General features: G+C 72.0%; 450 protein-coding genes, 5 tRNA genes, 3 other RNA genes, 10 pseudogenes and 2 riboswitches (2 of these 470 cut by a window edge). Of the genes and pseudogenes, 278 read left to right on the top strand and 190 right to left on the bottom strand.

Annotated features, from left to right (window positions below):
• The 3 genes in view from ACN28A_RS11150 to ACN28A_RS11140 are tightly spaced (at most 1 nt apart) and all read left to right on the top strand, a layout consistent with a single transcriptional unit that may run on beyond the window.
• Positions 1–324: the 3' portion of a PadR family transcriptional regulator gene (locus ACN28A_RS11150; RefSeq protein ID WP_421394768.1), read on the top strand. 3 nt of this gene lie to the left of the window's left edge; the window shows 324 of its 327 coding nt (coding positions 4–327); the start codon falls outside the window, past its left edge; its stop codon occupies positions 322–324.
• Positions 321–677 carry a DUF1048 domain-containing protein gene (locus ACN28A_RS11145; RefSeq protein WP_421394767.1) on the top strand — a complete coding sequence of 119 codons (357 nt, stop codon included), beginning with the start codon at positions 321–323 and terminating at the stop codon, positions 675–677. Before ACN28A_RS11150 ends, ACN28A_RS11145 begins: the two co-directional genes overlap by 4 nt.
• A gap of 1 nt (position 678) precedes the next feature.
• Positions 679–984 (top strand): DUF1048 domain-containing protein, encoded by a 306-nt coding sequence (locus ACN28A_RS11140; protein WP_421394765.1) that lies wholly within the window; start codon positions 679–681, stop codon positions 982–984.
• Positions 985–1,077: 93 nt separating this feature from the next.
• Here the strand turns inward: ACN28A_RS11140 and ACN28A_RS11135 are convergent, their stop codons facing one another.
• The 3 genes from ACN28A_RS11135 to ACN28A_RS11125 all read right to left on the bottom strand — a co-directional run bounded on the left by ACN28A_RS11135 (position 1,078) and on the right by ACN28A_RS11125 (position 6,260).
• Complete coding sequence (locus tag ACN28A_RS11135) at positions 1,078–3,903, bottom strand: BTAD domain-containing putative transcriptional regulator (RefSeq protein WP_421394763.1); 2,826 nt, start codon at positions 3,901–3,903, stop codon at positions 1,078–1,080.
• Between the two features lie 609 nt (positions 3,904–4,512).
• A complete protein-coding gene (locus ACN28A_RS11130; protein WP_421394761.1) occupies positions 4,513–5,115 on the bottom strand; it encodes a response regulator transcription factor in 603 nt (200 codons plus the stop codon).
• Positions 5,112–6,260, bottom strand: coding sequence for a sensor histidine kinase (locus ACN28A_RS11125; RefSeq protein WP_421394760.1), 1,149 nt, complete (start codon positions 6,258–6,260; stop codon positions 5,112–5,114). The genes ACN28A_RS11130 and ACN28A_RS11125 overlap by 4 nt, the downstream gene beginning before the upstream one ends.
• A gap of 108 nt (positions 6,261–6,368) precedes the next feature.
• Here ACN28A_RS11125 and ACN28A_RS11120 point away from each other — a divergent pair, with 108 nt between their 5' ends.
• From ACN28A_RS11120 to ACN28A_RS11110, 3 genes are read left to right on the top strand one after another with little or no spacing between them, the layout of a single operon-like run.
• On the top strand, positions 6,369–7,280 hold the full coding sequence (locus ACN28A_RS11120; RefSeq protein ID WP_421394758.1) for an ABC transporter ATP-binding protein: 912 nt from the start codon (positions 6,369–6,371) through the stop codon (positions 7,278–7,280).
• Between the two features lie 24 nt (positions 7,281–7,304).
• Positions 7,305–8,024 carry an ABC transporter permease gene (locus tag ACN28A_RS11115; protein ID WP_421394756.1) on the top strand — a complete coding sequence of 240 codons (720 nt, stop codon included), beginning with the start codon at positions 7,305–7,307 and terminating at the stop codon, positions 8,022–8,024.
• A complete protein-coding gene (locus tag ACN28A_RS11110) occupies positions 8,021–8,704 on the top strand; it encodes a GOLPH3/VPS74 family protein (protein ID WP_421394753.1) in 684 nt (227 codons plus the stop codon). Before ACN28A_RS11115 ends, ACN28A_RS11110 begins: the two co-directional genes overlap by 4 nt.
• Before the next feature lie 152 nt (positions 8,705–8,856).
• On the opposite strand, the gene ACN28A_RS11105 is transcribed toward ACN28A_RS11110, so the two are convergent.
• The gene (locus ACN28A_RS11105) at positions 8,857–10,485 is read right to left on the bottom strand and encodes an Ig-like domain repeat protein (RefSeq protein WP_421394752.1); all 1,629 of its coding nucleotides are present in this window, start codon (positions 10,483–10,485) and stop codon (positions 8,857–8,859) included.
• 366 nt (positions 10,486–10,851) lie between these two features.
• Between ACN28A_RS11105 and ACN28A_RS11100 the strand changes: the two genes are divergently transcribed.
• From ACN28A_RS11100 to ACN28A_RS11080, 5 genes are all read left to right on the top strand, one after another.
• Complete coding sequence (locus ACN28A_RS11100) at positions 10,852–11,355, top strand: RNA polymerase sigma factor (RefSeq protein ID WP_421394749.1); 504 nt, start codon at positions 10,852–10,854, stop codon at positions 11,353–11,355.
• Positions 11,355–12,500: a hypothetical protein gene (locus tag ACN28A_RS11095; RefSeq protein ID WP_421394747.1), complete on the top strand. Its 1,146-nt coding sequence runs from the start codon at positions 11,355–11,357 to the stop codon at positions 12,498–12,500. The genes ACN28A_RS11100 and ACN28A_RS11095 overlap by 1 nt, the downstream gene beginning before the upstream one ends.
• 242 nt (positions 12,501–12,742) lie before the next feature.
• Positions 12,743–13,258, top strand: coding sequence for a DUF2231 domain-containing protein (locus ACN28A_RS11090; RefSeq protein WP_421404296.1), 516 nt, complete (start codon positions 12,743–12,745; stop codon positions 13,256–13,258).
• A gap of 219 nt (positions 13,259–13,477) precedes the next feature.
• Positions 13,478–14,101: an Hsp20/alpha crystallin family protein gene (locus ACN28A_RS11085; RefSeq protein ID WP_421394746.1), complete on the top strand. Its 624-nt coding sequence runs from the start codon at positions 13,478–13,480 to the stop codon at positions 14,099–14,101.
• 11 nt (positions 14,102–14,112) lie between these two features.
• Positions 14,113–15,219: a glycosyltransferase family 9 protein gene (locus tag ACN28A_RS11080; protein ID WP_421394744.1), complete on the top strand. Its 1,107-nt coding sequence runs from the start codon at positions 14,113–14,115 to the stop codon at positions 15,217–15,219.
• Here the strand turns inward: ACN28A_RS11080 and ACN28A_RS11075 are convergent.
• Complete coding sequence (locus ACN28A_RS11075) at positions 15,158–16,060, bottom strand: glycosyltransferase family 2 protein (RefSeq protein ID WP_421404294.1); 903 nt, start codon at positions 16,058–16,060, stop codon at positions 15,158–15,160. The genes ACN28A_RS11080 and ACN28A_RS11075 overlap by 62 nt on opposite strands.
• A 122-nt stretch (positions 16,061–16,182) precedes the next feature.
• Positions 16,183–18,366 carry a D-glycero-beta-D-manno-heptose 1-phosphate adenylyltransferase gene (gene rfaE2 / locus ACN28A_RS11070; RefSeq protein ID WP_421394741.1) on the bottom strand — a complete coding sequence of 728 codons (2,184 nt, stop codon included), beginning with the start codon at positions 18,364–18,366 and terminating at the stop codon, positions 16,183–16,185.
• Positions 18,367–18,551: 185 nt separating this feature from the next.
• Between rfaE2 and ACN28A_RS11065 the strand changes: the two genes are divergently transcribed.
• Positions 18,552–19,100: a type 1 glutamine amidotransferase domain-containing protein gene (locus ACN28A_RS11065; RefSeq protein ID WP_278064690.1), complete on the top strand. Its 549-nt coding sequence runs from the start codon at positions 18,552–18,554 to the stop codon at positions 19,098–19,100.
• Between the two features lie 169 nt (positions 19,101–19,269).
• Positions 19,270–20,898: an MDR family MFS transporter gene (locus tag ACN28A_RS11060; protein ID WP_421394740.1), complete on the top strand. Its 1,629-nt coding sequence runs from the start codon at positions 19,270–19,272 to the stop codon at positions 20,896–20,898.
• A gap of 48 nt (positions 20,899–20,946) precedes the next feature.
• Here ACN28A_RS11060 and ACN28A_RS11055 read toward each other — a convergent pair whose 3' ends face one another.
• Positions 20,947–21,441: an NUDIX domain-containing protein gene (locus ACN28A_RS11055; RefSeq protein ID WP_421394738.1), complete on the bottom strand. Its 495-nt coding sequence runs from the start codon at positions 21,439–21,441 to the stop codon at positions 20,947–20,949.
• 68 nt (positions 21,442–21,509) lie between these two features.
• Here ACN28A_RS11055 and ACN28A_RS11050 point away from each other — a divergent pair, with 68 nt between their 5' ends.
• The 4 genes from ACN28A_RS11050 (at position 21,510) to ACN28A_RS11035 (ending at position 26,298) form a co-directional block, all read left to right on the top strand.
• Positions 21,510–23,138: a long-chain fatty acid--CoA ligase gene (locus tag ACN28A_RS11050; RefSeq protein WP_421404292.1), complete on the top strand. Its 1,629-nt coding sequence runs from the start codon at positions 21,510–21,512 to the stop codon at positions 23,136–23,138.
• A gap of 161 nt (positions 23,139–23,299) precedes the next feature.
• Positions 23,300–24,214, top strand: coding sequence for an NADP-dependent oxidoreductase (locus ACN28A_RS11045; protein ID WP_421394735.1), 915 nt, complete (start codon positions 23,300–23,302; stop codon positions 24,212–24,214).
• A gap of 144 nt (positions 24,215–24,358) precedes the next feature.
• Positions 24,359–24,892, top strand: a complete 534-nt coding sequence (locus ACN28A_RS11040; protein WP_421394732.1) for an RNA polymerase sigma factor — start codon at positions 24,359–24,361, stop codon at positions 24,890–24,892.
• 59 nt (positions 24,893–24,951) lie between these two features.
• Positions 24,952–26,298, top strand: a complete 1,347-nt coding sequence (locus ACN28A_RS11035) for a hypothetical protein (RefSeq protein WP_421394730.1) — start codon at positions 24,952–24,954, stop codon at positions 26,296–26,298.
• Between the two features lie 51 nt (positions 26,299–26,349).
• Here ACN28A_RS11035 and ACN28A_RS11030 read toward each other — a convergent pair whose 3' ends face one another.
• Positions 26,350–27,375 carry an NADPH:quinone reductase gene (locus tag ACN28A_RS11030; protein ID WP_421394727.1) on the bottom strand — a complete coding sequence of 342 codons (1,026 nt, stop codon included), beginning with the start codon at positions 27,373–27,375 and terminating at the stop codon, positions 26,350–26,352.
• Between the two features lie 309 nt (positions 27,376–27,684).
• Here ACN28A_RS11030 and ACN28A_RS11025 point away from each other — a divergent pair, with 309 nt between their 5' ends.
• On the top strand, positions 27,685–29,610 hold the full coding sequence (locus ACN28A_RS11025) for an acyltransferase family protein (protein WP_421394724.1): 1,926 nt from the start codon (positions 27,685–27,687) through the stop codon (positions 29,608–29,610).
• Between the two features lie 81 nt (positions 29,611–29,691).
• Here the strand turns inward: ACN28A_RS11025 and ACN28A_RS11020 are convergent, their stop codons facing one another.
• Together ACN28A_RS11020 and ACN28A_RS11015 are read right to left on the bottom strand one after the other, a co-directional pair.
• On the bottom strand, positions 29,692–30,519 hold the full coding sequence (locus ACN28A_RS11020; protein WP_421394721.1) for an FkbM family methyltransferase: 828 nt from the start codon (positions 30,517–30,519) through the stop codon (positions 29,692–29,694).
• A gap of 611 nt (positions 30,520–31,130) precedes the next feature.
• Entirely contained in the window at positions 31,131–31,970 is an 840-nt protein-coding gene (locus ACN28A_RS11015; protein WP_421394719.1) for an SDR family NAD(P)-dependent oxidoreductase, read from the bottom strand.
• A gap of 77 nt (positions 31,971–32,047) precedes the next feature.
• On the opposite strand from ACN28A_RS11015, the gene ACN28A_RS11010 reads away from it, so the two are divergent.
• The gene (locus ACN28A_RS11010) at positions 32,048–32,497 is read left to right on the top strand and encodes a winged helix-turn-helix transcriptional regulator (protein ID WP_421394716.1); all 450 of its coding nucleotides are present in this window, start codon (positions 32,048–32,050) and stop codon (positions 32,495–32,497) included.
• Between the two features lie 32 nt (positions 32,498–32,529).
• Here the strand turns inward: ACN28A_RS11010 and ACN28A_RS11005 are convergent, their stop codons facing one another.
• The 6 genes and pseudogenes from ACN28A_RS11005 to ACN28A_RS10980 form a co-directional block, all read right to left on the bottom strand.
• The gene (locus ACN28A_RS11005; RefSeq protein ID WP_421404290.1) at positions 32,530–32,901 is read right to left on the bottom strand and encodes an Mth938-like domain-containing protein; all 372 of its coding nucleotides are present in this window, start codon (positions 32,899–32,901) and stop codon (positions 32,530–32,532) included.
• Positions 32,878–33,534: pseudogene (locus ACN28A_RS11000) on the bottom strand (HAD family hydrolase); the annotation flags it as partial. The pseudogene ACN28A_RS11000 and the gene ACN28A_RS11005, both read right to left, overlap by 24 nt.
• A gap of 137 nt (positions 33,535–33,671) precedes the next feature.
• On the bottom strand, positions 33,672–35,648 hold the full coding sequence (locus ACN28A_RS10995) for an FtsX-like permease family protein (protein ID WP_421404288.1): 1,977 nt from the start codon (positions 35,646–35,648) through the stop codon (positions 33,672–33,674).
• On the bottom strand, positions 35,648–36,367 hold the full coding sequence (locus ACN28A_RS10990) for an ABC transporter ATP-binding protein (protein WP_421394713.1): 720 nt from the start codon (positions 36,365–36,367) through the stop codon (positions 35,648–35,650). Before ACN28A_RS10990 ends, ACN28A_RS10995 begins: the two co-directional genes overlap by 1 nt.
• A complete protein-coding gene (locus ACN28A_RS10985; RefSeq protein ID WP_421394711.1) occupies positions 36,364–36,894 on the bottom strand; it encodes an SgcJ/EcaC family oxidoreductase in 531 nt (176 codons plus the stop codon). Before ACN28A_RS10985 ends, ACN28A_RS10990 begins: the two co-directional genes overlap by 4 nt.
• Before the next feature lie 155 nt (positions 36,895–37,049).
• On the bottom strand, positions 37,050–37,547 hold the full coding sequence (locus ACN28A_RS10980; protein ID WP_421394709.1) for a MarR family winged helix-turn-helix transcriptional regulator: 498 nt from the start codon (positions 37,545–37,547) through the stop codon (positions 37,050–37,052).
• Positions 37,548–37,842: 295 nt separating this feature from the next.
• On the opposite strand from ACN28A_RS10980, the gene ACN28A_RS10975 reads away from it, so the two are divergent.
• Positions 37,843–38,754 (top strand): DUF5995 family protein, encoded by a 912-nt coding sequence (locus ACN28A_RS10975; RefSeq protein ID WP_421394707.1) that lies wholly within the window; start codon positions 37,843–37,845, stop codon positions 38,752–38,754.
• 42 nt (positions 38,755–38,796) lie between these two features.
• Here the strand turns inward: ACN28A_RS10975 and ACN28A_RS10970 are convergent, their stop codons facing one another.
• Positions 38,797–39,846, bottom strand: a complete 1,050-nt coding sequence (locus ACN28A_RS10970) for a Ku protein (protein ID WP_421394705.1) — start codon at positions 39,844–39,846, stop codon at positions 38,797–38,799.
• 166 nt (positions 39,847–40,012) lie between these two features.
• On the opposite strand from ACN28A_RS10970, the gene ligD (ACN28A_RS10965) reads away from it, so the two are divergent.
• From ligD (ACN28A_RS10965) to ACN28A_RS10915, 11 genes and pseudogenes are all read left to right on the top strand, one after another.
• Positions 40,013–40,993, top strand: a complete 981-nt coding sequence (ligD, locus tag ACN28A_RS10965; protein WP_421394703.1) for a non-homologous end-joining DNA ligase — start codon at positions 40,013–40,015, stop codon at positions 40,991–40,993.
• Positions 40,983–41,909, top strand: coding sequence for a non-homologous end-joining DNA ligase (ligD, locus tag ACN28A_RS10960; protein ID WP_421394701.1), 927 nt, complete (start codon positions 40,983–40,985; stop codon positions 41,907–41,909). Before ligD (ACN28A_RS10965) ends, ligD (ACN28A_RS10960) begins: the two co-directional genes overlap by 11 nt.
• Before the next feature lie 234 nt (positions 41,910–42,143).
• Positions 42,144–43,282 (top strand): annotated as a pseudogene (locus ACN28A_RS10955) (IS110 family transposase).
• A gap of 87 nt (positions 43,283–43,369) precedes the next feature.
• A complete protein-coding gene (locus ACN28A_RS10950) occupies positions 43,370–43,672 on the top strand; it encodes a type VII secretion target (protein ID WP_421394700.1) in 303 nt (100 codons plus the stop codon).
• 64 nt (positions 43,673–43,736) lie between these two features.
• Positions 43,737–44,492: a WXG100 family type VII secretion target gene (locus tag ACN28A_RS10945; protein WP_421394697.1), complete on the top strand. Its 756-nt coding sequence runs from the start codon at positions 43,737–43,739 to the stop codon at positions 44,490–44,492.
• 13 nt (positions 44,493–44,505) lie between these two features.
• Entirely contained in the window at positions 44,506–44,886 is a 381-nt protein-coding gene (locus ACN28A_RS10940) for a hypothetical protein (protein WP_421394694.1), read from the top strand.
• A 217-nt stretch (positions 44,887–45,103) separates the two neighbouring features.
• Positions 45,104–45,409 (top strand): DUF6355 family natural product biosynthesis protein, encoded by a 306-nt coding sequence (locus ACN28A_RS10935; RefSeq protein ID WP_421394693.1) that lies wholly within the window; start codon positions 45,104–45,106, stop codon positions 45,407–45,409.
• Positions 45,410–45,708: 299 nt separating this feature from the next.
• Positions 45,709–46,635 carry a carbohydrate kinase family protein gene (locus ACN28A_RS10930; protein WP_421394691.1) on the top strand — a complete coding sequence of 309 codons (927 nt, stop codon included), beginning with the start codon at positions 45,709–45,711 and terminating at the stop codon, positions 46,633–46,635.
• A gap of 64 nt (positions 46,636–46,699) precedes the next feature.
• Positions 46,700–46,831, top strand: a complete 132-nt coding sequence (locus ACN28A_RS10925; RefSeq protein WP_421394689.1) for a hypothetical protein — start codon at positions 46,700–46,702, stop codon at positions 46,829–46,831.
• A gap of 46 nt (positions 46,832–46,877) precedes the next feature.
• Entirely contained in the window at positions 46,878–47,291 is a 414-nt protein-coding gene (locus ACN28A_RS10920) for a hypothetical protein (protein WP_421394688.1), read from the top strand.
• 123 nt (positions 47,292–47,414) lie between these two features.
• Positions 47,415–47,831: pseudogene (locus tag ACN28A_RS10915) on the top strand (Uma2 family endonuclease); the annotation flags it as partial.
• Between the two features lie 247 nt (positions 47,832–48,078).
• On the opposite strand, the gene ACN28A_RS10910 reads toward ACN28A_RS10915, so the two are convergent.
• Complete coding sequence (locus ACN28A_RS10910) at positions 48,079–48,486, bottom strand: hypothetical protein (protein WP_421394686.1); 408 nt, start codon at positions 48,484–48,486, stop codon at positions 48,079–48,081.
• 112 nt (positions 48,487–48,598) lie between these two features.
• Complete coding sequence (locus tag ACN28A_RS10905) at positions 48,599–49,828, bottom strand: serine hydrolase domain-containing protein (RefSeq protein WP_421394684.1); 1,230 nt, start codon at positions 49,826–49,828, stop codon at positions 48,599–48,601.
• A 291-nt stretch (positions 49,829–50,119) separates the two neighbouring features.
• Here ACN28A_RS10905 and ACN28A_RS10900 point away from each other — a divergent pair, with 291 nt between their 5' ends.
• Positions 50,120–50,734, top strand: a complete 615-nt coding sequence (locus ACN28A_RS10900; RefSeq protein ID WP_421394681.1) for a TetR/AcrR family transcriptional regulator — start codon at positions 50,120–50,122, stop codon at positions 50,732–50,734.
• Positions 50,735–50,777: 43 nt separating this feature from the next.
• Positions 50,778–50,909 (top strand): annotated as a pseudogene (locus tag ACN28A_RS10895) (DUF397 domain-containing protein); the annotation flags it as partial.
• A 6-nt stretch (positions 50,910–50,915) separates the two neighbouring features.
• Here the strand turns inward: ACN28A_RS10895 and ACN28A_RS10890 are convergent.
• Entirely contained in the window at positions 50,916–52,595 is a 1,680-nt protein-coding gene (locus ACN28A_RS10890; RefSeq protein ID WP_421394680.1) for a DNA repair helicase XPB, read from the bottom strand.
• Between the two features lie 149 nt (positions 52,596–52,744).
• On the opposite strand from ACN28A_RS10890, the gene ACN28A_RS10885 reads away from it, so the two are divergent.
• The gene (locus ACN28A_RS10885) at positions 52,745–53,623 is read left to right on the top strand and encodes a L,D-transpeptidase family protein (protein ID WP_421394677.1); all 879 of its coding nucleotides are present in this window, start codon (positions 52,745–52,747) and stop codon (positions 53,621–53,623) included.
• A 92-nt stretch (positions 53,624–53,715) separates the two neighbouring features.
• Positions 53,716–53,970, top strand: a complete 255-nt coding sequence (locus ACN28A_RS10880; protein ID WP_421394674.1) for a hypothetical protein — start codon at positions 53,716–53,718, stop codon at positions 53,968–53,970.
• Positions 53,971–53,979: 9 nt separating this feature from the next.
• Here ACN28A_RS10880 and ACN28A_RS10875 read toward each other — a convergent pair whose 3' ends face one another.
• On the bottom strand, positions 53,980–56,442 hold the full coding sequence (locus ACN28A_RS10875; RefSeq protein ID WP_421394671.1) for a helicase-associated domain-containing protein: 2,463 nt from the start codon (positions 56,440–56,442) through the stop codon (positions 53,980–53,982).
• Between the two features lie 156 nt (positions 56,443–56,598).
• Here ACN28A_RS10875 and ACN28A_RS10870 point away from each other — a divergent pair, with 156 nt between their 5' ends.
• The gene (locus ACN28A_RS10870) at positions 56,599–57,216 is read left to right on the top strand and encodes an HAD family hydrolase (protein ID WP_421394668.1); all 618 of its coding nucleotides are present in this window, start codon (positions 56,599–56,601) and stop codon (positions 57,214–57,216) included.
• Positions 57,217–57,250: 34 nt separating this feature from the next.
• Positions 57,251–57,637, top strand: a complete 387-nt coding sequence (locus ACN28A_RS10865; protein WP_101368382.1) for a cold-shock protein — start codon at positions 57,251–57,253, stop codon at positions 57,635–57,637.
• Here ACN28A_RS10865 and ACN28A_RS10860 read toward each other — a convergent pair.
• On the bottom strand, positions 57,598–58,428 hold the full coding sequence (locus ACN28A_RS10860) for a 1,4-dihydroxy-6-naphthoate synthase (protein ID WP_421394665.1): 831 nt from the start codon (positions 58,426–58,428) through the stop codon (positions 57,598–57,600). The two genes, ACN28A_RS10865 and ACN28A_RS10860, sit on opposite strands and share 40 nt — an antisense overlap.
• Positions 58,429–59,111: 683 nt before the next feature.
• On the opposite strand from ACN28A_RS10860, the gene ACN28A_RS10855 reads away from it, so the two are divergent.
• Positions 59,112–59,969 (top strand): GNAT family N-acetyltransferase, encoded by an 858-nt coding sequence (locus ACN28A_RS10855; protein WP_421394662.1) that lies wholly within the window; start codon positions 59,112–59,114, stop codon positions 59,967–59,969.
• 60 nt (positions 59,970–60,029) lie between these two features.
• Here the strand turns inward: ACN28A_RS10855 and ACN28A_RS10850 are convergent, their stop codons facing one another.
• Complete coding sequence (locus tag ACN28A_RS10850) at positions 60,030–60,674, bottom strand: futalosine hydrolase (protein WP_421394660.1); 645 nt, start codon at positions 60,672–60,674, stop codon at positions 60,030–60,032.
• Entirely contained in the window at positions 60,674–62,440 is a 1,767-nt protein-coding gene (locus ACN28A_RS10845) for an MFS transporter (protein WP_421394658.1), read from the bottom strand. Before ACN28A_RS10845 ends, ACN28A_RS10850 begins: the two co-directional genes overlap by 1 nt.
• Positions 62,441–62,538: 98 nt before the next feature.
• Here ACN28A_RS10845 and ACN28A_RS10840 point away from each other — a divergent pair, with 98 nt between their 5' ends.
• Entirely contained in the window at positions 62,539–63,378 is an 840-nt protein-coding gene (locus ACN28A_RS10840; RefSeq protein ID WP_421404286.1) for a DUF3027 domain-containing protein, read from the top strand.
• Positions 63,379–63,449: 71 nt separating this feature from the next.
• On the opposite strand, the gene ACN28A_RS10835 is transcribed toward ACN28A_RS10840, so the two are convergent.
• Entirely contained in the window at positions 63,450–63,653 is a 204-nt protein-coding gene (locus ACN28A_RS10835; protein WP_421404284.1) for a DUF2530 domain-containing protein, read from the bottom strand.
• Positions 63,654–63,824: 171 nt separating this feature from the next.
• Between ACN28A_RS10835 and ACN28A_RS10830 the strand changes: the two genes are divergently transcribed.
• From ACN28A_RS10830 to ACN28A_RS10805, 6 genes are all read left to right on the top strand, one after another.
• The gene (locus ACN28A_RS10830; protein ID WP_421404282.1) at positions 63,825–65,285 is read left to right on the top strand and encodes an NCS2 family permease; all 1,461 of its coding nucleotides are present in this window, start codon (positions 63,825–63,827) and stop codon (positions 65,283–65,285) included.
• A 125-nt stretch (positions 65,286–65,410) separates the two neighbouring features.
• Positions 65,411–65,860 carry a MarR family winged helix-turn-helix transcriptional regulator gene (locus ACN28A_RS10825; RefSeq protein ID WP_421394656.1) on the top strand — a complete coding sequence of 150 codons (450 nt, stop codon included), beginning with the start codon at positions 65,411–65,413 and terminating at the stop codon, positions 65,858–65,860.
• 105 nt (positions 65,861–65,965) lie between these two features.
• Complete coding sequence (locus ACN28A_RS10820; RefSeq protein ID WP_421394653.1) at positions 65,966–67,252, top strand: MFS transporter; 1,287 nt, start codon at positions 65,966–65,968, stop codon at positions 67,250–67,252.
• Between the two features lie 245 nt (positions 67,253–67,497).
• Complete coding sequence (locus ACN28A_RS10815; RefSeq protein ID WP_421394652.1) at positions 67,498–68,388, top strand: maleylpyruvate isomerase N-terminal domain-containing protein; 891 nt, start codon at positions 67,498–67,500, stop codon at positions 68,386–68,388.
• A gap of 61 nt (positions 68,389–68,449) precedes the next feature.
• The gene (locus tag ACN28A_RS10810) at positions 68,450–68,959 is read left to right on the top strand and encodes a hypothetical protein (protein ID WP_421394650.1); all 510 of its coding nucleotides are present in this window, start codon (positions 68,450–68,452) and stop codon (positions 68,957–68,959) included.
• 41 nt (positions 68,960–69,000) lie between these two features.
• A complete protein-coding gene (locus ACN28A_RS10805; protein WP_421394648.1) occupies positions 69,001–69,789 on the top strand; it encodes a 2'-5' RNA ligase family protein in 789 nt (262 codons plus the stop codon).
• A gap of 16 nt (positions 69,790–69,805) precedes the next feature.
• On the opposite strand, the gene sepH is transcribed toward ACN28A_RS10805, so the two are convergent.
• The 3 genes from sepH to ACN28A_RS10790 all read right to left on the bottom strand — a co-directional run bounded on the left by sepH (position 69,806) and on the right by ACN28A_RS10790 (position 73,512).
• A complete protein-coding gene (gene sepH / locus ACN28A_RS10800; RefSeq protein ID WP_421394646.1) occupies positions 69,806–70,876 on the bottom strand; it encodes a septation protein SepH in 1,071 nt (356 codons plus the stop codon).
• Positions 70,877–71,066: 190 nt separating this feature from the next.
• Positions 71,067–72,194 carry a phosphoserine transaminase gene (gene serC, locus ACN28A_RS10795; protein WP_421394643.1) on the bottom strand — a complete coding sequence of 376 codons (1,128 nt, stop codon included), beginning with the start codon at positions 72,192–72,194 and terminating at the stop codon, positions 71,067–71,069.
• 211 nt (positions 72,195–72,405) lie between these two features.
• On the bottom strand, positions 72,406–73,512 hold the full coding sequence (locus tag ACN28A_RS10790) for a citrate synthase 2 (protein ID WP_421394641.1): 1,107 nt from the start codon (positions 73,510–73,512) through the stop codon (positions 72,406–72,408).
• Between the two features lie 246 nt (positions 73,513–73,758).
• Between ACN28A_RS10790 and pdxH the strand changes: the two genes are divergently transcribed.
• The 6 genes and pseudogenes from pdxH to ACN28A_RS10760 all read left to right on the top strand — a co-directional run bounded on the left by pdxH (position 73,759) and on the right by ACN28A_RS10760 (position 79,781).
• Positions 73,759–74,412, top strand: a complete 654-nt coding sequence (gene pdxH / locus ACN28A_RS10785; protein WP_421394638.1) for a pyridoxamine 5'-phosphate oxidase — start codon at positions 73,759–73,761, stop codon at positions 74,410–74,412.
• A gap of 287 nt (positions 74,413–74,699) precedes the next feature.
• Positions 74,700–75,914 (top strand): annotated as a pseudogene (locus tag ACN28A_RS10780) (MFS transporter); the annotation flags it as partial.
• A gap of 475 nt (positions 75,915–76,389) precedes the next feature.
• The gene (locus ACN28A_RS10775) at positions 76,390–77,328 is read left to right on the top strand and encodes an aldose 1-epimerase family protein (RefSeq protein ID WP_421394635.1); all 939 of its coding nucleotides are present in this window, start codon (positions 76,390–76,392) and stop codon (positions 77,326–77,328) included.
• Positions 77,329–77,360: 32 nt separating this feature from the next.
• Complete coding sequence (locus tag ACN28A_RS10770) at positions 77,361–77,993, top strand: nitroreductase family protein (protein WP_421394634.1); 633 nt, start codon at positions 77,361–77,363, stop codon at positions 77,991–77,993.
• A gap of 187 nt (positions 77,994–78,180) precedes the next feature.
• Positions 78,181–78,480, top strand: coding sequence for a type II toxin-antitoxin system VapB family antitoxin (locus ACN28A_RS10765; RefSeq protein ID WP_421394632.1), 300 nt, complete (start codon positions 78,181–78,183; stop codon positions 78,478–78,480).
• Positions 78,481–78,590: 110 nt separating this feature from the next.
• Positions 78,591–79,781 (top strand): acyl-CoA dehydrogenase family protein, encoded by a 1,191-nt coding sequence (locus ACN28A_RS10760; protein WP_421394630.1) that lies wholly within the window; start codon positions 78,591–78,593, stop codon positions 79,779–79,781.
• A 50-nt stretch (positions 79,782–79,831) separates the two neighbouring features.
• On the opposite strand, the gene ACN28A_RS10755 is transcribed toward ACN28A_RS10760, so the two are convergent.
• Positions 79,832–80,851, bottom strand: coding sequence for an ABC transporter substrate-binding protein (locus ACN28A_RS10755; protein ID WP_421394628.1), 1,020 nt, complete (start codon positions 80,849–80,851; stop codon positions 79,832–79,834).
• A gap of 240 nt (positions 80,852–81,091) precedes the next feature.
• Between ACN28A_RS10755 and ACN28A_RS10750 the strand changes: the two genes are divergently transcribed.
• The 4 genes and pseudogenes from ACN28A_RS10750 (at position 81,092) to ACN28A_RS10735 (ending at position 84,580) form a co-directional block, all read left to right on the top strand.
• Positions 81,092–82,894 (top strand): glycoside hydrolase family 15 protein, encoded by a 1,803-nt coding sequence (locus tag ACN28A_RS10750; protein WP_421394626.1) that lies wholly within the window; start codon positions 81,092–81,094, stop codon positions 82,892–82,894.
• Positions 82,894–83,673 (top strand): glucose 1-dehydrogenase, encoded by a 780-nt coding sequence (locus tag ACN28A_RS10745; RefSeq protein WP_421394624.1) that lies wholly within the window; start codon positions 82,894–82,896, stop codon positions 83,671–83,673. Before ACN28A_RS10750 ends, ACN28A_RS10745 begins: the two co-directional genes overlap by 1 nt.
• Positions 83,674–83,717: 44 nt before the next feature.
• Positions 83,718–84,083, top strand: a pseudogene (locus ACN28A_RS10740) (DUF1622 domain-containing protein); the annotation flags it as partial.
• 161 nt (positions 84,084–84,244) lie between these two features.
• Entirely contained in the window at positions 84,245–84,580 is a 336-nt protein-coding gene (locus ACN28A_RS10735; RefSeq protein ID WP_421394622.1) for a hypothetical protein, read from the top strand.
• Here ACN28A_RS10735 and ACN28A_RS10730 read toward each other — a convergent pair.
• From ACN28A_RS10730 to ACN28A_RS10710, 5 genes are all read right to left on the bottom strand, one after another.
• The gene (locus ACN28A_RS10730) at positions 84,577–85,737 is read right to left on the bottom strand and encodes an endo-1,4-beta-xylanase (protein WP_421394621.1); all 1,161 of its coding nucleotides are present in this window, start codon (positions 85,735–85,737) and stop codon (positions 84,577–84,579) included. The genes ACN28A_RS10735 and ACN28A_RS10730 overlap by 4 nt on opposite strands.
• Before the next feature lie 206 nt (positions 85,738–85,943).
• Complete coding sequence (locus tag ACN28A_RS10725; RefSeq protein ID WP_421394619.1) at positions 85,944–87,395, bottom strand: extracellular solute-binding protein; 1,452 nt, start codon at positions 87,393–87,395, stop codon at positions 85,944–85,946.
• Positions 87,388–87,891 (bottom strand): RNA polymerase sigma factor, encoded by a 504-nt coding sequence (locus ACN28A_RS10720; RefSeq protein ID WP_421394616.1) that lies wholly within the window; start codon positions 87,889–87,891, stop codon positions 87,388–87,390. The genes ACN28A_RS10725 and ACN28A_RS10720 overlap by 8 nt, the downstream gene beginning before the upstream one ends.
• A 125-nt stretch (positions 87,892–88,016) precedes the next feature.
• Entirely contained in the window at positions 88,017–88,793 is a 777-nt protein-coding gene (locus ACN28A_RS10715; protein WP_421394614.1) for a GntR family transcriptional regulator, read from the bottom strand.
• Positions 88,794–89,623: 830 nt separating this feature from the next.
• Complete coding sequence (locus ACN28A_RS10710) at positions 89,624–90,505, bottom strand: bifunctional 5,10-methylenetetrahydrofolate dehydrogenase/5,10-methenyltetrahydrofolate cyclohydrolase (protein ID WP_421404280.1); 882 nt, start codon at positions 90,503–90,505, stop codon at positions 89,624–89,626.
• Between the two features lie 54 nt (positions 90,506–90,559).
• Positions 90,560–90,647, bottom strand: a riboswitch (ZMP/ZTP riboswitch).
• A 170-nt stretch (positions 90,648–90,817) separates the two neighbouring features.
• On the opposite strand from ACN28A_RS10710, the gene ACN28A_RS10705 reads away from it, so the two are divergent.
• On the top strand, positions 90,818–91,642 hold the full coding sequence (locus ACN28A_RS10705) for a DUF4230 domain-containing protein (protein ID WP_421394613.1): 825 nt from the start codon (positions 90,818–90,820) through the stop codon (positions 91,640–91,642).
• A gap of 84 nt (positions 91,643–91,726) precedes the next feature.
• Here the strand turns inward: ACN28A_RS10705 and ACN28A_RS10700 are convergent, their stop codons facing one another.
• Positions 91,727–91,933, bottom strand: a complete 207-nt coding sequence (locus tag ACN28A_RS10700; protein WP_331205850.1) for a PspC domain-containing protein — start codon at positions 91,931–91,933, stop codon at positions 91,727–91,729.
• A 374-nt stretch (positions 91,934–92,307) separates the two neighbouring features.
• Here ACN28A_RS10700 and ACN28A_RS10695 point away from each other — a divergent pair, with 374 nt between their 5' ends.
• The 5 genes and pseudogenes from ACN28A_RS10695 to ACN28A_RS10675 all read left to right on the top strand — a co-directional run bounded on the left by ACN28A_RS10695 (position 92,308) and on the right by ACN28A_RS10675 (position 100,081).
• The gene (locus ACN28A_RS10695) at positions 92,308–93,678 is read left to right on the top strand and encodes an L-serine ammonia-lyase (RefSeq protein ID WP_421394611.1); all 1,371 of its coding nucleotides are present in this window, start codon (positions 92,308–92,310) and stop codon (positions 93,676–93,678) included.
• Positions 93,679–93,870: 192 nt separating this feature from the next.
• Entirely contained in the window at positions 93,871–94,698 is an 828-nt protein-coding gene (locus ACN28A_RS10690; RefSeq protein WP_421394608.1) for an ABC transporter permease, read from the top strand.
• Between the two features lie 55 nt (positions 94,699–94,753).
• A complete protein-coding gene (locus ACN28A_RS10685; protein WP_421404278.1) occupies positions 94,754–95,488 on the top strand; it encodes an ABC transporter ATP-binding protein in 735 nt (244 codons plus the stop codon).
• A pseudogene (locus tag ACN28A_RS10680) lies at positions 95,488–97,572 on the top strand (DUF5941 domain-containing protein); the annotation flags it as partial. The gene ACN28A_RS10685 and the pseudogene ACN28A_RS10680, both read left to right, overlap by 1 nt.
• 196 nt (positions 97,573–97,768) lie before the next feature.
• Positions 97,769–100,081 carry a bifunctional glycosyltransferase/CDP-glycerol:glycerophosphate glycerophosphotransferase gene (locus ACN28A_RS10675; protein WP_421394607.1) on the top strand — a complete coding sequence of 771 codons (2,313 nt, stop codon included), beginning with the start codon at positions 97,769–97,771 and terminating at the stop codon, positions 100,079–100,081.
• Between the two features lie 120 nt (positions 100,082–100,201).
• Here ACN28A_RS10675 and ACN28A_RS10670 read toward each other — a convergent pair whose 3' ends face one another.
• Positions 100,202–101,854 carry a glycosyltransferase family 2 protein gene (locus tag ACN28A_RS10670; protein ID WP_421394606.1) on the bottom strand — a complete coding sequence of 551 codons (1,653 nt, stop codon included), beginning with the start codon at positions 101,852–101,854 and terminating at the stop codon, positions 100,202–100,204.
• A 187-nt stretch (positions 101,855–102,041) separates the two neighbouring features.
• On the opposite strand from ACN28A_RS10670, the gene ACN28A_RS10665 reads away from it, so the two are divergent.
• The 4 genes from ACN28A_RS10665 (at position 102,042) to ACN28A_RS10650 (ending at position 107,181) form a co-directional block, all read left to right on the top strand.
• A complete protein-coding gene (locus tag ACN28A_RS10665; RefSeq protein ID WP_421394604.1) occupies positions 102,042–104,093 on the top strand; it encodes a hypothetical protein in 2,052 nt (683 codons plus the stop codon).
• Positions 104,094–104,198: 105 nt separating this feature from the next.
• Entirely contained in the window at positions 104,199–105,506 is a 1,308-nt protein-coding gene (locus ACN28A_RS10660) for an ABC transporter ATP-binding protein (protein ID WP_421394603.1), read from the top strand.
• A gap of 68 nt (positions 105,507–105,574) precedes the next feature.
• Positions 105,575–106,663, top strand: coding sequence for a hypothetical protein (locus ACN28A_RS10655; protein ID WP_421394600.1), 1,089 nt, complete (start codon positions 105,575–105,577; stop codon positions 106,661–106,663).
• A gap of 53 nt (positions 106,664–106,716) precedes the next feature.
• Positions 106,717–107,181, top strand: a complete 465-nt coding sequence (locus ACN28A_RS10650) for a DUF4442 domain-containing protein (RefSeq protein ID WP_421394598.1) — start codon at positions 106,717–106,719, stop codon at positions 107,179–107,181.
• Between the two features lie 79 nt (positions 107,182–107,260).
• Here the strand turns inward: ACN28A_RS10650 and ACN28A_RS10645 are convergent, their stop codons facing one another.
• Positions 107,261–109,267, bottom strand: coding sequence for a GTP-binding protein (locus ACN28A_RS10645; RefSeq protein WP_421394595.1), 2,007 nt, complete (start codon positions 109,265–109,267; stop codon positions 107,261–107,263).
• A gap of 344 nt (positions 109,268–109,611) precedes the next feature.
• Here ACN28A_RS10645 and ACN28A_RS10640 point away from each other — a divergent pair, with 344 nt between their 5' ends.
• The 3 genes and pseudogenes from ACN28A_RS10640 to ACN28A_RS10630 all read left to right on the top strand — a co-directional run bounded on the left by ACN28A_RS10640 (position 109,612) and on the right by ACN28A_RS10630 (position 114,580).
• Positions 109,612–111,147 (top strand): multicopper oxidase family protein, encoded by a 1,536-nt coding sequence (locus tag ACN28A_RS10640; protein WP_421394593.1) that lies wholly within the window; start codon positions 109,612–109,614, stop codon positions 111,145–111,147.
• A gap of 138 nt (positions 111,148–111,285) precedes the next feature.
• Positions 111,286–112,026: pseudogene (locus tag ACN28A_RS10635) on the top strand (beta-phosphoglucomutase family hydrolase); the annotation flags it as partial.
• Positions 112,027–112,198: 172 nt separating this feature from the next.
• Positions 112,199–114,580, top strand: coding sequence for a glycoside hydrolase family 65 protein (locus ACN28A_RS10630; RefSeq protein WP_421394592.1), 2,382 nt, complete (start codon positions 112,199–112,201; stop codon positions 114,578–114,580).
• A 21-nt stretch (positions 114,581–114,601) separates the two neighbouring features.
• Here the strand turns inward: ACN28A_RS10630 and ACN28A_RS10625 are convergent, their stop codons facing one another.
• The 4 genes from ACN28A_RS10625 to ACN28A_RS10610 all read right to left on the bottom strand — a co-directional run bounded on the left by ACN28A_RS10625 (position 114,602) and on the right by ACN28A_RS10610 (position 118,299).
• Entirely contained in the window at positions 114,602–115,630 is a 1,029-nt protein-coding gene (locus ACN28A_RS10625) for a coiled-coil domain-containing protein (protein WP_421394590.1), read from the bottom strand.
• A gap of 3 nt (positions 115,631–115,633) precedes the next feature.
• A riboswitch (cyclic di-AMP (ydaO/yuaA leader) is annotated at positions 115,634–115,766 on the bottom strand.
• Between the two features lie 114 nt (positions 115,767–115,880).
• On the bottom strand, positions 115,881–116,870 hold the full coding sequence (locus ACN28A_RS10620) for a DUF5954 family protein (protein WP_421394587.1): 990 nt from the start codon (positions 116,868–116,870) through the stop codon (positions 115,881–115,883).
• A gap of 140 nt (positions 116,871–117,010) precedes the next feature.
• Complete coding sequence (locus tag ACN28A_RS10615) at positions 117,011–117,682, bottom strand: DNA alkylation repair protein (protein ID WP_421394585.1); 672 nt, start codon at positions 117,680–117,682, stop codon at positions 117,011–117,013.
• Between the two features lie 413 nt (positions 117,683–118,095).
• A complete protein-coding gene (locus ACN28A_RS10610; protein ID WP_421394582.1) occupies positions 118,096–118,299 on the bottom strand; it encodes a hypothetical protein in 204 nt (67 codons plus the stop codon).
• Between the two features lie 329 nt (positions 118,300–118,628).
• On the opposite strand from ACN28A_RS10610, the gene ACN28A_RS10605 reads away from it, so the two are divergent.
• Positions 118,629–119,279 (top strand): dienelactone hydrolase family protein, encoded by a 651-nt coding sequence (locus tag ACN28A_RS10605; protein WP_421394580.1) that lies wholly within the window; start codon positions 118,629–118,631, stop codon positions 119,277–119,279.
• An 86-nt stretch (positions 119,280–119,365) separates the two neighbouring features.
• Here the strand turns inward: ACN28A_RS10605 and ACN28A_RS10600 are convergent, their stop codons facing one another.
• From ACN28A_RS10600 to ACN28A_RS10585, 4 genes are all read right to left on the bottom strand, one after another.
• Positions 119,366–120,163: an FAD:protein FMN transferase gene (locus tag ACN28A_RS10600; protein ID WP_421404276.1), complete on the bottom strand. Its 798-nt coding sequence runs from the start codon at positions 120,161–120,163 to the stop codon at positions 119,366–119,368.
• 43 nt (positions 120,164–120,206) lie between these two features.
• A complete protein-coding gene (locus tag ACN28A_RS10595) occupies positions 120,207–120,716 on the bottom strand; it encodes an FMN-binding protein (RefSeq protein WP_421394578.1) in 510 nt (169 codons plus the stop codon).
• 40 nt (positions 120,717–120,756) lie between these two features.
• The gene (locus tag ACN28A_RS10590) at positions 120,757–122,394 is read right to left on the bottom strand and encodes a ferric reductase-like transmembrane domain-containing protein (protein WP_421394576.1); all 1,638 of its coding nucleotides are present in this window, start codon (positions 122,392–122,394) and stop codon (positions 120,757–120,759) included.
• 185 nt (positions 122,395–122,579) lie between these two features.
• Positions 122,580–123,251, bottom strand: a complete 672-nt coding sequence (locus ACN28A_RS10585) for an LppU/SCO3897 family protein (protein ID WP_421394574.1) — start codon at positions 123,249–123,251, stop codon at positions 122,580–122,582.
• 541 nt (positions 123,252–123,792) lie between these two features.
• On the opposite strand from ACN28A_RS10585, the gene ACN28A_RS10580 reads away from it, so the two are divergent.
• The 3 genes from ACN28A_RS10580 (at position 123,793) to ACN28A_RS10570 (ending at position 128,387) form a co-directional block, all read left to right on the top strand.
• Entirely contained in the window at positions 123,793–126,984 is a 3,192-nt protein-coding gene (locus ACN28A_RS10580; RefSeq protein ID WP_421394572.1) for a BTAD domain-containing putative transcriptional regulator, read from the top strand.
• 95 nt (positions 126,985–127,079) lie between these two features.
• Complete coding sequence (locus tag ACN28A_RS10575) at positions 127,080–127,838, top strand: helix-turn-helix transcriptional regulator (RefSeq protein WP_421394569.1); 759 nt, start codon at positions 127,080–127,082, stop codon at positions 127,836–127,838.
• A gap of 93 nt (positions 127,839–127,931) precedes the next feature.
• Positions 127,932–128,387: a nuclear transport factor 2 family protein gene (locus ACN28A_RS10570; protein ID WP_421394567.1), complete on the top strand. Its 456-nt coding sequence runs from the start codon at positions 127,932–127,934 to the stop codon at positions 128,385–128,387.
• A gap of 32 nt (positions 128,388–128,419) precedes the next feature.
• On the opposite strand, the gene ACN28A_RS10565 is transcribed toward ACN28A_RS10570, so the two are convergent.
• Together ACN28A_RS10565 and ACN28A_RS10560 are read right to left on the bottom strand one after the other, a co-directional pair.
• Positions 128,420–128,833 (bottom strand): VOC family protein, encoded by a 414-nt coding sequence (locus ACN28A_RS10565; RefSeq protein ID WP_421394566.1) that lies wholly within the window; start codon positions 128,831–128,833, stop codon positions 128,420–128,422.
• A complete protein-coding gene (locus tag ACN28A_RS10560; RefSeq protein ID WP_421394564.1) occupies positions 128,830–129,711 on the bottom strand; it encodes a helix-turn-helix domain-containing protein in 882 nt (293 codons plus the stop codon). Before ACN28A_RS10560 ends, ACN28A_RS10565 begins: the two co-directional genes overlap by 4 nt.
• Before the next feature lie 119 nt (positions 129,712–129,830).
• Between ACN28A_RS10560 and ACN28A_RS10555 the strand changes: the two genes are divergently transcribed.
• A complete protein-coding gene (locus ACN28A_RS10555) occupies positions 129,831–130,457 on the top strand; it encodes an NADPH-dependent F420 reductase (protein ID WP_421394562.1) in 627 nt (208 codons plus the stop codon).
• A gap of 258 nt (positions 130,458–130,715) precedes the next feature.
• Here the strand turns inward: ACN28A_RS10555 and ACN28A_RS10550 are convergent, their stop codons facing one another.
• From ACN28A_RS10550 to ACN28A_RS10525, 6 genes are all read right to left on the bottom strand, one after another.
• Positions 130,716–131,924: an AI-2E family transporter gene (locus ACN28A_RS10550; RefSeq protein WP_421394561.1), complete on the bottom strand. Its 1,209-nt coding sequence runs from the start codon at positions 131,922–131,924 to the stop codon at positions 130,716–130,718.
• Positions 131,925–132,075: 151 nt separating this feature from the next.
• Complete coding sequence (locus ACN28A_RS10545; RefSeq protein WP_421394560.1) at positions 132,076–132,999, bottom strand: hypothetical protein; 924 nt, start codon at positions 132,997–132,999, stop codon at positions 132,076–132,078.
• A 166-nt stretch (positions 133,000–133,165) separates the two neighbouring features.
• Positions 133,166–133,849 (bottom strand): response regulator, encoded by a 684-nt coding sequence (locus ACN28A_RS10540; RefSeq protein ID WP_421394559.1) that lies wholly within the window; start codon positions 133,847–133,849, stop codon positions 133,166–133,168.
• Positions 133,819–134,973: a hypothetical protein gene (locus ACN28A_RS10535; protein ID WP_421394557.1), complete on the bottom strand. Its 1,155-nt coding sequence runs from the start codon at positions 134,971–134,973 to the stop codon at positions 133,819–133,821. The genes ACN28A_RS10540 and ACN28A_RS10535 overlap by 31 nt, the downstream gene beginning before the upstream one ends.
• Positions 134,963–136,228 carry a sensor histidine kinase gene (locus ACN28A_RS10530; protein ID WP_421394555.1) on the bottom strand — a complete coding sequence of 422 codons (1,266 nt, stop codon included), beginning with the start codon at positions 136,226–136,228 and terminating at the stop codon, positions 134,963–134,965. Before ACN28A_RS10530 ends, ACN28A_RS10535 begins: the two co-directional genes overlap by 11 nt.
• Positions 136,229–136,436: 208 nt before the next feature.
• On the bottom strand, positions 136,437–137,483 hold the full coding sequence (locus ACN28A_RS10525; RefSeq protein ID WP_421394553.1) for an SMP-30/gluconolactonase/LRE family protein: 1,047 nt from the start codon (positions 137,481–137,483) through the stop codon (positions 136,437–136,439).
• Positions 137,484–137,555: 72 nt separating this feature from the next.
• Between ACN28A_RS10525 and ACN28A_RS10520 the strand changes: the two genes are divergently transcribed.
• Both ACN28A_RS10520 and ACN28A_RS10515 read left to right on the top strand, forming a co-directional pair.
• The gene (locus tag ACN28A_RS10520; RefSeq protein ID WP_421394550.1) at positions 137,556–137,798 is read left to right on the top strand and encodes a hypothetical protein; all 243 of its coding nucleotides are present in this window, start codon (positions 137,556–137,558) and stop codon (positions 137,796–137,798) included.
• A gap of 130 nt (positions 137,799–137,928) precedes the next feature.
• Positions 137,929–138,552 carry a DedA family protein gene (locus ACN28A_RS10515; RefSeq protein ID WP_421394548.1) on the top strand — a complete coding sequence of 208 codons (624 nt, stop codon included), beginning with the start codon at positions 137,929–137,931 and terminating at the stop codon, positions 138,550–138,552.
• A gap of 185 nt (positions 138,553–138,737) precedes the next feature.
• On the opposite strand, the gene ACN28A_RS10510 is transcribed toward ACN28A_RS10515, so the two are convergent.
• Both ACN28A_RS10510 and ACN28A_RS10505 read right to left on the bottom strand, forming a co-directional pair.
• Entirely contained in the window at positions 138,738–139,199 is a 462-nt protein-coding gene (locus ACN28A_RS10510; protein ID WP_421394546.1) for a hypothetical protein, read from the bottom strand.
• Positions 139,200–139,384: 185 nt separating this feature from the next.
• Positions 139,385–140,011 (bottom strand): LysE family translocator, encoded by a 627-nt coding sequence (locus ACN28A_RS10505; protein ID WP_278064543.1) that lies wholly within the window; start codon positions 140,009–140,011, stop codon positions 139,385–139,387.
• Between the two features lie 138 nt (positions 140,012–140,149).
• Between ACN28A_RS10505 and ACN28A_RS10500 the strand changes: the two genes are divergently transcribed.
• The gene (locus tag ACN28A_RS10500; RefSeq protein ID WP_421394544.1) at positions 140,150–141,106 is read left to right on the top strand and encodes an aminoglycoside phosphotransferase family protein; all 957 of its coding nucleotides are present in this window, start codon (positions 140,150–140,152) and stop codon (positions 141,104–141,106) included.
• Positions 141,107–141,240: 134 nt separating this feature from the next.
• Here the strand turns inward: ACN28A_RS10500 and ACN28A_RS10495 are convergent, their stop codons facing one another.
• The 3 genes from ACN28A_RS10495 to ACN28A_RS10485 form a co-directional block, all read right to left on the bottom strand.
• A complete protein-coding gene (locus ACN28A_RS10495; protein WP_421394541.1) occupies positions 141,241–142,683 on the bottom strand; it encodes an endo-1,4-beta-xylanase in 1,443 nt (480 codons plus the stop codon).
• A gap of 413 nt (positions 142,684–143,096) precedes the next feature.
• A complete protein-coding gene (locus ACN28A_RS10490) occupies positions 143,097–144,392 on the bottom strand; it encodes an RNA polymerase sigma factor (protein ID WP_421394540.1) in 1,296 nt (431 codons plus the stop codon).
• Positions 144,393–144,432: 40 nt separating this feature from the next.
• Entirely contained in the window at positions 144,433–144,831 is a 399-nt protein-coding gene (locus ACN28A_RS10485; RefSeq protein WP_421394539.1) for a YciI family protein, read from the bottom strand.
• A 201-nt stretch (positions 144,832–145,032) separates the two neighbouring features.
• On the opposite strand from ACN28A_RS10485, the gene ACN28A_RS10480 reads away from it, so the two are divergent.
• The 7 genes from ACN28A_RS10480 (at position 145,033) to ACN28A_RS10450 (ending at position 151,321) form a co-directional block, all read left to right on the top strand.
• Positions 145,033–145,863 (top strand): NAD-dependent epimerase/dehydratase family protein, encoded by an 831-nt coding sequence (locus tag ACN28A_RS10480; RefSeq protein WP_421394536.1) that lies wholly within the window; start codon positions 145,033–145,035, stop codon positions 145,861–145,863.
• Between the two features lie 101 nt (positions 145,864–145,964).
• Complete coding sequence (locus ACN28A_RS10475) at positions 145,965–146,576, top strand: ArsR/SmtB family transcription factor (protein WP_421394535.1); 612 nt, start codon at positions 145,965–145,967, stop codon at positions 146,574–146,576.
• Positions 146,577–146,619: 43 nt separating this feature from the next.
• Positions 146,620–147,393, top strand: a complete 774-nt coding sequence (locus tag ACN28A_RS10470; protein ID WP_421394532.1) for an SRPBCC family protein — start codon at positions 146,620–146,622, stop codon at positions 147,391–147,393.
• Between the two features lie 148 nt (positions 147,394–147,541).
• Positions 147,542–147,748, top strand: a complete 207-nt coding sequence (locus ACN28A_RS10465; protein WP_421394529.1) for a hypothetical protein — start codon at positions 147,542–147,544, stop codon at positions 147,746–147,748.
• Positions 147,745–149,355, top strand: coding sequence for a multicopper oxidase family protein (locus ACN28A_RS10460; protein ID WP_421394528.1), 1,611 nt, complete (start codon positions 147,745–147,747; stop codon positions 149,353–149,355). Before ACN28A_RS10465 ends, ACN28A_RS10460 begins: the two co-directional genes overlap by 4 nt.
• A gap of 6 nt (positions 149,356–149,361) precedes the next feature.
• Complete coding sequence (locus ACN28A_RS10455) at positions 149,362–150,642, top strand: sensor histidine kinase (protein WP_421394526.1); 1,281 nt, start codon at positions 149,362–149,364, stop codon at positions 150,640–150,642.
• Positions 150,643–150,646: 4 nt separating this feature from the next.
• Positions 150,647–151,321 carry a response regulator gene (locus tag ACN28A_RS10450; protein ID WP_421394524.1) on the top strand — a complete coding sequence of 225 codons (675 nt, stop codon included), beginning with the start codon at positions 150,647–150,649 and terminating at the stop codon, positions 151,319–151,321.
• A 40-nt stretch (positions 151,322–151,361) separates the two neighbouring features.
• Here the strand turns inward: ACN28A_RS10450 and ACN28A_RS10445 are convergent, their stop codons facing one another.
• On the bottom strand, positions 151,362–151,802 hold the full coding sequence (locus tag ACN28A_RS10445) for a MerR family transcriptional regulator (protein WP_421394522.1): 441 nt from the start codon (positions 151,800–151,802) through the stop codon (positions 151,362–151,364).
• Between the two features lie 400 nt (positions 151,803–152,202).
• Here ACN28A_RS10445 and ACN28A_RS10440 point away from each other — a divergent pair, with 400 nt between their 5' ends.
• The gene (locus tag ACN28A_RS10440) at positions 152,203–153,000 is read left to right on the top strand and encodes a potassium channel family protein (RefSeq protein WP_421394520.1); all 798 of its coding nucleotides are present in this window, start codon (positions 152,203–152,205) and stop codon (positions 152,998–153,000) included.
• A 610-nt stretch (positions 153,001–153,610) separates the two neighbouring features.
• Here the strand turns inward: ACN28A_RS10440 and ACN28A_RS10435 are convergent.
• From ACN28A_RS10435 to ACN28A_RS10420, 4 genes are all read right to left on the bottom strand, one after another.
• Complete coding sequence (locus ACN28A_RS10435) at positions 153,611–154,924, bottom strand: reverse transcriptase family protein (RefSeq protein ID WP_421394518.1); 1,314 nt, start codon at positions 154,922–154,924, stop codon at positions 153,611–153,613.
• Between the two features lie 344 nt (positions 154,925–155,268).
• The gene (locus ACN28A_RS10430) at positions 155,269–155,940 is read right to left on the bottom strand and encodes a nucleotidyl transferase AbiEii/AbiGii toxin family protein (RefSeq protein WP_421394516.1); all 672 of its coding nucleotides are present in this window, start codon (positions 155,938–155,940) and stop codon (positions 155,269–155,271) included.
• Positions 155,941–155,942: 2 nt separating this feature from the next.
• Positions 155,943–156,509, bottom strand: coding sequence for a hypothetical protein (locus ACN28A_RS10425; RefSeq protein ID WP_421394514.1), 567 nt, complete (start codon positions 156,507–156,509; stop codon positions 155,943–155,945).
• Positions 156,510–156,606: 97 nt separating this feature from the next.
• Positions 156,607–157,929 carry a DEAD/DEAH box helicase gene (locus tag ACN28A_RS10420; RefSeq protein WP_421394513.1) on the bottom strand — a complete coding sequence of 441 codons (1,323 nt, stop codon included), beginning with the start codon at positions 157,927–157,929 and terminating at the stop codon, positions 156,607–156,609.
• Between the two features lie 165 nt (positions 157,930–158,094).
• Between ACN28A_RS10420 and ACN28A_RS10415 the strand changes: the two genes are divergently transcribed.
• The 3 genes from ACN28A_RS10415 to ACN28A_RS10405 all read left to right on the top strand — a co-directional run bounded on the left by ACN28A_RS10415 (position 158,095) and on the right by ACN28A_RS10405 (position 160,461).
• The gene (locus ACN28A_RS10415) at positions 158,095–158,907 is read left to right on the top strand and encodes a hypothetical protein (RefSeq protein ID WP_421394511.1); all 813 of its coding nucleotides are present in this window, start codon (positions 158,095–158,097) and stop codon (positions 158,905–158,907) included.
• Between the two features lie 130 nt (positions 158,908–159,037).
• Positions 159,038–159,619 carry an RNA polymerase sigma factor gene (locus tag ACN28A_RS10410; protein WP_421394510.1) on the top strand — a complete coding sequence of 194 codons (582 nt, stop codon included), beginning with the start codon at positions 159,038–159,040 and terminating at the stop codon, positions 159,617–159,619.
• On the top strand, positions 159,616–160,461 hold the full coding sequence (locus tag ACN28A_RS10405; RefSeq protein ID WP_421394507.1) for a hypothetical protein: 846 nt from the start codon (positions 159,616–159,618) through the stop codon (positions 160,459–160,461). The genes ACN28A_RS10410 and ACN28A_RS10405 overlap by 4 nt, the downstream gene beginning before the upstream one ends.
• Before the next feature lie 40 nt (positions 160,462–160,501).
• On the opposite strand, the gene ACN28A_RS10400 is transcribed toward ACN28A_RS10405, so the two are convergent.
• Entirely contained in the window at positions 160,502–161,062 is a 561-nt protein-coding gene (locus tag ACN28A_RS10400; protein ID WP_421394505.1) for a hypothetical protein, read from the bottom strand.
• Positions 161,063–161,448: 386 nt separating this feature from the next.
• Between ACN28A_RS10400 and ACN28A_RS10395 the strand changes: the two genes are divergently transcribed.
• Positions 161,449–161,524: transfer RNA gene (locus ACN28A_RS10395), tRNA-Arg, on the top strand.
• 532 nt (positions 161,525–162,056) lie between these two features.
• Here ACN28A_RS10395 and ACN28A_RS10390 read toward each other — a convergent pair.
• From ACN28A_RS10390 to ACN28A_RS10375, 4 genes are all read right to left on the bottom strand, one after another.
• Entirely contained in the window at positions 162,057–163,379 is a 1,323-nt protein-coding gene (locus tag ACN28A_RS10390; RefSeq protein ID WP_421394503.1) for an alkaline phosphatase PhoX, read from the bottom strand.
• 483 nt (positions 163,380–163,862) lie between these two features.
• Positions 163,863–164,516 carry a response regulator transcription factor gene (locus tag ACN28A_RS10385; RefSeq protein WP_421394500.1) on the bottom strand — a complete coding sequence of 218 codons (654 nt, stop codon included), beginning with the start codon at positions 164,514–164,516 and terminating at the stop codon, positions 163,863–163,865.
• 2 nt (positions 164,517–164,518) lie between these two features.
• Entirely contained in the window at positions 164,519–165,211 is a 693-nt protein-coding gene (locus ACN28A_RS10380) for a LuxR C-terminal-related transcriptional regulator (protein WP_421394497.1), read from the bottom strand.
• Positions 165,208–165,390, bottom strand: coding sequence for a hypothetical protein (locus ACN28A_RS10375; protein ID WP_421394496.1), 183 nt, complete (start codon positions 165,388–165,390; stop codon positions 165,208–165,210). The genes ACN28A_RS10380 and ACN28A_RS10375 overlap by 4 nt, the downstream gene beginning before the upstream one ends.
• A gap of 112 nt (positions 165,391–165,502) precedes the next feature.
• Here ACN28A_RS10375 and ACN28A_RS10370 point away from each other — a divergent pair, with 112 nt between their 5' ends.
• From ACN28A_RS10370 to ACN28A_RS10345, 6 genes are read left to right on the top strand one after another with little or no spacing between them, the layout of a single operon-like run.
• Positions 165,503–166,168, top strand: coding sequence for a winged helix-turn-helix domain-containing protein (locus tag ACN28A_RS10370; protein WP_421404274.1), 666 nt, complete (start codon positions 165,503–165,505; stop codon positions 166,166–166,168).
• The gene (locus ACN28A_RS10365; protein WP_421394494.1) at positions 166,165–167,412 is read left to right on the top strand and encodes a sensor histidine kinase; all 1,248 of its coding nucleotides are present in this window, start codon (positions 166,165–166,167) and stop codon (positions 167,410–167,412) included. Before ACN28A_RS10370 ends, ACN28A_RS10365 begins: the two co-directional genes overlap by 4 nt.
• Positions 167,413–167,448: 36 nt before the next feature.
• Positions 167,449–169,353 (top strand): fibronectin type III domain-containing protein, encoded by a 1,905-nt coding sequence (locus ACN28A_RS10360; RefSeq protein WP_421394492.1) that lies wholly within the window; start codon positions 167,449–167,451, stop codon positions 169,351–169,353.
• Entirely contained in the window at positions 169,350–170,306 is a 957-nt protein-coding gene (locus ACN28A_RS10355; protein WP_421394491.1) for an AAA family ATPase, read from the top strand. Before ACN28A_RS10360 ends, ACN28A_RS10355 begins: the two co-directional genes overlap by 4 nt.
• Positions 170,307–170,308: 2 nt before the next feature.
• Positions 170,309–171,427 carry a DUF58 domain-containing protein gene (locus ACN28A_RS10350; protein ID WP_421394490.1) on the top strand — a complete coding sequence of 373 codons (1,119 nt, stop codon included), beginning with the start codon at positions 170,309–170,311 and terminating at the stop codon, positions 171,425–171,427.
• Positions 171,424–173,649, top strand: coding sequence for a transglutaminaseTgpA domain-containing protein (locus ACN28A_RS10345; protein WP_421394488.1), 2,226 nt, complete (start codon positions 171,424–171,426; stop codon positions 173,647–173,649). The genes ACN28A_RS10350 and ACN28A_RS10345 overlap by 4 nt, the downstream gene beginning before the upstream one ends.
• Here the strand turns inward: ACN28A_RS10345 and ACN28A_RS10340 are convergent.
• The 4 genes from ACN28A_RS10340 to ACN28A_RS10325 all read right to left on the bottom strand — a co-directional run bounded on the left by ACN28A_RS10340 (position 173,532) and on the right by ACN28A_RS10325 (position 180,233).
• Positions 173,532–175,127: a serine/threonine protein kinase gene (locus tag ACN28A_RS10340; protein ID WP_421394486.1), complete on the bottom strand. Its 1,596-nt coding sequence runs from the start codon at positions 175,125–175,127 to the stop codon at positions 173,532–173,534. The two genes, ACN28A_RS10345 and ACN28A_RS10340, sit on opposite strands and share 118 nt — an antisense overlap.
• A gap of 156 nt (positions 175,128–175,283) precedes the next feature.
• Positions 175,284–177,194, bottom strand: coding sequence for a serine/threonine protein kinase (locus ACN28A_RS10335; protein WP_421394485.1), 1,911 nt, complete (start codon positions 177,192–177,194; stop codon positions 175,284–175,286).
• Between the two features lie 31 nt (positions 177,195–177,225).
• On the bottom strand, positions 177,226–178,905 hold the full coding sequence (locus tag ACN28A_RS10330) for a right-handed parallel beta-helix repeat-containing protein (RefSeq protein WP_421394483.1): 1,680 nt from the start codon (positions 178,903–178,905) through the stop codon (positions 177,226–177,228).
• Entirely contained in the window at positions 178,902–180,233 is a 1,332-nt protein-coding gene (locus ACN28A_RS10325; RefSeq protein ID WP_421394480.1) for a hypothetical protein, read from the bottom strand. The genes ACN28A_RS10330 and ACN28A_RS10325 overlap by 4 nt, the downstream gene beginning before the upstream one ends.
• 184 nt (positions 180,234–180,417) lie before the next feature.
• Here ACN28A_RS10325 and ACN28A_RS10320 point away from each other — a divergent pair, with 184 nt between their 5' ends.
• Positions 180,418–181,197, top strand: coding sequence for a hypothetical protein (locus ACN28A_RS10320; protein WP_421394478.1), 780 nt, complete (start codon positions 180,418–180,420; stop codon positions 181,195–181,197).
• A gap of 86 nt (positions 181,198–181,283) precedes the next feature.
• Here the strand turns inward: ACN28A_RS10320 and ACN28A_RS10315 are convergent, their stop codons facing one another.
• The 4 genes from ACN28A_RS10315 to ACN28A_RS10300 are packed head-to-tail and all read right to left on the bottom strand — an operon-like array spanning position 181,284 to position 191,243.
• Positions 181,284–182,003, bottom strand: coding sequence for a hypothetical protein (locus ACN28A_RS10315; protein WP_421394476.1), 720 nt, complete (start codon positions 182,001–182,003; stop codon positions 181,284–181,286).
• Position 182,004: 1 nt separating this feature from the next.
• The gene (locus ACN28A_RS10310) at positions 182,005–190,524 is read right to left on the bottom strand and encodes a hypothetical protein (protein WP_421394473.1); all 8,520 of its coding nucleotides are present in this window, start codon (positions 190,522–190,524) and stop codon (positions 182,005–182,007) included.
• A 12-nt stretch (positions 190,525–190,536) separates the two neighbouring features.
• The gene (locus ACN28A_RS10305; RefSeq protein WP_421394472.1) at positions 190,537–190,863 is read right to left on the bottom strand and encodes a hypothetical protein; all 327 of its coding nucleotides are present in this window, start codon (positions 190,861–190,863) and stop codon (positions 190,537–190,539) included.
• Positions 190,851–191,243, bottom strand: a complete 393-nt coding sequence (locus ACN28A_RS10300; protein WP_421394471.1) for a YbaB/EbfC family nucleoid-associated protein — start codon at positions 191,241–191,243, stop codon at positions 190,851–190,853. The genes ACN28A_RS10305 and ACN28A_RS10300 overlap by 13 nt, the downstream gene beginning before the upstream one ends.
• Positions 191,244–191,372: 129 nt before the next feature.
• Between ACN28A_RS10300 and mycP the strand changes: the two genes are divergently transcribed.
• A complete protein-coding gene (mycP, locus tag ACN28A_RS10295; RefSeq protein WP_421394469.1) occupies positions 191,373–192,668 on the top strand; it encodes a type VII secretion-associated serine protease mycosin in 1,296 nt (431 codons plus the stop codon).
• Positions 192,669–192,985: 317 nt separating this feature from the next.
• Here mycP and ACN28A_RS10290 read toward each other — a convergent pair whose 3' ends face one another.
• Both ACN28A_RS10290 and ACN28A_RS10285 read right to left on the bottom strand, forming a co-directional pair.
• A complete protein-coding gene (locus ACN28A_RS10290; protein ID WP_421394467.1) occupies positions 192,986–193,273 on the bottom strand; it encodes a hypothetical protein in 288 nt (95 codons plus the stop codon).
• A 61-nt stretch (positions 193,274–193,334) separates the two neighbouring features.
• A complete protein-coding gene (locus ACN28A_RS10285) occupies positions 193,335–193,682 on the bottom strand; it encodes a WXG100 family type VII secretion target (RefSeq protein WP_421394465.1) in 348 nt (115 codons plus the stop codon).
• Between the two features lie 195 nt (positions 193,683–193,877).
• Between ACN28A_RS10285 and eccCa the strand changes: the two genes are divergently transcribed.
• From eccCa to ACN28A_RS10270, 3 genes are all read left to right on the top strand, one after another.
• The gene (gene eccCa, locus ACN28A_RS10280; protein WP_421404272.1) at positions 193,878–197,849 is read left to right on the top strand and encodes a type VII secretion protein EccCa; all 3,972 of its coding nucleotides are present in this window, start codon (positions 193,878–193,880) and stop codon (positions 197,847–197,849) included.
• A 91-nt stretch (positions 197,850–197,940) separates the two neighbouring features.
• Positions 197,941–198,249 (top strand): hypothetical protein, encoded by a 309-nt coding sequence (locus ACN28A_RS10275; protein ID WP_421394462.1) that lies wholly within the window; start codon positions 197,941–197,943, stop codon positions 198,247–198,249.
• Positions 198,250–198,252: 3 nt separating this feature from the next.
• Positions 198,253–199,857: a hypothetical protein gene (locus ACN28A_RS10270; protein ID WP_421394460.1), complete on the top strand. Its 1,605-nt coding sequence runs from the start codon at positions 198,253–198,255 to the stop codon at positions 199,855–199,857.
• A 61-nt stretch (positions 199,858–199,918) separates the two neighbouring features.
• On the opposite strand, the gene eccB is transcribed toward ACN28A_RS10270, so the two are convergent.
• Positions 199,919–201,343: a type VII secretion protein EccB gene (eccB, locus tag ACN28A_RS10265; RefSeq protein ID WP_421394458.1), complete on the bottom strand. Its 1,425-nt coding sequence runs from the start codon at positions 201,341–201,343 to the stop codon at positions 199,919–199,921.
• 1 nt (position 201,344) lies between these two features.
• A complete protein-coding gene (eccD, locus tag ACN28A_RS10260) occupies positions 201,345–202,727 on the bottom strand; it encodes a type VII secretion integral membrane protein EccD (protein ID WP_421394455.1) in 1,383 nt (460 codons plus the stop codon).
• A 360-nt stretch (positions 202,728–203,087) separates the two neighbouring features.
• Here eccD and ACN28A_RS10255 point away from each other — a divergent pair, with 360 nt between their 5' ends.
• Positions 203,088–203,669 (top strand): TetR/AcrR family transcriptional regulator, encoded by a 582-nt coding sequence (locus ACN28A_RS10255; protein ID WP_421394453.1) that lies wholly within the window; start codon positions 203,088–203,090, stop codon positions 203,667–203,669.
• A gap of 55 nt (positions 203,670–203,724) precedes the next feature.
• Positions 203,725–205,290 carry a carboxylesterase/lipase family protein gene (locus tag ACN28A_RS10250; protein WP_421394451.1) on the top strand — a complete coding sequence of 522 codons (1,566 nt, stop codon included), beginning with the start codon at positions 203,725–203,727 and terminating at the stop codon, positions 205,288–205,290.
• Positions 205,291–205,513: 223 nt separating this feature from the next.
• On the opposite strand, the gene ACN28A_RS10245 is transcribed toward ACN28A_RS10250, so the two are convergent.
• Entirely contained in the window at positions 205,514–207,622 is a 2,109-nt protein-coding gene (locus tag ACN28A_RS10245) for a cellulase family glycosylhydrolase (protein WP_421394448.1), read from the bottom strand.
• A 616-nt stretch (positions 207,623–208,238) separates the two neighbouring features.
• Between ACN28A_RS10245 and ACN28A_RS10240 the strand changes: the two genes are divergently transcribed.
• Positions 208,239–209,663 carry a ricin-type beta-trefoil lectin domain protein gene (locus ACN28A_RS10240; RefSeq protein ID WP_421394446.1) on the top strand — a complete coding sequence of 475 codons (1,425 nt, stop codon included), beginning with the start codon at positions 208,239–208,241 and terminating at the stop codon, positions 209,661–209,663.
• A gap of 85 nt (positions 209,664–209,748) precedes the next feature.
• Here ACN28A_RS10240 and ACN28A_RS10235 read toward each other — a convergent pair whose 3' ends face one another.
• Complete coding sequence (locus ACN28A_RS10235) at positions 209,749–210,669, bottom strand: hypothetical protein (protein ID WP_421394444.1); 921 nt, start codon at positions 210,667–210,669, stop codon at positions 209,749–209,751.
• A 19-nt stretch (positions 210,670–210,688) separates the two neighbouring features.
• Positions 210,689–211,486 (bottom strand): MerR family transcriptional regulator, encoded by a 798-nt coding sequence (locus ACN28A_RS10230; RefSeq protein ID WP_421394441.1) that lies wholly within the window; start codon positions 211,484–211,486, stop codon positions 210,689–210,691.
• Positions 211,487–211,765: 279 nt separating this feature from the next.
• Between ACN28A_RS10230 and ACN28A_RS10225 the strand changes: the two genes are divergently transcribed.
• Entirely contained in the window at positions 211,766–212,593 is an 828-nt protein-coding gene (locus tag ACN28A_RS10225) for a DUF72 domain-containing protein (protein WP_421394438.1), read from the top strand.
• Positions 212,594–212,625: 32 nt separating this feature from the next.
• On the opposite strand, the gene ACN28A_RS10220 is transcribed toward ACN28A_RS10225, so the two are convergent.
• Genes ACN28A_RS10220 through ACN28A_RS10205 form a run of 4 tightly spaced genes read right to left on the bottom strand, consistent with a single transcriptional unit; the run spans position 212,626 to position 216,545 of the window.
• On the bottom strand, positions 212,626–214,422 hold the full coding sequence (locus ACN28A_RS10220; RefSeq protein ID WP_421394436.1) for an Hsp70 family protein: 1,797 nt from the start codon (positions 214,420–214,422) through the stop codon (positions 212,626–212,628).
• Between the two features lie 59 nt (positions 214,423–214,481).
• Complete coding sequence (locus ACN28A_RS10215; protein WP_421404270.1) at positions 214,482–215,087, bottom strand: response regulator transcription factor; 606 nt, start codon at positions 215,085–215,087, stop codon at positions 214,482–214,484.
• Between the two features lie 55 nt (positions 215,088–215,142).
• Positions 215,143–216,369 (bottom strand): sensor histidine kinase, encoded by a 1,227-nt coding sequence (locus ACN28A_RS10210; RefSeq protein WP_421394435.1) that lies wholly within the window; start codon positions 216,367–216,369, stop codon positions 215,143–215,145.
• Complete coding sequence (locus ACN28A_RS10205; protein WP_421394433.1) at positions 216,270–216,545, bottom strand: pentapeptide repeat-containing protein; 276 nt, start codon at positions 216,543–216,545, stop codon at positions 216,270–216,272. The genes ACN28A_RS10210 and ACN28A_RS10205 overlap by 100 nt, the downstream gene beginning before the upstream one ends.
• Positions 216,546–216,591: 46 nt before the next feature.
• Here ACN28A_RS10205 and ACN28A_RS10200 point away from each other — a divergent pair, with 46 nt between their 5' ends.
• The 8 genes from ACN28A_RS10200 to ACN28A_RS10165 all read left to right on the top strand — a co-directional run bounded on the left by ACN28A_RS10200 (position 216,592) and on the right by ACN28A_RS10165 (position 228,361).
• Positions 216,592–216,996, top strand: coding sequence for a RidA family protein (locus ACN28A_RS10200; protein ID WP_421394430.1), 405 nt, complete (start codon positions 216,592–216,594; stop codon positions 216,994–216,996).
• 561 nt (positions 216,997–217,557) lie between these two features.
• Positions 217,558–218,916 (top strand): glycoside hydrolase family 5 protein, encoded by a 1,359-nt coding sequence (locus ACN28A_RS10195; RefSeq protein ID WP_421394428.1) that lies wholly within the window; start codon positions 217,558–217,560, stop codon positions 218,914–218,916.
• 4 nt (positions 218,917–218,920) lie between these two features.
• Entirely contained in the window at positions 218,921–221,437 is a 2,517-nt protein-coding gene (locus ACN28A_RS10190; RefSeq protein WP_421394426.1) for a 3-dehydroquinate synthase family protein, read from the top strand.
• The gene (locus tag ACN28A_RS10185) at positions 221,434–223,728 is read left to right on the top strand and encodes an ROK family protein (protein WP_421394424.1); all 2,295 of its coding nucleotides are present in this window, start codon (positions 221,434–221,436) and stop codon (positions 223,726–223,728) included. The genes ACN28A_RS10190 and ACN28A_RS10185 overlap by 4 nt, the downstream gene beginning before the upstream one ends.
• A 67-nt stretch (positions 223,729–223,795) precedes the next feature.
• Positions 223,796–225,325: a hypothetical protein gene (locus tag ACN28A_RS10180; RefSeq protein WP_421394422.1), complete on the top strand. Its 1,530-nt coding sequence runs from the start codon at positions 223,796–223,798 to the stop codon at positions 225,323–225,325.
• Complete coding sequence (locus ACN28A_RS10175; protein WP_421394420.1) at positions 225,322–226,332, top strand: Gfo/Idh/MocA family protein; 1,011 nt, start codon at positions 225,322–225,324, stop codon at positions 226,330–226,332. The genes ACN28A_RS10180 and ACN28A_RS10175 overlap by 4 nt, the downstream gene beginning before the upstream one ends.
• Entirely contained in the window at positions 226,329–227,282 is a 954-nt protein-coding gene (locus ACN28A_RS10170) for a sugar phosphate isomerase/epimerase family protein (protein ID WP_421394418.1), read from the top strand. Before ACN28A_RS10175 ends, ACN28A_RS10170 begins: the two co-directional genes overlap by 4 nt.
• A complete protein-coding gene (locus ACN28A_RS10165; RefSeq protein ID WP_421394416.1) occupies positions 227,279–228,361 on the top strand; it encodes a Gfo/Idh/MocA family protein in 1,083 nt (360 codons plus the stop codon). Before ACN28A_RS10170 ends, ACN28A_RS10165 begins: the two co-directional genes overlap by 4 nt.
• Before the next feature lie 121 nt (positions 228,362–228,482).
• On the opposite strand, the gene ACN28A_RS10160 is transcribed toward ACN28A_RS10165, so the two are convergent.
• Together ACN28A_RS10160 and ACN28A_RS10155 are read right to left on the bottom strand one after the other, a co-directional pair.
• Positions 228,483–229,355, bottom strand: a complete 873-nt coding sequence (locus tag ACN28A_RS10160; protein WP_421394413.1) for a glycosyltransferase family 2 protein — start codon at positions 229,353–229,355, stop codon at positions 228,483–228,485.
• Entirely contained in the window at positions 229,352–230,143 is a 792-nt protein-coding gene (locus tag ACN28A_RS10155) for a DUF6071 family protein (RefSeq protein ID WP_421394411.1), read from the bottom strand. The genes ACN28A_RS10160 and ACN28A_RS10155 overlap by 4 nt, the downstream gene beginning before the upstream one ends.
• A gap of 202 nt (positions 230,144–230,345) precedes the next feature.
• On the opposite strand from ACN28A_RS10155, the gene ACN28A_RS10150 reads away from it, so the two are divergent.
• Positions 230,346–231,452: a winged helix DNA-binding domain-containing protein gene (locus tag ACN28A_RS10150; RefSeq protein ID WP_421394410.1), complete on the top strand. Its 1,107-nt coding sequence runs from the start codon at positions 230,346–230,348 to the stop codon at positions 231,450–231,452.
• Here ACN28A_RS10150 and ACN28A_RS10145 read toward each other — a convergent pair.
• The 3 genes from ACN28A_RS10145 to ACN28A_RS10135 all read right to left on the bottom strand — a co-directional run bounded on the left by ACN28A_RS10145 (position 231,430) and on the right by ACN28A_RS10135 (position 234,786).
• A complete protein-coding gene (locus tag ACN28A_RS10145) occupies positions 231,430–232,761 on the bottom strand; it encodes an MFS transporter (protein ID WP_421394407.1) in 1,332 nt (443 codons plus the stop codon). The genes ACN28A_RS10150 and ACN28A_RS10145 overlap by 23 nt on opposite strands.
• Before the next feature lie 125 nt (positions 232,762–232,886).
• The gene (locus ACN28A_RS10140) at positions 232,887–233,663 is read right to left on the bottom strand and encodes a TetR/AcrR family transcriptional regulator (RefSeq protein ID WP_421394406.1); all 777 of its coding nucleotides are present in this window, start codon (positions 233,661–233,663) and stop codon (positions 232,887–232,889) included.
• 103 nt (positions 233,664–233,766) lie between these two features.
• The gene (locus ACN28A_RS10135) at positions 233,767–234,786 is read right to left on the bottom strand and encodes a DUF5937 family protein (RefSeq protein ID WP_421394405.1); all 1,020 of its coding nucleotides are present in this window, start codon (positions 234,784–234,786) and stop codon (positions 233,767–233,769) included.
• Positions 234,787–234,888: 102 nt separating this feature from the next.
• Here ACN28A_RS10135 and ACN28A_RS10130 point away from each other — a divergent pair, with 102 nt between their 5' ends.
• Positions 234,889–235,470 carry a dihydrofolate reductase family protein gene (locus tag ACN28A_RS10130; protein WP_421394403.1) on the top strand — a complete coding sequence of 194 codons (582 nt, stop codon included), beginning with the start codon at positions 234,889–234,891 and terminating at the stop codon, positions 235,468–235,470.
• Here ACN28A_RS10130 and ACN28A_RS10125 read toward each other — a convergent pair.
• Positions 235,452–235,733, bottom strand: a complete 282-nt coding sequence (locus ACN28A_RS10125; RefSeq protein WP_421394401.1) for a YciI family protein — start codon at positions 235,731–235,733, stop codon at positions 235,452–235,454. The two genes, ACN28A_RS10130 and ACN28A_RS10125, sit on opposite strands and share 19 nt — an antisense overlap.
• Positions 235,734–235,968: 235 nt before the next feature.
• Between ACN28A_RS10125 and ACN28A_RS10120 the strand changes: the two genes are divergently transcribed.
• A complete protein-coding gene (locus ACN28A_RS10120; RefSeq protein ID WP_421394399.1) occupies positions 235,969–236,646 on the top strand; it encodes a Crp/Fnr family transcriptional regulator in 678 nt (225 codons plus the stop codon).
• 88 nt (positions 236,647–236,734) lie between these two features.
• Here ACN28A_RS10120 and ACN28A_RS10115 read toward each other — a convergent pair whose 3' ends face one another.
• From ACN28A_RS10115 to ACN28A_RS10100, 4 genes are all read right to left on the bottom strand, one after another.
• Positions 236,735–237,667 (bottom strand): NADP-dependent oxidoreductase, encoded by a 933-nt coding sequence (locus ACN28A_RS10115; RefSeq protein ID WP_421394397.1) that lies wholly within the window; start codon positions 237,665–237,667, stop codon positions 236,735–236,737.
• Between the two features lie 92 nt (positions 237,668–237,759).
• Positions 237,760–238,482, bottom strand: a complete 723-nt coding sequence (locus ACN28A_RS10110; protein ID WP_421394396.1) for a methyltransferase domain-containing protein — start codon at positions 238,480–238,482, stop codon at positions 237,760–237,762.
• Between the two features lie 68 nt (positions 238,483–238,550).
• Positions 238,551–238,868, bottom strand: coding sequence for a hypothetical protein (locus ACN28A_RS10105; protein ID WP_421394395.1), 318 nt, complete (start codon positions 238,866–238,868; stop codon positions 238,551–238,553).
• Between the two features lie 65 nt (positions 238,869–238,933).
• The gene (locus ACN28A_RS10100; RefSeq protein WP_421394394.1) at positions 238,934–240,571 is read right to left on the bottom strand and encodes an ABC-F family ATP-binding cassette domain-containing protein; all 1,638 of its coding nucleotides are present in this window, start codon (positions 240,569–240,571) and stop codon (positions 238,934–238,936) included.
• Positions 240,572–240,624: 53 nt separating this feature from the next.
• Between ACN28A_RS10100 and ACN28A_RS10095 the strand changes: the two genes are divergently transcribed.
• From ACN28A_RS10095 to ACN28A_RS10085, 3 genes are all read left to right on the top strand, one after another.
• Entirely contained in the window at positions 240,625–241,383 is a 759-nt protein-coding gene (locus ACN28A_RS10095) for an ROK family protein (protein ID WP_421394393.1), read from the top strand.
• Positions 241,384–241,767: 384 nt separating this feature from the next.
• A complete protein-coding gene (locus tag ACN28A_RS10090; RefSeq protein WP_421394391.1) occupies positions 241,768–242,136 on the top strand; it encodes a tetratricopeptide repeat protein in 369 nt (122 codons plus the stop codon).
• Positions 242,133–242,396: a Smr/MutS family protein gene (locus ACN28A_RS10085; RefSeq protein WP_421394389.1), complete on the top strand. Its 264-nt coding sequence runs from the start codon at positions 242,133–242,135 to the stop codon at positions 242,394–242,396. Before ACN28A_RS10090 ends, ACN28A_RS10085 begins: the two co-directional genes overlap by 4 nt.
• A gap of 118 nt (positions 242,397–242,514) precedes the next feature.
• Here the strand turns inward: ACN28A_RS10085 and ACN28A_RS10080 are convergent, their stop codons facing one another.
• Positions 242,515–242,766: a hypothetical protein gene (locus tag ACN28A_RS10080; RefSeq protein WP_421391258.1), complete on the bottom strand. Its 252-nt coding sequence runs from the start codon at positions 242,764–242,766 to the stop codon at positions 242,515–242,517.
• 700 nt (positions 242,767–243,466) lie between these two features.
• Here ACN28A_RS10080 and ACN28A_RS10075 point away from each other — a divergent pair.
• A complete protein-coding gene (locus ACN28A_RS10075) occupies positions 243,467–244,270 on the top strand; it encodes a helix-turn-helix domain-containing protein (protein ID WP_421391257.1) in 804 nt (267 codons plus the stop codon).
• A complete protein-coding gene (locus tag ACN28A_RS10070) occupies positions 244,245–244,427 on the top strand; it encodes a DUF397 domain-containing protein (RefSeq protein WP_421391276.1) in 183 nt (60 codons plus the stop codon). The genes ACN28A_RS10075 and ACN28A_RS10070 overlap by 26 nt, the downstream gene beginning before the upstream one ends.
• A gap of 192 nt (positions 244,428–244,619) precedes the next feature.
• On the opposite strand, the gene ACN28A_RS10065 is transcribed toward ACN28A_RS10070, so the two are convergent.
• From ACN28A_RS10065 to ACN28A_RS09965, 21 genes are all read right to left on the bottom strand, one after another.
• Positions 244,620–244,853: a hypothetical protein gene (locus ACN28A_RS10065; protein WP_421391255.1), complete on the bottom strand. Its 234-nt coding sequence runs from the start codon at positions 244,851–244,853 to the stop codon at positions 244,620–244,622.
• A complete protein-coding gene (locus tag ACN28A_RS10060) occupies positions 244,850–245,374 on the bottom strand; it encodes a hypothetical protein (protein ID WP_421391253.1) in 525 nt (174 codons plus the stop codon). Before ACN28A_RS10060 ends, ACN28A_RS10065 begins: the two co-directional genes overlap by 4 nt.
• Positions 245,371–245,607, bottom strand: coding sequence for a hypothetical protein (locus ACN28A_RS10055; protein ID WP_421391251.1), 237 nt, complete (start codon positions 245,605–245,607; stop codon positions 245,371–245,373). The genes ACN28A_RS10060 and ACN28A_RS10055 overlap by 4 nt, the downstream gene beginning before the upstream one ends.
• A 79-nt stretch (positions 245,608–245,686) precedes the next feature.
• On the bottom strand, positions 245,687–246,427 hold the full coding sequence (locus ACN28A_RS10050) for a hypothetical protein (RefSeq protein ID WP_421391250.1): 741 nt from the start codon (positions 246,425–246,427) through the stop codon (positions 245,687–245,689).
• Between the two features lie 27 nt (positions 246,428–246,454).
• Positions 246,455–247,216: a ribonuclease H-like domain-containing protein gene (locus tag ACN28A_RS10045; RefSeq protein ID WP_421391249.1), complete on the bottom strand. Its 762-nt coding sequence runs from the start codon at positions 247,214–247,216 to the stop codon at positions 246,455–246,457.
• A complete protein-coding gene (locus ACN28A_RS10040) occupies positions 247,213–247,779 on the bottom strand; it encodes a hypothetical protein (protein WP_421391248.1) in 567 nt (188 codons plus the stop codon). The genes ACN28A_RS10045 and ACN28A_RS10040 overlap by 4 nt, the downstream gene beginning before the upstream one ends.
• Positions 247,776–248,300: a hypothetical protein gene (locus ACN28A_RS10035; protein ID WP_421391246.1), complete on the bottom strand. Its 525-nt coding sequence runs from the start codon at positions 248,298–248,300 to the stop codon at positions 247,776–247,778. The genes ACN28A_RS10040 and ACN28A_RS10035 overlap by 4 nt, the downstream gene beginning before the upstream one ends.
• The gene (locus ACN28A_RS10030) at positions 248,297–248,968 is read right to left on the bottom strand and encodes a toprim domain-containing protein (protein ID WP_421391244.1); all 672 of its coding nucleotides are present in this window, start codon (positions 248,966–248,968) and stop codon (positions 248,297–248,299) included. The genes ACN28A_RS10035 and ACN28A_RS10030 overlap by 4 nt, the downstream gene beginning before the upstream one ends.
• Before the next feature lie 2 nt (positions 248,969–248,970).
• On the bottom strand, positions 248,971–249,390 hold the full coding sequence (locus ACN28A_RS10025; RefSeq protein ID WP_421391242.1) for a CHC2 zinc finger domain-containing protein: 420 nt from the start codon (positions 249,388–249,390) through the stop codon (positions 248,971–248,973).
• The gene (locus ACN28A_RS10020) at positions 249,387–249,542 is read right to left on the bottom strand and encodes a hypothetical protein (RefSeq protein ID WP_421391241.1); all 156 of its coding nucleotides are present in this window, start codon (positions 249,540–249,542) and stop codon (positions 249,387–249,389) included. Before ACN28A_RS10020 ends, ACN28A_RS10025 begins: the two co-directional genes overlap by 4 nt.
• A 32-nt stretch (positions 249,543–249,574) precedes the next feature.
• The gene (locus ACN28A_RS10015; protein ID WP_421391240.1) at positions 249,575–250,018 is read right to left on the bottom strand and encodes an endonuclease VII domain-containing protein; all 444 of its coding nucleotides are present in this window, start codon (positions 250,016–250,018) and stop codon (positions 249,575–249,577) included.
• Entirely contained in the window at positions 249,996–250,244 is a 249-nt protein-coding gene (locus ACN28A_RS10010) for a hypothetical protein (RefSeq protein WP_421391239.1), read from the bottom strand. Before ACN28A_RS10010 ends, ACN28A_RS10015 begins: the two co-directional genes overlap by 23 nt.
• Positions 250,244–251,056 carry an AAA family ATPase gene (locus ACN28A_RS10005; RefSeq protein WP_421394387.1) on the bottom strand — a complete coding sequence of 271 codons (813 nt, stop codon included), beginning with the start codon at positions 251,054–251,056 and terminating at the stop codon, positions 250,244–250,246. The genes ACN28A_RS10010 and ACN28A_RS10005 overlap by 1 nt, the downstream gene beginning before the upstream one ends.
• 4 nt (positions 251,057–251,060) lie before the next feature.
• The gene (locus ACN28A_RS10000; RefSeq protein WP_421394384.1) at positions 251,061–251,537 is read right to left on the bottom strand and encodes a hypothetical protein; all 477 of its coding nucleotides are present in this window, start codon (positions 251,535–251,537) and stop codon (positions 251,061–251,063) included.
• Between the two features lie 81 nt (positions 251,538–251,618).
• Positions 251,619–251,792 (bottom strand): hypothetical protein, encoded by a 174-nt coding sequence (locus ACN28A_RS09995; protein WP_421394383.1) that lies wholly within the window; start codon positions 251,790–251,792, stop codon positions 251,619–251,621.
• The gene (locus ACN28A_RS09990) at positions 251,777–251,911 is read right to left on the bottom strand and encodes a hypothetical protein (RefSeq protein WP_421394381.1); all 135 of its coding nucleotides are present in this window, start codon (positions 251,909–251,911) and stop codon (positions 251,777–251,779) included. Before ACN28A_RS09990 ends, ACN28A_RS09995 begins: the two co-directional genes overlap by 16 nt.
• Positions 251,908–252,270, bottom strand: a complete 363-nt coding sequence (locus tag ACN28A_RS09985) for a hypothetical protein (protein WP_421394379.1) — start codon at positions 252,268–252,270, stop codon at positions 251,908–251,910. Before ACN28A_RS09985 ends, ACN28A_RS09990 begins: the two co-directional genes overlap by 4 nt.
• Positions 252,267–252,761 carry a hypothetical protein gene (locus ACN28A_RS09980; RefSeq protein WP_421394377.1) on the bottom strand — a complete coding sequence of 165 codons (495 nt, stop codon included), beginning with the start codon at positions 252,759–252,761 and terminating at the stop codon, positions 252,267–252,269. Before ACN28A_RS09980 ends, ACN28A_RS09985 begins: the two co-directional genes overlap by 4 nt.
• 53 nt (positions 252,762–252,814) lie before the next feature.
• Positions 252,815–253,750 (bottom strand): hypothetical protein, encoded by a 936-nt coding sequence (locus tag ACN28A_RS09975; protein ID WP_421394375.1) that lies wholly within the window; start codon positions 253,748–253,750, stop codon positions 252,815–252,817.
• Between the two features lie 2 nt (positions 253,751–253,752).
• Positions 253,753–254,022: a hypothetical protein gene (locus ACN28A_RS09970; protein WP_421394373.1), complete on the bottom strand. Its 270-nt coding sequence runs from the start codon at positions 254,020–254,022 to the stop codon at positions 253,753–253,755.
• Positions 254,023–254,889: 867 nt separating this feature from the next.
• Positions 254,890–255,327, bottom strand: a complete 438-nt coding sequence (locus ACN28A_RS09965; protein ID WP_421394370.1) for a hypothetical protein — start codon at positions 255,325–255,327, stop codon at positions 254,890–254,892.
• A 50-nt stretch (positions 255,328–255,377) separates the two neighbouring features.
• Between ACN28A_RS09965 and ACN28A_RS09960 the strand changes: the two genes are divergently transcribed.
• Positions 255,378–255,668: a hypothetical protein gene (locus tag ACN28A_RS09960; protein ID WP_421394369.1), complete on the top strand. Its 291-nt coding sequence runs from the start codon at positions 255,378–255,380 to the stop codon at positions 255,666–255,668.
• Positions 255,669–255,753: 85 nt separating this feature from the next.
• Here ACN28A_RS09960 and ACN28A_RS09955 read toward each other — a convergent pair whose 3' ends face one another.
• The 26 genes from ACN28A_RS09955 to ACN28A_RS09830 form a co-directional block, all read right to left on the bottom strand.
• Positions 255,754–255,999: a holin gene (locus ACN28A_RS09955; RefSeq protein ID WP_421394367.1), complete on the bottom strand. Its 246-nt coding sequence runs from the start codon at positions 255,997–255,999 to the stop codon at positions 255,754–255,756.
• The gene (locus tag ACN28A_RS09950; RefSeq protein ID WP_421394365.1) at positions 255,996–256,874 is read right to left on the bottom strand and encodes an N-acetylmuramoyl-L-alanine amidase; all 879 of its coding nucleotides are present in this window, start codon (positions 256,872–256,874) and stop codon (positions 255,996–255,998) included. The genes ACN28A_RS09955 and ACN28A_RS09950 overlap by 4 nt, the downstream gene beginning before the upstream one ends.
• Positions 256,875–256,887: 13 nt before the next feature.
• Positions 256,888–257,199: a DUF2746 domain-containing protein gene (locus ACN28A_RS09945; protein WP_421394363.1), complete on the bottom strand. Its 312-nt coding sequence runs from the start codon at positions 257,197–257,199 to the stop codon at positions 256,888–256,890.
• 5 nt (positions 257,200–257,204) lie between these two features.
• Positions 257,205–258,551: a fibronectin type III domain-containing protein gene (locus tag ACN28A_RS09940; protein ID WP_421394362.1), complete on the bottom strand. Its 1,347-nt coding sequence runs from the start codon at positions 258,549–258,551 to the stop codon at positions 257,205–257,207.
• A gap of 9 nt (positions 258,552–258,560) precedes the next feature.
• Complete coding sequence (locus ACN28A_RS09935) at positions 258,561–259,247, bottom strand: hypothetical protein (RefSeq protein WP_421394360.1); 687 nt, start codon at positions 259,245–259,247, stop codon at positions 258,561–258,563.
• Positions 259,248–259,313: 66 nt separating this feature from the next.
• Positions 259,314–259,709: a hypothetical protein gene (locus ACN28A_RS09930; protein WP_421394358.1), complete on the bottom strand. Its 396-nt coding sequence runs from the start codon at positions 259,707–259,709 to the stop codon at positions 259,314–259,316.
• Between the two features lie 13 nt (positions 259,710–259,722).
• Positions 259,723–261,936 carry a Gp37-like protein gene (locus ACN28A_RS09925; RefSeq protein WP_421394356.1) on the bottom strand — a complete coding sequence of 738 codons (2,214 nt, stop codon included), beginning with the start codon at positions 261,934–261,936 and terminating at the stop codon, positions 259,723–259,725.
• The gene (locus tag ACN28A_RS09920) at positions 261,924–262,784 is read right to left on the bottom strand and encodes a phage distal tail protein (protein WP_421394355.1); all 861 of its coding nucleotides are present in this window, start codon (positions 262,782–262,784) and stop codon (positions 261,924–261,926) included. Before ACN28A_RS09920 ends, ACN28A_RS09925 begins: the two co-directional genes overlap by 13 nt.
• A complete protein-coding gene (locus ACN28A_RS09915; protein WP_421394352.1) occupies positions 262,781–266,023 on the bottom strand; it encodes a hypothetical protein in 3,243 nt (1,080 codons plus the stop codon). The genes ACN28A_RS09920 and ACN28A_RS09915 overlap by 4 nt, the downstream gene beginning before the upstream one ends.
• 3 nt (positions 266,024–266,026) lie before the next feature.
• Positions 266,027–266,335: a hypothetical protein gene (locus ACN28A_RS09910; protein ID WP_421394351.1), complete on the bottom strand. Its 309-nt coding sequence runs from the start codon at positions 266,333–266,335 to the stop codon at positions 266,027–266,029.
• Positions 266,336–266,403: 68 nt separating this feature from the next.
• A complete protein-coding gene (locus ACN28A_RS09905; protein ID WP_421394350.1) occupies positions 266,404–266,745 on the bottom strand; it encodes a phage tail assembly protein in 342 nt (113 codons plus the stop codon).
• A 103-nt stretch (positions 266,746–266,848) separates the two neighbouring features.
• Entirely contained in the window at positions 266,849–267,589 is a 741-nt protein-coding gene (locus ACN28A_RS09900; protein WP_421394348.1) for a hypothetical protein, read from the bottom strand.
• A gap of 14 nt (positions 267,590–267,603) precedes the next feature.
• Positions 267,604–268,104 (bottom strand): hypothetical protein, encoded by a 501-nt coding sequence (locus ACN28A_RS09895; RefSeq protein WP_421394347.1) that lies wholly within the window; start codon positions 268,102–268,104, stop codon positions 267,604–267,606.
• The gene (locus tag ACN28A_RS09890) at positions 268,097–268,576 is read right to left on the bottom strand and encodes a hypothetical protein (RefSeq protein WP_421394344.1); all 480 of its coding nucleotides are present in this window, start codon (positions 268,574–268,576) and stop codon (positions 268,097–268,099) included. The genes ACN28A_RS09895 and ACN28A_RS09890 overlap by 8 nt, the downstream gene beginning before the upstream one ends.
• Positions 268,576–268,920 carry a phage head-tail adapter protein gene (locus tag ACN28A_RS09885; RefSeq protein ID WP_421394343.1) on the bottom strand — a complete coding sequence of 115 codons (345 nt, stop codon included), beginning with the start codon at positions 268,918–268,920 and terminating at the stop codon, positions 268,576–268,578. The genes ACN28A_RS09890 and ACN28A_RS09885 overlap by 1 nt, the downstream gene beginning before the upstream one ends.
• A gap of 4 nt (positions 268,921–268,924) precedes the next feature.
• Entirely contained in the window at positions 268,925–269,398 is a 474-nt protein-coding gene (locus tag ACN28A_RS09880) for a hypothetical protein (protein WP_421394341.1), read from the bottom strand.
• A gap of 63 nt (positions 269,399–269,461) precedes the next feature.
• Complete coding sequence (locus ACN28A_RS09875) at positions 269,462–270,544, bottom strand: hypothetical protein (protein ID WP_421394339.1); 1,083 nt, start codon at positions 270,542–270,544, stop codon at positions 269,462–269,464.
• A 68-nt stretch (positions 270,545–270,612) separates the two neighbouring features.
• On the bottom strand, positions 270,613–271,125 hold the full coding sequence (locus ACN28A_RS09870) for a hypothetical protein (protein ID WP_421394337.1): 513 nt from the start codon (positions 271,123–271,125) through the stop codon (positions 270,613–270,615).
• Positions 271,126–271,128: 3 nt separating this feature from the next.
• Complete coding sequence (locus ACN28A_RS09865; protein WP_421394334.1) at positions 271,129–272,187, bottom strand: hypothetical protein; 1,059 nt, start codon at positions 272,185–272,187, stop codon at positions 271,129–271,131.
• 9 nt (positions 272,188–272,196) lie between these two features.
• Complete coding sequence (locus ACN28A_RS09860; protein WP_421394332.1) at positions 272,197–273,753, bottom strand: phage portal protein; 1,557 nt, start codon at positions 273,751–273,753, stop codon at positions 272,197–272,199.
• A gap of 34 nt (positions 273,754–273,787) precedes the next feature.
• On the bottom strand, positions 273,788–275,449 hold the full coding sequence (locus ACN28A_RS09855) for a terminase (RefSeq protein ID WP_421394330.1): 1,662 nt from the start codon (positions 275,447–275,449) through the stop codon (positions 273,788–273,790).
• Positions 275,450–275,484: 35 nt separating this feature from the next.
• The gene (locus tag ACN28A_RS09850; protein WP_421394327.1) at positions 275,485–275,949 is read right to left on the bottom strand and encodes a hypothetical protein; all 465 of its coding nucleotides are present in this window, start codon (positions 275,947–275,949) and stop codon (positions 275,485–275,487) included.
• A gap of 50 nt (positions 275,950–275,999) precedes the next feature.
• Positions 276,000–276,215 carry a DUF7681 family protein gene (locus tag ACN28A_RS09845; protein ID WP_421394325.1) on the bottom strand — a complete coding sequence of 72 codons (216 nt, stop codon included), beginning with the start codon at positions 276,213–276,215 and terminating at the stop codon, positions 276,000–276,002.
• Positions 276,212–276,376, bottom strand: coding sequence for a hypothetical protein (locus tag ACN28A_RS09840; protein WP_421394323.1), 165 nt, complete (start codon positions 276,374–276,376; stop codon positions 276,212–276,214). The genes ACN28A_RS09845 and ACN28A_RS09840 overlap by 4 nt, the downstream gene beginning before the upstream one ends.
• The gene (locus tag ACN28A_RS09835) at positions 276,373–276,627 is read right to left on the bottom strand and encodes a hypothetical protein (protein WP_421394321.1); all 255 of its coding nucleotides are present in this window, start codon (positions 276,625–276,627) and stop codon (positions 276,373–276,375) included. The genes ACN28A_RS09840 and ACN28A_RS09835 overlap by 4 nt, the downstream gene beginning before the upstream one ends.
• 97 nt (positions 276,628–276,724) lie before the next feature.
• The gene (locus ACN28A_RS09830; RefSeq protein ID WP_421394318.1) at positions 276,725–277,093 is read right to left on the bottom strand and encodes an HNH endonuclease; all 369 of its coding nucleotides are present in this window, start codon (positions 277,091–277,093) and stop codon (positions 276,725–276,727) included.
• A gap of 1,792 nt (positions 277,094–278,885) precedes the next feature.
• On the opposite strand from ACN28A_RS09830, the gene ACN28A_RS09825 reads away from it, so the two are divergent.
• The 42 genes from ACN28A_RS09825 (at position 278,886) to ACN28A_RS09620 (ending at position 295,693) form a co-directional block, all read left to right on the top strand.
• Entirely contained in the window at positions 278,886–279,260 is a 375-nt protein-coding gene (locus ACN28A_RS09825) for a hypothetical protein (RefSeq protein ID WP_421394315.1), read from the top strand.
• 103 nt (positions 279,261–279,363) lie between these two features.
• Complete coding sequence (locus ACN28A_RS09820) at positions 279,364–279,606, top strand: hypothetical protein (protein ID WP_421394313.1); 243 nt, start codon at positions 279,364–279,366, stop codon at positions 279,604–279,606.
• Positions 279,607–279,616: 10 nt separating this feature from the next.
• A complete protein-coding gene (locus ACN28A_RS09815; RefSeq protein WP_421394310.1) occupies positions 279,617–279,790 on the top strand; it encodes a hypothetical protein in 174 nt (57 codons plus the stop codon).
• Between the two features lie 126 nt (positions 279,791–279,916).
• Complete coding sequence (locus tag ACN28A_RS09810; RefSeq protein WP_421394308.1) at positions 279,917–280,306, top strand: hypothetical protein; 390 nt, start codon at positions 279,917–279,919, stop codon at positions 280,304–280,306.
• Between the two features lie 100 nt (positions 280,307–280,406).
• Positions 280,407–280,553, top strand: a complete 147-nt coding sequence (locus ACN28A_RS09805; RefSeq protein WP_421394305.1) for a hypothetical protein — start codon at positions 280,407–280,409, stop codon at positions 280,551–280,553.
• A gap of 20 nt (positions 280,554–280,573) precedes the next feature.
• The gene (locus ACN28A_RS09800; protein WP_421394303.1) at positions 280,574–281,254 is read left to right on the top strand and encodes a hypothetical protein; all 681 of its coding nucleotides are present in this window, start codon (positions 280,574–280,576) and stop codon (positions 281,252–281,254) included.
• A 1-nt stretch (position 281,255) separates the two neighbouring features.
• Positions 281,256–281,330, top strand: an RNA gene (locus ACN28A_RS09795) — hammerhead ribozyme type II.
• Between the two features lie 12 nt (positions 281,331–281,342).
• Complete coding sequence (locus tag ACN28A_RS09790; RefSeq protein ID WP_421394300.1) at positions 281,343–281,702, top strand: hypothetical protein; 360 nt, start codon at positions 281,343–281,345, stop codon at positions 281,700–281,702.
• Positions 281,703–281,794: 92 nt separating this feature from the next.
• A complete protein-coding gene (locus tag ACN28A_RS09785) occupies positions 281,795–282,169 on the top strand; it encodes a hypothetical protein (protein WP_421394298.1) in 375 nt (124 codons plus the stop codon).
• 2 nt (positions 282,170–282,171) lie between these two features.
• Positions 282,172–282,237, top strand: an RNA gene (locus ACN28A_RS09780) — hammerhead ribozyme type II.
• 10 nt (positions 282,238–282,247) lie between these two features.
• The gene (locus tag ACN28A_RS09775) at positions 282,248–282,628 is read left to right on the top strand and encodes a hypothetical protein (protein ID WP_421394296.1); all 381 of its coding nucleotides are present in this window, start codon (positions 282,248–282,250) and stop codon (positions 282,626–282,628) included.
• Between the two features lie 99 nt (positions 282,629–282,727).
• Complete coding sequence (locus ACN28A_RS09770; RefSeq protein WP_421394294.1) at positions 282,728–282,916, top strand: DUF7417 domain-containing protein; 189 nt, start codon at positions 282,728–282,730, stop codon at positions 282,914–282,916.
• 74 nt (positions 282,917–282,990) lie between these two features.
• Positions 282,991–283,344 (top strand): hypothetical protein, encoded by a 354-nt coding sequence (locus ACN28A_RS09765; protein WP_421394292.1) that lies wholly within the window; start codon positions 282,991–282,993, stop codon positions 283,342–283,344.
• A 97-nt stretch (positions 283,345–283,441) separates the two neighbouring features.
• Positions 283,442–283,660 (top strand): hypothetical protein, encoded by a 219-nt coding sequence (locus ACN28A_RS09760; protein ID WP_421394289.1) that lies wholly within the window; start codon positions 283,442–283,444, stop codon positions 283,658–283,660.
• 16 nt (positions 283,661–283,676) lie between these two features.
• A complete protein-coding gene (locus ACN28A_RS09755; RefSeq protein WP_421394286.1) occupies positions 283,677–283,907 on the top strand; it encodes a hypothetical protein in 231 nt (76 codons plus the stop codon).
• 172 nt (positions 283,908–284,079) lie between these two features.
• Positions 284,080–284,247 (top strand): hypothetical protein, encoded by a 168-nt coding sequence (locus tag ACN28A_RS09750; protein ID WP_421394284.1) that lies wholly within the window; start codon positions 284,080–284,082, stop codon positions 284,245–284,247.
• Between the two features lie 2 nt (positions 284,248–284,249).
• Positions 284,250–284,429 (top strand): hypothetical protein, encoded by a 180-nt coding sequence (locus ACN28A_RS09745; protein ID WP_421394282.1) that lies wholly within the window; start codon positions 284,250–284,252, stop codon positions 284,427–284,429.
• Positions 284,430–284,431: 2 nt separating this feature from the next.
• Positions 284,432–285,025 (top strand): hypothetical protein, encoded by a 594-nt coding sequence (locus tag ACN28A_RS09740; protein WP_421394280.1) that lies wholly within the window; start codon positions 284,432–284,434, stop codon positions 285,023–285,025.
• Positions 285,022–285,219, top strand: coding sequence for a hypothetical protein (locus ACN28A_RS09735; RefSeq protein ID WP_421394278.1), 198 nt, complete (start codon positions 285,022–285,024; stop codon positions 285,217–285,219). The genes ACN28A_RS09740 and ACN28A_RS09735 overlap by 4 nt, the downstream gene beginning before the upstream one ends.
• Entirely contained in the window at positions 285,216–285,692 is a 477-nt protein-coding gene (locus ACN28A_RS09730) for a hypothetical protein (protein WP_421394275.1), read from the top strand. The genes ACN28A_RS09735 and ACN28A_RS09730 overlap by 4 nt, the downstream gene beginning before the upstream one ends.
• A gap of 115 nt (positions 285,693–285,807) precedes the next feature.
• On the top strand, positions 285,808–286,050 hold the full coding sequence (locus ACN28A_RS09725; protein WP_421394272.1) for a hypothetical protein: 243 nt from the start codon (positions 285,808–285,810) through the stop codon (positions 286,048–286,050).
• Between the two features lie 485 nt (positions 286,051–286,535).
• Positions 286,536–286,763, top strand: coding sequence for a hypothetical protein (locus ACN28A_RS09720; protein WP_421394269.1), 228 nt, complete (start codon positions 286,536–286,538; stop codon positions 286,761–286,763).
• 21 nt (positions 286,764–286,784) lie between these two features.
• The gene (locus ACN28A_RS09715) at positions 286,785–287,042 is read left to right on the top strand and encodes a hypothetical protein (protein ID WP_421394267.1); all 258 of its coding nucleotides are present in this window, start codon (positions 286,785–286,787) and stop codon (positions 287,040–287,042) included.
• A 150-nt stretch (positions 287,043–287,192) separates the two neighbouring features.
• Positions 287,193–287,486, top strand: a complete 294-nt coding sequence (locus tag ACN28A_RS09710; protein ID WP_421394264.1) for a hypothetical protein — start codon at positions 287,193–287,195, stop codon at positions 287,484–287,486.
• A 28-nt stretch (positions 287,487–287,514) separates the two neighbouring features.
• Positions 287,515–288,024: a DUF2637 domain-containing protein gene (locus tag ACN28A_RS09705; RefSeq protein WP_421394262.1), complete on the top strand. Its 510-nt coding sequence runs from the start codon at positions 287,515–287,517 to the stop codon at positions 288,022–288,024.
• A 92-nt stretch (positions 288,025–288,116) separates the two neighbouring features.
• Positions 288,117–288,542 (top strand): hypothetical protein, encoded by a 426-nt coding sequence (locus tag ACN28A_RS09700; RefSeq protein ID WP_421394259.1) that lies wholly within the window; start codon positions 288,117–288,119, stop codon positions 288,540–288,542.
• 24 nt (positions 288,543–288,566) lie between these two features.
• An RNA gene (locus tag ACN28A_RS09695) (hammerhead ribozyme type II) lies at positions 288,567–288,644 on the top strand.
• Between the two features lie 18 nt (positions 288,645–288,662).
• Complete coding sequence (locus tag ACN28A_RS09690) at positions 288,663–289,088, top strand: hypothetical protein (RefSeq protein ID WP_421394257.1); 426 nt, start codon at positions 288,663–288,665, stop codon at positions 289,086–289,088.
• A 54-nt stretch (positions 289,089–289,142) separates the two neighbouring features.
• Positions 289,143–289,511 (top strand): hypothetical protein, encoded by a 369-nt coding sequence (locus ACN28A_RS09685; RefSeq protein ID WP_421394254.1) that lies wholly within the window; start codon positions 289,143–289,145, stop codon positions 289,509–289,511.
• Positions 289,504–290,121 (top strand): WhiB family transcriptional regulator, encoded by a 618-nt coding sequence (locus tag ACN28A_RS09680; protein WP_421394251.1) that lies wholly within the window; start codon positions 289,504–289,506, stop codon positions 290,119–290,121. Before ACN28A_RS09685 ends, ACN28A_RS09680 begins: the two co-directional genes overlap by 8 nt.
• 14 nt (positions 290,122–290,135) lie before the next feature.
• Entirely contained in the window at positions 290,136–291,410 is a 1,275-nt protein-coding gene (locus tag ACN28A_RS09675; RefSeq protein ID WP_421394248.1) for an RNA ligase family protein, read from the top strand.
• A complete protein-coding gene (locus ACN28A_RS09670) occupies positions 291,410–292,339 on the top strand; it encodes an AAA family ATPase (protein ID WP_421391273.1) in 930 nt (309 codons plus the stop codon). The genes ACN28A_RS09675 and ACN28A_RS09670 overlap by 1 nt, the downstream gene beginning before the upstream one ends.
• 17 nt (positions 292,340–292,356) lie before the next feature.
• A complete protein-coding gene (locus ACN28A_RS09665) occupies positions 292,357–292,767 on the top strand; it encodes a hypothetical protein (RefSeq protein WP_421391272.1) in 411 nt (136 codons plus the stop codon).
• Positions 292,768–292,769: 2 nt separating this feature from the next.
• Entirely contained in the window at positions 292,770–293,243 is a 474-nt protein-coding gene (locus ACN28A_RS09660) for a dATP/dGTP diphosphohydrolase domain-containing protein (RefSeq protein ID WP_421391270.1), read from the top strand.
• Between the two features lie 23 nt (positions 293,244–293,266).
• Complete coding sequence (locus tag ACN28A_RS09655) at positions 293,267–293,524, top strand: hypothetical protein (protein WP_421391269.1); 258 nt, start codon at positions 293,267–293,269, stop codon at positions 293,522–293,524.
• A complete protein-coding gene (locus ACN28A_RS09650; RefSeq protein WP_421391267.1) occupies positions 293,521–293,694 on the top strand; it encodes a hypothetical protein in 174 nt (57 codons plus the stop codon). The genes ACN28A_RS09655 and ACN28A_RS09650 overlap by 4 nt, the downstream gene beginning before the upstream one ends.
• Positions 293,691–294,161, top strand: coding sequence for a hypothetical protein (locus ACN28A_RS09645; protein ID WP_421391265.1), 471 nt, complete (start codon positions 293,691–293,693; stop codon positions 294,159–294,161). Before ACN28A_RS09650 ends, ACN28A_RS09645 begins: the two co-directional genes overlap by 4 nt.
• Positions 294,158–294,637: a hypothetical protein gene (locus tag ACN28A_RS09640; protein ID WP_421391264.1), complete on the top strand. Its 480-nt coding sequence runs from the start codon at positions 294,158–294,160 to the stop codon at positions 294,635–294,637. The genes ACN28A_RS09645 and ACN28A_RS09640 overlap by 4 nt, the downstream gene beginning before the upstream one ends.
• Entirely contained in the window at positions 294,634–294,822 is a 189-nt protein-coding gene (locus ACN28A_RS09635) for a hypothetical protein (protein ID WP_421391263.1), read from the top strand. Before ACN28A_RS09640 ends, ACN28A_RS09635 begins: the two co-directional genes overlap by 4 nt.
• Complete coding sequence (locus tag ACN28A_RS09630) at positions 294,819–295,037, top strand: DUF7455 domain-containing protein (protein WP_421391262.1); 219 nt, start codon at positions 294,819–294,821, stop codon at positions 295,035–295,037. The genes ACN28A_RS09635 and ACN28A_RS09630 overlap by 4 nt, the downstream gene beginning before the upstream one ends.
• A 28-nt stretch (positions 295,038–295,065) precedes the next feature.
• On the top strand, positions 295,066–295,290 hold the full coding sequence (locus ACN28A_RS09625; RefSeq protein WP_421391261.1) for a hypothetical protein: 225 nt from the start codon (positions 295,066–295,068) through the stop codon (positions 295,288–295,290).
• Positions 295,291–295,390: 100 nt separating this feature from the next.
• Positions 295,391–295,693: a hypothetical protein gene (locus ACN28A_RS09620; protein ID WP_421391260.1), complete on the top strand. Its 303-nt coding sequence runs from the start codon at positions 295,391–295,393 to the stop codon at positions 295,691–295,693.
• Between the two features lie 32 nt (positions 295,694–295,725).
• On the opposite strand, the gene ACN28A_RS09615 is transcribed toward ACN28A_RS09620, so the two are convergent.
• Positions 295,726–297,246 (bottom strand): recombinase family protein, encoded by a 1,521-nt coding sequence (locus ACN28A_RS09615; RefSeq protein WP_421391259.1) that lies wholly within the window; start codon positions 297,244–297,246, stop codon positions 295,726–295,728.
• 140 nt (positions 297,247–297,386) lie between these two features.
• A complete protein-coding gene (locus tag ACN28A_RS09610; protein ID WP_421394245.1) occupies positions 297,387–297,674 on the bottom strand; it encodes a hypothetical protein in 288 nt (95 codons plus the stop codon).
• Positions 297,675–298,239: 565 nt separating this feature from the next.
• On the opposite strand from ACN28A_RS09610, the gene ACN28A_RS09605 reads away from it, so the two are divergent.
• Positions 298,240–299,028 (top strand): helix-turn-helix domain-containing protein, encoded by a 789-nt coding sequence (locus ACN28A_RS09605; RefSeq protein WP_421394242.1) that lies wholly within the window; start codon positions 298,240–298,242, stop codon positions 299,026–299,028.
• Positions 299,015–299,203, top strand: coding sequence for a DUF397 domain-containing protein (locus ACN28A_RS09600; RefSeq protein ID WP_421394240.1), 189 nt, complete (start codon positions 299,015–299,017; stop codon positions 299,201–299,203). The genes ACN28A_RS09605 and ACN28A_RS09600 overlap by 14 nt, the downstream gene beginning before the upstream one ends.
• An 81-nt stretch (positions 299,204–299,284) precedes the next feature.
• On the opposite strand, the gene ACN28A_RS09595 is transcribed toward ACN28A_RS09600, so the two are convergent.
• From ACN28A_RS09595 to ACN28A_RS09585, 3 genes are all read right to left on the bottom strand, one after another.
• On the bottom strand, positions 299,285–299,905 hold the full coding sequence (locus ACN28A_RS09595; protein ID WP_421404268.1) for an HNH endonuclease family protein: 621 nt from the start codon (positions 299,903–299,905) through the stop codon (positions 299,285–299,287).
• Positions 299,906–300,125: 220 nt separating this feature from the next.
• Positions 300,126–300,530: a hypothetical protein gene (locus ACN28A_RS09590; protein WP_421394237.1), complete on the bottom strand. Its 405-nt coding sequence runs from the start codon at positions 300,528–300,530 to the stop codon at positions 300,126–300,128.
• A 245-nt stretch (positions 300,531–300,775) separates the two neighbouring features.
• Positions 300,776–301,732, bottom strand: a complete 957-nt coding sequence (locus tag ACN28A_RS09585) for an FAD-dependent oxidoreductase (protein WP_421394235.1) — start codon at positions 301,730–301,732, stop codon at positions 300,776–300,778.
• A 598-nt stretch (positions 301,733–302,330) separates the two neighbouring features.
• Here ACN28A_RS09585 and ACN28A_RS09580 point away from each other — a divergent pair.
• Positions 302,331–304,622, top strand: a complete 2,292-nt coding sequence (locus tag ACN28A_RS09580; RefSeq protein WP_421394233.1) for a glycoside hydrolase family 9 protein — start codon at positions 302,331–302,333, stop codon at positions 304,620–304,622.
• A 222-nt stretch (positions 304,623–304,844) separates the two neighbouring features.
• Here ACN28A_RS09580 and ACN28A_RS09575 read toward each other — a convergent pair whose 3' ends face one another.
• The gene (locus tag ACN28A_RS09575; RefSeq protein WP_421404266.1) at positions 304,845–307,256 is read right to left on the bottom strand and encodes a M28 family peptidase; all 2,412 of its coding nucleotides are present in this window, start codon (positions 307,254–307,256) and stop codon (positions 304,845–304,847) included.
• 113 nt (positions 307,257–307,369) lie between these two features.
• Between ACN28A_RS09575 and ACN28A_RS09570 the strand changes: the two genes are divergently transcribed.
• From ACN28A_RS09570 to ACN28A_RS09535, 8 genes are all read left to right on the top strand, one after another.
• Complete coding sequence (locus ACN28A_RS09570; RefSeq protein WP_421394230.1) at positions 307,370–307,732, top strand: hypothetical protein; 363 nt, start codon at positions 307,370–307,372, stop codon at positions 307,730–307,732.
• A 242-nt stretch (positions 307,733–307,974) separates the two neighbouring features.
• Positions 307,975–309,201, top strand: a complete 1,227-nt coding sequence (locus tag ACN28A_RS09565; RefSeq protein ID WP_421394228.1) for a PP2C family protein-serine/threonine phosphatase — start codon at positions 307,975–307,977, stop codon at positions 309,199–309,201.
• Positions 309,198–311,120, top strand: coding sequence for an ATP-binding protein (locus tag ACN28A_RS09560; protein ID WP_421394226.1), 1,923 nt, complete (start codon positions 309,198–309,200; stop codon positions 311,118–311,120). Before ACN28A_RS09565 ends, ACN28A_RS09560 begins: the two co-directional genes overlap by 4 nt.
• 51 nt (positions 311,121–311,171) lie before the next feature.
• Complete coding sequence (locus tag ACN28A_RS09555) at positions 311,172–311,624, top strand: response regulator (RefSeq protein ID WP_421394224.1); 453 nt, start codon at positions 311,172–311,174, stop codon at positions 311,622–311,624.
• A complete protein-coding gene (locus ACN28A_RS09550; protein WP_421394222.1) occupies positions 311,617–312,438 on the top strand; it encodes an inositol monophosphatase family protein in 822 nt (273 codons plus the stop codon). Before ACN28A_RS09555 ends, ACN28A_RS09550 begins: the two co-directional genes overlap by 8 nt.
• Before the next feature lie 328 nt (positions 312,439–312,766).
• Positions 312,767–313,792, top strand: a complete 1,026-nt coding sequence (locus ACN28A_RS09545) for a coiled-coil domain-containing protein (protein ID WP_421404264.1) — start codon at positions 312,767–312,769, stop codon at positions 313,790–313,792.
• Positions 313,793–313,828: 36 nt separating this feature from the next.
• On the top strand, positions 313,829–315,394 hold the full coding sequence (locus ACN28A_RS09540; protein WP_421394220.1) for a fused MFS/spermidine synthase: 1,566 nt from the start codon (positions 313,829–313,831) through the stop codon (positions 315,392–315,394).
• 126 nt (positions 315,395–315,520) lie between these two features.
• On the top strand, positions 315,521–317,263 hold the full coding sequence (locus ACN28A_RS09535; protein WP_421394217.1) for a protein kinase domain-containing protein: 1,743 nt from the start codon (positions 315,521–315,523) through the stop codon (positions 317,261–317,263).
• Between the two features lie 49 nt (positions 317,264–317,312).
• Here the strand turns inward: ACN28A_RS09535 and ACN28A_RS09530 are convergent, their stop codons facing one another.
• Both ACN28A_RS09530 and ACN28A_RS09525 read right to left on the bottom strand, forming a co-directional pair.
• The gene (locus ACN28A_RS09530) at positions 317,313–317,936 is read right to left on the bottom strand and encodes a hypothetical protein (RefSeq protein WP_421394214.1); all 624 of its coding nucleotides are present in this window, start codon (positions 317,934–317,936) and stop codon (positions 317,313–317,315) included.
• Positions 317,933–318,163 carry a hypothetical protein gene (locus tag ACN28A_RS09525; RefSeq protein ID WP_421394212.1) on the bottom strand — a complete coding sequence of 77 codons (231 nt, stop codon included), beginning with the start codon at positions 318,161–318,163 and terminating at the stop codon, positions 317,933–317,935. Before ACN28A_RS09525 ends, ACN28A_RS09530 begins: the two co-directional genes overlap by 4 nt.
• A 79-nt stretch (positions 318,164–318,242) precedes the next feature.
• On the opposite strand from ACN28A_RS09525, the gene ACN28A_RS09520 reads away from it, so the two are divergent.
• From ACN28A_RS09520 to ACN28A_RS09495, 6 genes are all read left to right on the top strand, one after another.
• Entirely contained in the window at positions 318,243–318,845 is a 603-nt protein-coding gene (locus ACN28A_RS09520; protein ID WP_421394209.1) for a TetR/AcrR family transcriptional regulator, read from the top strand.
• Between the two features lie 144 nt (positions 318,846–318,989).
• Positions 318,990–320,198, top strand: a complete 1,209-nt coding sequence (locus ACN28A_RS09515) for a substrate-binding domain-containing protein (protein WP_421394207.1) — start codon at positions 318,990–318,992, stop codon at positions 320,196–320,198.
• Between the two features lie 3 nt (positions 320,199–320,201).
• Positions 320,202–320,945 (top strand): ABC transporter ATP-binding protein, encoded by a 744-nt coding sequence (locus ACN28A_RS09510; protein WP_421394205.1) that lies wholly within the window; start codon positions 320,202–320,204, stop codon positions 320,943–320,945.
• Positions 320,942–321,766 carry an ABC transporter ATP-binding protein gene (locus tag ACN28A_RS09505; RefSeq protein ID WP_421394202.1) on the top strand — a complete coding sequence of 275 codons (825 nt, stop codon included), beginning with the start codon at positions 320,942–320,944 and terminating at the stop codon, positions 321,764–321,766. The genes ACN28A_RS09510 and ACN28A_RS09505 overlap by 4 nt, the downstream gene beginning before the upstream one ends.
• Complete coding sequence (locus ACN28A_RS09500; protein ID WP_421394200.1) at positions 321,763–322,653, top strand: branched-chain amino acid ABC transporter permease; 891 nt, start codon at positions 321,763–321,765, stop codon at positions 322,651–322,653. Before ACN28A_RS09505 ends, ACN28A_RS09500 begins: the two co-directional genes overlap by 4 nt.
• 23 nt (positions 322,654–322,676) lie before the next feature.
• Positions 322,677–323,840, top strand: a complete 1,164-nt coding sequence (locus tag ACN28A_RS09495) for a branched-chain amino acid ABC transporter permease (RefSeq protein WP_421394197.1) — start codon at positions 322,677–322,679, stop codon at positions 323,838–323,840.
• 44 nt (positions 323,841–323,884) lie between these two features.
• Here ACN28A_RS09495 and ACN28A_RS09490 read toward each other — a convergent pair whose 3' ends face one another.
• Both ACN28A_RS09490 and ACN28A_RS09485 read right to left on the bottom strand, forming a co-directional pair.
• Entirely contained in the window at positions 323,885–324,835 is a 951-nt protein-coding gene (locus ACN28A_RS09490; protein ID WP_421394194.1) for a hypothetical protein, read from the bottom strand.
• A 135-nt stretch (positions 324,836–324,970) separates the two neighbouring features.
• Positions 324,971–326,425, bottom strand: a complete 1,455-nt coding sequence (locus tag ACN28A_RS09485) for a DHA2 family efflux MFS transporter permease subunit (protein ID WP_421394192.1) — start codon at positions 326,423–326,425, stop codon at positions 324,971–324,973.
• A gap of 163 nt (positions 326,426–326,588) precedes the next feature.
• Between ACN28A_RS09485 and ACN28A_RS09480 the strand changes: the two genes are divergently transcribed.
• Positions 326,589–327,152 (top strand): TetR/AcrR family transcriptional regulator, encoded by a 564-nt coding sequence (locus tag ACN28A_RS09480; protein ID WP_421394190.1) that lies wholly within the window; start codon positions 326,589–326,591, stop codon positions 327,150–327,152.
• A gap of 139 nt (positions 327,153–327,291) precedes the next feature.
• Complete coding sequence (locus ACN28A_RS09475; protein WP_421394188.1) at positions 327,292–328,038, top strand: SDR family NAD(P)-dependent oxidoreductase; 747 nt, start codon at positions 327,292–327,294, stop codon at positions 328,036–328,038.
• Between the two features lie 201 nt (positions 328,039–328,239).
• On the opposite strand, the gene ACN28A_RS09470 is transcribed toward ACN28A_RS09475, so the two are convergent.
• Complete coding sequence (locus tag ACN28A_RS09470) at positions 328,240–329,046, bottom strand: hypothetical protein (protein WP_421394186.1); 807 nt, start codon at positions 329,044–329,046, stop codon at positions 328,240–328,242.
• Between the two features lie 186 nt (positions 329,047–329,232).
• On the opposite strand from ACN28A_RS09470, the gene ACN28A_RS09465 reads away from it, so the two are divergent.
• A complete protein-coding gene (locus ACN28A_RS09465) occupies positions 329,233–331,305 on the top strand; it encodes a BTAD domain-containing putative transcriptional regulator (RefSeq protein ID WP_421394184.1) in 2,073 nt (690 codons plus the stop codon).
• Positions 331,306–331,346: 41 nt separating this feature from the next.
• Here ACN28A_RS09465 and ACN28A_RS09460 read toward each other — a convergent pair whose 3' ends face one another.
• A complete protein-coding gene (locus tag ACN28A_RS09460; protein ID WP_421394182.1) occupies positions 331,347–334,097 on the bottom strand; it encodes a hypothetical protein in 2,751 nt (916 codons plus the stop codon).
• Positions 334,098–334,227: 130 nt separating this feature from the next.
• Between ACN28A_RS09460 and ACN28A_RS09455 the strand changes: the two genes are divergently transcribed.
• Positions 334,228–336,537, top strand: coding sequence for a DEAD/DEAH box helicase (locus ACN28A_RS09455; RefSeq protein WP_421394179.1), 2,310 nt, complete (start codon positions 334,228–334,230; stop codon positions 336,535–336,537).
• Between the two features lie 426 nt (positions 336,538–336,963).
• On the opposite strand, the gene ACN28A_RS09450 is transcribed toward ACN28A_RS09455, so the two are convergent.
• On the bottom strand, positions 336,964–337,926 hold the full coding sequence (locus ACN28A_RS09450; protein WP_421394177.1) for an NlpC/P60 family protein: 963 nt from the start codon (positions 337,924–337,926) through the stop codon (positions 336,964–336,966).
• A gap of 175 nt (positions 337,927–338,101) precedes the next feature.
• On the opposite strand from ACN28A_RS09450, the gene ACN28A_RS09445 reads away from it, so the two are divergent.
• Positions 338,102–339,109 carry a hypothetical protein gene (locus ACN28A_RS09445; protein WP_421394175.1) on the top strand — a complete coding sequence of 336 codons (1,008 nt, stop codon included), beginning with the start codon at positions 338,102–338,104 and terminating at the stop codon, positions 339,107–339,109.
• Between the two features lie 98 nt (positions 339,110–339,207).
• Here the strand turns inward: ACN28A_RS09445 and ACN28A_RS09440 are convergent, their stop codons facing one another.
• From ACN28A_RS09440 to ACN28A_RS09430, 3 genes are all read right to left on the bottom strand, one after another.
• Positions 339,208–339,630 (bottom strand): helix-turn-helix domain-containing protein, encoded by a 423-nt coding sequence (locus ACN28A_RS09440; RefSeq protein ID WP_278066374.1) that lies wholly within the window; start codon positions 339,628–339,630, stop codon positions 339,208–339,210.
• A gap of 253 nt (positions 339,631–339,883) precedes the next feature.
• A complete protein-coding gene (locus ACN28A_RS09435; protein ID WP_421394172.1) occupies positions 339,884–341,032 on the bottom strand; it encodes a class I SAM-dependent methyltransferase in 1,149 nt (382 codons plus the stop codon).
• On the bottom strand, positions 341,033–342,721 hold the full coding sequence (locus ACN28A_RS09430; protein ID WP_421394169.1) for a DEAD/DEAH box helicase: 1,689 nt from the start codon (positions 342,719–342,721) through the stop codon (positions 341,033–341,035). It lies immediately after the preceding gene.
• Between the two features lie 451 nt (positions 342,722–343,172).
• Between ACN28A_RS09430 and ACN28A_RS09425 the strand changes: the two genes are divergently transcribed.
• The gene (locus ACN28A_RS09425) at positions 343,173–343,910 is read left to right on the top strand and encodes a ferritin-like fold-containing protein (RefSeq protein ID WP_421394166.1); all 738 of its coding nucleotides are present in this window, start codon (positions 343,173–343,175) and stop codon (positions 343,908–343,910) included.
• A 132-nt stretch (positions 343,911–344,042) separates the two neighbouring features.
• Here ACN28A_RS09425 and ACN28A_RS09420 read toward each other — a convergent pair whose 3' ends face one another.
• Positions 344,043–344,270: a DUF3107 domain-containing protein gene (locus ACN28A_RS09420; RefSeq protein WP_421394163.1), complete on the bottom strand. Its 228-nt coding sequence runs from the start codon at positions 344,268–344,270 to the stop codon at positions 344,043–344,045.
• A gap of 66 nt (positions 344,271–344,336) precedes the next feature.
• Positions 344,337–344,975: a TetR/AcrR family transcriptional regulator gene (locus ACN28A_RS09415; RefSeq protein ID WP_421394161.1), complete on the bottom strand. Its 639-nt coding sequence runs from the start codon at positions 344,973–344,975 to the stop codon at positions 344,337–344,339.
• Between the two features lie 148 nt (positions 344,976–345,123).
• Between ACN28A_RS09415 and ACN28A_RS09410 the strand changes: the two genes are divergently transcribed.
• The 7 genes from ACN28A_RS09410 (at position 345,124) to ACN28A_RS09380 (ending at position 353,930) form a co-directional block, all read left to right on the top strand.
• Positions 345,124–348,252: a hypothetical protein gene (locus tag ACN28A_RS09410; protein ID WP_421394159.1), complete on the top strand. Its 3,129-nt coding sequence runs from the start codon at positions 345,124–345,126 to the stop codon at positions 348,250–348,252.
• Positions 348,253–348,387: 135 nt separating this feature from the next.
• Complete coding sequence (locus ACN28A_RS09405; RefSeq protein ID WP_421394156.1) at positions 348,388–349,353, top strand: alpha/beta fold hydrolase; 966 nt, start codon at positions 348,388–348,390, stop codon at positions 349,351–349,353.
• A 180-nt stretch (positions 349,354–349,533) separates the two neighbouring features.
• On the top strand, positions 349,534–350,319 hold the full coding sequence (locus ACN28A_RS09400) for a DUF3152 domain-containing protein (RefSeq protein WP_421394154.1): 786 nt from the start codon (positions 349,534–349,536) through the stop codon (positions 350,317–350,319).
• 169 nt (positions 350,320–350,488) lie between these two features.
• The gene (gene moeZ, locus ACN28A_RS09395; protein ID WP_421404262.1) at positions 350,489–351,691 is read left to right on the top strand and encodes an adenylyltransferase/sulfurtransferase MoeZ; all 1,203 of its coding nucleotides are present in this window, start codon (positions 350,489–350,491) and stop codon (positions 351,689–351,691) included.
• 174 nt (positions 351,692–351,865) lie between these two features.
• Entirely contained in the window at positions 351,866–352,837 is a 972-nt protein-coding gene (locus ACN28A_RS09390; protein ID WP_421394152.1) for an ABC transporter ATP-binding protein, read from the top strand.
• Complete coding sequence (locus ACN28A_RS09385) at positions 352,834–353,688, top strand: ABC transporter permease (protein WP_421394149.1); 855 nt, start codon at positions 352,834–352,836, stop codon at positions 353,686–353,688. Before ACN28A_RS09390 ends, ACN28A_RS09385 begins: the two co-directional genes overlap by 4 nt.
• Complete coding sequence (locus ACN28A_RS09380; RefSeq protein ID WP_421394147.1) at positions 353,688–353,930, top strand: helix-turn-helix transcriptional regulator; 243 nt, start codon at positions 353,688–353,690, stop codon at positions 353,928–353,930. Before ACN28A_RS09385 ends, ACN28A_RS09380 begins: the two co-directional genes overlap by 1 nt.
• A 44-nt stretch (positions 353,931–353,974) precedes the next feature.
• Here the strand turns inward: ACN28A_RS09380 and proB are convergent, their stop codons facing one another.
• Entirely contained in the window at positions 353,975–355,165 is a 1,191-nt protein-coding gene (proB, locus tag ACN28A_RS09375; protein ID WP_421394144.1) for a glutamate 5-kinase, read from the bottom strand.
• 71 nt (positions 355,166–355,236) lie between these two features.
• Here proB and ACN28A_RS09370 point away from each other — a divergent pair, with 71 nt between their 5' ends.
• Positions 355,237–355,563, top strand: a complete 327-nt coding sequence (locus ACN28A_RS09370) for an MGMT family protein (protein WP_421394141.1) — start codon at positions 355,237–355,239, stop codon at positions 355,561–355,563.
• Positions 355,564–355,601: 38 nt separating this feature from the next.
• Here ACN28A_RS09370 and ACN28A_RS09365 read toward each other — a convergent pair whose 3' ends face one another.
• On the bottom strand, positions 355,602–356,249 hold the full coding sequence (locus ACN28A_RS09365) for a hypothetical protein (RefSeq protein WP_421394139.1): 648 nt from the start codon (positions 356,247–356,249) through the stop codon (positions 355,602–355,604).
• 194 nt (positions 356,250–356,443) lie between these two features.
• On the opposite strand from ACN28A_RS09365, the gene ACN28A_RS09360 reads away from it, so the two are divergent.
• Positions 356,444–357,400, top strand: a complete 957-nt coding sequence (locus ACN28A_RS09360; RefSeq protein ID WP_421404260.1) for a TAXI family TRAP transporter solute-binding subunit — start codon at positions 356,444–356,446, stop codon at positions 357,398–357,400.
• Between the two features lie 42 nt (positions 357,401–357,442).
• Here ACN28A_RS09360 and ACN28A_RS09355 read toward each other — a convergent pair whose 3' ends face one another.
• The 3 genes from ACN28A_RS09355 to ACN28A_RS09345 all read right to left on the bottom strand — a co-directional run bounded on the left by ACN28A_RS09355 (position 357,443) and on the right by ACN28A_RS09345 (position 361,341).
• Positions 357,443–358,819 (bottom strand): sensor histidine kinase, encoded by a 1,377-nt coding sequence (locus ACN28A_RS09355; RefSeq protein ID WP_421394137.1) that lies wholly within the window; start codon positions 358,817–358,819, stop codon positions 357,443–357,445.
• 11 nt (positions 358,820–358,830) lie between these two features.
• A complete protein-coding gene (locus ACN28A_RS09350; protein ID WP_421394135.1) occupies positions 358,831–359,487 on the bottom strand; it encodes a response regulator transcription factor in 657 nt (218 codons plus the stop codon).
• Between the two features lie 933 nt (positions 359,488–360,420).
• Entirely contained in the window at positions 360,421–361,341 is a 921-nt protein-coding gene (locus ACN28A_RS09345; RefSeq protein ID WP_421394134.1) for a hypothetical protein, read from the bottom strand.
• A 441-nt stretch (positions 361,342–361,782) separates the two neighbouring features.
• Here ACN28A_RS09345 and ACN28A_RS09340 point away from each other — a divergent pair, with 441 nt between their 5' ends.
• The 7 genes from ACN28A_RS09340 (at position 361,783) to ACN28A_RS09310 (ending at position 367,978) form a co-directional block, all read left to right on the top strand.
• Positions 361,783–363,174, top strand: coding sequence for an MFS transporter (locus tag ACN28A_RS09340; RefSeq protein ID WP_421394132.1), 1,392 nt, complete (start codon positions 361,783–361,785; stop codon positions 363,172–363,174).
• Positions 363,175–363,592: 418 nt separating this feature from the next.
• Entirely contained in the window at positions 363,593–363,814 is a 222-nt protein-coding gene (locus ACN28A_RS09335) for a winged helix-turn-helix domain-containing protein (protein WP_421394130.1), read from the top strand.
• A gap of 100 nt (positions 363,815–363,914) precedes the next feature.
• Positions 363,915–364,133 carry a winged helix-turn-helix domain-containing protein gene (locus ACN28A_RS09330; RefSeq protein WP_101371566.1) on the top strand — a complete coding sequence of 73 codons (219 nt, stop codon included), beginning with the start codon at positions 363,915–363,917 and terminating at the stop codon, positions 364,131–364,133.
• An 88-nt stretch (positions 364,134–364,221) separates the two neighbouring features.
• Positions 364,222–365,688, top strand: a complete 1,467-nt coding sequence (locus tag ACN28A_RS09325) for a pyridoxal phosphate-dependent decarboxylase family protein (protein ID WP_421394128.1) — start codon at positions 364,222–364,224, stop codon at positions 365,686–365,688.
• Positions 365,689–365,806: 118 nt separating this feature from the next.
• The gene (locus ACN28A_RS09320) at positions 365,807–366,553 is read left to right on the top strand and encodes a lytic polysaccharide monooxygenase (protein ID WP_421394126.1); all 747 of its coding nucleotides are present in this window, start codon (positions 365,807–365,809) and stop codon (positions 366,551–366,553) included.
• A 114-nt stretch (positions 366,554–366,667) separates the two neighbouring features.
• Positions 366,668–367,303 (top strand): DUF305 domain-containing protein, encoded by a 636-nt coding sequence (locus ACN28A_RS09315; protein ID WP_421394125.1) that lies wholly within the window; start codon positions 366,668–366,670, stop codon positions 367,301–367,303.
• Positions 367,304–367,399: 96 nt separating this feature from the next.
• Positions 367,400–367,978: an NADH-quinone oxidoreductase subunit B gene (locus ACN28A_RS09310; RefSeq protein ID WP_278064338.1), complete on the top strand. Its 579-nt coding sequence runs from the start codon at positions 367,400–367,402 to the stop codon at positions 367,976–367,978.
• Positions 367,979–368,233: 255 nt separating this feature from the next.
• On the opposite strand, the gene ACN28A_RS09305 is transcribed toward ACN28A_RS09310, so the two are convergent.
• Together ACN28A_RS09305 and ACN28A_RS09300 are read right to left on the bottom strand one after the other, a co-directional pair.
• Entirely contained in the window at positions 368,234–369,535 is a 1,302-nt protein-coding gene (locus tag ACN28A_RS09305) for a hypothetical protein (protein ID WP_421394123.1), read from the bottom strand.
• A gap of 356 nt (positions 369,536–369,891) precedes the next feature.
• On the bottom strand, positions 369,892–370,938 hold the full coding sequence (locus ACN28A_RS09300; protein WP_421394121.1) for a glucose 1-dehydrogenase: 1,047 nt from the start codon (positions 370,936–370,938) through the stop codon (positions 369,892–369,894).
• Positions 370,939–371,039: 101 nt separating this feature from the next.
• Between ACN28A_RS09300 and ACN28A_RS09295 the strand changes: the two are divergent.
• Both ACN28A_RS09295 and ACN28A_RS09290 read left to right on the top strand, forming a co-directional pair.
• Positions 371,040–371,645 (top strand): annotated as a pseudogene (locus ACN28A_RS09295) (NADH-quinone oxidoreductase subunit C); the annotation flags it as partial.
• A gap of 257 nt (positions 371,646–371,902) precedes the next feature.
• On the top strand, positions 371,903–372,868 hold the full coding sequence (locus ACN28A_RS09290; protein WP_421394119.1) for a complex I subunit 1/NuoH family protein: 966 nt from the start codon (positions 371,903–371,905) through the stop codon (positions 372,866–372,868).
• A gap of 15 nt (positions 372,869–372,883) precedes the next feature.
• Here the strand turns inward: ACN28A_RS09290 and ACN28A_RS09285 are convergent, their stop codons facing one another.
• Together ACN28A_RS09285 and ACN28A_RS09280 are read right to left on the bottom strand one after the other, a co-directional pair.
• Positions 372,884–373,222: a hypothetical protein gene (locus tag ACN28A_RS09285; RefSeq protein ID WP_421394118.1), complete on the bottom strand. Its 339-nt coding sequence runs from the start codon at positions 373,220–373,222 to the stop codon at positions 372,884–372,886.
• A 148-nt stretch (positions 373,223–373,370) separates the two neighbouring features.
• Positions 373,371–373,943, bottom strand: a complete 573-nt coding sequence (locus tag ACN28A_RS09280) for a Uma2 family endonuclease (RefSeq protein ID WP_421394117.1) — start codon at positions 373,941–373,943, stop codon at positions 373,371–373,373.
• A 188-nt stretch (positions 373,944–374,131) separates the two neighbouring features.
• Here ACN28A_RS09280 and ACN28A_RS09275 point away from each other — a divergent pair, with 188 nt between their 5' ends.
• From ACN28A_RS09275 to ACN28A_RS09210, 14 genes are all read left to right on the top strand, one after another.
• Positions 374,132–374,698, top strand: coding sequence for a NuoI/complex I 23 kDa subunit family protein (locus ACN28A_RS09275; RefSeq protein WP_421404258.1), 567 nt, complete (start codon positions 374,132–374,134; stop codon positions 374,696–374,698).
• Positions 374,695–375,198, top strand: coding sequence for an NADH-quinone oxidoreductase subunit J (locus ACN28A_RS09270; RefSeq protein ID WP_421394116.1), 504 nt, complete (start codon positions 374,695–374,697; stop codon positions 375,196–375,198). Before ACN28A_RS09275 ends, ACN28A_RS09270 begins: the two co-directional genes overlap by 4 nt.
• Complete coding sequence (gene nuoK / locus ACN28A_RS09265; protein WP_421394114.1) at positions 375,195–375,671, top strand: NADH-quinone oxidoreductase subunit NuoK; 477 nt, start codon at positions 375,195–375,197, stop codon at positions 375,669–375,671. The genes ACN28A_RS09270 and nuoK overlap by 4 nt, the downstream gene beginning before the upstream one ends.
• A complete protein-coding gene (locus tag ACN28A_RS09260; RefSeq protein ID WP_421394112.1) occupies positions 375,668–377,671 on the top strand; it encodes an NADH-quinone oxidoreductase subunit L in 2,004 nt (667 codons plus the stop codon). Before nuoK ends, ACN28A_RS09260 begins: the two co-directional genes overlap by 4 nt.
• Positions 377,668–379,206 carry a complex I subunit 4 family protein gene (locus tag ACN28A_RS09255; RefSeq protein ID WP_421394111.1) on the top strand — a complete coding sequence of 513 codons (1,539 nt, stop codon included), beginning with the start codon at positions 377,668–377,670 and terminating at the stop codon, positions 379,204–379,206. Before ACN28A_RS09260 ends, ACN28A_RS09255 begins: the two co-directional genes overlap by 4 nt.
• Before the next feature lie 28 nt (positions 379,207–379,234).
• Positions 379,235–380,839: an NADH-quinone oxidoreductase subunit N gene (locus ACN28A_RS09250; protein ID WP_421394109.1), complete on the top strand. Its 1,605-nt coding sequence runs from the start codon at positions 379,235–379,237 to the stop codon at positions 380,837–380,839.
• Between the two features lie 168 nt (positions 380,840–381,007).
• Positions 381,008–381,892 carry a zinc metalloprotease HtpX gene (gene htpX / locus ACN28A_RS09245; protein ID WP_421394107.1) on the top strand — a complete coding sequence of 295 codons (885 nt, stop codon included), beginning with the start codon at positions 381,008–381,010 and terminating at the stop codon, positions 381,890–381,892.
• Between the two features lie 258 nt (positions 381,893–382,150).
• Positions 382,151–383,416 (top strand): MFS transporter, encoded by a 1,266-nt coding sequence (locus tag ACN28A_RS09240; protein ID WP_421394105.1) that lies wholly within the window; start codon positions 382,151–382,153, stop codon positions 383,414–383,416.
• 131 nt (positions 383,417–383,547) lie between these two features.
• Positions 383,548–384,729, top strand: a complete 1,182-nt coding sequence (locus tag ACN28A_RS09235) for a helix-turn-helix domain-containing protein (protein WP_421394103.1) — start codon at positions 383,548–383,550, stop codon at positions 384,727–384,729.
• A 208-nt stretch (positions 384,730–384,937) separates the two neighbouring features.
• On the top strand, positions 384,938–385,114 hold the full coding sequence (locus ACN28A_RS09230) for a hypothetical protein (RefSeq protein ID WP_421394100.1): 177 nt from the start codon (positions 384,938–384,940) through the stop codon (positions 385,112–385,114).
• The gene (locus ACN28A_RS09225) at positions 385,108–385,365 is read left to right on the top strand and encodes a hypothetical protein (RefSeq protein ID WP_421394098.1); all 258 of its coding nucleotides are present in this window, start codon (positions 385,108–385,110) and stop codon (positions 385,363–385,365) included. Before ACN28A_RS09230 ends, ACN28A_RS09225 begins: the two co-directional genes overlap by 7 nt.
• On the top strand, positions 385,362–385,622 hold the full coding sequence (locus ACN28A_RS09220; RefSeq protein WP_421394096.1) for a hypothetical protein: 261 nt from the start codon (positions 385,362–385,364) through the stop codon (positions 385,620–385,622). Before ACN28A_RS09225 ends, ACN28A_RS09220 begins: the two co-directional genes overlap by 4 nt.
• A 293-nt stretch (positions 385,623–385,915) precedes the next feature.
• Complete coding sequence (locus ACN28A_RS09215; RefSeq protein ID WP_421394095.1) at positions 385,916–386,119, top strand: hypothetical protein; 204 nt, start codon at positions 385,916–385,918, stop codon at positions 386,117–386,119.
• Complete coding sequence (locus tag ACN28A_RS09210) at positions 386,109–386,735, top strand: hypothetical protein (protein ID WP_421394094.1); 627 nt, start codon at positions 386,109–386,111, stop codon at positions 386,733–386,735. The genes ACN28A_RS09215 and ACN28A_RS09210 overlap by 11 nt, the downstream gene beginning before the upstream one ends.
• A gap of 79 nt (positions 386,736–386,814) precedes the next feature.
• Here ACN28A_RS09210 and ACN28A_RS09205 read toward each other — a convergent pair whose 3' ends face one another.
• Positions 386,815–387,309, bottom strand: coding sequence for a YajQ family cyclic di-GMP-binding protein (locus tag ACN28A_RS09205; protein ID WP_278064316.1), 495 nt, complete (start codon positions 387,307–387,309; stop codon positions 386,815–386,817).
• Positions 387,310–387,453: 144 nt separating this feature from the next.
• On the opposite strand from ACN28A_RS09205, the gene ACN28A_RS09200 reads away from it, so the two are divergent.
• Positions 387,454–387,537 (top strand) — tRNA-Tyr (locus ACN28A_RS09200).
• Between the two features lie 119 nt (positions 387,538–387,656).
• On the opposite strand, the gene ACN28A_RS09195 is transcribed toward ACN28A_RS09200, so the two are convergent.
• The 11 genes from ACN28A_RS09195 to ACN28A_RS09145 all read right to left on the bottom strand — a co-directional run bounded on the left by ACN28A_RS09195 (position 387,657) and on the right by ACN28A_RS09145 (position 397,023).
• Positions 387,657–389,072 carry a tyrosine-type recombinase/integrase gene (locus ACN28A_RS09195; protein WP_421394092.1) on the bottom strand — a complete coding sequence of 472 codons (1,416 nt, stop codon included), beginning with the start codon at positions 389,070–389,072 and terminating at the stop codon, positions 387,657–387,659.
• A complete protein-coding gene (locus ACN28A_RS09190; RefSeq protein WP_097322800.1) occupies positions 389,069–389,257 on the bottom strand; it encodes a helix-turn-helix transcriptional regulator in 189 nt (62 codons plus the stop codon). Before ACN28A_RS09190 ends, ACN28A_RS09195 begins: the two co-directional genes overlap by 4 nt.
• A 232-nt stretch (positions 389,258–389,489) precedes the next feature.
• On the bottom strand, positions 389,490–390,590 hold the full coding sequence (locus tag ACN28A_RS09185; RefSeq protein ID WP_421394089.1) for an AAA family ATPase: 1,101 nt from the start codon (positions 390,588–390,590) through the stop codon (positions 389,490–389,492).
• Complete coding sequence (locus tag ACN28A_RS09180) at positions 390,587–391,762, bottom strand: bifunctional DNA primase/polymerase (RefSeq protein WP_421394087.1); 1,176 nt, start codon at positions 391,760–391,762, stop codon at positions 390,587–390,589. Before ACN28A_RS09180 ends, ACN28A_RS09185 begins: the two co-directional genes overlap by 4 nt.
• Positions 391,759–392,586, bottom strand: a complete 828-nt coding sequence (locus tag ACN28A_RS09175; RefSeq protein WP_421394085.1) for a phosphoadenosine phosphosulfate reductase — start codon at positions 392,584–392,586, stop codon at positions 391,759–391,761. Before ACN28A_RS09175 ends, ACN28A_RS09180 begins: the two co-directional genes overlap by 4 nt.
• Complete coding sequence (locus tag ACN28A_RS09170) at positions 392,586–392,930, bottom strand: hypothetical protein (protein ID WP_421394084.1); 345 nt, start codon at positions 392,928–392,930, stop codon at positions 392,586–392,588. The genes ACN28A_RS09175 and ACN28A_RS09170 overlap by 1 nt, the downstream gene beginning before the upstream one ends.
• Positions 392,930–393,202, bottom strand: coding sequence for a hypothetical protein (locus ACN28A_RS09165; protein ID WP_421394082.1), 273 nt, complete (start codon positions 393,200–393,202; stop codon positions 392,930–392,932). The genes ACN28A_RS09170 and ACN28A_RS09165 overlap by 1 nt, the downstream gene beginning before the upstream one ends.
• A 135-nt stretch (positions 393,203–393,337) precedes the next feature.
• Positions 393,338–395,470: a cell division protein FtsK gene (locus ACN28A_RS09160; RefSeq protein ID WP_421394080.1), complete on the bottom strand. Its 2,133-nt coding sequence runs from the start codon at positions 395,468–395,470 to the stop codon at positions 393,338–393,340.
• A gap of 17 nt (positions 395,471–395,487) precedes the next feature.
• Positions 395,488–395,931: a DUF3307 domain-containing protein gene (locus ACN28A_RS09155; RefSeq protein ID WP_421394078.1), complete on the bottom strand. Its 444-nt coding sequence runs from the start codon at positions 395,929–395,931 to the stop codon at positions 395,488–395,490.
• 91 nt (positions 395,932–396,022) lie between these two features.
• Entirely contained in the window at positions 396,023–396,778 is a 756-nt protein-coding gene (locus ACN28A_RS09150; RefSeq protein ID WP_421394075.1) for a hypothetical protein, read from the bottom strand.
• Positions 396,778–397,023 carry a DUF6284 family protein gene (locus tag ACN28A_RS09145; protein ID WP_421394074.1) on the bottom strand — a complete coding sequence of 82 codons (246 nt, stop codon included), beginning with the start codon at positions 397,021–397,023 and terminating at the stop codon, positions 396,778–396,780. The genes ACN28A_RS09150 and ACN28A_RS09145 overlap by 1 nt, the downstream gene beginning before the upstream one ends.
• Before the next feature lie 130 nt (positions 397,024–397,153).
• Here ACN28A_RS09145 and ACN28A_RS09140 point away from each other — a divergent pair, with 130 nt between their 5' ends.
• Together ACN28A_RS09140 and ACN28A_RS09135 are read left to right on the top strand one after the other, a co-directional pair.
• Positions 397,154–398,020, top strand: coding sequence for a GntR family transcriptional regulator (locus tag ACN28A_RS09140; protein WP_421394071.1), 867 nt, complete (start codon positions 397,154–397,156; stop codon positions 398,018–398,020).
• A complete protein-coding gene (locus tag ACN28A_RS09135) occupies positions 398,017–398,730 on the top strand; it encodes an HAD family hydrolase (RefSeq protein WP_421394068.1) in 714 nt (237 codons plus the stop codon). Before ACN28A_RS09140 ends, ACN28A_RS09135 begins: the two co-directional genes overlap by 4 nt.
• Positions 398,731–398,784: 54 nt before the next feature.
• On the opposite strand, the gene ACN28A_RS09130 is transcribed toward ACN28A_RS09135, so the two are convergent.
• The 3 genes from ACN28A_RS09130 to ACN28A_RS09120 are packed head-to-tail and all read right to left on the bottom strand — an operon-like array spanning position 398,785 to position 400,229.
• The gene (locus tag ACN28A_RS09130) at positions 398,785–399,309 is read right to left on the bottom strand and encodes a hypothetical protein (RefSeq protein WP_421394065.1); all 525 of its coding nucleotides are present in this window, start codon (positions 399,307–399,309) and stop codon (positions 398,785–398,787) included.
• Positions 399,302–399,748: an HIT family protein gene (locus ACN28A_RS09125; RefSeq protein WP_421394063.1), complete on the bottom strand. Its 447-nt coding sequence runs from the start codon at positions 399,746–399,748 to the stop codon at positions 399,302–399,304. Before ACN28A_RS09125 ends, ACN28A_RS09130 begins: the two co-directional genes overlap by 8 nt.
• Before the next feature lies 1 nt (position 399,749).
• A complete protein-coding gene (locus ACN28A_RS09120) occupies positions 399,750–400,229 on the bottom strand; it encodes a TIR domain-containing protein (RefSeq protein ID WP_421404256.1) in 480 nt (159 codons plus the stop codon).
• A 309-nt stretch (positions 400,230–400,538) separates the two neighbouring features.
• Here ACN28A_RS09120 and ACN28A_RS09115 point away from each other — a divergent pair, with 309 nt between their 5' ends.
• Together ACN28A_RS09115 and ACN28A_RS09110 are read left to right on the top strand one after the other, a co-directional pair.
• Positions 400,539–401,681, top strand: a complete 1,143-nt coding sequence (locus ACN28A_RS09115) for an MrcB family domain-containing protein (protein WP_421394061.1) — start codon at positions 400,539–400,541, stop codon at positions 401,679–401,681.
• A gap of 797 nt (positions 401,682–402,478) precedes the next feature.
• Positions 402,479–403,375, top strand: coding sequence for an alpha/beta hydrolase family esterase (locus tag ACN28A_RS09110; RefSeq protein WP_421394060.1), 897 nt, complete (start codon positions 402,479–402,481; stop codon positions 403,373–403,375).
• A 159-nt stretch (positions 403,376–403,534) separates the two neighbouring features.
• Here the strand turns inward: ACN28A_RS09110 and ACN28A_RS09105 are convergent, their stop codons facing one another.
• Complete coding sequence (locus ACN28A_RS09105; RefSeq protein ID WP_421394057.1) at positions 403,535–404,035, bottom strand: ArsI/CadI family heavy metal resistance metalloenzyme; 501 nt, start codon at positions 404,033–404,035, stop codon at positions 403,535–403,537.
• Positions 404,036–404,226: 191 nt separating this feature from the next.
• Here ACN28A_RS09105 and ACN28A_RS09100 point away from each other — a divergent pair, with 191 nt between their 5' ends.
• The 4 genes from ACN28A_RS09100 to ACN28A_RS09085 all read left to right on the top strand — a co-directional run bounded on the left by ACN28A_RS09100 (position 404,227) and on the right by ACN28A_RS09085 (position 406,914).
• Positions 404,227–404,937: a class I SAM-dependent methyltransferase gene (locus tag ACN28A_RS09100; protein ID WP_421394055.1), complete on the top strand. Its 711-nt coding sequence runs from the start codon at positions 404,227–404,229 to the stop codon at positions 404,935–404,937.
• 215 nt (positions 404,938–405,152) lie between these two features.
• Entirely contained in the window at positions 405,153–406,061 is a 909-nt protein-coding gene (locus ACN28A_RS09095) for a hypothetical protein (protein ID WP_421394054.1), read from the top strand.
• 54 nt (positions 406,062–406,115) lie between these two features.
• Entirely contained in the window at positions 406,116–406,625 is a 510-nt protein-coding gene (locus tag ACN28A_RS09090) for a cadmium resistance transporter (protein WP_421394052.1), read from the top strand.
• Positions 406,626–406,752: 127 nt separating this feature from the next.
• Entirely contained in the window at positions 406,753–406,914 is a 162-nt protein-coding gene (locus ACN28A_RS09085; RefSeq protein WP_421394050.1) for a hypothetical protein, read from the top strand.
• 164 nt (positions 406,915–407,078) lie between these two features.
• Here ACN28A_RS09085 and ACN28A_RS09080 read toward each other — a convergent pair whose 3' ends face one another.
• Together ACN28A_RS09080 and ACN28A_RS09075 are read right to left on the bottom strand one after the other, a co-directional pair.
• Complete coding sequence (locus tag ACN28A_RS09080; RefSeq protein WP_421394048.1) at positions 407,079–407,975, bottom strand: virginiamycin B lyase family protein; 897 nt, start codon at positions 407,973–407,975, stop codon at positions 407,079–407,081.
• Between the two features lie 77 nt (positions 407,976–408,052).
• Entirely contained in the window at positions 408,053–409,765 is a 1,713-nt protein-coding gene (locus ACN28A_RS09075; protein WP_421394045.1) for an ABC-F family ATP-binding cassette domain-containing protein, read from the bottom strand.
• A 305-nt stretch (positions 409,766–410,070) separates the two neighbouring features.
• Between ACN28A_RS09075 and ACN28A_RS09070 the strand changes: the two genes are divergently transcribed.
• The 52 genes and pseudogenes from ACN28A_RS09070 to rpmJ all read left to right on the top strand — a co-directional run.
• On the top strand, positions 410,071–410,643 hold the full coding sequence (locus ACN28A_RS09070) for a TetR/AcrR family transcriptional regulator C-terminal ligand-binding domain-containing protein (RefSeq protein ID WP_421394042.1): 573 nt from the start codon (positions 410,071–410,073) through the stop codon (positions 410,641–410,643).
• 440 nt (positions 410,644–411,083) lie between these two features.
• Positions 411,084–411,239 (top strand): hypothetical protein, encoded by a 156-nt coding sequence (locus tag ACN28A_RS09065; protein ID WP_421394041.1) that lies wholly within the window; start codon positions 411,084–411,086, stop codon positions 411,237–411,239.
• Positions 411,240–411,305: 66 nt separating this feature from the next.
• Positions 411,306–413,837, top strand: a complete 2,532-nt coding sequence (locus tag ACN28A_RS09060; RefSeq protein ID WP_421394039.1) for a putative bifunctional diguanylate cyclase/phosphodiesterase — start codon at positions 411,306–411,308, stop codon at positions 413,835–413,837.
• 117 nt (positions 413,838–413,954) lie between these two features.
• Positions 413,955–414,027, top strand: a tRNA-Thr gene (locus ACN28A_RS09055).
• 25 nt (positions 414,028–414,052) lie between these two features.
• Positions 414,053–414,125 (top strand) — tRNA-Met (locus tag ACN28A_RS09050).
• 135 nt (positions 414,126–414,260) lie between these two features.
• On the top strand, positions 414,261–414,428 hold the full coding sequence (rpmG, locus tag ACN28A_RS09045; RefSeq protein WP_421394036.1) for a 50S ribosomal protein L33: 168 nt from the start codon (positions 414,261–414,263) through the stop codon (positions 414,426–414,428).
• Between the two features lie 231 nt (positions 414,429–414,659).
• Positions 414,660–415,106: an FAS1-like dehydratase domain-containing protein gene (locus ACN28A_RS09040; protein WP_421394034.1), complete on the top strand. Its 447-nt coding sequence runs from the start codon at positions 414,660–414,662 to the stop codon at positions 415,104–415,106.
• A gap of 1 nt (position 415,107) precedes the next feature.
• Positions 415,108–415,500, top strand: coding sequence for a MaoC family dehydratase (locus tag ACN28A_RS09035; RefSeq protein ID WP_421394033.1), 393 nt, complete (start codon positions 415,108–415,110; stop codon positions 415,498–415,500).
• A gap of 139 nt (positions 415,501–415,639) precedes the next feature.
• A tRNA-Trp gene (locus ACN28A_RS09030) sits at positions 415,640–415,712 on the top strand.
• A 274-nt stretch (positions 415,713–415,986) separates the two neighbouring features.
• Positions 415,987–416,373: a preprotein translocase subunit SecE gene (secE, locus tag ACN28A_RS09025; protein WP_421394031.1), complete on the top strand. Its 387-nt coding sequence runs from the start codon at positions 415,987–415,989 to the stop codon at positions 416,371–416,373.
• Positions 416,374–416,413: 40 nt separating this feature from the next.
• Positions 416,414–417,133, top strand: coding sequence for a transcription termination/antitermination protein NusG (gene nusG / locus ACN28A_RS09020; protein ID WP_421404254.1), 720 nt, complete (start codon positions 416,414–416,416; stop codon positions 417,131–417,133).
• 192 nt (positions 417,134–417,325) lie between these two features.
• Positions 417,326–417,757 carry a 50S ribosomal protein L11 gene (gene rplK / locus ACN28A_RS09015; RefSeq protein WP_278064283.1) on the top strand — a complete coding sequence of 144 codons (432 nt, stop codon included), beginning with the start codon at positions 417,326–417,328 and terminating at the stop codon, positions 417,755–417,757.
• 88 nt (positions 417,758–417,845) lie between these two features.
• The gene (rplA, locus tag ACN28A_RS09010; RefSeq protein ID WP_421394029.1) at positions 417,846–418,559 is read left to right on the top strand and encodes a 50S ribosomal protein L1; all 714 of its coding nucleotides are present in this window, start codon (positions 417,846–417,848) and stop codon (positions 418,557–418,559) included.
• A 251-nt stretch (positions 418,560–418,810) separates the two neighbouring features.
• The gene (locus ACN28A_RS09005; RefSeq protein WP_421394027.1) at positions 418,811–419,743 is read left to right on the top strand and encodes an ATP-binding cassette domain-containing protein; all 933 of its coding nucleotides are present in this window, start codon (positions 418,811–418,813) and stop codon (positions 419,741–419,743) included.
• A complete protein-coding gene (locus ACN28A_RS09000) occupies positions 419,740–420,429 on the top strand; it encodes a hypothetical protein (RefSeq protein ID WP_421394025.1) in 690 nt (229 codons plus the stop codon). The genes ACN28A_RS09005 and ACN28A_RS09000 overlap by 4 nt, the downstream gene beginning before the upstream one ends.
• Before the next feature lie 394 nt (positions 420,430–420,823).
• On the top strand, positions 420,824–421,366 hold the full coding sequence (rplJ, locus tag ACN28A_RS08995) for a 50S ribosomal protein L10 (RefSeq protein WP_278064279.1): 543 nt from the start codon (positions 420,824–420,826) through the stop codon (positions 421,364–421,366).
• A gap of 62 nt (positions 421,367–421,428) precedes the next feature.
• Entirely contained in the window at positions 421,429–421,812 is a 384-nt protein-coding gene (rplL, locus tag ACN28A_RS08990; RefSeq protein WP_421394024.1) for a 50S ribosomal protein L7/L12, read from the top strand.
• 668 nt (positions 421,813–422,480) lie between these two features.
• A complete protein-coding gene (locus ACN28A_RS08985) occupies positions 422,481–425,912 on the top strand; it encodes a DNA-directed RNA polymerase subunit beta (protein WP_421394022.1) in 3,432 nt (1,143 codons plus the stop codon).
• A 90-nt stretch (positions 425,913–426,002) separates the two neighbouring features.
• Entirely contained in the window at positions 426,003–429,890 is a 3,888-nt protein-coding gene (locus tag ACN28A_RS08980; protein ID WP_421394019.1) for a DNA-directed RNA polymerase subunit beta', read from the top strand.
• Positions 429,891–429,982: 92 nt separating this feature from the next.
• A complete protein-coding gene (locus tag ACN28A_RS08975; RefSeq protein ID WP_421394018.1) occupies positions 429,983–430,339 on the top strand; it encodes a hypothetical protein in 357 nt (118 codons plus the stop codon).
• Between the two features lie 141 nt (positions 430,340–430,480).
• Positions 430,481–431,434 (top strand): hypothetical protein, encoded by a 954-nt coding sequence (locus ACN28A_RS08970; RefSeq protein WP_421394017.1) that lies wholly within the window; start codon positions 430,481–430,483, stop codon positions 431,432–431,434.
• A 502-nt stretch (positions 431,435–431,936) separates the two neighbouring features.
• Positions 431,937–432,311 (top strand): 30S ribosomal protein S12, encoded by a 375-nt coding sequence (gene rpsL, locus ACN28A_RS08965; protein WP_101368150.1) that lies wholly within the window; start codon positions 431,937–431,939, stop codon positions 432,309–432,311.
• A 1-nt stretch (position 432,312) separates the two neighbouring features.
• The gene (gene rpsG / locus ACN28A_RS08960; RefSeq protein ID WP_101368149.1) at positions 432,313–432,783 is read left to right on the top strand and encodes a 30S ribosomal protein S7; all 471 of its coding nucleotides are present in this window, start codon (positions 432,313–432,315) and stop codon (positions 432,781–432,783) included.
• An 88-nt stretch (positions 432,784–432,871) separates the two neighbouring features.
• Complete coding sequence (fusA, locus tag ACN28A_RS08955; RefSeq protein WP_421394015.1) at positions 432,872–434,968, top strand: elongation factor G; 2,097 nt, start codon at positions 432,872–432,874, stop codon at positions 434,966–434,968.
• 236 nt (positions 434,969–435,204) lie between these two features.
• Positions 435,205–436,398, top strand: coding sequence for an elongation factor Tu (gene tuf / locus ACN28A_RS08950; protein WP_101368147.1), 1,194 nt, complete (start codon positions 435,205–435,207; stop codon positions 436,396–436,398).
• A 349-nt stretch (positions 436,399–436,747) separates the two neighbouring features.
• A complete protein-coding gene (rpsJ, locus tag ACN28A_RS08945) occupies positions 436,748–437,056 on the top strand; it encodes a 30S ribosomal protein S10 (RefSeq protein WP_007073037.1) in 309 nt (102 codons plus the stop codon).
• An 11-nt stretch (positions 437,057–437,067) separates the two neighbouring features.
• Positions 437,068–437,730 carry a 50S ribosomal protein L3 gene (gene rplC, locus ACN28A_RS08940; RefSeq protein WP_421394012.1) on the top strand — a complete coding sequence of 221 codons (663 nt, stop codon included), beginning with the start codon at positions 437,068–437,070 and terminating at the stop codon, positions 437,728–437,730.
• Between the two features lie 52 nt (positions 437,731–437,782).
• A complete protein-coding gene (gene rplD, locus ACN28A_RS08935) occupies positions 437,783–438,436 on the top strand; it encodes a 50S ribosomal protein L4 (RefSeq protein WP_421394010.1) in 654 nt (217 codons plus the stop codon).
• Positions 438,433–438,735 (top strand): 50S ribosomal protein L23, encoded by a 303-nt coding sequence (gene rplW, locus ACN28A_RS08930; RefSeq protein ID WP_421394009.1) that lies wholly within the window; start codon positions 438,433–438,435, stop codon positions 438,733–438,735. Before rplD ends, rplW begins: the two co-directional genes overlap by 4 nt.
• 12 nt (positions 438,736–438,747) lie before the next feature.
• Complete coding sequence (rplB, locus tag ACN28A_RS08925; protein WP_421394008.1) at positions 438,748–439,587, top strand: 50S ribosomal protein L2; 840 nt, start codon at positions 438,748–438,750, stop codon at positions 439,585–439,587.
• Between the two features lie 15 nt (positions 439,588–439,602).
• Positions 439,603–439,884, top strand: coding sequence for a 30S ribosomal protein S19 (gene rpsS, locus ACN28A_RS08920; RefSeq protein WP_101368142.1), 282 nt, complete (start codon positions 439,603–439,605; stop codon positions 439,882–439,884).
• 37 nt (positions 439,885–439,921) lie between these two features.
• A pseudogene (gene rplV, locus ACN28A_RS08915) lies at positions 439,922–440,380 on the top strand (50S ribosomal protein L22); the annotation flags it as partial.
• A gap of 71 nt (positions 440,381–440,451) precedes the next feature.
• On the top strand, positions 440,452–441,330 hold the full coding sequence (rpsC, locus tag ACN28A_RS08910; RefSeq protein WP_421394006.1) for a 30S ribosomal protein S3: 879 nt from the start codon (positions 440,452–440,454) through the stop codon (positions 441,328–441,330).
• Between the two features lie 3 nt (positions 441,331–441,333).
• Positions 441,334–441,759, top strand: coding sequence for a 50S ribosomal protein L16 (rplP, locus tag ACN28A_RS08905; protein ID WP_346258309.1), 426 nt, complete (start codon positions 441,334–441,336; stop codon positions 441,757–441,759).
• The gene (rpmC, locus tag ACN28A_RS08900; RefSeq protein WP_278064266.1) at positions 441,759–441,995 is read left to right on the top strand and encodes a 50S ribosomal protein L29; all 237 of its coding nucleotides are present in this window, start codon (positions 441,759–441,761) and stop codon (positions 441,993–441,995) included. Before rplP ends, rpmC begins: the two co-directional genes overlap by 1 nt.
• Positions 441,992–442,273, top strand: a complete 282-nt coding sequence (rpsQ, locus tag ACN28A_RS08895; protein WP_278064265.1) for a 30S ribosomal protein S17 — start codon at positions 441,992–441,994, stop codon at positions 442,271–442,273. Before rpmC ends, rpsQ begins: the two co-directional genes overlap by 4 nt.
• A 111-nt stretch (positions 442,274–442,384) precedes the next feature.
• The gene (gene rplN / locus ACN28A_RS08890; RefSeq protein ID WP_007073026.1) at positions 442,385–442,753 is read left to right on the top strand and encodes a 50S ribosomal protein L14; all 369 of its coding nucleotides are present in this window, start codon (positions 442,385–442,387) and stop codon (positions 442,751–442,753) included.
• Between the two features lie 3 nt (positions 442,754–442,756).
• Positions 442,757–443,071 (top strand): 50S ribosomal protein L24, encoded by a 315-nt coding sequence (gene rplX, locus ACN28A_RS08885; RefSeq protein WP_278064264.1) that lies wholly within the window; start codon positions 442,757–442,759, stop codon positions 443,069–443,071.
• Positions 443,068–443,637 (top strand): 50S ribosomal protein L5, encoded by a 570-nt coding sequence (gene rplE / locus ACN28A_RS08880; RefSeq protein WP_107260891.1) that lies wholly within the window; start codon positions 443,068–443,070, stop codon positions 443,635–443,637. The genes rplX and rplE overlap by 4 nt, the downstream gene beginning before the upstream one ends.
• Before the next feature lie 8 nt (positions 443,638–443,645).
• Positions 443,646–443,831, top strand: coding sequence for a type Z 30S ribosomal protein S14 (locus ACN28A_RS08875; protein ID WP_007073023.1), 186 nt, complete (start codon positions 443,646–443,648; stop codon positions 443,829–443,831).
• Positions 443,832–443,985: 154 nt separating this feature from the next.
• Entirely contained in the window at positions 443,986–444,393 is a 408-nt protein-coding gene (gene rpsH / locus ACN28A_RS08870) for a 30S ribosomal protein S8 (protein ID WP_018784557.1), read from the top strand.
• 16 nt (positions 444,394–444,409) lie between these two features.
• Positions 444,410–444,952 carry a 50S ribosomal protein L6 gene (gene rplF, locus ACN28A_RS08865; RefSeq protein WP_421394001.1) on the top strand — a complete coding sequence of 181 codons (543 nt, stop codon included), beginning with the start codon at positions 444,410–444,412 and terminating at the stop codon, positions 444,950–444,952.
• 8 nt (positions 444,953–444,960) lie between these two features.
• Positions 444,961–445,338, top strand: a complete 378-nt coding sequence (gene rplR, locus ACN28A_RS08860; protein ID WP_347404872.1) for a 50S ribosomal protein L18 — start codon at positions 444,961–444,963, stop codon at positions 445,336–445,338.
• A 31-nt stretch (positions 445,339–445,369) separates the two neighbouring features.
• Positions 445,370–445,984, top strand: coding sequence for a 30S ribosomal protein S5 (rpsE, locus tag ACN28A_RS08855; RefSeq protein ID WP_101368132.1), 615 nt, complete (start codon positions 445,370–445,372; stop codon positions 445,982–445,984).
• Positions 445,984–446,166: a 50S ribosomal protein L30 gene (gene rpmD, locus ACN28A_RS08850; RefSeq protein WP_013735939.1), complete on the top strand. Its 183-nt coding sequence runs from the start codon at positions 445,984–445,986 to the stop codon at positions 446,164–446,166. Before rpsE ends, rpmD begins: the two co-directional genes overlap by 1 nt.
• Entirely contained in the window at positions 446,166–446,609 is a 444-nt protein-coding gene (rplO, locus tag ACN28A_RS08845; RefSeq protein WP_101368131.1) for a 50S ribosomal protein L15, read from the top strand. Before rpmD ends, rplO begins: the two co-directional genes overlap by 1 nt.
• Before the next feature lie 238 nt (positions 446,610–446,847).
• On the top strand, positions 446,848–448,179 hold the full coding sequence (gene secY / locus ACN28A_RS08840; protein ID WP_421393999.1) for a preprotein translocase subunit SecY: 1,332 nt from the start codon (positions 446,848–446,850) through the stop codon (positions 448,177–448,179).
• Complete coding sequence (locus ACN28A_RS08835; RefSeq protein WP_421393998.1) at positions 448,180–448,833, top strand: adenylate kinase; 654 nt, start codon at positions 448,180–448,182, stop codon at positions 448,831–448,833.
• Between the two features lie 9 nt (positions 448,834–448,842).
• A complete protein-coding gene (gene map / locus ACN28A_RS08830; protein WP_421393996.1) occupies positions 448,843–449,691 on the top strand; it encodes a type I methionyl aminopeptidase in 849 nt (282 codons plus the stop codon).
• A 187-nt stretch (positions 449,692–449,878) separates the two neighbouring features.
• Positions 449,879–450,463, top strand: coding sequence for a DUF1707 SHOCT-like domain-containing protein (locus tag ACN28A_RS08825; RefSeq protein ID WP_421393994.1), 585 nt, complete (start codon positions 449,879–449,881; stop codon positions 450,461–450,463).
• A 215-nt stretch (positions 450,464–450,678) separates the two neighbouring features.
• Complete coding sequence (gene infA / locus ACN28A_RS08820) at positions 450,679–450,900, top strand: translation initiation factor IF-1 (RefSeq protein ID WP_007073013.1); 222 nt, start codon at positions 450,679–450,681, stop codon at positions 450,898–450,900.
• A gap of 127 nt (positions 450,901–451,027) precedes the next feature.
• A protein-coding gene (rpmJ, locus tag ACN28A_RS08815; RefSeq protein WP_012184307.1) for a 50S ribosomal protein L36 crosses the window boundary here: on the top strand, positions 451,028–451,099 show its 5' portion. The gene runs 42 nt beyond the window's last position; the window shows 72 of its 114 coding nt (coding positions 1–72); the start codon lies at positions 451,028–451,030; its stop codon lies off the right edge, out of view.

The raw sequence follows: 451,099 nt of genomic DNA, 5'->3' as shown, positions 1-451,099 counted from the left end.
GAGGATCTGACCGAGATGCTGAAGGGCACGCTCGAGGGGTGCGTGCTCGAGATCATCGGCCGTGAGCAGACCTACGGGTACGCCATCACGCGCCGGTTGAACGAGCTCGGCTTCACCGACGTCATCGACGGCACGGTGTACACCATCCTGCTGCGTCTGGAGCGCAACAGGCTTGTCGAGGTCGTGAAGCGGCCGTCCGAGGTGGGTCCGCCGCGCAAGTTCTACACGCTCAACGACGCCGGGCGCAGGGAGCTCGCGACGTTCTGGACGAAGTGGCAGTACGTCTCCTCGCGGATCGACAAACTCAGGGAGGGCGGGGCATGAGCTTCTGGGAGACCATCACGGGCAGCGATCTGAGCCGGGAGTGGAAGGCGTTCGAGGGCCGGGCGCAGGCGTTGCCGGCCGACTATCAGGCCGCGTGGGGTCAGATCGTGGCCCACCTCTTCCCGTACGGGAGCTTCACGGGCCGCAACCTGACTCCTGTCGCCGACGCCGCTCTCGGGTTGCTCGAGGAGGCCGCGGCCGACGGGCAGCACATCGACGAGGTGCTCGGCGACGACATCGCCGGCTTCTCGACGGCGCTGGCCGGCGGAGCGGGGGCCCGCACCTACCGCGACCGGTGGCGGGAGCAGTTGAACCGGAACGTCGCACGCAAACTGGCCCGGTTGGGAGACTGACATGAGCATCCAGGACATCATCGAGGGCAAGAAGCAGTGGCGGGCGCACGTCGCCCGGGTCAGGGCACTTCCGCCCGACTATCGGATCGTCTACCAGGAGATGCAGCGCTACCTGTTCAAGGTCGGGCCGACCGACCTGCTCGACGATGGTCTGCTTCCTGGACTCGTCGACTTCTTCGAGGAGGGCGTCGCAGCCGGCAAGGGCGTTCTGGAGGTCACCGGCGCCGACGTCGCCGCCTTCTGCGATGACCTGATCAAGGACTCGCGCACCTATGCCGACGTCTACCAGGAGTCCCTGGGGCGATAGCTCCAGCGGCGACCCGGGCGCCCGACCGACCCTGGCCGCGCATTGCCGCCGACTCCAGCCTGCGGACCGCACGCCAACCACCGGGTACCCCGGCTAATCGAGGAGGCGGGGCCGGAGCGCCTCGGCGTCCGGGTGGTCGAGCTCGTCGAGGATCGCCACCGCCTGCGCCCAGGCGTCCCGCGCGTCACGTACCGCGCCGTCGGCGTACCGGGTGTCGCCGAGCTTGGTCAGCACACCCGCCTCGTTGTAGCGGTCGCCCAGTTCGCGGCACAGGGCGAGCGCCCGCAGATAACAGGCCAGCGCGTCGTCGTACTGGCCGAGGTGTTGGTGGGCGTGGCCGAGGCTGTCCCAGCCCGCCGCCTCGCCGTGCCGGTCGCCGATCTCCTGATGCAGCGCGAGCGCCTGTTCGCAGTACGTCACGGCCTCGCGGTGCCGGCCCAGCAGGGAGTGGTGCCAGCCGATCGTGCTCAGCGTGTTGGCCTGGCCGAGGCGGTGGCCGCTGGCCCGGCACAGTTCGAGGGACGCCTGCGCGTGCCGGAGCGCCTCCTCGTACCGGCCGCGGCGTTCCGACACCTGGGCACGGTTGTAGTGCACGCGCGCGCGCCCGGCACCGTCACCGAGCTGGCTGAAGATGTCGAGGGCGTGGCGCAGGTGCGCGTCGGCGTCGTCGTAGCGGGCGAGCTTCTGGTAGACCCGGCCGAGGCTGGTGCATGCCTGGGCCTGGCCGGGCAGGTCGGCGAGTGACCGTGCGGCGGCGAGAGCCGTCTCCTGGCTGCTGGCCTGGTCGGCCCAGTGGCCACGGCGATCCAGAAAGTCGTCGAGGGTCCAGGCGAGTTGCCAGGCGTGCGTGTCGAACCCGGCCCGCGCGGCCAGTCGGATCATCGCCAGCAACGCGGGTCGTTCGGCCGTGAGCCAGCCGAGCGCCGCGTCGTGGTCGGCCGGGACGTCGAGGCTCGTGCCGGTCGCGGGCGGGTCGAGGGCGATCGGGTCGCGTGGCGGGTTGAGTCGCAGCGCGGCTGCCCGGGACGTGTGCAGGTAGTGGTCGAGCAGCCGCCGCAGCGCCGCCCGCCGCTCGTCGTCGGTGTCCTCCTTGTGGGTCAGTTCGATCGCGTACATGTGCAGCAGGTCGTGTGTCGCGTACCGCCCGTGGTTGTGCGCGGTGGCGAGGTTGGCCGTGGTCAGTTCGGCCAGCAGTGGCCGGATCCGGTTGGCGGGCAGCCCGGCGAGGCTGGCGGCGGCGTACGGGCCGACATGCGCGCCGGGGTGCAGGCCCAGCAGTCGGAACAGCCGCGCCGCTTCGGCCCCGAGAAGGTGGTAGGACCAGGAGAAGACCTCGCGTGCGTCGACCGCGCGGTCGTCGCCGGCCAGGGCGTCGAGCCGATCGCGGGCGTCGCCGGTGTGCAGTTCTGCGGCGAGGCTGTCCAGCGACAGATGGGTACTCGTCGCCGCCCGTGCCGCCACCACCGCGAGCGCCAGCGGCAGGTGGGCGCAACCAGCGATGATCATGTCGAGTGGGTGGCGGTCGGCGGTCCGTTGCGCGCCGAGACGCCGGGTGAGCAGCTCGTGGGCCTCCGCATCGCTCATCACGTCCAGCACCAGCGCGTGGGCGCCCTCGGCGGCGACCAGGCTCGGCAGCCGGTTGCGACTGGTCACGATCACGGCGCAGCTCGGCGCCCCGGGCAGCAGCGGGCGTACCTGCTCGGCGTCGCGGGCGTTGTCGAGCAGTACGAGCATCCGGCGGCCGGCCAGCAGACTGCGGAACAGGCCGGTGCGGCCGTCGAGGCTGGCCGGGACCCGGTGCGGCGACACCCCGAGCGCGTCGAGGAAGCCGTGCAGGGCGTCCTCCGGCGAGACCGCGGCGCCGCCCTGGTCGTAACCGCGCAGGTTCAGATAGAGCTGGCCGTCCGGGAAGGCGCCGGACATCCGGTGCGCCCAGTGCACGGCCAGGGCGGACTTGCCGATTCCCGCGATCCCCGAGACGGCGGCGATCCTCACCGCCGTGGGATGGCTGGTCGCGCCGGTCAGCAGCGCGTCGAGGCACGCGATCTCGGTGGCGCGGCCGCTGAAGCCGTACACGTCCGGCGGCAGTTGGGCCGGAACCTCGATCGGCGGCGGTTGGGACGAAACCCTGACCTCGGCCGCCGCCGCAGCGGCCGGTGCCGCGCCGGCCGCCGGCCGCGCCAGCTCACCGCGGAGGATGGCACCCTCCAGTTCGGTGAGTGCCGGCCCCGGATCAAGGCCGTGCTGCTCGGCCAGTGCCGCTCGCAGGCGCCGAAACCGGTCCAGCGCCTCGGCGGTACGCCCAGCGCGCTGCAGCGCTCGCATGAGCAGGCCGCAGAACGCCTCGTGCAGCGGGTACTCGTCCATCATCGGTGCGAGTTCGCTGAGCACCTCGAAGTCGTTGCCGATCGCCAACTCGGCCTCGGCCAGGGTCTCCAGAGTGGCCCGGCGGCGCTCGTGCAGGTGTTCGCGGGCGGCCGGGACGAAGGCGCCCCGGGCATCGCCGAGCGGCTCACCCCGCCACAGCCGCAGGCCGGCCCGTGCGGTGCTGGCCGCGTCGGCGAACCGCCCGCCGGCCAGGTGTCCCTTCGCCTGCGTGAGGTGGCTGGCGAGGAGGGCGGCGTCGAGCTGTCCCGGTTCGACGTGGATGGTGTAGCCGCCGGCGGACCAGGGGATCGCATCCTCGCCACCGGTGTCGCGCAGCTGCGCGCGCAGCGCGTAGACGGCGGAGTGGACCTGCGCTCGCGCCGTCTGCGGTGCGGCCGGGCCCCACAGCGCCTCGGCAGCCGCGTCGGGGCTCACCGTGCGGTTGGCGTTGAGCAGCAACAGGGCGAGTAGCGCCCGCCGCTGCGGGCGGGCCACCACCACCGGCCGCCCGTGCGCGGACACCTCCACCGTGCCCAGGATCGTGTACCGCATTGGTCCCGCCCCCGTGGATCTTGCGATCGCCCGCCCCGGCGCGTGTAGCAAATGTATCGCCGACGTGTAGCTGGTGTAACTGCCGTACCGGAAAAGATCGTTGGTGACGGGGACACCCGCACGATCGGCTTGCGGTGCTGGGTGGACTGTCGGGCCGGCCGTCAAGGCCGCAACCCCGGCGGTGGCCCGTGGTGCGGCTGCACCACCTGGGTCGGTAACTGCTGATGTCATGCTCCGGCGACGGCCAGCCCCCCTGGCCGTCGCCGGTTCACCTGCCGTCGGAGGTCACGTCGTAGCCGTACCTCGTTCCGCCTGCCGGATCAGGTGGGCGGGGTACGGCTCGTGCGCGCCGTGCGGCGGCCGGCAGGTGCCTCGTGCAACTGCCTGGGCGTGGGCACCGAGCCGGTGTCGGAGCGGCATTGTCGTTCGCGACGTCGCGCTTCCCGCCGCCACGGCGGTGGGCGCGGCGGGCACGACGACGGGGGATGCTGCCCCGATCGATCCGGCCGGTGCCGCGTTCAGCGTCGCGGGCGTGTCCCCGCCGTACTGGTGATCGTCATGCCCGACGTCCGGGCAGGCGCGCGGGAACCTGCTGCTGGCACAGCACGACTACAGCCAGTCGTGCTCGCGGGCGTACCGCGCCGCCTCGTGTCGGGTCTGGGTCTGGGTCTTCTGCATGGCGCTGGAAAGGTAGTTGCGTACGGTGCCCTGCGCGAGGTGGAGACGGGTGGCGATCTCGGCGACCGAGTACCCCTCACCGGTCACCCGCAGCACGTCGAGTTCACGGTCGCTGAGCGGGCAGTCGTCCATCACGGCGAGCGCGGAAACCTCCGGGTCGATCCAGCGCCGGCCGTCCCGCAGGGTGGCGATGACCGAGGCGATGTGCGCCGGCTCGGCCGACTTGCTGACGAAGCCCTGTACGCCCAGCTTCAGGGCCCGGCGCAGCACCCCGGGACGGGCGTGCCGGGTCAGCATCAGGACCACCTGCCCGGGTCGTACCCGGCGGATCTCGGTGATCGCGGCCAGGCCGTCGACGTTCGGCATCTCCAGGTCGATGACCAGCACGTCGGGCTGGTGCCGCAGGGTGGCCTCGACGGCGCTCCCGCCGCCGTCCGCCTCGGCGAGGACGGTGATGTCGCCCTCCAGCGGAAGCAGTGCGGCCAGGGCCTTGCGGAGCAGGGCCTCGTCGTCGGCGAGTACCACTGTCGTCATCGGGCCTCCTCTTCCTCGGCGGTCGCGGCCGTCCCGGACCGGGCGAAGGTCGCGGCGGTCCGGAACTCCCCGGCGCGCCGCTCGGCCGTCAGCTCGCCGCCGCCCTCCGTCACCCGCTGCCGCAGGGCGGAGAGTCCTCCCAGTTCGGGGCGGGTGTCGCCGGGTGCCCCGTCGTTGACGATCGCGATGCCGGCGGCGGAGAGTGTTATCCGCACCTGGGTGGCCTGGGCGTGCCGCAGGATGTTCGTGGTCGTCTCCCGCAGCACCAGGCCGAGCAGTTCGCTGAACCCGGAGTCGATCTCGGCACGGCGGGTTATCCGTACCCGGATGCCGGCGGCCTCGAACAGGTTCCGTGCGTTCTCGAGTTCGGCGGAGAGGTTGAGTCGCCGTTGGGCGTACGCGAGTTCCTTGGTCTGGGTGATGGTGTCGCTGACCAGGTCGTGGATCTCGCGAAGCTCCTCGTCGGCGCGTGCGGCGTCGCTGCGGACCAGCCTGCGGGCCAGCGCGAGCTTCAGCTTCACCACGTGCAGGGTGTGGCCCTGGATGTCGTGCAGGTCGCTGGCGAACCGGAAGCGTTCGCGGGTGACGGCCAGTTCCGCCTCGCGCTTTCGGGAGTGGTCCAGCTCCCGGACGATGTCGTAGAACCGCTCGCCCAGCAACGTCAGGACGGTCACCAGCACGGTGACCGCCGTCGGGACGATGACGTAGCTGACCAGGGTCCGGCGTACGTCGTCCTGGTCGATCAGCAGCCGTGCCGCGCCCACCGCGGCGACGAAGCCGAAGAGCCCGGCCGCCGCCAGCCCCCGATGCCGGTGCGGCCGGGTGAGGGCGAAGGAACCGACGGTGCAGATGCCCCAGTACGCGTTCGGGGCGCCGATGAGCAGCGCCCCCGGCGGCCAGACGGCCCCCGCGACGATCACGCAGGGTAGGACGACCCGGGCGAGGTCGTCCGCCGTCCACCGCTCGTAGGTCAGCAGAGCCGCCCCGACAGCCGGGGTCAGGACGACGGCGTGCCACCAGGTGCGGGTGTCGACGACCACCACCACGACCGCCCCGATCACCAGCGGCGGCATCGTCGTCAGGAGGTTGAGCCGGCGCAACCGTCCCTGCGTCGCCTCGGTGATGCGCAGCGATCTTGCTGTCACCAACCCAGTATGCTGCGGCCCCGGACCGGCGGGCAGTGACATCACGTCACATGTAGTCGTGACGTGCCTGCACTGACGATCGGGCCGGACCGCTGCTGTCATTGGGACATGTCCAGCACACCAGTAATCGAAGTCGAAGGACTGAACGTCACGTACGGTGACTTCCGTGCCGTACGGGACCTCTCCTTCCAGGTGCGGCCGGGGGAGCTCTACGCGCTGCTCGGCACGAACGGGGCGGGGAAGACGTCGGCCCTGGAGACCATCGAGGGCCACCGGACGCCGACCTCCGGCACCGTACGCGTCTTCGGGCACAGTCCACGCGACCGACGCCTGGTGCGTCCCCGGATGGGCGTGATGCTCCAGGAGAGCGGATTCTCCCCGGATCTCACGGTCCGGGAGTCGGTCCGCCTGATCGGTCAGCTCACCCGGCGGACCGACGACGTCGACCGGATTCTCGACCTCGTCGACCTGACCGGGAAGGCCAGGACGAGGGTGTCCCAGCTCTCCGGCGGGGAGAAGCGGCGGCTGGACTTCGCCACCGCCATCTACGGTACGCCGGAACTGATCTTCCTGGACGAGCCGACCACCGGCCTGGACGTCCGGTCCCGGGACGCCCTCTGGGCGACGGTCGACCGGCTGCGTGAGAACGGCGCGACGATCGTGCTCACCACGCACTACCTGGAGGAGGCGCAACAGCGCGCCGACCGGATCGGGCTGATGCACGAGGGCACGTTCCACCGGGAGGGGACGGTCTCCGAGCTGACCCGTACCCTGCCGGCGGTCATCCGCTTCACACTGGCCGCACCGGCACCGGCGCTGCCCCTGGCCGCCACCGTCGGCGGCGACGGCAAGGTCGTGGTCGAGACCTTCGGACTACAGAAGGACCTGCACGTCCTGCTCAGCTGGGCGGACGAGTACGCCGTCGAGTTGCAGGACCTCCAGGCCGGGCCGACCCGGCTCGACGACGTCTTCCGGGCCATCGGCAACCGACCCGCCGACACCGCCACCTCGGCAAGCTGACCCGTCCCCGAGAGGAACGACACCGTGTTGTCCATCGCGTCAAGCGAGTTGATCCAGATCTTCCGGAACCGGCTGGTACTGGTCACCAGCCTCATCGTCCCGGTGGCCGTCAGCGTGTTCTTCGTCCGCCAGCACGACACCTTCGCCGCCATCGGCAGCCTCGGCTACATCGCGGGGATCGTGCTGTTCACGGTTGCCGCGTTCGGGCTCTACGCCACCGCCGTCACCACCCTGGCGTCCCGGCGGCAGAACCTCTTCCTGAAGCGGCTGCGCTCCACCGCCGCCGGGGACCGCGAGATCCTCACCGGTCTGCTGCTGCCCGCCACCGGGCTCGCCGTGGTGCAGGTGACCGCGATCCTGACCGCGCTGGCCGTGGTCGCCGACGGGCCGGACAACGTACTCCTGCTGGTGGTGGCGGTTCTCGCGACCCTGGCCATGATGATCGGCCTGGCTCTGGCCACCGCCGGACTCACCAACTCCCCCGAGCACGCCCAGGTGACCACCCTGCCGGTCACCCTCGGCGTGGTCGTCGTGGCCAGCTGGGTGGGCATCAGCGGCACCGAGCAGCTCACCCTGCTCAAGCGGCTGCTGCCCGGCGGCGCCGCCACCGAGCTGACGATGAACGCCTGGAACGGCGGGGTCGCCGTGACCGACTCCCTGCTGCTGCTCGGACCGACACTGGGCTGGGTCGCCGTCGCCGTCCTACTCGCCACCCGACTCTTCCGCTGGGAGCCCCGCCGATGACCGCCAACGCACCCGAACCCGACCCGCCGACCCTGCCCGAAGACCTCCTGCTCCTGCTCTTCCAGCCCAGCTCCGGCACGATCGCGGGCGAGAACACCCTCTTCTACGTCCTCGCCGGCGCCGTACTCGCGGATCTCACCCTTGGACAGCGGGTGGAGACGGCGGGCCGGGGGCGGGTGCAGGTGGTCGAGGGCGCCGCCCCGTCGGACGACCTTCTCCGCCCGGCCTGGGACTACCTCTCCGGCAAGCCCCGGGGCGTGCAGACGCTGCTCGCGGCGGTCGGCCCCGCGCTGCGCCAGCCGGTGCTGGAGCGGCTCGTCCGACGCGGCGACATCGAGCGCGAGGACCGCAGGGTGCTCGGCCTGTTCCGGACGACCGCCCTGCGGGAGGGCGGGAACGGACGCCGGGCCCGCCTCCTCGAAGAGGTCCGGCAGGTACTTGTCGACGGCGCCGAGCCGCCGGCCCGGGTCGCCGCACTCGCGGCACTGCTCTCGGCGAGCGGAACCCTCCCACAGTTCCACCGCGAGATTCCGTGGAAGTCATCCGTGATCGAGCGGGCCAAGGAACTCGAGCAGGGCAACTGGGGGGCTGGCGCCGCCGGCGAAGCCGTGACCCGTACCGTGACGGCGACCGTCGTCAACAGCGTGGTCGTGGCCAGCACCGTCATCCCCCGGAGCTAGCTCCTCGCGAACATCCCGCGAGGCTGGGTCCTCGCGGGGGATGGTGCGGGTGGCGCGGCGAATGCGTCATGGGACGGGCTGTCGTCGCCGGAAGGGCGGGCCGCGGATGGTGGACCGGCCACGGGAGGTCGCCGGCCCACCATGCCGGCCGGCTATCGGACGCGCAGCTGTTGCCGGACCGCCGTGCCGGGCGCGTAGGTCGGGTCACCGGAGTAGGCGACGTGGACCGGGTAGGACCCCACGGACAGTCCGGTGGTCGGCAGCTGAACGACCGCCGCGCCGCCGGTCAACGGAACCGTCCGGGTGGCGCCGCCGAAGGTGACGGCGACCTCACCGGTCGGCTTCGGCGCCTGCCGGTGCGGGGTTCGCGGCCTGACCTCGACCCGCAACGTGAACGTGCCACCACGGACGACCGACGCGGGCGCGGCTTTCGCCCTGACCACGACCCGTGCCGTGCCCGGCGCGGAATCGACCCCCGACCACAGGTGGTCCCGGGCGAAAATCGTGAACAGTTGTCCCGCCGTCATCCCGTCGTGCGCGCCGGGAACCTGAGCCGTCGCGGCAGCGTACCCACGTGCCCTGAAGTTGTCCGCGATGGCGTTCTGGGTGTCGAGGTTGCCCTCGAAGACGCCGTTGCCGAGGAACACGAAGAGGTCGTCGTCCCCGACCGCGTTCGCGATGTCGTCGTAGTCCTGGGCGCTGAGGGACGGATTCCCGGAGAAGTGTCCGTAGAAGGCGAACGTGGTCGGATAGCCCCTGATGACGTGGGCGCCGGTCATCCCGCCGTAGGAGAACCCGGCGTAGGCGCGCCCGGCCCGCTCGGTCGAGACGTTGTAGTTGCTCTCGATGAGCGGAAGGATCGTCTGGACCAGGTTGTCGGCGGCGTTGGTCTGGTTGTAGGAGGCGAAGCCGAGGCTGGTGCCGGTGAAGTGGTTTCCCATCGTGACAACCACCGTCGGTTCGATCTCGCCCTTCGCCGTCATGTTGTCCAGGATGTTCGGCACGTTCGCCGGAACCATGAAGTCGGTCTCGTCACCGAAGATGCCGTGCGCCAGATACGCCACCCTGTAGGGCTCCGCGCGGCCGGGATCGTAACCGGCCGGCAGGTAGACGCCGAGGTGGTGGCCGCTGTCGCCGAGGATCGTGGTGTACGGCACGTACCGGACGGTGCCGCGCCGCGAGGGGTTGGCCACCGGCAGCTCGTACTCCGCGCGCTCCTGCAGCACCGGGTCGTTCTGCTTGCGGGCGTACGGCACGTACACGGCGTCGAGCACGTCGTTGTTCCGGACCCGGAACGAGGACTCGCCGGGGGGTCGGGGGTTCGTCGAGGCGGGATCCCAGATCCGCTTGTTCTCCCAACCCCGGGTCGGGTCCCAGACCCGGTACCAGTAGCTGAGGGCTCCGGCGTGCAGGGGTACGGAGACCGACCAGTATCCCTTCGGATCCCTGGTCATGTCCCGGAGGAACTCGGTACCCCCGGAGTGGTACCGCCCCGTCTGCCACGCTTCCGGCTGGTACCGCGTGCTGCCGGTGTCGACGTCGAGCAGGGTCAGGTCCCCGGCCAGGCGCACCTGGGTGGCACTGGGATTGCGGTAGACGAACCGGACGGTGTATCCGGTCGGTGAACCGCGATCCGCCCTGACGGTCGCCCCCTCCACGATCCGGTGTCCACCTGCCGCCGCGGCGGCCGGTGCGGAGACGACGGCGCCCGCACCGAGTGACATGAACGCGAGCAACGAGATCGCACGCCTGAGCCTGCGTTCTGCGATCGGCATCTTCATCTGCTCCCACTCCTCTGTGGTCCGGCTCTTGGTCCGATCCCGACTCCGTCGTGTTGTGCGCGGGCTGGCCGGGTTCTCCGACCGGTTCGCCCGGTTCTGCCATGTTATGGAGCTGAATCTCTGCTAAATCGAATTAGCAGGCGTAGTGTGGCTGGCTGTGCCCTACGGTGTCAAGGGCGTCCAGGGCGAACGATCGTCGGGTTGCTCCTGGTCACGCCGTTCCGCCAGGATGGCGCGGCACTGTGCCGGGTTCGCCGGGAACATCTCGGGAACCTTCCACGTCGCTCGGGAACCTTCCACGTCGCTCGTTGGTGGAACCTTTCGACGCCTCTCGATGGTGGAAGAGGTGAGGGAGAGGGGCGACTGGTGACGCATGCGACAGCGATTGCCGAGGTGTACGCCGCCAGCTTCCGGCGCCTGACCGTCCAGCTGTATGCCGTCACCGGCGACCTGAACGAGGCACAGGAGGTGGTGCAGGAGGCGTTCGTCCGGGCGCTGAGCGCGCCGGAGAGGTTCGCCGACCTGGAGAACCCGGAGTCGTGGCTGCGCCGGGTGGCGGTGAACCTGGCGCACACCCGGCACCGGCGGCGGCGGACCCTGGACCGGCTGCTGCGCCGGGTCGGGCCACCACCCGTGGTGCCGGACTCCTCGCCCGAGCACGTCGCGCTGATGACCGCGCTCCGCCGGCTGCCGACCGGCCAGCGACACGCCATCGCCCTGCACTACCTGGTGGACCTGCCCGTCGACGAGGTCGCCCGGACCCTCGACGTGTCGGTGGGCACGGTCAAGTCGCGGCTGTCCCGGGGCCGTACCGCCCTGGCCGCCCTCCTCACCGGGCCGGCCGAACTCGCGCGATCCGGGAGCAGGTGATGCAGACGTACCCGTTCGACGTCGTCGAGGTGGGCCGGACCGTTCGCCAACCGCCCCTGGCCGAGCTGGTCGGGCAGGCGGCCCGCCGGGTCCGCCGCCGCCGGGCGCTCCTCTCCGCCGCCGCCGTCGCCATGACGGTGCTGGTCGCGGTGACCGCGGTACCGGTGCTCCGCAGCGTCAACCTGACCGCCGTGCCGGCCGACGACGGCACCCGGGCCGGCGTCCGCACCGCGACCGCCGTGCTCGACCGGGACACCGTGGTCACCGTCCGGTACGGCGAGTGCGCGGCACAGTTCAGCGTCACCACGGACGGCGGCCGGACCTGGTCGCCCTACCGGGGGCCCGTCCCGTGGCAGGACTGCGGCGCCCCGGTCACCACCTCCTACCGGCTGCTCGGTCCCCGGGTGTTCGCCGCCGAGGTGCGGGGTGCCCGGTACCTGACCCGGGACGCCGGGCAGAGCTGGCACCGGGAGGAGGAACGGGTCCGGACCGGCGACAGTGTGCCGCCGCAGGCCCGGGAGCAGCAGGACGTGCCCGGCCAGCTCGTCGACCCGGACACCGGCACGCTGTACCAGCCCGACACGCTCGCCGCACCGGCGGACGCCGCCGGTGCCGGCCTGCTCCGGCGGGCGTCCGACGGCACCCTCTGGGCGCTGTTCCCCGGCACCGCCACCGGCGGGGACGGGGAGCAGGCCGTGCCGCAGGTGGCCCGCAGCGAGGACTCCGGGCGGAACTGGCGGTGGCCCGCCCCGTTCCCGGCCACCGTGGCACACGCGCTGCTGGTGGCCGCCGGGCCGGAGCAGGCGTACGTGGTCGGCGACTGCCCGGACGGGGCGGCCGTCTACCGGACCGACGACGGCGGCGAGGCGTGGTTCGCCACCTACGTGGCCTGGGAGTCGGCGGAGGTCGCCACCGTCAACTCCGGCGGAGACCTGCTGGTCGGCGGCTGGGAGGAGAACGGCAGGTTCGCCGCCTGGGTCAGCCGGGACGGCGGCCGGTCGTTCGCCAAGGGCGAGGCGATCACGGTGCCGGACGGCTCCACGGCCGGGACGGCCGACGGGCGACTCTGGGTGGCCGGCGGCAACGGCTGGGCCGCGACCAGCACCGACGGCCGCTGGCGGGTGACCGAGCCGAGGCGCGACTGACGCCCCGCCCCTGGCGAGCAGCGGGGCGCGCCGAGGCCCCGCACCCCGCCTCCCGGCGGGCAGCGGGGCGCGACCGGGGCCCGGGCGGGCAGCGGGGCGCGACCGACTCCCCGGCGGCCTCCCGGCCGAGTAGCCCGGAAATAGCGGATGAGCTCGGCACGGAGGGTTTGCCGGCGGACAATTCGGGTACCACGCCAGCAGCGCGTGCAGCCGTCTCGACCGGCGCCTGGGAGGCGACGATGATGGAGAGCCGATTCAAGGTGCTCGGGCACCCGGTCCATCCGATGCTTGTGATGTTCCCGATCGCCCTCTTCGTGGCAGCCACGATCTTCGACGTCATCGACGTGGCCGGCGGACCGGCGTTCCTCGGCGAGTTGGCGTACTGGAACATCCTGGTCGGCCTGATCGGCGGCGTACTGGCGGCGGTGGCCGGTGCCGTCGACCTGCTCGCCGTGCCGTCGGGTACCCGGGCCAAGCGGGTCGGGGTGGCGCACGCCGCGACCAACCTCGCCGTACTGCTGCTCTTCGCCGCCGTCTGGGCGGTGCGGCTGGCCGCGGAGACCCGGGCGGCCGGCGGAGCACTTGTCGCGATCGAGGTGGTGGCGGTCGCCGGTGCGGGGCTCGGCGCCTGGCTCGGCGGCGAACTGGTGGACCGGCTCGGCGTCGGGGTGGACCCGGACGCCGGCCTGAACGCGCCGAGTTCGCTGCGCCCCCGGACCACCGCCGCCGCCTCGGCGGACCGGGCCGATCAGGGCTGAACCGCGCGGACGACCGGGCCGATCAGGGCTGAACCGCGCGGACGACCGCACCGACCGCACTGCCCGGCTGCCGGGCGGGCACCGGGCGGTGGGTGGTGCACCGGCGGCCGGGTGGATCCGTTCTGGCCGGCTGCCGGCCGGCACGTGGCGGTGGGCGGCGCACCGGCGCCGGGTGGATCCGGCGGGTGACAGGACGACAGCGGGAGGAGACACGGCGGGATGACCGAGCCAGGACGCGGCGGGGAGCAGGACAGGGGCCGAGGAGACCAGGGCGGGGTTCGCGGTGGCGACCGGGGCGGAGACCGGGGTTGGGACCCGTTCGGCGAGTTGCAGGCGCTTCGCGCGGAACTCGGCCGGCTGGTCGGCTCCGCACTGGTCGGCGGGCGGAGCGGGCAGCCCGACGTCGAACTGAGGCCGAGCGAGGGCGGCTGGACCGTGCTGGCCCGGCTGCCCGGGGTGGCCCCCGAGGAGGTGGCCCTGGAACTCGACGACCGGGAACTCTGCATCCGGGCCCGCTCCGAGGCCGAGGTCAACGCGGATCACGGCATGGCCGGCAGCGGCTCGCAGACCCGCGCCTTCGAGCACCGGGTGCAGCTGCCGGCGCCGGTCGACCCGGACCGGATCGACGCCGTGATGGACCACGGACTGCTCACCGTCGTCCTGCCGAAGACAACCCGGCCGGGCCGGCGGACCATCACCATCGGCAGCCGGAGCTACGACCCGGGCCAGCGCGCCGGGCGTACCGGTGGGGGCCGCCCCGGGGCCGTGGACCCGGCCGCCGACCGGGAACTGCACCGGCCGGACACCGCCGCCGGCACCCCGACGCCCCCGGTCGCGGGCTGAGCGGACGGCGGATGATCGGCAGGGTGCGCGACCTGGTCGACGGCGTCGAGCGGATCGCCGTACTCCGGGCGAACGCGCTCGGCGACTTCATCTTCGCGCTGCCCGCGCTCGACGCGCTGCGGGCCGGCTATCCCGACGCCGAACTGGTGCTGCTCGGGGCACCATGGCACGAGCGCCTGCTGCGGGACCGGCCCGGCCCGGTCGACCGGGTACTCGTTGTGCCGCCCGCACACGGCATCCGGGTGGCCGGGACCGGCGAGGCGGAGCCGTCGGCGGAGTCGATGGCCGGCTTTCTCGACGCGGCCCGCCGGGAGCGTTTCGACCTCGCGCTCCAGATGCACGGCGGCGGCGCCAACTCCAACCCGCTGGTCGCGGCGCTCGGCGCCCGGGTCACCGCCGGGCTGCGCAGCGAGGACGCGCCGCCGCTGGACCGCTGGATCCGGTACGTCTACTACCAGCCGGAGGTGGCCCGCTATCTGGAGGTGGCCGGCCTGGTCGGCGCCGGCCCGACCGGGCTGGTGCCCCGGCTGGTCGCCACCGAGGCGGACCTGGCCGAGGCGCGGGCCGTGCTCGGCGAGCCGGAACGCGCCCGGGTCGCCCTGCACCCCGGCGCCAGCGATCCGCGCCGCCGCTGGCCGCCGGACCGGTTCGCCGAGGTCGCCGACCAGCTGGTCGACGACGGGTACGAGGTGCTGGTGACCGGCACCCCGGAGGAGCGGGAGATCGTCGAGCAGGTGGTGACGGCGGCCCGGCGGCAGGTCCGTCCGCTGGCCGGCGCGCTGTCGCTGGGCGGGCTGATCGGCTGTTACGCCGGCTGTCGGCTGGTGGTCTCCAACGACACCGGGCCGGTGCACGTCGCCGCCGCCCTGGACACCCCGACCGTCGGCATCTTCTGGGTCGGCAACATGATCAACTGTGCGGTGCCGCTGCGCGACCGGCACCGGCCGATCATCTCGTGGACCCTCAACTGCCCGGTCTGCGGCCGGGACTGTAGCCGGGAGCTCTACCCGGCCCGCGGCGGTGGCGGACCCGCCTGCCCGCACCGGGTCTCCTTCGTCACCGACGTGCCGGTGGTGGAGGTGCTGGCGGCGGTGGCCGATCTGACCGGCCAGCGGTGACCTCCCACGCCTCCATGGTCCGCTCGGTGACAGTGGTCGGCGCCTCCAGGTGGTAGGCGCCGCTGGGCAGGATGCCGGCTCCGGCGTACTCGGCCAGTACGGCGAGCTGGGCGGCCACGTCCTCGCCCTGGTGTCCCGGGTCGAGCCGGGGCCAGAAGTCGAACCCGCCCGCCGCGCAGAGCCGGGACCGGTCGTAGAGCACGCAGCCGCCGATCCAGGAGACCTTGTACGCCCGCCACTGCCCGGCCGGCAGCGCCCGGGCCCGCGTCACGTGCAGCAGGTTCGCGGCCGAGTGGATCCGGGCCCGCAGCCACTCCGGCGTCCCGGGGCGCAGCCGCTCCGGCACCGGCCGGCCCGTCCACTCCACGTAGTGCCGGTGCGTCTCCGGGCGGACGTCGTCCAGATAGGACAGTCCGTGCACCGCGTTGCCGACGAAGCCGCAGTCGAGTTCCCGGATCGCGGTCAGCAGCCGGTCGACGGTGCCGGGTTCCAGCCAGACGTCGTCGTCGAGGAAGAGCACGTACCGGGCCGCCGAGGCGTCCAGCAGGTAGGCGCGGTGTTCGGCCAGGCCCCGCCGGGGCAGCCGCCGGGTGAGCAGCACGGGGTGCCCCCGGTGTCGGAGTACCCGGACCATCGCCGCCGCCGCGGGTGCGGCCCAGCCCGGCTTCCCGTCGGACTGGTCGCTGACCACCACGCCGAACGCCGCCGACCCGCTCCGGCCGTCCTCCGGCGCCGGCCCGCCGGCGGTGGCGGGCTCGGCGGGGTACTGGGCGGCCAGCCCGGCCAGGGTGACCGCGAGTTCGGCGGGGCGGTCGCGGGTCGGCACCAGCACGTCGAGCAGCCGGGGGCTACGGAAGTCCGTCGGGCGGCCCGGGTCGAGCGGCCGGGTGACGGTCCTCGGTGCCGCGCCCGTGCCGTCCGGTGTGCCACCCGGGACGTCGGAAGCGTCGTCCGGACCCGCGTTCACGCCCGGTGACTCGCCCCGGCCGCCGAGCCGTCCTCGTCGACGGAGCCGGCGGCCACCGCCTGCCGGCGGTCGCCGTGCGAGCGGATCCGGTCGATCACGGCCGAGGTGGACCTGTCGGGTACGTAACCGAGGGTGCGGACCTGGCCGCCGAGCCGGCGTACCAGGGGTGCCTCGGGGACCATGTCCGGCGGGTAGTCGCCGCCCTTGACGTACACGTCCGGGCGGATCGCCTCGATCAGGGCGACCGGCGAGTCCTCCTCGAAGACCACCACGTGGTCCACACAGGAGAGCGCGGCGAGCACCGCGACCCGGTCCTCGACCGGGTTCACCGGCCGGTCCGCGCCCTTGAGCCGGCGTACGCTGTCGTCGGAGTTGACCGCCACCACCAGCAGGTCGCCGAGCTCGCGTGCCTGGTCGAGATAGCGCACGTGCCCGCGGTGCAGTACGTCGAAACAGCCGTTGGTGAAGACCACCGCGCGCCCCTCGGCCCGGTGTCTCGCGACGAGTTCGAGCAGGGCGTCCCGGTCGAGCACCGTCCGGCCCGGTCCGCCGCCGGCCGGGTTGAGCGCGGCGAGCAGGTCCTCGCGCAGGCAGACACAGGTACCGGTGTCCGAGACGGTGGTGGTCGCGGCGAGCTGGGCCAGCTGGGCCGCGGTCGGCAGCGGCGCTCCGGCGGCCAGTGCCAGCGTCATCGCGGCCAGGTAGGCGTCACCGGCGCCGACGGCGTAGCTCGCCGGCACCGGCGTGGCGTGGCTGCGCCGGGAGTGCCCGTCGGCGCCACCCACCACGGCGCCCTCGGCGTCCAGGGTCACCGCCACCACGTCGGCTCCGGTGCGTTCCCGCAGCTCGGCGAGGCGGGCCTGGGCGACCAGCGCCCGGCTGAGCCCGCCGGCCGCCACCGGCCGACCGGCGGCGGCTCCCGGCGCACCGGCGGCGCTGGACATCTCGTCGCCGGCCACCACGATGTCGTCGCCGGAGACCCCGATCTCGTCACCGGTCACCGTGATGCCGTCACCGCCGGCCGGGCCGCTCTCCCCGCCGCCCGGCGTCGTACCGTCCGGTGCGGCGGAGCCGTCGCCGTCCCGGCCGCCGTCGTCCGCGCCACCGGCGGCGAACGCCGGAGCCGGCCGTCCGGCGCCGCGTGCGGTGTGGGGCGGCCCGGCGGCGCCACCGTCCGCGTCCTTGCCGGTGTCCGGGCGGCCCGCGCCGGCCGTGCCACTGGTGACCAGTTCCCCGCCACCGCTGTCCGGGGCACTGTCGTCGGTCTCCGGGCGGCCCGCGCCGGCCCGGCCGCCGGTGCCCGGGTCGCTGCCCTCGGCGTCCGGGCGCCCCGCGCCGGCCTGGCCGCCGCCCGGGGTCCTGCCGCCGCCGCCCGGGGTCCTGCCGCCGGTGTCCGGGTCGGCCCGGCCGCCGACGGCCACCGTGCTGCCGTCCTCGGCGACGCTGACCCGGGTGCCGGCGACCGCCGCCGTCGGGCTGGCCGGACCGGTGGCCACCACCTCGTCGAGCAGCCGGGTCGCCTCGGCGAAGCTCGGGGTCACCACGGTCGGGGCGAGGCCGCGCCAGTAGGCCAGGTCGTGCGCGTCCAGGGCGACCGTGGCGAACGAGTCGCGGTGCCGGACCAGCCAGCTCCGGACCGCCTCCGGCAGCGCGCCCAGACCGTAGTCGCAGACCACCAGCGTCGGCGGCTGGCCGTCCCGGTCCGCCCGCAGCTCCTCGGTCGCCCTGGCCAGGGCGTTCAACATCCGGTGTACGCCCTCCTCCGGCAGGGTCTCGTCGGCGTCGCCCTCGTCCTCCCGGAGCAGGATCTGGTCGGCGGCGAGCAGCCTGCGCTTCACCGGGGTGGGCCGGCCGGGCTGGCTGATGGTCCGGTCCCACACCCCGGCCCGGTCCAGGCAGTCGTGCAGTTCGTCACCGGCGACGTCCGCGCCGACCGGGGCGACGAGCGCGGCCCGGCCGCCCAGCGCGGTGAGGTTCACCGCGGTGTTCGCGGCACCTCCGGCGGCGGTCAGCCGGCGGCGCAGGGTCAGCACCGGTGCCGGCGCCTCCCGGCAGAGCCGGTCCGACTCGGCGAACCGCCACTCGTCCAGCATGGCGTCGCCGACCACCAGTACGCCCCTGCCGAGCCAGCTCTCCACCACCGAGGCCAACCGGCGCTGTTCCGCTGCGTCTGTCGCCATGTGGCGCGGGTCCCCGGTGCCCGACCGGGCAAACCTGCTTCCGCCGTACCCGCGCGCCGGTGGTGGGGGCGGGTGCGGCGGGTTTGGCCCCTGGCGTACCGGGAACGTGTTTTCCATGCCGACGTGACCGAACAGATCGTCGCGACACATCCCCCTGTGCCCAGCTCTCGGAAAGGAGAACCGACATGACCGCGACGTTGCAGGGCAAGCGCATCGCGTTCCTGGCCACCGACGGGGTCGAGGAGGTCGAGTACACCAAGCCCCGGGAGGCGGTCGAGGCGGCCGGCGGACAGGTCGAGCTGGTCTCCCTGGAAAGCGGCCAGATCCAGGCTTTCCAGCACCTAGACAAGTCCGGCCGGTACGACGTCGACACGACGGTGGCCGACGCGGACCCGACGGCCTACGACGGGTTGGTACTGCCCGGCGGGGTGGCCAACCCGGACGCGCTGCGGGCCGACCCGGACGCGGTCCGGTTCGTCCGGGCGTTCTTCGACGCCGGCAAGCCGGTCGGGGCGATCTGCCACGCGCCGTGGACGATGATCGATGCCGACGTGGTGAAGGGACGTACCCTCACCTCCTGGCCGAGCCTGCGCACCGACCTGTCGAACGCCGGCGCGAACTGGGTCGACGAGGAGTGCCACGTCGACAACGGCCTGGTCACCAGCCGCAAGCCGGACGACCTGCCGGCGTTCTGCGCCAAGCTCGTGGAGGAACTCGCCGAGGGCCGGCACTGACCCTCCGGCGCCTGGGAAGAACCAGCCGTACGGTTGCCCGCCGGGCCCCGTCGACCGCTCGTGCGGATCGGCGGGGCCCGGCGGCGCGGACCGCCCGGACGTGCGGCGGGCGCGGACAGCCCGGTACGGGCGGTAGGCATTTTCCGGGCCAACGGGGGGAGAAGGCACTATGACCACCGCCGACGGGGCGCGCCCGTCCCTGACCCACCGGCAGATCCTGCTCCTGATGAGCGGCCTGATGACCGGCATGCTGCTGGCCGCCCTGGACCAGACGATCGTCGGTACGGCGCTGCCGACCATCGTCGGCGAGCTGGGCGGGATCAACCACTACTCCTGGGTGGTCACCGCGTACCTGCTGGCCTCCACCGCCTCCACCCCGCTGTACGGCAAGATGGCCGACCTGTACGGCCGGCGGCCCGTCTTCCTCTTCGCCATCGGGGCGTTCCTGGTCGGCTCGCTGGCCGCCGGCTTCGCCCAGGACATGACTCAGCTCATCGTCACCCGGGGCGTGCAGGGGCTCGGCGCGGGCGGCCTGATGACGCTCGCCTTCACCATCATCTCCGACGTCGTGTCCCCCCGGGACCGGGGCCGCTACCAGGGACTCTTCGGCGCCGTGTTCGGGCTCTCCTCGGTGGCCGGGCCGCTGGTCGGCGGCTACTTCGCCGAGCACGACTGGCGGTGGATCTTCTTCCTGAACGTGCCGCTGGCGGTGGTGGCCATCGTCGTCTGCTACCACGTGATGCGGCTGATCCCGTTCCGGCGCCGGCAGCACACCATCGACTGGCGCGGCGCCGGGCTGCTGGTGGCCGGGGTGAGCGCGTTGCTGCTCGCGCTGAGCTGGGGCGGCAACGAGTACGCCTGGGGTTCCGGGCTCATCGTCGGGCTCTTCGTGGCCGGTGGGGTGCTCGGGGTCCTCTTCCTGGTCCAGGAGGCCCGGGTCGCCGAGCCGATCCTGCCGCTCAAGCTCTTCCGCCGGTCCACCTTCGCGCTGGCCAACGCCGCCGGCTTCATCCTCGGCCTGGTGATGTTCGGGTCGATCATCTTCATCCCGCTCTACCTCCAGATCGTCAAGGGCGCCTCGCCGACCGACAGCGGCCTGCTGATGCTGCCGATGATGGCCGGCGTGATCGTCACCTCGGTGCTCTCCGGGCGGGCGATCAGCCGGATCGGGCGGTACAAGTGGTTCCCGGTGGCCGGTGCGGTCGTACTCGTCGCCGGGATGCTGCTCTTCACCCAGTTGCAGGTCGACACCCCGCTCTGGAACGCCTTCGTCTACATGGTGATCATCGGCGTCGGGCTGGGGCTCTGCATGCAGTCGCTGATCCTCGCCGTGCAGAACGCGGTGGAGGTGCGCGACCTCGGCGCCGGTACGTCGGCGGCCACCTTCTTCCGGTCGCTGGGCGGCTCGTTCGGGGTGGCGATCCTCGGCGCGGTGCTCTCCACCGGGCTCTCCGGCGCGCTGGCCGACCGGCTGCCCGGCGCCGTCGCCCAGCTTCCGCCCGCCCAGCAGGTGCAGTTCGCCGGTGCCACCACGGGCTTCTCGGTGAACGAACCGTCCCGGATCCTGGCCCTGCCGGCGCCGGTCCGGGCCGCCGTGCAGGAGTCGTTCGTCGAATCCCTGCACACCGTCTTCCTGGTGGCCGGGCTGATCGCCCTGCTGGCCGTGGCGGTCACCCTGGCGATGCCGAACAGCGAACTGCGTGGCGGCCCACCGGCCGGCTCCGACGAGGGGCTGGCCCGGGAACGCCGGGGCGACGCGGCCACCGAGATGGAGGCGAACGCCCAGACGATGATCTGAGGCGGGGCTGACCAGACGATCTGAGGCGGGGCTGATCCGAGGCGGGGGTTATTTCAGGACGATCTGGCCGGTCCGCTCGAAGACGGCCAGGTCGTCCAGGGTCTCCGGCACCGTGCCGGAGACCGGCGCGGGCAGCGAGCGCGGGGGGAAGAAGCCGGCGTTCGTGGTCTCGTCGGTGCTGGTGAGCAGCTCGCCGGACCAGGCGTCGACCCGGAAGGCGACCACGAAGAGCTGGTACGTGTCGCCGTACATGTTGGTGAAGGTGCGGTCCGGGCCGGTGTACATGGCGAACGGGGTGAGCGCGCCGGCGGTCAGCCCGGTCTCCTCCCAGACCTCCCGGACCGCACACTCGGCGATCGACTCGCCGAGCTCCATCGCGCCGGCCGGCATCGCCCAGTAGCCGTTGTCGGAACGTTCGATGAGCAGCACCTGGCCGGCCGCGTCGCGCAGCACGGCACGGGCACCGACGAACATCAGCGTACGGTCGCCGGCCAGGGCGCGAAGCTGACCCAGGTACGACTCGGCCCACGGGATACTGCTCATCGGCTCGTCCTCCGGGTGGTCAGGATGTGAGCTGCGACACTAGGTTGTGATCTATGCGTAGCACGATGATGGACGCGCCCCTGCTCGTTTCCCGGATCCTCGAACACGGCAGCACGGTGCACGGCCGCGCCGAGGTGGCCACCTGGCTGGGCGGGAACGCCCGCCGGACGACGTACGCCGAGATCGGTGCGGCGGCGGCCCGGCTCGCGCACGCGCTCCGGGACGACCTCGGGGTCACCGGTGACCAGCGGGTCGCCACCTTCATGTGGAACAACGCCGAGCACCTGGTCGCCTACTTCGCGGTGCCGAGCATGGGCGCCGTGCTGCACACCCTCAACATCCGCCTCTTTCCCGGCCAGGTGGCCTACATCGCCAACCACGCCGAGGACCGGGTGGTGCTCGTCGACTCGACCCTGATCCCGCTGCTGGCCATGGCGTTGCCCGAGATGTCCACTGTAGAGCACGTCGTGGTGGTCGGCGACGGCGACCCGGAGCGGCTGCTGGCGGCCGGCGGCGGGCGGGTCGCCGTACACCGGTGGGACGACCTGCTGCGCGACAGGCCGGACCGGTACGACTGGCCGGAGCTGGACGAGCGGGATGCCGCCGCGCTCTGCTACACCTCGGGGACCACCGGCAACCCGAAGGGCGTCGCCTACTCGCACCGGTCGATCTGGCTGCACTCGGTGCAGATCTGCCTGCCGGAGTCGTTCGGGCTCGGCCCGACCACCCGGGAACTCGCCATCGTGCCGATGTTCCACGCGATGTCCTGGGGCATCCCGTACGCCGCCTTCATGTGCGGCGCGTCGCTGGTGATGCCGGACCGGTTCCTCCAGGGTGCGCCGATCGCCGAGATGATCGCGGCCGAGCGGCCCACCCTGGCCGGTGCGGTGCCGACGATCTGGACCGACCTGCTGAACTACCTGGACGACAACGAGGTGGACACCTCCTCGCTGACCGAGGTGATCGTCGGCGGCTCGGCCTGCCCGCCCGCGCTGATGCACGCCTTCGCCGAGCGGCACCGGATCGACGTGATCCACGCCTGGGGGATGACCGAGATGTCCCCGCTCGGCTCGGTGGCCCGCCCGCCGGCCGGGGCGACCGGCGAGGATGCCTGGCGCTACCGCTACACCCAGGGGCGGGTGCCGGCCGGGGTCGCCGCCCGGATCGTCGGCCCGGACGGCAGGCAGCTGCCCGCCGACGGCAGCTCCGTCGGCGAGCTCGAGGTGCGCGGGCCGTGGGTGACCGCCCGGTACGTCGGCGACGACGCACCCGACGAGGAGAAGTTCCGGGACGGCTGGCTGCGTACCGGCGACGTGGGCACGCTCTCGGCGGACGGCTTCATCACCCTCACCGACCGGGCCAAGGACGTGATCAAGTCCGGTGGCGAGTGGATCTCATCGGTCGAGTTGGAGAACGCGCTGATGGCCCACCCGGGGGTGCTGGAGGCGTGCGTGGTCGGCGTACCGGACCCGCGCTGGGAGGAACGTCCACTCGCGACGGTGGTACGCCGGGAGGACGCCACGGTCGGCGCCGAGGAGCTGCGGGACTTCCTCGCCGGCCGGGTCGCCGGGTGGCAGGTGCCCGAGCGGTGGTCCTTCGTCGACGGGGTGCCGAAGACCTCGGTCGGCAAGTTCGACAAGAAGCGGGTACGCGCCGACTACGCCGCCGGCACCCTGGAGGTGATCGAACTGCCCTGACCGTACGTCCGGCCGTCGGCCGTCAACCGTGAGCCGTCGGCGGTCGGCCGACCGGCGCACCTGCCGTCACCTGCTGGTCCGTTCGTCCGTTCTTCGCGGGTGACCCGTTGCCAAGCCGAAGTCGCGCCGGAAGGATGTTGGCCACGCGGAAGGGGCGAGCGATGCGAGCGGTGGCGGTGACGGCACTCGGCGGTCCCGGTGTGCTGCGGGTGGTCGAGCGGCCCGACCCGGTCGCCGGCCCCGGCGAGGTCCTCGTCCGGATACGCGCGGCGGCGGTGCACCCCGCCGACCTGGCCGCCCGGACCGGGCAGATTCCCGGCGGACCGGTCGAGCCGCCGTTCCTGCCCGGCTGGGACTTCGCCGGTGAGGTGCTGGCGGTCGGCGACGGGGTTCCCGGACACCGGCCCGGCAGTCGGGTCGCCGGCATGGTGCCGTGGTACCTCACCCGCGGCGCCGTCGGGGCGTACGCCGAGTTCGTGGTGGCCCGGCCGGACTGGCTGGTCGGCGTACCGGACGAACTGGACGCGGCGGAGGCGGCGACCGTGCCGCTGAACGCGCTGACCGCCCGGCAGGCGCTGGCGATGATGTCGCTGGCCCCCGGCTCGACGGTGCTGGTCACCGGCGCCAGCGGCGGGGTGGGCGGCTTCGCCGCCCAGTTGGCGGCCCGGGCCGGACACCGGGTCATCGCGGTCGCCAGCTCCGACGACGAGGAGTGGGTACGCGGCCTCGGTGTCGCCGAGGTGCTGCCCCGCTCCACCGACCTGGCCGACCTCGAACCGGTTCCGGCGGTCCTCGACGCGGTGCCGGTCGGGGCGCCGGCCGCGGCCCCGCTCGCCGACGGCGGCATCCTGGTGACCACCCGGCCGGTTCCACCGCTCGACCCGCCGCGGCGGATCCGGCAGCAGACGGTGCTGATCCGGCTCGACCAGCCGATGCTGGCGGAGTTGATGACCGAGGTCGCCAAGGGGCGGCTGCGGACCCGGGTCGCCGCCTCGCTGCCGCTGGCGGAGGCGGCCCACGCGCACCGGCTGGTGGCGGCGGGCCGGCTGCGCGGGAAGATCGTCCTCGTTCCGTAGTCCCGACCAACCCGCTCCAGGCCGGATCCGTAACACCACCACCAGCACCGTCCGGCCATCGAACGCGGTCACCGATCCCGGATGTCACCGGCGTCCCCGCTCAGGGGTCGTAGGAGTTGACACGGTCGGTAGGCAGGGGATGGTGTGGACGGACAGCAGGCAATTCGAGAGGTGTACTCGGCTTCGGCGGCCCGGCTGGTGGCCCAGCTCTTCGCGGTGACCGCCGACTACGCCGAGGCGCAGGACGCCGTGCAGGAGGCGTTCGTCCGGGCGCTGGCCCGGCCGGGCCGGTTCCGCCAGGTCGAGAACCCGGAGGCGTGGCTGCGTACCGTCGCGCTGAACGTGGCCCGGAGCCGGTTCCGGCGCCGGCTGCGGTTGGACCGGCTGATCCGCTCCGGCCGGCTGGGCGGTGCCGACCGGGCCAGTCCCGGACTGTCACCCGACCACGTGGCGCTGGTCGCCGCCCTGCAACGGCTGCCCCGGGCCATCCGGGAGACCGTGGTGCTGCACCACATCGGCGACCTGCCGGTGGCCGAGGTGGCCACGACGCTGGGCTGCTCGGTCGAGGCCGTCAAGACCCGGCTGGTACGCGGCCGGCAGGCCCTCGCCGGGCACCTGGCCGAGCCCTCCGGCTCCGGAAACGCCGCCACCGCCAGCGGCATGACGCACCGTCGCTGAACCGTCCGCATCTCTCTCCCCATCGTTGTCACCAACCGCTTCAAACCGGGAGGTTCTCCATGCCTGAAATCGATTTTCCCGGCCTAGGTGAAGCGGCCCAGGCCGCGTTCAGGCCGCACTTCGCCGAGGTGGAACGCCGGGCGCGGCACCGGCGACGGCGTACCCGGGCCGCCGGGGCCGCCGTGCTGGCCGCCGTGGTCGCCGTCGGTGCCGGGTCCGTCTGGCGCGTCCTGCCCCCCGGCGACGGCGGCGGCGACCGGGTCGGCACCCTCGGCCCGCCGATCCGGCCCGACCGCACGCCCGACCTGGTGCCGACGCCTGGCCCGAGCGCCTCGGCCGTCGGCGGTGTGCCGAATCCGTCGACGGTGACCGGCCGGATGCTCGCCGGCGACCTGCGCCACCTCTACCTGCGGTACCGCGACTGCCAGGGCGACAACTGCGCGATCCGGCTCGCGGCCAGCGTGGACGGCGGCGCGACCTGGGACTCGCACCCGCTGCCGGTGCCGGACAACAGCCTGGTCGGCCTGCGGGTGGTCGGACCACGGGCGCTCGTCGCCGAGGTGCAGACCAGTCCGCGGAACGCCGAGGGAGGGATCGACATCCAGCGGAGCGAGGAGTTCTGGCTGGCCAGCGGCGACGGCGGGGTCAACTGGCGGCGGATCCAGATCACCGAGGTAGCCGCGGTGCCGGAGACGTTCCGGCCGGTGGAGTGGAGGTCCGGCATCGACGGGTTGACCGTGCTCGCGGCGGACCCGGTGACCGGAGACGTCATCCGGCTCGCCCGGAAGGTGCCGCTGCACAGCGCCCGGGTGACCGAGGGCCTACCGGCCGGGACCGGTCTGTGGGCCACCGGCTGGACGGGCAAGCGAGTCGGCTCTGTGCAGCAGCCGGACGGCACCGTCTCGGAGGGAGTGGTCATCTTCAACGGCAGCGCGATAAGCACCAGCCGGGACGGCGGGCGGACCTGGCAGCGGTCGGTCCTCCCCGAGGACGTCGATGCCGGCGGCAACTTCGGGGCGGCTGCCCTGGCCGTCGGCGACCGGGTCGCGTACGCGGTCGGCCAGGTCGACGGCGAGTTGCGGGTGTACCGCAGCGACGACCGGGGGCGGAGCTGGCGGCGTACGGCCGCGCGGGCCGAGGTCGGCGACCGGATGATCGAGGCAGCCCTCCGGCCCGACGGCACGCTGCTGATCCAGGCGGGCATCCTGGCCGGCGAGAACCCGGTGATGTTCGAGGGCCTGGACCGGGGCGAGCGGCTCCGGGAGGTCCCGGTCGGGCCCGGTGCGTCGGCGGTCGCCGTCCCCGGCGGGTACGCCCAGTCCGGCAACCAGGACTCCTCCGTCGGATGGCTCTCCGAAGACGGCGTCCGGTGGTGGTACGTCAACCCGCCCACGATCCGCCGCTGACCGGCCCGTCGTGGCGGCACCGGCGGGACCGGCGCCGCCACGCGGGACGGGTCAGGACTCGCTCGTCACCACCAGCACCTTGCCGACCGCCGAGTTCTGCACGGCCTCGTGCGCCCGGGCCACCTCGGCCAGCGGGTAGTGGTGCAGTGGCAGCCCCGCGTCGGCGCCGACCCGGAGCACCCCGGCGGACGCGGCGGCGGCGACATCGGTCACCGCGTGCGCCTTGGCGACCGTCGGCAGCGTGTAGACGAGGACGAACTGCCAGCGGGCGTTCGGCACCATGAGTGGGCGGACCGGCAGGGTGAGCGCGTCGCCGCCGTCGTCGGCGTACACCGCGACCGCGCCGTTGGCGCCGATCACCTGGCAGTCGACCTCGGCGTTGCGGGCGGCGGCGACCTCGACGATCGCGTCCACCCCGGCCGGCGCGACCTTCCGGACCTCGGCCACCACGTCCTGCTCACGGTAGTTGACCACGTGGGAGGCGCCGGCCGCGACCGCGAGCTGCGCCTTCTCCGGGCTGCTGACCGTGGCGATGATCGTGGCATCCGCCCAGCGGGCGAGCTGGATCGCGGCGTTGCCGACCGCACCCGCCCCACCCTGGACCAGTACGGTGCGCCCGGTCAGCGCGCCGACGTCGAGGCGGTCCGGCATCGTCTCGCCGGCCGTCAGGCAGCGGTGCGCGGTCATGAACGGGATGCCGAGGGCGGCGCCGAGGTCGAACGAGGCGGAGCCGAGCCGCACCACCTGACGCACCGGCACCACCGTGTACTCCGCGGCGGTGCCCCAGGGCCGCTGCCAGGCCGCCTCCCAGATCCACACCCGCTCGCCGAGCAGCTTGGCGTCGACACCGGTGCCGACCGACTCGATGATCCCGGCACCGTCCTGGTTGGGGATCTGCCAGCCGTGCGAAGGCGGTCCGCCGGAGCCGTCGCCCCGGCGGAACTTCCAGTCGGTGGGGTTCACCCCGGAGACGGCGACCCGGACCAGCACCTCGCCCGGACCAGGCTCCGGCACCGGCCGGTCCACCACCTCGAGCACGGACGGATCGCCGGTGCGCTGGTAGACGGCCGCTCTCATCGTCGACTCCTCCGGTGCTGCCACGTCCGACCACCTCTCCTCTCGATCCACCGAACGGTCCTGCCGACCCCGGCCCCGATGCGCCGACCGGCGCGCCGGGTGGCCCGGTCCGGCTCCCCGGTGCGGGCTACGGCCGATCACCATCTTGCTGCCCGAACGGGTGGATCGCCGGGTTTCCCCGCCCCGGGACTGGTGGGTGGCGTCACATTCGGCACACGGCATGAACGCCTGCTCAGGGTTCGTTCAGGTTTGTGGGATAGGACTGTCGGGCAAGGGTCCGTCGGGCCGACCGGAGACGTGGAGACGCCGATGAGAACCTCAGCCCAGCCTTCGGTGGCGGCTGCGGTCCCGGCGTCGGCCGGACCGGTGAGCGCCGGACCGGTGAGCGCCGGACCGGTGAGCGCCGGACCGGTGAGCGCCGACACACCCGACGCGGCCGGTGGCCCGTCGGGTGGTCGGGACCGCTGGCTCGACCTGTGGCGGGCGGCGGCGCTGGTCCGGGTGGTGACGTACCACGTACTCGGCTGGATCTGGCTCACCGTGCTGTTCCCGGCGATGGGGCTGATGTTCGCCCTCGCCGGCTCGCTGATGGCCGGCTCGTTGGACCGTAGCGGCGGGAAGGCGGTCGGCCGCCGGCTGCGCCGGTTGCTTCCCCCGCTCTGGGGGTTCGGGGCGGTGGCGGTCACCCTGCTGCTGGTCACCGGCTGGCGTACCGCACCGGGGGCGGCGCTCGGCTGGGGCGAACTGGTCTGGTGGATCTTCCCGGCCCGTACCCCGCCGGTCGGGGACCAGCCCTGGGCCTGGGCCTGGAACGTCGTGCTCTGGTACATCGTCACCTATCTGTGGCTGGTGCTGCTCTCGCCGGTCCTGCTCGCCGCGTTCCACCGCTGGCCCTGGTACAGCCTGGCGGCGGCGGTAGCGCTGCCGATCGCCTTCCGGTTCGGCGTGGTCAACGTCGGCGGGTACTTCAACGAGCAGGCGCTGAACGTCAGCACGTACCTGGCCTGCTGGATGCTCGGATTCGCGCACCACGACGGGTTGCTGCGCCGCATCCCGGCCCGGCGGTACGCGCTCGGCGTCGGGCTGCTGGCGGTCACCGGCGCGGGCTGGGTGCTCGCGGTCGGCTGGTCGACGGGCAACTACGACCTGAACCGGATCGCCGGCGGCAACACGCTGTGGTCGATGGCGTTCGTCGCGGCGGTGCTCCGGTTCCGGCCCCGACTCGACTGGCTGGCCCGGTTCCGCCTGCTGGACCGCCTGGTGGCGCTGCTCAACGCCCGGGCGGTCACCATCTATCTCTGGCACCTGCCGTTGGCGGTGGTGGCCGGAGCGCTGATCGCCCCGCTGGCCCTCTCCGGTTGGGTGCAGACCGTAACCGTCCGGCTGGCCGCCGTCTGGCTGCTGGTGGCCGTGGCGGTGGCGCTCTTCGGCTGGATCGAGGACCTGGCCGCCCGCCGCCGCCCGGCGCTGCTGCCGACCGGAGTCGGCCGGTCCCGGCGTCGGCCCGCCGCTGCCGCGCCGTCCGGCCGGGGCGCCGCTGCCGGCGTACCCGCTGCCGTGGCCGGGACGGCCCAGGCCGGGCCTGCGCCGTCCGCCGCGACCTCGACGGTGCCGTCCGCCGCGACCTCGACGGTGCCGTCCGTCGCGACCTCGACGGTGCCGTCCGTCGCGATCCGGACGGCGCCGGCCGGGGCGGCGCGGCGCTGGCACCGGGCGATGGCCGCGACCGTCGCGGTGCTCGCCGTCGGCCTGGGCGTGATGGCGCTCAACCTGTGGCCCGGTGTGACGACCCGCAGCCAGGCCCAGCCGGCCCCGCCCGAGGTCACCTACCATCTCTCCGACCTGCCGATGCTCGTGGACGGCAGTTCCGAGCGGCCGTCGCCGTCACCGGTCCCGGCTACCGGGTCGTCCCCGGGCTCCGTCACCGTGCAGGGCCAGGTCTATCCGCGCGCGGTGCTGACCGCCGCGCCGAGCCGGGTCCGGGTGCAGCCGCCGGCCGGCTGCGAGCGGCTCCAGGCCGTGATCGACGTCGGCGCCGACGACGTCGAGGTCGCCTTCGCGGTACGCGCGGACGACGTGACCGTCTTCGAGTCGGGCGTACGCAGCCGGGCGGACACCGCCGAGCAGATCGACGTGGTGATCGCCCAGGCGAGCGTCGTGGACCTGGTGACCAGCAGTTCCTCGGGCGGCGCGGTCGGCGTCTGGGCCGACCCCCGGTTCGTCTGCGCGTCGTAGCGGACGGCGACCCGCCCGCGCCCGTCGGCGGCCGGTCGTCGTGCGGCTGCGGTCCGGTGGTGTGCGGGAGTCGACCGGCGGTCAGCGGGAGCGGAGTACGACGTCCTTGCTCAGGTCGCCCCAGCCGGTCTCCCTGGCCCGGGCCACGGTGTCGCGCAACTGCGACTCGTCCACCGGCTGCTCCCGGCCGGCCTGTTGCAGGGCGACCGTGAAGGTGGCACAGAGATATTTCAGCAGATCGTCGTCGGCGTGCAGCACCTCGCAGATGCCGGCGACCCGGCGCCGGTGGAAGAGCCCGGTCATCCCCTCCAGGGCGGCCTGCTCGTGCCCCTCGACGTCGATCTTGAACAGCAGCGAGTCGTCGGCGCCGAGCCGGATCCGCTCGTCCAACCGGAAGCACTCCACCTCGACGCCCCGGTCGTTCTGCACCCGCAGCGAGGCGACGCCGGTGTGCTCGTGCAGGTAGAGCCGGGCGGTGCCGGCCCGGTCGCTGGCGGCACCGGCGTGCAGCACCGTACCCGGGTAGTCGCCGGTGGCCGCCGCGACGGTCTTGCGCAGCCACGGCAGTACGGCCGGATTCGGCTCGACGAGGTGCAGTTCGCGCAGCCCGTAGTAGCAGGTCGAGAAGGCCACCTCGCCGTAGTTCGCGCCGACGTCGACCGCCACCGTGGGCCGGACCTCGGCGACCAGGCGCCGCCAGGCGGCCACCGCCTTCCGGTCGAGGTTGCCCTTGTAGACGGCGAGTTCGGTGCCTCTGATGTCGGTGTGGTCGGCGTGCAGCACCACGCCGATCTCGTTGCGGAACGCCCCTGCCCGGGTACGCAGGGCGATCCGGTGGGCCGCCCGGCGTACGTGCTGGGCGCCGGACTGGTGGAAGGCACGGCGCAGCGTCGATCGAAAAGATGACATACCTTGACCGTTCTCGCGGATCGGGTCGGGCTGTTCCTCGGGCATGTTAAGCAGACAATCACCTAGAGCAACAGAGCAGATACTCTGCGAAGTGAGACATGGAATCTTCTCACGTTGTCCCTGCTGGTGACCGGTACGCCGAACAGTCCCGGCGGATCCGGGCGTACCCCGGCACAAACCCTGTTGTCCGGCACCGTTCCGCCGGCCCGGTGACCCGCCCCCGGCGTGCCCCGTCCGGACGCGCGCACGGCAGGGGTTGGCGGCCCCTACCGCCGAAGGGTCGGAAAGCCGACACGGTCCCGGCCCGGTTCGGGCGCGGCGGACATGGCTGCGGCGCGGTGCGGGCGCGGCTCGGACATGGCTCCGGCGCGACGACCGGGAGCGGCTCGGAAAGCTGGCCGGGGTAGTCCGCCGAGGAGGCTTCAGAGCTGGGCGCACGAATGGGACAGCAGTCCGGCCTGAGTTCGGGGCGCGGGGACGGGTTCGCCGACGGCGTGCAGAGGTCCGGCTGCCCGGAGAGGGCGCCACTGCTTGCGGAAGCCGCGGGAACTCGAGGCGACACCGGGCCGCCCGGCGGTCGCGGTCGGCGGTCGCGCCGGTGGGCCGCCGGGTCAGCCGGATGTCGGGTCGGTCAGCTCGGCGAGGACGCCGTGCAGCCGTAGGGCGGTCTCCTGATCGAACTCGGGGCGGCCCAGGTCGACAGGCGTCTTCCGGCGGAAGGCCGAGAGCGGCCGGGCCGGCGGGTCGGTCAGCAGGTCGAGCAGGCCGGGGGTGACCTGCTCCACCCGGGCGGCGAAGAGCCGGGCTGCCACCCGGACCAGCGTCCGGGCCGGTTGCGGGAACGGATCGGCCAGTCCGGTGTCCACGAATAGGGGGTTGTAGAGCACGTACCGGATCCCGCTCTCGCCGTGCCGGGCCGCGAAGGCGACCCCGAGCAGGTCGTTGGCCCGGGCGCCCTGCATGGTGGCCCGCAGGCCGCTGTACCGTCGCCGCAGTTGCAGATCGTCCCAGTGGATCCGACCGGCCCGGATGCCGCCGGTGCCGCATAGGTTGAGGATCACCGGCCGTTGGGCCAGGGCCAGCGGCTCCCGCAGCAGTTCCGGCAGCAGGAACCTGCCGAGGGTGTAGAGCGCGAAGGTCCGTTCGAAGCCCTCCGCCGTCTCCACCCGCTTGGTCCGGAAGTGGCCGGCGCCCAGGACGAGGGCGTCGAGCACCTCGTACCGGGCGCGCAGGCGCTCGGCGAGTGCGGCCGTCCCGGCCATGGAAGCGAGATCGGTACGGTGGAAGTCGAGCCGGTCGGCGTGGCCGTCCCGGACCGCCTCGGCCCGCAGCGCCGCGCCGCGGGCAGCGGTGCTGCCGATCACCACCACCCGGTCGCCGCCGGCCAGCAGCCGCCGGGCGAGCCCGGCCCCGATTCCCCGGGTACCACCTGTGATCACCACTGTCCTCATCGATGGTCCTTTCCGTCCCCGTCGCGGATAACCTGATCCTCGCCTCGGCTGGCGTAGGCGGGAAAGAGGACACATCAATGTTCCCTGAGGAGCGGTCGGTGGCGGTGGCGGCCGGCATCCGGGTGCCGGTGACCGAGGCGGACCGCACGGCCTGCCCGGCGCAGGACGTGCTGCACCGCGTCGGCGAGAAGTGGAGCGTGCTGGTGCTGTCGCTGCTCAGCCAGCGCAGCTACGGCTTCAACGAACTCGACCGGGCCGTCGTGGGACTGAGCCGTCGGATGCTGACCCGTACCCTGCACGGGCTGGTCCGGGACGGGCTGGTCAGCCGGACCGCGCCGGTGGCGGTCGCCGGCCGGGTCGAGTACGCCCTCACCGGGCTGGGGCGCTCGCTGCTGCCGCTGGTGGTCGCGCTCGGCGAGTGGGCGATGGCCAACCAGCCCGCCATCGACCGGGCCCGGGCCCGGCACGACGACGACCGGGCGGGCCCGGGTACCGCCGGGGCGGCCGGAAGCCGCCGGGGAAGGTAACCCGGCCGGGCAGTCTGGCCCGGGCGGGTGGTTCAGCAGGTGGAGTGGAAGAGGCCGCCCACCGGCTCCCTGGCGGCCATCCTGTTGTACAGCTCGACAGCCTCCTCGGTCCGGGCCACGTGCACCTCGACCGCCCGATCCTGGAGGAACCGCAGCGTCGCCGGGTCGACCCTGAGCCGCCCGTCGAAACCCTCGGAGAGCACCACCCGGGTGGCTCCGTTGGCGAGCAGTTCCTCGACGTCGGCGGGCTGGATCCCGGGCTCGTGCCGGGTGCCGGTCTCGGTCCAGTCCCAGGGCCGGCCGCCACCGGGATAGAGCTTGAAGTCCTTGCCCTCGCCGAGCCCCTCGACCGTCATCCGGCCCCAGGAGATCTCCTGGATCCGCGGCGACCGGGCCGGCGGCACCCTCTCCTCGGTGAGGTCCGTGACGTGGGACAGCACCACCGTGGCGAGCTGTTCGGCGTCCGGGTCGAGCGGGTACGACCCGTGCGGGACCGCCACCACCCGCATCCCGGCGGCGGCGGCCGAGCGTACCCCGTTGCTGGAGTCCTCGACCGCGACGCAGCGGCCCGGCGGCACGTCGAGGCGACGCGCGACGGTCAGGTAGGCGTCCGGGGCCGGCTTGCCCCGGGGCACCTCCTCGGTGGAGAGGGTCACCCGGAACTGGTCGGTGAGCCCCATCGCGTCCAGCGCCACGTCGATCAGCCGGCGCGGGGACGAGCTGGCCAGCCCGAGCGGCCAGTGTCGGGCGAGCCGGCGGACCACGTCCGGCGCACCGTCGATGACCGGCAGGTGGCTCCGGTATTCCTCTGCCATCGCGTCGACGACGTCGGTGGCGATCTTCTCCGGGCCGCCGGGTACGCCGAGTTCGCCGAGGTAGCCGGTCCACTCGGCGGTGTTCATCCCCATCAGCCGGCGCTGGGTGTCGGGCTGCCACCGGCCGCCGGAGGCGTCGACGTAGCGCCGCCGGACCCGTTCCCAGACCGGTTCCGAATCCACGAGTACGCCGTCCAGGTCGAAGACCACCGCATCCACCACGGCTCCATCCTGCCGCAGCCGGTCGCCGCCGCCCGTGCCGCCCCGACCTTCGGCGGGTGGCGACGGTGCGCCGGGACCTGTGCGACGGTCGGCAACCACTCACCCGCGCCGATGTCCGGGCCACCACCGGGAGTCGCCTACGGCCGCTCGGAGAAACTGGTGGAGACCCGTCGCAGGATCGGGCGTGTCGTCCGGTCCGCGAGTAGCAGGGCCGTCGCACCGACCGCCAGGAGGCCCGCGAAGATGCCGAGGCTGTAGGGGTTCAGCAGGCTGGCTGCTCCGAGGGACGATCCGGCGGCGAGTCCCGCGACCGCGGCTGTCCCGCCGAGTACGGCGGTCGGCAGCACCACCTCGCGACGTTGCGCCGCGAGCAGGACCGGTTGGGGAGTACCGGCCAGGTTGAGGGCGATCAGGGTCTCCCGTTGGTCGAAGATCCGCGCGATCGCACCGACGACCATGGAGGTGAGTGCGACGAGTGCGGCGATCGGCAGCACGAGGAGGCCGATCACGGTCCCGTCCCGTACCAGCCACACGGTCGGCAGGTCCTCGGCCATCCTCATCTCCGGCCCCCAGAGGCCGGCCTCGATCATGGCGGTGCGGGCCAGGTCCCGCTCCGTGGACTCCGGCCCGACGAGGGCGAGTGCGCCCCACCGGTCGTCGAGCCAGGACGGCGGTGCCGTCGCCTCGACCCTCGCCCGGACGGCCGCGGTCCGCAGCACCGCCTCGGTTCCCTGAACGGTGGCATCGAGGGAGTCGGCAGGTACGACGATCTCGAGGCGGTCCTTTCCGGCCGCGTACTGGCCGGCGTTGCCGAGCCCGACCGGGAGGCCGGCGGCGGCGAAGCCGGCCACGAAGGAGGCCAGCGCCATACCCGCGACCGTCCGCCATGCGCTCTGCGGGCTGTCCGAGAGGCGCCGTCCGGCAAGGAGGGTCGCCGGCCGCTGCGCTCGTCCGGCGAGCAGCCTGCCGAGCGCGGCGACGATCCAGGGGCCGGTCGAGACCAGACCCCAGCCGAGGACCACCACCGCGGTGAACCCCACGCTCACGAAGGTGTTGCTGCTCCGGATCCAGAAGAGTGCCACCGCGGCCCCGATGAAGACAACGCTCCACCAGCGGGTCCGTGCCGGACGAGGGCGGGCCGCGCGGTAGGTGGCCAACGGGTCGCGCACCGCCGGTAGGAGACCGACCAGCGCACCGAGGGTCAGCACGACAACCACCGCGACGACGGTGGCGACGGTGAGCGGAACTCCCGGGGTGACGTCCGGCGGAAACCAGCCGCCGCCCTTGATCGGCACCCGGGCGGCCGTCGGCCCGAAGATCCGATGGAGCAGGGCGCCGCAGACGGCTCCGGCACCGGTGAACGTGGCCAGTTCGAAGACGGTCAGTCGGGCCACCTGCGAGGTGGTGGCGCCGAGCAGCCGAAGGGTGGCCAACCGCCGGTGCCGACGTCCCGCCATCAGGCGGGAGGCGAGACCGCCGAGGCCGCTGAGCGGAAGGGCGGTCAGCACGACGGCGAGCAGAGCCAGGTCCCGGTACGTGGTCTGGTAGAGGTCCGGCGTGGTCGACCAGCCGTCGATCCTGGTCGGAGTCATCGACGCGGCACGGTTCCACTGATGGGGTGCCCGGTCGTCCGTCATCGAGGGATCGTCCGGGTGCCGGCCGACCACCGCGACGAGTTCGTCGGGACCCTCGAGGACGGCTGGACCGAGTTCGGCGGTGACCGGGCCAGGGAACCTGTCGGCGAGCTGGTCCGCCGGCCGCTCCGCCATCAACTCGGCGAGCGCGGGCGAGGCCCACACCTCGCCGGGGGCGGGAAACCTGCCCATGCCCGGCACGGCAGGCGGCTCCCGGGTCAGCGCCGCGAGTTCGACGACCGCCAGCGGCTGCTCTCCGACGTAGTCGGTGAATCCGCCCTGGACGGCAGTTGGCTGGCTGGTCGCCGAGTCAGGGGTGCGCCATGCCGTCCGGTCCGCCCGATTGTCCAGCCCCTGCTGGAGCCCCAGCAGGATCAGCAGGACGAACGTGATGACGCCGCCGGCCACGACGGGCAGGCCGACCTCCAGGCGGGCGGACCGCCCGCTGCCACGCAACAGCCGCAGCCACAGCCCGTCCATCACCCCGCACTCCTCGAAGGGGAGGACGTCCGACCGTCGACCACCCGAACGATCCGGTCACAGCGGCCGGCGACCCGTTCGTCGTGGGTGACCAGGAGCAACGCCGCCTGTCTGGCCCGCAGCGTCGAGAGCAGCAGTGACATGACGTGGTCACCGGTCTCGGTGTCGAGCGCGCCGGTCGGCTCGTCGGCGAAGACCACCGCCGGTTCGAGGATCAGGGCCCGGGCTATCGCCACCCGCTGGGCCTGGCCGCCCGAAAGCTCGCCGGGTCGTCGTCGCTCGAGACCGTCGAGGCCCAGGGCCGGGAACATCCGCCGGGCCCGCGAAACCGCCTCCCGGCGGCGGGTACCCGCGAGCATCAGCGGAAGCGCGACGTTCTCGTCGGCGGACAACTCCGGAAGCAGGCCGGGAAACTGGAAGACGAATCCGAAGTCGGACCGGCGCAGCTCGGCCCGTCGGGAGTCCGGGAGTTCGTTGACCCGGATCCCGTCGAAGAACACGTCTCCGCTGTCGGGCCTCAGAACGCCCGACAGACAGTAGAGGAGCGTCGACTTCCCCGATCCGCTCGGTCCCATGACGGCAACCGACTCCCCGTGCTGGACCGTCAGTGAGGTCTGGTGCAGGACGGCGTTGTCGCCGTACTTCTTCGTGAGTTCCGCTCCGGACAGCACCGGCCGAGGGTGCGGTGCGCGGCAGTGGGTGTGCGACACCGGTCTCATTCCTGGCCCGCCTGGATGCGGGTGTTCTGGAATGCCGCGATCAACCATCCGTCGGCACCCTTCGTCGCCACGAAGGTCTGCACCGACTCGTCACCGGTGGGGACGATCTTCCCCTCGGTATGGAAGATCGCCACTGCGGGCGACAGGAACCGGAGGTCGACGATGCGTGCTTCCACCCGGGTGTTCCGCAGTACCGTCTCGAAGGCCGGCTGGAGTAGGCCGACGATTCCTTCCCGGCCGACGACGTGGGTGCCGCGGAAGTCGACGAGATCGGCATCCGGGGCGTGGAACGAGGCGTACGCTGCCGCGTCGCCGCGCGCCCACGCGTCGTTGATCTGGTCGAGGAGACGCCGGACGGCGGCCTCGTCGGTGGCTGTGGGGGCATCCTGGGTGGGCGTGCCAGGGGGCGTGGACGCCGTCAACCCCGGCTTCCCGTCGCTCGTGCCCGGCCCGCAGCCGGTGAGCGCGACAACGCCGGCCAGCAGGACCGCAGCGAACGAACCGAGTGCGGCACGTCTGATCTGCATGGGTGCACCTTCCGCTGATGGGTCGGGATCTCGGGTGCCGAGACCACGTGTCTGCGGAAGCAAGTCAAGCATTAGCTGCTTGAAGCAACTAGTGCTACAAGCAGGAATCGGGGCCAACTCGGGGTGATCCCTGAGTCAGCCCCGGTGGTGGTCGGTCAGCTGCTGGTCCGGCGGCGTCGGCTGCCGTGCGCCCGCCCGTCGGTGCGCAGTCTCGCGGTCTCGGCCTTGCTGTCCTCGCGTCCCTGCCGGAGGAACTCGAGCAGGAACTCCAGTTCGGCCTCGGAGTACCGGTCGATGTTCCGCTGCCAACGGGCTCCGATCGGCGCGTAGAACTCCGCGATGTCAGCGACCCGCTCCGGGACAAGTTGCAGTAGAACCCGCCGTCGATCAACCGGGTCCGGTTGTCGCCGCACGTAACCGCCGCGTTCCAGCCTGTCCACCAGGCGCGTCACCGCCCCGGTGGTCATGCCCAGCAACTCCGCCAGCCGGCTCGCCCCCGCCGGCCCGGTCTCCAGCAGCGCGCCCAGCGCGTGCAGGTCGGTGACCGGCATGTCGAGCTGGTGGGCGATCGCAACCTGGAGCCGCACCGCGGCAGAGATGTACCACGGCATCTCCTCCACCAGGGCTCCGATCAGCTCCTCGCGGCTACTCATCGTCCGCCACCCTTCCTGGCCGTGCGCCGGCTGCCTACCCAGACCGTAACGACCGGGCCCGGGAACCGCGTTCGGGGAGACGCCGGGCGTACGTGGTCGCAGCGGACGCCTGCGGCGGCGACATCCCGGGCGAACCGGGCCAGCGGCGCCGGAGCAGGTTGTGGATCAGTCGAGCTGTTCTCGCCGCCAGAGTCGGGTATCGGACCGATGTTCCTGACTGGTCACTCAGATTCGAGATGATGTCCATGCATTGACGTCGATCATCATCTGTGGAGGACGGGCCATGGGACGGTGGATGGCGACACGGACCCTGCTGGTGGCGACGCTGGGCGTGACCGGAGTGCTTCCGCCCGCTCCGGTGGTCGCCGCCGCGCCGTCGGACGCCGGGGCGGCGGTGCGGGCCGTCGTCCCGGAGACCTGCCCGGACGGCGGGGCCGACTGCGTGGCCGACACGATCGCCCGGCTGCGGGAGCGGTTCGGCACCCTCGGGCGGTCCTGCGACCACCACGCCAGCTTCACGCTGGCCTACCTGCGCACCACCGAGGGCTTCAGGTGGGGGCGGGACCAGGACGGGTACTTCGCCGACAACACCTGGGTCAACCGGGAGGGTGCGCTCTTCGCCGAGTACTACTACCGGGCGTACGACGACTGGGCCGCCGGGCGGCGCTCCGCCGTACCCGGTGCCTGGCTGGCCGCCCTGGACGCGGCCCGGTCCCGCCGGCTCAGCGGTGCCGGTGACCTGCTGCTCGGGATGAACGCACACATCAACCGGGACCTGCCGTACGTGCTGGAACGGGTCGGGCTGACCGCACCCGACGGCAGCAGCCGGAAACCCGACCACGACAAGGTCAACGAGATCCTGGCCGCCGTGATGGACCCGCTGCTCGCCGAACTGATCGCCCGGCTCGACCGGGCCGGCTTCGACACCGGCATCCCGACCAGCGCCGCCCTCGGCCTGCTGGTCGGCTGGCGGGAACAGGCATGGCGCAACGCCGTACGGCTGGCCAACGCCCGTACGCCGTTCGCCCGCAGCCTTGTCGAACTCGACATCGAGGCCGGTGCGGTGGCGACCGCGACCGGCATCGCCACGCTTACCAGCTACGTCCCGCCGTTCACCGGCCCCGCCCCCCGGGCGGCATACTGCGCCGCGCACAACGCCGACGCACCGCCGGTGGCATACCCGTTCGGCATCCCGCCCGCCTACTGACCCCGGCTGCTCCGGGCCGCCCGGAACGGATACCCGGACGGCTCAGGCCGACTTGCGCGGTGCCTTCTTCGGGGCGGCCTTCTTCGTGCCGGCCTTCTTCGCCGTACCCGACTTCGCGGCGCCCGACCTGGCGGCGCCTCCGCCGCCCTCGGCCGCCTTCTTCGCCCCGGTGGACTTCTCCGCGGCCTTCTTGGCCGCGGCCTTCTTCGGGGCGGTCTTCTTCGCGGCCGCCTTCTTCGCGGCGGCGGCCTTGGCGGACTTCGCCGACGAGATCGGGGTCGGCTGGCCGGCACCGGCACCGGCCGGCTCCTCGCCCCGGGCCGCCCGGGCCCGGTCCACCGAGGCGCGCAGCGCGGCCATCAGGTCCACCGCCGCCGCCGGAGCCTCCTCGACCTCCTCCGGCTGCACCACCTCCCGGCCCTCGACCTTGGCGTCGATCACCTCCTGGAGGGCGGTCCGGTAGTCGTCGGTGAAGACGTCCGGCTCGAACTCGCCGGCCATCGAGTCGATGAGCGAACTCGCCATCGCCAGCTCGGGCGGGCGGACCTTGATGTCCTCGTCCAGGAAGCCGAAGTCGGGCCGGCGGATCTCGTCCGGCCAGAGCATCGTGTTGAGCAGCAGTACGCCCTCCCGGACCCGCAGCGTGGCGAGCTGCTCCCGCTGCCGCAGCGCCACCTTGACGATCGCCACCCGCTCCGAGTCGGTGAGCGCGTCCCGGAGCAGCACGTACGGCTTGGCCGCCGCACCGTCCGGCTCCAGGAAGTACGCCTTGTTGTAGAGGATCGGGTCCACCTGCTCGGCCGGGACGAACTCGAGTACGTCGATCGCGTGCGAGGTGCTCAGCGGCAGCTCCGCGAAGTCGGAGTCGGTGAGGATGACCATCTCGCCGCCGCCGATGTCGTACCCCTTGGCGATGTCGTCGTAGCTGACCTCCTCGCCGTCGATCGAGCAGACCCGCTTGTAGCGGATCCGGCCACCGTCGGTGCGGTGCACCTGGTGGAACCGGATGTCCTTCTCCTCGGTCGCCGAGTAGACCCGTACGCCGATCGAGACCAGCCCGAACGAGACCGCCCCGCGCCAGATAGCCCGCATGATGTCGACCTTCCCCTCTCCGGGCGGTTATTCACCCCGTCGAGTGAAAGTGCCCCCGAGCAGCCGGTACTCCGCGTTGCCGCCGGTGCGGACGACCGGTTCGATCCAGGATCGCACCGGATCGAACCGGGCGCGAGTGTTTCGGTGCGGACCTAGAGTGGGGACCGTGCCCGGCACCCCGGTCAAGCCGATGCTCGCGGTCACCGGGGAGCTGCCCGCAGGCCCCGGCTGGGTGCATGAGTTCAAGTGGGACGGGGTCCGGGCGATCTCCGACTTCGCCGGCGGTGAGCTGCGGCTCTACGCCCGCTCCGGGGTGCAGATCACCGCCGCCTATCCGGAACTCGCCGGACTGCGCGACCAGCTCACCGGGCTCGGGCTCGCCGGTGCGGTGCTGGACGGCGAGGTGGTGGTGCTGACCGAGTCGGGGCAGCCGTCGTTCACCGCGCTCGCCGAGCGGATGCACGTCCGGGAGCCGGGCCGGGCCGCCCGGCTGGCGGCGAGCCTGCCGGTGACGTACATGATCTTCGACCTGCTGGGCCGGGACGGGACGGATCTGACCGGCTGGCCGTACTCCCGGCGCCGGGCGGCACTTGAGGAACTCGGGCTGGGCGGGCCGCGCTGGGCGGTGCCGCCGGTCTTTCCGGACGGCCCGGCGACCTACCAGGCGGCCGGCGAGCACGGGCTGGAGGGCGTGGTCTCGAAACGGGTCGACGGGGTGTACCGGGCCGGGGCGCGCTCGCCGGACTGGGTGAAGGTGAAACTGGAGGTCACCGACGACTTCGTGGTCGGCGGCTGGCGGCCCGGCGTACGCCGGATCGGTGGGCTGCTGGTCGGGGTGCCGGCGCCCGACGGCGGGCTGGTCTACCGGGGCCGGGTCGGTGGCGGGATCGGCGCGGCGATCGAGCGGGAACTGCTGACGGTGCTGGAGCCACTGCGCAGCGGCGCCTCGCCGTTCGTGACGCCGGTGCCCCGGGAGGATGCCCGGGGCGCGATCTGGGTAACCCCGAACATCGTGGTGGAGGTGAAGTACGGCCAGCGCACCCCGGACGGGCGACTGCGGTTCCCCCGGATCCGCCGGCTGCGCGCCGACAAGACCGTGGCGGACGTACTGGACGTCCCGGACGTGGCGGACGCCGATGGCACGTGAACAGCGGGCACGTGAGCAGCGGGTCCGGGTCGAGGTCGAGGGCCGGGCCCTCGAACTGTCCAACCTGGACAAGGTGCTCTATCCCGCCTCCGGGTTCACCAAGGGCGAGGTGATCGACTACTACACCCGGGTCTCCGAGGCGCTGCTGCCGCACCTGCGGGACCGGCCGCTGACCCGGATCCGCTACCCGAACGGCGTCGACGGTGCCTCCTTCTTCGAGAAGAACGCCCCGGCCGGTACCCCGGACTGGGTACGCCTGGAACGGCTGCCCGCACCCGGCTCCACGAAAGGCCGGGAGATGCTCGACTACGTGGTCTGTGACGACCTGCCGACCCTGGTCTGGCTGGCCAACCTCGCCGCGCTGGAGCTGCACACCCCGCAGTGGCGGGTCGGCGCCGACCCCGACCTGATGGTGATGGACCTGGACCCGGGCGCACCGGCCGGGCTCGCCGAGTGCTGCGGCGTCGCGCTGCTGATCCGGGACCGGCTGGCCGCCGACGGCGTCGACAGCCATCCGAAGACCTCCGGGCGCAAGGGCATGCAACTGCTCTGCCCGATCTCCGGCCGGCAGTCCGCCGACACCGTCTCGGCGTACGCCCGGCGGGTCGCCGACGAACTGGCCCGGGAGGCGCCGAAGTCGATCACCGCCCAGATGGCGAAGCGGCTCCGCCCCGGCAAGGTCTTCATCGACTGGAGCCAGAACAACGCGGCGAAGACCACCGTGGCGCCGTACTCGCTGCGGGCCCAGCCGGTGCCGTCGGTCTCCACCCCGCTGACCTGGGCCGAGGTCGAGGCCGCCGCCGGGGGTGAGCCGGGCGCCGTCCGCCAGTTCCCCGCCGCCGAGGCACTGGCCCGGATCGAGGAGTACGGCGACCTGCTGATCGGGCTCTTCGACGGCGGCCCGGAACTGCCGTAGCCCGCTGACAGAGATGATGTTCATGAGCACCTCCCGCCGGGGTCTGACCCACCCTCTGACTGACTTCGGGTCCTCAACGGGATTTGTCGACTCCGGTCGGGAGGTGCTCGTGCACTCACCGGACGTGGCGTTGTGACTTCATAGGAGCCTGGCCAGAGGCCCCATCTCTGTCTTGTCCGCGTTGCCCGGCTGGTGCGTGCCGCCCTGCCCCCAGTCACGAACGACAGGACGACGATGCCTTCCATTACACCTGATGACGCCGTGATCGAGGTCTTCGGTGGGGTCGACAGCCACCAGGACACCCACACCGCGGCGATGATCGACCAGATCGGGCGGGTGCTGGGCACCCGGCAGTTCCCCGCCACCGTGGCCGGCTACGCCGACCTGCTGGTCTGGATGCGCGGGCACGGCCGGCTGGGCCGGGTCGGGGTCGAGGGCACCGGCGCCTACGGCGCGGGACTGGCCCGCCTGCTACGCGACGAGCACGTCAAGGCGATCGAGGTCGACCGGCCGGACCGCAAGACCCGCCGGTTCCAGGGCAAGTCCGATCCGATCGACGCGATCCAGGCCGCCAGGGCAGCCCTGGCCGGGGAACGCACCGGCACCCCCAAACAACGCGACGGCCGTGTCGAGGCCCTACGCAACCTGCGGGTGGCCCGCCGCAGCGCCGTCGACCAGCGTGCTGACACCCAGCGCCAGATGAAGACCCTGATCGTCACCGCTCCCGACGAACTCCGCGCCCGGCTACGCGGCCTGAGCGTCAAGCAGCTGATCGTCACCTGCGCGAACCTGCGGCCCGAGCGGGCCGATGCCGCCACCCCGGCCACCGCTGCCGAGATCGCGCTGCGGTCCCTGGCCCGCCGTCACCAGCAGCTGTCCGTCGAGATCACCGACCTCGACGAGCTACTCGAACCGCTGGTCGCTGCGATCAACCCCGGCCTGCTGGCCGCCAACGGCGTCGGCGCCGAGGTCGCCGGCCAGTTGCTGGTCAGCACCGGCGAGAACCACGACCGGATCGTCTCCGAGGCGGCGTTCGCCATGCTCTGCGGCGTCGCCCCGATCCCCGCCAGCTCCGGCAGGACCACCCGGCACCGACTCAACCGCGGCGGTGACCGGCAGGCCAACGCCGCCCTCTACCGCGTGGTGCTCTGCCGCCTGCGCTGGGATCCGCGCACCCGCGAGTACATGCAACGACGTACCAAGGAAGGCATGTCAAAGAAAGAAATCATTCGTTGCCTCAAGCGATACGTCGCCCGCGAGCTCTACCAGGTCATCACCGCAAACGATCTCGAACTCGCCGCTTGACATCCATAGGAGCATCCCGTACCGGAATCGGAGTCGGGTTTCGGGTTTCGGGTTTCGGTTTCGGGTGAAGCCGGTTTGAAGCCGCCCGCTGGCACCCTCTGGTTCGTCGTCGTGTCCGACGACCGTGTCCAGACGGGTCTACCCGGGGGGAAAGGGTGCCGTACTTCAAGGCGGAGCCGGCCGTCATCCGCGAGTTCGGCGCCGAGATCGCCGGGCTGGTCGACGACGCCGAGGCCGCGCAGCGCTACACCGACCGGTGGCTGGAGATCAGCGGCGCCAAGGGGCCGCTCTACCAGACGGTCTTCGACGCCGTCAGCCGGGTCAGGGGGACGCTGACGCTCTCCTACGCCCAGCTCGCGAACGTCTTCACCCTGTCCGCCGAAGAGGTCGACCGGGCCGCCGACTACTACCAGAACACGGACGTCGCCTCGGCCGAGAAGTTCGACCGGACGTACTGAGTTCGACGGACCTACCGAGTTCGACCCGGACCTATCGAAGCGGGCGAGGAGGAGCACGACCGGCATGGCCGCACCCATCGACGACCTCGTCGAGCCGAAGGCGCAGGACCCGATCCCGGACAGCCTGGAGAACGTACTCGGGCTGCCGCAGTACATCAGCCCGTCGTACTGGCTGGGTCGGGCCGCCGAGTTCGTCTGCGGCACCAACCCGTGGCAGTGGCTCGCCGAGGAACTGACCGGCGACTGGCAGGCGCTACAGACCGCCGGCCAGGCGGTGCAGAACCTGGCCGGCTTCAACGACGCCTGCGCCAGCACCGTCAACTCCGCGGTCGCGACCGTGGGTTACGGCTGGGAGGGGAACGCCGCCGACGCCGCCGACGAGTACTTCAGCGAAGTCTCGCAGGTGCTCCGGGGGCAGATCAGCGCCCTCGTCTCGCTGGGCCACCAGCTGGAGACGACCGCGTTCAGCATCTACGAGACGGCCGGCGCCCTGAAGGGGCTGCTGGAGGGGCTGACCGACCTGCTGATCGCGATCGGGATCGAGATGGCCGCGACCGCCGCCTCGGCAGTGACCGTCATCGGGCCGTTCCTCGGTGGTGCCAGCATCGCCTTCACCGCCGGTCAGGCGGCGGCGAAGTGGCAGCAGATCCTCAGCGTGCAGAACCACCTGTGGAACATCGCCCAGGCGTACACCGGGGTGGTCGCCGGACTGCTCGGCGAGGTGGAGAACGCGAAGCTGCCGTACCTGCCGTCCCGGGAGTACGACCATCCGGCGGTTCGGCCGCCGAAGGAACCACCCGTCTCCCACCACCGGGAATGAGCCGGAGGACCAGATGACCCGACCGAACGAGCAGGACGAGCCGGAGGAGCCGATGCTGGACGTCGCCGGGGGCGACCCGGCGCTCTCCCGGCACCTGCGCGACTCGCTGAAGGTGCTCGGCGAGCGTACCGACGACCCGGAGTTCCGCCGGCTCGTCGCCGACGTACTCGCCGGCCGGCGCGGGCTGCGCGAGGCGGCCGGCTCGCCGGTCTTCGCCGCGGCGGTCGACGCGCGGGTGGACCAGTTCATCGAGCGCTGGGCGGAGATCCCCGAGGAGGAACGGGCCGAGCTGGCCGCACAGGGCGAGCGGGAGTTCGCCGCGCTGCGCGAGCGGCTGGACCGGGAACGCCGGGACCGGGAACGCTGGCTGCGCGACCACCCCGACGGGTACTGAGCCGGTAAGCCCACGCTGGGCGGTTCCGTGTGAGCTGACGGTGCACGCCGACGAAATGGTCTACGGCGTCTGCCGATTCGCCGACCGGCGGTCCGTGCCGCCAGAACACGGCGGTGTTCGGGTCAGGGCGTCCGATGTGAAGTCGAGCTGAAGCAGAAATGAAGTCGGTGTTCGATACCTTCATTTCAGATCAGTTGTGAAGAGAGAGGTTCGAGGAATGGCGAAATTCAAGCGCGTACTCATGCACTCGTTTGTGGTCATCGCCATCGCGGTGATGGCGCCGCTGGCGGCGAGCGGGTCCGCGGTTGCGGCACCGGTGACCGGAAACAGCGTAGCTGCGCAGGCCTGTGGTTGGCTCGGGGGTGAGACTTACAATCACTGCGGCAACACTTACGTGATTCTCCGGGCGACGGATTTCTGGGGCACGGACTACTACCCTTGTGTGGGGCCAGGGGAAACCCACCTGGGCCACCTTTCGACGTGGGTCATCCGGTACGCCGTATACATCGGACGCACCTGCTGAAACCTCTCCGGAGTGTCCGGCAGATACCGGTGTGGATCGCCCGGAGCAACGGGCACCCACGCCGGTATCTGGGCCGGGGCGGTCGTGTACGTAGTCCCTCAGCAGTCAGTGCAGTGGTTCACCCAGGCCGGCAACCGCTCGGCCGGAAGGAACGCTTGGAGGTCCCCGACAGTCTGCGCCGCCGTGCCCCGCACCTCGTACGGGCCTCCAGCGGTTATCGGGGTGCGGTCGTTCAGCAGGCCGTGCAGCAGCTGCGAGGCGGCGGCACCTATCCGGCCCTGACGAGGCACACTCGGATCGTGCCCACAGTCTTCATCGCCGGTCCGGTGTCATGGAATCTGCTGATCCATACGGAGGTGTTGCCCCGCCCGGAACCGCACACGGTGTTCGCACAGTGGCATCACGACACTCTCGGCGGAACATCAGCCGGCAAGGCCCTGAACCTGCGGCGGTTGGGCGTGGACGTCGCCCTTTGCACGTTGTTGGGCGACGACGACCCGGGCCGACGCATCCTGCGGCAGTTACGGGCCGCCGGCATCGACGTGATCGGCGATCTTTCCGGCAACGGCTCCGAACGTCACGTCAACCTCATGGACAGCGCCGGCCACCGACTGTCGATCTATCTGACGCTACCGGTCGCGACTTCCCCTGGTCCAGGCGCCGGCACCCTGCGGGATCGGCAGGACGCCGTCTTGGCTGCCGCGGACGTCGTCGTCGTGGACCTCGCGAACCACAGCCGACGGTTCCTCGCCCTGGCCCGCGCGAACGGCAAGACGATCTGGTGCGACCTGCACGACTACGACGGCCGGGACCCGTTCCACGCCGAGTTCCGCGATGCCGCCGACGTCGTCTTCGTCAGTGGCGAACGACTCTCCGACCCCCGGAGATTTCTGCGCGATCAGATAGCCAAAGGCAAGCAGCTCGTCGTCTGCACCCAGGGTGCCGACGGTGCCATCGCGCTGAACTCGGACGGCGACATGATCGCTATGCCCGCACAACGCGTCCCCGACCTGGTGGACACCAACGGCGCCGGCGACGCGTTCTTCGCCGGGTTCCTCGCCGCTCACCTGGACGGCGGATCACTTCGCCACTGCCTCGAACGGGCCACCCAGGTCGCAGCATCCTGCGTGCGCTCCCGGGACCTCGTCCCGACCGACAGCATCGGCGACGATGCACCGATTGCGGAACCCCCGCCGCCCCCCATGCTGCCTACACTCGACCGGTGATGAAGGGGTGCTTCGTTGACGATGGGCGGCGGCTGGCCCGGTTTGCCGGTGAGTTCGTCGTTCGATGCCCGCAGTGCGGCGCGGCGGCGAGGGTCTCGCGGGAATGGGACGGCGCCGGGCGAACCTGGCGGCCGGCGGCAGTTACCTGCGTGACCTGTGGGTTCTCGCGCCGACAACACAGGCCCGCCGGCTGTGAATGTGGCCACTGCCGACGTCACCTCCCCGACAGCTGGGCTGGTCCGGTGGTCATCAGCATGCGGCAGCGGTGCAGTCACTGCGGGCGCCGGATGTACGTGGATCGCCAGGTGAAAACGGCACCGAAGCATCGATTCGTCACCCTGCACTGCGACGGATGCGGTGCCACGACCAACGCGAGCTACGAGTTGCGTCCGGTCATGGTGCCCGCAGCTTTGGTGGACAACTGCTTCGGTCTGCCGTTGTGGCTGCAGACCGCTTGCGCCGGTCACACGTTGTGGGCCTTCAACACGCGTCACCTCGCTTACCTCAAGGAGTTCCTGCGGGCCGGGCTTCGAGAACGGCACGGCACGGCGAACGCCTCGGTGGTGTCCCGACTGCCCGGCTGGCTGAAACAGGCCAAGCACCGGGGCGAGGCACTGCGCGCTGTCGAGCGTCTTGAACGACTGCTCTTGCCCTGAAATGCGGCAGCCGACTGCATATAGTCCGGATTGTCCTGGTTGAGATGGCCGTCGAGAGGTCTGCTTGTCGTCGGAGTCACGGTATCTTGAGGTTGGCAGCCGGCCGCGATTCAGGAGGTGTGTATGACTGTCGAGATGGTCGCGCCGGCCTGGATGCATGAGCAGGTCACGGCCGAGCAGTACGCGACGTGGACAGAAGAGCAGTGTGCGGGTATCGAGATCGTGGATGGGATGGTCCTCGTGGGTCCGAGCGCCTCCAAGCGGCACAACCGCTTGGTCAGGCTTCTGGCGAACGCCTTGGACGCTGCCGCGGGGCCGGATTGGAACGCCGACACCGACTTCGATGTCCGGCTCCAGGACGTGCCACTGAACAACCGTCGTCCTGACGTGACGGTCTACCGGGCGGACACCATCGACGTCTCTCCGACCCGACCCGAGCACGTGCTTCTTGTGGTCGAGGTGGTCTCTCCCGGCTCGGAGACGACCGACCGGATCGTCAAGGCTGATCAGTACGCGAGGGCTGGCATTCAGTTCTATTGGCGTGTCGAGCAGGCCGTGACTGGGGCGCCTCTCGTCTACACGTACGTTCTCGACCCGGCGACCGGACGCTACCGCGATGGCGAAATCTTCACCGGCGTCGTGACCTGTTGGTGGTGGAACCCTGCACGATCGGCGCGTCCAGCGTCTCCAGCTCGTGCAGCTGGTCGATGTAGCCGCCGATCACCAGATGGCAGTGACTCGCCTGTCGTCGCGTCCCGGGGCCCTGCCAGGACCCCGGGACCTCCTGTCAAGCGGCGTCGAGGGCTTCGGTGATCTTGCGGTTCATCTCCGCCATGGTTGGGCTGGCCCCGCCTTCGCGGGCTCGGGTGGCTGCTTCGATGGCGACGATGACGGTGCTGCGGAAGTTGTCGGCCTCCGCTGGGTCCTGTTGCCTGAGCAGGCTGATGGCTGCTGTCAGGGCCGGCAGCACATGCTCGGCGATAGCGGCGACGGACTTGCCGTCCAGGTCCTTGCCCTTCGGAGACGTGGCGAGTACATGCCCGACCGGGCCGGTGGCAGAGGCCAGGGCGATGGAGCCGTTGGTGGCGACCTTGTGGGGTGAGCCGGCGGCGTCAGCGGCGGCCAGCAGCGTGACGGCGCCGTACGCGGCGGTGCGCAAAGTGCGCTTGTCCTGGTCGGTCAGGGTGACGGACATGGTTGGGTGCTCCTTTGGCTGAGCGGACGGGTGGTGCATCGACGATTCGCCCCGTCGTGGGTCAACGGTTGGGCGTCGTGGGTCGAGGGTGGGCCTACCGGGAGCTGGCTCGTCAGTCGCCGATTGCCTGGTAGACCGTGGTCCAGAAGTCGTGGATAGCCCGTGCGGGATCCGGGACGGACATTCCGACCTGGGTGAGCAGGATGCCTGTGAGTTGGTTCTCCGGGTCGGCGTAGGCCGAGGTGCCGGTTCCACCGTCCCAGCCGAACTGGCCGACGGGCGCGTAGTCGCCGCGGTAGGTGCGTACCGCCATGCCGATGCCCCAGCCGCCGTGCTGCCCCTGGCCGAACGACACATGGACGTTGTTTCTGGCCATGGCGTCTCGGGCGGCCTGCTGCTCGGGTGTGAGGCGGTTGGTGGTCATCAGCGTGACGGCGGGGCGGGAGAGGATCCGTTCGGTGCCGTGCGTTCCGCCGTTCAGCAGCATCCGGAAGTACGTGTGGTAGTCGTCGACGGTGGTGACCAGCCCGCTGCCGCCTGACTGGAATGTCAGAGGCTGGCTGTACTGCCCGCCGGCGGCCTCGTCCCACAGGATGAACTTCCCGGTCTGCGCGTCGGGAGCGTAGCTGGGCGGCAGCCGGTCGATGTCACGTGCGGGCACGTGGAAGCCGGTGTCCTTCATGTCCAGTGGATCGAGGATGCGCTCGCGGAGGAACGTCTCGAACGACTGACCCGTGATCCTGGCGACGAGGACGCCGAGTACGTCGTGGCTGATGTGGTACTGCCACCGTTCTCCGGGCTGGTGCATCAGCGGGAGCTGGCCAAGGCGGCGCATCCACTCGTCGGGCTCAGGGTATTCCGTCATCTTCTGGGGGAATATCGCCTGCTCGAAGACCGCGCCCATGATGGGAGTGCCCAGCGCCGTCATGTCCATGCCGAGCCCGAACGTAGAGGTCAGCAGGTCCCGTACGGTGATCGGGCGTCGCGCCGGCACGGTGTCGTCCAGCGGGGCGTCGATGCGGGTCAGCACCTGCCGGTCGGCCAGTTCCGGCAGCCACTGCTCGACCAGATCGTCCAGCCGCAGCCTGCACTCGTCGAGGAGCACCATCGTCGCCGCCATCGTGACCGGCTTGGACGTGGACGCCAACCGGAAGATCGTGTCCCGGCCCATCGCTGGGCCACCATCGTGGCGCATCGTCCCGAGCGCCTCGACGTGCGTCTGACCGCCCCGGCTGACCAGGGCGACGAGCCCGGGAATCCTCCTGGACTCGACGTGCCGTGCCAGCACGTCGCGCAGTCTGCGCAGCCCCGACTCGGAGAAGCCCCTGTTGCCTGTGTCCATCGTGTATCTCCCTGCGTCCAGTGTTCCGATCCGCCAGACCCGGCCCGCGTGGCGCTGATGGCCCCGGTTGAGCTGGGCCGCGACGTCGGTCCTGCGGCAGCGGCCTGCCGTGATGTACCTGCACGGCGATGCTAACGACACCGCCGTAGCGTTAAGCGCGTTCAAGGTAGCACCGCAGTGCCGCTAACGCAACCGCCGTTTTCTTAACGCCTCGATGGGGTGGGTAAAAGAGAACACAGTTGCGTTAAGCTGGCTGGGCAGGACGCCGATCACCCGAGAGAGGAGCCGCTCTTGTCCGACGACCGCCCGGCCCCTGGAACAGTGCGACCCCGCGGGCGCACCGAACGTGTCCGCGCCGCCGTCTTGGCCGCCACCCGCGCCGAACTGGAGGCCCACGGGTACCCCGCCCTGAGCATGGAACGCGTCGCGGAGATCGCCGGAGTCGCCAAGAGCACCGTGTACCGTCGATGGCGCGACCCGGTTGGCCTGCTCGCCGAACTCCTCCACGACCTGTCCATGGCCGAGGTGCCCCTGCCGGACACCGGTTCGATAGAGCTGGACCTGCACGGTCTGGCGTTGGGCATCTACCGCTTCTACACCCACCCGGCCTGGCGTCCGATAATGCTCGGCCTGATCGCCGCGGGCGTACACGACCCGCGAGCCGCGCAGGCGCTGCACGATTTCTTCCAGGCCCGCAACGACCTGGCAGCCGAGCCCGTGCGACACGCCATCAAGCGCGGGGATCTACCCACCGACACCGATCCGGTCGAGGTGATCCGAACTCTCGGCGCACCCTTCTACTACCGGATGCTCGTCACCCATGAACCGATCGACGAAACCGTCGCCGAGCAGGCCGCGGCGGCCGCCGTCGCCGCAGCGAAGGCCGGAACGTATTCGACGCGCTGACCGCACGCCGGCGGACCTACATCCGCAGCACCGGCACCGGACCTGCGTGGAGCTCGCCGACAACCCTCCCGGTCGGGTGCTGGTCCGGGACAGCAAGGACCGGCAGGGGCCAACGCCCACCTTCGAACCGGCCGCCTGGCGGGCCTTCGTCCGGCTGACCCGCGAGGCCGCCTGACGCTGCTCAGTCCACGCTGGGCAGTGGTGGCCCGAGTACGTCGTCGGCGTCCACGATGGTGTACGCGTAGCCCTGCTCGGCGAGGAAGCGCTGCCGGTGTGCCGCGTATTCCGTGTCGATGGTGTCCCGGGAGACGACCGTGTAGAAGTGCGCCTGCCGGCGGTCGGCCTTGGGCCGGAGCACCCGGCCGAGCCGCTGCGCCTCCTCCTGCCGGGAGCCGAAGGTGCCGGAGACCTGGATCGCCACCGCCGCCTCCGGCAGGTCGATGGAGAAGTTGCCGACCTTGGAGATGACAAGGGTGGAGATCTCGCCGGCCCGGAACGCGTCGAAGAGCCGTTCCCGCTCCCTGTTGGTGGTGGAGCCCTGCACGATCGGCGCGTCCAGCGTCTCGCCCAGCTCGTGCAGCTGGTCGATGTAGCCGCCGATCACCAGCACCTGGTCGTCGGCGTGCCGGGCGACGAGCGCCTTCACCACCGGCAGCTTGGTCCGGGCGGTCGCCGCCACCCGGTAGCGCTCCTCCGGCTCCGCGACCGCGTACGCCATCCGCTCGGCCTCGGTGAGCGTGACACGTACCTCGGTGCAGTCGGCCGGGGCGATCCAGCCCTGCGCCTCGATGTCCTTCCACGGCGCGTCGTACCGCTTCGGGCCGATCAGCGAGAAGACGTCGCCCTCCCGGCCGTCCTCCCGGACCAGCGTGGCGGTCAGGCCGAGCCGGCGGCGGGCCTGGAGGTCGGCGGTGAACCGGAAGATCGGCGCCGGCAGCAGGTGCACCTCGTCGTAGATCACCAGGCCCCAGTCCCGGGCGCCGAACAGGTCCAGGTGGGTGAAGGCGCCGCCGCGCCGCGCGGTCAGCACCTGGTAGGTCGCGATGGTGACCGGGCGGATCTCCTTGCGCTCGCCGGAGTACTCCCCGATCTCCTCCTCGGTCAGCGAGGTGCGGGCGATCAGCTCCCGCTTCCACTGCCGACCGGCCACGGTGTTGGTGACCAGGATCAGCGTGGTCGCCTTCGCCTCGGCCATCGCGGCGGCCCCGACCAGGGTCTTGCCGGCCCCGCAGGGCAGCACCACCACGCCCGATCCGCCGGCCCAGAAGGTCTGCACCGCCTCCCGCTGGTAGGACCGCAGCTCCCAGGCCGGCTTCCCGTCGGCACCGGCGGTGGCCAGCTCGATCGGGTGCGCCTCGCCGTCCACGTAGCCGGCCAGGTCCTCGGCAGGCCAGCCGAGCTTGAGCAGCGCCTGCTTGAGCCGGCCCCGCTCGGACGGGTGCACGACCATCGTGTCCTCGTCGACCTTCGCGCCGAGCATCCCGGCCAGCTTCTTGCTCTTGGCGACCTCGATCAGCACCATCCGGTCCACCGCGCGCAGCACCAGACCGTGGGTCGGATGTGCGACGAGTTGCAGCCGGCCGTACCGGTCCATGGTCTCGGCGACGTCGACGAGCAGCGCGTGCGGCACCGGATAGCGGGAGAACCGCAGCAGCGCGTCGACCACGCCCTCGGCGTCGTGCCCGGCCGCCCGTGCGTTCCACAGGCCCAGCGGGGTCAGCCGGTAGGTGTGCACGTGTTCCGGTGAGCGTTCCAGCTCTGCGAAGGGCGCGATCGCCATCCGGCAGGCGAGCGCATCCGGGTGGTCGACCTCCAGCAGCAGGGTCTTGTCCGACTGCACGATGAGTGGTCCGCCGCTCACGCTTCCGCCCTTCCGTCCCGGGTCGGGCGTCGCACGCGCCGACCCTCAAGTCTTGCACGACGCGGATCAACCCGGAAAAATTCTTCACCTGGTGCAACCAGAGCGGTACTCCCGTGCGTCTAGCTGTCGATGGCTTCTGGGGAGGGCAGATGGTACTGGCGCGTCATGGCACCGGTCTGATCACTCTAGCGGCGGTCGTCCTGTTCGGCGCCGGTGCGTGCGCGTTTGATCCGCAGTCGGACCAGTCGGGAGCAGCTGGAGGGCTCCCGCCGGTCGAGGTGGCGGAGGACGCAACGGGGGCGAGCGCGCCGCCCGCGCCGGACCGGGGAGCGTCGACCACCCCGAGTCCGCGCACCACCCCGCGCAAGCGGGCACCCGGCACGCCGACGACGAAGCCGAAGAAGCCGGCCCGGAGCAGTTCGCCGAAGGCGCCGGCCGGCTGCCCGCAGGGGGAGCGGCAGCGCGAGGTGGAGGGCTACCTCGCCCGGCTCGGCGGGTTCGGCCGGGTCACCGTCGACGGCCGGCAGTCCGCCGCCGACTGCGCCGCCATCAAGAAGTTCCAGCGCCGCTACGACATCCGCCCCGTCGAGGGCCGGGCCGGGCCGACCACCGCCGACGTCGCCCGCCGGCTGGCCCGCACCGACACCGGGAAGTGCAGAACCGGCAGCGGTAGGACCTTCTGCGTCGACCTGACCCTGCAGACCGTCTGGGCGATGCGCGGCGACACGGTGGTGATGGCGCCCACCGTCACCCGCACCGGCATGTCCGGGTACGCCACGCCGGCCGGCACCTACAAGGTCAACTTCCGGAACACCAGGGAGTGGTCGGACCCGTACGAGGTGTGGTTGCCGTACTGGCAGCGCTTCGTCGGCGGGATCGGCTTCCACGAGACCACCACCTACCTGCACAACAAGGGGATCGGCTCACACGGCTGCGTCAACCTGCTGCCGGCCGACGCCCGGCGGATGTGGCAGCTCGGCAAGGTCGGCACCCGGGTGCACGTGCTGGGGCGGCGTCCGGGGACCTGACGTGACATTCGGGCGGTGACCCTGTCATATCGGCCGGTCAGGTGCGAGTCTTGATTCTCGGACGCAGACGCGGCGCGGCGGGAGGTTCGCAGATGTCGGTCGACGGCGAGGTGAGGTCCGAGACAGGCTCCCCGCCCGCTCCTGGCCCCGCACCGGCACCCGTCTCCCGGGCCACCGTGCTGGCGTACGCCGCCGTGGCGGTGCTGCTGGCCAGCTGGGTGCTCTTCGGCTGGCTGGTGCAGCAGCAGGGCTTCGTCAACTCGCTCGGCGAGGGGCTCGGCGCCGCCTTCACCCTGCTGCTCATCGTCTCGGTCGTCGGCTCGGTCCGCCAGCACCGGAGGGACTGAGCCGGGGCCTCACCCGTCGAGGACCGCCGCCGTGATCCGGTGCAGGGCGAAGGTGTGCAGCATCTCGGTGCGCTCGTCCTCGGCCCGCAGATAGCCGGCGCCGATCGACACCGGCCGGACCAGCCGGGACGCGGTGGCACCGTGCGCGTCGACGTAGCCGACCCAGACCAGCGCCTTGTCCCGGACCGCCTGCTGGAGCACGGCGAGCGCCTGGGTGTGCGCGTGCGCGGGCGGCAGCCCCGGGCCGGCGGCACCCGGCCGGCCGGCACCCCGGACCGTACTCGGCGCCCGGCGGGCCGCCCTCGCCGCGGCGTCACCCCGGCGGACCTGTTCCACGATGCCGAGCAGCCGGGGAGTGGAGAGCCTCGGCTTGGCCATCGGGTCGCTGCCACGGTTGGCCACCGAGCCCCGGGCGGGTGCCCGGCGTACCTTCGGCCGGGTCAGCACCGTCGCCCCGGTGGCGTCCTCGGAGACCGGCGCGTACCCGGCCTCGCGCAGCGCCGCGAGCAGCCGCCCCACCAGGTGCGGGGTGGTGAGTACGGTCGGTGCGAGCCGGCGCAGCGACATCGGGGCGAGCCGCCGGTCGGCGAGTACCTCGGTCAGCAGCGCCTCGTCGTCACTGCGCAGGTACGCCCCGGCCGAGCCGACCCGGAGCCCGCCGTGCTTGCGGGCCACGTCGTCGATCAGATAGGTGAGGCCCTGCGGGACCGGGGTCCGGGACCGGCGCTTGAAGAGCGCGTGCAGGTCGTCGGCCGCGTAGCCGGCGTCCAGCGCCCGGCGCACACTCGCCCCGGTCACCCGGTGCACGCTCGCCCCGCCGGCCGACTCGGGCTCGGCCACGGTGGCCAGCTCGGCGGCGACCGTCGGCTCCGGCGGGCCGGGCACCACGACTGTCAGGTCGGCCTGCACCAGGAAGTGGTCGACCGGCGCCGGCAGCAGCGCGTCCAGCGCCCGGACCGCGGCGGAGCCGCCGCCGGCCGCACCGGCCGCGTCCGGCCGGACGCCGAGCGGATCGTCGCCGGACTCGCCGAGCCGGACGTCCCCGGCGGTCCACTGGGCCAGCAGCAGCCGGCCGTAGGTGGTGAGCGCGCCGAGCCCGGTCACCCCGAGCAGGGCCGCCTCGGCGAGTACCTCCCGCTGCCCGGCCTCCCGGCCCAGGCTGCGCCGGGGTGAACGCCAGGCGAGCAGGTCGACCACCTCGTCGACGCTCGGCGCGGTGCCCGGTTCGAGGTCGCCGAGCGTCTCTAGGACGGCCCGGCGTACCGCGGGCGCGCCGGCCCGCTCCGCCTCGGCCGAGAGCACCGACACCGGCCGGTCCCGCTCGTCGCGCTGGCCGACCAGGCCCACCTGGCGGGTCATCCCGAGCCAGGCCCGGGCCAGGTGCTCCCAGCGGTGCGCCAGCGAGCCGTCCCGCCAGCCCTCGTAACCGGCGGCCGGCAGCATCTGCTGGTCGGCCCCGTTGCGGCTGGTGACGCTGCCGGGCAGGTCCAGTTCACCGAGCAGGCCGGCCGCGTACGCCACCTCCAGCAGCAGGGCGGCGGTCGACTCGTCCAGCCCGGTCGACCGGGCCAGCCGGCGCAGGTCGCGTACCCCGAGGCCGCCGGAGCGGAGTACCGGGGCGGGGTCGGCGGCGAGTTGTTCGAGCAGCGCCTCGGTGTGCCGTACCGCCTCCATCGCCTGTCCTGCTCCGGCCGAGTCGGCGGCCTTCGGCTCCCGGGCCGCGCCCGCGACGGCCGGCGGGGTGGGCCGGAGCGGGCCGAGCGGGCCGGAGTCGCGGCGCAGCAGCAGGCCGATCTCCCGGGGAAGTTCGACGGCGGTCGGCGCCCCGGCCGGACTGCCCGGCTCGGTGACCGGCACCAGCAGGTGGTTGTCGACAAGCCAGGAGACGGGGGCGGCGGCGCCGGTGCCGGGCGGGGCGGCGGCCGGCAGCGTACCGATCGGCGGGCCGGCGGCGAGCCGGTCCAGGATCGCCCGGGCCGGCGGCGGCGCGGCCAGCAGCCTCCGGCGCAACCGGGCCGGGTCGGCGACCAGGACGGCCGTCGCCGGGTCCAGCTCCGCGGCCGGCCGGCCGAGCCCCGCCGGGTACGGCGAGCAGACCTCGTCCACGCCCGGCACCACCAGCAACGACTCCTCCGACCCGTAGAGCAGGAAGAGTGCCCGGAGCCGGTCGACGGCCGACCGGACCGGGGTACTGTCCGCCCGGCGACCGGTCCCGACGGCCAGGGTGAGGATGTTCTCGGTCGACGTTCCGCCATGATCTGCGTCACGGCTGAGCCGGGCGGCGTCCAGGATCCGCAGGGTGAACTCGTCGAGCCCGTCCAGGGCGCGGGCCACCGACACCCGGGACTGGGCGCGGACCGCCAGGGCGGACAGATCGGTCGGTACCGGCACGACGAGATCCGGACGCAGCCGGAACAGGGCGGCCAGCGCCTCGTCGGGCAGCGCCCGCAAATGATCGGCGAGTGTGGTCATCGTCTTTCCACGCTATCCGGCCGGGCGCCGGTCGCGCCTGTCGGTCGCGCGCCTTGTCGCCGAGCGGAGTTGCGCGCCTTGTCGCCGAGCGGAGTCGTGTGCCTCGTCGCCGGGCGGACCGCGGGCGGTGGCCGCCCAGCATGCGATCATGGCGGCGTGACTGCCCCAGCGGTCGGGTTCGACCTCGACATGACCCTGATCGACACCAGGCCCGGCATCGCCGCCGCCTTCCGGGCGCTCACCGCCGCGACCGGGGTCCACGTCGACACCGACCTCGTGGTGAGTCGGCTCGGCCCGCCGCTCGCCACCGAGCTGCGGAACTGGTTTCCGGCCGACAAGCTGGACGAGGCCGTCCGGCTCTACCGGTCGCTCTACCCGGAGTACGCGATCACGAGGTCCCGGCCGCTGCCCGGGGCGGTCGAGGCGATCGCCGAGCTGCGCGCGGCCGGCCTGCGGTCGATGGTGGTCACCGCCAAACACGGCCCACTGGCCAGGCTGCACCTGGAACACCTCGGCATCCGGGTGGACGAGCTGGTCGGCGATCTCTTCGCGGCCGAGAAGGCGACGGCGCTGACCGAGCACGGCGCGGAACTCTACGTCGGTGACCACGTCGCGGACATGCTGGCCGCGCAGACCGCCGGCATCCCCGCACTCGGTGTGACCACCGGCTCGCACGGCGCCGACGAGCTGCGGGCGGCCGGCGCCGACCTGGTGGTCGCGGACCTTACCGGATTCCCACAGGCGCTCCGGCGGTTGGTGCGGCTAGCCTTGTGAGGACAGCAATCTCATCAGGGAGTCGAGGTTTCAGGTGCCGACGGGTCGAGTGAAGTGGTACGACGCGGCCAAGGGCTACGGGTTCGTCACCAGTGACGAGGGTGGCGACGTGTTCCTGCCGAAGGGCGCGCTGCCGGCTGGTGTCACCGACCTGAAGGGCGGCCAGCGGGTCGAGTTCGGCGTCGTGGACAGCCGCCGGGGCGCGCAGGCGCTCGGGGTGAAACTGCTGGACGCGCCACCGTCCATGGCGGAGCTGCGCCGCCGGCCGGCGGAGGAGCTGCACGGCCTGGTCGAAGACATGATCAAGGTACTGGAGGCGAAGGTCCAGCCGGACCTGCGCCGGGGCCGGTTCCCGGACCGGAAGACCGCGCAGACGGTGGCTCAGCTCGTCCACGCGGTCGCCCGCGAACTGGAGATCTGAGGGGTCAGCCCGGCAGCCGCCGCCCGGCCGAGCAGGGCGTCGACCGCGGCCTGCCCCTCGGCGCCCAGCTCGGCGGTGAACTCGTTGACGTAGAGCGCGATGTGCCGGTCGACCACGTCGCGCTCCATCTCCTGGGCGTGCGCGAGCACGTACTCCTCGGTGCCGGCCGGCTCCGCCCAGGCTCGGCGTACCGAGTCGCGGATCCAGCCGGTCGCCTCGGCCGGGTCGACGGCACCCCGGCGGGCCAGGATGGCGCCGAGCGGGATCGGCAGGCCGGTCTCGGCCTCCCACCACTGTCCCAGGTCGACCAGGGCGCTCAGCCCGTACCGGGGGTACGTGAACCGGGCCTCGTGGATGACCAGCCCGGCGTCGTACCGGCCGGCCGCCACGCCCGGCATGATCTCGTGGAACGGGACGACCTCGATCCGCGCCGGAGGCCGCCGCGCCGACCAGAGCCGGAACAGCAGGTACGCGGTCGTCCGGTCGCCCGGCACCGCCACGGTCGCCCCGGTCAGCTCGACGAGATCACCCCGGGTCAGCACCAGCGGGCCGCAGCCCCGGCCCAGCGCGCCGCCGCAGGGCAGCAGGTGATAGTCGTCGAGCAGCCACGGCAGCGCGGCGTAACTCACCTTGACCAGGTCGTACGCCCCGCGTTCGGCGGCGGTGTTTGTCACGTCCACGTCGGCGTAGGTCACGTCGACCGCCGGTGCGCCGGGGACCAGCCCGTGCACCAGGGCGTGGAACACGAAGGTGTCGTTGGGGCAGGGCGAGATCGCCAGGGAGAGCGCCACGGTCCCACGCTAACCCCGCCGCCTCCCGCCGCCGCCCTGCCGTCCCCGCCCGGTTGGCCAGGTCACGTCAACCGTGGTCGGACGCCGCCTGCGGCCCGCCGACCGGGAACGCCCGCGCCGCGCCTGCCGACCGCGCGACCCTCGCCACCGGGGGTGGCCCGGGAGTGCCCGCCGCGTCGCGCCTGTCGCCGCGAGACCCGCACGTCGAGCTGTCGATCGGCAATATCCGCATGTCGAGGCTGCCGAGCGGGGCTGGCCGCCGGTCCAGGCTGTCCGAGCGGCACTACCTCCCACGGAGACTGTCGAGCTGGGTGCACAAACGGGGCAGCCCACTCCTACGATGCCGGTGGCCCGGTGGCCCGGTGGCCCGGTGGCCCGGTGGCCCGGTGGCCCGGTGGCCCGGTGGCCCGGTGGCCCGGTGGCCCGGTGGCCCGGTGGCCCGGTGGCCCGGTGGCCCGGTGGCCCGGTGGCCCGGTGGCCCGGTGGCCCGGTGGCCCGGGCGGCGGGGGCTCAGTGGGTGCACAGGCGGGGCAGCTCGACAGTCTCCGAAACAGGAGTTGCCCGGTCGTGCTCCCAGGTTCGGCGAGCGGTTGTGCCGGAAGTTATCCACAGGGTGCGCTGTTGTCCACAGCCCGATGAAGCGGCCTTGGCGGGTGCGATGGGACCTTGGACCATCGATTCCCATGACACGGCAGAGCGAGCCGCCGCGCCTCGACGGGCCGCCGCATTCCGGCGAGCCGCTGGATCCCGATCGGCTGCTGGATCTCGGCGGGCTGCTCAGGAGGCTTCGGCGGCGGGCCGATCTCAGCCAGCGTGAGCTGGCGTCCCGGGCGGGGGTGCCGAAGAGCACGGTCTCGCGGATCGAGGCGGGCCGGGCCGGCGACCCGAGGTTTCGCACGGTCGAGCGCCTGGTGCTGGCGGCCGGCGGCACGCTCGGGCTGGCGGGCCTGCCGGCGCATCCGCACGAGCACCGCCGCGACGAGGGCGGGCGGCGCTACCCCGCGCACCTGGACGTGCGGGACGTCTACGGGCCGAAGGACTGGCCGGGAGCCTGGTGGGCGCACTGGTACAACCTGCCGCCGGAGCAGTGGCCGCTCAGGGTGCCGGAGGCGACCTTCGACCTGTGCCGGGAGCGGCGGGACCGGCGACGCTGGCGGGAGGAGATGCGGCGCCGGGTGCGGGTACGTGCCGTCACCGGGGGTCTTCCGCCGGGCGGTTGGCAGTGGGTGGCCGAACTGCCCGACGGTGAGCTGATCGGCGACCTGCGGGCGCACCTGCGCGGTCGGCATCCGGTCGAACTCGGCCACCCGGGCGAGTCGGACCAGGAGGTGCTGCTGGACGGGGTGGTCGTCGTCGCCCCGTGCCGAGGGCTCGGTATCGGGCGCCTGCTCTTCGCCGAACTGCTGGCCGAGATTGACCGGGTCGGGATCCGGGTCGCTCGGGCGGTGACCGAGTTCGACGGCGTGGAGTTCCTGGTCCGCTGCGGGTTCGTGCCCGAAGCGAGCCGCCCGGTCCGGCTGACCCTCCACCGCCCCGGCTGACTTCCACCGCCTTCCGCCCGGCTGGCCGGGGACGCGACGGAGAGCGGGGCGCCGGTCCGGTCAGAGCTTCGGACCGACCGTGCCGAAGGCGGCGGTCAGCGCCGCGAAGGCGTCGCCGATCCGCCACGCCGACCGGTCCCGGGGGCCGATCGGGTTCGAGATCGTACGCAGCTCCGCGAAGGGGAGCCTGGCGGCGACGGCGGCGCTCGCCACCCCGTACCCTTCCATCGCCTCGGCCACCGCGTCCGGGTGCCGGGCCAGCAGGGCCGCCGTGGTCGCGGCGGTGCCGGTCACGGTGCTGAGGGTGAGGACCGCGCCGGTGACCGCCTGTGGCAGCCCGGCCCGGAGCACGTCCAGCAGGCCCGGGTCGACGGGCAGCGTGCTGGTGCCGAAACCCAGGTCGTCGAGGGGGAGGAAGCCGTTCGGCGACTCGGCGCCGAGGTCGGCCGCGACGCTGCGGGTCGCGACGACGATCCCGCCGACCGGGGCGCGGCCCGGAAAGCCGCCGCCGATGCCGGCACTGACCACCGCGCGGTACGGCCGTCCGGCCGCCTCGGCCAGCGCGACCAGCCGGGCGGTGCCGGCGGCGGCCGCGGCCGGCCCGACCCCGACCGGTTCGACGGTGACCGCGTCGGTGACCAGCCCGGCGCGTACCGCTTCGGCTTCGGCGGCGACCGCCGTGACCACGAGTATCCCGTCGCCCACTACGTCCCCCGGTTCTCCCGGCGCGAGCCCTCCTCGCCCGTCCCCGGGCTGGGTACCGCGGACGACGGCCGGTAGATGTGGTAACCGGGGGGCGCCAGCTGCGGATCCTGGTCGGGGTCGTCCGCTCTGCCGCCGGGCGGCTCGTCGCCGGTCCGTCGGGCCATCGCGGGGGCCGGGGAGGTGGGTGCCGGATCGCCACCGGGCAGCCGGTCGGCCGGGCGATCCCGCCCGGCCGACCGGTCGGCCGCGGGCTCGGGGTCGGGTCGCTGATCGGGACGCTGGTCGGCCGGAGGCTCGCGGTCGGGGCGCCGCTCGCCGGGGCGCCTGCCGGTCGGACGGTCCGGTGCGGTGCGGGGCGGAGGATCGGCCTCGGCCATCGCCCGCCCGGAGAGCCGCTCGCCGCGCAACCGGGTGGCGGCGACGAACGCCCAGAGGGTGCCGGCGGCGGCGAGCCCGGTGAGCAGGCCCACCCCGATCCGGCCGTCCAGCGGCACCAGGCCGAGGCCACCGCCGGCCACGAAGGCGAGCATCAGCACCGTCTCGGAGTGCGCGAAGCCGGTCGCCCGGAGCCGCTCCGGCACCCGTTCCTGGATGGAGGCGTCCACGGCCAGCTTCGCGATGCCGCTGATCACGGCGGTGACCAGGCAGAGCAGGGCGACCAGCAGCAGGGAGAACCGGAGCGTGGCGACGACCCCGACAACGGTCACCAGGACCAGTCCGCCGGCCTGCAACGCGACCGGCCGGTGGATGCGCAGCCGGGTACCCACGGCGGTGGCCAGGAACGTCCCGACGCCGAGCGCACCGCCGACCGCGCCGAGCGCGACCTCGGCGCCGTGCTGCCGGCCGAAGAGTTCGGTGTCGAGGTCACCGGCCTTGATCGCGAAGGCGAGGAAGAGCAGCAGGAAGCCGTAGATGCCGCGCAGCGCGGCGCTGCCGACCAGGGCGCTGAGCACCAGCCGGCCGCCCGGTCCGCTGCGGCTGAGCGCCCGCTCCCGCCCGTTCCGGCCGGGGCGGAGCGCCTGGAAGGCCCTCGGCACGGTCTCCGGCGGGTCGGAATCGGCCCGGGGCGGCAGCCGCAGCGCGATCACCATGCCGACCAGGAAGATCAACGAGGCGACCCGGAGCGGCCACTGTGGACCGAACCAGAACGCGGCCAACCCGATCGGCAGCACCAGAGCACCGGCGATCGAGCCGTAGACGCTGGCCCGGGCGCCGGCCTGGGACAGGCCCATCCCCTCCGGCAGCAGCCGGGGCACCGCCGCCGAACGGGCCACCCCGTACGCCCGGGACAGCGCCAGTACGCCGAAGGCGGCCGGGTAGAGGCCGAAACCGTGGATGTAGTCCGAGATCAACCAGGCCAGGAAGGCCCGGCCGAGCATGGTGGCGGCCAGGGCGTAGCGGCGCCCGTGCCGGAAGTGGTCGAGCAGCGGTCCCACAACCGGGGCGAGCAGTGCGAACGGCACCATGGTGACCAGCAGGTAGAGCGCCACCTTGCTGCGTGCCTCGCCGAGCGGGGCGTTGAAGAAGATCGTCCCGGCCAGCCCGATCGTGATCAGCGTGTCCCCGGCGCACGAGGCGGCGTGCAGGTCGAAGAGCCGGACCATCCCGGCCTCGCCACCGGCACCCCTGGCGCGTACCCGGGCGACCCGGCGGGTCGTCCAGCGGGCACTGCCGAGCGAACCCCGGAAGAGCAGCCGGACGGCCCGGATCGCCGTACCGACGACGTGCCCGGGGACCGACCGCCCAGAACGGGTGAACAGCGGCATGAGCACCATCCTTGCCCATCCGGCCGGCGACCGTCGCCACCTGTGCGGAGATATCTCTGCGGGAAGGCGCGGGGAGTGCCGCCGACCCGCCGTCAAGGATAGGCAACAATGGGTGGGTGACCAGGAGCAGCACGGCCCGAGCCGCCCGCCTCGACCAGGTCTGCGCCAGCGCCGTCGACGTGGCGCGGGAGGGCATCACCGAGGTCGACCCCGCCGACGTCGGCGACTACCAGGGAGCCATCGCCGAGGGCGACCGGCTCGTGACGCACCTCTTCGAGTGCCGGCTGCCCGGCTACCAGGGCTGGCGGTGGGCAGTCACGGTGACCAGGGTGCCGCGCAGCCGGCACGTCACCATCTGCGAGACGTTCCTGCTGCCCGGCCCGGACGCGCTGCTGGCGCCGAGCTGGCTGCCCTGGCAGGAGCGGCTCCAGCCGGGCGACCTCGGGGTCGGCGACCTGCTGCCCACCCCGGCCGACGACGAGCGGCTCGCCCCCGGCTACCTGCTCTCCGACGACCCGGCGGTCGAGGAGACGGCCTGGGAGCTGGGCCTCGGCCGGCCCCGGGTGATGTCCCGGGAGGGCCGGATCGACACCGCCCAGCGGTGGTACGACGGCGACCACGGCCCGAGCGCGCCGATCTCGGTCGCCGCCCCCCGGGCCGCCCGCTGCGGCACCTGCGGCTTCTACCTGCCGCTGGCCGGCGCGCTCCGGCAGTCCTTCGGGGTCTGCGGAAACTTCTTCGCCCCGGACGACGGGCGGGCGGTGAGCGCCGACCACGGTTGCGGGGCACACTCCGAGACGATGATCGAGTCGGTCGAGACGCCTGTCGACGAGCTACCCACGATCTACGACGACAGCGAGGTCGAGGCGATCGCGGTCAGCCGGGCGCCCGGCTCGGTCGAGGCCGCCGAGCCGCCGGAGCCGTACGGGCACGGCTGAGCGGGCGCGCCCGGGCAGCGGATCGGGGCGGGTCGGGCGGATCGGAATGGGTCGGGTCAGCGGGCAGTGGTTCAGCGGGTGGCGCGGCGGCGACGGCGGTTGGCGTCGTGCCGGAGCATCACGGCCAGCCCGGGAAAGCCGACCAGGAAACCGGCCAGGCAGGTCCAGAGCCAGTGCTCCCGGCCGGTGTCGGCGAGCCAGTTCCGGAAGAAGAGCAGCAGCACCAGCCCGACGACCGCCCAGATCACGATCCCGGCGACGGCGAACGGGACCATCGGCGGGTCGAGCGGCTCGATCAGCTGCTTCTCCTCCGACACCGCTCAAGGGTACGGGCGTGCCGGTCGGGGTTGGTAACCGGGAAGGTCTTTGCCGGTAACGGGTGATCTGGGACGATGCCCCGATCGACGATCACCCGAGCACGCTCGTACACCCCCTGCGAGGACGCGATGGACAACGCCCCGACGAAGCCGGCCGGACGACCCGGCGCCGGTAACGCGTTCGACCGGTACTTCGAGATCACCGCCCGCGGCTCGACGGTGGGCCGGGAGGTGCGCGGCGGGCTCGCCACCTTCTTCACGATGGCCTACATCGTGGTGCTCAACCCGCTGATCCTGGGCAACGCGGTCGACGGCGACGACGCCCGGCTGGCAATTCCGGCGCTGGCCGCGGCGACCGCGCTTGTCGCCGGGGTGATGACCATCCTGATGGGTGTGGTCGGCCGGTTCCCGCTGGCGGTGGCCGCCGGCCTCGGCGTCAACGCCCTGGTGGCGTACGAGATCGCGCCGCAGATGACCTGGGCCGACGCGATGGGCCTGGTGGTGATCGAGGGCGTGATCATCGCCGTGCTGGTGTTGACCGGGCTGCGTACCGCCGTGTTCCGGTCGGTTCCGACGCAGCTCAAGACCGCCATCGGGGTGGGCATCGGGTTGTTCCTGACCATCATCGGGCTGGTCGACGCGGGCTTCGTCCGGCGGCCCGAGTCGGGCACCGTGCCGGTCGGGCTGGGCATCGGCGGCAAACTGGTCACCTGGCCGGCGCTGGTCTTCGTACTCGGGCTGCTCTTCACGTTGGTGCTGGTGGTGCGCCGGGTCAAGGGCGCGATCCTGATCGGCATCCTCGCCTCGACCGTGCTGGCGATAGTGGTGGAGGCGATCGCCGGAGCCGGCCCGTCGGTGGTGGACGGCAAGCCGAACCCGGCGGGCTGGTCGCTGAACGTGCCGGCGCTGCCGGAGCGGGTGGTGGACACCCCGGACCTGTCCCTGCTGGGCCAGTTCGACCTGCTCGGCTCCTGGCAGCGGGCCGGGGTACTTGTGGCGCTGATGTTCGTCTTCACCCTGTTGATCACCGACTTCTTCGACACCATGGGCACGATGGTGGCGGTCGGCCAGGAGGGCGGGCTGCTCGACGAGCAGAAGATGCCGCCGCGTACCCGGGAGATCCTGCTGGTGGACTCGATCGCGGCGGCGGCCGGCGGCGCGGCGAGCACGTCGAGCAACACGTCGTACATCGAGAGTGCCGCCGGAGTCGCGGAGGGTGCCCGGACCGGGGCGGCCAACCTGGTCACCGGCGGGTTGTTCCTGCTGGCGATGTTCCTGGCCCCGCTGGTCGTGGTGGTGCCGTTCGAGGCGGCGTCGGTGGCGCTGGTGATCGTCGGGTTCCTGATGATGACGGCGGTGCGGACCATCGACTGGGCCGACTACGAGATCGCCATCCCGGCGTTCCTGACCATCGTGCTGATGCCGTTCACCTACTCGATCTCCAACGGCATCGGCGCCGGTGTGATCAGCTTCGTGGTGGTCAAGCTGGCCCGGGGCAAGGCCCGGGAGGTGCACCCGCTGCTGTACGGGGTGGCCGCGCTCTTCGTCCTCTACTTCCTGCGCGGTCCGATCGAGAGCGTGCTGTTCTGAGCCGACCGGCGGCTGTTCTAACCTGTTCGGCAGCCGTTCCGGCAGGTGTGCCGGTTCGTCGGGCAGCGGTGACAGTGGTCATAGTCGGTGGTCGTTAGCCTAGCTTATTAGTTAAGCTAACGACCGTGACGGAGTGGACGGTGATGGCGAAGCGCACGCCACCGGCGCAGCTCGCGACGATGCTGCGCGATGCGATCACCAGACTCAACCGACGGGTACGGCAGACCCGGCCGGTCGGCGACCTCACGGGGACCCAGCTCTCCGCCCTGACCAGCCTGGAGCTGGCCGGCGCGCTGAGCCCCCGCGAACTCGCCGACACCGAACGGGTCCAGCCGCCGACGATGACCAAGATCGTCGCGAAGCTGGAGGAGCGCGGCCTCGTGCAGCGCACCCCCCATCCGACCGACGGCCGGCAGGTCATCCTCTCGACCACCGACACCGGCCGCGCGATGCTCGCCCAGTTCGACCGGGCCCGCAACGAGTGGCTGGCCGGCCGACTCGCCGAGCTGACCGCAGAGGAGCGCGACACGCTGGCCCGTGCCGCCGAGATCCTGCAGAAGGTGGCGCGCGCCTAGGGCGCCGCGGCACACCGGGTCCGCTTCGTCCACCAGGACCGTACGGCCGCGACGTAGCGGCAGGCGGTCGGGATGACGCGTACGACCCGAGGAGGCGCACCCCGAGTGCGGGCAAAGCTGAGCACCACCTTCCAGTCCCTGACGGTTCGCAACTACCGGCTCTTCGCCACCGGTCAACTGATCAAGTTGATCGGGGTGTGGATGATGTTCACCACGCAGGACTGGCTGGTCCTGGACCTCTCGGACAACTCCGCCTCCGCACTCGGCGTGGTGATCGCGCTCCAGTTCACCCCGGTGCTCCTGCTCACCCTGCTCTCCGGCCGGCTCGCCGACCGGTACGACAAGCGCCTGCTGCTCTTCCTCGCCAACTGCACCTGGAGCGTGCTGGCGCTCGGCATGAGCGTGCTGGTGTTGACCGGGCTCGTCCAGCTCTGGCACGTCTTCGTCTTCGCCGCCCTGCTCGGGGTGGCGAACGCGGTCGAGACCCCGGTACGCCAGTCCTTCGTCTCCGAACTCGTCGGCACCCCGCTGCTGCCGAACGCGCTGGCGCTCTCCGCCGCGACCTTCAACTCGGCCCGGATCATCGGCCCGGCGGTGGCCGGGTTGGGGATCGCCCTCTTCGACGTCGGCCCGGTCTTCCTGGTCAGCGCGGTCAGCTCGATCGCCCCGGTGGTCTGCGTGGTGCTGATGCGCCCCACCGAGCTGCACCGCGAGGAGCTGCCGCCGCTCGCCGAGCGGGGCTCCGCCCGGGTGATCGACGGGCTCAGGTACGTCGCCCGCCGCTCCGACCTGGTGCTGCCGATGGCGCTGATGTCGGTGCTGGGGCTGGCCCTGTTCAACTTCCAGCTCACCCTCTCGGCGCTGGCCAAGACCACCTTCAACACCGGGGCCGCCTCGTTCGGCCTGTTCACCACCGCGCTCGCGGTGGGTGCGCTGGTCGGCGCGCTCGCCGGCAGCGGTCGGCGGAGCCGGCCGTCGGTCTGGGTGGTGCTGGGCGCGGCCGTGGCCACCGGTGTCTGCGGCACGCTGGTCGGGCTCGCTCCCGCGTACTGGATGGTGGTGGCGCTGCTGCCGCTGACCGGGTTCTTCATGGTCTTCTTCGCCCAGGCGTCCAACCAGCGGGTGCAGCTCGGCGTCGACGCGGCCTTCCGGGGCCGGGTGATGGCACTCTGGGTGCTCGTCTTCCTCGGCTCCAACCCGGTCGGTGCGCCGATCATCGGCTGGATCGCCGAGCGGTTCGGCGCCGGGGCGAGCATCTGGATCGGCGGCCTGATCTCGCTGGCCGCCGCCGGTACGGCGCTGGTCTGGCAACTGCACCGCACCGGTACCCGACTCCGGCTGCGCATCCTCCCGCTGCCCCGCTTCTACGTGGTGCATCCGGCCGACACCTGAACCGCCTCTGGTGGCGCGCGGCGCATCCGCCGCGAGGGCCGTCGATCGCGGCGCGCCTGCCGTCGGGCCCGCTGACGGCGGGGCGTCCGCCCCTGGCCCGTCGACGGCGCGGCGTGTTCGCCCGTCGGGCCCGCTGGTGGCGGGCGCGTCCGCCCCTGGCCCGACGACGGCAGGGCGTGCTCGCCCGAGGGCTGTCGATGGCGCGGCGCCCTGCGGGCGTCGGACCCTTCTGGTTAGCTGGGCCCATGCTGCGTGTGCGACTTCTGGAGTGCCTGGCCGCCGACCAGGCGCGGCTGCGCCAGGTCGCCGCCACCGACCTGGCGGCCGACGTGCCGGGCTGTCCGGACTGGACAGTTGCCGACCTCGTCCGGCACGTCGCCGTGACCTACCTGCACAAGGTGGAGTGCATGCGGACGGGCCGGATCCCCTCGTCGTGGCCGCCGGACGTTTCCGCCGAGGAGCCACTGCCGCTCTTCGACCGGGCCTGCCGGGCGCTGGACGCCGAGTTCGACGGTCGCGACCCGGCCGCGCTCGCCCCCACCTGGTACGACCCGGACCAGACCGTCGGATTCTGGCTCCGCCGGATGGCACAGGAGACGGTCATCCACCGGGTGGACGCGGAGCTGGCGATTGGGCGGTCGGTGGCGGAGATCCCGGCCGACCTCGCCACCGACGGCATCGACGAGGTGCTGCGGCTCTTCCTGGGCTATCGTTCCCGGCGCTGGCCGGAGGACTTCGCCGAGGTGCTTCCCGGGTCCGCGGTCGAGATCCTGGCCACCGCCGGGCCGGCGAGCTGGCTGGTCCGGCTCGGCCCGGACGGTGCGACGGTGGCGTCCGACCGGGCGGCGGCACTCGCGGCCACCGTCCCGGTCGCCTCGGCCGGGAACGCGACCGCCGGCCCGGCGTCGAGCGCGACCGCCGGCCCGGCGTCGAGCGCGACCGCCGGCCCGTCCGGGAACGCGACCGCCGGCCCGTCCGGGACCGCCACTGCCGGGCCGGCGGCGACCGTCAGCGCGAGTCCGGACCGGATGCTGCTCTGGCTCTGGCGACGCCACGACGACGATGCGATCGCCTGGTCCGGCGACCGGGCGGCCGTAGACCGGCTGCGCCTCGCCCTCGCCCCGGCTACCCGCTGAACACCCCGTTCCGTGCAAAACCGGTAGCGGGCCGGGGAGCCGCCGGTTAGCGTCGGAGAACGTGGCCATCGTGCATGCATTCGCGCTGCCGCTGGCCCTCCTTGCCACGATCTGCCTGCCGGTCGCCCTGGCCGCGCTGATCTTCGCCGACGAGCTGGTCGACCGGCTCGCCGGTTGGCTCGCCGAGCGCCGGGAGGACCGCCGCTCGCGCCGGACGATAAGTCGGCTGGACCAGGCGTTCGAAGTGGACCCCCGGGCCGGCGATGTCGATCTTTCCGGACTCGACCAGGTGGATCACCCGGCGATCGAACGTATCGCCGCCGACCTGCGCCGGCTGGGCGACCAGCGGCTCAGCATCGCCGGCCGGTCCCGGGTCTGGCAGGCCGCGGTGCTGGAGGCGTACGACGACCGGCTGCGCCTGGCCAGCCGGTGCCTCGGGGTGGCCGAACACCTCGGCGACCTCGACGGCATCGACCTGGAGATCGAGCGGGTACGCGTCGAGGGCGAGTTGCAGGCCGCCGGCCTGGTCCTGCCGTCCCCGCAGCCCGGGCCGCGCCAGGGCAGCGGTTGAGCCGCCAGCCCGCGACCCGCTGCCGCCGAAGGGTGCGCTAGGTGCGTCTCTTCGTGGCCATCTATCCACCGCCGGAGGCCGTGGACGACATCGTCGCGCAGGTCCACCGGCTCCGGATCGGCGCGGCGGCCCGGTCCGGGGTCAACGTACGGCTGACCGCCCCGTCGACGCTGCACGTGACCGTCGCGTTCCTCGGCGAGGTGCCGGACGAGCGGCTGCCCGTGGTCGAGGAGGCGCTCTCCCGGGCGGTCGGGATGTGGCACCGTCCGCCGACGCGGCGTCGGCGCGGCACGGCCCGCCGACCCGGGCCGGAGACGTCCGGCGGGCCGCTGACTGGACGACCCGGGCCGGAGACGTCCGGCGGTCCGCTGACTGGACGACCCGGGCCGGAGACGTCCGGTGGGCGGCTGACTGGACGACCCGGGCCGGAGACGTCCGGTGGGCGGCTGGCGGGACGGGCCGGGCCGGAGACGTCCGGTGGGCGGCGGGCGCCCCGGCTCCGGTTCGGCGGCGGTGGGCGGTTCGGCCGGGGACGGTTCACGGTGCTCTGGGTGGGGCTGCGCGGCGAGGTCGACGTACTGCGCCGGCTGGGCGCGACGGTCCGCCGGGAGTTGCGCCGGGCCAGGATCCCGTTCGACGTCCGGCCGCTGCGACCGCACCTCACCCTGGCCCGCCCCGGCGAGCGGCTCGACCCGGAAAGTCTGGACGAGGACCTGGGCACCCTCGACGGCTATCTGGGACCGTCCTGGCCGGCGACCGAGCTGGTGCTGGTCAGCAGTCAGCTCGGCCCCCGGCCGGTGTACGACCGGCTGGCGAGCTGGCCGTTGTAGCGGCGTACCGCCGGGGTCAGGAGGTTTCGCGGGCGGCGGGACCGCCGCCGAAGAGGACGTCGTCCCAGCTCGGCAGGCGCTTGCGCGGCTTGCCGGCGGCGTCACCGGACTCACCGGAACCGGCTGCCGCGGCCCGGCGCGGCCGGAGCACCGCCAGCGACGGCACCGCCGGGACCTCCTTCGGCGCGTCGGCGTCGTCGTCGAACGCGGAGCCGGGACCACCGCCGAGCAGTGCGGCGGCGCCACCGGCGACGGGACGCTGCCGGGGCGCGTCCGGCGACGCCATCGACGCGGCCGGGTCGAGCCCGCGCCCGGCGGTCGAGCCGAGCGGCCGGTCCAGCCCGGCGAGCAGCGCGTCCCGGCCGGCCCGGATCGGGTCGCGGCTCGGACGCGGATGGTCACCGGCGGCGGCCGGCAGGCCGTGCCCGCCACGGCCCGGCTCCACCCGGGACGGGCCGGGCAGCGCGTGGCCACCGCGTTCCGGCGCGGGCTCCTGGCCGAGCAGCGGCGCGGGCCGCTCGGCGCACAGGTACTGCGCCATGTCGTCGTGCGGGGTCACCGCCTGGCGGGCCTTGTCGAGATCCCAGATCGCCTGTGCGGTGGCCTTGCCGGAGGGCCAGGTCGCGATGATCCGCCAGGTGCCGTCGTCACGCCGGTAGGCGTCCCAGGAGATCTTCTCGGTGTCGATGCCGTGCTGGGAGAGCCGACCGTCGACGATCTCGGCGAGCGGGGACTGGTTCTCGGCGTTCTTCAGCCGGGTCCGCCGGGCGTGCTGGGCGAGCATCGCCCGCTCCTGGAGCACCGGGCCGGCGTACCGCAGCACCCGGTCGACCGGCACCCCGGCGATCCGGGCCACGTCCTCGGCGGACTCGCCGGAGCGGATCCGGGCCTGGATGTCCCTTGGCGACAGTGAGGGTGCCGGTTCGGTGCCGGGACCGGCCACGGCCAGTGGAGCGCTGCCCGGCTCGGTGTGCAGGACGGTCGCGACCCGCTCGTCGATCGGCAGCGCGAGAAGACGGCCCACCTCGTCGGTGAGCACCATAGCTTGGCCGTCCTCGGAGAGGGCGACGAAGCGTACTGGCCGCATCGCGTTGCCTCCGTCCCGCCTCGCTGGCCCCACGCCACGGGTCAGCCACCCGGGCGTCCTCGTCACACGGTACGCCGCTCGGTCACCCGTTGGGGAGAGGCGCGCCCGCATGTCGCGGGTGAGCTGCGTCTTTCGATCCACTCGGGTCGGGCGGTCCGGCCGACCGGCCCGACCCGGGTGGCGGCGGGGCTCAGAGCCGGTCGACCACGTAGTCGACGCAGGTGGTGAGGGCTTCCACGTCGCCGGGCTCGACGGCCGGGAAGAGCGCGATCCGCAGCTGGTTGCGGCCGAGCTTGCGGTACGGCTCGGTGTCGACGATCCCGTTCGCCCGCAGCACCTTGGCGATCGCTGTCGCGTCGACCCCGTCGGCGAAGTCGATCGTCGCCACCACGTTGGAGCGCAGTGCCGGATCCGTCACGAAGGGTGTCGCCACGGCGGAACGCTCGGCCCAGCCGTACACGGCCGCGGCGCTCTCGGCGGTGCGCTTCGCCGCCCAGGCCAGCCCGCCCTGCGCGTTCATCCAGTCGGTCTGCTCGGCGGCCAGGAAGATGGTGGCCAGCGCCGGGGTGTTGTACGTCTGCTCCAGCCGCGAGTTGTCGATCGCGGTGACCAGGTCGAGGAAGGCCGGGATGTACCGCCCCGAGGACCTGATCTCGGTGGCCCGGGCCAGCGCGGCCGGCGACATCAGGGCCAGGAAGATCCCGCCGTCGGAGCCGAAGCACTTCTGCGGGGCGAAGTAGTAGACGTCGGTCTCCCGGACGTCCACCTCCAGCCCGCCCGCCCCGGAGGTCGCGTCGACGAGCAGCAGCGCGTCGTCGTCGGCGCCGGCCACCCGGCGGATCGGCACCGCGACACCGGTCGAGGTCTCGTTGTGCGGGGTGGCGTAGACGTCGACGCCGGCCTCGGCGACAAGCGACGGCGCGCTGCCCGGCTCGGACTTCCGCACGGTCGGCTGGCCCAGGAACGGTGCGTCGGCGACGGACTTGGCGAACTTGGCGCCGAACTCGCCGAAGCTGGCGAACTGGGCCCGGTCGCGGACCAGACCGAAGGTGGCGACCTCCCAGAAGGCGGTGGTGCCGCCGTTGCCGAGTACGACCTCGTAGCCCTCGGGCAGGGAGAAGAACTCGGCGATGCCCCGGCGCAGTCGGGCGACCTGGTCGCGCACGGTCTTCTGCCGGTGCGAAGTGCCGAGGTACGTCGTCGCGACGTCGGCCAGCGCGGAGACCGCGGCCGGACGCACCTTGGAGGGGCCGCAGCCGAACCGGCCGTCAGCAGGTCTGATCTCTTCGGGGATCCGAATGGTCGATACGTCAGCCACGGTTACGAAGATCCTTCCGGTGGGCCGAGAGGCCCGTGAGCCGAGCGGGTTGCCGGCGACGCTGCCGCCCGCCCATCCTCGCACCTCCGCCGGACCACCCGGGCGCCGATCCCACCGCGCCGGCTGAGTTCTGCCCCACAGTCCGGGGTGAGGTGCATGGAAGGGCCCGCGCATATCCCGAAAACGATGTGCGGGGGCCCTTCCTTACAGCTCAGACGTCGTGCGGGACGGCGTCCCAGCCTTCTACCTCGGTGGGCTTGCGGGGGCCGGGACCGGTGTACCGGGCGGCCGGCCGGACCAGCCGCTTCAGCTTCTTCTGCTCCAGGATGTGCGCGCTCCACCCGCCCATCCGGGCACAGGTGAACATCGAGGTGAACATGTGCGCCGGTACCTCGGCGAAGTCGAGCACCACGGCCGACCAGAACTCGACGTTCGTGGCGAGTACCCGGTCCGGCTTGCGGGCGTGCAGCTCGGCCAGCGCGGCCTTCTCCAGCGCCTCGGCGATCTCGAAACGCGGCGCGCCCAGTTCCTTGGCGGTACGCCGGAGCACCCGGGCGCGCGGGTCCTCGGCCCGGTAGATCCGGTGCCCGAAGCCCATCAGCCGCTCACCCCGGTCGAGTACGCCCTTGACGTACCCCTCGGCGTCGCCGCTGCGCTCCACGGCCTCGATCATGTGCAGTACCCGGGACGGCGCACCGCCGTGCAGCGGCCCGGAGAGGGCACCGATCCCGGACGAGATGCACGCGGCGGCGTCGGCGCCGGTCGAGGCGACGATCCGGGCGGTGAAGGTGGAGGCGTTCAGCCCGTGCTCGGCGGCGGAGATGAAGTAGGCGTCGACCGCCTTGACGTGCCTCGGGTCGGGCTCGCCCCGCCAGCGCTTCATGAACCGCTCGACGATCGTCTCCGCCTTGTCGATCTCCTTCTGCGGTACGGCCGGCAGCCCGAGCCCGCGCGCCGACTGGGCGACGAAGGAGAGCGCGGTCACCGAGACCCGGGCCAGGTCCTCCCGGGCCTGCTCGTCGGAGATGTCGAGGAACTGGTTGAGCCCCCAGTACGGCGCCAGCATCGCCACCGCCGACTGCACGTCGACCCGGATGTCGCCGGAGTGCACCGGCACCGGGAACGGCTCGGCCGGGGGCAGGCCGGGACCGAACCGGCCGTCCACGAGCAGCGCCCAGACGTTGCCGAAGGAAACCTGGCCGATGAGGTCTTCGATGTCGACCCCGCGATAGCGCAGCGCCCCTCCTTCCTTGTCAGGCTCGGCGATGGCGGTCTCGAAGGCGATCACGCCTTCCAGCCCCGGTTTGAAGTCGGACATGCGCGCTCCTGGATCGGTCGTCCGTGCGTTGCGGGCCCGCCCGGCGGTGCCCGGCGCGGGCCCTTGCGTACTCAGCGATGTATTCGTGCCATCTTGCCTGCTGGGTAACTAACTTTGCGAGAGGTCACGGTTGTGCTACACGCGACACGGGCCGGTCCGGAGGTGCCCGACCCCGGGACGTCCACCGGAGGCGGGCGGGTCGGTGCGGGCGCTCCGGCTTCGATCGAGGAACAGGGATGTGACGTGATGCGGGACACACCGCCGGCCGGGCTGCGCCGGGAGTACGGGTCGGTCGACGGGCTCACCGAGGCGGATCTGGCGCCGGACTGGTGGACCCAGTTCCACCGCTGGTTCCTCGACACGGTCGCCGCCGGGCTGCCCGAGCCGAACGCGATGGTGGTGGCCACCGCCGACGACCGGGGCCGGCCGAGCACCCGGACGGTCCTGCTGAAGGGGTACGACGAGCGCGGGCTGGTCTTCTACACCAACTACGGGTCGCGCAAGGGCACCGAGGCGGGGACGAACCCGTACGCCAGCCTGCTGCTGCCGTGGTTCCCGATGCAGCGGCAGGTGGTGGTCTGCGGCACGATCGGGCCGGTCGACCGGGCCGAGACGGAGGCGTACTTCGCCACCCGGCCGCGCGGCTCGCAGCTCGGTGCCTGGGCCAGCCCGCAGTCGGAGGTGCTCGCCGACCGGGCCGCCCTGGACGACCGGTTCCGGGAGGTCGCGCAGCGGTTTCCGGACGGCGTGCCGGTGCCGCCGCCACCGCACTGGGGCGGCCTGCGGGTGGTGCCGGCGACGGTGGAGTTCTGGCAGGGACGGGCCAGCCGGTTGCACGATCGACTGCGCTACCGTCGGACCGGTGCTGACGATTGGATCATCGAGCGGCTGGCGCCTTGACCGGCGTTGATCCCGCCGCCGAACGGGGGGACGGCGACTCCACCCCGCCCGGCGGGACCGCGGCCGGCTCCGCCGCGTCGCGCCAGCCCGCCGCCCGGACCGCCGCACCGGACCGGACCGCTGCCGGGACCGTGACGCCGGACCAGACCGCGGCCGGCGCCGCCGCACCGGGCCGGGCCGCCGCCGAACCGGGCCAGGCCGCCGCCGGGTCGGGGCTGGCCGGGACCGCCGAGCCGGCCGCCGCCGCGGTCAGGGCCGGGTCCGGGGGGCGGTTCGCCCGGTGGGCGATGGACGTACGACCGCTGCGGGTGCCGGCGTACCGGCGGCTCTGGATCGGCAACGGCGTCTCGATGTTCGGCTTCCAGCTCACCGCTGTCGCCGTACCGGTGGAGATGTTCGCGCTGACCCGCGAGTCGTTCTGGGTCGGACTGCTGGGCATCGCCGGATTCGTCCCGCTGCTGGTCTTCGGCCTCTGGGGCGGTGCCGTCGCCGACGCGGTGGACCGGCGCAAGCTGCTGCTGGCCAGCTCGCTGCTGATGTGGCTCTCCACCGGCGGGCTGCTGCTCCAGGCGGTGTTCCGGGTCGGCAGCCCGGTGCTGCTGCTGGTGCTGGTGGCGGTGCAGACCACCGCGTTCGCGATCAGCTCGCCGGCCCGGCAGGCGATCATCGCCCGGCTGGTGCCCGCCTCGCTGGTGCCGGCGGCGAACACCCTTGGTTACACCACGACGACCGCTGGTGGTGTGATCGGTCCGCTCGCCGCCGGTCTGATCTTCTCGGCCGGCCCGGTCGAGGTGGTGCTCCCGGTGGCGTACGGGGTGGACGCGCTGCTCTTCACCGTCTCGCTCTGGGCCACCTACCGGTTGCCTCCGATGCCGCCGTTGGACGACGGCGGGCAGCCCCGGCGGGTCGGCCTGGCCAGCGTGGTGGACGGGTTCCGCTATCTGGCCACCACTCCGGTGCTGCTGCTCTCCTTCGCCGTGGACATCATCGCGATGGTGCTGGCGATGCCCCGGGCGCTCTTCCCCGAGGTGGCGCAGGAGCGGTTCGGCGGCGGTTCGGCGGTCGGTTGGCTGTTCAGCGCGATCGCCATCGGATCGGTGCTCGGCGGCCTCACCTCCGGCTGGATCAGCCGGGTACGCCGGCAGGGGCTGGCCCTGGTCGGCGCGGTGGTCGGCTGGGGGCTGGCGATCGCCGCCGCCGGCCTGGCCCGGCAGCTCTGGTTGGCCGTCGTCCTGCTCGCGGTGGCCGGGGCGGCCGACCTGGTAAGCGCGGTCTTCCGGCAGTCGATGTTGCAGGTCTACGCCCCGGACCGGCTGCGCGGCCGGTTGCAGGGGGTGAACATCACGGTTGTGGCCGGCGGTCCTCGGCTGGGTGACCTGCGGGCCGGCAGCACCGCCGCCGCCTTCGGGGTCGGCTTCGCCTGGGTGGGCGGCGGGCTGGTCGCGGCGGTACTCGCGCTGTTGCTCGGGCTCCTCTTCCCGGCGCTGGTCCGCTACCGGGCCCCACAGAGCGACGACGACCGCCTGCTGGACGGGCCCGCCGGATCCGATGCGCCCGCCGGGTCGGCGTCGGTCGGGGCGGACGCCGGTCCCGAGCCGGCCGGTGTGACTGTGCGCGACGGCCACCATCGAAGATCGTGAGGCCGGCCCCGCGTGGCGGCACGACAGCCGAAGCGGCGATTCTTCGATATGATCACGGACAGGTGCCATTCGGCGTGAGTCGGCTGGCCAAGATTAATGTTGCGCTCTGCGCACTCAACCACGGGGAGGTAGTGACTATGAGGTCTTACGAGTGGGGATAACCCGGATCAGTCGGGGATAACCCGAATCAGCTGAGCGTAGACAGCAACCCCCGGGGCCGTCGTGCCCCGGGGGTTGCTGCTTGCGCCCCTTGGGAAGGGCCCGCCGCGGCCCGGTCAGCCGGGCGCTACCGCCGGTCAGCTCGGCGCGGCTCCCGGGTAACGGCTATCGTCCCGGCATGGACAACGTCAAGGCGGCCCGGCCGCTCTCCGGTGCACAGTGGACCATCTCGGCGGGCGACCAGCAGGCCGTGGTGGTCGAGGTCGGTGGCGGGCTGCGGGCGTACCGGGCGAACGGCGTGGACTACCTGGACGGGTACGCGGAGGACGAACTGCCGGCCGGCTGCGCGGGTCAGGTGCTGGCGCCGTGGCCGAACCGGATCCGGGACGGGAAGTACACCTTCGCCGGGCAGGAGCTGCAACTTCCGCTGACCGAGCCGCAGCGGCACACCGCCATCCACGGTCTGGTCAACTGGCTGCCCTGGCGGCTTGTCGAGCAGCGGCCGGACGAGGTGGTGGTGGCCTGCGAGATGCCGGCCCAGGTGGGCTACCCGTGGCCGCTGTCGATGCGGGCGCGCTGGCAGGTCGGCGCCGACGGGCTGCGGGTGAGCCACGAGGCCACGAACGTCGGCCGGGAACCCTGCCCGTTCGGTTTCTCGGTGCACCCGTACCTGCAACTGCCCGGGGTGGCCGTGGACGACCTGCGAATGCGGGTGCCGGGGCGCAGCCGGCTGCTGCTGGACGGCCGGCTGCTGCCGATCGGGGCGGCGAAGGTGGCCGGCGGGGAGTACGACTTCACCGAGCCCCGCCGGATCGGCCCGGCCGTACTGGACCTGGCCTTCGGGGACCTCGACCCGGCGCTTGTGCACGACTGGGGTTCCAGCGTCACGCTTGCCGCTCCCGACGACGGTGCGGCGGTGAGCATCTGGGCCGACCCGTCGTTCGGCTGGTGGCAGGTCTTCACCGGGGACACCCTGACCGGCGACCGCTACCGGCGGTCGGTGGCGGTGGAGCCGATGACCTGCCCGCCGGACGCGTTCCGCTCCGGCCGGGACGTGATCGTCCTCGAACCGGGGCAGACCTGGCAGGGCAGCTGGGGCATCCGGCCCGGCGCCTGACACGGGCCTGACGCGGAGAGGCGGCGCTCGCGATGGAGTTCTCGACGGTGGTCCGGCGGCGGCGGATGGTCCGCAACTACGACCCGGACCGGCCGGTCCCGGCCGAGCTGGTGGACCGGTTGCTGGAGCACGCCGTCCGGGCCCCGTCGGCCGGGTTCTCCCAGGGCTGGGCGTTCCTGGTGTTGACCGAGCCGGCGGACCGGGAACTGTTCTGGACGGCGACCGCCCCGGACACCCCCCGGCCCGACCCGGCCGGCCGGGGGCAGAGCCGGTGGCTGGCCGGGATGCGCCGGGCGCCGCTGATCGTCGTACCGCTGGCGGACCGGGCGGCCTATCTCGACCGGTACGCCGAGCCGGACAAGGGCTGGACGGACCGTGACGAGTCCCGCTGGCCGGTGCCGTACTGGTATGTCGACACCGGCTTCGCCGCGCTGTTGATGCTGTTGACGGCGGTGGACTCCGGGCTCGGCGCCTGCTTCTTCGGCATCCCGGCGGAGCGGGTCGACTCGTTCCGGGCGGCGTTCGGGGTGCCGGCGGAGCTGATGCCGATCGGCGCGCTCAGCATCGGCTACCCGGCCCCGGACCACCGTTCGCCCTCGTTGCGGCGCGGTCGCCGGCCGCCGGCCGAGGTGGTGCACCGGGGACGATGGGGGCTGACGTCCTGACCGCAGCCAGTCAATGGGTTACCGATAGTAGTAACGAAACTGACATCGGCGGACAAACCACGGGGTAGTCGGAGGTCGCTAGGCTGACGGGCGTCGTTGGTAGCGTGCGGCGTGCGTCGGTGGCGGGCCGCCGGAGCAGCAGGGCGAGGGGTCGGGCCAGCACGGCCATGGGGAGGAGCGTGCCGTCGTGATCTTCAAAGCGGTTCGGGACGGGCGTCCCTACCCGGACCACGGGCTCACGTTGAAGCAGTGGGCAGAGATCCCGCCACGCCCGCTGCGCCTCGACCAGCTCATCACGACCAAGCGGGAGCTCGCGCTGGACAAGCTGCTCGCCGAGGACTCCACCTTCTACGGCGACCTCTTCCCGCACGTCGTGCAGTGGAGTGGCGGCCTCTATCTGGAGGACGGGCTGCACCGCGCGCTGCGCGCCGCGCTCCAGCAGCGCAACCAGATCCACGCCCGGGTCCTGGTGCTGCCGGCCCCCTGAACCGGACGCCTCCCGGGGCGGCCGAGGACGCCGGGCGGACGTCCCGAGCCGGACGGGGGCCGGAAGCCCGAGCGGGCCGCCGTGGCCGCCGGCTGGCTAGGGTGGCGGCCATGACCGAGGAATCCGGTCGGGCCGGGACACCCCCGCTCGACCTGCTCGACCTGGACGGAACGCTTACCGAGGAGGACCGCCAGATCCGGTCCGTCGTGGCCCGGCTCGTCGACACCCGGGTACGCCCGCACGTCGCCGGCTGGTACGAGGCCGGTCAGGCCCCCGTGCGGGAACTGGCCGTCGAGTTCGGCCGGCTGGGCCTGCTCGGCATGCACCTGACGGGGTACGGCTGCGCCGGTGCCTCGGCGCTCGCCTACGGCCTGGCCTGCCTGGAACTGGAGGCCGGCGACTCCGGCGTACGGTCGCTGGTGTCGGTGCAGGGATCGCTCGCCATGTACGCCATCTGGCGGTACGGCTCCGAGGAGCAGAAGCGGCACTGGCTGCCCCGGATGGCGACGGGTGAACTGATCGGCTGCTTCGGGCTGACCGAGCCGGACCACGGCTCCGATCCCGCCTCGATGACCACCCGGGCCCGGCGGGACGGCTCCGACTGGGTTCTCTCCGGCGGCAAGATGTGGATCACCAACGCGCCGGTGGCCGACCTCGCAGTGGTCTGGGCGCGCACCGAGGAGGGGGTGCGGGGTTTCGTCGTACCCATGGGAACGCCCGGGGTGGCGGCCCGGGAGATCCGTCGGAAGATGTCGCTGCGCGCCTCCTCGACCGGCGAGATCACCCTCGACGGGGTCCGGCTGCCGGCCGATGCCCAACTGCCGGCGGCGACCGGGCTGCGGGCCCCGCTGAGCTGCCTGACCGAGGCCCGCTACGGCATCGTCTGGGGCGCCCTCGGTGCCGCCCGGGACTGCCTGCACGCCACCCTCGACTACGCCGGCAGCCGGACCCAGTTCGGCCGGCCGATCGCCGGTTTCCAGCTGACCCAGGCGAAGCTGGCCGACATGGCTGTCGAGTTGCAGAAGGGCTATCTGCTGGCCCTGCACCTGGGGCGGCTCGCCGACGCCGGCACACTCCGGCCGGAGCAGGTGAGCGTCGGCAAGCTGAACAACGTGCGGGAGGCGATCGCGATCGCCCGGCAGTGCCGGACCATTCTCGGCGCGAACGGCATCAGCGGGGAGTACCCGGTGCTCCGGCACGCCAACAACCTGGAGAGCGTGCTGACCTACGAGGGGACCTCCGAGATCCACCAGCTGGTGATCGGGCAGCGGCTCACCGGGCTCGCCGCGTTCGGCGGCTAGCCCGGCGACCCGGCGGCCGGGCGACCAGCCTCAGCTCAGCTCAGCTCAGCTCAGCTCAGCTTGCGGGCGGAGCGGAGGGCGGTGGCCAGCGTCTCCAGGGCGGCGGCGCTGCCGGCGTACGAGAAGCGGGGTTCGCTGTTCCAGCCGACTACCTGGTTGGCCTTGACCGCCGGGAGCTGGCTCCAGGTCGGCTTCCTGGTCAGGTCGTTGGGCTGGAGCGTCGAGCTGCGGTTGTCCAGCAGCAGCACGTCGGCCGGGTACTTGTCGGCGTTCTCCCAGCTCAGGCTCTCAAAGTAGCCGAGGTCGTCGAGCTTGTCCGGCACGATCACGTCCACGCCCAGCGACTTGTAGTAGTTGATGTCGGAGTTGACGGCCGGGTTGGACGCGTAGAAGAGGTCCTCGGCGGCGGAGCAGGCGAGCACCCGGAGGCCCGGGTTGGCCGCCACGGCTTCCCGGATGCTCGCGGCGGCGGCCTCGAACCGGGCCTTGGCGTCGGTGACCTTCGCGGCGTTCAGGTCGGCGCCGAGCGCGGCGGCGAGTTCGGCGTGCCGGCCGATCACCTTGTCCAGCGGGGCCCGGGAAGCGACCAGGGCCACCGTCGGGGCCAACGGCACGATCTTGTCCTTGCTCTCGTCCGGCACGTACCAGAGGGAGTTCTTCTCGTACTCGTGCGTGACAAGCAGTTCCGGCTTGACCGAGGCGTACGCCTCGATGTTGAACTCGCCCCAGGTGTTGCCGATGACCGTCAACTTGTCCACCGGCAGGTCGCCGGCCTGCACGTCCGGGCTGCCGTCGGCGCGCTTGGTCGGGCCGAAGACGCCGACGAGTGACTCGGTGACGCCGAAGTCGTAGAGCGCGGCGGCGGTGCCGACGAACGCGACGACCCGCTTCGGCCGGCTGGCGGCGGTGGCGGTCTGGCCCCGGTCGTCGGTGAAGCTCCACGCACCGCCGGAGCCGGTCTCCGTGCCCGGCTCGTCGTCCTGGCCGCAGGCGCCGAGCAGGGCGGTGAGGCCGAGCGCGCCGGCCGCGCCGAGCAGGTTCCGGCGGGTGAACTGACGAGGGTGCGGCATGACGTGCTGCTCCTTGGCTGGTCGCTGCGCAGGGCGGAACTGGGTTCGGCCGGCGAACCATTGTCGTCCGCCGGGCGTAGGTTAGCCTGACCTAAGTTGCCTTTGTCAAGTCGGGTAGACGCCGTCGAACCGTCGCTGACCTGCCCGTCGGCAACTGCGGGACCGCCCGGGTCAGCCGAACGGCGTCGGCTCGGGCGGGCGCGGGGGATTAGAGCCGGCGGCCCGGGGGTAGCCCGTCGCGTGGAAGCCGGAGACATCGCCGCGCACGGGCTGCTGGCCGACGGTCGCAGCGCCGCGCTCGTCGACCGTGCCGGCTCGGTCAACTGGTGGTGCCCGGAGCGGTTCGACGCGCCCTCGGTCTTCTGCCGGCTGCTCGACGTCGCCGGCGGACACTGGTGGATCCGGCCGACGGAACACTTCGAGGTGCACCGGGACTACCTGCCGGACAGCCTGGTGCTGCGTACCGTCTTCCGGACCGCGCACGGCGAGGTGGCGCTCACCGACGGGCTGCTGCTGGAGCACGGTGCCCGGGGACACGCGATCGGCTGCCGGTCGCCCGGCATCCTGGTCCGGTCGGTGCAGGGACTTTCCGGCACCGTCCCGATGGAACTCTCCTACTGCCCCCGGTTCGAGTACGGCCGGCGCACCGCGTACCTGGTGTGGCGGGACGGTGAACTGACGGCGACCTCCGGGCCGACGACGCTGACGCTGGCCGCCCCGATGCCGTTGCCCGTCTCCGGCGCCGAGGCGACCGTCCGGTTCACCGTCGGTGCCGGGCAGCGGGAGACATTCGTGCTGGCCTACCGGCCGACCTTCCACGAGGCGGCGCCGCAGCCGGTCGACGGGTCGGATGCGCTCGACGACACGCTCGCCGGTTGGCAGTCCCTGGCGGCGCACCACGACTACCAGGGCCGATACCCGGAACTGGTCCGGCGCAACGCCCTGGTGCTACAGGGACTCACCTACGCGCCGAGCGGCGCCGTGGTGGCGGCGGCGACCACATCACTGCCGGAGGAGATCGGCGGCGACCGCAACTACGACTACCGGTACGCCTGGCTGCGCGACTTCAGCCTCACCCTGCGGGCGCTCTGGGTCGCGGCCTGCCCCACCGAGGCGAACCGGCTCTTCGGCTGGGTCGCCTCGGCCGTCGGCCGGATCGGCGAGGAACCGGTGCCGATCATGTTCGGTGTCGAGGGGGAGCGGGACCTGACCGAGCGGCGCATCGAGACGCTGCGCGGTTACGCGGACAGCTCGCCGGTGCTGGTCGGCAACGAGGCGTGGCGCCAGCGCCAGCTCGACGTACCCGGTGAGGTGCTGGACGCCGCCTGGCGGCTGCGGGACTACCTCGACCCGATGCGCCCCGAGGTCCGCGACCTGTTGCGCAGCCTCGCCGACCAGACGATGCGGACCTGGCGGGAGCCGGACGCCGGGATGTGGGAGGCCCGGGACGCCGCCCGGCACTACGTGTCGTCGAAGGTCGGCTGCTGGGCGGCGCTGGACCGGGCGGTCCGGTTCGGCGACCGGCTGGGCGACGCCGCGGACCTGGCCCGCTGGACGGCGACCCGGGACGAGATCCGCGAGACGGTGCTCCGGGAGGGCTGGAACGCGGAGGTCGGCGCCTACACCGGGGCCTTCGGCTCGGACCAGCTCGACGCCAGCGTGCTGCTGATGCCGATCGCCGGCTTCCTGCCCGCCACCGACGAGCGGATGCGGGCCACGATCCGGCTGGTCGAGGAGCGGCTCTCCCGGGGCGGCCTGGTCCGGCGTTGGGCCGGGGACCCGGCGGCCTTCACGATCTGCTCCTTCTGGTTGGTGCGCTGCCTGGTGCTGGCCGGTGAGCGCGACCGGGCGGCGGCGATGTTCGAGAACGTGGCATCGGTCGCCAACGACCTCGGGCTGCTCGCCGAGCAGGTCGACCCGCACACCGGCGAGCAGCTCGGCAACTTTCCGCAGGCCTTCTCGCACATCGGACTGATCAACGCGGCCTGGGAACTCACCACCGCCGCCTCGGACGGGGCGGCGCAGACGGGGGAGGAAAGCTGATGACCGGACGGCTCGAAGGAACGACGGCCCTGATCACGGGCTCGGACTCGGGGATCGGGCAGGCCACCGCTGTCGAGTTCGCCAAGGAGGGCGCCGACCTGGTGGTGCACTACCTGCACGACCACGACGGCGCCCAGCACACCCGGGAGCAGGTGGAACAGGCCGGTGGCCGGGCCGTCGTGGTGCACGGCGACATCAGCGACGAGCAGCAGGTCGACGCCATGTTCGACACCGCGCTGGCCGAGTTCGGCGAGCTGAACGTGCTCATAAACGATGCCGGGGTGGACGCCTCGGGCATTCCGGTGATCGACCTGGACACCGAGACCTGGGACCGGGCGATCCGGGTCAACGTCTACGGCGCGTTCTTCTGCTCGCGGCGGTTCGCCCGGCACCGCCGGGACCAGGGCGGCAAAGGGAAGATCATCAACATCACCTCGATCCACCAGGAGGTGGCCCGGGCCGGCGGCTCGGACTACGACACCAGCAAGGGCGCGCTGCTCAACCTGGCCAAGAGCATGGCGCTGGAACTCGCCCCGATGGGGATCAACGTCAACAACATCGGGCCGGGCATGGTGCTAACCCCGTTCAACCAGCGGGCCATCGACGACCCGAAGTACCTGGAGGAGCAGGTGCAGAGCATCCCGTTCAAGCGGGCCGCCGAACCTGTCGAGATCGGCCGGCTGGCGGTCTTCCTGGCCAGCTCCGACGCCGACTACGTGACCGGGTCGACCTACTTCATGGACGGCGGCCTGATGCAGAACCAGGGCCAGGGGGCCTGATGCCACGGCGGAAGAACCGCTGGTCGCGGTAGGGTCGGCCCGGTTTGCCCGAGGAACTGCTGGCCCGCGCCGTCGGAGTGCTTGTCACCATCGTGGAGGCGGTGGGGGCGGCGGTGATCTTCGTCGGCGCGGTGTGGACCGCCGGCCGGTTCGTGGTGGCCGGGATCCGCTACCGGTCGGCCGCCGTCTTCACCCCGATCCGGCTGTCGCTGGGCCGGTTCCTGACCCTGGGGCTGGAGTTCCAGCTCGCCGCCGACATCCTGCGTACCGCGGTCTCGCCGAGTTTCGGGCAACTCGGCCGGCTGGCCGCGATCGCCACCATCCGGACGGCGCTGAACTACTTCCTCGGCCGGGAGATCCGGCAGGAGCAGCGGCAGCTCGGCACCCCGGACGAGCCGCCGCCGGGCCGGCGCGGGCCCGGCGGCCCGGGACCGGCCGGACGGGGTGGACCGGATGGACCGGGTGGACCGGGTGGAACGGGTGGCGCGGGTGGCGCGGGGACGGGCCAAGCGGGTGGCGCGGGGACGGCCGGACCGGGCGGCGGAGGAACGGCCGGCGCGGGGGACCGGCGGTGAGGGGGCTCGGCACACTGCTCACCGCGCTCGCCCTGGTGGTGGCGGCGGTGACCCTGCTGACCACCAGGTCGTGGCGTACCGCGCTGCGGGTGCTGCTGGACCTGCTGGTGGCGGCCGGTCTGGTCCGGCTGGCCACGCTGGAGAACTGGACCGATCTCGCCGGTGCCGCGATCGTGATCGCGCTGCGCCAGCTCGTCTCGGCGGCCCTACTCGGCTCCGGCCGGCCCGACGTGGGAACCGGGCCGGCCGGAGACCGGGTGGTGGGAGGATGGCTGAGGGGGAGGTGGCCGGGAACGGGTACGGGCCGAACCCGCTCCCGACCGACCTCTTAGAAGCCGCGCCTGCTGTTCGGGTCGGAGGCGACGGCGAGTGTCTGCTGGAGACCCCGGTAGGCGGCCTTCGGCTGGAAGTTCTCGTCCAGCGGGGTGGCCGCGCCCTGACCCTCGAAGAAGCCGGGGACCCAGGAGTACTTGTCGGTGAAGCCCCACACGGTGAACATCACGCAGCGCGGGGTGAGCAGGCAGGCCGTGAGCAGGGTGTTGAAGCTGCCCACCTGCCCGGCCTCCTTGTAGGTGTCGATCGGCAGGAAGAACCGCACGTCGACCTCGGTGAAGGCGGTCTCCAGGCCGAGCTTGTCGAACCGGGCCAGGTTCTGCGGGGCGTCGATCGGCAGCGGGTACTGGAGGTCGAGGTGGCCCTGGAAACCCATGCCGTGCAGTGGCACCCGCTGCTTGCGCAGCTGCTTGGCCAGCTCGTAGTAGGCGGTGCTCTTCGGGTTGATGTTGTCGATCGCGTAGTCGTTGAGGAAGAGCTTGGCCCTCGGGTCGGCCGCGTGTGCCAGGCGCAGGGCGTAGGCGATGTAGTCCGGGCCGAGAAGCTGGTGGAAGATGGTGTCCCGGAGCACCGGGGAGTTGCCGTCGGTGAACGCCTCGTTGACGACGTCCCAGGCCCGGACCTTGCCCCGGTAGCGCTTCACCACGGTGGTGATGTGGTTGCGGACGATGTCACGCAGCTCGGCCGCGTCGATCGAGCCGTCGGCGACGCCGTCGGTCAGCCAGGCGGGGAGCTGGCTGTGCCAGAGCAGCGTGTGCCCGTGCACCTTCTGCCCGTTGCGCCGGGCGAACTCGACAAGCTCGTCGGCCGGGCCCCAGTTGTACTCTCCCCGGGTCGGCTCCAGCTCGGCCCACTTCATCACGTTCTCGGCGGTGACCGCGGAGAACTCCCGGGCGGCCAGCTCTCGGTACTCGGTGTCGGCCTCCAGGGCGGCCATGTCGACCGCGGTACCGATGCCCAGGCCGTGCTTGCGGGCCAGCACCCGCAGCGGAAGGTCGGTGGACGTCCCGCGCGGTCCGTGCGCGGCGGGGCCGCCCAGGGACTGCGGTGCCTGGGCCGGTGCCTGCGCCGGTCCCGCGGTGGCGGTCGACGGCCCGATCGGGTAGAGGGCACCGGCGGCGAGCACGCCGACCAGGGCAATCCGAAGCTTTCTCATCGAACAAGGCCTCCAGGGTGGGGTTCGACGTTGCGCCGCCGGCCGGAGCCGGCGGGACCGGCGCACGAGGGGACGGATGCACGGCGATCACTACCGGAACGCCCACCGGACTCGGATTGCTGCCGAATGGATTGTCAGAGATCCGACACTTTGAATGGGCCGCAGGGTGTTCCCGTGACCTCAGCGAATGTGTTACGGAACTCCGTTCAGCCGGACTCCGCCATCACCGCTACGAACTGCTCCGGGGTGAGTTCTCCCTCGAACAGCCGGCGCAGCTCCCGCACCAGTGCCGCACCGGCCGCCGGCTCCAACGCCTGGTCCCAGGCCAGCCCGTACGACGGGGCCCGGCTGACCAGTTCGTGCACCGAGGAAGTGAACCCGCCGTGCTCGGTGTTCCGCAGCCGGTCGGCCGCGTCCGTCACCGGCGGCACCTCGCCGTCGGCCACCAGGTCGTCCAGGTACTCGTCGGAGGCGACCGCCCGGACGAAGTCCAGCGCCGCCGCCGGCTGACGGCTGCCGGCGAGTACCGAGAAGTAGTGGGTCGGCACGCCGACCAGGCCGGCCGGGTCCCCGACACCGCCCGCGACCGCCGGAAACGGCACGAAGCCCAGGTCGCCGTCGACCACGAAGTCCGGGTTCCGGGCGAGCTGGGTCGGATATTCCCAGGTACCCATCAGGTGCATCGCGGCCTGCCCCTTGGCCAACCGGCCCGGCGCGGTGCCGTCGTCATAACCGGTCCAGGGAAACGCGGTGCCGAAGGCGCCCCGCTCGACGAGCGCACGCGCCTCCCGCAGCGCCGTCAGCACCGCCGGATTCGACCAGGCACCGGGGCGGCCGGCCACGATGTCGGCGGTGACCTGCGGGCCGCCGATCCGCTCGGCCAGGTACATCACCCACATCAACTCGGTCCAGCCCTGTGCGCCGCCCAGCGCGATCGGCGTGATGTCCCGGGACTTGAAGGTGTCCACCAGGGCGAGCAGTTCGGCGTAGTCGCGCGGCGGCCGTACGCCGGCGTCGGCGAAGACTCCCCGGTGGTAGAAGAGCACCACCGGCTGGGTACCGCCCATCGGGATGCCGTACTGCCGGCCGTCCACCGCCCCGCCGGCCAGCGCGGTCGGCAGGAACCGGCTGCCGACCCCGGGCTCGTCCCGCAGCGGGGTCAGGTCGGCGAGCAGGCCGCCCCGAGCCAGGCCGGCCAGAGTCGAGCCGCCCCAACTGGCGAAGACGTCCGGGCCGTCCGCCGAACCCACGGCGGTACGCAGCTGCTCCTTGTACTCCTCGTTGCCGAAGGTCTGCAGGTCCACCTTGACCTCGGCGTCGCGGTTGTAGCGGTTCACCAGCTTCTGCAACGCGGGCGCGTCACCCGGCTGGTGGATCGCCCAGACCCGGATCGTGCCCGGCAGCCGCTCGTCGGTCGGCGGCACCTGCCGGACCGACCGGAGCAGGTCCGCTCCGGTCAGCGTCACCGCCAGCACCAGGACCGCCACCGCCAGGCTGGCCAGCCCGGTCCGCTGCCGGCGTCGGCGCCGGTAGCGCCGCCGGATCGCGGCGACCGCACCGGGACCGGCCGCCGGCAGGGCCTGCTGTGCCTGGTTCAGGGTGCTGGCCAGCTCCCGGGCCAGCCGCCGGTCCTCCGCCGGACCCAACTCGTCAACCACGTCCGCTCCGAATCGTCGACTCCGCGGGTGCCAGGTGCGCCCGCAGCATGCGCTTGGCCCGCGCGTACCGGCTGGAAACCGTGCCCGGAGGTTCGTCGCAGATCCCGGCGATCTCGCTGAACGTGTACCGGTAGAGCACGTGCAGCACCACGACGGTCCGCTCCGCCTTGCCGAGCTGCTGCAACGCCTGCCACAGCGCGCCGTTGCCGACCGCCGTCGCGGCCGGGTCGTCGGGCCGGTGGTCCACCTCGTCGGTGGGCACCTCGCGGCGCCAGCGCCGCCACCGGCTCACGTTGCGGGTCACGATCACCTGCCGGGCGTACGCCTCCGGGTTCTGCCCGGCCTTCGGCCACCGCTGCCACACCTCGACCACCGCGATCTGGGCCAGGTCGTCCGCCTCCGCCGCGCTGCCGCTGATCAGGTACGCGAACCGGCGCAGAGCGTCCAGGCGCGCCCGAGCGAACTCCTCGGCGTCGCTGAACGCACCCTGGGCCATCGGGATCCTCCTCCGGGCTCCTGACGCCGGCCGCCGTCGATTCGCTGTAATCCGAACATAGACGGCCGACGTCGCCAGGTCAGCCGGCCGGTCGTCCCTTGTCCGGGTCCGAGGGGGTCGCCGGATCAGGTGAGGTCGATGAAGTAGTCCAGCTCGACCCGGTCCGCCGGAATCACGATGTCGGTGGCGACCTCGACCACCCGGTTCCCGGCGTACGTCTGCCGGGTGATGGTCAGCACGGGTACGCCACCGGGAATTCGGAGCGTCTCGGCCTCGTCCCGGACCGGCATCCTCGCCCGAACCCGCTCCCGGACGCCGGTGACGACGATGCCGAGGCTGAAGAGTTGGCCCGTGTTGCCGCCCGGCCAGGGCTCCCGGTCCGGATCGGCCACCGGGGTAGCCGCGACCATGTCGAGCAGCAGGCACGACGTCGACATCTGCTGTGGTACGCCCTGCGACCTGAACACGAACCGGCGCTCAAGGAGCATCGTCCCGGCGTCGACGCCGAACAGTTCTGCCGTCGACGGATCGGCGGGCACTTCTCGGAAGGTCTTGTCCAACTGGTAGTCCGACCAGTCGATCCGCTGGTCCGCCGTGAACGAGGTGCCCAACTCGCCGGTGCGAACCTGCTCCAGCTCCCGCCGATACCGCTCGGCGCCGAGCCGCCGCACCGGCAGGACGGGGCGGGCGTAGGTTCCGCGCCCCATCTCGGTGACGACCAAGCCCTCGCTCCGGAGCAGCGCTACCGCCTCGCGGACGGTACCGCGCGCGACACCGAACTCCTCGATGAGAGCTGACTCCGACGGCAGGATGCTGCCGGGCGGGATCGCGCCGGACAGGATCCGGCGGCGCAGCTCATCCGCAACCCGTCGATAACGAGGTCGGTCGTGCGGGGTAGGCACGTCGGTCACCGTACCCCCGATCAACGTGGTCGTAGCGCTTTGCTCTTTGCGACGATCCTATCTAGACGACCTATCTAGATAGGTGTAACTTGTTGTCCAAGCGGCCGGCACGGTTAGTGATCTAGGGGTAGGCGCTTCTGGGCCGGTCGCCCTCAGGCTGGCATGACATCGACTCCCCACGTCGCAGTCCGGCCGCCCAGAGTCTGGCGCCACCGGTCCCCAGAGCCAATGACCGAGGCGCTCACGACAACATGGCAGGAGATAAGCGTGAAGCTGTGGGAACGGTGGCGAGCCCGCCGCCACCAGAAGTGCGGAGCCGTCCTCATCTGTGGCCTCTCGCGGCTGACCCACGGTCGGTGGCGGCTGCACCGGGCCGGCCGATGCTGACGTGGTGGCTCGGCCTTCGGATCTGGCGACGGCGCCGGGTCCGGGACTACCGGTGGGACGGTCGCCGCTGGTACCGGGTCCATGGACCGACCGGATGATCGGCCCATGGGCGCGCTGGGAGCGATTTGCCGCGCGACAGCGCCGCCGCGAGCGGGACGCCGACGGACACACCCCCGCCGACACATACGACTGCGCGAAATGTGAGCACCCGTGGCCATGCCCGCAGGCGCGTCTGGCCCTTCTCCTCGGCTTCGACGGGGACCGGGTCGGACTCATGATCTACCTCGGTGTCCACCTTGCCCGCGCCCTGGAAGCGTTGCCCGATCGGCACCCAGCACTCATCGTCGGGCAGATCCTGCACTGGGTACCTCGACGCAACTGACCCACTTCACCTACTCGCCCACCCCTGTCGCCAATTCCCTCAGGACCGGGCGCGCCAACGCCTAGCGCCGCTCGGTCGCTCCGTGCGTCTGCCGCTCGGCCAGTTCGACGGCGTTGCGGAAGAGCATCGCCACGGTGGTCGGGCCGACCCCGCCGACCCGGGGCGTGATCGCCCCGGCCACCGTCGCGCACGACTCGTCCAGGTCGGGCAGCAGCCGGCGCCCCGCGTAGCGCACCCCGCCGCCGATCGCGACCGCGCCGGGCCGCAGGTGCTCCGGCCGCAGGATCCCGGGTACGCCCACCGCCGCGACCACCACGTCGGCCCGGCGGGTGTGCCGCTCCCATCCGGGTACGCCACTGTGCACGACGGTGACCGCGGCGTCGGCGGTGGGTCGCTTCTGGCTCAGCAGCAGCGACAGCGGCCGGCCCAGTGTCGTCCCGCGCCCGAGGATCACCACGTCCCGGCCGGCGAGCGGGATCTGGTGGAAGGCGAGCAGCGCCTCGATCCCGGCCGGGGTGCACGGGACCGGGCCGGGCAGCCCGGCGGCGAGCCGGCCCAGGCTCTTCGGGTGCAGCCCGTCGACGTCCTTGGCCGGGTCGATCGCCAGCACCGCCGCCGGGTAGTCGAGGTGCCCGGGAACGGGATGTTGCACCAGGACGGCGTGCACCGCCGGATCCGCGTTGTAATCCTGGATCGCCCGGAGCAGGTCGGCCTGGTCGGCGCTGCCGGGCAGGTGGATGTGCGGGGAGGCGAAGCCAAGTTCGGCGGCGCGCTGCTGCTTCATCCGGATGTAGCCGGCGCTGGCGGAGTCGTCGCCGACCAGAATCGTCGCCAGGCTCGACACGACACCGGCGCGGCGCAGCGCGGCAACCCGGGCGGTCACCTCCGCGAACACCGCCTCGGCGACGGGCCTACCGGGCAGCAGTCGGGCGGTACGGGGCATGGAGTCGGTACGGCTCTCGGGCACGGTCACGGGGCTTCCTCTCGACGCGGAAAGCCCCGGCACCCAGGCGTACGGCGACGGAGTGCAGCCCGGCGCCCGCTTCCCGGTGGTACTCCACCCGACGCCAGTCACGACCGCCGCGCTGAGCCTATCCCCGGTCCGCCACGCCCGCCGGTCACAGCGGGTCAACGCGTCCCTGAGCTGCCCAGACGTCCGGTCGAAGCCTCTCGGTCCCGCTCGACTCGCGGGTGTCGTACCGGGGCCGTACCGTTTTCCTCAGGTGCTCTGACGACCAAGGACGGTGAGGGCGAGATGTCCCGAGAAGGCGATGTCAACCAGCCCACTCGTGAGTTCCCCGGCTACGCGAAGGGAAAGGCCACCCCGCCGGAGCCGGCGGACCCGTGGTCCGACGGCGCGGGGGACGGGACCCGGGAGTTCGACGCCGACCAGCCCCGGCCGGAGCGGTCCGATCCGGAGCCGGCCGGTGCCGGCGGCGGCCGGTGGGGACGCGGCGTGTTCGTGCTTGTCGGCATCATCGGCCTGGCCGCCGTGCTGGTGCTCGGGGTGCAGGTCAGCGGCATCCTGCCGGACTGGCGCAACCCGTTCACCAAGGAGGAGACCGACCGCAGCCAGCCGCCGCTGCTGAAGTCGATCCAGGACCTCAGCCGCTACGTGGCGGCCGAGGGCAACTTCGAGGTCGTCGTCGACCTGGAGAACAACCGCAAGTACGTGCCGGAGTTCCTGCTCGGCGAGCGCACCCTCTTCGTCGGTGCCGGCACCGTCGACGCGTACGTCGACTTCGGAGCGCTGGGTGACGACGCGGTGGTGGTCTCGGAGGACCGGAAGTCGGTGGAGATCAAGCTGCCGGCACCGCAGCTCGGCGAGGTGAACCTGGACCTGGAGCGCAGTTACGTCTTCGCCGAGAAGCGCGGCATCCTCAACCAGCTCGGCGAGGTCTTCGGCGGCGATCCCAACCGGCAGCGCGAGGTCTACCTCAAGGCCGAGCAGAAGATCGCCGACTCGGCGAAGAGCAGCGGGCTCGGCGAGCGTGCCCAGGAGAACACCCGGAAGATGCTCGACCAGATGCTCAGGTCGCTCGGCTACGAGCAGGTCACCATCAGCTACGTCCAGCCGTGACCGTTCGGGCCGGGACGCGTCGGGCATCGCGCCCCGGAGCGTCCCGGCCCGGCGGCAGCGGCACGCCGGGCCGAGTCCGATAGGTCAGTGTGCCGCGACGTAGTGGCGGTCCTCGTTCGGCATGATGATCCAGAGCGCCAGGTAGATCACCACCTGCGTGCCGGGAAGCAGCAGCGACAGGATGAAGAGCAGCCGCATCATTCCGGCGGACATGCCGAAGCGGCGGGCCAGGCCGGCGCAGACGCCGGCGATCATGCGGTTGTCCCGGGGGCGGGTGAGCTTGCGGCTCATCGTCGACTCCTCGATGCGATGGAACGGGCGGCTGATTCCACGGTAGGAACGCGGGGGTGCGCCGCCCTCGGCCTCCAGACGGATCCGGACACCCCGTACCCGTAGGTACTTACCCGGGCGGGCCAGCCGGACACCCGACGCGACGGCCCGAGCGGGGAACCCGCGCCGCAGGCCGGGCATGCCGAGCGCCCAGGCCGGGCGTGCCGAGCGCCCAGGCCGGGCGTGCCCAGCGCCGCAGGCCGGGCGTGCCGAGCGGGGTGGAGCGGGCCGGGGTAGGCTCGCGGACCGGCAGCTCAGGGGCGGGTTCGGCGGATATGCCGGTGACCGTCCGGCGGCCGGTGGGCGGCAACGGGGCCGGCCCGGGAGGAGTTTCGATGATCAGCGCCTTCGACCTGTTCACGGTCGGGATCGGGCCGTCCAGCTCGCACACCGTCGGGCCGATGCGGGCCGCCCGTACCTTCGCGGCCGGGCTGAAGGCGGACGGGCTGCTGGCCGAGACGGCCCGGGTACGCGCCGAACTCTTCGGCTCGCTCGGCGCCACCGGACACGGGCACGGCAGTGGCCCGGCGGTGCTGCTCGGGCTGCTCGGTGAGGCGCCGGAGACGGTGGATCCGGACGGGGTGCCGGAAGCGGTGGCGGCGATCCGGGACGGTGGCCGGCTGGCCGTACTCGGGATGCACGAGGTCGACTTCGACGCCGACCGGGATCTGCTGCTGCACCGCCGCCGGTCGTTACCGTTCCATCCGAACGGGATGACCTTCACCGCGTACGCCCCGTCGGGTGAACCGGTGCGGACCCGGACCTACTACTCGGTCGGCGGCGGGTTCGTGGTCGACGAGACCGCGACCGGCGCGGACCGGATCAAGGCGGACAGCACCCGGGTCCGGTACCCGTTCACGACCGGGGCCGAGCTGCTGGCGCTCACCAGCGAGACCGGACTGTCGATAAGCGGGATCATGCTGGCCAACGAGCGTTCCTGGCGCAGCGAGGCGGAGATCCGTGCCGGCCTGCTGGAGATCTGGCGGGTAATGCGCGAGTGCGTCGACCGGGGCAGCCGGCGGGCCGGGACGCTCCCCGGCGGGCTGCGGGTCCGGCGCCGCGCCGCCGAGCTGCGGCGGAGCCTGGAGGCGGATCCGGGCTCGACCGACCCGCTGCGGGTGATGGACTGGGTGACGCTGTTCGCGCTGGCGGTGAACGAAGAGAACGCGGCCGGCGGCCGGGTGGTGACCGCCCCGACGAACGGGGCGGCCGGGATCATCCCGGCGGTGTTGCACTACTACACCCGGTTCGTGCCGGGGGCGTCCGAGGAGGGCGTACTGCGCTTCCTGCTCGCCGCCGCCGCGATCGGCGTGCTGTTCAAGGAGAACGCCTCGATCTCCGGTGCCGAGGTCGGCTGCCAGGGTGAGGTCGGCTCGGCCTGCTCGATGGCGGCGGCCGGGCTGGCCGAGGCGCTCGGCGGCACTCCGGCGCAGGTGGAGAACGCGGCCGAGATCGGCATGGAGCACAACCTGGGGCTGACCTGCGATCCGGTCGGCGGCCTGGTGCAGATCCCGTGCATCGAGCGGAACGCGGTGGCCAGCATCAAGGCGATCACGGCGGCCCGGCTGGCGTTGCGTGGCGACGGGGAGCACGCGGTGTCCCTGGACAAGGTGATCAAGACGATGCGGGAGACCGGTGCCGACATGAAGGTCAAGTACAAGGAGACCGCCAGGGGCGGTCTCGCGGTGAATGTCATCGAGTGCTGACCCCGCCCGGGTACGGCGGGCGTCGCGGAGGTGGCGGGCGGACGGCCGTCGGGTAGCGTTGACGGGACAGCCGGGAAGACGTTCTACCCCGGTCGATCCTTGTTTGGGGCGATTTTTCCGACTGTTACCCTATGTCGGGCCCGAGCGATCGGTCCCCGAGCGATCGGCCCAGGACGAGCCCGGGAGGCGGCCGTGACGTCTGGCGTGGTGGCGGTGTGGTCGCACCGCAACACGCTCCGGCTGCTGGTCCGGCGGGACCTGGCGGTGAAATACCAGCAGTCGGTGCTGGGCTACCTCTGGTCGCTGATCGAGCCGCTCGGCATGGGCGTCATCTACTTCTTCGTCTTCGGGGTGCTCTACCGCTCGGCCACCGACCGGCACCTCGGGGACGCCGCCGAGTCCTACCCGCTCTTCCTGATCACCGGGATCTTCGCCTGGATGTGGACGAGTTCGGCGATCGGCGAGGCGACCGCCGCGCTCACCGGGCAGGCCCGGCTGATCACCACGATGAACCTGCCCCGCGAGGTCTTCCCGATCGGCCGGGTCGCCGGCCGGTTCGCCGAGTACCTCGCCGGGCTGCCGATCCTGGCCACCATCGCGATCGTCTACGCCTCGCTGGACCGGATCGAGATCGGGGTGTCGCTGCTGGCCCTGCCGCTGGCGGTGCTGATCCAGGCCACCCTGCTGGTCGGGATCGCCCTGCTGCTCTCCTCGCTCAACGTGCTGATGCGGGACATCGAGCGGCTGATGCGGCTGGTCACCCGGGTGCTCTTCTACGCCACCCCGATCATCTACCCGCTGACCCTGGTCCGGGACTCGTCGCTGCCGGGCTGGGTCAAGACCGGGTACGAGCTGAACCCGCTGGTCGGGATCTTCCAGCTCCACCACGCGGTCTGGTATCCGGACGAGTTCCCCGACGCCCGGCTGCTCGGGGTGTCGGTCGGCGGCAGCCTGCTGGTGCTGCTCGCCGGCTGGTGGGTGTTCCGCCGCCTCGAACCCGCCGTGCTGAAGGAGCTGTAGTGGCCGGCGGAGCTGTGCCGGCCGGCGCGACGGGGGTGGGGTAGTGGCCGGGGCGATGGTGCAGGCGGAGAACCTCGGCATCCGGTTCGTCCGCAACCGGCGGCGCAACCTGCGGCTGCGGGAGATGTTCATCCACCGGGGGCGCCGGCAGCCGGCCGCCGGGGTCTTCTGGCCGCTGCGCGACGTCTCCTTCTCGGTCGCCCCCGGCGACACCGTCGGGATCATCGGCCGCAACGGCACCGGCAAGAGCACCCTGCTCCGGCTGATCGCCGGGGTGCTGATCCCGGACGAGGGCCGGATCCGGGTCGGCGGCGCCGTCGCGCCGCTGCTGGAACTCTCCGCCGGCTTCTCCAACGACCTGACCGGGCGGGAGAACGTCCACCTGCTCGGCTCGCTGCACGGGCTCAGCCCGAGCTTCCTGCGGCGGCACTTCGACGAGATCATCGAGTTCTCCGGCGAGCAGATCGCCAAGGCCATCGACACCCCGGTCCGGCACTACTCGTCCGGGATGAAGGTCCGGCTCGGCTTCTCGGTGATCGCCCAACTCCAGCACCCGGTACTGCTGATGGACGAGGTGACGGCGGTCGGCGACGCCGACTTCCGGAAGAAGTGCTACGACACCATCGACCGGCTGATCGCCGAGGGCCGTACGGTGATGCTTGTCTCGCACAACGAGAACGACCTCACCCGGTTCTGTAGCCGGGGACTCTACTTCGACGGAGGACGATTGCGGGTGGACGGCACCATACGCGAGGCACTTGACGCATACCACGACGTGGTCAGGCCGTGATGCTGGCGATCCTGCTCACCCCCACCCGGCCGGGCGCCCCGCTGACCCGGCCCGACGGCCTGCCACTGGCCGCCCGGCTCCGCGACCAGTTGCGCGCGGCCGGCGCCCGGGACGTCGTGCTCACCGACGATCCGGGGCAGGTCGCCGTGCTGGCCGGTACCGCCCGGGAGCCGGTGCTGCTCTGCTCCGGCGACCTGGTCGCGCACGGTGCCGTACTCCGGCACCTGGCCAGCAGCCCGATGCCCGGCACCGTCGCCCTGGTGCTGCCCGAGCCGGGCGCCGGCCCGGTCGGCGTGGTCGAGGACCGCAACCAGGTGGTCGCCGCCGGCCCCGCCGGCACGCTCGGCGCCGCCGCCCCGACCGGCGCCTCCGGCGGAGCGGTACGCGTCGCCGTCGCCGACCTGCCCGCACTGGCCGCCGCCGCCCGCGCCGTCGCCGACGGCAGAGCGGCCCAGGCAGCCGAGGGTGGCACGGCCCTGGCAGCCGAGACTGGCGCGACCCGGACCGCCGAGGCGTCCGGTGGCGCCGGACCGGCCGATCCCGTGCCGCTGCTGGACCGGCTGCTCGCCGGGCTGACCCGGCCCGATCCGGCGACCGGTCGCGACGTCACGGTCTTCGCCCACCGGGTACGCCTGCTCGTCGCCCGCCGGGTCGCCGACCCGACCGGGCTGGCCGAGGCCGAGGCGGCGGTGGCCGCCGTGGACGCCGACCGGGCCGAGCTGCGGCTCTCGGTCAAGGAGAAGGACGACTTCTTCACCACGTACTTCGTCAGCACCTGGTCCCCGTGGGTGACGAAGCTCTGCGCCCGGCTCCGACTCACCCCCACCGGGGTCACCGCGATCTCGGTCGCCTTCGCGGTGGCGGCGGCGGTGCTGTTCGCGTTCGGTGACCGGCCAGCGCTGGTGGCCGGCGCGGTGCTGCTCTACCTCGGCTTCGTGCTCGACTGCGTCGACGGGCAGCTCGCCCGGTACACCAGGCAGTTCAGCCCGTGGGGCGGCTGGCTGGACACCATCGCCGACCGGGCCAAGGAATACCTCGTCTACGCCGGCCTCGGCATCGGGGTCGAACGGGCCGGCGGGCCCGGCTGGGCGCTGGCGATCGCCGCGATGACCCTGCAGACCGTCCGGCACATGACCGACACCTGGTACGGCGCGCTGCACGACGAGGCGGCCCGGCGACCGAAACCGGCGGCCGGGCAGAGCTCCGGCGGGCTCGGCGACCGGCTCAGCCAGGCGTCCAACCGGGTGCAGGCGGACACCGGGTCGCTCACCTACTGGGCGAAGCGGACAGTGGTCTTCCCGATCGGCGAGCGGTGGGCACTGATCTCGCTCACCGTGGCGATCTTCAGTCCGCTGGTCAGCCTGGTCGCCGTACTCGCCTGGGCCGGGTTCGCGGCGCTCTACACGCTGGCCCTGCGTACCCTGCGGGCCCGCTCGATGCGGGTGGCGGTGCTGACCGGCGTCGACACCGGGCTGCACCGCGACGACGGGCCGGCGGTCCGCTGGCTCAGCACGCTCGGCCGGAGCGCCGGACTGCCCGGCCCGCTCGTGCTGGCCCTGCTCGGGGCGGCGGCCGGACTGGCCCTGCTCGGCGCCGGCCTGGCCGGGGTCGGCACCGGGCCGGCGCGCTGGCTGGTGCCGCTCGGCGTCCTCGTGGTGCTCGTCGCCGGGCTGCCGGCGGCGAACCCGCACGGCGGCGCGCTGGACTGGCTGGTCCCGGCCGCGCTGCGGGCCGCCGAATACCTCACGGTGATCGGCACCGGGCTGCTGGTCGACGCCGACGGCGCGGTGATCTTCGCGCTTCTCTTCGTGCTGGCACTGCGGCACTACGACCTCACCGCCCGGCTGGAGAAGCGGGAGCGGGCACCGCTGCTGCACGCGCTCGGGCTCGGCTGGGACGGCCGGCTGGTCCTGCTCGCCGCCGCCGTACTCGCCGGGCCCGGCTTCGGCCGGCTGGCCATGCTGCTGCTCACCGGCTACCTATCGGCGATTTTTGTGGTGAACGCGCTGCGAGGTTGGGTACCCAGGGACATTCCCGCGCCACGACAGCCGGCCGACGCCGCCGTCGGGTCCGGTGGCCACCCCGCCGCACCCGCCGCGTTCGTCACCGCCGGGGCGGGAGAGGGGCCCGTCGCGACCCCGACCCGAGCCGACCCGGCCGGGCCGGCACAGCGGCGGGCACCGGAGGAGAGGACGCCGCCGGTGCAGTGACACGGGCACCTTCGAGCGGGCGGCGCGGCGGAGAGGAACGCATGACGCTGCCAGCGGGGGTACGGCGTCGATGACGCTCATCAGTTTCGTGGTACCGGTCTACCGGGTGCAGGGCTACCTGCGGGAGTGCCTCGACTCGGTCCTCGGCCAGCCGGTCGCGGACATCGAGGTGGTGGTGGTCGACGACTGCTCACCGGACAGCTGCGGTGAGATCATCGCCGAGTACGCCGCCCGGGACGACCGGGTCCGGGCGGTGACCCTTCACCGCAACGTCGGGCTGGGCGAGGCCCGTAACACCGGCCTGGACCAGGCCACCGGCGAGTACGTCTGGTTCCTGGACAGCGACGACTGGCTTGTCGACGGCTGCCTGCCGGCGGTGGCCGAACGGCTGCGCCGGGTCGGGCCGGAGGTGCTGCTCGTCGACCACGTCCGGGCGTACTGGGACCACCGGGTCCGGTGCGGCGACCTGGCCCGGACGGTGCCGGACTCCGGCGACGGGGTCTTCGCCGTCCGGGACCGGCCGGAGCTGCTGGAGGTGTTGCACACCGCATGGAACAAGGTGGTGCGCCGCCGGTTCCTGCGCGACGCCGGCCTGCGCTTCGGCCCCGGCTGGTACGAGGACGTGTCGTTCAGCTATCCGGTGCTGCTGGCCGCCGGCCGGATCAGCGTGCTGGACGAGGTCTGCGTCAACTACCGGCAGCGGCGCTGTGGTGCCATCACCCGGACCCGGGGCGACCGGCACTTCGAGGTGTTCCCGCACTGGCACCGGGTCTTCGAGCTGATGGACCGGTGGGGGCCGGGATACGACGACCTCCGCCCGCTGGTCTTCGAGCGGATGCTCTGGCACTACCTGATCGTGCTCGGCAACGGGCGGCGGCTCTCCCCGGAGCTGCGCCGCGACTTCTTCGCGCAGGTGGTGGCGGACTACCGGCGCTGGCTGCCGCCGGGCGGTTACCGGGTGCCGCGCGGGATCGACGGGGTGAAGCACCGGCTGGTGGCCGGCGACCACTGGTGGGCGTACGCCCTGCTGCGCGCGGTGCACCACGCCCGGGGCGACGCCCGCCGGCTGGTCCGGCATCGGCTGGTCCGGCGCTGGCGGCGGTCGACTCCGCCGAGCGGGGTGAACCGGCTGCCCGGACCGGCGTACCTGGCCCGGCTGCCGGGGCCGCTGTCCCGGGTCGCCGGGCTGGCCCGGGAGGGGCTGCTGCGTGGCTACTACCGGCTCCAGTTGCGCCGCCGGCTGGACCCGACCCTGGCGGTCTACGCCGCCTACTGGTACCGCGGCTACGCCTGCAACCCGGCGGCGATCTACCAGCGGGCCCGCGAGCTGGTCCCCGGGGTCCGGGGCGTCTGGGTGGTGCGCCGGGACCGGGTCGCCGGCCTGCCACCAGGGGTGCCCTACGTGGTGGCCGGCAGCCGGCCGTACTTCCGGGTGCTGGCCAGGGCGAAGTGGCTGGTCAACAACGTGAACTTCCCGGACTACGTGGTCAAGCGGCCGGGTTCGGTGCATGTGCAGACCCACCACGGCACCCCGGTGAAGGTGATGGGGCTGGACCAGCAGGACTATCCGCGCGGCGCGGCCGGGCTGGACTTCCCGGGACTGCTGCGCCGGATCGACCGCTGGGACTACAGCGTCAGCGCCAACACCTTCTCCAGCCAGATGTGGGAGCGGGCCTATCCGGCGGAGTACCGGACCCTCGAGGTCGGCTATCCGCGCAACGACCGGCTGGTCGGCGCGGGGCCCGCCGAGGTCGAGGCGGTCCGGCGGGCGCTCGGCATCGACCCGGGCGACCGGGTGGTGCTGTACGCGCCGACGCACCGCGAACACCGGCCCGGGTACTCGCCGCCGTTCGACCCGGCGGCGCTGCTCGACGTCCTCGGCCCGACGGCCCGGGTGCTGGTCCGGGGCCACTACCTCGACCCGGCCGCCCCTTCCGTTCCGGGCGCTCCCGCCGCCCCTGCCGTCCCTTCCGTCGCGGGCGCCCCCGCCGTCCCGGGGAATGTCGACGGGCGGGACCGGGTGGTCGAGGTGACCGGGCACGGCTGCGTCGAGGACCTCTATCTCGCCGCCGACGTGCTGGTCACCGACTACTCGTCGGCGATGTTCGACTACGCCACGCTGGACCGGCCGATCGTCGTCTACGCCCCGGACTGGGCCGAGTACCGCCGGGAGCGCGGGGTCTATCTCGACGTGCTTGCCGAGGCACCCGGGGTGGCGGTGACCAGCTTTCCGGAACTGTTGGCGGCGTTCGGCAGCGGCGCCGTCGACGGCCCGGCCGCGACCGGTGCCCGGCAGCGGTTCCGTCGGCAGTACTGCGCCCTGGACGACGGCCGGGCGGCCGAGCGGGTGGTCCGGCGCGTCCTGCTCGACGAACCCGACTGAGCGCTCGACGAAGCCGCCTGACCGGCTGCCCGGCGCGTTGTCCACAGCACCTCGACCACTCGTACACATGTGCCATCCACAGCCTGTGGATAGCACATGTGTACGACGGGTGGTCCGGTGTCAGTCTGCCGGGGTGGCGGGGCGGCGTACCCGCTGCCGGACCCGGTCGGCGACGAGCCCGGCGTACCGGCCGGCGACGAACCGGGTGGCCGTGGCGAGGGACCGGATTCCGCCGACCGGGATCGTCTCCACCCCGGCCAGTGCCGCCCGCCGGGCCCGCCGGTCCGGCCGGACCACCTGCCGGGGGCGGGGCGAGACCCAGCTGCTCTCCGGCAGCAGCCGCAGGTCGACCACCCCGAAGTCGTCGCCGCTGACCCAGCGCCGCCCGGCCACCTCGGCGACCACCTCGGCGAGTTCCTCGTCCGGGCCGCGCACCCGCAACGCCCGGCTCAGTGCCGAGGTACGCCAGAGCGACAGCCCGTCCTCCGGGGTGGCCGCCCCGACCGGCAGTACCCGGAGCAGCCCCACCTGCCACTGGTCGGCGACCGCCACCAGCCGGCGTACGGTGTCGGCGTCCACTCCCAGGTGCGACCCGACCTCCAGCAGGTAGGCGGCCGGGTACGCGGTGCGGGGCGACTCCTCGGCCAACTCCACCCGGGGTTCCGAGCGGTACGTCGCGGCGAGCAGTCGACGGTCCAGCAGCGGGTCGGCCAGCACCGGGCGCCGGTCGTCGGTCAGCTCCGCCCAGTGCCCCACCAGCACCACCCGCAGGTCGGTCTGGTCCCCGGCGAGCAGCCGGTCGACGCAGGTGCGGACCATTTCGTACGGCCCGTCGGCCCGGACCACCGCCACCACCAGCGGCACCGCCCAGCCGCGCTGCGCGGCGGCGCGCAGGTAGCGGGGCTGCGGCATCAGGTCGGCCAGGAACGGCCGGTTGTACCGGCGCAGCGCCTCGCCCCGGGTCATCATGTGCGACCGCCCGAGGTGCCAGCTCTTCGCCCGGGGTTCGGGCACGAAGACCGCACCCGCCTGGGCCAGCCGGTAGCCGAACTCGGTGTCCTCGCCGAGCCGCAACCCGGGGTCGAGCCCGCCGGTCTCGGTGTAGAGGCTGCGGGACAGCGCGGCGGTGGCGCCGACGTGTGCCCGGAAGTTCAGGTGGTCACCGCCGCGGAGCTGGTCGGTGGCGTCGATCAGGCGTTCTACGTACTCGTGCGGTTCGGACTCGTCGAACGGAAAGAGCTGGTCGGCGGTGCCGGCCGCGCAGCTCTCGGCGACCTGCTCCGGGCTGGGCCAGTCGGCCTCGACGAAGCGTTTGTAGCCCAGCGTCACCGCCTCGTCGCTGACGTGCTGCCAGCGGGCCTGCGCCGCGACGTGCTCCGGGAAGACCACCATGTCCGCGTCGAGCCAGTGCAGGATCTCGCCCTCGCTCCGCGTCGCCCCGGCGTGCAGCGCCGCCGACCGGCCCCAGCCGCCGCCGTGCTCGGCGAGCCGGAGCAGCCGGCAGTTCTCCGGGCGGAGCCGGGGCAGCGCCAGCGGCGGGTCGCTGCCGTCGTCGACCACCACCACCTCCAGCAACCCGGACGGGTACGTCTGGGCCGAGAGCGCGGCCAGGGTGAGGTCGAGGGAGCGTTGGCAGTCGTGCGCCGGGATGATCAGCGAAACGGACCGGGTCGGCTGCCAGTCGCCCGGCTCGGGCGGGCTGAGCCGGCTCCAGTCGTTGCGGAACAACCGGACCGGGGAGCGGGCCGTCGTGGCCCGGGTGCGGCTGGACACGCGGCACAGTGTAACCATCCCGTCGCCGAGCGCTGATAATTCGCGCCGCGCGCCGGGTGTCGGGCCGGGGAATCGGCCCGGTTCTCGACTACCTTGAGTGTCCTCGCGACAGCGTCGCCGAGTCCGGCGGGGCGCCCCGGCGGGCCGCGTAGCTCGGCGCCAATGGTCGGCCGACGAAAGGATCGGCGTGCCAGGCAGGGACGACCCGGAGAAGTACCTCCGCTGGCGGATCGCCGTCGGTGAACCCGGCGGCCGGCGGCGGTGGCCGCTGGCCACCCTCGGCTCCCGGCTGACCGAGATAACCGGCCCACCGCCGGGCCGCTCACCGGGGCAGGGCTCGTCACCGGGGCAGGGCGTGGCGACCCCGGCCGGCGCCGAGCACACCGGACCCGACCGCGCCCCGGCCTGGCCCCGGACCTTCGTCGGCCGGATGGCCGTGGTCGCCCGCTCGGTGACCTGGCTGCGGCACCTGCTCGACCATCCGGTCGGGCTGGCCCGGGTACGCCGGATCAGCGTCGCCGTGCAGGACTGGGAGATCCCGCAGCGCGGCTGGTCCGGCCGGCTCGGACCGGTGCCGCACCTGCTCACCCAGCGGGTCACGCTGCCCCGGCACGACCGGGGACGGGCGGTGGTCGAGGTCGAACTGCGCTGGTCGGTGCCGCTGCGCTCGCTGCTCGCGGCCGTCCTGCCGGTGCTCACCCCGATCCGGGCGCTGCCGAGCCCCGGCAGCCCGGAGGTGACCGCCCAGGACGTCTTCCCCGGCTGGCTCGGCGCCGGGCCGAACCTCGCGGTCGTCGCGGGCACCCTGCCGGGCAACCTCGACGTCCGGCCGTACGACCTGGTGCTCCGGCCGGACGGCCGGGACCCGGCGGTGCACGGCGACGACGCCGGTACGGCGTACCGGGCGGCGTTGGCCGTGGACCGGCTCGGCGTACCGGACGCCGCCGACGGCGGCCGGACCGGGCCGGTGCTGCTCGACGCCGAACACGCGGTGCCGGTCGGCCGGTACGGTCCGTTCGGGCCGGACGCCCCCCGGGCCGAGCTGACCTTCTGCGCCGGCCCGGACGGTGGGAGCTGGCGGATCCGGGGACCGGCCGGGCTCGACCTGCGGGGGCGGCTCGACCGGCCGTGGCTGGACGAGCCGACCTGGGCGGCGCTGGCCGGGACCGGCGTACTCGACTGCGTGGTGCCCGGACGGCGGCCCCGGGCCGAGGCCGCCCTGCTGCTGCACCTGGCGCTGGCCGGGGTACTGCTGCGGGTGCCCGAGCTGCCGGTCGCCTGCCGGGCGCAGTTGGCCGACGAGGTGGTGGAGCTGTTCCGCGCACCGCTGCCGCAGCGCCCCGGCGGCCGGCCCGACCCGCAGACCGAGCTGGAGTGGGAGGCCCGGGCGGTACGCCAGCGTCGGGCGGTGCTGCGCCGGCACGCCCGGGGCTTCGCGCTGCCCCGGCTGGCGGCGGCCACCTTTCCCGGTCTCGGCGCGCTGCCGTCGGTCTCGGTGCTGCTCGTCACCCGCCGGCTGGAGCACGTCCTCGACGCCGTCGGCGCGGTCGCGGCGCAGCGCTATCCCGAGCTGGAGATCGTGCTCTGCCTGCACGGGGTGGGACTGCCGGTCGGGCTGCGCCAGCGACTGGCCGACTGCGGGCGGCCGGTGGAGGTGGTCGAGGTGCCGGCCGGGCGGAGCTTCGGCGAGGCGATGGCCGCGGCCACCGCGCGGGCCCGGGGCACCCTGGTGACGAAGTTCGACGACGACGACACGTACGGGCCGGAGCACGTCTGGGACCTCGTCCTCGCCCGGCACCACTCCGGCGCCACGCTTGTCGGCAAGGCGGCCGAATTCGTCCACCTCGGCGCGCTGGACACCACCGTGCGGCGGGACGCCGGGGCGGCCGAGAGCTACGCCCAGGTCGTCGCCGGTGGCACGATCCTGCTCGACCGGGGCGACCTGGCCGAGGTCGGCGGCTGGCGCCCGGTGCCGAGCTCCGTCGACCGGGGCCTCCTCGACCGGGTACGCCGCTGCGGCGGGCTGGTCTACCGGACCCATCCGCTCGGCTACGTCTACCGGCGCCGCCCGGCCGGGCACACCTGGGACCCGGGGCTGGAGTACTTCCTCCGGGACGGCGGCGCACAGTGGACCGGGCTGCCCCGGCACGGCGAGTTCGGCACCGCCGCCGTCGCCGACCCGACACCGACGACCGGCCGGTGGAAGTTGCGGCAACGGAGCCCTAAACGAGTCTGGTAACCGTCATGTCACAACGTGAACATGGCACGTTTACCCGATGGGCTTCTGTGATGATCCTCGTCACAGTCATTCCGGGGCCGGCCAAAACGCTGCGGGGAGGTGACGGTGACTACCGTCGCGCTCAAAGACGTCACGAAGGTATTCCCGGACGGGACAGTGGCTGTCGACAACGTCAGTCTCGACGTCAACGACGGTGAGTTCATGGTGTTGCTCGGCCCCTCGGGCTGCGGAAAGTCCACCGTACTGAGGATGGTCGCCGGGCTGGAGGATCCGACGAGCGGCGCCGTGATGCTCGACGGCGAACTCGCGAACGAGCTGCCGCCCCGGGACCGTGGAATTGCCATGGTGTTCCAGGATTTCGCGTTGTATCCACACATGTCAGTGGGTGCCAACATCGCCTTCCCGCTCCGACTCTCCGGCGTCGAGGAAGGGCCGCGCACCGAGCGGGTGGCCGACGTGGCGAGCGCGCTCGGCATCGGCGACGTACTCGGCCGCAAGCCCAGCCAACTCTCCGGCGGCCAGCGGCAGCGGGTGGCGATGGGCCGGGCGATCATCCGGCGGCCGGGCCTCTTCCTGATGGACGAGCCGCTCTCCAACCTGGACAGCGGCCTGCGGGCCGAGCTGCGGGCGGAGATCTCCGGCCTGGTCCGCGAGCTGGGCGTCAGCACCATCTACGTCACCCATGATCAGGCCGAGGCGCTGACCATGGCCGACCGGGTGGCGATCATGCGCAAGGGCGTCCTCCAGGACGTCGGCACCCCGACCCAGGTGTACGGCCGCCCGGCCACCCTCTACGTCGCCGCGTTCCTGGGCAGCCCCCGGATGAACCTGCTGGAGGCGACCGTCTACGTGCACCTCGACCGGTACGTCGCGCTCAACTTCGGCGAGCAGGCGCTCTATCTGCCCTGGGACGACATCCGGGCCCGGGCGGTGGCGCACTACCACGGCGAGCGGATCGTGGTCGGGATGCGGGCCGAGGCGCTCACCCCGGTCGCACCGGACGCACCGGGCGACGTGTTGCAGGGGCGGATCCGCTATCTGGAGCACCACGGGCACGAGTCGCTGGCGTTCCTCGACATCGGAGCGACCGCGATCGTCGTCGACGACCTGGGCGGCCCGGTCACCGAGGAGCGTTCCGGCGGGGCGGGCCGGGGTCTGCGGCGGCTCGGCCAGGTGATGCAGCGGCTGACCGGGCGGGCGGTCGGGCCGACCCAGCCGACCCAGGAGGCGCAGGGTGGCCGGGGCAGCGTGCTCGACCCGGGCCGGCACCACCGTCGGCCGGCCGAGCTGGCGGTACGCCTGGCGCCGTACCCGGCGGTCACCTCCGGGCACCCGATGGCCGTCTCGGTACGCATGGACGCGGTGCACTTCTTCGACGAGCGGGGCGACCGGATCGACGTGGGGTGGCGCTGACCGCCTCGCTTCCCTTAACGTTCTTCGATTCCCACCGTGGACGGTGGTCGGAGTTAGGAGTACCGCTCGTGTCCCAGGAACGACCCGGCCTGCTCGTGATCGAGCGGATTCTCCGTGACCGGCAGGGCATCTGGCAGCAGATAGTCGACGAGCGCGACCTGAACGCGCTCACCGGCCGGATGATGGCCAGCTCGGCGATCGCGCTGGCCTGTTACGGCGCCGTGCTCGGTGCCTTCCACGGTGTCCTGATGGCCCTGACCTCGGCGGTGAAGCTGCCGCTGCTCTTCCTGGTCACGCTCGCCATCTGCCTGCCCACGCTGTATCTGTTCAACCTGGTCTTCGGGGCCCGGCTGTCGGTGCGGCAGGCCATCGCGATGGTGATGGTGGCGATCACGGTGACCGCGATGCTGGCGGTGGCGTTCGCGCCGATCAGTCTCTTCTTCCTGGTCACCGCCCCGGACTACGCCTTCTTCAAGCTGCTGAACGTGGCGATCCTGGCCCTGTCGGCGCTTGTCGGGCTGCGCTTCCTGACCAGCGGCATGCAGGTGCTCAACGCGCACGGCCTGCTGGCGCCGGCCGGCACGGCCAACCAGCCCGCCGGTCAGCCGGCCGTGGCTGTGCCCGCCCAGCAGGTGCCCGCCCAGCAGGTGCCCGGCCAGCAGGTGCCCGCCCAGCAGGTGTCGGTGCAGCCGGCCGCGGCCGTGCCGGCGAACGCCCCGGTGCCGGTCGCGGTCGGCGCGGCGGTCGGCGAGGCGGCGGCCCCGGCGAGCACCGCCAACGGGGACGGCCCGAGTACCCCGGTGCAGTCCGCCGCACCGGCCGTGCCCGCCCAGCCGGCCCCGGCCGGGGCGGCTCCGGCGCAACTGGTCCCGGCCCAGCCTGCGCCCGGGTACGTCGTGCCCCAGTACGCCTACCACGCCGCGGTCCCGTACCCGGTCGGGCGGCCCGGCGGCCCGCACTCGCCGGCCGGCGGCCCCCGCCCGGCGAGCATGACCCTGCTCTACATCTGGATCCTGCTCTTCGGGTTCGTCGGCACCCAGCTGGCCTGGACGCTGCGGCCCTTCTTCGGCAGCCCGGACCAGCCGTTCGCGCTGTTCCGCAGCATCGACGGCAACTTCTACGCGGAGATCCTGCGCAGCCTGGGCAGCCTCTTCTAGCGCCATCTCGCGGGGCCTTGCCGACGGAAGTTACCAGCGAGTAGCGTACGGCCATGTCTCCCGACGTACGGCGGATCGCCGCCGGCCTGCTCGAGGCCGTACCGTTCGCCCGGACTCTCGGCTTCGAGCTGGTCGAGGTGGCCTCGGACGAGGCCGGCGGGATCCGCGCCGTCGTCCGGCTGCCCGACTCGCCGCCGACGTACAACCACGTCGGCGGCCCGCACGCCGGGGCCCTCTTCACGCTCGGCGAGACCGCCTCCGGCGCGGTGGTGCTCGCCGCGTTCGGGCAGCTCTTCGAGCGGGCGGTGCCGCTGGCGACCAGGGCGGAGATCCGCTACCGGCGGCTGGCCATGGGAGCGGTCCGGGCCACCGCCCGGCTCGGCCGCCCGGCCGCCGAGGTGCTGGCCGAGTTCGAGCGCGGCGACCGGCCGGAGTTCCCGGTGCCGGTCGAGATCGGCACCGAGGACGGTGTGCCGACCACCGAGATGACCGTGCACTGGACGCTCAAGCCGCGCTGACCGACTCCCCGGCCGCCGGGCAGGTCGCGGCCGTCGGGCAGGCACCGGATCGGCCCGTGCCCGACGGCCGGCGGCGTCGTCATCCGCCGGCCCGGCGGGCACCGGTGCGGCGGACGACCTGAAGCAGGTACTCCTTGCGGTCCAGCGGGTTGTGGTCGGAGCGCGGCCGGCGCGGCGGCGTACCCCGGACCGGTGCGTACCGGTCGAAGGCACAGTCCAGCACCCCCTCGCCCCGGGTCAGTCCGGGTAGTTGCCGCTGCAACTCGTGCACCCGGGCCGCCGGGATCTCCCCCTCCAGCAGGTACGCCGAGCCGTGCGCGGTACAGCTCCGGGGCACCGCGGAGAGCCGGGCGAGGACCGGGGCCACCGCACCGAGCGCCTCCGCCGGCAGTTCCAGCCGGAACCGGTGCAGCGGCTCATGCACACTGGTCCCGGCCCCGGCCAGCGCACTCGTCAGCACCAGCGGGGTGAGGTTGCGGAAGTCCCCGGCGGTGCTCGACATGTTCTTGTCGAAGACGCCGTGCGAGTGGCTCTGCCGGGCCCAGTACCCGGAGTGCGTCATGGTGACCACGCAGTCGGGCACCCGCCAGCCGTGCAGGCCCTGGTGCAGGGTGGCCCGCACGGTCTCCTCGACCGCCTTGAAGAACGCGGGCGGCATCGAGCCGAGTTCGACCGCCAGCCGGAACGCCACCCCGGCACCGGCCGGTGCCGGGTCGACCCGGAGACCGACGGTGGCCAGGAACGGGTTGGGTGCCACCCCGATCAGCTCGACAGCGCTGCCCGAGCCGACCAGCCGTTCCACGCAGATGGTGGTGGACTCCCGGAAGCCGACCTCGATGCCGTACTCGTCGGCGAGCGTCGCCTGGATGACCTCCTTCTGCACCTCCCCGTAGAGCGACACCGAGATCTCCTGCCGGACGTCGTCCTGGCGCAGGTCGATGAGCGGGTCCTGCTCGGCGAGCTCGGCGAGGGCGGCGTGCAGGGCACCCCGCTCAGGCTCGTGGACCGGGAGCACCACCGTCTCCAGGGTCGGCGGGGCGAACCGGCGCCGCCCGCCGGGCGAGGGCCGGGGCACCCCGATCGGGTCGCCGATCCGGACCCCGGCGAGCCCCCAGAGCCGGCCGATCCGACCCGCGCCTACCGAGTCGGCGCGGACCGCCGTACCCCGGTCGAAGACGCTTATCGCGGTGACCTTCGCCGGCTCCGCGCCGGGCACGGCGATCCGGTCCCGGACCCGGACCGCACCGCAGAACATCCGCACGTACGCGATCTTCTCGCCGGCCGGGCCGCGCTCGACCTTGAAGACGGTGCCGGAGACCGGGCCGTCCGCCGCCCCGCCGGCCGCCGGCAGCAACTCCCGGACGCCGTCGACCAGCGCGTCCACCCCGGCTCCGGTGATCGCCGAGCCGGCGTAGACCGGGTGCACCAGAGCCTGCCCGGTCCGGCGGGCCAGTTCGGCGCGGAGCCGCGGGTACGGCACCGGCACGCCGTCGACGTAGCGGGCGAGGATCCCGTCGTCGTGCTCGGCGAGCCGTTCGGTCAGGCCGGCCAGGAAGCCGGCGTCGGTCGACGGGTACGGCGTGAAGTCGGCGTCCCGGCTGCCGGCCCGGCGTACGCCGCCCATCGGGACGATCGACGGGGTGAGCCGGTCGGCGAGGTCCCGCAGTACCCGTGGCTGGTCCGCGCCGGCTCGGTCGATCTTGTTGACGAAGACCAGGGTGGGGATGCGCAGCCGGCGCAGCGTACGCATCAGCACCCGGGTCTGCGGCTGCACCCCCTCGACGGCCGAGACCACCAGTACGGCACCGTCGAGTACGTCGAGTACCCGTTCCACCTCGGCGATGAAGTCCGGGTGGCCGGGGGTGTCGATCAGGTTGACGGTCACGCCGTCGAGTACGAACGAGACGACCGCGGACCTGATGGTGATGCCGCGCTGCCGTTCCAGCGGCAGGAAGTCGGTCTGGGTACTGCCGTCGTCGACGCTGCCGACCTCGTCGACGACGCCGGCGAGGTGCAGCAGCCGCTCGGTCAGGCTTGTCTTACCGGCGTCTACATGCGCCAGGATTCCCAGGTTCAAGATACGCACGAACGGTCATGTCCTTCGGATAGCCGGAACGTCCTTCCTGTCGGGACACGAACGTCGCTCGCATGATCTCTCCCTGGTCCGGGGCCGGGTGCTGGCCGGCGCGCTGACGGCCGGGCTCTGGCCAGCACAACAGAGTGGCCGGGGCCGTGGCAACCGGTTTGTCGCCGCCGGCCCGGTGCCGGCGCTCACCGGGGCGAACCCGGCGGTGGGCGGCTGGCCGCAGCCCGGAGGATCTCGTCCGGGTCTCCCTGACTCGTCCCTGACTTCCGCCGCCGGCCATGGACGCGACGCCACATATGAAGGGAGGCTACATGTAGTCAGCTGAGTCATAGGGAGGTGTCGGAATGGCCGGCGGGGGATCGCGGCGCTGGCTCCGGGTGCTGCTCGGAGTCTTCTCGGTCGTACTGCTGCTCTGCGGGATCGGCACGGCGATAGCCACCTGGGGCTGGACCCGGGCGGTCGTCGACACCAGCGGAGAGGTGGACTTCGTCAACCGGCTGGCCGTACCGCCGCTGGCGCCGTCCCGGATCGACGACCGGGGACGCCGGGTCTTCGACCTGCGGGCCCAGCCCGGCCAGCGGGACTTCGGCCAGGGCGGGCCGACCGCCACCTGGGGCTTCAACGGCGACTACCTCGGCCCCACCCTGCGGGCCGAGCGCGGCGAAGAGGTGCTGGTCAACGTCGTCAACGGCCTCGGCGAGCCGACCACTGTGCACTGGCACGGCATGCACCTGCCGGCCGCGATGGACGGCGGGCCGCACCAGATGGTCCGGCCCGGCGCGACCTGGTCGCCGCGGTGGAAGGTCGACCAGCCCGCCGCCACGCTCTGGTACCACCCGCACCCGCACGGCGCCACCGCCGACCACGTCTACCGGGGGCTGGCCGGGATGTTCCTGCTCGACGACGCGGCGTCCCGGGCGCTCCCGTTGCCCCGCCGGTACGGCGTCGACGACTTCCCCGTCATCGTCCAGGACCGGAAGTTCCGCTCCGGCGGGCGTCTCGACCACGGCCGGGGAGCCCTCGGCGGGGTCGGCATCCTCGGCGACACCCTGCTGGTCAACGGCACCGTCGGGCCGTACCTCGACGTGACGACCGAACGGGTCCGGCTGCGGCTGCTCAACGGCTCCAACGGCCGGACGTACGACTTCGGCTTCGCCGACGGGCGCGGATTCGCGCTCGTCGGCACCGACGGCGGGCTGCTGGCCGCCCCGCACCAGACCGGCCGGATCCGGCTGTCGCCCGGCGAACGGGCCGAGATCGTGGTGTCGGTACGCCCCGGCGAGCGCCCGGTGCTGCGCAGCTTCCCGCCGAACACCGGCGTCGACTTCTTCAACAGCCGGTTCACCGGCGGCGACGACACCTTCGACGTGCTGGAGTTACGGGCCGCCGGCACACTCGCCCCGGCCCCCGAGGTGCCCGGGCGGCTGGTCCCGGTCGACCGGCTCGACCCGGCCTCGGCGGCCGAGCAGCGGCGCTTCCGGTTGAACGGCCGGCAGATCAACGGTCGCGCCATGGACCCGGACCGGATCGACTTCGCGGTCACCAGGGACACCACCGAGATCTGGGAACTCGACAAACAGGACGGTACGCCGCACAGTTTCCACGTACACGACGTGCAGTTCCAGGTGCTCTCGGTGGACGGGGCGCCGCCGCCACCGGAACTCGCCGGCTGGAAGGACACCGTACTCCTGACGGCCGGGCGGCCGATCCGGATCATCGCCCGGTTCGCCGACCACGCCGACCCGGACATGCCGTACATGTTCCACTGCCACATCCTCGACCACGAGGACCAGGGGATGATGGGGCAGTTCGTGGTGGTCGAGCCGGGCCAGCGACCGGGTCGCCCACCCGCCGGCCACGGTCACGGCCAGCACCGCTGACCTGCCCGGCCCGCTCGACCGGCGCCGTGGACCCGCCCGGCGGGACCGTCGCCGGGCGGGTCGGGCGGGCTGGGCGGTATCGGCGTGGCCGAACCGGAAACCGTGCCCCGGGATGCCTTCCCGGTTAGGTTGTTAGGCGTGTTGGGCCTACCCGCGCATGTGACCGCGTGCCTCTTCGATCTCGACGGTGTGCTGACCCAGACCGCCCTGGTGCACAACGCCGCCTGGACACAGACCTTCGACGACTTCCTCCGGCGGCGGTCGGACATCACCGGCGAACCGTTCCGGCCGTTCGACCCGGGCGACGACTACAACAGGTACGTCGACGGCCGTCCCCGGGCCGACGGGGTGCGGACCTTCCTCGCCTCCCGGCAGATCACCCTGCCGGAGGGCGAGCCGGACGACCCGCCGACCGTCGACACCGTGCACGGGGTGGGCAACCGCAAGAACGTCCTCCTGCTCGCCCGGATCCACAGCGACGGGGTGCTGGCGTACTCGGGATCTGTGGAGTACCTGCACGCCGCCCGCGCCGCCGGACTGCGCCGGGCCGTCGTCTCGGCAAGCGCGAACGCCGCCGACGTGATCGCCGCAGCCGGGCTGGAACTCATGGTCGAGGCCCGGGTGGACGGGGTCGTCGCCCGGGCGCGCGGGCTGCGCGGCAAGCCGCATCCGGACACCTTCCTGGCCGGCGCCGAACTGCTCGGGGTACGCCCCGACCAGGCCGTCGTCTTCGAGGACGCGCTGGCCGGGGTGGCGGCGGGCCGGGCCGGCAACTTCGGCTTCGTGGTCGGGGTCGACCGGGTGGGCCAGGCCGACGCGTTGCGCGAGCACGGCGCCGACATCGTGGTGCGGGACCTGTCCGAACTACTGCCCGGAGCCGGTGGTACCGCCCCGGCCCAGCCCGGCCGGCACGGCACCGGCCCGGCGGGCGGCGAGCCGCCGGGCCCCGCGGGCAGCGGCGTGCCGGGCGGCGGGGCTGCCTCCGGGCCGGCGGGCGGCCCGGTGCCGGGCGGCGGGCCGGAGGTGGTCCGGTGACTGCGAGGAGACGCCGATGATCCGGGAACGGGCCTATCCCGTCGAGCCGTGGCACGTCCGGGAGACCCGGCTCGACCTTGACGTACTCGCCCAGTCCGAATCCGTGTTCGCGCTCTCCAACGGGCACATCGGGCTGCGCGGCAACCTGGACGAGGGCGAGCCGCACGGCCTGCCGGGGACCTACCTGAACTCCTTCTACGAGCTGCGGCCGCTGCCGTACGCCGAGGCGGGCTACGGCTTCCCCGAGTCCGGCCAGACGATCGTGAACGTCACGAACGGCAAGCCGATCCGGCTGCTCGTCGACGACGAGCCGTTCGACGTCCGGTACGGCGAACTGCTCAGCCACGAACGGGTGCTCGACCTGCGCGGCGGCACCCTGCAACGGTCGGTGCAGTGGCGCTCCCCGGCCGGGCGCACCGTGCGGATCTGCTCGACCCGGCTGGTCTCGTTCACCCAGCGCTCGGTGGCGGCGATCGAATACCGGGTGGAGCCGGTCGACGGCCCGATGCGGCTGATCATCCAGTCCGAGCTGGTCGCCAACGAGCAACTTCCGGCGCAGAGCCGGGACCCCCGGGTGGCGGCGGTGCTGGAGTCGCCGTTGCAGTCCGAGGAGCACCTGGTGCACGCCGACGGCGCGCTGCTGATCCACCGCACCAAGGCGAGCGGGCTGCGGGTCGCCGTCTCGATGAGCCACGAGGTGCACGGGCCGGAACGCAAGCTCGTCGGCACCGAGGCGTACGAGGACTGGGCGCGGACCACCGTCACCTCCGTGATCAAGCCGGGCGAGCAGCTCCGGCTGGTCAAGTTCGTCGCGTACGGCTGGTCCAGCCGGCGGTCCCGCCCGGCGTTGCGCGACCAGGTCGCGGCGGCACTCGCCGGCGCCAGGTTCTCCGGCTGGGACGGGCTCTGCGCCGAGCAGCGCCGCTATCTCGACACCTTCTGGGACGACTCCGACGTGCGGGTCGAGGGCGACCCGGAGGTGCAGCAGGCGGTCCGGTTCGGACTCTTCCACGTGCTCCAGGCCGGTGCCCGCGCCGAACTGCGGCCGATCGCCGCCAAGGGGCTGACCGGACCGGGGTACGACGGGCACGCGTTCTGGGACACCGAGACGTTCGTACTCCCGGTACTCACCTACACCCTGCCCCCGGCGGTCGCCTCCGCGCTGCGCTGGCGGCACTCCACCCTGCACCTGGCCCAGGAGCGGGCCCGCACTCTCGGCCTGCGCGGCGCCGCCTTCCCGTGGCGGACGATCCGGGGCCAGGAGACCTCGGCGTACTGGCCGGCCGGCACCGCCGGGTTCCACATCGCCGCCGACATCGCCGACGCGGTACGCCGGTACGTGCAGGCGACCGACGACGTGCAGTTCGAACGCGAGGTCGGGCTGGAACTGCTGGTGGAGACCGCCCGGCTCTGGCGATCGCTCGGGCACCACGACCGGAACGGCCGGTTCCACCTGGACGGGGTGACCGGGCCGGACGAGTACACGGCGGTGAAGAACGACAACGTCTACACCAACCTGATGGCCCAGCGGAACCTGCTGGCCGCCGCCGAGGCCGCCGCCCGGCACGGCGAGGAGGCCCAGCGGCTCGGCGTCGACGCCGAGGAGACGGCGTCGTGGCGGGACGCGGCGAACGACATGCACATCCCGTACGACCGGGAGCTGGGCGTACATCCGCAGGTGGAGGGCTTCACCCGGTTCCAGGAGTGGGACTTCGCCGGCACCCCGCCGGAGCAGTACCCGCTGCTGCTGAACTATCCCTACTTCGACCTGTACCGCAAACAGGTGATCAAGCAGGCCGACCTGGTGCTGGCGATGCACTGGCGCGGCGACGCGTTCACCGACGAACAGAAGGCGGCCAACTTCGCCTACTACGAGCGGCGGACGGTACGCGACTCGTCGCTGTCGGCCTGCACCCAGGCGGTACTCGCGGCCGAGACCGGGCACCTCGAACTCGCGCACGACTATCTGGGCGAGGCGGCCCTGATGGACCTGCACGACCTCAACCAGAACACCCGGGACGGCGTGCACGTCGCCTCGCTGGCCGGAGCCTGGATCGCCCTGGTCGCCGGCTTCGGCGGGATGCGCGACCACACCGAGACGCTCTCCTTCACCCCCCGGCTGCCGAGCCGGATCGACCGGCTGGACTTCTCACTGCGCTACCGGGGCGTGCACATGCGGGTGGACGTGCGGCGGCACGAGGCGACGTACTCGCTGCGCGACGGGGAGCCGGACGACGCCCTGGAGTTGCTGCACCACGGCGAGAAGGTCCTGGTCACCTGTCTGGAGTCGGTGACCCGGCCGATCCCGCCGCTCCGGCCGACCGGTCCGCAGCCGGCCCAGCCCGCCGGCCGGGCCCCGGTCCGGCGCGCTCCGGAGGGCGAGGCGACCTCGCGCTGACCCCCGGGTGGCGGTGCGTTCCTAGACGAGCGACAGGTGCACGTGGTTGGTGTGGTCGCTGGACGGGTCGCCGCGCGCCCCGCCGTACGACTTCCAGCCGGTGGTCGGCAACCAGATCTGCCGGTACCAGATCACGTACAGCACGCCGATCCGGTCGGCGTTGCGGACGAAGAACGCGGCGAGATTGTTGCCGTAGGTCCGGTCGGCTCCGCTCGCGGCGCCACGGAACCCACCCGGCTCGGCGGAGAAGTCACAGGCCCGCCCCTTCGGGTGCTCGTACGGGCCGCCGGAGCGGTAGCACCCGGTGAACCTGGTGAAGCCGGCCCGCCGCGCCTCGGTGTAGGCGTGCAGGGTGCGCGGTGTGACGCAGCCGGCGGTGGTCGGGTCGGGCCGGCTGCACGACTGTGGCGGCCAGGAGCCGTCGCCGGCCCGTGGCGCGGGCCGGGCCAGCGGCGAGCTGGCGTTGACGAAACCTCCGGTGGAGGCGCCGCCGACCTGGGCCAGGGCCCGCTCGGCGGCCTGCTTCTGCCGCAGCATGATGGCGAGCTGCCGGCGCTCCTCGACGACCTGGGCGTCCAGCGCCCGCTTCGCCCGGGTGGCCCGCTCCCGGGCCTCGCCGAGCGCGCGCAGCGCGTCGTTGTCCCGCAGCGCCACCGCCTCCAGCCGGCGGGCGCGCTCCAGCAGCTCGTCGGCCGAGCTGCTGTGCAGGAGGGCCAGCACCGGGCCGATCCGACCCGTCCGGTACGCCGTCCGGGCCACCTCCTCGACCCGGGGGCGCAGCTCCGCGATCCGGGCCTCCACCCGGCGCAGCTCGGCGACGATCTTCGCCTGCCGGGCCTTGGCGTTGGCCAGCGCGTTCCTCGCCTGAAGGTAGCCTCGGCCGGTGGATTCGAGCACGTCGCGTAAGAGTGGTGTGTCGCCCTCGTCGCCGAGCGCGGCGGGGCTGTTCGCCTCTGCGACGTCCGGCCGGAGCGCCGCCCCGGTGAGCGCGCCGAACGTGGCGATCAGGGCCAGGACCAGCGGCAGCCGCCGGCGGGTGGATCCCGTCATGCATGTCCCTCCGTCGCCCGCCTACCGGGTTAGCTGACGGGTTCGGGACGGAACAAGCCCCTACCGCGGTTGCGGACTCACCCCACCTACCTGGGTCCCCGGCTCACCCTGACGGGTGACTCGGCGGCGGTCACGCCGGCGCGGAGGGGTGCGCCACCGGGCGAAACCGGAGTCAGACTACCTGGTCAACCGGGTCGATTCGGGGATTCGGCGGAGTCCGGCGTGGAATTTGTGCGCGGCCGTCCCCGGGTCAGTCCGGATCGGGCATCAGGCCCTGCGCGCGGAGGTCGGAGACGAGCCGCGCCGGTGGCAGGTGGGAGTCCGGGTCCGAGCGGCGGGGTCCCTCCGGGCCGTCCGGGCCGACCCGGACGAAGGTCTCCACTCTGGTGACCCGGCACGGTACGCCCCGCACCTCGAAGTCGTCGGTGGTCGGTGGCCGGTGCGCCGCGCGGGCGCGCCGGTACGCCGCCACGAAATCCTCCATCGAGGTGTTCTCGTCCGGCGTCAGCTCCGCGACCGAGAAGGACCCGGCGTCCCGGGCGGCCTGCGGTGTCGCGTAGGTGACGGCCGTCTGGGGCCGCCAGGCGCCGCCGACGTACTCCCCGACGGTGTAGCCGACCGGCAGCAGCACCACGTTCGGGTGCGTGGTCAGCGCCTGGCGGGAGTCGGCGTGCACGTCCCCGGGAACCGTGTCCGGCCGGTAGGACGCCGAGATCATCTCCATCCGGACCAGCCCGTCGGTGAGCCCGGTGCCGGCGGTCGGGTCGATGACGAACCCGTCGAGTTGGGACGTGTCCCGGTCCGTCTGCCCCGGCGGGTACGGGTCCGGGTCGGTGGGCCGGGGCGGCTCCGGCCCGTCCGGCCCCATCCTGATGAACGGTTGGGCCCGGACGATCCGGTAGCGCCGTCCGTCGACGGTGAGTTCGTCGAGGATCTCCCAGTCGAGCAGTTCGTACGCCGTCTCGTACTCGGCCCGCCGGGCCGTGTACTCGGCGGTCTCCGGTGTCTCGCTGAACAGTTTCCGGAAATGTGACGCGAGACCGTCCCGGGCATGCTGCGGGGCGTCGGCGGTGAGCCGGACGATCCGCCACCGGCCGGCCACCTCCTCGGCGAAGCCGAAGACCGGAGCACCCCACATGATCGTGGGATAGGCGACCGAGCGGTTTCGGGCGTCGTCCTCGGAGACCGCCGACACGGGGTCGTCCCGCTGCTCGATCTTGACTACCAGGTGATCAGGCACCCGTCCACCGTCAAAGGCCATGTACGCATTGTGTTCCTCCGGCAGCTGAAAGAAAGAATGCCACCACCGCACTTCGTCCACAGATTCCGGCGCCTCGGCCACGAAGGTCGGCCTGTCCGGCGGGGGCATCCGGACGGTGGTCAACCGCCCTGCTGCCGGCGCACCATCTCGCCGATCCAGACGGGCGCGTACGGGGACGTGCAGCCGGGCGACGTCGGGTAGTCCTTGAGCACCTGTAGCCGCTCGCCGATGGCGATCGCCCGAGCGCGGTGTCCGGGGTGGTCGATGCCGATCTGGGCCAGGCAGCTGTTCATCGCCCACTGGAGACGATCCGGGGCGTCCCCCATCTCCGCCTCGATGGTGTCGAGCAGTCCGCCCAGGTCGAGCCCTTCCGGTTTCTTCGCCACGCGATCGCCGGTCAGTGCCCAACCGGCGCTGGCGATGACGGGATCCGGGTCGGCGAACCAGGCCAGCCGCAGCTCCTCGGCGTGCGGGTTCTTCTTCACCACGTAGTTGACCAGCCAGTCGTGCACCTTGGGCGTGCGCGCCTGCCGCAGCATGGCGTCGAGTTCGGCACCGTCGAACGCCTTCGGGCGGCAGATCAGCAGCGCCAGCAGTCTGGCCGCGGTGTCCTCCGTCCGCCAGAGCTGGCGGGCGAGTTCCTGCTGTGTCTTCAACCGCTTGGCGAGCGCGCGCAACTGGCCGAGGTTCACCCCGTGGTCGTCGCCGTGCCGCTCGTTCGCCTCGCGCAGCTTCGGGTCGTCCAGCGCGGCCAGCTCGGCCATCACCCCGGCCACCGTCGTCCCGGTCATCCCGACCCCCTGCCCCGTCTCGTGGCCACTCGCCGCCGGTGGCTGGTGTGCCGCCCGGCCGCCGGCCGATGGCACGCGGCGAACCACGACGCCCCGGCCGGGTCCCGGTTGATCGCGGGGCCGTCGGGACGTTCGCGGGGCCATGGGTCATCGGGATGCGGCGTCGGGTCGGGACGAAGCGCCGCACCGTGACCACTATGTCAGCAATAACTTAATTAAGTCAATCCTGATAGACGGAAGAATGCTGCGGGCAGAGCCCCAGCACCCCTCTCGTCACCTCCGCCGACGCCACCAGCTGGGTTCACCTGGACACCAGAGGCGTTATGACCCTCCGGTAACGCCTCTGGTGTCCAGGTCAGCGGACGCGGTCGCCGAGTGGGCGGGGATGCGCCCGGATCGGATACGGCCCGTGGTCAGTGGTCGCGCGGGTCGTCGGAGTACCGCTCGCCGATGGACGGCATGCCGACCGCGTCGCGTGGCGGCATCCGGCGCGGGTCGTCGAGCGACCTCGCCTTGGCCGCCTCGTCCGCCCATTCGCTCCGGTCGGGGGCCTGCTGCCCCGCGTCGTCGGCTCGGGCCGAGCTGGACTTCGCCTTGCCGGATTTGTGGCGGGCCATGGCGCCCCTTCCGTTCCTCCACCGGTCGGCACGGCGGCCGTCCGGCGTCTCCGTCGGATGCTGCGGTGGCCTTCCCCGGTCAGGCAGCCGCAAACCCGGTTCCGGGACGGCCGGGTGGTTGACCCCGGGCACCGCCGGGTATGCGGAGGAACGGGTATGCGGAGGAAACCGCCGGCTGAAGCCGGACCGGAGGCGCCGGGTGGAACCGCCGGCACCGTCGGGTGACGCGGACGGCACCGCCGGACGGCACCGCATGGTGGGACCGACGGAGCGGCGGTCGGTGGTACGCAGTCGTACGCCGCCGGAGTGGCAGGCAGGAGAGACGGCCGATGGACGGCACCACCGGGACCAGCATTCCGGCCGGAGACGTACGCCTCGTCGGCGACCTGGTCGTCCCCGCCGACGCGCGCGGGATCGTCCTGTTCGCACACGGCAGCGGCAGCTCCCGGCACAGCCCGCGCAACCGGATGGTGGCCGAGGTGCTGAACCGCAGCGGCCTGGCCACCGTACTCGTCGACCTGCTGACCCCGGAAGAGGAGGCGCTCGACGACCGGACCGGGGAACTGCGCTTCGACATCGGCCTGCTCACCGCCCGACTCGTCGGCGTCGTCGACTGGCTGGCGACAGGTGAACCGGCCGGCCGGCTGCCGATCGGGCTCTTCGGGGCGAGCACCGGAGCCGCCGCCGCGCTCCGCGCCGCCGCGCAGCGCCCCGACCAGGTGTACGCGGTCGTCTCCCGCGGTGGCCGCCCGGACCTGGCCGGTGCCGACCTTGCCCGGGTACGCGCCGGAACGCTGCTGCTGGTCGGCGGCTTGGACGAGGAGGTGCTGCGGCTCAACGACCTGGCGCTGGCCGATCTCGACGCCGGTGCGCGACTGCGGGTGGTGCCCGGTGCCAGCCATCTCTTCGCGGAACCCGGCACCCTGGACCAGGTGGCCCGGGAGGCGGCGGAGTGGTTCGTCGGCCGGCTGCCCGGCTGACCCGCTCCCGCCGGCTCCGCTCCCGCCGGTTCCGCTTCCGCCGGCTTCGCTTCCGCCGGCTTCGCTTCCGCCGGCGTCGCCGCCCGTCAGCCCAGCCGTGGCGCGGGCTGGCCGGTGACGTCGGAATGCGCCGGCGAGGGCGGCCCCGGCGCGTCCGGTTCGAGCGGCAGCACCGGGAAACCGTCGGTGCGGTAGCAGAGTTCGTCGGAGGTGACGATCCCGACCTCGTACTCCGGCAGTTCGGCCAGCCAGCGCAACCCGGCCTGCCCCATCGCCACCCCGGCGGTCGCGTACGCGTCGGTGCGGCCGAGGTCCGTGCCGACCACGGTGACCGAGGTCAGTTCGGTGGCCGGCGCACCCCGGTACGGATCGACCACGTGGAAGCCCCGCTCGTACGTCCCGGAGGTGGCGATCGCGAAGTCGTTCCCGCCGAGTACCCAGCAGATCCTGTCGTCCTGCCACGGATGCCGGATGCCGATCCGCCACGGCTCACCCGGACGCGGGCCGCCCCGGGCCCGGATGTCCCCGCCCGCGTTGATCCAGTGCGACCGGCAGCCGGCCGCCAGCAGCCGGTCCGACGCCACCTGCACCGACCAGCCCTTCACGTATCCGGACGGGTCGAACCGTCCGGTGGCGTACGCGTCGAAGTAGCCGTCGGTCTCCCGCCACAGGTCGGCGCAGGCCTCGACCACCAGCCGCAGGTCGGCCGAACAGTCCTGGATGGACAGCTCACCCCGGTCGAAGCGGTTGACCTCGCTGTTCTCCTTGTAGGTGCTGAACCGCTCGTCCACCTCGCGGAACCAGTCGAACGTCTGCTCGGCGAGCGTCTCCAGGCGCCGGGGCGGCAGCGGGTCGGTGAGCTGCACGCTTATCGGCGTACCCATGATCTGCTCGGCCCGACGCAGCCCGGCGGTACCCATCGCCGCCTCAGGCCTTCGCCTTGTCGAGCGCGGACTGCAACGAAGCCTTGTAGGCCGCACTTGTCAGGCTCGCCCCGGAGACCGTGTTCACCTTGCTGGCGCTGGTGGCCGCGAGCGCCTGCTGGCGCAGCTTCGGGATCGCGCCCTGGTTGATGCTGGCGCTTGTCGGGTCCTCGTCCGGATAGCTGGCGTCGGCGTCGGTGACCTTGCCGCCGGCGACCGTGATGGTCACCTTGATCGCGCCGTAGTCGTAGTTGGCGGTCGCCCCGGCGTAGGTGCCGTCCTTCAGGCCGCCCGCCGGAGGCTTCGCCGCGGGCTTCCTGGCCGGCGGCGCGGTGGTCTTCTTCGCAGCCGGCGTGCTGCCGGCCGGCGGCGCTGCGGCGGCGGCCCCGCCGTCGGTCTCCTCCTCCAGCGCCACCTGGTTGCCGGGAGTTTCGGTCGAGGTGCCGAGCTTGGCGCCGATCAGCAGGCTGGCGCCGATGGCGGTACCGAGGACGGCGAAGGCGGCACGACGCACGGGAGTTACCTCCGGAGGGGTGGGATGTGTGTGCGGGGGATCAGAATTCGAACGGGTCCAGGTGGATCTGCCGGCGCGGCACCCGGAGCTTGCGCATCGTCCGCATCGAGACGTCGACCAGGCCGGGCGGGCCGCAGAGGTAGACGTCCCGGCGCCGTACGTCCGGCACCAGTTCGCGCATGCCCTTGGCGGTGAACAGGTGCCGGGGGGCCGGGTCGTCGCGGGAACCGATGACGTACCAGACCTGGGCGTTGCGGGAGCGGGCCAGGAAGTCCAACTCGTCGCGGAAGAGCAACTCCTCCTCGCTGCGCGAGCGGTAGATCACCACCGTCTGCTCGGGCAGGTCCTCAAGCAGTGCCCGGATCGGCGCGATGCCGCTGCCACCGGCGATCAGCAGGGCCCGGGGCCGGATCGCCCGGTCGGCGGTGAAGACCCCGGACGGCCCCTCGGCGAAGATCCGGGTGCCGGGCTCCAGGTATTGCAGCGACTCGGTGTGGTCGCCGACCACCTTGACGGTCAGCCGCAGCCACTGCTCGTTCGGCGCGGCCGAGAGCGAGAACGGGTGCGCCTGCCACCAGCAGCCCTTGGTCAGGAACCGCCACCGGAAGTACTGCCCGGCCCGGGCGTCCAGCTCGTCCAGCCGGTTGCCGGAGATGTAGATGGAGACCATCTCGAACGCCTCCGGCACCACGTCCTCGACCCGCAGCCGGTGCCGCAGGTTGAACGCGATCGGCGAGATGATCCGTCCCCACAGGACACAGGCGACGACGAATACGTAGAGCCCGGCCCAGAAGTACATCCCGAAGCCGGGCCTGGACAGCTCCCGGCCGGTGGCGAACTGGTGGCCGTAGCTGAACAGCAGCACCAGGTAGGTGCTCAGGTGCAGGTAGTACCAGAGTTCGTAGTTCATCATCCGGCGGACCGCCCGGATGGCCAGCAGCGCGATGCCGACCAGGATGCCGGTGGCCACCGTCGCGCTGATCATGTCCTCGTACGTGCTCAGCAGCGTCCAGGTGCCCTCGACGATCGGGGTGTTGGTCAGCTTGCTGTAGCCGACCGCGATCAGCCCGGCGTGCGCCAGGATGGCCAGCAGCAGGAAGGCACCCAGCTCCCGGTGCCAGATCAGCAGCGAGTGCGCGCCGATCCAGCGTTCCAGCCAGCGCACCCGGCTCATCAGCAGCACCTGGGTGAGCAGCAGGAACCCGCCGACCATGCCGGTGAGCCGGCCACCGGCGATCAGGATGTCGGCGGTGTTCCGGATCGAGCCGGTCGGTGTGTTCAGCCACCAGAGGTAGACGCTGGTGGCCAGCGCCGACCAGAAGACGATGTGGAAGAAGAGCCGGCCGCTGCGGTCGTACGGCTCGACCTCGGCGGTCTCCCGGTGCCGGGCGGCCTCGGCCGCCCCGCTGATCGGGTTGGGCCGGTACGCCGGGGCCTGGTCCGCGTACGACCAGGAGTCCCGGCCGCGCGACGGCTCCCGGCCGCGCGACGGGTTCGACCAGCCGTCCGCCGACCGCTCGGGTTCGGCGGGGGCGTAACTGTCGAACCCGTCGTAACCGTCGCGGTCACGGCCCCGGGGTGGCCGGTCGTAGGGGTCCTCGGACGGCACCCGGGGCAGCAGGCCGGTCACCCATTCGGTGAGCGGCTCGGCCGTATCGACATCCCGACGACGAGTCACGAAGAATATGTACCGGGTCGATGTGTCGGAAACCAAGCCCGAGCGGCCCGCTTAGTTCAGTCTTAAGAATCGCTTGGTTGGTGGCTAAGGAAGCGCACCGGAGTCCACCGCGTCGCCCCGTCCCGCCCCCTGCCGGCCCGCCCCCTCACGGGCCGCGAGGGGGCGGGCCGGCATCGGACCGGGCGTCAGCGGGCCGGGGCGACGCACAGGATGAAGTCCTGGAGCGTCCCGATCGTGCCGTCCTGGTAGAGGTACTGCGTGTACTCGGTGTTCTCGCAGGCGGACTCGCTGATGGTGCCGTCCTTGCGCAGCAGCACCTTGAGCGCGCCCCGGGCACCGCAACTCGCCTCCTCGACCTTGCCGGAGTCGTCGAGGGTGAGGCAGTCGCCCTTCTTGAACTGGTCGAGGTTGCCCTCCACCGAGTCCTCTTCCGGGGTCGGCGACGGCTTGCCCTTCGGCGGCGTCGTCTTGGCGCTCGGCTCCGGAGTGGGGGTCTGCTCGGCGGAGGCGTTCGACGGGTCCTCGTCGTCACCGGCCCAGAGCACCGCCGCCGTGCCGCCGCCGCAGCAGAGCAGCAGGACGCCGAGGACGATGCCGACGATCAGCGGTGCCTTGCTCTTCTTCGGCGGGACCGGGGTGCCGGTCTGCCCCGCCGAGTCCGGCGCCGACGGGTAGTCGCCCTGCGCCGGGTAACCGGACGGCGGCGGGTACGAGCCCGAGCTGGGCGGCGGGTACGAGCCCGAGGGCGGCGGGTAGCCGGAGTCGCCGCCGGCTCCCGGAGCGCCGTACCCGCCGGACTGGCGGGGGTCCTGGGAAGGCCCGTCCGGACCGTAGCCCGGGGGTGGATATGTGGACATCGTTGCCTTTCGAGGGTAAGTAACGGGGTCGCGCCCGTCCGGGCCGGTGTGACCGGCCAGCCGGGGTTGTTGGAAGCTTCGCCGGTGGGGACCGGCGGCCGGAGCGGCCCGGCCGGAACCGACCGGCGCGGGCCGCCGACACCGGGAAGTGTCGCAGCCGCCGTCGACCGGCGGTCCGCCGGCCCGGTGACCTGGCAGCCAGTGACCTGGCAGCCGGTGACCTGGCGACCTGTCGGACAGCGCCGCACCGCCACGCGACCTCGGGCTCGACCCGGTGGTGCGGATCGGACGCCTCGGGTGCCCGGCGTTCGATCCGGTGCCGGAGACGCTCTCCCCGGCACCGGAGTCCCTCCGAACGCCGACCCCCGTGACCGGCCCGCCCCCCGCGGGCCTCTAGCAGCTTGGGGATGCCCGCCACACAACTGCCACACGATTGCCGCACGCCACGCCGGGACCGGGCCGATCCACCACCGCATGCTGGCCAGACACCGTAGTACGGTTTCATCTCCGTGATTCGCCTGCGGCCATCAGGAGACGGCGAGTGAGGTTCGGGGTGCTCGGCCCGCTGCGGGTCTGCGCGGACTCCGGCGCCGAACTGGTGCTGCGCAGCCGGCACCAGCGCACCGTGCTGGGCACCCTGCTGGTCGGAGCCGGCCGGCTCGTTCCCGTCGACCGGCTGGTGGAGACGCTCTGGGGCGACCGCCCACCGGCCTCGTACGCCTCCAACCTGCAGACCTATGTGTCCCGGCTGCGGGAGCGACTGCCCGACGTCGCCATCGAGCACCGCGGCGACGGCTACCTGCTCCGGGTGGCGACCGACGACGTCGACGTGCTGGTGTTCCGCCGCGAGGTGGCCACCGGGCGGGCGGCACTGGCCGCCGGCGACCCGGCGCTGGCGGCGCGACGGTTCCGGCTCGGGCTGCGGCAGTGGCGGGGACGGCCACTTGCCGACCTGACGGTGCCGACACTGGAACCCGAACTCGCCCGCTGGGAACTCGAACGGGTCGACGCCCAGGAGGACTGTGTCGACGCCGACCTGCGCTCCGGCGGCGACCTCGCCACCGTACTGGCCGAACTGCACGAGCTGGTGACCGGGCACCCGCTGCGGGAACGGCCGTACGGGCAGCTGATGGTGGCGCTGAACCGGGCCGGGCGCCGGGCCGACGCGCTGGCCGCGTACCAGCGCGCCCGGGAGGGCCTGGTCACCGAACTCGGCGTCGAGCCGGGACCCGAGCTGCGCCGGCTGCACCAGGCGATCCTGCGTGGCGAGGAGCCGGCGATCGACCCGGCCGGCAGCCGGGCCGAGCCCGTCGCGCGGTCCCCGTTCCCGGTCTGCCAGTTGCCGCCGGCCCTGCCGGGCTTCGTCGGCCGGGCCGCCGGCATCGAGCGGATCGAGCGGATGCTGGACCCGACCGCCGGCGGCGTGCCGGTGGTGGCCGTCTCCGGCCAGCCGGGCGTGGGCAAGAGTGCCCTGGCGGTGACGGTGGCACACCGCATCCGCGACCGGTTCCCGGACGGGCAGCTCTTCGTACACCTGGCGGGTGCCTCGGCCGCGCCCCGCGATCCGGCCGCGCTCCTGGCCGACCTGCTGCGGGTGCTCGGCGTACCCGGTTCGGCGCTGCCGCAGAACCTCTCCGCGCTGGCCGCCGCCTACCGGGCCCGGCTCGCCGACCGGCGGGTGCTCGTCGTCCTCGACGACGCCGCCACCGCCGCGCAGGTCCGGCCACTGATCCCGGGTACTCCCGGCAGCGCCGTGCTGGCCACCAGCCGGCGCCGGCTCAGCGGCCTGATCGACGCCCGGCACCTGCCGGTCGGCCCGCTCACCGACGACGAGGCGCGGGCCCTGCTGGCCGACGTCGTCGGCCCGGACCGGGTGGCCGGGGAACCGGGCCAGGCGGCCCGGATCGCCGCCGCCTGCGGCAACCTGCCGCTGGCGGTCCGGATCGCCGGCACCAGGCTCGCCACCCGGTCGTGGCCGCTGGCCATCCTCGCCGACCGCCTCGACGACGAGCGGCAGCGCCTCGACGAACTGGCCGCCGGAGACCTCCAGGTCCGGGCCAGCCTGGCGCTGAGCGTGCAGGCGCTCTCCGCACCGACCCGGGAGGCGTTCGGTCTGCTCGGCTCGCTCGGGCCGGTCTCCTTCGCGGCCTGGGCGGTCGCCGAACTGCTGGACAGCGCCGACGCCGACCGGGTGCTCGACGAGCTGGTCGAGGCGAGCCTGTTGGAGGTGGCCCGGCCGACCGACGGGGGCGAGCCCCGCTACCGGCTGCACGACCTGCTCCGGGTCTACGCCGAGGAACTCGCCGCCGCCACCGACCGACCACTTCGGACGACGGCCGGCCCCGGCGGGACGCCGGCCCCGACCGGTTCCCTCGCCGGGCCGACCGGTTCCCTCGCCGGGCCGGTCGGTTCTCCCGCCGGGCCGGCCGGTTCTCCCGCCGGGCCGGTCGGTTCTCCGGCCGGGCAGACTGGGCGGCGGGCCGCGGCGCGGCGCCGGCTGGTGGCGGCGGCAGCGGCGCTCGCCGGCAACGCCGCCCGTCGGCTGCCCCGGACCCTGACCTGGGCCCGCCTGACGGAGCCGGCCGAACGGGTACGCCCGCCGCGGGCCGCCGACCGGGTCGCCGCCGACCCGCTGGGCTGGTTCGCCGCCGAACTCGACTTCCTCACCGGCCTGCTCGGGCTCGCCCCGGAGTGCGGTGCCGAGCGGGCCGCCATCGACCTCGCCGAGCGGCTCGCCCCGTTCTGCTGGGTGCACGGGCACTGGACGGAACTCCAGGCGGTGCAGCGGCTGGCCCGGCAGGCCGCCGAGCGGATCGGCGACGACCGGACGGTCGCCCGCGCCGACTTCGTGCTCGGGCTGCTGCGACTGGCCCGGGGCGACCTGACCGGCGCCGCCGAGCGGCTGCGCGAGGGCCGGGACCGCTACGAACAGCTCGCCGACCGGCACGGGCTGGCCTGCGTACTCAGCGACGAGGCGGTGCTCTACGACTACCAGAACCGCGCCGAGGATGCCGCCTCGACGGCCGAGCGGGCGGTGGCGCTGTTCCGGGCCGAGGGGGACCCGCTGGGCGCCCTGCTGGCCGCGCCGGTGCTCTCGGCGGCGTACCGGGGGCTGGGGCGGCTGGACGAGGCGCTGGCGGTGGACGAGGCGGCGGTCGCCGAGGCCGACGGGCTGGGCGCGGCCGAGATCGTCACCGCCCGCTGCCTGAACGCGCTCGCGGTGACCCGGCTGCTCCGCGACGAGCCGGCGCTGGCGTACGCCGCCGCGGAGCGGGCCGTCGCGCTGCTGCGTACCGTCAACGACCGGTACGTGCTGCTGGCCGCGTTGCGGCACCTCGCCTCGGCGGCGGTCTGCCTGGGCCGGCGGGCCGAGGCGGTGCACCGGCTCCAGCAGAGTCACGACCTGGCGGTGCAGTTGGGTGACCGCCCCTGGGCCACCGGACTGGCCCGGGACCTGGCGGTGAGCTGGATCGGCGAGGGCCGGGCCGAGGCGGCGGTCGGCGTACTGCGCCGGTGCGTGCGGACGTTCGAGGAGATGAGCATGCCGTCCGCCCAGGCGGCCACGTTGCAGATGCTGGCCCGGGCGTACGACGAGACCGGTGCCGGGGACGCCGCCCGGGACGCCCGGTCCTGGGCCGGCGTCCTCAGCGACCCCCGGGACACCCGTACCCCCGCACTGGCCGGGATCGTGCTGCGGCTGGCCGACACGCCCCTGGTGAACAGCGGCTCCTGAAGGTGTACGGAAGGGCCCCCGCTACAACCGAGAACGATAAGCGGGGGCCCTTCCCTACACCTGGAAACGTCGTACTGGGCCGGTAGTTTTGGCAGGTGAACCGTACCGATCGGCTTTATGCCCTGGTGGAGGAGTTGCGTGCGGTCGCACCCCGACCGCGCAGCGCACGGTGGCTCGCCGACCGATTCGAGGTCGACGCGCGCACGATCAGGCGGGACATCGGCGCCCTACAGGAGTCCGGCGTGCCCATCTATCCCGAGCTGGGCCGGGGCGGCGGCTACGTGCTGGACCGGGCCTACACGCTGCCGCCGGTGAACATCACCCCGCGCGAGGCGGTCGCCGCCGCCGTGGCGCTGGAGACGATGGCCGACACCCCGTTCCTCGACGCGGCACGCTCGGTGCTGCACAAGATCCTCGCGGTGATGCCGGCGTCCGGGGTGGAGGCGGTGGCCGAGCTGGCCGGCCGGATCCGGCTGGCGGCGCTGGAGCCGGAGCCGGCGGCGGCACCGCCGGCCCGGCAGGTGCTCCGGACCGCCGGTGAGGCACTGCTCAGCCGCACCGTGCTGGCGATCGAGTACGTCGACCGCAACGGCGCCACCTCGCACCGGCTGATCGAGCCGGTGGAGCTGCTCGGCGCCGGCCGGCTCTGGTATCTGGTCGGCTGGTGCCGGCTCCGGCAGGAGGTGCGCGGCTTCCGGCTGGACCGGATGCGCCGGGCGGCGCCGACGAACGAGACCGCGCCGGCCAGGCCGGTCGAGCCGGCCTGGCGGGCCGGGGTGGACCTGCCGGCGACCCGGCTCCGGCTGCCCGGACGAGCGGATCCGCCGAGAAAAGCGGACAGGATGCTGTCCTGACCGGCGTCGAGAATTGTGGGTGACGAGGCCGGCCCGCTCCGCCGACCGGACGGCGGAGCGGGCCGGATCACCGCCCACGGGAGGACTCTCGCGATGACCATCAACACCAACCACAGCTCGGTCGTGGTCCCGGTCGACTCCCGGCCGATGCTCTGGCAGAACTGGATGGCGCTGCGCAACGGCGACCGGTCGCTCGTCGAGGAGATCCTCGCCCCCACGGTGCTGGCCCACCTGCCGGTGCCGGGCGGTTCGCCGGAGCGGGTCCGGGGCCGCCAGGCGCTTGTCGCCTGGGTCTCCGGCCGGCACGCCGGCTGCCCGGACGCGCGGCTCGCCGTCGAGGTCGGCCCGATCATCGGGCCCGACCTGATCGCCGGCCGGTGGCAGCTCGTCCGGGCCGGCGACGACCCGGAGACGCTCTGTCCACACCGGATCATCGTGGCCTGCTCCGGGGTCGACATCCTGCGGGTGGACGGCGACCGGATCGTCGAGTACTGGAGCCACGACGACAGCGTCCGACTGGACCACTGCCTCACCTACAGCGCGGCGTGACCGGAAACGGGGGGCGGGGCGGGCGGGTCGCCTCAGGAGGGGACCGGCTCGCCCCGGTAGGTGCCGAACGACCAGCGGTTGCCCTCCGGGTCACGGACGTGGAACTCCTGCGAGCCGAAGTCGGTCTTCCGGAGCTCCTGCACCACCTCGGCACCGGCGGCGACCACCCGGGCATAGAGTTCGTCGAGTTCGTCGGTGACCGCATACCCCCCGAAGCCGCCCGGCTGCACCGGCCACGGGTCATCCTGGTCGTCCCGTACCGAGCCGAGCATGATGCCGCCGCCGGGCGGCCAGCGGAGCTGGGCATAGTGCACCGAGTCGCCGTCGGCGATGACCATTACCTCCTCGAAACCGAACGTGTCGACCAGGAACCGGATCAGCCTCCGGGCGTCGCGGGCCCTCAGCGTGGGCCAGACCTGCGGCGGAGGCGTCGAGTTGACTGTCATGCCGCCGAGTCTGCCGCCCCGCCGGCCGCCCCGGCTTGGACGTTTCGGAACTCGCCACCGGCGGCCTCCTCGGCCAGCCAGCGGCTCGGCGGGCAGCTGGCGAAGGCTCGGAAGTCCCGGTCGAGGTGCGCCTGGTCGTAGTAGCCCGCCGCGACGGCAACCTCGGCCAGTGCGCCGGGCCGGCCGGTCGCGGACCCGCGTTGGAGCAGCCGCCGGGCCCGGTCGAACCGCACCACCCGGGCGGCCCGCTTGGGACTCAGCCCGATCTCGGTGTCGAAGCGGCGGCTCAGGTAGCGGGAACTCCAGCCGGTCTCCCGGGCCAGCTCGGTGACAGGTACCCGGCCGTCGGTGGCCCGTAGGCGCCGCCAGGCGTGCACGAGTTCGGCCGGGAGCCGGGTGTCCGGGGCGAGCCGTGCGGTGAGCAGCCGGTCGAGCAGCCCGAACCGCTTGGCCCAGCCGTCGGTGTCCCGCAACCGGTCCCGCAGGTCGCCGGCGAAGCAGCCGAGTACGCTGCCGGCGTCGACATCGCTGTGCGCGAGTTCCCCGGCCGGTAGGCCGAGCAGCGCCCGGGCACCGAGCGGGTGCAGCGCCAGTTGGATCCCGGACTGCCGCCCGGGGTGCGTGATCAGGGCGGGGGCGGTGTGCAGGCCGCCGAGCAGGGTGGCGTACACGCCCGGCGGGGTGGTCGGGTCCGGATGGGCGGCCACCACCAGCGGATCGTCGAGGGTGACGATGAGCGTCAGGTACGGCGACGGCAGGCCCCGGTGCCGCCCCGGCGGAACGCCGCTATCCCGGTAGCCGACGTACCCGGCGAGGTACGGCCGCAGCGCGGGCGCCGGGCGCCGCCCGAGGAACTCCGACCTCGGTCCGGTCGACATCCTGCCACCTCCTCCCGACAGGTCCGACCAGCCTATGCCCGTCGTCCGGACCCGGCCGGGCGTTTGTCCCGTGGTCGGCCGGGAACCCGGCGCACAGGCGGTGGAGAAGGGGGAGGAACGTGCGGATCGGCATCGTCGGCACCGGGAACGTCGGTGGCACGCTGGCCCGGTTGTTCAGCAGGGCGGGACACGAGGTGGCGGTGGCGAACTCGCGGGGACCGGACACCCTCCGGGGGCTCGCCGACGAGTTGGGTGAGCGGGTGCGTCCGGTGACCGCGCCGGAGGCGGCCCGGTTCGGCGAGGTGGTGGTGGTCTCGGTCCCCGTCGGCCGGTACCCCGAACTGCCCGTCGAGCCGATGGCCGGCAAGACGGTCATCGACACCGGGAACTACTATCCGGAGCGGGACGGCCGGGATCCCGCGCTCGACCAGGACCGGACCACCTCCAGCGAGTTGCTCCAGCGACACCTGCCGGAGGCGCACGTGGTCAAGGCGTTCAACACGATGCGCTGGGAGCACCTGCGCGAGTACGGCCGGCAGTCCTCGGCACAGCGCCGCTACGGCATCCCGGTCTCCGGCGACGACCCGGACGCCAAGCGGCGGGTGGCCGACCTGATCGAGCAGGTCGGGTACGAGCCGGTGGACGCCGGCCGGTTGGCCGAGGGACGCCGGCACCAGCCCGGTACCCCGGTCTACCTGGCCGATCTGGACGGTGCGGAACTGCACCGGAAGCTCGGCACCCCGTAGGCCCGCCCCGGCATCCGGTCCGCTGCCTGGCCAGCCTTGTCGGACTTCGGCGGGCGGGACAACTCCGGGCGCAGACTGTCGAGCTGCCCCGTCCGTGCGTCCAACCGGGAGTGACGACAAGGTACCGGTCGGTCGGTCCGTGGTGCCCCGTCTGTGCACCCAGCTCGACAGTCTCCCTGCGAGGTGGTTGTCCTCCGGCTGGTCATGTTCCGGGGGATCGCCGCTCACGCACCCGACGTGCCCCCTCGCCGACGGCAGTCAGTCACCGGAGCCGTCCCGGCCCTCCCCGCCAGCCGCCGCCGAGCCCGCCCGATCTCCACCTGCCGCCGGGTCCGCCCGATCCCCGCCTCTCGTCGGGTCGCGGTCCGCCGCGGCACCCTTGCTCGTCGCGGCCCGGTCCGCGGCGACGGTGTCGATCGTCCGGTACAGCACGGCGGTGATCGGTACCGCGACGAAGGCGCCGACGATGCCGCCGAGCAGGGTGCCGGCGGTGACCGCCAGCAGCACCACCACCGGGTGCAGCCGGACCTGTCGCTTCATGATCAGCGGTTCGAGCAGGTTCCCCTCGGTCTGCTGCACGGCGATCACCGCGGCCAGCACCAGCAGCGCGGTGGTGGGGCCCTTCGCGGCCAGCGCGACGAGCACCGCCACCCCGCCCGCGACGGTGGCGCCGATGATCGGTACGAAACCGCCGAGGAACGTGATCACCGCAAGCGGCAGTGCCAGCGGCACCCGGAGCACCACCAGGGCGATCCCGATGCCGATCGCGTCGATCGCGGCGATCATCATGGTGCCCCGGGTGTACGCGCCCAGCGTCCGCCAGCCGGCCCGGCCGGCCACCGTCACCCGGGTCCGGTTCCGCTCGGAGACCCGGGCCAGCACCCACCGCCACATCGGGCGGCCGTCCTTCAACAGGAAGAACAGCAGCACCAGGACCAGCAGCAGGCCACCGACCGCCTCCGCGACGGTCGCGGCGCCGCTCACCGGGTCGGGCGCGGCCTTCTGCACTCCGCCAACCGCCTGTTGGATCAGCCTGTCGAGCTGCTGCTGGCTGATCGGCAGCGCGTCGGTGACGAAATCCCGGGTCCGTTCCAGTCCCTGGTCGAGCTGTTCCGACAGGTCGGAGAACTGGTCGGCGGTCAGCCGCCAGATCAGCAGTACGGCACCGCCGAGCAACCCCAGCAGCAGCAGTACGGTGGCCAGCGCGGCGAGTGCGGGCGGGAAGCGGTACCGGCGCAGTCGGCTGGCCACCGGGTCGAGCAGCGCGGTCAGGAACAGGGTGGCCGCGAGCGCGATGCTCAGCGGGGCGAGCCGGGTGGCGATCTGCGCCAGCACGTACGCCCCGGCGCTGAGCACGAGCAGGCACAGGCTGGCCAGCACCGCCCAGCGCAGCAACCAGGGAAGACGGTCGAGTAGCTGGCCGGGGCGCCCGCCGTACCCGTCCGGCCGGTCGGCCGCGTTGCCCATATCCGCCTCCTGTCGACCCCGGCGCACGGATACCCGCCCGACACCCGGGCGACACCTGCCGCTGTGGGTCGACCTGTTCGGTTACGACGGAGAAGGGGCGCGCGGTCGGTTCGGCAGGCCGGTAGGACGTGGCGAGGGCGGACGGTCGGGGTCAGGCCGGGCCGGGCTGCCGTTCCGGCCAACGGCTCGGCGAGCCGCCCGGCATCCGGCCCGGCGAGTTCCGCCCCGACGGCGAGGCGTTCCGGCCGGGTGTCGGCGAACCCGCACCCGGTGCCGCCGAGTTGCCGGTCGGCGAAGCGGCACTGCGGCTAGGTGCCGGCAGGTTGCGGTGCCGCAGGGCGCGCCGGTAGTAGTCGTCGCGGTGCGCGAACTCGACCGGCAGCGATCCGGGCAGGTCGACGCCGCGCCGGGGATCGGCCAGGGCGTCGGCGTGCAGCGCCAGCCCGGCCCGGGTCAGCAGCGCGTCCCACTCCGGCGGGGCCAGCTCCACCATCGCCGGGTTGGCGAGCCGGAACCCGGCCACCGCCCGCCGGATCACGGTGGCCAGCCGCCGTACGCTCTGCGGCGAGTCGAGCGGGCCGCCGGAGAGGGCGAGCGCGGGCCGGCCGACGGCGCGTACCGCGTCGCAGACCACGAGCAGGCGCTCGTCGGTGCCGCCCGGCGCGGTCCGGGGGTCGTTGCCGGCGGCGAGGATGCGCAGTCCGGCCGGCCACTGCCAGCGGATCTGCCCGGTCACCACCCCGGTGCCGACCGGGCCGACCGGGCGCCGGTGCCGTGCGGCGAGCCGCGGCGCGGGCGCCGGTCCGATGTGGCAGTCGCCGCAGACGTACGTCAGCCGCCGGTCGGTGACGGTCACCTCGGCCGGTCGGGGCAGCGACCAGGCCAACTCGTCCGGGCCGGCGTCGGGGGCGAGCAGGTAGCCGGCGACCTCGACCCGGTCACGCCACAGCACCCGCTCGTCGGTGTCCAGCACCAGCCGGCGGTGCCAGTCGAGCCGGGGGAAGTAGGTGTCGTCCTGGTCCGGGTCGTCGAAACGGTGCGGCCGGATGAAGAACGGGGACGCGTTCTCGGTCATGGGGGAGGGCCTCCCGGGTACGGGACGTCGTACCTTCTAGGCTGGCGGACTTCCGATCCGCTGTCACGACGGTTGTTGGGGGGTCGGACGCTCGGCTGAGCCACGGACAACGGTTGGGCGGTAACCGTTGGATCTACGGCCCCGCACCGGCAACCCGGGGACCGAACTAGTTGCCGATCTCGTCGGCCCGGACGAGCCCGTCCTCGATCGCCCGGGCCAGCAGCGCCGCCTTCGTCGGTGCCGGCCGGCCGGCCCTGGCGTACTTGATCCGGGCCCGGTCGACGTACTGCTTGACGGTGTGCTCGCTGATGTTCATCCGGCGGGCGACCGACGCCTTCGACATCGACTGGAACCAGAGCAACAGCGCCTCGCGTTCCTTTTCGGACAGCACCGGCCGGTCGGTGCGGCGGTCGCCGACGATCGCCCCGGCCAGCGCCGGTGGCACGTACGGGCGGTCGCTCGCCGCCGCCAGCACGGTGTCCACGCAGTGCTCCCGCCCCTCCTGCTTGGCCAGGAAGGCGACCGCACCGGCGTCGAGTACGGCGAGGATGGTATCCGGGTCGCTGTGTTCGGAGTAGACCACCACCCGCCGGCCGGCACCGCTCAGCTCGGTCACCTTGTCGATCGCCATCCGGCCGCGCAGCCGCAGGTCGAGCAGGATCACGTCGGCCGGCTGGCTGGCGGCGAGTACCGTGTCCGGGTCCTCGCCGGTCGCCACCACCGCCAGCCGGGGCTCGGTGGCCAGCCACGAGCGGATCCCCTCGATGACCACCGGGTGGTCGTCGACGATCGCCACCGTGATCCGCGACCGTTCCGGGGTCATGCCGCCCGCCACCGGGTCTGCACCCATACCAGTTCCTCGTTCTCCTCGTAGACGTACTCGACCTCGGTGCCGGTGACCGCGTCGGCGGCACCGGCGGCCGGCTCGGCCGGGCCGGCCGGGTCGGTGGTGATGGTCGACGTGCCAGGGGTGGTCAGGCTCACCACCACCTCGTCGGGCTGGCCGACGACGGTCAGCCGGGCCCACCGGGTCGCGGCGGCCAGGGTGCTGGTCAGCGGCTCGGCGAGTTGCCGGCGGATCTCCACCGGCAGCGGCGGCAGCGTGCCGACCGCCACGAAGTCGACCGGCAGCCCGTTGCGCTCCACCACGTCGACACAGGCACGCAGTTCGTGCAGCAGCGGGTCCGGCACGTCGTCGGACTCGGCGATCAGCCGGCGCAACCGGGACGCCTCCAGGGCGCACCGGCGCTGCACGCCCGGATCCGCCGGGTCGGCCCGGCCCTGTGCGAGGTCGGTCAGGATCGCCCCGGCGGTCCGGTCCAGCGCGGCGAGCCGGTCCCGCCGGCTCTGGTGCATCCGGCCGGCGGCGGCCCGCTCGGTCTCGATCGCCGTCCGGGCCGCCGCCGCCCGCGCGGTGCTGCCGGCGAGGGTGCCGAGCAGGTTGACCGCGACCATCATCGCGATCGGCAGCGTCGCGTTGCCGTAGACGGCCATCGCGTACCGGCTCAGGTCGGCGGCACCGGTGCCGCGCAGCGTGAGTACCCCGACCAGGGCGATCGCCGCGCCGACCGCGAGTGTCGCGACCAGGGCCGGTATCCGCCGGCCCCAGAGCAGGAGCAGGACGAACCAGCCCAGCGTCGCCCAGCCGAAGTTGGCGGAGCCGAAGACCAGCGGACCCGGTACGCAGGCGAAGACCAGCACGTCGACCGCGAGCAGTACGCCGACCAGCGGCCAGGCCGGCGAGGGCCGGCCGCGCAGCAGGTTTACCGAGGCGACCACCCCGACCGCGCCGAAGACCAGCCAGCCGGCACCGACGAGCCAGGGCAGCCGGTACTGCGACCAGGCGCCGAGCACCGCCGGCAGGTTGATGGCGAGATGCCAGCCGAAGGCGATCAGCACGGCGGCGATCCGGGGCCCGCGTTCGACGGTGGCGGTGACCGTGCCCGCGGCACCGCCGTAGAGGTCAGTGGACATCGGACCACTCCAGCCGGATCCGGGTGCCCCGGCCGGGAGCGGAGTCGACCTCGGCCAGGCCGCTGACCGTCGCCATCCGGCCGTGCACGGACTCGCGCAGCCCGTACCGGTGCCGGGGGACCGTGGCCGGGTCGAAGCCGGGCCCGTCGTCGACGACCTCGACCGCGACGGTGTCGCCGTCGCGGCGCAGCCGCACCGACGCGGTCGCCCCGGGCGCGTGTCGGAGCACATTGGACAGTGCCTCGCCGGTGCTGTGCGTGACCGCCTCGGCGACCGGGGCCGGCACGGCGCACGGCTCCAGTTCCGCGCCGACCCGCAGCTCGGGCAGCCGGCCGAGCAGGGCGCGTAGCCGTTCGTCGAGGGCGACGAGCCGGACCTCGTCCGTCGGCCCTGCCCCGTCCGCCGGCCCGGCCCCGTCCGCCGGATCGGTGTCGGCCGTCGAGCGGCTGCCGGCCAGGGCGGCCAGGGTGCGCAGGTCGGCGGCGGCCCGCTCACGCAGCAGCGGTGACCGTCCGGCGACCGCGCCGAGACCGACCACTGTGAGCGTGGAGAGGACGGTGTCGTGCAGGTCGCGGTTCTGTTGCCGCTCCGCGGCCCGGGCGGCCCGGGCGGTGAGCGCGGCCCGCGCGGTCTCCTGGTAGGCGGCGAAGGCGGCGTCGGCGAGCCGGCTGCTGCGCCGGGCCACCCCGGCCAGGGCGGCCGCGGAGCCGGTCTGCACGGCGAGGGTGATCGCGTGCCCGACCGCCTCGACGTCGTCGCCGGCCAGGTGGGCGCCGATCCCGTACGCGGCGGCGACCAGCAGCCCGGCCGGGACCGAGCGGGTGGCCGGCAGTACGAACTGGGCGACGATCACCGAGGTGCTGGACTGGATCGCGACCCAGCTCACCTCGCCGGGCAGGACCTCGGTGGCGACGAGATCCCGGATCAGCAGGCAGGTGCCGACGGTGAGCAGGAGGTCGACGGCGATCGCCGGGGCCGGCCGGCGCCACCGGACCACCAGGACGGCGAAGAGCACCGACCAGACGGTCAGCAGGCACACCACGGCGACCAGCAGCGGGGTCCGTACCGGCGGGGTGCGCACCGCCAGCGCCGGCACCGCGCAGGCCAGCCCGCAGGTGAGCCGGAGTAGGGCCGGGAAGACGGTGTAGACCCAGCCCAGCGCGCTGGCCGCCGGCATCTCGGCGGTATCCGCTGCGGGGTCGACCGGTCCAGCGGGGGTGCCGTCGGCGGTGGCGGTGGCGGGAAAGGCAGACATGTGTGCCCCGACCCTCCCGTCGTTCCGCCGCCGCTCGACCGACCACCGAACAGGGGTCACGGTGACGGTCGGACGGGGGTCAGTGTGACAGCCGTACGGGGGTCAGCGCGACCCGTGTCGGGGGTCGGCGTGACCCGTGTCGGCGGTCGGCGTGACCCGTGTCGGCGGTCGGCGCCACCCGTACGGAGGTCGGCGCGGTCCGCCGGGCTCAGGCGTGGTCGTTGGCGGGTGGCACGGCACCCACCGGCATCCGGTAGATCCACACCGGGTAGTCGACGCTGGACGATCCGCCGGCCAGCCCCGGAGTGCGGTTCAGCTGGGCGGCCGGGATCCAGAGCTGGCCGGTGCCGTCGAGCCAGAGCGCGTCGCCCCAGACCAGCCGGGGGTCGGCGAGCAGCACCTCGATCCGGCGGTCCGGGCCGATCGCCAGGATCCGCCGTCGGTCCACGTCGCTCAGGTAGATCACCCCGGCCGCGTCGATCGCCGTCCCGCCGGTGGTCGGGGTGTCCACCCACGGCTCGACCTGCCGGGCCACGACCTCGGGCGGCATCCCCGGGTCGTCCAGGCAGCGGGTCTCGATCCGGTGCAGCGGCCCGGACGCCGGCTGGTAGTACAGGTACCGGCCGTCCGGCGAGACCTCCAACTGGTCGGCGTGGATCCGCAGTTCCCGGCCGTGCGCGTCGCGCAGCAACTCGCCGTCGGCCCGCAGCGGGCGCCGGGCGACGGTGCTGGCATGTCCGTCGAGTACCCGCCGGCACGCCCCGGTCGCCAGGTCCAGCACGATCAGTCCGGGCGCCCCCGCGTCGGTCAGGTAGCCCGTCCGGCCGTTGAACCGCACGTCGTCGACGTAGCTGTTCGGCCGCAGCGCCGGGCCGAGGTCGTAGCGGCGGACCACCGTCGCCGAGTGCGGGTCGACGACGATCAGCCGGGGACCTCCGGGTACGACCGGCAGCCCGATTCCCGGACTGCCCGCGTCCACGATCCACAGGTTGCCGTCCGGCCCGATCCGCAACCCGTTCACGTGCACGAAGGCGCCCTCGGGATCGGGCCGGTCGCGTACCTCGTTCCAGCCCGCGTCCGGATAGGGGACGACCCGGCCGTCCGAGACCACCTCGCCGACCTGGATGCCGGGGCCGTCGGCGGACGGGAAGCTCACGAAGACCCGGCCGTCACCGGTGGTGGTCACCCCGGTCCAGACCCGGTCGCCGGCGGTGACCGGCCGCAGCCGGGGATCGGACGGGATGGTCGGGCGCACGCTGCCGAGCCTATCGCCCGACAAGCCCCGGAAAGTCCGTTTCAGTCCGAGGGCTGCCGCCGCGATCGGGTGGTGCGGCTGCTCGACGTACTCGGTGGGCCCGACTTCGAGGTGGTCTATCCGCACGGCGACCGGGCCGCGTACGTCACGGCGGTCTACCAGGTCGAGATCGTCGCCGGTACACCGCTGCCGGACGGGGACGAGATCGGCGCGGCCGGGTGGTTCGACCGGACGGAAATCGCCACGCTGCCGATCAGCCGGTTTGCCCGTGCGGTGCTCCGGGCCACCGGTCACCTCGACGGGACGGCCGGATGACGGTGGTACCAGTCGCGGCAATCGCGCCGTTTCGCGGCATCCCGTCGGGCACGATGGCCGGGTGGAGACCGCCCCGGCCGACCCGCCCGCCCGCCGTCGGCCGGCTGCCGGCGACTGACCGGCGGCCGGCGTGGACGGCGTCATCGACACCCTCGCCGCGCTCTCCGGCTGGGCGGCACTGCTGGTGGTCGGCGGGCTCGCCTTCGGCGAGTCCGCCGCGTTCGTCGGCCTGGTACTGCCCGGCGAGACCGCGCTGCTGCTCGGCGGAGCGCTCGCCGCGACCGGCCGGGTGAGCCTGGTGGCGATGATCGTGGTCTCCACCGTCGGCGCCATCGCCGGGGACAGCGTCGGTTACGAGATCGGCCGCTGGAGCGGCCCGCCGCTGCGGCGCAGCCGCGTCGGTCGCTGGATCGGTGAGCAGCGCTGGTGCCGGGCCGAGCGGTTCGTCGCCCGGCACGGGCCACTGGCGGTGCTGCTGGGACGGTGGGTCGGAGTACTCCGGACCCTGGTGCCGGCACTGGCCGGGATGAACCGGATGCCGTACCGCCGGTTCCTGCTCTTCAACGCGCTCGGCGGCGCCGCCTGGGCGGGCACGGTGGTGCTGGTCGGCTATCTGGCCGGCGCCTCCTGGCGACGGATCGAGGACCACCTCGGGGAGGCCGGCGCGGGCCTCGCCGCGCTGGTGGTGCTCTGCCTGGCGGCGTGGTGGCTGATCCGCCGACGTCGCCAGGCACGGCGTGCGGCGCGGCCCTGACCGGGCGGGTCCTGGCCGGCCCGGCCCAGCCAGCCCGGCCCAGCCGGCGCAGCCAGCCGGCACCGGGCGGAGTGGTCCACCCCGGCGCTGAACCGGCCGGAGTCGGATCGCCGCTGAACCGGCCGGAGTCGGATCGGCGCTGGACCGGCCGGAGCCTGATCAGCCGCCCTGCGGCCGGAGCCGGATCAGTCGCCGAGCGGCCAGGGAGAGGCGGCGACCACGATGCCGTAGAGCAGGTGGTCGGCGAGCAGCGCCGACGACTCCAGGGCGCCGTGCCGGCGCTCGTCGATGCCGAGCAGGGGCGCGAGAGCCCCCTCGAACATGGCCCAGAAGACGAAGCCGTACGCCGGGCCGGTCCAGGCCAGCCGCCGTACCCCTCGGGGAAGCAGTCCGAAGACCGCCCCGCCACCGGCGCCGTACCCCCAGTGCAGCAGCTCGACGAGCGCCTGCCGGCGGTCCACCGGGATCCGGCGGAACAGGCTGGGTGCGGTCTGCCGGAGTACGTGCTCGGGCGGCGTACGCCGGACCAACCCCAGGCCGGTGGTCACCTGCCGGAAGCCGGACATCGCCATCGCGGCGACCATCCCCCGGGCGGCGCCGCGCACCGCCGCAGCCGAGACGGCGCGCCACGGGTGTCTATCCCTCACCTGGACTCCCCTCCGGGTCGCCGGGCCGGGCGCACGCCGGTGGCCGGTACGACGCGCACCGCGACCGGTACCGGTGCTACCCGGACGAAGCGGCGGGAAACCCGCGAGCGCCGGTTGTCGTACCTCGCGAAGTCGCCGCCCCGGATCCGCCGCCCCCGGGCACGCCCGCCCCGGGTCGGTCCGGCTCAGCGCTCGACGGCGAGCCGCACCCCGAGGCCGATGAAGATGCCGCCGGTCGCGGTGTCGATGCGGCGGCGCGCGGCCGCCCGGCGGCGCAGCCAGCCGCCGATCCGCCCGGCGAACACGCCGACGGCACCGTCCACCAGGAACTCCAGCCCGATCAGGATGGCGCCGAGGATGACGAACTGTAGCCAGACCCGCCCCAGTTCCGGACTGACGAACTGTGGCAGGAACGCGATCGTGAAGGTGACCATCTTGGGGTTGAGCAGGTTCGTCAGCAGGCCGCTCAGGTATGCCTTCCGACCCGACAGCCCGCCGGTCGGCAGCTCGGCCGGGGTGTCCCGGCGGTGCCGGATCAACTGCACGCCGAGATAGATCAAATAGGCGGCGCCGACGATCCGGACCACCGCGAACGCGGTCGGTGCCGCCGCGAAGAGCGCGGCCAGCCCGGCCGCCGCCACGGCCACGTGCACCGCCTCGCTGGTCGCCACTCCCGCGGTGGCGAGCAGCCCGGCACGGGAGCCGCCACGCATCCCACAGCCGAGCACGAAGAGCATGTCGGGTCCGGGCGTGACCATGGCGACGATAGTGGTCAGGGTGAACGCCAGCAGCAGGTGTTGGTCGACGGGCATTCGATGATCGTCGCACGCACGCCGCGCCCGCGCCGAAACGGCTTGGGCCGGTCGACCGGCGGCGCCTACCCTTGCCGGCGACCGTCGCGCATCCCACCAGGGCGGCGTCGGCCGGCGCCGGCATCGAGGGAGAGCATCGTGTCCGTGTCGGATCCACCGGCGAACCAGGTCCCCGTCGACGAGCCGCTCGTCCGGCGCCTACTGGCGGCCCAGTTCCCACGGTGGGCGGAACTGCCGATCGAACGGACCCGAACCTGGGGGACCGACAACGCGATGTTCCGGCTCGGCCCGGACAGGGTGGTACGGCTGCCGCGCTTCGCCAGATGGGCACCGCAGGTCGACCGGGAGCAGCGGTGGCTGCCCTGGCTGGCCCCGCAACTGCCGTCGACCATCCCCGTCCCGCTCGGGCTGGGGCAGCCGGCCGAGGGTTATCCGTTCCGGTGGTCGGTCTACCCGTGGCTCGACGGCGAGAACCCGGCGCGCGGTGGCGGTGCCGATCCGGACCGGTTGGCCCGGGAGGTGGCGGAGTTCATCCGCGCGCTGCGCCGGATCGACCCCACCGGCGGCCCGGAGCCGCAGGCCAGCAATGCCTATCGGGGCGTACCCGTCGGGGACAGCCGGCCGTCGCTCGCGGCGGACGACCCGATCCGGCGCCGGATCGCCGCCCTGGCCGGCCTGGTCGACACCGACGCGCTGACGGCGGTCTGGGAGGCGGCCCTGGCGGCGGTTCCGGCCTGGGACGGTCGCGGCGTCTGGATCCACGGCGACCTCGCGGCCGGAAACCTGCTCACCGTCGGCGGCCGGCTCCGGGCCGTCATCGACTTCGGCTGCCTGGCGGTGGGTGATCCGGCCTGTGACCTGATGGCGGCCTGGACACTGTTGCCGGCGGGCAGCCGCGCCGTGTTCCGGGACGCCCTGTCGGTGGACGACGCCACCTGGGCGCGCGGCCGGGGCTGGGGAATGGCCCTGCGGATACCGGCGCCGGAGGACTTCTCGGCCGTCGACCCGGACCGGGCGGCCTACGCCAGGCGGATCGTGGCCGAGTTCGTCGCCGACCACCGACGGGGCCCGGCGGTGCCGCGGCACCGGCACTGACCGGATGGATGGTGGCGGCCTCGAACGCGGCACGACGGCTCGATCCGGTCGAGCGGTCCGCGCGGGGTACGGGCAAGACGCGACGGTGCGGAGGACCAGAGTCCTCCGCACCGGTCGGGCTGTGCTGGGTCAGGTCAGCTGGCGCTACAGGTGGGTGACATCCCGGTGCCGCTGCCGGTGCCCTGGAAGCCGAACTCCGTCGACTGTCCGGCGGCTATCCGGCCGTTGTAGCTGACGTTCGTGAACGTCACCGCTCCGCTGCTGCCGCTGCGGTTGGCGTTCCAGGCATTCGTGACGGTGGCACCGGAGGGCAGTGTCATGCCCACCGACCAGCCGTTGGTGCCGGACGAGCCGGCGGTCACCCGTACCGTGGCCACGAACCCGCCGTTCCAGGAGTTCAGCGACACCGTCGCGGAGCAGCCGCCCGGTCCCTGCGTCGGTGGGTTCGTCGGCGGGTTCGTGGGCGGGTTCGTCGGCGGGTTGGTGGGCGGGTTCGTCGGGGGGTTGGTCGGCGGGTTGGTCGGGGTCACGCCGTTGTTCAGCGCGCTGAGCGTCGCGTCGTACGCCTGCTTCTTGTTGCCGTTGCATTCGAAGAGCAGAGGGGTGCCGCCGCTGCGCCAGGAGTCGCAGTCTCGTACGCCCCAGACGGTGATGCCGTTGCAGCGGGCGACGGCGAGGCAGTCGTTGACGACGTTGCGGTAGGTGTTGGCCTGGGTGGTGCCGGAGCCTTCGATGTCGAGTTCGGTGATCTGCACGTCGACGCCGAGGGCGGCGAAGCTGGACAGGGTGGTGCGGTAGTTGCTGTTGTACGGGGATCCGCTGTTGAAGTGGGATTGGAAGCCGACGCAGTCGATCGGCACGCCGCGCTGTTTGAAGTCCTGGACCATGCGGTAGACGGCTTGGGTCTTGGCCCAGGTCCAGTTGTCGGTGTTGTAGTCGTTGTAGCAGAGCTTGGCGTTGGGGTCGGCGGCGTCGGCGGCCCGGAAGGCGGCCTCGATCCAGTCGTTGCCGGTGCGTTGCAGGTTGGAGTCGCGGCGGGCGCCGTTGTTGCCGTCGTCGAACGCCTCGTTCACCACGTCCCAGGAGTCGATCTTGCCGGCGTAGTAGCTGGCCACCCGGGTGACGTGGTTGAGCATGGCCTGGCGCAGCGCGCTGCCGGACATGCTCTCCATCCAGGCGGGCTGTTGCGAGTGCCAGGCGAGCGTGTGGCCGCGCACCTTCCAACCCCGGCTGAGGGCGTGGTTGACGATCCGGTCCCCGTTGGCGAACGTGAACTGGTTCTGTTGCGGCTCGGTCGCGTTGATCTTCATTTCGTTCTCGGCGGTGACGCTGTTGAACTCGCGGTTCAGGATCGTGGTGTAGGTGCTGTCGTTGAGCTTGTTCGCCGCCACGGCCGCGCCGAAGTAGCGGCCCCGCTCCGCCGCCGACGCGCCGAGCGTCGTCGCGGCGTTGGCGGAGCCGGCGAAGGTGAGGGCCGCACCGGCGGCGAGGACGCCGACGGCGAGGGAGACCAGCGCGGCGCGCGGGCCGGGCCTGGCCATCAGGCGTCTGGGGTCAGGGACGGTCTTGTCGCTCATTTCCTGTTGCCTCTCGGGTCCGGGAAGGGGTGGGTGTGTTGTCGACGTTCCCGTCCGCTGTGGCTGCCGGCTCGATGGACGGTGTGGCTGCGGGATGAGCGGGAGGCTCAACCATCGCGGAATCGACAGAACTCGATTTCAGGAGGCTAACGGAAAGATTCCGAAACTTCAATCGATGCCAATCCGGCCCCGATCGGCGACCGCTCCGATGCGGATAGCCCGGTTTGGACCTGGTCAGGACGCTGCGGCCCTGCTCGATACCTGGTCAGGGGTGCCGGCTGGAATGGCGCCGAACGGGGCGGGGCGAAGCTGAGGATGACCGAAAACTTTCAGCACCGCAGTGCATTGCCGGCATCGTCCGTACTGAGCGGTATTCGCCGATCGCCTATGGATGGTGGCGGATCGAGATGATCTCACGGGCCGCCCGGGGGCTCCTGGTTCTCAACCCCCCGGTCGGGGCCGGCGACCTCCGCGAGCCGCCGCCGCAGGAACGCCCGCTCCGGCTCGTTGCCGACCAGGTCGAGAGCCCGACGGTACGCCTCGGCGGCCTCCCCGGCGCGACCCAGCCGACGCAGCAGGTCCGCCCGGGCGGCCGGCAGCAGGTGGTAGCCGGCCAGCCGACCGCCCCGGTCGAGCGCGTCCAGCAGGCGCAGCCCGGCGCCCGGACCGTCCCGCAGTGCGACCGCCACCGCCCGGTTGAGTTCCACCGTCGGCGACGGCGCCACCCGGGCCAGTACGTCGTAGAGCGCGACCACCTGCGGCCAGTCCGTGCCGGCTACGTCCGGGGCCTCGCTGTGCAGGGCGGCGATCGCGGCCTGCACGGCGTACGGTCCGGGGCGGCCGGTCAGCGCGGCCGGTACGAGTCGACGGCCCTCCTCGATCCGGTCGCGGTCCCAACGGGTCCGGTCCTGCTCGTCGAGGAGCACCAGGTCGCCGTCGGCGGTGCACCGGGCGGCCCGGCGCGCGTCGACGAGCAGCAGCAGGGCGAGCAGTCCGGTGACCTCCGGTTCCCGGGGCAGCAGCCGGTGCAGCAGTCGGGCCAGCCGGATCGCCTCGTCGGACAGGTCGGCCCGGACGAGCTGCGGGCCGCCGCTGGCCGCGTACCCCTCGGTGAAGATCAGGTAGATCACCCGGAGTACGCCGGGGAGCCGGGCCGGCAGTTCGGCGACGTCCGGCACCCGGAACGGGATCCGGGCGGCCCGGATCTTCTCCTTCGCCCGCACGATCCGCCGGGCCATCGTCGGCACCGGCACCAGGAACGCCCGGGCCACCTCGGCGGTGTCGAACCCGGCCAGGCAGCGCAGGGTCAGCGCGGTCTGCGCCGGGCCGGGCAGCGCCGGATGGCAGCAGGTGAAGAAGAGCCGCAGCCGCTCGTCCGGCAGGTCGTCGCCGTCGTCCGTGGCGGGCCCGGCCGGCTCGTCCCGGACGGCCTCGGCCTGGAGTACGGCCAGCCGGGCCGCGTAGGCGCGGTCCCGGCGGAGCCGGTCGACGGCCCGGCGCCGGGCGGTGGTGAGCAGCCAGCCGGCCGGGCGGGTCGGCACGCCCCGCTCTGGCCAGTGCCGCAGGGCCGCCTCGATCGCGTCCGAGGCGACCTCCTCGGCCAGGTCGAGGTCGCCGAAGTGCCGGACCAGGCTGGCGAGCAGCCGGCCGCGCTCCTCCCGGAACACCCGCTCCAGGGTGTCGGCGATCGGCTGCTCACCGCTGGTCACGGCTGCACACCCCCGTTCGGGCAGTCGCGATCCCGGCCGGTCACGGCCGCTCGAACTCCAGGATGGGGCGGATCTCGACGGTGCCGCGCAGCGCGGCCGGGCAGCGGGCGGCCCAGCCGATCGCGGTGTCCAGGTCCGGCAGGTCGACCAGGTAGTAGCCGCCGAGGATCTCCCGGGTCTCCGCGAACGGGCCGTCGGTGACGGTGTGGTCGCCGTTTCCGCCGACCCGCACCGTGGTGGCGGTCTCGGTGCCCTGCAACGCCTGGCTGTCGAGGAACACGCCCGCGTCCTCCAGCAGCTTGTCGTAGGCCCAGTACGTGTCGATCTCCGCCTGGATCGTCTCCGGGTCGGTCGGGTCGTTCGTCGGGTCGCCGTAGAGCAGGAACAGGTACTTCACGCCGGTCTCCTCCGGGTCGTCGCGCACAGCGGGCTGCTGCACAGCATGACGACGAACGGGCCGGGCCGGGAACGACAACCCGGGCGGAATTTCGTCGGTCAGGCGATCGGCACCGGTGGCTGCCGCCGCTCCTCGTACCCGACGTCCGCCGTGCCTGCCGCTCGCCGTGCCTGCCCCTCTCCGTGCCTGTGGTGGGCTTGCCCGGAAGTGCGCTGCGGCGCGGGTCCGGCGGAGAATGGTGCGATGCGGATGGCGGTGACCGGCGGGGCGGGGACGGTCGGGCGGTCGGTGGTCGCGTACGCGCTGGCCGAGGGGCACACCGTGGTGGAGATCGACCGGCCGTCGGCCCGGGGCGCCGATCCGGGGACGCCGGCCGGGCTGGTACGCCGCCCCGCCGACGTGACCGACTATCCGGCGCTGCTGCGGGCGCTGGACGGGTGCGAGGCGCTGGTGCACCTGGCGGCATACCCGAAACCGTGGGACGAGCCGGACCACGTGGTGCACGGCGTGAACGTGACCGCCAGCTACCACGCGCTGCGGGCCGCCGCCGAACTCGGCATCACCCGGGTCTGTCTCGCCTCCAGCGTGAACGCCGTCGGCGGGGCGTACAGCCGCACGCCGCGCTACGACTACTTCCCGCTGGACGAGCGGCATCCCAGCTACAACGAGGACCCGTACAGCCTGTCGAAGTGGCTCGGCGAGGCCCAGGCGGACAGCTTCGCCCGCCGGTACGCCGAGTTGCGCATCGCCAGCCTGCGGCTGCACGGCGTGCGTCCGTCCCCTCCGGTTCGCCGGCCCGACCCGGAGTTGCCCGGCCAGGCCGCCCGCGAGCTGTGGGGGTACACGCTGGCCGCGGCGGCCGCCCGGGCCTGCCTGCTGGCCCTCACCGCCGATTTCTCCGGTCACCAGGTCTGCTACGTGGTGGCGCCACGGACCGTCACCAGCACCCCGACCGAGGAGCTGTGCCGGAAGTACTATCCGGAGGTGCCGGTGCGCGGCGAGCTCGGCGGCAACCAGGGCCTCTTCGACTGCACGAAGGCGGAGCGGCTGCTCGGCTGGCGGCACGACGGGTAACGGGTTGCCGCCCGAGCCACGGGCCGCCCCGAGCCACCGCGAAACTCTCCGACAGGCTCACTTTCCTTGACGAGAAGAGTTGTCGGTGGGACGCTTGCCCCATGTTCGACATCACGGTGATCGAGGATCCGGCGGCGGCCGAGGCGTCGCTCGACCCGATCCGGGCGCGGCTGCTGGCCGAGCTGGCCGAGCCGGCGTCGGCCACCATGCTCGCCGCCAAGGTCGGCCTGGCCCGGCAGAAGGTCAACTACCACCTCCGGGCACTCGAACAGCACGGACTGATCGAGCTCCAGGAGGAACGCCGCAAGGGCAACGTCACCGAGCGGGTGATGCGGGCCACCGCGGCCTCGTACGTGATCTCCCCGGCCGCGCTCTCCGCCGTGCGGCCGAATCCGGGCCGGTCACCCGACCGGCTGTCGGCCCGGTGGCTGCTGGCGGTCGCGGCCCGACTCGTCCAGGACGTGGGCGCGCTGATCACCGGTGCCGACCGGGCCGACAAGCGGGTGGCGACGTTCGCGATCGACGCCCAGTTGCGGTTCGCCTCGGCGGCCGACCGGGCCGCGTTCGCCGAGGAACTGGCGGCGACGGTCACCAGACTGGTCGGCAGGTACCACGACGAGTCCGCGCCCGGCGGGCGGGAGCACCGGGTGGTGGTCGCGCTGCACCCGCACGTCCCGACCGAGCGGGAAGGCACCGGCCAGCGGGCCGGATGACCGCCCGCCCTACCCCGCCCCGTTTCCGCAGTACGCCAGCGAATTGGAGACCGCCACCGTGGGACACGAGTTCGAACTGCGCAAGGAGATCGAACTGGCCGGGACGCCGGAGCAGGTCTGGGCGGCGATCGCCACCGGCCCCGGCATCGACTCCTGGTTCATGGGACACAGCGAGGTGCAGCCGGGCGAGGGCGGGCGGAACACCTTCACCATGGCCGGTCACACCGAAGAGTCGACGGTCACGGCCTGGGAGCCCGGAAAGCGGTTCCGGCACCGCACCGACCCCGGCCCGGACGGCACCTTCATGGCGATCGAATACCTGATCGAGGGACGCGACCAGGGCAGCACCGTACTGCACCTGGTGCAGAGCGGAGTGCTCGGCGACAACTGGGAAACCGAGTACGAGGCGATGGGGATCGGCTGGGACATGTACCTGGCCAGCCTCGCCTCGTACCTGCGCCACTTCCCGGGCCGGCACGGCGTCCCGGCCGCCGCCTTCCGACCAGGTGCCGGCGAGCCGGAACAGGTCTGGGCAGCCGTGGCCGGCGCGTTCGGCATCACCGGCGGGATCACCGAGGGCGCACCGGCCCGGCTCGCCGTCGACGGCCTGCCGCCGGTCGACGGAGTCGTCGACATCGCCGGCCTGCCGACCTACTTCGGGGTGCGCACCGACGACGCGCTCTACCGGTTCCTGCACTCCGGGATGGACCGGGGCAGCGTGCTGGTCCTCGGCCACCACCTCTTCGGCGCCGACGTCGACCAGGCCGGTGTCGAACGCGCGTGGCAGGACTGGCTGACCCGACTGCCCGTCGCCTGAGGCACCGGGAGGGGCTCGCAGCGTGCGCCGGGCCCCGCCCGGAACCCCTCGGCCCGGAGACAGGTCGGGGTCGTACACCAGGTGGAGTACGGATTCCGACTCCGCTCGGCGGACGTCCGGCGACACCCGGACTGCCTAGCGTCGGGGCATGGCTGAACGACGTCTGCTCTGGGTCGGACTGGTCGTGGCGCTGGTCGGCCTCGTCTTCAATCTCGGCTGGTTCTTCGTCCCGCCGCACGTCTGGTTCGACGACCCCGGCCTGGTGCCGATGCCCGAGGCGCTGCTCGGCTGGTGGGTGATCGCCATCGGGGTGGTACTCGTGCTGTGGAGCCTGCGGCCCCGGAGGCGGCCGTGACAACCCGGCGCAGGCTGCTCGGCTGGCTCGGCGCGGCCACCGGCCTGGTCGTCGCACCGGCCGCCGGATTCGCCGGCTATCTCTGGGCGGACTCCGGGCGCAGCAACGTCGGCACCCTGGGGTTCCGCAACCGGCTGCCGATCCCGCCGCTGCTGCCGCCCGCCGTCGACGCGGACGGGCGCCGGCGGTTCCGGCTCACCCTGGCACCGGGGCGCACCGAACTGCTCCCCGGCACCAGCACCATCACCTGGGGCGCCAACGGGCCGATCCTCGGGCCGACGCTGCGGGTCCGGCGCGGCGAGCGGGTGGCGGTCGACGTGACCAACAGGTTGCCCGAGACCACCTCGATGCACTGGCACGGGATGCACCTGCCGGCGGCGATGGACGGCGGGCCGCACCAGCCGGTCGCGCCGGGCCGGACCTGGCAGCCGTACTGGACGGTCGAGCAGCGGGCGGCGACCCTCTGGTACCACCCGCACCTGCACCGGCACACCGCCGCGCACGTCTATCGAGGGGTCGCCGGCCTGTTCCTGGTCGACGACGACGAGTCCGACGCGCTGCCGCTGCCCCGCCGGTACGGCGTCGACGACATCCCGCTGATCCTCCAGGACCGCAAACTGCACGACGACGGCACGCTCGACGAGTCCGGCCTGGCCTTCGGCGGGTTCTCCGTCACCGGACTGCTCGGCGACCGGATCCTGGTCAACGGCGGCTACGACCCGTACCTGGAGGTCGGCGACGAACTGGTCCGGTTCCGCCTGCTCAACGGCGCGAACGCCCGGGTCTTCTCGGTCGGCTTCGCCGACGACCGGGAGTTCTCGCTGGTCGCCACCGACGCCGGAATCCGGGACGCGCCGCTGCCGCTGCGCCGGCTGATGCTCTCGCCCGGCGAACGCGCCGAGATCGTCGTGCGGTTCCGGCCCGGCGAGGCGGTGCTGCTGCGCGGCTTCCCGGCCCCGATGGGCGGCAACGCGCTGATCCGGCGGCTGGCCGGCGGCGCCGACACCTTCGACCTGGTGCGGATCGTCGCCGCGCCGGCGCTGCGGCCGTCGCCCGCCCTGCCGTCCCGACTGGCCGCCGCCGCACCGCCGTCCGCATCGCCGACGCCGCCCCCGTCGCTGCCGGCCCCGACGTTGTCCGCATCGCCGACGGCGCCCCCGTCGCTGCCCGTGCCGAGCAGGGGCGAGCCGTACCGGATGACGATGGGAGACTTCCGGTTCGACGAGCGGGTGATGGACCTGACCCGGATCGACCGGGTGGTCCGGGCCGGTTCGGTGGAGACCTGGGAGATCGCCAACACCGGCGGCATCCCGCACAACTTCCACGTGCACGGCGCGTCGTTCCACCTGCTCGACGTGGACGGCCGGCCGCCTGCCTCCCAGCTGACCGGCGAGAAGGACACCGTGTACGTGCCGCCGGGCGGCCGCCTCCGGCTCGCCGTACGTTTCCTGGCACACTCGGACCCGCGGACGCCGTACATGTTCCACTGCCATCTGCTCGCCCACGAGGACGCCGGGATGATGGGACAATTCATCACCGTCTCCGCCCGGGACGAGTCACAGGTGCCGGCCGAGCTTTCGGGTGCACATCCGGGGCACGGAAAGTGAGGTTCGATGCGCCGGATCGACGTGCTGCTCGCGCTGGTCAGCGCCGCAGCCATCGCGGTGGCGACCGAGGTGGCCGCCGAGCCGGCGAGCCGGGACTCGACCGCCGCCGCGTACGCCCTCGCAGCGGTGCTGGGCGGCCTGCTGCTGTTCCGCCGCCGGCACCCGGTGCTGGTACTGGTTTTCTCGCTGGTCGCCGTGCTGGGCTACAACCTGACCGACTTTCCCAGCATCTCGCCGATCTGGCCGCTGCTGGTCCCGCTCTACACGGTCACCCGGGCCGGCCAGATCCTGATCGGTACGGCGGTCGGCGCGGCAGCCCTGCTGGTCTCCACCGGCTGGGTGCTGAACGCCGGAGTCGAACCGCTCCGGATGCTCGACGGCGTGCTCCGCGAGGCCGCGATGCTGGCCCTGGCCCTGGTGGCCGGCAGTGCGCTCCGCACCGCCGAACTCTACCGTCGGGAGGCCGAGGCCCGGCTCGCCGCCGAGCAGGCGGAACGGGCCCGGGAGTCCGCCCGGTCGGTCCTCGCCGAACGGATCCGGATCGCCCGCGAACTGCACGACGTCACCGCGCACACCGTCGCGGTGGTCGGCATCCAGCTCAACCTGGCCCGGGAACTCGTCCGGCGTGACCCGGACGCCGCCCGGGACCTGTTGGACAGCGCCCGAGGGATCAACGTGGACGCGATCGACGAGCTGCGCCGGGCGGTGCACCTGCTCCGCGAGCCCAGTCCCGCCGCCAGCGCACCCGAGCCGACGTCTTCGCCGGAGCTGCGGCCGTCACCGGACGAGACACAGCTCGGGACGTTGCTGGGCCGGGCGGCCGAGGCCGGCCTGACGACGACGCTCCACCGCGAGGGCGAAGCCCGGCCGCTGCCGCCCACCGTCGGCCTGACCGTGTACCGGATCGCCCAGGAGTCCATCACCAACGTGTTGCGGCACGCGCACGCCCGGTCGGTCACCCTCACCCTCCGGTACGCCCCGGACGGCGTCGGCCTCGACGTCCGCGACGACGGCAGGGGCGCCGACGCCGGGGTGACAGCGGCCGGACACGGCCTGACCGGGATGCGGGAACGGGCGACCGGGCTGGGCGGGAGGCTGCACGCCGGCCCGCTGCCCGACGGCGGGTACGCCGTCCGCGCATGGCTGCCCCGCACGGTCGACACCCCCGCGGATGCCCCCGCCCCCGCGGATGCCGCTGCCCCCGACGTCGCCGCTGCCCCCGACGTCGCCGGTGCCGTGCCGGCTCGCGCCGGTGCCGTGCCGGCTCGCGCCGAACCGGGGTGGTGAGCCGTTGACGATCCGGGTGCTGCTCGCCGACGACCAGCCGCTCGTCCGGGCCGGGTTACGCGGTCTGCTCGGGCTGGACGGGGACATCGAGGTGGTGGCGGAGGCGGCCGACGGCCCGGACGCGGTCCGGCAGGTACGGCAGCTCCGACCCGACGTCGCACTGCTGGACATCCGCATGCCGGTGCTGGACGGCCTGACCGCCACCGAGCGGATCAGCTCGGATCCGGCCACCGCCGGGGTACGGGTCATCGTGCTCACCACGTACGAGATCGACGAGTACATCTTCTCGGCGTTGCTGGCCGGGGCGAGCGGCTTCCTGGCCAAGACCGCGAGCCGAACGGAGCTGTGCCACGCCGTCCGGGTCGTCGCGGCCGGGGACGCGCTGCTCAGCCCGAGCGTGACCCGACGGGTGATCGAGGAGTTCGGTCGCCGCCCCGGGCCCCGACAGGGCTCGGCGGAGCGGCTCGCCGAGTTGACCGCCCGGGAACGTGAGGTGCTGACTCTGCTGGCGGGCGGGCTGGGCAACGCCGAAATCGGCCGGGCACTGCGGATGAGCCCGCTGACCGCCAAGACCCACGTCAGCCGGATCATCACCAAACTCGGTGTCCGGGACCGGGCCCAGCTGGTGATGCTGGCGTACGAGACCGGACTGGTCACGCCCGGTGGGGCCGGCTGTTGAGCCGCGTCGGCCAACTCCGACTCCCGCCGTCCGAGCCGCGTCAGGCGGTTTCCGTCGTCGGGGTGGGGCGGACGCCGGTGACCCAGAGCCGGTCCGCGGTGCCCTGCCCGACGGCATCCTCGTACGCGCTGACCTTGTTGGAGATCAGGTCCAGGCAGTCGTGGAGTTCGGCGATGCGGTCCAGTACCCGCTGCCGGTGCGCCCGGAGCAGTTCGAGCCGCTCCGCCTCGTTGCCCGGACCCTCGCCGACCAGTTCGGCGAGCCGGCGGATCGTGGCCAGCGGCATCCCGGAGGCCCGGAACTTCGTGCAGTTGGCGAGCCACTGCACGTCCCACTCACCGTAGACCCGTCGCCCGCCGCTGCTCCGGCGCAGCCGGCCGGTCAGCAGCCCCTCCCGCTCGTACAGCCGGAGGGTGTGCACGCTCAGGCCGGTACGCTCGGCCACCTGCCCGATGCTGAATTCCGCTGTGCTGTCGAGCATGGCCGGAGCATACGCGCGTCACCCCGGCTCCGGCGCGACCCGGTTCGGCAGCGGTGACCGGCGGCGGTGACCGGCGGCGTGACCCGGTCACTTGCCGCAGGGGATGCCCGCACCGTGTCGGGGTCGTTCGCGTGGTCGAACTGGCCGACGAGGTCGTTGCTGGAGGCGAAGACCAGCTCACCTGCAGGTGTCTGCCAGCGACGGTGGTGTTTGAGGGCTGATTGACGGACGATTTCTCGACCGAGAGTTCCGTGCGCCGGTCGCACCGGCCAGGGGTGGCGTGGCCGTTCGTTGCCGATCAGAAGTTTGGCTCTCGGGCCCGCTCCGCCTACCGTCGCCGAAGCCGGGTGGGTGGTCGCTGCCGCAGCGCGGTGGATAGGAGGTTCGGGTGGAGTCGGGGATGAGGGTGGAGACAGTCCGGCGAGCGGACAGGTCGGCGCGCTGGGAGCGGTTGACGGCGGTGCCGTTGACGGTGATGTCGGTGGTCTTCCTGGCGGTGTACGCGGCGCCGATCCTGCGTCCTGACATGGCGCCCGGATGGCGGAACGTCTGTGCTGTGGCGTCTGTCGTGATCTGGCTGCTCTTCTGGGTCGACATGTTGGTGCGCCTCAAGCTGGCCACCGACCGGCGTCGGTTCCTGCGTGGCCACCTGTTCGACCTTGCCGTACTGGTCCTTCCGGTGCTCCGGCCGTTGCGGGCCGTACGGCTGATCATGGTGGTGCTGACGATCAGCCGGCGCACGGAGGTCTGGGCGCGGGGCCGGCTCGCCGTCTACGTCGCCACCACCACCGCGCTGCTCGTGCTGGTGTCCGCGCTGGCAGCCCTGGACGCCGAGCGGTCGGGGCCCGAGGCGAACATCACCTCGTTCGACGAGGCACTCTGGTGGGCGACGGTCACCATCACCACGGTCGGCTACGGTGACCACTACCCGGTCACCACGACGGGACGATTCGTCGCGCTCGGGCTGATGATCGGTGGGATCGGCCTGATCGGTTTCGTCACGGGTTCGCTGGCGACCTGGATCGTGGAGCGTGTCTCCGCAGCCTCCGACCAGCAGACGACCACGGCAACGAGTGCGGACATCGCGGCGCTGCGGGCGGAGATCGCGGCGCTGCGTCAGCAGATGGAGGCGGCTGCACCGGACGGGCGCGCGACGGATGCGGACGGGCCAGCACCCGCGCCAAGGCCCTCGCCATGACCGCTCGACTGCTCGGCGAGGACCGCTCGACTGCTTGGCGAGGGCGCGCCGTACTGAGCCGGCCGCCCCGCTGGCACGGTGCGCCTCGGACCATCCGGCACCCGGTCGTGGACTCGGTAAGTCGGCTCCGGGCGGAAGGAAAGCGAGGCGGGAAGACGAAGCCCGAGCCGCTGTGGACCACGTCTGTTCTTCCGTCCTTGACCAGCGCCGAGCGACGTTGCCGGACCGAGGTCGGTCGCCGGTGGCGGTGCGCCCGTCCGGCCCGATGGTGTGCGGTCGGGTATGTGGTCGGTTGGCGTCCGTGCCAGCGTTGACGGCGGCAGTCGCTCCCTGCGGTACGCTGACAGCCGCGGCCAGCTAGCCTGGATCATGACGCCCTCGTAGCTCAGGGGATAGAGCATCGATTTCCTAAGACGATGCTCTATCTGTACCCGGAGGCTGACTACCTGCCGGTTCCTATTTTGTTTTCGTGTTAGTGGGTCGCACACGCGCGTTGCTGTGCTCGCTTGCTGAAGATCGGCAGAACGGGCGTAAGTCCTGCTCAGGCCATGCTTCGGTCGCTTCGACGCGTACTCACCGAGATCCGGTGAAGGTGCCGCGCCGCGTCAGTTTACGGTGTCGCGAGAGCGTGGGCCAGCAGCGTGGCGAGTTTGGCTGCGCGTGCCGGATGATGATGACCGACCCAGAGAACTCGTCCGATGAGGTATTGAGCGAAGTCGGGGTGGCCGTTCCGGTTCTGTGAGGCGAGGCCGGTGCGGGCGGCGTTGTGGAGGATGGCGCGGAGCTGGTCGTATTCGTTGCGTGGTGTGGCGGGGTGTTGGTTGACGACGAGTCCGGCGAGGAGTTGCCGGTCGGCTCGGCCGCGGACGCGGGTCTTGGCTGGATGGACTTGGAACCCCTCCTCGCGGGCGATGCCGGTGACGGCGGCGATCAGGTCGTCGATACGGCGGGTGGTGAGGTCGCCGGAGAAGGCTAGGTCGTCGGCGTATCGGGTGTAGGTGATCTCGAAGGCGTCGGCGAGGCCGGTGAGGCGTCGGTCGAGTCGGTAGGCGCACAGGTTGGCCAGTGCGGGTGAGGTGGGCGCGCCCTGTGGCAGGTGGCCGGTGCGCAGCGCGGCGAGCCGGGTGGCCCGTTGCGGCAGGTCGGTGGGTGCTTGGCGGAGGACGGGGGATGGAGTGCGGTTGGTGCAGAGTCCGGTGAGGGTGTGGGCGACGGGTTCGGGGTAGCCGGCGGTGCGGAACAGTCCGTAGACGCGGGTGGCGGGGATGTGGGTGAAGAAGGCGAGCAGGTCGATCCGGACGACGACCGGCTGCGCGGTGTGGGTGGCGGCGAAGGTGTGTGCGGAGCGGCCGGGTACGAAGCCGTGGGCGGCGGGGTGGACCGGGATGGGGCCGAGGACCTCGGTGAGCAGCCGGCGTTGCAGGGCGCGGAGCCGTGATTTCGGTGCCTCGATCAACCGGCCCCGGTCGGTCCAGCGGTAGTGGTAGTGGTGCAGCCGGTGGGCGGTGGCGCGTCGGTTCATGGCCCGTCGGTCGGCGTACCAGTCGAGGTGTTCGGTGCTCAGGTCGAGCATCGCGGCCAGGTCGCCGACGCTGTCGATGACCGGGGTGTGCCAGGGTCGGTGGACGGTGCGGGTCGGCGTCACGGGCCGCGTGTGGATGACGATCGGCCGCTGGTGCTGGCGGCCGGCGGCGACTGCCGCGCGCAGCGGATCGAGGGTGCTCAGGAACGTGGCGAGCTCGCGTGGCCGGTCGGTGGGTGGGCGCGGGTAGGCGACCAGGACCGCGTCGGCGACCGGCCACAGCCAACGCCGCCGGACCCCGAGGACGAGCCCACCCTGGCCGACGAGATCGGCGCGGCGCCAGACGTCGCCGGCGAGGAACGCGTCGGCGAGCGCGGTGGCGAGGGCGTGGATGGTAGTCACGACCGGGCCGATGGTGGCAGCGTGTCCCGACGACGCCCGGTCGTGCGGGTGCACAGGCTCGCGGAGCGTGCCGACGCACCTGTGGTGTGGTGCCGAGGTGAGTGTCGCGTCCCCGGGGTTGCCCCGGAGAGACCGTGACCGCACCCCACGTGGGGGAGTGGCCTGGTCAGCTCGGGACACGCTGCCATGGGAGCAGCGTAGAGAACGCAGATCGCCATCGGCGTCCGCGATGCGCGTGGCGCCGGCGCAGAGAACCGTTTCGCCGAGCCCCAACGGAGCACCGTCGCGGCCGGTGATCGGCGGCGGCTTCCTACTGGGATTCCTCCTTACCGGGGATTGCGGGATCAGCTGGCGGAGCCGTCAGGTCGCGGGGGTTCCTTTTCGCTGAGTAGTTCGCGGCGCCATTCGGCGAATCGGCTCCGGAGATTGTCCAGCGCTTGGCCGGCGATGCCGTACTGGGCGAAGTCGTCAGGATCGAGCAGGGTGGCTTGTCCGAGCGCGTTGGCGAAGATGCGCGGGTCGAAGCCACGGTCGGCGCGCTGCGCGAGGGCGAGGAGGGTTTCGCGGGTGTAGCGGCCGGATCGGAGTGTGGCGTCGATGTCGATGAAGTCCCGGGCGAATGCTCGTCCGTAGAGGGCGCTCATCTTATTGGCGACCGCGTCGTCGGGGTGGAGGACCGGTCCGATCGCCATGAGGATCGGTTCGTTGGCGCGCCAGTCCACGCCGAGTTCGACCTTGGAGACCCGCACGCCGTCGGTGACGGCCAGCCGGGCGAACGTGTCGTACTGCCGCTCGGTCTCGACGGTGAGGCCGTCGTTGCGGTAGGCGTGCACGACGGCGGTGACCGCGGCGGTGAACTCGTCACGGCGGTCCCAGGCGGTGAACAGGTCGACGTCCTCGCTTGGCCGCTCGAGAAGTCCGGCGGCCTGGACTGCGTAGCCGCCGGCCAGGGCGAAGCCGTATTGTTCGGCCGCCGCCAGCCCGGTGCGGGCGAGGCGTTCGTGGAAGGGGTCCACCGTTATGCCGCGGTGCCGCGGGTTGCGGCGAGTTCGGGGAAGGCTTCTTCCCAGCGCTGGCGGAGCTGGGGTGGCAGCCAGAGGGTGGGCCAGAGCCGCCGGAGGAGGTCGGCGTCGAGCCAGGTGTTGAGATCTTCGACTGTGCTGGCTTCGGTGAGTGTCACCTTGTACATGCTGGCCAGGCGTGCGGGCCGGTTCAGGTCGTACTCGGGGTGCCCGGACCAGTCGAGGTGACGCGGAAGCGTCACCGTGCCTTCGGTCGGGCCGCGCAGTTCGGTGAGGGTTTCGGCCACCACGTAGAGCCGCCGGTCACCGTAGGGTCGGTAGTCCGCCGGCGGTTGGGGTGGTGTCCTGCGCCGGCTGATGTTGGTCGCGCGCCGGACTTCCGGTCGTAGTGCCTGACGGATCGTCTCCCGGCTGTACCCGGTGACCCGCTGCAGATCGACCGGCCGCCAGCCGGCCGCGTGAAACGCCCGCAGTTGCTCATCCCGTTCGATCAACGCGGCCGCGCGTGTCGCCTCGTACCGGGAGACAACCGCGTGTAGCTCATCCTCGGAGAACCGACCCATGCAGTCAGCCTACTACGCTAGGCCCAGCACGCTTGGCTCCTCGTCATACCCGGGCAACTGGGTGGGGACCAGGCATGGTGATCGCGTTGGGATGCACTCATGTTCGGGTGAAGCCGAGGGCCCGGTATCCGGGCATGCGGCGTGGGAGTGAGGCGGCGAGGATGGGGGTGGCCGGGTCGTGGTAGTCGTGGACCTCGGCGAGGTCCTTGCCGGGCGCGGCGCGGATGACGCGGCCGGCGCATTGGACGAGTAGGCCGTCGTAGGAGATCGGGCCGGCGAGGAAGAGTGTGTCGAGGGCGGGGGCGTCGAAGCCTTCACCGATGAACGGTGTGATGCCGATGACGAGCAAACCCTCACCGGCTTTGGCGCCGTCGAGCCGGTCAACGATGGTTCGCCGTTCGCTGGTGCTCATCGCGCCTTGGAGCACGAGCGCCTGATGTCCGCGTGTGGCGAGCAGGGCGGTGAGAGATTCGACCTGGGCGACCCGTCGGGTCAGGACGAGACAGTTGCGACCCCGTGTGAGGGCTACGGCGACATCGTCGGCGATCTGGGTGTTGCGGGGCTCGTCGAGGGCCAGTCGCCGGTGTACCTCGGCGAGCGCGCCGGGGGCGTCAAGGTCGATGTCGCCGGGCTGGAAGGTGGTCTCGTGGATGAACAGCGCTCGACGTGGTCCGGCGTCGGCGTGCATCGCTGCCGCGAGAGTGCCTTGTTCCTCGTCGGTCAGGGTGTGCCGGACGGGTCCGAGTTGCCAGGTGACGAGTTGGCCGAGGCCGTCACGTCGGGTGGGGGTGGCGGTGAGGCCGAGCCAGAACTGCGCGGCGATCCGTTTGACCGAGTGCTCGTACGCGGCGGCGCCGAGGTGGTGGCATTCGTCGACGATGACGTGCCCGTACCCCTGGGTCAGGGTGGCGACGTCGTCGCGCCGCGCGAGCGAGGGCAGCAACGCGATGTCCACCGTGCCCGTTAGCTTGCGTCGGCCACCACCGAGTTGACCCGGCTTGATTCCGAGGAACTGCTCGACGCGGTTGCGCCACTGGTCGGCGAGAGCCTTGCGATCGACGAGGACCAGGGTGGAGGTGTTGCGTTCGGCGATCACGGCGCAGGCCATGACGGTCTTGCCGGAACCGGGTGGGGCGACCAGGATCCCGTCATCGTGGGCGAGCAGAACGCCGACCGCGTTGGCCTGCCTGCCGGTGAGTTCGGCGGTGAACGCGGCGTCGATCTCGGTCCCGGGGTTTCGTGCGTCCGTGACGGCCAGCCGCGACCCGGCGCGCTCGACGATGGTGGCGATGGTGTGCCGCAGGCCCCGCGGGAGGACCAGGCGGTCATCAAGGGTGAGGTCGTAGCCCTGGACGAAGCGTGGGGTGTCCCAGGTGGACTTGCGGAGCCGCTGCAACTCGTAGAACTTCGGGTTGGCCATGGCGGCGACGTGCTTGAACGTCGCCAGTGCGGCGGGGGTGAGCTGTCTGGCGTCGATGCTCAGGCCGGCACCGGCCTCCGCGTGGACCGCCGGAGGTAGCGGAGGATCCCCAGCTTCGTCAACACCTACGAGTGGGGCGACTTCAAGGGCGACCCACGCACGCTGATGGAGCGGTACTTCGACGCACACCTGTACCTGGCGAACTGGGGTACCCACCAGCTCATGCTGCGGCTACCGAAACACGTGCTCGACCCCGCAACCGTCGCTCAATACTGCCAGGGTGACAGCGCGTTCGCCTGGACCGCCGGCGAGCACGTCATCATCGACCTCCACGACGAGGACGAGGACGGCACCGACGAGTGGGACCTCGACGGCCACGGCCCGCTCACCTCGATCATCCCGGTCCGGGCCGGCCTCGCCGCCGGCGACCTGCGCCTGCTCTACCTGGCCTGGCTGCGCTGCGTACAGTCCGAGGAGATCGCCGACGACGAGCCCGAACCGCCCGTCCCCGCCGGGCTGTACACCCTCGACGCGGCCCTCACCGCCGTCGCCGAGTTTCTGCGCATCGACCCCGACCTGATCGCGGCCGCGGCCGCCGGGTCGACGCCGGCCACCTCCGGTGAACCGACCGCTGCGCAACTACGCACCTGGGTCGTCGGGCTGCCCGTCCGGGACAAGGACACCATCCTGACCGACCTGATCACCGGCGGAGACAGCCACCTGCGCAGCCGACTGCTGCGCCGCTACCGCGAGGCGCACCGCACCGATACCCCGGCCCCGACAGCCCTCCGCACCGCCGGTGAACTGCTCTCCACCGCCGCGGAGTTGCACGCCGAGAGGGAGCGACGGGACGCCGAGCAAAGCGAACGCGACGGGGACAGCTCATCGTTCCGACACCGGCTGGCCGAGCTACGGGCGGTGCACGCCCACAAGCCCAGCCTGCTCGAACGCCTCAACCTCGCAGGCCTCGACACCTGACGCTTGATGCGCCGCCCGGCGAGCTGGCCACCATCGCCTACACGCGCTGCAGCTTTCGCGCCCGGCGCCACGGCCTCAGACGATGATCGTCGGCCTGCAACAGATCCGGCGTGCGCGGCCATAGTGTGGTGTGAGGCATCAGGTACGGCCGTCGGACGAGGAACTCTGGTCTTCGATCACCACCGGTGACGAGGTGGCGTTCGGTCGGCTCTTCGACCGGTACTCCCGTCCGATCTACAACCACGCGTTCCGGCTGACCGGGTCGTGGTCCACGGCCGAGGACGTCACCCAGGCGACGTTCCTCGTTGCGTGGCGCCGCCGGCACGACGCGCGACTCGTGGACGGATCGGCGCTGCCGTGGTTGCTGGTCGTCGCCACGAACGCGGTCCGCTCCGAGTGGCGGTCGGCGCGCCGGTGGCTGGCGCTGCTACGGCGTCTACCGGGAGAGCGGTACGCCGATGGTGACCTCGCCGAGGACGTCTCTGCGCGGCTCGACGACGAAAGGCGGATGGCCGAGGTCCTCTCGGTGGTCCGCCGGTTGCCGCCGGCCGAGCGGGAGGCGGTGGCGTTGTGCCTGTGGTCCGGCGTGTCGTACCCGGACGCGGCAGCCGTGTTGGGCATCAGCGAGGTGGCGGTGCGGTCGAGAGTGAGCCGTGCGCGCAGCCGCCTGGCCCGCTTGGTGCCGCAGGAGATCCAGGAGGGGAAGCGGTGAACGACATTCTCGACCTGCCCGTAGAGCGGGACCTGCCGCCGGAGGCGGCGCACGCGATGCGGGCCCAAATTCTCGGCTTCGTGAACCCGCCGCCGGCGCGTAAGCCACGACTGAGGATCGCCGTGGCCGTGGCGGTGCTGCTGGCCGCGGCGTCCGGTGCCGTAGCGGTGGTGTGGGACCGGCCGGACCGATCGACCGTGCAGGTACTGGCCATGGGGCCCGGGGAGCTGTCGCCGACGCTGCAGAAAGCGGCCGAGCGGTGCCTGCAGTGGAATTCCCCGCAACAGCAGACCCGGCAAGATCCGGGTGAGCAACCCGTCCCGGTGTCCCTGGCCGACCTCGCGGTGGCCACCGAGCGAGGTGACCGCGCACTGGTGTTGTTCATGAACGACGTCGGCTATGCCACCTGCGACGTGGAGTGGGCGGGAACACCCCGGGAGTCCGGCGGGGGCGCCACTGAGCTGTGGCCGCACGGTGACCTGCTGCCCGGGCCGGTGCAGCGGCTGCTGCTGACCTCCACCGAGTTCGATGGCGGGGACGTCAGCGTCAGCGGCCGGGTCAGCAGCCGCGTCCACCGGCTCGTGCTCGACCACGGCGACGGGCGCAGCACAACAGCTCGGCTCTCCGGGGGAGCGTTCGGCCTGATGACCAGCGATGCCCGACTCAAGGCCGGCAACGCTCCTGAACTGGTTAGCTACGACGCCCACGGGACGGAGATCGACAGGCGTCCGCTGTTCCAGGCCGAGGACCAACTCGAGCATTGCTATACGGGCCGGGACGGGAAGCGGATCTACGGCAAAGCGACCAGCGACTGCCGTCCTGCCGAGAAGTGGGGGCGTTAGCCATGATCGGAGGCTGACCGCTGCCTGCGGCGTAGGGTCGTCACTCGCGGGTCAGCCCCGGTGGCAGCGCATCTTCGTTAGGTTGAATTCGGCGGGCATTGACCACGGGGTCGCGTTGGAGGGCGTGGATCACGGGTGTCGGGCCGCCGACACAGGTCCAGGTGTCGTCCCACAGCGCGGAGACCAGCCATGACCGGTCGGCGGGGAAGAACAGGTCGGGTAGCGCGCCGTGCGGGTGGCGGATATGACCACCGGTCCGCCAGGTGAGGGCTTGCTCGGGGCCGGCCTGGACCAGCACGTACGGCCAGTTCCAGTAGAGAAACACCCGTGGGGCGTGGGGGAAGACGACGTCGTGGGCGCCGGTGTCGAGGTAGGCCAGCCACCACAGCTGGTCGGGCGTATGCGTGGTGAGCTCCTCGATCAAGGCCTGCTCGTAGGCGGCGGCGGCGACATCGTCGGTCTGGTACGTGGTGGCGTAGGCGTCGAAGACCGGCGGGATGGCGGTGGTGATCGAGACTCCGGCAGTGGTGTGCCCGGCGATCCAACCCACGTCGGCGGCGGCGCCGATGCGCCAGTCCCGCCCGTCCTTGGTGACCTGCACATCGCTATTCAAGCCGCTGTAGCGACGGCTGGCGTGGGAAGCAGGCTGGTACCGCACATCGTGTCCGGGATGCCGGCCGGCGACGGCGGCAGGCTCAGGGTTGCCGCGCCCGCGGAGCCAGGGGGTGGGGATGGTTGAAGTGTGTTCCGCCGTGATCGTGGCTGAGCCTCGAGGTGCCACCCACTTCTCGCTCCGCGGGCCGGTTGGTTGAACGGGCGCGGCCCTGCGGGCCGTAGACCCTGATGCCAGGAGGCGGTGGGTATGGCTGCGTGTGTTTCGAGCTGTGGTCCTGGGCTGGGAGAACGGCGGTCCGGGTGACATGGGTGAACGTGGGCCACTCCCTGCTATCCCAGGTGAACCCCCAGGTCGCTAGACTAGGCCCTCGCGCCCTCGTAGCTCAGGGGATAGAGCATCGGTTTCCTAAACCGTGTGTCGCAGGTTCGAATCCTGCCGGGGGCACCAGCGCGAGGCCCTGACCAGCAGAAAGACAGGCAGGGCATCGATATTTATCTATTCAATTCGCCCCCCGAACCCCCCCAATAACACCTGGGCGATCGGATTATGACCAGCCCGCCGGGCCTGGCCGTTCGAGGATGCCGGAGCTGTCCGGAGCGAGTGTGGGCTTAACGACGTAGTGCTTGGTTGTGACCTGGTCGGTGGCGTGCCCGAGTTGGGCTGCGGCCTGTTGGGGTTGGCCTCCTTCTCGACGAGGTAGCCGTCTTCATCCCGAGTAGCGGGTGGTCTCGCTGCGGTGCAGAACGAGGATGGCTGCACGATCGCGGACGCACGGCGCTGTGCGGGCCAATGCGGCGGTTGCCGATTGCGGCTGGACGCGTGACAGCGCCGGGGCGGCCGTGCGCCGGTCACCACGTGGTGACCGGCGCACGCTGCCGGCGACACCGCCCTCGTTCAGACGACCGGCACCCTGCAGCCGACAGCGGCGGGACCGCGGTAACGGAGGAGTACGGCCTTCGGGAACGGCATGGGGCTTTAGTCAGCCCAGGTACTTCTCCCAGGGGCCCGTGATGGCCAGGGTGAGGCCGGGGTCCTGCATGTTGACGAAGAGGATCTTGCCGTCGGCGGTGAATGTCGGTCCGCAGAACTCGGAGTCGTTGAGCTGGTTGCGGGCGATCGCGTACGTCGGGCCACCCGGGATCGCGCTGAGCACGTGGGATGCGCCGGAGCCGTCCTCGGCGAGCACGAGGCTTCCCCACGGGGTGACGGTCACGTTGTCCGGGCCGTCGAAGGTGATGTCGCTGTATTTGACCGGCGTACCCTCCTCCGAGGCGGTCTGGTGCGGGAAGTATGTCACCAGTTGGATGGTATTGGCCTTGTAGTTGTAGAACCAGACCATGCCGTCGTGCGGGGCCGCGTCCGCCGGCAGGTCACCCTCGTCCCAGGCGTAGGAGTTGACCACGTACACGCCCTCGTCGGTGCCCCAGACGCCCTCGAACTTGCGTCCGCGGGTGACCTGGCCGTCGGTGAACTGCTCGCGTACGGGCTTGTTCCGCGCGTCGCGGTCGGGCACCTCGATCCAGCGCACCGGGAAGGGCCGGCCCAGTTGGGCGGAGGTCAGGTAGGCGACGTCCGGCAGCACCGAGCCGTCGTCCATGATGATCTGCATCGCGGCGAGGACGCCGGCGTTCGGTGTGAGGCGGGTGAGCACGCCGGGGCCCAGCTTGACGCCGCGTGGCGCCGTCCAGCGGTAGAAGAGGCCGTTCGGCTCGTCGGCGTCCTCGGAGAGGTAGATCGCGGTGCGGTCCTTGTCGACGGCCAGGGCCTCGTGGGAGTAGCGGCCCAGGCACTTGATCGGCCTCGGGTCCGCGCTGCCGTCGGCCCAGACCTCGAAGACGTAGCCGTGGTCCTTCTGGAAGACGCCGGACCGGCCGTCCTCCTCCCACTCGTCGCCGGCCCGGTCCTCGGTCTCCTCGCAGGTGAGCCAAGTCCCCCAGGGGGTCGGCCCGCCGGCGCAGTTGGCGACGGTGCCGGAGAGGGCGACGAACTCACCCAGGTTCCGGCCGGCACGGTCGGTCTTGATCACGGTGCAACCGCCGGCGTCGACGGCGCCCGGGTCGTAGACGGTGCCCTTGACGTGCGGTACGCCGAACTCGGCGCCCGGGTCGATTTCGTGGTTCTGGATCAGGGTGTAACGGCCGTGGCCGGCGTCGTAGACGGCCATACCGTCGTGGTCGGCCGGGGTCGGCCCCTGGCCGCGGTCGAGCCGGGTGACACCGGTCCGGGTGACGACGGTGTAGCTGAAGCCCTGGGGCAGGGCCAGGATGCCGTCGGGGTCGTCGACGAGCGGTGGGAAGGGCACGTGGCCGCCGGGCTTTGCCGGTGGGTGGGGCCGGCCCGGGCTGGCCTGCGCCAGGGACGGCAGGCCCCCGGCGACGGCGAGGCCTACACCGGCGGCGGCGCCGCTGGCGAGGAGGGTACGACGAGAGGGAGGCACGTGGATCAGCTCCTGGTCAGGATGAGGACGACTGACACCCAACTCCTGCGGACGGACACCGACACGTCACCTACGGGGTGGATTGGTGACATCGGAGTAAAGATTCAGGGTCTTACGCCCCGGTCAGGGGCCGCTACGTCGCGTTTCCTGTCGACAACAGGGTGGTTCGCCGCCCTCCCGTTAGGCTGGGTGCACCGTTCGTGACTTGTCGTGGCCGGCGAGCGCCGGGTTGTTCGAGGAGGTCGGAGCTGTCCGGAGCGAGACGGGCTTGACCGACGTGACGACCCTCGGCCGACCGGGCCCGACCCGGGCGGTGGCGGCGTGACCGGCGCGCCGCGCCGGGACGGCTCAGCGCAGCAGGTAGCCGACTCCCCGGACGGTGTGCAGGACCGGCGGGCCGCCGAGCTTGCGGCGGAGTTGCGCGACGAGCACGTCCAGCACGTTGGACGAGGGCGCCACGATCTCGTCCCAGCCCGCGGCGATCAGTTCGGCCCGGGGCACCGGCGCGCCCTGCGCCCGGATCAGCCGTTCCAGCACGACGAACTCCTTGGCGGACAGGGCCAGCGGCCGGTCGTCGCGCCGGGCCTCGTACCGGCCCGGGTCCAGCACGAGGCCGCCCCGGCTCAGCAGCGGCGCCGTACCGATGCCACCACGCCGGCACAGGCTGCGCACCCGGACCACCAGTTCCGCGACCGCGAACGGCTTGCCCAGGTAGTCGTCGGCCCAGTCCAGACCGCGTACGCGTTCCTCGGGTGCGTTCCGGCCGGTCAGGAACAGCACCGGGGTCTCCCAGCCGGCGCGGCGCCGGTCGGCCACGTAGCGCAGCGCGTCGCCGGCCGGCAGCATCCGGTCGAAGACGGCGCAGTCGTACGCGTTGACGCTCAACGCCTCGTCGACCTCCGGCAGGTCGGCCACCGTGTCCACGGCGAACCCCACGCCGCGCAGCGTGGCGTCGACCGCGCAGCGCAGATCGTCGTCGTCCTCGGCCACCAAGACCCGCATAACTACCCAGCGTAGTCCGGACCGGCGGCGTGGTGCGTGGCCAGCAGGCCACGGTTGGCCGCCTTGAGACCTGCCTGGAAGCGGCTGCGGGCGCCGAGCTGGTCCATGATGGCCGCCATCATCCGGCGTACGGTGCGCACCGAGACGCCGAGCCGCGCCGCGGACGACTCGTCGGTGCAGCCGGCGGAGAGCAGTGCGAGCAGTTCCCGCTCCCGCCAGCTCAGGTCGGCCTGCCAGGCGGTCAGCGGGGTGGCCGGCTGCCAGAGCCGTTCGAACAGCGCCACCGCGGTGGCGACCACGCTCGGCAGCCGGAACATCGCCAGCTCCGCCGGCCGCCCGCTGTCCCGCTCGACCGGCATCAGCGCGGTGGCCCCGTCGACCACGGTCAGGTCGGCCGGCAGGGCCGCGAGCGTGCGGACCTCGGTGCGCCCGTCGGCGAGCTGACCCAGGCGCAGGGCGAGCGCGGGCAGCTCGCGTACCCGGTCGTCGAGGAGCACCCGGTAGCGCACCCCACGGGCGATGTTGTCCAGGTCGACCCGGCGCAGCGGGCTGGCCGTGGGCGGCGGCAGGGTGCTGGCCAGCAACACCTCGCCGGTCGCGGCGGTGAGCGCGGCGTCGATGCCGGCGCAGGTGGACAGCAGGACCAGTGGGGCCGCCGGGCGGGCCGCACGCCCGGGGATCATCTGGACGGTCACGGCAGCGGACCCATGGTGGAGGGTGCGTACGTCGGAGCCGCCCCGCGCCGGTCGGCGCGGGTGCCGGCACCGACCCGGACGACGGCGCGGAACCGGTCGCCGGCGGTCCCGCCGGTGTGGACCGGAGACGGCGGCCGGATAGTGGCGGCGATCGCCGGACGAGCCCGTTGATCAATCATCGGCGGCACCTTCCTGTCATCCTCGCGCAGGGCGTTGTGCTGGTACCTACGATCGGCGTTGGCAGATGAGATTCCGATGACACGTCGGTGGGGAGACACGTCGGTGCGTGTGATGGTGGTCGAGGACGACGAGAACCTGCGGCTGGCGATCACCGCCGAGTTCACCCGCGCCGGGTGGACCGCCGACCGGGCGTCGGACCTGGCCGGCGCGGACGCCCGCCTGTCCACCGGCTCGTTCGACTGCGTGGTGTTCGACCGGATGCTGCCCGACGGGGACGCCGCCGGCTACGTCCACCGCCGTCGGCGGGCCGGCTGGGCGGTGCCGGTGCTCTTCCTGACCTCCCGCGACGGCCTCGCGGACATCGTCGCCGGCTTCGAGCGCGGCGGCGACGACTATCTGGTCAAGCCGTTCGCGATGGCCGAGCTGACCGCCCGGGTGACCGCGCTGGGGCGGCGGGCGCGCACCGGCCGACCCTCCGTGCTGCGCATCTCCGATCTGGAGGTCGACTGCGCCCGCCGGCAGGTCCGACGCGGCGGCGTGCTGCTCTGCCTCACCGACAAGGAGTTCGCCGTGCTGGAGCACCTGCTGGTGCGCGCGGGCCGGGCGGTCAGCCGCACGGAGCTGATCGACCACTGCTGGGACAGCAGCACCGAGCCGATGTCCAACGTGGTCGACGTGGTGGTCCGGCGGCTGCGGAGCAAGCTCGGCGCGCCGGAGCTGCTCCATACCGTGCGCGGACGCGGCTACCGGATCACCGACGCGGCGGACGCGCCGTGACCGGTTCGGCGCTGGACCGGCTGCGCCGGCTGCCGCGCTGGATCGCCGCCTGGCTGTGCCTGATCACCACCGTGGTCTCGGTGGTCTTCGGGATCCTGCTCGTGCGCGCCGACGGCCACGCCCGCGAACTGGAGATGGACGGGGACCTGCGCCGGGTCGCGGCCGGTGTGTCCCGGCTCGTGCAGTACGACGGCACCGTGGTCACCCGGTACGTCAGCGAGGACGAGCTGAACACCCGTTGCCCGCAGTTCGCCATCCTGCCCGGCGCCACCGAGCGGTTCACCGGCCACTTCAGCCAACTGGAGTGCGTACCGATGCGGCGCGAGCGGCTGGAGCGGCTGGCGGTCGAGGCGGTACGCAGCGGCCACCAGCTCACCGGCTATCTCGCCGGCGGCGACGGTGCCCGGTGGCGGGTCTACGTCGAGCCGTTCCGCAGGGACAACGGCCAGTTCGTCGGCGCGGTGGTGGTGGTCGCCGACGCGGGGCCGGCGCTCGCCGCGCGCGACCGGTTGATCCAGCTGGTGATCGGCGGTGGCCTGCTGCTGGTGTTGGCGGCCGGTGCGGCCGGTTACCTGATCTCGCTGCGCGCCCTGCGTCCGGCCGCGACCGCGCTGGAGCAGCAGGAGGCGCTGCTCGCCGACACCGCGCACGACCTGCGTACCCCGGTGGCGGCGCTGCGGGCGCTGGCCGAGACGGTGGTCCGCGACCCGACCCAGCGCACCGACCTGCTGTCCCGCGCCGTGGACCTGGCGCAGCGGATGGGCGACATCATCGACGGGGTGCTGATGCGGGCCCGGCTCGCCGCCGGGGTGGAGCAGCTGGACATCCAACCGATCTGGCTCGACCAGCTGGTCTCGGCCGTCGTGGAGCAGACGCCGGTGCAGGGCGCGCGGGTCACCGTCACCACGACGCCGACCAGAGTGGACGCCGATCCCGGGCTGGTCCGCCGCGCGATCGCCAACCTGCTGGACAACGCGGTGCGGCACGGCCGGCAACCGGGCAGCGAGGCGACCGTGCACATCACCGTCGCCGGTGGCCGGATCATCGTCGCCGACCACGGGCCGGGCATCGATCCCGCGCTGGCCCGGGAGCAGTTCGACCGGTTCACCAGCGGCGGCGGCTCCAGCGGTCTCGGGCTGGCCATCGTGCGCTGGGTGGCGCAGGCACACAACGGCACGTTGAGGGTCTACAACGCCGAGGACGGCGGAGCCATCTTCGAGCTTTCCCTGCCCTACGCGGAGTAGGGTGTTCGACCAGCGGGATGTGAGGACGTGGGGCGAGTGGACGACGACACGGCCGGCGGCGCGCGCGGGGTGCAGGCAGCGACGACGAGGGGCGTGTCCACGGTGCTGCGTCGCCTCGACCCGCGCAGGCATGGGCGACTGCCCCTGGTGACGCTGGTGGCCGGCAGCCTGGTGGCCGCGACGGTGGCCGTCTCCGGCGCCTCCGGCGAGCCGCCCGGCGTCTGGTTCGCGCAGGCCGGGCACTGGATCGCCAACCCCTCCCTGGACCGGGTCTTCCACGTCAACGGCCCGGCCCGCTCGGTGGACGCCGAGGCCCGCATCGAGGGGCTGGAGCCCGGCAGCCAGGTGGTCGAGGGCCCGGCCAGCGGCTACGTGATCGGCCGCAGCCGGATCATCGAGTTCGGCAAGTCGAGCCTCGCGGTCGAGCGCACCATCACGCCGCCCACCGGGGAACGTCCGGTGGCGGTGGAGACGAAGGGTGGGCCCTACCTGATCTACCGGCAGGCCGGGACGGTGGTCCGGCTCGGCGACCGGGCCGCGACGATCCCGGTCGGCGAGGCGCTCGGCGAGCCGGTCGCGGCCGCCGACGGCACGCTCTGGCTGCTGCGGCGCGGCTCCAATGTGATCTGTCACCTGCGGTCGAACGCCGACCAGGTGTCCTGCCCGACGTCGGCGCCGAGCGGGCACGCCGGCGCGCTGACCATGGTCGGTGACCGCGCCGCGTTCGTCGACACGCACACCGACACGATCAGCCCGGTCGAGGCCGACCGGCTCGGCGCGCCCGTGCGCATCGGCGTGGACGTGCCGCCCACCGCCCTGGTGGCCGGCGCCGCCCTGGACGGCCGGGTGGCCGTGCTCGATCCGCAGGGGCACCGGCTGCACCTGGTGGACGCGACCGCCGGCGCCGGCCGGCCGGCCGCCGCGCCGGTCACCGCCGAGCTGCCGGCCGGCACCTACTCGGCGCCGGTCGCCGGTCGCGGTTCGGTCGTCCTGCTCGACCTGCGGCGCAACGCCGTCCTCACCTACGACACCACCGGCCGGGCGCAGCGGGTCACACCGGTGCCGGCGGAGGCCGGCGAGCCGCGACTGAGCCGGGGCGAGGACCGGCGGGTGTACGTCGACGGCGGCGAGGGCCGGCACGTGCTGGTGGTTGGCGACGACGGCGCTGCCGGCGACGTCCCGCTGGTGCCCGCCGGCCCGACGAGCAGCGCGAGGCCGGCGCCGCCGACGAGCGCGCCGGTGCCGACCCGGCCGGGGCCGACCCGGTCACGTCCCGTTGGCCGGGACGCGCCGGAGCCGGAGCACAGCCGCCCCGGCGAGCAGGGTCCGAGGCGGCCCGACCCGCCCAGGGTGGTGGCCGCCAGCCCGCCGTCGATGCCGCCGCGCCTGCGGGTCACCGCCAGCGGCACCAGCGTCCAGGTGAAGTGGGGCGCCGCGGCGGCCAACGGCGCCACGGTGAGCGGCTACCGGGTGACCTGGGCGCGGGTTTCCGGTGGTGGCGGCGGCTCGTCCAGCCGGGCCGGCAGCTCGCGGGGAATGACCATCACCGGGTTGACCCGTGGCACGGCCTACCGGGTCACCGTGGCGGCGAGAAACTCGGCCGGCACCGGTTCCCCGGCCAGCGCCCGGGTGACCGTGCCGGCCGCCGCCACCCCCTCGATCACCGTCTCGCGCGGGGCCGAGACCAGCTACGGCGACTGCGAGCGACCCGACTGCCACTTCGTCAGGGTGGTGCTGACCGGCTTCAAGCCGAACACCTCCTACAAGATCGACATCTTTTCGTCCTCGTGGGGCAACTTCAACCCCGGCGCCCGGCTCAGCACCGACGGCAGGGGTTCGCTGGTCGTCTCCGACCGGTTCCCGTTCGAAGGTGTCGGCCAGCGGGTCTGGGTCACCGCCGGTGGCGTGGAATCCAACCACTACCTCTGGCCGCGGGGATGACCGGCGTCGGGGCCGCGCGGATCGCGGCGCTGATCGAGGAGAACGTGCAGCGGGTCATCCTCGGCAAGCCGGAGCTGGTGCGGCTGGCCGTGGCCGGCCTGCTCGCCGAGGGACACCTGCTGATCGAGGACGTGCCGGGGCTGGGCAAGACCACGCTGGCCCGGTGCCTGGCGCGCAGCATCGGCGGGCGGTGGAGCCGCATCCAGTTCACCCCCGACCTGCTGCCCGGTGACGTGACCGGGGTGAGCGTCTATCACCAGGGCCAGGAGCGGTTCGCGTTCCACCCGGGTGCCGTGTTCGCCAACGTGGTGGTCGCCGACGAGATCAACCGGGGTACGCCGAAGACCCAGTCGGCGCTGCTGGAGGTGATGGCCGAACGGCAGGTCACGATCGACACCGAGACCCACGAGGTGCCCCGGCCGTTCATGGTCGTCGCCACCCAGAACCCGATCGAGCTGGAGGGCACCTACCGGTTGCCGGAGGCACAGCTCGACCGGTTCCTCATGCGCCTGTCGGTCGGCTACCCGGAGCAGGACGACGAGGTGCGGGTGGTGCTCGGGGAGGCGGCCGGCGACAGCGCCGACGACCTGTCCCCGGTGGTCGACGTGGAGACGCTCCGGGCCGCGATCACCGAGGTCCGGCGCTCGCACGTGGACCGGGCCGTCGCCGACTACGCGGTACGGCTGGCCGCGGCGACCCGGGCGCACGCCGCGGTGCGCTTCGGTGCCAGCGTCCGGGGCAGCATCGCGCTGATCCGGGCAGCCCGGGCGCTGGCCGCGCCCGCCGGCCGGGGCTACGTCTCCCCGGACGACGTCAAGGACGTCGCGGTGCCCGTGCTGGCGCACCGGCTGGTCCTCACCCCGCAGGCGGAGCTGGCCCCGGGCGGTGCCGCCGCGGTGGTCGCCGACGTGCTCGCCAGCACCGCCGTGCCCGCGGTCCCCACCGGCCGCTGAGCATGCGGCTGACCCTGCGCGGCGTCGCCGTCTCGATCACCGCCGCGGTGCTGCTGGTCGCCGGCGGGGTCGGCGGCTATCCGCTGTTCACGATGCTCGGCGCGATCACGCTCACCGCGCTGCTGGCCGCCGTCGCGACCAGCCGGGGCAGCCTGCGCCTCGACGTGCGCCGGGCGGTGCACCCGCAGCGGGTCGAGCGGGGCCGGCCGGCGCTGGCCCAACTTCGGGTGCGCAACGCCGGCCGGCGCCGCCACCCGGGCTTCCTGGCCACCGACACGCTCGGCCCGGCGACCCGCACGGTGCGGGTCCGCGCCCTGCTGCCCGGCGCGGAGGTGACCCACCACTACGAGCTGCCCACCGCCACCCGGGGCGTGTGCACCGTCGGGCCGCTGGTACTGCACCGCCGCGACGCCTTCGGGCTGGTCGACAACCGGCTGGCCACCGGCGGGACGGCGACGCTGCGGGTGCATCCGCGACAGCTACCGGCCCGGGTGACCCTCGGCGGCTATCCCCGGCACCACCACGAGGGCACGGTGCCCGACCGTGCCCTGCGCGGCTCGGTCGAACTCCAGGACGTCCGCGAGTACGTGCCCGGCGACGAGACCCGCCACCTGCACTGGAAGGCGACCGCGCGGGCGGGCCGGCTGATGGTGCGGGACCTGGCCGACCCGCGTCGCGGCCGGCTCAGCGTGCTGCTCGACGACCGCGCGGGCGCGCTGCCCGCCGCCGCGTTCGAGGAAGCGGTCGACCTGACCGCCTCCCTGCTCTGCGCCGCCGCCCGGGGCGGGCAGACCGCCCGCCTGGTCACCGCGTCCGGCCGGGAGCTGACCGTCGGCGGTGCGGCGGAGCAGCTCCTCGACCTGCTCGACCTGCTCTGCGAGCTGGGCCAGGACGCGCCGCCGGAGGCGACCCTCACACCCGGTGGGTCGGGCGGCGCGCTGATCGTCGTCACCGCCGGCGACGCCGACCTCGACCCGGTCACCCGGGCCCGGCGGCGCTTCGATCCGATCACCGTCGTCGTCCTGACCGACGCCGACCCGCAGGTGCCGGCGACCCTGCGGCAGCTGCGGGCCCGCGACGCCGACCAGGCGCTGCGGGCGTGGAACGAGACTCACGGATGAGCGGACGGCACCTGGCAACCACGGGTACGGCCCTGGCGGCGGCGGTGGCCGGCATGGCGTTCACCCCGGTCTTCGGCTTCCGCGCGCTCCTGCTGCCGGTGGGTTTGCCGGTCGTGTCGGTGCTGGCGACCGTGCTGGCCGTCACCCGGCTGGCGCCGCTGCGCGACTGGCGCGCACCGCTGGCCACCCTCGCCGGGCTGCTGGTGATCGTCGAGGTGCTGCTCTGGCCGACCACCCACGCCGGGGTACCCACCGGCCGGACCCTGGACGCCCTGGTGGTCGGGCTCACCGACTCCTGGCGGCTGACCCTGCAGTCCACCTGGCCGGCCCGACCGGACCCGGCGCAGGTGCTGTTCGTGCCGGTGCTCGTCGTGCTGGCCGCGGTGTTCGGCGCCGAGATCGTCCACCGGGTGACCGCCCGGCTCCCGGCGCTGCTGCCCAGCCTCGGGGTGCTCGTGCTGGCCCAGCTCTATGCGGCGCTGACGCCCGCCCCCGCCGCCCTCACCGCCGCCGCCTACGTGGTGGCCGCCGGTGCGGTGCTGACCGGCACGGTGCGCGGGCCGGCCGTCGCCGCCGTCACCGGGGTCGTGGTGGCGACGGTGGCGGCGATGCTGGTGCCCGCCGGTCCCGCCCGGTTCACCCTGCGGCAGGCGCAGAGCGCACCGGTGCCGCAGACCCAGCTGACCAGCCCGCTGGACGAGATCGCCTACCGGCTGGGACACCCCGACAGCCCGGTGTTCCGGGTCCGCTGCGACACCTGGGTGGACCGCTGGACGCTTGTGGTGTTCGACGAGTTCGACGGGGTCAACTGGAGCCAGTCCGGCCGGTACCGCAGGCTCGGCAGCGACCTGCCCCCGGGGCCCGAGGTGACCGCGAGCGTACGCCGGCGCTCCGCCGAACTCGACGTGACCGGTACCGGCCCGTGGCTGCCCAGCCAGACGTGGCCGGCCCGGGTGACCGGTGCCGCGCCGCTGGTCGCCGAGGGTCACGGCACCCTGCTGCTACCGCAGGGCACCGGCCCGACCCGGTACGACCTGCAGTGGTGGCAGCCGGAGACCACTGCCGGTGCCCTCGCCGACGCCGCTGTCGACGGCGCCGCCACCAGTGGTCTCGGCGGCCTCGGCGACACGCCGGAGGCGATGACCCTGCTGGCCACCGAGGCGGTACGGGGGCTGCGCCCGTCGATGCGCGCCGCGCTGGTGCTGGAGGACTGGTTCCGGCGCAACTACCGGCTGGCCGTGGGGCAGAGCCTGCCCACCGGCAGTGCCTGGCCCCAGCTGGCCGACTTCTTGCTGACCAGCCGGCGCGGCACCAGCGAGCAGTTCGCCGCCGCCTACGTCGCGCTGGCCCGCATCCAGGGCATCCCGGCACGCCTGGCGGTGGGCTACCGCATGCCGGCCGGCGTCGACACCGACGGCTGGTACACGGTGCGCAACGGCGACGTGCTGGCCTGGCCGGAGGTGGCGGTGCGGGGCGTCGGCTGGGTGCCGCTGGACCCGGCCGGGGCCGCCGCGCGGGCGGGCGGGGAAGCGACCGGGCTGGCCGCCCGTACGGAGCAGGCCCGCAGCCAGCTGCCCACGCTGCAGGACCTGCGCGACCCGCCGGTGGTGCCTTCCGCGCCCGGCTCCGGGCCGGGGCGGGGCGGCGACGGTCGGACGCCGTCACCGGTGCCGTGGCCGGCCCTGCTGGTCCTGCCGGTGCTGCCGCTGCTGGTCTGGCCGGTCGTCGTGCCGGCGGCCTGGGCGTTCCGGTCCTGGCGGCGGCGGCGCCGGGACGGCCTGGGCGCGGTGGCGGGTGCCGTGGCCGAGGTGCGGGACCGGCTGCGCGCGCACGGCGTCGCGGTCTCACCCGGCATGACCGTGCGGGATCTCGGTACGGCGGCGGGCGGGATCGTGGACCAGGCCACCGGGGCGGCGATCGGGGAGTTGCGCACCATCGTCGACGCCGCGCTCTGGTCGGGTGCCCGGGACGAGACCGCACCGGACCGGGCCTGGGCCGCCGTCCGGGTCGTCCGCGCCGGCCTGGCCCGGCGGGGCACCCGCGTCCGGCTCCGCGCCGCGCTCGACCTCGCCGCCCTCTGGCCGCCCCGGCAGCGGGGCGCGGGTCAACGGCCGCAGACGGCGCCCCGGATCGGCGTCGGTGCGCTGAAGAAGATCTGCGGGCCGTTTGTGCCCTGGATTTCGAAGCAGTACCTGCGTACCGGGTCCACCCGCACCCGGTGACTGGTGCGCCGCTGCACCAGGAGGGTCCGCGCCGCCGCGCCCTCCTCGGCGACGACCACCGCGTAGTCGAGGGACCCGTCGCCCCGCCAGGTCAGCTCGACCACCTCGCCCCGGTCGACGACCTCGGTCAGCTCGATCGACGTGGCCCTGGGTGTGGGCACCGGCGTCGCGGTGGCCGGCGACGCCGTCATCGGTGCCGCGTCGATCACCCCGTCCCGGCCGGTGAGCGCCAGCCCGGCGCCGACCGCGAGCAGCGCCACCACGCACGCGGCGACCAGCACCGCAGGCCGGGTGATCCACCTCGGCCGGGCACGCGGCCCGAACTCCACGACCGGTGCGCCCAGCGGCACCGGCGCCGCCGGAACCACGCCGCCGCTGTGCCCCGGAACCGCGCCGCCGCTGTGCTCCGGTGCCGCGCCGCCGCTGTGCTCCGGTGCCGCGCCGCCGCTGTGCCTCGGTGCCGCGCCGCCGCTGTGCCCCGGTGCCGAGTCGGTCCGCTGCGTTGCCGAGTCGACCTGTTGCGTTGCCGCGTCAGCCTGCTGCGTTGCCGTGTCGGTCCGCTGCGCTGCCGGGTCGACCTGTTGCGTTGCCGCGTCGGCTTGCTGCGCTGCCGGGTCGGCGTGCTCTGGTGCGGTGCCGGCGTGCCGCGCTGCCGTTCCGTCCACCTCCGCCGCGTCCGCCGGCCGGTGGCCGTCGAGCCGGTCCAAGCGGCGCAGCACCGCCGTCGCGGTCGGTGGACGGTCGCCCGGGTCACCGGAGAGCAGTTCGGCGACCAGGTCGGCGAACCCCGCCGGCAGATCCGCCCGCTCCAGCGCCGGCACCGGCACGCCGAGCACCCTGAGCATCCGGTCCGCCGGCTGCTCCCCGGGCGGGCCGTGATGCGGCGCCAGGCCGGTCAACGCCAGGTGCAGCAGGGCCCCCAGCCCGTACAGGTCCGACCGTTCGTCGACGGTCGCGTCCCGGATCGTCTCCGGTGCCAGGAAGCCGACGCCATTCGCCGGGTCGGCCGGAAACGCCTGACGGAGGGTGGGTCCGAAATCGCTGAGCAGCGGCGCGCCATCGGGGCGGAACAGGACGTTGCCCGGGGTCAGCGCTCCGTGTGTGACGCCCGCCGCGTGCGCGGCCACCAACGCCCGGGTCAGCGCGGTGCCCAGCGCCACGGTGTCCGGGACGGACAGTGGACCGAACGAGTCGAGCAGGTCGGTCAGCGACTGGCTGCACAGCGCCATCCGTAGCGCCCAGCGGCCCGGCTCGAACTCCTCCAGCCGGTCGGCGACCAGGATCGGCGCCCGGTCGGCCAGCGGGGCCAGCCGGGCCAGCTCGTTCTCCAGCCGGGTCCGGGTGCGGCGGTCCGGCACGCCGGGCAGCACCCGGAGCGCGTACGCCTCGCCGGTCCGGGCGTCGACCGCGGCCAGCACCGACGCGGTGGGGCCGTCTGCCAGCGGCACCAGCTCGCGGTACCGCGCCTCGGTGTTCATCGTCCGGCCCGTTCCCTGTCCTCGTGGGCGCACCAGGTCGCTTCGGCCAGTCTGTCACCTCCGCCCGTCACGGTGGCCCCGTGACGTGCCGCCACCGGCGGGGTCGCCCCGGGACAGGGCCGAATGGCGGGCGTCCACCGGTGGTGGGGACGTCGGTCACGTCAGGCAGTTCGCCCCGCGGATCGCCCGCGCCTCGCTCTGCACCACCCGGGCGCCGTCGCTGCCCTGCACCCGGAAGCAGTACCTGCGCACCGGGTCGACCGGGACCCGGTAGCTGGTCTCGCGCCGGGCGAGCAGGACGCGCGCCCGCTCGCCCTCGACCGCGACGACCACGGCGAAGTCCATCGGCTCGCTGCTGCGCCAGGACAGCTCGACCACGTTGCCACGGTCGGTTGCGGCGGAGAGTTCGAGCCGGACCGCGGGTGGGGTCGGCGGTCGGTCGCCCGCCACGGCCGGGCCCGGCGGCGGCACGGTCAGCTCGGCCGGCCGATCGACCAGCAGCGCCGCCGAGGTGGCCAGCAGCGTGACCCCCGCCGCGCCGGCCAGCAGCGCGGCCCGGCGGGGGCGTCGGGCCGGTGGCGCCGACCCGACGGCCACGATCGGCTCGCCCGGTGGGGGATCGGTGACCGATCCCGCCGGCTGCGCCCCGGCGAAGTCGTCGAGGGCCGCGTCGTCCGTGCTCGGACAGGCGGCCGCCGCGAGGTCCGGGCCCGGCGGCCGGGTCGGTGGGCCGACGGGTGGTCCGTCCCTGTCCGTCCCGGGGCCGGACCCGTCCGGCGGTCCGGCCGTCCGGCGGGCAGGGGTGGCCACCGGTTCCGGCGTCGCGCCGGGCACCGGCTCGGGTCCGGCGCCGGCGGCGGGCGCGCGTCCGGCCGTGGCTGTCGGCTGGTACGCGGTGGCGGGCGCCGGGGCGGCAGCCGCCCTGCTCGGGTCCGGAGACACCGCCGGTGGTCTGGGTGCGACTCGGTCCGCCGGTGGTTTGGGTGCGAGGCGGTCCGCCGGTGGTTTGGGTGCGAGCCGGTCCGCCGGTGGTTTGGGTGCGAGGCGGTCCGCCGGTGGTTTGGGTGCGAGCCGGTCCGCCGGTGGTCTGGGTGCGAGCCGGTCCGCCTGCGGTTTGGGTGCGAGCCGGTCCGCCTGCGGTTCGGGTGCGACCCGGTCCGTCTCCGCCGGCCCGAGATCCGGGCCCGCCGGCACGCGGCGGACCGGGTCCGCTGATCCGGGAATCGGCTCCGGGGCTGCCGGGGGGACCTGCCGGCGCAGGGCGTCGAGGCGGGCGGCCACGGTCGCCGCGTCGACGGGCCGAGCGTCCGGCTCCTTGGCCAGCAACTGCGACACCAGCGCGACGAGCTCCGGCGGCGCGTCGGCGCGCGTCAGCGGTGGCACCGGGCTGCCGAGCACCCGCAGCAGCCGTTCACCCCGGTCCTCGCCGGGCCGCCCGAGGTGCGGTGCCCGTCCGGCGAGGGCGAGGTGCAGCACTACGCCCAGTCCGTAGAGGTCGGTGCGCTCGTCCAGGCAGCCGTCCCGGACGGTCTCCGGCGCGGTCAGCTCCACCGTCGGCAGTGGATCCCGGGGGTACGCGTGGCGCAGCGTCGCCCCGACGTCGGAGAGCATCGGCTCGCCGGTGGACCGGAACAACACATTGGCGCCGGTGACGCCGCCGTGCACCACGCCCGCCCGGTGTACGGCGGCCAGCGCGCTCGCGAGCACCGTGCCCAGCACTAGGGTGTCCGGCACCGACAGCGACCCGACCGAGGTGAGCAGGTCCGGCAGCGACTGGGCGCACAGCTCCATGCGCAGCGCGCAGCGCCCGTCCGGCATGCTCTCGACCCGGTCGGCGAGCAGGACCGCCGCCTGCGCGCAGCCGGCCGAGAGCCGGCCACGCTCGGCGTCGAGCTTTGCCCGGGTACGCCGGTCGAGCGGGCCGGGAAAAATCTTCAGCGCGTACGGCTCGCCGGTGGCGGGGTCCACGCCCGCCAGCACGGTCGCCACCGGGCCCTCGCCCCGCACCACCGGGTCGTCGCCGCCGGTGCCGACCGTCGTCCCGGCACTGGTCCGCTTCGTTCTCATGCCCCGCTCCCGTCGACCGTGACCGGCCGGGTCAGGTGGACGCCGCCAGCACGTCACCGGCGGTCAGCCCGCGCAGCTCGGCCACGTCCGGCATCCGGCCGAGGGCGCGCAGCCGCTGCGACTGCGCCTTGCGCACCCCCTCGAAGAGCCGGCGGGCGTCCCGGGCGTTGCCGAAGTTGGGATCCTGGGCGATCCGGCCGAAGTGCTCGAGCAGCACCGGAGCGGCCGCCTCGTCGATCCGGTAGCCGCCGTCGGCGACCATCCGCCCGATGATCTGCAACAGGTCCGCCGGCGTGTAGTTCTCGAACTCGATGGTCTTGGAGAACCGGGACGCCAGGCCGGGGTTGGCGCTGAGGAAGTCGAGCATCTCGCCGGTGTAGCCGGCGACGATCACCGCGACCTCGTCCCGGTGGTCCTCCATGAGCTTGACCAGCGTGTCGATCGCCTCCTGACCGAAGTCGCCGCCGGAGCCGGCCTGCCGCGACAGCGTGTACGCCTCGTCGATGAAGAGCACGCCGCCCTTGGCCGCGTCGAACACCACCGACGTCTTCTCCGCGGTGTGCCCGATGTACTGGCCGACGAGATCGCGCCGGGAGACCTCGTGGAACTGGCCACGGGCGAGCACGCCGAGCGCCTTGAGCAACCTGCCGTAGGTGCGGGCCACCGTGGTCTTGCCCGTGCCGGGGGCGCCGGCGAAGATCAGATGGTGGCTGACGCCGCCTACCGGCAGCCCTGCCCGGCGGCGCCACTCGTTGACCTGGATCTCGTCCACCAGCGCCCGGACCTCGGCCTTGACCGCCGGCAGCCCGACCATGCCGTCCAGTTCGGCGAGCAGGTCGTCGAGGCCGGCGTCCCCGGTCGCGGTGGGGCGGCGCACGGGCTGCACCACGGTCGGCGTGGCACCCTCGGCCAGCGCGATGCCCGGTTCGGCGGTGTTGTCCACCTGGCACTCCTCGACCGAGCCGGCGCAGCCGGCGCCGAACCCGATGCCGACGCCCTGCGCGTCCCGCACCCGGGTCCGCCGCACCGCTGGTCGGCTGCGGTGCGCCACCTCGATTCCCGCCCCGGTCGTACGGGAGATGTCACAGCCCTCGATGAGCGGGCGGGCGTACTGGTAGACGTACATGCCGCGCTGCCCACAGCCGGAGATCGTGCAGTTGCGGATCTCCGGGTCGGCGCCGAGCCCGACCACGATACCGTCGCCGGCCACGTCCTCGACCGAGCTGTCGTCGACGCGGCCGGACGAACTCTCCAGCACGATGCCCTGCGCCGCGCCGGAGACCGTGCAGCGGCTCACCGCGAACCGGTGACAGCCCCGTACGCTGAGCGCGGTGCCGAGCCGGGCGCTGATCGTGCACCGCTCGACGGTCAGCTCGGCGTTCTCGACGCTGAGCGCGGTGCCCCCGGCCCGCACCTCGACCCCCTGCAGCGTCAGCGACCCGCCGCGCACCCGCAGCACCGGCCAGTCGCCGCCCGTACCGTCCAGGAGCACCGGCCCGTCGTCGGACGCCCGCACGGTCAACCGCCGGTCGACCAGCTCGAACGTCTCCGGATAGGTGCCGCCGACGATCGAGATCACCCCGCCGTCCGGCGCGTCGCGCAGCGCGTCGCCGATCGTCGGGTAGGCGCCGTGCCGGCCGGGTGCGACCAGCAGGGTCCGGGGTGCCCGGCCGGTGCCGGCCAGGGTGTCGTCCAGGGCGGAACCGCTCATGGCAGGAACACTCCGATCGGAAGTGAGGCGGCGAGGCCACGGGCGTGCGCGCCGTCGAGCCGGGCGAGCCGGACACCGCGCGCCGTGACGCGGGCCGTGGCCAGGGCCAGCGCCGCCTGTACGGCCCCCTCGGTCGTCGCGGCGAGCCGCAGGACCCCCTTCACCCACGGACCGCCGGGACCGGAACGGGCGGTGACCGTCACCGTGACGGTGGCGCCGACGGTCACCGAGAGCAGGTCGACCAGCAGCCGCCGGGCGTGCTGGTCGGCGAGCCGGTGCCAACCCTGGATCTCGAAGACGGCCTGGCAGACAGGCCCGATCCGCCAGAACCGCCAGTCCTCGCGCACCTCGGTGCGGCCGGCGGTGACGTGCGCCAGGCCGGCGATCACCGGGAAGGCGGACTCCTCGGCCAGTACCGCGCTCGACACGCCCGCCCGGTCCAGGGCCCGCCGCAGCCGGCGCAGCCCGTTGCGCAGCGCCAGGGACAGCTCCTCGTCGCCCGGGGTCTCGACGCTGCGGGCCGCGTGCACGGCCAGCCACATGCGGGCCGGATCGTTGCGTCGGAGCCCGGCGTGGCACACCAGCTGGACGCCGAACACGTGCGGCTGCCCCTCGACCACCGGCAGCAGCGCCGAGGGCTCGGGCAGCAGGTCGACCAGCTCGACGGCGGTGCCGTCCGGTCGCAGCAGGGCGGTCAGCCCGCCCCGGTGGCTCGTCGTCATGGCCGGTCCGCGACCGGTCTCGGTGGAGCGCACGGTACAGCCGGGCACCAGCAGGTCCAGCAGCGCCGGCGTCGTGCCGGCGGTCGCCGGCAGGTCACGGCGGCGGGGCCGGGACAGGTAGCCGGCCGCCAGCGGGCCGAGTTGGTAGAGCCACCGGCCGTCGACCCGCACGGCGGTCAGCGCGGCCAGCGCCGCCGCACCAGCCGAGGCGCAGACCAGCGCGGCCACCGGCCGGCCCACGGCCAGCACCACCGTCACCACGGCGACCTGCCAGCAGACGATCTGGATCGGGTTGAGGCGCGTGACGATCCCGCGGAGGCGGCGCCCGCGTACCGGGACGGTCCGAGGGGGTACCACCAGCGCCGGGCGTGGCGGCGCCGGCGGGTCGGGCGGCGTGCGGGGCGCGGCGACGACCGGCGCGGGCGGGTCCGCAGGCGGGCGCCTGACCGGTGCGCGCCGGGCGGCCGCCGCCTGACCGGTGACCGCCGCCGCCACGACCAGCGCGGGCGCGGCACGGGGCGCGATCGGCTCGGCAACCGCCCCGTCCGGGGCGCCGGAGTCCGGTACGGCCGGGACCGGACCGCGCGCACGCTCACCCGCGTTCACGATCCACCTCCGGTAAGCCTGGCCACTGTGGCGGTGCCGTCACCGCTGCGCCCACGATCGGGCAGCGGACATGAGTTTTTGATGACAACCGCGGCTACTGGCCGCAGCCGGCAGCGCCGGTCGGCATGCCGGTTGCGGCGGATACCGTGTGGCCACCGGTAGCCGGCGGCGCGTAGGAGGAGCGATGTGGGCAGAGGGCTTCCTGGAGCTGTGCGGCGCCGCCGCGCGCCAGCAGGGGCTGGTCACGTCCGCGCAGGCCCGGCGGATCGGCGTCGACGACGCGGCGGTCGGTCACCTGGCCGACGCGGGCCTGCTCGTCGAGCTGGATTGGGACGTGCACCAGGTGGCCGGCAGCGTGACCGCGCCACGCTACGCGTACCCGTACGCGGCCTGGCTGGCCATCTCGCCGGAGCTGTTCGCCTGGGAACGACCGACGGCCGTCGCCGAGGACGCGGTGCTCTCGCACGAGTCCGCCTGCGCGCTGTACGGCCTCGCGGCTCCGCCGGCACCGACGATGGTGTTCACCGCCGGGCGGGATCGGCCCGCGCCCCGGGCCATCCGGGTGCACGTGGCCCCGCTGACCCCGGCCGACGTCGCCGTCCACCGGGGCGTCCCGGTGACCACTCCCGAGCGGACGGTCCTCGACCTTGTCCGGGACGGCACCGCCCACGCCACCGTCGGCCGGGTGATCGCCGACGCGGTCCGGCTCGATCTGGTCGACCTGGCCGACCTGCACGCCGCCGTGGCGCCGCTGGCCGCGTTGCCCGTCGACGGCGCCGGGTTCGTCGAGTACCTCGCCCCGTGGCTGGGGCCCGGACTGCTGTCCCCGCGCAACCTGCGGGCGTACGCACACCTGCGCTTCCCGGATCGGGTGGCCATGGTGCGCGCCGAGATCCTGCCCGTGACCGGCGCCGGAGAGCTGGGCTGGGACGTCGCCGCGGAGATCGTGGCCCGGCGCGGCTAGTGCTGGCGTGGCTCTCGGCTGGCGTGGCTGGCGTGGCTGGCGTGGCTCTCGGCTGGGGTGGCTGGCGTGGCTCTCGGCTGGCGCGGTCAGCCCTCGGTGGCCGGCCCGGGGGAGGGGCGCTCCAGGGTCAGTCCCGTCCGTTCCGCCGTTGCCTGCCAGCACTGCCACTGCTCGGCGACGACCTCCCGCGAGGGCGGCCGCCGGTCGTGCAGCAGGGTCAGCTCGGTGCCACCGGTGGGATGGTCGGACAGCTGCAGCAACAGTGATCCGCCGGTGGCCGGCTCCCAGCGCGGATAGCGCCACCCGAACTCGGTGCCGGTCAGCCCGCCGAACTCCCGTTCGAGGGCGAGGGCCTGCTGGACCGAGCGCAGATCGGCGACGCTCAACCAGCCCGCCGTCCGCCTGCCACCGGTAAGCCTGGCCGAGAGGGAGCGCTGGGCGGGCAGGGTGAGCCGCTCCGCGACGGGCACCGGCTCGGCCGGCGCCGGCCAGATCCCGCTCACCGCCAGCCCCAGGGCTTCGGCCGCGCCCAGCACCTCGGCCCGGCAGCGCGCGACCAGCGGCGGCGGCGCGGGGGGACCGGCGACGGTCAGCCGGACCGACCAGCCGTGCCCGTCGCGCCGCCACAGGTCCAGCCACAGCCATTCGCCCACGGCGTCGCGCAGCGCCCGATGGCCGAACTTCGCGTCCTCGGTGTCGGTCAGCCGTCCGCGCGGCCGGAGGTTGAGCAGCTTGGTGAAGCGGTCCAGCCTCGGCTGGTCCAACTCGCCGTCGAGCCGTACGTCGAAGACCAGCTCCATGACCATCTCAGTACCCTCCGGGAGTGTGGATCTTCCAGTCCTCGGCGCGGAAGTGCTCCGAGACCACGGAGAACCCGGACCTGTCGAACGACCCGGACGACTCGAAGACCCCCAGCGAGATTTCCCTGCCACCGAGGATGCCCTCCCACCGCTCGGCGAAGGCCACCAGGTGCGGGAAGACGGCGTGGACCGCCTGCTTCTGCACGAACCCGTGTCCCATCAGGAGGTCGTCGGGGTGGATGAGACCGGGCGGACTTTGCCGCACCGCCGCCACCATCGCGCTGCTGGACAGGTCCAGGTCGTAGTCGCTGGGCGGGCCCACCCCGAGCCGGTCCATGGCGTCGAAGGGGATGCGGCGCGGACGGTAGCCGTCGTCACCCAGCCACCGCCGCAACTCGGCGCGGGCCCGGGGGTCGGTGGCGAGGTCGGCCCCGGTGGGGAGGAACTTGTGCGCGCCGGAGAAGAAGCGCGCACCCGAACCCTTGATCCGCACGTCGACGTCGGCGGGCCCGATGCCGTGCTGCCACAGCGCCTCCAGCAGGTCCGTCCGGAACCGACGGAACTGCTCCGGGGTCATCCCCAGCGGAGCTTCCCGGCGCAGGAACCACTCGAACTGCTGCTGGTCCAGCCCGAGGAAGTCCAGGTCCCGGGCCTGCGGAGCGTAGCCGGAGTCGTCGCGCGGCCACCAGGACGGGTAGTCGCCGTCCGGGCCGGCGCGCAGGAGTTCGCCGACCTGCCGACGCCACTGCTCGGTGCCGCCGAGATTGTTGCGGGGCTCGTACGGTGGCGGCCCCGGATCGGGCCCGGCACCGGTCCGGCTCTGCCCGTCGGGTCGGCTCTGCCCGTCGGCTCGGGGTGGAGGGTCGGACGGCACCTCGGCCGGCGCGGCGGTGCTCGGGTCCGGCGCGTTTTGTCCGGCGGGCTGCGGCATCGCCGCGTCGACCCGGGCCTGGAGCGGGCGGCCCAGCACGACGAAGGAGCCCGCCCGGGGGCCGCCCAATCCGGTGGCGGGGGTGGTGAGGATCAGCTCGACGGCGATCCGCGCCTCGACCACCACCCCCCGCCCGCCGCTGTCGGCCAGCCGCCGGTGGGCGATCTCCCGGTCGTCGGTCCAGACCTCCAGTGGCCGGGCGGCAGCCAGCTCGACCTGTTCGCCGGCCGCCACCCGGGCCAGCCCGGGATGCTCGTCCCCGGTCACCGACCGGTAGAGCAGCCGCTCGCGGACGCCGGTGGCGGCGAGCGCACGTTGGGTGATCCCGTACTGGACGCCCAGCGCCTCGCCGACCGGGTGCTCGTTGTACTCCAGCTCGCTCGCCACCTTTGCGGCCAGCGCCGGCCCGGGACCCGCCTGCGACACCGTGGCGAGGCCGAACCGCCGGCGGACCACCTCCAGCATGGCGAGGGCACGTACCGACTCGTAGGGCCCGCTCGCCCAGGTCCGGCCTAGTTCGCGCAGCGCGATCTGGCGCAGGACGCCCTCCACCGCGGGGTCGTCCATGGCGAGCAGGCGGTCGGCGGCGCCGGCCACCTCCCGCGCGGTCAGGTCGTGGGCCGGGCGCAGCCGCCCGCCCGCCGACGGATCGGCGGGGTCGTCCAGCTCCAGGTAGTAGTCCGGGTCGCCGATCCGGTTGCGTAGGTCCGTGCCGATCCGCAGCCCGATCGCCGCCATGACCAGACGGGTGGTCGGCACCGTGATCCGCTCGGCGGCCTCGGTGAGCACCGGGGGCGTGTTCCGCCCGGGCCCGCTGCCGGCGACCACACCGGCGGTGGCCGGCCGCGCGGTCGTCCCCGGCCCCTGCGGGCGCGCCGTCCCCGCCGCGAGCACCTCGGTCACCGCCTGCCGCACGTCCCGCAGCTCGGCCGGCTCGAGGCGGAACACCGTGACGTCGTCGACGGCCCGGGTGCGCACGAGCGGATCGCCGAGCACCTCCCGCAGCGCCCGAATCACCGCCGGTCCGCGCTGGTCCGGGTCGGTGGCGTACGCCCGGTCGATCCGCGCCGCCGGCTCTTCGGGCACCTGTTGCGTGGAGTGCAGCAGAGCATACGGGTGCACGAGGGCGAGACCGGCGTACTCGGGATCCGTGCTGAACCCGGGTTCGAGCACCCCTCTGAGGGCGAGCCGGATGGCGTTCCACTTGCGGGTGACCGCCTCGGGGGTGCGGGCGTCGGTGTGCAGCCACCGGTGGAGCTGGTCGGCGTAGTACCGGCTGCGCTGCCAGTCCTCCGCCGCCCAGGCCGCGTCGGTGGAACTGCCGACCGGTCCATTCCGCCCGAACCGCGCCGACCAGCGCTCCAGTCCGCCGTCGTCGACCAGCCGGACCAGCCGGTCGGCGGTCAGCGCGACCAGTTGGGGCGGGAAGTCCATGATGATCGGTCCCTGCCGGGTCTTCGGGTTGGGCAGGTCCGGACCGAACTGCACCCGCCGGACCGTGGGCAGCGGCGGCGGCAGCGGATCGCCGAACGCACGGAACGCGCGCACCGGCTGGGCGGTGGCGTCGAAGCGTACGTTCCCCTGGCCGTCGAGGACCGGTGACAGCTCGCCGTAGCGCCACTCCTGCCAGATGTGCGCCCAGCGGTTGCCCTTGTTGAGGTGGTAGACCATGTTCTCCAGATAGACGGTGGGCGCGCCGAGCAGGAACGGGATCTCCAGCGCGCCGCTCTCGGTGCCGATCTGCACGACGTCCCGCTCGGTGATCATCTTGTGGAAGAAGAGCGCCTGCTCGGCTGGGCTCAGCGGCGTACCGCCGTTGCGCGCGGCGCCCCAGAACCTGACCAGGGTGTCGGTGTCCACGCCGTCCAACACACCCTCCCGGTCCCAGGCGGCCCGCAGTTCGGGGCGGCGCGCGAAGAGGTCGTCGCCGACCAGCACGATGCGCCGGTCCGGCTGGTGTGCCCGGACGGTGTCGATGAGCTGCCGTAGCACGGCGGGTTGGGTGTCCAGACCGTTGCGGTTGGCCGTCGGGGTGCCGCGCGAGTCACGCACCCAGAGCAGCGCGTACGCCGCCCCGGTCCCGGTGCCCGAGCGGTCGGTCGCTGGCTCGTGCCGGGCGAAGACGCGTTCGGCCACCGCCGCCGCCCGGGCCAGCCGGCTCCGGGCAGCCGCACCGGAACCCAGCAGCGTGGCGACCAGCGCCTCGCGCGCCTCGACCGGGCTGTCCCGGAGCCGACCCAGCGCCAGCATGTGTGCACGTTGCCACCTCGACTCGCCGTACCGGGTGTCCGACTCGTGCAGCCCGCCGTACACCACCCGGACCCGGTGCGGCTCGACGCCGTAGTCGTCGATCAGCTTCCGGCGCATGGCCAGCGCCTCCCGCAGCGGCTGGACGTGCATGTCGACGAGGTCGGCGACGAGGTCTGCGGCGTCGACGCCGGTGACCGACCGGCCGTTGTGCGCGCGCCACAACGCCACCGCCTCGGCCTGCTCGTCGGTCATCCCGGCCGGTACCGCGTCCAGGAACGCGAGTTGGGACACCCGCGCCTCCCGGCCGTACGCCCGTACCGTGTGGTCCAGGTGGTAGCCGACGTCGATGGTGGTGCCCGGGTCGAGGGTCAGCGCGGCACTGTGGATGAACAGCTCACCGGCCTGGTGGGCATAGAACCGCAGGTTCCGGCTGTCGAGACCGGCGACCGGCGACGGCTCGACACCGGCGGCGGGCAGGATCTCCTCCCGGACGATCCGGATCCGCTCGGCCAGCGGAAGGTCGTTCCGGGCCTTGAGCGCCGCGATCCGCGCGTCCAGGCTCCCCGGCTCGTGCCGCCCGCCGGACAGCGCGTCCCAGCGGTCGATCAGCGACCGGTCGGCGAAGACGGTCGATGGTGGACCCTCGCCGGTCGCCTCGATCAGGCGGACCGTGGCCGGATCCGGCGCCGGCTGCGGATCCGACAACGGCTTCGGATCCGACAACGGCTTCGGATCCGACATCGGCTTCGGATCCGACATCGGCCGCGGATCCGTCGCCGGCTTCGGATCCGTCGCCGGCCGTGGATCCGTCGTCCGGTCGTCGTCCCGAGCGGGTGGGGTGGCCGGATCGTCCACCCGGGGCACCCAGCGAAGTGGGCCCGGATCCCAGTCGGCCTGCGGCGGTGTCGATCCGAGCAGCGGGTCGAGGAACGCCCGCGCCAGCGGCAGCGCGTCGCCGAGGTTCATGTAGGGCAGTCCGGGTGTCGCCGCCGCGTACTTGGCGACGATGGGGTGCCAGGCCGGGTTCGGCATTTCGAAGCTCTCCGGCACCTGCACCGGTTCACCCTGGGCGAGCCGCCAGGCGAACTCCTCGTGCAGCATCGCGTGGGTGGCCGGGCCATCCCAGCCGGTGTGCAGGGCCAGCACCAGCACGTCCACCAGATCCTGGGCGCGTTCCGGTGCTCCGCCCGTGCCGGCCCGGGTGTACATGCCCGCGACCTTGTGGGCCAGGACGTCGTGCAGTGAGATCACCCGCAGCGCGGGACGTTCGTCGACGGAGCCGGTCTCGAGCACCTGCGGCGGGAAGGGCACCACCTCCGGCTCGCGCCACATCGGCCGGCCGCGGGGCGGTACGAGGTCCACGCTGAGCGTCATCACCTCCCGGCCACCGAGCTGGACGACGTGGGTCAGCCTGACCCCGGGCACGTTCGCCAGATCGATCCGGGACTCCGGTAGGAATTCCAGGTGGTCACCGAGGTCCCGTCGGAGGGCCGCGGCGTAGTCGGCGGCCATCACGTCCCGGTCGCCGCCGGAGACGCGTACCAGGTCGATGTCACTGCTCTCCCGTGCGGCCGGGATGCGGGCCAGCAGGCTCTGCCCGCCCTTGAGCATCCAGTCGTCGGGGTTCGCGGCGAAGACCCGGGCCAGCGCCCGGTGCAGGACGAACTGCTGGAGTTCCGCCAGCGGCGAGGTGCCCCGGCGGTGCGCCTCGTCCCGTACCCGACCGGTCAGCGCTGTCCAGAAGGCGGCGAACCCGGCCGGGCCGGCCGGCGTCGGCGCTACGCCGCGTACGTCCCACTCTCCGGCCAGCGCAGCTCGCGGCGGTGCGTCCGCCGGATCTTCACGTACACCGCCGCGAAGGTCGGATCCCTCCTGCCGTCGGTCGGTCTCCCCTCCCGGGAGCTCTTCTCGATCACCAGCCGGCGGTCCATGTCCCCCCGACAGCCGAAGAGGTACTCGATCTCCTCCCCGTCCTCCCGGATCTTGGTGAAGTCCAGCAGTACCGCCATCAGGGCTCTCCTGTCCGTTCGGGATCCGCTGATCCGGGCCGCCGTGTCCGGGACGGATCCGCTCCCAGTTGAACTGTTCGTTGGCATGGGCGTGCGCCTCGCCGTAGGTGGCGTCCGGACGGGTGTGCAGGAAGCCGAGTTCGACCAGCTCGTGCTCCAGCAGCACGAGGTCGGCGTCGACGTGCCCGCCGTCCCGCAGCCGGTTCCACGCCGCGGCGATGTCCGGATCCGCGTCGAACCGCCGGTGGTGCACCGTGCCGTCGAGGTCGTCGATGCGGTGCCTGCGGACCATCAGGTGCTGCTTGACCTCGTTGATCTCCGCCACGGTGAACCCGACCCGGCCGCTCGGCCGGTGCACGTCCGCCAGCCGCCGGGCGATCTCGGTGACGTCGGTGTCGTCAGCCCGGAACCTGTCGTACTCCTGCGCCGCCCAGTCCCACGCCTCGTCCTCGGTGCGGAACCGGGTGGAGCCGCCGGTCCACACCGGCCGGCCGCCGGGGTCGGACCGCGGTGGCGTGGGCGCCCCGGCATTGCGGTCGTGCGGCCCGGCGACCGGAGCCGGGGCGCCACGGGTCGGACCGGGGCCGGGGCCGGCCGGTGTGCCCGGACCTGTGCCACGCAGGTGACCGGGCGAGGTGTCCGGCGCGACCGGCTCCTGGTCGGTGCGGTCGCTGGGGCCGGTGACGGTCTGCCCGGGGGTCGCGGTGGTTGGTGCGGTCGGCGTGGTGGTCGCGGTGGTTGGTGCGGTCGGCGTGGTGGTCGCGGTGGTTGGTGCGGTCGGCGTGGTGGTCGCGGTGGTTGGTGCGGTCGGCGTGGTGGTCGCGGTGGTTGGTGCGGTCGGCGTGGTGGTCGCGGTGGTTGGTGCGGTCGGCCGGGTGGTCGCGGTGGTTGGTGCGGTCGGCGTGGTGGTCGCCCGGTCGGTCGCGGTGCGGGTGGGCGCGGGTGAACCGGAGAGCCGGGTGTGTGCGGGCCGGGTCGCGGCGGCCGACGGTGCTCCCGGCGGCGGGGCGGCGGTGAGCCGGGCCGGTGCCGCGAGCGCGGCACCTTGGGCGGCGGCCACCGCCGACGGTCCCGGATCCGGCGCCGGAGACTCCGCCAGAGGGCTGCTCCGCGCATCGGCGTCGGCGGGTGGACCCTGGGTGCCCGCCGCCGGGTGGCTCGCGGTGTCGACCGGGTCACCCGCCGGTCCGGCCGCTCCGGTGGTGCGCGCCGGCGCGACCGGCCCGGCTCCGGTGGTGCCGCTCGTCGGCGATCCCGGTACGGGCGGGCCGGCCGGTGGTGGGCTGGTGGCCGGCGCGGTGACCGTGGTCGGCTTGGCGGCCACCGGGCCGACCGGTGCCACCCCGGCCGCGGGCGGTACCGAAACCGCCGGTGCCGCTCCGAGGGTGGGCGTGGCCGCTCCGGTGACACCGGCGGCGCTCGTGCTGCCGGTGGACGCGCTCACTTCGGTGCTGCCGGTGGAGACGGTCGCCGCGGTGGTGCCGACGGCGGCTGTCGTGGCCGGACCGGTCGGCGACGCCGCGTCCACCGCCGACGCGGTGGGCGGGGTGGCCGCCGGAGCACCGGCCGGGTCCGCCAGGGAGGTCGACCGGGGTGCCGGCGGATCGGCGTCGGTGTGGGCGGTCGGGGCGCCGGTCGGCGCCGGAGCCTCGGGACCGATCCCGACCCCGGTACCTGCCGGCCCGCCGGCCCACGACGAACCCGTCCCGGCCCCGGTCGCACTGGCCCCGGTCGCACTGGTCCCGGTCGCACTGGTCCCGGTCGCACTGGTCCCGGTCGTCCCGGCCCCGGTCGTGCTGGTCCCGGTCGTGCTGGTCCCGGTCGCGTCGAGCCCGGTCGGCGCGGTCCCCGTCGGCCCAGTCCCTGTCGGCCCGGTCCCCGTCGCGCCGGAGCCGGTCGAGCCGGAGTTCGCCACCCCGGTCTCGGGCGCTGCGGGCGGCGGTGCCACGGTGTCGGGCAGCACCGGCGCGGGCTGGTTGGCGACGCCCGGACCGAGCGCCTGCCCGGCATCGGTGCCCGGGCCGGACGGGGCGCCCGCCGGGTCGAAGACCCCGGCAGGTGCGCCGGCCACGGCACCGGCCGGCATCGCTCCGGTTCCACCTGCCGGCTGGAGCGGACCGGTCGGCGCGGCCGGACCCGTTGGCGCGGCCGGACCGGAGGGCGCGACCTGGCCCGGCGACGCCGCCTCGTTCGGCGGGCCGGGCGGCGGTGTCACCCCGTCCGCCGGTCCGGCCTGACCGGGCGGCAGGGCGCTGGGTGGCCCCGGACCACCGCCGGCCGGTGCGCTGTCCGGCCCGCCGACCCGCTCCACGCCCGGCGGATCCACCGGGAGCGGCACGGTCGGCACGGTCGGCGGCGCACCGTGCAGCAGGCCGTTCACCTGGTTGGCGAGCACGACCGTGTTGGCCCGGGCCGATCCCATGATCCCGGCGGCCAGCCCACCCTCGGCCACCGCGTCCACATAGCCACCGGCGTCGGCGACCGCCGCCCAGTCACCGTCGACCGCGTTCTCCACGGCGTGGCCGGCGACCGGCGAGGTGAGCCCGTTGCTGACGGTCGATCGGGCGGCGACCACGCCGTGCGTGGCGAGACCTCCCGGCACTCCGACGCGCTCCAGGCCCCGCCCCAGCAGCCCGGCGGCCGGCCCGATCGCCCGGCCGACGCCCAGGCCCAGTACGCCGCCGAGGGCACCGGCCCCGGTGGCGATGCCGAACTGCCGGCCGTCGAACTGCTCCCGGGTACCCTCGGCGATGCTGTAGAGCTGGGTCACCGCGTTTATGCCCGCCTCCTCGGCACCCTCCTGGACGGTTTCCACCGCGATCGTGGACACGACCTGGGCGGCTCTGGCCAGCCCCTCCGACGCCACCCGACCGGTCATCGAGGCGACCAGTGAGGAGAGCCGGCCGGCGATCGCCCGGGCCAGCGTGTAGGCGAAGACGCTGGTGCCGGGAAAGGCGAGGAGTGCGCCGAACAGCGCGGCGTTGAGGGAGATCTCCACCCAGAAGCCGATTTTGGTCTCGCGGACCCGCTGGCCGTACTCGTAGACGCCGTCGGCGAGTTCCCGCAGCGCAACGGCGAGGCTGTCGTACTGCCCGGCCAGGTCGGCGGTGCCGACGGAGAAGCGGTACCCGTTGCTGTCCGGCCAGACCGCGGGCACCTGACTGGCGGTCTGCCGTACCCGGTCCCGGGCCTGTTCGGCGCTGTCGGCCGCGGCGTGGTAAGCGGCGGCCAGCCGGAACGCCACGTCCTCGTCGTCCGGCGGGAACAGCGTGTCGACGGAGAGGTCCTTGATCTGCGCCCAGAGTCCGTGCGGGTCGACCGGCTCGGGAATGCCCATCGTCTGCCCGCGCTAGCCCTCGAAGCCCCGCCGGCCCTCGGCATCGGCCGCCAGGTACATCTGCACGCAGGCGCGGCCGATCCTGGCCCGGCGTTCCACCCTCCCGCAGGTCGATTCGGCGCTTCGGGCCAGCCCGTCCGCCGCCGGGTTGTACAGCGCGGCGAACTCCCGTCCCATCGGCCCGTTGCCGAGCTGGCTCTCCAGCGCCGCCATCCCGCTGCGGTGACCGGCCCACGCCTGCCGGAAGTCGGCCGCGACCTGGTCGAGGGCGGCCATCGCCGTCTCGGTCCCCTCGGTGTGCATGTCGACGCCACCGCCGTCGATGTCTACGTCGGCCACAGCCGCTGGCTCCTCTCCGGCTCGGTGTCGATCAGGTGCAGGACGGGGTCGAAGAGCGGGTCCACGTCCGTGCCGGCGCGCACTCGCACCAGCCGCTCGGCGAGCGCGACCGCGTCCTGCTCCGCCGAGTCGGCGGCGGCCCGGATGGTGTCGGCGATGGCCGCGCCCAGGGCGGTGGCGTCCGGGTCGCGGTAGACCCGTGGGTCCAGGTCGAGATCGACCAGCTCGCCTCGGCCGCCCACCGTCGCCGCGACCAGCCCGTCGGGGGAGTAGGCGGTGGCGCGGATCCGGTCGATCCCGTCCCGTACCGCGCGTACGTCGTCGGCCAGCCGGCGGTACTCGGCGAGTCGCGCCGGTAGGCCCTCCGGTACCGCGTCCATCGTGGCCTCCGTCCCCGGTTCGGCGCCTGGACCGACAGCGTCACGCGGCACCGGCCGGAGCGGGCGGCGCTGACCGCTTCCGGCCACCGGCGGCGGGAGCGGCTGACCCGGCTGAACCATGGCTTCACCATGAGAAGACCCACCGCCGCGCTCGCCGTCCTCGTCGCCGCCGTCGCGGTACCCGTGCCGGTGGTGCGGGCCGGACCGGCGACGGCCGCGCCGCCCGCCGGTGCCTGCCGCGACCCGGAACCGGCCCGGCCGGTCATCGCCGACCAGCCATGGGCGCAACGGCTGCTGGACCTGCCCCGCACCTGGATGCACAGCACCGGCGGGGGCGTTGTGGTCGCGGTGGTCGACTCCGGAGTGGACGGGGACCACCCGCAGCTACGCGGAAAAGTGCTGCGCGGGCGGGACTTCTTCCTCGCCGGTGACCTGCCGGGCAGCTTCGACTGCGTCTCGCACGGCACCGCCGTCGGCTCCATCGTGGCCGCCGCGCCGGCCGCCGGGGTCGGCTTCCACGGCGTCGCGCCCGGCGCGCGGATCCTGCCGGTGCGGATCACCGACCGCGAGCTCAACGACAACGGCGAGCCGACGCCGATCGATCCCCGGGTGGTCGCCCGGGGCATCCGCTACGCCGCCGACCGGGGTGCCCGGGTGATCAACCTGTCGCTCTCCGGCTACGGCGACTTCCGGGCGGTGCGGGACGCGATCGGCTACGCGCAGTCCCGGGACGCGCTGGTGGTGGCCGCGGTCGGCAACCGGCAGGACCGGGCGGCCGGCCCGTCCTTTCCAGCCGCTTACGACGGGGTGCTCGGCGTCGGTGCCGTCGACGTCACCGGCGCCCGGTCCTCCGGATCGCAGAGCGGCGGCTACGTCGACCTGGTGGCGCCGGGCACCGGCGTGCTCGGCGCCACCCGGGCGGGCGGGCACGCGTACTGGGACGGCACCAGCTTCGCGGCGCCGTTCGTCGCCGCCACCGCGGCCCTGGTCCGCGCGGCCTGGCCCGGGCTCACCGCGCCGCAGGTGGCCCGACGGCTCATGGCGACCGCGGCGCCGGCCCGTGGCGGCAGGGACAGCCGTGAGTACGGCGCCGGGATGGTCGACCCGTACCGTGCGGTGACCGAGGACCTGTCCGATCGTCCGCCGCTGGCCATGCCGGACGTGCCGCCCGCGCGGCCGGATCCGGCGGCCCTCCGCGAGGCCGCCTGGTGGGAGCGGGCCGGCACCGACGCGAAGCTCCTGACCGGCGCGGTGGTGCTGGGCATCGCCCTGGCCGCAGTCCTGGCCTGGGCGCTACCCCGGGGCCGACGACGGCGCTGGCGGGCCCAGCGCGGTGCCGCGCTGCCGGCCGCCCCGCCCCGCGACGACCCACCGGAGGAGATCTTCCTCTTTCCGCCGCCACCGGCCGAGCGGACCGGCGCCTGACGATCACGGGGCCGCTGGCCGGGGGGCCGGATCACCGGAGCGCCCGCCTGGCCGGAGCGTGCGCCTGGCCGGAGCGTGCGTCTGGCCGGAGCGTGCGCCGGCACCGCGACCTCGGCGGCGAGCGCGGCGGTGCGCGGGCGCCGGCGGCTGGTCCCGTGATGTCGTGGAACCGTCGGACGTCGTGGACTTCGCGGCTGCCGCCAAGCGCGGGCCGTGCCGGCGTGATCGCCGGCACGGCCCGCGCTGCGTCGGATCCGTGCCGCACCGACCGACGAGCGGTATCGGTGCTCGGTGCTCGTGGTCCCTGGGCAGTACACCTAGCCGTTGACGGCCCGCGACGCCGTGTTCAGTGCGGCCTGGAGGGCTTCGTTCGCTCTGCCGGTGGCGACGCCGAGCATCTGGAGAAACTCGCCGTTCACCCGGCCGAAGTTGTCCGCCGCCTCGCTGAAGCTCTGCAGGTCCAGACCGGCCTGGTCCGGCCATGCCTCCATGAGCTGGTTCGTCTGCGCCCGCCAGGTCTCCTGCTCACCCTCGACGCCGGTCCTGGTCGCGACGATCGACTGCTGGAGATCCCCGAGTTGTCCGAAGTTACCGCTGACCCACATCCGCCCTCTCCCTCCTGTGATCGCTGTCTGCCGTGCCGCTGCCGTGCCTGCCGCACACCGCTCAGGCGCTGACCGCGCCGCCGAGGCTGCCGCCGTAGGGGGCGGTGCTCTGCGCGGCGTTCATCGCGGCCACTCCCTCGTCGTTGGCGGCCAGGTAGGCCACGCCCGAGGTCCGGGTCGCGTTGGCCAGCCGGGTCAGTTCGGCGGTGAACCGGTCGATGGCCTGCTGCCACTCCAGGTGCTTGGCCTCGAAGAGGGGCTGGACAGTGCCCCGCCAGTGCGATCGCGACTCCTCCACCAGCGGTGCCAATCTGGCTCGATGGGCGAGGATCTGCTCGACGACGCCGTCGGCGATGTTCGCCGCACTTTCCATCTTCGGTGTCTCACCCGAAAGCAAACCGCCGGGCATGCGCTGCTCCTTCTCGCTCGTCGTCACCCGGACCGCCGATCCGGACGGCCCGTGCCGCGCCCTCGGGCGGCCGCCACCGACGCTAGGCCCGGGGGCGGGGGCAGCGGCCCGCACCGGCACCTTCCTGCCACCGGTGCCCGGGTGCGCCGGGCGGCGGCGACGATCGACGCACACGTCGAGACGAGGGAGGTCGCGGTGGCGACGACGGTGGTGCGCCGGCCACGGCGCCGGCCCGCGCCGGAGATGCCCTCCGGTGAGCTGGTGCTGGAGGCGCCGCCGGAGATCCCGCCACTGCCCGCCCGGCAGTGGACGCAGGTGCTGACGGTCCTGCCGATGGTCGCGATGATGGCGGCGATGCTGCTGCTGCTCAGCGGCAGCGGAAGCGCCGGCACGTTGCGCTACGTCGCCTTCGCCCTCTTCGGGGTGGCGCTGCTCGCCATGGTGGGGGTGGCACTGCTCACCAGCGGTAGTCCCGGCAAGCGGGAGATGGGCCAGGTCCGCCGGCTCTATCTGCGCGGCCTCGCGCAGCACCGGGTACGCGTCGCCCGCACCGCCACCCGCCAGCGGCTCGCGCTGTGGTACCTGCACCCGGACCCGGACACGCTCTGGTCACTGGTGCCGAGCCACCGGCTGTGGGAACGCCGCCGCGACGACCCGGACTTCTGCGTGGCCCGCATCGGCCTCGGCCCGCAGAGCCTGGCCACCCCGCTGATCCCGCCGGACACCAGGCCGATGGAGCATCTGGAACCGCTCTGCGCGCTCGCGCTGCGCCGGTTCATCACCACCCACTCGGCGATCCCCGACCTGCCCCTGGCGATGGCGGTCAACGGGTTCAGCCGGATCCACGTACGCGGTGGGCACGACCGGGCGACCGGCCTGGTGCGGGCGATCCTGGCCCAACTGGCCACCCTGCACCCGCCGGACGACCTGCTGATCGCCGTCTGCACCCGGGCCGAATGCCGCCCGGAGTGGGAGTGGCTGAAGTGGCTGCCGCACGCGCTGCACCCGGAGCGCACCGACGCGCTCGGCCCGGTGCGACTGGTCGCCACCTCCATCACCGCCCTGGAGGCGATGCTGGAGGACCTGCTCGGCAACCGGCCCCGCTTCGATCCCGAGGACACCGCCGTCCGGGCACCCGGACCGCACCTGGTCGTCGTGCTCGACGGTGGCGAGACCGCCGGTTCGGACCACCTGATGACCGGTGGCGGCGTCGAGGGCGTCACCCTGATCGACCTGACCGGCCGCCCACCCCGGGCGCCGGAGCGCTCCAGCGTGGTCCTGGACGTCGCGGACGACGGCGCGCTCGCCAGCCTGACCGTCGAGGGTGAGACCACCCTGGGGCGTGCCGACACCATGCCGATGGCTGGCGCGGAGGCACTGGCCCGCCAGCTCGCACCGCTGCGCCTGACCGAGGGCAGCCGGGGTGAGCATCCGCTCAGCGCCGATCTCGGCCTGGAGGACCTGCTCGATCTCGGCGACCCGTACGCCTTCGATCCGGCCGACACCTGGGTGCAGCGGCCCAGCCGGGACCGGCTGCGGGTGCGGTTCGGCATCCGGCCCGACGGCACCCCGATCGAACTCGACCTCAAGGAGTCAGCCCAGGACGGGATGGGCCCGCACGGGCTGCTGATCGGCGCCACCGGCTCCGGCAAGAGCGAGCTGCTGCGGACCCTGGTGCTCGCGCTGGCCGTGACCCACCCGCCCAACCTGCTGAACTTCGCGCTGATCGACTTCAAGGGCGGCGCCACCTTCGCCCGGCTGGACCGGCTGCCGCACACCAGCGCGGTGATCACCAACCTCGCCGAGGAGCTGCCGCTGGTCGACCGGATGGCGGACGCGATAAGCGGCGAGCTGATCCGGCGCCAGGAACTGCTGCGGGCGGCGGGCAACTTCTCCTCGCTGCGCGACTACGAGAAGGCGCGGACGGCCGGTGCCCCGCTGGCCGAGGTGCCGACCCTGCTGGTGGTCTGCGACGAGTTCAGCGAGCTGCTGTCGGCCCGCCCGGACTTCATCGACATCTTCGTGCAGATCGGCCGGGTCGGCCGGGCACTGGGCGTGCACCTGCTGCTGGCCAGCCAGCGGCTGGAGGAGGGCCGCCTGCGTGGCCTCGACACCCATCTGTCCTACCGGATCGGCCTGCGCACCTTCTCCGAGATGGACAGCCGGGCGGTGCTCGGGGTGACGGACGCGTTCTCGCTGCCCCGGGCGCCCGGCTACGGCTTCCTCCGGTTCGGCACCGAGCCGATGGCCCGGTTCCGCTCGGCGTACGTTTCCGGCGTGCACGACCCGGCGACCGCCGGTGCCGGCGGGCCGGGGCAGCCCGACCGGATCGCGCTGGCCGAGTACACGACCGGCTATCTCGCACCGGAGATCGTCGGCGCGGACGAGCCGGACGAGCCCGCGGCGGATCCGGACGAGGCGGTCGGCGACAGCCTGCTGGACATCCTGGTGGACCGCTTCGCCGGCCGGGGGACCCCGGCGCACCAGGTGTGGCTGCCGCCGCTGGCCGAGTCGCCCACCCTGGACGATCTGATCGGCGCTCCCGGCACCGATCCGGCGCGCGGGCCGTGGGCCGGCGGTACCGGTCTCGCCGGGTCGCTGCGGGCCGTGGTCGGGGTGGTCGACCGTCCGCTGAACCAGCGCCGTGACCAGCTGGTGCTGGACCTCTCGGGCGGGGCCGGGCACTTCGTGGTGACCGGTGGCCCCCGTTCGGGCAAGAGCACCGCGCTGCGCACCGTCGTCGCCAGCCTCGCGCTCACCCACACCCCGCGCGAGGTGCAGTTCTACTGCCTGGACTTCGGTGGTGGTGCGCTCGGCGCGATCCGCGGGCTGCCGCACGTCGGCGGGGTCGCGGGCCGGCAGAACATCGGCGCCGTACGCCGCACCGTCGCCGAGGTCGCGACCGTGCTCGCCGAGCGGGAACGCCGCTTCGTCGAGTACGACGTCGACGGCATGGCCGCCTACCGGGCGCTGATCGCCAGCGGCACGGTCACCGACGACCCGTACGGCGACGTGTTCCTGGTCGTCGACGGCTGGCTGACGCTGCGCAAGGAATTCGAGGATCTCGAGGAGGTCGTCGTCGGCATCGCCGCCCGAGGGCTGGCCTACGGGGTGCACCTCCTGGTCGGCTGCACCCGCTGGCTCGACCTGCGTCCGACCGTGCGGGATCTGTTCGGCAGCCGGGTGGAGTTGCGACTGGGCGATCCCATCGACACGATGATCGACCGGACGGCGGCACTGCGGGTGCCGGAGAACGCGCCCGGCCGGGGCATCGGCGTGAGCCGGCACCAGATCCTGATGGCGCTGCCCCGCGTCGACGGTGTGCGCTCGGCCGACGACCTGGGCGCCGGGCTGGCCGGGCTGGTCGACGCCGTCGCCCGGGGCTGGCCGGGCGACCCGGCGCCGGCGGTACGGATGCTGCCCGCCCGGCTGCCCTACCTCGCTCTGCCGCCGGCGGACGACCCACTGGCCCACCGGCTCACCGTCGGCATCGCCGAGCAGGACCTCGCGCCGGTGCGGCTGGACTTCACCGCCGAGGCGCACCTGCTGCTGCTCGGTGACGCGGACTCCGGCAAGACCGGGTTCCTACGGATGCTGGCCCGCCGGATCGTGGACAGCTACCAACCCGACCAGGCCAGGATGATCCTGGTGGACCACCGTCGCGGGCTGCTCGGCGAGGTGGGCACCGAACACCTGCTCGGCTTCGGCGCCGATCCGGCGACCACGACCCACCTGGTCGAGGAGGCGGCCCGCGCGATGGTCGCCCGGTTGCCCGGACCGGCCGTCACCCCGGACCAGCTGCGCCGGCGGGCCTGGTGGCAGGGACCGGAGCTGTTCGTCCTGGTCGACGACTACGACCTGGTGGCCACCTCGCTGCGCAACCCGCTGCTGCCGCTGCTGGACTACCTGGCGCAGGGCCGGGACATCGGGTTGCACGTGGTGCTCACCCGGCGCACCGGTGGCGCCGGCCGGGCGCTGTACGACCCGTTCGTCTCCCGGATGCGGGACGTCGGCAGCATGGGTCTGCTGCTCTCCGGCGACCGGGGCGAGGGGCCGCTGCTCGGCGGGCTCAAGGCCGAGCCGTTGCCCCCGGGGCGGGGCCGGCTGGTCACCCGTGCGGAGGCGCCGAGGTTGGTGCAGCTCGCCTGGCTGCCGCCCACCGACTGAGCGTGGCCACTTGCTGTCGCCGGCCCCTCCCGGTGCGCATCGGATGGTGGGGTGGACGGGGCAGCAGGGTCGACGTCAGTCAGGAGGAGACATGCCCCGATCAACGGGTGGGTTCATCAGCGGCGACACCGAAGCGATGCTGAACTTCACGGCGCAGGGACCGGATCCGGGCGCACTCGGGTCACAGCCGGCGTTCACCAGGGTGGGCATGCCGGAGAGCGCGGTGTTCGCCGCCGTGGACATCTCGGCGAGCACCCGGCTGATGCGGTTCGTGGCCGAGGCGAACCAGGGTTTCCAGAGCTACACGACGGTCGCCAGGGCCAGCGGCGACGCCTACCTCAGCGCGAACGAGGCGGGCGAGGCGGCGATCGTCAACGTCAGCACCGGCCTGGTGCGGTGAGGGATGGGCTACCGGGACACACCCCTGCCGGAGCAGTTCCTCATGATGGAACAGGAACTCAAGAACATCGATCCTCTGCTGTCCCGGGCGAAGATGTGGCGTGACGCGCTGCGGGAGCTGCAGCAGGCGAGCACCTCGATGAGGACGGCGATCGGCCGGCTGGACCGCAACTGGGACGACGGCGTGGGTGACAGCTTCGTCGGCCAGGCGGAGGTCAGCCACGTCCGGGTGGACGACTGGGTGGCCAGCGTCGGGGAGAACCGACCGCACACCGCGATCGACGCCGTGGTCGGGCAGATCGGACCGACGCACAGCCTGGTGAAGACGAACCTCGAAAAGGCGAGGGCGCTGGAGGAGAGCTTCAACCGGCAGGTGAACAGCCTGGACCCGCCCGGCCCGGCCGCCTACGTCATCGTGGAGAGCCAGATCAGGGCGTTGCAGGAGGAGTCCGGGGCGCGGATGGACGCGCTCGCCGGGCTCTACCGGACCGCCTGGGAGTCGGTGCAGGCCGCCGGCAGCGGCCCGGACTGGTCCGGGCTGCCGCCGGCGGGGCCCGGTGCCGAGCCGGGCGGGGCGCCGGGCAGGGCCGGTGGTGGCGCGGGGCCGGCCGAGGGGGGCGCCGGCAGCCCGGGTCTGACCGGGGTGGCCGGCCTGCCCGGTGCCGGTGGCGCCGCGCTGCCGCCCGGCGCGGCCGATCCGTCGGCGGCGACATCCGCCGGCCCCACCCTGTCCGGCGGGGCGGCCGCACCGACCGCCGGTGGAGTCGGTTCCATGCCGGCGGGCGGGGCCGCTGCCGCCGGTGGCGGCGGATCCGGCCTACCGGCGAGCGGGGCCCTGGCCGGCGGCGCCGGTGAGGGTCGATCGGCGCCGGCGCTGGCCGGCCTCGGCGGTGCACCGGCCACCCGGCTGCCGGGCGGCCTGCCGCAGGTGCCGGGGGGTGCCGCGATTCCCGGCGCACCGGGCGGGCCGCCGCTCGTGCCGCCGGTCTTCCCGCCGCTGCTGCCGCCGGGCGGTGGCACCGGGGCAACCGTCCCGCCCTTCCCGCCGCTCGGTGCCGGTCTCGTCGGTGGTCTCGGCGCTGGTCTCGGCGGTGGCGCCGGCGGTGGTGGCGCCGGCGGTGGTGGCGCCGGCGGCGGCCGGGTCCCGGGGGTGGGGCTCGGTGGTGTCGGCGGCCAGGGGCCCGGTCCGCTGCCGCAGGCCGCCGTGCCGGTCGGCGGCTCCGCCCCGCCCGTGCCGGGCGCACCGCCGGTGCTGCCACAGAGCCCGGTCGGCGTTTCACCGGCGGCGGGCGCGGCGACGCCGCCGATGATGCCGCCGCCGATGATGGGCGCCCCCGGGGCGCCGGGCGGCGGCACGCCCGGTGCGGGCGCGGGTGCGGCACGGCGTCCGCCGACCGGCCGGGGCCGTGGCCAGGGTGGCGTCCCCGGCATGCCCGCGCTGCTGAGCGGCCGGGCCGGCCCGAACATCCTCCCGGCCCGATCGCGGGCCTCGGCGACCGCCCACCGCCCGGACCCGCCGGCCGGGCAGCTCATCGACGACGACCTGTGGCAGGTGGGGCGCGGCGACGCCGCCGACCCGCCCCGCGCCGGCCGGGTCGCCCGGCCCTGAACGGCGGGTGCCGCGTGGCCCCGGACACCGGCCGGTGTCCGGGGCCACTCGGCAGGTGGGCTCAGGTCGGGGTGCGCCGCAGGGCGCTCTCGTGGCTCAGGCCGCTGCCGATCGGGATCCGGGCCACCAGATTGGCGGGTATCCGGGCCGGACGGATGCCGCCGAGGCCCAGCACCTCCAGCACCTTCGGCTCGGCCACCGGATGGCCGACGCCGAGGTCGGTGACCACCAGCACGGTGCCTGCCGGTGCGTCCGGGCCCGGCATCGACTCGACCACCGCTACCTGACCGGCGGGCACCAGGACCCGGTCGGCGAGCCGGGTGCCCCGGTCGGTGCGGCCCGCCGTCTCCAGCATGGCCCCGACCGCCGGCAGCACCGGATCGACCAGCACGTGCGGTGCCGGCCGACTCCGGTCGAACACCAGGCAGACCGTGGCCGTCGGGTCGCCGGCCACGAACTCCGGGCGTACCGCCGGCGGATCACCGGCCGTCTTCGGCACCTCGCGGGCCTTGCCGGCGCCGGCCGCCTCGGACAGGCTCAGCGGGACGCCGGCCGGCCGGCCGGCCGGATAGGCGGCGGCCGTGCCGGGAGCGGCCAGCTGGATGTCGTACTGGAGTTCGTCGATCGGCCGGAGCTGCCCGGCCTCGGCCAGGTAGTACCGCGCCCCCCGGGACCCCGTGGTCACCAGCACCTGCCCGATCCGCAGGTCGGTGCGGCCGGGCACGGCCCGGGACGGCCTGCCGGTGCCCGGCACCACGATCGGTGCGATCGGCGAACCGGCCGGCAGCACGTCGAGCACCGTCGGGTCGAACTGGACCACCGGGCCGGTGCCGAGCGCGACCTCCACCGCCCTGGCGTGGGTCTCGTGGATCTCGTGCCGGTACCCGTGCAGCACCAGGTGCCGGCGGCCGGTGCCGGCCTCCTCGGCCAGCAGCGCCCGGTCGGCCAGCGCGTCGCCCGTGGTCGGGCGGTGACCGACCAGCAGCACCGACTCGGGCACCCGCGCCCCGGTCCGGTCCGTGCCGCGCGCCGAGCAGAACGTCCAGGTCGCGTCGAGCAACCGGTTCGGGCCGGGCAGCGCGTCGGGGGCGTCCGGGATGCCGATGCGGGGTCCGCGCGCCACGCCGAGCAGGGAGTTGCGCGACACGCTACGGACCCGGGTGTGCTTGCCGAGCGCCAGCAGGGCCGAGGTGTAGTTGGCCACCGGGTGCAGCCGCCCGTCGAGATAGACGAAGCGGGTGCCGGTCTCCTTCTCGACCACCACCGCGTCGCCGTCCCGCCAGCCCGTGGCGCCACCGGGCACGACGACCCCGTAGATGCCGACGACGGCGAGTGCGACCACAGCCAGGGCGAGGCCACCGACGGCGGCGACACCCGGGCGGCGGAAGGGCGGCTGCTCCGGGTCGCTCTCCCGGGTCACCAGCGCCGAGATCACCCGCTGGGTGAGGTACTGGTGGGCCTGCAACTGGTCACGGGGGGAGGCCACCTCAACCACCCAGCCCGCGGACGTAGCCGTAGAGCCCGAGAACCCAGCAGAGCAGCGGAACGACGGTCAGCACCACCAGAACCTCCAGCAGTTCGGCGTACCGGCTCAGCCGTGGTCCGGGTGACCCGGTGCTGTACCGGACGGCGAGCAGCGCCACCAGCGCGCCGGCCAGCACCAGACCCGGGCCGACCAGGGTCAGCAGGTCCGACCGGTCGGCCATCACCGGCCCGCCGACCAGGCCGACCGCGCCGGTGAGCCCGACGAGCAGCAGTGGCGCCCGCTGACGCGCGATCGGATAGAGCCGGGCGCGCAGCAGGAACCCGACCGTCAGCACGGCCGCCAGGGTCACCGTGGCGGTGCCGCCGGCGCGTACCAGGAGCACCTGGCAGGTCGCGACGACCAGGGCGAGACCGCCGACCATGCCGCAGAGCAGGCTGTCGGCGCGCAGCACCGCCGCGTACACCGCCGCCCGGGGCGGTTGCGGTGCCGCGCGTACCAGGTCGGCGGCGCCGCGCGGCAGGACCGGCATCGGCATCGCGGCCAGCCGGATGGAGAGCCCGGCGAGCGCTGGCGAGAGCACCAGGCCGAGACCCGCGACGACGGCGGCGGTGTCGGCCGCGTCGAGCGCGTCCAGGGTGGTCAGCCAGCCGGCGGCCACGGTGAGCAGCCCGACCGTCGCGGCGGCGACGAACAGCGCAGCCCGGTCGACCACGCCGAAGAGCCCGACCAGCGCGGCGAGCAGCAGCGCGGCACCGGCCGCGAGCAGGTGCGGTGCGCCGAGCCCGGTCAACGGACGGTCGGCGGCCAGGGCGAGCCCGCCACCGGCGGCCGCCAGCGGCAACGCGACAAGCGCGCTCACCGCGCCCACCCCGGTGTCGCCACCGGCCCTGGCCAGCAGCACGCCGGCGGCGAGCAGCAGGGCCGCCGCGCCGGTGGCCCAGCCCGCCGGTGCCGGCCACGGCGGCCCCGCGCGCAGGAGGGCGACCAGGCTGAGCAGCACGGCGAGCGCGGCCACGGCCAGTCCCGAGGCCCGGGTGTACCGGGGACCCCAGGAGCCGCCGAGCCGGGCCGAGCCGGTGGTGATGGCGTCGACCAGGTCGTCGTACTCCAGTTCGGGCCAGTCGGTGCGGGCCGGCGTCAGGTGCAGCACCTCCCCGTCGCGGATCCGGTGCCCCGCCAGCGAGCGTGCCGGCTCCAGCACCGCGCCGTCGGCGCGGCGCAGCACCCATCCGCCCGTCGCCGTCCCCGCGTCGGCGAGGCTCTCGCCGGCGTGCGTCAACAGGGCCGGCAGCAGCTCGGCGAGGGGCGAGCGGTCGGGCAGGGTGAGGTCGATCCGCCGGGCCGGTGCCGCGACGGTCAGCCGGACCAGTCCGGTGGCGTTCATGTCAGCTCCGTGGGATGGGGCACCGTCGGCGGCGACGTGCCGGTGGTCCGGCGGCTGGGCGGGGACGCACCCACGATCGCCCGCGACGCCTGCGGGGAAGGCGCATTGGCCGCAAGCGGACAGCCGTGGCGACGCCGGTGCGGGGCGACGCACCCGCTGGCAGCGGGCGCGTCGTGGGGAAGCGGTACGTGACGGCGCGCCGTCGCGCCCGGCACGACCGAGCAAGATCCCGAGCGGCGGCTGCCGCACCGGCGGCCAGTTTGACGGACCGGACTTACTCAGGCAAGGTAAAAATTACTCATGCAGGTAACTTCGCAGCAGGAACGGTCGGTAGCCGCTCGGGCCCGACGAGCCCAGATCGTGGAAGCCACCATCGACTGCCTCGTCGACCTCGGCTACGGGCACACCTCGTATGCCCGCATAGCCGAACGTGCCGGGCTGAGCAGCACACGGCTCATCTCGTACCACTTCGCCGACAAGGACGAGCTGATGCAGGAGGTCGTGAACCACGTCTTCGACCGCGCCCGCGAGGTCATCAACCCGTTGATGGCTGCCGCGAGCGGGCCAAAGCAGACGCTCGCCACATTCATCGCCGCGAGCGTGGCGTGGTACCGCGCCGACGCGCCGAAGCTCCTGGCGCTTCGGGAGATCTGGAACAACTTCCGCAGTCCGGACGGGACACCGAGACTGGGCCCGGCCAGTCACGAAGCGGAACTGGAGACCATCGCCGGGATCCTCCGGGCCGGACAGGAGGCCGGCGAGTTTCGGGAGTTCGACCCGCGGGTTATGGCTGTGACTCTGCGCAAGGCGCTCGACGGCGCGTCCGAGCAGCTGGCGCTGTACCGGGACACCGATGCCGAGGTCTACAGCCTCGAACTGGTCTCCCTCTTTGACCGCGCGACCCGGGCGGCGGACGGTCCGTCACCGGTGCCGGTGACCTGACCGGCGGGGCCCGCCGCCGGGCGGCGGGCCGATCGATGTCGAGAGGAGCGCCCCCGTGCGCCGATCGTCAGCAATCCTCAGCACGGTTCTTGTCGCGGTCGCCTGTGGTGGCACCCCCGGCCCGGCGACACCGGAGAACACGCTCGTCGTCGACACCGACCGCGGACCCGTGATGGGTGCCGACCACGGCGCATACCTGAGCTACCAGGGCATCCCGTACGCCGCGCCGCCCACCGGCGAACGGCGCTGGGCGCCGCCGCAGGCTCCTCCGAGCTGGACGGAAACCCGCGATGCCACGAAACCCGGCGCGCAGTGCGCCCAGGCGAGGCTCGACGGCAGTCCCGGCGTGCAGGGCTCCGAGGACTGCCTGTACCTCAACGTGACCCGGCCAGCGAAGGGCAGGAAGGCCCGCCCGGTCATGGTGTGGCTGCACGGTGGTGGCTTCACCAACGGCTCGGGCAACGACTACGACGGTAGCCGGATCGCCGTCCGCGGCGACGTGGTGGTGGTGACGGTCAACTACCGGCTCGGGGTGTTCGGTTTCCTCGGTCTCCCCGAGTTCGGCGGCAAGGGGAACTTCGGCTTCGCCGACCAGGTCGCGGCGCTGCGCTGGGTTCGCACGAACGCCGCCGCGTTCGGCGGTGACCCGCGCAACGTGACCGTATTCGGCGAGTCGGCGGGCGCGATGAGCATCTGTTCGCACCTCACCTCGCCCGACGCGGAGGGCCTGTTCGACCGCGCCGTCATCCAGTCCGGGTCGTGCATGACCGCCTACCCGAAGAACGGCATCTCCCCCGGCGTGCCGGCCTACCGCCCGTGGTGGCCGAAGGACCAGGTCGCCGCGATGGGCACGGCGACGGCGACCGAGCTCGGCTGCGCCGGGGCCGGCGGGGCCCTGGAATGCCTGCGCGGCAGGCCCGTCGAGCAGCTCGCGACGAGCGAGGTCATGGCCCGTGCGTCGTTCCCCGCGTTCGGCGTCGACCGCCTGCCCGAGGACCCGGCGCTGGCGCTGCGCGCAGGCAGGTTCCACCGGGTCCCGGTGCTGCAGGGCAGCAACCACGACGAGATGCGCTTCTACGTGGGTCCCGCCCTCGCCGGCGGCCTGGTGATCGACCAGGCCGGGTACGACGAACTGCTGGCCGACTCGTTCGGCGCCGACGCCGACGCCGTGCGCGCAGCCTATCCGGCCGCGGCGTACCCGTCGCCGGCGCTGGCCTGGGCCACCGTGCTCACCGACGCCGGTTGGTCGTGCACCACGCTGGAGGCCGACCGCGCGCTCGCGGCGGGGACCACGATTTACGGCTACGAGTTCACCGACCCTGACGCGCCGAACTTCCAGAACATCCCGACCGTCGAGGGATTCCCGTTCGGTGCCGCCCACGGCACGGAGCTGTCGTATCTGTTCCCGTTCCCGGGCGTCCGCTTCACGGCCGAACAGCAGCAGCTGTCCGAGGCGATGATCGACGCGTGGGCCCGGTTCGCCCGCTCCGGCGAACCCGGCTGGCCGGAGCTGACCATCGACGAGCCGTACGTCCGGTCCCTGGTGCCCGGCGCCGTCGGACGCGTCGACCTCGCTACCGAGCACAAGTGTGACGTCTGGGATGCCGTCAGCAGGTCCTGATCGACCAGCGACGGCGTCGACCAGCGACGGCGTCGACCAGCGACGGCGTCGACCAGCGACGGCGTCGACCAGCGACGGCGTCGACCAGCGACGGCGAAGTTGCCGCCAGCCCGATCGCCACTGGTCGGCGCCGTAGGCGATTGGTCACCCGCGAACCGGGTGCACCGACCCTGACACCGCTGGTGCGGGGTTCACGACCCCGCACCAGCCGGTGTCATGAGCGTCAGGCCGGGCTGCCGGTGACCGAGTTACCGGACTTCGTCAGCCGGTACGTGAGCTGCGTGCCGCTCCAGAAGTGGAAGGTGAGGATGACCGGGCCGTCGTCGACCTCGGCGAAGAACTCGGGCTTCAGCAGGATGGTGTCCGCGGCGTAGTCGGGTTGGAAGGTGCTCCAGTACTCCTTGTAGGTGGTCCAGTTGGCCGGACCGGCGGGGCTGCCGTCGGCGTACTCGGCTTCCATCGTGGCGAGCTGGTCGCCGCGGAACTGGGTGGGGATGGTCAGCCCGCTGGTGGTGCCGGTGGCGGCGGCCTGGGTCGGCGGGTCGTAGCTGATGATGTGGATCTGCCACGGCACACCCTGGGAGAAGCGGGCTTCGATTGTGGCGTTGACGCCGTAGCCACGGTTGCCGACCAGCCGGGTCAGGGCGGCCTGGGTCAGTGTGAGGGTGTTGCCGGAGACGGTGTAGTCGGTGCCGCTGGCCAACTGGGCGCTGCCCTGCCAGAGACCCCGGAACGTGCCGCCGTTCAGGTTGAGGGTGAGCGACTGGCCGGTGATGCCGCCGCTGCGCCGGACGTGGATCTGGTCGGTGGAGGCGGTCGCGGAGCGGGTCGTCAGGCTCGCCCGCATCATGTCGTGGATGCCCTGGTCCCGCCAGCGCAGCTCGGGGCGGTGCAGGAACGAGCCCGCGTCCCACAACATCGTGGTGAGCCTGCGGATCCGGGCGTGGTAGCCGACGGCTTCGAAGAACTTCAGCAGTTCGCCGCGCTGGATGATGCCGGGGCGGGTGTAGTCGTAGCTGAGCAGCGCCCACTCGCCGACGATCACGGGAATGCCCCGGGAGACGAAGGTCTGGTACGCCCGCTCGAAGGTGCCGACGATGTCCTGTTCGACGTTGCTGTCGTAGCGGGTGCCACCGGCGATGTTGACGCTGAACGGCCACCAGCCGTAGAAGTGGATGGTCGCCACCAGGTTGGGGTCGGCCAACTGGTCGAAGGTGGTCGTCAGCGCGTCCATCCGGGCCTGTTCCCCGCTGGTGTGCAGGGTGGGCAGCACCAGCAGCCGCGTGGCGTTGTTCCCGCCGCTGCGGCGTACGAGGCGGACGAAGGCGACGTTGAGTTCGTGCAGTACCTGGTCACTCTCGGCGTCCCCGGAGGTGCCGGCGAACTGCGGCTCGTTGATGCTCTCGAACACGAGTTTCGGGGAGTGGTCGCGGAAGGTGGCGGCAAGTTGACCCCAGAGCGCCGTGTACCGCTCCAGCACGTTCGCGCGGTCGGTGGGATAGGTGTTGATCCACTGCCACGAGTCGTGGTGCAGGTTGACCATCACGTAGAAGCCCTCTGCCAGGGACCAGTCGACGACCTCGCGGATGCGGTTCAACCAGGTCGGGTCGATGGTGTAGTCGGGCGCCGGGCCGTGGTGGTTGCTCCAGGTGACCGGCAGCCGGATGCTGTTGTACCCCTGGGACCGGATGTGGTGCAGCATCTCCCGGGTGGTTCGTGGGTTGCCCCACGAGGTCTCGTCGGGAATGGCGTCGAAGGTGTTGCCCAGGTTCCAGCCGGGCTGCATCGCGGCCACCATCTCCATCCGGTTGCCGGGCTGCGGCGATCCGGTCGGCGGGACCGACGGCGAGGCTGTGGGTGAGCCGGAGGGGGAGACGCCGGCCGTCGGCGTCACGGTCGGGCCGACGTTTCCGGTGCACGCGACACCGTTCAGGGTGAACGAGGTCGGTGCGGTGTTGGTGCCGGTCCAGGATCCGTTGAAGCCGAACGAGACCGTCGCGTTCGTACCGATGGCGCCGTTGTAGCTCACGTTCGTCGCGCTGGCCTGGCTGCCGGACGAGGTGACCGTCGCGTTCCACGCCTGGCTGACCCGCTGGCCGGACGGGAAGGTCCAGGCCAGGTTCCAGCCGTTGACCGGGTCGCCGAGGTTTGTCACGGTCACGTTCGCGGTGAAGCCGCCCGGCCACTGGGACGAGACCGCGTACCCCACCCGGCAGCCGGCCGCCGCCTGGGCGTCGGCGGTCACCAGGGTTCCCGCCACCAGCAGCGCGGCCAGGCCGCCGGCGACCGTGCCGAGGCGCCAGGGGATCCTGCGGATGTTCTGTGTACTCATCGGAGACTCCTCGCCGTAGTGGGCGCCCGTGTCGCGGACCGCTCGGCGGGCTGGTCCGTGCTGTTCGGCGGACGACCTGTCATCGCAGGGCCTGCCGGAGAACGCGCACGGGTAAGCCTGCGGCGTCCGTCACGACGGACTGCGCGACGGTCCGCGGTGACGTCTGGGGAGACGTTCCTGGGCCGCGCGCTAAAGAGAAGAGGGTGAAGGGTGTGCGCGGACGCTGCCCGGGGCTTCCGCGACGGGTTGTGAGACTCCCGCTTGGAAACTTTCTAAGAATGAAGCCGGAAAGTTTCCGGTTGGAAGGTTACGATTTTCTTCGAACTACGTCAATGTCTGCGGTGCGGTCGACCCACTGGGCGGGGACGGGTCGGAGCCCGAAAGTTTCGCTTGAAAATTCCGGAACTATTTGAGAATCTAAGTTCTTCGATGTGTGTGAGCGTTAACACTGCCTGCCTGCCGGGCAGACCGCGCCCCGACCGGTTAGGAGGTGCCCGCGCCGATCCGGCACGAGGTCCACCTACCGCAGCCCTAACCACCGCGCCCGGTCACGCGGAGAGCCCGGACCGGTCGGGCCGGCTGTCCGTGATCCACCACCCACCAAGGAGGTACGACAGTGCGGGAACACACCTACCACCCCCCAGCGGGAGAGGACGCCGGACCTGACCGGACGTCCCCCGGCCCGCGCAGAAAACTGCTCAGCATCGGTGCGGCGGGAATCGCGCTCGCCCTCACCCTGCTCACCGCGATGGTGGCGACCGGGTCGGCGTCGGCCGCCGACAATCCGTACCAGCGGGGACCGGATCCCACCCGGGCCAGCGTCGCGAACGTGAACGGACCCTTCGCCACCGCCCAGGTCAGCGTCCCCAGCGGGTACGGCTTCGCCGGCGGCATGATCTACTACCCGACCGACACCAGTCAGGGGACCTTCGGCGGGATCGCCATTTCGCCCGGCTACACCGCGCTGTTCTCCGTCGAACTCGCCTGGATGGGGCCGTGGCTGGCGTCCCACGGGTTCGTGGTGATCGGCATCGAGACCAACAGCCGGAACGACTTCGACGAGGCGCGGGGCACCCAACTGCTCGCCGCGCTCGACTACCTCACCCAGCAGAGTTCGGTACGCACCCGGGTCGACCCGAACCGGTTGGCGGTCTCCGGGCACTCAATGGGCGGCGGCGGCGCGCTGAACGCGGCGATCCGGCGTCCGTCGTTGAAGGCCACGGTCGGGATCGCCCCGTTCCTGCCCTCGTCGAACCTGGCCAACGACCGGGTGCCGACGATGATGTTCTCGGGCCAGGCGGACACCGTGGTGACCCCGTCCACGGTCGTCAACCAGTACAACAGCCTGCCGGCCAGCACGGAGAGCGTCTACCTGGAGGTCGCCGGGGCGGATCACGGGTTCATGGTCGGTCGGCCCAACAACGTGATGATCCGGACCATGCTGCCGTTCCTGAAGATGTTCGTGGACAACGACACCCGGTACAGCCAGTTCCTCTGCCCGCTGCTGGACTCCTCCGGCGTGGTGACGTACCGCAGCACCTGCCCGTTGCTGCCCCCGGGTCCGACCACGCCACCGACCTCCACCGGCAACCCGACGACCCCGCCGACCACCCCGCCGGTCACCCCCACCGCCACGCCCACCCTGCCGCCGGGCTCCGCCTCCCAGATCGTCGGGGCGCAGTCGGGCCGGTGTGTCGACGTGCCGAACGCGTCGCGTACCAACGGCACCCGGGTACGGCTCTACGACTGCAACCGGCAGGTCCAGCAGTCCTGGACGTACACCTCGAACAAGCAGCTACGGGTGTACGGGGACATGTGCCTGGACGCGGCGGGTTCCGGCAACGGCGCGGCGGTGCAGATCTACAGCTGCCACAGCCAGACCAACCAGCAGTGGAACGTCAACTCCAACGGCACCATCAGTGGTGTGCAGTCCGGGCGGTGCCTGGACGTCTGGAGCACGGCCAACGGCGCACAGATCCAGATCTACGACTGCCACGGACAGACCAACCAGCGGTTCAACCTGGTCTCCCTGACCCGGTGACCACGCGTGGTCCGGTACACCTGAACAGGCCGGACCGAGACCGGGCGGCCCGGCGTGACGCCGGGCCGCCCGGACGGCGGCGGGATCAGGCGAGGGCGGCGCGCAGCCGGTCGTAGGTCGGGGCGAGTTCGCGGAGCGCGCCGGCCGCCGCCGGAAGGTCACCCACCACCATCGGGTACTGCATCGAGCCGACCAGCCGGGCCTGGGCCGCGGCGACCGCCGCCGCTTCGGGGTACCCGGCCAGCAGCAGGCAGTCCGCCGTGTCGGCGAGCCGTCGCGCACCGACCCGGATCGCGAAGTGGACCAGGTGCTCGCGCAGCCCGTCACCCGCCCCGTCCTCGACCAACTGGGCGACCCGTTCCGCCGCCGCGCCGTTGCCGAGGCTGCCGGGTGGCATCGCCAGCTCGGTCCGCATGTCGAGCCGGTCGATCGCGGTCGGCACGATCGACCGGATCGCCTCGGCGTCGGTGACCTCCGCGACCTGACGGAATCCGGTACGCATCGTGTACGGCTCGCCGTAGTCCACCGTCTCCGCCCGCCAGGCGGCCAGGAAGTCCTCGACCGGCACCTCGGCGTACGGGTAGCCGTGCGGGTCGTGCACGAGTACCCGCTGTTCGGAGACGTCGAGGACGACGACGTAGTGGTCGGCGCCGATCGGCCCGGTCATCTCGGGGTGGTGGCGCAGGAGGCCCATCTCCAGCGGACCGACCCAGACCGGCCCGTTCCGGGCCGCTTCGGCGAGCCGGGCGAGCGCCTCGGCCGGCTCGCCGCCCCGGCTGACCGTCGAGGTCCAGCCGATAGCCCGCAACGCCTGGTCGAACCCGAGTTCCGGATTCCAGCCGTACGCGTCGAAGAAGACGGTCCGGCCGCCGACGAGCTGCATCCCGAACGGGCCGCCGGTGGCGACCTCGATGACGGCGGTCGACGGGGACCGCTCACCGAGCAGCATGGCGAACGAGTTGGCGTAGCAGTACGGACCACTGCCGACGTATGGGGTGTGACGCATGGGGAAGCAGCCTCTCGCCTCAGGTGGATACCGGGTACGCGACGTCGAAGGGCGCGTCCGTACCCGGATGGATCTCGTACGGGTGGCCGACGCAGGTGACGTCCGGACGCGCGTCGGTCCACGCCTCCACCGCGTCGTACGCCCGCAGGACCAGCGGGAAGTCGTGGTACCCGGCCGGCACCGGCAGGTACGCCTCGGTGTGTGCGGGCAGCAGGCGGGCGTACAGGTCGTCGACCGGTTCGACGCTGCCGCCGTACGGCACGGCGACCTCGACCAGTCCCGCGGAGTCCGGGGTGACGAGATCGTGGAAGTGGACGAGCAGCGGAGCGCTGTCCGGACGGCCGGAGTTCCGCAGATGCGCCCGGATGTCGTCTCCGGCCGTGTGGATCAGGTCGTCCAGGCCGCCGGTGTCGACGTGGCGGCTCCGGCAGAGCACCTTCGTAGCCGGTACGTCCCGCAGGCCGACGGCGTCGACGAGAACGGTTACGCCGCCGTCCGAGCGCATCGCCTCCAGCACCGCCGCCCGTTCGTCGAGCAGCCCGCGTTGGGCGTGCAGCCAGCCGCGCAGTTCGAGGGCCCGAGCCTCCGGGGTGAGGTCGGCGAGCTGGCCGATCCGGGCCAGTGACAGCCCGAGGCGGCGCAGCCGGGCGATCAGCCGGGCCCGGGGCAGCTGGTCCGGGCTGTAGTAGCGGTAGCCGTTGACCGGGTCGACGTGCGCCGGCGGCAACAGGCCCAGTTCGGCATAGCGGCGCAGGGCCTTCGGCGACAACCGCCCGGCCGCACCGAACTCGCCGGCCCGCAGGTATTTCCGCTGCACGCTGTGCAGTCTGCGGCGTGCCCCAGGGGCGAGGTCAAGTCCGTCACCGCCGGTCGGCCGCCTGCCGCCGGCCTCTGCGCCGAGGCGCACCAGCCCGCCTCGGCACAGCGGCGCGTCGCACCGGGCCGGCACCCCCCGTCCACCGGCGGCGCGACGTATACCGTGGTTCCGGCGGAGGGCCCGGCCCCCGCGGGTCCGGTGCCCCGGGTTGGGTTGGGCCGGCCGGGAGCTGTCTGTCCGGTGGGAGGGGATTCGGTGCGGCTGGCCGTGGGATGTGCGATGTGGGCGCACAAGGCGTGGCAGGGGCGGTTCCTGGCACAGCAGTCGCCGGCCGCCGAGCGGCTGCGCTGCTACGCCGGCTGGTGTGACGCGGTCGAGGGAAACACCACCTTCTACGCGACCCCGAGCCGGGAGACCGTGGCCAGCTGGGCCCGGCAGACCGGTCCCGGGTTCCGGTTCGTGCTCAAGATCCCCAAGGTCGTCACCCACGAGCACCGGCTCACCGATGCGGACGGGCCGCTGCGGGCCTTCCTGGACGCGGTCGAACCGCTCGGCCCCCGGGCGCACGCCCTCTGGATCCAACTACCGGGCTCGTTCGCACCCGACGACGTCGGGGTACTCGCCCGCTTCCTGCGCCGGCTGCCCGACTCGCACCGCTACGCCGTCGAGGTCCGCGACCCCGCCTTCTTCACCGATCCCCGCGCGACCCGACTGCTCGAAGGGGTACTCGCCGAGGCGTCCGCCGAGTGGATCCCGTTCGACACCACCGCGTTCTTCCAGGCTGCCCCGACAAGCGACGCGGAACGGGACGCCTGGACGAAGAAACCCCGGATGCCGCTCCGGACGGCCGCGCTGACCGACCGGCCGATCGTCCGCTATCTCGGCCGCGACGATCCGGACCGGACCGTCGACGGCTGGCGGCACTGGGTCGACGTCACCGTCGGCTGGCTGCGTGAGGGCCGCTCGCCGACCGTCTTCGTGCACACCCCGGACAACGCGGACGCGCCACAGCTGGCCCGCCGCTTCCACGCCGAGGTGCGGGCCCGGATGCCCGAACTCGACGCCCTGCCGGAGCCGGTCCCGGCCGAGCCGTTGACGCTGTTCTGAAACCGCTGCGGGGGTGGCGGGCGCCGGGCGGGTCAGCGGACCCGTGTCCACTCGCTGGCGCCGGCACCGAAGAACCGCATCCGGTCGCCGGAGCAGACGTACTCGCTCGGCTCCAGCACCAGCGACAGCGGGATACTCGCGTTGCGGCTGCTGCCCCGGTAGAGCACGACCGTCCCCTTGGCCCGTACGTCGCTGATGTACTCCACGCCGTTGCGGTGGTAGACGTTGGCCGAGGCGCTGCCACGGATCCGCTCCCGCCACCGGGTACCCCGATAGCTGGCGGTCTTGTCAGTGGTCCTGCCGAAGTTCAGCGTCACCCGGCCGTCCGCCGTGTACGTCTGTATGGTGCCGGCGCCCCCGCTGAAATGGATCTTCTGGTTGTCGATCGTGTTCAACGACTGGGCGCTGACGCTCCGCCAGCTGCCGACCAGGCAGGCGTCCACCCCGGCGGCGGTCACCGTCGGGGTGGCGGACGGGCGGGGTGACCCGCTGGCGGTCGGCGTCGCCGAGGCGGCACCGGTCAACTTCGTACGCCGACCCGGGTCACCGCCCCCGGCGACGGAGGCGGCGACGGTGGCCGCGGCCAGGATGCCGGCGACCGCCCCGGCGGCAGCCGTGATCCGGACCCGCCGGGACCGGGACAGCGCCGCCCAGCGGCCGGACCGTCCGGTCGGCGTGCCGGCACCCGCCGGGCCGCTCGGCTGCGCGGCCGCCGGCGGCGCCGTCGCCCCGGCCGGGCCGGCCCCGTCGATGCCGGCGCCGGACGGCACCCGCAGGCTGCCCTCGGCGACCACCAGTTCCGGCTGCTCGACGACGCTGGGAGCGATCTCCAGCGCCCGGTGCAGCGCGGTGGCGACCGCCGGCATCCGGCTGGAACCACCGGAGAGGAAGACCGCGGCCACAGTGGACCCGCCGTCGTCCAGCCGGTCGAGCAGGGTACGGGTGGTCGCCACGGTACGCGCGACGACCGGGGCGGCGAGTTCCTCCAACTCCTCCCGGCCGAGCGGCATGTCCACGTCGAAGAGCGGTACGTGGATCAGCGTCGTGGTGTTCCGGGTCAACATTTCCTTGCCGGCCCGCGCGTTGGTCCAGAGCTGCTGGCTCGCCCGCCGGTCGGAGGTGGTCTCCGGGCTGGTCAGCCGGGCCCACAGCGCCCCGTCCCGGCTGCCGATCGTGGCACCGATCCGGTCCACGACGGCGGCGTCGACGTCGAGCCCGCCACAGTCGGCGAGCCCTTCGGTCGCCAGCACCTCGAATCCGCCGATGGTTCGGCGTACCACTGTCACGTCGAAGGTGCCGGCGCCGAAGTCGTAGACCACCGCACACCGCCCGACCGGCAGGTCCCGGCCGGCGACCTCGACGAAGAAGTTGGCGGCGGCGACCGGCTCGGCCACCAGGCGTACGGTCGGCAGCACCCGGTTGGCCGCGGCCAGCAGGATGCCGCGGCGGTGGGAGCCCCAGGCGGCCGGAAAGGTCAGCACCGCCTCGGTGACCGGCTCGGTGGTGACCAGGCGGACCTCGCTGGCCACCCGGCGCAGCGGAGCGGCGAACAGTTCCTCGACCGGCATCTCCCGGTCACCGAGCAGCACGGTGCCCTCGTCGACGCAGCGCTTCGGATAGGGCTCGTAGGACTGTGGCAGCGAGAGTGCGGTGTGCAGGGCGTCCTGGCCGACCAGCAGCCGCGCTCCGGTGTCGGCACAGACCGCCGAGCGCAGCAGCGGCGACCCGTCGAAGAGCAGCGGCCGGGGTTCCCGGCCAGCCGGAGCCAGCACCGCGACGGTGTTGTACGTACCGAAGTCGATGCCGAGTCTCGCGCCCGCGCCACGCACAGCCAACACGGTACGGGAGCCATGCCCGGGTACGGGCGCCCGTTCGCCCGCCTTCCGACTCAGAGCCAGCCGTTCTGCACGGCCGTCCGGTACGCCTCCGCGCGGCTGGCGACCCCGAGCTTGCCGACCACGGCGGCCAGGTGGTTGCGGACCGTTCCCTGGGACAGCGAGGTACGCCGGGCGATGGCCGAGACCGGTGTGTCGACACCGGCCAGCCGCAGCACCTCCAGCTCGCGCGGGGTCAGCGGGCACTCGGGTGCGGTCAGCGCCTCCGCCGCCAGCGTCGGGTCGACGTACCGGGCGCCGCCGTGCACCCGCCGGACGACGTCGGCCAGCGCCCCGCCCGGTGCACCCTTGGCCAGGAAGCCCCGGGCGCCGGTGGTGAGTGCCCGGCGCAGGTGCGCGGGCCGGCCACGACCGGTCAGGATCACCACGGCGCAGGACGGCAGCACCCTGGCCAGCTCGGCGGTCACGCCCAGCCCGTCCAGCAGCGGCATCTCCAGGTCGACCACCGCCACGTCCGGCCGGTGCGCCAACGCGGCCCGCACCGCCGCCCGCCCGTCGCCGGCCTGCGCCACCACCTCGACGTCCGGCTCCAGGTCCAGCAGCGCGGCGACCGCGACCCGGATCAGCTCCTCGTCGTCGGCGAGCAGCACCCGGATCACCGGCGACCCGCCCGCACCGCCGACCGCGTGCTCCCGCGCCGGACCACTCGCCGGCTCATCCGCCGCGCCCATCGTCGCCACCCTCCGTCCGTGCCGTCGGAATCCGCGATTCCGCGGCGCCCGACTCCGCGCTGGCCGGTACGACGGCCTCGACCGTGAACACGCCGTCGCGGTACGCGGTCCGGAGTGTCCCGCCCGCGTCGGCCAGCCGGTCGGCCAGGCCACGCAGCCCCGAGCTGTGCCGGTCCGGTGCGGCCGGCCCCGCCCCGTCGTTGGCGACGACCAGCCGGAACCCGTCGCCCTGCCGGGCGACCTCGATCGTGCACCAGCCGGCCCGACTGTGCCGCAGCAGGTTGGTGCTCGCCTCGCGCAGTACCGGCACCAACCGCGCGGCGACCTCTGCCGGTACGTCCCCGCCGGCCGGCTGGTCGACGGTGCAGCGTACCCCGGAGGAGCGCAGTACCTCGGCGGTCGCCGCGAGCTGTTCGCGCAGGTCCACCGCGCGGTAGCCGTGCACCGCCTCGCGTACCTCGGCGAGGGCCGAGACGGCCAGCCGGCGTACCTCGTCGGCCTCCCGCCCGGCCCGTTGCGGGTCGACAGGTGCGAGCCGGGCGGCGAGTTCCGCCTTCAGCGCGATCACCGAGAGATGGTGTCCGAGCAGGTCGTGCACGTCCCGGGCGAACCGGAGCCGCTCCTCGGTGGCGGCCAGCCGGGCCTGGGCGGCCCGACCTCGCTGGGCCTGCACCAGCAGGTCCCAGAACCACACCTGCACCCAGCCGACCGCCGCGACGGAGAGGCCGATGCCGCCGGTGATCAGGAGGTGGTCCCGGACCGAACCGCCGGTGCTCCGGGCCACCACCACCGCGACGCCGACGGCCGCCAGCACCGCCAGTGCCGCCGTCCGGCGGCCGAGCAGCAGTGGCGCGGTACCGACGACCGAGGCGCCGAGCCAGGCCCAGGTCGGCCAGTCGGCGCCGGCCACCGGGCCGACCAGGGGCACCGAGACGACGGCGGTCGCCGCGTACCCGGCCAGTGCCAGCTGCCGGGCCGTGCCGCCGAGCCAGGGTGTGAGCAGTACGTAGACCGCCACGATCTGCGCGACGGCGGCGGCGCCGATGCCGACCGCGCCGAGCGCGATCCAGAGCGGATCCGGCTCGCGGGCCAGGCCGATCCCCGGCATCATCAGGGCGGTGAGCAGCGTGCCGAGCAGCGCGACAAGTGTGGCGATCCGGGGCCGGCGCAGCCGGGGATCGCGTCCGGGCAGGTCGGCGGGGCTGGCCACCCGGCCGATGCTATGTCCCGGCGACCAGCCTGGTGCCGACAGCTCCGTACCGGCGAGCAGCCTGGTGCCGACAGCCCCGTGCCGACAAGGTCCGTGCCGACAAGGTCCGTGCCGACAAGGTCCGTGCCGACAAGGTCCGTGCCGACAAGGTCCGTGCCGACTTGGTCCGTGCGCACCGGCCGGGGCGCGGCGCGGGCCACTCCTCTGCGATGCTCCGGTACCGTGACGCCTTCCCGCCGCCTGGTCAGCTCAGGATCACCACTGGAACCGGAGATCGGCTTCTCGCGGGCCGTACGGGTCGGGCCGTACGTCTGCGTGGCCGGCACCGCGCCGATCGCGCCGGACGGTGGCACCGCCGGCCCGGGGGACGTCTACGCGCAGTCGGTGCGCTGCCTGGACATCGCCGAGCAGGCGCTGCGGGAGGCCGGCGCGACACTGGCGGACGTGATCCGGACCAGGGTGATGCTCGTCGACATCACCCGCTGGCGGGAGGCGGCGCGCGCCCACGGCGAACGCTTCGCCGAGGTACGGCCGGCCTGCACCTTCGTGGAGGTGTCCCGCTTCATCGACCCGGAGTGGCTGGTGGAGTTCGAGGTCGACGCCGTCGTGACGGACCGGACGACGTAGTGGCCACACCGGACGGGCGGCGGGATTCCGATTCGCGGCGTGGCTCACTTGTAGAGGAACGGATCACGGCGGTTGCGCCGGTGACGGCGTCGACTCAGGCGCCGTACGACGGTTAGGACTGACCTCAACGCGCGCGGCCAAACCATTTTTCCCCTCCGGGGGACGTACGGCGGGTGCTGACGGTGGTAGCGCTAACATCCTTGCGCAAAATATCGTCTCGCAACGCGCTCGGCAACTTCCGGACCGGAACGCCCCGCCACCTCCGGGATACTCGCGGTGCAAGGCTCCGGGCTCGACAGGTACGCCGTGGGAGCGCGTCCATCTGATCATGCCCGACCCCTTGACGGCCGTCGCTCCATCGTATTGAGTCGATATCAATCCGAACGGGCAATGCACCCGACGACGGGAAAGACAGGGGGTGGCATGTCCGTGTCCCGGTTTGCTTTGGCATGCCCCGGAGGATTTCTCCGGACCAATGGCGATCAAATAGTCGACGGCGACGGACGGCCGGTTATCTGGCGGGGGATTGGCCTCGCCGGTTGGCTCAACTTCGAGAACTGGATGACCGGTTTCCCCGCCTACGAGCAGGGCATGCGGGCCGCCGTGCGGGACGTGCTCGGCCCGGAGCGGGCGGACTTCTTCTTCGAGCGGTTCCTGGAGCACTTCTTCACCGCCGACGACGCCCGGTTCATCGCCGGGCTCGGCTGCAACGTGGTCCGGATCCCGGTCAACTACCGGCACCTGGAGGACGACCGGCGGCCGTTCGAGATCGTCGAGTCCGGCTTCCACCACCTGGACCGGGCGATCGAGCTGCTGGCCGCCTGCGGCGTACGCACCATCATCGACCTGCACGCGCTGCCCGGCTGGCAGAACCAGGACTGGCACAGCGACAACCCGACCCACGTGGCCCAGTTCTGGCAGCACCCGCACTTCCAGGACCGGGTCGTACACCTCTGGCGGGAGATCGCCGGCCGCTACCGCGACGAGCCGTGGGTCGCGGCGTACAACCCGGTCAACGAGCCGGCCGACCCGAGCGGGGAGGTGGTCGGGCCGTACTCGCGCCGGCTGGTCGAGGCGATCCGCGAGGTCGACCCGGAGCACATCGTCATCCTGGAAGGCAACCGCTACTCCAACGACTTCGACGTCTACGGCGAACCGCTGCCGAACGTCGTCTACTCGCACCACGACTACGCGCCGCCCGGCTACGTCCCGGACGGCCGCTATCCCGGAGTGGCGCACCTGACCCACGTCTGGGAGTCGCCGGACGGCGTCGGTTACGAGCACGGCATCCTGCTGCCGGACCAGTCCCGCGACCAGTACTTCGACCCGGGCGTACTGGAGCGGACGTTCCTCAAGCGCAGCGAGTACATGCTGCGCACCGGCACCCCGGTCTACGTCGGCGAGTTCAACGCGGTCTTCACCGGTGAACCCGAGCGGGACGGGATGCGGCTGCGGCTGCTCGCCGACCAGTTCGAGATCTACACCCGGCACCGGGCCAACTGGGCGTTCTGGCCGTACAAGGACATCGGGGTGGCGGCGCCACTCGTGGTCGACCCGGACAGCCCGTGGATGCGCCGGGTCCGGCCGGTACTGGAGAAGAAGGCCCGGCTCGGCGTCGACCTGTGGGGCGGCCGGCACGACCACATCCAGCAGGTGATGCGCCCGCTCAAGGAACTCTTCGCCCGGGAGTTCCCGGACTACCTGCCGTTCCCGTTCGGCAGCGAGTTCCTGATCGGCCGGCTGGTGCCGCAGATCCTCTTCGCCGAGGCGCTGCTGCCGGAGTTCGGCGAACTGTTCCGGGGCATGGGCGAGTCGGCGATCGACGAGATGATGGCCTCGTTCCGGTTCGACAGGTGCCAGCCGCGTCGGCCGCTTGTCGAACTGCTGCGCCGGGCCTGCGCCCAGCAAGCGCCGGTGTGAGGCGATGTCCTCCACCATCGGGGCCACGGCCCTGGCCGGACACCGCGACCTGCCCGGTCCGGCGACGGCTCCACCCGGTCCGGCGACGGCTCCGCCCGGCCTCAAGGCTCCGCCCGGCCTCAAGGACGCGCTCCGGGCCGAGCTGATCGACACCGTGGAGCTGCGGATGTGCCGGGACCTGTGGCGGCCCGGCGACGCCACGCTGCTGCGGACGCTCGGCGACGCGCGCCGGGTCCTCGCCGTATGCGACCGGCCGGAGCGCCGCCGCCGGCTCGACAGCTGGCTCGGGCACTGGCGGGAGCGCGGCGTGCTCGACCACTACCGCACGGTCGACGCCGCCGACCTCGTCGGGCCGGGCGAGGCCGATCCGGTACGCGCGGTGCTGCGGGCCGCCGTCGTCACCGGACTCGGCCGGCGGGACGCCTTCGTCTCCCTCGCCGGCCCGTCGGCGACCTCCGCCACCGCACTCGCCGCCGCCGTGTACCGCCGGTACGCCCGCGCGGTGCGGCTGCACGACGACCTGCCGTCACTGCTGTCCTCGCTGGGCCAGACCGCCCGGGTGCTGGCCGGCGTCCCGGTGTGCGCGGCCGAGGCGCGCGACCCGGTCCTGCTCGTCGACGTGGACACCCTGCTCGCCGACCCCACGCCGATCCGCCCCGACGAGGCGTCGGCGATCCGCCACCTCGCCCGCCACGACGACGTACTCGCCGGACAGCTCGACGGGCACCACGACGTACTCGCCGGACAGCTCGACCGGGCGGCGCACCCGGCGGCGGTCCGGCAGGCGGCGCTGGACGCGGTGGCCCGGCTGCTGCACCGGCACGGCCCCGGCGCCCCCCGGATCTGGCCGGCACCCCCCGCACCCGCGGCACCTCCGGCGTCGGTGTGGCGGCCCTCCTCGGCGTCCCCGGCGCCGGATCCGCTGCCTGCGCCCGGTCTGCAACCTGCGGCGGTGCCGCCTTCGACGTCGGCAGTGTCGTCCCGGGCAGTGCCGGCAGTGTCGTCCCGGGCAGTGCCGGCGGTGCCGCCTCCGGCGTCGGCAGTGTCGTCCCCGGCAGTGCCGGCAGTGTCGGCCGGGGCCGTGCTGGCGGAGGGGCGGTGGCGGTCACCGGTGCCGATCCGGGCGCACCGGATCAGGAGGCTGGACTACCAGGTCACCTTCACCGCCGGGGTCCTCGACCCGGACAACCCGGCGCTCTCCGGCCATCTCCCGGCCGGCGCCCGCGTGCTGGCGGTGGTGGACGACTTCTCACCGGCCGTCACCGCCGCCGTTCGGGAGACGCTGGGCCGGCGGCGCCGGCCGGGCAGGCTCGCCGATTACACCGTGCTGCCGGTGCGCAGCTCGCCCGGGGGCAAGACGCTCGACGCCGCCGTGCCGCTGCTGCGGCAGGTGCGCCGGCTCGGTCTCGGGCCCGCCGACCGGATCCTGGCGGTCGGCGGCGGTACCGTGCTCGACCTGGTCGGCTACGTCGCCGCCTGCCACCCCGGACAGACGCCGTACGTCCGGGTGCCGACCACCCTGGTCGGGCTGGTCGACGCCGGGGTGGGGCTGAAGGTCGGGGTGGACCTGGACGGCCGGAAGAACCTGCTCGGGGCGTACCATCCGCCGCTGGCCTGCCTCTGCGACGCCGGATTCCTGGCCACCCTGCCGGCGGCCGAGTTCCGCTGCGGGCTGGCCGAGATCGTCAAGATCGCGCTGGTCCGGGACGCCCGCCTCTACCACCTGGTCGAGGAGCACCACGCCGTGCTGCGCGAGCCGGCCGCCGCCCCGGTGCTCGACGAGGTGCTCCGCCGGGCGGTCGCCGCGATGCTCGTCGAGTTGGAGGAGAACCCCTGGGAGCGGCGGCTGCGCCGGCTCGCCGACTTCGGCCACGAGTTCGGGCACGTCCTGGAGGAACGCTCCGGCTACCGGCTCCGGCACGGTGAGGCGGTGGCGGTCGGGATGGCACTCTCCTGCCGACTGGGCGTTGCCGCCGGGCGGGTGCCGGAGCAGGTCGCCGGACGCGCCGAGACGTTGTTGCGCCGGATCGGGCTGCCGACGTACGACGGCTGCTGCGACGCGGACGGGCTGTGGCGGGCGCTGCGTAGCGACGTACTGCCGCACAAGGGGGGCAGGCTGCACCTGGCCGTACCGGTCGGGATCGGGGTCGGCGGGTTCGTCGACTCGATAGCCGAACTCGACCCCGCCGACCTGCACCGGGCCTGGTCGGCACTGCGCCGCCGGGCCGGTACACCGGCCGCCGACCAGCCGGCCCCCGGTCCGCTGACCCCCGGTCCGCTGGCCCCCGATCAGCCGGTCTCCGGTCCGCTGGCCCCCGATCAGCCGGTCTCCGATCAGCCGGCCCCCGGCCCGTCGGCCTCCGACCCGCAGCCGTGCGCCCCGACAGCGGCAGGCCCGACAGCGGCAGGCCCGACAGCGGCAGCCCCGACAGCGGCAGCACCGGCAGCGGCAGCCCCGACAGCGGCAGCACCGGCAGCGGGGGCAGCGGCGGCGCCGGCCTGGGCGTGGAGCGGCTCGTGACCGGAGAACCGGTACGCGACGTGGTGGTCGACGTCGGTGGCACCTGGACCCGGCTGGCGCTGGCCGAGGCGGGTCGGCTGGTCGGCGAGGTGGTCCGGTTCGCCACCCCGAACCGGCGGGACCGGCCGGAGCTGCCGGTGGACGCCGTCCGGACCGCCCTGCTGGACCGGATCGCCGAGGAGGCCGACCGGTTGCACCGCCGCGCCGGGCCCACCGGCCGGCGGGAGGTGGGCGTCGCCTTCGGTGCGGTGGTCACCGCCGAGGGGGTGGTGCGGGACGCCAGCGTGCTCTGGCAGGCGCGGTCGGCCGGCTACGACGTACGGGCGGCGCTGGGCGCGCGGCTGCCGTGGGCCAGGGTGACAGTGCTCAACGACGTCGCCGCGGCGGCCTGGCACTACCGGCGGCTCGGTCGGTTCGCGCTGCTGACCGTGAGCACCGGGGTGGCGGTCAAGGTCTTCGACGACCGGCTTCCCGGTGCCGCCAGGCTGCTCGTCGACCCGGCCGGGCTGGGCGGGGAGATCGGGCACGTACCTGTGGAGCCGAACCGGCTCGCCGCGCTGCCCGGCGGCCCGGCCACCGCCGCCCGGCTCGGTCGGGCCGCCGCCGCCGGGGACCGGAGCGCCCGCGCGGAACTGGCCCGGCTGGACCTGCCGTGGTGCGACTGCGGTGCGGTGGCGGACCTCTGCGCGTACAGCTCGGGGCCGGCGGTGCTGCGGGCGGCGGTCCGGCGGGCCCGGCGGCATCCGGACGACTTCGCCGGCTCGATCCTGCACCGGCTGGCCGACGGCGACCCGGGCCGGATCGACGCCGGGGCGCTCGCCGAGGCGGCCCGCAGCGGCGACGCGTTCGTCACCGACCTGCTGCGCGGCGCGACCCGGCACCTCGCGGTGGCGGTGTTGCAGGTCTGCGCGCAGCTCGGGCTCCGCACGGTGGTGGTGGTCGGCGGCTTCGCGCACGGCGTCGGGCCGCCCTGGTTCGCCGCGCTGCGCGGCTGGCTGACGGAACTCTGCGTCGACGCCGGTTGGTTCTCCGGCTGGACGGCGGCCGAGCGGGACGGGCTGCTGCACGTACCCGCCGACCCCGGCCGGGCCACCCTGGCCGGAATGGCCGGCTATCTCGGCGCCCGGCGGGACGAGGTCCGCGAGCTGGTCAAGCCGATCGGCGAGTCGCGGCTGGTGCTGACCACCGCCAGCCGGCCGCGCTGTGGGCGCGAGCAACTGCTGCTCCGACCCAGGTACGCCGGACTCTGCGGCACCGACCTGGAGATCCTGCGCGGAGCACGCGGCCTGGAACCGGGGGTGCTCGGGCACGAGTGCGTGGCCGAGGTGGTCGAGGTGGGCGGCGCGATCTCCGGCCCGCGCCCCGGCGACCTGGTGACGATCAACCCCAACCATCCGGGCGACGACTACCTCAAGCTCGGCCACAACGTCCCCGGGGTGTTCCGGGACCTGCTCGTCACCGACCTCGGCGCGCTGGCCCAGCGGCAGCTCGTCGGCGTACCCCGGGGCTGCGGTCCGGAGTGGGTGCTGCTGGAGCCGCTGGCGGCGGTGCTGCGGGCGCACCGGTTGCTCGCCGAGGACTGGGCCGGCCGGGACGTACTCGTCGTCGGCGCCGGGGTGCTCGGCCTGCTGCACGTCGCCGTCGCCCGGGCCCGGGGCGCCCGCACCGTGACCCTGGCCGCCCGGTCCGACCGGCGGCTGCGGGCCGCCGTCCACCGTGGGCTGCCGGCCCCGGACGCGGTACTGCCGCTCGACTCTGGACTCGCCGCCGGGGTCCGGTCCGTCACCGCCGGCCGGGGTGCCGAACTGGCCGTGCTGGCGGTGGCCGGAAACGCCGGCCCGGCGGCGGTCGAACTGAGCTGGCCGGCGCTGGCCGACGCGGCCAACCTGCACCTGTTCGGCGGCTTCCGTCCCGGCCGGCTGCTCCGGGTCGGCGGCGGCGCGACGCTCGACCCCGGGCCGGTGCGGGCCGGCCGGGACCGGCAGGTGGTGCCGAACCCGGCCGGCGGCCGGTGCACCGTGGTCGGCAGCCGGGGTGGTCGGGCCGGTGACTTCGCCGCCGCCCGTGAGCTGCTCAGCACCGGCGCCGAGCCGGACGATCCGCCCGGACTCGACCTGGCTCCGCTGGTCAGCCACCTCGTCTCGCTGCCCGCGCTGCCGGGCGTGGCGACCGAGATCCTCGACCACGGTACGGTCGCCGGCCGCGCGCCGCTGCGGGTCGTGGTCGACTTCCGGCTCGACGGCACGGTGACCGCCCCGGCGCCCGTGGCGACCCGCCGAGGCACCCCGTGACCGCCCGGCGCGGCGGCCCACCGACCGCCCGACGGAAGCCCTCCGTGACCGGCCGAGGAGGAGGCCCGTGACCGCCCGGCCCTGGGCGGGGGCGGCGGAGCCGAGCGGTGCCGGGCTGTGGGCGTACGTGCGGGCGGCCGCCAGCGGCGAGCGGTACGGTCCGGCCGGTACGGTCGCCGCGCTGGCCAGCCTCGCCGGATCGCCCCGGCTCGGTTGGGTGCACCCGCCGTCCTGGGCCCGGGTCGCCCGGCTCACCGCCGAACGGGGCGGCGGGACGCTGCTGCGCGGCTGCCGCCGGGCGGTCTTCGCCGGCACCGGGGGCTGGGCCTTCGGGCTGCGGGCGATCGCCGAGGCGGTGCCGGGGCAGGCCGTGATCCGGGTGCTGGACTCCCTCGACCCGTCGACGGTGCACCGGACGCTCGCCGAGTGGGGTGGCCGGGGTGCCGTCGCCGGCTTCGCGGTAAGCGCCTCCGGGCGTACCCGGGAGACCCGGCTGTTGGCCGCCACCCTGGCGCTGGCCCGGCACCGGACCGGCGGGGCGGCCCCGGCCTGGCTCTGCGAGCGCGGCGGCACCCTCTCGCTGGCCGGCGGGCGTGACCAGGTCGCGCTCTACCACGCACCGCTCTCGGTGCCGGCGCTGCTCGCCGCCCGGATGCTGAGCTGGCCGCACTTCGACGACGCCTACCGGGCGTTCGCCGGCGCGGCCCGGAGCATCGGCGAGTGGGCCGCCGAGGAGTCCGCCCGGCTGCCGGCGACCGGCCGGCCCCGGGTGCTGTTCCGGCTGCCACCCGATGCCGGTCCGGGGCTGCGGCTCTGGACCCTGCAGGCCGCCCGGCAGGGCTGGGGCGGCAAGTCCGAGCGGTTCCGGCCGTGGCCGGAGGTGGCCGCCGAGCCGGCTGCCGGGGCGCTGCTGGTCGACGTCGCCGCCGGCATCGCCGGGCTGCGCCGGCCCGGCGGACCGGCCGGCGCGGTCGCCGCCGCGATGGCCGGCTGCTACGCGGTCGCCGCCCTGGTCGCCTGCGTCGCCGTGCGGCACGGGCTGCGGTTCGCCACGCACGACGCGGTGGACCACTACAAGCGGCTGCTGCCGGCGGCGCCGACCGCCGCCGACCGGCCCACCGGGGCCCGCCCGGTGGGCGACCCCGACGAACTGGCCGGGGTACTCGCCGGCTGGCTCGCCCGGCGGCCCGACCTCACCACCGTGCACGTCGTCGGGTACGGCGCCGCCCCGGCCGCCGCGGTCGGTGCGGAACGGCTGGCCCGGCGGCTCGGCCGCCCCGTCGAGGTGCACGAGGGCAGCGCCTGGAACCACCACTCCTACCAACTGGTCTGGCACACCCGTTCGGTCGGGGTGGCGGTGCTGCTCGCCCCGGAGCGGCCGGTCGGCACCGGCAACCCGGCCCTGGACGCTGCCCTGGCGGCCCAGCGGCACACCCTGGACGCGATCGCCGGCGCCACCCACCGCTCGCTCGGTCCGCGCAGCCTGCTGCTGGACTGGTCCGGCCCGCCGGAACTGGACCGGTCCGGTCCGCCGGAACTGGACCGGTCCGGTCCGCCGGAACTGGACCGGTCCGGTCCGCCGGAGCGGGTCCGATGACGTTCCGGATCGGCATCGTCGGCGCCGGTTTCCTGACCCGCCGGGCCCTGCTGCCGGCCATCGCCGCCGCCGACGACCTGCGACTGGTCGCCGTACTCGACTCCGACGAGGCGGCGCTGCGGGCGGTGGCCGGGCAGGTACCGGGGGTCTGGGCGGGGACAGACGTGCGGGACTTCCTGCGTACGCCGCTGGACGGGGTGCACGTGGCGACGCCGAACCGGCGGCACGCCGAGTACGCCTGCCGGGCGCTGGCCCGGGGCGTACCGACGCTCGTGGAGAAGCCGCTCGCCGACACGGTGGCCGGTGGGCAGTGGATCCTGCGTGCCGCCACCGCCTCCGGTGCCCCGGCCCTGGTCGGCTACATGTCCCGGCACAACGCCTACAACCGGGCGGTGGTCGAGCTGGTCCGCTCCGGGCGGCTCGGCGCGGCGAGGTCGATCTCCGCCTGCCATCTCGGGCACCGGCAACGGGACTGGCGCAACCGGCGGGCCGACAGCGGTCTCGGCTGCCTCGGCGACCTGGCGATCTATCCACTGTTGACCGCCGCAGACGTCTTCGACGCCGCCCCGACCGCTTGTCGGGGGACCGGCTATCCGGCCGGCGACCGGGAACTGACCGAGATCTTCGTCGAGGCGACCGTCTGGTTCGGCGAGGAACGCCGGCTCCAGATCGAGTCGTCGTTCACCGAGCCGCCGTGCACCGGCGTCTCGCGCTACACCGTCGTCTGCGAGCGGGGCCTGCTGGTGGTCCGGAACTCGTGGGCGATGGACTCCGGCGGGGAGGTGCTGGTCTGCGACGACGAGGGCCGGCGCTGGCTGCGCCCCGAGCCGGTGGACCCGTACCTCGCCCAGTACCGGGCGTTCGCCGCCTGCGCGGCGGGGGCGCCGGTACCGGTCGAGGCGGGTGTCGCCCGCGGGCTGCGGGATCTGCGGGTGCTGCACGCACTGGAACGAAGCGTCGCCAACGGCGGAGTGCGGTTGGCGTTGACCGGAGGGCAGAACCCATGAAGCTCGTCCTGCACAGCTACACCTTCCGCAGGTACCCCCTGCGGCACGTCTTCGCGGTCGCCGCGCGGCACGGCTGGGACGGCATCGAGCTGGTGCACTTCCACTTCGACCCGGCCCGGGTCGAGAGCGAGGTAGCCGACGCGGTGGCGCTCGGCCGCCGCTACGGGGTCGACGTGCACTGCGTCGGCTACACCGGGGACTTCGTCGGCGCCGACCCGGCGGCCCGGGACGCCTCGCTGACGCTTGTCGAGCGGACCGTCGCCGCGGCTGCGGAGCACGGGATCCCGATGGTCAACGGCTGGTCCGGGACCCTGGAACGGGACCCGGACGACTGGCGGGCCAACGGCAGCGCCCTGGCCGAACCCGTGCACTACGAGCGGGCCGCCGAGGGCTACCGCCGGCTCGGCGAGTACGCGGCCCGGCACGGCGTACGGGTCGGGGTGGAGGTGTATCCCGGCTCGGTGCACGACACGGTGGCCGGCACCGCGAAGCTGCTCGCCATGGTCGACCATCCGGCCGTGGTCGCCACCGCCGACCCGGGCAACGCCTACGTGGTCAGTCCGGCCGACCGGGACCCCGCCGTGCTGGACCGGCTCGCCGGCCGGCTCGGCTACTTCCACCTGAAGAACCTGCGCCCGGACGGCGGGCGGGCCGACTTCAACGTGGACACCGCCGAGGGGGTGCTGGACAACTACGCCTGGATCACCAAGGCGGACTCGCTCGGGGTGCCGGCGATCTGTGTCGAGTACTGCGGTGACGGTGACCCGCATCCGCCGATCGCCCGAGCCGGCGACTACGTACGCGACTGCCTGGCGCTCCGGGACGACCTGGCCCGCCGGCACGCGGCGGCCGGGCGCTCGGCGGAGCTGGCCGATCGCGCGGCGGAACTGGCCGGGCAGCTCGCCACCGGCTCGGCGGCGCTGGCCGGTGCGGTCGGGTCCGGCCGGTGAGCCCGGCGGGAACGCCGGCCGGCTCCACCGGGCGGCCGATCCGGTGGGGTGTGCTCGGCACCGGCTGGATCGCCGGGCGGTTCGTCGAGGACCTGCGGCGGCTGCCGGACGCCGAGGTGGTGGCGGTCGGATCGCGTACCGCGGCGGCGGCCGGGCGGTTCGCCAGCCGGTACGCGATCCCGCACGCGCACGGCAGTTGGGCCGGGTTCGCCGCCGACGACCGGGTCGACGTGGTCTACGTGGCGACCCCGCACGCCAGCCACCATGCGGCCACCGCGCTCTGCCTGGACGCCGGGCGGCCGGTGCTCTGCGAGAAGCCGTTCACGCTCAACGCCGACCAGGCCGCCGACCTGGTGGCCCGGGCCCGTGCCGCCGGCCTCTTCCTGATGGAGGCGATGTGGATGCGCTGCGTGCCGGCGATCCGCCGGCTGGTCACCCTGGTCCGGGACGGGGCGATCGGCCAGCCCCGGCTGGTGCAGGCGGACTTCGGCCTGGTCGGGCCGGACGACCCCGGTCACCGGCTGCGGGACCCGGCGCTCGGCGGCGGTGCCCTGCTGGACCTCGGCGTCTATCCGGTGACCCTGGCCCAGATGCTGCTCGGCGAGCCCGACTCGGTCACCGGGGTCGCCACGCTGAGCCGGCACGGTGTCGACGAGACCACCGCACTGGTGCTCGGCTATCCGGGCGGCGCGCTGGCCAGCCTCACCTGCTCGATCGTCGCCGACACGCCCTGGACGGCCACGGTCTGCGGCAGCGCCGGCCGGATCGAGCTGGGCCGGGGTTTCTTCCGGCCCGCCCGGCTGAGCCTGTACACCGGTGACGGGGAGCCGCGCACGATCGAGGTGCCGTACCAGGGGGAGGGGTTCGTGCACGAGGCGGTGGAGGTGATGCGCTGCCTGCGGGCCGGGCTGACCGAGAGCCCGCTGGCTCCCCTCGCCGACACCGTTGGGGTGCTGCGGGTCACCGACGCCGTCCGGGCCCGTACCGGGGTGCGCTACCCGGCCGACGACGAGTGGCGTCATCCGGTTGACGACGACCGGCGCTCCCCGGCTGTGGGCGAGCGGCGGGTTGCCGGTTGACGGCGAGCGGTGTCTTGCCGGTTGACGGGAAGCGGTGTCTTGCCGGTTGACGGGAAGCGGTGTCTTGCCGGTTGACGGCGGCCGGCCCGGCGGTGCGTGGGAGTCGCCGGTCCGGGCGCCCTCAGGGGAAGACGACCCGGTTGCGCAGGCTGCCGACGATCCGGCCGCAGCGCATCGCGCACCGGGTCACCCAGACGGCCCGCGCCCGGCGGGACCGGAGCAGGTCCGGCAGGTGGCCGAGCAGCCAGCGCCACTCCCGGGCGGCCGGCCGGACCGAGCGGGGTAACCCGGCGGCGGCGAAGTCGCGGTACAACCGGGGATGGCTGAGGCCGTACGCGTAGTACTGCCGGGCCATCTCCGGGAGCCGCCGGCGCAGCCGGTAGTGCACCACCGCCTTCGGCAGCGCCCCGATCGGGTAGCCGGCGAGCTGCGCCCGCCAGAAGAAGCTCACCTCGTCCGAGCCGTACCGGTAGGCGGGGTCGAAGCCGCCGAGTTCCTCGAAGACGGCCCGGCGTACCCCGCAGTTGGCGCCGAGCGCGTAGGGGAGGAAGTCGAATCCGGACTGGAGTGAGCCGGCCGGCTTCTCGGGTCGGGTGGCCAGGGCGACGTCGTCGTTCAGCAGTCGCCGTTCGACGTGTCCGCCGACGGCGGGGAACCGGGCGAGTCCGCGTACCATCTCGGCCACCCAGTCGGGCCCGACCACGTCGTCCTGGTCGCAGAAGAGCAGCAGTTCGCCCCGGCTCACCCGGCAGCCCTCGTTGCGGGCGTAGCTGGTGCCGGGCCGGTCGGCCGCCCGGTGCAGCCGGAGGCAGGGCAGCCGGCCGGTGAAGCCGGCGACCAGTTCCGGCGTACCGTCGGTGGAGCCGTTGTCGACGACGACGAGTTCCCAGGGCCCGGGGTAGGTCTGCCGGGCCAGCGCGGCCAGTTGCGCGCCGATGGTGGCGGCGCCGTCGCGGGCCGGCATGATCACCGACACCAGCCCGGGTACGCTCACCGCCCGCACCAGCCGATCGGCCCGGATCGTTCGACCTGCCGGTCGCGGGGGAAACGCAGCCGCTCGTCGGCGTCGAGCCAGCGCAGCATCGCGGCGGCGAACTGCCGGTGTCCCTCCGCCAGCGGGTGGTCCCAGTCGCCGAACGGCACCCGGCCGAAGACCATCTCCCGGAAGGTCTCCTCGGGCCGGGGCGGCAGTGCGCCGAAGACCAGGTCGGCGCGGAGCGCCCGCATCACCGGTACCGCCTCGGCCGGGATCGGGTCCGGCAGGATCTCCCAGGCGAACGCGAACCGGCTCGGCACCCCCCGACCCGTCAGGTGGTGCTCCAGCAGCAGCCAGTCCACGAAGAAGTTGACCGTCTCGCCGGTGGTGCTGAACAGGTGCCGCAGGTACGCCTTCGACGGCTTGTCCCCCTCGGCGGCCTTCCAGTCGGCCACCCGCTGCCAGTGCAGCTCCCCGGGCAGCGCCGGGCGTACTCCGAGGTCGGGGCGGACCGGCCCGTCCTCGATCCCGCTGTCGTGGTACTCGTTGCGGCTCAGTGCGGTCCACATGTTCACGAAGAGGATCTGCCCGTACCCGATCCCGTGCGCCGCCCGGATCGACTCCAGGTGCTGCACCGTGGTCCGGACGGCCCGTCGGTTGGAGCCGCCGTCGCAGGCCAGGTTGACCACGCCGATCTCCAGCTCCCGGCCGAGTACGGCCGGCCAGGAGTCGCGGTCCGGCTCGGCCAGTTCGGCACCTCGGGCGAAGCTGCACCCGTTCACCACGAGCAGCCGGATGATGCTCATCCGCCCGATCTCACCCCGTCCCGCGCTCGCGACCCGTACGCATGGGAACGCTCCCATTTCGTGACGAGGGTGAATATACCCAGCTCTGCTGCTCGCCGGCAAACCGCTGCTCGGAGTGCGGAGGGCGAGGTCGGAGGCGGGCACTAGCCTGGGCCGCATCCCTAACCTGGGCCGCATCCTCGCCGATCGGGAGAACTCCGCTATGCACGGCAAGCTGGTGAGCCGGCGGGCGCTCAACCGGGCCACCCTGCACCGACAGATGCTGCTGCGCCGGTCGGACCGCACGCCGGTCGAGGCGCTCGAACACCTGGTCGGGATGCAGGCCCAGACCACCCACACCTGGTACGTCGGCTTCTGGACCCGGTTGCGTGACTGTCCACCCGGGGCGGTGGCGGAGCTGTTGACCGACCGGCGGGCGGTCCGGATCGCGCTGATGCGCTCGACCATCCACCTGGTCACCGCCGCCGACGCGCTGGCGCTGCGCCCCGTGCTGCAACCGGTGGTCGAACGCGGCCTGGCGCAGACCTACGGCCGGCGGCTCACCGGCGTGGACCGGGACGAGCTCGTCGCGGCCGGCCGCGAACTGCTCGACGAGCGACCGCTGACCTTCGGACAGCTCGGCAAGGCCCTCTCGCGGCACTGGCCGGACCACGATCCCGAGGCGCTTGCCCAGGCGGTCCGGGCCTGGGTGCCACTGGTCCAGGTGCCGCCCCGGGGCGTCTGGGGGCGCAGCGGGCCGGCCGCGCACCAGAGTGTCGAGAGGTGGCTCGACGAGCTGCCGCCGTCGGCCGTCTCCGTCGACGACCTGGTGCTCCGCTATCTGGCCGCCTTCGGCCCGGCCACCGTGCGTGACGTGCAGGTCTGGTCCGGACTGACCCGGCTCGCCGAGGTGGTCGAGCGGTTGCGCCCGAGCCTGGTGCCGTTGCGGGACGAGAATGGGGCGGAACTGTTCGACCTGCCCGACGCCGTACGTCCCGACCCGGACGCGCCCGCCGCGCCCCGGTTCCTCTACGACTTCGACAACCTGCTGCTCTCGTACGCCGACCGGTCCCGGGTGCTCACCGAGGAGTTCCGGGCCCGGTCGGTGACCCGCAACGGCCAACTGCCGAGAGCCGTGCTGATCGACGGCTTCACCGCCGGCACCTGGACGACGGTCGTCGAGCGGGACAGCGCACTGCTCACGGTCGAGCCGTTCGCCCGGCTCTCCGCCGCGGACGCGGCGGCGCTGGAGGTCGAGGGTGTGGACCTGCTGCGCTTCCTGGCCGGCGACGACTGCCGACCGGAGGTCAGGATCGTGGGTCCGCGCTGACCGGTGCGGTGCTCGGCTGTCCCGGTTGCCGGGGGCGGAGCGCTCCGGCGGCCAGGGCGACGAAGAGTGCGAGCAGGGCCGGCAGTGCCAGGGCGCGGGGCAGGCCGAGCAGTTCGGCGGCACCGCCGATCACCACCGGCCCGACGAGGAAGCCCAGGTAACCCAGGCCGGCGACCCGGGCCAGTGCCCGACCGGCCTGGCTCGGGTCCCGGTTGCCGGCGGCCGAGAAGACCTGCGGTGCGATGCAGGAGAGCCCGGCGCCGAGGCAGCCGAATCCGATCAGCCCGGCGACCGGGTGGTGGACCAGCAGCGCCCCGCCGAGCCCGACGGCGGCCAGGATGCCGCTGCCGCGTACCAGGGTCACCGGACCGAGCGCGGCGGCGAGCCGGTCGCCGACGAGCCGGCCGGCCGTCATCATGATCGCGAAGGCGGCGTAGGCGGCGGCGGCGAAACCCGGCTCGCTGCCCAGGCTCTCCCGGAGATACACCGTGCTCCAGTCGGCGGCGGCGCCCTCGCCGACCAGGCAGCAGAACGCCAGGATGCCGAGGAGGAGCACGCCCGGCGACTCCCGCCGCCGCCCGCCCGGTCCGCCGCCAGCCGGCCCTGCGCCACCGTCAGCCGGCCCTGCGCCACGGTCAGCGGGCCCTGCGCCACCGGCAGACTGCCCGGCGTCGACGGGTGGCGGGGCGGGGGAGGCGGGCGGTGCGGGGTGCCCGGTGCGGGGCAGTGCCCAGCGGGCGGCCCAGGCGGCGAGGCCGAGTGCGACCAGCCCGGTCGTCCAGAAGGTGACCGGGACGCCGGCGTCCGCGCGGGCGAAGAGGCCGCCGACCGCCGCGCCGAGAAAGCCGCCGATGCTGTAGACCGCGTGGCAGGACGAGAGCATCGGGCGGCCCCGGGCGCGTTCCACCTCGACCGCGTTGGCGTTCATCGCGATGTTGAGGGTGCCGTGCACGGCACCGAAGACGAAAAGGGCCAGGGTAAGCGCGACCAGGTTGCCGGCGTACCCGGGAAGCAGCAGGCAGCCACCCTCGGCGAGGGCGACCGGCAGCATCACGCGGACGCTGCCGTACCTGTCGACCAGGCGTCCGGTGAACTGCATGCCGGTGATGGCCCCGGCGGCGAGCCCGAGCAGGCCGATGCTGAGCTGGCCGTCGGTCAGGCCCAGGTTCTCCTTGACGGCGGGGATCCGGGCGGTCCAGGTGCCGATCGCCATTCCGAAGAGCAGGAACAGCATCGACACCGCGATCCGGCCACGGCGCAGCGCGACAGGGTCGTCGAGGGACGGTGGCGACGGCACGGGCACCCCCACGGAACCAGAAGGGATCTCAGCCAAGCACCACCGACCCGAGCCGGCAACCCGGTGCCCCGTGACCCGGACAGTTTCCGCGGACGGCGGGTCAACCCTTCCCGCCCCGACCCGGCTGCCGGCTCCGGCTAACGGCTCCGGCTCTGGCTCTGGCGCTGGACGAACGCCTCGATCCCGTCGAGCAGCCGTTGCAGTCCGAAGTCGAACGAGCGGGCCGGGTCGGCCGGGGCCTGGTATTCGGCGCCGGCCACCGAGCCGACCCGGGCGGCCACCGGATAGCGTTCCGCGTCGAAGACCTGCGCCAGCAGGGGTTCGTAGCTCTGCCACCACTGCTCGGTGGTCATCCCGGTGCGCTGGCCCATCCGGGCGGTCTCCACGGCACCGCGTACCGCGCCGTGCACGTAGTCGGCGACCAGGCTGACCAGCAGGTCCATCTCGACCTCGGTCAGGCCCAGCCCGTCGACGGCGGTCAGTTCCCGGTCGTACTGGGCCAGCAGGTTCGGGCCGAGCACCGGCACGCTGCGGGCCACCTGGAGCAGCCAGGGGTGGCGGCGGTAGCGGTCGTAGTTCTCCCGGGCCAGCCGCTCGACCCGGCTGCGCCAGTCGCCCCTGCCGTCGTCGGGTGCGGCGGTCCGGGCGTGCACGGTGTCGAGCATCACGTCGATCAGCTCGCCCTTGCCCGGCACGTAGGTGTAGAGCGACATCGCGGTGACGCCGAGTTCGTCGGCGACCCGTCGCATGGAGAGCCCGGCCAGCCCCTCGCGGTCGGCGATCCCGATCGCCGCCCGGACGATCCGGTCCACCGTGAGCCTCGGTTTCGGGCCCCGCCGGGGGCGGTCGGGTACGCCCCAGAGCAGTTCCATGCTCCGCTTCGGGTCGCCACTGCCGCTGTACTCCGTCGTCACCTCGCCATCCTCCCCGAACCAAAACTTCTTACAGCGTACGCCGTAAAATCGATGCTGGTGTTCGTTGCCGGACGCGGAATCGGGCGCGGCCGGCCCCGCCGGCTCAGTTCGGACGGCCCGCCCCGCTGAGCAGTCGGTCGCCGAGATCGGTGCGCGAGTAGAGCACCTGCCGGCCCGCCCGGCGCGAGGTGAGCAGCCCGGCGGCCCGCAACGCCTGTAGGTGCACGCTGAGCGTCGGCGCGGCGAGTGCCATCTGGGTGGCGGCCTGACTCGTCGACATCGGCAGGTCGAGCTGGGCCAGCAGGGCGGCCCGGGTGTGCCCGAGGACGCCGGCCAGCGCCGAACCGGCCTGCTCGGGGTGCTCCTCCCAGAGCCGGCCGAGGCCGCGCGGCGAGTAGGAGATGCTCGGCGACGACGGCTCCGCCGTCCGCACCAGGACGTCCGGCCAGGCGAAGGCGCACGGTACGAGGAGCAGGCCGCGCCCGCCGCACTCGGCGTGGCCCTCGTAGTACTTGACGATCCGCAGCGTCTGGTCGGCGAAGGTGACCGACGGGTGCAGGTTGCCCATCATCCGGTCGACGCCCCCGTCGGCGAGCGCGTCGAGCCGGTAGGCGACGTCGTCGTTCAGCAACGCCTCGATCCGCTTCCAGTCCGGCGCGATCGCTACCCGGTGGTATGTCTCGATCGCCCCGATGATCCGGCCGAGGCCCGCATCCGGTCGGTCCACCAGCGCCCGGAGCAGGGCGTGCCGACTCTCCCGGCCGGGCCTCTGCTGGGCGATCCGGTGGGTGGCCAGGTGTGCCAGTTCCCGCGTCACGATCTCCGGGTCGGCGTCGGCGACCCGCGCCAGCTCCTCGGCGAAGGACGAGGACCGGCGCTCCGGCGGCGGCACCAGGAAGTCCGGGATGTAGCCCGCCGGCCGCACCAGTGCCCGGAGCAGTTCGAGGTCGCGGTCGCGCAGCCGGTCCGCGCGCTCGGCGAACCCGTCGATCCAGGGCCGGTGCAGGTGCGCCCCCCGCCGCCCGGCGGCCAGCGTACGGAGGCTGGCGACCGTCTCCATCAGCGGCGAGGTGGCGAAGCGTACCCGGGTCAGGTCGATCGCCGTGACGTGCAGGTGGATCACGCCTCGCCCCTCCCGATTAGGGCTGAGTCTAATCGTGGCCGACCGCACGGCGTCCGCAGCAGACTGGGCACATCCACCCGGACAACGGATAGGACTTCGAAGATGCGAACCCTGGTCTACACCGCCTTCGTCTCGCTGGACGGCGTCGTCGACTCGCCCGGCGGCGGCACCAGCTCCGAGGCCCACCGCAGCGGCGGCTGGACGTACAAGGACATCGAGTTCGTGCCCGAGGCGTACGAGCTCAAGGGTCGGGAGACCGAGGAGGCCAGCGCGCTGATGTTCGGCCGGGCCAGCTACCAGGCGTTCTCGCCGGTGTGGCCGGACATGGCGGACTTCGCCGCCCTGAAGGACCTGCCGAAGTACGTCGTCTCGACCACCCTCTCCGAGGACGCCCTGGTCGACAACTGGGGAGACATCACGATCCTGCGCTCCCTGGAGGACGTCGCCCGGCTGCGGGAGACCGACGGCGGCCCGATCTTCATCCACGGCAGTGCCACGCTCGCCCGCAACCTCTCCGACGCCGGCCTGATCGACCGCTACCACCTGCTGGTCTTTCCGCTGCTGCTCGGGGCCGGCAAGCGGATGTTCAGCGACGCCGACCGGGACAAGCAGATGCTGAGGCTTGTCGAGTCCGAGACGTACGCCAACGGCATCACCAAGCTCGTCTACGACGTGCTGCGCTGAGGACCGCCGACGACAGGTGTCCAGTGCCGGACCGAGACCACGCTGACCCCGGGCGCCCGGTAGTAGGGATCGGTGTCGAGCGCCTCGCGTGCCGTCGCCTCGTCGGTGTCGAACAGCAGCAGCGCACCCGAGTCGTCCGCCCAGGGGCCGGCCGCGACCAGGCCGCCCTCGGCGTGCAACCGGGCCAGCAGCTCCCGGTGGGCGGGGCGGGCGGCCAACCGTTCGGTCGGGTCACCGGTGAAACGCACTTCCACAACGATCATGTACCGACGATACGGCCACCCGACAGGCGGGCGCGGTAAACCCTGATACAGCCGTCGGCGACGCGACGCGATGCGCGACTGGGCGGGGCGCGACTGGGCGGGGCGCGACTGGGCGGGGCGCGACTGGGCGCGACTGGGCGGGGCGCGACTGGGCGGGGCGCGACTGGGCGGGGCGAGGCGGGGCGCGACTGGGCGGGGCGGGCGGCTGGCCGGGGCGGTCGGGGACAATTCGGTGATGGAACCGAGCGAGTTGGGCAGGCTGGCCGCCGTACCCGTCTTCGCCGGGCTCGGGCCGGTACGGCTGCGCCGGCTGCTGGACCGCTCGGTGCCGCGTACCGCCCGCCCCGGCGACGTGCTGGCGCTACGCGGCCAGCCCGCCGAGCACCTGCTCGTGGTCGAGGCGGGCACCCTGACCGGGGTGCACGACACGGCGGACGGGAAGCGGCTGCGGCTCGGCGACTTCGCCGGCCCGTGCGCGGTCGACAAGAGCGCGGTGCTGGACGGCGGCGGGTACACCGCCACCTGGCTCGCCGGCACCGTGCTGCGCTACCGCCTGGTGCCGGCCGGTGAACTGCTCCGGCTGATCGACGACGTACCGGCGGTCCGGCGGCACGTACTCGGGCACCTGGCCGGTGGGCTGCGGGACCGGCAGGCGGAACTGGCCCGCACCGCGTACGCCGACGCCGGGACCCGGGTGGCGGCCTGGCTGGTCGCGGCGGCCGGCCGGAGCGGGCGCCGGGTGCCGCTGCCCGGTGCCCAGCAGGGGCTGGCCGAGTCGGTCGGGCTGACCCGGGTCTCGGTCAACCGGGCGCTGCGCGGCCTCGCCGACGCCGGGCTGGTCCGGGTCGAGCCGGGCGCGGTGCTGGTGCTCGCCCCCGAACTCCTGGCGGCCCGCGCGGCGTCGGCGGACTGACCGGCCGGACGACTGCGCCTCGACCAGGGTGCGGAGCGTCGGCTCGCACCTCCGCCGGACGGCCACCGGGCTCTCGCGGGCGCTGCCGCTATCCGGCCGAGCCGATCGCGACGGCGAGTTTGCCGACGGTACCGCTGTTGTTGAAGTCGGTGAACGCCTGCGGTACCTCGTCCAGCAGGTAGGTGCGGGCGATGGACGGGCGCAGCCGGTCGGCGGCGGCCTCGGTGGCGATGTGGTCGAGCACGATCCGGTCCGGGATCGCCTCGACCGTGCTGACGTTCAGCTCCCGGTCGCCGAGCTGCTCGGCGTCCACTCCGACGGTGGAGGCGAACCGGCCGCCGGGGGTGACCAGGTCGGCGACCGTCTCCGGGTCGCCGGCCAGGTGGATGGCGCCGTCCACCCCGTCCGGGGCGAGTTGCCGGACCTGCGCGGCCAGGTCGGCCCGGTGGTCCACGGTGTGTGCGGCACCGAGTTCGTGCAGCAGGTCGGCGGCCGGCCCGGCCTCGGCGGTGGCGATCACCGTCGCGCCGCGCGCGGCGGCGAGCTGGACGGCGTAGTGCCCGACCCCGCCGGTGGCCCCCGAGATCAGCAGCGTCTCGCCGTGCCCCGGGCCGATCGCGTCCACGCTGGCCAGCGCGGCGATCCCGGCCAGGCCGAGTACGCCGGCGCAGCGGTAGTCGACACCGGCCGGCAGCGGCGCCAGCCCCATCTCCTCCGGCACGACCACGTACTCGCCGAACGAGCCGTCGCCGAGCCCCGGCTTGGCCACCACACCGAAGACCTTCTCGCCCGGCATGAACCCGCGTACGCCCGGCCCGACCTCGGTGACGATGCCGGCGAAGTCCCGGCCGAGCACCACCGGAAACTGGTGTTCGAGCTCGCCGGCCAGGAAGCCGCCGGCGAGTTTGGCGTCGTAACCGTTCAGCGACGAGGTCTGCACCTCGATCTTCACCTCGCCGTCACCGGGCGTCGGCTCCGGCAACTCCCGGACCTCCGGCATCGCCCCGAACGACTCAGACATGACGGCACGCATCTACCGGCCCTCCCCGTTAGCCCGATCCGATCCCGTTGCTTTCCCGCCCGCCTCCGCTACATGCCTCGCAGCGTGGCGGATCAGTCGAAGAACCGGGCCAGGTGGCCGGGGTCCGGGCCGGGGTCGTCCGGGCCGAGCGGGGTGAGGTCGGCGAAGATCGACGCGCCGTCGCAGCCGGCGTGCAGCGGGTACCACCGGGGCGCACCGGGATGACGCTGGCAGATGTGCTTGATCGTCTGTACGTCCAGCAGCCGGACGTGGGTCGGGTCGGCGACCGCGTTGACATGCCCCCACCAGGGGCTCATCACGTGCAGCACGCCGCCGGGCCGGAGTACCCGGTGGCACTCGTCGACAAGGGTCAGGAAGTCGATCAGGTGCTCCAGGATGTGCACCGTGAAGATCACGTCGACCGAGTCGGCGGCCAGCGGCAGCGGGCCGGAGAGGTCGGCCTGGGCGTCCACCCCGGGCGCCACCCGCAGGTCGAGACCGAGGTTGCCGGGGTACTGCTTCGCGGCACCGCAGCCGAGATCCATCACCACCGGGTCCCGGCCGGCCACCCGTACCCGGGACCAGACCGCGAGTACGCCGTCGAGCCGGCCGACGAGCCGGCGTACCGTGGCCAGCTCGTCGCGGTCGACCACCTCGCCGGTCAGGTGCGCGACGCCCCGGTCGAACCGTGCCTGCACGGCGGTGCCGCGCAGCCGGTCGTCGTGCTTGACCAGGTCGGCGTAGGCCATGCCGAGGAACTCGTCGATCGAGCGCAACCGTTCCCCGGAGGGTGCCCTGTGCAGCTGCGCGACCATCCTCCACCTCCCGGCCGCGGCTACCCGGAATCGTCCCCGTTACGCATCCGGGTCGGGTTCACCCCCGGTCAGCCGGTGCCGGCCCGCCGGCCGGCCCGGCCGAGGTTGCGCAGCCGCGGTCGGGGGGTCGCCGCCCGGAGTACCCGCTTGAGGTGGTAGCGGTGCAGTTCGGCGCTGCCCTGCATGTTGGCGTCCTCGGTCACCGAGACCAGCTCCCAGCCCTGGGCGCCGGCCCGGTTGAGGTGGGAGAGCGCGGTGTCCCCGTACGGGGAGACGTCGAGCACGGCACCGTCCGGGCCGTACCAGGTGTAGACGAGTTCCCAGCCGCTCTCGTCCAGCCGGGGTTGGCGGCGGCGCACCAACAGGGCGTACTCCCAGGTGAGCATGGCGTGGTTATTGCCCAGTCCGGCGGCGGGAGAAACGAAGGTCGATGGCCGGGGACCGCCGGCCGTCAGGCTTCGCTGACCCGGCCGGCGTCGACCCGGACGTGCCGGGTGGTCCGGGCCGTCTGGAGCATCCGGCGGTCGTGGGTGACCAGCAACAGCGTTCCCGGGTACGACTCCAGCGCCGATTCGAGCTGTTCGATCGCCGGCAGGTCGAGGTGGTTTGTCGGCTCGTCCAGGACCAGCAGGTTGACGCCCCGGGCCTGGAGCAGGGCCAGTGCCGCCCTGGTCCGCTCACCCGGCGACAGGGTGTCGGCGGGCCGCAGCACGTGCCCGGCGCGCAGCCCGAACTTGGCCAGCAGGGTACGCACGTCGGCCGGGGTCAGCTCGGGTACGGCCGCCGAGAAGGCGTCCAGCAGGGGCTCGCCGCCGACGAAGAGTCCCCGGGCCTGGTCGACCTCGCCGACCACCACGCCGGGGCCGAGCGAGGCGTGCCCGGCGTCCAGCGGCAGCCGGCCCAGCAGGGCCGCCAGCAGCGTCGACTTGCCGGAACCGTTCGCGCCGGTGATCACCATCCGGTCGGCCCAGTCCACCTGGAGGTCGACCGGGCCGAGGGTGAACCCGCCGCGCCGGACGACCGCGCCGCGCAGCGCCGCCACCACCGCACCGGCCCGGGGTGCGGCGGCGATCTCCATCTTGAGCTGCCACTCCTTGCGCGGCTCCTCGACCACCTCCAGCCGTTCGATCAGCCGTTCGGTCTGCCGGGCCTTCGCGGCCTGCTTCTCGGTCGACTCGGCCCGGAACTTCCGGCCCACCTTGTCGTTGTCGGTCGCCTTCCGCCGGGCGTTCTTGACGCCCTTCTCCATCCAGGCCCGCTGGACCCGGGCCCGCGCCTCCAGCCCGGCCCGGGTCTCGGCGTACTCCTCGTAGTCGGCGCGGGCGTGCCGGCGGGCGACCTCGCGCTCCTCCAGGTAGGCCGCGTAGCCGCCGCCGTAGTGCCGCACCTGATGCTGGTGCAGGTCGAGTTCGAGGATCCGGGTCACCGTCCGGGTCAGGAACTCCCGGTCGTGGCTGACCAGCACCGTGCCGGCGCGCAGCCCGGTGACGAACTCCTCCAGCCGCTGGAGCCCGGCCAGGTCGAGGTCGTTCGTCGGCTCGTCGAGCAGGAAGACGTCGTAGCGGCTGAGCAGCAGCGACGCCAGTCCGGCCCGGGCCGCCTGGCCGCCGGAGAGCGCGGTCATCGGTTGTTCCAGGTCGACGGCGAGGCCGAGTTCGGCGGCGACCTGGTCGGCCCGCTCGTCCAGGTCGGCGCCGCCGAGCGCGAGCCAGCGTTCCAGCGCGGCCGCGTACCGGTCGTCGGCGCCGGCCACCCCGTCGGTGAGCGCTCCGGTCGCGGCGTCGAGTTCGGCCTGTGCGGCGGTCACCCCGGTCCGGCGGCCGAGGAATGCCCGGACCGTCTCGCCCGGTCGCCGGTCGGGCTCCTGCGGCAGGTGGCCGACGCTCGCCGACGGCGGGTTGAGGGCCAGGCTGCCGTGTTCGAGCGGTTGCCGCCCGGCGAGGGTACGCAGCAGGGTCGACTTGCCGGCCCCGTTGACCCCGACCACCCCCACCACGTCACCGGGGGCGACGACGAGTTCGAGGTCGGCGAAGAGGACCCGGTCGCCGTGTCCGGCGGCGAGGTCCTTGGCGATAAGTGTGGCGCTCATGAGACTTGAAATGCTATCCGCAGTCCTCCCCGGCGAGGGGCACACTGATCACCGTGACGACCACGTTGGCGATCGACTGCGGCGGCGGCGGGATCAAGGCGTCCGTACTCGACGGGGCCGGCACGATGCGGACCCGGCCGCTGCGGGTGCCGACCCCGTACCCGTTGCCGACCGCGCTCTTCGTCAAGACCCTGCTCGATCTCGGCGGCCGGCTGCCGGCGGCGGACCGGGTCACGGTCGGGATGCCCGGGATGCTCCGGCACGGCGTCGTGGTGGCCACCCCGCACTACGTCACCCGGGCCGGGCCGCGCACCAGGCCGGATCCGGAGCTGGTCGCCGAGTGGTCGGGCTTCGACGTGCGCAGCGCGCTCACCGACGCGTTCGGGCTGCCGACGCTGGTGCTCAACGACGCGGAGGTGCACGGTGCGGGGGTGGTCGCCGGCACCGGCCTGGAGCTGGTGCTGACCCTCGGCACCGGGCTGGGCTGCGCGCTCTTCGACGGCGGGCTGCTCGCCCCGCACCTGGAGCTGTCCCAGGCGCCGGTCCGGTGGGGGATGAGCTACGACACCTACGTCGGCGAGCACGAGCGGCGCCGGCTCGGCGACGGCTTCTGGTCGCGCCGGGTCCGGGGGGTGGTGGAGGGGCTGCGCCCGGTCTTCCTCTGGGACCGGCTCTACCTGGGCGGCGGCAACTCCCGGCTGGTCCGCCCGGAACAGCTCGCCCGGATGGGTGACGACGTGGTGGTGGTGCCGAACAGTGCCGGCATCGTCGGCGGGGTCCGGGCCTGGGAACTGGGCGCCGGGCGGGGCTGACCGCCGCCGTCCCCGACTGGGGTTCGGCTCCGGGGAATATCCCGGACGGGCATGATACCCGGGTGTCAGCAGTGACCACTCTCGCCTGCTCGAACAGCAGCTACTCCAGCCCGCTCGCTCCATCGCTCGGCATCCGCACCCGCTCATGAAACCGGCTGGTGTGCGCAGTTATGGTCGCTACCACGACAATAACTGCGCACACCCCACAACACACCGCGAGCACCGCGAGCACCAATGACATGGTGGTATCGCCGCAACAGGCAACTGCCCGACCCGCCGGACGCCCTCCCGCTGTCGCGATCTTGTCCAACGGAACAGTCGCGGTCCCGGCGGTGTTGTGCCAGCGTCGGGGGGAAGTAGTCGCGACATGAGGAGGTGGGTCTAGTGGATCTTCTGGCCGAGTACCGCCGGGCGACCATGTACTTCGAGACCGGGGACCCGTCCGGGGCCGCCCGGTTGCTGGAGCCCATCGTCGAGGCCGAGCCCGACAACGCCTCCGTACGCCAGTTGCTGGCCCGCGCGTACTTCCAGTCGGCGCAGCTCGCCCGCGCCGAGGAGCAGTTGCGCACCCTGGTGCAGCGCGACCCGAGCGACCACTACGCGCACCACGTGCTCGGCCGCACCCTGGAACGGGTCGGCCGGCCGGAGGAGGCACTCCGGCACCTCCGGATCGCCGCCGCGATGTACGCCGAGAACGACGACTACCGGGTCGCCCTGGCACGGGTCGAGACCCGGGTCGGCGGTCGGCGGTGAAGCTCAAGCTCGACCTGCACGACATCTTCAACAAGGGTCACGACATCGACCGGGCGCTGCGCGGGATCATGGACGAGGCGGTGGCCAAGAAGGCCACCATGGTCGAGATCATTCCCGGTAAGGGGTCGGGACAGCTGAAGAAGCGGGTACTCCGCTTCCTCGACCAGAAGGACGTCAAGCAGCTCTACCACCGGGTCGAGAAGGATTCGAAGAACTTCGGCCGACTTTTCAGCGGAGGCATCACTACCCCGGCCCCGTGACCAGCCGGGACGCGCAGAGGCCCCCGGCAAGGGGAAGGCCGGGGGTCTCGCGGGCGCTCACCGCTGCAACGGCTCGCACCGTCCCGCCATGGCTGGACCCAGCGTGCGGGAGTTGGGGTTACCGGCGCCTGGGTACCCAGTAGAGGATCTGTCCGACGATCATCTCTGGGGGTCGGTCCGGCAGTGCTTGCAGGGCTCGGGCGAGGTGCGCGGCGAGATACATCATCAGCCCGATGCGGTTGCCGTCGAAGCTGCGCAGTAGGGCCAGCCGGGCATCCTTGCAGGGCCACTCGCGCTCGCACTCCAGGCAGGCGTACCGAGGCCCCGGGAGGTGCTGCCCCGTGCGCGCCGCCGCCAACCGCTTTCGCACGGCGTGCCGCTCCCATCGCGCCCACGGCCCAATCACGACTACACCCGGCCGGCTCGCTGAGGCTGGCGCCGTTCCCCGTAGCGGCCTCGGTGCGCCTGACCGGGCGTCAGGTACCCCGTTAGGCCGGCGTTGCTCAGCGTCGGACCGTTCCACCCTTCGTACCGACCGCCCCGCGAAGGTGGCGGGGGTGGCGGGGGTGGCGGGGGTGCCGGGAGTGGCGACGGCTCGTTGTCCGGAATCCGGTCCATCCATCCGACCTGCGCTTGCGCCTCCCTGGCGATCCTGGCGGCAGTCGTGGCCGCCCGCACCTGTACGCGGAAGGCGTGCCGGCCGCATGGCGTCGGTACCCGCTCGATCGAGTCGGGGCAGCACCAGCGCTGGCCGCATCGACAGTAGAGCCAGAGGAGCCACCACGCGCGGCGATGACGGGGCTTGAGGCGTTGTCCCATGTCGTGCCCTCCTGAGCCGGCAGATAGGAGAGGGGGACGGCGCCCGGTATTAGTCCCCGGCGCGCCATCCCCCGTGCGACGGAGGTGTGCCACCCAAGGGAGCGGAAGGGCCGCCCCCGAGGCGTTTGGGTGGGGGGTATGGATTTGCGGGCCGCCCCTCTCCGTCTGTGATCCACCCTGGACCGTGACCGCATGGTGACGGAAGATGTGTCCAGGGCAGTTGTGGCCTACAGATGGGCGGAGGGGGACAGTTGGCCGACACGAACGAGTTTCGTCACATGTTGCGCAGGCTCCGGACGGAGCGCGGCCTGTCTCAGGATGCCCTGGGCGCCGAGGTGCACGTCACCGGCTCCCAGATAGGCCACTACGAGTCAGGCCGATCGGTTCCAGCGGACGACATGGCCGCCCGGCTGGACGACACCCTCAGGGCTGACGGTGAGCTGCGGAAGGCCGCCGAGCAGGCCCGTGGGGATGCCGTGGCGCCATGGTTGCGCCCGTGGGCGGACAACGAGGAGCGGGCCATAGCCCTGCGGCTCTGGGAGCACTCCATTGTGCCCGGCCTGCTTCAGACAGAGGCGTACGCGCGGGCCATCTTCGGAACCGGCTGGCACACCCCGGGCCAGGCGGAGGAAGCGTTGCGCACTCGGATGGAGCGCCAGGCGGCGGCACTAGATCGTCCAGACCCGGTAACGCTCGCTGCCATCATCGGAGAGTCCGTCTTGCACCAAGGGGCGCCGGACGTCATGAAAGAGCAGCTAACCCACCTGGTAGACATCGGCCACCGCCCCAACGTCCACGTCCGCGTGGTGCCGACCTCCGCCGGGATACATGCGGGAGTGGCCGGTGCGTTCGCTATCGCAACCCTGGCCGACGGGTCAACGGTCGTCTACTTGGACGACCTGGTGGAGGGTAAAATCGGCAGCCGAGCACGAGATCTACGGCGTGCGGTCACCGCGTGGGAGAGTGTCTGCTCCAAGGCGCTACCCTCGGAGGAGTCCCGCCAACTTATTATGAAGGCGATTGATCACCATGGAACCGAACTGGCGTACGAGTAGCCGCAGCAGCGATAACGGCGGCAACTGTGTCGAGGTCGCCGACAACCTTCCCGGCCGGGTGCTGGTCCGGGACAGCAAGGACCGCGACGGCGGCACCCTGGCCTTCGAGTCGACCGCCTGGCAGGCGTTCGTCAGTCTCGCGAAGCAGCACGCCTGACGCGTGCCGCCCGCAGAGCGAGCCGGGTGAGCAACGGATTGAGCTGTCGGCGCGACCGCAGGGCGGCCCCGACCGCCCTGGCATACGGCGTGTAGACGATTACGACGCTCGGGCGCTCCGCCATGCCCCGAGAGTACCGAGCGACGCAGAAAAGGCCCCCCGCCGCGAGGCAGGGGGCTTCTCTGTTTCGTGCTACCGGACATCTCTGCCGACCGAGCGGATCCACTCGTCGTGGAGCCATCGTCGGGTCTCGTGCATCGGAGGGTAGAGGTTGCAGGTTGCCTGCACCTCGCGTTGCAGGTGAACGCGGCGCTCGATGTCGCGCACCTGGCGCCCGATCAGCACGCACTCCCTGATCGCCCAGGTCGTAAAGCCCAGGCCGAAGGCTATGAGCAGCCAGATCAGGATCGGCCCGATCGCGCTCACGTCGCCTCGCCGTTCAGGTAGTCGGCCAGGGCCGTCAGGCCGCCCTTGAGCGCCTTGGCCACCGCCTGCTGGCTCACACCCTCCTTGCTCGCGATCTCGCCCTGTGACCAATCCAGGCCGTACCGCAGCAGGAGCCGGCGACGATGCAGGGCGAGGAGAGGGGCTTGCTCCCAGGCTCGGCGGACGTCGGCCATCGCCGCGACCACCGTGTTGCCGGTCTTGACGTTGACGGAGGCTCGCCGGTCGTGGCCGCTGAAGCACCAGCAGAACCCGCAGCCCCCAGAGCGCCGGCCGTTGTGGACGTGCCGGCACACCCCGAACTCGTCTCCCTCGAAGGAGAGGAGGCACCCCTCCCCCCACTGGTCCAGATCGCAGCGGTGCGTGCACGCATCCCGTCCCGGGGTGCAGTGCTTGCACTTCGACCTGTACGCGGGGGAGAGGGGATTCTCCGCACCCTTCGTCATGGTGGGATCGAACACGGCCGGAAGCAGTCGCTCCACCACTTCGAGGGTGTAGGTCACAGTGGTCCGTCCCTGAAGGCGTAGACGTAGCGGCCGAACGAGCCGACCGCGATGCCGTTGACGTGCCGGTACCAGGGGTTGCCCCAGAACATCGGGCTGACGTAGATCGGGAGCCAGCGCCACCAGCCATGGAGGCGGGCCACCCCGGCGTACCACCGCTGCTCGCCGACGGGCCAGGCCCAGCCGATCAAGATGGCCAGAACTTGCAGAGCGAAGATGGCGAAGTAGATCACTCGCTCCCGCCCCCACCCTTCGGCAGGTTCGCCAGGAGAACCAGCACGGCCATGAGTCCGCAGACGAGCAGCCCCCACATCATGCGACCACCCGCCGAACCGTGATCCGGCCACCGGCCGAGCCGGTTGGCGCGGCCCAGCGAAGGCCCATCATCATGCCGGCGTACTCGCCGTTGCGGACTCGCGTTGGAGGCAGGGGCACGTCCCCGTCGGCCAGCTCGATGCCGACCGACTCCTCCTCGTCCCGCTGGCCGTCCCGCATCGCGTCGTAGGACACGCTCTGCGGTCGACGGGCCTCGGTGCGGACCTGGTCCTCCAGGTCCCGGGCCACGTCGGTGAAGACGTGGTTGACGTGCCCGGCGGCCAGTTCCTCGCGTACCCATCCTGCCTTGACGGCCAGCAGGATCAGGGCCTCCTGGTAGAGGTCCGCCTCGTCGGAGCCGTACCGGTCGGCTACCTTCCGGGCGGCCCGCCCGGCGATGCTGTGCGCCTCCGGCGACTCCTCCACGAACGTCCACTCGAAGCCGCGCCCGTGCGGGGGCTCGCCGGCCTCGATGTCGCGCTCCTGCTCGGGGAGCGAGCCGGCCAGCCCGTGCAGGTAGGCCAGGGTCTCCTCGTGGGCGCGCTGCGCGCCGGCCGCCGCCAGGTACAGGTGGCCCAGCCGGCGAGTCAGCACCTCCCGCCACTCCTCGGTGAGGGCGGCGTCACGCCGCTCCCGCACGGCCGCGATCTGCGCCTCGTGCCGGTTCTGCCGTTCCCGCGCCCGGACCGCGTCCGACCGCAGGGTTGCAGCCAGGACGCGCTTCTCTCGGATGTTCAACCCAGCTCCTCGGTCTCAGTATCAGTTTCAGGTCGCGGAAACGGGCCGCGTATCGGTGCCGTCGAACCTCCGGGTGGCCCGACTCCATGCGCCGCAGCCCCGGCACTGGAACCGCTGGTACCTGCCGGTAGAGGTCAGGGCGTAGCCCTCGCGCCGCAGGTCTTCCGAGCCGCAGTGCGGGCAGACGTCGTCGCCGTCGACTACGAGGCGCTGGTTCGGAGCGCCGACCAGCCAGGGCATCAGCCGATCGTGAAGCTGCTCCAGCAGGACGACGTCCTGCATGTTGTAGAGCTTCATCAGCTCCCACGCCTCGGGGTCACCGGCCATGCAGCGGACCCAGAGGGTGTGCCCCTCGTGCTTCACCTTCCCGGCCAGCCCGAGCTGCTGGGCCACGTAGTCCAGCTTGTTGCTCGGGAACCGGAAGCGCCGCTTCACCGTCTCCAGAAAGTCGAGCTGCTGGTACGGGGCCGGCGGCCCCAGCTTCGCGACCACGAACTCCCGGTTCAGGGTGGGCATGTCGAACCGCTTGCCGTTGTAGTGGCCAACCACGTCGGCCTGACTCAGCAGCCCGTGGGCAGCGTCGATCATGGCGGCGTGGTCGACGTGGAACTCCGAGAGGAAGTGCGTCTCCGGCTCGCCGCGCCACTTCCAGGCGAACGAGATCACCCGCCCGGACTCCATGAGCTGGCTCAGACTGATCGTCTGCTTCCAGAGGCTCCAGACGTGCGCCGTGTTGGGCGCCGTCTCGATGTCGATGTAGAGCGTTCGGTACGCCCCCGGGTCGGTCACTCAGTCTCCTTGCGGTCGACCAGCGGGGCGGCCTCGATTCCGGCCCACGGGTTGGTCGGGTCGGCCTCGGCGGGGCTCGGCTCGCCCTCGATGGCCCAAAGGACCGTGGGCGGGATCCCGGTCATCTCCGCCAGCCGGGTTACCGTGTCCGCGTAGGCCATGAAGGCCGCCTGCACCGCGTCAACGGTGTGCACCGAGGCAGCGCGCTGGCGCCGGCTCGACCGCCACATCTGAAGCGCGACGGCGGCGACCTGGATCAGCTCGATCTCGTACGCATCGGGGTCGACCTCCGACAGGGCCTCATAGACCTCCTCCAGGAGGATGCCGGCCCAGGCCGGAGTCCGGTTCTTCTTGCGGGCGTCGTTGACGGCCTTCTCGATCTCGGCGCGGCGGAGGAAGTAGGCCCGCTCATTGCCCGCGAGCACCGGGTGGTCCTGCCGGCCCCATTGCTCGTCCTGCCGCTCCAGCTCGTCCTTAACGAGCGACAGGGCCTCGCCCGCTTCCTGCTCGTCCACGTACTGCCGCGCCCACTCAGCGGCGTCCTCAGGGGTCAGGATGGTCACTTGCTCTCCTTGCTCGGGGCCGGCACCTTGACGATGTTCTTGACGTTGTGGATGGTCACCGGGGTCGGAGCGCTGCGGTACTCCTCGACGTAGTCCTTGAGCACGCCCTGGACGTATTGCCGCTCGTACTGGTGGCGGGCCGCCCAGGATGCGTCGTTCTGCCCCCGGTAGCCGTAGGCGCTCCAGTTGGCGACGATCGGGTGTCGGCGATTCAGCTCCTCCTCGGAGATCACCTCGCCGGTTTCCTTGTGGGTGTAGAGGTAGTGGGCCTTGACCTCCCAGCCCTTGTCGCTGGCGTAGGGGTCGATGCCCTTGCCGGTCCGCTTGTCCCGGTAGCGGGTGCGCTGGTAGCCGGCGCTCCACCGAGTGCCCTCCTGGCGCTCGATCTTCGCGCTCTTGCCGTTGTAGGAGACGAGCGTGCCGAGCACCATCTGGACGGAGCGGCCGGACATCTGCGGGTAGACCACCGGGTCACCCGGGCGGATCTCTTGGCCCGCCACGTCGATCAGAACCTCGGTCATCCTCGCTCCTCGATCAGTTCGAGCAGGGCTGCTGGCCCGCCCGCTACGTACAGGTCCGTGACGTCGCCGTGCTCCTGTCGAAGCGAGACGGCCTGAGCGCTCCGCAGGGAGCGCGTGATCTTGCTGGTCAGCTTGGCTCCGGCGTCGTCCGGATCGGCCCAGACCCAGACCTTGCTGAAGCCGGCGAGCATCCGGCGGTGCCGGCCAGCCCAGCTCTCCACCCCGGGTGCTCCGACGGCCGGCAGGCCCATGGCGTTGAGGATGATCGCGTCCAGCTCGCCCTCGGCGACGTGGATCGTGTCCCCGGCTCGGTGGATCGCGCCGATGTTGAACATCCGGACCGGCTCGTCCTCCACGGACATGTACTTGCCGTGGTAGTGGTCGCGGTGGACGTGCTCCTCCAGGCACCGGAATCGGATGGTCAGCGGGGCGCCGTTGTGATCCAGGTACGGGATGGCCAGGTAGCCCCGGAACTTCCCGTGCCCCGGCATCGGGTCGACCACCACGCCCAGGCGGAACTCGTCGGCCAGCTCGGGCGTGATGCCTCGGGCCTCCAGCCACTCGCCCACCTCGGGAGTGGCCGTCTCCTGGTAGCAGGCCACCGCCTCCTCCAGCGCCTTGCGCTGAGCCGGCGAGAGAGGCCGCAACGGCTCCTTGTCGTCAGCCACGCTCACCTCCGCTTCCAGGTCGGCCGGAAGCTGGCCCCTCTGGCTCTGTCACTCGGCTTGCGCCGACGCCCCCCATAGAGGCTGCCTGTGGTCTCACTATCGGTTTGACCTCCCACGGAACCGGAGGCCAGATCCAGCCCCTCGGCATGCTTGACAGCCTCGCGGAAGGTGAGCCCTTCGCGCTGCATGATCAGGTCCCACGAGCTGCCGGCCTTCCCGCAGCTCATGCAGTGCCACAGCTCGCGATCCAGGTCCAGCGAGCAGGACGGCGTCCGGTCCTCGTGCAGCGGACACCGGATCATCTGCCGCGTCTTGACCGGGCTGTACTGCACCCCGTAGTGGTCGAGCAGGGCGGGAAGAGAGGGGCGGGCCAGCTCGCCGCCGGCCCGCCCTCTCAGTCGCTCGATCGGTCGCCAGGTCACAGCCGGGCGCCCTCCGGGGTCTCCAGCCAGTCAGCGAACAGCGGATCGTCCGCCCGGATCTCCTTCATGCGCTGCCGGCCGCACAGCGGGCCGATCAGGTCGCAGCACTGGCAGCGGGGCTCGGGCACCCGGGCTCCCACGATCAGGTCCATCGGACCCCCTCGGTCTCAGTATCGGTTTGAGGTCATGCGGATAGGTCGAGTACCGCCCTGGCGGGCGGATTCCGCAGGTACTCGATGGCCTTGGCCAGCACCTCCGGGTCGTCCCGAACGTGGGCCAGCATGTCGTTGCAGGGGCCACAGAGCAGGCCCCGGACCGAGGCCCGGGAACCCTGCTCCGCCTCCACTGCGTGGTCGTGGTCGACGGCCAGCCGGCGCGTGATGCCCCGGGCGCGAGGACAGATCGCACACCTCTCGCCCTGGGCCTCGTAGAGCTGGTCGTACTCCTCGCCCGTGATGCCGTAGACCGACTTCACCCGGCGCCCGTGGGCCGCCTTCCGCACTGCGTGCTTGCGCGCCTGGGTGCACCGGTAGCAGCGGATCTGATCCGCGTACGCCGGCCCCTTCGGCTTGCCGCAGTCCTTGCAGGGCTTGCCCCGGTTGCGCTCAGACCCCTTCAGGCTGCTCACTGAGCCGGCCCCTCCGGATCTCGGCCAGGCCCGTGTCGAGCTTGAGTCGGAGAACCCCGGGCACCTTCGGTGCCTTGCCCTCCGGTGGGGCGTCCACTGGCACCAGCCCTCCCATGGGCAGTCCCGCCCGCAGCACGCGCAGGGCGTTCCAGTCCGCCTCGGCGATGCCCAAGGCGTCGACCTCGACCTCGACGTCGACTCGGTACTTCACGATGAAGCTCGGCATCAGCCCCTCCAATGGAACGGGTGGAACCGCGTGCGCTGGGGCTCGGCTCGCAGCCGGGCGTACCGCCGCGCGGTGGGATCCGAAGGCCCCATGCGCTGCTTGATGCACGCAATCTTGTACTCCAGGTCGTTCGGATCCAGGGCCACCGAGAGCGACAGCTCCGGCTTCTCGCTCAGGCCGCCCTTGACCTGATCCCGGCTCGGGGGGTCGTAGGGGGCGGTCTTCGCGTCCCAGCCCTTGTCGCTGGCGTGGTGCAGGATGATCGACGTCGCTCCGGTGTCCCGGGCGAACGCCGTGACCCCCTGCATGACGGCCATCTGCTCGGTGTAGTCGCTCTCGGCTCCCTCGAAATCCATGAGGTTGTCGAAGACCACCACGCCCGGATAGGCGTCCCACAGCTCGATCCAGGCTTCGATCTCCTGGTCGACCTGGGACCACGTAATCGGCGATCCGAAGGAGAAGGTGATGGGCAGCGTGGCTAGCGCGGTCAGGTACCGCTCTCGGTCCCGGCCACCCCGGGCCATCCCTGCCTCCACCTCCTCCGTGGTATCGCCGGTCACCATGGAGGCGAGTCGGGAGCTGGCGGTGAAGGCGCTCATGTCGGCGGAGAAGTAGAGCGTCGGCAGAGCCATCGAGGCCACCCACCAGAGGGCGAATCCCGACTTCTGCGTGCCGCTTCGACCCGCGATCATGATGACCTCGCCATGCCTCGGGCGGACGCCCATGTCGTACAGGGCGCCAAGAGCGCCCACCCGAGGCAGCTCCTTCCCGGCCTCCGCGTTCAGCGCGAGTGCTCGGCCGGCATTGAGCATGCGATCAGTCGAAACTTGGGGCGTCGTCCATCGCGGCGGCGATGTCCGCCTCGCGCTTCTCGTAGTACGCCGCCGCCGCCTCGTAGTGCTCGTCGGCCGGCAGACGGAAGACCCAGGTGTCGTTGCCCTGCGTCGGCACCTTCTTCAGGACCGCGATCAACGCGGGGGCCGGGTCGCCGGACTGCTTCGCCTCGTCCAGGAGCTTGACCAGGTCCCGCGCCAGGCAGGTCGCGTTGATGGTGAAGGTGTCGACGCTCGACGGCTTGCCGTCGTCCAGCGCGGCCTGGTTCCGGAACACGGTCACCTGCGTGTTGACGTTCTGGGTGACGCGCGGCTGGTCGGTCTTCGGGTCCTTGAACTTGCTCTTGCCCTCCCGCCAGGTCTTCGGCTCGAAGATGATCGCCAGGTCCCCCGCGTAGTTCTCCGGCTTGAAGAACGGAGGCAGGTCGCCACCGACGGCGCTCTTGCTGGCCAGTGCCACGTAGAACCCTTTCGTTGGTCTCAATATCGGTTTGCGGGCAGAGTGGTGCCCCGGTGCCCGCGACCGGTTAGAGGTGACTGCTCAGTAGATTCGGACGTACAACCCGCTGCCGCGACCGAAGGTCGCCAGCTCCACCCCCAGGATCAAGACGCCCGGATGCCGGACCACGATCGGGGAGACGTACAGCGGCAGGAATCGCCGCCAGCAGGAGAGGCGGAGGCCAACCTGGCCTGCCCCCCTCAGCGCATGACGCATCGAGCGGGCACCTCCCCAGCTTTGCTGAAGGCGTACAGCTCGCACGGGCCGGCGAACCAGGCCCAGATGCCGAACGCGAGCAGGATCAGGAAGGCGACAGCCGCCGCCAGCTCCCTCACTTGCGCACCCACGGGGGCCGCACGGCCGAGAAGCCGCGAGCGATGCTCGACCGCACGTACCCCGGCTCGACCAGCCCGGCGTCCGCCAGCGCCTCCAGGAGCTTGACGTATGCCTCCCACGGCACCGCCTGATCGATGTAGAGGTGGAAGTGCCCCTCCGTGCTGGAGGGCACCAGTCGGGCCGGCAGGTCGAGATCGATCACCGGCTTGTGCATCCGCCCGGACACCATGGACGTGATCAGGTTGGCCTTCTCGACGTCTGCGACGAACTCGGCCTCCGGCGTGCTCGACTCGTTGTAGTCGGCGTCGAACTCGACGCGCGCCAGCGCCCGGCCGGCGATCAGCTCGTCCCGGTTCACTTGGCAGCCGCCGCGATCAGCGCCTTGCCTTTGGCCTTCCATGCGTTCATGACCTCCGGGTCCTTGAATGCCTCCTGGTTCTGCGCCCAGAGGCGCTTGAGGCCCTTCTCGTCCGTGGCCGCCTCGATCTGCGCGAGGAGCGGGTTCTCGGCCGGCTCCTCCGGCTTCGCCTCGCCCTTGGTCTCAGTATCGGTTTGGGAAGCCCGCTGGAAGCCGCCGCCCCGGCGGTTGCCGGACTGGCCTACCACCCGGCCGCCCAGCCCCGAGGAGACGCCGTACATCGCGTGGGCCTCCTTCGTGGCGTTGACGACGAGCGCCGCCAGCGACAGCTCCGGGTTGTCCTCCATGCCGAAGGTGGCCAGCAGGGCCGCCCGGATCTCCTCGGTCACTCCCCGGAACGTCACCCAGGGGGCGTCATAATCCTTGCCGAACTTGATCGTCACACCGGTCTCGCGGCCGGTCTGCCAGGGTGTCTCAGTGGTCTCAGCCACCCGATCTCCTCTCCCGGTTGGGCAGGTCGCTCGGTCTCAATCTCGGTTTGAGCTTACGGAGAAGGGGTGACACGGAACGGCCGCAGCACCTTCTTCGTCATGTTCCGCATGGCCCGCACATCCCTCGCGAGCAGGGCGGCGTCCCATCCGACGGACAGATCAAGCCAGTGCAGTTCGGCCGTCTCGCTGCCCGGCGGCAGGTTGATGATGATGCCCCAGTCCCGGCGGATCTCGGGCATCGGCGACCTGGTCATGGTCTCCGAGTCGTAGAACTCGCCTCGCGCGTAGATGGCGAGCTGTATCGCCATCTTGAGCGCCCCGTACTCCAGGGTGCCGGTCTTCAGGTCCGCGATCAGGTTGCCATCGATCACGAGACCGTCCGGCCCGGGGCCGTGGTAGTAGATCACCCGGTCCGGCGTGCCGGCCACGCGCAGCTCGTCACAGACGACAAGCCGCTCGATGTGCTGCACTTCCAGGTCGATCGTTGCCAGCTTGTAGGCCGCCATGTCGGCCACGTCGGCCTCGGTGACCGGCGTCAGGGGCCTGCCCTTGCGCCGGATCGCCTCGGGTAACGGCTCGCCCCGGTCGACGTACTCCGACATCTCGTGCAGGTCGGAGCCCTTCTCCCGCTTCGCGTCCGCGCCGCTGAGCGAGACCAACTTCTCCGCGATCTCGTTGAGGCGCTTCTTGTCGGCCGGGTCCTCCGGGTCGAGCCACTGGGCCTCCGCCACCAGCTCGGGCGCCTTCGTGGCCCCCAGCAGGACGTTCCGCTTGTCGTACCTGCCCAGCGCGGACTTGTCCTCGATGCAGTCGTTGAACGTGGTGGTCCGGGTGTACGGGATGAGCTTGTGCTCCTGGGCCTTCTTCGCGGTGCCCTTGCAGAGTGAGCACTCGTTCGGCACGTGGATCAGGGGCCGTTTGTAGCGGTCCCGGGGTACACCTCGGCCGTCCTCGGCCGGTCGCTCGATATTCAGTTTGGTCAGGGCCAAGCTCAGATCCTTTCCAGGTAGATACGCATCCGGCCGTCGGGCAACTCCTCCGCCTCGCAGTACTCCGGGTCGATCGGCTGGAGCTGCCACTTGGACTCCAGCAGCTCGTACGCCTGCCGCAGGTCGGCGATGTCCTTGTCGGCCGGGTCGGCGGGGATGGTGACGTACCAGTCCTCGTCGCCGGGCGTTTCATCGAGGGTGATCTCAACGTTTCCGATGGTGGTGGTGCTGCCGGTGGCCAAAAGGCTCCCTTCACTGCTCCCCGTGGTCACTGCGACCAGCCTAGGGACGGGAGTGACACTCCGGCGGGCCGCAGTAACAAAGCATGATCCCTTGGTAACGGTCCGGACACTAGCCTTAGGGTTTGTTTAAGGGATCAGTCCTAACTGGACGGCTGACCCCCACACAGACGGATTTTGATCCCCAACAGGTCCAACCGGAGGATGCAGTCCCTTGATGGCGGATCGGACGGCGACGGAGCGGGGTCCGAGGGCGGCCCTGCGGTGGGGGGAACCCGGGTGGGTCGGGGCGGCTGCCTGACCGTTGGCGCCGTCTCGTCCGGCTCGCGGGTGATCGGGCGGGAGGGATCCGCCTCGTCGCGGCGCGGCTCCGGGGGCTCTCCGGTTGCCGGCGGGGGCGTGGACGGGAGCGGCGTCGGGGGCACCGAGGAGGGAGTGGGGGGAGCCGACGCCGAGGGGCGCGGGGGCGCGGCATCAGGTGGCGCCGGGCGCTCCGGGGAGTCGGTCAGCGTCATCAGGCCGGCGGTGAGTCCCACGGCCGCTACGAAGGTGGTTGCTGCGGACTGGGCGGGGCGGCGGCGGAACTGGTCCGCCGCCCATGCTGCCGCCACCGCCACGAGGGCGTACGCGCTGGCTGTCGAGCCGGGCGTTACCGCCATGGCCCATGGAGCCAGGTCCATCAGATGCTCGGGTTTGCCGGCAACCCGGTCGGCTATGCCGGCTGAGAGTGCGGCCTGTGCCTCCGCCGGGCTGCTTGTGGCGCCGACGAGACTGTGGCCCTGTCCTGTGACTTCTCGTTCGATCGCACGTCGGGTTCGCGCTGCTCCGCGCGTCTCCGGGACATAGATGATGACACGCATTCACGGCAGGCTACTCGGGTGACGCAAGCACTACAAACAGCTACTTCTGCTCGTCAGGGACTCGAATTACATCCTTGTCGATGCCTGGACGCCGAGGTACGTAAAACCAGCCCTGGTCAGTGTCCGGGTCGTAGTGCACGACCGCATCGCCCTGCACCCTCGGCAGCCACCGCTCAAGCTTCCCCGCGACCCCCTCGGAGAGCGCCTTGCCGGCCCGCTTCTGGCCGAGGGCGCGCAGCATTTGCGGCACGTAGAGGTGCTGGTGTTCCTTGCGGACCGTCCAGGGGATCAGGTCAGCGTGGGTGCCTCGGCGAGCGGGTAGCCGTTGCGCCTTCCGGAACTCAGAGATGGTGTGCTGCCTGACACTGACCCCATGGTTCTTCTTGAGCCAGTCAACGATTGACTCATACGTTTCGCCCGCCCTCAACATCCTTACGATGTCGGCATGAGCCTCTGGGGGGATCTTCTGGTTAGACATACGGACGATGTTAGGTCATACTCAGTCTCACTGTCAATTCGGGGTTATCTATGGAGATCACAGTGCGGGTCTGCGACGTTTGCACCGACCCGACCCGGGCCGTCACTACCTACACCGTTACCGACCAGGACGGCCGGTCTGGGAGCACCGATCGGTGCGAGGTCGACGGCGAATCGCTGGCCACGATCATAGCCGCCACCAGGGCGGTTGCGCCCAAGGTGGCCAGCTCGGCGCGCACAGAAGGCAAGAAGCCGGGCAAGAAGGCCACCGCGCCTCGGAGGCGCCGGCAGACCGAGGTGATGACGTTGGAGCAAATCGAGGAGATGAAGCGGAAGGAGTGAGACCGGGAGACGCGGAAAGGCCCCACGCGCCGGCTGTGCGGCAACGTGGGGCACTCTCTCGCTCGGTCCCAATGTCAGTATGGGGTCAGGTGCTCTGGGCGTCCTGGGCCGCCTCAGCGGGCTCCGGGTGGCTCTCCTTGAAGCGCTGGAGGGACGTCAGGAGGGACAGCAGGGCGGCCAGCCCGGAGGCCGAGCCAACCGCCGCCCAGTCCACGTCCACGAGCCCGAGGTAGCCGACGCCCAGAAGGGCCGAGGCCGACTGCGCGGCGGTCTTGATCGCGCGCTCGGCCGCGTACTGCCAGAAGGCGCGGGAAGCGAGCTTCACGATCACTTCCCGTCCGGGGTCGCGCCATCGACCGAGCCGAGCACCGCGCGGAACGCGGCCTCGACGTCGGCCCGGGAGACGGGGCCGGACTCCGGCAGTTCGGCCAGGATCGCGTCTCGCAGCTCGATCAGCGCGGCCCGTGTGCGGTCGCCCTGGGCGCGGATCTCGGCGATGATCTCGTCCGCGCCGTCGCCGACCTGCGCCCGGAGAAGCGCCTGAGTCGCGCTGTAGATGCTGCCGAGCGTCCAGAGCGTCGAGCGGCCCTCCGGCACGCCCGGCATGCCCCGGCCGGCGTACTGCCACGGCAGTGCGCGCAACTCGCTCTCGCTGTACGGCATGTCGTCGTCCTTTCCGTCCAGCACCGCAGCGACGTCCGCCCGGAACTGGCTCATGCTGAAGGTGGGGTCGGTCTTGCGGCCCGGGGTGTGCTCCTTGTGGCCAACCAGCCGGTTCGCCGACCAGCCGAGCCGGCGGCACCACGCGGCCCAGCCGCGCACGTACGACCGGTACTGCTTCTCGGTCCAGGGCTCGCCTCGGTTGTCGTTGCACGCCTCGGTCGACAGGGCGTAGGTGTTGCCCTTGCCCTTGTAGGGGCCGGCGGTGCCGGCCAGGGTCGAGTTGCAGCGGCCGGCGGACACCAGGTGCCACACGCCGTCCCGGTCGATGACGGCGTTAGCGATCGGGCCAGGCAGGTCGGAGCGGCCGTTGCGGACCACGCCGATCTGAACCGAGTCTTTCTGGCTCCGAGGTGCCGCCGTGGCGTGCACGACGCCGAATGTCGGACTCCAGGAACCGGGTCGGTCATGGGTCTTCCAGTTGGAGTGCTCGACCACGGTCAGCCCGGCCTTCCGCAGCTCGTCTGCGAGCCAGGTCAGTGCCATGGGGGTCCTTTCGTCAGGGGATGCGGCGCGCGAGCGTCAGGCGCTCCTCGCGCTCAATCCGCAGGTCTTGGCGGACGCCAGCGATTTCGGCGTCGTGCCGGCGCTGGTTTTCGAGCACCTGCGCGAGGGCGGCAGTGGCGTTGTTGAGGCCGTCGATGACGCGGTCAACGTCGTCGCGGAGGTTGGTCGAGTGGTTGTTGGCCACCTGCTCCTTGACCTCGCGGAGCTGCCTGCGTTGCAGCAGTCCGGGGATGGCGGCAATGGCCGCAGCGCCGACGGTGGCGACGGCGGCCACCAGTGCCACCTGCACGGCGGGGTCGATCATCTATGTCACTTCCAAGTTGAGCCGTCGCCCACCTTGACCTGCGCCACCACCCACTCCGAGCCGTTGCCGACCCACACGATCGCGTCGCGCCATGTCGAGCCGGAGCCGACGCGAACGCCGGACAGGGTGAGGAAGGAGCTGGGGGGCGACCAGGAGCCCGCGCCGGCTGAGTTGACCGCGCGGACCCGTACGTAGTACGTCGTGCCCGGCAGAAGGCCGGACAGGGACGCGGGGGAGGTGGTGCTGGGGGTCGTCACGGCGCCCGCGAAGGACGGGTTGGTGGAGCGCTGCACCTCGTAGCCGGTGATGGTCGCGCCGCCCGTGTCGACCGGGGCGGACCAGGACAGCGACGCCGTTGTCGGCGCGATGCTGCCGGCGACCGGCGCGTCGGAAGGACCCGGAGTCGTGATCGTGGTCGTGAAGCTGCCGGTAGCCGAGTACTCGGACTCGCCGAGCGAGTTCGTCGCCTTGACTCGGACGTAGTGCGTGGTGCCCTTAGCCAGGCCCGTCACCTGAAGGGAGGTCCCGGCAAGGGTGCTGTCCACGACACCACTGGAGAACTCGTCATCCATGGCGCGCTGCATGACATAGCCGGTGATGGCCAGGCCGCCCGTGTCGGCAGGCGCCGGCCAGGAGATGTTGACCCAGGTGGAGCCGGTCGACGTGGCGCCGGGCGTGCCCGGTGGGCCGGGGGCCGTGGTGTCCGTGGTGAACGTCCGGGTGACCGACCAGGGGCCGTAACCCTCGCTGTTGCGGGCGCGGATGCGCTTGTAGTACAGGGTGCCCTTGGCGAGCCCAGAGACGACCCGGCTCGTCGCCCACGACTGGCTAACGATGTTCTGGTCGAGCGGGCTAAAGGTGGAGCTGGTCGAGTAGTGCATCTGGTACCCGTTCAGCGCTGCGCCGTTGGCGGTCGGCGTGCTCCAGGTGGCGGTGTCGGACGTCGGTCCGATCGCGCTGGAGCTGAGCGTGGGAGCGCCGGGGATGTAGGGCGGACGGGCCGGCAGCGCCAGCGAGCGGCTATGGCTCGGGGTGCCGCCGTTATACATCCCCGAGATCGAGGCGGTCCACGAGTACGTGGGGCCGCCGTCGTAGTCGATGCTCGCGCTGAAGTTGCGGGAGTAGATCAGCTTGGAGCCACCAGATCCCAGGCCGTTGTGGAATGAGCCTGAGCCGCCCCCGGTGCCGCTGACGGAATAGGACTGGTTGTCATCGAAGGACCAGCTATCGGGCACCCGGACGTAGACGCGCAGGTAGACCGTCACCGCCGTGTTGCTCGGCGAGGGCGTCCCGGTCCAGCAGTCGATCCCGACCTGGAGGTGCCCCTCGGCGGAGCCCCAGGTGATGGCCATCGGGCCTCCTTAGCTGGTCGGCTGAATCCAGATGCGGTCGGTGGTAGGCGAGCCGGCCGGCGTGGTGGTCGACACCGTCACCGAGTAGCCGCCCCAACGGGCGGAGTTGGCGACCGGGTTGGGCACGAGGTTGGCCCAGGCCGACCCCGTCCAGTACTCCCAGTCCCCGGTGGTGACGTTCAGGCCGAGCTGAGATACGCGAGGGCTGGCCGGGCGGGTCGCAGTGGTCCAGGCTCGCACCCGCGAACCCACGAACTGCCGCTCGCCGGTCACCTTGTCGGCGGCGATGTTGCTGACGCCCGGGGAGACGGTGATGCGGGCTAGGGCGAACTCATAGACGCCCACGTCGGTTTGGGTCAGGGCCGGGGGGCCGTCACCCGGGGTGCCCTGAAGCACCTCGATGGAGATGCCGTTCGCGGCCGGATCAAGACGCAGCACGATGCGGTCAATCCGCTCGGACGCGCTCGCTGCGCCGATCGCCCGGGTCTCGACGGCATCCGAGGAGACCATGTGGCCGCGCAGGATCGCGCTACCCGGGTCGACCTTGGCCAGCATGCCAGAGGCGTCAGCCCAGACCCGGAAGCCGGCGCCGGTCACGGCGTCCACGACGCCCGTGTCCTGAAGCTCGCGGAACAGGCGGCTGTACTGGCCCTCGGTGGTGTCCGCGTTGTCGAAGGGGAAGGAGATGAAAGCCACGGAGAACTCCTGCGGGCATGAAGCAACCCCCCGACCGCGAGGACCAGGGGGCTGCGATGGAGAGGGTCAGGCTTCGGGCGGCGTCGACTGGAGCAGGGCAACGATGTCGGCAAGGACATCGGTGGCCAGGACCGACACGCTCTCCGGCGTCAGCTCGGGAGCCGGCTCGCTGCCGTCCCAGCACCCCGTGACGTCGGCCCCGTCCACCAGTGCGGCCCGGATCGGGTTGCCCTCCTCGACGTCGACCAGCTCGACATCCTCGGCGATGACCGGCAGCAGGTACTTGCGCACGATGCCAGGCAGGGAGACGCGCCAGCTCCACCAGGGGAACCAGTCGAAGTAGTTTGCGTGCCCCATGCGCTCCATCCAGTCGGCCAGCTCCCACGGCATCACGCCGTCATTGAAGCCGGACTCGGAGAACAGGTCTGCGCTAGACAGCACGAGGAGGGGGTTGTCGTCCATGGGACTCCTTGGGTTAGGGAACCGGCTCGATCGAGAGGCTGCGGGCGTAAACCTGACCGGTTCCAGCCGGAGTCACCCAGTGGTACGTCTGGGCGGTATAGGAAGCGCCCGGGGTCAGGCCGGAGACCAGGAACCGTCGACTGCCGGCCGCGTAGGCCGGACCAGCACTGACGACACCCGCGTTGGTGACGATGCCCCGCCGGTAGTCGGCGGTGATGACGGCCGTGCCCGCGCCGGGGGTCGTGCCCGCACGCACGTCGCACGAGAGAACCGTCTGGTTGCCATTGATGCTCTGTCGGACGTTGCCGGAGACAGTGACATAGACCTTTCCGGACGGGGGCGCCACGAAGGTGATGTTGACCGGTGTCGTCCCGGCGGCTGGTGCCGTATTGGCCAGGCCGTTAAATTCGGCCCAGCTTTCCACCTCGATCGGCCGTCCGGCCTCGGTGATCGTGTGGACTTCGGCCCAGTCGCTCCAGCCCGGGTTGTCCGCATGGTGGTTGCGCACCCACATGCCGGGGCCACTGGCGGCGTGGAAGACCTGAGTGACGCGCTCGTCTTCCAGGTGGTGCGTCACGACCATGCCGTTGCCACCGTTCGGCGTCCAGTCGCCGCCCGCCTCGGTGGCCATCAGGGAGGTCCCCGACGGATACCACTCGGGCTCGTCGTCTGGGCCGTTCCAGTCAGTAGCGAGCTGACGCTCGGCCTCCCATTCACTGAGGTCGGCGTACGTCAGCAGGGAGTGCCAGTCGGTCCAGCCGTCCTCGGCGGTGCCGCTCCGGAACATCATCACCGGCCACCCGCCCTCGCCGTCGTGGGAGGTCCAGGTCTGGTAGGCGTCTCCTGCCTCGCCGAGGGGGCGGACCGTGCGGACGGTGCCAGAGGCGCTGTCAGCCCAGAAGTCCCAGCCGGCGTCCTCGGCCTGTTCGTCGGTCAGGTGCAGCAGGCTTTCACCCTGCGGGTAGTCCTCGGCCGCCGTCGACTGCTCGTACCCGCCAGGGGTCAGCACGCGGATCCCCTGGGCCTTCTCCGTGCCCCGCTCCAGGGCCGAGATGCGGTTCTCGCTGTCCGCGAGGCGGCGCTCAAGGGCCGTGGCCGCACTGAGGCCGGAGGGGTCGCCGAGCACGACGCCCACGGAGGTCCCGCTGGCGTTGGCCTTCAGGACGTAGCCGGTGACCGTAGCCTCCAGCTCCTCGCCGTCGACCACCACCTTGACCAGGTCGCCGTAGAACCAATCCCGCAGAAACTCCATGCTGGAGTCGTCCATCGGAACGACCTGGACGGAGATGGCAGCGAAGCCTTCCTCGGCCAGCACCTCCGCGCCGGCCTGAAGCAACTCGTCCTCGTCCTCAATGGACCGCTTGTCCACGAAGCGCTCGATGCGCCGGCCCCAGGCGGCCTCGGCCGCTACGGACTCCGTGGTGGAGACCTCCTTGAGCACGCGGCGCAGCTCGTTGCCGGAGTCGTCCGGCTCGTCATCGATCTTCCCGGCGACCAGAACCCGGGTGGCGCCCGGTGGCGACGTCGAAACGCGGTGTCCGGCCAGCGTGTTATTGAGGACGTCCAGCCGGATCGAGTCTCGCCGGTCGACCGACTCGTGCACGTCGAAGCGGATGTCGGTGCCGACCTGGCGCATCCGCCAGTAGAGCCCGGTTCCCTGGGCCAGGCCGGCGAGCACTTCGCCGACCTTCTCGTAACGGACGCGCCGCGTGACCACGGGGCCGCGCCCCTCAGAGGCGCCGAGCGAGAGGCCGGCAACGCGGCGGACCGCAGGCGCGTCGGGACCGAGGTTGACGCTGACGTAGTGGTACATCAGGTGCTCTACGAAATTCGTCCTCACGTCGTACAGGTCGCCCTCGGCGTCCAGCTCGGCAAAGTTCGGGTTGGGCACCGCGAGCCGGTCGGCCATGTGGATCGCGTCGGAGACGCCCTTGATCGCGACAATGCCGATCGGGTCCTCCGAGGTGACGGCCGACTCCGGTGTCACCGTCGGCCCGGACAGCAGCGTCTCGCCGTCCGGGCCGGTGATGACGAGGCCGGAGCCGGGCGTCCGCAGCGTCGGCACCATCGGGTGCTCGACGGGCAGCTTCAGGCTCCAGGTGCCGACGCCGTTGAGGGTGTCGGTGACGGTGATGTCGAGGTCGTCCGGGCGAATCTGGCCCACCCGGGCGCGGGTGGCGTCCCGCACCTCCACGGTCAGGTCGGCTGGCCGCATCAGATCACCCACCACTTCCGGGTGCGCCAGGTGCACTGCACCGCGCTGGCGCTCGTCGTGTCGTCCATGGAGACCGTGACCAGGGTTGAGCCCCTGGGCAGCGGCAGGAACTTCGGAGCCGGCCCGAGGTCGCCGTAGCGGTTCTCGCCCGTCGAGAGCTTCACCGAGGCGGCCTTCGAGTCGATGACCAGAACCTCGCCGTCTTCCAGCTCGCCCTCCCACACGAAGCCCTGGCCATTGGGCAAGGTGACCGTCAGGTCCCGGCCCGGCCCCGTCACGCGCCACACGGGCCACGCCACCGCATCGCCTCGGTTGTCGATGAGCATCGAGCCGATCGCCTGCGAGGCGCTGACCTGGAGCTTGCTCAGGTTGCCGAGCAGGCCCCGGCCGACGCCGGCATTGGAGACGGCCTGGGTCTCGGTGATGGACGAGGTGAAGTAGGGATCACCGGCCCGCAGCGTCACGACCGTCGTCAGCTCGTTCTCGCCGATTGTGTCCTTGCCGTAGACGAAGTCACCGCCGCCGACGCGGACCACCTCGGTAGTCCAGTACTGGCCGCCGTCGCTGACCACGTCGAGCGCACAGGGGCCGTCGAGCATGGCCGCCATGCGCGCCAGCTCCGCCTCCAGCGCCTCGCGGTCCGGGAGGAAGAAGTACAGCTTGATGTCGATGTCGCGCGGCTGGACCCGCCGACCCCGGTAGAGGGCGCCGTCTCCGGCGCCCGTCAACCACTGGGTAGAGACGGGCGGGAGGCCCAGACCGGTCACGCCAGTCAGGGCCTCCACGCCATGTCCGTTGCGGGCCACGCCGTTGAGTGCAATAGAGTCGGTTTCTCGACGGAATCGCAGGTAAACGCTCACCAGCCCGCCCTTGCTCGTCCAAGCGCCGAGAACAGGTCTTCCTCGGAGCCGAGGGAGCTGCCGGGCGCGGCGTTGTAGATAATCGTGTTGCCAGTCGGGGCGGCGTCCGCCCCGCCGTAGAGCGAGGCATTCACGCCCAGGTCGGGCGTCTGCGGCGGTCGGAATTCGTAGTCCTCGACGTCGGACATGACAGCGTCGAGCGCCTTTATGACCCGGGTCGATTCGTCCTCGATGCCGATCGCGAGACCCTGCATCAGGTTCGCGCCGAACTCGGCGAACATCCGGCTCGGCGAATTGATGCCGAAGAAGTCCTTGACGTAGTCCGGGATCTTGTCGGTAACGTAGTTCTTGATCGTGGCGACGATTTCGCCCGCCATCGACCTGATACCACTGAGGAGGCCGCCGATCAAATCCCTACCCGCGCCAACCAGGATGCTGCCGAGATTGCCGAGCGCGCGGACAACGTCGCCTGGTAGATTCCGGAAGAACCGGATCACCGTGTCGACTCCGTCGTCTACCGCCTTTGCGGCCTTGCTCATGCCGCTCTGGTAGAGCGAGACGAGGCTACTGAACAGCCCGGAAACGAACCCGGAGATTCGCCCCCAGAGTCCCGCGAAAAGGCTGACGATGTTGATGAACGTCGTCGTCAGAAAGGCAAAGATCTGCTCCCACTTGGTGCGGAAAAACGTCAGGACAATCGTCCACGCATTCTCCCAGAGCGCACGGATCTCGGAGACCTTCACGCCCACCAGCGAGACGATTGCGAATACGGTCGACTCGATGACGCCGAGAATCAGCTTCCAGATGCCGTCGATAATCTGCCAAACGGCGTCCCAAGCCTTAGACCAGTCCCCAGTAAAAACCCCGGTCACGAAGTTGATTACCCCGGTCAGGATTTGAATCAGGCCCTCGATGGCCGTGATCAGGCCCTCCACCACCGCCCGCGCGACGTTGGCCAGCACCTCGGCCAGCCAGGTCAGCGTCGGAATCAGCACCGGAGCGAGGATCGCCAGCAGTTCCGTCAGGCCGCTCACAATGGGCGTGATGGCCGAGATGATCGCACTGAGCGTCGGCAGGAGCGCCTGCAACAGGCTCGCCATAACCGGCAGTGCGATCTGGGCAATCTGGAGGATCAGGGGGGCGAGCTGAATGATCAGCGGAATGAGCTGAGGCATCAGCCCAACGATCAGGTCGATCAGCGCATCCATCACCGGCTGAAGCTCAACCGCCAGTTGCCCAAATACCACGGCCAGGGTTTCGCCCATAGTCTGAATAAGCGGGGAAATGGCGGTCAGCGCCTCGGAGAGCGTGCCCGTCAGTAGGAGGATAAGCGGCTGAAGAGAGGACAGTAGCGCTCCGAAAGTGGGCGCAAGAGAACCGATGACCTGGCCAATGCTGGAAGCCAGCAGGCCCAGGGTCGGACCGAGCGCGCCAATCAGGTCGCCGATCGGAGTCAGCAGCGGCGTCAGGGAGGCAATGGCCTTCAGCACCCCGCCGATGAATGCAGTGAAGCCGTCGGTCAGCGCCGGGTTGGCGAATACCTCACCCAGCGCTTCCGCGACTCCGCCGAGCACCTGGCCGACAGCCGGCAGGACGGTCGCGAGCACATCGGCCATCGACAGGAAGACCTGCTCGAAAGCCGGACCCGCCTTGGTCAGGAAGCGGTCCATGCCCTCGAACGCCGCGCCGAACAGCTTCGACAACGACTGCTGAATCTGCGGGTCCGCCAGGCGGTCAGCGAAGTCCTGAAGGGACTTGCCGAGGGTGGTCAGCGTGGAGGCGCCGGCATCGCGGGCCGCCTGCCAGAAACCGCCGAAGATGCCGGCCGCGCCCTTCACGACCTCGAACAGGCCCTCAAGGGACTCGATGGCGCCGTCGACGATGTCCTGCAAGCCGTCGCCGGCCGTGGCATCGGAGAGCCACCGGGCGAACTCATCCGCAACCTGACCCATGAGGGCGGCCAGCGGGGGCAGCAGGCCCGAGCCGATCTGACCGAAGATCGTGGCGATCGTGTTCAGGGCCGGCGTGTGCCGGGTGAAGATCGCGATCGACTCGTTCAGCGCGTCAAACATGGCCGGGATCTGGCTGATGAAGCCGCCGGCTCGGCCGAACTCGGCCGCCAGGGAGGCGAAGAACCCGCCGATCTGCGTGGCAGTGGCCTCCAGGCCGGCGCTCAGCATCGGCAGGGCCGCCGTCAGCAGGTCGTTGATCGGGCCTCGGGCAACGCTCCAGAAGGCCTCGGAGATCGTGTCCTGGAGTGCGGTGAAGCCGGCCGCGATGCCGGGGAGCTGCGCGCCGAAGTCCTGGAGCGCCGCGATCATCACGCCGATGCCGATGGCAACGCCCGGGATGGCGAGCAGGAGGGGTACGAGCTGGGCCACCGAGCCGAGCAGGCCGATGGTGTTGGCGCCGGCCGCCGCGAAGGCCCCGGACAGCCCGAGCACCTGCGTGGTCATCAGGATGACCTTCGGCATCTCCGCGAACAGTCGCGTGAAGGCGCTGCGGGCCTGGTCGACGCTCTGTGTCAGCGCTCGCCAGCCGGAGAGGATGCTCGCGGCCGACAGTGCGGCCAAGGCGCCCCGGTCCAGCACGGGCCGGATCACGGTGTCCCGCGTGCGCGTCAGGCCCGCCAGGACGGCCTCTACGATGCCCAGCGAGGGCTTGGACACCTCGGCGACCACGGGGACCTCAACCCGCTTCAGGTCTGCCTCAAGCTTGGCCTTGGCCCCCAGTAGGGACGCCTCGTCCAGGTGGATGTCCAGCTCGACGCGCTTCAGGTCGGCAAGCTGGGCGTCGATCTTGTCGATCGCCCGTTTGATGTCGCTCTCGTCGTCGGTGTCGACGCGGATCTTCACCGTGGCGACCTCGGCGAGCCGGTCCTCCAGGAGCTTCTGCGTCGCCTTGAGGTCGTCCTCGTTGAGCGCGACCGGGATCTCGACCGCGCCGACGTTGACCAGCTCGCGGTTGATGCGCGCCAGCGCCGACTGCACCGAGCCGGCGTCGTCCAGGTTGACCTTCAGCGTCAGGTCTTCCAGGGCTGCCTCAGCGGCCTTCTGGACCGCCTTCGCCTGCGCGGCGACCTTCTGGGTGGTGCCCTCGGCGAGGTCGACCTCCAGCTCCACCTCAAGCTCGGGGAGACGCTTCTCCTCGCGCTCAAGGGCGGCCCTGGCCTCCTCACGAAACTTCGATGTGTCAGGGGTGACCTTTACGAAGACACGCCCGATGACCTGGTCCGCCATTGATCAGCCCCTATTGGTGAGGCGCCGGAAGACGTCCCGCACCGTGACCTTCTGCTTCGGTTCGGCGGACTTCTTCGGCTTCGACTTGGGGCGCGGGAACTCGGGGAACTTCGGAGGGGGCTTCTTGCCCCAGTGCCCGGAGGCGCGCGTGTTGAGATTCAGGGCGTCGAAGAGGTTCGCCCGCAGGTGGCGGTCGACGCCCCAGCCGTAGTGATCGCGGCCCCCGGCGGAAAGGGCGGCGGTCAGGCTGGTGTCCGGGAGGGCTCGCACGGCAGCGAGGACGAGGACGGGATCCGGCCCGTCCCCGCGCACCACGGACTCCAGGTCGATCCCGAAGTACCGGCGCAGGTCCGGGTAGAGCCCGTCCCCGTACTCATCGATCAGCTTTGCGAGCCCGAGGCTTCCCCCGATCGGGTCGACCGGCCGTACTCCTCGAACAGCTCGACCAGGACGGCCAGGTCGTCGCCGATGGCGCCCAGCAGGATCTTCGCCCCGCCCGCCGTATCGGCAACGGTCCGGATCGCGTCCGCGAGGACGGCGGCCTGGTCGGCGCCCTCGGCCTTGAGGTCGACGCTCTGGAGCCGCATCAGCTTCTCCCGGCGCTCCTTGGGCAGGCGCAGCGGGTTGAGCAGGCGCACGGACTTCTCCCCCACCTCGACGGTGAGGTGGCCGTACTTGCGCTCGGTGGCTTCGCGGATGGTGTCGAGATTGATGGAAAGCATGGTCGGCGGACCTTTCGCTTGTGGGTCGGCGGACTCGCGGTGGTGCAGGCCCCGGAGTGGGTCCGCCGATCACTCCGGGGCCGGTCTCAATATCGGTCTGAGGTCAGCTTGCGACGCCGGCCGTCCACGCGGTGCCGTTCCAGTAGGCGCTGGAGCCGTCCTCCAGCTCCACGTGCTGACCGGTGCTCCACGCGCTCGTCGGGTCGGCCGTGACGCCGGCCAGTGCGGCCAGGTTGTACGGGGTGTCGGCGCCCAGCGGCTCGAAGATGCCCGGAGTGCCGGCCACGGCGGTCTCCGGCTCGATGCCACCGATCGGCGTCACGCTGTACGGCCACAGGTTGCCGGCGTAGACGACCGGCTTGACCGCGAGCGGCAGACCCGCCAGGGACTCGGCGTCCGGAATGGACATGTCCTCGGCGCGGAAGACTTCGCTCTTGGGGCAGTAGAAGGCGAAGTGGTTCTCGCCGTCCACGAACACGATCAGGAAGGCGCACTCGGTCGGCACCGGGGAGCTGGGCACGCCCAGCGAGCCGTCCGGCAGAACCGGCGCGTTGGCGCCGTAGTACAGCCGCAGGCTCCTGCGGTCGAACTGCATCACCATGAAGGTGAAGGACTCGGTCCGGGGCGCGTACGTGGTCCGCAGCGTCTTCGCCTGGAGGGTGCCCAGGGTGGTCGCCTCGCCGCCCTCGGAGGTCAGCCCGAAGATGTCCTCCAGGCTGGTGTGGCCCACGTTCTCCCACGGCGATTCCACCGTGGTGAGGTCTTCGGGCTTGGGCGTGCCGACCGGCGCACGGAAGAAGTTGCCCGCGCCAACGACCAGCGTCGCGTTGTCGTTCAGTGCCATGTATGGCGCTCCTGTCAGGGAGGTGATGGGTAAGGTCGCTGGCGGGGCCGGCGCACGGTCACGGAGTAGCGCGACTCGTACCGGACGACGCCGGCAGGCAGCTCGGCGTACTGCACCGGCCCGGCAGAGGTGGCCCAGTCGGACGTACGTCGCGGCGAGCCCTGCATGTCGATGCTCACGATCGAGCCGCGACCGGGGATGACGAGCTTGGCCTTAGCGGCGTCGCGCAGCACGATCCGCACGGCCTCGGAGAGGATTGCGGCGTCTTCGTCGCCGTTCGGGTCCTCGACCAGGCAGTAGACGCCCATGTAGGCGTCGTCCAGAAAGCGCGGATCCCCGCTCCACTCGCCGAAGCTGTCGAGCCGGCGCAGATGGATGAAGGGGAAGGTCTGGTGCATCTCGATCTGCGCGCCCGAGGGAACCTCAGGAAGGCGGGCCTCCAGCACCCCGAGTAGTACATCCTCGGCCGGCGACAGCTCGGCCAGCTCGTAGACGCGGTCAGGGAGGTTAGCCACCGGGCATCCTCCTGTCCTTGCGCTTCGCCGCTCGGTTGGAGCGCACCTTGACCTTGCGGATCTTCACGCGGCGCTTCCGCTCGATCGGCAGGTCGGCGGCCCGGGTGAGGATGTAAAGGCCCTCGTGGCCACCGCTTGTGCGGCCGTACTCGTCCACGATGTAGTCGGCACGGCCGAACTCGATGCTCATGGCGCCGAGGTCGCTGCCCCGGTCGTCCAGGGAGACGTACCAGTCGAGGTGCCCGTACTCGCGGTCGCGCTCCTGGCCCCAGTCAATGACGGCGCCGCGCTCGTCTGGGTTGAGACCGCGCGTCGGGTCGACGCGGCCCATGTCGCGGGCCTCCTGGAGGTTGGCGTCAGCGCGAGCCTTGATCTCGAACGCCTCGCCGGCCAGGTAGAGCTGCACGCCCTCCAGGTCCGCGATGTAGCCCTCGATCTTCTTGCCGTTGACGTAGCGGTACACCTCGGCCATCACGGCCTCCGGCGCAGGTCGACGCTGACGTGCCGGGTGTGTCGGGTGCCGTGGCGGTAGGACGGCGGGGCGGCCACGTCCCATTCCTTGCCGTCGTAGGTCACCCGAGCCCAGAGGTCGAAGCCCTCGATGCTGTGCCGCACGATCATGCGGACGATCTCGATGGACATCTGACCGGGCAACTCGGCGCGGGAGCTGCGCTGCGGGATGAACGCCGCAACGACGTGGATCTCCGCCTCCGGCGACATGTCCACCACGCGCTGCGGGGAGCCTCGCCGGTCGACCTCAACCTTGTAGGGGTGGATGACGGCGGGCCTGCCCCGCCTGCGCTGCAAGCTGGGCACGGCGTCACCACTCGTCCGGTCGCGCCGGGGTCGGAGCGTTGAACGGGAACGGCTTCGTCCCGCCACCCACGGTCCGGATCCACGTCTCGCCGGCCCCGGGGGCCGTGCGCCAGGCCGTCGCCTCCACCGAGACGACGCCACCCTCTCCGCGACCGGCCAGGGCGCGGATCGTGGCCTGCTCGGCAGCGGTGAAGTACGGAGCGCCGGCCGCCTCGCCCAGGTCGGGCAGGATGATCGTCTCGTCGCCGGCCCGGCTCTGCACCAGGCCGTCCAGGTTCTTCATGTAGCGGGTGACCGACCGCAGGACCAGCGTCCGCACCATGCGCGGCGCCAGCTCCGGATCCGGCCAGCCGGCACCGAGGAACCGGGCCTCGTCGGACACGTCCTCCAGGGCGTTCTCGCACACCGTTCGTTCGGCCTCGGACATGTCAAAGTCGAGCCGACCCTGAACGTCATCCACCTCAGCGAAAGCGGTCATCGGCTCTCCGATCGACGGGCACAGCGGGGGAGCCCCGGAGGGCTCCCCTCACTGGCTGCTGGGTCACGGGGTGTAGGGAGTCCCCACGCCGACCGCGCTGACGAACTGGTTGAGCAGGGTCGCCGCGCCCGGGGTGCCGCCAGTGCCGTCCGCGTCCGCGTTGGCGTCGGCGTTCGGGAGCGCGTCGGCGGTCGCGTCCAGGTCGAACGCGATGGCCCGGATCAGGAACTCGCCCACGGTCTCGCCGACGCGGATCACGTCGGACCGGTCCGCGTTGAGCATCACGTCCTTGATCGACCGGACGCCGTTGTAGGTGTTCACGACCGACCGCTCCGCCAGGATGGTCGGGTCGTAGTCGAGCACCCACCGGGCACCGATGCCCCGCGCCGCAGCCGACCCACCGGTCGCGCTCTGCGGGACGGCCGGAGCCGCCGTGGCCATGGCGAAGGCGCTCGGCACGAACAGGTAGCCCTTGTCCGGGTCGATCTCCTGCGACACGACGACGTTCATGCCGAACAGCCGGCCGATCGTGGCCTCCCGCAGCGCGGTCGCGGCGATCTGGTCGCCGACGTTCTGGGCCAGGACCAGCTTGTCGTCACCGAGGATGGCCTCCTCGATCGCGGTACCGATCACGAAGTTCCGCCGCTCCAGCGGCATCTTGAACCGGTTCGCCACGGCCCGGAGCTTCAGGAGCGCCTGCCGCATGGTCCGGTTGGTGACGCCGGTACCCGCGATGGTGGCCAGGTACGACTGGCCAGTGACCAGGTCGACGGCCTTGTCCTCCAGGGACCGCGCGACGGCCTCGGCCTGGGTCGTGATGACCCGCGCCCACTGGATCGAGTCCCAGTCCTTCTGCTCGTCCTGGAGCTTGGTCGCGCTGTACGTGTTGCCCGACAGGGTCAGGCTGATCTTCCGCTCCACGAACGCGTCGAACGTGATGCTCGACGTCCGCTCGGCGCGGAAGTTGGCGATCTCGTGCGCCGGCAGGATGCCCGGCACGCGGGTGTAGACGGTGTCGTTCTCGGCGCCCCGGAAGTTCTCGAAGCCTTCGCGCTGGAACAGTGCCGGGAGAACGAGCGACTGCTCGATCACCTCGGCCGCGACGGCCGCGAGCTTCTGGGGCTGAACGATGGCGTTCAGAGCCATGCTGAAGCTCTTTCTGTCAGAGGGTTGGTCTCAATATCGGTTTGGGGCCATAAAGGCCCCAGCGCGAGCTACAGCAGGCCGTAGCGCGCCCTGCGTGCGATCTCGGCCGGGTCGAAGGCATCCGCCTTGTTACTCGGGTCGAGTCCGCCGCTCAGGTCGCCGGGAGGCGGGGGAGTGGTGTTCGCACTGGCGTACTTCCGGAGGGTTTCGGCCTTGGCCTTCAGCTCGTCCTCGGTCTTGGCACTGCTCTCGCCGAGCAGGCCCAGAAGGTCGTCCGGCAGGCCCTTGCCGACCGTGGCCACGAGCAGGTCGCGTTCCAACTTCTCGTTGGTGGCCTTGATGTCCGCGACGGCCCTCTCGACGTCCTCCGGGGTCTTCGCCTCGGCAAGACGGCTTTCGGCCTCGCGCAGCCGCGTGCGGTAGTTCGCCGCCTCGGCGCGCGTGTCGGTCAGCTCCTTCCGCGCCCACTCCGGCAGCTCGTCCAGCGCGCTCTTGGGCTTCTGGTCGTCCTGCTTCACGGGCTCCGGCGTTACCGTGGGCTCCGTGGTGGTGGGTTCGGTGGTCTCCGGGGTGTCAGCCATTGCTCACGCCTCCTGGGCGAGTTGGGTTTGCGCCGCCGCCTGGGCACGCGCTCTTTCTTGCGTGTAGAAGAAACGGCGCCACGCCCGGCGGGCCGCTTTACCGCTGAGGCCCTTTGTGACCTTCGGCCACAGCTCCTCGTATTCGCGGTTCAGGGCATACAGAGAGCCCTCTTTGTATTGCTCCCGGGAGTACACGGGCTCCACGGTGCACTTGCAGTTGTCGTGATAGAGGTCGCCCTCTTCGTAGGTGCCTTTGCGGACCGACCGTGAGCCAGCGGAAAGGACGGATCCGCTCTCTCGGCTCCTGTAGACCGGGCCGCGACTGATCAGCATCGCGCACCAAGAACAGGGCGTTCCCGTTTGCGAAACGCGGATGTAGCCCAGGACTCGCTTGTCCTTTCCGGCCAGATCCCAGACCTTCCCGCGTCCGCCATTCAGGGCGATTCGCTCGGACGCTGCCGCCTGCCGGCGGCCCGCCTTGCGGTGGGCTTCTTCGCGATCGGCGTCCCGCTTCTCCGCCGGGGAGTCACGGTCGACGTCGCGCAGCTTCCACCGCAGGTTGCGAAGTCCGAGGTTGGTCAGTGCCTCGCGGGCTTCGTCCTCCGCGTCGCGCTCCTGGCGCTCGTCGTCGGACTCCCAGCCGTCGAGGCGTTCGACGGGGATCACGTCGGATCCCCCAGGTGCCCCGGGGTTCAGGCCGGCGCCAGCTCGGAGCCGGTCCGGCAACGGGCCGGCGAGGCGGGCGAAGTCGCCGCGCAGCTCGCCGAGCGTCGTCGTGCCGTCCTCGGGTCCGACGGTGCGGCCCGTTCGCAGGGCGCGGATGAGTCGGTAGTACGCGACCGCCAGGCGGTGCGCCCTCCGGCGCTGAGCCATCACAGAGCGGACGCGCCGCGTGAGCCACCGAGCCCCGGCGCCGGCCGCGCCCGCCAGGGGCACGTCCTGCTCCCAGGACACCAGAGACTCCGCGAGCGTGCCCGCGCCGATCCGGTTCATCGCGACCAGGAAGGCGGCGGTCACCGCCTCGGCCTGCGTCTGTCGCTGTGCTGCGGTCAGGGTGGCCAACGGTCACCCCTACTCGGCTGGCGAGTCGGAGACCGAGCCGGCCGAGGAGCGGTGGAGCGCGTCGACCATCTGGCGGTCGACGTCCTCCTCGTCGTAGAGCCGGTCCCATTCGGTCAGCTCTTGCCGGGTCACGTCCGGCACGCGCGGCCAGAGGCCCTTGCGCGGGATGTGGAGCTGTTCGGCGAGCTTGCCCAGGCCGTCAGCGGCCTGCGAAAGCGAGCGCATCTCCATGTCGCGCCAGATGACCTCGCCCATGTAGTTCTCGGCCAGCTCGGTGTCTCCGGCGAGCTGCGCGGCCAGCCGGAAGACCCGCTCCCAGCTCTCGCCGAAGACATTGCGGAACTCGGCGACCTTGCGGCTCAGGGAGGTCTCTGCGGCCTGGAGCGCTTCCGCGCTCAGGTTGGCGATCTGGCCCAGCAGGTGATGGGGCGGGACCTGGCCGATCGCGGACAGGTGCCGGATCGACATGTCGACGCTCTCGATGTACCCGCCGAGCGGAGTTGCCTCCAGCGAGCCCCATTTCGCCTTCTCGTCGGCGGCAAAGAGGAAGCGCCTGGCGTTGACGTCGATCTGCTCGGGGATCGGCTTGCCGGTCTGCGGGTCGATAACCGGGACGACTTCGAGGAGCATCGGCTCCCCGTTGACGAGGATCCGGCCAGTCGAGTCCACCTTGCGACCCTGGGCATCAGTCCAGCCCTCAGCGCCCTGGGAATAGGGCTCCTGGCCCATCTCCCAAACCGGCTTGGTCTTCATCGGCGGTGACATGCCGGTCGCGGTGCGAACGACGAACGAGCCGTAGGTCTGCGCGACCAACAGATCGAATACGGTTTGATTGATCCGGTTCTGGAGCGGGATCAGGGGCTCGACCACGCCAACCGTCCGGCCTTCGAGGTCGACGGCCGCAGCGAAGCGAGTTACCGGGCACTCGGTGGCGCCGTGCTTCGCGCCCGCGCTGACCCGGATCGAGTCCTCGTCCGTCGGGGCCTTGAAGGTGACGGCGTACTCGTTGACGCCATCCCACATCCGAGCCCTGCCGGGGCGGTCCTCGCTGGGGTCCGGGTGCCGCACGATCGTCAGTGCCGCGTACGGCGCATCGTCGTTCGCGGCGTCCTCGTAGAGCGCGGTCGTGCGCAGAGGGCTCAAGCCCTTGGTGCGGATGCCCTTGGCCGTCTTCTCCGTCAGCGTGAAGGAGTGGCCGTAGGCCAGGGCCGCGCGGTGCACGGCCGACTGCCGGGCGTCGAGCCGGCTCTCCTGCCAGTGGCGCCACTCCGGCGAGACCGTGCGTCCGCCGCTGTCGCCCTCACTGTCGTCGTCGCTGCCTCGCCGGTAGTTGTCCACGGCGAGCGCCTGGGCCGGCGTACCGACCAGGATGGGCGACATGTTGGTGACGGCTCGCCCGGCCAGCAGGCGGTATTCGGCGTCCGCCGTGGGCGGCATGTAGGGGTCGTCGTGCCGGCCGTGTAGGTAGTCGTCAACCCGCGCCAAGCGCGGCCGGTCGCGCTCGATGATGGCAAGCATCTGGCGGGCCAGGCGAAGCGGGAGGGCCGTGGGGTCAGGCTGGGTCATCCGCCCTCCCTTCGGTCTCAATATCGGTTTCAGGTCACAGGAACCAGGCCGCAGTGGAGTGCTGCTTCTCGGGCTTGGCGTTGTTGCGCAGGTCCGTCAGGGCTGCGTACGCGAGCATCCAGGCCGCGTAGGCATCGACCTTGCGCCGCGAGCGGGCATCCTCTTTCCCGAAGCTGTCGCCGTAGTTGTTCGTGCGGCGCCGGGTGTTGAGGGTGTGCCTGCGGAGCGTTTCGTCGCCGTCGAAGAAGACCTGCTTCTTGAAGATGGCGTCCATCAGCAGCTCGTTGGCCCGCGTGTTCCGCTGGAGGCTCGCACGCATGTCCCAGCCGATCGGGTTGCCCGGTCGGGCCTTGACGGCCAGTGAGGCGCCGTACGCCTCGTTCCAGGACGAGATGTAGCTCTCCCAGAAAGCGACGTCGGCATAGAACGCCGCGACGTCGTACACCTTGAAGGCGTCGTGCACGGCGCTGTCAACGCGGGCGTGGGGCACTTCCCAGGGCTCGTCAGCCGGCCACTGAGCCGGCCGCTCCCAGACCGCCAGCAGGAACGCCGTGTTGTCCGAGAGGCGGATCGCAACCAGCGCCGTGCTGTCGTCGGTCTTGCCGCCGTCGAAGCCCATCACAATCCGGTCGCCAGGCTTCAGCTCGGCCTTGGGTCGCTCGATGTCGGCCAGGTGGTCCGGGCCAAACAGCGCGTCCTCGTCCGCGACGATCTGGTTGAGCCACATTCGGCGGGATCGCGACGGCGCGATGGACTTGTTGTAGATGGACTGAATGATCGTGGGGATTCGCAGCCATACCGCGTCGCCCCGGATCTTCGGTAGCACGATTTCCAGCGCGGTCGCCGTTAGCGGCGTCTTCGGGTGTGCCTCGATCGAGTCGTAGCAGAAGCCTACATCCGGCGCGAGGCCGGCAACGATGTCGTCGTACGCCAGCCGCATCCGCTCGGCAACGGAATCCTCACCCGGAAGGTAAGCGTTGGTAATCGCGAGGTAGCGCGAGTCCTTCTTCGTGGTGTTACCGTCGATGGTCTCGTACATCGCGTGGCCGTTGTTGCCCTTGAGCCAGTGGTGCGTTTCGTTTAGCAGCACCATCGTGCTGCGACCACCTTCAAGGGTCCGCGGATTTGAGGTAATCGCCTCCAGTCGCTTTCGGCCGCGATCCGCGCGCATTAGCTCGGCACCGACCTTGATGCCGTACGTCTGAATGAGCTTGTCACTCATCAGCGACGGCATCAGCGTCATCGTGTTCTTGGTCTGCTCGCGAGAAACGGCGGCGATCTGAACCCACGCCTGCGGGTGCGCCTTGCCGACCGGGCTGCCGTTCTTCCAGTGGGAAAATCGGCTCGGGCCAACGAATTCCACCAGGCAGATGACCGCGCCCAGCGGATCTTTCCCCCACCCCTTTAGTCTCTGCAATACCCCGGTGCGGTAGATGAATCGCCCGGACTCGTCAACGGCGTACCACCAGAGCAGGAATCGGAGCTGTTCCAGTGTCAGCCGGAACGGCTTGCCGTCCTCTCCGAGGAGGTAGTCAGCAACCCACTTGACGATCTCCCAGCCGAGCGTGTGCTCCGGCAGTCGCCAGGGGCCGGCGGTGGTCGGCTCGCCGTCCTCGCCCAGCCAGGTTGGCCCCAGGTAGATCGGATGGAGGAGATCGATCTCCTCGGCGGTCAACTCGACCACGGCCTTGGCCATCGTTCCCTCCCCCCGGGCTCCCGGCGGGCGAACCCCTACTGTGCGAGGCCCAGGCCCCGCTTGTAGTCGTCCATCACGGTCACGCTGGCGTCCTCGCCCTGTTCCTCCTCGTCCAGCTCCAGCCGGACGCGGCGGCGGTCGCCTTCGGCGATCAGCAGGCGCTCAAACGAGCTGTAGATGGTCTGGAGCATCTGGCCGGAGCGCTTGGCGGTCCGCTCAACGCCGTCCTTGTCGACGTACGTCGAGGTCTTGTAGTGCGACAGGTCTTCGCACAGGCTGTAGAGCAAGGCGATGTCGCTCTGCTGGTAGAAGTCGGCCTGGCCGCTGATCTGGCAGGATTCCCAAAGCATCAGGGCGATCGGGTGCCAGTCGGGATCCGGCTCGGGCCAGAAGATCGGGCGGGCCTTGCCCTTGGTGACCGGCTGGGTGTCGCCGCCCTTGCGTTCGCGCGGTCGCGCGAGGTCGTCTGAGCGGTTCGGAACTGGTCCGCGCTGGCCCATGGTCACCTCCTCGGTCAGTTGGTAGTGGCCGAGAGACTGAGCCCCGGCGATTAGTCGTCCTGTCGCGCCAGCGCCGCGTTGCTCCAGAACATGACCTCTTCGAGCTTGGTCATGGCGATGGACTTCTCTCGCCCCTCAGGGAGGAGCTTGTCCAGCTCGAAAGCCAGGTTGCCGGACAGGCCCCGGACCCGAGCGTGCGCGTCGCGCTTCTCCTCGGTGCTGGGTGCGTGGTAGGCGAACCGGCGTTCGATGTCCTCGGGCTTCATTCGTCTCCTTCAGGGATGGCTGCGAAGCCGAAGCCGCCGGGCAGCTCGACCTTCTGGGGTTCGTCCTCCTCGGGCAGCTCGACGGTCCAGAGCTTCAGGTCGACAGCGAGGTCGACCAGGACGATCGGGCCGAAGGCGATCCGCAGCTCGAACGGGATCACCAGATCTCCCACACGATGTGCGGGATGAACCAGACCACGAACGCGACCAGGGCCGCCATGAAGGCGATCGGGCCGGCGGACTTCCAGCCCTTGTCGGTGCGGATCCAGCGCCGCGTGTTCTCGGACAGCGTGTCCCCGGGCTTGCGCTGCACCAGCGAGATGCCCTCCAGGACCGCGAAAGACACGGCCGCCAGGAACAGCCAGATCTTCCAGATGAACGCCCACCGGTTCCGGTACTTCTCGTCGGCCATCCGGCGCTCCATTCATCGGGGGACGCTAAGGCCCCGCCCCCCGGATTGGGGGACGGGGCGAGCCGGGAGTGCGCGTCCGCCGCTGCACTCAAACCGGCTACGCGCGGCGCAGCTCGGGGGGAGAGGAGGACCCCGGCGCGCTCGCGCGACTTTCCTGCTGGAGTCGCCATATCTCGGCCGGATGCAGTTCCTCCGGCCGGCGGTAGCGATTCCGCTTCTGTTTCTTGGCCTCGTTGCCTTCGCGGGACGTCTTGGCCTTGTGGTGCTCGTTGCAGATGGCTTGCAGGTTGGAAAGCGCGTGGTTGTCGCCGCGCTTAATGTGGTCTACCTCGTTGGCCGGCTCATTGCACCGCCTGCCGTCCACCCGGACCTTGCAGCGGTAGTTGTCACGCTTCAGGACCGTGGCTCGCCTGGTTTCCCAGTCCGGAGGCAACCGGCTGCGACGGTTTGATCCTTCCCAGGCCATCTGTTCTCGCTTGCAGTTGTAGACCCCGCCATGTTTACGGCTAGAGCTTGCTCTAGCCACGGACCGGGGTCAGCTTGTGACCTCTCCAGCGCTCGCCGGGCCTTCGGCCCGGCCGGCTGCATAGTTAACGGGCTACCCGCTAACCGGGAGGCCCCGTTAGGGGCCATCTACCGAGTAGCAGAGCTACTGAGAGCTAGCCAACTAGAGAGGCCCCGTAAGGGGCCATCTACCAGGTAACTTGTAGCTGTGTTACCCGTTAGCTATGTAGCTAGATCTACCCTTCTACTTATAGTTCGGCGGGGGAGAGCCGTCTTACAACCCTGCATGATCAACATGCAGGCTGGAGGGGTGTTACGGGAGCCCTGCGGCCCCTCCGGGGCCGCCCAGAGAGCGTGCTAACGCGCTACAGAGCGTAGTCAGCGGCGGCAGAAGGCAGCGGCAGAAGGGTAGTTCGGGCTAAGGGGGGCCGAAGGCCCCCAACCGGGCACTGGTTAGCGCTGGAGGCCGCCCTTTAGGGGCGGCGATAGCCCGGTTTGCCCTGTAGCCCGCGAACCTCGAAACCGTGGCACAATCCGAGCCGCTATACCACCCGGTGAAGCGGCCAGCGCGCGCAGGGGGTTATACCCCCATCACTCCTCGTTGTCAAGAGACGAACAGACACAGAGATCAGCCGCTTGGCCTATTGGCAAGCCTGGACGCATGGTGTAGAACGTGCGCGCAGTCGTGCGCCCGGTTCCCCTCCCCTCGCCGCACGCCGAGCACAGCGCACCAGGGAGCGCACAGCACGGGGGTACGGCTACCGGGCAGCATGGCGCCTAGCCCGCTGAGAGCAACGCTGCGGGCCGAACGGGCCGAACTGATAGTGAGACCAAGGCTGGGCAGTCTCAGTGCCGCAGAGAGCCCGCTAGGCATCGTCCGAAAGTATGATGCCCGTTTCATCCGTAGGGCTGATCCGAGATTGAGACCGGGCGCCTAGTGTTGACCCCATCGCAAGGCGGGACGGCAACGGACCGGCAAGCGAAGCGGGACACAACTACAGAGCGGATCCCCTGGTCAACCGGGGCACCTAGCGTCGAAGTGGGTGCGAAACGGGGCACGAAGACCTACCGGCCGAACGGATTTGACAGACGGGGATCCAAACCGATATTGTGACCGGGCAACACAGCAAGCGGCATCCTGAGACAGGGCGTAGTCCGGAAACACCTCCGGCTAGGACGGGTCTCTTCATTGCGTTCGATCCGCGAGGGATGCCACGGGCAACACAGCGACACCGGTTCCACACACGGAACGCCCTTCCCGGGGCTAGTCCTTCCGCCTAGGCGGGGGCCGCGTAGCGGCAGTACCGGGAACGCGTAACGGCAACCCGTCCAGCACGGGAAGCGCGTTAATGGAAGGCCCGTAAGCAAGCGCGCACGGAAAGCGGGCATGGTGGATTGCCGCCATGCAACGCGCTGTGCCTAGGCAGTGGACGGGTAATCGACCACGTTTTAAGGTCGGGATCAAACCCGCACCGGAGCGGCCGTTTAGTCGGCGGGGCAGCAATCTGCCAGCACTGGTAAAGGTGAGGTAGGTCTACGGACTGAGTCCCCTCGGAGATAGGTGGTCGCCTAGTCGGACTAGGGCTATCAATCCTAGGACTAACCGACGGGTGCAGCGCTTCCGGATAGCGACGGACGGAAGCGCAGTGAAGGCAAGAACCGTCGTAAACCTAATCTTTCCGGTGCGGGCCGGATAGGCAATCGCTGTCTGTCCGGCCCGCTCTGGTTCCGCACTCGACGCTACGGAGGTCACGATGGCACAGCTACTCATCATGCCGGACATGAACAAAGAGCAGCGTCGGATTGCACGGGAAATGATCGATGCTATCAGGATGGCGGACCAGGCCACGAACAAGGTCGCGCTTGCGGAAAACATGCGCGGCCGGACACCTGGCAACGCCACTGGCAAGCGGGGCAAGTCGGAAGGCAAGCCCTTCCGGCCGTTCGGACACGGCGTCAGCCCGGCAAAGTACGGGTCGGGTATGGCGCGTGCCGCTAGCTCCGCACGCAAGCTCTGCAAGGCGGGGGTCAACCCTTACGCCATCCTGGTAGCAGCGGGCATTACCGCCGATCAGTTGCGGACCATTCACGGCATGATCGAGCGTAAGCCCAGGGTGCCGCGCAAGTAGCGGCAAGCGCTACCGGTCGCGGTAGCGAAACGGTGTGGCGGTGCCCCGGTTCTGATTACAGGCCGGGGCACTTTGCCGTTCCCGAGACAGAGGAGACGGAACCATGCTCAAGCCAACGCGCAAGCCCACGGGCACCGCCGAGAGGATCGCACTCGAAGCGTGGCGCAGCGCCATGCCCAGAACGGCGATGCTGGCACTGAAGGAGGTCCGGTACACCCCCGTGCAACGCCGCTGGTTCCTGCTCAACGTGGTCGGACTGGTGCCGGGATCGGACGAACTCGGCCCGTCGGAGTCGGACATCACCACCTGGGCGTCGGACGAGTTCGTGCGTCCGCTCGCGGACTGAAGGGAGCACGGTGGACCGGTATTACATGTTGGAGGCCATCGAAGCGCGCGACCCGGATGGTGGGGAGCGTGAGCCCACTGCCGCTGACTACGAAGCCCACAAGCAATGGGCCATCGCCGCATACGGGGAAGACGTGTGGCGTCAGTACTCGGCGGGCGGCTGGGGCGAGACTTCTGACTTCTGACCTAGCCCATCGTGCACGGGTGTCCAACGGGGGGACATCCCTGCGCGGTGGGAGTGGCCAGAGATCCCAGGGCATCACTCTGCCCTGAAACTGACATTGAGGCCAACACAAAGAAGGCGAGGATCGATGAACAGCTTCCAGATCGCGGGGCGTCTTACCCGGGGTGCCCTGACCGACGGGGGCGCGACCGTGCCCATGGACGGGGGCGAGGTGCCGGGCATCGGCTACATGGTGGGTGTGGGCGGGATCAAGCTCCTGGCCGCGCAGTTCAGCGAGGCGCAGTTGGAGGAGCGGATCCGGCACTGGGCGGACTCCGTGCGCCTGTCCACCGGACTCGCCGCTGACCGGCTGTACCTCGGGTCGTGGCTGGACGAGGGGCTGATCTACCTCGACATCTCCGAGCACTACCAGAGCGAGGCTCTGGCCCTGGCCGTAGCCGAGGTGCGCGGCGAGAAGGCCATCTACTCCCTGGCGACCGGAGTGTCCATCGACGTGGCCGCGCCCGTCTCCGTCTGAGCCGAAACCGACACTGAGACCGCCTGGCTCGGTGTCGGTCGCGTCGGGATGGGTTCCCGACGCCTGATGAGGCAACCCGCAACCGAGAGGAGTGGTCAGCGTGGCCGACACCAAGAACGCGACGTGCCGGGGGTGCCGCAAGCCCACCACCGACTTCATGACCAGCTTCCTCGCGGACAACCGCCGGATCGTGCTGTGCCGGGAGCGCAAGTGCGCGCACGCCTGGCTTCAGGGCACCGGCCGCTGAGACAGGGAGAGGAGAGCGTCATGGCCTGGGATGCAGCGGACCTCGACAAGGAGACCCTGGAGAAGGCTGCCCGCGAGGCGCTGGAGCAGCCCAGCGACTCCGCCATGTGGGATGACCGGCTGTACAACACGCACGGTGCCGTCATGGCCTGGGCGGAGTACGGCGACGACATCCTGGCCGAGTCGAACTATCACGCCGCCCTGGAGGCGATCCGGGGCGCGGCCGTGCACGCCGACGACGACCCGGACGAGCACGTGATCGACGCGACCACGCGGCACTGGGCGGTCGGGAGCCTGCGACAGATCTTCGTGCAGGTCTACGACGACTCCGGAGAGTTCACGGCCGCCTTCCGCGAGGCAACGGCCATCGCGCTGTACCTGCGCGAGGAGTACCCGATTCTCGATGAGTCGGACTACTCCGAGCGCGAGTCGAAGGCGTTCGACGCTGCCGTGGCCGACGCGAAGGAGTCCGTCGAGCGCGACTACCCGGACGACTCCGACGAGGACCGGGCCGGCATCTGGGAGTCCATGGAGGAGAAGGTCTCGGAGCGGCAGGGCCACAACGCCGACGGGATCTCGTGGAGCTGGTTCGAGGACACCTACGCCGAGCACCGGAACGCCTACTTCCAGCGGAAGGCCGAGCCGTTCGCTGCCACGCACCTGATGGTGCCCACCATCCCGGGGCAACTGGCTCTGACCTGAGCGCCGAAACCGCCAGCGATGAGGGGCGCTGGCGGTCGACCGGGCTGGCATCCCGGTCCCGATGAGGCTGCCGACGAGAGGGGAACCGATGAAGTCCGAGGTCAAGCAGATGTGGACCGCCGCCCTCCGGAGCGGCGAGTACAAGCAGGCCAAGGATCGACTCAAGAGCAAGGAGGGTTACTGCTGCCTCGGGGTGCTGTGCGAGGTCGCAGTGAAGGAGGGCGTGATCGGTCCGGCGCAGTCGGACGAGCACGAGGAGGACGAGTACTTCTACCCGGACGGCGAGGACCGGGCCGGCGGCGTACTGCCGAACGCGGTCGCCGAGTGGGCCGGGCTGGAGAGCCCCAATCCAATCGTGGATGGCGGCACGCTCGTGCGGCGCAACGATTCCGAGCGCGACGGGTGGGACTTCAACCGGCTCGCGGACCTGATCGAGCGCGAACTCTGACCTGCCGAAACCGCTACTGGGCCTAGCTCAGTGGTGGTCGACCGGGTTGGCATCCCGGTCCCGATGAGGCTGCCGACAGAGGGGAAGGCCAGATGATCGAGATCGAGCAGGCCCGGGAGCTGCTGGCGCGTGCGGTGGAGGTCCAGGGCAAGGACTTCGTCTACAACCCCGGCGGGGCGGAGTACTGCCGGTACCGGCCCGCGACCCAGGCGGAGGTGTTCAGCGCCGACGACCCGCGACTGAAGACCGGTTGCGTGGTGGGCGAGGCGCTGGCGCTGGGCGGTGAGACCCGGCACCGCGAGTACCGGGGGAGCGTCCACGGCCTGCGCGACGACTTCCCGGAGGCGCTGAGCGCAAAGGCGGCCGACTACCTCCAGCGCGCCCAGACCACCCAGGACGGGGGCGGGACCTGGGGTGAGGCCCTGGAGGCGGCCGAGGCGTGGTACCAGCAGAACGTCAAGCCCTGAGCTGCCGAAACCTCCCCGCCAGGGAGGTCCGGAGGGCCGGCATCCCTCCGCTGATGAGGCTGCCGAGCAGGAGGAACCGTGAAGCAGGAGATCAAGGATCAGTGGACGGCGGCCCTGCGGTCGGGCGAGTTCAAGCAGGGCGCGTCCCGACTCAGGACCGCCGAGGGGTACTGCTGCCTCGGGGTGCTCTGCGAGATCGCGGTCAAGGAGGGCGTGATCGGTCCCGCGTCCCAGGACGAGCACGGGCTCTACGAATACCCGGACCCGCACCTGAGTGACAACCCGGAGGAGAACGACCCGGACCGGACGGTGCACGGCGTCCTTCCGGACGCGGTGGTGAAGTGGGCCGGGCTGGGCGACTTCAATCCGGTGATCCACGGGCTGACCCTGGCCGACCGGAACGACAACCAGGGCTGGACGTTCGACCAGCTTGCCGACCTGATCGAGCGCGAACTCTGACCGCCGAAACCGCCAGCGGGGCCAGCGTGCCTTGTTCGCGGTCCGGAGGGCTGGCATCCCTCCGCTGACGAGGCCGCCGAGGAGAGGGGAGGAATGCGCGTGGCCGTTGCAAACGACTTCTTGGACCGCGTGATCGCCTTCGAGCAGGGAGAGCTGGGGGAGGAGGACGTGGTGGAGCTGTTCCAGCACTTGGTGGACACCGGGCTGGCGTGGCAGCTCCAGGGCACCTACGGCCGGACCGCGCGGGACCTGATCGATGCCGGCCTGGTGGCGGCGCCCACAAGCTAGATGCCGAAACCCCTTCGGGGGTCGGGTGACCTGGCGTGTCACCCCTGATGAGGCTGCCGTCGAGAGGGGACCAGATGAAGCAGGAAGTCAAGCGGAAGTGGGTCGCGGCGCTGCGGTCGGGCGAGTTCGCGCAGGGGGAAGGGGCGCTCCGTCGAACGACTCCGAGCGGCGACCGGTACTGCTGCCTGGGCGTGCTCTGCGAGGTGGCGGTGAGGGCGGGCGTGATCGAGCAGTCTCAGCCGAACGACCACGGGTTCCACTACTACGGCGTTGCGAGCGCCGTGCTGCCGCCGTCGGTGGTCGAGTGGGCCGGGCTGGACAGCACCATCCCGTCGGTCGGTGCGCCGGCCGCGCCGCTCACCATCCACAACGACAGCGGCCAATTCACCTTCGCGGAGCTGGCCGACCTGATCGAGCGCGACCTCTGAGCCGAAACCGATACTGAGACCATCCGGCTCGGTATCGGTCGCGTCGGGATGGGTGCCCGACGCCTGACGAGGCAACCCGAGAGGAGAGCGGACCCCCATGGCGACCGTATCCGTGGATGAACTGATCGCGGCCCTTCAGGAGGTCCGCAAGGAAAGCGGTGGCGACTGCATCGTTGCCGTCGTCAAGGACTCGACCGACGAGGCCGTCCCCCTGGACGACCGAGGAGCAATTGCCGGCTACGACCCGGACGGAGAGGCGCTGGAGGAGTGGTACCGCGACCTCGGCCCGGCTGTCTTGCTGGGCATCAATGACTGAGACCAGGAGGGGAGTCATGCGCAAGCTGATCGGCCTGCTGCTCGTGCTGGCGTTGGCCGGCGGGCTCGGGTACGCGCTGGCGCGACCGGAGCCGAGCGAGCCCGAGGCTCCGCCTGCGCCGAGGTTGACGCTGTGCGCCACCGAGGACCAGGAGACCGACTGTCGCTGGGACGCCGCATCGCAGGGCAACGGGCGGGGTCGCTCATTCGTCCGGCTGGCCGGCGAGACGCACTACGAGGAGGACTGACCGTGGCCGTGGTTCAGGTGTTGCTGGCCTGGGACGACAGGCATGGCCCCTGCTATGAGTGCGGGCTACCGGCCGCCTTTCTGCTCGGCGCTGGCGCCCGAGTCTGCGCGGTCTGTGCGGCGAATGCCGCCGCTGAGGGTGACGCGATCACTCGAATCGAGGAGGGCTGACGGTGGCCAAGAGCCGGGGGGTCATGCTGCGCGCCCGTGCGGCCGGACTGGGCTTCTGGCGCGACGAGACGGAGGTCGACGGCGGGAAGCGCCGCCTGCGAAGGCGCGTCAAGCGCAAGGAGCGCCGGGCGTGGCAGCGGGAGGCCCAGAACGAGCAGGGGGAGGACTGAGCATGGCGGGACCGATTCGGGTATGGGCGCCGGATGGCGGAGAGCACGCGGGGCGGGTGCTCATCGAGTGGAACGGCACCACGATCGCCATCCTTTCGCCCGGCGAGGCCGATGACCTGGCCGACGACATCCACGACGCCATGGAGTACGCGAAGTGGCCGGACCAGCGAGCGGAGGGCTGAGCATGGCCAAGGGACGCACCACCTACGTGACCCATCCGGACGGCACGCGCAGCAAGCGCACCAGCGCGACCATGACCTATACGCACGCGGTGCAGGTCGGTCCGGGTGATCCGGCCCGGTACGTGCAGCACCTCGCGCACCTGTCCGAGAAGGCGCGAAAAACGGCCGAGCGGATCAGCCGGGCGCTGGAGAACCCACGGCTCAGCCTGCGGGATCGCCGGCTCGGCCGGTCGCTGAGCGACGGGACCGACTACTTCTCGCACGCGGCCACCCTGGCCGGCACGGACATCTACACCTGGGCCAGCTCGGCCGGCGAGGTCCGGCACGGCTACCCGGAGGAGCAGATCACGCCGGCCCTGGCGTACCTGGTCGAGGTGGCGCGGAAGCAGGTCGAGACCGAGCTGGGTCGGGCCAAGGCGTGGGACGAAGAGGCCAAGGCCGTGAGCGAGGGCAAGAGGGAGCTGCCCGAGTACCTGCGCGGCTGGGGCGTCGCCTCCTGGCACAGCCGGCGCGACCTGGCCGAGAAGGCGGCAAACGCTCGCGTGGCTTCGCCTTACGGCGAGCGGGTGCGGGCGGTGGAAGTCGAAACCGAGTGAAGGGAGAGCTGAAGGATCCGAACGTCCTGCCGCCCGGCCACACGCGGGAGGACTACGACTTCGACTACGCCGACGGGACGCGCGGCCCGATTCGCCTTCAGGGGTGGACCGGGCCGTGGGGAGAGGTCAAACCGCCGGCCGTGTGGTGCGTCGAGCACGGATGGGAGGACGAAATCACCGAGGAGGCAACGTGACGACGCCATTCATCGAGAGCCTGATGGGCGACCTGATGGGCCAGCTCGAATCCGCCTTCGCGGCGATGGAGTGGGCCGAGGAGGAGATCGAGGCGGCGCGGAAGCGTCACCCCGAGGCCGACGACCGGATCTGGAAAAGCTTCCTGCTGCTCCAGCCGACCCACGACCTGATGCGCGTCGAGATGACGTATCGGGCGCACTGCCGGGAGCTGCTGGATCGGGTGGCGGCCGGCGAGGACACGCGACCGGGCACGGCGGCCGAGTGCTGCATCGCCCTGTGTGAGACCAGTCAGGCCGGGCCACTGAGGGAGAGTGCTGCCGGTCTCTACTTCCGCATGTGGGAGAAGGCCGGGCTGACGAAGCTGGAGGGGAGCAGCGACGTCCTCGTGCACTACGAGGCCCTGAAGGGGGCCACGATCGACCGGGATGAGGCGTGGCTGAGGAACAAGCTGCGCCAGGACTGGCGCTCGTAACCGATAGTGAGACCAGGCGATGCTGACCGCACGTTAATGATGCTCGCTCTGCCTTGGGGCGGGCGGGCGTCACCTCCGTGCGGAGGGATCGGAACGACGCGAGGAGAGATGTCACATGCCCAAGCTCAGCGCGAGCGACACCGTCTACGTCACCGCGACCGAGACCACCAACTACGACTTGGAGCTGGAGGCCGAGGAGGCGGCCCGCGTCCTGGGCGTCAGCCTGGACGAGCTGAGCAAGATCGTGCACGACGACGAGGACTGGCCGAGCGTCACGGCCGGGCTGACCGAGCGGTTCAAGGAGCTGGCCGACGTGACCAACTCGGAGTTCGAGCTGGACCAGATCTCGGAGGGGTGACAAAGCGGGGTGGGGTGTTGCGTGCCGCACGTACCATTGTCGGGCCGATGTGATCGATCCGACTTGGAGGCAGGCAGTGACCGGCCCGAATCCGTACCAGGGCTACCCGGGCGGCCAGGCACCGCAGCCGCAGTACCCCGCCCCGCAACAGCCGTATTACCAGGCGCCGCCGCCAGCCCCTCCACCGCAGCCCGTGCCGGCCTACCCGAGGGTTGCGCGGACCGGGCTGAGCGGCGGCGTCCACACAATCCACGCCATTCTGACCCTGTGCACGGCTGGCCTGTGGGGCTTCGTCTGGTTCTTCCACTGGTTCATGTCGCGCAAGACCACGCGATACCGCTGACGGGCTGCCTACCCCGCTCACTCCGGTGAGCGGGCAGGGGAGCAATCAGCGCTAGCCCACGCGTTCGCTCACTTCGGTGGCCGAGTGCGTGGGCTTCTCTTTGCTCCTAAACCGATAGTGAGTCCGAAGGTGGGGCATCGTCATGGGCAACATCGTCATTACCGTTGAGCTGAACCTGGCCGAGGGCGACCAGTTCGACCCGGCCAAGTGGGTTGCGAACCGGCTGCGCGACGTCGCGGCGGAGGTGTCCTACGGGCACACGGCCGGCGACCGGGCCGGCGTCGAGTGGGAGGTCACCTCGGGCGGAGAGCCCGTCGTGAACATCGAGGAGTACATCGAGCGGCCGGGCCTGACCCTGGCCACCATCTGAGCCACCGAGGGGACCAAGTACATGCTGCACGCACAAGACACCCGCATCTCCGAGCTGCCGTACCGGGGCTTGCGCCCACGCCGGCCCTACGAGCTGGAGGAGGGCAACCTGATCGACCTGAACCGCGACATCGTCGCCGATCCGGACGGCAGGAACGAGGCCCTGAAGACCGCCGTCAAGGTGGTCACGACGACCGACCGGGGCGCCCTCGGCATCGAGGTGGAGACCAGCGCGGGGACCTGGACGTTCCCCCGGTCGCACGTCCTCGTCGGGATCTAGCCCGATGTGCTGGGCCTGCTTCCTGGGGAGGTGCTACCTCTGCTACGGCTCTCGCTGCTCATGCCGGGAGCGAGGGCATACCTGACCTGCGGGTTTGCAAACTGATACTGAGACTGATAGTGTGACCGAGCTGAACGAGGAAGGAGGACGGTGGCCCGCGAGCGCAAGCGCAACCCGCGCCGGATCGCCGACGAAGTGATCAAGGCGATCAAGAACAACGCCACCGACATGCACCGGATCTGGGATGGCCCGGGATACGTCACGGAGGAGCGGGACGGCAGGAGCCGCCTGATTCAGGCGACCGGCGACCAGCGACCAGAGAACCAGCCGGAGCGCTGGGACCAACTGGCGCAGTTCATGGAGGTCATCGAGCGTCAGGCGCGCAACGTGCGCGAGTTCGCCGAGAGGATGGCCGAGCGCGTGCGGGCCGGCGAGCGGTTCTGAAGCCAGCTACTTGAACGGGAGGCACCACATGGCACCGAGACGGCCGCCCACGAGGTGGCAGAAGTTCCGCCGCTGGCTCCGCTCGGAGCGGGGCAAGGCGTTCACCCACCAGTCACCCGCGCTACTCGTGGCCGGCGTGGCGCTGTACGTGAGCTACTGGCACATCCGGCACGTGCTCCTGGAGCACGGGTACGACCAGGTGAGCGCGGCAATCACGCCGCTGTCGGTCGACGGTCTGGTGATCGTGGCCGCGCGCTACATCACCCGAGCCCGGACGCCCCTGGCCAAGGCGTTTGCGATGGCCGGCTTCGGGGCCGGCGTGCTGGCCACCCTGGCCGGCAACGTGCTGGCGGCCGAGCCGACGACCGTGGGGTACGCGGTGGCCGTGTGGCCCGCCGTGGCGGTCGTTCTGACCGGCGCGGTGCTGCACTGGGGCGAGGCCAAGCCGAAGCGTAAGCGGGCCGCTCAGCCGGCCGGCGCGACGGTTCCGGCGGAGTCCCGCAGGCGAGTGCGAGTGGCGCGGACGGCCTCTGCCTGACCGCAGCAACGAAGACGGACACCCGAGGGACGGGCCGGCTCCGCCGGCCCTCTCTTTGACACCAAACTGAGAATGAGACCAAGGAGAGGCACATGGACAACGAACTGCGCGTGATCGACCTCCAGGAAGCCCGCGAGTTGGTCGACAAGGCCATCCAGGAAGCCGGGGAGGACTTCGTCTACAACCCCGGCGGAGGGCCGAACTGCCTCTACGTCCCCAACGTCAACGCGGACGCGGACGCTCCGAGCCGGCAGCGGGGATGCCTCGTGGGCACCGCCCTGAAGATCGGCGGGGCGCAGGTCTACGACTGGGGCGACGTGGCCACGGCCCTGGGCGGCTACCTGGAGGACCAGCAGGTGAAGCTGACCGCGATGGCCGGGCTCTACTTCCGGGCGGCCCAGGTGATCCAGGACGACGGCGGAAGCTGGGGTGCGGCCCGACAGCACGCCGAGCGGGTCTTCCAGGGGGTCGCCGTCGACGCCGAGACCTCGCGTCGGACTCGGGCCATGTACTTCTGACTCCAAACCGATACTGAGACCGCATGCCGAAACCGTTGGCGTGGAGGGGCGCCAGCGGTCGTGCCCGGGATGGGTTCCCGGGACCTGATGAGGCAGCCCAACACGGCGAGGGAGCTGGACATGAGCGAGAAGATCATCATCAACCTGGAGAAGGCCCGCGAGCTGGTCGACAAGGCGATCGAGCGGCACGGGGAGGGCTTCGTCTACAACGAGAGCAGCAACCCGTTCACCGGCTGCTACTACATCCCGCAGCCCGAGCGCTTCGACGCGGACGACCCGCGCTCCGAGGTGGGCTGCCTTGTCGGCACCGCCTTCACGCTCGGCGGGTTCACCGGCCTGCCCGAGGCCAGCGACATCGGCGCGAACGAGCTGGACGAGTGGATCTCCGGCCCCAACGGCGAGCGCGTCGAGCTGGACGACGAGGCCGAGGCGTTCTTGCAGGCGACCCAGGAGCACCAGGACGGCGGCTCGACCTGGGGTGAGGCCCGGCAGCACGGCAACGACGAGATCGCGGAGCTGCACGAGGACGAGTCGGACGAGGGCTGACCCCGCCCGCCCAACCAGCCCCCGACAAGCGGCAACGACGGCAAGGAGCCATAGATGAACACCGACCCCACCATCCCCGCCGACGACAACGCCGAGCCCGACAAGCTGGCCGAGGCGATCCTCAGCAACCTGGCCGAACTGGTCGACTCGATCGGCCTCAGCGAGGCGGACAAACGGATCCTCGCCGGCCACGACGAGCCCGACCCGGGCTGCATCATCGAGGGCGTCGGCCGGGTGGCGCTGGCCATGACGTACGGCCCCGACCTGCCCCTGTTCTACGGGGCCGCGATGGCCCGGCTCTCCCCCGAGGGCATGAAGGCGCTGGTCGACCAGGCCGTGGCCACCGCCGCCGAGCACATGCTCCTCGACGTCGGGCTCGACCTGAGCGAGCTGGGGGGTGCGGAGGGCGAGCGCCGTGGCTGACCCATGCCAGAGCTTCCCCGAGCTGTTCTTCAGTGACAGGCGGACGGACCAGAAGGCGGCGGCAGCCCTGTGCGTGGGCTGCCCCGCCCGATGGGACTGCCTCCAGGCCGGACTCCAGGAGGAGCACGGCGTCTGGGGCGGGCTGACCGAGCTGGACCGCAAGCAGATGCACCCCGAGGAGTACCGCGCGGCGCAGGAGGCGGCCGAGGCGCAGAGCGAGCGGCTGGACGTTGAGGCCCTGGCCGACCGGGCTCGCAGAGGGCTGGCGGTGCCGGCCGCTCCAGCCGTGCCGCCCCCACACGGGCTCGATAGCCGCGTGGTTGAGCTGACCTTGGCGGGGGCCTCGGCCACCGACATAGCCGATGAATTGGCGATCAGTCGGCGAGAGGTGGTCCGTACCCGCGCCGCCCGAAAGGGAGATCTGGCGGACCGCCCACCAACAAATCTCGCCAACACCAAGTACAGAAAGGACCTTCAGAGGAATCAGGCTCTCGTGGCCCAAATGACCAAGAAGGGCATGGCCGCCGAGGCCATCGCCAAAGAGCTAAAGCTCTCCGAGCGCACCGTGAAGCGGTATCGAAAGCGGGCGCGAGAGATGGAGGCAGCGTGAAGGGGGAGAATCGAGTGAAGTTGCAGGCTCCGAAGAACATCAACTACGCCGCGACCGTGGTCCGGGTGCGACACATCAACCAGCTCGCCAACTGCGACAACGTGGTCGGCGTCCCGCTCCTGGGCTACCAGGCGATCGTCTCGAAGGACATCAAGGAGGGGGACCTCGGCATCCTGTTCGGCGCCGAGACCCAGCTCAGCCTGGCGTACGCCGCCGCCAACGGCCTGCACCGGCACGCGGAGCTGAACGCCGACCCGAGCAAGAAGGGCTACCTGGAGGACAACCGCCGGGTCAAGGCGCTGAAGTTCCGTGGTCACCGCAGCGACGCCCTGTTCATGCCGCTGTCCAGTCTCTCGGGGTTCTTCACCGAGTGGGACCAGCTCAAGGAGGGCGACACCTTCGACACGCTCGACGGGAACGAGATCTGCCGGAAGTACGAGATCCGGCCCCCGCGCGAGCGCGGCGCCGGCCAGCAGGTCAGGACGAAGCGGGAGCCCCGGGTCGATGAGCGGCTGTTCCCGAAACACTTCGACACGGCGAATTACTTCCGGATGGCCGACGCCATCGGGCCGACCGATCACGTCGTGATCACCCAGAAGTTGCACGGTACGTCGATCCGGATCGGTCACACGTTGGTGCAGCGCAAGCTGACCTGGCGCGAGCGGATCGCCAAGCTGCTCGGGGTGCGAGTGGTCGAGCGGGAGTGGGCGTACGTCTACGGCTCGCGCAACGTGGTCAAGGACCCGGACAATCCGTCCGGCCACGACTTCTACGGCACCGACCTGTATTCCCAGATCGGCTCGCAGCTCAAGGGCCTGCTGCCGAAGGGGTTCATCGTCTACGGCGAGGTCATCGGCTGGGTGCCGGACACGAACACCCCGATCCAGAAGGGCTACACCTACCGCATCCCCGAGGGCGGCTATCAGCTCTACATCTACCGGGTGACCACGATCAACGAGGACGGCCGGCAGATCGACCTGAGCTGGCCGGCAGTTCAGGAGTTCTGCGCCTCGGTCGGCCTGGACACGGTGCCCGAACTGGCCGGCGCCCACGGGTACGAGATCGATGAGCACTGGGTGGCCAACAACTTCCTCGACGTGCGCCTCGTGGACCAGGGCTTCGACCTCGGCGGTGCCGTGCCCACGGACGGGTCCATGGTGGACGAAGGCGTGTGCCTGCGGGTCGAGGGCATCACACCGCTCGTCCTGAAGGCCAAGAGCCCGGAGTTCCTGCGGCACGAGACAAAGCTCCTGGACCAGGAGGTCGGAGACCTGGAGGCGGTCGCCTGATGCCCAAGCTGATCATCACCCGAGGGCTTCCGGGTTCCGGCAAGACCACCAAGGCCAAGCTGTGGGTGGCTTCCGACCCGGTCCGCCGGGCTCGGGTCAACCGCGACGACCTGCGGCAGATGGCTCACGCCGGAACCTACATCAAGCAGGGCGGCGAGTCGCCCGGCACCGAGAAGGCCATCATCGCCATCCGCGACGCCAGCATCTCCCACCTGCTGCGCCTTGGCATCGACGTTGTTGACGACGACACCAACCTACCCACCCGCGCCGCTCGGGACCTGCGCCGGCTGGCGACGCTGGCCGGCGCCGACTTCGAGGTATGGGACCTGACCGACGTGCCCGTGGAGGAGTGCATCGAGCGGGACAAGCAGCGCACCGCGCCCGCCTACGTGGGCGCTGAGGTGATCCGGGACTTCCACCGTCGGTTCGTGCACGGCAAGCCGTGGCCGTTGCCGTTGCCCATCGAGGTGTCCGACGCGCTCGATTCGATGGTGCCGTATGTGCCACTGCTCGACAAGCCGAAGGCCGTCATCGTGGACATCGACGGCACGGTGGCGCTGATGTGCGCGCGGTCGCCGTTCGATGAGTCGCGGGTGCACGAGGACCGGCCGAACCCGGCGGTCATCGAGGCGGTTCGGGCGATGCACGCGGCCGACTATCTCGTGATCTTCTGCTCCGGCCGCACGGATGCCTGCCGAGGGGCCACCGAGAAGTGGCTGATCGAGCACGTTGATGTGCCGTTCACGGCGCTGCACATGCGGGCATCTGGCGACACCCGTAAGGACTCGACGGTCAAGCGGGAGCTGTTCAACAAGCACATCCGCGACAGCTACAACGTGGTCGGCGTCTTCGATGACCGACAGCAGGTCGTGGACATGTGGCGGTCCCTGGGCCTGACCGTGTTCCAGGTCGCTCCGGGCGACTTCTGAGCAGACAAGGAGGCGACATGAACATCCTCGAATGGCTCTGGTGGTACCTGGTCGAGGCGCCCTCGCGAGGGCTGAAGCGGCTTTCGGCGCGAATCGCTTCCCGGCGCCGGGAGCGAGGCTGGGACACCGAGGAGGGCCACGCAATCCTGCGGGAGGCCGCCGTCGAGCAGACCGGCGAGATTCCGAACCTGCGGGTGATCCTCGGCGACGGCACGGAGGCCACCAAGGAGGAGATCGAGCGGGCGGCTGAGGTCGTGGAGGGCTTGGCGGACGGCCTGCGGGCCAACGAGCGCAGGCGGATCGACCGGCAGCTCCGGCGGTACGCCAAGCGGGTACGCAGTGGTGGCGAGCCGGCCGACGTCATCGCCGCTGCGATCATCGTGGACGTAGCAGGCCGGCTCATTACTGGCGATCTGGCGGAGGTGTAGGCGTGGGCTCCGAAACCGATACTGAGACCGAGGCCATCAAGCTGCTGGCAGCAAACGAGCGGAAGTTCGTGACCAAGGACTCCGGGGTGCGCGACGAGTTCGAGTCGGGAATGGTGCGGGACACCGAGGAGGGAAAGGCTCGGTTCGACCTCCTGTTCCCCCTCGGGGTTCCCTATGCCGATCAGTTCATGGTGCGCGTCGCGAATCGCATGACGCAGGGTCTTGCGAAGTACGGCGAGAGGAACTGGGAGAAGGGAAATAGCCCGAAGGAGCTGAACCGGGCGAGGTCCAGCGCGATGCGCCACCTGGTTCAGTGGCTCGCTGGTGAGGGAGACGAGGACCACGCGGCGGCAGTCGTCTTCAACCTGATCCAGGCTGAAACGCTGATGTGGAAGCTCGGCCAGGCGGCGCCGGGGCAGTGGGATCCGATCCTGCCGCTCACCGAAGCCGAGGCGAGGACGGTGTATCGCCCGTGACGGACCTTGAGGCAGGCCGGCGGGTGTACCTGAGGGAGCCCGCCCAGACGAACACGTGCGACGGCTGGCTTCTGCCGGGTGACGAGGTCTACGTGATGGAGGCTCGCCCGGGGAGCGTGCTGATCCGCCGGGCGGGCAGCAACGACTACGCCTGGGTTGACCCGGGCGCCCTGGAGTCGGCACCGAAGGATGGGGTGGCCGAGCTGGAGGCGAGGGTGGCTCGCCTGGAGGAACGCCTCCAGAGAGTCCTCGAAGTCAGCGACCTGTGGGACGGCTCATGAGCGAGGGGGCGGGCGAGAAGAAGACCCTGCTCTGCGTCGAAGTGACCTGGCGCGGCAACTACTACCAGCCCGGCGAGCGCGTGGCCGTGGCTACGGCGTGGGTCGAGGACGCCTTCACGGACCGCGACGACTCGCCGGCCGTCGAGATCTGGGAGGCACACGAGCTGTGAGCGATGAGCCGGACGACGACAACGAGAGCGTGTGCGCGGACGGCTACCCCGAGCATCGCACGCGGGACACGTACAACGGGCCGGACGGCGTGGCCTGGGAGTGCACTCGGTGTGGTGCCGAGGGCTGGGAGCCGGCCGAGGAGGAGGGAGGGGTAGTGGAGATCAAGACCGAGAAGCTGATCGATAGCGTGAACCGGCACATCGCGCTCCGGGTGGAGGGTGCCGAGCCGATGCAGAACCGGTACCAGGAGCACCGGAAGACGAAGCGCAGCTTCCTGCCCGATCGCATCAACATCAGGCTGCACAACGGGGAGCTGGCCTCGGTCGACGTCTCCGGCGGCGTGGTGCTGAAGTCCGGGGTGGCTTCGGAGAAGCTCCGCGACAACGAGAGCTGGTACAACATGCGCCACTTCTCCGAGGAGGCCCCGGAGTGGCTGCGGGAGGCCGTGGCGGAGGCAATCGAGTGAGGCTGACGCCCCGGGGCGAGGAGGTGCGCGAGGTCGTCGCGACGCTGGAGTCCGACGACTTCGACACCCCGGAGGACATGGCCAAGGCGCTGATCAAGCAGGTCGCCGACCTGCTCTGGTTCCGCACGTGGTACGTGCTCGGCGTGCGGCGCGGGGAGGGGGCGGCCTTCGGGCCGTTCTCCTCCGAGGCCGAGGCCAAGACGTACGGCAAGAAGTACGAGGGAGCCCTGATCCCGCCGGATGACTGGGGTGTGGTGCCGGTCTACGGCATGGGCCAGGTAGCCACCAACGAGGCCGGCGGCAGGCCGGGCGGTGGATACGGCTACTGCGCCACGGATGGCTGCGGCTGTCCGGCCTACGCGCACGCCCAGGAGGGCACCTCGCGCGGGAAGTGCGTGGTGTGCGGGGTCTGCCCGAAGTTCGCTCAAGCGGAGACGAAGAAGAAGGCCAGCAAGGCCAGGAAGGTGACGGCATGAGTGGAATCCCTGGGTCCCGGCTGGCCGGCGTCGGGCCGACCCCGCCTGGCGAGAGGCCGGAGCACGCGGCGTGCCGGCAGCGCACGCCGGAGGAGCAGATGGCGGTCTTCGGCGCCCAGTTGCGGAGGACCGTCCTCGCGGTGAGCGAGGTCTTCCGCGAAGTCCAGCGAGGGGTGAGCCGGTGAGCGCGGCGCTGCTGGAGATCCCGCTGTCCGTCGGGCAGCAGAAGTGCGACGGGGCCTGCCCGGCCCCGGCTCTCGTGCGGGTGACCAAGGACGGCCAGGTGCTCGACTTCTGCGGGCACCACTACCGGAAGAACGACGTCGACCTGTTCGCGGCCGGCTGGGACGTGCTGGAGGACGTCCGGCCGATCGGGCCGGACACCACTACCATCGGTTAGCCGAGCACGACAGAGGATCGGAGTACGCATGGCAACGACGAACGCAGCCCGGCTCGACCTGGCCGGTGCGCTGGAGCTGCCCACCACGAACGACGGGACCGTGTTCCTGGCCCGCGTGACCAGCGGCGCGGGCGGCGAGTACCACCTGGGCGTGACCGACAAGAGCGGGGCCACGGCCGAGGTGACCCTGACTCCGACCGACGTACTCGCCATCATCAAGCAGGGCGCGCAGATGCTCGCCCAGGACGCTTAGCAGCGCTGGACGGGCCGTTCCGGTGGATGCCGGGCCTTGTGCCCGGCTCCCGCCGAAGGGGCCTGCTTGCGCCACGTACCACCGGAGGGAATGGCGGATCATGAGCGACTACTTCACCGAGCGGTCCTTCGAACCGGACCCGGACGCGAGCGAGCTGGACAAGCTACTCCTGGAGTTCGCCGCGCGCCTGCATGGGGCGGACATGACGACGGAGGCAATGGCTCTGGCGGCCAGCGCGGCGACGTTGCGGGAGACGCCCGGGAATCCGGGCGACCTGGCCGAGGCACTGCACCTCATTCGTGAAGCGGCCGGCGACGCGGCCAAGCTGGTCGAGCGGGGCCAGGTAGATCTGGAGAGGATCAAGTCGGGCCTGGGGCCCGGCAACTGGGCCGAGTGGGACTGAGGTGGGGGCCGGCGACCTGCCGGCCCACCCCACTACAGCCACTCGGGCGCGAACTCGGTCTCCAGGTGCTCCGGCTTCCAGGTTCCCCGGCCCTTGCCGCGCGGTAGAACCTTGATCGACTCGAAGGCGCCTCGGATGATGTCCCGCTGTTCTCCCAGGTCGAACCGGTCGAACTCGTCGTAGGCCGCCTCGATGTCGATCTCGTCGGCAGGCCCGCCAGCGGCGCCGGCCTTGGTGATCTCGGCCTGAATCTCGGCCAGCTCGGCGCGCAGCTTGGCCGTCCCGTCCCGCAGTGCGGTGCGGTCGATGTAGCCGGCGGCCCGGTCCTCCACCAGCTCGGCCATGAGCGCCTGAATCTCGCGCTCCCTCTGCTCCAGGGGCTCGGTGTCCACGCCCGGCGCCTGAGGACGGAAGGTCACCCGGCCGGTCTTCCGCATCTGGTCGACCATCCGGCGGACGATCTGCCCGTCCGCGAACTCGAAGCCGATCGAGACGTGGCCACGTTCGCGGCTGGCGCTGGTGCCCAGGCCGCCGCACCGGTAGATGCGGAGTCCGTCGTGTGCGCGCCGGTTGGCCACGAGGCGACCGCCGCAGACGCCACAGACGGCGATGCCCGAGAGCAGGTTGGCGGTCTTCCCGGGGTTCGCATCCGGGCGCCCACGGTCGGCAAACTTCTGCTGCACCGCCCGCCAGGTCTTCTCGTCCACGATGGGATCCCAGTTGCCTTCCCCCATGACCTCGCCATAGAGGGTCGACTTGGCGATGTTGCGCGGGGACCGAAGCAGGGCCACCACGGCTTGCATGGACCACCCGGAGGGGTTGTAGCCCTTGCTCGTCGGCCCCCAACTGCGAGCCTCCTCCTTTGGCGTGGCAGAGGACTTGAAGCCGGCCGCGTTCCACTCCTTCGCGATGGTCGTGGTCCCCTTGCCGGCCAGGAAGTCGCGGTACGCCTTCCTGAGGGCTTCTGCCTCCTCCTGCCGCAGCGAGCCGTCCATCTCGTAGCCGAACGGCCTGCGCACCCACTGCGGCCTGCCCTCGGCGATCCGCTGGTCGTTGGCGAGGATCTGCCGCTCCGCCTTGCGCTCCGTCTCGGCCGCCGCGACGGCGGCCAGGATCCTCGCCACCATCCGGCCGACGTCCGTGGTGAGGTCGATGTCCCCGGTGGCCGTGGCCAGGCCAATCCCCTTGTCGATCGCCAGCTCGATCAGCGACTCCAGATCCTTCATGCTGCGGGTGACTCGGTCGAGGTGCCAGGCGACGATCAGGTCCGCCTCGCCGGCCTCGATCCGCTTGACCACGCGCTGCCAGCCCGGTCGCTCACCGAGGCGTATCGTGGTGGCGGACATCGTGTCATCTACCACCTCCACCACCTCCCAGCCCCGGGCCAGGCACAGCGCTCGGCACGCCTCCTCCTGGCGCTTCAGGCCGGCGCCCTCGCCGGTCCGGTCCATGCTCATGCGGACGTAGACGATCGCTCGGGGGGCGTGGACGGTGGGCGCAAGAGCCTTCATGGCGCGGCGTCGGGCCGCGCTCTTGATCTGACGAGCGGTCATAGCGACCAGGGTAGCGCTATTAGTGCTTCCGGACAACTGCATGGGCCGCCTGTTCGTCCATTTTCGCTGGAAGTAGGCCACCGACGCGCGGAGACCCCCGGAAGGCAACTATCGGGGGTCTCGCGGTGCGGGAGTTGGGGCTACCGGCGTCGGGGGACCCAGTAGAGGATCTGGCCGGCGATCAGCGCGGGGTGGGTGTCGGGCATGGCCTGCATGGCGCGGGTGAGGTGGGCGCCGAGGTACATCATCAGTCCGACCCGGTTGCCCTTGAAGCCGATCAGCAGGGCGAGCCGGGCCGGTGCGCAGGGCCAGGGGTCGTCGCAGGTGAGGCAGCGGTACGTCGGCGCGGGGCTGTGCCGGCCGGCCGGGTGGCGGCGTTGGGCGAGCCGGCGCATGTGCCGGTACCAGCGCTCCTGCGGCCCGATCACGGCTACCTCCGGCCGGCTCGCTGAGGCTGGCGCGGCCGCTCCCCGTAGCGGCCCCGGTTGGCCTGGGCGGGCGTCGGGTGCCCCACGCGGCCGGTCGTCTCCCGGGACTCCCGGGCGATGGCAGCGGCGGTTGCCGCCTCCCGGACCGCTCTCCGGAACTCGTGCCCACTGATCGGCTGCACGCGCGGCTGGTACGGCATCGGTACCAGCTCGACCGAGTCCGGGCAGATCCAGCGGAACCCACACCGGCAGTAGCGCCAGAGGCGCCACCATGCGCGACGATGACGAGGTTTGGCGAAGCGTTGTCCCATGTCGGGCCCTCCCGGGTTGGCGGATGGCAGGGGGCGGCGCCCGGTTCCAGTCCCGAGCACCGCCCCCCGTTCGACGGAGGCGGCCCGCCCGAGGGGCGGCGGAAGCCCCGAGGCGTTCGGGCGGGCAGTGGTTGCGGGCCACGGCCTCTCCGTCTGCGTTCCACCCTGGACTGTGACGGCGTGGTCACGGAAGATGAGCGAGGTGGGCGCCGGACGGTGGCGACACCACCTTTCGACCACCCGGGGTGATAGTCATGGATGACCAGCCGGCATCACTTCCGGCCCGCATCCGGGAGCTGCGCACGCAGCGGAAACTGTCTCAGGACAGGCTTGCCGCGGCGATCGGCGTGGCCAAGTCGACAGTGCAGTCCTTCGAGAGCGGCAAGCTGATCCCGCAGGAGGGCACGGCGCAGCGCCTCGACGGGGCGTTCGGCACCGGCCAGGAGCTTCAGGAGCTGGCGAAGACTGCCCACGACGACCTGCGCCCGTGGTTGCGCTCGTGGGAGGATCATGAGCGCCGCGCCCTGACGCTGCGCGCCTACCAACCACTGCTGATCCCCGGCCTCCTGCAGTGCGAGAGCTACATGCGGGCGGTCTTCGCGGGATCTCCCGGGAACGCCGGCCGGGTCGACGAGCTGACCGCCGGCCGCCTGGCCCGCCAGGGCGCGACAATCGGCCGGGAACATCCTGCGATCCTGAGCGCCATCATCGGAGAGGTCGCGCTGCGCACCGGGCCACCCGAAGTCCTGAAGGAACAGCTCAATCACCTTGTCGACGTGGGTCACCTGCCACACGTCAAGGTCCGCGTCGTCGCCCAGGGGGCCGGCGGGCTGCACGTCGGCCTCGGCGGCGCGTTCGTCCTCGCCGGCCTGCCGGAGGGCCGCCGCGTCGGCTACATGGACGACCAGTTGACCGGCCGCGTCGCCACCTCCCATGTCGAACTCGCCCGACTCGATGTAGCGTGGTTGGAGGTGGACGCGCTGGCCATGTCCGCCGACCAGTCCAGAGACGTGATTCTGAGGATGATCGATGGGCAGAAGTGAGCCACGCTGGCGGACGTCGTCGCGCAGCAACGCTGTCGGCGAGTGCGTGGAGGTTGCGGACAACATCCCCGGCCGGGTGCTGGTCCGGGACACCAAGGACCGGGACGGCGGCACGCTGACCTTCGGGCCGGCCGCCTGGCAGGCGTTCGTCAGCCTGGCGAAGCAGAGCGTCTGACGTCGGACCGCGGGCTGTGCGTCGAGCCGGCCCGCCCCGAGGCGTGACCTCGGGACAGGCCGGCCCGTGCGTCGGGTCGGGTCAGGACGAGCAGGTGTTCAGCATGGTCTGCAACGCGCTCTTCTCCGTCGACTGCAACCGCAGGCCCCAGTTGTACTTGGTCCGGATCCACATCTTCGCGTAGGTGCAGTGGTAGGCGGTGCGGCTCGGCTTCCAGGTGGACGGGTCCTGGTCGCCCTTGGCCTGGTTGACGTTGTCGGTGACGGCGATCAGCTGCGGGCCGTTCAGGTCGTTGGCGAACGACTGCCGGCGGCTGGTCGCCCACGAGCTGGCCCCGGAACGCCACGCCTCGGCCAGCGGCACGATGTGGTCGATGTCGACGTCCGCCGGGTTGCTCCAGGTCGCCCCGTCGTACGGGCTGTACCAGCTGCCCGAGGTCGGATAGCAGGAACTGTCCACGGCCACCCCGCTGCCGTCGCGCCGCAGCACCGTCTCCCGGGTGTTGCAGGTGCCGCTGACGGTGATCCAGTGTGGGAAGAGGTCCCGGCTGTAGCCGCTCATCGAGCCCTGCGCGGCGACGGTGAGCGCGTTCAGGTTGGACTGCGCGGTGGCCCTGGACGGGATGCCGGGCGGGGTGGCGCCGGCCGGGGCCGCGACCAGCAGGGACGCGGCGATCGTCGCGCTTGCCGCGGTGGCGGTCAGGGTCAGCCGGAGACGGTGACGTCGGAGGTGGAACACGGATGCCTCCCGAGGCTCTGGGGGTACGGGAGAGATCAATTTAATTGATCATCGTGTCCGGAGTGCCACGCTCACGTAACCGGCCATCGACGCCCGCCGTAATGCGGGGCGAGCCGGGTTCCCGGGCCGGCGGCGGGCCCGTCCGGTCCAGGACGGGCCGCGCCCGGTGCCGACCCCGGTCGCCTCAGGCAGGCTGGCTGCTGCTCGGAGTGCTCGGAGTGCTCGGAGTAGTGGGTTGGCGGGGCGTCGAGTTGCTGGTGCCGTTGTCGGAGACGGCGGGCGCGGCACCGACACCGAGTACGGTCAGCGCGGCCAGCAGCAGCGCGATCCACTCGTTCGAGTCGAGTCCACCGAGGATCACCGTGGCGAGCACCTGGAGCACGCTCAGCAGCACGGCGACGGCCGTCTTGGCCCACCGGTACTGCGGGGTCAGCGGCACCAGGTAGACGCCGACGGCGGTCGCGGCCGCGATGGCGATCTGCACCGCCTCGTCCGACTCGATCCGCTGGTCTCCGGAGAGGGCGCCGTACGCGACCGTGAGCGCCGCCCCGACGACGGCGGCGAGGGCCTTGCCGTACTTACGGATCATGGGATTCTCACCGTGCCTCTCGGGTGGCGGATCGACCGGACGCGGACCTTACCGCCTGTCCTGACGCCATGGTGTAACAGTCCGCCGACGACTGTCAGTCGGATATCTGCCGTCCGGTGCTCGGGCTTCCGGTCAGGGACGCGAGTTCACCCGTCCGGGGGTGAACTCGGCCGCTCGCTCGGCGCCACCGCACCGAGCCTGCGGTATTTTCCGATCCCTTTCGGACCGACGATTCTCCGGAAAGGTCAGACCAACTCGCTCAGTGCCAGCACCTCGTCGGCGCAGCCCCAGGAAAGGGCGAGCCCGGAGCCACCGTGCCCGTAGTTGTGGATGAGCGGATGGCCGTCGACCTGGTCGCGTTCGATCCGTACGCTCGACCGGCTCGGCCGCAGCCCGACCAGGATGCGCCGGACCCGGGCCGCCCGGAGCAGCGGCTCGACGGCCGCGCAGCGCTCGACGATCGCCGCCGCCCTGGCCGGGTCCGGGGCGAGGTCCTCGGAGCCGGGCGTTGCGCTGCCACCGAGTACGACGTGGTCGCCGTGCGGCAGGATGTAGGTCAGGTCCTCGTGTTCGGCCCAGTCCTGGAAGAACGTCTCTATTCCGGGATTGTCGACCACCACCAGCTGTCCCCTGGTCGGAAACACCTGGTCGTCCGGCACCAGATATCGGGAACCGAGCCCGGTGCAGTTCACGAGTACGCCAGCCGTGCCGGCCAATTCCTTGAAAGATCGGATCGCGCCGATTTCGATGGTGCCACCCTGGCCGTACAGTCGTTGGGTGAGATATTCGAGATAGGCCGGCATGTTCGCAAGCGGACTCGTGTAGCGCCAACCGCTGACGTATCCGGGTGGCAGTTCGTCGACGGGGCAGAGTTCGAAGTCGAAGATGTCGCGGACACAGGCCGGCGGATCCAGTGCAAAGGGCGCGACCTCGAGCCCACGGACCAGCCGGATGCCGGAGGTCGGGTCCTCGGCGATCTTCTCCAGGGTCAGCCGGGTCTGCTCGCTCCAGTGCACGACGCGTTCGTCGGCCAACTCGTACGGCCCCCAACTCGCCCCGGCGGACGCGGAGGTGGTCTGTTGGGGCGGGCTCGCGGCCCTGACCCGGACCGCGAGTCCGGCCTCGGCGAACCGGACCGCAGTGGACAGTCCGATGACGCCCGCACCGATAACGAGAGCGTCGGGCCGTCGGGATGTTGCCATTAGGCCATATTAACGGAGGTCTTAGCCGGTCAGTGGTCGCGTGCTGGCGGATTCCCGGTTGCGCGGGCGCCGGTCTTCACCTAGACACGGCTATATGGATTCGGCGGCGTCGGCATCGGCTGGAAATTGCGGCCGCGCATTACCGTGGGTGGCGGAACTTCGGGCGGTGCGTTCGATCGTATTCGCGAGGACCAGGCATTTTCGTCGATGGACCTCCCGGGCGGTTACTGTGTGTGAGTGCGACGCTCCGGGGGGTTGTGGCGGCGGTCGGCCCCGGGGTGGCATGGCCGGCAGGCCGGGTGGGTGGGGGCCGGCGGCCCCGGTGGGGGTCCGGTCGCGGTTGCCGGCTCGGCGGGTCGGTGCTCGGCCGTTCGGCCCGTCGTGTCGAGGCTCGCGGAGCCGGCTGTCCCGCTTCGGTGGGATTTATCGTCGTCGACCGCTGCCGTCATCGCCGGTGACCGGTTGACAGGCACGAAACTCGATGTCAATCTCCCCGTATTCTCGCACTGGGAGCGCTTCCATAGATCTTGCTCCACGTCGTACCGCCCCTGCCCGGCGGTGCCGGACACCGGTCACCGCGCCCACCGGAAGGAATGACGTGCTCAGACCCCGCTCGCCGCATACCGCGCCACTCGCCGCCGCCGCCGTCGCGGCGCTGGCCGCCACCCTGCTGACCGCGTCCGGCCCCGCCACGGCGGCTGCCGACGAGGCACCCGAACAGATCGTCAACGGCACCTTCGACGACGGCCACGCCCCCTGGTGGGGCACTGCCAACATCACCCTCGACTCCAGCACCGGCCAGCTCTGCGCCGCGATCCCCGGCGGCACGGTCAACCCGTGGGACGTGATCATCGGCCAGGACGACGTCGCGCTGGTGGCCGGTGAGTCGTACGAGTTCAGGTTCTTCGGCCAGGCCACCCCGAACAAGGTCGGCCGGGCGCTGGTCCAGCTGCCGGTCGACCCGTACACCCAGTACCTGTCGGCCAGCCCCGAGCTGAGCGTCTCCGGCAACGAGTACAGCTACACCTTCACCTCCCCGGTCGACCTGCCGGACGCCCAGGTCGTCTTCCAGCTCGGCGGCAGCGCCGAGCCGTGGACGATCTGCCTGGACAACGTCTCGCTCACCGGCGGTGCCGAGCCGGACGTCTACGTCCCCGACACCGGCCCGAGGGTCCGGGTCAACCAGGTCGGCTACCTGCCGAAGGGGCCGAAGAACGCGACGGTGGTCACCGAGGCGACCAGCCCGCTGCCCTACCAGCTGCGCGACCGGGCCGGCCGGCTCGTCAAGCAGGGCCGGACCACCCCGCGCGGCCTGGACCGCTCCTCCGGGCAGAACGTGCACACAATCGACTTCGGGCACTTCACCCGCCCCGGCACCGGCTACACGCTGACCGCCGACGGCGAGACCAGCCGGCCGTTCGACATCGGCGCCGGCTTCTACGAGCAGCTCCGCACCGACGCGCTGAAGTTCTACTACACCCAGCGCAGCGGCACCGAGATCTCCGACGCGCTCCGCCCCGGCTACGGCCGCCCGGCCGGACACGTCGGAGTGGCGCCGAACCAGGGCGACACCTCGGTGCCCTGCCAGCCCGGCGTCTGCGACTACACCCTGGACGTCTCCGGCGGCTGGTACGACGCCGGCGACCACGGCAAGTACGTGGTCAACGGCGGCATCTCGGTGCACCAGCTGATGAGCGAGTACGAGCGCAGCCTCCGGGCCGGCACCGGCGAGCCCTGGCGGCTCGGCGACCGCACCCTGGCGCTGCCGGAGAGCGGCAACCGGGTGCCGGACATCCTCGACGAGGCCCGCTGGGAGCAGGAGTTCCTGCTCAAGATGCAGGTGCCGGCCGGTAAGCCGCTGGCCGGGATGGCCCACCACAAGATCCACGACGACTCGTGGACCGGGCTGCCGCTGCTGCCGCACCTGGACGCCAAGCGGCGCGAACTGCACCCGCCGTCCACCGCCGCCACGCTCAACCTGGCCGCCACCGCGGCCCAGGCGGCCCGGATCTTCAAGCCGTACGACCGGCGGTTCGCCGAGCGGAACCTCGCCGCCGCGAAGACGGCCTGGACCGCCGCGCTGGCCAACCCGGAGCGGTACGCCGACCCGGCCGACGCCAACGGCGGCGGCGCCTACAACGACGCCGACGTCACCGACGAGTTCTACTGGGCCGCCGCCGAGCTGTACCTGACCACCGGGGCGAAGGAGTACCGCGACTTCGTGCTCGCCTCGCCGCACCACCGGGGCGACGTCTGGCGGGAGCGCGGGATGGACTGGGGCAACACCGCCGCCCTCGGCCGGCTGCAACTGGCCACGGTGCCGAACAGGCTGCCGGACCGGGCCCGGGTACGCGCCTCCGTCGCCGAGGGCGCCGACCGCTACCTGGCCACCCTGAAGGCCCACCCGTACGGCATCCCGTACAACCCGTCGGACAACCAGTTCGACTGGGGCTCGAACAACCTGATCGTCAACAACGCCATCGTGCTGGCCACCGCGTTCGACCTGACCGGTCGGGACCGCTACCGCGACGGCGTACTGGAGACGATGGACTACATCTTCGGCCGCAACGCCCTGAACCAGTCGTACGTGACCGGGTACGGCGAGGTGGCCTCGCGCAACCAGCACAGCCGCTGGTACGCCCGCCAGCTCAACCCCGAGCTGCCCAACCCGCCCCGGGGCACCCTCTCCGGCGGCCCGAACTCGGCCATCCAGGACCCGGTCGCCCAGCAGAAGCTGCGCGGCTGCGCGCCGCAGTTCTGCTACATCGACGACATCGAGTCCTGGTCGACCAACGAGTTGACCATCAACTGGAACTCACCGCTGTCCTGGATCGCGGCCTTCGTCGCCGACCAGGACAACGGCGATGCCCGGCCCCGCTGGCGGCACTGACGCCGACCCGGGTACCGGCGCGTCCGCACCCGGCGCGGACTCCGGCCGGCGGCGCAGAGCTGCCGGCCGGAGACCCGGCCCACCGCACCTGGCCCGTTGTGGATGAGGTGGACCGTCGCCCGGACATCGCGGATGCCCGTTGCCTGACAGGCGCCGCGAACCCGTCCGGCGTTACACCGGACGGTCACGGCGCACTCACCGGAGCCCGGGAGCCGCCGGAGGTCACATCGGGTACGTCCGGGCCACCGCCACCAGTTCCGAGCTGTGCGAGCCGACGATGCCGACGCCGGGCGGGCGGGGCCGGAAGCCGGGCAGCCCGGCGAGCCCGTCGCTGGCGTCCATCGCCCGCAGCCGCACCGGACCGCCCCCGGCCGGGCGCAACCGCAGCTCGATCTCGATCCCCTCGACCGGCGGGGCGTGGAACACCACCCCGAACGGCGCCGAGCCGGCCGCCGGGCCGTCGCCGGGCTCGACCCGGACCTCCCGGCCGGCGACCCGCGCCGCCACCACGGTGGCGGTCGCCGGGTCGACGTGCAGCGCGGCGAACCGTACCGGCCGCTGCGGGACGAGCCGGACGCGCAGGGTACGCAGCCCTGACCCGGTGACGTCGCCGAGCGGGTCGAGCCGGGGCGGGGGGAGTGCGGCGGCCTCGGCCGGTCCGGCGCGCAGTTCCTCGTCGCCGAGGACCGGGAAGGTGTCGCCGAGCCGGGCCGGGCCGTCGACGTACCCGTCGGTCCAGGGCTGTGGCTCGGTCTCCTCGCTGAGCCAGCGGGCGGTGCCGGTGTCGGCGTCCAGCGCGTACATCAGGTGGGTCGGCACGGGGTGCTCGGCGTCGAACCGGTCGACGGCCAGGCCGGTGCCGGCGAGGAGCGCGGCGCCGAGCAGCGCGGCCAGCGCCGGCAGCGCGCCGCGCCGCCGGGCCCGCAGCGCCGCCATCCCGCGCTGGCCGCCGGACGCCGGGTGCAGCAGGTCCAGCACGGGCAGCGCGGCCAGCCCGAGCAGCACCGCGAAGAGCGCGCCGACGCCGCCCATCGCCATGCCGAGCGCCGGGAGGAGCAGCACGACGGTGGGCAGCAGCAGGAGTACCCCGACCGCCGCACCGGCGGTCACCGCGACCACCGCCCAGGGGCCGTCCGGGCGTACCGCCAGGGCGGCCAGGCCGGCCAGCACACCGGCCAGCGCCGGCAGGGTGGTCAGGTACGACCCGCCGGGCGCGACGAACGCGAGCAGCATCCCGAGTACGGCGAGCCAGCCCAGCCCGCCGACGGCCAGTGCCGCCGGCCCGACCCGCCGGCGGGTCAGCGCGTACCAGCCGAACAGCACCGCGGCGGCGAGCGCCAGCACCGCCAGTCGATACCACAGTGGACGGTACGGGTCGAGCAGTGTCGCGTAGCCCGGCCGCAGCGCCGTGATCCCGGCCCAGAGCAGGTACGCCCCGGCCGGGGCGAGCACGATCGGCAGCAGCGCCAACCCGAACCCGGCGGCGAGCCGGGGCCAGGAGGCGCGTCCGCGCCGCCGCACGGCGAAGGCCAACACGCCCACCCCGGCCAGTGCCAGCAGCGCCAGCGGCAGGGTGAGCCAGCCGGGATAGCGGGCCAGCCCGCCGGGCAGCGGGAAGTAGGTGGCGTCCCCGTCGCTGCGCAGCCGGGCCAGGTCGACCGCGCCGAACTCCCGGGCCAGCCCGAGCGCGTTCGCCCCGTGCTGTTGCAGGCTGCCCCGGTCGACGTTGGCCGGGGTGTCCAGCGGGGTGTGGTAGAGCGCGGCCCCGTCGATGTAGGCGGCGTTCAGCCCGGTGAAGCCGTGGTCGAGGAAGGCGGTGAAGTCGGTGTCGTTCGGCAGCAGCCGGTAGACCTCGACCGCGAACGAGGTGCCCACCGGGTGTGGCGCCGCCCGGCCGAAGACCTCCACCAGGCCGGCGTTGCGCAGCGAGGTCTCGAACATGATCACCGGGCCGGTGCTGCCCCGCGCCTCCAGGTTGAGCACCACCCCGCCGTCGGCGGCCAGCGGATGCTCGGCGGCGAACGCCGAGGCGCCGCAGAGGCACGCCTCCTCGGCGTCGGTGAAGACCAGCACCACGTCGTTGCGCGGCCGCTCGCCGGAGGTCAGTGCGCGGGCCACCTCCAGCAGCGCCGAGGTGCCGGCACCGTCGTCGTTGCCGCCCGGACCGACCTGCACCGAGTCGTAGTGCGCCACCAGGAAGACCCGGCCGGTGGGGTCGGTGCCGGGAATCCGGGCGACCACGTTGCGTACCCGGGCCAGCGTCGCGCCGCCCGCGCCGCCGCTGAGCTGTCCGGCCTCCTCGGCGACGGTGTCCTGGAGTTCCGGGTCGAGGCCGAGGCCACGCAGGGTGTTCTCCAGGTACCCGCGGACCTGCTCGGCGGCCGGACTGCCGGCCGGATGGGTCTGCGCCGCGATCGTCCGCAGGTGCCGGTACGCCCGCTCCGCGCTGAACTGCCCGGCCGGCGCGTCGAGCCCGGCCGGGTCGGGGGTGCCGAGGCCGAGCACGGTGACCGTGCCGACCGCCAGCAGCGCGGCCAGGGCGGCCAGCGCGGCCGTGCCCCGGCGCCGCGGCCGGGTCAGCGCCCGCTCGGGGACGGAAGAAGGGTGGTGAGGGGTGGTCACGGGTGCCTCCAGGGGTCGGCAGCGACTGCAATCATCGCGGTCGGTCCGGGCCCGGTCAGCCGGGGTCACCCCCGCACGCCGGGCCGGGTCACCGTGCTGGCGGCCGGTCGCATAGCGTGATACTCATGTCCACGTACCGACTGAGCGACCCGGCGGACGCGCTGCGTGAGTTCGTCGCCCGGGTGGCGCCCTACGACCCGGACCCGACCGCCCCGCCGGTCGGTGTCCTCGACGTCCGCAGCGCCGGTGAGGTCGGGACGATCCCGCTCACCCCGCACCTGGCCCGGGCCCTCACCGAGGCCCTGGCCGGCTACCGCGACCCGGCCGACCGGGGCGCCTGCGCGGGTTGCGGCGGGCGGCGGCTGGACGAGAACCTGCACTGCCTCGACTGCGGCCGGCTGCACGGGGTGCTCGGCCAGGTGATCGCCAGCCGGGCCGAACAGGTACGTCTGGGGCATCCGGCCGGTCCGGCGGACGCCCCGAGGTGACACCGGGAGAGGCGGCACCAGGAGCCGTGTCGGCGTGACACCAGGAGCCGTGTCGGCGCCACCTGTGTTGTGTGGCAGCGTTGGGTGGTACAGGATCGGCGCGGATCGTCGTGGCGGACGCGGTACGGACAGGGCCGGGCGGGGCGCGGGGGGCGCGGTGACCGGACGACCCGGTCGGGGCGGCCGTGGCGGCGGGGAACGGAGCGAGGAGGCGTCGTGACCGGATGGAGGGGGGCGGCCCGGTGACCGGGTCGTCCGTCGTACCCGCGCCCTCGTACCCGCACGGAGGGCTCGGCCGGCACGCCAAGCTGCCGCCCCGGGAGCGGCTCCGGGTGCTGCTCATCGAGGACGACGACGCCGACGCCTTCCTGGTCGGCGAGCTGCTGGCCGAGACCGGCGACGGCATCGAGCTGCTCGTGGCGAACAGCCTCAACGCCGCGCGGGCGCAGATCTCCGGCGTCGACTGCGTACTGCTCGACCTCGGCCTGCCGGACGCGCAGGGCCTGGACGGGCTCCGCCAGGTGCTCGACATGGCCAGCGGCGCCGCCGTCTGCGTGCTCACCGGCCGCTCCGACGAGCACCTCGGCATCGGCGCGGTCGCCGAGGGCGCCCAGGACTACCTGGTCAAGGGCCAGGTCGACGGTGTGCTCCTGGCCCGGTCGCTGCGTTACGCGGTGGAGCGCAAGCGGGCCGACGAGAACACCCGGCGGCTGCGCGAGGTCGAGCTGCGCCAGGCCGAGTCGGCCCGGCTGGAACGCGGCCTGCTGCCTCAGCCGTTGATCGACACGAGGCTGCTCCAGGTGCACCCGTTCTATCGGCCCGGCCGGCACGAGGCGCTGATCGGCGGCGACTTCTACGACGTGGTGCAGACCAGCCCGGACCGGGTCGACCTGATCGTCGGCGACGTCTGCGGGCACGGCGTGGACGAGGCCGCGCTCGGCGTCGAACTCCGGGTCGCCTGGCGGGCCCTGGTGCTGGCGGGAGTTCCCGACGACCAGGTGCTGCCGGCGCTGGAGCAGGTGCTGATGAGCGAGCGGTCGGCCCGGGAGATCTTCGCCACCGTCGCCGCCGTCCGGTTGGACCTGGCCGGCAACCGGGCCACCGTCCGGTTGGCCGGGCATCCGCCGCCGCTGCTGCTGGCCGGCGGCCGGGTGGTGCCGGTGCCGGCACCGTACGGGCTGCTGCTCGGCGTGAAGCCCCGGCCGCCGGTCGCACACGAACTGCGTTTCGACACCGAGGACTGGTCACTGTTGATGTACACCGATGGGCTGATCGAGGGTCGGATCGACGACGGCGACGACCGGCTTGACGTGCCAGGGTTGCGCCGGTTGGTGGCCGATCCGCGCACCCGTGACGTGGGCCTGCCGGAGCTGCCCGGCTGGCTGGTGGGGCGGGCCGAGGAGCACAACGGCGGCCCGCTCGCCGACGACGTGGCGATGCTGCTGGTCAGCCGGGGGGAGGGGCGGTGAGGTCACCGTCGAGGTGGACGCTGCACCGCCGGGTCACCGCGCTCTGCGTGATCGTCGGCCTGGTGCTCGGCCTGCTGGCCGCCGGTGCGGCGGTGGTCGCCACCGACAACCGGCAACACCTGGACACCCTGCTGACCAAGACCGGTCCGCTGCGCACCGACGGCCAGGCGCTGCTCAGCGCCCTGGTGGACCAGCAGGCCGGGGTACGCGGCTACGCGGTCACCGCCAACGACGCCGACCTGGCGCCGTACCGGGAGGGACTGCGGCGGGAGACGGCGCTGATCGCCTCGATGGACGCCCTCCTCGGCGACCAGCCGGAGATCCGTCGCGAGCTGCACACCGTGCGCGACCATGCCCGGCAGTGGCGGGAGACGGTGGCCGAGCCGGCGATCGAGCTGACCGCGGACAGCGGCCCGGAGGCGGCGCAGCAGTTCCTGACCACCCAGACCGGCGTTCGGTTCACCGAGCTGCGCGGCGAGGTCGAGGCGTTGCAGGGGTCGATCCTCGAACTGCGCAACAGCGTCGCGGAGAACGCCCGGCGGACCGGCAACGCCCTGGTGCTGCTGCTGGTGCTGGCCGCGATCGTGGTGCTGCTGGCCGGGCTGGCCCTGCTGACCTCGCTGAACCGGCTGGTGATCGGTCCGGTCACCACGCTGGCCGCCCAGGTGCGGGAGGTGGCCGGCGGGGCGTACCAGCGGGAGATCGAGCAGGTCGGGCCGCCGGAACTTGCCGCGCTGGCCGGTGACGTCGACGGGATGCGCCGCCGGATCGCCGACGACCTGGCCGAGGTGCGGCAGGCCCGCGAACGCATCGAGTGGGTGAACAGCCAGCTGGAGAAGCAGGCCGAGGAACTGGTCCGGTCCAACCGTGACCTGGAGCAGTTCGCCTACGTCGCCTCGCACGACCTCCAGGAGCCGCTGCGCAAGGTGGCCAGCTTCTGCCAGCTGCTGCAACGCCGGTACGCGGGCAAGCTCGACGAGCGGGCCGACCAGTACATCGCGTTCGCGGTGGACGGGGCGCAGCGGATGCAGCGGTTGATCAACGACCTGCTGGCCTTCTCCCGGATCGGCCGGATCACCAGCGGCTTCGGCGACGTGGACCTGAACGCGGTGATGACCGAGGTCGCCGGGCAGACCGAGAACACCCGGCGGTACGTCGGCGGCGAACTCACCTGGTCGGAGCTGCCGGTGATCCGGGGCGAGGAGACGCTGCTGATCAACCTGCTGGCGAACCTGGTCGGCAACTCGCTCAAGTTCCGCCGCCCGGACGTGCCGCCTAAGGTGCACGTCTCGGCCCGGCGGGTCGGCGACGAGTGGGAGATCAGCTGCCAGGACAACGGGATCGGCATCGAGCCCGAGTTCGCGGACAAGATCTTCGTGATCTTCCAGCGACTGCATGCCAAGGACGCCTATCCGGGTACCGGCATCGGGCTGGCCATCGTGAAGAAGATCGTCGAGTACCACGGCGGCCGGGTCTGGGTGGAGCCCGGCGCGGTGGCCGAGGGCACGATGATCCGGTTCACCCTGCCGGTACCACCGGAACTGCGGGAGTCCGCCGCACCGGCCGAAGCCGGCGGGGCGGAGGCCGGCGGGGCGGAGGCCGGCGGGGCGGAGGCCACCGCACCGGCGGTGCCGGCACAGGCCGTCGAGTCGGGGACCGCCGGCTCGGGCAGCGCCGGCTCGGCGGGCACCGGGCCGGGGAGCGCCGACTCGCCGGGCGCCGGGTCGGGGAGTGGTGACTCGCCGGGCGCCGGGTCGGGGAGTGGTGACTCGCCGGGCGCCGGGTCGGGGAGTGGTGACTCGGCGGGCGCCGGGTCGACGGGCGCGGACCCGGCGGACGGGGGCGGTGCGGACGAGGCCGACGCCACACCGCCGGGGAAGTCGGCCCGGCCGGCCGGCGACATGAAGCACACTGTCTGACGGACTAGTGGATCCGGCTTGCGCGATGGGCGGATCGAGGAGGAGAGGCTGATGACGGCACCGGCGGACGGCAAGAGCCCGATCGAGGTGCTGCTGGTCGAGGACGATCCGGGCGACGTGCTGATGACGCAGGAGGCGTTCGAGGAGCACAAGCTGCGCAACCGGCTCACGGTGGTCTCCGACGGCGCGGCCGCCCTGGCGTACCTGCGCCGGGAGGGCGAGTACGCCGACGCCGTACCGCCGGACCTGATCCTGCTCGACCTCAACCTGCCCCGCCGGGACGGCCGGGAGGTGCTGGCCGAGATCAAGCGGGACGAACAGCTCTGCCGGATTCCGGTGGTGGTGCTGACCACCTCGCAGGCCGACGAGGACATCCTGCGCAGCTACCAGTTGCACGCGAACGCCTACGTGACCAAGCCTGTCGACTTCGAGCGCTTCATCTCGGTGGTCCGGCAGATCGACGAGTTCTTCGTCAGTGTCGTGAAGCTTCCGCCGCGTGGCTGATTCCGAGGCGCGGCTCGTCGAGGAGGTCGGCGCGCTGCTGCGCCGGGCCGCCGCCGACGCCATCCTGCCGATGTTCCGGCACCTGACCGTCGCCGACGTCGCGGAGAAGGCGCCCGGCGAGGTGGTGACGGTGGCCGACCGCCGGGCCGAGGAACTGATCGCCGCCGAGCTGCGCCGGCTCCGGCCGGACTCCGAGGTGGTCGGCGAGGAGGGCGTGGCCGACGATCCGGCGGTACTCGACCGGCTCGCCGGGCCGGCCGAGGTGTGGCTTGTCGACCCGCTGGACGGTACGGCGAACTTCGCCGCCGGCCGGCAGCCGTTCGCGGTGATGGCGGCGCTGCGCCGGGGCGGGCGTACCGAGGCGGCCTGGATCCTCGACCCGATCGCGGACCGCATGCTGGTGGCCACGGCCGGTAACGGGGCGTACCGGGACGGCGAGCCGGTGCGGACCACCGTCGAGCCGCTCGCCGCCGGGACGCTGCGCGGCGTGGTGGCCACCCGCTTCCTGCCGGCGGAGCTGCGGCGCCGGGTGGCCGCCGGTGCGGACCGGATCGGCGCGGTACTTCCGGGACAGCACTGTGCTGGCCAGGAATATGCCGATATTGTGGACAATCGACAGCAGTTCGCAATCTTCTGGCGCACCCTGCCCTGGGACCACGTCCCCGGAGCGTTGCTCGTCGAGGCGGCCGGCGGGGTGGTCCGGCGACTCGACGGCAGCCCGTACGACCCGACCGACGGCCGCGCCGGACTGCTGGTAGCCGTCAACGAGTCGGTCTGGGACACCGTGCACGCCGCCCTGCTGGCCACCGCCTGAGCGGCCTCCGGAAGCCGTGCGCCGTCCCGAGCGGAACAACACGGCAAAAGTCGATTTACCGGCAACCTTCCGTTTCCCTGTGATATTGCGGCCACCCGTAGCCGGGCCGACAGCGCGGCCGGCTTCCGGTAGGCTGACCGGCGGTCTCCGCCAGGTGGCGCCGTAGAGGGTGCCGGTGGGGACCGCCGCCGAGTGGTCAGTGTGGACCCTTCGGGGTCGGCGGCCTACGGAAGGAACGGCTTTCGTGCGCACAACGGCCATCGCCCGGCTGCACAGTTCCGGCCGGTCTACCGCCCGGCTGCACAGTTCCGGCCGGTCTACCGCCCGGCTGCACCGTCCCGGCCGGTGCACCGCGCTGCTCGTGGTCGCCGCGGTCCTCGCCGGAGCCCCCGCGCTGCTGGTTCCCACGGCCGGCGCTCCGGCCTCCGCCGCACCCAGCTCCCCCGGTGACGAGGGTGGCACTAAGAAGCTCCGGGACGCCCTGGAGTCCGCCTCCCGGGGGCACATCGAGGCGACCGCCAAACTGAACAGCTCCAAGAAGCGGCAGAGCCAGCTCGGCACGCAGCTCAAGGAGCTGGAGACGCGGATCGCCACGCTGACCCAGGAGGTCGGGGTGATCGCCGCCGAGACCTACCGCCGGGGCCGGCTCACCCCGGTGTCGGCCCTGCTCAACAGCGCCTCGCCGCAGTCGTTCCTGGAGCGGGCCGCCGGGCTGGAGATGATCGCCCAGCGCGACGACAAGCAGCTCCGCGAGCTGGCCGACTCGCTGGACCAGGCGACCAGGGCGAAGAACGCGATCGACGCCGAGGTGCGCGAGCAGCAGCGACAGGTCGAGATCATCGCCAAGAAGAAGAAGGACGCCGAGCGGGCGCTGGCCTCCGTCGGCGGCAACCCGTCGGGCGGCCTGATCAGCGCCAACTCGCCGCTGGCCAAGCCCGCCCCGCGCAACTCCGACGGCTCCTGGCCCAAGGAGTCCTGCTCCATCGACGACCCGACCACCAACGGGTGCATCACGCCGCGCACCCTGCACGCACTCAACCAGGCCAAGGCGAACGGCTACAAGCGGCACACCTCCTGCCACCGCGACGGCGGCGGGGGCGAGCATCCCAAGGGACGCGCCTGCGACTTCTCGGCCGCGGCCGGCGGCTTCCGGAACGTCGACGCGACCGGCGGCGACCGGACGTACGGCAACAACGTCGCCGCGTTCTACGTCAAGAACGCCAGCCGGCTCGGTGTGCTCTACGTGATCTGGTACCGGCAGATCTGGATGCCCGGCAACGGGTGGCGGGCGTACAACGGCAACGGCGACCCGGCCTCGGACCACACGAACCACGTTCACCTGTCGATGTTGTAGCCCGGAGCCGCCGGCGGGGTGCGTACCATCGCTGCGATGGACTCTTCACCACCTGAGCTGGCGGACGGCGCCGCCGTCGCGGACGGGACCGCCCGGCCCGCACCCCGGGCACTGCCGCCCGGCCTCGCGGCCACCCTGGTCTTCGTCGCCAGCGGTGCCGTACTCGTCCTGGAGACGGCGTCGCTGCGGCTGGTCGGCCCGTATGTCGGGGTCACCCTCCAGGTCACCAGCTCGGTGATCGGGGTGGCGCTGGCCGCCATCGCGTACGGCGCCTGGACCGGTGGCTGGCTCGCCGACCGCCGGGACCCGCGCCGGCTGCTCGCCCCGGCCCTCGTGCTGGCCGGCATCTGCACCGCGCTGACCCTGCCGATCGTCAGGTACGCCGGCGAGGTGCTGCGCGGCGGAGCCGCCGTCGGCATCCTGCTGCTCACCGCGCTGGCGATCTTCCTGCCGGCCGCCCTGCTCGCCGCGATCACCCCGTTGGTGGTGAAGCTGCAACTCGGTGACCTGCGGCAGACCGGCCAGGTGGTCGGGCGGCTCTCCAGCATCGGCACCCTCGGCGCGATCACCGCCACCCTGGGCACCGGGTTCGTGCTCGTCGCCGCCCTGCCGAGTACCGCGATCATCCTCGGCCTGGCGGTCCTGCTCGGGCTGACCGGCCTGGCGCTCGCCGTCTACCTGCGCCGGCAGGCCCCCGGGGTACTGCCGAAGCCGTCCCGGGTCACCGCCGCCGCGGCCGTGCTCGGGCTGGTCGGTGCCTCGCTCAGCGCGGTCGCGCCGACGCCGTGCGACGTGGAGACGGCGTACCACTGTGCCTCGGTCGAGCCGGATCCGGACAACTCCACCGGCCGGCTGCTGGTGCTCAACTCGGCCTGGCACTCCTATGTGGACCTGGCCGACCCGGGGCACCTGGAGTTCGAGTACACCAAGTGGATCGGGGCGGTGGCCGACGTGATGGCCCCGGCCGGGGCTCCGCTACAGGCGGTGCACCTCGGCGGCGGCGGCTTCACCATGCCCCGCTACCTGACCGAGACCCGGCCCGGCAGCCGGAACGAGGTCTACGAGATCGACGGCGAACTGGTCGAGCTGGGCCGCCGCGAGCTGGACGTGCGGACCGGCCCGGACCTGCGCGCCCGGGTCGGCGACGCCCGGATGCTGATCGGGGAGCGGGCCGCCGGCAGCGCCGACCTGGTGGTCGGGGACGCCTTCGGGCACCTGGTGGTGCCCTGGCACCTTGCCACCCGGGAGATGGCCGCCGAGGTACGCCGGGTGATCCGCCCCGGCGGCATCTACGCGCAGAACGTCATCGACCGTCCGCCGCTGCGCTTCATCCGGTCCGAGGTGGCCACGGTGGCGGCCGAGTTCCCGCACGTCGCACTGGTCGCGCCGCCGGCCGCGCTGGCCGGCTCGCAGGGCGCCAACTTCGTGATCCTCGCCTCCGACCGGCCACTGCCGCTGGAGGCGGTGGAGGAACGCCTGGTCACTTCGGTGAACGCACCGGTCACCGTCGTCTCCGGCGCCGACCTCGACGCCTTCGTCGACGACGCGATCGTGCTCACCGACGAGTACGCCCCGGTCGACCAGCTCCTCGCCACCGCCTGAACCCCTGCCTGAGCCCGGGGCAGAGGGGCGGCGGAGGACAGGTCGGGTCCGGCGTCCGGGCGACCGATCCGAGAAGAAACGATCCCGACAGGTGTAATTCGGTCCGGTACCGGCAAAGAGATCTCCATGACCGGGCAGGGCTGGTGGGGCGGAGCACAGCGGTACGGCGCGGAGCTGATCGGTGCCCGCTACCGGCTGATCGAGGAACTCGGCGAGGGCGGCATGTCGGTGGTCTGGCGTGGCCACGACGAGGTGCTGGGCCGACCGGTGGCGGTGAAGATGCTCGCCCCGAAGCTCAGCACCGACCGGGCGTTCCGGCACCGGCTCCGCACCGAGGCCCGGGCCGCCGCCCGACTCTGTCACCCGCACATCACCGGCGTCTACGACTACGGCGAGTCGGTCCGGTACGGCCGGACCGTGCCGTACGTGGTGATGGAGCTGGTCGACGGCGAGACGCTGGCGAGCTGGCTCGACCGGGAGGGCCCGCTGCCCTGGTGGCACGGCGTGGTGCTCGGCGCCCAGGTCGCCGCCGCGCTGGCCGCCGCGCACGCCCGGGGAGTGGTGCACCGCGACATCACCCCCGGAAACGTGATGCTGACCCCGATGGGTGCCAAGGTCCTCGACTTCGGGATCTCGGCGCTGGTCGGCGAGCGGGACGGCGACGAGGACGGGCTCTACGGCACGCCCGCGTACGTCGCCCCGGAGCGGCTCGCCCAGGGCGACGTCTGCCCCGCCACCGACGTGTACGCCCTCGGCCTGCTGCTCTACCGGGCGCTGACCGGCCGGATGCCGTGGCGGACGTCGACGCGTACCCAGACGTTGCGGGCGCACCTCTACGCCGAGCCGGCGCCGATGCCACCGGTCTCCGGGCTGCCGGACGAGGTGACGGAACTCGTCACCCGCTGCCTGGCGAAGGCGCCGGAGGAGCGGCCGCAGAGCGGCGAACTGGCCCGTACCCTGGCCCGGGCGGCCGGGGTGGTGCTGCCGGTCACCGCCGGGACGGTGCTCGCCGCGTCGTCGCAGCAGGCCGGTCCGGACGACCCGGAGCCGGCCGAGGGACGTCCGGCGGTGTCGGCGCACGGCGAGACCGCGATGCTGCCCCGCCCGGCGACCGACCCGCTGCCGCTGCCCGCCCGGCGCGGCTGGCCGCCGGCCTGGCTCGGCCGGCCCACGACGCGGCTCGGCAACCGGATCCGGGTCGCGGCGGTCGGAGTCGGCCTGCTGGCGGTGAGCGGGGCGGTCTGGGCGGGTGCCGGCGGCGGCTCCGCACCGGCCGGCGGGGCGGACACGCCGACGAACCTGGCGATGGGTGGCACCGCGGCGTGCCGGGTCGACTACGTACTCCGCGCGGACACCGGCCGGTCGTTCCAGGCCGAACTCACGGTCACCAACCTCGGCGCCAGGGCTCTACGGGACTGGACGCTGCGGTTCGCCTTCCCGGCCGAGCAGGTGCTCACCCGCGAGCCGTCGCCGGGCTCCCGCCAGCAGGGCCGGGACGTGCTGCTCCGGCCCGCCGACGGCGCCGGGTCGGCCCTGCCGGCCGGCGGGGCGGTCCGGTTCGGTCTGGTCGGCGAGCACGACGGCAGCAACCCGCTGCCCGTCGAGTTCCGGCTCGGCGAGCACGCCTGCGCGGCCCGGGTCTCCAGCGTCCCCGGTGAGACCGGCGGTACGGCGGCCGGTGACCCGATCGGTGCGGTGGCACCGGCGACCGCGCCGGACCAGCCCGCCGCGCCGGCCGACCCGCCGCGCACCGGCTCCGGCGGCAAGCCGGCCAAGGGCGCGGCGCCGGAGAAGGCACCGAAGGAGAAGGCGCCGAAGGGCAGGGGTCCGGACAAGCCGGCCGAGGGCAGGGGCCCGAAGCCGGGTTAGCGGCTCTGCTGCCCTTCCACGCTGGCGCGGTGTCGCCGTCGACACCCCCTCACCGGGTGAGAGCCGCCAGGTGTTCGGAAGCGGCTGCCACGAAGGCGTCCCTGTCGTCCGCGTACAGGCGGACCCGGGTCGTCGGTTCGCTCGGCCCCTTCGGCAGGTGCACCGAGGACGGTTCGCGCAGGGTGATGTCGACGCTCGTCTGCCCACCCGTACCCAGGTTGACGACCGGTCCGTCGCCGTCCTGCTCGACCTGCACGGCCCTGCTCGACGGCAGCGACCGGTACCGCCCGTGTACGGCCGCGATTTCCGTCCACGGGATCGTCACGTCCACACCGATCCCGTTGCGTATCCGGATGCCGGTGTCACCCAGCTCGTGCGGGTGCAGTCGCAGCATCGCGAGGAGACCGAGCATCCAGATCAGGCCGTAGACGCCGAGCCCGAGCACGATCCACCGCGCCGGTGACCACGGCACCAGCCGGCTCACGACGAGGTCGAAGATGGGAATCTCCACCGCTGACAGCACGATGAAGGTGACGAGGATCGGCTTGACCGCCCCCAGATAGCTGAACGTCCGGGTGCCCGGTGGATACGACGGCGGCCGGCGCAGCACCCAGCGAAACAGGCTGCTCCACATCGCCGCCTCGTACGCGGTGGCGGTACGCGCCAGCCTCATCGCGTGCTCCGGCGGTATGCGGCCAGCGCCAGCGGAGCGAACACGACGACGAAGGTGACCATGAGCACGCGCGCCCTGCTGACCAGGCTCGCGGCCAGGTCGATCCGGCGCCGCATGCCGCCCGGGTACGTCCTGACCCGTTGCCGGCCGGCGTCGACGGCGAGGTCGACGCCGGCCGGCGCAGTGCGGTTTCCGTACCGTTTGACCAGTCCGTACGCCTCGATCATCACCCCTCCAGCGCGCTTTGCGTTACGACTGCAATGTAACCCGATTACATGTCGACCGCAATGTGAAATCATCGGGGCCATGCCGAAGGTGGTCGACCATCACGAACGGCGCAGGCTCATCGCCGACGCCCTGCTGCGGGTCGCGGCCCGACACGGCCTGGAAGGTGTCAGCCTGCGACACGTCGCCACCGAGGCGGGCGTCACGTCGGGCATGGTGCAGCACTACTTCCGCACCAAGGACGAGATGATGCAGTTCGCGCTCGGCGTGGTGCGGGAGCGCAACGAGGCCCGAATCACCGAGGCGGTCAGCCGGCTGGGGCCGGACCCCGCACCACGCGACCTCCTCCGTGCGGTACTGGCCGGGCTCCTCCCGCTCGACGACGCCAGCCGCGCCGACGGCCTGGTGGCGCTCGCCTTCCTCGCCTACGCGGCGCTGCGCCCCGAGGCTGGCGCGGCACTGCGTAGGGACACGCCACTGATGGCCGCCTATCTCGCCGACCAGATCCGGCGGGCGCGCACGGCCGGCGTGGCGCGCACCGACCTGGACCCGGAGACGGCAGCGGTCGGCCTGCTGGCGGTCACCGAAGGGCTGGGCATGTTCCTGCTGACCGCGCAAACCACCCCGGAGAACGCCCTGAAGGCCCTGGACGCCCAGCTGACGCTGGTCTTCTCGGCCGTCTGACAGGGCTCCGGAACGAGACCGATCCTGGCTGCGCCGGCCACCCACCGGCGGTTACTTATGGGTTTCCGCCACATAGCACGTGCGTGACGTCACTTCTACGGTGGGCCGACGATGCTTCTCCAACTTCACCCTCGTGGAGCGATGATGACGGTCCGGACGACACGGCGGCGGGTACTTGTCAGCGCCGCCACGCTGCTGGTGGGGGCGCTCGCCACGACAGCCTGCGGCAGCCCGCAGCAGACCGCGGACGGCGGCGGCGAGGGCACCGCGCCGGTGAAGGTCGGTCTGGTCTACTCCCAGTCCGGGGCGCTGGCCAGCTACGGCAAGCAGTACATCGAAGGTTTCCGGGCCGGGCTGGCGTACGCCACCGACGGCACCAACAGGATCGGCGACCGTCCGGTCGAGGTGACCGAGGTCGACGACGCGGGTGATCCCGCCAAGGCGGTCTCGGCGGCGAAGGACCTGATCGGCAAGGGCCACAAGATCCTCGCCGGCTCCACCGCCTCCGGCGTCGCCCTCCAGGTCGCCCCGATCGCCGCGCAGAACAAGGTGCTCTTCGTCTCCGGGCCGGCCGCCACCGACGGCGCGACCGGGGTCAACAAGTACACCTTCCGGTCCGGGCGGCAGTCGTACCAGGACGTGATGACCGCGAAGTCCTTCATCGGCGACGCCGCCGGCAAGAAGGTCGTGGTCTTCGCCCAGGACAGCGCGTTCGGCAAGAGCAACGAGGCGGCCGTCAAGGCGGTGATCGGCGGCGCCGGTGCCACGGTGAGCAGCGTGCTCGCCCCGGCCAGCGCCACCGACTTCACCCCGTTCGCCAGCCAGCTGACCGCCGCCAAGCCGGACCTGCTCTTCGTCGCCTGGGCCGGCACCACCGCCCCGGCGATGTGGCAGACCCTGGACCAGCAGGGCGTGCTCGGCTCCACCACCGTGGTCACCGGGCTGGACATCCGGGCCTCCTGGCCGACCTTCGGGGCGGCCGGCACCAAGATCTCCTTCCTGTCGCACTTCTTCGACGGCGCCGCCGACAACCCGGCCGCGCAGGCCGCCAAGCAGGCCGTACCCGGCGGCACGCTGGACCTGTTCCACCCGGACGGCTTCGCCGCGGCCCAGATGATCGTCCGGGCCGTCCAGGAAGGCGGCGACGACGTCGACAGGATGGTCACCGCCCTGGAGGGCTGGAGCTTCGACGGGGTCAAGGGCAGGATGACGGTCCGGGCCGAGGACCACGCACTGCTCCAGCCGATGTTCCAGGCCCGGCTGAGCGGCAGCGGCGACGCGATCACGGCGGAGTCGCAGAAGGTGCTCACCCCGGACGAGACGGCGCCGCCGGCCGCGGCGATGAAGGGCTGAGGTGTGCTCGCCACCCGCGACCTGACCTGGCGGATCGGCGAGGTCGCCATCGTCGACGGCGTCGACCTGGAACTGGCACCCGGGGAGTTCCTCGGCGTCATCGGCCCGAACGGCGCCGGCAAGACCTCGCTGTTCAACCTGGTCTCCGGGCTGCGCCGGCCGACCGCCGGCCAGGTGCTGCTGGACGGTACGGACATCAGCGCACTGCCGCCGCACCAGCGGGCCCGGCGAGGGCTGGGCCGGACCTTCCAGGCCTCCTCGGTCTTCGGTTCGCTGAGCGTGCGGGAGAACGTCCGGCTGGCCGTGCAGGCGCACCGGGGCGGCTCGATGAAACTGTGGCGGCGGGCGGCTGCCGACCGGGAGGTGGTGGCCGCCGCCGACGCGGCACTGGACCGGGTCGGCCTGGCCCACCGGGCCGAAGCGCTGGCCGGCACCCTCGCACACGGCGAGAAGCGGAAGCTGGAGATCGCCCTGCTGCTGGCCGGCGAGCCGAGGGTGATGCTGCTCGACGAGCCGATGGCCGGGGTGAGCGCGGAGGACGTACCGGAGCTGGTGGGAGTGATCCGGTCGTTGACCGGCGACAGTGGCCGGGCCGTACTCATGGTGGAACACCACATGGACGTGATCCTCGGGCTCGCCGACCGGATCGCGGTGATGCACCACGGCGCCCTGCTCGCCTGCGACGTCCCGGCGACCGTGATGGCCAACCCGGTGGTCCAGGAGGCATACCTAGGTGAGTCGCTGTGACTGAGAATCCGATCCTCGCGGTCGCCGACCTGTCGGTGCGGATCGCCGGGCTGCACATCCTGCAGGGCGTCTCCTTCGCCGTGGCCCCGAGCGGGGTGACCGTGCTGCTCGGCCGCAACGGGGTCGGCAAGACCACCACGCTGCGGGCGATCCTCGGGCTCACCCCGCGCGGCGGCGAGGTGCGCGGCACCGTGCGGATGGGCGAGCGGTCGCTCACCGGCGAGCCGACCCACCGGCTGGTCCGGGACGGCCTCGGCTACGTACCCGAGGACCGGTGCGTCTTCGCCGGCCTCACCGTCACCGAGAACCTGCGGCTCGCCGAGCGGCGTGGCGACACTCCCGCGTACGACCGGGTCTTCGAACTCTTCCCGGAGCTGAAGCGGCGCGGCCGGCAGCGGGCCGGCTCGCTCTCCGGCGGCCAGCAGCAGATGCTGGCGATCGGCCGGGTGCTGCTCAACGACAACCGGCTGCTGCTTGTCGACGAGCCGACCAAGGGACTGGCGCCGAAGGTGGTCACCGAGGTGGCCGAGGTGCTGGAACGGGTCGCGGCCACCGTGCCGGTGCTGCTCGTCGAACAGAACCTCGCGGTGGTACGCCGGCTGGCCCGCGACGCGGTGGTGCTCGCCGCCGGCCGGGTCGCCTTCACCGGCACCGCCGACGACCTGCTCGGGAAGGCGGAGTTGACCAGATCCCTGCTCGGCGTCGGCGTGGCCGGCGAGCCGCACGGTGCACCCGCCGCCGAGCCGCCCGGCCCGGTTGTCGGCGCGCCTGCCGGCAAGCAACCGGCGACCGACGCCGTTCGGGAGGTGCCGGCCGGATGAGCACGATCGTGCTGCTGACGCTGACCGGGCTGGGCCTGGCCGCGCTCTACTTCCTGGTCGCCTCCGGACTCTCCCTGGTGTTCGGGCTGGCCGACGTGCTCAACTTCGCGCACGGGCTGTTCCTCTCCGTCGGGGCGTACGCCACCTGGTGGGCGGCGGGGAACCTGCCCGGCGCCGGCCCCTCCGGGCTCGGCTTCGTCCTCGCGGTCGCCTTCGGCGTCGTCGCCGGTGCGCTGGTCGGGATGGCCGTCGAACTGGTGATGATCCGGCCGCTCTACTCCCGCACCATCGAGCAGGTACTCGTCACCGTCGGGCTCTCGCTCGCCGGGGTGGCCCTGCTCCAGGCGACCTGGGGCGCGGACCCGCGACCGTTCCCGCGCCCGGACTGGACCCAGCGGGTCACCTCGATCCTCGGTGCCAAGGTGCCGAACTCCGGCCTCCTGCTGGTCGTCGCCGCCGCCCTGGTGCTGGCCGCGCTGCTCGGCTTCCTCCGTTACACCCGCTACGGTCTGGTGATCCGGGCCGGGGTGGAGAACCGGGAGATGGTCACCGCGCTCGGCATCGACGTGCGGAAGGCGTTCACCCTGGTCTTCGCGATCGGCGGGGCGGCTGCCGCGCTGGCCGGTGCGCTCGGCGGGGTCTACTTCGGCTCGGTCTCGCCGAGCCAGGGCGGATCACTGCTGATCTTCGCCTTCATCGTGGTGGTGATCGGCGGGATGGGCTCGGTCGTCGGCTCCGCGTACGCCGCCGTCGCGGTGGGCCTGCTCCAGCAGTTCGTCAACTACTACGGCACCTCCGGGGCCGGGGACATCTGCGTGGTCGCGCTGCTGGCGATCGTGCTGCTGCTCCGCCCGCAGGGCATCGCCGGAAGGGCGGCGACCACATGACCGAGCCGAGCGGGGGAACCGGGATGACCGGACTGAAGACGGGCTCCGGGGCGCCGTCCGCAGCCGTGCCGGCGGGGGTCGACCCGCCCGCCGCACCGCCGACCGCCGATCCCGCGCCGGCATCCCGGCGGAACTGGCGGTCGGCCCTGCGCACCTGGTCACCACTGCTGGTGCTGCTGGTCTTCGCGGCCCTGCCGTATTCGACGCTCTCGATCCCGGGGGTCTTCGACGGGCCGCTCAACGGGCCGGGGACGCTGCAACTGCTCGCCATCTGCCTGGTCTTCGGTGGCCTGGCCGCCGGCTACGACCTGCTGTTCGGCCGGACCGGCATGCTCTCCTTCGGGCATGCGCTCTATTTCGCGGCCGGCGTCTACGGCACCGACATCCTGGTCACCCGGGCCGGACTGCCGCTGTGGCAGGCCGCCCTGCTGACCCTGGTCGGCGGCACCACCCTGGCCGGGTTGCTCGGGGCGATCGCGCTGCGTACCGCCGGGATCGCGTTCGCGATGGTGACCCTGGCGTTCGCCCAGGTCGGCGCGATCCTGGTGGCCCGGGACTTCGGCGGGCTCACCGGCGGCGAGGAGGGGCTGTCGCTCGACGTGTCGGGGCTGCCGGCGATGCTGGTCGGGGTCGGCAACACCGTCAACCTGTACTGGCTGGCGCTCGCCTATCTCGCCCTGGTCGTCCTCGTGGTGCACCGGGTGACCGGCTCGCCCACCGGCCGGGTACTCGCCGGGCTGCGCGACGACGAGCGGCGGGTCGGGGTGCTCGGGCTCGACCCGTACCGGTTCAAGCTGCTCGCCTTCACCCTGGCCGGCGGGCTCGCCACCGCCGGTGGGGCGATCTACTGCCTGCTGGTCGGCGGCGCCTCGCCACACGTCACCTCCTCCGAGCTGACCCTGTCCCTGCTGGTGATGGTGGTACTGGGCGGACCCGGCACCCGCTGGGGGCCGGTGCTCGGCGGCATGCTCTACATGTACCTGGACCACCGGCTGACCGCCTTCGGTGCCTCGTCGGCGGTGGACTCGTTGCCCGGGGTGCTGAGCGGGCCGCTGTCCCAGCCGCTCTTCGTGCTCGGCACCGTCTTCATCCTGGCGGTCTACTTCTTCCCCGGCGGCCTGGCCAGCCTCCGCACCCGCCTAACCCCCCTCCGCACCCTCCTACCCACCCCTCGCCGCTCTTCATGATCACGTAGCGTCCGGCCTGCCCGGGCAGGCCGGACGCTACGTGATCAATATGTAGGTGGGGGAGTGGCGACGGGGCAGTTGGGGGAGCAGGGGTGGGGGGAGTTGGGCCAGCCGTTGCGGTGGAGGACGGCGGCGATCTGGTGGGCGACTGCGCAGGGATCTTCGGTGGTGTCCGTCCAGCCGTAGCGGAGCGTGATCTCACCGGCGACGGCTGCCGCGTTGTCCCGGCGCGCATCCCGCCAACGCAGCTCGGCCGGATGCGCGGCCCGGCCGTCCAACTCCACCCGCAGCCGGTAGCGGGGGTAGTGGACATCGTCGTACCACCGTCCGCCGCGCCGGGGGCGGGTGGCCTGGCGGACGCCGGCCGGCAGCCGGTGTGCCCGTTCGACGTCGCGCAGGTAACGCAGCTCCAGCAGTGAGTGGCAGCCGTCCACGATGTCGGCGAGGGCAGCCTGCAACTCGGCCCGCCAGCGCAGCTTCGACCGCCGCCGCGTCGCGTGGAGGATCAGGTGCGGCCGGGTCAGCCGGCGGCCGACGGCCCGGACCAGCCAGCCCAACGCCTCGTCGAGGTCGCCGGCCTGCTGGGTCAGATCGAGCACCGTCTCCTCGATCCGGGTCTGCGGTGGCGACCGGGTCGGATGCCGGGCCGTCTCCAGCGTGTTCCTCAGGTGTACGACGACGCCGGGGATCGGGCGTATCCGCCGTTCGCCGGGGACGGTCAGATGGACGGTGCCGAGGTGCCGGTCGGTCAGCCCCTGCACCTCGGCTGCCGTGTGGTGGCTGAGTACGGCGCCCCGGCCGGCACGCAGCAGCGCGGCCCACAGCACCGCCTCCCGGGGAGGAGGGCCGGAGAAGGTGGCGAAGATTCGGCCCGCCATCGGCTGCCACCGGCCGGCACTCACCCGGTGCTCCACCTGTGCCTTGGTCAGCCCGCAGTCGTACGCCTGCTGTCTGCTCAGCACCCCGTGCTGCCGCCGCACCAACTCCTCGAACACCCCCACAACCTCCCGCCCCACCCCACACCCCGCCACCCCACCCGCCCCACCTGTGGACAACCCACCCGCCGTCCGAAGGGGCTTTCGTTGATCACGTAGCGTCCGGCCGGTTCAGGCAGGCCGGACGCTACGTGATCACTGGCCTCGGCGCGGGAGGAGGAGGGCGACCAGGGCGCCGGTGGCGACGACGGCCGCGCCGACGAGTACGGCGGGGGTCAGGCCCTGCACGAAGGAGGTGCCGCTGGTGTAGGCGCCGTTGGCCGCGAAGACGGAGGCGAGTACCGCCACCCCGACGGCGACCCCGAGTTCCCGGACGCTGTTGTTGGTGCCGGAGGCGACTCCCCGGGACCCGACGGGCACACTGGCCATCGTGGCGGTGCTCATCGGCGCGAAGGTCAGGCCCATGCCGATCCCGGCCAGCGCCAGCGGCACCACCAACGCGGCATAGTCGACCTCTGCCGTGCTGGCCAGGGCGAGCCAGCCCAGCGCCACGGCCAGCATCGCCTGCCCGGTGACCACCAGGGTGCGTACGCCGAGCCGGCCCACCAGCAGTCCGGCCAGCGGGGCGACCACCATCGGTGCCATGGTCCACGGCATCGTCCGGATCCCGGCGTCCAGCGGGCTGTGCCCCTGTGCCACCTGGAAGAACTGGGCGAGCAGGAAGACCGAGCCGAAGACGCCGAGCGAGAAGGTGAACGCCACCACGTTCACCACGGAAAAGGCGCGGGACCGGAAGAGCCGCAGCGGCAGCATGGGTACCGGGGTCCGGGTCTCCCAGCCGAGGAACGCGACGACGAGTACGCCCCCGCCGAGCAGGGCGACAAGCACCCGGGTCGAGGTCCAGCCGTGGTCCTGCCCGTGCACCACTCCCCAGACCAGGGCGAACACCCCGGCCGTACTCAGCACCAGCCCGACCGGGTCGAGCCGGGCGGCCGGGCCGTGCGACTCGCGCAGCACGGTCGCGGCCAGCAGCAGGGCGAGCAGTCCGACCGGCACGTTCAGCCAGAAGATCCAGGTCCAGTCGAGGCCCTCGACCACCGCACCGCCGACCACCGGGCCGACCGCGACGCCGAGGCCGCTGATCCCGCCCCAGACCCCGATCGCGGCGTCCCGGAGCCGGTCGGGGACGGCGGCGGCGAGCAGGGTGAGCGAGAGCGGCATCACGGCCGCGCCGGCCATGCCCTGCACCGCTCGGGCGGCGGTGAGCATCCAGGGTTCGGTGGCCAGGGCGCAGGCGGCGGAGGCGAGGGTGAACAGCGCGATGCCGGCGAGGAAGAGCCGGCGGCGGCCGACCCGGTCACCGAGTGCGGCGGCGGTGAGCAGCAGGGCGGCGAACGGCAGCGTGTAGGCGTTGACGAACCACTGGAGGTCGGTCAGGGAGGCGCCGAGTTCGGTCCGGATCACCGGCAGTGCCGTGGTCACCACCAGGTTGTCCAGGGTGACCATGAACATCGGTATGCCGACGGCGGCGAGCACGGCCGCCAGCGGTCGCGCGGGGGTTCTGGGCTCGCTCGTCGCGTCGGCCCCGGTCGGGTGTTCCGGCGCGGAGGGCGCGGCGCTGGTGCCGCCGAGGGTGGGCGCACTGGACATGACATCTCCGTTAGTTGTTATCGACTGATAACTAAGCTCCCTCAAGGTAAGCATTGACTGATAACATGTCAACATCCGCCCCGGATGACGGCGGCCCGGTGACTGCGGCACGATGACCTGGCCGAAACGGTCGACGTGTCGGAGACGGAAGGGGTGTGTGACGATGTCCAGGACCCGGCTGACCGCCGCCGAGCGCGGCGAACAACTCGCCGAGGCCGCCGTCAGGGCGTTCGCCATCTCCGGGTACGCCGGCACCTCCACCGACGACGTGGCCCGGCTGGCCGGGGTCTCCCAGCCGTACGTCATCCGGCTGTTCGGCTCCAAGCAACGGCTCTTCATCGCCGCCGTCGAGCACGCCGTCGCCCGGATCGAGCAGGTGTTCCGGGACGCGGCCGAACGCTCACCCGACCTGGAGAGCCTCGGCGACGCGTACGACGAGCTGCTGGCCGAACCGGACCTGCTGACCCTGCTCCTGCACGGCTTCGCGGCCAGCTCAGACCCGGCGATCGGCAGCGCCGTGCGGGACTGTTTCGGCGGGATCTACCGGCTGATCCGGGAGCTGACCGGCGCGGACGCGGACGAGACCAGGGCCTTCCTGAGCAGCGGAATGCTGCTCACCGTGCTGGCCTCGATGCGGGCACTCGGGCCCGGCGCGGTGCCGCCGGCAGCGTGGGTGGCGGAGATCGCCGGGTCGTTCGACGACTCCCGCGCCAAGCCTGCCGGGTAGCCTGGCTCGCCGGCCCGGCGGACGGTTCGGGTGGCGGCGTCCGCCGCCCGGTCGGTGGGAGGACTCCGGCCCGGGCGGGGCGGGCGTCGTGCGGCACGAGACAGGGGAGGACGGACGGATGGCGGGGGAGGACGGACGGATGGCGGAGAGACTGGCGGTGGTCAGCGGTGGCGCGACCGGGATCGGCGCGGCCGTCGCGGAGGGCCTGGTCTCCGACGGGTACGACGTCATCGTGGTCGGTCGGCGCGCCGAACTGCTGGAGCAGGCCGCCACCCGGATCGGGAAGCAACTCGGCCGGCCGGGCTCGGTCCAGGCGGTACCGGCGGACCTGACCGACCCGGCGCAGCTCGGCCGGGTCGTCGAGGCGGTCGCCGGACGCACCGTCGACGCGGTGGTCAACAACGCGGGCGGTTACCTGGACGGTGACTCGTCCACCCTGGACGGCGTGGCCGCGCGGTGGCGGGCCAACCTCGACAGCAACGTGCTCACTGCCGTACTGCTGACCGAGGCGCTCCGGCCGGCACTGCGCCGCCCCGGCGGCCGGGTACTGCTGATCAGCTCGATCGCGGCACAGCGCGGCGGCGGCGGGCCGTACTCGGCGGCGAAGGCGGCGCTGCACGGCTGGGGTTACCACCTGGCCCAGGAACTCGGGCCGGAGCAGATCACGGTGAACGTGATCAGCCCGGGTTACGTCGTCGACACCGAGTTCTTCGACGGACGGATGACCCCGGAGGGGCACCGGCGGCGGATCGACGCGACCCTGGTGGGGCGGGCCGGCGAACCGGCCGATATCGCGGCGGCGGTCAGATATCTGGTCAGCCCGGCGGCCGGGTACGTCACGGGCCAGGTGCTCGGCGTGAACGGCGGCTCGGTCCTCGGCCGCTGACCCGGCTGCCGATCCCGCCCGCAGGCCGACCCACACGCCGATGGGCTGCCCGCGCGAACGGCCGCGGGCCAGCCCGCGTACGCGAACGGGCCGGGTGGCGGGCCCCCGTGGCCACCACCCGGCCCGCAGGCCCGCGCCCGATGCCGTCGCGCCGGCCCGCGACCGCCCGGCGAGGTCCACCGGCTCGCCGCCGTCCAGCGGCTACTCGCCCCCGTTGAGCAGTTCGTACGCCAGCTTCGGCGCGTCCTGGGCCTGCGCTCCCGCCGGTGCGGCGAGCTTCGGCGTGCTGCCGAAGTCCTGGTAGTTCACGACGTACTGGGCGGCGTTGGTGCCGCCGGCCTTCGCCAGGTCGAGGACGAGCGAGGTCAGCCGCTGCTCGCCGTCGACCGTCGCGGTGAACGGCACCTGCTTCGCCGCCTCACCGAGCGCGGTCATCTGCTCCGCCTCCAGCACCTTCGCCGCCTCACCCGAGGTCAGGTCGATGCTGCCGGAGTACCTGCCGTTGCCCTCGTCGTTCACCGAGGTGGCGGCCTGGAGCAGCGGCCCGGTGTTGCCCGGGTCGGTCCCCTCGTACTTCGGCACACTCTCCGCGTCGGTGAGCTTCGCGGGATCCAGTTTCAGCCACTTCTTCGGCAGCTTGGGAAGCCCGGTCAACCCCTTGGTGCCGGTGAAGGAGATCTTCGTCCAGACGTCGTCGCCGACGATCCGGAACGCGATGTTGGTGGTGAAGCCGTGCTCCGGGTCCTTGATCGCGGTGGCGAGTTCCAGCCCCTTCGCGGCCGGGTCGACCGAACCGGAGACGTCGTCGCTGCCGTCCTTGCCGCTGAACCTGAACGGTCCCTCGTCACCGTCCGGCACCGTCCCCAGCAGCGTCTGCTTGGCGGTGACGGTCGCCACTTCCTCCTTCAGCGTCCCGCAGCCGCCCAGCAGTACCGCCATGCCGAGCAGTGCGGCCATCGGGCCGGCGGTACGCCGGGCCCAGCGTGCTGCGCGGATCTCTGTGTTCATTGCGTTCCCTTCTCAGCGGTGCCGTGGATCGACCCCAGCTGTGCCGTGGATCGACGCCGGAAATGCTGCCGGCCCGGACTGCCGCCGCACTGACCGCGCACTGCGTACCTGCCTTCGACCACTGCCGTTATGCTGCCGTCGGACTGCCGTGCGCTGGTCCGCGAGCAGTCCGGGGGGTGATGGCGCATGGTGGAGGCGGTGCGCTTCGAGATCCTCGGGCCGCTGCGCGCCTGGCACGCCGACCGCGAACTGGAGCTGGGGCCGGGCAAGCAGCGGGCCGTGTTGACCGTCCTGCTGCTGCAAGCCGGGCGGCCGGTGCCGACGAACCGGATCGTCGACGCGGTCTGGGCCGAGGAGCCTCCGGCGAACGGCACCAACGTGGTGCAGAAGTACGTCGCCGGGCTGCGCCGGGTGCTGGAGCCGGGGCGGTCGCCGCGTACTCCCGGTCAGGTGCTCAGCCTGACCGACGCCGGCTATCTGTTGCGGGTCGGCCGGGACGACGTCGACGCCCTGCGCTTCGAATGGTCGGCCCGGCAGGCGACGGCGGCCCGGGACGCCGGACGCCGGACGGAGGCGGCGACCGGGCTGCGGGCCGCGCTCGACCTCTGGCGGGGTGAGCCGCTGCCCGGCCTGGCCGGGCCGTTCTTCGACGCCGCCCGGCACCGGCTGGTGGAGATGCGAACCTCCGCGCTGGAGAGCTGGGCCGAACTGGAGTTGCGGCTCGGCCACCATCACGAGGTGGTCGGCGAGCTGGCCCGACTGGTCGCCCAGTTCCCGGTACGCGAGCGGCTGCGCGGCCTGCTGATGCTGGCGCTCTATCGGGAGGGCCGGCAGGCGGAGGCGCTGGACACGTTCCGCGAGGTCCGCACCCTGCTCCGCGACGAGCACGGGCTGGAGCCCGGCGAGCCGCTCCAGGAGCTGCACCGGCGGATCCTGCGCTCCGACCCGATGCTGGCCGCCCCCGACCGGGCCGCCCCCGACCGGGCCGTCCCCGACCGGGCCGCCGGACCGGGCGCACCGGCCCCGGCCGCACCGGCTCGAACCGGACGAATTCAGGCCGAACAGGTTCCGCCCGAACCGGTTCGGGCGGAACCGGCTGCCGCCGCGCCGGTCACGCCGCCCGAATCCGCCGTGCCGGTCGAGCCCGCGCCGATCGAACCTGTCGCGTCGGTCGAGCCCGCGCCGATCGAACCTGTCGCGTCGGTCGAGCCCGCCGCGCCGGTCGAGCCTGTCGCCTCGGCCGAGCCGGGGGTGCCCGCTACGGATGCCCGGCCGGCGCCGTCCGCAGGATTGCCGGCGATACCGGCAGTACCGTCTCCCCGGGTGCCGCCGGCCCCCGTACCCGTGCCCTCATCTGCCGTGCCCTCATCTGCCGTGCCGTCACCTGGTCTGCCGGCATCTGCCGTGCCGACGTCCGGGTCGCCGGCATCCGTGTTGCCACCTGCGGTCTCGTTGCCACCTGCGGTCTCGTTGCCGCCACCGGTGGCGTTGCCGCCGCCGTTCCTGCCGATCACGGCGCCGTCGGGCGGTGCACAGGACGGTGCCCGGATGCACTGGACCAGCATCGCCGGCACTGTGCTCGGGGCGGTCGGCATCCTGCTCTCCTTCGGCTTCCTCACCTGGCTGGTCGCCTTCGTCTACGCCTGGCGACGGCGCAGCGGATGGCTGGTGGTGGCCGGGGTCGGGTACATCGCGGTGGTGGTCGGATTCGTTCTCGCGGCGGCGAGCATGGATCCCGACCCGGCGGTCCTGCCGAGCGACGCGGAGGCGATCGGGATCCTCGGCCACTTCGTGGTGAACTGGTTCGGCGGCACCGTGCATGTGATCCTGTTGAACCGCAGGGTGCAGGGCGTGGTCGGCGGCACGCGGCGCCAGGACGCGCCGGTCGTCCCGCCGGGCGTCGCCGGCCAGCGGGTACGCCGGGAGCACGCCCGCTACCTGCTCTACCACTATCCGAGCGCCCGTACGGAGCTGCGGATCGGCCGGCCCGACCTGCCGCGCAACTTCGACGACGGTGGCCTGATCGACATCAACGCCGTCGCCGAGCACGTCGTGCTGGGGCTGCCCGGACCGTCCCCGGAGCAGAGCCGGCACATCCTGGTGGACCGTCTGATACGTGGACCGTACGCCTCGATGGAGCAACTGGTCGCCCGCTGCCTGCTGCCGATGGAGGTGGCCGACTCGCTCCGCGAGGTACTCCTCTTCCTGCCCCCGCTGGCCCGCCCCGAGGCGGTGACCCCGGCCGAACTGGACGGCTGACCGGCTCGGCCGGGCCGGGACGTCCTCGGCCGGGCCGGACGTCACGCCGGGGCGGGCGGGGTGGCCGGCGCGGGTCGGCAGCGCTGCTCGGCGGGGTCGTCGGCGGTGCCGCAGTGGAACACCTCGACCGGCTCGGTGTCGACGTCGGTGACCCGGTCGACCCGGACCAGGGAGAGCCGCTTCGCCACCGGCTCGCCGGAGTCGGCCGCGAAGCGGATCAGGCCGCTGACCCCGGGATAGCCGTTCTCGGCGTTCTGCCGCAGTACCTCGGTGTGCACGCCGGCCGGGTTGACGGCCCGGGGGTCCCACGCCTCGCGCGGGCTGCCGTGCCGCAGCCGGGCGGCGAGGCTCTCCACGGCCCGGACCACCATCGTCGCGGCGTCGTAGGCGAGGCTGACCCGTTCGCCGACCGCCGCGCTCGGACCGTCGTCCCGGCACCGGGGTGGGTCGAGCAGGTCGTCGGCCTGGATCCAGGCGAGGAAGCTGCCGCGTACGTCGTCGCGCCGGTCCCGGGCGGTACGCAGGGCGGCGCAGGTGGCCAGGGCCGCCTTCGAGACGTACGTGACCGGGAGGTTGCCGGGTGCGCTGGCCCGCAGCCCCGGGTTGGCCATGTACCGGTTGACCGAGTCGTCGCCGACCAGGTGCCGGGGCGGGTTCGGGCCGCATTCCTTGAGCGCCCGGAGGAAGCCGTCGAACTCGGACCACCGGCCGGCGAAGACGAGCACTCCGGGATAGCCGCACTCCTGGGTCATCCGCTGGCCGGTACGCCACTCCTCGACCCGGGTCAGCCGGTCGCCGAACCGCTGGCGCAGGTCCTCGACGAGGGTGCCGACGTACAGGTCCTCGGCGAGCGAGCTTTGCTCGCCGGTGGTGTAGTACACCCGGGCGCCGGTGACCCGGAGCACCTGGCGGGCGTACTCGTCGATCAGGGCGGCCTGGTCGCGGTTGGGTGCGGAGATCTGGAGATAGAGCCTGGAGTTCTGGAACATGCCGTCGGCGGAGAGCGTCGGGGCCAGCGCGGGCAGGCCGATCCGGTTGAGTTCGCGCAGCGCTCCGGCGGTGCTGGTGCGACTCTCCACCAGTCCGACCACGCCGAGTACGGTCGGGTCGTCCCGGACCAGCCCGGCGAGCATCCGCACCGCCCGGCCGGCGTACCGCATCTGGTGTCCGGCGTTCGCCACCACCACCCGGAGCAGCGCGGCACCGTCGGCGCCGGCCGACTCGCGCAGCAGCGCGTACTGGGCGGTCGCCATCCCCTCCAGTTCCTCGCGCTCGGAGACGTACGACTCCTCGTCGGCCCGGGTCCGGTTGCCGGTCAGTGTGCCGAGGTAGACCAGGGTGACCAGCGGGCGGCGCTGTGCGCTGCGCTGCCAGACCTGCTCGGCGGCGGCGTTCTGCGCGAAGATCCGGCGCTGCACGGCGCGCAGCCGGTCCTGTCCCGGATCCCGGTTGAAGACGTGCCCGGCCGTGTCGCTGTAGCCGACGCACTCGCCGCCGACCAGTTCCACCTCGACGGCGCCGCCGAACGGCCGGGGGTGGCAGTCGAGGCTCCACCGCGAGTTCGCCCAGATCGCGGTGCCGGCGACGAGCAGCAGGACGAGGGCGGTGGGCAGGAAGCGGCGACTCCACCACGGCGGCTCCGGCGGGGTGAAGTTCAGCAGCCCGCCCCTCGGCTCCGAGCCGGCGCTGGGGTCGCCGAGCAGCAGGGCGATCAGCCAGGCGGCCGGGCGACGCAGCCGCCGGGTCTCCGGCAGCACGTCCACCCATTCGTCGTACGCCTCCTCGGCGTCGACGAGCGCGTACGGCTCGGGCAGTTCCGGCGGCGGTTCGGCGCCGGCCGCGACCACCAGCAGCGGGTCGTTCCGGCCGGTCTCGTTGCGGACGTCGTTGACCAGCCGGATCAGGGTGTGCCCCGGGTCGCCGGCCGTGACGCCGCCCAGCAGCAGCACCGGGTAGGCCGTCCGCCGCCAGGTCGACGGCCGCCAGAACCGCCGCCGGTACGCCTGCCGCAGGTCCTCCAGGAACGCGTGCACAAGCAGCTTGTTCACCTGGTCCGGCTGTTCGCCGTCCCGCCATCCGGCGGTGAGCCGTTCGGCGAACCCGAGGAAGGTCACCGACTGCCGGGGCGCCAGGTACTGCTGCCGCATGAACCAGCGGTAGTGCGAACCGAGCAGCGGTACCCGGCCGGAGACCGCGATCCGGAAGACGGCGCTCGGGATCGCCCGCCGGACCAGCCAGAACGCGAGCTGGTAGGCGGTGGAGAAGAGGTCGCCGTCCCCGTCGCCGGTGCCGGCCGGGTCGCTGCCCGGACGGCTGCCCCGACGGTCCCGCAGTTGCCGGGCCAGGGCGGGCCGGCGGTCCTCGCCCGCCTCGCCCGGCTCGGGTACCGGCTGGTGCAGCAGCCAGTCGGCCAGCGGGTGGTGCCGGAACCGCAGTCGTTCGCCGCCGAACGCCTCCAGGGAGAGTTGCCGGTGCACCTCGCGCAGCGCCGCGGCGATGTCGGTGCCGGCCAGCTCGGGCAGGTCGAGGACGGCGTGCGGGATCCGTCGCCGCTGACCCCGGCCGAGTACCCGGCGTAGCAGGGCGACCACGTCCGGCGAGCCGGTCGAGCGGACCAGCCAGATCAGCGGCAGCCGCCGGTCGCCCCGGCGTGGCCGGCGGAGCAGCCGGGCGAGCAGGGCGAGGAACTCCGAGCCGCCGGAGGGCAGCCGTTCCCGTCCCGAGGACGATTCCCGTCCGGAGGTCGGTTGCCGTCCCGAGGCCGGTTGCCCCTGGGCCGCCACCCCGCGCATACGCATCTCCCGCCGTTGCTATGGGTGTTCCACAGATCATCACAGTGTCGTGACGGGAACAAGACCGGGCAGACCTCAGCTGGGTAACGGGTCCGCCTGGCCTGTCGTCCCGACCTGGTAGAAAAGCCGGATGGACGGAAACCGGACACCGCACGACCTGGACCCGGACGGCCGGTCGCGGAACCCCGCAGGGCCGGTGCCGGACGCCGCAGAGCCGGTGCGGGATGCCGCAGAGCCGCTGCGGGACGCCGGAGGGCCGGTGCGGAATGCCGGAGGGCCGGGACCGGGGTCGGTGCGGGAGCGGGCCGAGGCCGTGCTGCGCCGGTTGGCCGGGGAACACGCCCGGCTCCGGGACGACCAGTGGCGGGCCATCGAGGCGCTGGTGGTGGGGCGGCGCCGGGTGCTCTGCGTGCAGCGGACCGGCTGGGGCAAGTCCGCCGTCTACTTCGTCGCGACCGCGTTGCTCCGGCGATCCACCGAGCCCGGCGGCGCGGGTGCGGGTCCGGGCGATGTCGGCCCGGGGCGGACCGGGCCGACCGTGATCGTCTCGCCGCTGCTGGCACTCATGCGCAACCAGGTGGAGGCGGCGGCGCGGGCCGGCATCCGGGCCCGGACCATCAACTCCGCCAATCTCGACGAGTGGGTCGAGATCGTCGCCGAGATCGAGGCCGGCACCGTCGACGTGCTGCTGATCAGTCCGGAACGGCTGAACAACCCCGACTTCCGGGACGGGGTGCTGCCCCGGCTCGCCGCCACCACCGGACTGCTGGTGGTGGACGAGGCGCACTGCGTCTCCGACTGGGGGCACGACTTCCGCCCCGACTACCGTCGGCTGCGTACCTTCCTGGCCGGGCTACCCGCCGGCACGCCGGTGCTGGCGACCACCGCCACGGCCAACGCCCGGGTCACCGACGACGTGGCCGAGCAGCTCGGCGACGCACTTGTGCTGCGCGGGCCGCTGGACCGCGAGTCGCTGCGGCTGGCCGTGGTCGAGCTGCCCAGCCCGGCACACCGGCTCGGCTGGCTGGCCGACCAGCTCGACCGGCTGCCCGGCTCCGGAATCGTCTACACCCTGACCGTGGCGGCGGCCGGCGAGACCGCCGAGTTCCTGCGCGGCCGGGGCTACCCGGTCGCGTCGTACACCGGGCAGGCCGACGACACCGACCGCCGCGCCGCCGAACAGGACCTGCTGGACAACAAGCTCAAGGCGCTGGTCGCCACCTCGGCGCTGGGCATGGGGTTCGACAAGCCGGATCTCGGCTTCGTGGTGCACCTGGGCGCGCCGCCGTCACCGATCGCCTACTACCAGCAGGTCGGCCGGGCCGGTCGGGCGGTCGGCGCGGCCGAGGTGCTGCTGCTGCCCGGCACCGAGGACCAGGCGATCTGGCGGTACTTCGCCTCGCTGGCCTTCCCGCCGGAGGAGCAGGTCCGGGCGATCCTGGCCGCACTGCACCCGGACCGTCCACTCTCCACACCGGCGCTGGAGCCGATCGTCGACCTGCGCCGCACCCGGCTGGAGCTGATGCTCAAGGTGCTCGACGTGGACGGCGCCGTACGCCGGGTCCGGGGCGGCTGGCTGGCCACCGGCGAGCCCTGGCACTACGACGCCGCCCGGTTGGCCCGGGTGGCCCGGGCCCGCGCCGCCGAGCAACGGTCCATGCTGGACTACGTCTCGACCGACGGCTGCCGGATGGAGTTCCTCCGGCGCTGCCTGGACGACCCGGCGGCTACCGCCTGCGGGCGCTGCGACAGGTGTGCCGGGGCGCGGTTCGGCGCCGAGGTGTCGGCCCCGGCGCTCGCCGCCGCCCAGGCGTTCCTCGGTCGCGCCGGGGTGGAGATCCCGGCGAAGAAGCTCTGGCCGACCGGGTTGGAGGCGGTCGGGGTGCCGCTGCGCGGGAAGATCGGGCCGGCCGAGCAGGCGTACCCGGGGCGGGCCGTCGGGCGCCTCTCCGACCTCGGCTGGGGCGGTCGGCTGCGCGGGTTGACCGGTCCGGAGGCCCCGGACGCGCAACTGCCGGAGGACGTGGCGGCGGCCGTGGTCGACGTACTCAGGGCGTGGGCGCACGGCGACGATCCGTGGCCGGCGCGGCCGGTCGCGGTACTCGCCGTCGGGTCGCGGCGGCGGCCCCGGCTGGTGCACGGGCTGGCCGAGCGGATCGCCACGGTCGGCCGGCTGCCGCTGCTCGGCGAGGTACCGGCCCGGGTCGGCACGGCGGCCGGTGCCGGTCCGCGGGGCAACAGCGCCCAGCGGGTACGCGCGCTGCACGACGCCTTCACCCTGCCGGAGCCACTGGTCGGGGCGCTGGCCGGACTGGACGGTCCGGTCCTGCTCGTCGACGATCTCGTCGACTCGGGTTGGACGATGGCGGTCGTCGCCCGGCTGCTGCGCCAGGCCGGTGCCCCCGGCGTACTCCCGTTCGCCCTCGCCGTGGCCGGCTGAGCCCTCCTGCCGTAGGGTCCGCGCGGAGCGGGACGAGCCGCCCGAACAGCGTGCCGAGCCCGACGCTGGGCTGGGAACCTGGGAGCTGGAAGCGCCAGAAACACTCGTGCCCTACCAGACGATGAACCTGAGTTTCGGGCCACCGGAGAGGTTCGCGTGGAGTGACTGGCAGGCCGCCGATGACGATGTGTTCTTCTACATCGGCGATCCCGACAGCAACGATCGCTGTAAGTTCCGGAGGCAGTGACCGAGACTTCCGTCGGTGTGGATGAGCCAGGCCGAAAGTGCGAGGTCTCGCGGGAAGATCGGGCCGGCCGAGCAGGCGTACCCGGGGCGGGCCTTCGGGGCGGCTCTCCGGCCTCGGCTGAGGCGGCCGTCGCCCGGTCCGGTGAAAACAGTTGCCGGTCCGGGCTCAGCCGGCCCGGCTCAGCCGGGCCGGCCGTAGCCGACGACCGGCTGGTAGTCGACCCGGTCGATCCGGATGCGGGTGCCGGCACGCGGCGCGTGGATGATCTTCCCGCCGCCGACGTAGATCGCGACATGGTGCAGGTCACGGTAGTAGAAGACCAGGTCACCGGCGCGCCGGGCGGATCGGCTGACCAGGTTCACCGCCCGGTACTGCCGCGCCGCGTTGTGCGGCAGCCGTACGCCGGCAGCCGCCCAGGCAGCCGAGGTGAGGCCGGAGCAGTCGTATCCGTCCGGACCGTCCCCGGCCCACCGGTACGGCTTGCCGAGCTGCGCGTACGCGAACCGGACGGCCTTGCCGGCGGCGCCGCCCACCGCCTCCGGCAGCCGGGGGGCGGACTTCGCGGCCGGTTCGTCCGGTCCGGTCATCCCGGCCAACCGGGCCAGCTCGGTCTCGATCGCCAGCTTCCGGGCGGCGAGCTGCCGCTCCTGGCCGCGTTGCCGGGCGGCGACCGCCTCGACCGCGCGCCGGGCCTTGGCCAGCCGCTCGTACGCCTCGGCGAGCGCGGTGATCGCCCGGTGCCGCTTCCTGGTCAGCCGGTCGAGCAGGAGCAGCGGATCCAGCAGGTTCTCCGGGGTGGCGGCGCCGATCAGGGTGCCCAGCGTCCCCAGCGCGCGGGTGTCGCCGGTGCGGTACGCGCGGGCGGCGATCAGGCTGACCTCGCTGCGGTGCGCCTCGATCGCGCGTTCCAGCGGCACCATCTCGGCGTGCATGGCCGCGCTGTTCGCCCGGGTTTCCCGCAGCGCCTCCCGCAGCTCGTTGTACTGCTCGACGACGATCTCCAACTGCTCCGCCGCGCTGGCGATCCGCTCGGCGGGGTCGGTGACCGGGTCGGCCCTGACCGGCGTGGGTGCCAGTGACAGCGCCACGGTCATCCCGGCGGCGAGGGCGGCGGCGCGACATGACAATGCGGAGGTCGGCACGACCTGTCCAACGATCGATGTGGGCCGGAGGCCACGCATCGAAACCGTTCGGGTTCGTACCGTGATTGCCGTCGCTGCCCCGCCCGACCTCGGCGACCGGCCCGGGGACCGGCTTGGCGGCGCTTCCGGACCGGCCCGGCGATGCCTGCGGAGCGGGGCGGGTAACCTGCCGGTCGTGACACGTGAGCAGCCAGCGGTGCCGGAGGCCGTCGGCCCGGCCGTTTCGGAGGCCGTCGAGCCGGCGGTGCCGGAGGCCGTCGAGTCGGCCGTGCCGGACCGGGGCACCGTGCGGCTCGCGCTCACCGTTGGCGGCCTGGTGCTGGCCCTGCTCGCCGGCTTCGGTCTCGGCCGGGTGAACGGTGGTGGCGCTCCGCCGGTCGGTGCCGGTGCGCGGCCCGTGACCAGCACCAGCGACCACAGCCATCCGCCGGGGACCGGGCCGCACGAGCATCCGGCCGGTGTGCCGGGCGGCGGTGCCGAGCCGGGCGGGCTGAGCCTGAGCGGGAGCGGCCACACCCTGGTGCCGACCACCACGACCCTGACCGCCGGGCGGAAGCAGGACTTCCGGTTCCAGGTACGCGGCCCGGACCGCAAGGCGGTGACCGGGTACGCGGTGGTGCACGAGAAGCCGTTGCACATGATCGTGGTCCGGCGGGACCTGAGCGGCTATCAGCACCTGCACCCGACGATGGCGACGGACGGCACCTGGAGTGTGCCGCTGACCCTGCCCGCCCCGGGCGTCTGGCGGGCGTACGCCGACTTCACCGCGCTCGACGGCACCGGCGGGCAGCTGCCGTTGACCCTCGGGGTGGACCTGGTGGTGGCCGGCGACTACACCCCCCGGGCACTGCCGGCGGCGGCCCGGGAGGCGGGCGTCGACGGGTTCACGGTCACCTACGAGGGCACCCCGCAGGTCGGGGCGAGCCAGCCACTGCTGTTCCGGATCTTCTCCGGCGGCAATCCGGTCACCGCCCTTCAGCGCTACCTCGGGGCGTACGGGCACCTGGTGGTGTTGCGGGAGGGCGACCTGGGCTACGTGCACGTGCACCCGGAGACCGAGTTGGCCGGCGGGGCGGTGAAGTTCTGGCTCGCCCTGCCGAGTTCCGGACGCTACCGGATGTACTTCGACTTCCAGGTCGCCGGCGAGGTGCGGACGGCCGAGTTCACCCTGACGGTCCCCTGAGCCGCCGCGCCGCCGCCTCGACCAGGACCCGCCCGCTACCGGAGCCGTCCTCGACCAGGGCCGGCCCGCTACCGGAGGCGCCCTCGACCAGGGCCGGGTCAGCCGGCCCGGCGGACCTGGCGGTGCGCGAGGTAGCGCAGCATGTCGCGGATCAGTTTCTTCTCCTCCGGCGGCACGCCTGGATCGGCGAGCCGGGTCATGATCACCCGGAGGTCGGCTTCCACCGGCGACTCGACCCGTTCCCGCCGGAACGCGCCGGGCTGCTCGCCGTCGGGCAGGCCGAGGGCCCGGAACGCCACCCCGACCGGTACGTCCAGGGCGGTGCAGAAGCCGCGTACCTTGGCCAGCTCCGGATAGTCCTGCCAGTCTCCGGCGAGCCAGCGGAACAGGGTGGAGCGGCCGACGTTCGTGTGTGCGGCCACGTCGCTGACCGTCCAGCCACGCTCGCTCTTGGCGTCGTCGATGGCCCGCCGGACGAAGCGGGCGAAGGCCGCCTGCGGCGAGTCCTGTGCGGCACCGATGCTCAGCGGAAAACCCTTTCGCCCGGACTTCGGGTGGTCTTCCGAGAGTAATCCGGAAGGGTCTCCGGCATAGCCGACTGATCGCACCCACCCCGCCCGTACCATCGGTCGGCCGGCATCGCCCCCGGCTGCCCGATCGTCCGGACAGGTCCGCCGGTACGGCCGAGGAGCCGCCGGTAGCCGGCCCGTCCCGACGACCTCCGCCGGTCGGGGCAGCACACCTCGAAGCCCCCGCCCGCGGCTGGCAGGGGTGTCAGGGCCGCTCGTCGAGCAGGGTCTGTAGGCGTGGCGTGACCTGCCAGTCGCCGGTCAGCGCCAGGTAGTCGGCGCGCTGCCGGTCGGTCGGCTCGGCGCCGGTGTGCCGGGCCCGGAGCAGCAGGTTGCGCGGGGTGTGCCGGGAGTCGACGAACTCGACCACCTCGACCCGGTAGCCGTGCAGCCGGAGCAGCGCCGCCCGCAGCGAGTCGGTGAGTACGTCGGCGAAGCGCTCCCGCAGGATGCCCTGCCGCACCAGCGGCTCGTACGGGCCGGGGGCGGGGTGGGTCCGCAACTGCGCGGCGAGGTCGTGGTGGCAGCACGGGGCGGCGAGGATCCAGCGGGCTCCCCAGCGCACCGACCGGGCCAGTGCCTCGTCGGTGGCGGTGTCGCAGGCGTGCAGTGCGAGCACCAGATCGGGGGCGGGTTCCACGGTCGCGTTCAGGATGGTGCCGGCGACGAAACGTACCCGGTCGGCGTAGCCGAGTTCGGCGGCGAGCGCGGTGTTGCGGCGGCGCTGGTCCTCGCGGACGTCCACGCCGACCAGCTCGACGTCGATGCCCCGCCCGGCGAGGTAGCGGTATGCCGCGAAGCTCAGGTAGGCGTTGCCGCAGCCGAGGTCGACCACCCGCAGCGGGCCGGTCAGCTCGGCCGGCAGGGTGGCCGCGAGGGCGCGCAGGAACGCGTCCACCTGCCGGCGCTTGGCCGCGCTGCCGCCGATCGCGCCGAAGAGCGGGTCACCGGGGTCGAGCAGGTGCTCCGGGCTCCGGTCGTGTGCGGCGGCCGGCACGGCGTCCCGCTGTGCGGCGACCCGGTGCAGCTGCGCCTCGCCCCGCTTGGTCACCCGCAGTTGCAGGGTGGTGGTGGCGGTCTCGACGTGCCAGTTACCGAACGGCTCGGCCAGCAGCGCGTCGACCGCCTCGTCCGCCTCGGGGCCGGGTGCCAGGTTCCGGGTGTGCGGACGGGTGCCGTCGTCGGTGACGACCTGGAGCCGGGCGCCCGACCTGAGGGCGACCGGGCGCAGTTCGGCGCGTACCACGGTGGGAAGCTGGCCGCGCCGACGCCCGGCGGCGACGGCGCGGGTCAGCCCGGGATCGAGCAGCAGCGCCCGCACCTGGGCGAGCGCCGCGTCGAGCTGTTGTGGCATCTACTCGCCGCTGGCGGCGTCACCGCCGGAACCGCGGCGACTGCGCCGCCGGCGGCGGCGCGGCTTGGTGGCCCCGTCGGCCGCCTCGACCGTGGTCGGGGCGCCGCCGCCGGCCTCGGTCGCCTCGGCCGGGCCGGTGCCGGCCTCGGTCGCCTCCGCCGAGCCGCCCGGACCGGCGACGACCTCGCCCGCCCGGCGCCGTCGGCGCTGCCGGCGGTTCGGCTCGGCCTCGCCGGTGATCTCGGTGTCCGGGACGACCGGGTCGGCCACACCACCGCTGCGGCCACCGCCGCCGCGCCGGTTGCGGGACCGGCCCGGTGCCTCACCGCGACCCCGCCGACCGGCGGGACCCCGGGAGCGGCCGCCGAGGTCCTCCTCGACCTCGGCCGACAGCCCGGCCCGGGTCCGCTCGGCGGACGGCAGGGTACCGGCGACGTCGGTCGGGATGTCCAGGTCGGTGTAGAGGTGCGCGGAGGTGTGGTACGTCTCCGGCGGCTCCGGCATCTCCAGCCCGAGGGTCTTGTCGATGATCCGCCAGCGGGGCATGTCGTCCCAGTCGACGAAGGTCACCGCGACACCGGTGGCGCCGGCCCGACCGGTACGGCCGATCCGGTGCGTGTAGGTGTCCTGGTCCTCGGGACAGTCGTAGTTGATCACGTGGGTGACGCCTGTGACGTCCAGCCCCCGGGCCGCCACGTCGGTGGCGACCAGAATGTCGATCTTGCCGGCCCGGAACGCCCGCAGCGCCCGCTCCCGGGCGCCCTGGCCCAGGTCGCCGTGCACGGCCGCGACCGCGAACCCGCGGAAGTCGAGATCCTCGGCGACCCGGTCGGCGGCCCGCTTGGTACGCGTGAAGATCATCGTCAGGCCGCGTTCCCGCGCCTGCATGATCCGGGCGACGATCTCGACCTTGTTCATCGAGTGCGTGCGGTAGACGAGCTGTTCGGTGAGCGGCGACGGCCCGGTCTCGGCGGTGTGCCCGGCGTGGATCGTCACCGGCTGCCGGAGGAACCGGCGGGACAGCGCGACGATCGGGTCCGGCATGGTGGCGGAGAAGAGCATCGTCTGCCGGTCCTCCGGCAGCATCGCCAGGATCTTCTCCACGTCGTCCAGGAAGCCCAGGTCGAGCATCCGGTCCGCCTCGTCCAGCACCAGCGCGTGCACCCGGTCCAGCCGCAGCTGCTTCTGCTTGGCCAGGTCCAGCAGCCGACCGGGCGTGCCGACCAGGATCTCCACGCCCTTGCGCAGCGCCTCGACCTGCGGCTCGTACGCCACGCCGCCGTAGATCGGCAGGACGCGTACGCCCCGGGTGCGGCCCGCCGCCGCGAGGTCCTTGGCGACCTGGAGGCCCAGCTCCCGGGTCGGTACGACGACGAGCGCCTGCGGCAGCCCGTCGCTGCCCTCGCCCGGCGCGAAGACCCGCTCCAGCAGCGGAACGCCGAAGCCGAGGGTCTTGCCGGTGCCGGTCGGCGCCTGGCCGATCAGGTCGGTGCCGCGCAGCGCGATCGGCAGGGCGTACTCCTGGATGGCGAACGCCCGGGTGATGCCCACCTCGGCGAGCGCGGCCACGGTCTCCTGCCGGGCGCCGAGCTCGGCGAACGTGGGTGCTTCGGGTCGGACGGGTGCGTCGGCGGTAAGCGCGTCGGTAAGCGCCTCGCCGGCCAGAATGTTCTCGATTTGATCGCTCATGTGGTTGTGGGGGTGCCCTCTCGTGGTGCGCCCCGTTCGTCCGTAGGGCGCGGTATCGGTATGGCGCGGGCCACACGGTCGACGGCTGAACGCCGAGTAGAAGACCGGGCCGCACGCGCGCCGCAGGGCAGAATTTCCGGAAACCGTCGAGGTCTTCCGGACCTCTGCCTCCTTCGGCAACTGATCCATGCTACCTGAGCCCGGCAAACGGCGTCTCGGGTCCTCCGAGACAGCCTGCGCCCGGGGTCCACCGATGTGACATCGGTTACACGTCGCTGCGCCCGCGCCACCACCGCCAGGCAGGTCATCCGCCCGACAACCACGCCGGCGGCCACGACAACAACACGCCAGCGACCACGACGACAACCAGGAAACCACCCCGCCGGTAACCAGGACAACCGACGCGTCGAACGACAGGCCGCCCCCGGCTACCGGGCGGTACCCTGCGGGCGTGTCCGCCCCCGCAGAGCCCGCCCCCGTCCCGTCCCACAGCCCTGCCGTCCCGCCCGGCCAGCCCGTCCCGCCCGCCGGGCCGGCCGACCTGCCGGCGGTGCCGGGTGCCGTCGTCGATCTCCTCGGGCTGGTCGCCTACGGCGAACTGGTGGCCTTCGACCGGATGGCCGCCGACGCGCGGTTGGCGCCCGACCTGGCCCGTCGGGCGGTGCTGAGCGAGATGGCGGCGGCCGAGATCGCCCACTACCGCCGGCTCGCCGACCGGCTCACCGAACTCGGCGTACCACCCGGGGAGGCGATGGCCCCGTTCGTGCCGGCACTCCAGTCGTACCACGACTCGACCGAGCCGAAGGACTGGCTGGAGGCGCTGACCAAGGCGTACGTCGGGGACGCGATCGCCGACGACTTCTTCCGGGAGATGGCGGCGTTCCTGGCCGAGCCGGACCGGCAACTCGTGCTGGACGTACTGCACGACTCCCGGTACGACGAGTTCGCAGGTCAGGAGATCCGGCGGGCGATCCAGGCCGACCCGAAGGTGGCGAACCGGCTCTCGATGTGGGCCCGGCGGTTGGTCGGCGAGGGACTCTCCCAGGCCGGGCGCACCGCGGGCGAGCGGGTGGCGCTGACCACGCTGATCGCGACCGGCTTCGACGACCAGGCGGGAGTGCAGGCGCTGTTCAAGCGACTCACCGCCGCACACACCGCCCGGATGTCGGCGGTCGGCCTCAACAACTGAGCCCGGTGAACCGGATCGAACAACTTCGCCCGGCTGGCCGATCTGGACAACTCGACCGGGTTGGCCGGGCCGGACAGGTGAGCCCGGCCGGCCGGGCCGGACACCGGGCCCGGCCGGGTCCGGTGTCCGGGTTCAGCGGGCGACGAAACCGACCGCGCGGGGCGACGCCTCGGCGATCTCCACGTAGGCCACCTTGCCGACCGGCACGATGACCCGACGGCCCTTCTCGTCGGTCAGCGACAACGTGCCGTCGCTGGTCTTGAGGGCGTCGGTCACGATCTGCTCGATCTCGGCCGGCGTCTGCGCGCTCTCCAGGACCAGCTCGCGCGGCGCGTACTGCACGCCGATCTTGACCTCCACGTGGCCTCCTCGTTCGGGGCGAAAGATCCGCCGTCGGAAAGGCTATCCGATCCGCGCCGGTTACGTTCAGGCTGACTCGCCCTGCAACGGAAAGCTCGCGATCCCGCGCCAGGTCAGCCCGGTGAGCAGCGCCTCGGCCTCGGCCTTCGGCACCTGGCGCCCACCGGCCAGCCAGAACTGCGCCGCCGTCTCGGCCGCACCGACCAGGCCGGAGGCGAGCAGCTCGGCCCGGGACCGGCTCACGCCGGTGTCCGAGATGATGGTGTCGGTGATGGCGGCGATGCAGCCCTGCTCGACCCGCTCGACCCGCTCGCGTACGGCCGGCTCGTTGCGCAGATCCGACTCGAAGACCAGCCGGAACGCCCCACTCTCGTGGTCGACGAAGTCGAAGTACGCCCGGACCGCCCCGCTGACCCGCTCCTTGTTGTCGGTGGTCGCCGCCATCGCCTCGCGGACCTTCGCCACGATCGCGTCACAGTGCGTGTCCAGCAGCGCCAGATAGAGCTCCAGTTTCCCGGGGAAGTGCTGGTAGAGAACAGGCTTGGAGACTCCGGCCCGCTCGGCGATGTCGTCCATCGCCGCCGAGTGGTATCCCTGGGCGACGAACACCTCCTGAGCCGCGGCCAGCAGCTGCTTACGCCGGGCCGAGCGCGGTAGCCGCGTTGGCCGGCCGGCCGTCTGCGCGCCGTTTCCCACCTGGGTCATGGTCACCTCCGCTTCACCTCGCACGCCGTGGAGCTTCTTCCGACCGGAGCAGGGATCCGTCGTGCGACTGCCGAATTAGCCCGCTGCTGTAACTTATCGGCACTGCCACCACACGGTAGCCTCAGCGGGGGCGACCAAGGAGCGCACGGTGGACGAAACAGGGCAACCCGGAGCCCCCACACCGGGAGAGAACGGTAACGGGGCAGGTCCGCAGGGTGACCCGGCCCGTCCGGTCAACGGCTGGGCGGCCGACGCCGGTTGGTCCGGCGCCGAGACCGGTGTCGATCCGGGCGGACGGCAGTGGCACCCGACGGTCGAGCCGGCGGTGAGCCGCGGCTGGGGCGACCGGGCGGCGTACGCTCCACGGCCGCTGCCCGCCTCGCCCGGCATTCCGATCCGCGAACTCCGGCAGCCGGTCAACGGCGTGCATCTGGGCGAGGCGCCCGAGCCGGACCGGGGCTGGAGCGGCGGGCCCGGCTATCCGTACGAGGCGGAGGTGCTCGATCCCGCCGGACGGCACGGAGTCGGGCCCGACCTGCCGACCGGTGGCATCCCGGACTATCCGGGCCAGTCGGGGCAACTTCCGGGCGAGCCGGATCCGCCCGGCACCGCCCGGCACGCCTTCGGCGAACCCGGTTACGGCGATCCGGACCGTGCCGCTTTCGGCCCGGCCGGGCATCCGCCGCGCTGGGGAGAACCGACGGCGCCGGTGCACCCTGGTCCGATTTCCGCGCCACCGGCCGCGGTCTCCGGGCCACCCGGTCCGGTGCCGATGCCGCCGGTGGTGACATCGGGTCCACCGGCGGCCACCTCCGGGCTGCCCGCCGTCACCTCCGGACCACCGGCCGCGGTCTCCGGACCGCCGCCCGGTACGCCCGGTCAGTCGGGTGGAGCGGCCCCGGCCGAGCACCTGGTGCCGGCCGACTTCGAGCGTGGGCACGGCTTCCGGTCGCCGCCCGAGCAGGGCCACCCGCCGGTGACCGAGATGACCGCGCTGATGCCCGCCGTACCCCGGCAACCCGACCGGTCCGCCGGCCAGCCGCCCGCTCCGGAGCAGGCCGGCCCGGCGGGACCGGGCTGGCGTCCGGCGGAGACGGACGAGCGTGGGCCGGTGCCGGCCCAGCCGGCCGACTTCCGTGCCCAGGAGCAGTCGAACTGGTCGCCCGGCTGGGCCCCGCCGTGGGCTCCGGCCGGGATGCCCGCGGAGCAGGAGGTCAGCCGCCACCCCGAGAGCCAGCACGCCGCCGAGACCGTCCCGCCGGTCGAGCCGTCCCGCGAACCGGAGAACCCCGGCGGGCGGGCGCAGCGCTGGTCGCCGAGCTGGGCCGACCAGTCGGCGCAGCGGGCAGCCGAGGCGCCGGCCGGGCCGGATCCGGGCGAGGGGCAGGGCCGGCCGGCGGCCGGACCGGGCTTCACCGTGAACCCGGCAGCCCGGAACGCACCGACGGCACCGGAGGGCGGGGCCCGGTCAGGCGCGACGGGTGATTCCGCTGGCTATCCCGGGCCGACAGCGCCCGGTCCGGACGCGCCCGGCTACCTACCCGGCCCCGGCGGCCTCGCCGGTCCGACCGGACCGGAGCCACCGGGTCAGTCGCCTGGTCAGGAAGCGGCCGGCTACCTCTCCGGTCCACCCGGCCAACCCGGCCCACCCGGTCCGGACGCGCCCGGCTACCTGCCCGGCCCTGACGGTCTCACCGGCCCTGGCGAGCTTTCCGGGTCCGGCGGACTTTCCGGTTCCGGCGGTCCGGTCGGCCCTAATGAACTTTCCGGTCATGGTGGGCTCTCCGGTCATGGTGGGCTCGTCGGCCCAGGTGAGCTTTCCGGTTCCGGCGGGTCCGAGTCGTCCGGCTACCTGAGCGGTCCGGCCGGGCCGGGGCCCGAGCCGTCGGGCCCGCAGGCCGGGCCCATCCCGGGGCCGGAATCCACGGCCCAGCCGTCCTGGCACAGCTCCGGCGCCGAGGCGACCGGCTATCCGTCCGCCCCGTCCGGCCCGCAGCCGGGCCCGGAGCCGGCCGGCTACCCGCCGGCCGGTCAGACGCCTGGTTACCCGCCGGTCGGGCAGGCGTCCGGTTATCCGTACCGGAGGGAGGCGCTCGCGTTGCCGACCGCGCCGAGTCATCCCGGTGCGCCGTACCGCTATCCGGAGTCGGCCCCGGCGGAGCCCGCGCCCGCCGCCCGGCCGGCGGACCCCGGTGACGTGTTGCCGCAACGCGTACCGGCCGAGCCAGACGTGCCGACCGTGCCGGAGCCACCCAACGTGGAACCGCCCGCCGAGACGCCGGAACTGGCCCGGATCGCCACCCATCTGCGTCGGGAGGACGGAGCGGCACAACTGCACGAGCGACCGGACGGCTTCGACGTCAACGCGATCCTGGACGCGGTCCGGGGAGTTGCCGGGGTACGCGGCGCCTCGCTGCGTACCACCCCGGCCGGGGCGCACAGCCTGCGGCTGGATCTCGCCGACGGCGCCGATCCCGCCGAGGTGAGCCGGCACGTGGCGCGGCTGCTCCAGGAACGGATGGGGCTGGCCGCCGCCCCGCAGAACCTGCCCGGCACGCCGGCGCCGGCCAGCTTCACCGGCGCCGCCGAGCCGCCCCGCGTCGCGGCGGCGCCGCCCCGGCACGCGCCGCCGGCCGAGCCGGAACCCCGGCCCGAGCCGGCAGCCGAGGAACCCCGCCGCCGGCACCAGGCGCCGGGACACCGGGGCCGGGCCACCGTCGGCGAGCCGGCGACGGCGCCACGGACGGAGCCGGCCCGCAACGCGGCTCCGCCCGGCGGCAGCGCGAGCACCGGCGGCACCTTCTACTCGGGCAGCCAGGTGACCACCACCGAGACCGCGCCGTCCCGGCCGCTGAACCCGGGTGCACCGCCCGGCCCTCGGGTGATCATCGACCACGTGCAGGTGAGCACCTTCGGGCTGGACGCCACCGTCGAGGTGCGGCTCGCCGCCGGGAAACAGCCGGCGGCCGGGCTGGCCACCGGGCCGGCCGTCGACGGGTACGTGTTGCGGCTCTGCGCCGTGGCGGCGGCCGCCGCCGTCGACGAACTGCTGAGCGCATCGACCCGGGTCACCGAGCGGGGCCGGTGCTTCGTCGAGCACGCCGCGGTGGTGCCGTTCGGCAGTTGCGAGGTGGCCACCGTGGTGGTGCTGCTGGTCTGCGACGGCTGGGTGGAACAGTTGGCCGGCTCGGCGCTGGTCTCCGGCGACCCGCGGCAGGCCGTGGTCCGGGCCACCCTGGCGGCGGTCAACCGGCGCCTTGAGGCGTTGCTCACCTGATCTGCCGCCGAGTCGGTCCGGCCGGCGGGGCAAACGGCACGAACCGGGGCGGAGACCTCCAGCAGGTGTCTCCGCCCCGGACCGGTCCGGCCCGGCACGGCGGCGTGATCTCCGTACGGGCGGCACACTTGACGGATGAAGCGTGCGCTGCTGGCGGCGGACGAGTCGATCGTCCGGGACGAGATACCGCCGCCCTGGCCCGGCCGGGGGGTACGGATCGACGGCGCGGTCACCTACGTCCGGCAGACCCCGGCCACCCGCCCGGACGCCGAACCCGCGCTCTACGTGCACGGGCTCGGCGGCTCGGCGCAGAACTGGACGGACCTCGCCGGCCTGCTCGCCGACCGGCTGGACGGGCACGCCATCGACCTGCCCGGCTTCGGGCGCAGCGACCCGGCCCGGAGGTACACGATCCCGGCCTTCGCCGACCGGGTGGTCCGGTACATCGAGCACTCCGGCCGGGGACCGGTGCACCTGTTCGGCAACTCGCTCGGCGGAGCCGTCTCGGTACGCGTCGCCGGCCTTCGCCCGGACCTGGTCCGTACGCTCACGCTCGTCTCGCCGGCGATGCCGTTCCTCGACCCGCGACGGTCGTTGCAGGGCCGGCTGGTGCCACTGCTGGCGGTGCCCGGGGCGGAACGGCTGGCCTCGCGCTGGCTGACCCAGTTGCCGCCGGAGGAGATGGCCCGGCAGGTGATGGAGGCGTGTGTCGCCGACGTCACCCGGATCTGCGACCAGCGCCGGCTGGAGGCGGTCGAGGAGATCCGGATCCGGTACACCGCCGAGCACTACGCGGCGGCCTACCTGCGTACGCTGCGCGGCCTGGTCGGCAGCTTCGTCCGGGCGTACCTGCCGGGGGCCGGCTCGCTGTGGCGGATCGCCAGCCTGATCAGCGCGCCGACCCTGGTGATCGGCGGCGGACAGGACCGGCTGGTGGACGTCCGGGTACCGGCCCAGGTGGCCCGGCTGATCCCGGACAGTCGACTACTGCTGTTGCCCGGTGTCGGGCACGTGCCGCAGTTGGAGGTGCCCCGGACGGTCGCCCGGGCCGCCCTGGCGCTGCTGGACGAGACCAGCCCGCTGCCGGCCGTACCCCGCTGACCTGCGTCGACGGTTGACCCCTGAGGATGGGGTGCAACCAACGGGACGGGTCAGGCGTACTAAGTGAGCGTGTGGAGAAGAGACCGTGGCCGGCCTCCGGCGACCGGGGACGTACCGGCGGCTCCGAGATCGGCACACCGGCGACCTGCCCGGCGGTACCGGCGTGGCCGGCGGCTCGCGGTGCTGCTGCTGAGCGTGGCCGGCGCGGTCGCGGTGGTGGGACTGCTTGTGCCGCCGACCGATCGGCTGACCGCGGACGAGTCGCCGGCCGCCGCCGGACCGACGCCGCCGCCCGCCGGATCGTCGTCGACCCCGAGCCCCACGCCCACGCCCACGCCGAGCCGGACGCCCGCGCCGGTGCTCCGGCTTCCCGGCCAGGTGCCGTCGACCGGGCCGGGCAGTTTCAGCTACGCCACCGGCCGGGGCGAGGTGCTGGGCCGGGCCGGGACGCTGCGGCGCTACCGGGTGGCGGTGGAGCGCAACGTCGACGGGCATCTCGCGGAGTTCACCACGAAGGTGGACGCCGCGCTGGCCGACCGGCGCAGTTGGATCGGCAGCGGCCGGCTGCGGTTGCAGCGGGTGCCGGACAGGTTCGGTCACGACTTCACGGTCTACCTGGTCACCGCCGGTACGGCCCAGAAGATGTGCGCCGCGTCCGGGGTGAACATCCGGGTCGGCGGCAAGCCGTACACCTCCTGCCGGGGCACCGGGCGGGTGATCATCAACCTGGATCGTTGGGTCTCCTCGGTGCCGCACTACGTCTCGGCGAAGGTGCCGCTGGACCGCTACCGGACGTACGTGGTCAACCACGAGGTCGGGCACGAGTTGGGGCACCGGCACGAGCGCTGTCCGCGCCGGGGCCGGGCCGCCCCGGTGATGATGCAGCAGACGCTCTTCCTCAACGGCTGTGTGGCGAACCCGTGGCCCTACCTGGAAGGTGAGCGGTACGCCGGTCCACCGCTGTAGCCGGCCGGGCGGTTCGGCGGCGGATCGGTTCTGGACGGCGGCCCCGCGGCCGTATTCCCCGCTCCCGGATTTCGGGCAGGTGTTTCAGCTCATGGTCCGTTTCGGCTCCGGCGAGGAACAATGGCCGGACATGCCACTGTCGATGCGCTCAGCCGCCGGCTGAGCGAGGATCCGAACCGGGGAGTCCACCGTGTCACTGCCCCCGCTCGTCGAACCCGCCGCCGAGCTGACCGTTGACGAGATCCGCCGCTACTCGCGCCACCTGATCATCCCGGATGTCGGGGTGGCGGGGCAGAAGCGGCTGAAGAACGCCCGGGTGCTCTGCGTCGGCGCCGGTGGCCTCGGCTCGCCGGCCCTGATGTACCTGGCCGCGGCCGGAGTCGGCACGCTGGGCATCATCGACTTCGACACCGTCGACGAGTCCAACCTCCAGCGACAGATCATCCACGGCCAGTCGGACGTCGGCCGGTCGAAGGCCGAGTCCGCGGCGGCGAGCATCCGCGAGATCAACCCGCTGGTGCAGGTCGAGATCCACAACACCGCCCTGGACCGGGACAACGTCCTGGAGATCTTCGGCCAGTACGACCTGATCGTTGACGGTACGGACAACTTCGCCACCCGCTACATGGTCAACGACGCGGCCGTACTGCTCGGCAAGCCGTACGTCTGGGGGTCGATCTACCGGTTCGACGGCCAGGCGTCGGTGTTCTGGGCCGAGCACGGACCCTGCTACCGCTGCCTCTACCCGGAGCCGCCGCCGCCCGGCATGGTGCCGTCCTGTGCCGAGGGCGGGGTGCTCGGCGTGCTGTGTGCGTCGGTCGGCTCGATCCAGGTCACCGAGGCGATCAAGCTGCTGACCGGGATCGGCGAGCCGCTGGTCGGCCGGCTGATGGTCTACGACGCGCTGGAGATGTCGTACCGGAAGATCAAGGTCCGCAAGGACCCGAACTGCGCACTCTGCGGGGAGAACCCGACCGTCACGGAGCTGCTGGAGGACTACGAGGACTTCTGCGGCGCGGTCTCACCGGAGGCCGAGGAGGCGACGCTGGACGCCACCATCACGGCCCGGGAGCTGAAGGAGTGGCAGGACGCCGGCAAGGACATCTTCCTGGTCGACGTCCGGGAGCCGGCGGAGTACGAGATCGTCCGGATTCCGGGGGCGACGCTGATCCCGAAGGGCGACATCCTCTCCGGCGCCGCGCTGGCCACGCTGCCGCAGGACAGGCAGATCGTGCTGCACTGCAAGTCCGGGGTACGCTCCGCCGAGGCGCTGGCCGCGGTGAAGGCCGCCGGGTTCCGGGACGCGGTGCACGTCCAGGGTGGGGTGCTCTCCTGGATCAAGCAGATCGACCCGTCGCTGCCCGCCTACTGACCGCCCGTCGGGCCGACAGCGGCCCGGCTACCGACCCACCGGTCCGACCTCTCCCGCGCGGGGCGGCTCCTTCCTGGAGCCGCCCCGCGTCGCGTTTCCGGCAGCGCAGTTACTCGGCGATGTAGCAGATGTACTATCTTCTCGCATAGCTACATGACGAGGGGGTGTAGACCTATGACCATTGCCGAGACCCCGGACCGGACCGCCGAGTCCGCCGGGACGACGGGCGAGCGGCCGGTGCTGGACGTCCGTGACCTGCGGATGCGCTACGGCAGCACCGACGTGCTGACCGGGGTCACCTTCACGGCCCGCCCGGGTGAGGTGCTGGTGCTGCTCGGTCCGAACGGTGCCGGCAAGACGACCACCATCGAGATCCTCGAAGGGTTCCGGATGCGTTCGGCCGGCGACGTCACGGTGCTGGGGGTCGACCCGGCACACGGGGACGAGCGGTGGCGGGCCCGCCTCGGCGTGGTGCTCCAGTCCTGGCGCGACCACGCCAAGTGGCGGGTACGCGAACTCCTCGCCCACCTCGGCTCGTACTACCGGCCGTACTCGACCGAGCAGATCCGGCGCCCCTGGGACGTCGACGAACTGATCGACGCCGTCGGGCTCAACCCGCACGCCGGCAAGCGGGTCGGCCAGCTCTCCGGCGGGCAGCGACGGCGGCTGGACGTGGCGATCGGCATCGTCGGCCGTCCCGAACTGCTCTTCCTCGACGAGCCGACCGCCGGCTTCGACCCGGAGGCCCGGCGCGAGTTCCACGACCTGGTGCACCGGCTCACCGACCTCGACCAGACCACCATCCTGCTCACCACGCACGACCTCGACGAGGCCGAGAAGCTGGCCGACCGGATCCTGATCCTGGCCGGCGGCACGATCATCGCCGACGGCTCGGCCGACCAGCTCTCCCGGCGGATGTCGGCGGAGGCCGAGGTCAGGTGGAGCCGGGACGGGCAGCGGTTCGTGCACGCCACCACCGACGCCACCAGGTTCGTCCGGGACCTCTTCGGCCAGTACGGCGACAGCATCGCCGACCTGGAGGTCCGGCGGGCCAGCCTGGAGGACACCTACATGGCACTGGTCCGGGAGTTCGAGTCCGGCCGGAGCCTCGCCGCGCTGCGCGACTTCGAGGAGGCCGACCGATGAACCCGATCTCGACAGCGCTCCGGTCCGGTGTGCGACGCGGCGGGATCGAGGTGCGGCAGTCCCTCACCAACGCACAGGACCTGTGGAACTACCTTTTCCCCAACTTCTCCTTCCTGCTCGTCATGTTCTTCATGCGCGACGCCACGGTGCCCGGCACGGACTTCTCGCTCGGCGCCCGTACCCTGCCCAGCGTGCTCGGCGGCGGGCTGGCGTTCGGTGCGCTGGTCACGATGATGATGACGCTCACCGTGGAGCGCGAGGACGGCACGCTGCTGCGGGCCAAGGCGATCCCGAACGGCATGCTCGGCTATCTGGTCGGCAAGGTGGTGCAGGTCGCCGGGATGAGCGTGCTCGGCTCCGTCATCCTGGTGGTGCCCGGGGTGCTCCTGGTCGGCGGGATGACCGTGGACGGCCTCGGCTCGTGGCTGACCCTGGCCTGGGTGGTGCCACTCGGCCTGGTCGCCTGCCTGCCGCTCGGTGCGGTGCTCGGCTCGATCTTCGACAATCCCCGCAACGTAGGCATCATCATGCTGCCTATCATGGGCCTCGTCGCGACCTCGGGGATCTTCTATCCGATCACCAACTTCCCGGTCTGGTTGCAGTGGATCGGCCAGGCGTTCCCGATCTACTGGCTGGGTCTGGGCACCCGCTCGGCCCTGCTGCCGGACGAGCTGGCGGCGACGGAGATCGGCGGCTCCTGGCAGCACCTGGAGACGTTCGGCATGCTGGCCGGCTGGGCACTGCTGGGTCTGCTGGTGGCACCGATCGTGTTGCGCCGGATGGCCCGGCGGGAGTCCGGTTCGAGCGTCGCCGCCCGGAAGGAGAAGGCGATGCAGAGAGTCGGCACTTGATGAGCGAGGCGATCTACAACCGGATCGCGGTGCTGCGGGTCGAACGCGGGATCTCCCGGCGGGAACTCGCCGACGCGCTCGGGGTGCACTACCAGACGATCGGCTATCTGGAGCGCGGCGAATACAACCCGAGTCTGCACCTGGCGCTGCGGATCGCGCGGTACTTCGAGGTCTCGGTGGAGGTGGTCTTCTCCACCGAGCCCTTCCCGAGGATCGGGGCCGCCGAACGCGCCAGCGCCTGAGCCCTCGACCGGGCCCGGCGGCCGAGGAGCCGCCGGCCGCCGGATCAGACCAGCAGCACCAGGTCGTCGCGGTGCACGACCTCGCGTTCGTACCCCGGTCCCAGGGCGGCGGCGAGTTCCGAGGTGGAGCGGCCGAGCAGGCCGGGCAGCTCCACCGCGTCGTAGTTGACGAGTCCCCGGGCGACCGCCGCGCCCGCGCCGTCGACCAGGTCCACCGGGTCGCCGGCGGTGAAGGTGCCGTCGACCGCGGTGATCCCGGCCGGCAGCAGGGACTTGCGCCGGTCCACCACCGCCTGCACCGCACCGGGATCGAGGTGCAGCCGCCCCCGGGGGGAGGTGGCGTGGGCCAGCCAGAAGAGCCGGGCCGCCGGGCGCCGGCGTACCCGGTGGAAGAGGGTGCCGACCGGCTCGCCGGCCAGCGCGGCCGGAGCCAGCGGTGCGGCGGTCAGCACCACCGGGATGCCGAACCCGGTGGCGATCCGGGCCGCCTCCACCTTGGTGACCATGCCACCGGTGCCGACCCCGGCCCGGCCGGCCCGGCCGACCGCCACCTCGGCGAGGTCCTGCTCGTCGCGGACCTCCTCGACGCGTACCGTGCCGGGGCGGGCCGGGTCGCCGGTGTAGAGGGCGTCCACATCGGAGAGCAGGATCAGCAGGTCGGCGTGGACCAGGGCGGCCACCAGGGCGGCCAGCCGGTCGTTGTCGCCGAACCGGATCTCGTCGGTGGCCACCGTGTCGTTCTCGTTGACGATCGGCACCGCACCGAGGTCGAGCAGCTTGCGCAGCGTGCGGTAGGCGTTGCGGTAGTGCGCCCGCCGGGTCACGTCGTCGACGGTGAGCAGCACCTGGCCGACGGTGCGGCCGTGCCGGGCGAAATTGGCGGAGTAGCGGCCGATCAGCAGGCCCTGCCCGACGCTGGCGGCGGCCTGCTGGGTGGCCAGGTCACGGGGGCGGGCCGGCAGCCCCAGCGGCGCCAGGCCGGCGGCGATCGCCCCGGAGGACACCAGCACCAGCTCCCGGCGGTCCGCCGCGGCGGACCGCCGGCGCCCCACCCCGGCCGGTCGGGCGTCCGGCTCGGTGCCCGGGGTGCCGGCCGGACCCTCGGCCAGCCAGCCGGCGAGTACGTCGGCCAGCGCGTCGACCCGTGTCGCGTCCAGGCCACCGGCGGCGGTGGTCAGCGACGAGGAGCCGACCTTGACCACGATCCGGCGTGCTGTGGTGACTGCTTCCCGCACCCGCCCATTCTGCGGTGCGCGTCCCGGCCCGCCCCGCCGGCCCGTCCGGTACTCCCATATCGTGGCAGCTCATGACGCCCGAGGAGTACGTCGAAGAGGTGCTCGCGCTTGTCGAGCGGATCCCACCGGGCCGGGTCATGTCGTACGGCGGGATCGCCGACTACCTGGCCGACCGCTCCGGCCGGTCCTCGGCCCGGCTGGTCGGCTCGATCATGGCCCGGCACGGTGCCGGCGTGCCGTGGCACCGGGTGGTCAACTCGGCCGGCCGGCTGCCGCCGGGGCACGAGTCCGAGGCCCGGTCCCGACTGCGCGCCGAGGGTGTTCCGCTGCGCGGCACCGGGGTCGACATGGCGGCGGCCGACTGGCAGCCGGCGCAGGAGCCGCACCCGTCCGACTGAACGTGCGTCGCCCGGGCCGTACCCGGGTCAGCTCACGGTCAGCTCACCAGGGCGGTCGGCTGGGCGCTGCGGCGCAGGATTCGGTCCTTGTCCGGGCCGCCCGGCACGGTCACCAGCAGGCAGCCCGAGCGGGGCGCGACCGAGGCGGGCGAGCCGAGCACCTGGGCACCGCGCACCAGCACCGCCGCGAGTTCGGTGTCCCGGATGCGTACCCCGAGGATCGTGGTCCGGACGTGCCGGCCGGCGGCGAGCAGCGCGGCCCGCCAGGCGGCGGCGGCCAGCGCCTGCCGGCGGGCGTTGCGCGGCGCGGAGGCGCCGATGGCGGCCGGGTCGAGCAGCGCGGTACGTCCCTGCCGCCAGCCCATCGAGAGTACGGCCGGCTGCCCCGGGTCGGTGAGGTGCAGGCGGTGCAGTTCGTAGCGGCGCCGGACACCGGCGGTGATCCGTTCCGGCCGGGCCGGCATGCCGAGCCGGACCAGCAGTTCGGCCAGACGGGTGGCGGCAGCCTCCGAGCTGAACTCGGCCACCAGCGTTGCCGGCTGCCGCACCCCCTCCACCTGGATGCACCTGATCAGGCACGCCGCCTCGAAGGCGTCCGCCAGCGAGGTTCGGTCCAGCAGGTTGGCTCTGCCGGACGGCCGTAGGGGTGGCCGCGTGAAGGCGTACGCCCCGGTGCTCCAGACCATCTCTGTCGCCCCCCGTTTTCGCGACGACCAACTACTTTCAACGGTGGCCGTTACCGCGCCGACGCGGTAGACATCGGCTCAAGGCTTGAGCAAAATTTGCGCTGAGTGTCGATCATCGCCGGGGTGGTGGTGGGGTGGGCGAGGCACGGTGGCACCGACGCGTCGGCCGGAAACTGCCCGGTCGGCGGTTCGGGCTGCCCCGGCTCGGGCTGCCCCGTGCGCGGTCAGGCAGGCTCGCCGCGGCGCTGGTCGTGGTCGCGGTCGTGCTGCCGGGCACCACCGGCTGCACCACCGAGGCGGCCGAGCCGAGCCGACTGCGGATCGCCACCGGCAGCGCCACGGCGGTCTACTACGCGGTCGGTCAGTCGCTGGCCGGCATCCTCAACCGGGAGTTGCCGGACGTGACGGCGAGCGTGGTGGTGACCGCCGCGTCGGCGGAGAACGTCTCGCTGGTCCGCACCGGCCGGGCCGAACTCGGCTTCACCCAGGCCGACATCCTGGCCACCGAGCCGGCTCAGCGGGCCGGGCTCAGCGCCGTCGCCCGGGTCTACGACGACCTGCTGCACCTGGTCACGCTGAGCCAGCAGCCGATCCGCCAGCTGACCGACCTGACCGGCAAACGGGTCGCGATCGGCGCACCCGGCTCCGGCACCGCGGTCACCGCCGAGCGGCTGCTGGACGTGGCCAAGGTCGACGACAAGCTGGCCGAGACGCTCCGGCTCGGCATCGACGACTCGGTGGCCGCGCTGCGGGCCGGCCGGATCGACGCGTTCTTCTTCTCCGGCGGACTGCCGGTCAAGGCGGTGGCGGACTTCGCCGAGCAGACCCAGGCCCGCTTCGTCGACCTCGGACAGTGGGTCGAGCCGCTGCGGCGGTCGTACCGGGAGGTCTACGTGCAGCGGGACATCCCCGCCTCGGCGTACGGGTCGGCGCCGGTGACCACCGTGGCGGTGCCGAACTACCTGGTGGTGGCGACGGACCTGCCGGAGCAGCTCGTCTACGACGTGACCCGGCTGCTGATGCAGCGCCGGGACGAACTCTCCAGTGCGCATCCGGCCGCCGCCCGGCTGAACGTGCAGTCGGCGATCACCACCACCCCGCTGGCGTTGCACCCCGGCGCGGCCCGCTACTACCAGACGCACAAGCCCTGAGCCGGAGCCGCCGTCGTCACGGCCCGCCGGGGCGGACCCGCCTCAGGGCTCGCCACTGCGGAACCAGACGTCGGCGGTCAGCCCGGTCGGCTCGGCCGGGCGCATGGTGAGCCGGCCGCCGGAGGCGTCGACGAGTACCGCCACGATTGTCAGGCCGAGGCCGGCGCCGTCGATGTTCTGGGTGTCCGGGGCCCGCCAGAAGCGCTCGGTCGAGGACTGGAGCTGGGCGCCGGTCATCCCCGGGCCGTCGTCGCCGACCCGGACCACCACCCCGTCGTCGTCGCGGTGCACCGAGACCTCGACCCGGCCGCCGGGGTGGCCGAACTTGACCGCGTTGTCGATCAGCGCGTCGAGCACCTGGTCGACGGCGGTACGCACCGCCCGGGCGGGCACCGGGCCGGCGACCGGGGTAAGCGTCAGCGTCATGCCCCGGTGGTTGGCCAGCGGCTGCCAGGCGGCGACCCGGGACGCGGCCACCGCCGCCGCGTCCACCACCACCATTGTGTGCTCGGCCCGCTCCGCGCGGGCCAGGGTGAGCAGCCCGTCGAGTACCTGGGCCAGCCGGTCGGTCTCCTCCAGCGCCAGTTTGTGCTCGTCCCGGCCGTACTCGTCGGTCAGGCTCGGCCCGAGTTCCTCGACCCGCAGCCGGAGCGCGGTCAGCGGGTTGCGGAGCTGGTGGCTGGCGTGCGCGACGAAGGCCCGCTGCCGTTCCAGCGCGTCGGCGACCGCGTCGGCCATCTCGTTGAAGCTGGTGGCCAGCCGGCGCAACTCCGGCGGACCCTGCTGGGTCGGCACCCGGGCCAGGCCGTCACCGGCCGCGATGTCGTGGGTCACCACGTCGAGCACGGTCACCGGGCGCAGCACCCAACCGGCCAGCCGGAACGCCGTCATCACCCCGGCGGAGACCGCGAGCAGCCCGACGGCGGCCAGGACCGCCCACCAGATGGTGACGGTCCGGCGCACCCGTTCGGTGGCCGAGACGGTGATCACCGCACCGATCACCTCACCGCCGTCGCTCACCGGTACCGCCACCACCAGCGGGCCGACCTGCCAGGGCCAGAGCACCTCCGGCACGGTCATCTGCCGGCCGGCGAGCGCGCCGAAGGTCGCCGTGTCGGTCGGTCCGGTGTCCGGGCGCGGGCCGGCCGGGGCGGCCACCTGGCGGCCCTCCCGGTCGATCACGGCGGCCCGGATGCCGTACAGCTCCTGGTAGCGCTGCAACTCGTCGTTTATCGCGCTGACCGCGCCGGTACGCAGGGCGGGGCCGGCGAGCGAGGCGAACCGGTTGGCGTCGGCGAGCCGGTCCGCCCGGACCCGTTCGGTCTCCCGGTTGGCGAGGGTGATCGCCAGCGGGGTCTCCAGGGCGAGCAGCACCAGGATCATGAGCAGCGAATAGCTGAAGACCAGGCGGCGGCGCACGGAAGGAGTCCCTACTCGGCCCGGAGCCGGTAGCCGACGCCGCGCACCGTCTGCACCAGGTCCGGGTCGCCGAGCTTGCCGCGCAGCGAGCCGACGTGCACCTCGACGGTGTGCCGGGCGGCGCCGGTGGTCGGCCAGACGTCCAGGACGATCCGCTCGTGCGGCACCACCACACCCGGTTGCCGGGCCAGCGACACCAGGATGTCGAACTCCTTGCGGGTCAGCGCGACCCCGGCGGCGCGTACCGTGACCAGCCGGGCGGCGACGTCGATCCAGATCGGGCCGACCTCGATCACCTCGGGGTGCGGCACCCCGGCCCGGGCCCGGCGCAGCACCGCGACGATCCGGGCCTCCAGCTCGGCCATCGAGAACGGCTTCACCACGTAGTCGTCGGCACCCATCCGCAGCCCGATCACCCGGTCGCGTTCCTCGCCGCGCGCGGTCACCGCGATGATCCCGAGCTGGGCGCTGCGCTGCCGCAGGGCCCGGCACACCTCCACCCCGTCGCCGTCGGGCAGGGTGAGGTCGAGCAGCACCAGGTCGCAGGGGGCGGCCGCGAGCGCGGCGGCGGCGGTGCCGGCCCGCTCCACGTCGTAGCCCCGCCGGGAGAGGGCGCCGGCCATCGCACCGGCCACCCGGGCGTCGTCCTCGACCAACAGGATGCGCATCCCGGCCGCTCCTCGTCTGTCGTACCAGCCGTTGCGCATCATCCCCCATCCGGCTGGTCGAACACAGCTGCGCAGGGTGCCGGGACACTCAAGATTGGCTCAACGATCGGGGCAAAGCCGCGGTGTGGACGGGCGCCGATCCCACCAGACCGGGTCCACCGGCGACACAATGGTCAGGTGGAGCCAGTTGCGTTACGGTCTGTAGCGGTGAAGTTGGGCCGCGTCGACCGGGTTTACCAGGTCTTGAGGGTGGCCACGGCGCGATGCCGAGCGGCCGGATCGATCAGGACCTGGATGTTGAGGCGGGTGGGGCTGCCGCCGGGAAACGCCACCTCGCCCTTGCCCGACTTTCGGACAACGTTGGCCGACGTATAAGGAACTATGCGAGCGACTATAGATGCTGATGGTTGGTCTTGCTGAGCGCGCTGGGGCTAGCATGAGTTTCCGGGAAGGGTCGGTTCGACCCTTCCCGGAAACGCGTAGAGCTACCTATTTGTACGATTCTTGCGATTCCAGGAGTACTGGACAATTCCGGCTACCGGAGCAGCGGCCACAATGCTCGCGACGACTGCGAATGTGCCCTTGGCATCATTGAAGGCGACCTGCAGGAAGAAGAAGAATCCCGCGAAGGCTAGCCAGCTCAGCCAGAAGACGCGAGCCCTGGTGGCATTCATTGGTCAACCTCCATCTACCTGTCTGCCGGCAATTGCAGTGATGGTACGAGCAGTGTGATCAAGGGGATGGACTGTCGGATCCCTGTGCGGCGTCAGGACTTGCGTCACCGCAGCTGCGTCCGTCGTCAGTTCATGACATCGACCGCCGCCCTCAGTGGCGCGCCTATCTCCAGAATTCGAAGGGCGGACCACCAAGAGAGCGCTGTACTCCTGGCATGGCACGCTCACAAGCCTAACAGTCGATGCAAATCACTGCCTGTCAGCAGCTTCCCGTGCGCCACATGCTGGTGACGCCGTCTCCCAGCACCCAGCGGGCCCGCCAGTTGCAACCCTCCTTGACGCCGTACTCCTTGAACGATTCCGCTACTGCGGTAACGATAAGTGCGCCCGCAGCAGCGCATGCGGCCGCCGCCAGCCCGCCGGCTGAACACATTAGCGCCCCCACTGCCGCTCCGACCGCTGCGCCACCAGAGGAGATGATGATCCGCTGATCGGCGGGGTTCAAAGTGACCACGAAAGTCAGCGGCCACCAACTCTCACGACTGATGCTCGGATCTGCGACGACCGGAAAGACCGCACCAGCCGTGGTGATGTGCTGTGTGAGGTACTCCCCGTCGATGCTATACGAGGTGGCGAGTCTCTTGCCTGTCGCGTCTACAGCCCAAGGAGCATCGATTACGGCAGCTCCCTTGATGACACTGTCTCGAGAATTGGAGGGAAGGATGCCGATCCGGCCGTCTTCCAGTGGCAGAAGTTCGGCGCCAGAGAAGCGATAGGTATAGCTTGTAGGTGCTGAGGCGCTTTCTAGGACCGTAATTACCTGCGCGGCATCCATGGCGTTACGAAGAACCAGATCTACATCGTCGCCGTCGCGTACGGTATTTCCGTTTGCCGCGCGGTCGGCGCGACTAGCGCCCACGTCCGGCAACTCCATTGAAACGCTGAGGTCGCTTGAGTTTATCCGCACCGGAGCCGAGGCGTCAGTGGGAAGAACCACGTTTACAGTCTCTCCAGGAGTGCCTGCGGGCGCCTTCGTGGTGGTAGTGGTGCGGGCGACTTTTTGGGCCATCCGATCGGCCAGCTGGGACGATGATTCAACATCGCCCTCGGCGACAGCCGGCGCGCCGATCAGCGCAACTGTGAGGAACGTGGTCAACGCTACCACAGCAGGTTTGAGCAAAGCATGATGTTGCACAAGGACCTCCCCGGGACCTATTCGCTATTGGTTGACGGGTAATCGCCGCCATCCGACCCTTCCAGCGTCCAATCGCGGGATCAGTCTCCCTCGATGGCCGATTCGCACAAACTAGGCCGAGGGGCGATAGAAAATCGATACGGAGGCGATATGCAAGTCGTCTCACGGGCGGCGGACAGGACCATCGAAGTCGCCGGCGCGGCAAGACCGACGCCATTGACGCCGAAGCAGCAGCTCGAGCAGTCCTGTCCGGCTGGACATCCATAGGGCATCAGACTCGTCGCCCGCTACGAAGCCACCGCTCACATCGCCGCGATCAACGAATGGCTGTAACCGACTTCGACACAGCCCTACGCCGATCGGCCACCGTCGCCGTACGAAAGCGGGAGCCCGCAGGCAAGATCCATGCCGATAGCATCCCGGCGCATGGACGCCGTGCCCGGCACTCGCGCCGACCTCTCCGAGTCCCCGTCCCCGGCCACCCTGCCACGCCGGGTGCACGCCGGGTACGCGCTCGGCTCGCTGGCCACCGGCGCCTTCGGCACGGTGCCCGGCCTGGTGCTGCTGCCGTACCTGACCGACACCCTGGGGGTGGCCGCCGGGCTGGCCGCCCTGCTGGTGCTGCTGCCGAAAGCCTGGGACGTGCTGGTGAACCCGGTCGCCGGGCGGATCTCGGACCGGACCCGGTCGCGCTGGGGTGCCCGCCGGCCGTACCTGCTCGGTGGCGGGCTCGGCCTCGCACTCCTCTTCGCGGCCATCTTCGCGGCGCCGTTCCCGCCCGGACCGGCCGCCGCCGGGTACGTCGCACTGGCCTTCCTGCTCACCGCGACAGCATTCGCCTTCTTCCAGGTCCCGTACGTCGCCATGCCGGCCGAGCTGACCGACGACTACGCCGAGCGGACCAGGCTGATGACCTGGCGGGTGGCGGTGTTGGCGCTGGCCATCCTGGTCTCCGGCGCACTGGCCCCGGTGGTGGTGGCCGCCGGTGGGGACGGCGCGTCCGGGCACCGCTGGCTCGGTCTCTTCGTGGCGGTGCTGATCGCGGTCGGCGCGGTCGGCGCGTTCCTCGGCACCCGGACCGCGCCGACCGGGACGGTGCTGGCCAGCGAACCGAGCCTGCGGGCCCAGCTCGCGGTCGCCGCCGCCAACCGGCCGTTCCGGCTGCTGCTGGTCTGCTTCGTGGTGCAGGCGGCCGGGATCGCGACAGTGCTCGCCGGAGTGGCCTACTTCGCCGAACATGTGCTGCGGGATCCGGAGACCGGCGCCACGCTGCTCTTCGCGTGTTTCGTCGGCCCCGCGTTGCTGGTGATGCCGCTCTGGAGCCGGGCCGGCGCCCGGCTCGGCAAGCCGCGCGCGTTCGCCGTCGCGTCGCTGATCTTCGCGGGTGGCGCGCTCGCCCTGGCCGCCGCGCCGGGGCTGCCGGCCCCGGCGGTCTATCTGGTCGTCGCGGCGATCGGCTGCGGGTACGCCGGCCAGCAGGTCTTCGGGATGGCGATGCTGCCGGACTGCATCGCGTACGACACGGCGCGCACCGGCCGCCGCCAGGCGGGAGTCTTCACCGGGGTGTGGACGGCCGGCGAGACGTTCGGGTTGGCGCTCGGGCCGGGCATCTACGGCCTGGTGTTGCAACTGTCCGGTTACGTCTCCTCGTCGACGGGTCAGGCGGCGGCGCAGTCCGGCACCGCCCGGGCCGGGGTGCTTGTCGGCTTCACCGTGCTGCCGGCCCTGCTGGTCGGGCTCGCCCTGCTGGCCATGCGCGGCTACGACCTCACCCCGGAGCGGCTGGCGGCGGTGTCGGCCGCCGAGCCGGAGCGGTAGCCGGGTCGCTTCCCCAGCCGCTGGTGAGCCGTTCGTACGCCACCCGGGCGGCCCAGCACATTCCGGTGTGATCCGGCGGCCTTCCGCACGACCGGCAGGTGCCACCGCTGCTGACGTGGCGCAGGAGCACGCTGCGCATCTCGGCCCGTTCGACGGACTCCGGCACGGGCACCGGTCCAGGGTCGGTCAGCGGCACGGGCTGCTGCGGTAGGTCGTCGCTGAACACCCGCGTCCTCCTCCTACGCCAGACGGCAGGTCCGGCCACGGAGCCCTACGTCGCGTAGCCGGACCGCCTTCCGCCCCACCTGGTTTGCCGACCGGAGGGGCTATATCAAGGAGGGTGCCATGGCTGCCATGGCTAGGCAAGGATCCACGGGGAGTGGTCTACTGAAACTGCCGACCGGAGGGGATTTCAGTAGTGGCTCCCTATTCGTCTATCTATGAGCGCATCGCCGATGAAATGGCGGAGCGGATCGCGTCCGGGGAGTTCCCGCCCGGCGCCAAGCTCCCGACCCGTGCCGAGCTGTGCGCGCAGTATGAGGTTTCGGACTTCGTGGCGGATCGCGTCTTCCTGACGCTCAAGCTGCGCGGCCTGACGGAGACCGTTCCCGGGCGCGGTGTGTACGTGAAGAAGGACTGAGTGGCCCGGCATCAGAGCATGGATTGATGCCGTGATCGCAAATCACAAGGGGGTCGAAAATTGCCGATCCACCAGCCGGCGGCCCGGCGCTGGTGACGCCGTGCCACCGCGTTACCGCTACGAGGAAATAGCTGACGACCTGGAGAAGCGGATCGAGGCGGGGGAGTTCCCGCCCGGCTCCCGGCTGCCCAGTCGACGAGAGTTGATCGAGCACTACGGCGTCACGGAGCCGGTCATCGACCGGGCCATGCAGAACCTCCGCGCCAAGGGCATCACCGAGACGCTGCCCGGCGTCGGCGTGTACGTCCGGGAGCGCTGAGAGATTCGGCACCACGGCATGGATTCGTGCCGTGGTCGCAGGTCACAAGGGGGTCGGCGGGGTCGTCACGACTGTTACGGTGGCCGCCATGATCGACGCGTTGCCGCCGGTGGGCGTACCCGCGGACAAGGTGCTCGCCGAGCTCGGCGAGCTGCGCGCCGCGGACCTGCCGACGCACGGCGGCCGGCTCTTCGCCTACGTCTACGACCCCGCCGTGGCCGGGCTGGACGAGCTGGCCAACGCGGCGCACGCGCTGGCGGCACACGTCAACGGACTGGACCCGACCGCCTTCCCGTCCCTGCTGACCCTGGAGAACGCCCTGGTCGGCGCCGCCGCCCGGCTGCTCGGCGGCGGGCCGGGGACGACAGCGCCGCAGGTCGCCGGCAGCGTCACCGGTGGTGGCACCGAGTCGCTGGTCCTGGCCGTCAAGGCGGCCCGGGACGCCCGGCCGGAGGTGACCCGGCCCCGGCTGGTGGTGCCGACCAGCGGGCACGCGGCGTTCGCAAAGGCGGCCCACCTGCTCGGGGTCGCCCTCGACCAGGTGCCGGTGTCGGCCGAGACGCTCCGCCCCGCACCCGGGGACGTGGCGGCGGCGATCGGCCCGGAGACCGTACTCGTGGCCTGCTCGGCACCGTCGTACCCGTACGGGGTGGTGGATCCGGTCGCCGAGATCGCCGAGCTGGCCGCCACGGCCGGGGTGCGCTGCCACGTGGACGCCTGCTTCGGCGGGTGGGTCCTGCCGTACCTGCGCCGGCTCGGCGTGCCGGTGCCGCAGTTCGACTTCGGGGTTCCCGGGGTCACCTCGATCTCGGTGGACCTGCACAAGTACGCGTACACCCCGAAGGGCGTCTCGGTGCTGCTGCACCGGGACCCGGGGCTGCGCCGGCCGCAGTACTTCGCGTTCGCCGGCTGGCCCGGCTACACGATGGTGAACCCGGTGCTCTCGTCCACCCGGTCCGGTGGGCCGATCGCCGCCGCGTACGCCACGCTGCGGCACCTCGGCGACGCCGGCTACCTCACGCTGGCCGAGCAGACCCTGGCGGCGGTACGCGGACTGGCCGGCTCGGTCTCCGCAGTGGACGGCCTGCGTCTGGTCGCCGAGCCGGAGTCGACGGTGGTCTGCTTCACCAGCACCGACCCGGGGCTGGACCTGTTCGTCCTCGCCGACGAGCTGACCCGGCGCGGCTGGCACACCCAGCCCCAGCTCTCGTACGCCGGCCTGCCGGTCAGCATCCACCTCTCGGTGACCGCCTCGGTGGCGCCCCGGGTGCCGGAGTTCGGCGCGGACCTGCGGGCGGCGGTGGCGGACGCCCGCGCGGCCGGCCCGGTGGCGCTTCCCGCCGAACTGCTGGGCGTGCTCGACGCGCTGAGCCCGGAGTCGCTCACCCCGGAGCTGGTCGCCGGGGTGGCCGGCGGGCTGGGCCTGGACCCGGCCGGCGGCCGTGCGCCGGAGCGGATGGCCCCGGTCAACACCCTGCTGGACGCGGCGCCGATCCCGGTCCGGGAGGCGCTGCTGGCGGAGTTCCTCGGCCTGCTGCAGCGTCCCGGCTACTGATCCGGTCCCTCCTTGCCGGTGCGGCAACCCATCGACGAATGTTGCCGGTGGGTATTTACTGTTAACAATCTTTCTTTTATGTTGAGGAGACCTTCCCGATGCAGTAAAGGAGCCCACGATGCGAAGAACCGTGGTCCTGGCGGTCACGACGGTGGCGACCGTCGTCTCCGCCCTCCTCGTCGCCCCGCAGGCCGCCCAGGCGCACGGCTACATCTCCTCGCCACCGAGCCGGCAGGCGCTCTGCGCCCAGCGGGCGGTGTCCTTCGACTGCGGCCAGATCCAGTGGGAGCCGCAGAGCGTGGAAGGCCCGAAGGGGCTGCGCAGTTGCCACGCCAACATCGGACACTTCTCGGTGCTGAACGACGACAGCCGGCCCTGGCCGGCAACCTCGGTCGGCCAGACGGTCAACTTCAACTGGGTGCTCACCGCCCGGCACGCCACCAGCACCTGGGAGTACTACATCGGCAACTCCCGGATCGCCGTCTTCGACGACGGCGGCCGGCAGCCCGGTGCCACCGTCTCGCACAGCGTGAACATGGGCGGTCGCAGTGGCCGGCAGAAGCTGCTGGCGATCTGGAACGTCGCCGACACCGCGAACGCCTTCTACGTCTGCGTTGACCTCCAGATCGGCGGCGGGAGCGGCAACCCCAACCCGAACCCCACCCCCACCCGGACCAACAACCCGACCCCGCCGCCGGCCACCACCGCCCCACCACCGGCCGGCGGAACCTGGCGGGCCGGTACGGCGTACCCGGTCGGCAGCCAGGTGACCTACGGCGGTGCGACGTACCGCTGCCGCCAGGCGCACACCGCGATCGCCGGCTGGGAGCCGCCGAACGTACCGGCACTCTGGCAGCGCGTCTGACGCCGGCCCGCCGGGACGTACCCGTCGCGGATACGGACCCGTACCCCCTGCGGGTCCGTATCCGCCACAGGTCCGCTTCCGGGGCCGTACCAGGAGACGAGGGGAGACGAGGGCATGAAGGGTTTCCGCCGTACCCTGATCGTCGCGACGCTGGTGCTGCTCGCCGGCTGCGCACCCGCACCGGCCGGGACCGGCGGTCCGGTCGCGGCCCCGGCACCCGCGCCGACCGGCCGCACCCCGGCGGCGACCGGCTCCGCCCCGGCGACCCCACCCGCCGGCACCTTCAACGACACCGACGTGATGTTCCTGCAGATGATGGTGACCTCGCACGGTCAGGGGCTGGCCCTGGTCCGGCTGGCACCCGAACGGGCCCGGCAGGAGGAGCTGAAGATCCTGGCGGCCGCCATCGAGGTCACCCAGGAGGCCGAGCAGCGGACCATGCGGGACTGGCTGCGCGGCTGGGGCCACAGCCCGTCGGCGGATCCGGCCGCGCACGCGCACGCCGACCACGGCGGACTGCCGGTACTCGACCCGGCCCAACTCGCCGCGCTGGCCCGGACCAGCGGGGCGAGGTTCGAGACGGACTTCCTCAATCTGCTGATCGGGCACCAGCACAGCGCCGTCGAGCTGGCCCGGATGGAGACGAGGTCCGGCAGCCACCCCGAGGTGCGCGAGCTGGCCCGGCGGATCGACGTGTCCCGGACCGCGCAGATCGACCAGATGCTGAAGATGCTGCCGCCGGCCGGATAGGTTCGCCGGCCGGATGGGTTCGCCTGCCGATGGCCCGGGTCGGAACCCGCGGTGCTGTGGTTCACTGTCGACGGGGAACCGGAGGAGGGGTGGACCGTGCAGCTACCGGCGGTGCTCGGCGAGCCGATCCGGTTCGTGCTCAACTGGGGCCGGCGCTACTCGCTCTGGGTCTTCAACTTCGGGCTGGCCTGCTGTGCGATCGAGTTCATCGCGACAAGCATGGGCCGGCACGACTTCATCCGGCTCGGCGTGATCCCGTTCGCGCACGGGCCCCGGCAGGCCGACCTGATGGTGGTCTCCGGGACGGTCACCGACAAGATGGCCCCGGCGATCAAACGGCTCTACGACCAGATGCCCGAGCCGAAGTACGTGATCTCGTTCGGCGCCTGCTCGAACTGCGGCGGTCCGTACTGGGACTCGTACTCGGTGACAAAGGGTGTGGACCAGATCATCCCGGTCGACGTCTACGTGCCCGGCTGCCCGCCGCGCCCGGAGGCACTGCTGCACGGCATCCTGCGCCTGCAGGACAAGATCGCCGCCGAGCGGTCCGGCCCCGGCGGAGTGGCCCGGCCGGACGAGCTCGCCTCGCCGGCCGACCGGGGCGGCGTACCGGCCGGGCGTGGCGCCGACGCGCTCACCGCGCCCCCGGTGCCGCCCCCGGCCGCCCGGCAGTGACCTCTCCCGAGCGACCCGACGGCGGCGGACAGGCGCCGGACAGCCTGGGCCCGGCCGCCGGGAACAGCGTGCCGGCGGCGGCCAGTCCGGTCGAGCTGGTCGCCGGCCGCCCACGACACTGGCGCTGGATCTGGTCGGCACCTGCGCACCCCGACCCGCTGGCTGACGCCGGAGCTGTCCGATCCGGGGCTGTCCGATCCGGCGATGCGGGCCGGACAGCCCCGGCGCCCGGAGGACGTCGTCATCCAGGGCGGATCAGAGGGGCTGGGCGGAGAGCAACACCTGGGACCAGCCGCTGGTGCTGACCGGGTCGTCGGAGTGGTAGGCGATGTCCGAGCCGTCGAAATCGAACGGATTGCGGTCCCGGTAGTGGTACATCCCGCCGGTCGCGACCCGGCCGTAGTAGTAGCCACCGCCCGGTGAGATCAGGTGCGTGTGGGTCCAGCCCGAGCGCAGCGGCCCGCCGTGCCAACCGGTACCCGTGATCAGGTAGGACGTCAACACGCCCCTGCTGGTGGTGCCGAGCAACCAGTCCGGACCGGCGGCCGTCAGCGTCTGCCAGTCGAAGGTGCCGTTGATGTCGATGTAGGTGGCGACGCCACCGCTGGTCGGCTTCGTCTCGGTCAGCGAGTACCGCCGCAGCCTGCCGTCGGTCATGGCGAACAACGAACCAGAACCGTCGTAGGTCAGCAGGTCCGGCGTCCAACCCGACGTCTGCAGCCGCACCGGCGGATCGTAGGTCAACGTGCCGCTGTTGTCGCGGATGTCGATCCGGAACAGCTCGCCCGCCGGCGAGGTCACCAGCAGCGTGTTGAAGTTCAACGTCGCCAACGTCGTCGGCATGAACGCCAACGGCGACGATTTCACGATCGACACGAAGTCGCCGGTCGTCGAATTGATCAGGCTGTACGACAGCCGGCGATCCGAAAGTACCCCGTAGATCCCGGTCCGTGCCGGGTTCCACAGCGCGTTGACGATGATCTGGGCATCGCCGCTCTCCGGCTGGTAGCGGTCGGGGTACGCGGAGACCTGCACGGCCTGGCAGACCGCGCCGATCTGGGCCGTCTGCCAGGAGTTGTTCGGATAGAGCTGGAGCATCTTGTTGAGGAAGGCGTTGGTGGCCCAGGTCGGGTTGAGCCGGTTCGTCGCCGAACCCCACGACGCGCGTTGCTGGAACAGGCCGAGACTGTCGTGGTCCACCTCCTCACTGATGTTGCGGATCCCGGTCTCGACGATCGTGGTGGTGACGGCGATGACCGCGGCCCGTGAGGTGAGGCCGCGGGCCTGCACGGCCGCTACGACCGCGCGGGCGCAGGACACCCGGTAGGCGTCCATGTAGCCGCGCATCTTGGCCCGGAGCTGACTGTTCAGTTGCGTCGCGAGCGCGGAGTCGGCGGAGGTGGGCCCACCGGAGACGCAGGGTGCCACCGGGTAGGCGGCGGTGACGAGGTCCGTACCGTCGGGTGCGGCAGCGGCGGCGGTCGCCAGCGATGACACGGTGAAACCGGCGAGGACGGCGCCGACCGCGGCCCTGGCTAGGTTGTGGCGGATGGGCATACGGCTCCTGGAGATCGACAGCAGTCCGCCGTGGTCGGTCACGACCACTCGGGCGGAGGCATCGTCCCGGTCGGGCGATGCGGCTCTGCTGACGATCGACGGTGGCGCTTGAATCTCGCACCAGGGCGCCTTCAACGAATCTTCAAGGCACTTCGCGCGGCCGGGCGGTTTTCCGGAAGACGGGCGTCGAGCTGCCGTCACCGGCCGCGTTGAGCCGCGCCGACGAGCTGGTCAACCGGACGCACGACGGCAGCCGTCCCGGACCCGCGGTCGGGACCGGAAGGTCGGGCCGGGGTCGGCGATCTGCTGGCGCCGGGTAGGCGAGGGGACGGACTGGACCGGTGAGTCGTCCGAACTCATCGCCCGAAGTCGAGCACCACCTTGACATCGTCGGGCTGCGACTCGTACGCCTCGGTGTACCTGTCGACCGGCACCCGCCGGGTGACCATCCTGGCCAGCCAGTCCCGGTCGGCGGCGGCGAGCGCCTCGGCGGCGAGTTCCCAGTGCCGCCGGTTCGCGTTCACGGTGCCGAAGACGACGTTGTTCTCCAGCACCAGCTCGCGGTTGAGCGCGCCCGCGTCGAAGTCGATCGTCCGGCCGCCGGAGGAGACGCCGGTCAGACAGACGATCCCGTTCGGCGCCGCCTGGCACATCGCGTCCAGCACCACCGTCGGGGCGCCGGTGCACTCCAGCACGATGTCGAACTCCACGCCCAGCTCGGGGACGGTGCCGGTGTGGAACTGGCCGCCGAGCGCCTCCACCAGGGCCGGCTTCTCGCCGTTCGCCGAGCGGTTCAGCACGTGCAGCTCGTGCCCGCGCTGCGCGGCGAGCAGCGCGGCCAGCAGGCCGATCGGCCCCGCCCCGGCCACCAGTACCCGCTTCGGCTCCCAGGCGGCGCGGGCGCCGATCCGCTCGATGTGCTCCCACGCCTTCGCCACCACACTCGTCGGTTCGAGCAGCATGCCCAGCTCGGCGAGGGCCGGGTCGAGGCGTACGGCGAACTTCGGCGAGATCCGCCAGCGGTCCCGGGCGAAGCCCTGGAGGCACTTGATGCCGTGCTCGGTGTAGAGACCGTTGCGGCACATGTCCCACTCGCCGACGGCACAGTTTGTGCAGGGCACCGGGTCGGGGTGCCGGACGATCCCGGCGACCAGGTCACCGGGGGCGAGTGAGCCGCTCGGGTCCTCCAGCACCCGACCCAGCGACTCGTGCCCGAGCACCAGTTCGGTGCTGCCGGGCGGCGGTTCGCCGTACTCGCCGTCGATGATCTCGCGATCGGTGCCGCAGACGCCGACGGCGACGGCTTCCACGAGCACTGCGCCCTCCTCGGGGCTCGGCTCCGGAAAGTCGTCGGTCAGCCGCAGTGAGCCGGCCCGGCCCGGGGTCACGGTAATCGCACGCACCCGGTCATTCTTCCCTCCCGGACTGTCCGGTACGCCTGGAGTTGCCGAATAACCCGTCCGGACCCGACGGTCCGGCCGGAGATGGCCCTAGGATCGCGGACATGACCCCGGAACAGGTCGGTGACCGGTTGGCCACGCTGCTCGCGGACGCGGAGGCGACCGTCGGGTCCTCCGGCGGCCAGGCGTACGCGCGGGCGACCGTCGACGTACCGGCCGCCCGGTGGCGGGACGCGGTCCGGGCCGTCCGGGACGACACCGAGCTGGCCTGCGACTTCTTCGACTGGCTCTCCGCCGTCGACGAGCTGGACGGCGGGTTCGACGTGGTGGCGCACCTCTGGTCGACCCGGCACCGGCACGGGGTGCTGCTCCGCACCCGGGTGCCCCGGGACGCCGCCACCGTCGGGTCCGTGGTGGACCTCTTCCCCGGGGCGGCCTGGCACGAGCGGGAGACGCACGAGATGTTCGGGGTCGACTTCGCCGGCCATCCCGACCTGGCGCCCCTGCTGCTGCCACCCGAGTTCGAGGGGCATCCGCTGCGCAAGGAGTTCGTGCTCGCCTCCCGGGTGGCGAAGGCGTGGCCGGGTGCGAAGGAGCCGGGCGAGTCGGAGGCGGGTACCGCCCGCCGGCAGGCGATGCGTCCACCGGGCGTGCCGGCACCGGGGGAGTGGGGGGTGGCCGCAGCCGTACCGGTCTCCGCCGCCCCCGCCTCCGGCCCGCCCGCCCGAACCTCCTCGCCCGCCCGAACCTCCTCGCCCGCCCGGACCTCACCGGCCGGCAGACCGCCGCGCCGCACCCCGCCGGCCGGGCCCGCGTCGGGTCCGCCGGCCGAACCCGTTTCCGGACCTCCTGCCGCACCCGCGCCGGGGCCGTCGGCTCGGCCTGTCTCCGGGCCGCCGGATGGTGACGGCGGGGTGGCTGGCGAGGTCGGGGCGGCGGAGCCGGAGCGCCGGGACGGGGGCGTCTGATGCCGCTCTGGCTGGAGCTGCTGGTCCGGGTCGTCGGGGTGGTGGCGGCGTTCCTGGTCCTGCCGCTTGTCGTCGGGCAGGCCGAGCACAAGGTGATGGCGCACATGCAGGGCCGGCTCGGCCCGATGTACGCGGGCGGCTTCCACGGCTGGGCACAGTTGATCGCCGACGGCGTCAAGTTCGTACAGAAGGAGGACGTCACCCCGCGCGAGGCGGACCGGGCGGTGTTCCGGCTCGCCCCGGTGGTGGCGCTGGTGCCGTACCTGCTGGCGTTGCTGGTGATCCCGCTCGGCCCGAACGACCTGGTCGGGCAGCCGCTGGACATCGGGCTCTTCTTCGTGCTCGCGGTGGTCGGCGTCGGGGTGGTCGCGGTACTCATGTCGGCCTGGGCCTCGGCCAACAAGTACAGCCTGCTCGGCGGGATCCGGGGCGCCGCCCAGTTGCTCGGCTACGAGCTGCCGCTGGTGCTCGCGGCGGCCAGCGTGGCGATGGCGGCCGGCACGCTGAGCCTGCCCGGCATCGTGCAGGCGTGGCAGCCGTGGTGGCTGCTCTGGCAGGCCCCGGCGATGGTGGTCTTCTTCGTCGCCGGGCTCGCCGAGATCCGCCGCCCGCCGTTCGACATGCCGATCGCCGACTCCGAGCTGGTCTTCGGGTACATGACCGAGTACACCGGTCTCCGGTTCGCCTTCTTCCTGCTCGCCGAGTACGTCGGCATCGTGGTGATCGCCGCGCTGACCACGGTGCTCTTCCTCGGCGGCTGGCAGGGGCCGTTCGGTGACGAGTACCTCGGCTGGCTCTGGACCCTGCTGAAGGTCTTCGCCGTCTCGTTCGTGATCATCTGGTTCCGGGTGACGTACCCCCGGCTGCGCGAGGACCAGTTGCAGCGGCTCTGCTGGCTGGTGCTGGTCCCGGTGGCGCTCGGCCAGCTGGTGCTTACCGCCGGGGTGAAGCTGGCGATCGCCTGACCCCGGCGCTCGGAGTCACTCTCCGGTGCCACCCGGCCGGGTGGCGGCGGCCCGGGGTCGTGGAGTCGGGCCGTCGTTGCCGCGACGGTCCGACTCCACGATGCCGGGAACCGACTGATCGAGACTTGTCGTCGGGTTTTGCCGGCACCATTCCACCGCTATCGCGGCTTTGAAGCACCGGCCCTCCGGACCGGCCCGCTCGCCACACGCCTGACACAATCCGCCGATCATCCGATGCAGCCGGATCGTTTCGACAAGTCGTGTCCGGACGACCTCGGCGGGTAGCGGCGGGCCGTCCGCCGCGACGTCCAGATGACCGCTGAGGACCAGCGCCTCGCGCGCGTCGATTTCCACGCCGCCACCCCCTCGTCCGGACGGCGCGGACGGGCTCCGCGCCGCTCGTGCGACAGCAGTGTGCGGCCGTTCGCGGCCCCCGCCCCACCCGCGATGTCCGTCGTCGCCGGGGCGATGCGGGCCGGGCGACCCGGGCGATCCGGGATGGTTACAGGTGCCGGGGGGTCAGCCGGCTGATCGACAGGTTGATCGGCCAGGGCTCGCCGGTGTCGACGAACTTCGTCCACCGGCCCGTCTCGACGTAGATCTCCTCCACCGGGTCCAGCCGGTTGGTGTGCACGACCAGCCCGTGCTTCGTCTCGATCCGCCAGTAGAACGGTATGCCGGCCTTGGCGTAGAGGGCCGGCTTGGTGAACCGGTCCATGCTCTCCGAACTGTCCGAGACGATCTCGACGGCGAGTACCACCTCGTGCGGCTCGTACCGGGAGGTCCGGCGGGCCGCCGCGGTGGCCGTGCTGACCAGCACGTCCGGGATGAACGACCGGCGCTGGCTGAGCCGCACCTCGACGGCCTGGGTCACGTCGTACTGGTCGGGGCAGTCCTCGTCCAGTGCGGCGGCGAGTCGCCAGGCGATCGACTGGTGTGCCGCGGTGGGGGAGGGCGACATGATCAGAACTCCGTCGAGAAGCTCGCGGCGGTGGCCGTCGTCGGGCATGGCGTCGAGGTCGTCGGTGGTCCACCCGCCGCTCGGCGGGTACGGATCGTTCAAGGCCGCGGTCATGGCATCCCTCTCGCGGATGGCGGGCTCACGTCACCCGATGCCACCGTACCGCCTCAACTGGCCAGGGGTGGTCGCGCCGGAACCGCCGACACGGCAGGATAAGGCGCATGAGCGAGCGCAGCGAGCGAATCAAGGGGCTCAGCGCCGACGAGTCTCAGGCCGGCACGGAGCGCCAGCGGAGTGCCGGCATGAGCATGCCAGGTGAAGGGTTGGCGAAGGGGCTTGCCGTCACCCTCAAGACGATGACGCGGCGCTCGCACACCCAGCAGTACCCGGACGTCGCCCCCGAGCTGCCGCCGCGGTCCCGGGGCGTGATCGCCCTGCTGGAGGAGAACTGCACGGTCTGCATGCTCTGCGCCCGGGAGTGCCCGGACTGGTGCATCTACATCGACTCCCACAAGGAGGAGGTGGCGATGCCCGGTGCGGCCCGGCCGCGCCAGCGCAACGTGCTCGACCGCTTCGACATCGACTTCTCGCTCTGCATGTACTGCGGCATCTGCATCGAGGTCTGCCCCTTCGACGCGCTCTACTGGTCACCGGAGTTCGAGTACGCCGAGTACGACATCCGGGACCTGCTGCACGACAAGGAGCACCTCGGGGAATGGATGGGCAGCGTGCCGCCGCCGCCCGCGCACGACCCGAACGGCGAGCCGGCCAAGGAGGAGTCCGCCGCGCGGAAGCCCGCCGCCCGCCCCACCACCCGTCCCGCCGGCCGCCCCGCCGCCGCTGCCCGCCGGGAAGAGGAGTCGCCGTGACCGCGGCCGACGTGCTGATGCTGGCCCTCGGGGCGGTGGCGGTCGGCTCCGGCGTACTCGTGGTCGCCACCCGGCACCTGGTCCGGGCCGGCCTCTATCTGGTGGTCTGCCTGGGCGCGGTCGCCGGGCTCTACCTGGTGCTCACCGCCGAGCTGGTCGCCTGGGTGCAGTTGTTGATCTACGTGGGTGCGGTGGTGGTGCTGCTGCTCTTCGCGGTGATGCTGACCCGGGCACCGATCGGCGCCGCCGACGACCTTGACCGGCCCGGCTGGCCGGCCGCGCTGGTCGGCGGCGGGACCGGGCTGGGTCTGGCCGTCCTGCTCGTCGACGCGTACCGGTGGTCCACCGTGGAGCCGCCCGACCCGGGCACCGCCGAACGGATCGGCACCGAGTTGTTCCGCTCCTGGGTGCTCCCGTTCGAGGTGCTCTCGGTGCTGCTGCTCTCCGCACTCGTCGGTGCGATCGCGGTGAGCGTACGGCTGCCGGGGCGGCCCCGGTGAGACCCGCCATCCCGTACGTCGTCGCCGCCCTCCTCTTCGGCACCGGCGTCTACGGCGTACTGCGGCGGCGCAACGCCGTACTCGTGCTGATGGCCGTGGAGCTGATGCTGAACGCGGTGAACCTGCTGCTGGTCACCGCCGACGCCGCCCCGCTGCACCGGGCGCTGGGCCACCCCGCCCCGGGCGCCGACGGTGCCGCCCCGCTGCCGCTGACCGGCCAGGTGTTCACGCTCTTCGTCATCGTGATCGCCGCCGCCGAGGTGGGGGTGGGGCTGGCGATCGTGCTCCAGCTCTACCGGCTGCGCGGCACGGTGACCGTCGACGACGTACGCCTCGACACGCACACCCCGGACGCCGGCCCGCAGGGCATCGTGACGGCTCCGGCCCGGATCGGCTCCGGCCCGGAGATGAAACCGACAGCGCCGGGTACGGGACCGACAGCGCCGGGGACGGCACCGGGGGCGGGCCGATGAACGCCGCCACGGTGCTGGCCGGGCTGCTGCCGGCCGTACCCTTCGGACTGGCCCTGGTCGGGCTGCTGCTGCCGCAGCGGTCCCGGGCCGGTGCGGCGGGGCTCGGCATCGGCGGCGCGGCGGTGGCGCTGGCGGCGGCGATCGGCCTGGTCGTCGCCCTCGACGGCCGGGGTGCCGAGGCGGGCACCGGATGGGTCGACTTCGGCGGGCTGTCGGTCACCCTCACACTGCGGCTGGACCCGGCCGCCGCCCTGGTCGCGGTGGCGGTCGCCGCGGTGGCCCTGGCGGTGCAGGTCTACTCGGTCGGCTACCTGCACGACGACGACCGGTACGCCCCCTACGCCGCCCAGATCAGCCTCTTCACCGCCGCGATGCTGCTGGTGGTGGTCGCCGGTGACCTGGTCATGCTGCTGCTCGGCTGGGAGGTGATGGGCATCTGCTCCTACCTGCTCATCGGCCACGACCGGCGGCTGCCGGAGGCGCCGGCCGCCGCCGTGAAGGCGTTCCTGGTGACCCGGGTCGGCGACGTCGGCTTCCTGCTCGGCATCGTGATCCTCGGCGTGCGGGCCGGCAGCTTCCGGATCTCGGACGTGCTGGCCCACGACTTCGGCCCCGGCACCCTCACCGCCGCCTGCCTGCTGCTGCTCGCCGGGGTGGCCGGGAAGAGCGCCCAGTTCCCGCTGCACACCTGGCTGCCGGACGCGATGGCCGGCCCGACGCCGATCTCGGCGCTGATCCACGCCGCGACGATGGTGGCCGCCGGGATCTACGTGCTGACCCGGCTCTTTCCGCTCTTCGAGCGGGCGCCGGCCGCGCTCGCCGTGCTCGGCGTGCTGGCGGCGGTAACCCTGCTGCTCGGCGCGCTCGCCGCCACCGCCCAGGACGACATCAAGCGGGTGCTGGCCTGGTCGACGGTCTCCCAGCTCGGCTACATGGCCGGGGCGCTGGCGGTCGGCTCGCCGCCGGCCGCACTCTTCCACCTGCTCAGCCATGCCGCCTTCAAGGCGCTGCTCTTCCTGGCCGCCGGTGCGGTGATCCACGCCGTAGGCAGCAACCTGATGTCGGCGATGGGCGGGCTGCGCCGGCCGATGCCGGTGACCTTCTGGTGCACCGCGATCGGGCTCGCCGCGCTGGCCGGGGTGCCGCCGCTGGCCGGCTTCTGGAGCAAGGACGGCATCCTGGTCGTCGCCGAGCGGGCGGCCCGGCACCACGCCGGCCCGACCGCCGCCTGGGTCGGCTGGCTGGTCTGGCTGGCCGGGCTGGCCGGGGTCGCGCTGACCGCCTGGTACGCCACCCGCCTGCTGCTGCGCACCTTCCTCGGCACCTCCCGGGCGCAGACCCACCCGGTCGACCCGACGGCCGCGCACGCCGGCGCGGCGAGCCCGGCCGCGCATCCCGGCCCGGCGCGTTCGGACTCGTCGCCAGCCGAGCGGGGCGCATCCTCGGCGATCGACGCGCCGGCCGGCTCGCCCGCGCACACCCCGGCCGGCCCGCCGCACGACCCGCCCGGACTGCTGCGCTGGCCGGTGGTCCTGCTCGCGGTGCCGAGCGCGGTGCTCGGGCTGGCGGTCTTCGTCACCCCGTTCCGGGACGCGCTGGCGCTGGACGCGACCCACCTGGACAGTTTCGTGGTCGTCCCGGTGGCGCTGCTCCTCGCCGGTGCGGCGCTCGCCTGGTGGCGCTGGCGGGCCGACCCGGCCGCCGACCCGGCGACCGCGTTGGGTCCGCTGCGCCCGGCCTTCGCCCGCGCCTTCTGGCTCGACGAGGTCCAGCACGCCCTCGTCGTACGCCCGGTGCGGGCGCTCGGCCGGCTGGCCCGGCGCGCCGACGAGGGGCTGGTGGACGGGGCGGTCGAGCGGACCGGCCGGGGGACCGCCGGACTCGGCGGCGGGCTGGAGTCGCTGCACCGGGCCGGAGTGCCCCGGGCGGTGGTGGCGGTACTCGGCGGCGCCCTGCTGCTCGGCCTCGCCGCCGTACTGGCCCTCGGGGGTGTGGCATGACCCTCGGCGGGACGGGGCTGGTGGCCACGCTGGCGGTGCCGGCGGTCGGCGCGGCGGTACTCGCCGTGCTGCCGGGGCGGTTCGACCGGGCCGCCCGGATCGCCGGTACGGCCTTCGCGGCGGTGACCCTGGTGCTCGCCGTACTGCTCGTGCTGGGCGCCACCGACAGCTGGGCGGTCTACGACGCGTCCCCGGTCGCGGCACCCGGGACCGAGGCGCCGGCCGTCTGGCCGTGGCACCAGGTGGACCTGGCCTGGGTGCCCGGACTCGACCTGCGGTTCCAGCTCGGCGTCGACGGGATCTCCTACCCGCTCGTGGTGCTCACCGCGCTGCTGACGCTGCTCTGCTGCGCGTACACCTGGTGGCGGGTGCCGGCGCCGGGCCGGGGTCGCAGCCTCGTCGCCCTGCTGCTGGTGGTCGAGGTCGGCATCCTCGGCACCTTCCTCGCCCTCGACCTGGTGCTCTTCTTCCTCTTCTTCGAGGTCGTCCTGCTGCCGATGTACGCGATCATCGCGGTCTGGGGCGGCGAGGGCCGGCAGCACGCGGCCCGGAAGTTCGCCCTCTACACCCTCTTCGGCTCGGTGCTGCTGCTTGTCGGCGTCTTCACCGTGGTGACCGCCGCCGGCACCGCCGACCTGACCGAGCTGACCGGCGGCACCGGGCTGTCCCGGGGCACCCAGATCGGCGCGTTCGTGCTGCTGGCGATCGCGTTCGCGGTGAAGAGTCCGCTCTGGCCGCTGCACTCGTGGCTGCCGGACGCGCACACCGCCGCGCCGACGGTCGGCAGCGTGATCCTGGCCGGCGTACTGCTGAAGATGGGCACGTACGGGCTGATCCGGGTGGCGGTCGGGGTGGCGCCGGAGGGGGCGCGGGCGGCCGCCGGGGTGCTCGGGGTGCTGGCGGTGGCGGCGATAATCGTCGGCTCGCTGGTCTGCCTGGCGCAGAGCGAGCTGAAGCGGCTGATCGCCTATTCGAGTGTCGGGCACATGGGGTTCGTGCTGCTCGGCATCGCCACGCTCACCGCCACCGGCCTGCAGGCGGCGCTGATCGGCAACATCGCGCACGGCGTCATCACCGGCCTGCTGTTCTTCCTGGCCGGGGCGGTGAAGGACCGGGCGCACACCGGGGCGCTGGCCGAGCTGGGCGGGCTGCGGGAGAGCACCCCCCGACTGGCCGGGCTGCTCGGCTTCGCCGCCGTCGCCTCGCTCGGACTGCCCGGCCTGGCCGGCTTCTGGGGCGAAGCCTTCGCGGTGGTGGCCGCCTGGCGGGTGGGAGGTCCACTCTGGACCACCCTGGCCGTGCTCGCCGCGCTCGGCGGGGCGCTGACGGCGGCGTACCTGCTGCGGCTGCTGCGCCGGGTCACGCACGGGCCGGCCAGTCCGCGGGTGTTGACGCTGACGCCGGGACTGGCCGGGGCGGAGCTGGCCGCCTGGGGGCCGCTGGTGCTGCTCGCCCTGGTGCTCGGGCTCGCCCCGACCCTGGTGCTCGGCTACGCCGAGGTGCCGGTCGAGGCACTGCTGGAGGCGATCCGATGACCAGTTCCTCGGCCGACGGGTGGGCGTCGTGATCCAGACCGTGGACAACGTGGCGCTGCTGCCGGCGTACCTGGCGGCCGGCACCGCCGTACTCGTGCTGCTGGCGGACCTGCTTGTCGCCCGGCGCGGCGCGACGGTGGCCGTCTTCGCGGCCGGGGCCGCCGCCACCGCCCTCGGCGCGGTGCTGGTCGGCGTCGCCGGACCGCGCCGGACGTTCTGCGCCGGTGCCGACTGCTCCTATCTGGCGAACGGCCGGGCGGCGCTCGTCGGCTGCCTCTTCGCGCTGCTCACCCTCGGGGTGTTGGCGCTCTCCGTCCCGCTGCTCCGGTCCGGCCAGGTGCCGCCGGGGGAGTACTGCTTCCTGCTCGCCTGCTCGATGACCGGCGGCGTGGTACTCGGCGCGGCCGGCGACCTGATCACCCTGGTCGTGGCGCTGGAGACCCTGACCCTGCCGCTCTACGTGCTGGTCGGGCTCCGGCAACGCAGTGTCGCCGGTGCCGAGGCGGCGCTCACCTTCTTCGTGGTGAGCGTGGTCGCCACCGCCGTCACCCTGCTCGGCGCGGCGCTGCTCTACGCGGTCACCGGGGCGGTGCACCTGAGCCGGCTGGACGCGGTCTTCACCGCCGAGGCGAACCGGCCGGTGGCGCTCGGCGGCGGCGACTTCCCGACCGGGCCGGCGCTGCTGAGCCTGCCGCTGGCCGTGGTCGCGGTGGCCCTGGTCGTGCTCGGGCTGGCCTTCAAGGTGGCGGCGGTGCCGTTCCACGCCTGGGCGCCAACCACCTACGACGGCGCCCCGGTGCCGGTGGCGGCGTACCTGTCGACCGCCTCCAAGCTGGGCGGGGTGGTCGCGCTGCTCGCGGTCACCGCCGCCGCGCTGCCGGCGAAACTGACCGGCCCGGTGCTGGCGACGGTGGCGGTGCTGACGATGACCGTCGGCAACCTGGTGGCGCTGCGGCAGCGGCGGATGGTCCGGCTGCTGGCCTGGTCGTCGGTGGCCCAGGCGGGTTACATCCTCGCCCCGCTCGGCGCGCTGGCGCTGGCCTCGGGGCGGAGCGCGGAGGCGGTGGACACGGCGGTCGCCGCCGCCGTGGCGTACACGGTCTTCTTCGTGCTGCTGGAGCTGGCCGCGTTCGGGGCGGTGGTGGCGCTGCGGCCGGCGGCCGCCGACGGCGGCGAGATCGCCGACTACCGGGGTGCGGCCCGGCGTCGGCCATGGGTCGGGGCGGCGTTCGTGTTCGCGCTGGTCGGGCTGGCCGGGTTGCCGCCGGGGCTGGCCGGGCTGTTCGCCAAGATCACTGTTGTGCGGTCGCTGCTCGCCGGGGAGGCCGGCTGGCTCGCCGTCGTGGTGGCGCTGAACGCGGTGGTCGGACTCGCCTACTACGTACGCGTCGCCGCCACCCTCTACGCCCCGGAGCCGGCCGCCGACCGGGCCGGCGGAGCGGCTGCCGCACCCGTCGTGCCGGCCGCCGCCGATCCGGCCGCCCCGGTCCCGCCCGCCGACGGCAGCCCGGTGCCGGCAGCCGAGCCGGCCCGACCGGCCTGGGCGGTTGTCGCCGCACTGGCCCTGGCCACCGCCGTCGCGGTGGTCGTCGGCTTCGCCCCACAACTGATCCTGGACGTCGCCGCACTGTGAGGTCGGTCCTCCGTGTGACGTCGCCTCACACGGTGTGACGTCGGTCGCGTTCGGCCCCTGGTGAGGCTCTTTCCCAGGCAACTCTCAGTCATATCCGGATTGTGGGCAGGGTATCCCGGTGTTGTACCGGTCAGCGGGTCCACCGGCCCGCGCACCGAAGGAGTTATCGTGCATAGCCATCACAACCGGCTCAAGACAGCCGCGCTACTTGGCCTGCTCACCGCTCTGATCCTCGGCGTCGGCTACTGGTTCGGCGGCAGCGGCGGTCTGGTGATCGCCGTCTTCGTCTCGCTGGCCCTGAACGCCGCCAGCTACTTCTGGTCGGACAAGCTCGCACTCCGCTCGATGCGGGCCCAGCCGGTCACCGAGGCCGAGTTCCCGGCGCTCTACCAGATGGTCCGGGAGTTGGCGACCGAGGCGAAGCAGCCGATGCCCCGGTTGTACGTGAGCCCGACCATGCAGCCCAACGCGTTCGCGACCGGGCGTAACCCGAAGAACGCGGCGGTCGCCGTGACCCAGGGCATCACGCGGATCCTGGACTACCGGGAGCTGCGGGGCGTGATCGGACACGAGCTGTCCCACGTCTACAACCGGGACATCCTGATCTCCAGCGTGGCCGCCGGCCTGGCCGGCATCATCACCATGCTGGTAAACATCGCCTGGTTCATCCCGCTCGGCGGCGGGGACGACGAGGACGCGCCGAACCCGGCCGTACTGCTGCTGACGATCATCCTCGGCCCGATCGCGGCCACCCTGATCCAGCTCGCCATCAGCCGTAACCGGGAGTTCCAGGCGGACGCCTCGGGTGCCGCGCTCACCCGCGACCCGCTGGCGCTGGCCAGCGCGCTCCGCAAGATCCACGCTGGCACCAAGGCACTGCCGCTGCCGGCCGACAACCGGCTGACCACCACCGCCCACCTGATGATCGACAACCCGTTCAAGGGTGGCGGCGTGGCGAACCTCTTCTCCACCCACCCCAGGATGGAGGAGCGGGTACGCCGCCTGGAGCAGATGGCGGCCACCAACGTCGGCCCGGTGCAGTTCCAGCGCTGATCCTGGTAAGTCCCGTAGCGAGCAGTAGTGACCGGCGGGCCCCGGTTCCCGTTCCAGCGGGAGCCGGGGCCGTCGTCGTCTCCGGGAGCGTGTCGCCGCCTCCGGTGCCGTGCGTCGGGCCGGGGAAGTGACGTCGGGCAAATCCGGTACAACCGCCAGGCCCGGTCACGTTAGGGTCGGAAGGTCATCCACTCGTTACGTCCGACGGTCGTGTCGAGATGCGAGGGGTGTCTTCGACGACCTGAGGAGAACGGAACCGTGACCGCGCTGCGGCAGTACCTGGGCGTGTGGCGCATCCCCGGCGCACCGATGATCTTCGTCGCCGGCATCGTCGGTCGGCTCGGCATCGGGATGACCCCGCTGGCCCTGCTGATGGTCGTCCAGCAGGTCACCGGCCGGTACGCCCTGGCGGCAGTGGCCGGTGGTGTCTACGCGCTCGCCGGTGCCGCGGTCAGCCCGATCGCCGGCCGGATCGCCGACCGGGTCGGACCGAGCCCGGTGCTGCTGCTCACCGGCGTGGCGCACCCGGTGGCCCTGGTCGGGCTGCTGCTGGCCAGCCGCGCCGGCTCGGACGCGCTCGCAGTGATCTTCGCTGCCTCGGCGGTGGCCGGCGCGACCTTCCCGCCACTGACCGCCGCCATCCGGGGCGCCTGGAACGACCTCACCGACCCCGCCTCCGGCCGGTACGCCCTGCGCAACACCGCGCTCGCCGCCGAGACCACGCTCTTCGAGCTGGTCTTCGTGCTCGGCCCGCTGCTGGTCGCCGGGTTCGTGCTGGTCGCCGACGCCGGGGCGGCGCTGCTCGGAGCCGCCGTGGTGACCCTGGCCGGCACCCTGACCGTGGCACTCGGCCGGGTGATGCGCGGCTGGCGGCCGCACCCGCGAGGCAGCCACGCCAAGGGACTCGGCCCGCTGCGGGTCGGCGGCTTCCCGGCCCTGCTGTTCTGCGTGGCCGGGCTCGGCATCGCGTTCGGCGCCGCCGGGGTGGCCGTGCCGGCGTACGCCTCCGCGCACGACCCGGTCGACGCGGAGAGCGTGGCGGGGGTACTGCTGGCCACCTGGGGGACCGGCAGCGCGATCGGCGGCCTCTGGTTCGGCACCCGCAAACCGGCCCGGAACGCAGCCCGGCAGTTCGCGCAGCTCCTCGGCCTGCTCGCGGCCACCTTCGCGGTCTTCGCGGTGATGCCGAACCCGATCGCGCTGGGCGTGGCCCTGGTCGTCGGCGGGGCCACCATCGCCCCCGCGCTGACCGTGGAGAACACGATGGTCGGCCGGATCGCCCCGGTCAGCATGCTGAACGAGGCGTACACCTGGGTGGTCACCGTGGCGGTGGCGGCAAGCGCGGCCGGCGGCGCGGTGGCCGGGGTACTCGCCGACCAGGTCGGCGTACCGTGGGCCTTCGTCTTCGCCGGCGCGGCGGTGGCAGCCGCCGCGGTGGTCGCGGCGCTGCCCACCGGCTCGATCGCCCGCGCCGAAGCCCTGGCAGAGGTACGTCTGGAACAGGCACTCGCCACCGAGGGGTAACCGGGTGTCAGCGGTGCCGTTCACGAAGTGACCGCTGTCGAACATCGAACCGGGTCGCTTCGGGTGCTACCGTCCGGAATGGTGGCCGAGGTCAGCGGTCACGTCCGCCCAGCCTGCCCTGGGAGATCGAGATGGCCGACAGCATCGGTGCGCGGATCCGCTACTGGCGCCTGCGGCGGGGCGGCATGACCCAGACGGTCCTGGCCGGGCTGGCCGGCGTCTCGCAGTCCTACATCTCGCAGGTGGAGGCCGGGCGGAGGGTGGTCGACCGGCGATCGACCCTTGTCGGCATCGCCGCCGCGCTCCAGGTGACCGTCGCGGACCTGCTCGACCAGCCGGGTGATCCCACCGACCCGGCCAAGGCGGGTGCTGCCGACGCCGTACCGGCGATCTGGGCGGCCCTGATCGAGATCGAGGAAGGCGAGCGGCGGGCGCCGGGCCGCGAGGTCGACGAATTGACCGCCGCGATCGAACAGAGCGCCGGCCTCCGACTCCGCGCTGACTACGCTGCCATGGCACCGCTGCTACCAGGGCTGTTGCTGGATGCCGCCGCATACGGCGGGACGGTGCTCGCCCGGGTCGCCTACCAGGCTTCGGCGTGTTTGCGGCACATCGGCTATCGGCATCTGGCGCGAACGGCGGCGAAGGTTGCCGTCACAGCAGCGCAGGAGGCCGAGTCGCCCGCCTGGATCGGCGCGACCCGGTTCGCCTGCACCCAGTCTCTGCCGATGGAGGCGCCCGAACTCGCTGCCCGGGTCGCCGACCGCGCCCTCGGCGATCTCCAGTCGACCGCTGCCGCCCAGGACGTCCGGCAAATTCTCGGCCAACTCCACCTGGCCGCCGCGTTCACGTCGGCCGTTGCCGGCAGGCAGGACGACGCCCGCTCCCACCTGGCCGAGGCCAGCCGGGAGGCGGCAAGTCTCGGTGACCCGAACGACGGCATGGGCTTCAACGAATGCGGATTCGGTCCGACCAACGTCGGGCTGTGGCAGATGTCGATCGCGGCCGAGTCGGGCGAGCACGGGCGGGTGATCGAGCTCGCCCGCACGGTGCGCCCGGAGACGTTGAAGGCGACGATCCGGCACCAGTCGTACTGGTTGGACCTCGGTCGGGCCCTGGCAGCCTCGGGGCGCACCGACCGGGAGGCGCTGGTGGCATTCATCCGGGCCGAGCGGGTCGCGCCCGCACTGTTCGCGATGAATCCGATAGCCCGCGATTCCGTGGTGGCGATGGTCCGCCGCGCACAACGTCGGTCCGTCTCGGAGGATCTACGTGTGCTGGCACGCCGCTTCGGCATCGAAGTTCACGCATAACCGCCGGTAATACGCGCTGCGACTGCTCTCCGTAGCGTTCCTGTCACGGATGTGCGGTTCGAGCAAAGTCCCTTCGTTCGTCGAGCCGCGCGTCCGGCCGGTCGGGCCTGCCTTCTCCCTGGGTTGGCCCGGCCGGCGCCGACACAGGTGGAGAGTGGCGCTCCGTGATCGGGGATCCGGGGCGCCACGGCCGAAGGAGGTGTGGACGATGACCAACTCCGAACGACACCAGGCGGACGGGCAGATCTTCGAGGCGCACGCTGGCGGCGGCCGGTGCGCGGAGTGTGCGCCCCGGGGCGGGTGCGTGGTGCTGCTCGCGGCGGTCCGTCGCCGGGTCGACTCCGGCCCGGCCGGAATGCGGTCCGGGCTGGTCCGGCTGTGCTGATCCGGATGGTGCGGCGCTGGCTGACGGTCCGGTGGCCGGTACCGGTCGACTGCGCCTTCGCCCGTCTTGTCCTCGGCACGCACGCGCTGCGGGAGTGTGACCGGTGCGGGCCGGACGGCTGCCCGCTCTGGGCCTGGGCGGTCGAGGTGCACCGCCGGGAGCACGCCGTCCGGGTGTTGCTCGGCGGGACGCTGCCGGCGGCGGTCACGGCCGGGGACGTACGCGTGGCCTTGGAGCGCTGGAACCGATGACGGCGCTGCCGCAGGTCGGGCATCTGGTCCGGATCGACGGCCGGGCCTCGGTCCAGTTCGCGGGGGACCGGGCGTTGCTGATGCGGGTCGTGCGGCTGGATCCTCGACCAACGTACTACGGCTGGTGCTGGCTGACCGGCCATGTGCTGGACCTGAGCGGCGAGGCGATTCAGCGGCGTGACGTCTACGTGCAGGTGGCCGGGCTGCGCCGGGTAGCGGACCTGCCGAGGCTCGCACGTATCACATCGAGCGCGTGAATAGGACCTGTCCACAGGGCGAGTGGTTATCCACAGGCACGCCGATGCTCCGGGATCTGGGACAACGATCCGGGCATGCTGTCCTTTGACAACGCCACCTCAAACTGGAAGCCACAGCCAGTGGTTGGCAGGCCGGGTGGGAAGGACCCGCACGAAGACGATCACGCTCGTCGACGGAAGGGACCACGGAACGACGATGTTCTGCGCGTAGGACACGAAGTAGTCCTGTCACCCGATGCGAGAACGTCGCTCGCTCTGGGTACTGTGATGACAGGCGAGAGGGGGGTAGTGACGTGATTACGGCCAGCGATTCTCGCGACATCGAAGTCGTCGAGATGACCGAGGAAGAAGAGCACGACTACATCCGCTCCGAGTGCGCCAGGCTGCTCGGCATGGATCTCGAAGAGTTCGCCCGACGGTGGTACGCAGGGGAGTACCGCGACAACGACGACCCGAAGGTCACGCAGGTAGCCATGCTGCTGCCCGATGCCGGGTAGAACCCCATACGAAGCCTTCAGCGCGTTCGTTACTCCCCTGGCGGACGCGCTGAAGTGTGTGACCTGGCCCAAGGTCGCCACTTCCCCGGGCGGCACGGCCCTGCTTGATCGGAAACACAACCTGCACCTGACGGGTCCGCAGGGCGAGAACGACGGGTACCTCCTCCTACGCGGGGAGGACGACCTGGAGTTTCGCGCCCGGATGTTCTACCAGATCATCGAGGATCGCCGGGAAGGGTACGGTCCTTACCGGTGCACCACCCTCGGCTACGACTACTCAGTCCGTAAACCGGACGGAGCGGCCGTCGTTGACTATCACTGGCACCCAATCGGGCTGTCGCACGAGAGGCGGCCACACATCCACCTTGGCTCGTCGCAGCTCAGACCAGACGCGGTCTTGAGTAACAAGCAACACATGCTGACCGGGCGGACCACGCTGGAGTCCGTGATAAGGAACCTGATCGGGCTCGGAGTCAGGCCTCGGTACCCGGACTGGGCAGCTCAACTAGATATCTGCGAGGGCCCGCACATCCTCTACCGGACCTGGACGAACGACTACGAGCAAGAGACCGGTCGGAAGGTTGCTGACGACGAAGCGGCCCCGGCCATCCCGTGACAGGGGTGGGCGGGGCCGCGTCGTGCCCGCCGCGAGAGGGTGGACTCCCGCCCTGGTCAGGGCTCGGGAGTGACCAGTCTCAGCGGTAGTTGGTGAACTGGAGGGCGACGCCGAAGTCCTCGCTCTTGAGCAGGGAGATCACGGTCTGGAGGTCGTCCTTCTTCTTGCCGGTCACCCGGAGTTGGTCGCCCTGGATCTGCGCCTGTACGCCCTTGGGCCCCTCGTCGCGGATCTTCTTGCTGATCGCCTTGGCCTTGTCGGAGTCGATGCCCTGGATGATCTTGCAGTCGATCTTGTGGACCTTGCCCGACGGCCGCACCTCCCCGGCGTCCAGGGACTTGAGCGAGATGTTCCGCTTGACCAGTTTCTCCTTGAAGACCTCCAGGGCCGCCTTGACCCGCTCCTCCGTCTCGGCCTGGAGGCTGACCCCCTCCTCGCCCGACCACGAGATGTCGGCGCCGGTGCCCCGGAAGTCGAAGCGGGTGGAGAGCTCCTTCTCGGTCTGCCGGAGGGCGTTGTCGATCTCCTGCCGGTCGACCTTGCTGACGATGTCGAACGACGGGTTGGCTGCCATGAGTTCGCTCCTGCTGTGGACGACATGTGGTGTACGGGGCCGCCGCGCGGCGGTACGACATGCCGACGGTACCCGGTTGCGCGGTGGCCCGATGTAACCGCTATCCTTGCTTCCGCTGCCGCGTTCGGCGTGGCGGCACGCCCTGGCGGGTTGCCCGAGCGGCCAATGGGAGCGGACTGTAAATCCGTCGCGAAAGCTACAGAGGTTCGAATCCTCTACCCGCCACCAGGTGCGAAAAGAAGCCCCTCACCAGCTGAAACAGTGGTGAGGGGCTTCTCTCGTTAGTCCCACTGAGTCTCACTCGGGACCGCTCGATCTCACTGGTCGTGTCGTATACGTGTCGGCGATCAGGCGGCGGCCTGGTCGGGCGTTCCCGGCGTGGCGAGGGCCGCCTCGATCCTCCTGCGGGATGCCTCGTCCTGGCCGTAGATGCACTTCGCATACACCCGCATGAGGACGTGAACGCTGTGCCCGGCCCACTCGGCGACCTGGGGCGCCGGGACGCCCGCGTTCAGCCAGAGCGACACGGCGGCGTGCCGCAGGTCGTACGGACGCTTCGCCAGCGGAGACCGGAGCTGCACCGGTGTGAGGGTGGCCTCGCGGGCGTCACGCCACGCCTTGCCATAGGAGTTGCTCGGGATGGGCTGGCCCGCCGTCGGCACGTATCGACCACCGGGGCCGCGCCGGGTGACGAACAGTCGGCCGTCGGGCGCGGGCTTGTACTCGGCGATGTGGCGGTCGAGCAGGCCGCAGAGCGGCGGCGGCGCGGGCACCGGCCGCGTCGCGCTCTTCGCCCGGTGCTTGAGTCCGCGTCGCTCGATCGTGCCGTCTTCGTCGCCCCACCCGCGCCCGACCGCGATGGTCGAGCCGGTGAGGTGAAGGACGCCCCACCCGCCCTTGACCTTGGGCCGCTCGTACTCGTCTTCCCGGAGGTTCAGCACTTCCTCGGGGCGCAACGCGGCGTAGTACATGCATCCGAAGAACGCCACCAGCTCGGGCGTGCGGTTGGCGACGGCGGCAAGTAGCGCCCGAGCTTGCGCCGGGTTGACCACCGCCTTGCGGTCCACCTCATCATCATGCTTCGGGGCGACCCAGCTCACGAGCGACAGCGGATGGACCTCCAGTAGCCGCAGCTCAACCGCGTACTTGAGGGCACCGGAGAAGATCGCGCGCTTCCGGGCGATGGTGCTCGCGGATGCTGCCCCGCCGTCCTTCATGCGGAGTGCGATGGTGTCGAGGGCCTTTCTGATGAGGGCGGCGTCGGTCAGGGCGGTCAGGTCGACCGTGTTCGACTCCAGCCACCGGACGGCGGTCGCCAGTTCGGCCGGCGGGTCTCCGGCGTCCCGGCGAGTCTTGTTGAACGACCAGCCGTAGAGCGCGGCGCGAATGGCCTTCTCGTCCGGCGCTCCCCTACTGGTCGACAGCAGCGCCGGGGTGACGGTGGCCAGTGCCTCGGCGATGCCCTTGCGGTGCTTGGCCGAGGCTCGTGGCCATTTGACGTCGACGTAGGCGATCGCGTGGTCATACCACGAGCGGGCGTTGCGGGCGCGGGCCATCGGCTCGGGCAGGCCACACGTTTCGTCGAACGCGACGCCCTCCCGCTGGGCGACGACCAGCTTCGACCGGAAGCTGTCGGCCAGCGCCCGAGTGGCGAACGTGTCCCGGTACGGCTTCCCGGCGACGACCCACCGGACGGTGTAGGAGGTTCCCTTGGCGAGCTTGTTGACCAACACGCTGTGGACGCGAACATCGAAGGTGCTCATGCGGCTTGCGGCTCCTCACGGCTCGACAGCCATGCGTCGAAGTCGGTGCGACGGATGCGGAGCTGCCCGTTCGGCAGCTTGTAGGTGCGGGGTGCCTCGCCGAGTGCCTTCCAGCGGAAGAAGGTCGACTTCGGTACGTCCAGCTCGGCGAGGAAGTCGGCAAGAGTCAGGAAGTTGCGTGCCATCGGGTTCCGGCCTCCCTAGGCAAGTGCGGGGCGGGTGCGCTGAGTCGCGCGGAGAGGGGCGTTCGCGTGCGGGTTGCGTTTCGACTCACGTGGGCGGGCCGCGTCGACAGAGAGCCGTACAGCAGCCCGCTGAGAGCCACGCTGAGCCAAGATCTCGGGCGTCCTGGTGTCTTTTGTATGGCTCTGTGCTGAAACAGCCTCATAGCTCCCTGTTTCAGCATGTTCGAGGGGGTCACGGCCAGACTCCGGCTGTCCCCGAGGTGTCCCCCTTGTTTTCGCTGATCAGGGCGGGTTGGGGGACAGGGGGGACACCGGGGACTCGGTACCGGCCGCCGGTGTCGGCGGCGAGTTGCCCGTCGGCGAGCATCCGCTGACAGGTGCGCTTGACGTTGTCGTAGGCGAGGCCGACCCCGTCGGAGATGACCTTGGGCGGGCTGCCCGGGGTGGTCCGCAGGAACCGCAGGATCGTCGCGCGAGTCTCGCCGACCTGGTGGTCCTCGGCCGGGCCGTCGAGCATCTGCCACGCCCCGGCGGCCGGGTCGAACGTCAGGGCATACTCGTTTTCGTCGACGTCGCGGCCGGTCACGTGTAGCACGCCGTCGCCCTGGTTACGCGCCCGCTTGAGTACGAGGGTGGCGTCGGCGGCCCCGGCGAGGCCGTTGGTCCCCGAGACCTCGGTGAGGAAGTCGTCGGATCCGGCCTTGCGCACGTGATGGACCAGGACGAACGCGACGCCGTAGTCGTCGGCGACCTTCTTCGCCCGCCCGACGGCGGCGTAGTCGGCGTCGTAGGCGGACGCGCCGGGGGCGGAGTTGCCGCGCAGCTTGGCGAACACGTCGATGATGACCATGCGCGCGGACGGGTTGCGGTCGAGCCACGCGGCGATGGCCTGGTCGCCGCCCTGCGGCAGCGGCGGGCACTCGGTGGCCAGGGTGAGACCGGCCGGGGCCTTGCGCTGGCCGAGGACCTTGCCGAGGCGGTTTTGCAGGCGGCGGGCGGTGTCCTCCAGGGCGAGGTACAGCACCGGGCCGCGCTCGACCGGGATCGAGCCGAACGCCTTGCTGCCGAGGGCGACGTCGACGCCGAGGCCGAGCGACATCCACGACTTGCCGACCTTGGGCGGGCCGCAGAGCAGATTGACGCCCTCGGACAGCACACCGGGCACGGCCCACTTCGGCGGGGCGAACTCCATCGCCATGATGTCGGCGGCAGTCCACGACGTGCGGATCCGAGCAGGCCGCGCCTGTTCAGCCGACAAGACCTCGGCGGCGTCGTCCGGCCCGGCGACGTGCAGGTGCGAGCGGCCGGGCCGGTCGGCCGGCACGGCGCTCACGCGGCCACCGTCCGGGGGCGACGGGCACCGGCGGCGAGGCCGGAGCGGATCGTGCGCAGCGTCTCGAAGCGGGACAGGCCGATGGACAGCGCGGCCTCTTCGAGCAGCGCGGCGGCCTGGCCGACGGGCAGCGCTCCCCCGGCGGCGAGCTGGCCGAGGGCGACTGCGGAGACGTAGAGCGTGTGGTTGCGCTCGCCCTCGGCGGCGTGCCGCAGGTGGTCGAGCTGGCGCCCGATCGCGGCGTCCAGGTAGGCACTGGCCCGCTCGGACGGCAGGTCGACGACGACCGGCCGTTGCGGAGGCAGCGGCGCGGGAGCGAGGCGTTCGGCGAGCCAGCCGGGCAGGTCGGCGACCGGCAGGTCGCGGGCGACGGTGTACGGGCGGCCCACGACGGCGCTCCCGGCCGCGACGACGTAGCCACCGTGGGCGCGGGTGTCGACCAGCCAGCCGAGGCCATTGCCGCGCTCTCCGGCCGTGTTGCGCAGTGCCGGCCCGGCGGCCGGGTGCCGGAAGTACAGGTGCGAGCCGCCCCGGCCCGTGGTCACGGCGTAGGTGTCGTCGGGTACCGGCTGTCCGGCGGCCTCGCACAGCGCGGCGAACACGTCGACGCCGCACGTTGCGGCCGGGTGCGAGCAGCCGGGCGGCGGGACCTGGTCGGGCTTGCGCCGGTCCAGGTCGACGACGACTAGCCCGGACGGGCCGCAGGCGATGCCGACGCCGTACGGGGTCTCGGACCAGCCGCGCCGGATCCGGTCGGGGTCGGTGGTGGCGCGGGCCTCCCAGCCGGTGTGTCCGTTGCGGCAGCGCGGGTCTCGGCCGGTGCAGGCGTCGGCGAGGTGGTCGGGGAACGCGGGTCGCTTGTCGTCGGGTCGCAGGGGGAAGACGTGCCAGCCGCGCGCGGCGGCGGCGAGAGCCGTTTTGCGCAGGGTCGCGGTGTCGGGCATGGCGATCGGCCTCCGAATGTCGGGTGTGGACGGCTGGGTCTTGAGGTGCTTGTCGTTGGCGCACGCGGCGCAGTAGCGGGCCTTCTCCCACCGGGCGACCTTGAACGGCAGGCCGGACATGGTGTCCTCGGCGTCGACGGGCCGGCCGCAGATGTGCGGGTACGGCAGGTCAGCCCGCACGAGGCGGCCGAGGGCCTTGCTCGCGCCGATCCAATGGCCGCTGGTCATGTGAAACAGGCCCCGTTGTCGCAGAGCGGTTCGTCGTCGAACAGACCCGGCAACATGTCCTGAGCTTCGGCAACGGCCTCAGCGAGGGGCCGGTTGAACCGGGTGAGGTACACCGGGTCCTTGCCGAGCATCTGGCGGCGCTCGTTGAGCAGGTCTTCCAGCGCGCAAGCCCGCGCGAAGACCTCCGGCCGGTCGCGGCGAGTCTCCGCCCATGTCGAGGGCCGCCGGAATGGGCAGAACCAGCACGCGCTCTTCGGCGGAACTGGCAGCCCGGCGGCCCGGATGATCCGCTCACAGTCGTATCGGCGCAGCGGCGGCCGGTGATCCAGCAGCGGGTACACGGGCCGCTCGTACGGCTCGGCTCGGCGGTTGTTGACCCGCTCGATCTCATCGAGGCTGATGCCGATACCGACAGTGGCAGGGTTTTCGGCGTTCGCGCCGCGGGTCTTGAGCCACTTGCCGACGACCTTGATTTTGAAGTCGGCAGTGCACGAGCGAGTGCCCGGCTTGCCATTGGACATCCGTACCGGGATCGGCAGCGACCGTGAGCCGGGCCGCGTCAGTCGCCCGTACAGGGTCTCAGTGCTGCCGTCCCGGCGGATTCGGTGCAGCTCGTGAAGCTGGATGCCGTTCAGCGCGGCGTATGGCATCGCGTACCGGCGCAGGTAGTCGAGGGTGCCGGGGTCTTCGGAGTCCTCTCCTACGTTGGCGAACAGGAACACCGGGAAGTCGATCCTGCCGGTCGCGGCCAGCACCAACGCGGCTGTGGACTGGACACCGCCACCGTAGGAAAAGGCACGGAGGGCTTTCGTCGCGTCGGTCATCAGGTAGTCCTCCGGTCGATCGCGGGCCGCTCGGCCCGGCCGGGCAGGGCGGCGGGCCGGATGGCGGCGATGGCGGCCAGCAGCTCGCGGCACAGGTGCAGCGCGAGGCGGAGTTGCCGCCGGGCGGTGTCCTCGGTCCGGCTGAGTGGGACGCGGATGCGGATCTCGGCGTAGTCGACGTCGGCGGCGCGGACGCGGGTGATGACGGCCCGGCCGCCGAGCGGCCCGTCGGCGATGATGTCGGGGGCCTGGTGCAGGGTTACGCCGCAGCGGTGATCGCGGGTGCACCAGTCGGTGTGTGGCGTTGCGGTCCGGGTGAACCGGGCCATGGTCCGGGCGGCCATCAGCGCGTGCCCTTGTCGTGCAACTCGCGCAGGGTGTTGATGATGCGGCGGCCGATGCGCAGGCGGCGGCCGTCGCCGTGGCAGCGGCGGCAGAGGCCGAACGCGCGGCCGAACGGGCTACGGCGCTTGCCGGTGCCGGAGCACTTGCGGCAGGCTCCGAACGGCCAGAGCCAGCATCCGACGGCGTAACAGAGAGTGGCGATCATCGCGGCGAGGATCAGTATGCCGATCATGGTGGTTTCAGGGGTCGCGGTCGCGGCGAGGGCAGGCACAGTGGGCCTCCAGAGGGCGTTTTTGGGCGTGAAGGGCTGGCGGCGCAACCCGCGACCGGTCAATGTCTGCGCTGACCAGGCCGGTCGCGGGTTGAGTCGCGGTGGCGCGACCGGTCGCGGGCGGGCCGCGACCGGCTAGGCGGCCTTGCGGCGGGCGATCGCGGCGTCGATGTCGTCGGCCTTGGCTCCCTTGAGGGCCTTGCCGGAGCGCTTGACGTCTACGCTGCGTACACCGAACGACCGGACCTGAGCCGAGACCGACTCGGCGGTCACGTCCGCGTACGCCTCGGGCAGCCGGTCGGCGAGGCGGGCGGCGATCTCTTCCCACTGCGCGCCGGTCTCGCCGCGCTCGATCACGCTGCGGACGTCGGCGAGCACGTCGCGGATCTCGCGGGCGACGTCCTCCCCGGCCGCCATGCCGGACAGCGTGCCGGCCGCCTCGCGCAGCTTCCGGGCGGCGATCAGGATCTTCTCCGCGTCGTCGGCGTCGGCGAGGTACGTACGAACCGTCGGGGTGGCGTCCGACGCGCCGCGCAGGATGCCGACGCCCTTGTAGCTGGGCAGCAGCGTCGACGAGTCGTAGCCCTCGGAGTTCGCCCCCGCGCCGAGGACCAGGTCGGAGACGTTCCACGAGCCGGTACGCAGGGAGAACCGCACCTGGTGGTTGTCGCGGAAGCTGATGAACTGCGTAGCGACCTGCCCGCCGCCGACCCCGCTGGGCCGCTGGGTGGCGTCGACGAACCCGACACCGGCCGCCGGGGCGACCTTGACCAGGTAGACCAGCAGCGACGCGATCTCCTTGCTGATGTCGCCGAGGTCGAAGTACTCCTGGAACTCGTCCAGGACCACCAGCCGCACCGGCATCCGGTACTTCGGGTCACGGGCGATCTCGCGGGTCAGCTTGCCCTCGGGGCAGATGTCGACCGGCAGCTTGGACAGCCGCTCGTAGCGGTCCTGCACGTCGGCCTTGATCTCGCGCAGCGCTTCGAGCGCGATCTCGGCGGGGTCGCCGTCGCGGGTCATCGCCAGGCCGAACGCGTACCGGTCGGCGACCAGCGCGAACTTGCGCCAGTCTGGCTTGCCGCCGCCGTCCAGGACGGTCAGCTTCACGTACGGGTCCAGCGCGGCGTACAGGGCCAGCGAGCGGGCGGCGAACGTCTTGCCCTGCCGGGGCTGAGCGCCGATCAGGATGCTGTTCCACATCAGGTCGACGCTCACCTTGTTGCCGCGCTCGTCCAGCCCGAACGGGGCGGGCTGCCAGATGTCGGTCGGCTTGCACCGCAGCAGCGGCGTCCGGCCCGCACCCTGGGCGAGCGGGTCGCGGTCGGCGACCCACAGCGTGTGGCGCCGGTGCGAGCTGGGGTCGCGGGTGATGAACACCTGCGAGACCGCGACGTCCAGGCCCGAGGCGATCGCGCCGCGCGCCTTGACCGCGTCGTCGAACGTCTTGCCGTACGGCAGGTCGATCGACACCTGAGAACCGGTGCCCGAGGCGTCGCGGGCCATGGTCGAGCCGAACCCGATCTGCTGGTGCGCCTTGTCCGGGTGCCCGAGACCAGCGGCGTAGTAGGCCCGCAGGATGATGTCCGGGTTCACCCGGCGGAAGCGGCCCGAGACGGTGGCCGGGGTGATGATGCGCCGGTCCTCGGGACGGCCGATGTGGGCCAGGAACGCGACCAGCAGGCAGACGGCGAGCACCAGCGCCCACACCGGGGCGACGGCGTAGAGCACCGGGCCGCCGACGCACACCGCGACGGCCTCGGCGGCGAGCACGATACCGCGCCACATCCGGGTGGCCTTGACCTCACGGTGCAGCTTGAGCCACATGCCGGGGTCGTTGGCGTCGGCGGCGGCCTGCCGCAGCCCGTACTGCTCCGACACCCACCACCACTTGAGCTGGCGGCCGATCAGCCGGAACACGCCTACCCCGGCCCAGAACGTGGCGAGGGTGGCGTACCAGGGCGCGCGGACGGCGTGGAAACCGGCGCGGTAGCCGGTCAGCGCGGCGGCCTGCGCGAGGCTGTGCCGGATGTTCGGCCACGTCGACCAGTTGGCCGGCACGATCGGCCGCTTGCCGGACGCGTCGACCGGCGGCAGCTCGACCGGCATCCCGCCGCGCTGCGGGGTCTCGTCCAGGTTCACCTCGAAGTGCGTGCCCGCGTCGGCGGCCCGGCGGGTCCGCTCGGCGTCCAGGTCGACCACCTCGGCGACGTCGGCCTCGGCGGCGGTCCAGTCGAAGTTCTCGGGGTTCGGGTTGGGCGTGTTCACGGTGTTGTCCTCCGGTCTCAGGCGGCGATCACGAGGGCGGCGACGAACAGGAACAGGTAGTGAAAGGACTGATCGAGGGCGTACGAACCGGTGCCGAGCGACGGGTTGTCATCGCGGCCGGGCCGAGGGCAGCCGAGGGCGTAAAACCTCGCGGAGCCGGTCAGCTCGGCTAGGCGCTTGAGCGGGGTACGCCGGTCGGCGATGTAGTGCGTGACGGCGGAGATCGCGAGTCCGGCGGCGACCTTGCCGGGGCTGACGTCCAGGTCGGTCGACAGCGCCAGGGCGGCGAGGGCGACCAGCGCGGTCAGCGTGTAGGTGGCGACGTGCGCGGCGCAGGCGAGGCGGCCGGGCCAGCCGGGGCGGCCCTTGCAGTCGGCCTGGTGCTGGGTCTGGATCCAGTGGTCGGCGACCTGGTGGGCGACGAACAGGGCGACGAAGACAGCGGCGAACGCGGCAGTCATGATGGATGCCTCTCCTGAGGTCTGATGGCTGACGGGAGGGCCGGTGACGCGGCGCTTGCTTGGCGGCGGGTGGCCGCGTCACCGGGCGGAGCTAGGCGGCGGCGAGAGCGGGCGTTTCCGCAGGTACCGGGGCAGATGGTGACGCATCGGTGACGCGCAGGGCGGCGAGGTGGCGCCGCGCGGTCGAGACCGAGACACCGGCCTTGGCGGCGATCTGCGAGACCGGCGCGTCGGGCATCTTCGCGGCGACCTTGGCGACCTTTTCCGCCGACGCGGGACGCGGCGTGACGCGCTTGGCAGGCGTCTTCTTGACCACGGGAGCCGGTGCGGGCTGGTCGGCGATCACCGGTACGGCGACCGGTTGTGGCGTGGCCACCTCGGCGGCCGGGGTGGGCGATTCGGCCGGCACGGTGTGCTCGGCGAGCGCCTTGGTGCGCTGCGCGGTGGCCAGCAGAGCAGCCGAGGCCATGACCATCAGGCCGTCAACAGCGAGCGGGCCAAGGTGCGCGGTGATGACGTCTTCGCCGTAGAACCGCAGCAGGCCGGAACCGTGCTTGTACGACACGATCGCGGCGACCAACGCGACGGGCAGCAAGCCCAGAAAGCGCAGTGCGGTCCAGCGGCGGCCGGTCGGCCAAGCAACACGCGCCAGGATCTCGGTAGCGACGAACAAGGCGACCGGCCAGAAAACCGAGCCGATGACCGCGCCGGTCTGCGGCGTCCAGCCGGCCGGGGCGTCGGCGGGCGGAACGTAGGAGTGCGCGACGTTCGCGGCGATCGAGACCGTGCCGCCGAGGGTGGCACCGATGTAGGCCCAACCACGGCCGGTGATGGTCGGCTTGCGCATCACGCCACCGCCTTCAGAACGGCGGGGCGGGCGGCCAGCTCGGCGGCGACGCGGGTCACGCGGGCCTCGGCCCGGCGCAGCCGCCGCCAGTCCAGCGGCGACGGGCCGCCGTGGTCGGCGGCGTTGATCAGGGCGATCTCGGCGTCCAACACAGACAACTCGGCCTCGATTAGGGGCCATTCGGCCTCGATCGCAGCCAAATCCGCCGACGTCGGTTCGCCGGGCGGGAGCGGGTGCTTGCGCACAACCAACCTCCGAAGTTGGGGAACCTGGCTAGTCAGGTCCGATGCCCTGACGCTAGGCCGTCATGGCTAGTCAAGTCAAGCTCTGAGCGAGAACTTTCCTCACTTGGCTAGTCAGAGGTAAAGTCAGCGCGTGGCCGCGAACCTGGAATTCCTTGGTGACCTGGATCCCGATGACCCTCGACAGGCGTCGCAGCAGATTGCGAACATGCTGCGCGCCGCGATCTTGACCCGGAAGCTGGCGCCGGGGGACAAGCTGCCGTCACAGCCCGAACTTGCGAACCGGTACGGCGTCGCCCGCGAGACGATCAAGCGGGCGCTTGAGGTGCTGCGCAATGAACGCTTGATCGTGACCAGGCAGGGCAGCGGGGCGTTCGTCCGCGCGCAGACACAGCGGCCAGTCGAGCTTCGCCCGCTGGTGGAGGCGGCATTTGAGCACACGCACGTGGCGATCGACTTCGCTGGGTTCTCCGGCGAGACGCTGCGGGACGCGATCGCCGAGGCGCTCGATATGGTGCGCGCTGGCCGCTCCGCCCCCGAGACGATCACTGTGCGCTTGATGATCTCAGACATGGCTGTGCCGATGGCGTTACCGGCACTCGCCGCGACCGGCGCCGACGATCCCGCTGTCCGGAAGCGGGCAGAACGCATCACCCGGCGGGCCGCTGACGGGATCATCGACCAGGTGCAGGAACTCGCCGACCTCGGCCTCGTGAAATCCGCGACGGTGGAGGTTCGAACGCACAGCATCGCGCCGACCTTCAAGCTCTACATGCTCAACGGGCGAGAGGCGTTCTTCGGCTTCTACCCGGCGGTCAAGCGCGAGGTGACCATCGACCGAGAGCCGGTCGAGATCTTTGACCTGATGGGCAGGGATGCGACCCTGTTCCACTACGCCGTTGACGAAGACGAGGCATCGCACGGCACTCAGTTCGTCGAGTCCGCGCGTCTCTGGTTCGACTCAGTCTGGAATAGCGTCGCGCGCGAGTACCGCTCGTGAGCGGGCCGACGCTTGCCGACCTCGTGGGTGACGGACCGTTGCTCCTGGACTTCGACGGGCCCGTCTGCTCGATCTTTTCGGGGTACCCCGCGCCGCGCGTCGCGGCCGAGCTGGTCGCACTGCTCGATGTCGAGGGCGTCGCCACACCGCCGGAAGTGCGCCGCGAGGGAGACCCTCTTGCCGTACTGCGATGGGCCGGCGAGACGTGCTCGCGCGACCTGACGGCAGCAGTCGAGGAAGCGCTATGTGCGGCCGAGATGCAGGCTGCCCGTGTCGCGGCGCCTACACCATTCGGGCGTGAGGTGATCCTCGGTGCACATGCGCGTGGCGTGCCGGTCGCCGTCGTGAGCAACAACTCGGCGGCGGCGATCGAGGCGTACCTGACGGCCCACGATCTCGCCCCGTACGTCACGCCGATCATCGGTCGGGCGTACGCGGACCCGAGGCGGATGAAGCCGAACCCCGGCCCAGTCCTTAATGCGGTGCACGCCCTCGGCGTCGTGCCGGCTCGCTGCACGCTGGTCGGCGACTCGCTCTCCGATATCGAAGCGGCCCGCGCTGCCGGGGTCGCCGTGATCGGCTACGCGAACAGGGCGTGGAAGGTCGACGCTTTCACTGCCGCCGACATCGTAGTGACGTCGATGGGAGACATTGCCGAGGTGCTGTCCCCGGTGTCCCCCGTGTCCCCGCTGTCCCCCGAGTGGGACTGACCTGCTGAAACGGCGGGGACAGCAAGGGTGGCGAGTGGCTGTCGCATCGCCTAGCTACTTGCTCGAAAGATAGATGACTAGCCCTACCCCGAGAAGCCCACCATAGAATGGTGCTATCGACCACGACAGCCATACCTGAGGCTCGGGGAGCCATTGACCGATCCATTTTCGAACTCTGCGCCAACGCCCTATCTTCTTCTCGGCTAGCGACGCGCCATCCCCATCCGGAACCTTCGCTGAGTTGTCGAGGGCAGCGAAAAAAGTCCTCGACGCATCCAGAGAGAATAGCGGCACCACCTGCGCATCAGAAGCGACTATGCCGTAAAGCCTTCGGTACGCTTTTTCTTGCCGCAGGTAATTGGCGTCCAGTATCGAAAACAGAAAAACCGCAGCCATGCCTAAAAGCGCCAGCGACTCCACATTCTTTGTAAGCGCGTAACCATAGGTTGCCGTGACCACAGGTAGGAGCCAGCTTTTAGCGGAAGAGGAAGCGGCGGACATCCGCGTTACAACGGCCTGGATATAGTCCAAGTGCTTTCGACGATCATCGGGCGTCGGATCTGGCAACTCCTCAGCCATGTCGCCCCGAGTTTCGAACTGCCGATCTTAGGCGTTCCCAGGCTTCGTCTTTTTCGAAGTCTGAGTAATCTGTCTCGGGTGGCCATATCCGGCCAAAACGATCATCACGCCAACGCGGGACGAGGTGAATATGAAGGTGCGGTACGGTCTGCGTAGCGGCCTCGCCATTGGATTGGATGACATTCAGTCCATCAGGCTTGATCGCCCGCCTGATGGCGTTAGCCAGCATTAATGTGGCGCTTGCAAGGTTTGTAGCCGTACGATCGTCTAGGGTCCAAATATCTTCTATGTGACTGCGCGGCACTAAGAGGGTGTGTCCGAGAGTGGCAGGCTCCGTCGGGAAGAATGCAACAACGTTGTCGTCACGAAAAACTTCTCGTGCATCTGGATCCTCCCGTCCGACAATTTCACAGAAGGGGCAGTCCGACTGGCTAGCCATTTCAGCGCACGATGCCTTGATCGGACCACGATTCTAGATTCCTCTTCAAGTGGTTGTATGTAGCGGAGGAATCGATCTTTCCGTAAACGTCGGTCTGGGTGGGATCGAAGATAGGGATTCCGGCCGCCGAGTTAAATGGACTTGGCCCTGCCCTATCCACAGCACCCATTGATGAGATCCCGTGGATTCGAATGCCCAGAAGTGGCCTCCTGTCCGTCCAAGCCTTTTCGATCTCATACTTAACCCACGGTCGCCCAGCGGTCTCCTTTCCAATGAGCACGATGACCGCCTTCTTGTATTTCATTTTCTCGTGAATCCACTCTTCGATACCCTTATCGCCCTTGCGCCTTACGGTTTCCCAATCCTGGGCGTTCAGGAGAGGCTGACCCTCAAGTGCGTTGATGTTGCGAATGAGCTGAACTCGGTGTACATCCCGGTCGTAGTGGAAGCTGTAGAAAACAGCCTTACCCATAGAGATCACCCCTCTCAAGATCAGGGAATGTTACTTGGTCATGGGCTCAAGAGGCAGACCTGAGCCGGCGTGTGTCGCTTACCCGACGACGAATCTGGGCATTTTGAAGTGCGTCCAAGCTGGCGACTCACTCCGTGTCCGTTCGGCAACTGTTAGTGAGGTTCGGCCGACGCCGTCATCACGTCGATGGGGGACATCGCCGAGGCTCTGTCCCCGGCGTCCCCGGTGTCCCCCGCGGGAGACTGAGCTGCCAAAACAACGGGGACAGGCTGCGGCGGGCAGACGCAGTGTCGTAGCCCCTATCTAGAATCCGCCTCTATGGATCTGGGGGAAGCGCTAGCCGGGGTACGCCTGAAGGCGTACGCCCATACGAACGGCAGGGAGCAGCCTGCGCAGCAACACCTGGAAGCTGTCCGGGGCGAGTTGTCGAAGCTGGTGCCACTGGGCATGTCAGTCCGCGTGAGTGGTTCGGGTCAGAGCTTGCCCGTGGTCCCATGGATTGCGGTGCTGGACAAGGACGTGACCACGACGGCGCAGGAAGGCCTCTACGTCGTCTACCTCTACCGGCGAGACCTCTCCCGCGTGTACCTGAGCATGAATCAGGGCGCCACGCAGCACAAACGAAACGCGGTCGAGGCAGGGCTCAAGGGCACTGCCGCGGAGAAGGCGGCCCTTGCAGAGCTCGACGCCGAGAGCAACTTGCTGCGTAAGCACCTCGGCGAGGAGACCATGGCTGGCCTCATCGATGAAGTTGACCTGGACGCGCCCAAGCACTTCCTACCTCGTGGGTACGAAGAAGGCAACATCGCTGCACTCACTTACGATCCGGCGCAGCTGCCGAACGAAGAGACGCTTCGAGCCGATCTAGATCGTTTCTATGCGCTGTACGCAATGTGTGTTGACATCAAGCGTGAGATTCTTGCCACCGAACCTGGCGTTATCAACACAACCCCGAATTCTGAGAAGACTAAGCGAAAGTTCCGCCCAAGGCCGCCGGCGTTCCGGCCAAAGAATCCAAGCGATTACCGGGCGCACGTCAAGAAGCACGTTCAAGATCGTAAGCCGCGGCACGAAGCCTTGGTGAACGCCTTCGCAGCACAAGCCAAAGGCGCCGGCATGACGGTAGCCAACAACACCCACCCCTGTGACCTCACCGTTGACGGGAAGGTTCTTCACTGGCTCGTTGAGGCCAAGGTGGTTGGCCCGAACGCGGAGACGGTGGTAAGAGAGGCCATCGGACAACTCTTTTCCTACCGGCACTTTTGTTACCGAGACATTGAGCGGCCTGACCCGAACTTGGTAGCGCTGTTCTCTGGTCCGATCGGTGACGCCTTCGTGGACCTTCTCGTCTCACTCGGTATCGAGGCCATCTGGCGGGCAGGCGGCGAGTGGTGCGGCCGTGCACCGACGGGCGTCCCTAACCTTCTTGCCGCTGTCACGCCCGCGGCTTCCGGCGTATGAGCGGAACGGTGTGTGCCCTCGGCGTGACGCCGGGGTCCTGCGTGCTGGTCGGCGACTCTTCCCAACATCGAGGTGGCGCGCCGCCGGGGTCGCCGCGATCGGCTACGCCAACAGACCGCGGAAGGTCGACACCAGGCCAGTCGATCGCCGAGTTGCCGGACAGGATGATCACCAGCGGCCCTTGTACGATTCCCAAGCTGACAGCACCTGTCCCCGCTGTCCCTCGTCTCCCCCGATGTGCGCTGAGCAGGGGAAACGAGGGGGACAGTCCCGGGACACACCCCTCTGTTTCAGCGCCTGCCGTTTCGCCCATCGACAGCCGCTTACGGGACCCTGTTGTCGCATCGGTGTCGGCGCACCGGCCGTCAAGACTGTTTTGGCTGGTCAGAGGAAGATGATCGGCACACTGTAAATCCGTCGCGAAAGCTACAGAGGTTCGAATCCTCTACCCGCCACCAGGTGCGAAATCAGCCCCTGACCAGGCAAAATGCTGGTCAGGGGCTGTTTCCGTCTGTTCAGCCGTCAATGGCGCTGTCTGGCCGTCAACGGGCTTCCACGGAGAATGCGCGGAGAGGTTTCCGGGCGCTCGGCGGGCGCCTTCGCCCTGCCCGTCGTCCGGTTCCAGCGCCTCCTCGATCCAGCGCGGAACCCGTCCTGTACCGCGACGCACTTCGCGTAGGTCGCGCTCGCAGGTGGGCCCATCGCCTTGACCCTCGACGGACGCGGGCACGCCGTCGCGTCGGCGCCAACGACACCGGCGCCGGATGCGAACCGATCGATGGCGTCAACGCGTCAAGTTGGCAGTCGACGCCACGGGGGATCGAATGAGGACGACAGCGCTGCTTGCCACATGTCTGTTCATGACGGTCACGGGAGTGGCCGCCTGCGGCGCCGCCGATCCTTCGCCAGCACCCGCCAGGCCGGCGGTCTCTCCCGCCCCTGGTGACCATACGCTCCACCTGGACTGGCAGGGCGTCGAGCGCAACTATGAACTGCACGCGCCGCCGGGCTACCGGCCGGGCCGCGCGATACCACTGGTCGTTGCCCTGCACGGCCGGCCCAGCTCGGCGGCGAAGCTGCGGGCGGCGAGCGGGCTGGACACGGTGGCGGACCGCGAGGGCTTCCTCACGGCATACCCGAACGGGATCGACGGAGCGTGGCAGGCGACCGGCCGGGTAGGAGTCGTCGACGACGTCGGGTTCCTCCGCGCGATGGTGGAGCACCTGGTCGAGACGTGGGGTGTCGATCCGCGCCGGGTGTATGCGACCGGGTTCTCGGACGGCGCGCGGATGAGCTACGAGCTGGCGGTGAACGCCTCGGACGTGTTTGCCGCGATCGCCCCGGTCAGCGGTCCGTTCGAGTGGGGCCGGGCAAGGTCGGACACCGGCTACAAACCCGCCGAGCCGGTGTCGGTAGTGGCATTCCTGGGCAGCCGCGACCGGATCGCCGACCAGATCTCCTACGGACTCAACCGGTGGCACCGCCACCTCGGCTGCACCGCCGAGGAGCCGGTATGGGTGGACCAGGGCAGGACGGTCAACCGTACGGTCGCGAAATGCGCCGATGGCAGCGAGGCGGTCGACTACGTGGTCAACGGGATGGGTCACGCCTGGCCGGCGCCGACCGACCATGCCACGGCGATCGACGCCGGTGTCGTCATGTGGGAATTCTTCGCGGCCCGTCAGCGCGGATAGTGCCGCCGAGGTCACGATCTTGTCGTGAATCAGCCCTTCGCCCGAGACGACCGGGCGAAGGGCTGATTCGTTGAGGCTCCGGCCCATCCGGGTCCGTGACGATGGCGACGGACTGGTCGACCGTCGATTCTCCTCCAGCCTAACGGGCGCTGCCCGGAGCTACGAGCAGCAGCTGCTTCGGTCAGCCGCTCCGGCGCCGACGAGCTCCTTGGCGCCACCACCTTCCGTGGCCTCGCCGCACCGGCAGCCGTCGTCGGCACCCGGCTCTGCGTCGGCGCTCCTGCCGTACTGCTCGGAGTCGCCCTTGACCACGTACACCTCCCACGGCTCGTTGCCGGGGCCGCGTACCCACACCTTGTCCTGCACGGCGTAGCAGCAGGAGGTGTCGTTCTCGGTGAGGGTGATCAGTCCGGCGCTGCTGAGTCGCTCGGTCGCGGCGGTGACGTCGTCGCCGTCGAAGACCTCGACGCCGAGGTGGTCCATGACGGTGGGCTGGTCAGGTGCACCTTCGAGCAGGACGAGCTTGAGTGGCGGCTCCTCGATCGCGAAGTTGGCGTACCCCGGCCGGCGCTTCGCCGGCTCCACGCCGAAGAGCTTCGAGTAGAACGCCACCGACCCTTCGAGATCGGAAACCCGGAGCGCGAGTTGGACGCGGGACATCCCGCACCTCCCTGACTAGACGGATATCTAAATAGAGGTTGCCACGCTGCCTAGACCACTGTCAAATTAGACATGTGTCGAGACAGTAAGCCTGCCCGGGAGGGTGCCGGCCCTGCTCGGAGAGGGGGTGCCGGCCCCTGCCGGGTGTCCCCGGAGGTGCCGGTCGGGGAGGACCGGACCAGACTGTCGGGATGCAGATCGACGAACGCGGGGCACGGGTCCGGGCGGTACGCCGCCGACTCGTCCAGGACGGTCCGCCGAGGACCCGGCCACACGAGCGGGACTTCGAGACGGTCTCGTTGCCGGAACGGGACTGTGACCTGCTCCGAGATCTGTTGGTCGCCGAACAGGCCGAGACGGTCGTCGAGGTCGGGCTCGCGTACGCCAGCTCCGCGCTCGCGATCGGGGAAGCCCTGGTCACCGTCGACCCGCCGAACCCACAGCACGTCATCGTCGACCCTTTCCAGGACGACGCGTACTCCGACGTCGGCTGGGACCTGCTCCGTGCCGCCGGACTGGACTCGATCGCCAGGCTCATGCGCGTGCGGTCGTCCGTCGCGCTGCCCGAACTCGTCGCCGAGGGGGTCGTCGCCGACGCGGCCTTCGTGGACGGGAGCCACCGCTTCCACGAGGTCTTCGTAGATCTCTACTTCCTGCGCAGGATCGTCCGGCCGGGCGGGCTGGTCGTGCTCGACGACGACTGGACGCCGTCGGTGCGCACCGCCGTGCGGTACTACGAGCGAAACCTCGGCTGGACGGTGATCCCCGACGCCTTCGCCGCCGGCGGAACCTTACGGAACATCGGCGACGATCCGGCAGCCGAGCCGGTGGCCCGCTGCCGCGCTCTCCGGCTTCCGGCTCCTCTGACCGAGCCACCCTTCGACCAGTTCCACGCCTTCTGACCGCAGTTCCACGCCTTCTGACCGCAGTTCCACGCCTTCTGACCGCAGTTCCACGCCTTCTGACCGCAGTTCCACGCCTTCTGACCGCAGTTCCACGCGTTCCGACCGCACAGCAACGCGAGCCACCGGCCGGCAGCAACATGGTGCACGGCCGCCGACAACACGAGGACCGGCCCGGCAGCCGTCGCGGCTCATCTATGGAATGATCGCTGACCGTGCGCCCCACGCGTGTCCTGCTGGCGGTCTGCGGCGCTGCCGGCACGCTGTCGGTCCTGGCTGCGCTGATCACCGCCGACCGCACCGCCGCGCAGTGCGCGCTCGCCGCGTCGGCCGCGCTTGTCGGGTACGTCCTGTTCGCCGGCCCGGCCGCACCCCGGGTACGCCCGGCGCTGGCCGCCGGCATCGCCCTGCTCGCCGTCCCCGCCTCGGTGGAACTGTGGCGGGATTCGACCGCACCGGCCCGCCGGCAGACGCTCGCCCCGCTCTACACCCCACTCGACGGCGGTGTCGCCCCGACCGGCCCGGCCCGACTTCCACAGTCGGTCCTCGACCAGTGGCGCCAGTCCCTCGACGAGCGGCAGTTCGGCTGCGTGGGACTGCTGCTCGGGGTGGTCTGCCTCGCCGTGGCGGTACGCGCCCTCCCGCCACGGCAGCGACCGAGGGCCACCGTGCTGGCCGGCGTCGTCGCCGTACTCCTGGTGGTGTTCGTCGGGATGGACGCCTGGTCGCGGGTGGACGACGAACCGCTGCTCGGCCTGCTCGGGGCCGGCTGGCCGGCGCTGCTGGCCACCCTGGCGGCGGCGCGGATGCTGGCGCTGTCGGGGGCCCGCGCCGACCGGGCCGCCCTGGTGCCGATCGGGGCGCTGCTCGTCGCGGTCTCGGCGGCAGCCGCCTTCCATGACCTGACCGGCAGGTGGGCCGCCTGGTGGACGTTCTCGCATCCGGACGAGGGCGTCGTCCTCTCGGTCGGGGTCGCGGTGTCGCTGGCCAACGTGGTCGACGGCGAGGCCGCGCTGCTGGCCGCGGTGGCGCTCGCCGGCCCGGCCCTGCTCACCGTCGGCGTGCTCCGGGCCGCCCACACCGCCGCCGCCGTCGTACCTCCGGCGCACCCACCGGGCCCGTAGAGCCGGCGCCGTGGGGATCCGGACGGCACCCTGGTCGCGGCGGTCGGGCTCTTCGTGGGTACGAACGTCGACGACCTCGTCGTGCTGACCCTGTTCTTCCTCTCCGCGCGGGCGGTGGGAAAGCCCCGGCGGTGGCAGATCTGGCTCGGCCGGTATGCCGGGATAGCCGTCCTCGTCCTCGTCTCCGCCGTGGCAGCGCTCGGCCTGACGGTCGTGCCGGACCGCTGGGTCGGGCTGCTCGGCCTGGTCCCGTGCGCTCTCGGGGTGCGGGGCCTCGGCTCGGCATTCCGCTCGCGGGGCAAGGACGAGCCGCCGGCTCCGGTCGTCGGCACCGGCCTGCTCTCGGTGGCCGCCGTCACGGTGACGAACGGCGCCGACAACATCTCCGTCTACACCCGGCGTTCCGGACCATCGGGCTCGCCGACAGCCTGCTCACGGTCGCGGTCTTCGGCGTCGGCGTCGCCGCCTGGTGTCTGGCCGGTCGCTGGCTCGGCTCACACCAGAAGACCGTCACCCTGGTACGCCGCTGCGGGCACTGGCTCGTCCCGGTCGTCTTCGTCGTGATCGGCGCCGTGATCGTGGTCGGGTCCGGCGTCATCGGTCGACTCACCGGCTGAGGATGCCGGCTGGGCGTGCCGGCGCCGTACCGTGTGGGGCGGCGCCGGAGCGCCGGGTGACCTAACGTTTCGGCATGGCCTCCGCCGACCAGATCCCCGCCCTGCTGTTCGTGCTGACCGTCTATCTCGCGTTGTCGGCGGTCGGGCTCGGAGTGCTCTACTGGGTCGTCCGGCTCGCGGTACGGCACGCCGTCGAGGACGCCGACCGCCGTCGGTCGGGCCAGCGGGACCGCTGACCCCGACCAACTGCACCAACGCCCGAGAGCATCGGCCGGACCGGCGAACTACCGGCCCGAGAGGAAGCGGCGCCGGCGACCCCGGCGGAACGGCAACCGGTCAGCACGTAAGCCGGTCAGCACGTAAGCCGGTCAGCATGGCATCCGGTCAGCACGGCATCCACTCAGCACGTGATCCGGGCTACGGCACCGATCTCCAGGGCTACCCAGACCGCCCCGTCCGGGGCGACGGTGATGCCGTGCGGCTCCGAACCCGCCGTCGGCAGGGCGTACTCCCGGATCGTTCCGTCCGGGGTGAGCTGCCCGACCCGGTTCGCGCCCCACTCGGTGAACCAGTAGCTGCCGTCCGGCGCGGCGGCTATCGCGTGTGGCCGGGCGGCCCGGTCCGGCAGCGGGATCTCGGTGACCTGCCCGTCCGGGGTGATCCGGCCGAGCTGCCCGGCGACGATCTCGACGAACCAGACGGCACCGTCGGCGCCGGCCGCGATCCCGACCGGCCCGGCGCCGGCGGTCGGCAGCGGGTGCAGCGTGACGGTGCCGTCGACGCCGATCCGGCCGATCGCGTTCGCCTGGTTGAGGGTGAACCAGAGCGCCCCGTCGACACCGGCGGTGATCATCGACGGGAAGCCGCCGGCCTGGGGCAGCGGGAACTCGGTCACCTCGCCGTCGACACCGATCCGGCCGATCCGGTCGCCGTTCATCTCGGTGAACCAGAGCGCGCCGTCCGGCCCGGCGGCGATCCCGTACGGGCCGGCGTCCGGTGACGGGACCGGACAGGAGCTGAGCTGACCGGATGTCGACACCCGGCCGATCCGGTGGTCCCGGGAGCGGGTGAACCACAGTGCCCCGTCCGGGCCGGCCGTGACGACCGACGGTCCACTCGCCGATTCGTCGAGTTGGTAGCGCCGGACATCGCCATCCGGCGTCATTCGGGCGATTCCACCGGCGTGCACCAGGGTGACCCAGATTGCGCCGTCTGGCCCGATCGTGATGCCGTACGGGCCAGCCGTGGAATCCGCTATCGGAAACTCCCGGACCGCTGGTTGGCGTGGCAATGCCATTATGGTTCCCTCCGTTGGAATTCGAGTGCCGGACGGTCCTCCGCCAATCGCCTCCGACTGGATTGGTCAGGCCGGATTCAGCGGGCGGCGGAGACCGGCTGTTCGGGGGCGAGTACGCCGCCGCTCATCACCCGGTGCTCTCCGCGCCACCGCTCGCGCAGCCGCCGGTCGTGGCTGACCACGACCACCGCGCCGGGGAACTCGGCGAGCGCCGCCTCCAACTCCTCGACCAGGCCCGGCGACAGGTGGTTGGTCGGCTCGTCCAGCAGGAGCAGGTCGGCCGGCTCGCTGACCAGCCGGGCCAGCGCGAGCCGCCGCCGCTGGCCGGTGGAGAGCTCCCCGACGGGTACGCCGAGCCGCTCCCGGTCGAACAGTCCCAGCGCGAGCAACTCGTCGAGGTACTCGTCCGGCGGCCCGCCCCGGCCCCGCCCGAAGGCGTCCAGCAGCGGCTCCCGAGAATCCTCGACCTCGACCTCCTGCGCCAGGTGACCGATCCGGCCCCGCCGGAACACCCGGCCGGCGTCCGGGACCAGCTCTCCGGCGAGTACCCGCAGCAGCGTGCTCTTGCCGGCCCCGTTCGCCCCGCTGACCAGCAGCCGTTCGCCGCCGCGCAACGTCAACCAGGTGGCCGACAGCCGCCCGCGCACCGCCACCCCGTCCGCCCGCAACAACACCACACCGCCGGCACCATCCGGCGCAGCACCGTCCCGGGCGGCACCATCCCGAGCGGCGCGACCTGCGGCAGGCGCCGGGCCGGAGCCGGCGAGTCGGGGGGTGAACCGCAGCGGTTCCGGCGGCGGCGGCACGGGGCGCCCGGTCAGCCGGCGGAGCCGCTGCTCGGCGTTGCGTACCCGGCTGGCGACCGACTGCTGCACCCGCCCGCCGCTGCGGTCGTACGCCATCTTGTTCCGGTCCTTCATCTCCCGGCCCGGCGCGACCTGCCGGGCGGTGGTCGCCACCGCCTCCCGCAACCGGTCGACCTCGGTACGCCAGTCGAGGTGGGCCTGGGCCCGGCGCGCCCGCCCGGCCGCCTTCTCGGCGAGGTAACCGGGATAGCCGTTGCCGTACCGGGTCAGGGTGTGCCGGTCACCGTCCACTTCGACAAGTGTGCCGGCGACCCGGTCCAGGAAGACCCGGTCGTGCGAGACCACCACCGTGCTGCCGTGCCGGCCGCGCAGGTGCTGTTCGAGCCAGCCCAGCGCGTCGTCGTCGAGGTGGTTCGTCGGCTCGTCCAGCAGCAGCACCTCGGAACCGGCCGACAGCACGGCGGCCAGGTGCAGCCGGGCCTGTTCGCCGCCGGAGAGTGCGCCGAGCCGCCGGTCCCGGTCGACGCCGGCCAGGCCGAGCGCGTGCAGGGTGCGTTCGACCCGCGCGTCGGCGTCGTAGCCGCCGCGCAGCTCGAAGACAGTGGCCAGTTCGCCGTACTCGACCAGCCGCCGGTGGTCGTCCCCGTCGCCGGCACCGAGCAGCGGCTCCAGTTCGCGCAGCCGGGCCTCGATCCGGCGCAGTTCGGCGAGCGCGTCGTCGACGGCCTGCCGCACCGTCAGGTACGCCGGCAGCGGCGCGTCCTGTCCCAGGTAGCCGAGCCCACCGGTACTGACGACTGTCACCTGTCCCTCGTCGGGCCGTTCCCGGCCGGCGAGCAGCCGGAGCAGGGTGGACTTGCCGGAGCCGTTCTCGCCGATGATCGCGGTGCGTTCGCCGGTGGCGATGGCGCAGCTGACCCCGTCCAGCACGGTCCGGTCGGCGTAGCGCTTGGTGACGGCGTGCAGGCTGAGCTGGGTAGGCATGGGAGCGACTCCGGTCGTCGACGGATCGGCCGCCGGGCGTGCGGCGGCTCGGGACGCGGGGGACGCTCACCTGACCATCGGACCGGGCACCTACCTTAAGTCTACGGATGTAGCAGTAAGATACTGCCATGCCTCCGTCCCGACCGCCAACCAATTCCGCCGAACCGTCGATTCCAGCCCCGGCCCCGACCCGGAAACCGCCAACTCCGGCTCCGGTCCCGACCCGGACACCGGAACAGGAACCGGGCCGGGGGGCCCGTCCGGTCCGCCGGCCGGGCGGGCGCAGCGCCGAGGTTCGCCGCCGGGTGCTCGACGCGGTCCGGGCCCACCTGGTCGAGTACGGCTACGACGCGCTCGGCATCGACGCCGTGGCGGAGCGGTCGGGGGTGCACCGCACCACCGTCTACCGGCGTTGGCGGGACGTCGGCGGACTGCTCGCCGACGTACTGGCCGAGGCCACCGGGGACGACTGGGCGCCACCGGACACCGGCTCCCTGGAGGGCGACCTGCTCGCCCTCAACGCCGAGGTGTACACGGCGCTGACCGCCGAGCCTCCGCTGACGAGGGCGCTGATCGCCGCGTCGTTCCGTTCGGCGCCGGCGGCGGACGCGCTCGCCTCCTTCTGGGCCGACCGGTACGACCGCTGCGCCCTGCTCGTCCACCGGGCCGTACTACGGGGCGAGCTGCCGGCCGGCTGCGATCCGCGCCGGTTGCTCGTCGCCGCGACCGCACCGCTCTACCACGAGCTGGTGCTGCTGCGCTCCGCTCCCGACGCGCGGGTCGTCGCCGAAGCCGCCCGGAGCGCCGTCCTTGCCGCCCGTGCCGGCGCCTTCGCCGAGCGTGACGAATCTGCGGAGGCGTCGGTCGGCTCCGGATGAACATCCGGGGTGGACCGGTCGAAACCTCGGTGTCGACCCGAGAGCGGAACGAGCCCGCACCGCCGCGCCGTCACCGACGGTAGTCGACCTGGCGAGGGGCGTCCGTCCGGAATGGTCAGACTCCTGCCGATGAAGTAATTTAGCCGAAATCTACCGACGATGGCCTTTGGTGCTACTGATCGCGTACGCACGGTGAGTCTTATTGAGCGCTGAGTGAATCATGTCAGTCATTTGCCTGGCAGACGCTTGCAGCCGGCCGGGGGAGTTGTACCTACCGAACGGTTAGACTTTGCCGATCCCTGGTGGGTCGCCCTTCCGATGACTTTGCCGGTTCCCAGGACTGTGGCACCATCATGGAACATCTAGCTTTCACCTCACCATCTCGACGGGAGCAACCAATGCCTGCATGGAGGCTGGGCCGCTTCGTAGGCTCTCTTCTTGTGCTCGCCGTGCTCGCCGTCGGCGGTTTCGCCGCAAGCGCGGGCGCGGTCGGTTGGTCGGAACGGAGCGGCGTGACAGCCACCGAGCTGACCGGCGAGAGCGCTGACCCCACCACCGGAAGCGCCTTCCAGGCCTTCGGCTTCGAGTGGACGTAGGAAGCCTCTTCGTCCGCGAGCGATCTCGGGTAGCGCACGAGCGATCTCCCGTAGATGGGGAGTGGTATGCCTAGGGGCTCTTCCGCGACACGTCGGTCCCCCGAGCATGCCTGGCTCGTAACCGGTCCGCTCGGCATCCTCGCCGTCGTCCTGTCGGTCGCGCTCGGTGTCCTCAGCGACGAACCCGTCGGCAAATGGCTGCCGGCCGCCGCCATCCTCGGCCTCGTCGTGGTCTCCGAGATGCCGATGCTGCACTTCGTCATCCGGCGCCAGACGATGTCCTTCACCATCACCGAGATCCCGCTGCTCTTCGCGCTCTTCCTGCTGCCGCCGCTGACCGTCGTACTGGTCTTCACGCTGGGCTCGCTGATCGCCCAGTTGCTCCGTCGGTTCGCCCAGCCCAAGCTCTGGTTCAACGTCGCCAAGGCGGCGGCGGCGAGTTCGCTGGCCAGCCTGGTCGTCCTGGCCCTGCCGGACATGCGCGGATTCGGCATGGGGACCTGGTTCATCCTCTTCGCCGCGGTCGGCAGCCACACCCTGGTGACCCTCGTCGCCGTGGCCGCGTTGATCGCCGTCATCCACGGCACCCCGGCCGGCTGGGAAACCGTCCGCTCGTCCGGGCCGGGCCTGGTGACCGCCGCGATAAACGTCGCGGTGGGCCTGGTCATCGTGCTCTGCATCCGGGCCACCTGGTGGTCCGCGCTGCTGCTGCTGGCGCTCGCCGGAGCCACCGCCGTGCTCTACCGCTCGTACGCGCAGTTCTTCCGGCAGCACCGCACGCTCGCCGACGTCTACGAGCTGACCAAGGCGATGAGCGAGCGGGGCCAGGACGGCACGCTTGCCGACTCGCTGCTGGGCCGGGTCCGGGCCATCATGCAGGCCGAGACCGCCACCCTCTGGCTGCCGGCACAGGGGCGCCACCCGGAGGTGCTGTTGACCGCCCGGGTCGACGAGCGGGGACTGCTCGACATCTCCCGCACACCGGCGCTCGCCCGGCAACGGGCCTGCGAGGAGGGTCGTACCATCGCCGCGGGTAGCCGGGTCGGCGGCGACCGGGACATCCGGGAGGCGCTGCGCGGGGCGGGCGTCAAGGACGTCATCGTCACACCGCTGCGCTCCGGCCAGGCGGTGATCGGCTCCCTGGAGGTGGTGAACCGGCTCGGGGACATCGGCCACTTCACCGAGGCCGACCTGCCGGTCTTCGAGACGATCGCGGCGCACGCCGCCGTCGCCCTGGAGAACTCGCGGCTGGTGGACCGGCTGCGGCACGACGCGTACCACGACGGGTTGACGAACCTGCCCAACCGGCGGCGGGTGACCGGGGCGCTGGAGGAGGCGGTCCGGGTGCGCGCACCCAACGAGGTGGTGGCCCTGCTCCTCTTCGACGTGGCGGGACTGCGCCAGGTGAACGAGTCCGTCGGGCACGCCGCCGGCGACCGGGTACTCGTCGAGGTCGCGGCCCGGCTGCGCGCCTCGGCACCCTCCGCCGCGCTGGTGGGCCGGGTCGGCAGCGACGAGTTCGTGGTGACGCTGCGGATGGAGAGCACCGACGCGGCGCTCGACCTCGCCGCCGAGCTGCGCGAGCAGATCCGGGACCGGATGGTCTTCGACGTGCTGGTCCTGGACATCGACACGGTGGTCGGGGTCGCGGTGCACCCGGACCACGGCGACGATCCGGCCACCCTGCTCCAGCGCGCCGACCTCGCCGTGACCAGGGCCAAGTCGGCCCCGGACGGCATCCAGCTGTTCAGCCCCGGGCTGGAGTCCCGGTCGTCGCGCCGGCTCGGGCTCGCCGGTGACCTGCGCCGCGCGCTCGACCACGCCGAGGTGGAGGTCTACTACCAGCCGAAGGTCACCCTTACCGACCGTCGGCTGGTCGGGGTGGAGTGCCTGGCCCGCTGGGTGCACCCGGCACACGGGACGGTCGCCCCGGAGGACTTCGTGGCGGTCGCCGAGCACACCGGCCAGCTTCCCGAGCTGACCAGGCTGGTGCTCGGCGAGGCCCTGCGGCGCAGCCGGGACTGGACCAGCGGCGGCAACACCCTCGCCGTCTCGGTGAACATCTCTCCGCGTACCCTCGCCGACCAGCAGTTCCCGGCGCTGGTCCAGGGGATGCTCGCCGAGTACGGCGTCGCACCGGAACTGCTGACTCTGGAGATCAGGGAGGCCGGCGTACTCGACGGCACCGAACGCGCCGTGCCGGGGCTGCGCCGGCTGCGGGACATCGGGGTACGCCTCGCCGTCGACGACTTCGGCACCGGCCACTCCTCCCTGTCCTACCTGCGCCGGCTGCCGGTGAACGAGGTCAAGGTCGACCGCTCGTTCGTGCAGGGCATGGCGACCGATCCGGTGGACCTGGCGATCGTCAACGCGGTGGTGACGCTCTCCCAGCAGTTCGGCCTGGCCGTGGTCGCCGAGGGGGTGGAGAGCGAACTGACCCTGGAACTGCTCCAGGACATCGGGTGCCAGATCGGGCAGGGCTTCCTGTTCAGCCGTCCGCTGCCGTACGAGCGCCTGGAGGCCTGGTTCGCCGCCCAGACCGATTCCGACGCGCAGACCGGCCCGGCCGACGTGCGGCGGCTGCGCGCGGTGCCCTGACCTGCGTCGACGTACCGGACCCGAGGGCCCGGTCCGGACACCGGGGATCTGATTTCACCTCGTGCCCGGCGACGTGTACTCTTACCTCTGCGCGCCACCAGGAAAGATCGCGTGCGCGCCCCCTTAGCTCAGTCGGCAGAGCGTCTCCATGGTAAGGAGAAGGTCTACGGTTCGATTCCGTAAGGGGGCTCAGAGGGTTCAGTTGGACCCGCCACGGCGGTGTAGCTCAGATGGCAGAGCAAGCGGCTCATAATCGCTGTGTCGCCGGTTCAAGTCCGGCCACCGCTACTCTCGGGCGCCGGGTCTGATCCCGGAGACCGGAGCGAAAAGGGCGCCGTCGGCGCCCACTTTGCGTGTCCGCGTGGCAGGCGTCTACGCTGGTACGTCGTAGTTCAGTCCCGCTAACGAGGAAGGCGCCCCGCCGTGGCCAAGGCGACCGATGTCCGTCCCAAGATCACTTTGGCGTGTACGGAGTGCAAGGAGCGCAACTACATCACGCGCAAGAACCGCCGTAACGACCCGGACCGCATCGAGCTGAAGAAGTTCTGCCCCCGGGAGGGCAAGCACACCGTCCACCGCGAGACCCGCTGATCCGCCGCCGACGCGAGTCGGCCGGTCAGAGACTTCCAGGATCGCCGTCCCGGCCCTGGCGAGCGTGGCAGCCTGCCCGCTCCCGCCCAGGCCCGGGGCGGCGATCCTGCGTCCCCGGACAGCCCTCCCGGTCGCCCCGGACTGCCCCGGATCGGTGGCCCCGGACAGCCCTCCCGGTCGCCCCGGGTCGGTGGCCCCGGCGGGTCGATCCGGCCGTGTAGGTTCGGCGGCATGTCCCTGGACCCGTCCTTCGTCGGCCGCAGCTATCCGCCGACCCCGCCCTACCAGGTGGGCCGCGAGAAGATCCGAGAGTTCGCCACGGCCATCGGCGCCGACGACCCGGCGTACCACGATCCGGATGCCGCCCGGGCGCTCGGGCACGCCGACGTGGTGGCGCCGCCGACCTACCCGTTCACGATCACCTTCTCGGCCAGCCGGCAGATCGTCGAGGACCCCGAGCTCGGCATCGACTACAGCCGGGTGGTCCACGGCGACCAGCGGTTCCGCTACACCCGGCCGGTGGTCGCCGGTGACGAGCTGGTCTGCGTGAACACGGTCGAGGAGATCGTCAACCGGGCCGGGCACGGCTTCATGACCACCCGTACCGAGGTCAGCACGAGTGCCGGGGAGCCGGTGGTCACCGTCTGGACCAAGCTCGTCGTACGCGGAGAGGGCTGAGATGGACCTGTCACCCCGTACCTTCCGGATCACCCGCGCCGACCTGGTCCGCTACGCGGGCGCCTCGGGCGACTTCAACCCGATCCACTGGAGCGACCGGTTCGCCACCAAGGTCGGGCTGCCCGGGGTGATCGCGCACGGCATGTTCACCATGGCCCTGGTCGGGCGGGCCGTCACCGACTGGGCCGGCTCGCCGGACGCGGTGCTGGAGTACAGCGTCCGGTTCACCAGGCCGGTGCCGGTGCCGGACGACGACGAGGGCACCGAGATCGAGGTGAGTGCCGCCGTACGCGGTGAGCCGGAGGACGGTCTCACCCGGCTCGACCTGACCGCCACCTGCCAGGGCGAGAAGGTGTTGGCCCAGGCCCGTGCGGTGATCCGCACTCCCGCCTAGCACCTGTCCGGAGCGGCCGCGACGGGCTCGCCGGGACACACCGGTTGGGAAACTCGTGCCTCTACCCGTACACTGGTCCGCCGTGGGGCAAGTGGCCTCTACTCAGGCGTGCGTGCCAGAGTGGGTCGGCTGCCCGCACAGGGGTGTAGCTCAATTGGCAGAGCAGCGGTCTCCAAAACCGCAGGCTGCAGGTTCAAGTCCTGTCACCCCTGCGCCTACGGCCTGACCGGTCCCGGGATCGGCGTCGCCATCACCTGTGGCGACCGGCTCGTGTTGGTGGCATCGGCGGGGTCGAGCCGAGGCGGTGAGTCCGCCCGGTCCGTCCCGACGGATCCGCCGGCCGCGGGCCGTTCCGGGGACGGTCGTCCGGGGGTTCGGTCGAGGGCGGTCGGCGCCCGAGACGGAGACTCCGGGTTCCGGCCGGCGTGAAAAGCGCAGCGCGCGTCCACCGGCGCGCGTACCAACCACCCGGCGACGGAGGGCGAAGTGGCCGACAAGAATCGGCGCGACGAGGACGACAACGACCGTCTCGACGACGAGATGATCGACGACGTTGTCGACGATGACGCCGACGAGGCGGACGAGCCGGTCGGCCGGGGTGGCACCGCCACCCGGGAGCGGACCAGGGCCGATTCGGCGGACAGCAGGCCCAAGACCAGGACCGAGGGTCGGGTCGGAATGTTCGGCCGGCTTGCCCGGTTCTTCCGCGAGGTCGTGGCGGAGCTGCGTAAGGTCATCTGGCCGACCCGCAAGGAGCTGCTGACCTACACCGCCGTGGTGGTCGTGTTCGTCGCCGTGGTGCTGACGATCGTGGCCGGGCTGGACTACGCCTTCGCCCGCGGCGTGCTGTGGGTCTTCGGCGGCTCCAGCTGACCACCTGCCCCACCTGATAGTGACGGAAGTGAGCGAGAGCGTGCCTGAGTACGACGAGACCGCCGAGACCCCGGACGAGCAGTCCGCGGTGGCGACGGCGAGCGGTAACGAGTCGGTCGAGGCCGCCAGCGAGTCGGGGTTCGACGCCGCCGAGGCTCCGGACGAGGACTACGACCCGGTCGCCGAGCTGCGGCAGAAGCTGCGCTACGCACCCGGCGACTGGTATGTGGTCCACTCGTACGCCGGTTACGAGAACAAGGTCAAGACGAACCTGGAGACCCGGATCACCAGCCTCGACATGGAGGAGTTCATCTACCAGGTCGAGGTGCCGACCCGGGAAGAGGTCGAGGTCAAGAACGGCAAGCGCCTCCAGGTCCAGAACAAGGTCTTCCCGGGCTACATCCTGGTCCGGATGGAGCTGACCCCGGAGTCGTACTCGTGCGTGCGCAACACCCCGGGGGTCACCGGCTTCGTCGGGGCGACCGACCGGGCCGACCGGCCCGCGCCGCTCTCGCTCGACGAGGTGCTCAAGTGGCTCGCCCCGGCGGTGGAGACCGAGACCAAGAAGGCGAAGCCGGAGGTCAAGGTGCTCGACTTCGAGGTAGGTGACTCGGTCACGGTCACCGACGGCGCCTTCGCCTCGCTGCCGGCCACGATCAGCGAGATCAACGCCGACCAGCAGAAGCTCAAGGTGCTGGTCTCGATCTTCGGTCGGGAGACTCCGGTCGAGCTGAACTTCAACCAGGTCGCCAAGATCTGATCGACCGCCACAGATCCGGCCGGTCACCCGGCTCCGGCCGGTGGGCCGGTCGGGTCCGGCCGACCTCGGCGCGTCGCCCCGGCCGGGGCTGCGCTACTCTAGAACGTCGCCCGCCACGCAGGCGCGCTTGACCGTGCGCGCCGACGGGCGATCTCAGGTGCACGTTCCCCAGTTCTAAGCCCAGGAAGAGACATGCCTCCGAAGAAGAAGCTCGTCAAGACGTTCACGCTTCAGCTGCCGGCGGGCCAGGCCACCCCGGCACCGCCGGTCGGCCCGGCGCTGGGTCAGCACGGCGTCAACATCATGGAGTTCTGCAAGTCGTACAACGCCCAGACCGAGTCGCAGCGCGGTGACATCGTGCCGGCCGAGATCAGCGTGTACGAGGACCGGACCTTCACCTTCGTGCTGAAGACCCCGCCCGCCGCCCGGCTGCTGATCAAGGCCGCCGGCGTGCCGAAGGGTTCCGGCGTCCCGCACACCCAGAAGGTCGGCTCGGTCACCCGCGCCCAGCTGCGTGAGATCGCCGAGAAGAAGATGGCCGACCTGAACGCCAACGACATCGACCACGCCGAGAAGATCATCGCCGGCACCGCCCGGTCGATGGGCATCACGGTCAAGGAATAGGTCCTCCCCCCACCCTGACCGGCACGACCCGTTCGTGGGAGGGCCGCGGCACCGCCCGGCCCGACAGACACCACAGGAGTAATCAGAGATGCAGCGCAGCAAGAGCTACCGCAAGGCCGCCGAGGCCATCGACCGGGACAAGCTCTACACCCCGGTCGAGGCCGTCAAGCTGGCCAAGGGGAGCAGCACCGTCAAGTTCGACGCCACGGTCGAGGTCGCGATGCGCCTCGGCGTCGACCCTCGCAAGGCGGACCAGATGGTCCGGGGCACGGTCAACCTGCCGCACGGCACCGGCAAGACCGCCCGCGTGATCGTCTTCGCGGCCGGCGCCAAGGCCGAGGAGGCCACCGCCGCCGGAGCCGACGTGGTCGGCACCGACGAGCTGGTCGCCCGGATCCAGGAGGGCTGGCTCGACTTCGACGCGGCGATCGCCACGCCGGACCAGATGGCCAAGATCGGCCGGATCGCGCGGATCCTGGGCCCGCGCGGTCTGATGCCGAACCCGAAGACCGGCACGGTGACCATGGACGTCACCAAGGCCGTCTCGGACATCAAGGGCGGCAAGATCACCTTCCGGGTGGACAAGCACTCCAACCTGCACATGATCATCGGCAAGGCCTCGTTCTCCGAGACCCAGTTGGTCGACAACTACGCCGCGGTGCTCGACGAGGTGCTCCGGTCCAAGCCGTCCGCGGCCAAGGGCAAGTACCTCAGGAAGGTCACCATCACCACGACAATGGGTCCGGGCGTGCCGGTCGACCCGAACGTGGTGAAGAACCTGCGGGAGTCGGCCGAGGACTGAGCCTCCGCCGACCCGTTCGTCCGCCTCCGACGCGGGGCGCCCAGCGAGATTCTCGCGGGCGCCCCGCGTCGGCGTTTCCGCCGCGCCGCAGGCTCTCCGCCCCGTGCCTCCGGCTCGTCTCCTCCGCCCGTGCCGCCGGCCCCTTCGGCCCTTCGGCGCTCCGGCGCTCCGGGCTGCCGGGCTGCCGGCGGCGGTGCCCGGGACAGCTCGGGTCCCCGCGCGTCGGGCGGTGCTGTGGCACCCTCCTATCCGTGCGAGTGGATCAGGTCTGGCTGCGCTACGGCCGCCGCGCCCCGTGGGTGCTGCGGGCGGTCGAGCTGGAGATCGGCCCCGGGCAGAGCGCCGTGGTGCTCGGCCGCAACGGCGTGGGCAAGTCGACGCTGCTGCAACTGGCGGTCGGCGTACTGCGGCCGAGTCGCGGAGCGGTCCGGGACCGGCCCGCGACGGTTGGCTGGGTGCCGGAGCGGTTTCCGGCGGAGCAGCCGTACACGGTGGCGCAGTACCTGATCGGGATGGGCCGGATCCGGGGGCTGTCGGGCGCGGCGGCGGAGCGTACCGCCACCGGCTGGATCGAGCGGCTCGGGCTGGCGGCGTACCGCGACGTCCGGTTGCCGGCGCTGTCCAAGGGCACCGCCCAGAAGGTCGGACTGGCCCAGGCCCTGCTCCGGCCGCCCGGCCTGCTCGTCCTCGACGAACCGTGGGAGGGATTGGACGGGCCCACCCGCGAACTGGTCCCCGAGCTGATCGGCGAGGTACTCGACGACGGCGGCGCTGTGCTGGTCAGCGACCACCGGGGCGAGACGGTCCGGCTGCCGTCCGCGATGCGGTGGAGTGTGGCCGACGCGACGGTGACCGTCACGCCTCCGGAAACCATCGGGAAGGGGACCGCTGGGACCGCCGCCGGAATCCCTGCCGTTGGGACCGCCGCCGCCGGAATCCCCGTCGGCGCCGCCACCGGCGCCCCGTCCGCGCCCGGCCAGCGGGTTGCCGGAGCCGGGACGTCGGTGGTGGAGATCGCGGTGCCGACCGAGCGGGCCCTGGAGACGGTCGCCGCGCTGCGTCGCGCCGGCCACCAGGTGCTCGGGGTACGCCCCGCCGAGCCGCTGTCCGGTGCGTCGTCGCCCACCCGACCGGTGTCCGCCGGGCCGCCGCCCCCGGTCACGAGCGCCGGGGAGGCGTCGTGATCGCGCTGGCCCGGATGCGGCTGCTGGGGTTCGTCCGGACCGCCCGGGTGCTGCCGCCGCTGATCACCGGGCTGGTCGCGCTCAGCGTGCTCTACGGGGGCGGCGCCGCACAGGCCGCCGAGGCGTACGGGGTCTCCGCGGTGTTGCTCTTCCCGGTGCTGGCCTGGCAGACCAAGCTGCTGCTGGACACCGAGCCGGACGTCCAGCGCCGGCTCGCCGTGGTGGCCGCCGGTCGCCGGGCGGAACTGGCCGGTGGACTCCTGGCCGCCGGGCTGGCCGGGCTGGCCCTGGTTCCGGTCGCGCTGCTGCTGCCCTGGCTGCTCGGCGGGGTGACCGGGCCGGAGCGGGCCGGCGACCTGCCGCTTCCGCTGGGCCTGGCGGTCGGGCTCTGGGCCCACCTGCTGGTCCTGCCGGTGGCGGTCGCCCTGGGCGCCCTGGCCAGCCGGGCGGCGACGAACAGCCCGCTGTACGGGCTCGCCGCCCTGGTCGGCGGGGTTGTCGGCGGGTACGTGTTCGGGCTGAAGGACTCCGTCCTGCCCTGGATCGCGCCACCGGTACTGGCCACCGCCCGGGCCGCCACCGCCGGGCCGACCGGTGCCTCGGTGGCGCTGCTGACCGGGCACGCCCTGCTCTGGAGTGCCCTGGCCCTGACCGGGTACGCCTGGCTGCGCCACCGCCGGACCTGACCCCGACCGGGGCCGGGCACGAAACCGCGACCGGGGCCGGGCAGGAACGCCGGGTGGCCCGGGTGGCCCGGACGTGACCCGGGACACCTGGGGTGATTTGGCCGTCACGGCCGGCGTCCCGTACTCTGACAAGTCGGCCAAGCCTGCTTGGTCGACGTTCTAACCCAGAGACCGCTGGTCGCCGTGCCCTGGCACGGTCGAAGGTCCCGCTCGACGGGCGGCCCGCGCAGGGGGAGACGGCAAGCGTGCCAGGTCGTGTCCGCGCGACCTTTCCGCCCCGTGCGCCCTGCGCCGGGGCTTCTCTCGTTGGGGTGGACTTCCGATCCGTCGGGCTCCGGCCGTGCCGAGGGCCGGCCGGGCGTGACCAGCCTGGAGCAAACGAGAGAGGAGGGACATGGCGGACAAGCCGGTTCGGGCCGACAAGGCCACCGCCGTCGCCGAGCTCACCGAACACTTCCGCAACGCGGGAGCCACCGTGCTCACCGAGTACCGCGGACTGACGGTCGCCCAGCTGACCCAGCTGCGCCGCTCGCTGGGTCGGGAGACGACCTACGAGGTGGCGAAGAACACGCTGGCCAAGCGTGCCGCGACGGACGCTGGCATTGCCGGCCTCGACGAGCTGTTCACCGGTCCTACCGCGCTGACCTTCGTCTCCGGTGACGTGGTCGAGGCGGCGAAGGGCCTGCGGGAGTTCGCGAAGGCCAACCCGAAGCTCGTCATCAAGGGTGGCGTCTTCGAGGGCCGGGCGATCAGCGCCGACGAGGTCAACAAGCTCGCCGACCTCGAGTCCCGCGAGGTGCTGCTGGCCAAGATGGCCGGCGCGATGAAGGGCAGCCTGAGCAAGGCCGCTGCCCTGTTCCAGGCGCCGCTGGCGCAGACCGCGCGGTTGGCGGCTGCCCTGCAGGACAAGCGTGAGAAGGAGGGGCAGGCCGCCTGACCGGCCAGCCCTCCCGGTACCCCGATATTCGTGTAAGAGATTACGAAAGGACGCCAGACACCATGGCGAAGCTCAGCACCGAAGAGCTGCTCGACGCGTTCAAGGAGATGACGCTGATCGAGCTCTCGGAGTTCGTGAAGCAGTTCGAGACCACCTTCGACGTGACCGCCGCCGCGCCGGTGGCCGTCGCCGCCGGTGGCGCCGCGGCCCCGGCCGCCGAAGCCGAGCCGGAGCAGGACGAGTTCGACGTCATCCTGGAGGCTGACGGCGGCAAGAAGATCCAGGTCATCAAGGTCGTGCGTGAGCTGACCGGCCTGGGCCTGAAGGAGGCCAAGGACCTCGTCGAGGGCGCGCCGAAGCCGGTCGTCGAGAAGGCCAACAAGGAGACCGCCGAGAAGGCCAAGGCCAAGCTCGAGGCCGAGGGCGCCAAGGTCACCCTCAAGTAGTTCCGTGCCACGTCGCCCACCGGGCGGCCCGTACCGGGTGTCCTTCCGTTCCGCCGAGCGGGGGAGCCAGCGCGGTGCGGGCCGGTCGGGGGCGGCCCGCGTCGGCCGAGTGAGCTGACGCACAGCTTTGTCGCCGACGGGCGGCGATCCGGCGCCGGATCGCCGCCCGTCTCCGTCCGCTGACTGGCTGCGACCGTCGATGATCAGGGCTTTGGCGCCTCCGACGGCCGCCGCAGGCCCGTCCGGGCGGTCAGCTTCGGATGGCGACCCGGGTAAAGAGGTGGTCCGACCCGGGCATCAGCCCTTGACGCGGCACGAACCGGCAGGCACGCTGACATCAGCAAGACCTTCCGCGCTTGCGACGGCCGACACCTGGGTAAGAGCCACGGCAGCACCACGAGCCGTTGGCTACTACGGGCCTAGCGGGTTGCGTGCGGGACGTGTGAGCGCGCTCGGCGCGCGCCGACCAACCGGTCGGCGACACGTTCTGCAACGCCCTGCCGTGGTGGGCTGGACAGCGGTTAGCCGCTCGGCTACACTGCTAGTTTGCGCTGCCTTCCGACTTGACCCCTGCTCGGAATGTCCAGTTATGGGCGTTTGGAGTGGGGCCATTGGAGTGCACGCGTGACAGCCGCATCTAGCAGCACCGGTCCTCGGAAGGACGCATCTTGGCAGCTTCCCGCCCTGCGAAGACCAGTCGTACGTCGAGCGCTTTCGCGCCCCGCCGAATCTCCTTCGGCAGGATTACCGAACACCTCGAGGTCCCCAACCTCCTTGCCATCCAGAACGAGTCCTTCGACTGGCTGGTCGGCAACGAGGCTTGGCAGGGCCGGTCGGCCGACGACCCGCACGCTCGATCGGGTCTCGCTGAGATCCTCGACGAGATCAGTCCCATTGAGGACTTTTCTGGCACTATGTCGCTCTCCTTCTCCGCACCGCGCTTCGACGAGGTCAAGGCCTCGATCGAGGAGTGCAAGGAGAAGGACCTGACCTACTGCGCCCCGCTGTTCGTGACCGCGGAGTTCACCAACAACACCACCGGTGAGATCAAGAGCCAGACGGTGTTCATGGGTGACTTCCCGATGATGACGCCGAAGGGCACCTTCATCATCAACGGCACCGAGCGCGTGGTGGTCAGCCAGCTCGTCCGGTCCCCGGGCGTCTACTTCGACAAGCAGCCGGACAAGACCTCCGACCGCGACCTCTCCAGCGTCAAGGTCATCCCGAGCCGGGGTGCCTGGCTGGAGTTCGACATCGACAAGCGCGACACCGTCGGTGTCCGCATCGACCGTAAGCGCCGGCAGGCGGTCACCGTCCTGCTCAAGGCGATCGGTTGGACCAACGAGCAGATCCGCGAGCGGTTCGGCTGGTCCGAGCTGATGATGACCACCCTGGAGAAGGACCACATCGCCGGGGTGGACGAGGCGCTGCTCGACATCTACCGCAAGCTCCGGCCCGGCGAGCCCCCGACCCGGGAGAACGCCCAGACCCTGCTCGACAACCTCTTCTTCAACCCGAAGAGGTACGACGTCGCCAAGGTCGGCCGATACAAGTTCAACAAGAAGCTCGAGCTCGACGTGCCGATCAACACCGGCACGCTGACCGAGGACGACATCGTCGCCACCGTGGAATACCTCTGCCGGCTGCACGCCGGTGAGGAGGGCTACGAGGCCGACGACATCGACCACTTCGGCAACCGCCGGCTGCGTACCGTGGGCGAGCTGATCCAGAACCAGGTCCGGGTCGGCCTCTCCCGGATGGAGCGGGTGGTCCGGGAGCGGATGACCACCCAGGACGTCGAGGCGATCACCCCGCAGACCCTGATCAACATCCGCCCGGTGGTGGCGGCGATCAAGGAGTTCTTCGGTACGTCGCAGCTGTCCCAGTTCATGGACCAGACCAACCCGCTGGCGGGGCTGACCCACCGGCGCCGGCTGAGCGCGCTCGGCCCGGGTGGTCTGTCCCGGGAGCGGGCCGGCTTCGAGGTCCGGGACGTGCACCCGTCCCACTACGGCCGGATGTGCCCGATCGAGACGCCGGAAGGGCCGAACATCGGCCTGATCGGCGCCCTGTCGACCTTCGGCCGGGTCAACCCGTTCGGCTTCATCGAGACGCCGTACCGGAAGGTCGTCGAGGGTCGGGTCACCGACCAGATCGACTACCTGACCGCCGACGAGGAGGACCGGTTCGTCAAGGCGCAGGCCAACACGGCGCTGCGGGCGGACGGCACCTTCGCCGAGGACCGGGTCCTGGTCCGCCGGAAGGGCGGCGAGATCGACTACGTCGCGCCGACCGCGGTGGACTACATGGACGTGTCGCCGCGCCAGATGGTGTCGGTCGCCACCGCCATGATCCCGTTCCTGGAGCACGACGACGCCAACCGGGCACTGATGGGCGCGAACATGCAGCGCCAGGCGGTGCCGCTGGTCAAGGCCGAGTCGCCGCTGGTCGGCACCGGCATGGAGTACCGGGCCGCGGTCGACGCCGGTGACGTGGTCGTCGCCGAGGTCGGCGGCGTGGTCGAGGACCTCTGTGCCGACTACGTGACGGTGCACCAGGACGACGGCCACCGGCGCACCTACCTGCTGCACAAGTTCCGCCGCTCCAACGCGGGCTCCTGCGTCAACCAGAAGCCGATCGTCTTCGAGGGTGACCGGGTCGAGGCTGGGCAGGTCATCGCGGACGGCCCGTGCACCGACGACGGCGAGATGGCGCTCGGCCGCAACCTGCTGGTCGCCTTCATGCCGTGGGAGGGGCACAACTACGAGGACGCGATCATCCTGTCGCAGCGCCTCGTCCAGCAGGACGCCCTCACCTCGATCCACATCGAGGAGCACGAGGTCGACGCCCGGGACACCAAGCTCGGTCCGGAGGAGATCACCCGCGACATCCCGAACGTCAGCGAGGAGATGCTCGCCGACCTCGACGAGCGCGGCATCATCCGGATCGGCGCCGAGGTCGTCACCGGCGACATCCTGGTCGGCAAGGTCACGCCGAAGGGCGAGACCGAGCTGACCCCGGAGGAGCGGCTGCTCCGCGCGATCTTCGGCGAGAAGGCGCGCGAGGTCCGGGACACCTCGTTGAAGGTGCCGCACGGCGAGACCGGCACGGTCATCGGCGTACGCACGTTCAGCCGGGAGGACGGCGACGAGCTGCCGCCGGGCGTCAACGAGCTGGTCCGGGTCTACGTGGCGCAGAAGCGGAAGATCCAGGACGGCGACAAGCTCGCCGGCCGGCACGGCAACAAGGGCGTCATCTCCAAGATCCTGCCGGTCGAGGACATGCCGTTCCTGGAGGACGGCACCCCGGTCGACATCGTGCTCAACCCGCTCGGCGTGCCGAGCCGGATGAACATCGGCCAGGTGCTGGAGACCCACCTCGGGTGGGTCGCCAAGACCGGCTGGCAGGTCCAGGGAGACGACGCCGACTGGAAGCGGGCGCTGCGGTCGATCGACGCGGACTCCTCCGAGCCGGACACCAACGTGGCGACGCCGGTCTTCGACGGCGCCAAGGAGGAGGAGATCTCCGGTCTGCTCTCGTCGACCCTGCCCAACCGGGACGGCAAGCAGCTGATCGGCGCGAGCGGCAAGGCGCAGCTCTTCGACGGACGTTCCGGCGAGCCGCTGCCCGACCCGATCGCGGTCGGCTACATCTACATCCTCAAGCTGAACCACCTGGTCGACGACAAGATCCACGCTCGCTCGACCGGCCCGTACTCGATGATCACGCAGCAGCCGCTGGGTGGTAAGGCGCAGTTCGGTGGCCAGCGGTTCGGCGAGATGGAGTGCTGGGCGATGCAGGCGTACGGCGCCGCGTACGCGCTCCAGGAGCTGCTGACGATCAAGTCCGACGACGTACTCGGCCGGGTCAAGGTGTACGAGGCGATCGTCAAGGGCGAGAACATCCCCGAGCCGGGCATCCCGGAGTCCTTCAAGGTGCTGCTCAAGGAGCTTCAGTCGCTGTGCCTCAACGTAGAGGTGCTCTCCAGCGACGGTGTGGCCCTGGAGATGCGCGAGACCGACGACGAGGTCTTCCGGGCGGCGGAGGAACTCGGCATCGACCTGTCCCGGCGCGAGCCGAGCTCGGTCGAAGAGGTGTGAGGTTGGCGGGGTTCGGGTCGGGTTGCTCCGCCCCGAACCCCCAGCCCGGTGAGCTAGTGGCAATACGACACGACACGAGGGATATATAACGTGCTCGACGTCAACTTCTTCGACGAGTTGCGGATTGGCCTGGCCACCGCTGACGACATCCGTCAGTGGTCGCACGGCGAGGTCAAGAAGCCTGAAACGATCAACTACCGCACCCTGAAGCCGGAAAAGGACGGGCTCTTCTGCGAGAAGATCTTCGGTCCGCAGCGGGACTGGGAGTGCTACTGCGGTAAGTACAAGCGGGTCCGGTTCAAGGGCATCATCTGCGAGCGCTGCGGTGTCGAGGTGACCCGCTCCAAGGTGCGCCGTGAGCGGATGGGCCACATCGAGCTGGCCGCGTCGGTCACGCACATCTGGTACTTCAAGGGTGTGCCGAGTCGGCTCGGCTACCTGCTCGACCTGGCGCCCAAGGACCTCGAAAAGATCATTTACTTCGCGTCGTACGTGGTCACGAGCGTGGACGCCGAAGCACGGCACCGCGACCTGTCGACGGTGGAGAACGAGATCCTGGCCGAGAAGCGGCAGGCCGAGAACAGCCGCGACTCGGAGATCGAGAAGCGGGCCGCCAAGCTCGAGGCCGACCTGGCCGAGCTGGAGGCCGAGGGTGCCAAGGCCGACGTGCGGCGCAAGGTCAAGGAAGGCGGAGAGCGCGAGATGCGCCAGATCCGCGACCGGGCGCAGCGCGAGATCGACCGCCTCGAAGAGGTGCTGGACACCTTCCGCAAGCTGGAGCCGAAGCAGCTGGTCACCGACGAGCTGCTCTACCGCGAGCTGCGGGACCGGTTCGGCGAGTACTTCACCGGTGGGATGGGCGCGGAGGCGATCAAGGCGCTGGTCCAGAACATGGACCTGGACGCCGAGGCCGACAACCTCCGCGAGATCATCCGTACCGGCAAGGGGCAGCGGAAGATCCGGGCGCTCAAGCGGCTCAAGGTCGTGGCGGCGTTCCTGAACACCCGCAACTCGCCGCTCGGCATGGTGCTGGACTGCGTACCGGTGATCCCGCCGGACCTGCGCCCGATGGTGCAGCTCGACGGTGGCCGGTTCGCGACCTCGGACCTGAACGACCTCTACCGCCGCGTGATCAACCGGAACAACCGGCTCAAGCGACTGATCGACCTCGGCGCGCCCGAGATCATCGTCAACAACGAGAAGCGGATGCTCCAGGAGGCCGTGGACGCGCTGTTCGACAACGGGCGGCGGGGCCGGCCGGTCACCGGTCCGGGCAACCGGCCGCTGAAGTCGCTGTCGGACATGCTCAAGGGCAAGCAGGGCCGGTTCCGGCAGAACCTGCTCGGCAAGCGGGTCGACTACTCCGGTCGTTCCGTGATCGTCGTCGGCCCGCAGCTCAAGCTGCACCAGTGCGGCCTGCCCAAGCAGATGGCGCTGGAGCTGTTCAAGCCGTTCGTGATGAAGCGGCTGGTGGACCTCAACCACGCACAGAACATCAAGTCCGCGAAGCGGATGGTCGAGCGGCAGCGGCCGGTCGTCTGGGACGTGCTGGAAGAGGTCATCGGCGAGCACCCGGTGTTGCTGAACCGGGCGCCGACCCTGCACCGGCTCGGCATCCAGGCGTTCGAGCCGCAGCTGGTCGAGGGCAAGGCGATCCAGATCCACCCGCTGGTCTGCACCGCGTTCAACGCGGACTTCGACGGCGACCAGATGGCGGTGCACGTGCCGCTGTCGGCCGAGGCGCAGGCCGAGGCCCGGATCCTGATGCTCTCGTCGAACAACATCCTCAAGCCGGCGGACGGCAAGCCGGTCACCATGCCCACCCAGGACATGGTCATCGGCCTCTACCACCTGACCCACCTCACCCCCGGTGAGGCGGGCGAGGGCCGGGTGTTCAGCTCGGACGCCGAGGCGCGGATGGCCTTCGACAACGGCGAACTGCACCTGCAGACCCCGGTGAAGATCCGGCTGCGCGGTGTGGTCGAGGTCGACAACGGGCCGGGTGCGTCCCGGTGGACCGCTCCGGAGGACTGGACCCCGGGCGAGCCGCTTACCGTGGAGACCACGCTGGGCCGGGTGCTCTTCAACGAGACCCTGCCGGTCGGCTACCGGTTCGTGAACTACGAGATCCGCAAGGGGCAGCTCTCCGCGATCGTCAACGATCTCGCCGAGCGGTTCCCGAAGGTGGCCCTGGCCGCGACGCTCGACGGGCTGAAGGAGGCCGGTTTCCACTGGGCCACCTGGTCCGGCGTGACGATCGGCATGGAGGACGTCATCGCGCCGCCGCGCAAGCGGGAGATCCTGGAGCGGTACGAGAAGGAAGCCGCGCGGATCGACAAGGACTACCAGCGGGGTCTGATGACCGCCGAGGAGCGTCGCGGCGAGCTCATCGAGATCTGGACCAAGGCGACGAACGAGGTCGCCAAGGAGATGGAGACCGCGCTGCCGCAGGAGAACCCGCTGTGGAAGATGATCAACTCGGGTGCCCGCGGTAACCTGCTCCAGCTCCGCCAGATCGCCGCGATCCGTGGTCTGGTGGCCAACCCGAAGGGTGAGATCATCCCGCGGCCGATCAAGGCCAGCTACCGGGAGGGTCTCTCCGTGCTGGAGTACTTCATCTCCACGCACGGTGCCCGGAAGGGTCTCGCCGACACCGCGCTGCGTACCGCCGACTCGGGTTACCTGACCCGCCGTCTGGTGGACGTCTCGCAGGACGTGATCATCCGCGAGGAGGACTGCGGCACCGACCGCGCCATCCCGATGCAGATCGCGACCCAGCTGGACGGCAGGCTGGTGGCCCACGAGCACGTGGAGACCAGCGTGCACGCCCGTACCCTGGCCGACGACATCAAGGGTCCCGACGGGAACCTGGTCGCCGAGCGGGGCGCGGACATCAACACGATCCTGGTCGACCGGATCGTGGCGGCCGGGGTGGACACCGTACGGGTCCGCAGCGTGCTCACCTGCGAGTCCAAGCTCGGCGTCTGCGGGGCGTGCTACGGCCGCTCGCTGCCGACGGGCAAGACCGTGGACGTCGGCGAGGCGGTCGGCATCATCGCCGCCCAGTCGATCGGTGAGCCGGGCACGCAGCTGACGATGCGTACCTTCCACACCGGTGGTGTCGCTGGTGAGGACATCACCCAGGGTCTGCCCCGGGTCCAGGAGATCTTCGAGGCCCGGATCCCGAAGGGCAAGGCGCCGATCGCCGACACCCCGGGCCGGATCCGGATCGAGGACGGCGAGCGGTCGCGCAAGATCATCGTGGTGCCGGACGACGGCAGCGACGAGATCGTGTACGACAAGATCTCCAAGCGGGTGCAGCTCCAGGCGCACGACGGCGACCACGTCGACGTCGGGCAGAAGCTGACCAAGGGCACCATCGACCCGCACGAGCTGCTGCGGATCCTCGGCCCGCGGGCGGTCCAGGTCCACCTGACCCAGGAGGTCCAGGAGGTCTACCGGTCGCAGGGTGTGCTCATCCACGACAAGCACATCGAGATCATCATCCGCCAGATGCTCAAGCGGGTGACGGTGATCGATTCCGGCGCGACCGAGTTCCTGCCGGGTGTGCTCGTCGACCGGGCGCTCTTCGAGTCGGAGAACCGCCGACTCGTCTCCGAGGGCGGCGAGCCCGCGGCGGGCCGGCCGGTGCTGATGGGTATCACCAAGGCGTCGCTGGCCACCGACTCGTGGCTGTCGGCGGCCTCCTTCCAGGAGACCACCCGGGTGCTCACGGACGCGGCGATCCACGCCCGGAGCGACTCGCTGATCGGTCTCAAGGAGAACGTCATCATCGGAAAGCTCATCCCGGCCGGTACGGGCATCAGCAAGTACCGCAACATCCGGGTCGAGCCGACCGAGGAGGCGAAGGCCAAGGTCTACTCGATGACCGGTTACCCGGAGACCGACTACGGGTTCGGGCCGGCCAGCGGGCAGGCGGTGCCGCTGGACGACTTCGACTTCGGGTCGTACCGCTAAGAGGCGACACCGGGCAGCCCCGCTCCGTCACGACGACGGGCGGGGCTGCCCGCTTTTCCGGCCGGGGCCGCCGGGGTGGGTAGGCTGACCCCGTGACGACGACGCCGGCAGCCGGTCCGGCCACCCGCCATCCGCTCGACCCGGATCCGGTCCGTTCGACAAAGTCGCGCGCGGTCTTCGCGCTCGGACTGGTGGCGCTGCTCACCGGCGCACTTGTCGGCGGGATCGTGCCGGCGACGGTGGCGATGCTGCTGGCCCGGCAGGCCCGCCGCGAGGCGTACGCCTCCGGGGGTTACCTGACCGGCGCGGCCTGGCTGCGTCGCGGCGAGCGGCTGGCCTGGGCCGGGATCGTCCTCGCCGCCACCGCCGTGGTGACGGCGACCGTGGTCGGCGTGGTGAACCTGGCGAACGGCTCGGTCGGCCGGGACTTCGCGCCCGGCGTCGACTGACCGCGACCCCGCCAGGACCGGGCGGGGCTGACCTGGCCGCGCGACGGTAACCTGGCCTCGACACGACGTGTCGGTTCCGGTCGACGCCCGGCCGGTCAGTTCCGCCGTGGTCGGCGGCCGGTGCTTTCCAGGGGGAGTTTCGTGACGGAGGAGGCGCAGCCACCGCAGGTGGAGCGCGCGGCGGACGAGACCCCGGGGCTGCCGGACGGGCAGCAGTCCCGCTACCACGAGCCCTCGTACACGCTGCCGACGGCTGCGCCGACGTCGTCGGTCGGTGCCGCCGGCGACCCTGGCGCGGCGGCCAGCGAATGGGCCCGGCCCGCCCCGGCGGCGACAACCGGACCGGCGACCGGGAACTCCGGCCCGGCCTGGCCGGGGGCGGCCGCCGGACAGACGCCGGGAGCGCCCGGCTCCGGCTCCGGCCCTGTCCCCGCGATCCCGATCTCCGGGCCGGGGCCGGTGGCCGCGGCTGCCGGGTCGACAGGGGTGCGCGGGTCGGCCACCGGTGCGGCGTACCCGATGCCGGAGGCCCGCCCCGGCGCTGTGCCGCGTCCCGGGTACCCGACGATGTCCCTGCCGGCCGCCGGACCGGGTGCGGGCGGCGGTGGCGGACCGGCGGTGGCGCCGCCGCCCCGGGAGTCGGTGCGGGCACCGAGTCGGGTCGACGCCGTCCCCGGTACGCCGTTCGGGCTGGTGCACCTGGCGGTGGCGCCGGTGACCTCGGGGCCGGCGGTGGCCTCGCTGGTGACCGGGATCGCATCCGTGCTCGTCGCCTTCACCGCGGGTTGCCTGGGCCTGGCCGGCAGCAGTCCGAACGACTGGGGCGGCTGGGTGGCCGGCGCCTTCGCGGTACTCGCCGGGCTGCTCGGCCTGGCCGGCGTGCTCCTCGGCGAGCTGGGCCGCCGGCAGACGTCTGCCGGCGGCCGGTCGGGCTGGCCGGGTGGCCGTGGGCGGGCGCCCGGGGCCGATCCGACCGCACCGCCGGTCCGGTTCACCGGCCGGGGACTGGCGATCGCCGGGCTGGGCTGTGCCGGTGTCGGCCTGGCCCTGACCGTGCTCGCGGTGGCCGTGTCGGTGCTGCTGCAACTGCTCTAGAAGGCCCGGGCAGGGGCGTCGGTGGCCCGCGTCGGCGGTGGGTGGCCTGTCGGGTTGCCGGGCCGACGGGCCGATCGTGGGATCAGCCGGTACACTTGACAACCGGCAGTGCTTTTCGGGAGCGACGCGGAGATCCGGGCCTGGCCGGGGGTTGCCCGACAACCTTCCGGAGTCCTGTTTTGACGTGCCCACTCACGGTAGGTACTCTTTCCTCTCGTGCCCGGGCCTGCCCGGGCAACTCGTGCGTGTGCCCGAGCCCATGGCGATCGGGCAACGTCACGACACAGTCGAAACGAGTCGGCTACGCCCCCGGCGTGCCGGCGAGCTGGAATCCGGCGTCGACGAGCGGCGGCGGAAACCGTGAACGGGCGACACGCCCGACCGCGGGTGCCGGGACCGCCGGAAGACGGCCCTGGTTGGAAGGTAAGAGAGCCACCCGTCGACGGGCGGCTAAGACACACGGCGCGGTCGCAGAGGGCGGCCGAAGGGAGCGGAAAACCCGGTGCCCACGATCCAGCAGTTGGTCCGCAAGGGCCGCCAGGCGAAGACGAGTAAGACCAAGACGCCGGCGCTGAAGGGAAGTCCCCAGCGGCGCGGCGTGTGCACGCGCGTGTACACCACCACCCCCAAGAAGCCGAACTCCGCGCTGCGCAAGGTCGCTCGGGTGAAGCTCAGCAGCCAGATCGAGGTGACCGCCTACATCCCGGGCGTCGGGCACAACCTCCAGGAGCACTCCCTCGTGCTGGTCCGCGGTGGCCGGGTGAAGGACCTTCCGGGCGTGCGTTACAAGATCGTCCGCGGTTCGCTGGACACCCAGGGTGTCCGCAACCGCAAGCAGGCCCGCAGCCGCTACGGCGCGAAGAAGGAGAAGAGCTGACATGCCGCGTAAGGGCCCTGCTCCGCGCCGGCCGCTGGTCGCCGACCCGGTGTACAACTCCCCGCTGGTCACCCAGCTGGTGAACAAGATCCTGCTGCGCGGCAAGCGGCAGCTCGCCGAGCGCATCGTCTACGAGGCCCTGGAGGGCTGCCGGGAGAAGTCCGGCACCGACCCCGTGGTCACCCTCAAGCGGGCGATGGACAACGTGAAGCCGACCCTGGAGGTCCGCAGCCGCCGGGTCGGTGGCGCGACCTACCAGGTGCCGGTCGAGGTCAAGCCGCAGCGTGCCACCACGCTGGGCCTGCGCTGGCTGGTCACCTACTCCCGGGCCCGCCGGGAGAAGACGATGGTCGAGCGGCTGATGAACGAGCTGCTGGACGCGAGCAACGGTCTTGGCGCCGCCGTGAAGCGGCGTGAGGACACCCACAAGATGGCCGAGTCCAACAAGGCCTTCGCGCACTACCGCTGGTAACGACCATCCGGGTTCCGGCGCGGTCGCACCGCGCCGGGACCCGGCACCGGTCGCGATCACACCGACGAGACGACAAGTAGGGATTGAAGTGGCCGCCGCAGACGCGCTCGCCAACGTACGCAACATCGGCATCATGGCGCACATCGATGCCGGTAAGACCACTACCACCGAGCGGATCCTGTTCTACACCGGCATCACCTACAAGATCGGTGAGGTCCACGAGGGCGCCGCCGTCATGGACTGGATGGAGCAGGAGCAGGAGCGGGGGATCACCATCACCTCCGCCGCCACCAAGTGTGAGTGGAAGGGCCACACGATCCAGATCATCGACACGCCCGGCCACGTCGACTTCACGGTCGAGGTCGAGCGGTCGCTGCGGGTGCTCGACGGTGCGGTCGCCGTCTACGACGGTGTCGCCGGTGTGGAGCCGCAGACGGAGAACGTCTGGCGGCAGGCCGACAAGTACAACGTCCCGCGGATGTGCTTCGTCAACAAGCTCGACCGGACCGGAGCCGACTTCTTCCGCTGCGTGCAGATGATGATCGATCGGCTCAACGCCACCCCGCTGGTGCTGCAGATCCCGATCGGGACCGAGGCCGAGCACATCGGCGTCGTCGACCTGGTCGGGATGCGCGCGCTGACCTGGCGCGGCGAGACCCAGAAGGGCGAGGACTACGCGGTCGAGGAGATCCCGGCCGAGCTCGCCGACCAGGCCGCCGAGTGGCGCGAGAAGCTGATCGAGACGCTCGCCGACGTCGACGACTCGGTGATGGAGAAGTACCTCGAGGGCGAGGAGCTCTCGGTCGACGCGATCAAGGCCGCCATCCGGCGGGCCACCATCGGTGGCAAGGCCAACCCGGTGCTCTGCGGCTCGGCCTTCAAGAACAAGGGCGTCCAGCCGATGCTCGACGCGGTGGTGGACTACCTCCCGTCGCCGCTGGACATCCCGGCCATCGAGGGCACCGCGACCGACGGCGAGACCCCGCTGCAGCGCAAGCCGGACCGCAAGGAGCCGTTCTCCGGACTGGCCTTCAAGATCCAGACCGACAAGCACCTGGGCAAGCTGACCTACGTCCGGGTCTACTCGGGCACGGTGGAGTCCGGATCGCAGGTGATCAACTCCACCAAGGACCGCAAGGAGCGGATCGGCAAGATCTACCAGATGCACGCCAACAAGCGGGAAGAGCGCAGCTCGGCCCAGGCTGGCGACATCATCGCGGTGCAGGGCCTCAAGCAGACCACCACCGGCGACACCCTCTGCGACCCGGCCAACCCGGTCATCCTGGAGTCGATGACCTTCCCCGAGCCGGTCATCGAGGTGGCGATCGAGCCGAAGACCAAGGCCGACCAGGAGAAGCTCAGCACCGCCATCCAGCGGCTCGCCGAGGAGGACCCGACCTTCCGGGTCAAGCTCGACGAGGAGACCGGCCAGACCGTCATCTCCGGCATGGGCGAGCTGCACCTGGACATCCTGGTGGACCGGATGCGCCGCGAGTTCAACGTCGAGGCGAACATCGGCAAGCCGCAGGTGGCGTACCGGGAGACCATCCGCCGCAAGGTGGACAAGATCGAGTACACCCACAAGAAGCAGACCGGTGGTTCGGGGCAGTACGCCCGGGTCATCGTCAGCCTGGAGCCGCTGCCGCTGGACAACGACTCGCCGACGTACGAGTTCGCCAACGCGGTGACCGGTGGCCGGATTCCGCGGGAGTTCATCCCGTCGGTGGACGCCGGTGCGCAGGACGCCATGCAGTACGGCATCCTCGCCGGCTTCCCGCTGGTCGGGCTGAAGCTCACCCTGCTGGACGGCCAGTACCACGAGGTCGACTCGTCGGAAATGGCCTTCAAGATCGCCGGTTCGATGGTGCTGAAGGAGGCGGCCCGCAAGGCCGACCCGGCACTGCTCGAACCGATGATGTCCGTCGAGGTCACCACGCCCGAGGAGAACATGGGCGACGTGATCGGCGACCTGAACTCCCGCCGAGGCATCATCCAGGCGATGGAGGAGCGCAGCGGCGCTCGCATCGTCCGGGCCCTGGTGCCGCTGTCGGAGATGTTCGGCTATGTCGGCGACCTGCGGTCGAAGACCCAGGGCCGGGCTAGCTACAGCATGCAGTTCGACTCCTACGCCGAGGTTCCCGCGAGCGTGGCGAAGGAGATCATCGCGAAGGCGACGGGCGAGTGAGCGGAAACGCGCACTGACCCGTTGCCGGGCCGGTGATTCCGCGAGTGTCGCGGGCGGGTAATCTCGCCCGCGGCGCCCACGGGCCGGGCTGCGAGACCGGGCCTGAAGGTTTCACCGCCGCAAGACCCACATGACTTCCCGATCGGGAATCCTCGGTCGGAAAGGCTGTCGACAGAGTCCTGAGCGCCGAATGGCGTGCCGGGCGTACGAACCAAGAAGTCCACAGGAGGACACCAGTGGCGAAGGCGAAGTTCGAGCGGACTAAGCCGCACGTCAACATCGGCACCATTGGTCACATCGACCACGGTAAGACGACGCTGACGGCGGCCATCACCAAGGTCCTGCACGACAGGATGCCGGACCTGAACCCGTACACGCCGTTCGACGAGATCGACAAGGCGCCGGAGGAGAAGGCCCGGGGCATCACGATCTCGATCGCGCACGTCGAGTACCAGACCGAGGCGCGGCACTACGCGCACGTCGACTGCCCCGGTCACGCCGACTACATCAAGAACATGATCACCGGTGCCGCGCAGATGGACGGCGCGATCCTGGTGGTCGCGGCGACCGACGGCCCGATGCCGCAGACCCGCGAGCACGTGCTGCTGGCCCGCCAGGTCGGCGTGCCGTACATCGTCGTGGCGCTGAACAAGAGCGACATGGTCGACGACGAGGAGCTGCTGGAGCTCGTCGAGCTCGAGGTCCGCGAGCTGCTCTCGGCGCAGGAGTACCCGGGTGACGACCTGCCGGTCGTCCGGGTCTCGGCGCTGAAGGCCCTCGAGGGCGACCCGGAGTGGACCGACAAGCTCATGGACCTGATGAGCGCCGTCGACACCGCCATTCCGCAGCCGGAGCGGGAGACCGAGAAGCCGTTCCTGATGCCGATCGAGGACGTCTTCACGATCACCGGTCGGGGCACCGTGGTGACCGGCCGCGCCGAGCGTGGCATCCTCAAGCCGAACGAGGAGGTGGAGCTCGTCGGTATCCGCGAGAAGTCGCAGAAGACGGTCTGCACCGGCATCGAGATGTTCCGCAAGCTGCTGGACGAGGCCCGTGCGGGCGAGAACGTCGGCCTGCTGCTCCGGGGCATCAAGCGCGAGGACGTCGAGCGCGGCATGGTGGTCGTCAAGCCCGGCACCACCACTCCGCACACGGAGTTCGAGGCGACCGTCTACATCCTCTCCAAGGAGGAGGGCGGCCGGCACACCCCGTTCTTCCAGAACTACCGTCCGCAGTTCTACTTCCGGACCACGGACGTTACCGGCGTCGTCACGCTGCCCGAGGGCACCGAGATGGTCATGCCGGGTGACAACACCACGATGTCCGTCAAGCTGATCCAGCCGATCGCGATGGAGGAGAACCTCAAGTTCGCGATCCGTGAGGGTGGCCGGACGGTCGGCGCCGGGTTCGTCACGAAGATCGTAAAGTAATTCAGGTAACCCCGATTAGCGTTGCCGTGCGGTAGTACGGCATACTGGTCAGGTTGCGTACCGGCGGGGTGGTTGGCTGCCCAGCAGTCAACCACCCTTGCTGGGCGTCCGGGGGTAGTTGATCTACCACCGGCGCCCCGAAACTTCCCGCACGGGCGGGACCGCCTCGGAACTCTCCGGGGTGGAGTCCGGCCCCGGGGTGCGACACGCCCGACCGCGGGGGTCGGACAGCACGGGAACTGGGCAGCGCCCGCGCCCGGCATGGAACATCCCGCTCCCCACCCGGGAGCGCGCTCCGCGGCAGCGGGCGGGCGGGACGGACAAGGCGAGAGAAGGAACAGAGGCCACCATGGCGGGACAGAAGATCCGCATCCGGCTCAAGGCGTACGACCACGAGGTGGTCGACTCCTCGGCGCGCAAGATCGTTGAGACGGTGACGCGTACCGGGGCTCAGGTCGCGGGCCCGGTGCCGCTGCCCACGGAGATCAACCGTTTCTGCGTGATCCGTTCGCCGCACAAGTACAAGGACTCGCGTGAGCACTTCGAGATGCGCACGCACAAGCGTCTGATCGACATCATCGACCCGACCCCCAAGACGGTCGACTCGCTCATGCGCCTCGACCTGCCGGCTGGCGTCGACATCGAGATCAAGCTGTAGGGACCGGACTAATGGACAGGCAAGTGAAGGGCATCCTGGGCGCCAAGCTCGGCATGACCCAGGTCTGGGACAACAACAAGGTTGTCCCGGTGACCGTGGTGCAGGCCGGACCGTGTGTCGTCACCCAGGTCCGCACCGCTGAGAAGGACGGCTACTCCGCGGTCCAGCTGGCGTACGGCGCGATCGACCCCCGGAAGGTCAAGAAGCCGATCAGCGGCCACTACGCCAAGGCCGAGGTGGCACCGCGCCGGCACATCGTCGAGCTGCGCACCACCGACGCGACCGACTACGAGCTGGGCCAGGAGGTCAACGTCGAGACCTTCGCGCCGGGCGCGACCGTCGACGTGACCGGCCGGACCAAGGGCAAGGGCTTCGCCGGTGTGATGAAGCGGCACGGCTTCCACGGCCTGCGCGCCAGCCACGGTGTCGAGCGCAAGCACCGCTCGCCGGGCTCGATCGGCGCCTGCGCCACCCCGGGCCGGGTCTTCAAGGGCGTCCGGATGGCCGGCCGGATGGGTGGGGCGCGGTACACCGTGCAGAACCTCACCGTCCAGGCGGTCGACCTGGAGAACAACATCCTGCTGGTCCGCGGTGCCATCCCCGGCCCCAAGGGCGCGCTGGTGCTGGTCCGCTCCGCGGCCAAGACCGAGGCGAAGAAGGGCGGCGCAAAGTGAGCGCGAGGAGTGAGCTTGCGAGCCCCGCAGTCGCGAACGGAGGACGAGCGCTGTGACCACCGTCGACGTATTGAACGCCGAGGGGACCAAGAGCGGCTCCGTCGAGCTGCCGGCCGAGGTCTTCGACGCGCAGGCGAACATCGCGCTGATGCACCAGGTCGTCGTCGCCCAGCTCGCCGCCGCGCGGCAGGGCACGCACAAGACCAAGACCCGGGGCGAGGTCGCCGGCGGCGGCAAGAAGCCCTACAAGCAGAAGGGCACCGGGCGGGCCCGGCAGGGTTCGATCCGCGCGCCGCAGTTCGCCGGCGGTGGCGTCGTGCACGGGCCGGTCCCGCGTGACTACAGCCAGCGGACCCCGAAGAAGATGAAGGCCGCCGCCCTGCGTGGCGCCCTCTCGGACCGGGCCCGCAACGGTCAGGTGCACGTGGTCGAGACCTTCGTCACCGGCGAGACGCCGTCGACCAAGACGGCGCTCGGCGTGCTGCGCAAGGCGACCGAGGCCAGGCGGGTGCTGGTGGTGCTCAGCCGCACCGACGAGCTGAACTGGCTCTCGCTGCGCAACGAGCCCCGGGTGCACCTGCTGGAGGCCGGCCAGCTCAACACGTACGACGTGCTGGTGGCCGACGACGTGGTCTTCACCAGGGAGGCCCTGGACGAGTTCCTGGGCGGCCGTGGTGGGGCGCAGGGTGAGGAGAGCGACAAGTGACCACCATCGCCGACCCGCGGGACATCATCTTCGCGCCGGTCGTCTCGGAGAAGAGCTACAGCGTTCTCGACCAGAACTGGTACACGTTCCTGGTGCACCCGGACGCCAACAAGACGCAGATCAAGATCGCTATCCAGCAGATCTTCAACGTCCGCGTACTGACCGTCAACACGGCCAACCGCGAGGGCAAGCGCAAGCGCACCCGCACCGGGTACGGAAAGCGCAAGAACACCAAGCGGGCAATGGTGAAGCTGGCCGAGGGCGACCGCATCGAGGCCTTCGGCGGCCCGGTCAGCTGAGGGGTATAGACAATGGCTATCCGTAAGTACAAGCCGACGACGCCGGGCCGGCGTGGCTCCAGCGTCGCCGACTTCGCCGAGATCACCCGGTCGACGCCGGAGAAGTCGCTGCTGGTCCCGCTGCCGAAGAAGGGCGGGCGCAACGCCCACGGCCGGATCACCACGCGGCACCACGGTGGCGGGCACAAGCGGCAGTACCGTCTGATCGACTTCAAGCGGGTCGACAAGGACGGCGTGCCGGCGAAGGTCGCGCACATCGAGTACGACCCGAACCGCACCGCGCGGATCGCGCTGCTGCACTACGCCGACGGCGAGAAGCGGTACATCATCGCGCCGAAGGACCTGAAGCAGGGCGACCGGGTCGAGTCCGGGCCGAGCGCCGACATCAAGCCGGGCAACAACCTGCCGCTGCGCAACATCCCGGTGGGTTCCACCATCCACGCGGTGGAGCTGCGTCCGGGCGGCGGTGCCAAGCTGGCCCGCTCGGCCGGCGTCGGCATCCAGCTGCTGGGCCGGGAGGGCGCGTACGCCACGCTGCGGATGCCCTCCGGCGAGATCCGGCGGGTGGACGTGCGCTGCCGGGCCACCATCGGTGAGATCGGCAACGCCGACCAGTCGAACATCAACTGGGGTAAGGCCGGCCGGATGCGCTGGAAGGGCCGCCGCCCGACCGTCCGTGGTGTGGCGATGAACCCGGTCGACCACCCGCACGGCGGTGGTGAGGGCAAGACCTCCGGTGGTCGTCACCCGGTGAACCCGCAGGGTAAGCCCGAGGGTCGTACCCGGCAGAAGGGCAAGGCGAGCGACCGCCTCATCGTCCGCCGCCGCTACGCCACCCGTAAGCGCGGCTAAGGGAGATAGGTAGATATGCCTCGCAGCCTGAAGAAGGGCCCGTTCATCGACGACCACCTGCTCAAGAAGGTGGAGACGCAGAACGAGAAGGGCTCGAAGAACGTCATCAAGACCTGGTCGCGCCGCTCGACGATCATCCCGGACATGCTCGGGCACACGATCGCCGTGCACGACGGGCGCAAGCACGTCCCGGTGTTCATCACCGAGGCGATGGTCGGGCACAAGCTCGGTGAGTTTGCGCTGACCCGCACGTTCAAGGGTCACGAGAAGGACGACCGGAAGAGCCGCCGGCGCTGAGCGCCGACCACGGATAAAGGATCAAGGGGTTTCAGCGATGCCAGTAAAGGGCGACGCTCCGGTGCTTCCGGGCGCGCGGGCGGTTGCGCGACACGTGCGCATCTCGCCGACCAAGGCGCGCCGGGTGGTCAACCTCGTCCGCGGTCTGCCCGCGAAGGAGGCGCTCACGGTGCTGCAGTTCGCGCCGCAGGCGGCGAGTGAGCAGGTTTACAAGGTGCTCGCGAGCGCGATCGCCAACGCGGAGAACAACGAGCGGCTGGACCCCGACGCGCTGCTCGTCAGCGAGGCGTTCGTGGACGAGGGCCCGACGATGAAGCGGTTCCAGCCCCGGGCGCAGGGCCGGGCCTACCGGATCCGCAAGCGGACCTGCCACATCACCGTCGTGGTGGAGGCCGTGGCGCCGGCGGCGCCGACCGGGCGGGGCGCGGCGAAGAAGGCCGCACCGGCCAAGGCGACCAAGGCGGCGGAGCCGGCCAGGGCGACCGAGCCGACGGAGCCGGCCAAGGCGACGGAGCCGGCCGCGAGCGAGGGCGGCCAGACGCAGAGCAAGACGGAGGGTGCCGAGTAATGGGTCAGAAGGTTCACCCGCACGGGTTCCGGCTCGGCATCTCGACCGACTGGAAGTCGCGCTGGTACGCGGACAAGCTCTACAAGGACTACATCGCCGAGGACGTCAAGATCCGGCGGATGATGTCCAAGGGCCTGGAGCGGGCCGGCATCTCCAAGGTCGACATCGAGCGGACCCGGGACCGGGTCCGGGTCGACATCCACACCGCCCGGCCGGGCATCGTGATCGGCCGTAAGGGCGCGGAGGCCGACCGGATCCGTGGCGAGCTGGAGAAGCTGACCGGCAAGCAGGTGCAGCTCAACATCCTCGAGGTGAAGAGCCCGGAGTCGGACGCGCAGCTCGTCGCGCAGGGCGTGGCCGAGCAGCTCTCCAGCCGGGTCAGCTTCCGGCGGGCGATGCGTAAGGCCATGCAGTCCGCGATGAAGAACCCGCTGGTGCGGGGCATCCGGGTGCAGGTCTCCGGCCGGCTCGGCGGCGCCGAGATGAGCCGTACCGAGTTCTACCGCGAGGGCCGGGTGCCGCTGCACACGCTGCGGGCCAACATCGAGTACGGCTTCTTCGAGGCCCGGACCACCTTCGGCCGGATCGGCGTGAAGGTCTGGATCTACAAGGGCGACGCCGTACCCGGTCGGGAGGCCCCGGCCGAGGCGGGTCCGGCACGTCCGCGCCGCGAGCGGGGCGACCGCCCCGACCGGCCGCGTCGTGGCCGCTCCGGCTCCTCCGGCACCACCGCCGGTGGGACCGAGGCGGGCCGGGCCGCGCAGGCGGAGATCTCCGGGCCGCCCGCCGAGGCGACGAACGACAGCGCCGCGGCGGCTCCGGCCGCGGCGGCTCCGGCGGGTTCCGCCGGAACGGACAGCTCAGCGCAGGAGGGCTGACAGATGCTGATGCCGCGCAAGCCCCCGAAGGGGTTCCGCAAGCCGCACCACCCCGACCGCCACGGCGCGGCCAAGGGTGGCACCCGGGTGGTGTTCGGCGAGTTCGGTATCCAGGCGCTCGAGCCCGCGTACGTGACCAACCGGCAGATCGAGTCGGCGCGTATCGCGATGACCCGGCACATCAAGCGTGGTGGCAAGGTCTGGATCACCGTCTTCCCGGACCAGGCCCTGACCAAGAAGCCCGCCGAGACCCGGATGGGTTCCGGTAAGGGCTCGCCGGAGTGGTGGGTCGCCAACATCAAGCCGGGGCGGGTGCTCTTCGAGATGTCCTTCCCCAACGAGCAGATCGCGCGAGAGGCGATGCGTCGCGCGATCCACAAGCTCCCGATGAAGTGCCGCATTGTGACGCGCGAAGTGGGTGAAAGCTGATGGCCGCGGGCGTCAAGGCCAGCGAGCTGCGTGAGCTCTCCGAGGAGGAACTGGTGAGCCGGCTCCGGGAGGCCAAGGCGGAGCTGTTCAACCTCCGCGTCCAGGGGGCGACCGGTCAGCTGGACAACAACCGCCGGCTCCAGGTCATCCGCCGGGAGATCGCCCGGATCTACACGATCATGCGTGAGCGTGAGCTTGGGCTTTCGGCCGCGCCGACTGAGGTGACTGCATCATGAGTGACGAAACGACCACCGCCGCGCAGGCGCGGCCCCAGCGCAAGGTCCGCGAGGGCCTCGTGGTGAGCGACAAGATGGAAAAGACCGTGGTCGTCGAGGTCGAGGACCGGGTCAAGCACGCGCTGTACGGCAAGGTCATGCGCCGCACCAGCAAGCTGAAGGCGCACGACGAGCAGAACGCGTGCGGCGTGGGCGACCGGGTGCTGCTCATGGAGACCCGTCCGCTCTCCGCCACCAAGCGGTGGCGGGTAGTGGAGATCCTCGAGAAGGCCAAGTAGGAGCCGTACCGCAGGCTCAGGGTTCCGCCAAGCTCAGCCGGCAGCCGACCTCGGTCGAAAGGCATGCCGGACGTGCCGCCGGCTGAGAACTGGCAGACATAGGAGATAGACGTGATTCAGCAGGAGTCGCGACTGCGCGTCGCCGACAACACGGGTGCCCGGGAGATCCTGTGCATCCGGGTGCTCGGTGGCTCCGGTCGGCGCTACGCGAGCATCGGCGACGTCATCGTGGCCACGGTCAAGGACGCCATCCCCGGTGCCGGTGTGAAGAAGGGCGACGTCGTCAAGGCGGTCGTCGTCCGCACCGCGAAGGAGAAGCGGCGGCCGGACGGCTCGTACATCCGATTCGACGAGAACGCGGCCGTGATCATCAAGGATGGTGGCGACCCGCGCGGTACCCGCATCTTCGGCCCGGTTGGCCGTGAGCTGCGGGACAAGCGGTTCATGAAGATCATCTCGCTCGCGCCGGAGGTGTTGTAAACCGTGAAGGTCAAGAAGGGCGACACGGTGATCGTCATCGCCGGCAAGGACAAGGGTGCCAAGGGCAAGGTCATCGCGGCCTACCCGCGGCAGGACAAGGTCCTGGTCGAGGGCGTGAACCGGGTCAAGAAGCACACCCGCATCCGCACCACCCAGCGCGGCGCGAAGACCGGCGGCATCGTCACCCAGGAGGCCGCGATCCACGTCTCGAACGTGATGGTCCTGGACTCCGACGGCAACCCGACCCGCGTCGGGTACCGGATCGACGAGGGCGGCCAGAAGGTCCGCATCGCGCGCAGCACCGGTAAGGACCTGTGATGACGGCAACCGAGACCAAGACGCTGCCCCGGCTCAAGCAGCGCTACCGCGAAGAGATCGTGGGCCAGCTGCGCGAGCAGTTCCAGTACGGCAACCCGATGCAGGTGCCCGGACTGGTCAAGATCGTCGTCAACATGGGTGTCGGCGAGGCAGCCCGGGACGCGAAGCTGATCGACGGCGCCGTACGCGACCTGGCCACCATCTCCGGCCAGAAGCCGCAGGTACGCCGGGCCCGCAAGTCCATCGCGCAGTTCAAGCTCCGCGAGGGCATGCCGATCGGTGCCAAGGTGACCCTGCGCGGTGACCGGATGTGGGAGTTCCTCGACCGGCTGCTCTCCATCGCGCTGCCCCGGATCCGGGATTTCCGCGGCCTCGACGGGCGCAAGCTCGACGGGAACGGCAACTACACGTTCGGTCTGACCGAGCAGTCGGTCTTCCACGAGATCGACCAGGACCGGATCGACCGGGTGCGGGGCATGGACATCACGGTGGTGACCACCGCCAAGACCGACGACGAGGGCCGGGCGCTACTCAAGCTCCTGGGCTTCCCGTTCAAGGAGAACTGAGGACTGATATGGCGAAGAAGGCGCTGATCCTCAAGGCCGCCGCGAAGCCGAAGTTCTCGGTTCGCGCGTACACCCGCTGCCAGCGGTGCGGTCGGCCGAAGGCGGTCTACCGCAAGTTCGGCCTCTGCCGGGTCTGCATCCGGGAGATGGCCCACCGCGGTGAGCTGCCCGGCGTGTCGAAGGCTTCCTGGTGACACTGCGCCCCATCCGCGGGCGGCGGAGCGGAGAAGATGCCGCCGTCCGCTTTGGGCCCAGCCACGTTCCGGCCGATGTCCGGGGCGAGGATCGCAACGCCGCAGGCCCGGGCCAGTGCCCCGGGAACCCCGGCGAGAAAGGCTGACGAAATCCATGACGATGACCGACCCGATCGCAGACATGCTGACGCGTCTGCGTAACGCCAACCAGGCGTACCACGACCGGGTGACGATGCCCTACTCGAAGATCAAGGCGAACATCGCCGAGGTCCTCAAGTCCGAGGGCTACATCGCGACCTGGTCGGTCGAGGAGCCCGAGGAGGGCGCCGTCGGCAAGCGACTGGTCGTCGAGCTGAAGTACGGCCAGAACCGGGAACGGAGCCTGGCCGGCATCAAGCGCGTGTCCAAGCCCGGCCTTCGGGTGTACGCCAAGTCCGACGGGCTCCCGCGGGTGCTCGGTGGCCTGGGTGTGGCGATCATCTCGACGTCCCAGGGACTGCTTACCGACCGGCAGGCCCGCAAGCGGAGCGTTGGCGGGGAAGTCCTCGCCTTCGTCTGGTAACGGGAGACAGAGAGATATGTCGCGTATTGGACGTAAGTCGATCCCGGTGCCGTCCGGCGTCGAGGTGACCATCGACGGCTCCACCGTCAAGGTCAAGGGACCCAAGGGCGAGCTGTCGCACACCCTTGCCGAGCCGATCACGGCGGAGCGGGGCGAGGACGGCCAGCTGCACGTCAACCGGCCGAACGACGAGCGCAGGGCCAAGGAGCTGCACGGCCTGAGTCGTACCCTGGTGGCGAACATGATCGTCGGGGTGACCGAGGGCTACCGCAAGACCCTGGAGATCGCCGGTACCGGTTACCGGGTCACCGCCAAGGGCAGCGACCTGGAGTTCGCGCTCGGGTTCTCGCACCCGGTGCAGGTGAAGGCCCCGTCCGGGATCACCTTCACCGTCGAGCGGCCCACCCTGTTCCACGTGGCCGGCATCGACAAGCAGCAGGTCGGCGAGGTGGCCGCCAACATCCGGAAGATCCGCCCGCCGGAGCCGTACAAGGGCAAGGGCGTCAAGTACCAGGGCGAAGTGATTCGCCGCAAGGCCGGAAAGGCAGGTAAGAAGTGAGCGCCACGCTGCTCAAGCGCCGTCGCGGGGTTGCCGCCCAGCGCGCCGTCGGGCGGGCGCGGCGGCACTTCCGGGTCCGCAAGACCGTCTTCGGCACCGCCGAGCGGCCGCGTCTCGTGGTCACCCGCTCGCTGCGGCACATCACCGCGCAGATCGTGGACGACGGCAAGGGCCACACGCTGGTCTCCGCCTCGACCATGGACGACTCGATCCGGGGTGCCGAGGGCGACAAGAGCGCCCTGGCCGGCAAGGTCGGCGCGCTCGTCGCCGAGCGGGCCAAGGCCGCCGGGATCGGCAAGGTCGTCTTCGACCGCGGTGGCAACCGGTACGCGGGGCGGATCGCCGCGCTGGCCGACGCGGCCCGCGAAGCCGGGCTCGAGTTCTGAACCCCGTCACGAGGAGAGAGGAAGGCTGCTGATGCCAGGTCAACAGCGCCGTGGCGGCGGGTCCGGTGGCAACGAGGGTGGTCGCCGCGACAACCGCCGTGAGGGCGGTCGCGGAAACGCGCCCGCCGAGAAGACGCCGCATCTCGAGCGGGTCGTCGCCATCAACCGGGTTGCCAAGGTCGTGAAGGGCGGTCGTCGCTTCAGCTTCACCGCCCTGGTGATCGTCGGCGACGGCGACGGCACGGTCGGTGTCGGTTACGGAAAGGCCAAGGAGGTGCCCGCGGCGATCGCCAAGGGTGTCGAGGAGGCCAAGAAGCACTTCTTCAAGGTGCCCCGGATCGGTGCCTCGATCCCGCACCCGGTGACGGGTGAGGACGCGGCCGGTGTGGTGCTGCTCAAGCCGGCCAGCGCCGGTACGGGCGTCATCGCCGGTGGGCCGGTCCGGGCCGTGCTGGAGTGCGCGGGTATCCACGACGTGCTCTCCAAGAGCCTCGGCTCGTCCAACCCGATCAACATCGTGCACGCCACCGTGGCGGCCCTGAAGGGGCTGGAGTCGCCGGAGGCGGTCGCGAAGCGTCGGGGCCTGCCGGTCGAGGACGTCGCCCCGGCCGCCATGCTGGCGGCCCAGGCGGGGGTGACGGCCTGATGGCACGCCTGAAGGTGACCCAGGTCCGGTCCGGCATCGGGACCAAGCACAACCAGCGCGAGTCGCTGCGGTCGCTCGGTCTCAAGCGGATCAACGACGTGGTGGTCAAGGAGGACCGTCCCGAGATCCGGGGCATGATCTTCACCGTGAGCCACCTCGTGAAGGTCGAGGAGGTCGAGTAATGACGATCAAGGTCCACCACCTGCGCCCGGCGCCGGGAGCCAAGACCGAGAAGACCCGGGTGGGTCGCGGTGAGGGCTCCAAGGGCAAGACCGCCGGTCGCGGTACCAAGGGTTCCAAGGCCCGGAAGAACATCTCGGCGGCGTTCGAGGGTGGGCAGATGCCCATCCACATGCGGCTGCCGAAGCTGAAGGGCTTCAAGAACAAGTTCAAGGTCGTGTTCCAGGTGGTCAACCTGGACCGGCTCGCCGAGTTGTTCCCGGAGGGCGGCCAGGTCGGTCCGCAGGAGCTGGTGCAGGCCGGCGCCGTCCGCAAGGGTCAGCCGGTGAAGGTTCTCGGTACCGGGGAGCTGGGCGGGGTCGCCCTCCAGGTGTCGGCGCACGCGTTCAGCGCGTCGGCCAAGGAGAAGATCACCGCCGCCGGCGGCTCGGTGACGGAGCTGTAAGGACGTCGTGGTCGAGGCGCTCGCCCAGTTCACCGCAACTGGCGGGCGCCGCGACCTACTAGCGGGTCACACGCCCCGTTAATATCGGAAGCGGTGAATGCTTCCCGGGTGGATCTGCCCGGAAGCGCGCCGGACTGTTAGAGTCCGATCCCAGCTATGGGTATCGGGTCGATCGCCCGACCACCAACCCCGTCCCGCCACGAACCACCGGCGGCCCGCCTCGCGCAGGAGGAAGAAGTTGCTCTCCGCCTTTCTCAGTGCGTTCCGCACGCCTGACCTGCGCAAGAAGCTGCTGTTCACGGTAGGCATCATCGCGGTCTACCGGCTCGGCGCCACGCTGCCCAGCCCAGGCGTCTCCTACGGCAACGTGCAGCAGTGCATCAAGACCATGGAGTCGGGGGAGGGCAACGGCGTCTTCAACCTGCTCAACCTCTTCTCCGGCGGCGCGCTGCTGTCGCTGTCGGTCTTCGCGCTGGGCATCATGCCCTACATCACCGCGTCGATCATCCTTCAGCTGCTCACCGTGGTCATTCCGCGGTTGGAGCAGCTCCGCAAGGAGGGTCAGGCCGGTCAGGCGAAGATCACGCAGTACACCCGCTACCTGACCCTCGGGCTGGGCATCCTGCAGGCCTCGGCGTTCGTGGCGCTGGCCCGGTCCGGCCAGCTCTTCAACGGGATGTGCCAGGAGTTCCCGATCATCCCGGAGGGCACCGGCCTGCCGACCTGGCTGACCGTGAGCGTCCTGGTGATCACGATGACCGCCGGCACCGGCGTGGTTATGTGGCTCGGCGAGCTGATCACCGACCGGGGCGTCGGCAACGGCATGTCGGTGCTGATCTTCACCTCGATCGCCGCCCGGCTGCCCAGCGAGGGCTGGACGATCAAGAACAACAAGGGCTGGGCGATGTTCGCCCTGGTCCTCGTCCTGGTCCTGGTGGTCATCACCGCGGTCGTCTTCATCGAGCAGGCGCAGCGTCGCATCCCGGTGCAGTACGCCAAGCGCATGATCGGCCGGCGGATGTACGGCGGCACCTCCACCTACATCCCGCTGAAGGTCAACCAGGCGGGTGTGATCCCGGTCATCTTCGGCTCGTCGCTGCTCTACCTGCCGTCGCTGCTGCTCCAGTTCTTCGACCAGAACAACCTCAACGGTTGGCAGACCTGGGTGCAGAACCACCTCGTGCAGCCGGACAGCCCGACCTACATCAGCGTCTACTTCCTGCTGATCATCTTCTTCACGTACTTCTACGTCTCGATCACGTTCAACCCGACCGAGGTCGCGGACAACATGAAGAAGTACGGCGGCTTCGTCCCGGGCATCCGGCCCGGCAAGCCGACCGCCGACTACCTCGACTTCATCCTCAGCCGGATCACCCTGCCGGGTGCGCTCTACCTGGGTCTGATCTCGATCCTGCCGAACTTCTTCTTCATCTGGCTGGACAACCAGCAGTTCCAGAACTTCCCGTTCGGTGGTACCGCTGTGCTGATCATGGTCGGTGTCGGTCTGGAGACCGTGAAGCAGATCGAGAGCCAGCTCATGCAGCGGAACTACGAAGGGTTCCTGCGGTAGATGCGACTCGTTCTGGTCGGTCCCCCCGGGGCGGGCAAGGGGACCCAGGCCGAGTTCATCGCCGCCCACCTCGCCGTGCCCAAGATCTCGACGGGGGACATCTTCCGGGCCAACGTCTCGCAGGGCACCCCCCTCGGTGTCGAGGCGAAGCGCTACATGGACGCCGGCAAGCTGGTGCCGGACGAGGTGACGATCAACATGGTCCGGGACCGGCTCGCCGAGCCGGACGCGGCCGAGGGGTTCCTGCTCGACGGCTTCCCCCGGACCACGCCGCAGGCCGCCGCGCTGGACAAGCTGCTGGCCGATCTCGGCACCGCGCTCGACCTGGTGCTGGAGCTGGTGGTCGACGACGACGAGGTCATCCGGCGGCTCTCCGGCCGGCGTACCTGCCGGGGCTGCGGCAAGGTCTGGCACATCGAGTTCGACCCCTCCTCGGTGGAGGGGCTCTGTGACCGCTGCGGCGGCCAGCTCTTCCAGCGCGACGACGACAAGGCCGAGACGATCGCCGAGCGGCTGCGGGAGTACGCCAGCAAGACCGCGCCGCTCATCGACTACTACGGCGCCCAGGGCAAGCTCGTCGGCATCGACGCCACCGGGCCGGTGGAGGACGTCACCGTCCGGGCTATCGACGCCCTGCGGTCGTACGGCGGATAGGCTGGCACCATGCGCCGTCACCAGCTGGACATCCAGCTGAAGACCCCGGAGCAGATCGAGCTGATGCGGGCCGCCGGGCTCGTCGTCGCGGCGGCCCTGGAGCGGATGCGTGCGGCGGTGGCGCCCGGCGTCTCCACCGCCGACCTCGACGCGATCGCCGAGTCGGTGATCCGGGACGCCGGCGGTGTCCCGTCGTTCAAGGGCTACCACGGCTTTCCGGCGTCGATCTGCTCCTCGGTCAACGAGCAGATCGTGCACGCCATCCCGGCCCCGACCCAGGTGCTCAGGGACGGCGACCTGATCTCGATTGACTGCGGTGCGGTGCTGGACGGCTGGCACGGCGACGCCGCGATCACGGTCGGGGTCGGTGAGGTCCGTCCGGAACTGCTCCGGATGGCCGAGGTCGCCCGGGACGCGATGTGGGCCGGGATCCGGGCCGCGGCACGGGGCATGCTGAGCGGTCGCGGCCGGCTGACCGACATCTCGTACGCGGTGGAGCGGGCGGTCCGGGCCGGCGGCCGGTACGGCATCGTCGAGGGGTACGGCGGGCACGGCATCGGCACCGAGATGCACCAGGATCCGCACGTGCTCAACCACGGCCGGCCGGGTCGTGGCCCACGGCTGGTGCCGGGGATGGCGCTGGCGATCGAGCCGATGGTGACGATGGGCTCGCCCCGCTCGGTGGAGCTGGACGACGGCTGGACGGTGGTCACCCGGGACGGGTCGATCGCGGCGCACGTCGAGCACACGATGGCGCTGCTTGACGACGGTGTCTGGGTGCTGACCGCCCCGGACGGCGGCCGGTCCCGGCTCGGCGACCTGGTCACCTCCCGCGAACCCGCCCGCTCCTCCTCCTGACGGCATCCGCTCCTCCTGGCGGAGTCTGCTCTTCTGGCGGGACTCGCTGCTCCCCACGGGACTCGCTGCTCCCCACGGGACTCGCTCCTGCCCGCGGGAGTCGCGGGCCGGCGGCCGTCGGGTGTCGCACCGGCACCCGGGCAAGCGGGGTCGGCGGTGCTGGACCGGGAGTGGCATCCTCGTAGTCATGGACCGGCGGGACCAGATGCGCGCTGCGGACTCCGACCGCACAGCCGTGGCCGACCAGCTCCGGCAGGCCCTGAACGAGGGCCGTCTCGACCTTGGTGAGTACGACGACCGGCTCCAGCGGGCGTACGCCGCGAAGACCTACGCCGACCTGGACGGGCTGCTCACCGACCTGCCGGGTACGGTACCGGTCGACCAGGCTCCGCTGGTGCCCACCGGACCGAAGTCCCCGGTGTTCCGCCCCGGACCCGACGGCCGCTATCCGGGCGCCACCCGGGCCTGGCTGGCCGACACCTGGGACGGCTACTTCGGTCTGGTCGGCGTGGTGGTGGCGATCTGGGCGGTCACCTCGGTCCTGGCGCGCGACTTCCTCTATTTCTGGCCGGGGTGGGTGGCGGGCCCGCTGGGCGCGCTGCTGCTGGTCGGCACGGTGACCGGGCTGGCGAAGGGGGAGCCGCAGCGCTGGGCAGCCAAGCAGGCGGCGAAGCAGGCCGCGAAGGAGCGGGCGAAGATCGAGAAGCGGGCCCGGATCGAGGAGCGGCAACGCCACCGGGACGAGCAGGCCGGCCAGGGGGAACCCGCCTGATATAGTCGCGTTCGTCCGATCCGACAACCCGGGGGTCCCCGGGTTGGCGCTGGCGTGCGGGCGCGCGTACACTGGCTGATCGGCGCACAGCGTCCACTCCGGCATGCCCGCCAGCGCTTCGGCGGGACCGGAGCCGCGGCTGGCTCGGACGTTCTCCGTCCGAGAAAAGGCGTTGTGGGCCGTCCGGAGTAACCGACGTCAGGACAGCGGAGGACATGCCGAAAAAAGACGGAGCCATCGAGATCGAAGGCCGAGTGATCGAGCCACTGCCGAACGCCATGTTCCGGGTGGAGCTCGCCAACGGTCACAAGGTGCTGGCTCACATCAGCGGCAAGATGCGGCAGCACTACATCCGCATCCTGCCCGAGGACCGGGTCGTCGTCGAACTCTCGCCGTACGACCTGACCCGCGGGCGCATCGTCTACCGCTACAAGTGAACCGCGCCGGGCCGACTCCCGGTCCGGGGTTCAGGAACTGCCTGACGGCGGCCGGGTGTCCGTGTCCGTCCTCAAGACTCGACGGCGTCAGCGCGCTGCCGGGCACAGATGGGAAAGTAAGGCAACCGTGAAGGTCAAGCCGAGCGTCAAGAGGATCTGCAACAAGTGCCGGGTGATCCGCCGGCACGGCCGGGTCATG

Origin of the sequence: Plantactinospora sp. WMMB782, from assembly GCF_049179135.1 — a bacterium.
Taxonomy (GTDB): Bacteria; Actinomycetota; Actinomycetes; order Mycobacteriales; family Micromonosporaceae; genus Plantactinospora.
Note: the sequence above shows the minus strand (reverse complement) of the source record. Positions and strands in the feature narration are given on the sequence as shown.

Excerpts from the sequence above, each read along its gene's own strand:
- ACN28A_RS10995 (WP_421404288.1), bottom strand. The coding sequence starts at position 35,648 with ATGGACGGGCTGTGGCTGCGGCTGTTGCGTGGCAGCGGGCGGTCCGCC.
- ACN28A_RS10535 (WP_421394557.1), bottom strand. The coding sequence starts at position 134,973 with ATGTCCACTGACCTCTACGGCGGTGCCGCGGGCACGGTCACCGCCACC.
- ACN28A_RS10425 (WP_421394514.1), bottom strand. The coding sequence starts at position 156,509 with ATGGGTCGGTTCTCCGAGGATGAGCTACACGCGGTTGTCTCCCGGTAC.
- ACN28A_RS09940 (WP_421394362.1), bottom strand. The coding sequence starts at position 258,551 with ATGGCCATCACCTGGGGCTCCGCCGAGGGGCACCTCCAGGTCGGGATC.
- ACN28A_RS09860 (WP_421394332.1), bottom strand. The coding sequence starts at position 273,753 with ATGACCCAGCCTGACCCCACGGCCCTCCCGCTTCGCCTGGCCCGCCAG.
- ACN28A_RS10315 (WP_421394476.1), bottom strand. The coding sequence starts at position 182,003 with ATGGTCATGGAGCTGGTCTTCGACGTACGGCTCGACGGCGAGTTGGAC.
- ACN28A_RS10675 (WP_421394607.1), top strand. The coding sequence starts at position 97,769 with ATGACGCTCATCAGTTTCGTGGTACCGGTCTACCGGGTGCAGGGCTAC.
- ACN28A_RS09220 (WP_421394096.1), top strand. The coding sequence starts at position 385,362 with ATGACGGCGCTGCCGCAGGTCGGGCATCTGGTCCGGATCGACGGCCGG.
- ACN28A_RS10980 (WP_421394709.1), bottom strand. The coding sequence starts at position 37,547 with ATGAGTAGCCGCGAGGAGCTGATCGGAGCCCTGGTGGAGGAGATGCCG.
- ACN28A_RS10710 (WP_421404280.1), bottom strand. The coding sequence starts at position 90,505 with ATGCCCCGTACCGCCCGACTGCTGCCCGGTAGGCCCGTCGCCGAGGCG.
- rplL (WP_421394024.1), top strand. The coding sequence starts at position 421,429 with ATGGCGAAGCTCAGCACCGAAGAGCTGCTCGACGCGTTCAAGGAGATG.
- ACN28A_RS09585 (WP_421394235.1), bottom strand. The coding sequence starts at position 301,732 with ATGGCAACATCCCGACGGCCCGACGCTCTCGTTATCGGTGCGGGCGTC.
- rplK (WP_278064283.1), top strand. The coding sequence starts at position 417,326 with ATGCCTCCGAAGAAGAAGCTCGTCAAGACGTTCACGCTTCAGCTGCCG.
- ACN28A_RS10940 (WP_421394694.1), top strand. The coding sequence starts at position 44,506 with ATGACCCGACCGAACGAGCAGGACGAGCCGGAGGAGCCGATGCTGGAC.
- ACN28A_RS10475 (WP_421394535.1), top strand. The coding sequence starts at position 145,965 with ATGTTCGACATCACGGTGATCGAGGATCCGGCGGCGGCCGAGGCGTCG.
- ACN28A_RS09470 (WP_421394186.1), bottom strand. The coding sequence starts at position 329,046 with ATGAACACAGAGATCCGCGCAGCACGCTGGGCCCGGCGTACCGCCGGC.
- ACN28A_RS10245 (WP_421394448.1), bottom strand. The coding sequence starts at position 207,622 with ATGAGTACACAGAACATCCGCAGGATCCCCTGGCGCCTCGGCACGGTC.
- ACN28A_RS10440 (WP_421394520.1), top strand. The coding sequence starts at position 152,203 with ATGAGGGTGGAGACAGTCCGGCGAGCGGACAGGTCGGCGCGCTGGGAG.
- rpsG (WP_101368149.1), top strand. The coding sequence starts at position 432,313 with ATGCCGCGTAAGGGCCCTGCTCCGCGCCGGCCGCTGGTCGCCGACCCG.
- ACN28A_RS10695 (WP_421394611.1), top strand. The coding sequence starts at position 92,308 with ATGATCAGCGCCTTCGACCTGTTCACGGTCGGGATCGGGCCGTCCAGC.
- ACN28A_RS10935 (WP_421394693.1), top strand. The coding sequence starts at position 45,104 with ATGGCGAAATTCAAGCGCGTACTCATGCACTCGTTTGTGGTCATCGCC.
- ACN28A_RS10530 (WP_421394555.1), bottom strand. The coding sequence starts at position 136,228 with ATGTCTGCCTTTCCCGCCACCGCCACCGCCGACGGCACCCCCGCTGGA.
- eccD (WP_421394455.1), bottom strand. The coding sequence starts at position 202,727 with ATGAACGCCACCGGACTGGTCCGGCTGACCGTCGCGGCACCGGCCCGG.
- ACN28A_RS08825 (WP_421393994.1), top strand. The coding sequence starts at position 449,879 with ATGGACCGGCGGGACCAGATGCGCGCTGCGGACTCCGACCGCACAGCC.
- ACN28A_RS09995 (WP_421394383.1), bottom strand. The coding sequence starts at position 251,792 with ATGCGTCATGCGCTGAGGGGGGCAGGCCAGGTTGGCCTCCGCCTCTCC.
- ACN28A_RS10130 (WP_421394403.1), top strand. The coding sequence starts at position 234,889 with ATGCGAACCCTGGTCTACACCGCCTTCGTCTCGCTGGACGGCGTCGTC.
- ACN28A_RS10600 (WP_421404276.1), bottom strand. The coding sequence starts at position 120,163 with ATGGGTACGCCGATAAGCGTGCAGCTCACCGACCCGCTGCCGCCCCGG.
- ACN28A_RS10640 (WP_421394593.1), top strand. The coding sequence starts at position 109,612 with ATGGCCGGCGGGGGATCGCGGCGCTGGCTCCGGGTGCTGCTCGGAGTC.
- ACN28A_RS09325 (WP_421394128.1), top strand. The coding sequence starts at position 364,222 with ATGATCGACGCGTTGCCGCCGGTGGGCGTACCCGCGGACAAGGTGCTC.
- ACN28A_RS09690 (WP_421394257.1), top strand. The coding sequence starts at position 288,663 with ATGAGCGAGAAGATCATCATCAACCTGGAGAAGGCCCGCGAGCTGGTC.
- ACN28A_RS09205 (WP_278064316.1), bottom strand. The coding sequence starts at position 387,309 with ATGGCAGCCAACCCGTCGTTCGACATCGTCAGCAAGGTCGACCGGCAG.
- ACN28A_RS09280 (WP_421394117.1), bottom strand. The coding sequence starts at position 373,943 with ATGACCGCGGCCTTGAACGATCCGTACCCGCCGAGCGGCGGGTGGACC.
- ACN28A_RS09760 (WP_421394289.1), top strand. The coding sequence starts at position 283,442 with ATGGCGACCGTATCCGTGGATGAACTGATCGCGGCCCTTCAGGAGGTC.
- ACN28A_RS10105 (WP_421394395.1), bottom strand. The coding sequence starts at position 238,868 with ATGCTCACCTGGGAGTACGCCCTGTTGGTGCGCCGCCGCCAACCCCGG.
- ACN28A_RS10610 (WP_421394582.1), bottom strand. The coding sequence starts at position 118,299 with ATGGCCCGCCACAAATCCGGCAAGGCGAAGTCCAGCTCGGCCCGAGCC.
- ACN28A_RS09810 (WP_421394308.1), top strand. The coding sequence starts at position 279,917 with ATGAACAGCTTCCAGATCGCGGGGCGTCTTACCCGGGGTGCCCTGACC.
- ACN28A_RS10540 (WP_421394559.1), bottom strand. The coding sequence starts at position 133,849 with ATGGGTGCAGACCCGGTGGCGGGCGGCATGACCCCGGAACGGTCGCGG.
- ACN28A_RS09765 (WP_421394292.1), top strand. The coding sequence starts at position 282,991 with ATGAAGCAGGAAGTCAAGCGGAAGTGGGTCGCGGCGCTGCGGTCGGGC.
- ACN28A_RS10815 (WP_421394652.1), top strand. The coding sequence starts at position 67,498 with ATGCTGCGTGTGCGACTTCTGGAGTGCCTGGCCGCCGACCAGGCGCGG.
- ACN28A_RS10415 (WP_421394511.1), top strand. The coding sequence starts at position 158,095 with ATGGAGCGGTACTTCGACGCACACCTGTACCTGGCGAACTGGGGTACC.
- ACN28A_RS10375 (WP_421394496.1), bottom strand. The coding sequence starts at position 165,390 with ATGATTGATCAACGGGCTCGTCCGGCGATCGCCGCCACTATCCGGCCG.
- ACN28A_RS10355 (WP_421394491.1), top strand. The coding sequence starts at position 169,350 with ATGACCGGCGTCGGGGCCGCGCGGATCGCGGCGCTGATCGAGGAGAAC.
- ACN28A_RS09715 (WP_421394267.1), top strand. The coding sequence starts at position 286,785 with ATGCTGCACGCACAAGACACCCGCATCTCCGAGCTGCCGTACCGGGGC.
- sepH (WP_421394646.1), bottom strand. The coding sequence starts at position 70,876 with ATGCGGCCAGTACGCTTCGTCGCCCTCTCCGAGGACGGCCAAGCTATG.
- ACN28A_RS09405 (WP_421394156.1), top strand. The coding sequence starts at position 348,388 with ATGAAGCGTGCGCTGCTGGCGGCGGACGAGTCGATCGTCCGGGACGAG.
- rpsJ (WP_007073037.1), top strand. The coding sequence starts at position 436,748 with ATGGCGGGACAGAAGATCCGCATCCGGCTCAAGGCGTACGACCACGAG.
- ACN28A_RS11030 (WP_421394727.1), bottom strand. The coding sequence starts at position 27,375 with ATGAGAGCGGCCGTCTACCAGCGCACCGGCGATCCGTCCGTGCTCGAG.
- ACN28A_RS09230 (WP_421394100.1), top strand. The coding sequence starts at position 384,938 with ATGACCAACTCCGAACGACACCAGGCGGACGGGCAGATCTTCGAGGCG.
- ACN28A_RS09500 (WP_421394200.1), top strand. The coding sequence starts at position 321,763 with ATGAGCACGATCGTGCTGCTGACGCTGACCGGGCTGGGCCTGGCCGCG.
- ACN28A_RS09275 (WP_421404258.1), top strand. The coding sequence starts at position 374,132 with ATGAGCATGCCAGGTGAAGGGTTGGCGAAGGGGCTTGCCGTCACCCTC.
- ACN28A_RS09415 (WP_421394161.1), bottom strand. The coding sequence starts at position 344,975 with ATGACCCAGGTGGGAAACGGCGCGCAGACGGCCGGCCGGCCAACGCGG.
- rpsE (WP_101368132.1), top strand. The coding sequence starts at position 445,370 with ATGCCAGGTCAACAGCGCCGTGGCGGCGGGTCCGGTGGCAACGAGGGT.
- ACN28A_RS09080 (WP_421394048.1), bottom strand. The coding sequence starts at position 407,975 with ATGGCATTGCCACGCCAACCAGCGGTCCGGGAGTTTCCGATAGCGGAT.
- ACN28A_RS10975 (WP_421394707.1), top strand. The coding sequence starts at position 37,843 with ATGGCGACACGGACCCTGCTGGTGGCGACGCTGGGCGTGACCGGAGTG.
- ACN28A_RS09755 (WP_421394286.1), top strand. The coding sequence starts at position 283,677 with ATGCGCAAGCTGATCGGCCTGCTGCTCGTGCTGGCGTTGGCCGGCGGG.
- ACN28A_RS09720 (WP_421394269.1), top strand. The coding sequence starts at position 286,536 with ATGGGCAACATCGTCATTACCGTTGAGCTGAACCTGGCCGAGGGCGAC.
- ACN28A_RS11110 (WP_421394753.1), top strand. The coding sequence starts at position 8,021 with ATGACCGCCAACGCACCCGAACCCGACCCGCCGACCCTGCCCGAAGAC.
- ACN28A_RS09555 (WP_421394224.1), top strand. The coding sequence starts at position 311,172 with ATGACGGCACCGGCGGACGGCAAGAGCCCGATCGAGGTGCTGCTGGTC.
- ACN28A_RS08835 (WP_421393998.1), top strand. The coding sequence starts at position 448,180 with ATGCGACTCGTTCTGGTCGGTCCCCCCGGGGCGGGCAAGGGGACCCAG.
- ACN28A_RS09820 (WP_421394313.1), top strand. The coding sequence starts at position 279,364 with ATGCTCAAGCCAACGCGCAAGCCCACGGGCACCGCCGAGAGGATCGCA.
- ACN28A_RS09570 (WP_421394230.1), top strand. The coding sequence starts at position 307,370 with ATGTCCACGTACCGACTGAGCGACCCGGCGGACGCGCTGCGTGAGTTC.
- ACN28A_RS09515 (WP_421394207.1), top strand. The coding sequence starts at position 318,990 with ATGACGGTCCGGACGACACGGCGGCGGGTACTTGTCAGCGCCGCCACG.
- ACN28A_RS09465 (WP_421394184.1), top strand. The coding sequence starts at position 329,233 with ATGGTGGAGGCGGTGCGCTTCGAGATCCTCGGGCCGCTGCGCGCCTGG.
- ACN28A_RS09625 (WP_421391261.1), top strand. The coding sequence starts at position 295,066 with ATGGCAACGACGAACGCAGCCCGGCTCGACCTGGCCGGTGCGCTGGAG.
- ACN28A_RS11055 (WP_421394738.1), bottom strand. The coding sequence starts at position 21,441 with ATGAGCAGTATCCCGTGGGCCGAGTCGTACCTGGGTCAGCTTCGCGCC.
- ACN28A_RS10855 (WP_421394662.1), top strand. The coding sequence starts at position 59,112 with ATGACACGGCAGAGCGAGCCGCCGCGCCTCGACGGGCCGCCGCATTCC.
- ACN28A_RS10605 (WP_421394580.1), top strand. The coding sequence starts at position 118,629 with ATGGACGGCACCACCGGGACCAGCATTCCGGCCGGAGACGTACGCCTC.
- ACN28A_RS10070 (WP_421391276.1), top strand. The coding sequence starts at position 244,245 with ATGGAACCGAACTGGCGTACGAGTAGCCGCAGCAGCGATAACGGCGGC.
- rpsQ (WP_278064265.1), top strand. The coding sequence starts at position 441,992 with ATGAGTGACGAAACGACCACCGCCGCGCAGGCGCGGCCCCAGCGCAAG.
- ACN28A_RS09850 (WP_421394327.1), bottom strand. The coding sequence starts at position 275,949 with ATGGGCCAGCGCGGACCAGTTCCGAACCGCTCAGACGACCTCGCGCGA.
- ACN28A_RS09390 (WP_421394152.1), top strand. The coding sequence starts at position 351,866 with ATGACCATTGCCGAGACCCCGGACCGGACCGCCGAGTCCGCCGGGACG.
- ACN28A_RS10345 (WP_421394488.1), top strand. The coding sequence starts at position 171,424 with ATGAGCGGACGGCACCTGGCAACCACGGGTACGGCCCTGGCGGCGGCG.
- ACN28A_RS10225 (WP_421394438.1), top strand. The coding sequence starts at position 211,766 with ATGTGGGCGCACAAGGCGTGGCAGGGGCGGTTCCTGGCACAGCAGTCG.
- ACN28A_RS09385 (WP_421394149.1), top strand. The coding sequence starts at position 352,834 with ATGAACCCGATCTCGACAGCGCTCCGGTCCGGTGTGCGACGCGGCGGG.
- ligD (WP_421394701.1), top strand. The coding sequence starts at position 40,983 with ATGGCACGTGAACAGCGGGCACGTGAGCAGCGGGTCCGGGTCGAGGTC.
- ACN28A_RS09950 (WP_421394365.1), bottom strand. The coding sequence starts at position 256,874 with ATGGCACTGACCTGGCTCGCAGACGAGCTGCGGAAGGCCGGGCTGACC.
- ACN28A_RS11080 (WP_421394744.1), top strand. The coding sequence starts at position 14,113 with ATGATCGGCAGGGTGCGCGACCTGGTCGACGGCGTCGAGCGGATCGCC.
- rplP (WP_346258309.1), top strand. The coding sequence starts at position 441,334 with ATGCTGATGCCGCGCAAGCCCCCGAAGGGGTTCCGCAAGCCGCACCAC.
- ACN28A_RS10175 (WP_421394420.1), top strand. The coding sequence starts at position 225,322 with ATGACGTTCCGGATCGGCATCGTCGGCGCCGGTTTCCTGACCCGCCGG.
- ACN28A_RS09035 (WP_421394033.1), top strand. The coding sequence starts at position 415,108 with ATGGACCTGTCACCCCGTACCTTCCGGATCACCCGCGCCGACCTGGTC.
- ACN28A_RS09520 (WP_421394209.1), top strand. The coding sequence starts at position 318,243 with ATGCCGAAGGTGGTCGACCATCACGAACGGCGCAGGCTCATCGCCGAC.
- ACN28A_RS10570 (WP_421394567.1), top strand. The coding sequence starts at position 127,932 with ATGACCATCAACACCAACCACAGCTCGGTCGTGGTCCCGGTCGACTCC.
- ACN28A_RS10885 (WP_421394677.1), top strand. The coding sequence starts at position 52,745 with ATGGTACTGGCGCGTCATGGCACCGGTCTGATCACTCTAGCGGCGGTC.
- infA (WP_007073013.1), top strand. The coding sequence starts at position 450,679 with ATGCCGAAAAAAGACGGAGCCATCGAGATCGAAGGCCGAGTGATCGAG.
- ACN28A_RS11025 (WP_421394724.1), top strand. The coding sequence starts at position 27,685 with ATGAGAACCTCAGCCCAGCCTTCGGTGGCGGCTGCGGTCCCGGCGTCG.
- ACN28A_RS09905 (WP_421394350.1), bottom strand. The coding sequence starts at position 266,745 with ATGCTTTCCATCAATCTCGACACCATCCGCGAAGCCACCGAGCGCAAG.
- ACN28A_RS09605 (WP_421394242.1), top strand. The coding sequence starts at position 298,240 with ATGGATGACCAGCCGGCATCACTTCCGGCCCGCATCCGGGAGCTGCGC.
- ACN28A_RS09040 (WP_421394034.1), top strand. The coding sequence starts at position 414,660 with ATGTCCCTGGACCCGTCCTTCGTCGGCCGCAGCTATCCGCCGACCCCG.
- ACN28A_RS09700 (WP_421394259.1), top strand. The coding sequence starts at position 288,117 with ATGGACAACGAACTGCGCGTGATCGACCTCCAGGAAGCCCGCGAGTTG.
- ACN28A_RS09235 (WP_421394103.1), top strand. The coding sequence starts at position 383,548 with ATGGCCGACAGCATCGGTGCGCGGATCCGCTACTGGCGCCTGCGGCGG.
- ACN28A_RS09150 (WP_421394075.1), bottom strand. The coding sequence starts at position 396,778 with ATGCGCAAGCCGACCATCACCGGCCGTGGTTGGGCCTACATCGGTGCC.
- ACN28A_RS10615 (WP_421394585.1), bottom strand. The coding sequence starts at position 117,682 with ATGACCGGGACGACGGTGGCCGGGGTGATGGCCGAGCTGGCCGCGCTG.
- ACN28A_RS09665 (WP_421391272.1), top strand. The coding sequence starts at position 292,357 with ATGAACATCCTCGAATGGCTCTGGTGGTACCTGGTCGAGGCGCCCTCG.
- ACN28A_RS10835 (WP_421404284.1), bottom strand. The coding sequence starts at position 63,653 with ATGGTCCCGTTCGCCGTCGCCGGGATCGTGATCTGGGCGGTCGTCGGG.
- ACN28A_RS09455 (WP_421394179.1), top strand. The coding sequence starts at position 334,228 with ATGGACGGAAACCGGACACCGCACGACCTGGACCCGGACGGCCGGTCG.
- ACN28A_RS09475 (WP_421394188.1), top strand. The coding sequence starts at position 327,292 with ATGGCGGAGAGACTGGCGGTGGTCAGCGGTGGCGCGACCGGGATCGGC.
- ACN28A_RS09525 (WP_421394212.1), bottom strand. The coding sequence starts at position 318,163 with ATGATCGAGGCGTACGGACTGGTCAAACGGTACGGAAACCGCACTGCG.
- ACN28A_RS09100 (WP_421394055.1), top strand. The coding sequence starts at position 404,227 with ATGCAGATCGACGAACGCGGGGCACGGGTCCGGGCGGTACGCCGCCGA.
- ACN28A_RS11060 (WP_421394740.1), top strand. The coding sequence starts at position 19,270 with ATGACCACCGCCGACGGGGCGCGCCCGTCCCTGACCCACCGGCAGATC.
- ACN28A_RS10495 (WP_421394541.1), bottom strand. The coding sequence starts at position 142,683 with ATGAGCGACAAGACCGTCCCTGACCCCAGACGCCTGATGGCCAGGCCC.
- ACN28A_RS09365 (WP_421394139.1), bottom strand. The coding sequence starts at position 356,249 with ATGGTCTGGAGCACCGGGGCGTACGCCTTCACGCGGCCACCCCTACGG.
- ACN28A_RS09370 (WP_421394141.1), top strand. The coding sequence starts at position 355,237 with ATGACGCCCGAGGAGTACGTCGAAGAGGTGCTCGCGCTTGTCGAGCGG.
- ACN28A_RS10560 (WP_421394564.1), bottom strand. The coding sequence starts at position 129,711 with ATGTCGACCGGACCGAGGTCGGAGTTCCTCGGGCGGCGCCCGGCGCCC.
- ACN28A_RS10910 (WP_421394686.1), bottom strand. The coding sequence starts at position 48,486 with ATGTCCGTCACCCTGACCGACCAGGACAAGCGCACTTTGCGCACCGCC.
- ACN28A_RS10990 (WP_421394713.1), bottom strand. The coding sequence starts at position 36,367 with ATGAGACCGGTGTCGCACACCCACTGCCGCGCACCGCACCCTCGGCCG.
- ACN28A_RS09790 (WP_421394300.1), top strand. The coding sequence starts at position 281,343 with ATGAAGTCCGAGGTCAAGCAGATGTGGACCGCCGCCCTCCGGAGCGGC.
- ACN28A_RS09835 (WP_421394321.1), bottom strand. The coding sequence starts at position 276,627 with ATGGCCGACGAGAAGTACCGGAACCGGTGGGCGTTCATCTGGAAGATC.
- ACN28A_RS09600 (WP_421394240.1), top strand. The coding sequence starts at position 299,015 with ATGGGCAGAAGTGAGCCACGCTGGCGGACGTCGTCGCGCAGCAACGCT.
- ACN28A_RS11020 (WP_421394721.1), bottom strand. The coding sequence starts at position 30,519 with ATGTCATCTTTTCGATCGACGCTGCGCCGTGCCTTCCACCAGTCCGGC.
- mycP (WP_421394469.1), top strand. The coding sequence starts at position 191,373 with ATGAGAAGACCCACCGCCGCGCTCGCCGTCCTCGTCGCCGCCGTCGCG.
- ACN28A_RS10905 (WP_421394684.1), bottom strand. The coding sequence starts at position 49,828 with ATGGACACAGGCAACAGGGGCTTCTCCGAGTCGGGGCTGCGCAGACTG.
- ACN28A_RS09210 (WP_421394094.1), top strand. The coding sequence starts at position 386,109 with ATGCCGGGTAGAACCCCATACGAAGCCTTCAGCGCGTTCGTTACTCCC.
- ACN28A_RS11085 (WP_421394746.1), top strand. The coding sequence starts at position 13,478 with ATGACCGAGCCAGGACGCGGCGGGGAGCAGGACAGGGGCCGAGGAGAC.
- ACN28A_RS09915 (WP_421394352.1), bottom strand. The coding sequence starts at position 266,023 with ATGGCGGACCAGGTCATCGGGCGTGTCTTCGTAAAGGTCACCCCTGAC.
- ACN28A_RS11120 (WP_421394758.1), top strand. The coding sequence starts at position 6,369 with ATGTCCAGCACACCAGTAATCGAAGTCGAAGGACTGAACGTCACGTAC.
- ACN28A_RS09960 (WP_421394369.1), top strand. The coding sequence starts at position 255,378 with ATGGAGATCACAGTGCGGGTCTGCGACGTTTGCACCGACCCGACCCGG.
- ACN28A_RS09130 (WP_421394065.1), bottom strand. The coding sequence starts at position 399,309 with ATGGCTGAGGAGTTGCCAGATCCGACGCCCGATGATCGTCGAAAGCAC.
- ACN28A_RS10480 (WP_421394536.1), top strand. The coding sequence starts at position 145,033 with ATGCGGATGGCGGTGACCGGCGGGGCGGGGACGGTCGGGCGGTCGGTG.
- ACN28A_RS11130 (WP_421394761.1), bottom strand. The coding sequence starts at position 5,115 with ATGACGACAGTGGTACTCGCCGACGACGAGGCCCTGCTCCGCAAGGCC.
- ACN28A_RS09290 (WP_421394119.1), top strand. The coding sequence starts at position 371,903 with ATGCCGCTCTGGCTGGAGCTGCTGGTCCGGGTCGTCGGGGTGGTGGCG.
- ACN28A_RS10505 (WP_278064543.1), bottom strand. The coding sequence starts at position 140,011 with ATGCCCGTCGACCAACACCTGCTGCTGGCGTTCACCCTGACCACTATC.
- ACN28A_RS09305 (WP_421394123.1), bottom strand. The coding sequence starts at position 369,535 with ATGCCCATCCGCCACAACCTAGCCAGGGCCGCGGTCGGCGCCGTCCTC.
- ACN28A_RS10845 (WP_421394658.1), bottom strand. The coding sequence starts at position 62,440 with ATGCCGCTGTTCACCCGTTCTGGGCGGTCGGTCCCCGGGCACGTCGTC.
- ACN28A_RS10730 (WP_421394621.1), bottom strand. The coding sequence starts at position 85,737 with ATGAGAAAGCTTCGGATTGCCCTGGTCGGCGTGCTCGCCGCCGGTGCC.
- pdxH (WP_421394638.1), top strand. The coding sequence starts at position 73,759 with ATGCGGGACACACCGCCGGCCGGGCTGCGCCGGGAGTACGGGTCGGTC.
- ACN28A_RS09540 (WP_421394220.1), top strand. The coding sequence starts at position 313,829 with ATGGACTCTTCACCACCTGAGCTGGCGGACGGCGCCGCCGTCGCGGAC.
- ACN28A_RS10745 (WP_421394624.1), top strand. The coding sequence starts at position 82,894 with ATGACCGGACGGCTCGAAGGAACGACGGCCCTGATCACGGGCTCGGAC.
- ACN28A_RS09670 (WP_421391273.1), top strand. The coding sequence starts at position 291,410 with ATGCCCAAGCTGATCATCACCCGAGGGCTTCCGGGTTCCGGCAAGACC.
- ACN28A_RS10270 (WP_421394460.1), top strand. The coding sequence starts at position 198,253 with ATGGGCTACCGGGACACACCCCTGCCGGAGCAGTTCCTCATGATGGAA.
- ACN28A_RS09830 (WP_421394318.1), bottom strand. The coding sequence starts at position 277,093 with ATGGCCTGGGAAGGATCAAACCGTCGCAGCCGGTTGCCTCCGGACTGG.
- ACN28A_RS09125 (WP_421394063.1), bottom strand. The coding sequence starts at position 399,748 with ATGGCTAGCCAGTCGGACTGCCCCTTCTGTGAAATTGTCGGACGGGAG.
- ACN28A_RS10275 (WP_421394462.1), top strand. The coding sequence starts at position 197,941 with ATGCCCCGATCAACGGGTGGGTTCATCAGCGGCGACACCGAAGCGATG.
- ACN28A_RS09175 (WP_421394085.1), bottom strand. The coding sequence starts at position 392,586 with ATGACCGACGCGACGAAAGCCCTCCGTGCCTTTTCCTACGGTGGCGGT.
- ACN28A_RS10455 (WP_421394526.1), top strand. The coding sequence starts at position 149,362 with ATGCGCCGGATCGACGTGCTGCTCGCGCTGGTCAGCGCCGCAGCCATC.
- ACN28A_RS09435 (WP_421394172.1), bottom strand. The coding sequence starts at position 341,032 with ATGCCACAACAGCTCGACGCGGCGCTCGCCCAGGTGCGGGCGCTGCTG.
- ACN28A_RS09620 (WP_421391260.1), top strand. The coding sequence starts at position 295,391 with ATGAGCGACTACTTCACCGAGCGGTCCTTCGAACCGGACCCGGACGCG.
- ACN28A_RS11065 (WP_278064690.1), top strand. The coding sequence starts at position 18,552 with ATGACCGCGACGTTGCAGGGCAAGCGCATCGCGTTCCTGGCCACCGAC.
- ACN28A_RS10035 (WP_421391246.1), bottom strand. The coding sequence starts at position 248,300 with ATGACCGAGGTTCTGATCGACGTGGCGGGCCAAGAGATCCGCCCGGGT.
- ACN28A_RS10300 (WP_421394471.1), bottom strand. The coding sequence starts at position 191,243 with ATGGACGCGGTACCGGAGGGCCTACCGGCGCGACTCGCCGAGTACCGC.
- ACN28A_RS10545 (WP_421394560.1), bottom strand. The coding sequence starts at position 132,999 with ATGACCGAGAACGCGTCCCCGTTCTTCATCCGGCCGCACCGTTTCGAC.
- ACN28A_RS09800 (WP_421394303.1), top strand. The coding sequence starts at position 280,574 with ATGGCCTGGGATGCAGCGGACCTCGACAAGGAGACCCTGGAGAAGGCT.
- ACN28A_RS09845 (WP_421394325.1), bottom strand. The coding sequence starts at position 276,215 with ATGAAGCCCGAGGACATCGAACGCCGGTTCGCCTACCACGCACCCAGC.
- ACN28A_RS11035 (WP_421394730.1), top strand. The coding sequence starts at position 24,952 with ATGCCTGAAATCGATTTTCCCGGCCTAGGTGAAGCGGCCCAGGCCGCG.
- ACN28A_RS09115 (WP_421394061.1), top strand. The coding sequence starts at position 400,539 with ATGGATCTGGGGGAAGCGCTAGCCGGGGTACGCCTGAAGGCGTACGCC.
- ACN28A_RS10330 (WP_421394483.1), bottom strand. The coding sequence starts at position 178,905 with ATGAGCGGTTCCGCCCTGGACGACACCCTGGCCGGCACCGGCCGGGCA.
- ACN28A_RS10170 (WP_421394418.1), top strand. The coding sequence starts at position 226,329 with ATGAAGCTCGTCCTGCACAGCTACACCTTCCGCAGGTACCCCCTGCGG.
- ACN28A_RS11105 (WP_421394752.1), bottom strand. The coding sequence starts at position 10,485 with ATGAAGATGCCGATCGCAGAACGCAGGCTCAGGCGTGCGATCTCGTTG.
- rpmC (WP_278064266.1), top strand. The coding sequence starts at position 441,759 with ATGGCCGCGGGCGTCAAGGCCAGCGAGCTGCGTGAGCTCTCCGAGGAG.
- ACN28A_RS10335 (WP_421394485.1), bottom strand. The coding sequence starts at position 177,194 with ATGAGAACGAAGCGGACCAGTGCCGGGACGACGGTCGGCACCGGCGGC.
- ACN28A_RS10585 (WP_421394574.1), bottom strand. The coding sequence starts at position 123,251 with ATGTCCACATATCCACCCCCGGGCTACGGTCCGGACGGGCCTTCCCAG.
- ACN28A_RS09340 (WP_421394132.1), top strand. The coding sequence starts at position 361,783 with ATGGACGCCGTGCCCGGCACTCGCGCCGACCTCTCCGAGTCCCCGTCC.
- ACN28A_RS09460 (WP_421394182.1), bottom strand. The coding sequence starts at position 334,097 with ATGCGCGGGGTGGCGGCCCAGGGGCAACCGGCCTCGGGACGGCAACCG.
- ACN28A_RS09485 (WP_421394192.1), bottom strand. The coding sequence starts at position 326,425 with ATGTCCAGTGCGCCCACCCTCGGCGGCACCAGCGCCGCGCCCTCCGCG.
- ACN28A_RS10340 (WP_421394486.1), bottom strand. The coding sequence starts at position 175,127 with ATGAACACCGAGGCGCGGTACCGCGAGCTGGTGCCGCTGGCAGACGGC.
- ACN28A_RS11050 (WP_421404292.1), top strand. The coding sequence starts at position 21,510 with ATGGACGCGCCCCTGCTCGTTTCCCGGATCCTCGAACACGGCAGCACG.
- rpsC (WP_421394006.1), top strand. The coding sequence starts at position 440,452 with ATGGGTCAGAAGGTTCACCCGCACGGGTTCCGGCTCGGCATCTCGACC.
- ACN28A_RS09195 (WP_421394092.1), bottom strand. The coding sequence starts at position 389,072 with ATGAGCACCTTCGATGTTCGCGTCCACAGCGTGTTGGTCAACAAGCTC.
- ACN28A_RS10925 (WP_421394689.1), top strand. The coding sequence starts at position 46,700 with ATGCCCGCAGTGCGGCGCGGCGGCGAGGGTCTCGCGGGAATGGGACGG.
- ACN28A_RS10120 (WP_421394399.1), top strand. The coding sequence starts at position 235,969 with ATGGAACCGAGCGAGTTGGGCAGGCTGGCCGCCGTACCCGTCTTCGCC.
- ACN28A_RS09890 (WP_421394344.1), bottom strand. The coding sequence starts at position 268,576 with ATGGCCGAGGTGTACCGCTACGTCAACGGCAAGAAGATCGAGGGCTAC.
- ACN28A_RS09085 (WP_421394050.1), top strand. The coding sequence starts at position 406,753 with ATGGCCTCCGCCGACCAGATCCCCGCCCTGCTGTTCGTGCTGACCGTC.
- ACN28A_RS10700 (WP_331205850.1), bottom strand. The coding sequence starts at position 91,933 with ATGAGCCGCAAGCTCACCCGCCCCCGGGACAACCGCATGATCGCCGGC.
- ACN28A_RS10565 (WP_421394566.1), bottom strand. The coding sequence starts at position 128,833 with ATGACAGTCAACTCGACGCCTCCGCCGCAGGTCTGGCCCACGCTGAGG.
- ACN28A_RS09380 (WP_421394147.1), top strand. The coding sequence starts at position 353,688 with ATGAGCGAGGCGATCTACAACCGGATCGCGGTGCTGCGGGTCGAACGC.
- ACN28A_RS10110 (WP_421394396.1), bottom strand. The coding sequence starts at position 238,482 with ATGGTCGCGCAGCTGCACAGGGCACCCTCCGGGGAACGGTTGCGCTCG.
- ACN28A_RS09590 (WP_421394237.1), bottom strand. The coding sequence starts at position 300,530 with ATGATCCGTAAGTACGGCAAGGCCCTCGCCGCCGTCGTCGGGGCGGCG.
- ACN28A_RS10020 (WP_421391241.1), bottom strand. The coding sequence starts at position 249,542 with ATGGACCTGATCGTGGGAGCCCGGGTGCCCGAGCCCCGCTGCCAGTGC.
- ACN28A_RS09900 (WP_421394348.1), bottom strand. The coding sequence starts at position 267,589 with ATGGCACTGAACGACAACGCGACGCTGGTCGTTGGCGCGGGCAACTTC.
- ACN28A_RS10235 (WP_421394444.1), bottom strand. The coding sequence starts at position 210,669 with ATGCGTCACACCCCATACGTCGGCAGTGGTCCGTACTGCTACGCCAAC.
- ACN28A_RS10310 (WP_421394473.1), bottom strand. The coding sequence starts at position 190,524 with ATGGGCATTCCCGAGCCGGTCGACCCGCACGGACTCTGGGCGCAGATC.
- ACN28A_RS09315 (WP_421394125.1), top strand. The coding sequence starts at position 366,668 with ATGAAGGGTTTCCGCCGTACCCTGATCGTCGCGACGCTGGTGCTGCTC.
- ACN28A_RS11145 (WP_421394767.1), top strand. The coding sequence starts at position 321 with ATGAGCTTCTGGGAGACCATCACGGGCAGCGATCTGAGCCGGGAGTGG.
- ACN28A_RS10790 (WP_421394641.1), bottom strand. The coding sequence starts at position 73,512 with ATGTCCGACTTCAAACCGGGGCTGGAAGGCGTGATCGCCTTCGAGACC.
- ACN28A_RS10760 (WP_421394630.1), top strand. The coding sequence starts at position 78,591 with ATGACCGAGGAATCCGGTCGGGCCGGGACACCCCCGCTCGACCTGCTC.
- ACN28A_RS09740 (WP_421394280.1), top strand. The coding sequence starts at position 284,432 with ATGGCCAAGGGACGCACCACCTACGTGACCCATCCGGACGGCACGCGC.
- ACN28A_RS10445 (WP_421394522.1), bottom strand. The coding sequence starts at position 151,802 with ATGCTCGACAGCACAGCGGAATTCAGCATCGGGCAGGTGGCCGAGCGT.
- ACN28A_RS10420 (WP_421394513.1), bottom strand. The coding sequence starts at position 157,929 with ATGGCCAACCCGAAGTTCTACGAGTTGCAGCGGCTCCGCAAGTCCACC.
- ACN28A_RS10830 (WP_421404282.1), top strand. The coding sequence starts at position 63,825 with ATGGACAACGCCCCGACGAAGCCGGCCGGACGACCCGGCGCCGGTAAC.
- ACN28A_RS09255 (WP_421394111.1), top strand. The coding sequence starts at position 377,668 with ATGACCCTCGGCGGGACGGGGCTGGTGGCCACGCTGGCGGTGCCGGCG.
- ACN28A_RS09480 (WP_421394190.1), top strand. The coding sequence starts at position 326,589 with ATGTCCAGGACCCGGCTGACCGCCGCCGAGCGCGGCGAACAACTCGCC.
- ACN28A_RS10150 (WP_421394410.1), top strand. The coding sequence starts at position 230,346 with ATGCACGGCAAGCTGGTGAGCCGGCGGGCGCTCAACCGGGCCACCCTG.
- ACN28A_RS11010 (WP_421394716.1), top strand. The coding sequence starts at position 32,048 with ATGTTCCCTGAGGAGCGGTCGGTGGCGGTGGCGGCCGGCATCCGGGTG.
- ACN28A_RS09495 (WP_421394197.1), top strand. The coding sequence starts at position 322,677 with ATGACCGGACTGAAGACGGGCTCCGGGGCGCCGTCCGCAGCCGTGCCG.
- ACN28A_RS09650 (WP_421391267.1), top strand. The coding sequence starts at position 293,521 with ATGAGCGAGGGGGCGGGCGAGAAGAAGACCCTGCTCTGCGTCGAAGTG.
- ACN28A_RS09685 (WP_421394254.1), top strand. The coding sequence starts at position 289,143 with ATGAACACCGACCCCACCATCCCCGCCGACGACAACGCCGAGCCCGAC.
- ACN28A_RS10125 (WP_421394401.1), bottom strand. The coding sequence starts at position 235,733 with ATGATCGTTGTGGAAGTGCGTTTCACCGGTGACCCGACCGAACGGTTG.
- ACN28A_RS10685 (WP_421404278.1), top strand. The coding sequence starts at position 94,754 with ATGGTGCAGGCGGAGAACCTCGGCATCCGGTTCGTCCGCAACCGGCGG.
- ACN28A_RS10115 (WP_421394397.1), bottom strand. The coding sequence starts at position 237,667 with ATGTCTGAGTCGTTCGGGGCGATGCCGGAGGTCCGGGAGTTGCCGGAG.
- ACN28A_RS10625 (WP_421394590.1), bottom strand. The coding sequence starts at position 115,630 with ATGACGGGATCCACCCGCCGGCGGCTGCCGCTGGTCCTGGCCCTGATC.
- ACN28A_RS09945 (WP_421394363.1), bottom strand. The coding sequence starts at position 257,199 with ATGATCGACCCCGCCGTGCAGGTGGCACTGGTGGCCGCCGTCGCCACC.
- ACN28A_RS09875 (WP_421394339.1), bottom strand. The coding sequence starts at position 270,544 with ATGGCTCTGAACGCCATCGTTCAGCCCCAGAAGCTCGCGGCCGTCGCG.
- ACN28A_RS10320 (WP_421394478.1), top strand. The coding sequence starts at position 180,418 with ATGTGGGCAGAGGGCTTCCTGGAGCTGTGCGGCGCCGCCGCGCGCCAG.
- rplB (WP_421394008.1), top strand. The coding sequence starts at position 438,748 with ATGGCTATCCGTAAGTACAAGCCGACGACGCCGGGCCGGCGTGGCTCC.
- ACN28A_RS11140 (WP_421394765.1), top strand. The coding sequence starts at position 679 with ATGAGCATCCAGGACATCATCGAGGGCAAGAAGCAGTGGCGGGCGCAC.
- ACN28A_RS09705 (WP_421394262.1), top strand. The coding sequence starts at position 287,515 with ATGGCACCGAGACGGCCGCCCACGAGGTGGCAGAAGTTCCGCCGCTGG.
- ACN28A_RS10370 (WP_421404274.1), top strand. The coding sequence starts at position 165,503 with ATGGTGGTCGAGGACGACGAGAACCTGCGGCTGGCGATCACCGCCGAG.
- ACN28A_RS10630 (WP_421394592.1), top strand. The coding sequence starts at position 112,199 with ATGATCCGGGAACGGGCCTATCCCGTCGAGCCGTGGCACGTCCGGGAG.
- ACN28A_RS10945 (WP_421394697.1), top strand. The coding sequence starts at position 43,737 with ATGGCCGCACCCATCGACGACCTCGTCGAGCCGAAGGCGCAGGACCCG.
- ACN28A_RS10650 (WP_421394598.1), top strand. The coding sequence starts at position 106,717 with ATGTCTCCCGACGTACGGCGGATCGCCGCCGGCCTGCTCGAGGCCGTA.
- rplO (WP_101368131.1), top strand. The coding sequence starts at position 446,166 with ATGACGATCAAGGTCCACCACCTGCGCCCGGCGCCGGGAGCCAAGACC.
- ACN28A_RS10190 (WP_421394426.1), top strand. The coding sequence starts at position 218,921 with ATGTCCTCCACCATCGGGGCCACGGCCCTGGCCGGACACCGCGACCTG.
- ACN28A_RS09965 (WP_421394370.1), bottom strand. The coding sequence starts at position 255,327 with ATGTCTAACCAGAAGATCCCCCCAGAGGCTCATGCCGACATCGTAAGG.
- ACN28A_RS09105 (WP_421394057.1), bottom strand. The coding sequence starts at position 404,035 with ATGTCCCGCGTCCAACTCGCGCTCCGGGTTTCCGATCTCGAAGGGTCG.
- ACN28A_RS11095 (WP_421394747.1), top strand. The coding sequence starts at position 11,355 with ATGCAGACGTACCCGTTCGACGTCGTCGAGGTGGGCCGGACCGTTCGC.
- rplC (WP_421394012.1), top strand. The coding sequence starts at position 437,068 with ATGGACAGGCAAGTGAAGGGCATCCTGGGCGCCAAGCTCGGCATGACC.
- ACN28A_RS09060 (WP_421394039.1), top strand. The coding sequence starts at position 411,306 with ATGCCTAGGGGCTCTTCCGCGACACGTCGGTCCCCCGAGCATGCCTGG.
- ACN28A_RS10875 (WP_421394671.1), bottom strand. The coding sequence starts at position 56,442 with ATGACCACACTCGCCGATCATTTGCGGGCGCTGCCCGACGAGGCGCTG.
- ACN28A_RS09170 (WP_421394084.1), bottom strand. The coding sequence starts at position 392,930 with ATGGCCGCCCGGACCATGGCCCGGTTCACCCGGACCGCAACGCCACAC.
- map (WP_421393996.1), top strand. The coding sequence starts at position 448,843 with ATGCGCCGTCACCAGCTGGACATCCAGCTGAAGACCCCGGAGCAGATC.
- ACN28A_RS10705 (WP_421394613.1), top strand. The coding sequence starts at position 90,818 with ATGTCCCGAGAAGGCGATGTCAACCAGCCCACTCGTGAGTTCCCCGGC.
- ACN28A_RS10350 (WP_421394490.1), top strand. The coding sequence starts at position 170,309 with ATGCGGCTGACCCTGCGCGGCGTCGCCGTCTCGATCACCGCCGCGGTG.
- ACN28A_RS09825 (WP_421394315.1), top strand. The coding sequence starts at position 278,886 with ATGGCACAGCTACTCATCATGCCGGACATGAACAAAGAGCAGCGTCGG.
- ACN28A_RS09725 (WP_421394272.1), top strand. The coding sequence starts at position 285,808 with ATGCCCAAGCTCAGCGCGAGCGACACCGTCTACGTCACCGCGACCGAG.
- ACN28A_RS11015 (WP_421394719.1), bottom strand. The coding sequence starts at position 31,970 with ATGAGGACAGTGGTGATCACAGGTGGTACCCGGGGAATCGGGGCCGGG.
- ACN28A_RS09870 (WP_421394337.1), bottom strand. The coding sequence starts at position 271,125 with ATGGCTGACACCCCGGAGACCACCGAACCCACCACCACGGAGCCCACG.
- ACN28A_RS11135 (WP_421394763.1), bottom strand. The coding sequence starts at position 3,903 with ATGCGGTACACGATCCTGGGCACGGTGGAGGTGTCCGCGCACGGGCGG.
- ACN28A_RS09615 (WP_421391259.1), bottom strand. The coding sequence starts at position 297,246 with ATGACCGCTCGTCAGATCAAGAGCGCGGCCCGACGCCGCGCCATGAAG.
- ACN28A_RS09320 (WP_421394126.1), top strand. The coding sequence starts at position 365,807 with ATGCGAAGAACCGTGGTCCTGGCGGTCACGACGGTGGCGACCGTCGTC.
- ACN28A_RS10755 (WP_421394628.1), bottom strand. The coding sequence starts at position 80,851 with ATGCCGCACCCTCGTCAGTTCACCCGCCGGAACCTGCTCGGCGCGGCC.
- ACN28A_RS10770 (WP_421394634.1), top strand. The coding sequence starts at position 77,361 with ATGGAGTTCTCGACGGTGGTCCGGCGGCGGCGGATGGTCCGCAACTAC.
- ACN28A_RS10155 (WP_421394411.1), bottom strand. The coding sequence starts at position 230,143 with ATGAGCATCATCCGGCTGCTCGTGGTGAACGGGTGCAGCTTCGCCCGA.
- ACN28A_RS09785 (WP_421394298.1), top strand. The coding sequence starts at position 281,795 with ATGATCGAGATCGAGCAGGCCCGGGAGCTGCTGGCGCGTGCGGTGGAG.
- rpsS (WP_101368142.1), top strand. The coding sequence starts at position 439,603 with ATGCCTCGCAGCCTGAAGAAGGGCCCGTTCATCGACGACCACCTGCTC.
- ACN28A_RS09745 (WP_421394282.1), top strand. The coding sequence starts at position 284,250 with ATGGCGGGACCGATTCGGGTATGGGCGCCGGATGGCGGAGAGCACGCG.
- rplJ (WP_278064279.1), top strand. The coding sequence starts at position 420,824 with ATGGCGGACAAGCCGGTTCGGGCCGACAAGGCCACCGCCGTCGCCGAG.
- ACN28A_RS10985 (WP_421394711.1), bottom strand. The coding sequence starts at position 36,894 with ATGCAGATCAGACGTGCCGCACTCGGTTCGTTCGCTGCGGTCCTGCTG.
- ACN28A_RS09350 (WP_421394135.1), bottom strand. The coding sequence starts at position 359,487 with ATGCGCATCCTGTTGGTCGAGGACGACGCCCGGGTGGCCGGTGCGATG.
- ACN28A_RS09155 (WP_421394078.1), bottom strand. The coding sequence starts at position 395,931 with ATGACTGCCGCGTTCGCCGCTGTCTTCGTCGCCCTGTTCGTCGCCCAC.
- ACN28A_RS10720 (WP_421394616.1), bottom strand. The coding sequence starts at position 87,891 with ATGGCCCAGGGTGCGTTCAGCGACGCCGAGGAGTTCGCTCGGGCGCGC.
- rplF (WP_421394001.1), top strand. The coding sequence starts at position 444,410 with ATGTCGCGTATTGGACGTAAGTCGATCCCGGTGCCGTCCGGCGTCGAG.
- ACN28A_RS09075 (WP_421394045.1), bottom strand. The coding sequence starts at position 409,765 with ATGCCTACCCAGCTCAGCCTGCACGCCGTCACCAAGCGCTACGCCGAC.
- ACN28A_RS11045 (WP_421394735.1), top strand. The coding sequence starts at position 23,300 with ATGCGAGCGGTGGCGGTGACGGCACTCGGCGGTCCCGGTGTGCTGCGG.
- rpmD (WP_013735939.1), top strand. The coding sequence starts at position 445,984 with ATGGCACGCCTGAAGGTGACCCAGGTCCGGTCCGGCATCGGGACCAAG.
- ACN28A_RS09530 (WP_421394214.1), bottom strand. The coding sequence starts at position 317,936 with ATGAGGCTGGCGCGTACCGCCACCGCGTACGAGGCGGCGATGTGGAGC.
- ACN28A_RS10550 (WP_421394561.1), bottom strand. The coding sequence starts at position 131,924 with ATGGGCAACGCGGCCGACCGGCCGGACGGGTACGGCGGGCGCCCCGGC.
- ACN28A_RS09190 (WP_097322800.1), bottom strand. The coding sequence starts at position 389,257 with ATGGCACGCAACTTCCTGACTCTTGCCGACTTCCTCGCCGAGCTGGAC.
- ACN28A_RS09535 (WP_421394217.1), top strand. The coding sequence starts at position 315,521 with ATGACCGGGCAGGGCTGGTGGGGCGGAGCACAGCGGTACGGCGCGGAG.
- ACN28A_RS09930 (WP_421394358.1), bottom strand. The coding sequence starts at position 259,709 with ATGGACGACAACCCCCTCCTCGTGCTGTCTAGCGCAGACCTGTTCTCC.
- ACN28A_RS11090 (WP_421404296.1), top strand. The coding sequence starts at position 12,743 with ATGGAGAGCCGATTCAAGGTGCTCGGGCACCCGGTCCATCCGATGCTT.
- ACN28A_RS10100 (WP_421394394.1), bottom strand. The coding sequence starts at position 240,571 with ATGAGCGCCACACTTATCGCCAAGGACCTCGCCGCCGGACACGGCGAC.
- rfaE2 (WP_421394741.1), bottom strand. The coding sequence starts at position 18,366 with ATGGCGACAGACGCAGCGGAACAGCGCCGGTTGGCCTCGGTGGTGGAG.
- ACN28A_RS10775 (WP_421394635.1), top strand. The coding sequence starts at position 76,390 with ATGGACAACGTCAAGGCGGCCCGGCCGCTCTCCGGTGCACAGTGGACC.
- ACN28A_RS10970 (WP_421394705.1), bottom strand. The coding sequence starts at position 39,846 with ATGCGGGCTATCTGGCGCGGGGCGGTCTCGTTCGGGCTGGTCTCGATC.
- ACN28A_RS08875 (WP_007073023.1), top strand. The coding sequence starts at position 443,646 with ATGGCGAAGAAGGCGCTGATCCTCAAGGCCGCCGCGAAGCCGAAGTTC.
- ACN28A_RS10005 (WP_421394387.1), bottom strand. The coding sequence starts at position 251,056 with ATGCTCAATGCCGGCCGAGCACTCGCGCTGAACGCGGAGGCCGGGAAG.
- ACN28A_RS09855 (WP_421394330.1), bottom strand. The coding sequence starts at position 275,449 with ATGGCCAAGGCCGTGGTCGAGTTGACCGCCGAGGAGATCGATCTCCTC.
- rpsH (WP_018784557.1), top strand. The coding sequence starts at position 443,986 with ATGACGATGACCGACCCGATCGCAGACATGCTGACGCGTCTGCGTAAC.
- ACN28A_RS10880 (WP_421394674.1), top strand. The coding sequence starts at position 53,716 with ATGTCGGTCGACGGCGAGGTGAGGTCCGAGACAGGCTCCCCGCCCGCT.
- ACN28A_RS10285 (WP_421394465.1), bottom strand. The coding sequence starts at position 193,682 with ATGCCCGGCGGTTTGCTTTCGGGTGAGACACCGAAGATGGAAAGTGCG.
- ACN28A_RS09635 (WP_421391263.1), top strand. The coding sequence starts at position 294,634 with ATGAGTGGAATCCCTGGGTCCCGGCTGGCCGGCGTCGGGCCGACCCCG.
- ACN28A_RS09880 (WP_421394341.1), bottom strand. The coding sequence starts at position 269,398 with ATGACCGCTTTCGCTGAGGTGGATGACGTTCAGGGTCGGCTCGACTTT.
- ACN28A_RS10290 (WP_421394467.1), bottom strand. The coding sequence starts at position 193,273 with ATGTGGGTCAGCGGTAACTTCGGACAACTCGGGGATCTCCAGCAGTCG.
- ACN28A_RS09260 (WP_421394112.1), top strand. The coding sequence starts at position 375,668 with ATGAACGCCGCCACGGTGCTGGCCGGGCTGCTGCCGGCCGTACCCTTC.
- ACN28A_RS09430 (WP_421394169.1), bottom strand. The coding sequence starts at position 342,721 with ATGAGCGATCAAATCGAGAACATTCTGGCCGGCGAGGCGCTTACCGAC.
- rplA (WP_421394029.1), top strand. The coding sequence starts at position 417,846 with ATGCAGCGCAGCAAGAGCTACCGCAAGGCCGCCGAGGCCATCGACCGG.
- ACN28A_RS10195 (WP_421394428.1), top strand. The coding sequence starts at position 217,558 with ATGACCGGTTTCCCCGCCTACGAGCAGGGCATGCGGGCCGCCGTGCGG.
- ACN28A_RS09180 (WP_421394087.1), bottom strand. The coding sequence starts at position 391,762 with ATGACCAGCGGCCATTGGATCGGCGCGAGCAAGGCCCTCGGCCGCCTC.
- ACN28A_RS10465 (WP_421394529.1), top strand. The coding sequence starts at position 147,542 with ATGGCTGAACGACGTCTGCTCTGGGTCGGACTGGTCGTGGCGCTGGTC.
- ACN28A_RS10385 (WP_421394500.1), bottom strand. The coding sequence starts at position 164,516 with ATGCGGGTCTTGGTGGCCGAGGACGACGACGATCTGCGCTGCGCGGTC.
- ACN28A_RS10010 (WP_421391239.1), bottom strand. The coding sequence starts at position 250,244 with ATGCCGAGCTTCATCGTGAAGTACCGAGTCGACGTCGAGGTCGAGGTC.